Origin of the sequence: Dokdonia sp. R78006 (genome assembly GCF_042466145.1) — a bacterium.
Lineage (GTDB): Bacteria > Bacteroidota > Bacteroidia > Flavobacteriales > Flavobacteriaceae > Dokdonia.
Window position 1 is genome coordinate 2,774,192 of record NZ_JAXHBU010000001.1, and the last position, 461,373, is coordinate 3,235,564.

The following is a 461,373-nucleotide window of genomic DNA, read 5'->3' on the forward strand; positions in this document are numbered from 1 at the left end:
TGTGTAAGCTCAACAACATGGACTAAAACTGGTACATGCTCCTCACGAGCTATTTTTCCAGCACGTTCATATGCATCTACTAGTGCAGGATAATCCCATCCGTTTACTTTGATAATCTCGTATCCGTTATCCTCTTCGTCTCTCTGGAAACCAGCAAGAATTTTAGAGATACTCTCTTTTGTAGTTTGGTGTCTAGCGTGAACAGAAATTCCGTATTCATCATCCCAAACACTTATTACCATAGGTACTTGAAGTACACCTGCAGCATTTATAGTTTCAAAGAATAAACCTTCACTTGTACTAGCATTACCTATCGTTCCCCAAGCAACTTCATCACCATTATGTGAGAAGTTTTCTTTCTGAGTTTCGGCAACGTTTCTGTATACTTTTGAAGCTTGCGCAAGTCCTAAAAGTCTAGGCATTTGTCCAGCAGTAGGAGAGATGTCTGAGCTTGAATTCTTTTGAGCTAGTAAGTTTTTCCAGTTACCGTCATTATCAAGACTGTGTGTTGCAAAGTGACCACCCATTTGCTTTCCAGCACTCATAGGGTCAAATGCTATATCTGTATGTGCATATAAACCAGCAAAAAATTCTTCTATAGATAAATGGTCTATGGCCATCATGAACGTTTGATCTCTATAATATCCAGATCTAAAGTCACCATTTTTAAAAGCGCGTGCCCATGCTAACTGTGGAAGCTCCTTTCCATCACCAAAAATTCCAAATTTTGCCTTTCCTGTAAGGACTTCTCTACGTCCTAAAAGACTACATTCTCTACTAGTAACAGCGATTCGATAATCTTCAAGAACAGATTCTTTAAAGTCATCATAAGATAATGCTGCTTTGGTATTAGAAGTAATTGCCATAAGTTTAAAAGATTTGATTGTAAAAATAGCCAAAACATATCCACAATGCAATATGTAGCTGCGTTAAATACTTATAATTTTCGCATTAGAAGTGCTTTTTACGCAGTCCATTTTCAACAAAAATCAAGATTTTTTGATTTTATTAAGAATATGACAACTTAAACGGTCCTTTTTGAGAATCTTTAGTACCACTTTCGTGAAAAAAGTCTTATCACCGTATCAAAACTTATTTGTAGTTGGAACCTAATCTTCTGGTCATAGTTAGGTTGGCCTATTTCCCAGCCTAAATTAGAGTACAAAGGAAAATATAGTTCGAAGTAGTCATCAAGTAGACTTACTTGAATCCCAGAGTCATACACAAGTCTTCCGTTTGCTTTCTTATTTTTAACTACCCCAACATCGCCATAAGCATAAAAATACTTCCAGAGGGTGGTACTTGCATTTGCTGTAAACATCCAGTCATTTGCAAATACAGGGGCTACATCATCAAGCTGTGATTTAAAACCACCCTCGGCAATGATAATTTGTTGAGAGAATAAACCGCTATCTTCAGATCGCCCGTAGTAGTTGTAATCAAATAAATAATCTGTTGGTCGATCTAGCGCAAAGCTAAAAAAGTTGCCATCTGCCTGTGTATTGTTGTAGGTAAATACACCGCCAAATAAGCGCACATTTAATTGTCTATTATTAAGGAAGAGTCTTCTATAAAATATATTACCAGATACTTTCCCGAAGTTTTTTGCAAACTGTAAATCTCCTGTAACGTTTAGTGTATGAATAATTCCCGGATTTGATCTTGTGTATCTTAAGTTAAGTACATCATAATTAGGAGTAGGTAATGCGACTAGGGGGTCTTCTTGTCGTTGTACACTTACAAATCGTGCAGATGCACTCTGGCGCTTATTTGACCTAAGGTTTGAAGTTCTAAAAGACATATTTACAAACGGTGTAACTCTTGTAAATAATAAATCTGGTGCATAAGAAAAACGATTTCCAGAAATCCCATATCTCAATGCGTACAGTCCTTGATTTTGATAGTCATGTCTATACGATATAGAAGCGCTACCTATAAGCTTTTTAGACTTTAAACCTATTTGAGGTTCTATTTTGTAATTAAGAGCTTTTGTTAAAAGTGTTTTATTGTAGAGCTTCACGCCAGGAATAAAACCATCATATATATTAAACTGAGCAACGGGCATTACAAACAACTGATTCTTTGCAGGGTTTTCAAAATCTTGCAAGAATTTGAGTTGTACGGGTTTATCCACGCTCAAAAAAGCATTGGGTTTCTCGTAGTTGTTTCTCAGGTTATTTTCAGGAATGATATTCTCATAATTTAAAACAAACCTATCTGCTTCTTCTTTTGAGTATGCAAGTGTTTCTATTTTCTGAGTGCCAGAAACCCAGCGCTTACTTGTAAGGCTATCATTCTTAAAGCTATATATAGAAATAGGAGAGGAGCGTCGCTCTTTCTTTTTTACATCAACATAAATAGAATCGCCTTTAATTTTAGAATTTTTTAAAGCATAATCTATCCGTTTATTAGAAGTTATGTAGTCTTCAAAAAACCAATCTACATCTTCATCAGTTTGCAAGTTTACCTCCTTTTCAAACTGCGATGACGTGAGTGGTTGAGACTTATATTTTTGATAAAAGTTCTTAATAATCTCATCAAGTTTATTATCTCCTATGTAATCATTCAGGTAATTAAGTCCTACACCACTTTTGTATGAAGAGCCTATATTCTTGTTATATTTAATAAGCTTGTCGTACGGTGTATCTAGTGGCTGGTCAAGATTTAATCTAGATATATGAGTAGATAAAATATTAAATTGATCATTAAATTCTAGTTCTGAAGCATAGAACTGGCGCACTAGCCAGTATTTTTCTAAAGAACCTACAACCTTGAGGTCTGGATAATAAGTGTCCATATAATTTTGCAACATGTAGACCTTAATACCATCAATGAGCCATCTATCTGTTCTTGGGTTAACAAGAAGTGTGTTATTTACATAGTTGTTAATCGTTGTTTTAAGAAGCTTAATTTCATATTGAAAGCCATCAGGAAACGGACTTATAAAACTAGGTAGCTGATTAAGCCCATACACTGGTTGTTCTTTATAGTCAAGATCTGTAACAAGAATTTTATCAAAAGGATATTGACCTAAATTTTTATGCAAATGACCTGCAATGCGGTCAGATATTAAAGCTCTTAATGGTGAAGGAATTCTGTAGTCATGCAGATTAGATACAATGGTTACATAATCTGTTTGAACCTCTTCATAGTTTGAGTTTTTAAGTAAAAAAATCTTAGCATCTGTGCGACTTTTACCTGTAAGCACAGTAAGTCTCTCACCTTGAATATGTGAACTGCTAATGTTATTTTGCTCAAGGTCTGTGACTAGTTGATATCCTCTTGGAATAGAAAATTGTAAGCGTATATCTGTTTGTGGAAAATAACGATCGTTAAGATTCTTGTTGCTATAATACTCCCAGCCATTGTTATATACGGCAGGTGTTACAAACCAATATCTCAAGTTATAATCACCATTTTTAGTAATCCCGTAGTCTGTAAATTTTACATCTGGAAGTACTACAGTATAATCAAGGGTCATTCTTACAGAAGCGCCTGGTGATAGCGGTTCGTGTAACAAAACCTTGATGATATCAGGGTGTTTTTTTGGTCTTGTATATTGAAGAATTGTTTCCTGACCCGCAATAGAAGTCATTTTAGTAAAACCACGATCACTATCAGGTGCAAGATGAAATTTCTTATCAAAAGACTCAGAAAATCTCTTTGCTAGTGGTGTGGTTTTACTAGAAAAACTATGTGCCCAGTCTGTTAAGTATACATCGTTCCACGCATCACTAGACGTATTTGTGATAGTGATTGTATGATTGAGATGTATAGCCCTTTCGTCTGGAATTAATTGTGCATTAATTTCCATGGTATGTTGACTCGTGGCTACTATACTTAAGAGAAGCAATGAGATAAAAACATACAGAGATTTTAGGGTGTGTCTCAACTAGAAAGGGAATGTGTTAATTTGTAATAGATAAAGCTGTTTTACTTTTATATGTGGTTTTCACGCTTTCGCGAAAGCGTAACACCTTTAGAAATTAGGACTTAATTGGTATTCATCATAGAAGTTATTAAGCACCTCAATTACCTCATCTGAAGTATCTACAAGGTGTATAAGATCCATATCTCCAGCGCTTATGTTCTGGAAACTATCAAGCAAAGTTGTCTTTACCCAATCCATAAGTCCTCCCCAAAACTCTGTACCAACAAGAATAATAGGAAACTTCTGAATTTTATGTGTTTGGATAAGTGTGATTGCTTCAAAAAGCTCATCAAGAGTTCCAAAACCTCCTGGCATTACTACAAATCCCTGTGAGTACTTTACAAACATCACTTTACGCACGAAGAAGTAATCAAAATCTAAACTCTTATCACTATCAATATATGGATTGTCGTGTTGCTCAAAAGGAAGTTCAATGTTAAGCCCTACAGATGTTCCTCCTGCAAGGTGTGCACCGCGGTTACCCGCTTCCATGATACCTGGACCACCACCAGTAATTACACCATAACCGTTATCTGCAATTTTTTCGGCAACTTCAGTAGCTAGTTTGTAATACTTATTATCCGGCTTTGTTCTCGCACTTCCAAAAATGGATACACATGGACCTATACGGCTCATTTTTTCAAATCCATTTACAAATTCTCCCATTATCTTAAAGATAGCCCAAGAATCATTTGTTTTTTTCTCGTTCCAGCCTTTAGGTCTATTTTCGTTGCTCATAATTATATTTAGTGTTGTTAATTTAAAACCATATTGTAAATATAGTTTTATGCCATTTCCTTCTTTAGGAACTGGGCTGTGTATCCTTTATTTTTTTTAATTATTTGTTCTGGAGTACCAACGGCAACTACCTCGCCACCACCTTTTCCTCCTTCATATCCTATATCTATGATGTGATCTGCCGTTTTTACAACATCGAGATTATGCTCAATAATGAGGATGGTATTTCCTTTATCTACAAGACGGTTGAGTACATCCATTAATACCCTAATATCCTCAAAATGAAGTCCTGTGGTAGGCTCATCTAGTATGTAAAAGGTATTCCCAGTATCTCTCTTGCTCAGCTCAGACGCAAGTTTAATACGCTGCGCTTCACCGCCAGATAAGGTTGTGCTCTGTTGTCCAAGCGTAATATAGCCTAATCCTACATCTTTTATCGTTTTAAGTTTGCGATATATTTTTGGAATAGGTTCAAAAAAATCTGCTGCCTCGGTCATAGTCATCTCAAGAACATCAGAAATTGATTTTCCTTTATAACGAATTTCTAAGGTTTCTCTATTAAAACGTTTTCCTTGACAGGTCTCGCACTCTACATAAACGTCTGGTAAGAAGTTCATCTCAATCACTCTTAAACCTCCACCTTTACACGTCTCACAGCGACCACCAGTAACGTTAAAACTAAAACGTCCAGGTTTATAACCTCGTATAAGTGCCTCAGGAGTTTTTGCAAAGAGACTTCTTATTTCGTCAAAGGCTTTAGTGTACGTTGCAGGATTAGATCTAGGTGTACGCCCTATAGGTGTTTGATTTATATCTATTACTTTATCACATTCGTCAAGTCCCTTGATGCTCTTGTAAGGCATAGGTACTTTTACACCATTAAAATAATGAGCATTCATGATAGGGTAGAGCGTCTCATTAATTAACGTAGACTTACCACTACCGGATACTCCTGTCACAGCAATCATTTTACCTAAAGGAATTTTAATAGAAACATTTTTAAGATTGTTTCCTGTCGCTCCTTTGAGCTCTATAAACTTACCATTTCCTTTTCGGCGTTGTTTTGGGATGGTAATTTCTTTCTCACCATTCAAGTATTGTGCTGTTAATGTATGGTGCTTAAGCAAATCTTCAGGAGTTCCTTCGCTTATAATTTCTCCTCCAAAACGTCCTGCTCTTGGCCCTATATCAATCACGTGATCTGCACGCTCAATCATATCTTTATCATGCTCTACAACGATGACAGAGTTACCTATATCACGTAGAGAAATAAGCGAATTAATAAGTTTTTCATTATCACGTTGATGTAGTCCAATACTAGGTTCATCTAGTATGTATAACACGCCTACAAGTTGCGATCCTATCTGTGTAGCGAGCCTGATACGCTGCGCCTCTCCTCCAGATAATGACTTAGAGCTTCTATTTAAGTTAAGGTATGTAAGTCCTACATCTACAAGGAATTGTATTCTTGAATTTATTTCTTTAATTATCTCAGATGCAATCTGTAATTGCTTGCTAGATAGTCGTTTTTCTACTGTCTTAAACCACTCTTGTAGTTCAAGAATATCCATAGAAGCAAGGTTTGCAATACTGCGATCATCAACTTTAAAGTAGAGTGATTCTTTGCGCAATCTTGATCCTTCACATACAGGACAGGCTACCTTATCCATGTATCCTTTTGCCCAACGTACAAGAGAAGTAGACTCGCTATCATTAAAGGTATTTTCTATAAAATTTGCTACCCCTTCAAAATCAATTTTATAATCTCTAGTAACGCCTAATTGCTTTGAGGAAACAGAAAACTTTTCATTTCCACCATAGAATATAAAATCCATGGCCTCTTTAGAGATTTTTTCTATTGGGTCTGTGAGTTTAAAGTCAAACCTCTCTGCAATAAGTTGAAGTTGTTTAAAGATCCAGTTGTTCTTCTTAGGTCCATGAGGATCTAGTCCGCCAGCGTTAATAGACTGTTTTGGGTCTGGAACTATCTTTTTAGGGTTTACTTTGTATAGTTCTCCTATACCATTACAATTAGGGCAAGCTCCCTTAGGGGAGTTAAAGGAGAAGTTATTTGGTTCTGGATTAGGATATGAGATTCCTGTAGAAGGACACATCAAGTTTCGGCTGAAATAACGTACTTCCTGCGTGTCTTGGTCAAGCACCATCAACACATCATCACCGTGATACATTGCGGTATTTATGCTTTCGCGCAAGCGTTTATCATCGTCATCACCCTTTTTTACAAGCATGCGATCTACTACAATCTCAATATCGTGTACTTTGTATCGGTCTACTTTTAATCCTTTTACAATATCCTTAACCTCACCATCTACACGAACCTTAACAAAACCCTGTTTTGCAATTTGTTCAAATAACTCTCTATAATGCCCCTTACGCGAGCGTATGGTAGGAGCGAGGATGTTAATCCTTTTACCTTCAAAACTCTCTGTAATGAGCTTCTGTATTTGTTCGTCATTGTAACTTACCATCTTTTCGCCCGTATTGTAAGAGTAGGCATCTGCCGCTCTCGCATAAAGGAGACGTAAAAAATCGTAAATTTCTGTAATGGTTCCCACGGTAGATCGCGGACTTTTACTAGTAGTTTTTTGCTCGATAGCAATAACTGGAGAAAGCCCTAGAATTTGGTCTACATCTGGACGTTCTAATCCTCCTAGAAACTGTCGTGCATATGCAGAAAACGTTTCTATGTAACGACGTTGTCCCTCTGCATAGATGGTATCAAAAGCTAGCGAACTCTTTCCACTTCCAGATAATCCTGTAATCACAACGAGTTTTTCTCTCGGTATCATTACATCTATATTCTTCAGGTTGTGGGCGCGAGCACCATAAACTTCAATACGTTCTTCGTGATCTATCATACATTTTTACAAAGCAACAAATTTACCGCTTTGCGCCCTAAATAGAAAGTGAGTAGCACTATAAGAGATTGTTAATATTAACGGTATTGGTAGTTGTTGTTGTTACGCTTTCGCGAAAGCGTAAATAACCCACAAAATCATCCTCAAACCACTTGTCATATTAGAATATGTATGGCAATATTCTCCATGTGCGAGCCTTGTATACTGAATAAGACTGACCAAATTTTTCCTCCAAGAAAGCTTCTTCCTTATATATCTTGAGAATAAGGACGATAAATAATAATACATAGCAAATCCAGAGAAACGGATGGTCACCTCTTATAACCACAGGCAGAAAAACTAATAGGATACCTGTGTACATGGGGTTTCTTAAAATGTTGAAGATTCCCTTAGTTACAAGAACCTCGGACTTTACTTCTGGCTGAATATTGAAATTTCCTATTCGGATATTGTAAATGCCCCAAAGAGCTATAAATATGCCTAGTAATTGTACACTTAAAGAGGGTAGATCCCAATGTATGGACTTCGCGTTCCATATGATGAGGAAGATTAAGCTAAACTGAGATATTACAAGTGCTAGTGAGTATAGAGACATAAACGGATAGAGTTTTTTGATAGAAACTGCTCTAATCAAAAAAGGTTGCGCATTGCGCAACCTTTTTTAATGTTATAAATCGTAAATGTCATTATAGAGATGAATATAGTTCTCTCTAATAATCTTACGTTTAAGTTTCATAGTAGGAGTGAGGTGTCCACCTTCTACTGTCCAAGCGTCATGTGTAAGACGGAAAGCTTTAATTTTCTCCCATTTAGCAAATGTTTCATTAGCTTCGTTTACTTCCTGCTGGTAGCGATCTTGAACACGCTCTGATGCGAGAAGCTCATCTAAATTAGAATAGCTTATGTTTTTCATTTTTGCCCATTCTTCTAAGAATTCAAAGTTAGGTTGTATTAAAGCAGCTGGCATTTTCTGCCCTTCTCCTATTACCATGATTTGTTCTATAAAACGTGATTGCTTAAATCTATTTTCTAGAAGTTGAGGAGCAACATATTTTCCTCCAGATGTTTTGAACATCTCTTTTTTACGATCTGTAATCTTAAGGAAGCCATCTTCATCTATGTGACCTATATCACCAGTATGGAAATAGCCGTTCTTTAATACCTCTTCTGTTTTTTCTTGATCCTTGTAGTAACCTATCATTACATTAGGTCCTTTTACTAAGATCTCACCATCTTCTGCAATTTTAACTTCAACACCTGGTAACAGCTTACCCACAGTGCCTATTCTAAACCCTCCATCGCGCATATCATTTACAGAACATACAGGAGAAGTCTCCGTAAGTCCGTAACCTTCCATGATGCCCATCTCTGCAGCGTTAAATATTCTAGCAAGTCGTGGTTGTAACGCAGCACTTCCAGAAGCTATGAGATCAAGATTACCTCCTAAACCTTCTTTCCACTTTGAGAATATAAGTTTACGAGCAAGTGCAAGTTTTTTTTCATACCACCAGCCATTTTGACCATATGGTTCATATTTAAGACCTAAATCTACAGCCCAGAAGAATAATTTTTTCTTTACTCCAGTTAGTGCAGCTCCTTTTGCAATAATCTTATCATATACTTTCTCAAGTAAACGCGGCACTGCAGTCATAACTTGAGGCTTCACCTCTTTTAAGTTGTCACTTATAGTCTCCAGCGATTCTGCAAAGAAAATAGATACACCTTTATATTGATATAAATACATCAACATACGTTCATAAATGTGGCAAACTGGTAAAAAGCTTAATGCTCTCATTCCTGTTTCGGCAAGAGGAAGGCGGTACGCACTAGCTAGTGCGTTGCTTACAATATTCTCGTGAGAAAGCATTACTCCTTTAGGACGTCCAGTAGTACCAGATGTATATATGAGCGTAGCAAGATCCTTAGTGGTTACTGCAGCCTTAAGCGCATCTACTTCTGATTGATTAGAAGTGTCTGCTCCTAATTCTAGAACCTCAGACCAGTTTTTACAATTATCAATATCTTCAAAAGAGTACACTTCAATAAGAGATGGCACTTTATTTTTTATAGACATTACCTTATCACGTACTTCATTACAAGACACAAATACATACTTAGACTCAGAGTGATTAAGTACATAAGCGTAGTCTTCTTCAGAAATGGTAGGATAAATAGGTACATTTTGAGCTCCTAATTGTAAAATCCCTATATCGCAAATATTCCACTCTGTGCGATTAGTCATAGAGATAACGGCAACTTTATCATTAGGTTTAACACCTAATCTTAATAGACCACGACTTATAGCATTTGCTTGATCGATATATTCTTGAGTAGACGTAGCAACCCAAACACCATTTTTCTTGGTATTGAGTGCGTCTGAGAGATTAAATTTTTCCAATTGATAATAAGGAAAATCAAAAAGTCTGGTAATTTCCATAGATTGCTTTTTATATAGTGTTACAAAATAGGAAAAATTGCACGGTTTTTATTGAGATATTCATAAAATGAGAAAGGATTTTTAATCAAAGTGCGATATACCTTTGATTTTCTTTAAGATGCGTTTTAACTTATTTTTTAACAATTTTATAAATAACACTGTTTTTCGGTGTTTCTAGCCTTAAAAAATACATTCCCGTAGGCAAAACACTGTAGTCTACGGTTGAGTTTCCACTTTGTTGGAGGGAGGTAATCACTTCTTGACCTAATACATTATATACACTAGTCGTATATGAAGCTAGTGATGTGCGTATATTGAGATGATTCGAAACTGGGTTTGGAAATATCTCAAAAGCTTTTGAAAATTGTTCACTATCTACGTGTAATTGCTCACCAGATATTATAGAGAATGATAAGTCGTCAACATAAAAACCATCACGTGTTACCGCGCCATCTGTGCGCAAACTAAACCTTGCCTTAATAGTTTCTCCTATATAATCACTTAAATTAATTTCTTCCAGTATCCAATCATCTTGAACACCGTCGTATAGAGGTTCTCCTAGAGGTTGAATATTTGTACCGGCACTTGTGTAATTACCGCACTGCGGCTCCCAGGTGGCTCCGTTATCTTTAGAAATCTCAAATTGTACATAATCCCAAGTATCTTCTATGTTCCATCTTGCATAGTAGCTTACTGTAGCCGTAGTTGCTTCTGTGAGATCTAAAGACTGTGTGAGTTCTATGGTATTATTAGTGTTGTCACTATAATTACCAGAAGGCGAATCTGTTATTGAAGAGGAAGGTGAAACAAAGCTTTCACTCGTGGTTCCCCAACTTGTAGATTCAAAATCTGCGAGCGAATTTCCATCTGTATAAAATATCTGTGTTGTACTACCGTATATTTTACTAACGCGGACTTCTTTTTCAAAAAGGCCGTTGTTTATAATTAGATCAAATTCAATAGTATCACCCACTTCAATATTTGTAGATAGGGAATAAGCAATACTTCCAGATTGAGTTTGTAATGGTGCTAAATTCGATAATGTAACTGGCGCTCCCACATCAATAATATTAGAAGATACAGAAGATAAGGTAATAGTAAAGTCTCCTGTATTTTCTACAGAAAACCTTTTTACATCAAAAGAAGTAGAAAGTGAAATAGACTCCCCTGTAAATGTAGGGGATGTCTCTTCTAGTACGCCGTAGTTACCTGCCATTTGTGCAGCCGTAATATTAAGGAACATCATATTTTGTGAAGTACTTACTATTGTACTTGCAGGCGGCCAGAATGAGGTTCCTATTTCTGGGGTGAAAGCAAAAATTTTATCATGAGTTCCCACGGTTCCGTACATGAAATCGTCACTGTCTCCAGCAAAAGGAAAATCATTAAGTGCGTTGTAACCATTCATTGAGGTAAGTGCTCCTCCAATTCCTTGAAACAAATCATCATCAGAAGTGTCCACATCTGCATAGCCAAAAGGATAATATACTAACTCGCCAAAAGAATGATTATTAAGAGCAATCACAAAATCATGCTGCTCAACAAACCATTTTACTGCTTGCGTCTCTACTTCAGAAAATGGACCCGAACCATGATAAGTCTCGTTATTTGTATTTGATGAAGACCCAGGACCGCCCCAACTACCATCGTTAGGATTACCATTAATATGGTAGTCATAGTTGCGATTATTATCGACTCCATGTCCATTCTTTCTATTTTTACGCCATAGTCCGCCACCCTCAGGATCTGTTAGCTCATTATATAAGTAACCATCTGGGTTTATAACTGGTATAAAATAGAGTTCTGTATTATTTACAATGGCTCGTACCTCATCATTAGTATCGTAATTTTCAAGTAAATACCACATATAGTACACCAGCTGCATGAGGGACATAGGCTCCCTAGCGTGATGTATAGATGTATAGAGTACTTCTGGCTCGGTTTCATCGTTTTCAGGATTGTCGCTTATTTTTAACCAGTAAATAGGATTTCCTCCTATGGACGGCGTGACGCCATCATCTGGAAGGCCTTCCGTAAGAAAGTTACTTATAGGAGCTCTCGCAGTTATTAAGTCTGGATATTGTCCAGCCATGTCATCAAGTTCATCGAGTAGTTCTTGATACGTCAAGTAGCCACCCATAGATCCTAGATTAAAGTTTGCAGGAGTTTCATAAGCAACAGCATCACTAGAGCTACAAGCTACATTGCGAGTGGCAATGGTGGATCGTGTTGATTGTTCTTTATAGGTTTTCTGTATATCTTCTTCAATTGTTTCGAATTGAAAACCTGCATTTCTAATTTTTTCCAGCTCTTGTAATGAAAAGTCTGAGATGATAAAAGTACCATCTTTATGTATTCCGTGGTCTGCGGCAACACCAGTTTGGTTTAATAGTGCAAGCGTTTTTGTTTGATTTAAAAATACTTTTACACGTTTATATTGTGGTGTCTCTTGTTGCGCTTTCGCGAAAGCGTAACAGAAAAATATACAAACAATAATTGGTAGTTTTTTAAAGAGCATAAAAGTGTCTTACTTGGTTGAATACGTGCAACTAAAGATAAAACAAGCTGCAATCAAATTGTCCTACCTAGTCGGTAATATATAAATAGTATTACAAATTATATACTCGTTGAAATATTATGTAACTCAATTACAAGATTTTATAAAAAAAAATGCCTCACTTAGTGATAAGTGAGGCATTCTGTAATTAGAAGTATATAATATTATGAGTTTTTCTCAACCCAATTTCTTGCGTTTACAAAGGCTTCAACCCAAGGAGTCACCTCGTCGTTGCTTCCAGCAGGGTAGTGCGCCCAGTTCCATGGGAATGTAGATCGCTCGATATGCGGCATCGTTGCAAGGTGACGACCTGTAGTGTCACAAATCATCGCTGTATTAAAGTCTGATCCGTTAGGATTTGCAGGATATCCTTCATAACCATAGGTCGCCACGATATCATAAGCACTTGCTCCCATAGGTAAATCAAATCTGCCTTCACCATGAGAAATCCATACGCCTAAAGTAGTTCCAGCAAGCGTAGATAGCATCACACTGTTATTTTCTTCAATCTTTACAGAAGTAAAGTTGCTCTCGTGCTTGCGGCTATTATTGTGTTTTAATTTAGCTAACTTTTCGTGATCTGGATTTATAAGATCAAGTTCTAAGAAAAGTTGGGCACCATTACAGATTCCTACAGAGAGTGTGTCTTCACGTGCAAAAAAGTTTTTAATCGCTTTGTTTGCTTTCTCATTATATTTTATGGCTCCAGCCCATCCTTTGGCAGAACCTAATACATCACTGTTAGAAAATCCTCCTACAGCTCCAAGAAACTGAATATCCTCAAGCGTTTCACGTCCAGAGATTAAATCTGTCATGTGTACATCTTTTACATCAAAACCTGCGAGGTACATCGCATTTGCCATTTCACGCTCAGAGTTACTTCCTTTTTCACGTAAGATTGCAGCTTTAGGTCTAGCTTTATTAGTGTCTAATACTGGTTTTTTTCCTGTAAAGTTTACAGGGAACGTATATTGTAATGGTTGTACTTTATAATTGTCAAAACGGTCTTTTGCAAGACCATTTGCCGTTTGTTTATTATCTAGTAAATAAGAAGTCTTAAACCAAGTATCGCGCAGCGATGCAATGTTAAGACCTAATTCTACGCCACTATTTTTGATTGTAAGCTCTGCAGTGGTGGTTACCGTTCCTATTTTAAAGAAAGTAACGCCGTTTTCAGTAAGTGTTTTTTCAACAGATGCATCTGCTTGGAATACTAATCCTGCATTTTCAGAAAAAAGTAACTTGATAAGATCTTGTTCTCCAAGTGCAGTCAGGTCTAGGCTTGCACCTAAGTTTACATCTGCAAAACAAAGTTCAAGTAGGGTAGTGATAAGTCCGCCACTAGCGATATCATGACCAGCTTGAATTTTATCATCTTTAATAAGTTGTTGTATGGTGTTAAACGCTTTCGCGAAAGCGGTATCACTTACAACACTTGGCGCTTCATTACCAATAGTATGACACACTTGTGCAAAACTAGATCCTCCTAGTTTATGAGTATCTCCAGACATATTGATATAATAAATAGCACCACCATCTTTTTGAAGAACCGGCTCTACTACCTTATTAATGTCATTACAATTTCCAGCTGCCGAAATAACGACAGTCCCAGGAGCAATTACATCTCCATCTGGATATTTTTGTTTCATTGAGAGACTATCCTTACCGGTAGGAACATTAATCCCAAGATTGATTGCCATTGCAGATATTGCCTCTACAGCTTTATAAAGTCTAGCATCTTCTCCTTCATTTTTACAAGGCCACATCCAGTTTGCCGAAAGGCTTACAGACTGTAAACTATCTTTAAGAGGTGCCCATACTATGTTTGTAAGTGCTTCTGCAATACTGTTTTTACTTCCTGCTACAGGATCAATAAGACCAGAAACTGGAGAATGTCCTATAGAAGTAGCAATCCCTTCTGTACTCTTATAATCAAGTGCCATCACACCCACATTGTTAAGTGGTATTTGTAACGGTCCGACACATTGTTGTTTTGCAACACGACCACCTACACAGCGATCTACTTTGTTAGTAAGCCAGTCTTTACAAGCCACAGCTTCTAGTTGCAATACTTGCTCTAGATAATCGTGGAAATGCTCAAGTTGATATTCTGGGTTTTTATAATTACGAACAACTGTTTTGTCTGTCATTATAGTTTTTGGAGAGCTCCCAAACATATCATCTAGGTGCAAGTCCATAGGACTTAAGCCTGTCGTTTTACTTTTGAAAGTAAAACGGTGATCATTTGTAACATCGCCTACTTCATACATAGGTGAGCGCTCACGATCTGCAATGCGTTGTAGCATATCGATATCTTTCTCTCCTATCACAAGTCCCATACGTTCTTGCGACTCGTTTCCTATAATTTCCTTTGCAGATAGGGTAGGGTCACCTACTGGTAGTTTGTCAAGATCGATAAGACCTCCAGTATCTTCTACAAGTTCAGAAAGACAATTAAGATGCCCTCCAGCACCGTGATCGTGTATAGATACGATTGGGTTTACATCACTCTCAACCATACCACGTACTGCATTTGCAGCACGTTTTTGCATTTCTGGGTTAGAACGTTGTACCGCATTAAGCTCGATTCCAGAGTCAAAAGCTCCAGTATCTGCACTTGAAACTGCAGCACCACCCATTCCTATTCTATAATTTTCACCACCTAAGATTACAATTTTGTCACCATCTTGTGGAGTATCTTTAAGTGCTTGTTCACGTTTACCATAACCAATACCACCAGCTTGCATTATTACTTTGTCATACCCAAGACGCTGACCGTCTTCTTGATGCTCAAAAGTAAGAACTGATCCTACGATTAAAGGCTGTCCAAATTTGTTTCCAAAGTCTGAAGCACCATTTGAAGCTTTGATAAGTAGGTCTATCGGGTTTTGATAAAGCCATTTGCGGGCATCCATGCCATGTTCCCACGGGCGTTCTTGCTCTAATCTAGAATACGGAGTCATATACACAGCTGTTCCAGCAAGTGGAAGTGATCCTTTACCTCCAGCAAGTCTATCGCGTATTTCTCCACCAGAACCGGTAGCAGCTCCGTTAAAAGGCTCTACGGTAGTTGGGAAGTTATGCGTTTCTGCTTTTAAAGAAATCACAGAGTCAAAGTCTTTTTCTGTATAGAAATCTGGCTTATCTGCAGTGTCTGGAGCAAACTGTGTTACTCTAGGTCCTTCTATAAAAGCAACATTATCTTTATATGCAGAAACTATTGTTCCTGGAGTTGCTTTTGAGGTTTCCTTTATTAATTTGAATAGGGAAGAAGGCATCTCTTCTCCATCTATAACAAAAGTTCCATTAAAGATTTTGTGACGACAGTGCTCCGAGTTGACTTGGCTAAAACCAAAAACCTCAGAGTCTGTAAGTGGTCTACCTATTTTGGCAGCAACACCATCAAGGTAAGCAACCTCTTCATCGCTTAGCGATAAACCTTCTTGCTCATTATATGCGGCAATGTCTTCTATAGATAAAATAGGTTCTGGAGTAACGTTAACCGTAAAAATATCTTGATTTAAAGCTGCGTACTCTTGAGAGATCATAGGATCATAATCAGGAGTGTTTTCTGTAACCACGCCTGTAGCATCTTCTATAGATGGAAAAGGATTCGTGTTAACTTGTTGTGATGAAGAGTCCGCTTTCGCGAAAGCGTGAAACTCCTCTATCCTTATAATATTTGAAATTCCCATATTCTGGGTAATCTCAACAGCATTAGTACTCCATGGAGTAATCATGGCAGCTCGTGGACCAATAAAAAAAGCGTCAATATGAGACGCTTCAATTTTATGAGAGTTGCCGAAAAGCCATACCAGCTTTGCGGTATCGTCTTGTGTAAATGCTTGTGTACTTTGTACTGCGTAAACAGTGCCTTGAGGGTTTCCAAAGAAGTGGATCATCCGATTGGTTTTGTTGCGTTGTTTAAGAACGTAAATTTACTACAATATTTATTGATATTATAGGTAGGATAATATCTCTTTGTCTTGTTCTTATAATGAGTTATTAACTATTGTAAATAACTAGCAATACACTATCTTTAATGAAAACCCTAGATTATGAAGAACAAACTACTTATTCTTTTACTAATTACATTTTCTACTTATCTAACTGCGCAGGAGTTATTACCTCCTACAGAAATTAGTAAAGGAAATTTTATTGGTAAAACAGCAGCTTTAAGAGATATACCAGTGATTGCTGCAAATAGATCCCAAGGAGTTTCAGAGATTACTATTGTTCCTAATAATCTACGAGGAAATCAGAAGGTTAATGATCAAGCGTTACCGCTGGGTGCAGATCCTATTGCGCAGTTTACAACTGGACAATTTATGATGCTAGAGACTGAAGCCAACTTTGGTGGAGGAAACTCTTCACAATCTAATGCTACACCACCAGATCCTTCTGGAGCGGTGGGGCCTAATCATTACGTACAAGGAGTAAATAGTGTCATTAATATATATGATAAGCAAGGAACACTACTTGCAGGACCTACAGCATTAGGGAATTTTCTAGGAAACGGGCAAAATGAAGGAGATCCGATTGTTATGTATGACCAACTAGCAGATCGCTTTTTTGTTAGTCAGTTTCAAACCTCTAATGTTGCTAGTTTAAATAATATTCTTGTAATAGGTGTTTCAGAAACTCCAGACCCTACAGGTGCTTACTTCTTATATCAATTTCAGTTAGATGCCTTTCCAGACTATCCACATTATGCAGTGTGGCCAGATGCATATTACTTAACTGCAAATAAAAATCAAGGAAATACAACCTATGCATTAGATAGAGCAGCAATGCTCGCTGGAGAAGAAAACCCAACTTTAGTTGGTTTTAATCTTCCAGGAATTACCCGTAATCCGGGAACTGTTTTTAGTCCAGAGCCAGCAAACCTTACGGGATTCTCATTTCCTGAAGATGCTCCAGGTTATATTGTTTATTTACAAGACGACGGCTGGGGTGGAGCTATTACAGAAGATCACTTGAAAGTATGGGAGCTAGATGTAAATTTTGACGAACCTAGTAGTTCAACAGTATCAATGCCTTTAGAAATTCCTGTTGCTCCATTTGATTCTGTGTTTGCAGATTTTGGAGAGGGAGATCTGGCACAGCCTGGTTCTTCTCGAAAAATAGATATGATAGGAGGTGTTATTTCTTATGCTGCAAACTATAGAAGTTTTGAAGATCATAATTCATGGCTTATCACATTTAATGTAGATGTAGACGGAAATGATAGATCAGGAATACGCTGGACAGAGTTGCGTAACAGTGATACAGAACCATGGAGTGTTTTCCAGCAAGGAACTTATGCTCCTGAGGATGGAAAAAGTCGTTTTATGGGAAGCGGTGCAATGGATGCTCAAGGGAACATAGGACTAGCCTTTAATATAGGAAGCGCTAGTGATTTTATCGGAATCAGTTATACAGGGCGTTTTGATGGTGATACTGCTGGTGAGATGACACTGGGTGAAGCTATCATTATACAAGGTTCTGGAATACAAACTTTTACTAATCGTTTTGGAGATTACTCACATTTAACAATGGATCCAAATGACTTTTCTTTTTGGCATACGGCAGAATATTTCTCGGCAACCAATTTTTGGGATACGCAAATAGCTTCTTTTAGGTTATCTGATGGATTTACTAGTGACGTAGGTGTAATTGCTATCGACTCACCAGTAGATGGAATCCTAACAAGTACAGAAACGGTTCAAGTTACCGTAAGGAACTTTGGAACAGACCCACAAGTAGCTATTCCAATTTCTTTATCCCTGGATGGAGTGGTGATAGCAAATGAGGTAATTGCAGGACCAATTGCTCCAAACTCTAACAGCTCTTATGAATTTATAGCCACAGCAGATTTGTCCATACAAGGACAATCTTATGTAATAGCTGCGGAGACTAGTCTCGTAACAGATCAAGCTCTAGTAAATAATGATGCTGTAAAAACAGTAACGCACTTATATGAAAATGATCTTGGAGTATTAAGTATCAGGGCTCCAGAGTCGGCTGGAGGTTTATCTCAAGAAACAGTGATTATACGTATAAAGAATTTTGGCGCCATAGCGCAGTCAGATTTTGAAGTACAGTACAGTACAAACGGAGGAACTCCCGTAGTAGAAACATTTACTGGCGCCATCGCTCCTGGAGCGATTGAGGAATTCTCATTTACAGGACAAGCAGATATCTCAGCATTTACTACGTATCAGTTAGAAGCTAGAACTAATGGCGTGGGAGATCAAGACCCTACAAATGATATAGCAACTGCAGAAGTGATAAACACATGTATGCCTAGAGCTACTGAACCCAATGGTGCAGGATGCCAAGCAGACGGAATCAAACAATTTATATTAAACACTATCAATGTAGATGATGGTGGTGATGGATGTAATACAGAACCTTCAAACGGGCCTCAAGGTTATGCAGACCGTACAGCTCTTGAGACGACACTAAGTAATGTTGCTGGTCAAAATGAATACGTACTTCAGGCGCGTCATAACTATGATGCAGGAGCAGGCATCGAAGTGCTCTCGGTATGGATTGATTTTAATGATAATTTCATTTTTGAAGAGTCAGAACAATTGATTCAAGGCGTTCCTTTCCCAGGAGCAAATACGCTTGATAGTTTTGATCTTGTAATTCCACTAGATGCACCTTTGGGAAGTCATATATTACGAGCAAAGGCCATCGATGGAGGAGAGCCAGGTGATATTAATAATCCTTGTTCAGATTTCCGTTTTGGGGAGGTGCAGGATTATACGGTTACTATAGATGATACATTAAGCGTTGATGATTTCCTAGAAGGAACTACAGACTTAGTCATTACGTCAGTAGGAGAGAATCAATTTGATGTGCAATTGCCAACAGATTATGATGGTAAAGTGTATATAGGTGTTTCTAATCTTCTAGGGCAGCAATTAACGTATAAAGCAATAGCTAGAGGTAATGATGGTTTTAGAGTATTATTGAACTTAGCTAACCTTTCGTCAGGAGTATATATAGTAACAGTAAATGATCAAACGGGCAGATTTACTAAAACTAAGAAGATTATAGTGCAGTAGATTTTAATTATAACATTAGATATATGCATATAGAAAAAGCCTTATTATCAATCGATAATAAGGCTTTTTCATTAAGTACATTCTCAGAACTCTTCTATAATAAATAAGAGAAGTGTTGAGGTGATTTTTTATTGCTTTCGCGAAAGCAATGCCATATAAAATCCGTCGTAACCTGTTTTTGCAGGGCTTACTGTTTCTTCTTTATCAAGTTGAAACTTCTGACCTTGTTCTGTAGCTAGGAAGGCTTGCACTTGCTCTTGATTCTCTCTAGGTAAGATAGAACAAGTAGCATAAAGCATTTTACCATCTTCCTTAACGATTTTACTATAGCTTTCTAGTAATTCTGCTTGTCTTTGTACGACCTTGTCTATAAATTCTGGCTGCAATTTCCATTTTAGATCAGGATTACGTTTAATAGTTCCTAGTCCTGTACATGGCGCATCAATCAACACGCGGTCTGCCGTATTATATAGTTTCTTAAAAATCTTTGTTGAGGTGATTTCTCTTGTCTCAATATTATGCGCTCCAGCACGCTTAGATCTTCTTTTAAGTTCTTTAAGTTTACCTTCATAGATATCCATGGCGATAATCTGCCCTTTGTTTTCCATCAAGGCTGCTAGGTGTAATGTTTTTCCTCCAGCTCCTGCACAAGTATCTACTACGCGCATTCCTGGTTTTACATCAAGCATACGTGCCACTTTTTGAGATGAGGCATCTTGCACTTCAAAGAAACCGTTCTTGAAAGCTTCTGTGGTAAATACATTCTTACGCTCTACAAGCTCTACGGCATCTGGATATCCATCTAATAATCGAGTATCTATATCTTGATCTGCAAGCGTATTTCTTAAATCTTTTGGAGTAGTCTTCAAGGTATTTGCTCTAAGTACAACTTGTGCTTGTGTATTTAAAGCTGCAAGTTCTAAAGCCCATTTTTTACCAAGTGCTTTCTCTCCCATCTCATCCATCCAGTCCGGAATAGACTCCTTGTACTTTCTGATTTTTGAAAGTTCGTCAAAACGTCCTTTTATTCTACGCGTAGGTATAGGTTCCATTTGTTTCCAGTCTGGAACTTCAATACCTCTTAATGTAGCCCAAACAGCAAATAACCTAAATAAATTAGGTCTACTATATGGTGCTTTTACTTCTGCAATTTCTGAGTATAATCGTTGCCAGCGCACGATATCGTAAACTGTCTCTGCAATGAAACCGCGATCACGGGATCCCCATCTTTTGTCAAATTTGAGAACCTTTCTTAAAACCTTATCAGCTTGTTCTCCGTCATTAAATATCATCCCTAGTGCATCAACTGCGGCAAAGACTAAATTTCTGTGTAATTTCATACTTTATTTTGAGGGTGTAAAGGTATTGGTTCTTTAGGTAATAGTGCTATTTTTACTAAAATTTTGACAATGCGTTTTCTATCTACTTTTTTCATTTTATTTATTCTTATTACATCTTGTAAGGATGTAAAAACCAATACCCAATCTCCTGCTGTTGAGGATGCTCAAGTTTTCACGAAAGTGGATATCGAATTTTTACATCAGGACAGTACAAGTATACGTGCTCTAGAAGTAGCTCACGATGCAGTGATGTATGCAGGTAGCGACGGTCACTATGGTATTTATGAGATGAATCTTGATAAAACCAAGTCTACAGATGCTGCGATGGCTTCACAGTTTAAGGAAACTAATAAAGGTAGAATAGACTTTTTGGGTAAAAACCCAGCTTTTAGAAGTATAGCTAGTACGAGCAAGGCTTTTTACATACTCTCCATTGAAAATCCAGCATTGTTATATCGTTATGATAGAACAAGCAAAGAGGTTTCATTAGTATATACAGAACAACAGGATGGTGTTTTTTATGACGCTATGACTTTCTGGAATGAGGAAGAGGGAATCGCGATAGGAGATTCTGTAAACGGTTGTTTATCTATTATTGTTACAAGGGATGGCGGTGCTACTTGGGGAAAGCTAGATTGTGGATCATTGCCTAATCAACTAGAAAAAGAAGGAGCTTTTGCTGCTAGTAATACTAATATTAAAACCATAGGTGACGAGACGTGGATTATTACCGGTGGTGGTACGTCTAGAATATACTACTCTGCAAACAAAGGGTTTTCTTGGAGTATTTATAACGTTCCAGTAGCTCAAGGAAAAGATACTCAAGGTGCTTATACCATGGATTTTTATGACAATAAAACAGGTATTATATACGGAGGTGATTATACTACACCAGAAGATAATATTGACAATATAGCCATGACAAGCGACGGTGGTAAGTCATGGATAGTTACAGCTTCTGGTAAAAATGATGGCTATAAAAGTTGTGTTCAGTATGTTCCTAACTCAAATGGAAAAGAAATCATTGCAGCTGGATTTACAGGTATTTCATATTCTAGTGACTCAGGTGCTTCATGGAAACAATTATCTGACGCGCCTTTCTTGACTGTAAGATTTGCAAATGATTCTACAGCTTATGCGGGAGGAAAAAACGCACTAGCAAGGCTTAATTTTAAAAGATAAGAGAGTTATTATGGCTCTCTGTGATCGCGCTTTCCATCTTTATCACCACGAAGTTTGTGTAATAAATCACGTCTAAAATCTCCTTCGGCTTTGAGAAGTATAAGTGTCTTTTTATAAGAGAGCTTATTTTTTAAACTCACAAACAATGCTTTTCTAGCATCAAGTTTTTGTTGCTCAAAAGACTGAATGTTATCAAGCGTGTTTTTTGCACTGCTTTCATCCATAGTATCAAATTGATCTCTGGTTTCCTTAAGTACTTTACGTTCTCTGCTATAAATCTCAGACATGCGCTCACCGTAGGTATTGTAAATAGGCCAAAACACTTGTGCTTGGTCTGGAGTAAGCGATAGCTTTTCTGTTATATAAGCAACCTTAAGTGCTTGTATTCTTTCTTTTTTTGAATTTCTATCTTTCTCTTGACCTACCGCAGTCGCAGTGATCATGATGGTAACTATAAATGTTATAAGTAGTCTCATAATTTAATCTAAGTAAAAGTGGTAGCTATCTGTGCGATCATCTAGATAGTCTATAATAACTGATTCGTCTAAGGCAATATCGTTGTGAAGTGCATCAATGTCATCATCAGATAACCAATCTGCAAATTCTATTTGTTCAAGATCACCTGCTTCGCCATCAAGATATTCTGCAATAGCAATACTCTCGATTCCCGCCGTTGTGTCTAGTTGTGACCAAACAATACTTGCTAAGAGTAGGAGGGCAGCCGCAACTCCCGCAATGGAATAGTAATAGCTTTTAAGAGATATTACTTTAGTAGCAGTTTTTTGAGCTGGTGTGCTTTCTTCTTCTAGCTTTCGCGAAAGCGTAGCAAGCATTTCATTTTTAGAGTTCTCAAAATATCCATCAGGGATATCATAGCGCTCATTACTTGAGCTAGATAATGATACTTCTAAAGTGATATTATCAAGAATTACTTCTCGACTAGTGTCGAAGTAATCTTGAGGAACTTTAAAACCTCTTTTAGACGGTATGTTGTTTGTTGTTTTCACGGTTCTATAAATAAGACTCTTAAAAAGTCAAAAGGTTTAATCTGCTTGTAATATGGCGGTTACTTTTTTTGTAGCGATATGGTAAGAGCTTTTGAGAGCTCCTACAGAAGTGCCGAGTATTTCGCTCATATCTTCATATTTCATATCTTGATGATACTTCATCTGGAAGACTAGCTGTTGTTTTTCTGGTAATTGCGCTATTGCTTTTTCTAACGCTAGCTGTATATCGTCACCATTAAAATAGACATCACTCTCTAAGTTCTCTACAATACGCGTTTGAAGCTCTTCATTTGAAATTTGTAAATGTCGAGCACGTTTCTTTAAAAACGTTAGCGATTCATTAGTAGCAATTCTATACAACCAGGTATAGAGCTTACTATCTTCTTTAAAGTTTTTAATACCCTTATACACTTTAATAAAGACATTCTGCAGTACATCATCTGCATCTTCATGATTTTTTACAATCCCTCGTATATGCCAATACAATGGCTTTTGATATTTATCAAGTAACATAGCAAATGATCCATTATTTGGATCTTGCTGTAATGCGAGTATGAGGTCCTGCTCTTCTATGAGATACGTTTTTAACTAACTATAAGACTTCTAATGTAATCAAAGGTTTAATCCAGATGACAATCTGTAGTCTTAATTGGCAGATATTAACATGTAGACACTATAAATATCGATAAAATGCATTTAATCACGATTAAATACACAAATAGCTTGTGGGATTGAATTAAGGGTTTTATATTTGAATCATCATTAAGAGATGGTCAATTAGAATCCCCAATTCATAAGTTGATTTTACAATAGTTTTTAGTGTCTAGGCCCCAAAGCTAGCATTAATATCTAACCTACTTAACCTAAAAAAGCCCGTAAAAACGGGCTTTTTTTATGTTGTAATGTAGTTAAAGAGATTACCCTAAGTACTTCATTAAGATTTTACTTTTAGAAGTGTGACGCAATCTCTTGATAGCTTTCTCTCTAATCTGGCGTACACGCTCACGGCTTAGATCAAAAATATCTCCTATCTCTTGAAGCGTCATAGCTGGTTGATTACCTAGACCGTAGTTTAAACGTACAACCTCTGCTTCTTTCTCTGTAAGTGTATCAAGTGCTCTGTTGATCTCAATACTTAAAGACTCTTGCATAAGTTCTCTATCTGGACGAGGTGACTCGCTAGAACTTAAAACGTCATATAAGTTGTTATCATTTTCACCTTCGGCAAAAGGAGCATCCATACTTAAACTACGACTTACGTTTTTAAGTGAGATTTTTACTTTTTCTTCAGATATGTCAAGATACTTTGCAATTTCTCCAGAGGTAGGCTTACGCTCGTGTACCTGCTGTAAGTAAACCATTGCTTTGTTAATCTTACTTATCTCACCAATTTTATTGAGAGGAAGACGTACCGTACGTGCATGCTCTGCAATAGCTTGTAAGATAGATTGTCTAATCCACCATACGGCATATGAGATAAATTTGAAACCTCTAGTTTCATCAAAACGTTTTGCTGCTTTTACAAGCCCAACGTTTCCTTCGTTAATTAAATCAGAAAGGGATAAACCTTGATTTTGATATTGTTTTGCTACAGATATTACAAAACGAAGATTTGCTCTTGTAAGAGCGTCTAGTGCTCTCTCATCTCCTTTTTGAATACGTTGTGCTAACTCAACCTCTTCTTCGGCAGTAATTAAATCAATCTTGCTCACATCCTGAAGGTAGTTGTTCAGGGATTTCGTCTCTCTATTAGTAACCTGCTTGGTGATTTTGAGTTGTCTCATGTATTGTCTTTGTATTAAGTGAGTATTACCCCATTATAACCTAAATGATTCATAAAAGCAAGTATTTAACTAAAACTGTTAAAAATATGCGCTAAACCCAGTAAAACCGAGACTAGTAAAAATTACGTTATGATAATTTTAAGATATGATAAAGTTATAATAAAGAATAAACTCTATTATTGAGTATATATAACGTGCAAAGGTAAGATTTGTTACATTTAACTCATAATTATAGCGCATGAAAATACAACAGCAACTCATTATTCTTTTCATTTTCAGCATTTTCATAAATTCTTGCGATCAAAAGGAATCTAATGTGGGTACTGCTGCGATCAAGAATAATGTCATTATCTCAACAGATAGCGAGACAGCGTTTAATGAAAATTATGCCCACATCGTGTATTTTTGGTTTAAAGACCCTACCAACGAGGAGGATAAGCAACTTTTTGAAAAGTCCCTGCGCACTTTCTTGGATAGTTCGTTGTATGCAAAAACACAGTTTATAGGTTCAGCGCCTAGAGCAACAAGGGAAGTTGTAGATGATACCTTTACTTATAATCTAGTGCTGAGTTTTGCATCAGCTGAGGATCAGCAGGCGTATCAAGATGAGGCTGCACATAAAAAATTTATTAAAGAATGTGCTCATCTTTGGGAAAAAGTAATAGTGTATGATGCCACGAGCATTAGATAATTACCCCATAGTTACAGCTTTCAAATATAATGACGGTGGTTAGTTACGCTTTCGCGAAAGCGCAATTATAACTAGTTTTGTACTATGTCAAAAGATCAAAGTAAAAAGAGTAAAGTAACTATAACATCTGCATTTAAAACCATTATCTGGCCACGACGAAAGCTAGTATTTATTGGACTCATTCTTATCGTAATAGGTCGTCTAGCGAGTCTCGTGTTGCCATGGAAATCAAAAGCTTTACTAGATGACATTATCCCTAATAAGGACATGGCTGCACTATACGATTTATTGTGGCTCGTAGGGGTTGCGCTTCTTATACAAGCCATCACATCATTCTTACTTACACGTATATTGAGTGTGCAAGCACAGTATCTCATCTCAGAACTTAGAGCTCAGGTACAGAAAAAAGTATTGTCATTACCTATTAGTTTTTTTGATAACACAAAATCTGGAGCCCTCGTATCACGTATCATGAGTGATGTAGAAGGCGTACGTAATCTTATAGGTACAGGATTAGTACAGCTGGTGGGAGGGACCATTACTGCCGTTATATCCTTAGTGCTATTGATACGTATTAATGCGTTAATGACGTTGTTTGTGTTCTTACCAGTAGCCATTTTTGGGTATGTTGCCTTACGTGCTTTCAAATATATCCGTCCAATTTTTAGAAATAGAGGTAAAATCAATGCCGAAGTAAAAGGAAGGCTCACCGAGACGCTATCTGGTGTACGAGTAATCAAGGGCTTTGGTGCAGAAGAACAAGAAAATAAATCATTTGAAGAAGGTGTTGATAGATTATTTCAAAACGTTAAGAAAAGTCTTACTGCTACTGCAGTGATGTCTAGTAGTTCAACATTTTTACTTGGTTTAGCATCTGTGGGAATTATGGGTATAGGTGGCTATTTTATGATACAAGGAGAGATGACTACGGGAGAGTTTCTGTTTTTTACACTCTTGCTAGGTTTTATGATTGCACCTATCGTGCAGATGAGTAATATAGGGAGCCAACTAACAGAGGCGCTAGCAGGATTAGACCGTACGGAAGAATTAATGAACATGACGCCTGAGGATGAAATAGGCAATCGGGATATAGAACTAGAACACTTTAAAGGAGATATAAAATTTGAAAATGTATCCTTCTCTTATGAAAAAGGAAAAGAAGTGATACATAATATTTCCTTTGAAGCAAAAGCAGGAACAACGGTAGCACTTGTAGGTAGCTCTGGTTCTGGAAAATCTACTATTGCAGGATTATCTGCAACATTCTTAAATCCTCAACAAGGAGTGGTGTCTGTAGATGGTCAAGATTTATCAAGAGTAAAATTACCTAGTTTTAGAAAGCATTTAGGAGTTGTATTGCAAGATGAATTTCTATTTGAGGGAACCATAAGGGACAATATAATGTTCCCTAGACCAGATGCCTCAGAAGAGCGATTACAGGAAGCGGTAAAGGCTGGTTATGTAAATGAGTTTACAGATCGTTTTGAAGATGGACTTGATACACTTATAGGTGAGCGAGGTGTAAAACTATCTGGTGGGCAGCGACAGCGTATTGCCATTGCTAGAGCAATACTTGCTGCTCCTAAAGTGATTATACTAGATGAGGCAACCTCAAATCTCGACACCGAAAGCGAAGCGCTTATTCAAAAGTCGTTATCACAACTGGTAAAGGATAGAACGACTATTGTTATTGCCCACAGGCTTAGTACTATAAAAAAGGCTGACCAAATCTTAGTGATAGAAGATGGCCGCATCGCAGAGCAGGGAACTCATGATGAACTTATAGATAAAGAAGGAAGGTATTTTGACTTATACACGTATCAAGCTAAGATTTAGTGATTTTTTAAATAGCTAGTAATTAAACAATTCACTATACTATGTTTACAGTCTAAGTACTACGAAAAAACTACTTATTCTTAATCGTATGCATATTTTTTAAGCATATCAATGGAAGTGTACTCTAATGCTTTTTGATCTGTGGCAGCCAACTTTACCAGTGGTGCAACCCCAGCTTTTTCTGCTTCTAGCCATCTTAAAATACACAAACACCATCCATCGCCAGGTTTAAGTCCAGGGAAATTCCACTGAGGAATAGGAGTAGAGAGATCATTTCCTTTTGACTTTGTATACGTGAGAAACTCCTCTGTCATAATAGCACAAACTACATGAGCTCCTTGATCTATGCCAGCAGTCCTACAGTATCCATCTCTAAAATACCCTGTCATAGGATCACTGCAACAACCTATCAATGATGAGCCTAATATATTTAATGCGGGTGTACTGTTGTCATTCATGATTTTGCTTATATTTTGTTAAGTAAAGGTCTTAAATCTTAATCTCTTGGTAAATTTCATGATAGAAATTAATATTTTTTGTGAAATGCAGCCTTTACATATCTTAAAATCTTAATTTTAAATAAAAAAACACATGGAATATTTATCGATTGTTTTAAAATGTATTGTTGGTTTAAGCATTCTTAATGTTTGGCTATTGCGTAAAGGACAATCTTCACCTTGGAGAGGAGGAAATGCAAACTCTTTAAAAGAAGAATTTGCTCATTATGGATTATCAGAAACAGCGATGAAATCGGTAGGGACCATTAAGTGTTTACTTGCTGTAGGGCTTCTAGTTTCTATTTTTGTACCAGTTTTAGAATTTTATAGTGCTTTAGGTATTGCGGTGATGATGGTAGGGGCAATTGCAATGCACTTGAAAGTAGGGGATGCTTTAAAAAAGTCTTTTCCTGCATTCCTATTTTTAGCACTTTCAGTATTGATTATTCTTATCTAAGGAAAATCAGATAATAAGCTAGATAAGCATTGAGAACAAAGAATACAAAGGATGGCAAAGCGGCTATAAAGGTATCTTTTATCTTAAGGCGAACACCCCATCCTAATAGCATTAGTAGTGAAATCCCCATCAGGGCTGCAATTTGTAACGGCTTGTAGAAGTATCCTATTAAGACTCCTAGTCCTCCAATAATTTGTGCGACGCCAGTAATTTTTCGTTGTAGTTTAGATAGTCCAAAACGCTCAAATTCGGCGGTCATAAAATTGGAAGACAAACAACTCACACCGTAATAAAGGAATGAAAAGCCTATTAACCCTATAAGTATTGTATGTGCTATTGTCATTTAATAAAGATATACTAATTGTAAAGTTAACTTCCAGATAAACAAAAAGCGACCGTTTGGTCGCTTTTTATCATTTATTGTAAATGGTTACTTTATATACCGATCACTTTGCTCTTCAAGATTCTCTTTTGATTCTCCACCTTGACTATATAACATGTTTTCCTCGTCTTTAATTCTGTTTGTTGTGTTCTTGCTAGCGGCACTACGTCCAGGCACGTCTAGATCTTTTCCAGAAAAATCAACTTTTTCTACTCTATTAGTTAACGCAACATCATCTCCACCATCTTGACGAATATTGCTTTCGATATCTTGTCCTAATACTTTAAGATCTTCACTCGTAATATCAGAGTTGTATGATGTATCCTTTTGGTCTTCCTTTAACTTGTTATTGGTATTTGCTTGTGCTTTCATATCTTTTGTTTTTTATAAAGTTAAGAAGATATCATAGTTATAAAATGGGCTTTAACCCATTGATAAGAAAAGGATAACAAATGGTGTTAAATACAAGTCATAGTGGGGTGTGTACATAATTACGCTTTCGCGAAAGCTAAAAAATCACATTATTTTTTGTATCTTTACAATTATTCACGAATACCTTATCAAAAGGTAGGTTACACAGTTCAAAAATCTTTTACAGACTTAATTGTTTTTAAACTGCGTAAACGTGAGCGTTACGGGATATTCTTGTAACGACTTCATTTAATACGAGAAAAGAGTTAATGGCTAGACCACAAGAAACCTTTGGTAAAAAAGAACGAGAAAAGAAAAGGCTTAAGAAAGCTGAAGATAAGCGCAAGAAAAAAGCAGCGCGAAAAGAAAGCGGAGAAAAAGCAAATGAGTTTGTATACGTAAACCACTTAGGACAATTAGTAGATACTCCACCAGATCCAGCTTTGAAGGAAGAGGTAGATGTAGAAGATATTGTTTTAGGGATTCCTAAGAAAGTTGAAGGCGATGAGCCAGATCCTATCAGAACTGGTTTTGTAGAATTTTTTGACTCTTCAAAAGGTTTTGGATTTATCAAAGATGCCGATACTCCAGAAAAGTACTTTGTACACATTTCTGAAGTACGTGATGGTGAACTTAAAGAAGGCAATAAAGTGTCTTACGAAATAGAAAGAGGACAAAAAGGAATGAACGCAGTACGCGTGAGTAAAGTTGCTTAAAGCAACTCCTTTACCTCAATAACTTGTCTAGGCTCCAGACCCATTAGGGTTTGTGAGCCTATTCTTATTCTTACAAGTCTCAGTGTAGGGAATCCTACAGCACTCGTCATCTTACGTACTTGTCTAAATTTTCCTTCTGTAATAGTTACAGATATCCATGGTGTAGGACCATGACGAGCATCTCTTATTTTCTTAGAACGTTCTGGCAGCGTAGGATTCTCAATTAATCGTCTTACTTTACATGGTTTTGTTTGATATTTCTTACCGTCAAAACCAATCTCGACTCCAGCGGCCATTTGTTCAATAGCGTCGTCCGTAATCATACCATCTACTTGAACATAATATTCCTTTTCAATACCTGATCGATTAATGGTATCTGAGAGTTTACCATCTGTTGTCATGAGTAGTAATCCCTCAGATTTCTCATCAAGACGCCCTATAGCCATTGTGCCTTCAGGAAAATCATATAACTCGCTCAAAAACTTCTTCTTTCTAGCCTGTCGCGCATCATTACTAAGCAGCTGACTAATAAAACCATAAGGTTTGAATAATTTGAAGTGAGTATGGCTCATATCTAATTAAAGGAAGAGTAAAATAAATAAAGTTGATTGTTAAGAAGTGTATTGTTTTCTATTATTCTTTAAATCTCCAGGCAAGAAATCTTGATTTCTTATTACCCTGAGACATATCTACCGTTCTATGCTCAGCATTAAGCTTCTCAAGTTGCTTTTTGATTTTAGGAAGGTGTTCGCTTTTTGAAACTAAAGTTGTAAACCAACCTACTTGTGATTTAAAGTTTACACTTTCCTTCACCATGCGTTTGATAAATAGTGCTTCTCCACCATTACACCAAAGCTCGTTAGATTGTCCAGCAAAGTTACGTTCAACTTCTTTGAGTTTAAGCCCTTTTGATTTCTCCTTAGTTGCTTTAAAAGCATCCTTCTCAGAGCTGTAGAAAGGCGGGTTACACATTGTAAAATCGTAATGCTCCCCAGGTAAAATCGCTCCTGTAAAGATATTAGCACGATCTTGTTGATAAGTAGCTGTTAAGAATCCTTTGAGGTGCGTATTTTTCTCAAGGATTGTATTTGCATTTCTAATAGCCTTTGCATCGATATCAACTCCTTTCATTTTCCAATTAAAAACAGATCCTGCTAGAAGTGGGTATACAAAGTTTGCACCAGTACCTATATCAAGGCCGTGAGCATCTTCTTTTCCTATAAAATCATTGAGATAATGTAGATAATCTACGCGTCCCGGAATTGCTGGACACAAATATCCTTCAGGAATTTCATACCAGTTTAGAGAATAATCGCTCAATAAAATAGCACGATTGAGTTCTAAAACCGCTTTAGGATTTGTAAAATCTATTGTTTGAATTCCGCGGTCTGTTTCTAGAACATAAGGAGCAAGCTCTTTATTTGCTTTTCTAAGCTGTTTAAAAAGATAAGGACCTATATTTTTATTATTTGGATGCATAGCTAGATAATTAGTAACGCCCTGATTATATGTTATCACGACAGTTTATTAGCCACTTTATACCTAATTAATATATAAAGTGATTAACGGTGCAAAATTACCAATTATACTTTCCTTAGTAAGAGAAGCAAGCCTTTTTCTTTGGGTAGGAAAAAGTATCCGTTTACACTAACTTTCCTCTATATGCTAGTGAGATCATATTATGTGATAAAAGTAAGTTCTTGTCCTTCACGTAAGATGAGAGATAAGATATGACCAGTTTTCTTTGGTCTGTAGTAAGGTGCTTATATGCTGGCTTAGCAATCTGAGTATCCCACTTTGTACCTATGACATTATCTAGCGCAATGCGCAGATAGCAATGATTTTGAAAATTAAGATCTGGATAATGACTTACTAATAGTTCAGGTATTTCAAGGTAATAGGTTTTAAAATCTAAGGCTGTGTCCATAATTAAGCAGAAATAGCAAGTGATACAATATGCGGATTTTTATGTCTACGTAAATAACTTCTCAATATAATGTCTGTATGATACGTACTTTTTTTAGGTAATAAATGTGAGGCTACTTCATCAAAATGACTCACTTGCTCTGTCTCAGGTACAAAGCCAAAACCTTTATAAACACCTTTATCTACGTATATGAAGGCTGTTTCATCTTCGGTGCGACCGTCTTCCTTTATAATGTAACTCTCATTTTCTGCATCAAAGGATTGTAATGCCTCGCGAACGCGGAGATTATAATCAGACACAGATTCTTTATCACTACAGATACCTTTACAATTTTTTAAACTGTAATGTGAGCACTCATCAAAGGTTGCTTGAAGTCCGCAAAAACGCGGGCATAACTCATGCATCTCACAAAGCTCCATGAGTCGCTCTATGGCTTTAGCCCTAGTAAATACTTTTTGAGTAGCTGTATGTCTATATTTTGTCTTGGCTACCGCGAGCTGTATGATACCTTTTCTATTTTCATACGATATAATAGAGTAGGTGCTTGTGGGTATTTTTTGAGCTCTATTGAACTTTGGGAAATATTGCTGGATATATTCAGATTCTAGTAATAGTGCGCAAAGTTCATTTCCTGTAACTTCATAATCTATTTGATAGGTTTCTTGACCTAATAAATATTCCTTATTCTTTTTATCGTAAAAATGCGAGAGGACTCTCTTCTTTATATTAATTGCCTTGCCCACATAAATCACTTTACCCGCGCGATCTTTAAACAAGTAAATGCCAGCTGTTTCTGGTAACTCTTGAATAATGCGTGATGGTAAATGAGGTGGGAGCGTGGCTTCTTTAGAGCGAACGTTGAGAAAGGAACTCATTACTTTGCCATCCTCATCGAGGGTGAGTAATCGCTTAAAGAGAATTACAGTAGCATCTGTATCTCCTTCAGCTCTGTGGCGATTATTAAGAGGAATTCCTATGGAGGCGCAAAGATTACCCAACGAGTAGCTGAATAGACTAGGTATAAGCTTTCGCGAAAGCCTAACCGTACAAAGTTTCTTTCGAGTAAATGAGTGACCGAGTCGCTTAAACTCGCTACGTAACACGTTGAAATCAAAAGTGACATTATGTGCTACAAATACGGCTCCTGAGGATATCTCAATAATTCGATCTGCGATTTCATTAAACAGTGGTGCATCTGCCACCATAGCGTCATCTATACCCGTAAGATTGGTAATAAATGGCGGAATGTATTGTTCAGGATTTACTAGTGAAGTAAATTTATCTACTACCTCACCATCTTTAAGGCGTACCGCACATATTTCTGTAATGCGATTGCCATTAATTCCTTTTCCCGTAGTTTCTACGTCTATAACACAATGATATGTAGGCTCTGTCTCATTCATAAATGAGTTACAAAGTTACTCTTTATTTTGAGATATTAGGAATAATTCCTAAAAAATGGAAAATATTATGAATGCTATTTTAAAAAAGTGAATCCTATTGGTAAGAAATTAGTGTTTGATCTCGTCAAGTGCCTTTTTAAACTCTTCCCAGCTCACACTATCATTACCATCCTTACTATATCCGTCTATTAATGCAGAGGCAACCATAGACCTTATAAAACCACTTATTTCTGCTTTTTTTAATAGTTCTTTGATTTCATCCTTTGATAAAGTACCATTACCATCTTCGTCAAAAAAAGCAAAAGCCTGCTCCGGACTATCAAATTCTTGTGTAATTAAGATTTGAAGTTTCTTGAGAATCATATCTTTAGTAGCCATACAAATTTTCTTTTATAATGATGTGAGTAAGGTTTTATACTCGCTTTAAGAGATAAAAGTACAACTTCACCTACTTGCATCAAAAAGATAGTTGGTTATGATTTCAATTTTTCACGAAAGTGAAAACCTTATGATAATGAAAACATTGTTTTAACAACGCATTAACCGCAAGGGCGAGAGCATGGACTAATTTTGTAAAAAAAAAGTCGCATGGAAAATTATAAAGAACTCTTAAGCCCGTTAAACACTGAGCATTTTAAATTAAAAAATAAGGTGGTAATGGCGCCTCTTACGAGGTCTAGATCTACTGCAGGACATATCCCGACAGATATAATGATTCAATATTATGGTGAGCGTGCCGGTGCAGGACTTATAATAACAGAAGGAACGTCGCCGTCACTTAATGGTGTGGGATATCCTCGTATACCGGGTATTTATAGTCGCGAGCAAGTAAAGGCTTGGACGCCAGTTGCAACTGCTGTACACAAAAATGGTGGAAAAATATTTATGCAACTTATGCATTCTGGTCGTATATCACATCCAGATAACATGTCTGATGATGCGATAGTATTTGCGCCGTCTGCTATTAGACCAGAAGAAACGAAGATGTATGTAGATGGAAAAGGTGAATTACCTATTCCAGAACCTACAGCGATGAGCGTTGAGGATATAGAGCATACCATAGAAGAGTACGTTACTGCAGCAAAAAATGCTATTGAAGCTGGTTTTGACGGCGTAGAAGTTCATAGCGCAAATGGTTATTTATTAGATCAGTTTTTAAATACTGGAACAAATAAGAGAGATGATAACTACGGTGGTTCTGTAGAGAATAGATGCCGCTTTACACTTGAGGTTACAGAACGAGTTGTAGGAGCATTAGGTAAGGAAAAAGTTGGAATTCGTTTATCACCTAATGGAGCAATGAATGACCTAGGACCTTTTGATAGCCAGAAAGAGACATTTGATTACCTATCTGCAAAATTAGAAGAGATTGCACCAGTTTATATACATCTCGTAAACCATGAATCTATGGGAGCACCAGGCTTACCAGCAGATATTAAGAAGAATATACGTGACCGTTTTAGTGGTTTACTTATTCTTAGTGGTGGTTATGATGCTGCAAAGGCAAATCAAGATTTGATGGATAAGAAAGGAGATTTAGTCGCTTTTGGACGTAATTTTATAGCAAACCCAGATTTAGTTAAGCGTTTTGAAGAAAATGCTTCTCTCAATGAGCCTAATCCAGATACGTTTTATACTCCTGGAAAAGAAGGTTACATTGATTACCCAACGCTCCAAGAGCAAAAAAATAACGCATAACTTTTAAACCCTTGCAAAAGGGTTTTTTTATGGAAAAAACAGATAATTATATGACGGCAGACCAAGGTAGGCGTTCTTTTAAAATAAAGGATGTGCCTCGACTTATGGTTGACACTTATAAAAAATGGATGGCATCAGACCCATTTAAGTTAAGTGCTATCGTTGCCTATTATGCCATCTTATCACTGCCTGCACTTGTTGTTATTATTTTAAACATTGTAGGGGCGGTGTGGGGTAGAGATATCGTTCAAGGAGAACTACTTGCTGAAATTACTAAAGTCTTAGGACAAGAAACAGCAGAGTCTATACGACTCATGATGGTAGACCGAGGAGATGAAGAAACAGGTTTTTTTACAGCTACAGTGGGTATTTTAGTGCTATTATACGGTGCAACGGGTGTTTTTTTTCAATTACAGCAGGCGCTAGACACGATATGGGGAGTTAATCTCAATGAGCAAGATGGGATTCTTAATATTATAAAAAGTAGGGCGAAGGGATTTGGATTTATTTTAATTATTGGGTTCTTACTTCTCATCAGTTTTATAGCCACTTCACTACTTAGTGCATTTTCAAATAGACTAGCAGAATTTTTACCAGCCTCTTTAATAAAGTTTATTTTTGTAATAGATATTGCAGTCTCATTTATGGTGATATATACGCTATTTGCTGCATTGTTTAAGTTCTTACCCAGCGTTTATGTGCGCTGGAAAGCAGTACGAGTAGGCGCCGGTCTTACAACCATCTTATTTATATTAGGAGAAGTTGCGATGGCATACTATTTTAATACTATGGAGCCTAGTTCTACATATGGAGCAGCAGGATCTATAATCCTCATCATGCTCTGGGTTTCTTATAGCAGCCTGATTTTATTCTTTGGAGCAAATTTTACGAGAGTATATGCAGACGCATATTATAATGAAGCGCGCCAGTTAAAGACAGGAATAGGTTTCAAAAGATTTCAACATTTTAAAAAGAAAGAAGAATAGTTACGCTTTCGCGAAAACTACCAATTAATAATAAACTAAATAACCAAATATGACAGAAGTAAAAGCATATGGCGCTCAAGATAAAGACGCCGACTTAAAAGAAATGACAATAAAACGTCGTGATACACTTGCTACAGATGTAAAAATTAAAATTACATACTGTGGAGTTTGTCACAGTGATATACATACGGTAAGAAGTGATTGGGGACCAGCAATGTACCCAGTAGTTCCAGGACATGAAATTGTAGGAGAAGTAATAGAAGTAGGATCTGATGTCACAGGATTTAAAAAAGGAGACGTAGTAGGAGTAGGGTGTCTAGTAGATTCTTGTCAAGAATGTTCATCATGTAAAAGTGACCTTGAGCAATTCTGTAAAGAAGGAGCGACATGGACTTACAACAGTAAAGACAAGCATACAGATGGGCACACCTTTGGAGGGTATTCTCAAGAAGTGACTGTAGATCAAAACTTCGTGCTTAACATACCTAGTAATTTAGATATTAAAGCCGTTGCACCTTTATTATGTGCAGGTATTACTACATTCTCACCATTACACCACTGGGGTATCAAGGAAGGAATGAAAGTAGGAATTGTAGGTCTAGGTGGTCTTGGTCATATGGGAATTAAGTTTTCTCATGCCATGGGAGCAGAGACAGTAATGATTACAACTTCAAAAGGAAAAGCTGATGATGCAAAACGCCTAGGAGCAGATAGCGTTCTAATCTCTAAGGATGAAGATGCTATGACAGAGCAACATGGAACTTTTGATTTTATATTAAATACAGTACCTGTAAGTCACGACATCAATCCATATTTAGCATTGTTAGGCGTAGATGGAACTATGTGTATGGTAGGAGCGATAGAGCCGTTACCAGATGTACATGGTGGTAATCTTATTATGGGACGTAAAAGTGTTGCAGGTTCTCTTATAGGAGGAATTAAAGAGACTCAGGAGATGCTCGATTTCTGTGGTAAGCACAACATTGTAAGCGATATAGAAATGATTTATATGAAAAATATTAATGAAGCTTATGAGCGTGTACAAAATAACGATGTAAAATATCGTTTTGTAATAGATATGGATACACTATAATAGATGTCTTATTTATTAAAAAGTTGTAAAAAGCGAGCTATAATGGCTCGCTTTTTATGTTTTTAACGTCTTTTACTTCATTTTTAACGATTACTTAGCGGTCATTCTTTAGTGTCCTTGTGATATTTGTAAAAAAAAGAATTATTATGTTTTTCAACAAAACGATACTGTTAGGAGGGTGCATTGCTGCATTCGTTACGCTATCATCTTGTGATCATAAACAACGAGGTCAAGAAATACGCGAGGAAGCACAACGCGAGATTCTCCAAAAGAAACTATCAGAAAAAGCTCTTAAAGAACAGATCATCATTGAAGATAATAAGGTTTATGGTTTAGTTTCTAAAATTAACAATACCGAGGAACTTTCAGAATTTGAATCACAAATTAAGGAACTAGAAATAGATGAATGTTTAGTAAATCAAGGGTCTTTTACTGTGTTTGCCCCAAATAATGAGGCATTTGACAATAAAAAATTAAGTGTTTTAAATAAGAAGTCTAGTGATTATAATAAGGTTGAGGCAAAAAACGCACTTAAGTATCACGTAGTTCAAAATAAGTGGACTACAGAAAAACTTGAATCAGAAATTAAAAAAAGTGGAGGCTCATTAGAGTTGACTACCCAGAATGGAGCTAGCATCCATGCGACATTAAATAAAACAAGCATCATCCTTAATGATGAAAGTGGTCATACTGCTAGAATACTCACTTCAGATATGAGTGCCTCAAATGGCTCTTTATATATTATAGATAGCGTTTTAATGGCTGACTAGCCTACCAATTGCTCCTTTACTTATCTCCATCTCATAGATCATTTCGTTCTGTATTTAGTTAGTGGTTACTGTTTATGTTGCCTACGAAATTTACATTCAGAAGCTCAAAAAACTTCTAAAAACTCTTGCTTGGGTATGGTTCTAGCACGCTTTCGCGAAAGCGTAACACACAACAATGTTAAAATTTTAATAGTAGGTTGATACTATTTAACAGAAGATTACGTCGTCAAATTATGTTAAAAGCGATTATCGGCGTTAATTTGTTAAAGCTTATCAAATCCTCTATTTTCATTGTCAGAAGAACAACAGTCTATCCCAAAAAAGCCTAAGAGAAAGTATCGATGGCTTCGCATTATTGGTCGAATCTTACTGATCATACTTTTCATATTATTCTTAATTATTTTATTCATACGAAGTGAGTGGGGACAGAATATTATAGTTTCTAAAGCAGTTACCTATTTATCTGAGAGGACAAATACCAAAGTTGAACTAGAAAGGGTGTTTATCACCTTTGATGGTGATATTGCGGTAGAAGGACTTTATATAGAAGATAAGAAGGGTGATACACTGGTTTACAGCAGATCATTAGAGGCAAATATCCCGTTTCTTCCCATAATACAGGGTTCTGGAATAGGAATTGAAGATGCACAGTGGGAAGGCGTCCGTGCAAATATCATAAGAAAAGATAGTATCTCTGGATTTAACTTTGACTTTATTACAGAAGCATTTGCTAGCCCATCAACTGCAGTGGTAGATACCACTACGACAAAGCCTCTTGATATAATTTTAGGAGATCTTTCCCTAAAGGATTTTGACATCACTTACAATGATGGTGTGACAGGAATTACGAGTAGCTACGTATTTGATGTTCTTGAAGTAGAGATGGATATTGTAGACCTGGAAGCAATGAAGTTTACTGCTACTAGCGGCTTGATAACAAATGGACGCTTTAATATTTATCAAGTTCCAATACCTGCAGATCCAAATGCAGAAGAAATTCCGTTACCATTTTTAGCGTTTGACGAGTTAACGCTTAACAACGTTAGCGGTAATTATACTGGTACAGAGGCAGGAATCGATTTTGACTTCGATTTTAAACAACTATATGCCGAAATCCCAAAGGCAGATTTTAATACGTTTACCATAGATGTAAATACAATCAATATTGCAGATAGCAAGTTGGGTATTGATATGACTACTGTTGCATCTGGAACAAATAATGAAACGGTAGCGAGTTCCATTTTTCCGGCTTACACTATTCAAATAAACGAAGCGCTAATAAAAAATACAGATATTGCCTATACAGTAGATGGAGCAACTCCTTCTAAAGGTGTATTCAATCCCAATGCTGTTATTCTTGAAGATATCGCCTTTGATGCATCAAATACATTTTTAAAAGATTTTAAAGCGGGTAGCACAATTGCTCATCTTTCGGGTTATGAATTTAGTGGTATTCATCTTAAATCTTTGGCAACAGATTTTATTGTTTCAGAGCAAAATCTAGCCATCAATGATTTAAAGCTTCAGTTAAATAATAGTGCTTTAGATGGTAATATATCAATGAATTACCCTTCATTTGAGTCATTAACATCGCAACCTGAAAAGGTAACTCTAAATGTCTCAATACCAAGCGTTAAATTTAATGTTAAGGATGCTTATCGATTTCAGAAAGACTTAGCAAACAATCAATATGCAAGCGCATTAAGCAAGCAATTAATAACTGGATCTGTAAATGCATCAGGATCGTTGGCTTCACTTGATGTTCCATCATTACGTATGAATTGGGGTAAAGAAACAGCGATTTCAGCAAGTGGTTCTCTTAGTAATCTTAATGATGTAGATAAGCTCTACATGAACCTACCAAAAATACAAGCACAAACAACCAAGCGAGATATTTCAAAGTTTGTAAGTACAGATTCGCTTTCTATTAATTTACCTGAGAAGTTTAAACTAGTAGGGAGTGCAAAAGGTAGTATTGAGGATATTATAGCGAGCGCAACAATGACTACAAGCCAAGGTGCAGCAACCATAGCTGGTAGATTTAAAAATAGTAACACAATTGCATTTGAGGCAGATCTTGCTGTGCAGGAATATGCGATGGGAGAATTATTGGGTAATGACCAATTAGGAGCACTCACCTTATCTGTTAAAACTAGTGGATCAGGAAGCACTATAAATACACTCGATGCTAGTATAGATGCTACTGTAAATACTTTCCAATATAATAAGTATGCTATTAAGGACCTTAACCTCAAAGGTCAAGTCACAAATGGTAAAGGGGCATTTAAATCTACTTATAAAGATGAAAATCTTAATATGACGTTAGACGGCTTAGTAGTGTTAGATTCTATAGCTCCTGAAGCCTCAATAGATCTTGACATTATAGGAGCAGATCTGCAAGCGCTTGGTCTCATGCAAAGAGATGTGCGCACAGGTTTTAAACTAAAAGGAAATTTTAAGGGTAATGCAACGAGTTATGACGTAGCTGCTACGATGAATGATGGTATTGTTGTTTATGATGACCGCTCATACCTCATTGGGAACTTAGATGGTACTGCGAGAGTTCGCCCAGATAGTACCTCAGTTACTTTTGATAATAAAATCATGAATCTTGATTTAAAATCAAATGCAGATCCAGCACGCATAACAACAGCATTTCAAGATCACATTTATAGCTATTTCTATAGAGATGTGGCTGTTGCAGATACACTGGTGAATCCTGTAAATCTTATTCTTAAAGGAAAAATTAGACAGTCGCCTTTACTTAATGAAGTGTTTTTAGTAAACATGAAAGATCTTGACACGGTATCCATTGATCTAGACTTTGCACAAGCAAAGCGTGTATTAAATGCTTCTATTAAAGCACCACATATTAATTATGGAGGTAACGAGATCGATAGTCTTGCTTTTGTAATGAATACAGATAAGGATGATTTTAATTTTAATCTAGGCTTTAAAGGAATAACAGCTGGTCCACTTGCAATTCAGCGTACAGAGATAAGCGGTAATCAGACCAATAATGAGCTAGCATTAGATTTTATTGCCTATGCCGGAGGAGAGAAGCTTATACAAGTTCAATCTGAAATTACTGGAAGTAGAGATAATCTCCGTTTTCGTGTATTGAGAGATAGTTTGATTTTTAATAAAAAACAATGGGGAATCCCAGTTACTAACGAAGTCCTCATCACAGATAAAAAATTATCCTTTACCGATTTTCGCTTTAAGCGAAATACACAGTCGGTAGAGATTACAGATAAGCTTCCTACCATTGAGAAAGACCATATTGCAATAGACTTTAGGAATTTTAAGATTAGCGAATTCTTAGCTTATCTCAATCCAAATGAGCAACTAGCTACTGGAAATCTTAACGGCGATCTGGTGTTAGAAGAGCCTTTTGGAGATTTAGGTTTCTTGGCAGACTTATATGTGCAAGAGCTTGGTCTATTGGGAGAGGATCTAGGTACAGCAGAGCTTACAGGTAGATCACTTAATGGGGATCGTTATGACTTTAACTTGGGCGTGCAAGGTGGAAGTGTAGACCTTGATTTGACTGGTGATTATGTAGCAGATGTAGATGGCGCATTAATTAACATGGATCTCGATATTAACGAGATTAAAATGGAAGCTATAGATGGCTTTTCTCTTGGAGAGCTCAAAGATGGCTCAGGAAGTCTTGAGGGTAATTTTAAATTAAATGGGGCACTTGCAAGCTTAGAATATCAAGGATTTTTGAGGTTTAAGAATGCAGGATTTGTAGTGTCAAAGCTTAATGCTCCTTTTTCTTTAAAGAACGAAACAATCTCCTTAGATAACGATGGAATCTCAATGTCTAATTTTACAATATTAGATGAAAAACAAAACACACTTGTAGTCTCTGGGCTCATTGGTACGGAGAGTTTTATTAACCCATCTTTTGATTTAACAATCAACGCAAAAGATTTTCAAGCTTTAAATGCTAAGCCAGAAGATAATGACTTCATTTATGGTACGGCTGTTTTTGATGCAAAAGCAAGTATCAAGGGGGATTTACAAATTCCAATTGTTACAGTGGACGCGACAGTAGGAGGTGCTACAGATGTTACTTATGTGATGCCTACGGCGGCAGCAAATATAGAATCTAGTGACGGAATTGTTGTTTTTGTAAATCGTGAAAATCCAGATGCCATACTTACAAGAACAGAAGAGGAGACTGGAACAATTACAGGGTTCGATTTCAAAGGACTTTTTAAGGTTAATAAAGAAGCGCAAGTAACCGTACTCATTGACAAGGAAACGGGTGATAATCTTAAAGTACAAGGAGAAGGAGATTTTAATTTTACATTACAACCTAATGGTAGAATGACGCTCACGGGTGTGTACGACGTAACTAGTGGTCAGTATGAAATGAATCTTTACAATCTAGTGAACCGCACATTCAAATTAGATCCTGGTAGTAGAGTAAGCTGGTCTGGTGATCCTTTTGATGCAAAACTTGATGTACGTGCTGTATATGAAGTTGAGGCTTCTGCATCACCTTTGATGGCAAGCGCAAATGCGGGAGCAGATCCTGCTCAAAGTAGTAAATACAGACAGCAGCTACCATTCTTAGTTTATTTAAATATAGATGGCGAACTGCTGAGTCCAAAAATTAATTTTGCTCTTGATTTGCCAGAAGATGAGCAAGGCGCCATAGGTGGCCAAGTTTATAGCCGTGTGCAGCAAGTAAACCAGCAAGAAGGAGAGCTTAATCGTCAGGTGTTTTCATTGCTGGTGTTAAATAGATTTTATCCAGATTCTAATTCTGATGGAAGTCGTGGTGGTTTTGCAAGTATTGCAAGAGATAACTTAAATGACGCTCTATCGGATCAGCTTAATATTTTTTCAGATAAGTTATTGGGAAAAACAGGATTTCAACTTGATTTCGGATTAGATAGTTTTACAGATTATCAAGGAACCACACCACAAGAGCGTACACAGCTAGATATTGCAGCACAACGTAAGTTCTTTGGTGATAAGCTTACAGTACGCGTAGGCAGTAGTGTTGATGTAGCTGGTCAAAGTGCTTCTGGCGAGAGTAACCCGCTTATTGGGAATGTGAGTCTTGAATATGAGCTTACCGAGGACGGTCAATACCGTCTTAAAGGTTTTCGCCGTAGTGAGTTTGAGAATGTAATAGATGGACAAACGATTGTAAGTGGTATTTCACTTATATTCCAGCAAGAGTTCAATAAATTTAGTCAGCTGTGGGATGCTATTTTAAGAAAGAAACAGCAGCAGCTTGTAGAAGAGGAAAAAGCTAAGAAAGAAGCGACTCCACCTGAGGAAACTATTGAAAATAATAAAAACAACTAGCACGTGCAATACCGATTATCTACATATTTTTCAGCTCTAGTTTTGATTGCTTTATGTGCATCTTGTAGTGTTGAAAAGTACATTCCAGAGGGAGAACGTTTATATACTGGCGCTGAAATTATCATAACGCCAGATAGCACCATCACAAATCAAAGCTCGCTACAGACAGAGCTTGAAGGCGTCTTACGACCTACCCCTAATTCTAAAATCTTAGGAGGTTATCCTTATTTAAGTGTTTATTACAAAGCACAACGTGAAAAACCAGGAGTAATTAATAAATGGCTTAATAAAAAGATAGGAGAGGAGCCTGTTTACCAATCTAATGTAGAGGAATTTGAAGTAGAATCATTACTACGTAACAGACTAGAAAATCGCGGATTTTTCTATAGTACGGTGAGTTCACGCTTTCGCGAAAGCGAGACAAAAAAAAGAGCCTCCATCATCTATGATTTGAAAGTCCCTACGCCATACCGCATGGAGACGTATCAACTTGATACATTATCACCGCCTATTTATAGAGAGATGATAAGCACGGTGGCTTCCTCACCGCTTGAAAAAGGCATGAGATATGACTTGTCTAATCTTAAACTTGAGCGCGATCGTATTGATTATCTCCTTAAAAGAAAAGGATATTACAACTTCAATCCTTCATTTTTAATATTTGAGATAGATACCAATCAATACAGCAATAAGCGTTTTGATATGTTCTTGAAGATTAAGAAGGATGTTCCTAATAAGGTCATTGTTCCTTACAAGATAAGCAAGGTAAATGTATATCCTAATTATGCCCTAAAAGACTCTTTGCAGTCTGATGTGGTTCGTTATGACAGTTTGAATTTTATTCAAGAAGAGCTTTATTTTAAACCTAAATACCTTGCGCCATTTGTGCAACTTGAAGAAGGGCAGTTGTACCATCCAGATGTATCCCGCAATACGGCAAGACGCTTGTCTACTATAGGAGCTTATAAATTTGTAAATATCCAGTATGACGAGATTGATAGCTTGCGCACAGATAGCTTGGGTATTCTTGAGGCAAATATTTATTTGTCGCCATTAAATAAAAGAGCCATACGAGCAGAAGTGCAAGCAGTGACCAAATCAAACAACTTTGCTGGACCAGGACTAGCATTAACTTATAGCAATAGAAATCTTTTTAACGGTGGAGAGATTCTTAATATCACAGGATCTGCAGGATACGAAGTACAACTAGGAGGAGGTGAGTCATTAAGTAGTATTGAGCTAGGTCTGGCTAGCGAACTCGTATTTCCAAGAGTGATTTTTCCTATTGATATTTCAACAGATTTCTTTGAATATAATATTCCAAAAACGGTTGCAGCACTCGGCGTGGATTATTTGAGTCGTTCTAAATTATACACCTTATTATCTGGTAATGTAGGATTTGGCTATGTGTGGGATGCAAATAAATATGTCACACACCGTATTAATCCTATTTCTGTGAGTTATACGAGACTCTCTAATACCACGACAGAATTTGAAGATATACTCACTGAAAATCCCTTATTAAGACAGAGTTTTGATCAGCAGTTTATTGCAGGACTCAATTACAGTTTTACCTATAATGGGATGGTAGACGCGCAAAAAACACATCAAATCTTTTTTAATTCTAATTTTGAACTTGCAGGTAACGCCGTTAGTTTGCTAGGTAAAGATGATGCAGACACACAAAACAAGACATTCATAGGACTGGAATATGCGCAGTTTGCAAAGCTAGATGTAGATTTTAGGTATCATTTTAATATGGCAAATGAGCAGAAAATAGCAACGAGACTCTTTGCAGGATATGGGTATGCGTACGGCAACTCAGAGATATTGCCATTTGTAAAGCAATACTATTCTGGTGGTCCATATAGTGTGCGTGCTTTTAGAATACGCTCTTTGGGTCCTGGAACATCTTCTGGAAATCAATCTAGCGGAAACTTCTTTGACCAAATAGGAAACATCAGGCTAGAAGCAAATGCAGAGTACCGTTTTCCAATTTTCAGTTATCTCAAAGGAGCCTTTTTTGTAGATGCTGGAAACATATGGAATAGCACAGAAAATGAAGATCTTGAAGGTAAAGATAAGTTCACCTCAGATTTTATCAATGAATTAGGAATAGGCGGTGGCTTTGGGCTTAGAGTAGATGTTCAGGGCTTTGTGATTCGTTTTGATCTCGCAGCTCCTTTTCACGATCCATCATTACCGGAGGGCGAGCGATGGGATTTCAAATTTGACGAACCTATTTTCAACTTTGCTATTGGATATCCATTCTAAAACAATCTCGCTTTCGCGAAAATGTGAAACGATTTCCTATTAGAATAAGATCACATCACAGCCAGCGGATTTTTATAGTACAAGAATTATCAAACCAACAGACCAAACAATACATACTTACCTTATTTTTGAGTTATGAATCAAACTGACCAGAAGATTTACATTATAGGCGCTGGAATAAGCGGCCTTGTTGCAGCTATTAACTTAGAGAAAAAAGGCTACGCACCCATAATTATTGAAGCTACAGATCGCATAGGAGGACGTGTAAAAACTGATATTGTAAAAGGATACCAGCTAGATCATGGTTTTCAAGTGCTACTAGAAAGCTACCCGAAAGCCAAAGAGTATCTTGATTACAACAAACTTGAATTACAGTCCTTTTTACCTGGAGCTACTATTTATAAAAATAGAAACTCGCAAACTATAGGAGATCCTACACGTAGTCTCAAAATGCTTATCCCGACTATGAGCTCATCTATAGGCACACTAGGGGATAAGGTTAAGATCTTAAAGCTTAATAAAAGTCTTAAGAAGAAATCACTGGAGGATATTTTTGAGGAAGAAGAAACAACCACTTTAAAGTATTTGCAAGATAAAGGCTTTAGTAAAGCGATGATAACAGATTTCTTTAAGCCGTTCTTTAGTGGAATATTTTTAGAATCTTCACTAGAAACATCTAGTAGGATGTTTGAGTTCGTTTATAAGATGTTTGGTACTGGTATGGCAACATTGCCAAAAGCTGGAATAGGAGCAATACCAAAACAATTACAAGAACAGCTAGCTACTACTCAGATTAGACTAGACACCTCCGTTAAGGAAGTCTCAGGGCAAACAATCACATTGGAAAATGGCGAGGTTCTAGAGAGTGACTACATCATCATTGCAACAGAAGCAAGTCATATAGTTCCCAACCTGAGAGGTCAAGAGACTCCTTGGAAATCATGTGTAAACTTATACTTTGAAGCAGATGCTCCCAAAGACCGTAAACCACTCATTGGTCTTGTGGCAGATGAGAATACAAGAATTAATAACATATTCTATCACGACACCTTAGAAACAGCTACAACTGGTCCCAAAAGTCTATTATCTGTTACCGTAGTAGATGATAGCGATTTGAGCATAGAAGCGCTTATCGCTATGGTATCGTCAGAGCTTAGTACTTATTGCGGTATAAAAGGAGCTACTTTTCTCAAATCATATGAAATAAGAAAAGCATTACCCGAGCTTAGCAATCTCCGTAACAATTGCGCGCCATCAGAAACGCAACTTACCAATAACATTTTTCTTGCTGGAGATCATTTATTAAATGGTTCATTAAATGCAGCAATGGTTTCTGGGGAGAGAGCAGCAGAAGGTGTAATCGAAAAAATAGAAGGTCTTCTAAAGTAATTTTAGGAACCTAAATTAATACCTGAAAGAGGCGATGATTTTATAATCATCGCCTCTTTTTTGTTCGATACATTCTGGATGTAGAACTAGTAAGTTTCGGAATATTCTAAAGCAGAATAGTGAGCAAAGTGGACTTAATTTTTGAATCCTCAGACTCAATAAATAATGCTTGTTTAAGACTTTTGTTTAGCAAATCAATGGTAAATGAATCATCATTAATTACTAACTATAGATGTTGTCTATATAGAGTTTAAAATAATATCAAAAGTATTAAAATCAATTAGTTACATAGTATTTGTAAAGTTATTGTTTAATTATAAAGAATAGCTATTTAAGATTGGTATCAGAGATTTTAAGTTAATTTATGATGATAACTGCATAGTGGAAAGAGTAGTCCTTTTGAGGATTTTGATTGCTGAATTAGCTTAATTTTTAGACAAGACTAAAAGACTAAATTCATCATATATGTGAGATTATTGTGTTGCCTTTTTAAGCTTTCGCGAAAGCGTAATTGTTATCATTTAGAATCTTTGCCGACTCATTCTTTTTTGATGTTTTACTCAAACTCAACGAGCTTATTAATATCTTTAGAGTGTAAAAATTTACTATGACTGGAGCTATCCCAAAACAACATTACGACCTCATTTGTGTAGGCGGAGGAATTATGAGTGCAAATCTGGCGTTACTGGCCAAGATGCTAAAACCAGATTTGAGCATCTTAATTCTAGAACGACTTGGAGATGTAGCTCAAGAAAGTTCGGCTGCTTGGAATAATGCCGGAACGGGTCATTCTGCTCTTTGCGAACTCAATTATTGCCCGGAAGAAAGTGATGGTTCTGTATCTATTGATAAGGCAATTAAAATATGCGAACAGTTTGAAATCACAAAACAGTTCTGGGCGCATCTCGTAGAAGAAGGTCTAATAGAGGATCCTCAGGCATTTTTAAAGCCTATAGCACATCATAGTTGGGTGACTGGTGAAAAGAACGCAGATTATCTAGAGAAGCGTTATGAGGCGTTTAAAGATCACTTTATGTTTGATACTATTGAGTTTACTCGCAATGTATCAAAAATGAAGGAGTGGTTCCCGCTTATCATGAGAGAGCGCACAGAGGATGAGGTAATGGCAGGATCGCGCATAGATCGAGGGACAGAAGTTAACTTTGGCGTTCTTACAAAGCGATTATATGAGATTCTAGAAACAGAATTTGATACTCCTGTTCATTTCCATAAAGAAGTAAAGGATCTCGATCCGCTTGAAAATGGGAATTGGACGGCAATTACAAAAGATTTAAAAACAGGAACTAAGCAATCTATAGAGGCAGATCATATATTTATAGGTGCTGGTGGTGGTGCTTTGCTATTGCTAGAAACTGTTGAAATAGAAGAGAAAGATGGTTTTGGAGGCTTCCCTGTAAGTGGAGAATGGCTTGTTTGTAAAAACAAGGAAATCATAGATCAGCATTATGCAAAGGTTTATAGCAAAGCAGGCGAGGGCGCACCACCTATGAGTATGCCGCATCTAGATACAAGATACGTAGATGGGGAGCGACAATTAATGTTTGGTCCTTTTGCTGGTTTTAGTCCTAAATTTTTGAAGGAAGGATCTAATTTTGACCTGCTTGATAGTGTTACTTTTAAAAATATACCTTCTATGCTAGGTGCCTTCTGGCACAATCTAGATTTGACTAAATACTTGATAGGTCAGATCACCATGAACTTTGACGACCGCATGAAAGATTTACGCACCTTTATAAAAGATGCCAAGAATGAAGACTGGCGCATAGAGGTGGCTGGACAGCGAGTACAGACTATAAAACGAGATGAATTTGCAGGAGGGAAGCTTGAATTTGGCACTCAAATCGTAAGCGGATCTGATGGGAAAATTACTTGTTTACTTGGTGCATCGCCAGGAGCGTCTACAGCGCCTAGAATTATGCTAGACGTACTAGAGAAAGCCTTCCCAGAGATTATGGAAACAGCTGAGGGTAAACAACGATTAAGCGAGATTGTACCTAGCTACAAGCAGGAGATAACCAAGGAGCACTTTAATCAAGAGTTAAAACGAACGTCTGCTTTATTAAATTTAGACTAATTGCAAAAAAAGGAGATTTATAAAATAGGATTAGGAGGTGGCTGTCACTGGTGCACAGAGGCGGTGTTCCAGTCCTTGCGTGGTGTTCAGACTGTAGAGCAAGGATACATTGCTTCAGAGGGAGAACACGCTTCTTTTTCTGAAGCTGTTATTGTGCATTATGATAGGAATGTTATACCTCTGGAGGTATTAATTGAAATTCACCTTCTCACGCATAAGAGTACAAAGATGCACAGCATGCGAGATACATATCGATCTGCGGTGTATGTTTATGATGAGGAGGATAATGCTTTCGCGAAAGCGGTATTAAAAACATTACAAAAAAGCAGCGAAGAGAAAATAATAACTGCCGTAATACCTTTTAAAGACTTTAATCCTTCAAGAGAAGAGATTACAAATTACTATCAGAAAAACCCAAATAAACCCTTCTGTGAGCGTTACATATCACCTAAGCTGGGGGAACTTAAGAACACGTTTGCTCACAGAATGGTCGATTTTTAATGGTGCGAGTGCACGTCTATCGTGATAGGTTTCATCTTTATCACTCCTGTGCGGTGCAATACTTTCATAATTACATAAGTAACATCAATCTCATACCAGTGTATCCCTCCAAAGTTAGGTCTAGCCGCAAATTTGTGATGGTTATTATGATATGCTTCACCCATCATTAAGAAGTCAAAGCGAAATAAATTTTTAGAAGTGTCCTTAGTCTTGAAGTTTGTGTACCCTAGAATGTGACCAAACCAGTTGATAATAACTCCATGTATAGGAGCCATTGCAAAGGCAACAGGTAATAATAACCATTGCCACCAAGCTGTTGCAAACACGGCAAAGAAAGCGATATATAAACCTACCCAAAGTAAGCGTGATAAGCGCGAGCTAGCGAAGTTGTCAAAACTCTTCCACTGTGGTACGTTTTTCTTAAACTTAGGATCTACCTCAATACGATCATTATTTATATCTTGATAAATAGTCTTAGTCTTCCACATCATTGCAAATAGGTTTGCATCATAAGAAGGGGAGTGGGGATCTTTTTCTGTGTCTGTATAAGCATGATGCATACGGTGCATAATCCCATAACCATAAGCACTTAAGTAACTTGGTCCTTGAAAAAGCCAGGTTAATATAAAAGTGATTTTTTCTGTGGTTTTAGACATTGTAAATGTCTGGTGAGCTGCATATCTATGGAGAAAGAATGACTGAAAAAATAACCCGCTATACCAGAGGATTACTATAAAGAATATTATAAGCATTTTTTTTTACAAAGGTACTTTCACAAATGATGCCAGACAATGAACCTGTATCAAGTAATACGCTTGCGTATGCGGCTTAAAGCCTGTGGTGTCACGCCTATGTAAGAGCTTATATATTTAAGCGGAATTTCCTTAAGTAACTGAGGGCGTTCTTTAAAGATGCTTAAATAACGCTCTTCGGCAGTTTGATCTAGGAGTGATTGTAGTCTTTTTGATTTTGTAATAAAAAGATTTTCGGCAGTGAGTCTGCCTATAAGATTGCCTATAGCAGTTTTCTCGTAAATTTCTTGTAGATCTTTATATGAAACGCTCAAAATCACAGTGTCTTCGAGGGCTTGTACAGAGTGATCAGATGGTTTTTGAACTAAAAATGAATCGTAGGCACTCACAAACTGGTTTTCAAAGCAGAAACCAAAGGTGATTTCTTTATCTGATGATTCCTTTGGTATAAATAAACGTACAGAACCTTCCTTAATAAAGGAAATATAGTTTTCTGTTACACCAGCTTTAAGAATGGTTTCTTTCTTTTTGAAAGTGCGCTCTACAAGCTTTGACGTAAAAAGTTGCCAATCTATATCAGATACGGGAGCAAACTGGTTTATATAGGTGCGTATTTCGTCCAAGATGGTTTATAAATAAGAGTAAAGATACTACTCAAGAGCGCAGTTTACTTGAATAAATTACAAATTCTATTGTTGTTTTATTTAAAAATAAAGATATACTCCGCATGCATAAAATAGCTAAGTTCGTAACTTATAAATTTTAAACTATTTAAGGCCTTATAATGAAGAAGGAAACCTATCTAGCTATTCTCGCTTTTTTCTCTATTTATGTTTTTTGGGGATCAACTTATCTGTGGAATAAAATTGTAGTAAGCGAAGTTCCTGCATTTATGCTGGCCGGTTTACGTTTTACAACTGCGGGTCTTATTATATTTCTAATAGTAGGACTAAGCGGTAAATCACTTAAAATAACAAGAAAACAACTGCGTAACTCTGTACTTGCTGGTTTTTTCTTTCTCGTGTATGGTAACGGAGTTTTTGTATGGTCACTTAAGTATGTGGATAGCGGATTTGCCGCGCTACTAGCAGCATTACAGCCGTTGTCTATTCTTTTGTTAATGCGTATCGTTCAGAAAAAGGGATTAAAGCTCAAATCAATTATTGGTGTAGTTTTAGGTCTAATAGGGATGTACTTACTGGTTTCTCAAAGGGAGATAGCGATGCAAGAAGGAGCAACCCTAGGAATTATAATGATATTTACCTGTATTTTGAGTTGGAGTATAGGGAGTTTGTTTGTAGCGCAAGCAGATTTACCTAAAAACTTTTTTATTACTACTGGTTATCAAATGGTAAGTGCTGGTATTTTATTGTGGACATGGAGTTTCATTATAGGAGAAACATGGAGCTCTCCGGTAGATTGGAGTTCGCGCGCACAGATATCTATGGTATGCCTTATTGTTTTTGGAGGAATAGCGGCATTTACTTCGTTCAATTACTTACTTAAAAATGTTTCAACAGAAAAAGTGGCAACCTCTGCATATATAAATCCTGTTGTTGCTTTATTCTTAGGTTGGTATTTTCTAGATGAAAATGTAACTACTCAGTCTATTATTGCAGCATGTGTCTTGCTAAGCGGTGTATATTTTATAAATAGCGTACGTAAAAATGATAAGACGCAAACAAAGAAGATGCGTTTTAGAAGAGGTAGGGTATAACCGCACTCTTTCTTGGAAACAAAAAAAGTCCCATCGTGTAGATGGGACTTTTTTTTACTTGAAATCGTCTTAAGACTTTACCGTCTTTTCAATGTTCTCTGCAGTGATATCAATAACATCTTCTGCATGATCTATATTTCTATTTACGGAGTTCTTAGCTTTGGCTGTCTCACGCTCTAAAGCATTTTTTAAGCTTGTAAGTTTTTCAGACACTTGATCTTCAACTTCATTATAACTTTCTTTTAGAGTGTCTCCAGCTTTTCTTGCTTTGTCTTTTAAAGCTGCTTTCTCTTCAGGAGACATTTTCTTGTATTTATATAATCCTAAAGCTCCTGCTGCTACAGCGATTAGTCCTAGTATACCTTTTGTGTTATTATTCATAATTAAGTGGGTTTGATTGTTGTTATATAAAGATAATGACTAATCTGAGCTAGCAATAAAACTATGATTAGATTGTGTTTTAATTAATACATTTTTGGCAATAAACACCTGTTTTTTAAGAACTAACAAGTGGGAGGTGTATGCTATTTTTTGATTTTACGCTTTCGCGAAAGCATAAAAAAAACGACTCAATAAGAACCGCTTTTAATTACTATTAAGCTACTGCCGCATTACTTGCGTAGTAGTGAAGTATATTTTTATAAAATGCCATGTTAGTTGGCTTATTGCGAATACATGACTTTAAGAATTTTTCTAGATTATCAAACGCTATAGTCACTTCGGCACCTTTTTTTAGTACATCTATTCCTAAGCAAACGCTATTTGTATCAATATCTAAAACAACAGATGATGCATTAAAAAAATGTTTGATCAATGCAATGTGAAGCTGTTGAAAGCTAGCACTACGTTGAAATCTAAAATCTGTTGAGTATTCAATTAAATCATTGAGACTTTTTAAGATGGTATTGTTTGAGTGTTGCATAGCTTTTGATGTTTTTGGTTTCGTAAATTTAAAATCTAAAGTGTTAACAAAAATCTAAGGCTGAACGTTTTATAAATAGTTTAACGATAAATGTAATAATGGTCTGTTGTCCAGAACTATTAAAAATCCTTTAAAAACCTATGCAATTTAAGTTTGTTGTAATGCGTTTAAATTAGTGGTAATTATTTTATTTACAGATATTTATGCAGGCGTTCATTACGAGTTGTAAATTACTTTATTGCTATCGTGCTTCTTAAAGACTATATTTTTATTTCAAAAAAATATCTTAAAGGAATTGTGTCCTATTGTAGTACAGTAAATGACCTTTGATGCATTTTGAGTTATAGGATATAAATTGATGATTGTAGATTGTGGCACCATCTTTGTTTATCACTAAGTATTAATAAATTAAATTATAATACAATGAGTAAAGGAACAGTAAAATTTTTCAACGACACTAAAGGTTTTGGATTCATAACAGAAGAAGGAGTTGAAAAAGACCATTTTGTACACATTTCTGGATTAATCGATGAGATTAGAGAAGGTGACGAAGTGGAGTTTGACCTTAAAGAAGGTAACAAAGGATTAAATGCAGTTAACGTAAAAGTTATCTAAGTTATATATACTTTCAATTAAGAGAAAAGCCCGTCATAACTGACGGGCTTTTTTTTTGTTTACTCTTAATTTATAGTGTCCTTGCTATTAACTTTTTATAATTTATTAAATTACATTAAAAAGAAGTACTTTCGCGCTCTGATAAAAGCCCTGATTATGAAGAGAATAAATGAATACAAGAAACTCTTTGGAGTTGAAAAAGAAATTGATCTTAAAATGCTCAAAAAGAGCTACCGCAACCTTGTAAAAGAATGGCACCCAGATAAATTTCAAGATGGTGATGCAAAACAAGAGGAAGCAGAGATACAAAGCCGTCGCATTATTGATGGTTACCACTTTCTAGTAAGCATGGCACCAGAGACCAAAGCTGCAAACTTAGAAGCTTACACAGAGACGATAACAAATGCCGCTATCGCAGATTACCAGCACAAAGGATTACTACTAGAAATCACATTTACAGATGGGACTACTTATGAGTACTTTGGAGTTACGAAGCCTATTTATATTAAAATGGTAAATGCTGGAAACCTTAATCGTTTTGCAAAGCGCAATATTTACCCTAAGCATAACTACCGTAAGTCTAAAAGACACTTACAAGAAGCATAAGATTACTACATCCTTTTACTGAGATAGTCATCGTACATTACAGTAAATAGGAGATTATTATTTAATTAATATTGAGACTATGACAAGTACTTTCACAGCATTAGGTGTAATGGATACTATCCAAGAAGCCTTAAAATCACTAGAGATTACTTCTCCTACAGATATACAGCAGCAGACTATACCTGCAATGCTCACGTCTAAAAAAGATGTCATAGCGCTCGCACAAACTGGGACTGGGAAAACGGTAGCCTTTGGGGTACCGTTATTACAGCTTATAGATCGCACTAACCCAACTACGCAAGCAGTTATTCTTGTACCTACAAGGGAATTAGGGCAACAAATACAATCTAACATTGCGGCACTTGCTGCACATCTTCCTGAGGTAAGCACTGCCGTTTTTTATGGAGGTGTACCTGTAAAAGATCAGATAGAACGACTTAAGGAACCTGCTCAAATTATTGTAGCAACACCTGGACGTCTTATAGATCTTATGGAACGCCAAGCTATCAATATCACGCAAGCCAATTATCTTGTGCTTGATGAGGCAGATGAGATGGTAAGCTCTCTTAAAGATAGTCTAGATACGATTGTTACTGCTATGCCTAATAATAGAAGGACTTTTCTATTATCTGCTACCATGCCAGGAGCAATTAAACAAATAGTACAGAATTACCTTTCTAAAAACCCAATAGAAGTTAGCGCCGAAATGGCAACCCTAGGTAGTCAGAAAATTACACATGAATATGTAGTTGTTGAGCCTATTGAAAAACTAGATGTTTTAATGCATTTCTTGAACTCAAGAATAGGGCAGAGAGGTATCATCTTTTGTAAAACAAAAGCAGCAGTAAACAAACTAGCCAAAAATCTAGCGATTAATAAATTTTCCTCTGGTGCAATCCATGGAAGTTTGAGCCAGCCTATACGTGACCGTATGATGGGCCAGTTTAGAGAAGGGCACATTGACATTCTTGTAGCAACAGATCTTGCTGCTAGAGGTATTGATGTGAAGGGTGTTGAATACGTAGTAAATTACCACCTTCCAGAATTTTACGATATGTATGTACACAGAAGTGGTCGTACAGCTCGTGCTGGTGCAACGGGATATGCGCTTACTATTTTACAAGAAGAGGAAGTAAAGGAGATTCCTGAGTTTGAACATGAGCTTGGTATTTCTTTTTCCGCTTTCGCGAAAGCGTCACCACAACAAATTGAGGATAATAATACGGTACTTTGGGCCAAGAAAATCTTCAAAACGAAGCCTAACAGAGAAATTGCTGCGGAGCTAAAAGAAAGCGTTCACGCAGTGTTTCATCACTTGACAAAGGACGAACTTATTGATAAACTTATGGCAGAGCGCATTGCATCTGCTCTTAAAAGTATCGAACCTAAGGCACTTCCAAAAAAGAAGAAGAAAAAATAAGTTTTAAAGACAAGAAGCTGTTGTTTTCTTCTGTTAAGTCGGTTTAAGTATCCAAATTACCATAGCTTAGCTTTTACATTAGTAATTTCATATCTTAAAATGATGAAAAAACAACTACTCATAATTGTTCTACTGTTATCTTACGGCGTTTCTTTTGGACAAGAAATCACACGTGATAAGTTTAATGACTCTTTACAGGGCTTGCCTTCATTTTCTAGTTACCAAGACAATTACTTTGTAACGGGCTTACCTACTAATAGAGATATAGATCGCAATAGCGCAGATGCTAAGTATCAAGTAAGTTTCAAGCAAATTATCTCGAGAGATTTACTTCCCTTCGAGTCTTATTTATACTTGACGTATACACAAAAGGCATTCTGGAATATTTATAAGGAGTCATTACCTTTTAGAGATGTGAATTTTAATCCGTCTATCGCGATAGGTAAAGCGATTTTCAATAAGGATAATCAATTAAGAGGTATAGCATCACTTGAATTTGAGCATGAGTCTAACGGTAGAGACAGTATATCTTCTCGCAGTTGGAATCGTATTACCGCTGGATACACAACACCTCTTTTTAAAAATACTACAGCACGATTTGAGCTCTGGTTGCCTTTTGGTTACCAAGAAAGTAATGCAGACTTATTAGACTATGTAGGAGTAGGGGAAGTGCATATTAATCATGAGATTAAGCATGATAAGCTCACGTTAAATCTTATGCTACGCAAAGGACTAGGTTTTGATGGCAGAGGTGTAGTGCGCTCTAGATTATATTACAACCCTTTTAAAACAAGTAAACTTAACCAATACATCATGCTTGAGTGGTATTTAGGTCAAGCAGAGTCATTACTTGATTTTCAAAAATCTAGTAGTATTATCAGACTAGGCTATGTGATTAAGAGTACAGAGTTTAATTGGTTTAGAAATAGAAAATAGAAGATTCTAACGAGACTAGTAATTGAGAAATTGTATCATTTTTTTATAATATAGATTCTTAATGATTATGATATAATCTAAGCCATCTGGAATTTAATTACATTTGAGAATGATAAAAAATCTTCTTTTTCTCCTCGTAATCGGTTTAATTTCATTTTCTGCCTCTGCTCAATCAGATGTACCTTCTCAACAATTTTGGGATACGCTCAAGGCGCATTGTGGTAAAGCATATCAAGGAGTACTTGAAAAACCTAAAGAAGATAAAGCCTTTGGAGGTAAACAACTCACTATGCATGTACGTTCTTGCAATGAAAACGAGATTAGAATTCCGTTTTTTGTAGGTGATGATAAGTCACGTACGTGGATACTTACTATGAATGACGGTATTATCTCATTAAAACATGATCATCGTCATGAAGATGGCAGCGAGGATGATGTAAACTTCTATGGAGGTACTGCTAGTAATGCTGGAAAAGCTAATATTCAATTTTTTCCTGCAGATGTCCACACACAGCAAATGATTCCGGGAGCAGCGACTAATGTATGGTGGATCACCGTAGATGAAACTTCATTTACATATAATTTAAGAAGACTGGGTACAGATCGACTATTTACAGTGGTTATGGATCTCACAAATCCTATAGAAACTCCAGACGCACCTTGGGGATCAGAAGATTAATTTTAATTCTTACATTGATTGTATCCAGATTAAAAGTATAACATTATGAAAAATCTCATTTATTCGGCAGTCATTGCTGTTTTGGTAATTTCTTGCAATACTAAGAATGACGGTCAAGACGAAGCTCAGAAAAAGCAACAAGCCATCGCCTTTGATGGAATAGATACCTCCATTGCGCCTGGGGATAATTTCTACAATCATGTCAATAAAACATGGTATGATAATGCCGTTATTGCAGATGATCAAGTAGGAGTAGGGGCTTACAGATTTTTAAATATTCCGCAGCAAGAGTTATTAAAGAATATCTTAGAAGAAGTCTCAACAGAAACACATATCAAAGGTTCTGTAGAGCAACTTGTAGGTGATTTTTATGCTTCTGGTATGGATACTTTGAGTATTGATAAACGAGGGATTGAACCTATGAAACCTATTCTCAATCGAATTGAGTCCATTAGTAATGTTTCAGAGATGATGCACTTTGTGAGCACGCAAATTATGAGCGGAGATTATTCAGTAATAGCTCCTTACATATCTCCAGATCAAAAAAATAGTAAGATTAATATTTTGCATGTTGGTCAGACTGGTTTGGGATTACCTGACCGTGATTATTATTTCAATGAAGATGGCTCGTCAAAAGCAATTCAAAAAGCTTATAAAAAGTACTTAGCTACACTATTTGAATTAGTGGGTGAGGATAACGCTTTCGCGAAAGCGGAAACAGTATACAGCATAGAAAAACAACTTGCTAGCGCTCATAAAACACGTATCGAGCGCAGAGTCATAAAGGATAACTACAATAAGTTTTCAGTTGAAGATCTAGCGGCTAAACAACCTGCTATAGGTTGGTCAAAAATGCTAGAGAACTTAGGAGCAAGCGTAGACTCGCTTGACGTTAGACAGCCCGCATATTATGATGCATTAAATAGCATGTTATCAAGTGTGCCACTAGCGGAATGGAAATTATATCTAAAAGCACACTCTATAAGCAGTCATGATACTATGTTGAGCACTCCTTTTCAAGATGCGGCATTTGCTTATACTAAGGTGATATCTGGACAGTCTGAGCAACAATCTCGATCTAAACGTATGGTGCGCAATGTAGACAGGCAAATTGGGTTTGCATTAGGACAATTATATGTTAAGCGTTACTTCAATGAGGATGCAAAAAAGAGAGCACTCGAGCTTGTAAATAATTTTCAAAGCGCACTTGAAGTTCGCATTGAAAACCTAGCATGGATGAGTGATAGCACTAAAGTAAAAGCTAAAGAAAAGCTATATGCCATCAACAAGAAAATAGGATATCCAGATGTATGGCGCGAGTATAATGTGTCAATCGACAAGGAGCAGTTTTTTGAAAATGTAGTAGACTTGCGTAAAGATAGTTATGACTACGAACTTAAACAATTGAATAAAGCGCCTAATCGTGATGAATGGGGTACAACTCCATCCACTGTTACAGCATATTATAACCCATCTCTTAATGAAATAGTGTTTCCTGCAGGAATCTTACAGCCGCCTTATTTTGATCTTTATGCAGATGATGCTGTAAATTATGGAGGTATAGGTATGGTAATAGGACATGAGTTTACACATGCTTTTGATGATCAAGGAGCGCAGTATGACAAAGATGGAAATGTAACAAACTGGTGGACGGATGATGACTACACAAAATTTAAGGCAAAGACGCAGCAAATTATCGAGCAGTATGATTCTTTTACCGTTTTAGACAGTGTGCATCTTAAAGGAGCACTCACAGTAGGTGAGAACACTGCAGATAATGGCGGAATCGCAATTGCTTATGATGCTTTTAAAATGACGGAGCAAGGAAAAGATACTATCTCTATAGGCGGATATACTCCTAATCAACGTTTTTTCATGTCTGTAGCTCGCATATGGAGAGTAAAGACAAGAGATGAGTATTTGCGTAACTATGTTGCTACAGACCCACACTCACCACCTATGTGGCGTGTAAACGGACCATTAATGAACTTTACGCCTTTTTACGAAGCCTTTAATGTTACTGAAGGACAAGAGAACTTTAAGACCGAGGAGCAGCGTATACATATCTGGTAAAAAAATAGGGTATGCTTTCGCGAAAGCATACCCTACATTATTTCGATTGTAATTCTTATCTAAGCTTATTTTTGCTCACTTGGCACAATATACACATCATTAATATTGACACGCGCTGGCTGGCTTAAAGAGTAGTAAATAGCATTTGCAATATCCTCTGCTTCTAGCGTTGTCATTTCTTGCATTCCTTCCATCATTTCCTTAACGTCCTCATCTGTGATTGTCTCAGTAAGGCTAGTGCTTACTGCGCCTGGCTCGATAGAGGTAACATTAATTCCATATTCTGGAGCTAGCTCTTGACGTAGTCCTTCAGAAAACATCTTTACGGCGCTCTTTGTAGCGCAATACACAGCCCCACCTGGGAAATAGCGGTGTGCTGCCATGGAAGATATGTTTATGATATGGCCTCCTTTATTCTTTTTAAGTTCTGGTAAAACGGCTGCAACTCCATTTAATACTCCTTTTATATTTACATCTACCATTTGCATCCACTCATCTGTTTTGAGCTTTTCTACAAAAGATAATGGCATTAATCCTGCATTATTAATAAGGCCGTCTACTTTGCCATATTCTTTTACCACGGCAGCAACACCTTTATCAAAATCTTCTTTGCTTGTTACATCACCTGTTGCTACAATCGCTTTTCCACCATTATCTGTAATTGCTTTTTGTAGCTCTTGCAATTTATCTTCACTACGAGCCATTAATACCACATTTGCACCGTGTGATGCTAGTTTGTGTGCGGTTGCTTCACCTATACCACTTGATGCTCCTGTTATGATAATTGTCTTATTTGTAAGTTCCATAATTTTGTTTTTTTATAAAATTAAGTGGACTTTACAGCTTTACCATGGGTCTTAATGGTATTTTAAGAAGGTGATAAGAGTGTTTTAACGCATTAGAGCGTTGTAAAATGACAAGATGCAATTGATGATATAACGAGATACTTATATTTTCAAATAACTGATAATCAATACTTTTTATTGCTTTTTGGTGAGAAGCTCTTCTAGGATTTCCCAGACAGTTTCGGCAACAATCTCATGACCTTCTTCTGTAGGATGAATACCATCATTTTGATTAAGAGCTTTAATACCACCTACATCTTTTAAAATAAAAGGAATCAAGCTTATATCATTTGAGGTAGCAAGTTCTAAAAACATGTTTTTGAAATTAGATGTATACACTTCTCCAAAATTAGGAGGCAGTTGCATTCCAGCAAGAACAATAGTAGTAGACGGACTTTTGGCGCGTACAGCATCAATAATAGCTTGAAGGTTTTCTCTGGTTTCTTCTACAGCAACACCTCGTAAGCCGTCATTTGCACCAAGTTCTAGCACAAATACATCTATAGGTTGATTTAGTATCCAATCTATCCTGCTTCGACCACCTGCACTGGTTTCTCCGCTTAATCCTGAATTTATAACCTCATAATCTAAGTTTTGACTGTCTATTTTATTTTGGATGAGTGCTGGATAGGCATCATTTGTATCATCTAGTCCATAGCCAGCAGTAATACTATCTCCAAAGAAGAGTAGTGTGTTTTTTGAATCATGTACCTCTTCTTGAGAAACCGCTATTGTGGGCTCTTGTACAACTTGTTCTTTTGTCGCCGTATTACTGTTACATGAAGCGAAGGAAATCGACATTATAACAATACTAAACTTTGTGATAATGTATTGTAGCGACTGTGAGCTTTTTAAAGACCATTGTGTTAATTTTATAGAGAACATAATTAGTTGTATTTATTTAAGGAAGCATGTCAAAGATATTAAAGATAAGCGGGCTAGAAAAGACGTATACCAGCGGCTCAAAACAGCTCACCGTATTACAAAATATAGATTTTGAAGTAGAAGAGGGTCAAACTTTTTCTATCATAGGTCCGTCAGGTAGTGGTAAAACGACTCTGCTAGGTTTATGTGCAGGTCTTGACCAGCCTAATGCTGGTACTGTTGAGTTATGCGGTCATGACTTAAGTGCATTAAACGAAGATGAGCGTGCTGCATTACGTAATAAAGAAGTAGGTTTTATCTTCCAGAATTTCCAACTATTACCAACACTTACTGCCATAGAGAATGTGAGTGTACCTCTTGAACTTCAGGGAGACAAGAATGCTAGTACACGTGCAAAAGAACTACTGGAGCAGGTAGGTCTAGCTGATCGTATAGATCATTATACTTCCCAACTTTCTGGTGGAGAGCAACAGCGTGTCGCTCTTGCACGAGCTTTCGTAAATAAGCCATCGATACTTTTTGCAGATGAACCTACGGGAAATCTTGATGAAGAAACTGGCGAAAAAGTGATAAAACTCCTTTTTGAACTAAACAAAAGTGCCGGAACTACCTTAGTGATTATATCACACGACTTAGATCTAGCAAATAGAACGCAACAAATCTTACGATTAAAAGGAGGTCAAATTTTAACTAACGAACGCACCGCAGCATCTTGAATAATCCAAAACTAATCACTAAGGCAGCTACAAGTTGGTTGTTTAAAATGGCATGGCGGGATGCTAAGGCAAGTAAAGTGCGTTTGTTGCTCTTTATGGCTTCCATCATATTAGGAATTGCAGCGGTGGTTTCCATTCAGCTATTTAGCCAGAATCTTACAGAAAATATACAGCGACAATCTAAAACCCTCATGGGGGCAGATTATATCATTGACAGTAGACAAGCTCCAAGCGAGCGTGCTCAAGCTATCATAGACTCGCTTCAACCAGATGCATCAGAGGTGAACTTTGTATCTATGATTGCGTTTCCTAAAAATGGAGGAACAAAACTGGTACGAGTAAGAGGTCTAGAAGGTGATTTTCCATTTTATGGAACTATGCAAACTAATCCCGTAAACGCAGGAGCTAGTTATCAGGTTAATGGCGGAGCTCTCGTTGACGCAACTCTTATGTTACAGTACAATGTGGTTCCTGGAGATTCTATCAAAGTAGGAGCGATCACGTTGCCTATCATTGGGGAGTTAATATCTATGCCAGGAAGTAGTGCCGTATCAAGTTCTGTTGCACCGCCCGTAATAATCCCTAATCGCTTTATCGCAGAGACGGAGCTATTGCAGTTTGGTAGTCGTAAGGAATATCAATTTTTTTATAAAGCACCGTCCATAGATCTTGAAGCTTTAGAAAAAAACATAGATCCAATTCTCAAATTAGAAAATGCGGACATAGATACCCATACAAGTACCAGTGCGCGCTTAGGACAGCGATACGAGAATGTAGGAGCATTTCTCAACCTTGCAGCATTTATAGCACTTTTATTGGGATGCGTAGGCATCGCTAGTTCTGTAAATATCTATATCAAAGAAAAACTGAAAGCTATCGCTGTTTTGAAGTGCATGGGAGCATCTAGAAAACAGAGTTTTTTAATTTTTCTGATACAAATAGCTGGCATTGGATTAATAGGTGGAATCATAGGCACCATCATAGGCGCAGGTCTACAAGAGTTATTCCCTTATATCCTGCAAGAGTTTTTACCTTTTGATGTGACCATAAATATTTCCATACAGCCACTCATCATGGGAGTATTACTTGGTTTATTTATGTCTGTTTTATTTGCGCTATTACCACTTATTCGTATTTGGTATGTGTCTCCATTAGATGTGTTAAGAGTGACTGAAACATCTAATCAAGAAAGTGCAAAAGCTAGATTAGTGGTCGTAGGGCTTATTTTGGTATCACTGTATTTATTTTCCTTTTGGTTATTAAAGGATGGTTTATTCGCACTCGCTTTTGTAGGCGGTGTTGTCGTGACATTTGCTGTTTTAGCTGGAGTAGCAAGAGGTACGATGCTCATCGTTAAGAAATACTTCCCCAAGAAGGCATCATTCACCATGCGCCAAAGTCTGCTTAATTTATACCGACCTAATAATCAAACCTTAGTATTGATGGTAGCCATAGGTTTAGGCACTTTTTTAATAAGTACACTTTATTTTACAAAGGATATATTACTTGCCAAAACGGAAGTAGGCAACACTTCAAATAGTGCAAATATCATTACGCTAGACGTCCAGCCAGATCAAGTTGAGGAGGTAGCCACTACTTTCAAAACTAATGATTTACAAGTTATTGATAATATTTCGCTAGTGACTATGCGTATGCACAGTATTAATGGAATTCTAGTAAACACCTTACGTACAGATAGTACCGCACAAATACGTAAGTGGATTCTCAACCATGAGTTTAGAACTACTTACAGGGATGAGCTTATAGCATCAGAAGAAATTGTGGAAGGGGAGTGGATAGAAGCTATAGCACCTAACGAACCTATAAAAATTTCCATCTCTGATAATCTTGCAAATGATGCAAATGTGACTGTAGGTGATCCTATTGTTTTTAATGTGCAAGGAGTGCTTATGGAAACTACTGTGGGAAGTATACGCAAGGTTGATTGGGCACGATTACAACTCAATTTCTCCATCGTTTTTCCAAAGGGTGTACTTGAGAATGCTCCTCAATTTAACGTGTTAACTACATATGCAGATACTAAAGAAAAATCGGCGGGATTACAGCGGGATTTAGTGACGGCATTTCCTAACGTCTCTATTATTGATTTAAGACAGGTTTATAATGTGGTAGAAGATATCTTGAGCAAAGTCTCGTGGATAATCAATTTTATGGCATTCTTCAGTATTCTTACAGGGATCATCGTACTTATAGGTTCTGTACGTACGAGTAAATATCAACGCATTAAAGAAAGCGTACTACTGCGAACTTTAGGTGCAAAAAACAAGCAGATTCTTAAGATTTCGGCATTTGAATACTTTTTTTTAGGTGTTTTGGGTAGTTTAGTTGGGATCTTACTGGCATTAGTAAGTAGTTTAATGCTAGCAATATTCGTATTTAAAGAGCCATTTGTTCCATCATTTATACCCTTCTTAGTATTTCTGCCTGGCATCACGTTTTTGGTTGTATTTATTGGCCTTAGTAATATAGGAGGTGTATTGCGCAGTTCTCCTCTTGAGGTGCTTAGAAAGGCAGAGTAGGAGGTGTAGCACTATGTTCTATGTTTTTACGCTTTCGCGAAAGCGTAACCCTTCTATAGCAAACAAATTAAAGATTATCACACTTTACCGCATAAAAAAAGGTTGCCATTTGGCAACCTTTTTACTTTTTAGAATGAAATCAATTACTTGATGCTCTCTAATAATTTATCTGCTACTAGTTCTGATGAAGCTGGGTTTTGACCTGTAATAAGGTTTCCATCTTGGATTGCATATGCAGCCCAATCTTCTTTTTTAGAATAGATACCACCGTTTTTAGTTAGCATGTCTTCTACTAAGAAAGGTACTACCTCAGTAAGTTGTACAGCCTCTTCTTCAGTGTTAGTAAATCCTGTTACTTTTTTCCCTTGTACTAATGGGTTTCCATCAGTTCCTTTTACATCTTTTAATGCAGCTGGAGCGTGACATACGAAAGCAACTGGCTTGTCTTGACTATTGAATTTTTCAATAAGTGCGATAGATTTTGCGTCATTTGCAAGATCCCATAATGGTCCGTGACCTCCTGGGTAAAATACAGCGTCAAAATCGTCTGCATTCATATCTGCAAGTACTTTTGTATTTGCGATAAGGTTTTTTGCAGTTTCGTCTTTGTCAAAACGCTCTGTAGCTTCTGTTGCAGCGTCTGGAGAGTCACTACTTGGATCTATAGGTGCAGCTCCTCCCTTTGGAGTTGCGATTGTAATGTTTACACCTTTGTCAAGTAACGAGTAATATGGTGCAGCAAATTCTTCTACCCAAAATCCTGTTTTCTTTCCAGTGTCTCCTAGTTGGTCGTGTGATGTTAATACAAATAAAACGTTCATTTCTTTTTCTTTTTTGGTTTCTGTTGTTACTTCCGAAACTTTTTCAGAAGTTGTTTTAGTGTTTGATTCCTTACAGCTTGTTGCTGTGATAATAGTTAGCACAAGTGCTAGTGATTGTATAATCTTCATAATTGTTATTAGTAAGCCATTTTGACTATTTTCTCCACATTATCTGGAGTTAGTGATTGGTGTTCTCCTAATCCTTCCCAGCCACGATCTGTAAATCGCTTCGAAATTTTCTCAGCAGTTCCTTCGTAATCTTCTGTGTAATCTGAGAGCTTAGTATCTATTCCTAATTCTTTGAAGAATGCCTCTGTCTTTTCGATAGCAGCATAGGCTTTGTCATCTACACTACCTTCTGTGACGTTCCATACACGTTCTGCATATTGAGCAAGCTTCTCTTTCTTAGCTTCAAAATTGAATTTATAGTGACTAGGAGCAATAACTGCTAGCGTGCGTGCGTGATCTATACCAAACATTGCTGTTAGTTCATGACCAATGGCATGTACCGCCCAGTCTGTAGGCACTCCTTTTTGAATTAATCCATTAAGAGCCATGGTACAACTCCACATAAAATCTGCTGCGGCTTTGTAATCTGTTGGGTCTTTAATAACAGTAGGAGCTACCTCGATTAATGTTTGTAAGATACTCTCGGCAAAACGATCTTGTAAACGCGCACCTATAGGGTACGTCATATATTGCTCAAGAACGTGGGTAAATGCGTCTGTAAGACCATTTGCTAGCTGGCGTTCTGGAATAGAAGTAATAACCTGCGGATCTAAGATAGAAAATACTGGAAATAATCCTGGACCTCCCATAGCAAGCTTCTCTTGCGTTTCCTTTCTCGTAATTACAGATCCTGAGTTCATCTCAGACCCTGTAGCTGGTAGTGTTAATACTGTTCCAAAAGGCATTCCTTTCTCAGTTTTGATATTCTGAGTAAGAATATCCCAAGGCGTATCTCCTTCATAAAGAGCTGCTGCAGATAAAAACTTAGTTCCATCAATTACAGAACCACCACCCACAGCAAGTAAATATGTAATTTCTTTGTCTTTAATTACCTCTAACGCTTCCATAAGTACTGCATACTCAGGATTTGCAGGGATACCTCCAAACTCAGTAACATTTACATTTGATAGCGCTGTTTTTACTTGGTCGTAAATTCCATTTTTCTTGATACTTCCACCACCATATAATAATAGCACCTTAGCATCTGCAGGAATCTCTTCACTTAGCTTTGCAATCGTATCCTTTCCAAAGATGACTTTAGTCGGATTCTTAAATTCAAAATTGTTCATCGTACTTTTCTTTTTCTTTTTTCTTTCAATAATCTTTAGATCTTTACGACCATTTTCCCTTTGTTTTTACCTTCAAATAAATCAATAAAAGCTGTTGGGATACTTTCAAAACCTTCTACTACAGTTTCCGTGTAAGTAAGTTTACCTTCAGATAACCAAGTAGCCAGTTGTTTCATAGCCTCAGGAAATTTCTCTGCATAGTTCGAGACAATAAAACCTTGCATTAGTGCGCTATTTTTAACTAAAAACGGCTGTACACCCATACTCATTGGTATTTCTGTATTGTTGTACACAGAGATTGCTCCACAAATAATCATTCTTGCAAAACGATTAATATTTACGAGCACTGCGTCAGAGATGGGTCCACCTACATTATCAAAGTAAACATCTACACCATCTGGCGCTGCAGCTTTTATTGCCGCCGCCATATCATCTGTAGTGTTATAATTGATAGCTGCGTCAAAGCCAAATTTGTCTTTAAGCATTGCTACCTTCTCATCAGTTCCAGCAATTCCTACTACGCGTAGTCCTAAGATTTTTCCAATCTGACCTACAACACTACCTACAGCTCCGGCTGCACCAGAAACTACGAGCGTTTCTCCAGCTACAGGTTTTCCTATTTCATGTAACCCTAGAAAAGCTGTAAGTCCAGTCATTCCTAAAATACCTAGGTACGCACTTAATGAAGCTTTTGATGGATCTACTTTAAGCAATCCTTCTCCAGTGTGCACTTGAGCAGTTGCCCAATCTAGCATTCCCGAAACATAATCACCTTCTTTAAAAGCGTCATTATTAGATGCTGTTACTTTTGCAACTACACCAGAGTGTATAGGTTTACCTATTTCAAAGGGTGCAATGTATGACTTTGCATCACTCATTCTACCTCTTAAATAAGGATCTACAGAAACATATGCTGCTTCTACTAAGATTTCACCAGAACCAGCAGATAAGTTTTTTTCATCTGTAACAAATTCAAAATTTGATAAAGATGGTGTTCCTTCTGGTCTACTTTTTAATAATATACTTTTAGTCATCGCTATATCTTTTTACTCTATTACAGTCACCATATCTTCCATAGGCTTTCTCACCTTTACAAGATTTACTAGCCAGTCTTCATCTTCTTTTCTGTATCCTAAAGGAAGTAATACTGCACTACGTAAACCCTTTTCGCGTAAGCCTAATATTTTATCTACTTCTGTAGCGTCAAAACCTTCTAGTGGTGTTGCATCTACATTTTCATAAGCTGCAGCGATGATTGCATGCGAAAAAGCGATATATGCTTGTCTCGCAGCGTGCTCAAAGTTTTCTTGCTCATCTTTTTGTGGGTAAGAATCTAATAACATCTGGCGGTAGTTTTCCCATCCTTCATTTTTAAATCCTCTTATATCATTAGTAAGATCAAACATGTAGTTGATTCTCTCAGGAGTATATGTATCCCAAGCAGCAAAAACTAACAAGTGTGAGCAATCCGTAACTACAGACTGGTTCCATGCTACAGGTCTAATTTGTTCTTTAATGTCTTGATTTTTAATTACCATAACCTCAAAAGGTTGTAGTCCGCTTGAAGTAGGAGCAAGTCTTGTAGCTTCTAAAATTCTTTCAATTTTATCTTCGGCTACTTTTTCACCATTCATTGCCTTTGCGGCATATCTCCAGTTTAACTTATCTAATAAATCCATATTCTTATTATTTGGTTTCTTGTTGTTTTTTATTGACATACTTTAATACTACTCCATGCAGATTGATAAGCTTCTTCCATGTGAGTTTTATCTAATTGAAAGGCTCCTCGCTTTTGGGTCATCATTAAAAATGAAAGCGGATTAATTGCATATGCGTATAGTATAAAATCTGATAATGGTTTGATAATTCCTTCCTTTTTACCGCGTTCCCATAAGTCGAGTAGGGGCTGTAAGTGCTTTATTCCTTCTTGTCTGCTTTCCTCATCAATCATAGGAGTGTTATCACACTGAGCAAGAAACATTGCTTTTTCACATTCCTTTAATTTAAAATCTGCAATGCGCTTCCAGATGTACTCAAAACCTGATTCTACTGGCAGCGTGGCGTCGTAAGAGGCAAATGCATATTCTGTATAAGAAGCCTTAACTTCTATATATGTTTTATTTACGAGGTCTTGCTTATTCTCAAAATATAAATAGATAGTGGCAGGAGAAACGTTTGCCATTTTGGCAATTTTACTCATAGGAGTAGCGTGAAAACCGTTATTGTTTACAAGCTCGATGGTCGCCTTTACAAGCGCATTACGTTTATCTATACTTTTTTGAAGTTTTGCCATGTTATCTTATTGCTGGTGCAAAGATAGTATCAAAAATGAACGTTCATTCTTTTTTAACAAACATTTAATTTAACAAGAGAATTAGGAGTATTAATTATGGTTTGTAAACAGAGCAGGTTTAATAACTAAGAAGGCGTATAGGTGTGATGTTACGCTTTCGCGAAAGCGTGAAAAAAGTACACTATTTAATTAAGTTTAAGCATGAGCTACAGACTAACACCAGTCAATGATAACCGAACCTTACCTCACTAAGAATACAAAATAAGGAAGACACCAAGCAAAATACCTGCGAGCGGAACTAGTTTCTTACGTTTATTCTTTTCCTTGAATACAAGACCACCTATAACTACGGCAATGATAAGTTGGCTACGTTTTATTGCAGAGAGTAACATGATAAGCGCATCTGGATCTTGTAGCGCTTTAAAATAAAAATAATCGGCGGTTTGTAGTAGTACACCTACTGCTATAATGGTCCACCTAAAGGTAAAGGCTTGTCTTTTTTCGGCTTTGGGAAACCAAGTAATCGCTAGAATGGCTAGTAACATCAAAATAGTATACCAGCAAAACCAAAACTGCAACGTTTGAGGATTAAGAGATAGATTCTGAATTAAGAACTTGTCGTACAATCCGCTGGAGGCTCCTAGGAAAGTAGCACCTATAATGGCAAAAATCCACTTATTCTTTCTAAAGTGAATCCCTTCTTTCTTACCAATATTTGCATACAGAATTACTGATAGAATAATCACAAAGAAACCTACCCATTGTAGAGCATTCGGTTGCTCTCTATATATAAAAATTGCACCTATAAATGTAAAAAACGGTCCAGCAGATCGTATAGGAGTGACTATGGTGATAGGTAAATGTTTTAAGGCTTGATAAGCCAGTATCCATGAGGCAGTCATAATCATGGACTTGATAATGATAAAACCGTGTGTTTTCCACGGAATAGGAGTGATGTAAAACCCTATTTCCTTAGTGTATTCTGGAAAAAATCTTGAACCTATAAAAAATGGAAGTATTAATACAAAACCAGCACAAAGTGTGCCTAGCAATACTGGTAACACCTCGTTACCTTGTACTGCATGTTTCTTTGCTAAGTTGTGTAATCCAAGAAAAAGTGCGGCTAGTAAGCCTAAATACATCCACATGGCGCGAATATACTTTTTTGTAAGATTTTAAAGTGCGTAGTATTGAGGATTCTCAAAGCTTTCGCGAAAGCGTAACCCAAATACATAATATAACACCCACTTTTAAAGAAAAGGTCAAAAGAGTATAATTACCTTTGCAAAAAATCTGTTTGCAGTTCATTATGCCCGAAGATCAAAGTAAAAATACCCAAGATAAAAGTCTCTCTCAACAAGAAATTGATGCATGTATAAATACATTGCAGCAACTAGTAGCCGATACGAATCAGCTTTTTGAGCTTCCAGAAGAACAGCGCACAGCGCTTCTCAAGGCTTCAGGAATGTTATCTCGCCCTAATAGAGATGAGTTTCAGCGTAGGAGGAAAGACGCAAAGAAGGCTGCCAAACGTAAGATGATTACTAGAGATAAGCACGCTCGTAAAACCACTGGAATACGATCTGCTAGAGAAGCTTCGCTTTTTGTTGCTCCTAAGTTACTGGGCGCAGCTGCAATCCCAGAAGACACTCCAGAACTTGAGTCTCCAAGAAATTGCTACGTGTGTAAAGCAGTGTATACAAAGCTGCACCACTTTTATGACACCATGTGTACTTCATGTGGTGATCTTAATTATGCAAAACGCTTTCAAACAGCCGATTTAAATGGGCAAGTAGCTGTAATAACAGGCTCAAGATTAAAAATAGGTTATCATATAACTCTCATGCTATTGCGTTCTGGTGCGACGGTTGTGGCAACCACACGTTTCCCTGCAGATAGCGCAATACGATATGCAAAGGAAGAAGATTATGGTGATTGGAGTGATCGCTTGCATATCCATGGTCTTGACTTACGTCATATACCAAGTGTAGAGATATTTTGTAATTATATAGAGCAGAAATATGATAGACTAGATATCTTAATTAATAATGCGGCACAAACGGTGCGTAGGCCATCTGGATTCTATTTTCACTTAATGGAAAATGAAAAACTACCCGTTGATCAACTTCCTAAGCTCGCACAGCCACTCTTACAAGATCACATTACCTGCTTGCAGGAGTTATCAGACTTAAGTGTGAGTACTGCAAAAACTAGTAAGAATAATGTATTGCCAGTTACTTGGCATGGACCTGAGCCAGGAATAGGACTGCGCAACTCGGCAGAGCTTTCTCAGATTCCTTATAGTTTTGATAATTCGTTACAAACTAGCGAAGTCTTTCCAGAAGGAAAACTAGATGCAGATTTACAACAAGTAGATTTACGTAAGACTAATAGCTGGCGATTAAAGCTAGGCGAGATAGAAACTACGGAGATGGTAGAAGTACAGCTAGTAAATGCTGTGGCGCCTTTTGTTTTATGTAATCGCTTGTCTAACCTTATGATGAAGGAAGATACTGGACAAAAGCATATCATAAATGTATCTGCTATGGAAGGTAAATTTCACCGCTTTAAAAAGGAAGATAGACACCCACATACTAATATGGCAAAGGCAGCATTAAACATGCTTACACACACGTCTTCTGCCACTTTTGCTAAGTCTGGGATCTATATGAACGCCGTAGATACGGGCTGGGTGACAGATGAGGACCCTGCAGAGCTATCAAAAAAGAAAGTAGAAGTACATGACTTTCAACCACCATTAGACATCGTAGACGGTGCTGCTAGGGTGATGGACCCACTTATTGATGGTATCAATACAGGTAAACATTGGTCTGGAAAATTTTTAAAAGACTATTTCCCTATAGATTGGTAATTAAAAGTTGTATTTTTGCAGCGTAATTGAATATCGATTACTAATTATTAAATAAATATTATTATGAGTAACGGAACAGTAAAATTTTTCAACGATACCAAAGGATTTGGTTTTATTACAGAAGAAGGTGTTGAAAAAGATCACTTTGTACACATTTCAGGACTAATCGATGAGATTCGCGAGGGTGACCAAGTTGAATTTGATCTTCAAGAAGGTAACAAAGGTTTAAACGCAGTAAACGTAAAAGTTATCTAATACATACTTTAAGTTTTTAAAAAAGCCCATCTATTTATTTAGATGGGCTTTTTGTTGTTATGGACTTTTTATGCTTTCGCGAAAGCGTACCTCTAATGCGTAACGCATGTCACAAGTAACTAACTCTTATTTAAAAGTGTGTCGCTGCTCTTGTGTAGAAGAAGCACTGAGCAACTCATTAAACGAGCGAATGCTATTGAAATCTATCGTTATCGCTTTTGAAACGGCAATACCATCTATACCAGCCTCCAAAATTTTTGTAACATCATCAAGTGTGATTCCTCCCACGGCAAGAATAGGAGTAGTGGTACCCAGTTCTTCTATAATTGCTTTGTAACCAGAAACACCCAGCGTGCTTGCTGTAGTTTCTTTTGTGGTAGTAGTGCTGTAAGGCCCTAGACTTATATAATCTACTTGCTTCTCAATAAGTGCCTCACAATCTTGTAAAGTATGTGCCGTCCCACCTATTATTTGCCAAGTGTATAAGTGCTTCCTAGCAGAGATAGGGCAGGCATCTGTACCTCCTAGATGTACTCCGTCTGCTTTAACCTCTTTGGCAAGTTTATAATCATCATTAATAATTAATCGCGTTTGGAAATGAGCGGTAATCTCTCTAGCTTCTTGTGCAATGGCAAGCAGTTTTTTTTGAGAACAATCTTTTACACGGAGTTGCACGAGCTCAGCTCCGGCATTACATGCTTTTTGTATATGTTCTATGTGCTCTTTGAGTGAGCTTCCTTGCGATATGTAATGAAGTTTTGGAATCATATTCTTCTTATTTAATAACTACGTAAAACAGTTATATAGTAATCTAGCAAAGATACTCATCCCGCGTGGGTCTTACTGCAGTTATGGAATGCATGTGTTATTAAAAATAAAGAGGCTGCCTATAAGTATATAAACAGCCTCTTTATAGTAGATTCTATGTAAAATCGTCTAATCTATTCTTCTTCGGTAACGAGTGAGTCTGCCATGGCTTGCTCCTTGTTTTCGCTATAATCTACAGGAACAGAATCTTTAATTCTAGTAAACTCCTCTAGACGTTCAAGATCTTCTTCCTCACCAGAAAAGTATGGGAATACATCCATAATAGGTGATTCAGAAACTGCTGGAATTGTATATTCACCCATCGTGTCTTTCATAGTGACAACAGTGTTATCAAAGGCTCCCTTCACATCATTTGCTTGTACAAGCAAATATTGATTAGTCTTACGCTCTTTACCACTTTCCTCATCATAAGCAATGAGTGATACACGAGATTTAAACCATCTATCTGAGTTTTCAAACGGATGTATCTCTGCGTAGTTTGCTACTTTTATGTTTGTGATTTTGATTTCTTCGCTATCACTTAAGTAGGCAGCCATTTCTTGCGTTATTCTACTTTCTGCTTCTGTATATGATATTGCATCTACTAGAAAAGGCTCTGTTTTTACCTTTTGAGTTCCAGATGCCTCATCAAATTTTCTATACTTTACTTTGCACTCATACCAAGTTGCACTCATATCTTTTTTATTTTAAGGTTGCCAAAAATAGGGGTTAGCTCAAGGCGAAAAAGTAAAAAACAACAATAGATATTCACAATCTCCAATTCATGAAGCTAGCTCTTTTAATACGAGTGATTTACCGCATAAAAAAGCTGAAATAAAAAAAGCGCCAACTATAATTTACAGTTGACGCTTTTCAAGTTGGGTATTCTTATAATTATTTAGCTGGTAAAACCACTGTATCTACTACGTGTATCACACCGTTAGACTGCATTACATCTGCAATAGTTACTGTAGAGCTGTTTCCATTTTGATCCATAAGAACTACTGATGTTCCTTTTACAGAAGCCATTAGTTTACCACCGTTTACAGTAGTAAATGTAGCCGTACCGTTGTTCTTTTTGATCTCGCTCATAATAGCAGCTGCATCAAATTTTCCTGCAACTACATGGTACGTAAGTACACCTTGTAAAGCTGTTTTACTTTCTGGCTTAAGTAGTGTTGCTACTGTTCCTGCTGGAAGCTTCTCAAAGGCAGCGTTTGTTGGAGCAAAAACTGTAAATGGACCTTCTCCTTGTAAAGTTTCTACAAGACCTGCAGCTTTTACAGCAGCAACTAGGGTAGTATGGTCTTTAGAGTTTACAGCATTCTCAACAATATTTTTAGAAGGATACATTGCTGCACCACCTACCATCACTGTCATTTCATCCATCATATCTTCACCCTCAGACATTTTATCGTCCATCATATCCTCCACTTGAGACAACTTATCATCCATCATCTCTTTTTGATCTGCTGCTTCTTCTTTTCCTACATTTTTTGAACCTTCACATGATGCAAGTGATAAAAGTCCTGCACAAAGTGCCATTGATAATACGTTTACTGTTTTCATAATTGTTTAGTGTTTGTGTTATATAGATTTACATATATAACGCAGCAGCTTCTCGTACGGTTCTCGGTAAGGTTTGAATTTGGGATAGGTTTAACAGTATACGTTAGAAAGTGAAATTCTAAATAAAACGTTTGTGATAAGACTTTAAGCGTAATCTGATTTACAAATTTAAGAACTCATCATAGCATGGCACGTCATAAGTGCCTTTGTGACATATATATAGTAATGCGAGTAATTATTGAGGTAACTTTCTGTTACTCTGATTAAAAGTTAAAATTTGTTAAGATTATTTGTGATTATACTCTAAATTTGAGCTGAATTTGTAAAACCTCTTAAAAAAGGTCTTAACAAACTTAAGCTAACCAACTTATACCTTATTAATGAAATTTTTCTTGTCAATACTATTCAGTGTAGTATTCTCGCTAAGCATTCAATCTCAAGAACCACAAGAAACAGAAATCGATGATTTATTCTCAGAACTTGATGACCTTACTATAGAAGGAGACAACGAAGTAATCGCTTCATTTAAATCTACTAGATTACTTATCGGGCAATCTACTGAACGTGTAAAGAAAAGTCAATTACATTTTAGAATCTCACACGTTTTTGGAAAAATAAAAGGTATTGACAATTTCTTTGGTCTTGATCAAATTAATAATATGCACTTTAGTCTAGAATATGGCCTTACAGACTATATTCAACTGGGTGTGGCGAGATCGAATAAGCCAGACAAAACCTATTCAAATAGTATTAAGATTAGTGCTCTTAGACAAAGATCTGGATCAAAGTCTTTCCCTTTTGCATTAAGCTATTTTGGGAGCTTAGATATTAAGACTAGAGAGTATTTTCCAGAGGCACGTAATAATAACTTCTCAGGAAGACTAGAATATGTAAATCAATTACTTATAAGTCGCAAGTTTTCAGAAAAATTATCCCTTCAACTTTCTCCTACACTAGTTTACAGAAACTTAACTGAAACTCAGGAAGATCCTAACGCTATATATTCTATAGCTGTAGGAGGTCGTTATCTCATATCGAGATCTATTTCGATTAATGGGGAGTATTATTACACGCTACCTACCTTTGATGCGCACAGTGCTCGCAAGAATACGCTCGCTTTAGGTCTTGATATAGAGACAGGCGGCCATGTTTTCCAATTGTTTTTTACAAATGCATTTGCTTTACACCCAGGGAAATTTGCTATCAATCAAAGCGGTAATTTCTTCAATCGTGATATTAACTTCGGTTTCAGCATACTGCGAGAATTCTCATTATAACAAATCAATTTAACTCTTATACCATGTACAAATCAATCGCAATTTTATTTCTAGTCTTTGCTTCAAGCCTTACTCAAGCACAAGAAAAGCTAGTTACTAGAACGGGCACTATCTCTTTCTCCTCAAAAACCCCTATAGAAAATATTGAGGCTACAAGTAATCAAGCAGCTAGCATTCTTAATATAGAGAAGAAGTTAATAGCTTTTAATGTTTTACTCAAATCTTTCAAATTTGAAAAAGCCTTGATGGAGGAGCACTTTAATGAAAAATATGTGCACTCAGATAAGTACCCATCTGCAAAATTTCAAGGAACTTTTGAAACAGATATTGATTTAAATTCTCCTCAAGTTTATAAAGATGTAAATATTAATGGCACTATGCTTTTTCATGGTAAAAAACAACCTACGTCTGTTAAAGCGACTATTGAAGTGATGAAAGACAAAACCTTAAAAGTCACTAGTGACTTCAAACTTGTTTTAGAAACATATGACATTGAAATACCATCTCTTGTAAAAGACAAAATTGCAGCAGACATTGATGTTAATCTTGTAGCAAATTATAAGTAATATGGTTAAAAAGATAAGTATTGTTGCGCTTTTAGTCATTGTAGGAGCTATTGTTTACGGAATTTATTCATTTAATAAGCCCGCAGAAACTGTTACTACCTCAAATGCAGATTTGAAAGTTACAGCAACCACCTTAATTGACAAGATGGAATCTGATACAGAGGCTGCTCGTACCTTATTAAATCAAGTTATCGAGGTTACCGGTAAGGTCTCATTATTAGAAAAAGGAGAACAAACAACCATTGTTATTCTTAATGAGCAAATAAAGTGTGAAATACATAACGCTCAACTGGAAGGGTCCTTGACTATAGGAAATGAAATAACTGTGAAAGGGGTTTACAGTGGATTAGATGAGATGTTTAATGAAATTATATTATCAAAATGTCAGCTTATAAATTAATAATTGTACTAGGTCTACTCGTAATGACCGGCTGTACCTCAGAGCAAGCAGATGTTGAGTACCCTGTAAATGATGCCGCGGCTCAAGAGTTTTACACAACTACTTTAAAACAAGTCATTGATAATAAGTGTATTTCCTGCCATATATATCATATTGAAGGTAACAACCGCTACGATACGTATGAAAAAACTAAATCAAATATCGTACAGATGGTAAGTCGTATATCTTCTACTTCAAATACTGTAATGCCACCAGCCGATGCTGTCCAACTTACTCAAGAAGAGAGTGAGAGTTTCCAGACTTTCTTAGCGTTATTAAGTGCAAATGAAGAAGAAGTTCCTGCAGCTAGAATACAAATAGAATGGACAGCATATAAATACCCAGACTACGATAATAGGGCAGGAGTGAGCGGTACCTTTGATGAAATAAGCTACGAACTTAACGAAAGCGCAATTGTACCTATTGACTTACTCGATAATGCTAAGGTAACTGTAAATACAAGCTCTGTTAATGTGGGTAATGAGTCAGAGAGAACCACTAATGTAGGAACATTTTTCAGTGCCTTTACACCAGATATCATAGGAGATGTAATTAGTTATGATAACAATGAAGTCACCATACTTTTTGAAATGAATGGAATCACAGCAACAGAGACTTTTGATATTGTTGTAAATGAGGATAGTCTTGTGCTTTCTGGAAGTATTCCAGATATGAATATTTTCAACTGGCAGTTAGGTTATGATGCGCTAGATAGTGTATGCGGTGATTATCATGAGAATAAAGTTTGGGAAGATATTGACGTAACAATTGTAATATTGACTAATCAATAAAAAATATGGCAAGCTAGATGATGCTATTATCTAGCTTGCCTTTATTCGCTTTTGCTAAAAATTCTACATACAGCCTGCCCGTCATTAGTACTAATCACGTGCTTCGATGATAAATTAGTTAGCTTTCGCGAAAGTGTGCTTCTCATTTCCATTCATAAATAATATGTAAAGTATTGTAACTATAAACAACAGCAATAAATACCAAGTATTTGCTACAAGATCTAAGTAATTGATATTACCTTCTGAGAAGCTCAAAATCATTAAAACCTGCGCTCCATAAGGTAATAAGCCCTGAAAGATACAAGCGAAAATATCCAGAATAGAAGCCGTTTTCTTATTGTCTAACTCATATTCATCATTAATGGTTTTTGCGATAGTTCCAGCAACTTCTATCACGGTTTTCGGTAAGGCTTGATTTTGGGATAGCTTTAACAATAAGGAACTTTATAATCATAAAATGACAATAGGAGTATAGTTACAGCATTACATATAAAAATAATGTTGATTTGGTTTGCATATATTTTTTTGCTTTCGCGAAAGCGGTACTTTTCCTTAAAAATAGAATGACCACAACATCTATTATTAAAGGCTATATAAAGTCGTGATTGTCTCAGAGTTTACAAATTATAGAAACAGATTAACAATTCTAGTTGATAATTATTGTCAGTCGTTCTCCAATTGATTTTTTTTAATCAACAAACTAGCACATAATAGAAGAAATCCTAGAACTGCAAGTTGTATTACATATAATTTATGATGCTTAAGTGCACCAAAGTAATCTACAAACAAAACTAGGTTGATATTTGCATAAGTAATCATGAAGAAGAGTACTTCAAATAGCTTTTTACCTTTAGAGATAATTCCTAATAAGGCCGCAACCATAACAACAATAACACCTCCGAAAATAATCGCTAGCATACCTTCAAAATTTATTAATAATCCTAAACGAATTATTAGAGGAAAGGCGAGAAGTAGCATTAAAATAACTGCGGCACTTACTTGGGAAAGTAATAATCTACCTAAAGGTTTATAAGAAGTAAATACAAAATGAGAAAGATTATTTGTGATCTCTTTGGATGTTAAATCAGACAATCTACTAACTTGTAAAAACCAAAGAACCGGTAAAACTATTTGATGAGAAACTTTTAAAGGCAATACGACTAATAGCAGCATCCCGAGAAGATTAATAAGCCACAACCATTTTTTACCTTTTCTAAATAATAGTATCAACTCTGTTTTTATTAAAGGAAGAATGCTGTAATTGATTTGTGCTTTGGGTAGTTTTAATAAATTTATATTTTTACTACTGATCTCATTTTCTGTAAAGTTGTTGAGCTTCTTTGTAGACTTAAGCTTCCTCATATTAAATCGATGAAAAAATGGTGAGATTATGGCAATGATTATAAAGCCTAAAACCACCCAAATGAATCGGCTTATGATAAAGGACATAGAAAAGTCCATTCCATTGAAAAGGAATTTTTTAGACGAATCAATATCACTTAGTATATATCCAATACTTAAGTTTGAGTTTTCATCAGTAATTGTAAGCTCTCTCACCATTTCTTCCAATTGATGAATGACTATTTTGCTTCCAAACAAATCATAGTTAAATTCAGATTCATTTATAGGTGTAAAGGTGATTAGTGCAGAAAACAGGAAGAAGTACCCTATATTCTGTAAGACCGAAAATCTACCTAAAAACACTTCAAACACAACTGCTATTACTGAAATCAAAAACATGGTTGGAATTGTAATGAGCAGATAGGGTTTTATAAATTGATATAGTTCAAAGGAGTATCCTTCATTGTATAACACAAAGAGTATGATACTCATTATAAAAACAACCCCAACGATGGTCGATAGTATTAAGAAGTTACTTAGTGTTTTAGCAAGTAGATACTTAAAATTTGATATAGAAGTAGAAGCTATAATTTGACCAACTTTTGTTTCTATGTCTTTTTTTAAACCACTGTTGATTAAATAAAAACCAATTAATGACAGAAAGAAGCTAGTCATAATTGCGGTTACATAACCAAACCACGCAGCATTATAGTACCCTACATATCCAGAAATTCTTATTGTAGAATAGTTTGAATTTGGCTCAGGAACAAAAGAGTAAGCAATTACGAGGCTTGCACAAAGCGTTATTAAAAAGGCATAGCTTCTAGTGCGTTGCAAATAATCTAATTTTATAATATTGAAAAATGGCGCCATATCAATTATTTTTAGTCATATACAAATAGGCATCTTCTAAATTGCCTTCCATTTTAGTTGCCCTTTCTACAGGCTTTTCTGTAATAAATCGAACTTTGATGTCCCCTTTTTTTCTAGAAGTACTTACAATGGTATGCTGCAATTTGAAAGTGCTTAATTCTTCTATTTTAATTGTTATTTCAAACACCTTATTGTTAACAGTAGCGATTATTTGGTCTTGGTTTCCATGAGTAATTAAACTTCCATTTTTTATAATTGCAACGTTATCTGCAATGGTATCAATGTCTGAAACAATGTGTGAAGAGAGTATCACAATACAATCGTTTGCCAAATCCGAAATGAGATTTCTAAAGCGTACACGCTCCTCAGGATCAAGTCCCACTGTAGGCTCATCAAAGATTACAATCTTAGGATTATTTAATAAAACTTGAGCAATACCCACACGTTGCTTCATTCCTCCAGAGTAGCCACCTATAGGCCTATGGCTGGCTTCTTGTAGATTTAAGCCTTCTAGCAACTCTTTAATTCTTGGTTTTAAGTTAGGTCCACCTACACCCTTAATGGCAGCCATATATTCTAGAAACTCAAAAGCATTAAGATTAGGGTACACCCCAAAATCTTGAGGCAGAAACCCTAATTGCTGTCGCATATAATTAGGATCTTTAATAATATTATTTTTGTTTAATAAAATACGCCCATCACTAGGTTTATTTACAGTGGCTATCATCTTAAGTAATGTAGACTTTCCTGCACCGTTAGGACCTAGCAAGCCTAGTATGCCTTTCTCAATAGTAATAGAAAAGTCTTTTAATCCGTACTTATTTTTGGAGTACCTTTTTGATACATTTTGAATTTCTAGTTTCATCATATTATTTGTTATTTCGTTTTATGATTGTTGCTAGCGCGTCTTAATTATATGTAGTTATTTAAATAAGTATAGCTATCAAAAAGGATGAAATGCTCAAGGAGCATCTATTCTCAATCACACCTCAAAACTCTTATAATCAATTACTATTAAAAAATAAGAATGATAAAGGGCTCTATTAAAATGATGTAGTCACAAAGTAGGCTTGTCTCTATAAAATGTATGTTCAGATAAGAAAATGCGACTTTCATCATTTAAAATAATACTAAGAGGATGATGTGGTATTTTTGAGTAGACTTAAACTCCGTGTAATGTCAAAACTAGACCATTGGATAGATAACAAAATCGTACAAAACCTCTTTGTATGGTTTTTCTTATTCTTGATTTTATTAACGAGTATTCAGTCAGAAAATAGAGCATTATCTGCGCTATTTGCTATTGCATTACTTGCACCTCCAGTCTATCTAAACAATCTATTTATACTTCCTTTATTTAGAAAAAAGCTTCTCATATTTATCTTTCTGTTCTTATTAAATACCATCATATTTACAGTAGTTGCAGTCTTCTTCATTAAAATGGGAATAGAGGGAGATTTTAAATTAGAAATGTTTTTGAATTTCTTTGGTATCATGATATTAGCACTTGTTTGTGCTATAGCCATGAAATTAGCAAGAGATAGTTTTACAAGAAGACAAGAAGAAAAAGAAGCCGAATTAAAATTACTGAAAGCGCAGTTAAACCCACATTTCCTATTTAATACCCTCAACAATTTATACGGATTATCTGTTATAAAGTCTGATAAACTACCCAGCTTAATGTTGAAACTTTCAGACTTGTTACGCTATAGTTTATATGAAACTAAGGAGACTCTTGTACCGCTTACCAAGGAAATAGAATACTTAGAGAATTATATCTCTTTAGAAAAAATTAGATTAGAAAATACAACGCAAATATCCCTCACAAAAAAGGGAAATCTAGATGATGTGTCAATAGCACCTATGCTATTAATAGTTTTTGTAGAAAATGCTTTCAAGCATTTACATGTATCAAATAAAGAAAAGGGGAGTGTCGTTATTTCAATAAAAGAAGAACACAATAGGATAACCTTTAGTTGTGTAAATACAAGTGAGACATCTATATTAAATGAGGAACATCTAGAGAAAGGTAAAAGCGGTATTGGATTAGAAAATGCAAAGAAAAGATTGGCATTAATATATCCTGAGAAACATGAACTAACAATTCAAAAGAGTGAGAAGCTATTTAGTATTGTATTAACGCTACATTTATAACATGAACATACTAAAATGTATTCTAGCAGATGATGAGCCAATTGCCCGTCAAATATTAGAAAATTATATTCAAGAGCTTCCGCAATTAGAATTAGTAGCCTCCTGTAAAAATGCATTTGAAGTCATGGAAACACTTCAAAAAGAAACTATTGATGTACTATTTTTAGACATTAATATGCCTAAGCTTTCAGGTTTGAGTTTACTAAAAACTATGGAGCAAAAACCAGCAGTAATCATTACGACGGCTTATTCAGAATATGCTCTTGAAGGTTTTGAACTATCTGTTACAGACTATTTATTAAAACCATTTTCACTAGAGCGATTTATCCAAGCGATTCATAAAGTTAAGCCGGCAATGGTGAGTGTACCCTACAGTAATACTCAACAAGAAGATGTACAAGAGTACATATTTGTAAAAAGTGATAAGAAATTCATCAAGATCAATTTTAACACTATAAGTCATATTGAAGCTTGCGGTAACTACATTAAAATATTCGTTAGTGATTCCATGATATTAACGCAACAAACATTATCTGATTTTCTAGAAAAGTTACCCAACCAATTTTTACGAATCCATAAGTCATTCTTGATTAATTTTAACCAATTACAATTAATTGATGGTAATCAAATAGTATTACAAAACGATCTTAAATTACCAATAGGTAAATCGTATAGAAAAGCGGTTTTAGATAGAATCTAAGCGCTGTGTTAGTATGTAAAAACATAAGTTTTATTCAGGTATATTTCTCGTAAACGGCAATAATAACCACTAATATAATATCGCTTTCGCAAAAAATTCTACATACAGCCTGCCCGTCATTAGTACTAACCACGTGCTTCGATGATAAATTAATTAGCTTTCGCGAAAGCGTGCTTCTCATTTCCATTCATAAATAATATGTAAAGTATTGTAACTATAAACAACAGCAGTAAATACAAGGTGTTTGCTACAAGATCTAAGTAATTGATATTACCTTCTGAGAAGCTCAAAATCATCAAAACCTGGGCTCCATAAGGTAATAAGCCCTGAAAGATACAAGCGAAAATATCCAGAATAGAAGCCGTTTTCTTATTGTCTAACTCATATTCATCATTAATGGTTTTTGCTATAGGTCCAGCAACGATGATAGATACGGTGTTATTTGCAATTGCCATATTGATGGTACTTACCAGCGCTGCAATACCAAGTTGGGCAGTTTTTTTACTCTTAATGAATTTTTTAATATTAACTAATATAAACTCAATACCGCCATTACTAGCCACAAGCGCAGCAAGACCACCAGTGAGTAGAGATAACAAGAAAATCTCAGTCATATTTGTAAATCCTGTGTAGGCAATTTTTGTGGACTCAATAATGGTAAAATCACCATAAAGAATCCCTAGTAAGGCTGCAGCAAGTACACCTACAAGTAGCGTTACAAAAACGTTGAGACCTACAATAGAAAGTATAATGACGAGGACATAAGGAGTAATTTTTATTACATCATATTCATAAACAACTGTTTCTGTAACATCTGTTTTTAGATCTACTCCTTGAAAAATTAAGATAGCGATTGTTATAAGTGCAGCAGGAACGGCAATCTTTATATTTTGCTTGAATTTATCACTCATTTTTGTTCCCAAAGATTGAGTGGCAGCAATCGTGGTATCTGAAATTACTGAGAGGTTATCTCCAAACATACTACCTCCTAGCAGAGCTCCACAAAGTATGGCAAGGTCTGCGCTACTTTTATCTGCAAAACCAACAACAATGGGTGCTAAAGCTACAATTGCTCCCACAGAAGTCCCTGTAGAAACTGATAAAAACCCAGCAATCACAAAAATACCTACGTAGATATATTGTATCGCAATGTAATCTAAGCCCAGGTTTACAATCGCATCTACACTCCCTGAAGCATTAGTAATTGCGGCAAATGCCCCAGCAAGTAAATAAATGAGGCACATGGTTAAAATTTTGTCATCACCACATCCTTTGAGTAAGATGTCAATCTTAACATTTATAGTCTGTTTAAACATTATAAAAGCCACAATAATTCCAGCAATAACCGCCATAGGAGCAGGCAGTGCATAAAAGTCTTCTTGATAAATACCAACGCCTAAAAATGTAATAACAAATACAAATAGCGGGATTAAGGCTGTAAATTTTGGGGTAATTTGTGTAGTCTGTGTCATGTTCTTCTTCATTCTTGCAAGGAGATAATAGCAATTAGATAGAAGTATGAGTTAACATTGTTTCCAATTAATTGGCTTATCTATTTAGCACCTTGCTCGTTATTGCAGGTTGCTATCTCCTTATTGAGATTCTTGATAAATAATTTAAAAGCGCAAAACTAGTGTTCAAATAATATTTTAAACTTTAAAAAAAGTTAATTTTTCAATATTTCTATAATTAAATAGCTGACAGCATAACTCGTGCTTATGAACCGTCATTATATAATATAGATTTCATTTTAAGCTATTTGTACTCTGACTATAGTATCTTGATCACATTACACAAGAATCTATTTATTTTTTAAGAGACTCAGCTATCTGTCCATCGCTTTATAATTCGCATTACATTTTTAATTATTAAGTTGTGGTTGATGTTGTTTGAAATATGATTAAATATTTTCTTTTTACGCTTTCGCGAAAGCGTAACTCTCAGCTAAAAATACATTTGATTTAACCTTCTTATAGGATCTTTATGGTGGTTGTGTAATCATACTTATTTAAAGAAATAATTACCTTTGCACCCCATTATGAAAAACGAAACATCACAACTACTAGATTTTGTTACTAGCGAACTCTCAAAAGCCGGTTTTACAATCACTCCAGATATTAATAGGGTAGAAGGTCTAGACTTTCTCATCACAGCGCCTACAGGTAAAACAAGCGAATTACAGCTGCGTAACATCAAAGTTAAAGAGGAGGAGAGTATTAAAATTCAAAAGCTTGATTATGGACAGATTGCACCGCACCGTTTTTTGGGTTTAGTTACAGTAATAGAGGATGCTCCAAGAGCCTTTTATATTATTCCGTCTGCTACGTTTACAACAGCAGATAATACGATATTCTTTGAGCATCCTATGGAAATGATGCCGCACTTAAGCCACTGGGAGATTAAAGTATTTACCGCCGCTATTCCTAAGTTGGATCAATATGAAATAAGTAATCTTTATAAAGTCTAATAATCAATTTACCTCTGGCAAAAAGATTATCAATAGCACTAGCTTCTTGTTGAATAGCGTTCATGCTTCTCTGAGATTAGAAGTAGTTTTGCGCACAATTCAATTGAATCAACATCGTGAGAGGGGCTCACGATTTTTGAGCTTATAAAGGTCTGGCAGGGGTGTCAGGCCTTTATTTTTTGAGATAATATTGGTTATTATGAATCATCGTAAAACTACATATCACAGTACAAGTTTTTACAGTCTTTAGATTCATTGATGGATTCCTTCGTAAGCCGATTTTCTTCTTGTAGTTTTGCAAATTATAATTCGATTAAAAACAAGTAATTATGAGTAAAGTAAAAGGAAATGATGTAGTAAAAGTACACTACACAGGAAAATTAGCAGATGGACAGGTGTTTGATAGCTCTTTACAAAGAGAACCTTTGCAGGTAGAACTTGGCAAAGGCCAACTTATCCCAGGATTTGAGAATGCTTTAATAGATATGGCGGTTAACGAGAAGAAAACGGTTACTATAACTAAGGATGAAGCTTACGGTGACGTACAGCAAGAGTTATTTCAAACAGTACCGAAAACGCAATTACCTGAAGAAATCAAACCAGAAGTAGGTGTTATATTAGTAGCTTCTAGACCTGATGGTTCTGAGCAGCAGTTACGTGTATCTGAAGTAAATGAAGATCACATTATTGTAGATGCAAACCACCCACTAGCAGGACAAACACTAGAGTTTGAACTTGAGCTTTTAGAGATTGCATAAGACGACTTAATATTAAGTATATAAAACGCCTTAGCATAGCTAAGGCGTTTTCTTTTTGTATAGAATTAAGGTTGTTCAGCAATAAACTACAAAACAGTCCCCGTCAAATATAAAAGCCTGCAGTCAAAGTCTTCTTCTTGCAATAATTTGATAGCTTTTTTACTACGTACACCAGCTTTACAATACACAACCAGATCTTTAGTTTGCAATACTTCATGTGCTCTATTCTGCAGTTCGCCTAAAGGAATATGTTGCCCTCCTATATGATGTACTGCTCTTTCATGATGCTCTCTCACGTCTAGGAGATTGTATTTTTCTGGACATTCATTAATCTCATCTATTGTAATACCCATATTGTCAATAGGAAATTCACATTGTAACTCGTACTTATCTTTAAGACGACTAACTATGATACTGGTATCCTTATCAAATCCCAAAATCATTTGTTCCATGCTTAACATATTATAGGTGAGCAGTTTGCCAGAAAGAACATCACCTATTCCACAGATGATTTTTAATACTTCATTGGCTTGTAGTGCACCTATAATTCCTGCTAGTGCGCCTAGCACTCCGGTTTCAGAGCAATTAGGCATTTCATTCTGCTTAGGAGGTGTTGGATATAAACATCGGTAGGTAGGACCAGTTTTATAATTATATACAGCCAGCTGACCTTCAAATTTATAAATAGAACCCAGCACGACAGGTTTATCTTTTAATACAGCAGCATCATTTACTAAATATCGGGTAGCAAAATTATCAGATCCATCTACAATGATATCATAGTTTGCAAAGAGCTCTAGCGCATTATCTCTAGTAAGGCGCATTGGGTATGTATCAAAATTGACATAAGGATTGAGCTTTTCTAAGCGCCTTGTAGCTGATATGGCTTTGTTATTCCCAAGATCATCATGAGTATATAAAATTTGACGTTGTAAATTGGATTGCTCAACGACGTCGTTGTCTATAACACCAATGCTACCAACACCCGCAGCAGTAAGGTATTGTAACACTGGACAGCCTAGGCCACCTGCACCTATGATTAAAACGCTTGCTTTTTTGATTTTCAATTGACCTTCTAATCCTATTTCATCTAGAATGAGATGTCGGCTATATTGTTGTTTTTCGGCGGTTGTTAGTTCCATGCTAAGCAATTTCAAAATAACTTTTATCCCAATCTTTCCAAACTGCTTGGTACCCTTGAGATTCTATCATTTGTTTGATTTCTTCCGTATCTCTCTCGTCTGAGATTTCAAATTGTTCTAAGGATTGTGGGTCTACCACATATCCTCCAGGGTTTGTCTTAGATTGCGCACTTATAGACGTAATCCCCAGACTTATAATATTATTACGGAAACGTTCACTTTCTCTAGTAGACATTGATAACTCAACATCTTCATCTAGTAAGCGATATGCACAAATAAGCTGCACCAGATCTGCATCTGTCATTTCAACCTTAGGTTGCACTTCTCCTTGATGCGGTCTTAGCCTAGGGAAGGAGATGGAGTACTTTGTTTTCCAATAGGTTTTTTGTAAATATTTTAAATGTAAGGCTGTATAAAAACTATCTACACGCCAATCTTCAAGACCAAATAAAGCACCAATACCTATCTTATGTATTCCAGCTTTACCAAGTCTGTCAGGTGTATCTAAGCGATAATCGAAGTTTGATTTTCTACCCTTAGGATGATGCGTTTTATACGTTGCTTCATGATACGTTTCTTGATATACCAATACGGCATATAAACCAGCTTCTATAAGCTGTTCATATTCCTCTTGATCTAGCGGTTGCACTTCGATGCTAATGTTTGCAAAATGTGCTCTTATGAGTTCAATAGCGTTCTTTAAATAAGAAACACCTACCGTTTTGTTTGCTTCTCCGGTAACTAGTAAAATGTGATCGTATCCTTTAGATTTCAAGAATGCTACCTCTTTTAAAATCTCGGCATCACTAAGTGTTTTACGAGGGATTTTATTAGTCATACTAAACCCACAGTACGTACAAATATTCTGACATTCATTAGACAGATACATCGGGATATACATCTGTATGGTATTACCAAATCTTTTCTTTGTAAGCGCATGACTACGTTGTGCCATTTCTTCTAGAAAATCCTTGGCAGCAGGAGATATAAGCGCTTTAAAATCTTCTAAATCGATTTTCTCCTTATCAAGGACGTTCCGTACATCTTGTCTTGTATAGCTGTAAATTTCTTTTTCTACAGCATCCCATTTATAGGTATCAAAAGTGTTTTTAAAAGACATAGGCAGTTGTTTTAATTAAGAAAAGAAGTCAGCGGGCTACTAGCTTCTGCATATGTTTTTACCGGAGCTAATTTTGCATTGTAAGCCATGCGACCAGCCTTTACTGCCATTTTAAATGCTTTTGCCATAGCTACAGGATTTTTAGACACTGCGATGGCCGTGTTCACTAAGACAGCATCAGCTCCTAACTCCATGGCATAAGCCGCATGCGACGGACTACCAATACCGGCATCTACAATTACAGGTACATTACTTTGCTCAATGATAATTTCTAGAAAGTCTACCGTTTTTATTCCTTTATTAGTGCCTATGGGTGCTCCTAAAGGCATTACACATTGTACACCCACATCTTCCAGCCTTTTACATAACACAGGATCAGCATGTATGTATGGCATGACTACAAAACCTAACTTTACAAGCTCTTCGGCGGCTTTGAGGGTTTCTATAGGGTCTGGTAAAAGGTATTTGGGATCGGGGTGAATTTCTAGTTTAATCCAATTAGTCTCTAGTGCCTCCCGTGCTAGTTGCGCTGCAAAAACTGCTTCTGTTGCAGTTCGTACTCCAGAGGTGTTAGGTAGTATATTCACATGAGGACGCATAATGCTTTGCAGCATAGTGTCCTCCTCATTTCCAACATCTACACGCTTTAGAGCAACGGTTATTAGTTCGCTTTCAGAGGCTATCAAAGCCTCTGTCATTAAATGATCTGCGCTAAATTTTCCAGTTCCAGTAAATAATCGTGAGCTGAATTCCTTATCAGCTATTCTTAAAATATCGTTCATATATTATTTAAATGTATGGCGTTGTTCTTCTATTAATGATGCTCCTAGGGATTGCTGGAAGGCTTCTATTTTTGTAAAATCATGGGTAATTTCTCCAGAAACAGCGATGCCATGAATACCTGTTTTTAGTAGATTTGTTACGTCGCTTAAAGTGATTCCTCCGATTGCGATAATGGGAGTTTTAGTTTTTAATTCATCTGTAATGAGACGATAACCGTTAAAACCTAAAATTGGGCTTAAATTCTTCTTAGTAGATGTAAATCGTAACGGACCAAGACCTATATAATCCACACCTTTGTCTATTAATGCTTGACAGTCTTCTAGCGTATTTGCTGTGCCACCTATAATTTGCCAAGAGTACAAATGTTCTCTAGCGACAGTAGGGCAGGAGTCGGTTTTTCCTAAGTGCACACCATCTGCTTTTACCTCTTTTGCAATTTTATAATGATCATTGATGATGAGTTTCGTATTAAAGTGAGTAGTAATTTTTCGCGCTTCCTTTGCTATATTCAGCACCTGATCTAGAGGAACATTCTTTAAGCGCAGTTGCACCAGTGTTGCGCCATGAATACAAGCATTCTCTATGTTATCAAGATGCACTACTGGCGATTTACCCTGAGAGATATAATGTAGTTTTGGTATCATTGCGATTTAATTTTTAGTGATGGGTAACTGTGTTGTCCTAGTAAGCTATCAGTTGAGTTTAAAAAGGCTTCGGTATAGTATTTTGCGTTTATCGAGGCTTCTTCTATACCTTGCTGCAACAAAATATTACTCGCCAGCGCGGCCGAAAGCACACAACCGCTTCCATGTTTTTGTAACACCTTTTCTGCCTTTGGAGCAATATGTTTTACAACGGTTTTACTGTGGTAAATCACATCCCAGCCTGTTTTATCCTTTCTATGTCCACCTTTTAAGTGAATATTTGTCAAGCTCCTTATATGTTCTATCGTTTCCTCAATACTGAGGTCTGGATACAGTAGTTGGATCTCATCATAATTAGGAGTAATCACATAACATTGTGACCATATTTTATCCAAAATATCTTGATGCTCGAGGCTATGAAAATCAAAACCAGCGCTCGCTTTTATGATGGGATCTACAATGATTTTTATCTCAGGATTAAGCGTATGTAACCTCTCCAAAACAAGCGACAGCACTTCCCATGATTGAATAATACCAATCTTCACTACGGAGATTTTAAACCGTTCAAAAAGCGTTTCTATTTGAGAAATAATCACAGTTTTGTCTATCCACACACATTCTTTAAAATCGATGTCATTTTGAACCGTAACTGCGGTACATACTGATAAACCGTATAGTTGGTGCGCTTCAAATGTTTTAATATCTGAAGTTATTCCTGCGCCACTTGATGGGTCTAGGCCTGCAATGGTTAATATATAATTGTTTGTTTTCAATACTATATTCTACTTTTTTATTAGGACGTTCCCTTTCAGGTCAGGCTTTCACTACTCGCTTTTTTATGAACGAAAAATTCATAAAAAGAGCTCAAACATACCGCTCAATCCTTAACGCGAACTGTTTTATTGTTATCTTTTTAGTCCTCTAAATATCACTTTCATGCGCTTGAAATATCCTCTAATCTTAGTATAGCCTGCGGTAAGCGCAGTCTAACCGTTCAATCCTTAACGCAAACTGTTTTTTATTTTGATATAGGCTATCCAAATGCTGCTTTAATATTTTTAAAACACTGCAGCGGATTCTCTGCTTTCCAAATACTTCCTAAAACTGCAATTCCGTTATAGCCTAGTTGTTTGACTTGTGCTACATTTTCTGGGCAGATCCCGCCCAAGGCAATGATTGTTTTATTGCTTTCAGTTACATCAAAGCCACGGCCTTTATAGCCTTCCTTTGAAATGGAATTAAACACAGGACTCAAAAAGTGATAGTCAAATTCAAAATAGCAATCTTCTAGATTTTGCAAATCATGAAAGGAAGAGCTTATCGTTTTTCCGAACATATTTAATTCTTTAAAATACTTACCAGGATTATCTATGTGATCTATACGATGTTGTTCCTTAAAATGGATTCCTTTGAGATTGAATTCGTTGATTATCATATGATGATCGTGCACTACAACCCTGTCATGAAACGAAGTATCAATCTCCTGTATATAGGCGCAATATTCCTCATAACTTTTATGTGGCTTTCTTACATGATAGCATGCTAATCCGCGTTTAAATAACTGGTGTAGTATTTCTACTTCATTAGAGATATCATTTTCTGGTGATAGTACGATGATCATGTTTTTGAGTTAAGGATTGCAATGAAAATCCTTTTGCCTTTTTCTGGCAAAAGATTGTAGTGGAAAGCCTGCCCACGCTTTTTCAGCGTGGGAACTCCCACATCTTTTTACAGATATACTTCGGAACCTTTGGCTTTAAATTCTTTAGACTTTTCTTCCATTCCTTTTTGGATGACTTCGTTATCGACTATGTCATTTACAGCAGCAAAATCTCTTACTTCCTGAGAAATTTTCATGGAACAGAATTTTGGTCCGCACATGGAGCAGAAGTGAGCCACTTTAGCTCCAGCAGCTGGTAAGGTTTCATCGTGATACTCACGAGCGCGCTCTGGATCGAGCCCAAGATTGAACTGGTCTTCCCAGCGAAATTCAAAACGCGCCATACTCAGCGCATTATCTCGATGTTGGGATCCTGGGTGACCTTTGGCCAGATCTGCAGCGTGAGCCGCTAGTTTGTAAGTAACCACACCAACGCGCACGTCTTCTTTATTAGGTAATCCAAGGTGTTCTTTTGGAGTAACGTAGCACAACATCGCACAACCGTACCAGCCTATCATGGCAGCACCAATTCCAGAGGTAATGTGATCATATCCAGGTGCAATATCTGTGGTTAATGGACCTAGAGTGTAAAATGGAGCCTCATCGCAAAGCTCGATTTGCTTCTCCATATTTTCCTTAATCATGTGCATCGGTACGTGACCAGGACCTTCTATAAAGCACTGCACATCATGCTTACGAGCGATTTTTGTGAGTTCGCCCAGCGTTTCTAGCTCAGCAAATTGTGCCTCATCATTTGCATCTGCTACAGAGCCAGGGCGTAAACCGTCACCTAAAGAAAAGGCAACGTCATATTGCTTTAAGATCTCACAAATATCTTCAAAATGTGTGTACAAAAAGCTCTCTTTATGATGTGCAAGACACCATTTTGCCATGATAGATCCGCCACGAGAAACGATACCCGTCACGCGATTTGCGGTCATAGGCACATAACGCAATAGCACCCCAGCGTGAATGGTAAAATAATCTACGCCTTGCTCTGCTTGCTCAATTAAGGTGTCTTTAAAAATCTCCCACGTAAGATCTTCGGCAACGCCATTTACTTTTTCTAATGCTTGGTAAATAGGGACCGTTCCCACGGGAACAGGGGAGTTGCGTATGATCCACTCGCGGGTCTCATGTATGTTTTCACCTGTAGACAAATCCATGATATTATCTGCACCCCAGCGGCATGCCCACACGGCTTTTTCTACTTCTTCCTCGATGGACGAGGTAACTGCAGAGTTTCCAATATTTGCATTGATCTTCACCAAGAAATTACGCCCTAAAATCATAGGCTCTGCTTCTGGGTGGTTGATATTTGATGGTATTACGGCGCGACCTCTTGCAACTTCCGAGCGTACAAATTCTGGCGTGATTTTATCAGGAATAGATGCACCAAAGTGTTCTCCTTTATGTTGCTTTCTAATCTCTGTCATCTCATCGATACGCTGATTTTCGCGAATAGCGATATACTCCATTTCTGGAGTGATGATTCCTTGTTTTGCATAATGCAGCTGCGTTACATTTTCACCTTTTTTTGCACGCATAGGCTTCTTTAAAAGCTTAAAACGCATGTGGTCTAGGCTCTTATCATTAAGACGCTCATTGCAATAGGTAGAGGAGTAGCTGTCTAATTGTTCTACATTATTGCGCTCCAGAATCCACGACTCACGGATGCGCTCTAAACCGCTGTGAATATCGATTTCTTTGCTTGGATCTGTGTATGGACCAGAGGTGTCATACACCGTTACTGGCTCGTTTGACGTTTTCCTTTTGGTCATTGAGTCCACAGTATCACTAAGCGCAATCTCACGCATAGCCACTTTAATCTGTGGATGAATCTTACCGTTTACGTAGATTTTTTTTGAATTAGGAAATGGATTTCTGGTAATGCCGCCTTGCTTAGGCGCAGTGTCTCTATTTTTCATCTTTCTGGATTAATTAATGATGTTTTTCTACTCTTGAAGTACCTAGAAGTCGCTATTATCCACCTTGTGTGGCTTTGATAATAAGAACCGCATCACCATCATCAGGAATGGTGGAAACCCATTGTGATCTGGTAATAATGCGCTCATTAATAGCCACAGCAATCCCACTAACCGAAATGTCGAGTTGCGTGAGAATCTGGTCTAGTGTGACCTGTGCTGGAAATTGATACGAGGTTTGATTGACCTTTATGTTTATCATGTTTAATACAATTATGAAGCATAGTGCCTCGGTTATATAAACGATAAAGGAATGAGAAGGATAGAATTAAAAATAGAGGAAATATGCAGGAATGCACTACCTCTAACTTTTCCCTACGTTGGTATTAACCAAATCAGGTTCTAAGGATTTTTCTCAAACTAATTTAATAGCTACTCCTAAAGTTTAGACTTTAAAAGTAATAATTATTCTCAACTAGACGAGAGAAAATGTAAAAAATTTAAAATGTTATGTTTTGGTTGGTAGGTTTTTATGGGGATTGGGGACGTGATCTGCTTACTAATAAATCATCTAGTAAACCCGCAGAAACACAGCGTAAATCAGCTATTACTCACCGGAAACCGCATTACAAAATGGGTGCCTTCATTGGGTGTACTCGTACAGAAAAGTTCGCCTCCATTCATTTCAACAAAGTCTTTTGAAATGAGTAGCCCAAAACCCGTTCCTTGCTCGCCCTTAGTGCCTAAAGTTGTCTTAGGAATACAATCTTTAACAAGGTTTTTGTGCCAGCTAGTTGTCATTCCCACACCAAAATCTTGTACGCCTATTTCAATACCCTCAGGTCCTTTCATGCTTGATAATATGACATTTTGATTCTTTGTACTGAATTTTATGGCGTTTGAAATCAAATTACGTAATACCACTTTAAACATATTTTCATCAATAAATAGGGTAGGGATTTCAATTTCAAATAATAACTTTACGTCCTTTTCTTTTGCTGGGCGTTGAAATTGCTTAGCCATAGTATTAAATATTTCTTCAATATCGCAGTGCTTTTTATTGAGTTTAATTCCCTCTAGCTGATTATATGACCAGTCTAATAAGGCGCTTACCATGGCAATCCTCTCATCCAACTCATTTTTGAGACTTTGTGAAATCACTTTTAGTTCACTGTCCTCTATTTGGTTTTCAAGTAAATTAACCAGTAAAGAAATATTATGCAGCGGTCCTCTAACGTCATGTGTAAGCAAAGAAAACAGCTTGTTTTTAAGAGAATTGACAGATTCAAGTTCGCGATTTTTACTCTCTACATCTTGCTTTGCAATTTGTAGATCTTTCGTCTGCTTGTCTACTTCTAGAGCAAGCATTTTATTAGTTTCTACCTGCGTCTTCATGTTAGACTTTTCTATAAACTTAAACTTATAACTAATAAGAATAGAAAATAAAATAAGTTGGAGTGTAATAAGTAATGACGTAATGAATACGATAAACTCCCTATCAACATTATAGTTTTCCTTTAAAAACCATGCAGTTATATAGATGACTGAGGAGAGCAGCATTGGGGAATACGCATACAAATAGTATTTATTAAAACGCTCTTCATTAAATAAGCGAATCCCAGAGAAAATATTCAAAAGTACAGATAGCAAAGCAGTAATCGCTGCAGACATTACTAGCGAACTATGTAACCAAGGAATATGGAGCGTTAGAATATTGAGAACAAAAAGAATTGGGATTATAACTGTGCTATATTTTAAAAAAGTATAACTACGTGATATTTTAGGGTGATTGCCGCGATGAATATTTAAATAATTGGTTGTAAACAATAAAAATCCAAAGGTGGTAGTCATTGCAGAGATAAGCGATCCATTTTTTTGAATTACCTCGGGAAGAAATCCGTCTGGAAAAAGTGACCAACTCCAATGCAGTGTAAGTCCAAAAAGAATGATACAATAGTGACACAGAATTTTGTGCCTTAAAATTAAATAAGAAACAAAGTGATAAACTCCGAAAACACCAAAGATGGCGGTAAATGAGGATACTATTAAAAAATTAATATCAAAACTATTCATATGGGGCGGTGGTTAGTTAAGAATATAATACAAGTACAATAATTAAGAATACTTGATTTTCATCTACATTCTTAATTACGTTTCTAAGGCTCAAAACTTATATAAAATGTAATTACAATTAGGGGTTATAATAACTTAAATATGAAGTAGTTGTCTCTGTAATATAGTAAAAAAATCAATTCCTTTGAAAATTGCATACTTAAAATTTACAGTAAACAATTCTGAATTACAGAAAATTTTGTTGGTGAATTCTAAAAAATATGCCGATTCTTTATAACGTATATTTCTCTAAACAATACAAAAACAGCTTACATCTAATTACTGAATATGAGCCATAAGCATCTGAAATTAAAGAAGTAACAATTATTAATTATTATATGCAGTTTATCGTAATAATGTCTTTTCCAGTGACTTTTAAATTATTCTTTGCTATCTTACTAATGCCCCAAAAGTTATTTAAGTTGAAAAACAAGCTACTTTTAGTCCTACTTGTATACTGCTATTGCGTGCCTATTTTATCTCAAAATAGCGCTAGTGGCGATATAGATAGCGTGAGTATTTTAATTTCCTTTTCTAAGGAGGAAAACATAAACGGGAATTATAAGGATGGATTAAAATTTGCAACATCAGCCGTGCAATATGCAAATAAAGGTAAGGATAAAACCTTACAAGCAAAGGCTCATGTGAGTCTGGCAAATACCTATCAAGCTATAAAAGATTTCGCTTCCGCGAAAAAGTACTATAACCTCGCACTCGGCAAAAAAACAGATGATTACTTCGTAAACGTAGCTTCACTCAACGGTCTCGGTAATATATACTCAATGGATATAACCACGGCAGACGAGGCTGCTGCGTATTTTGAAAAGTCTATCGTATACACACTAGAGGCGGGCAAAAATGAACATTCCTTTTATACCTATTACAATATAGCGGGAATGTATCTTAATTTTAAAGATCCAGATAAGGCATATCCTTACATTCTACAAGCCGATACGTTGTTGCCTCTCATTGAGAAAGAAGACCCAATCTACGGGCTTTTACAGCAGTTGAACTTTGCTATTTATCACAACCAAAAAGAAGATCATAGACTCGCGCTCACCTTTATTGATAACGCACTAGAGATAGGAGAGGAGCATAGCCTCACCAGAGAACTCATAGATATTTATGATTTTAAAAGTGAGATACATCAAGAGCTAGGAGAATATGATGCGGCTCTGGAAAGCCTTAGAAAACACTTCTATTATAAAGACTTAGATTTTAATGAGGTCAAAAATCTACAAATAGAACAAGTTGAAGCAGATTTTAAAGTAAAAGAGTTCCAACAAAAAGCCGAATCGTCTCAATTAAAATCTAACGCTATCTTTATAGGAGGTATTAGTGCGCTGCTATTTTTAAGTACCGCCTTTTTAATCTTTTATAATCACAAAAGGCGGTTGTCATTCTTAGCACTTGAAAAAAATAATAAAGCCCTATTACAAGCAAAAAATGAAGCAGAACACGCCCACAAATTAAAATCTGAGCTATTAGTTAACATTAGTCATGACTTGAGAACACCCTTATATGGAGTGGTAGGTATAACGGAGATGCTTATAGAAAATCCTTCCATTATTAAGACAAATAAAGGTCTTTTAAATGCTTTAAAATTCTCTGGAGATCATTTAAAATCGGTGGTAAATAACATATTGAAGATTAATGAGGTAGAGTCTAACAACATTACGATTAAGCGTACGAAGGTTCATTTACATAACCTCTTAGAGAATATTATCACCTCCTTACATTATCTAGCAAACCAGCAAAAAACGGAACTAAAACTAGCTATTGCAGATGAGATTTCCAGCTACTACATCTTAGATGAAACTAATCTTACAGAGGTTCTTTTAAAACTCATTGATAATGCGCTAAAAAACACAACAAATGGTACTGTAACGCTCAGTGTAAATTTAGCTGAAAGAGAAAAAGGCAAGGATCACATCACTTTTAAAGTCTCAGACACAGGAACAGGCATTTCTAAAGAAAATCTAGCAGTCATTTTTGATAGTTTTAAACAAGCTAATACAGAAGAAAACACCTCATACGGCATTGGTCTTGGACTGCCTATCGTTAAGTCCTTAATGAAGGTTATGGGGAGTAAATTATCTGTAAAAAGCGATGTAGGTGTGGGGTCAGAATTCTCGTTTATATTGGCATGCGAAGTTGCAGATAAGCTTGATGAGCAACCGATGGTTTCTGAAACTAAAAGCCTACACATACTAGTCGTTGAGGACAATAAAATCAACCAACTAGTAACTCAAAAACTAATAAGCACGCTAGGTCACAAGTGTACCGTTGCTGTAAATGGAGAAGAAGCTATAAAAGAATATCGCAACACCCATTTTGATCTCATCTTAATGGATCTCAATATGCCCGTGATGAATGGATTTGAAGCCTCAGAAGTTATTTCAGCAGAAAACAAGCATATTCCCATCATAGCATTAACAGCACTAGAAATAAGCGAGGTAAAAGAGCGATGTCACAATGTGGGCATACGTGATATTATCAATAAGCCTATAAACAAAGAAGCGCTTGAGGATATCATACAGGAGAATGTACATTGTACAGATACCATCTAGACTTTAAACAATGTACAACCTCCCGCATAAAGTTCACATTTCCTCTTTGTTAAGCAATCAACATCTATTCTAAGGTAAATAAAACTGCAAGTGAGCACTAATATGCCTTAGACTTTTATGTGGGTAGTTAATCGCTTTTGGGGTGGGTAGATTACAGGAAGGGAATCGCTGGGTAATAGATTGCTGTGGTTTTTAGGGGATGTGCTTGACTTTTTAAAAAATATTATGTTATTGCGGGTTTTAGTAATTGTATTTCAAATCAATAGGTTACTTTTAAATTGTTAATGAACATTTTTTAGAGTGTCGGCTGAATTAGGGTGGAGGTGGAAGGAAGGTGTGTGGAGTGAGTTATATTAATAAGTCTTATAAAGCAAAGAACTGTGGCAATTAATGATTAGATAAAATTATATTTAATTTAGAAATAAGAATTAAAAAAACATCACTTGAAGAAAAGAACAAAAGAAGTCCCTTATGGCATCAAAATCGCTCGAAACAAATATTCTTTTATTACTTCTGAAAAGAAAGAGAGAAAAAAAGCTTACCACGATATTAAAGAGGGTTTAAATTTCTCCGAGTTATGTGAGTCAGTAGATTATCTAGATAAAAATTTAAATAAGAGATGGCAACAACTGTTGTGGGGTGTTCCATTGCCCAAAGATTATTCTGAATTAGGCGATTTAAAAGAGTTGCCCTATTTAGGGCATAACATAAATGCGGAATTAAATTTTTTACTAGTAGGAATTAGAAAATATAAGTTAGAAATAAAACTCTTCCTTAATTATAAAGAAGAATTTGAAAAATACCTGCTAACCAATCGTTATGAAGAAGCTGAATTAATTTTAGATAAAATCGAACATGAAGTATGCTATTCGCTGTGGACTTTAGAAAATAGATTTTTGCTTAAAGAAATGTCAGGTAGAGCGCCTGAAAATAAAGAGTTTTTAAATAATTTTAATCAAGTAAACAAATCTGATTCAATAACTACATCATTAGCTCATTATTTAAGTTTAAGAGCAGAACAATCACTTTCTATAAATAGATATACTAATGATTTAGAAAATGCACTATTTAACATTCCTGATGGAAAAACAAAGCAATATTTCCAGAATTACTATAGATTTAGACTTACCTTTTTAAATCATACAGATTTCAAAGATTATGCTGAAATTCTATCATTAGATTTTAATCACAGTATCATAGATCGATATCTACATTTAGTAAAAGTTTTCTCAAATCTTTTAGTTGTTTCAACATACTTAGAGGATGAAGATTTGAAATCTAAAAAGATTTTAATTAAAGAGTATATATTAAATAGAGTCAATTACTTATTAAGAAAAGTAAATGATCCCGTACTTTTTAAGTTAAAGGTTTTAGCTGGAGAGAAAATATTTCCCGCTTTCAATGTTTCAAAAAGTCAGAAAGAAATTAGAATTATAGACAAATATACCATTGGTTTATACAATGAGGTTGAAAATGATTTGAAAAGTTTGTTATTAGAAAGACCAGCCCAATTTGATCTATACCTATTGTACATTAAATCTCTTATATATCAAAAGAAATATTTTATACCTATTGGTCAAAAAAACAGTGTACAAAATCAAATACTTTTTAATCTTCATAGAATAATTTCGGTAGATGGAAATCCAGAACAAGCAGGATTTAATCTTTTAAGAATAGCTAATAATTTAACTAGTTGTAGTTTAAGTTATGGAATTACTGATTTTGTTTTTTATCAAAAAAGTGGTAAAAGTGAGAGAAAAATGCTCGCGACAATTTCCTACAATTTTGCAAATCCTATTATTTACAATGTATTTGATAGTGATAATGAGAGACTGGAATTTTTAAATCTCTTAGAAGATAAATTTCCTAATTCAATTACAATTAAATTTTTCAAAGAAAAGATAAAAGGAATAGATGAATTATTCAAATTTAAAAAGCATCTGCCGAAAGCAAAATTTAAAGCTGAGTATGCTAAAAAACTTCAAGAAAACGGAGATTTTTTGAATGCAATTAAAGAGTGGGAATATTTACGAAATAATTATCAAGACACGGTTCCAATTTTGGAAACAACTGTAATAAATCTATTTTACTGTTATCAAAAATTAAATAGAATAGGTGATTGTGTAAGCCTTTATGTAAATAGCTTTTTTTATAACAATTATATTGTTGAAAAGATAGATGTTAGTGAGGTATTGAAAATTATACGTTTATCGAAATTTAGAAATATAGAAAAAACTATTGATCTTCCAATATTCTACACAATAGTGGATGCCGATGAGATCGAAACGCATATTGCATTTGAAAGATTTAATATTCAAAATGGTGTTGAATTACCATCAAATTTATTAGAAAAATCAATAAGTTTTGAATCTGAAAAATTCATATACTTCCTTGAAAATTCTTGTAAAGGAAAAATTTTGATGCATTCACCTTTTATTGACAATTCAAAACATAGACTCGAAGAAAGATTAAAACTATTAAGTTACTTAAGAAATATCTCTGCTGATAATATTAATATTTTAGATGAAATTAAAAGTATTGAAAATATTTTAATTATTCAACAAGGTCTAATTGATTTAGATGAAAGTAAGATTTATGTAAATGAGGAAGGAATTATCAATAACGAGCTTCAAGATTTTGAAGCTGTTTACGAACGGTTCGAAATTATTTCAGGAATTACGGGTGATAATAAAAAATTCTTATGGCTTGAAGGCGGCAAGTTAACAACCTTTGTTACAAACGAAAATACTGAGTATGAAAAAGTAGAGTATTCAAACAATCCTATGTTTGAAATATATTACGAACTTTTTGAAGCTGTCAAAGATAAATTTTTAAATAGCCAGTTTGGTATTGTCGCATATTTGAGTACACGTATAAGGCACGGGGTTTTAGTTGGAGAATTAAGACCAATATTTGAAACACATAATCTTATTACTCTTAAGCAAGGTAACAGTTCTACATATAGACGAAATATTCATTGGGATTATATCTATGATAGTTTTCATTCAGATGAAAAAGAACAAATACAATTTTTACTTAGTGATTTCTCTAGTAAGGTTGATGGATTAATTTTTGATATGATAAAAAAATATCTTCAAGTATACAAACACGGTATAAATGAGGAAGGGTGGTTTAATTATGATTTTGATAATACAGATCTTTGGTTACATTCTATAGATGCTCTTAATTGTAAGAATTTTGAAGATTTTGCTAGTAAGATATTTAAAATTTTATGGGTTAGGACTGATGAGAATTTGGAGTTGATACGGGGTAAAATTGAAAATGAAATTTTGGAAAAATTTAATGACTACTTTAATGAAATAGAAATTAAAATTACTGACCAATTTGGAAGTGCAAAATGTCAACAATTAATAAAATCAATTAAAAATTGCTCAACAGAAGTACAAACTGTGATGAATAAAATAAGCAGGTGGTTTAAGCGGAGTGAGATTAAAGCCACAAACTTTATGTTAAGCGATTTAATTACGTTAGTTTCTGATCATATAAATAGAAGTAGTCTCAAAACAACTTTAATAATAAGTGAAGAGATTTTATTTAACCCTAAAATAAAAGGTGAATTTAAGACCCATTTAGCTGACTTACTTAGAATTTTCTTAGAAAATATTCTTAAACATTCGGATGATTCTCACTATAATATCAAATGTAAAATAAAGTCTCAATCACTCGAAAATGGATTGGTTATAACAGTTGAAAATGAAATAACAAATGCAGATTCAATAGAAGCTCTAAAAGCCGTTTGGAGTAATAATAGAATGGATGTTACTAAATTAATAAGTGAGGGGAAATCTGGTTACCATAAAGCATATAAGATATTAACTTCAGATCTTAAATCTGACCGAAAGAAATGCTTAAGTACTAAAATTTCTGAAGATGAAGTTTGGTTTGAAGTATCAGTAAATATTAATCTTAATGAGGTAGGAGTATGAAAATATTATTTATAGAAGATCACCCACGTAAGCAAGCTCAAATAATAAATTACATTAAGTCCAAATTTCAAAAAGCAGAAATAATTACCCGTAATTCTTATAATAGTGGGCTAAAGGAATTAATCTTCAAAAGTGAAGATTATAATATATTATTACTAGATATAAGTATGCCCAACTATGACATATCATCAGAAGACAATGGAGGTGATTGGATGCCATTAGCAGGAAAAAAAATATTAAAACAAATGTACTTACGTGACATTTCCACTAAAGCTATTGTAGTTACAATGCACGGTAGTTTCGATGATGGAACCAGAATTACTGAATTAGACAATCAATTGAAAGATGAATTTTCAGATAACTATGCTGGTTATGTTTACTACACACAAATAAATGAAGAATGGCAGGATAAATTGTTCGTGCTTTTAAACTCTATACGGAATGATTAAAATTTTAATAGTTGATGATAATCAATATAAACTTGATAAAATATTAAACTCTATAATTACTAGTCATCCCATTAATAAAAGTTCTATTGATTGTGCAAATTGTAAAAAGAATGCATCAAAATATTTATATAAGGAGAGGTATGACTTAATGATTTTAGATCTCGTTTTACCCGTAGAAGAAGATGGAGAAAGTTTAGCTAAAGTTGGTTTAGGTTTTTTAGATGAAATTTTGATTAATCCATCAATAAAACCACCAATTCATATAGTAGGAATGTCAGGTTTTAAAGATGAAATTACAGAGGCTCATAATCACTTTTCTTCTAAATTATGGAATTTAATAGAATATAAAGAAGATTCAACAATATGGTCTGATAAACTAGATTCGATTATTTACCATTTATTAAAAATAAGAAATCAATATGTTAATAATTTAATTGAAGAGCAATATAATATAGTCAATAAGCATATATCTAATAATGGATTACCAAACACATCCTCAGGTATTACATTAAAAAGTTTAATATATAAAATAGAAGATATAATAGAAAAAAGTCTTCCTGTACCATCATATTTCTCTAACGGTAATAAAGCTAAAAATATTAATTCTAATAATATTACAGTTTCAAGCGAATATGATTTTCAAAATCTAATACATATGGTTTTGAGACCCTGGTTTCCAAGCCTAGAACCTGAAAATGCAACAATAGTGTTTGATGGAAATACTAAAAATGCTGATTTTTCAATTAAAGGGAATAGAATAATAATAGAAGTGAAGTATATTGATTCCACTGGAAAAAAGAATGATACATTAAAAACATTAGAGGGTTTAAAAAATTTTTATTTGGAAAATGCAAATGTCAAAGCTGTTATATTTATTATTTTATATGAATCATCCGTTAATCTAGACAAATTCAAAATCGAATCTAAGTTTGGAGACATGGAATCTGATCCATATGTTTCAGTAAAATTGATTGAGAATATTTTGATAGCCAATTAAATTTTCGATTTCAGAAACTTTGATTAAACAATAGGGGAATTGAGCGTTAAGCTCTTTAGAGATTTAGGCTAAAATGATTTAAATTATTACGGATTTTATCAAGGAAAAATGAAAGGAGCTTAAATCAATAGAACTAGGCTAATTCTATTTTACATAATATTAAAGCTATCAACAAAAAATATCAAACACAAGAACCAAACGAGTAAGAGTAAAGAAATTTAGGTCGCTGGTGTGTTTTATTAATGTTTTACTCTTATGGAACACCTCGCAAGAATCACTCAAACAAAATCATCCCGTATATTTTCCTATATAAGCGAATTATAATCAAAAGAAAAAATAAAGCATTTTACAGCTGTAAGTATTGATCAGTCTGAAAAAGAGCATAAACATAGTTACTCACAAGGTTTTAGTTATTGGATTTCGTGATTATTCTAAAGTCAACTATAGCAGTAAGTCCGAAAAAGAGTTTTGACATAATTACTATCGATATAAAACACCTGTGGTGGTTTATATCTGTAACTATGTCAAATAGCGCTGAAAAGCGCGCTATCCACTCTTTTTCTAGATATATCAATTTGTACTATAATTTACATTATGTCAAATAGAATATTTAATTACACAACACAATAGTTCTTTACTTCACTTGTATACCCTCTTTAAATTAAAATCGCTCTAATTTTCATTAGAGCGATTCATTTCACTTTGAGTTATTAAGTTATACGTGCTGCATGTTATTTTCGCGAAAGCGTACCACTCATTATAACTAATCTATAGTTTCTGTAATACCGCAAGTTTTTTCTTTACCGTAGATACGAGTTCATTTGTAGGATGTTGTATTATAAGCTTTGTATAATTTGCAATTGCTTTATCAGTTTGTTGCATTTCTTCTTGTGCGCTTGCTAGACTGTATAATGCTCCTGTAGACGCTGGATACATTTCGGCCACCAGTTCTAGAATAAACAATCCGCCTTCTTTATTACCACCTGAAAATAGTCTGTAGCCAGCTGTACCAAATTCATCTTCAAAATCATAGTATTTATATCTTGGATCTTTTGCCACTTGTATACCTACAGATTTTACCTCTGCAAATTTACCTGCGGTAAATAACTCCGTGAGATAATCCATCGGGTTTAAAATAGCTCCGGTCTCGTTATAATTGAGCGCTACGTCAAGTACAGGATCTTGATTTGTAAAATACTCCTCAGATGTCATCGCTACAGCTAGATGTGGTATGGTCCAGTCTTTATTATCCCATTGAGATCTATCTTGCCACCAGGCAAATGAGAGATATGCGTTGAGTCCTGAGTTAGGTAAAGTAACGCGTTTAGTATCTCCATAAAAGTTTATATTTTCGGCAGTGGGCTCTCCTACTATAATCGCCTCTGTGTACTGCTCTATCTCATTTGTAAGATTTTGACAAGCAGAAAAGGTGTTACGACCTATGATATAAAAAAAATTACCACGGCTATTTATCTCAGGTCTTGCCATAAGTCCTTTTATGAGGGGTTTGTTGTTATAATTATTTCCACCACCATTGAGACGCACGTCATACACAAGCTTCTGTACGTCTGTCTTATCTATAAACTCAAAAAGACGTTTATAAAAATCGTGTAGCGTTTCTTCATCATCGTGGAAAACGGAGCTCTGACGCACATACAAGGTTTTTGTACCTGGTATCATTTCAAAATAATACAGCTTGTCGTTAAGATGTTTTAAATAAAAGGGAGTCACATCTTGCGCTCTACCACTCTCCCACTGCTCACTAGGGATTGTAAAGCCATAATCTCTTGATAACTCTTCAAGCGGTATCGCATTAAGGGTATGGTTAAATTGTTTTCCATCCTTTTCTAATGTGAGTGTTACTGCCGTGCTGTATCTAGGTATTACTCCTTGAGCGTGCAATACTGCAGGCACGGTGAGAAAACGCATCCCGTATGCTTTTAGATATGATTCATTTTCTACTGGTACAACGGCACGTACTTTTTCTATGGCTTGTAATACTGGTACAGTTCCTATTTTGAGAACTTTGGCGCCTATAATGGCTGCGTTTTCTTTAGTTGCCCCTTCTAGAAATACACCGTCTTCAAAATGATATAAATTTACAGGCAGCACTCCTTGTGATGCAACCGTACTAAAAGGTACTTGCGTGTGACCATACTCAAAGAGTGACACCATACGACTTAACCCTACTTTTACCTCGTGCTCTTGCATCGTAGGGATTTTATTATAAAATGCATCTGCGGCCGCATTCCATTTTTCGGCAGTGACTTTTTTAAATAAGAAGGGGTATTCCTTATGTACGGTTTCTTTTAGATAAGTTAGATCTTCTTGCCACTGTGCAGCGGTTAGAGGCTTCTGAGCAAAAGCGCTAGCACTACATAGTAGTACTAAGAGTGTAAGGCTAAGTTGTTTAATGATGGTCATTGGTTCGTTTTTTGATTTATATAAGAGACCACAAATAACACACAATGTTACACCACCGCCACATGATATGCCCTGAACAGTCACAATTCACTCCCGAATTGTAATTCATTCATTACAAACTATTTTTACAGGTTTAAAAATTCATTTTTACGCTTTCGCGAAAGCGTTATAAAACATTATTCTGCATCTAAATCCATAAATCCATCATAGCGAATGCTTGAACGTTGGACGCTGTTTACAGAAATCTGCACCTTCTTGGTATTAAAAAATTCTATGAACACCTCATAGGTTTCAGCATCTTGAGATATAGAAAATTTCATTTCTGTGCGATCTGTTTTCTTGTCTTTAGTAATTTCAAAGGATTTAGGAATTCCAGAAAATTCCACACCATTTGATGAGTTGTAACCACCGCCCATCCTGCGCTCGCCATAATACGGTAAATAAGCGCTCACGCTATCGTTATGTATTTTGAGAAAGTTACCGTTACCCAGTAAATTGATGCGGCTACCGCTGTTACCAGACCCTAGCCCATTATTTACTGCTAGTTGGTTGAGCACATTACTTGCCAGCGGGTATGCCCAGGTTGCTGTAATATCAATCTTGCGATTGTCTATTAATTCTTGCACACGGTTTGCTGTTGCCAGCTCTTGCTGCGTCATGGGTTGCTTAGTTTTACACGCGATTGCGAGTATAAGAAACGGGATGATGATGATGTATTTTTTCATAAGATGCAGTTTTATTAAATAGGTAGCAAAAACTATTCCTTTGTGGGGTGTTAACACGGTGTTAGATTTTACATAAAACGACCATCGCTCGTAAGGCATTCTTGTACTTTTGCCGAATGCAAAAAACGAAAGGATCGCAAATAGAATTTATCTCACTTATGGCGGCTTTAATGTCTGTCACCGCACTATCTATTGATGCCCTACTTCCAGCACTTGATATTATAGGTTTTGCGATACAAACCAAAACTCCCGCCGATAATCAGTTACTTATAAGCATGATTTTCTTAGGTTTAGGCCTGGGACCACTCGTCTTTGGACCACTAGCCGATGCTAAAGGTAGAAAATCTTCTGTTTACTTTGGGTTTACCGTCTTTATAATCGCTTCATTTATATGTATGTACACACGTAGTTTTGAAGTAATGATATTAGGCAGGATATTACAGGGTATCGGACTTTCGGCGCCGCGTACTATTTGTGTTGCTATTATAAGAGACCTTTATGAAGGCGATTATATGGCGCGTATCATGTCTTTTGTCACGGTAGTTTTTTTACTTGTTCCTATAATCGCTCCCGCTATGGGTAAGGTGATTCTAGATATCTGGAATTGGCAAGCGATTTTCTTAGTGCAGGTAATAATAAGCCTCTTTGTAATGCTATGGTTCTGGAGGCGTCAAGAGGAGACACTCAAACCAGCAAACAGAATTCCTTTCTCTATAGAGCGCATAACGAGAGGTTTCCGCGAGACTATAAAATATAAGCGCACCATGGGATTCACGATTATACAAGGCTTTATTGTTGGTTCGTTTATTGTGTACATAAGTGCTAGTCAGCAAATTTTCCAAAATCAATATGGTCTCGTAGATGAGTTTCCTTACATTTTTGCCGGTCTTGCCTCAGCTATAGGTGCTGCTATCTTGCTCAATGCTAACTTTGTCGTGCGTTTTGGGATGGAAAAAATAGTCACCGGTGCCCTCATAGGCTTCTTTGTCGTGTCCATATTATATGTGATTTTATTTAATAATGTGTTGCATCCTTCGGTGTATGTACTTATAGGGTTCTTTGCGATGCAGTTTTTCTGTATAGGTTTTATGTTTGGTAATCTTAGAGCGCTAGCGATGGAGCCTGTAGGTCACATTGCTGGTATAGGAGCGGCAATTACGGGACTTATTTCTACACTTATGGCAGTTCCCATCAGTACATTTATAGGTCGTTTTATTGAGGAGACCACGCTCCCACTCTTCATTGGTTTTTCTTCGTGTGCCGCAATATCACTCTGTATTCTGTTCTGGATAAAGAAAAAGGCTCCAAGAACGGTTGTCTTGAAGCCTTAATATCATTGTAGTGGTTTTTAGTACGCTTTCGCGAAAGCGTAACTCCATAATTACTCTTTCCACACCGCAGCTGCCTCTTCTCCAAGAAACTGTTGCATGTTAAACTCTTGATCACGTGCCTTAATATCTCTAGCGTAAAACATATCGCTATAGATAAAGCCAGCATCTTTTGCCATGGCAGCAGAAGCTCCGTAATAAATATGCTGAAATCGAGCCCATCTCGCTGCGCCTAAACACATCATGCAAGGCACACAACTCGTATATAAATCACAATCTGAAAGATCTTTTGTACCCAGTGTTTTACAAGCTAGTTGAATACAACGTAACTCTGCATGCTGCGTAGGATCTTGCGCACCTCCCACAAGATTATGACAAGCCGCAATGACTTGCCCAGAACGAACAATGACGGCGCCAAAAGCGCCGCCACCGTCTGTATCTTTACCTTCTCGAGCTAGCGCAATGGCTTGCTTCATAAAAGATGACTGATAACTCATATTATTCAGTTTCTGCTAGTAAAATAGACTTAGCATTTACAAATTCTTTAATCCCGAATCCTCCGTGCTCTCTACCGTATCCAGAGTCTTTTACTCCTCCAAAAGGCATCATAGGCTGTGCAAGTCCGTACGAATTAATGAATATCATTCCTGTATCAAAGTGCTCTTGTGCTAGCTTTACTGCTCCTTCTTCATCCTTAGAGAAAATTCCTCCTCCTAGTCCAAAACGGCTATCATTTGCTATGCGCATTGCATCTTCATTATCTTTTGCTTTAATTAAAGAAGCTACTGGGCCGAAGAGTTCGTCATCATAAGCTGGTTGTCCAGGCTGTACGTTACTTAGTACTGTAGATGGGTAGTAATATCCGCTACCATCTGGTATTTCTCCTCCAGTTTCAATTTTTGCTCCCTTTTCTACACTTTCTTTTACTTGGTCGCTTAGCAACTCCTGTAAATCTTTACGAGCAATTGGTCCTAGTTGTGTTCCCTCTTTATTAGGATCTCCCATAACCACATCTTTCATTCCTTGTACGAAGCCTTCCTTAAATGCATCATACACTTTATCTACTACGATAAAACGTTTTGCAGCAATACAAGTCTCACCATTATTTATGATTCTACCTTGTACACAAGCTTTTACAGCTTCTTCTACATCTGCATCATCAAGTACGATGTATGCATCGTTACTTCCCAGCTCTAATACTGTTTTCTTAATAGATGCTCCTGCAGTTTTTGCTATGATTTTTCCTCCAGCAGAACTTCCTGTAAATGTCACTCCGCGTACTTTATCATTGCTTATCACCTTATCAGACTGTGCGTGATCTATCACAAGTACTTTAAAAAGTCCTTCTGGTACGCCAGCTTTGAGTAAAAGCTCTTCTATTAATAATGCGCTTCCCGTTACATTCTGCGCGTGCTTTAATAAAATCCCGTTACCCGCTAGTAAGTTTGCAATGGCTACTCTAAGTGGTTGGTATGTTGGGAAATTCCACGGCTGGATGCTGTAAATAACACCTTCTGGAGAAAAGTTGATAATTCCTTTTCCACCATCTAGTAGCGTTCTTTCTATAGGTTCTAATTCTTTTACTCCGTTTTCGGCAGTGTATTCTGTGATAGCAATACAAAGGTCAATCTCACTTTTTCCTTGCTCAATGGTTTTACCCATCTCATCGGTCATTAGTTGTACAAGTTGATCTTTATAATTTTTAAGTTGCTCTCCTATATTCTTTATTACAGTGGCTCTATCGTCAAGCGATTGCATTTTCCAGTCATTAAAAGCGTCATGACAGTTGTCTATCGCTTCTGTAACCTGATCATCTGTAAAATATGTATACTCCTTAATTGATTGTTCGGTATGAGGATTTATGGTTCTAAAACCTCCTTTTATTTCTCTTTCCATTGGTAATGTTTTTTTTGTTGTTGTAAAATTACGGGGAGACTACATGCTGAGAATGCACTTTAATAGTATTTAAGAGTTGTCTTTAGAGAAGTTTAACGAGTAAGGTATCATCTCTATAATAGGAAAAAGCCACTACCTTATATGTGGTAGTGGCTCTTTATCAAGGGGTTTATCTTAAAAAAACTTACAAGTATTATATAAGTCTTACTCATTATCTAAAGTAACGTCTCCGTTACCTTTAATATCAAATTCTTCTTTTGGGATGGTACGATTAAAGTTTGAAGATCTTCTGTGTGCATCTTGAAAGTCTGCGTGCTTTTTGTTTTGTGTAGTATTCATAGCTTTATGTTTTTTTTGATAAAGGTATTTTAAAGCATCATAGCTAGTTGTTAATCAAAATGCTAATTCAGAGTTATTTAACGTTTTGCACGTATATACAAGCATATACATTTTTAAAAAAAAATCCCACTAAAGATATTAGGGATAGAAAATATCAAGGTGATTTTCTACAAGGTGACTATACTCTTAAATTAATATATAAACCTCATTTTCAAATACTTAACTAAGTATAATGATTTAAAATTTTCGCGAAAGCGGTACTACTACCCTACTTGGTGTAAGGTGCTTTTCAGACTTTGGCACGCTACTTGTAATTATCTAATCGTGAACATCAATCCACACAATTAATTAAAAACGAACATTATGAAACATCTTGCATTATTATTTATAGGACTACTTACCTTCTCGGCAAGTACCTATGCAGCAGAAGAAGATACATCAATACGACGCGGTACCGTATATGACGGTAGCAAGTATATTTTTGTAGAAAACGGTATCGAATTTTCAGTATTTCCAGATGGAGAGTTTGATTTTTACATACCACAATATGTAGAAGGAGTAAGTCTTTCTGTAAACGCTGGTCCAGTGGGCATAAGCTTTAACACAGGTTTTGACTACGATCCATATGTACAGTATGATGAGTATGGAGCTGTGATTCAAGTAGAAGACACTCCGCTTTATTATGATAATTACGGACGCTTAGCACAAGCAGGTGACGTACGTATCAACTATAGAGACAACAGAATATCTCGTGTAGGAGGATTACAGATTTATTACAACAACCGCGGATTATTTTCTCACTATACAGGCTTCATCAACGTGTATAATAGAAACTATGTATTCCACCCGTATCACAATTACTATTACAGACCAGTTTTTAACAGATGTCTAGTATTTAATACACCATATAGAAGATATTACACACCAGTACGTTATAACTATGCATTCCATAGAAACAATTTTAGCAGAGGTTACAACCATGGGTATGCAAATGCTCGCCGTGACTTTAGACGTCCAGATAGAGGTCGTGTAGCTCACAATAATGGTAGACGTGATAATGTAGACCGTAATAACGCTCGCTTTACAAGAGCAAACACAGGACGCGTTGCAAGTCGTGCTAACACTACTACTACAAGAAGAAATAATACTTCTGCACGTAGAACATCTAGCGCAAATACATCAAGTAGAAATGGTCGTGTAGCACAATCTACTAGACGTAATGGTGCACAGAGAGGTACTGCTACTACAACGTCAAGAAGAAGTACAAACAAGCGTGCTGTAATCTCTAATCGTAATGAAACACAACGAGGAAGACCTCCAGTAGCTACTACACCTAGACAACGCCCTACGGCATCTTCTAGATCTGGAAATAGCGTACGTAAGAGTACTCCTAGAACTACAAGACCTACAACGCGTACTACAAACAGAAGTACTAAGTCTGTAGCAACAAATAGAGGATCACGTACACAGTCTAAAGCTGCACCTCGTACCTCACAAAAAAGAGCGGTATCTACTAAGAGTAGAAGCTCAAGTAAAGTAAACACTCAGCGATCTTCAACTCGTAAAACTGCACCACAGCGCACGAGCAGAAGCTCAAATAGCAAGTCAAGTAGAAGCACATCTACGAGATCTAGAAGAGGATAAGAATTAGATTTTTGGTTGGTTAGTTTGGTAGACCCTAGTTGCTATAAGCGCTAGGGTCTTCTTTTTTTTATAACTTAGCTACTGTTAACCATAAGTATCTAAATATGAGAATTTTAAACGTATTACTTGTTCTGGTAGTGCTTACTGCCAGTTGTAAAAAGAAAAAGAAATCTAACACCACTACTAGTCCACCCATTACTTCTACGAGCAACAGACCCAGTGATAGCGCTAGAGAAGCTGCCATCTTACAGCTCGTAAATGACTACCGAGACTCTCTTGGTATCAGGATCTTGAGAACCACTACCCTATCTCAAGCCCAAGCGCTTGATCATACTAATTATATGGTAGACAAGCGGCTTATGAGTCACGATAACTTCTTTAAGCGTAGTGATTACTTAAAGTACAAAGGCGCCACCGCTGTGAGTGAGAATGTAGGTAAAGGTTACCGCACGGCTCAAGGTGTTGTAAACGGCTGGCTCAATAGCCCCAAGCACAAAGCAGCTATAGAAAGTGATGCCACACATACCAGCATTGCGTCCATACAAGATGCAAACGGTATATGGTACGACACGCAGCTTTTTTTAGACTTTTGAGATAATTACGCTTTCGCGAAAATGTGAACACTCAATTTCAGTATCTTAGGAACTTCAAAAACCATAATAACCAATGATTAGATCCCTTACCATTACCGCTTGTATACTAGCGATGTTTTCTTGTCAAGAAGCAAAGAAAAAAGAAGTAGCACCACCAAAAGAAATGACGGAGGCCGAAGTACTAGCAAAAGCGAAAGAAATACACAGCAACGTGATGACGCTAGACACGCACTGCGATATAAACGTAGATAACTTTACAGACACCGTAAACTATACACAAAACCTAGCATCACAGGTAAACTTACCTAAAATGCAAGAAGGTGGTCTAGACGTGCCATGGTTTGTGGTGTATACAGGTCAAGGAGAACTCAACGAAGAAGGTTACAAAGCCGCTTATGAGAATGCAATGTCAAAGTTTGATGCCATTCATAAACTCTGCGAAGAGATTGCACCAGATCAAATCCAGCTAGCTACCACTTCTCAGGAAGCAAGAGATATCTGGAAATCTGGTAAAAAAGTAGCCATGATCGGTATAGAAAATGGATATCCAGTAGGAACAGACATTTCTAATGTAGAGAAGTTCTACAATCTAGGAGGTCGTTATATGTCACTAGCACATAATGGGCATAGCCAGCTAAGTGATAGTAACACCGGTGAAGCCGATGATGTATGGCTGCACAATGGACTAAGTGACTTAGGAAAGGAAGTTATTGCAGAGATGAATCGTGTAGGGATGATGATAGATGTATCACACCCTAGCAAGGAAGCCATGCGCCAGATGATTGAGCTAAGTGAGACACCTATTATAGCTTCTCACTCTTCTGCTAGAGCATTATGTAACCATAGTCGTAATCTTGATGACGAGCAATTGCAATGGATGCAAGATAATGGCGGTGTGGTACAAACAGTTGCTTTTAAAAGCTACTTAAACACAGAAAAAAATGACGCATACCAAGCTGAAGCAAATCAAGTAATAAAAAACATCGCAGATTCTCTAGGTGTTACATGGTTAGATCGCTCAGCAGCAAGAGCACTACCTGAAGCCGAAAGAAAAGCGTATTACGAGACCTATACAGACGTGTTACTTCCTGCACAGAAGAAGAAACTGGCAGAACGCACAGACCTTCCTCCTGCCGTAGATGTGACAGACTTTATAGATCACATAGACTACCTCGTAGAAAAGATAGGAATTGACCACGTAGGTATCTCATCAGACTTTGATGGTGGTGGCGGCGTTGAAGGCTGGAGCGATGCGTCAGAAACTATGAATGTAACTATAGAGCTTGTGCGCCGTGGTTATACACAAGAAGAAATCGAGCAACTATGGAGTGGTAATTTACTACGTGTTCTTGATGAAGTGCAAGCATATGCCGCAGAACAGAAAAGCTAATTTCTCATTATAGAAATTAATCATTTTCAAAAATAAAAGAGCCCAGAAGTTTATACTTCTGGGCTCTTTTTATAAATATACTATGGTAGTTTCTTGCAGAGATTACATATCTCGTTCTCTACATATCTGGTTAACTCTAAGCTTTAACTTACGCTCGTAATCTTCTTGTAACCAGTCTCTATAGTTTTTAGTGTTATTCATAATGCTGTATGAATATAAACGCACTCGATACGCGATATCATCTTTTAACTTACGTGCAAGGATTCTAGCATCAAAAACATCTTCACTATTTTCAATCACCATTTCTGCATGTTGCTCGATGGCATTTTCTAATGCTGTTTTTGCTTTAAGTCCTTCTTTAATTACACGTTTGTATTCCTTCTTGATATCAAAATAAACATTCTTAGTATTTGCAAATTCCTTACGTAAATCTGGAGGCATCACATAGGTGAAGTTGCGCTCTATCTCCTCATCTGCAATTAGATTTTCAAGATAGAAATCTGGGTATGCAAAAATCTCTTTCCAGTCTATTGGTGCTTCCCATAGTCCAAAACGTGCAGCGTTATTTCCTAAATCAAGTACCTTAAATGTAGTTTTACCTGGAGCAATACGTGATCCACGACCTATCATCTGGAAGTATAAGGTAAGTGACTTTGTTGCTCTGTTTAAGATAATAGTATCCACCGTAGGTTCATCAAAACCAGTAGTAAGAATACTTACAGAAGTAAGTATCGCATCTGGAGTATTTTTAAACCAGTCTAAGATTTCTGTTCGTTCCTTAGCACTATTAGTGTTATCAAGGTGACGTATGTCATACCCTGCCATTTTAAACGTCTCATAGACGTAGCGAGAGGTATTTATACCATTATTAAAGATAAGCGTCTTCTTCCCTTTAGATTGATCCTCATAAGCGCTCAATAGCTTTTGCTGCATGATGGTATCTGTATACAGAATGTCTGAAGACTTTACTGTATAATCGCCATTAATACCAAGCTTAAGCGAACTTAACCCTACATTATAGCTTATAGTTTTTGCTTTAGATAAGAACCCTCTTTTTATCAAAGCAGGTATACTCTCCCCTATTAACAGTTCGCTATAGTTGTCTTTCATAGGCAACTTAATATTGGAACTTAGTGGAGTTGCAGTTACGCCCAAAATAAAGGCCTTATCAAAGTAGCTGAAGAGTTTTCTAAAGGAGTTATAATGCGCCTCATCAATAATGACAAGACCTACATCGTCCATATTCATTTGCTCCTCTTGCAGTCTGTTAGTAAGCGTTTCTACCATCGCCACATAACACATGTAATCATCACCTTCTTCTAAGGTCTTAACGTCACTACTTATGATCATGTTAGGGACCATAAATTCTGTAAGCATTCTTGAGGTTTGATTAGAAAGCTCAATACGGTGCGTGAGGATTACTACTTTCTTATTTGCTCTTTTTATGTAGTTACGTACTATCTCAGAGAAAATAACAGTTTTTCCACCACCAGTAGGTAGTTGATACAACAAGTTATAGTCTTCCGATGTACGATCCATTACGCTAAAAACAGCCTCAAGATCCTTGAGTTGGTAATCGTATAATTCTTTTTCTGGAGTTTCTTTTTCTTGAATAGCGTCGCTCAAAAGTGTAGGTTTCTTCGGTTAAAAGTCAATCTTGCAAAACTAAGTGATTTTTATGCTTTCGCGAAAGCGTACTGCAAGAATTCTTGACACAATTTTAAAAATTATGCCTTATTTATTGAAAATGGACGAAAGAGGGTGTTTTTAAGATGGATCTGCTGCTTCGTCAAACAAATCTGCGTTAGGCCACTTACGTTCTTCTGCTAGTGAAACGATGCGTTCTATCCTCTCTCCTAGTTCTTCTAATAGATGATGATAAGTAATATACTGCACGAGTTCTTTAAAGGAATTGAGCATACTTTTATAAAACGCATCTGGAAGCCCTGGACTAGATTGCTCAAATGTTTGTGCAATCTCAATATTAAAAAGCATCACATCAGAAAGCAACAGCGGGTTGATTCCTAATGTTTTAAAGTGCTTGATATACTTTTGAGCAATAGAACGTCTTTTTCTAGGACGTTTGCGTCGTGTGGGGAAATACTCGTTGCTTATTTTAATTTTTGCTTCGTCTACGAGCTTATCTTCTTTAGGGTTAAAAACAAAGTCATAATAGGTCTTCACCTCAGGTATACGTTCATAAAGCTCCATAATTTGCTCTTGAAGCTCTGCATTGCTTAATGTAGAAATTTGCTTTTTTAACGCCCGTTTGCTCATTGCTAATTGATTACTTATTGCGAATTTATAATAAAAAATAGTCGTAAAAAGCGAATCAAAAACCTATTTTTGCAACTATACCAACTTCATATATAAATCATCATTTTACAATGAATACACTTCAAGATAGTAAAGCCGTAAACTTGATCAAAAAACTCATAGGAGATGTTGCTCAAAACGGAATTATAACAAATACAGTAGTTGAAGACCTTAAAACGCTTCGCCCTCATACTATTACAGAGCAACTTCCTTTATTAGCCAAAGCTACACGCCTTGCTGCTGAACATATAGAGGAAACAGGAACTTTTGCAATTCCTATCCCTGCAGATGATGACATTGAAGATGAAAATGAAGAAGTGATTGCAGCTGCAGATCCTGCGGAAAGCACTCCTGAAGAAAGTCTACACTACTTCTTTTGCTTGATAAGAGATGTAGATAAAAAAACAAATGAAGACGAATTACGTGAATACGTAAAGGCTTTAAGAGAGTACTAGTATACAATTACTCTTTATACATATCATAAAAAAGCCACTCGATTGAGTGGCTTTTTTTATAACATAATGTTGTAGTTCGAATTGTAATTGAGAAGTTTATTCAAATTTCTTCTCAATACTTTGCCCTATTGCTGAGCTTTTAAAAACGTATGTATATAACCACATTAGAGTAAAAGAAGGAATGATGTCTAAACCAGGTACAATCTCCTCTACAAAGGTAATAACACCTCCTACTTTTCCTGCAGCGCCTTTATACAATCTTGTCATGAGCCATGCAGATAATGGTGCCCATACTACGTCAGACATATCTCCTATAACCGGGAATACCCAACTTGAGGTAACAATCCCTAAGACGTCTATAAGAAGTCCAATTAATAAAAGCTTGTATTTATTTGTTTGATTATCCATAAGTATATTAAATATAATACTTTAAACTAATCAAATAACATTCCAAAATTATTAATCTAGACTAGATGAAATCAATTTGAGAAATTCGTTACGAGTTTCTTGCTTTTCAAACTGTCCTCTAAAACCTGAAGTGGTCGTTGTGGAGTTTTGCTTTTGTACACCTCTCATCATCATACACATGTGAGACGCCTCAATGACCACAGCAACACCCTTAGGTTTTAATGTCGAGTTGATGCATTCTAAAATATCATGTGTAAGCCTTTCTTGTACCTGAAGTCTTCTTGCAAACACGTCTACAATACGAGGTAGTTTACTTAGCCCTACGATATGACCATTAGGAATGTACGCAATATGAGCCTTACCGAAGAAAGGAAGCATATGATGCTCACACAATGAATAAAGCTCTATGTTCTTGACAATAACCATGTCATCATAATCTTCTTTAAACATCGCTCCTTTAAGTATAGCAGCTGGATCCATGTCATATCCAGAAGTAAGAAATTGCATTGCTTTTGCTGCTCTTTCTGGTGTTTTTACAATACCTTCTCTTGTGGTGTCTTCTCCTAAGTTTTTAATAATTGAGGTGAAATTATCTTTTATTTCGTCTGTAACTTCAATGTTATACTCTTCAAAACTTCTATATGGCATGGGAGATAATTATTTTTGTTTAATCAAAGATACTATTTATTAAACATTTTTATTTCTCTATTTAACTTTTTATTTAGAGTTTTCTTAGAATGACACGGTTAGATTTGTCAAGCCAATCAAACACATGCTATGCGCATTTTTCTATTTGGGATATTCTCCCTGTTTTTACTATTGCCCCATTTCCTTAAAGCTCAGCAAACTAAAACGCTTAATGCAGAGCGCATAAACACGCCACCTAAGATAGACGGTGTGCTCGATGATGCTGTATGGAAGTCTCTAGCTACTTATGATGGCTTTAACATGTTTGAACCTGGGAATGTAGGAACGATTGAAGAAGACCAGCGCACAGAAATTAAAATGGCTTATGATGATAAGGCAGTTTACATCGCAGCCTACTTATTTGATCCAGACCCAGAAAATATACCCAGTCAGTTCAGTCAGCGAGATCAAGTATTCTCACAAGCAGATCATTTTGTCGTTGCCTTAAATACTTATAATGATGGTATCAATGAAACTCGGTTTTATGTAACTAGCGCCGGAACGATAGGTGATCAACGTATTACACAGAACAACAGAGATTTTGGATTTAATGTAGTTTTTGAATGTAAAGTTTCTAGAGATGACAAAGGATGGTATGCAGAGTATCGCATTCCTTATAATGCACTGCGTTTTCCAGAAGTAGCAGTTCAAGATTGGAGTGTAAATTTCTATAGAAGGTTAGTAAAAAAGAATGAAACACATACATGGAATTTTATAGAACGTGGTGTTGGTAGAGACACGCAGTACAACGGTACAGTGACAGGTGTGCGCGACATTGATCCACCGGTAAGACTTACTTTTTTCCCTTTTGCACAAACCTCTACTAATTTCTTTGATGGAAATAATGAAACCAACTTTGCTGGTGGTCTAGACATAAAATATGGCCTTACCGATAGTTTTACTCTTGATGCCCAACTAATTCCAGATTTTGGGCAAGTAGCTTTTGATAATGTAGAGCTCAACTTAGGACCTTTTGAGCAAACTTTTGGAGAGAATAGAGCATTCTTTACAGAAGGAATAGATTTATTTAATAAGGGAAGAATTTTCTTCTCAAGACGTATAGGAGGAGCACCTTCTGCCAGCCCTGAACTATTAGATACAGAAGAGGTAATATCTTCACCCTCTACTGTAAAGCTTGTAAACTCTGTAAAGATCTCTGGACGTACCAAAGGCGGTCTGGGCGTAGGTTTCTTAAATTCAATAGGTCAAGAAACCTTTGCTACCATAGAGAATACAACAACGACAGAGGTAAATGGCGTTGAAGTAATTGAAAAAAGTAAACGCAACGAAGTGGTGGAACCACTCACAAATTACAATGTATTTGTACTGGACCAACAGTTTAATCAAAACTCTTCTGTATCGCTCATTAATACTAATGTAACAAGAAGTGGCAGTAAATTTAGAAATGCAAATGTTACTGGTGGTGTATTTGATATAGCAGATAAAGGGAATAACTTCAGAGCATCTGGACGTGCAATTTTTAGTAACGTAAGGGAAGCCGGAGAAACCACTAGCGGTTTTCTATCAGAATTTGACTTTAGAAAGATTAAAGGAAACTGGCGCTATCGTTTTGGTCATGACTTTGCAGATACTAAACTCAACATCAATGACCTAGGCGTAAACTTTAGAAATAACTTTAATAGCTTTGCTGTAGGTGGATCTTATGAGTTGATACAACCTAAGGGTAAATTTAATAGATATCGTTTTGATGTAACCGTAAGACATAGACGTCTATATGAGCCTAGTATTAAAACAAGAAACAGCATACGCTTTGATTCTTTTTTCTCAACCACAGAACGCCTAGCTTTTGGACTTGACTTGAGTGTCAACGGGAAGGACCAGGATTATTTTGAGCCAAGAGTAGAAGGAAGATTTGTCACCTTTGAGTCTAACCTAGGTAGTAGTGGATTTATCTCAACCGACTTTAGAAAGAAATTTGCTTTTGATTTAAGAGGTTCTGTGCGTTCATGGTTTGGAAATCAAGATCAATTTAATCACAGTATTAATTTCTCACCACGTTATAGATTTTCAGATAAATTGCTCGTTATTTTATCATCTAATTACTCTAGTAGAAAAGATAACTTTGGATGGGTTGATAATACAGATACAGAGGTATTTTTGGGCCTTAGAGACGTAAAATCTTTAGAAAACAGAGTTAATGTAAATTATAATTTTGACCCCTATAAGGCGCTCAACTTAAGTCTACGCAACTTCTGGGCAGTATCAGATCACAGTAGTAATGTGTATTATCTATTAAATACTGACGGGTCGAGATCTCAAATAGATAACTATGATACCACCGTACAGCGTGATCCTAATGCAAACTTTAATATCTGGAATCTGGATGTGAGTTATCGCTGGCGTTTTGCTCCAGGAAGCGAAGCGTCCCTACTCTATCGCCATCAGATTTCGAACTTCGATGAGCAATCCACTTTAGATTATGGACAGAGTCTTGGCAACTTATTTGATGAACCTCTTAACCATACGCTATCCCTTAGAGTTACTTATTTTATAGACTATAATAATGTCAAAGGCTTCTTTAAAAAGACCGCCTAGTACGTTGGTAAAAAGCAGGTATTATAGTACTTTCACAGTCAATATTGTATTATGGTAAAGGCAGAACATATATCAAAAACTTTTGGAAACTTACAAGTCCTTAAAGACGTTGCATTAGACGTAAAAAAGGGAGAAGTAGTTTCTATTGTAGGGCAAAGTGGTGCTGGTAAAACTACACTACTACAGATTCTAGGCACTCTAGACATGCCCGATAACAATGCCCAAACACAACTTACCATTAACGGAAAATCACTAACAGGGCTTAAATCTAAGCTACTAAGCGCTTTCCGTAATGAGCATATTGGCTTTATATTTCAGTTTCACCAACTACTTCCAGAGTTTACAGCTATGGAAAATGTGTGTATTCCTGCATTTATTGCCAAAAAAGATAAAGCACCCACAGAGGCCCGAGCAAAAGAGCTTCTTGACTTTTTAGGCCTATCCCATCGCTATAATCATAAACCTAACGAACTTTCTGGAGGTGAGCAACAGCGAGTAGCAGTTGCTAGAGCGCTTATCAATAATCCTGCGCTCATACTAGCAGATGAGCCTTCTGGTAATCTCGATACAGAAAGCGCAGATCATCTTCATAAGTTGTTCTTTAGGCTGCGAGATGAATTTAATCAAACGCTTATTATCGTTACTCACAATGAAGAGTTAGCAGATATGGCAGACCGTAAGCTTGTAATGAAAGATGGCGAATTTGTTACTAGTTAACCTTAGTACGCTTTCGCGAAAGCGCAACACACCCTACTGCACACATATACGAACACATGAATAAAAAGGATCTTAAAATCTTCTTGGACGAAAAAGCAATTCAATATGAGAATGGCGATTTTATTCCACACGATCCTATTCAAATCCCTCATCAATTTGAGCTAAAAGAAGATATCGAGATTGCCGCTTTCTTAACAGCTACTATTGCCTGGGGCAATCGCAAGAGTATCATAACGAATGCCACAAAAATGATGGATATCATGGGGAATGCTCCTTATGATTTTGTTATAAACTACGATTCAGAACAAGCGCACCTTTTTGACGGTTTTGTACATCGCACTTTTAATAGCGGAGATTTAGAGACATTCATAAGAGCATTACAGCACATTTATCTCAATCATGGTGGTCTTGAAAATGCTTTTAAGAAGGGAATCACAAGTGAAGGCCTTCAACCCGCTATTTCAAATTTTAAGAAATTATTTTTTGAGGTCGAACATTTGCCAAGAACACAAAAGCATGTGAGTGACCCACTCAAGAACTCTGCTGCAAAACGTATCAACATGTTTTTGAGATGGATGGTACGTGATGCAAATGCGGGAGTAGATTTTGGAATCTGGAAAACAATTTCTCCTAGTTTACTTTCATGCCCCTTAGATGTACATACCAGTAATGTAGCAAGGAAACTCAAGCTGCTTACAAGAAAGCAAAACGATGGAAAAACCTTATTAGAGCTTGATAAAGCCCTTAGAAAGATGGATCCTAAGGATCCTGTTAAATATGATTTTGCATTATTTGGATTAGGAGCGTTTGAAAAGTTTTAATTATTCTCTATACACCATAAGTATTATTTATATAGAATATGATCAGCTATATTTAAGAAAGACTATTTTTGATTAAAATTATACTGTGATAGCACCTCAAAAGCCCACTAACGAAAGTAAACGTCTCGAAGTTTTAAAGTCGTATAATCTGCTTGATACACTTCCAGAAGATGCTTACGATACTATTACGAAGCTAGCTTCATATATCTGTAATACGCCTATATCACTAGTTACTTTGCTAGATGCAGATCGTAATTTTTTAAAATCAAGACGTGGGATAGATATCGCTGAGTCACCTAGAGATATTTCTTTTTGTGGTCACGCTATACTTTCAGAAGAACCTGTATTTATCGTAGAAGATGCTCGCCTGGATGAACGTTTTCAAGACAACCCACTTGTTAGGGATTTTAAAGCGATTTTTTATGCAGGTGTTCCTTTACGCACAAGTGATGGTTATGCGCTAGGCACTTTGTGTGTGTATGATCATAAACCAAGAACGTTATCCCTAGAAGAACAAGATGCTTTAAGAGGACTTGCAAAGCAAACAGTATTACTCTTTGAGGCGCGTAAACGCAATATAGATCTTGCAGCCGCACAAAATGAAACAGCACAGCGCAATGACCGTTTAGAAGATTTTGCACGATTAGTTGCACATGATCTTAAGTCTCCACTAGCGAGTATAGAAGGTTTACTTAACCTTTTAAAAGAAGATTATCTCGGAGAGAATGATGAAGACTTTGCATTATATATAAAGCATTTAGATACTTCGGCTAAGTCTATGAGAGATTATATAGACGGGCTTCTCAAGTATTATAGGGCAGACACCCTACTTGCAACAAAAGAAGATACTACTCTTTTTACACTAGTTAAGGATGTAGCAGATTTACATAAATCTAGTAATGTTGCCATTAAGATTGAAGATGACTTGAAACTAGTCGCTGTTTCTGCAATTGCTATTGACCAGATTCTCTCAAACTTGGTTGATAATGCTACAAAGTATAACGATAAGGATGCACCAACAATTCAAATAAGCGGAAACGAATCAAAAGACTTCTACACTATCTCCGTAAAAGATAACGGTGCTGGGATTCCAGAAGACAAACAAGAAATCATTTTTGACCTCTTTAAAACTACAGGTACAAAAGATCGCAATGGTAGACAAGGATCTGGGATGGGTCTTGCAACCGTGCGCAAACTTGTGGAAGGATTGGGTGGTACTATTAGTGTTTCTTCTGTGGTAGGAGAAGGGAGTATTTTCACTTTTACCATTAGGCGATAAAGTCCGTTTTAAGTATTTTTGAACAAACTTAAAAACGCACATGCAGTTTAGACATCCAGAACTCCTTTACGCACTGTTCTTACTGCTTATCCCTATTCTCGTTCACTTATTCCAACTACGTAAGTTTAAAACAGAAGCGTTTACAAACGTTGCCTTTCTTCAAAAGCTCAACATTCAAACTCGTAAGAGTAATTCCATAAAAAAATGGCTTGTGTTATTGTCTCGTATGGCGGCAATTGCGGCAATTGTGCTGGCATTTGCTCAACCATTTATCACACAGTCAGATAGTGCAGCGCGAGAAAAGGAAACTATCATTTACTTGGATAACTCATTCAGCATGCAAGCAAAAGGTCCTTCTGGACAATTGCTGCGCACGGCTACGCAAGATATTATTACTAATATTCCAGAAGATCAAACCTTCACTTTAATTACAAATACAGATACGTATAGAAACACCTCTATTAAAAATATGCGTTACGAGCTGCTACAACTGCCGTATGCAGCGTCACAGTTATCTGAAACTGCTGTAACACTCAGAGCACAGAAAGAATTCTCTAGAGACCAATCAAAAGATAAGAGGCTCATTATGATTTCTGACTTTCAGGACAATGGCGAGGCGTATCAGTTAGAAACAGATGGTATAGAAAAACATTACGTGCAGCTCCAGCCTGTCATAAAAAACAATGTAAGTATAGATTCCGTTTTTATATCACAAAGAAAATCAGGAAGCATTGCCCTTACAGTAGCGCTTTCAGCAGGTGAAAAGAAAGATATAAATACTGCCGTTTCTCTATACAACGGTGATCAATTACTGGCTAAGGGAACAGCATCTTTTGATAGCGAACTAACGACTACCGTAATTTTTGATATAGATACAAAAGAAGAAATCGCAGGGCGTATCGTGATTGAAGATCCCCTACTCGCTTTTGATAACACCATGTTTTTTAACATTAATAAAAGTCAGCCCATAAAAGTGCTTGCAATAAATGGTGCAAACTCAGATTATTTGTCACGTATTTTTACAGCTCCAGAGTTTGAGTATAAAAGCACAAACATTAAGAACCTTGATTATAGCAGCATACCAGAGTTTAATTACATTGTTGTAAATCAAGTTTCAGAAATAGGCGTATCTCTTAGTGGTGCTTTGAACGCTTTCGCGAAAGCGGGAGGAATCACCACCATTATTTTAGATCCAAATGCAGATGCCGCTAGTTACAACAATGCGTTAAGAGATTTAGGAAACTTTGAAATCTCAAAAAGTGAAACCACTAAACGATTAGTAACCACCATCAACTATGACCATCCTGTGTATAAAGATGTGTTTGATACAAGGATAAAGAACTTTCAATATCCGTCAGTTTCAAAATCCTTTGCTTTACAAGGTGGAGATGCGTTACTTCGTTTTGAAGATGGAAGTCCTTTCTTATCATATGCTTCAAATTTCTTTGTAATCTCTGGAGGTATAGACGTTGCAAATTCAAATCTCCAAAGTTCGCCACTCATAGTTCCTACATTTTACAATATGTCGCGACAGAGCTTGCAGTTGCCACGATTATATATGCCCATAGGTGAAAACACAACATACGACATACCTGTCGCGCTTCAAGAAGATGATATTTTGAGTCTGGAAGACATGTTAGACCCCTCAAATACACTTATTCCTTTGCAACAATCTAAAGGAAATAAAGTGCAAATTACAACGAGCGACTCGCCATCTAAAGCAAGTATCTATAATATTAAGCTATCAGATAATACAGTACAGCAAGTCAGTTATAATTACAGTCGTAGTGAAAGCACATTACGATATGCAGCGTTAAACACGGGCGCTACAGATCATTACAACACCTCTGTAGAAGATCTTTTTGACGAATTCAAAACAGCAGATAGTGTCCAATCGCTTTGGAAATGGTTTGTTATTTTTGCCTTGTTATTCCTAGTACTAGAAATCTTGATTTTAAAATTCTATAAATGAAAGCACTCATAAAGAACGCCATAATTGTAGACAGTGATAGCCCACATCACGGTAGTACAAAAGATGTAAGAATCAAGGATGGCCTCATTATAGAAATAGGAGAACATCTAGAAAATACAAAAGGAGAGACGCTTATAGAGCGCGATAATCTCCATATATCACAAGGTTGGTTTGATAGTAGCGTGAGTATGGGGCAACCAGGATTTGAGGAGCGAGAAACTATAGATCACGGCTTACAAGTTGCGGCCTCAAGTGGCTTTACAGCAGTAGCACTCAATCCAAACACCTACCCTATTATTGACACTAGCTCTGATGTTACTTTTGTAAAGAAAATGGCAGAAGGACATGCAACATCTCTGTTTCCTATAGGCGCGCTTACGCGAAATAGTGAAAGCGTAGATCTAGCAGAATTATACGATATGCAGCAATCCGGAGCTGTCGCTTTTGGTGATTACCAACAACCTATCGCAAATCCAAATTTGCTTAAAATTGCACTGCAATACACGCAAGGGTTCAACGGACTCGTTTTATCATTTCCTCAAGAGCAGAAAATTGCAGGAAAAGGAATGGTAAATGAAGGAGAAATAAGCACCCGAGTAGGTCTTAAAGGAATTCCCGCTATAGCCGAAAGTCTTCAAGTAGCAAGAGACTTACACATATTAGAATATGCTGGCGGAAGCCTGCACATTCCTACTATATCCACAAAGGCAAGTGTGGAACTTATAAAACAAGCTAAAACGAAAGGATTAGACGTTACTTGTAGTGTTGCAATACATAACTTGTACCTACTAGATACAGTTATAGATGATTTTGACACGCGTTATAAAGTATTACCTCCACTAAGAAACCAAGAGCATGTAGATGCATTGATAGAAGGTGTAAAAGATGGCACTATCGATATGGTGACTAGTGATCATAATCCGCTAGATGTTGAGCGCAAGCACGTAGAGTTTGATAATGCTATGTATGGAGCTATATCTCAAGAAGCTACATTTAAAGCGCTACTTACAATTGTGAGCGAGAAGCGTGCCGTAACACTGCTTACTGCCGGTAGACGTAGATTTATAGGTACAAGTAATTCGATACAAGAAAATAGCCCAGCAGATATTACCTTATTTACAACAAAAGGCACGGCTACGTTTACTCAAGAACACATCAAATCAACTTCAAATAATGCCATATTCCTTAATCAAAAAATGAAAGGAGAAGTTTATGGAATTATTGCAAATAACCAACTAGTACTTAACTAATGGATGAAAACACCGTTTTTGAAGGAAAAACAGCTGCAGTCTTAAGCTACATAACCTTCGTAGGATTAATTATAGCCTATTTTATGAATAGCGAGTCAAAAAATGAGTTTGCCGCTTTTCACCTTAGACAGTCATTAGGTTTAACCTTGAGCTACTTTTTAGTAATGATGCCGCTTAGTTATCTAGACATACCAATGGCATCTATAGGATTTCTAGTGCTGTTTTTTGCACTGTGGCTTTTTGGAATTATTTCTGCTTTTCAAGGAAAACGCCAACTTGTACCTTTAGTAGGTGCGTTTTATCAAAGCGTTTTCGGCGGAAACAACTAGTCTCCCTTCGAGCCAGCAACAATTATACATCAGGATATTACTTGCCTTGTAATGTCTACTATTTCAATTATATGTTATTAGAATATATCACACGAAAACCATCAAAACCTTCTACGGGTAAAGCTCCATTAATTATTCTCCTTCATGGTTATGGAAGTAATGAGGAAGACCTCTTTAGCTTTGCAGAAGAAATTCCTGAAGAGTATTTCATAGTATCTGCAAAGGCTCCTATTACGATGCAACCTTATGGAAATGCATGGTATCATATCACTATAGATGGTGATGGTGTAAAATCTTCAGATAATGAAGGTGCTCGTGAGTCTAGAGATATCATCGCACGATTTATAGATGAGATTGTAGCAGAATACAATGTAGATAAGCACAATGTAACCTTACTAGGTTTTAGCCAAGGAACGATATTAAGCTATGCAGTAGCACTCACCTACCCAGAAAAAGTTAAGAATGTTATAGGCTTGAGTGGTTACATCAATGAAGAGATTATAGATTTAAAGAGTAATCCATCATATGCACATCTTAATATTTATAACTCACATGGTACAGTAGACCAAGTAATACCAATAGATGCTGCTCGCAAAACACCAGGCTATCTCAAAAATATAGGGATTGAATCCACACTAAGTGAATTTCCTGTAGGTCACGGAGTTCACCCTACTAACTTCTATGAGTTTAAGGAATGGTTACAAAGTAAATAGAGACACAAAAAAACAGGCGTAAAGCCTGTTTTTTTGTGTCTAATCGTGATGTAAAATCACCTAAATATAATTTCCTAATTAGGATACACTAAACTCTCCACGGTTTTATAATCTACCGTTCCGTCTTCATTTACAAAATACTCAACGAGCATTTCTCCCCATTTCTTACCATCAGAAAAGTCGGCGATGATCCAGCGATGGTTTAAAATCTGTACTTTATTAATTTGGAAAGGTCTTCCATCACCTACAAAAGTGATAAGCTCGTTACCTTGAGCTGTATTTTTTGCATATAATCCATCTTCTATAGCTGGTTTAATCACAGCTATGTCAAGATTATCATTATCAAAATACTCCTTTGCATTGTCATTACCTAACAGCGTGAAGTACTCCACATTTGCAAGACGTTCTTGATACATTCCTGCAATAGAATCTCTGTCTGCAAGTTTTACTTCTAATTTTTCAATCTGTCTTGCTTGATATTCTAACCCCTTGCTACTGTTGATATATTGAAAAATAATATACAATGCTGCAAAAAGGAATAAGTATAAAAAAATATTACGTCTCATAAATTATGTAGTTAGGGTAAGTCCGTCGTAAGCTAGAAAGACATTTTTGGGTAATTTTTGTTCGGCTTCTGCGTGAAAACCTAGATGATGACTTATATGCGTAAGATAAGTGCGTTTAGGTTTGATTTTTGCCACGAGATCAAGCGCTTCCTCTACATTAAGATGTGTATAATGCGCCTCTTCCCTCAAGCAGTTTAACACGAGAATATCTAATCCTTGTAGTTTTTCAATCTCCTCATCTGCAATAGTTTTAACATCTGTGAGATACGCAATATCTTGAAAACGATATCCAAAGACTTGCAATGATCCATGATATGCTTCAATAGGCTGCACTTCGATATTACCTAATTTGATAGGAACACCATTTACTACCTCTTTTGATGCAACACTTGGCGCTCCTGGGTATCTATTTTCCGTAGTAAAAATGTAATCAAAACGTTCGGCAAGAGTTTTCAATACTCGTTTATGAGCATAAATGGGCATATCACCCTGTCTAAAAACAAAAGGTCTTATGTCATCCAGTCCAGCCACGTGATCTGCATGCTCGTGCGTTAATAATATACCATGTAAAGGTGCAGAATCACCTTCAGTAGTGCGCTTTCGCGAAAGCGTATTCAACATTTGTTGTCTAAAATCTGGACCACAATCTATTACATAATTATAATCTTCCCATTCTATTAGAACAGAAACACGTAATCTTTTATCCCTAGCATCACTGCTTAAACACACGGGATGTGTGCTTCCTATTACGGGAATTCCTTGTGATGTGCCAGTACCGAGAAAGGTGATTTTCACTAATGTTTAAGAAAATAATGCGCTTATCACGCCGTTAATTGTGTAACAAAAATACAGTTATTTTTTTGGCTACTACAACCTTTTAGTATCTTTGAGTGACCATTAATTAATGGATAAAAACACACTATGGCTGTTAAAATTTTAGGAGACAAAGACTTTGAAAAAGTACCTCCTCTCAAGAATAAGGTACTTCGCGTAAATCTCAACGCAAACATATATGGAACTTTTGCCGAAATAGGTGCTGGACAAGAAACTGTTCGTCATTTTTTTAGAGCAGGTGGTGCAAGTGGTACCATAGCAAAGGCAATGAGTGCATATGATAAAGACTTCTCTGACGCTATTTATGGTGTGGAAGATGATGGTCGTTATGTAACAGAAAAGCGTCTTAAGAAAATGCTTTCGCATGAAATGAAACTCATTGAAGATCGTATCTCACGCTACAAGCAGCCAGATAAAATCTTCTTTACATACGCAAACACGGTAGCTACCATAGATTTTGCAAAAAAATATAAAGGTCACGGATGGGTAGGAATTAGATTCCAGATTACTCCAGAAGGTGAATTTAACGAGATTATACTACACGTTCGTTTTCATGAAAATGATGCTCGTTTACAACAGCTTACCCTAGGAACATTAGGTGTAAACCTAATTTATGGTGCTTTTTATAAGCATGATAACCCTAAGAACTTACTTCGCTATCTTTATGATCACATCGATCAAGATCAGATAGAGATTGATACTATAAACTTCTCTGGACCTCAATTTGAGCACGTAGATAACCGCTTAATGAGTTTACAGCTTGTTAAAAACGGAATGACGGAGGCCGTAATGTTTGACGCAAAAGGAAATAACATCCTTCCAGCAGCATTACTATATAAGAAAAACGTACTTGCACTGCGCGGTAGTTTCCGTCCTGTAACTAAGGTAAACATGGATATGTTTGAAAAAGCATATAAAATGTTTGTAGAGGCAAATCGTGTGAACGAGAAAAAGACAGAAGCTATTTTTGAAATCACACTGTCTAACCTTCGCGCCGAAGGTGATATTGATGAGGAAGATTTCATGGCAAGAGCTCGATTATTAGGTTCTCTTGGACAGACAGTAATGATTTCAAACTTTAAAGAATATTACCGTGTTGTTGAGTACTTCTCAAACTATACTAAGGAGCGTATGGGGCTGGTTATGGGTGTAAATAACCTAATTGACATCTTTGACACTAGCTATTACCGTCACTTAAGTGGAGGTATTCTAGAAGCATTCGGTAAATTATTCTTTAAAGATCTTAAGGTATTCTTATACCCTATGAAAGATCCAAAAACAGGAGAATACACTAATAGCGATAATTTAAAAGTACATCCACGTATGAAAGAGCTTTATAAGTTCTTTAAACTCAATGGAAAAGTACTTGACATTGAAAATTACGACCCAGAAATCACAGATATCTTCTCTAGAGAAGTTTTAAGAATGATTTCTGACGGTGAAAAAGGTTGGGAAGGTATGCTTCCAGAGGGAGTTGCAGAGCTTATTAAGTCTCGTAATCTTTTTGGGTATCAATCTCAAGCACTTCTAGAAGCCAAAAAATAATGAATGTGATTAATTACATAGCTGGTATCTCTTTCCTATTTCTTGTATCCGCTTGCGGAGGTAAGATTACTACAAGCGACATAAAAGGAGAAACCTGGCAACTTGTTGAGATGACTGCCGGTATGGTATCCCCATCAGACCAAGAAGCTGAGCTTTCTATGAGCCAGACTTATGTTTTTACTCCAGAAATGACATTTACAAAGCAGCAAACTAAAGATGCGTCTACTATAGAAGCCTCTGGAACATACACTACAAAAGAAACTAGTGAAGGTATTTTTTATTCATTAAAATACACAGAAGCTTTGCAAATAGTAGGCAGTTGTACTGGAAATGATAATGAAGAGTTGCTACTACGTAAGGATGGTAAACTTCAGAATAGCTGGATGATGTGTGATGGTCCTTTACTGGTTTATGAAAAGCAATAATTACACAAATACTTATAAAACAAAGGGCGATACATTAAATGTATCGCCCTTTATACTTTTACTAAGTTCACAACACTACGCGTCAAGCAATTGTGCTGCGTGGTCTTTAGTTTTTACTTTTTGTATCACATCGCTCACGACACCTTCTTCATCAACTTTAAAAGTCATACGGTGAATACCGTCATATTCCTTACCCATGAATTTCTTAAGTCCCCAAACACCAAAGGCGTTGATGACTGTTTTGTCCTCATCTGCTAGTAGCTGGAAGGGAAACTCATATTTAGTTGCAAAATTCTTCTGGCGTTTTTGAGAATCTGCGCTCACTCCCAGTAAGTGATATCCTTGCGCCTGTAATTCCTTGTAGTTATCTCTTAAATTACAAGCCTCTGCGGTACAACCTGGTGTACTTGCTTTCGGGTAAAAGAAAACGATAAGTTTCTTACCTTTAAAACTCGCAAGTGTTACTTCGTTTCCATCTTGATCTGTTGTTGTAAAATCTGGGACTTTATCGCCCACTTTTAATGTGTTCATCTGTGTTTCGTTTTGGCAATGCTGGAAATCTCATCCATCATTGGCACTAGTTAATTATCTTTACATAGCAATTCTATGCTTTCGCGAAAGCGTAAACTATCACATCTAGTGAAAGCATGGAATTATAAAGTTACGAGTTCTAGCAATTACAATAAAGGAATACGTTTAAGCTTTATGGATTACACCATAAAGAATAATTATGCACACCATATGACTAAACAAGAAAAGGTAGACTTCACGATAAAAACATTACAAGAATTATATCCTCAGATACCTATTCCATTAGATCACAAAGATCCGTATACACTTCTTATCGCCGTGTTAATGAGTGCTCAGAGCACAGATGTTAGGGTTAATCAAATCACTCCCCTCCTATTTGAAGTGGCAGATAATCCTTATGACATGATTAAACTTACGGTTGAAGATATTAGAGATATCATAAAACCAGTAGGACTCTCACCTATGAAAGCAAAAGGAATTCATGGCTTATCACATATGCTTATAGATAAGTATAATGGTGTGGTGCCTGCCAGCATTGAGAAACTTACAGAGTTTCCTGCGGTGGGTCATAAGACGGCAAGTGTTGTGGTGTCTCAAGCATTTGGCATTCCTGCATTTCCTGTAGATACTCACATACATAGATTAATGTATCGCTGGGGTTTTACAAATGGTAAGAATGTGGTACAAACAGAAAAAGATGCAAAGCGTTTATTTCCAGAACATGTGTGGAATGATCTTCACTTACAAATTATATGGTATGGACGCCAGTACTCACCTGCAAGAGGCTGGGATCTAGAAAAAGATATCATCACAAAAACCATAGGTCGTAAAACAGTAATAGCCGACTATGAGAAGATGATGGCAAAAAGGAAGAAAAAATAAAACCTCGATGACTGGTCGAGGTTTTATCAAAGTTTAGTTGATGAATGCTTCAAACTTCATCGATTTATAATGCATAACACTTAAAGCCTTAGAAAAATTCAAGAGAAAATCTACAGTCTCTTGTTTCGGTTCAAATTGGTTCGTCTTATTATGACCTGACGAGGGTGTAGTGTAAGTTTTTGCCATGCGGTTTTTGTTTGATTCTTATTAAGAACGCAAATATGTACCGCATATTATATTAATCTGTTAGAATTATATTATTGGTATCAATTACTTTTCTCATATTGATAAGTGCATAACGCATTCTACCTAAGGCAGTATTGATGCTCACACCTGTACGCTCAGAAATTTCTTTAAAGCTCATCTCTTGATAAATACGCATTTTGAGTACTTCTTTCTGATCTTCTGGAAGCTCTTCAATAATACGCTTAACATCTCTGTTTACTTGATCTCGCACCATTTGCTTTTCGGCATTGAGGCTATTATCGCTCAAAACAGAAAATATAGAAAACTCACCTGCGTTATCAAACTTAGGCATCCTATTATTACGACGGAAGTGGTCTATCACCAAGTTGTGCGCAATACGCATCGTCCATGGTAAAAATTTACCTTCCTCATTATACTTGCCCTTCTTGAGCGTCTTGATAACTTTAATAAAAGTGTCTTGAAAAATATCTTCAGAGATATCGCGATCGTACACCTTCGAGTATATAAAACTATATATACGTTGCTTATGTCTCGCAATGAGCATAGCTAGTGATTGTTCGTCTCCTTTGATGTAATTGCTAACGAGCGTAGCATCGTCTATTAATACACTTTTCATAAGTACTACTTTGTAGGTTAAAATTGCAAGGGGAATTCCCTTAGCCCAAAATTTTATAAAGTAGTATTATGCTATACGCAGAGTATGTGTTAGTGAATATTTCGGTAAATATATAATAAATCTGTTAACATTTGCAAAAAAACATTCATTTTGCACAATAAATTAAAAATAACGTTCAAAATGCGACTAGCACTTGGTTTCAATAGCAATGCACTTTCGGTATCTTTGTAATAGAACTAAAGAATTGCGATGCTTATAGACGTTAAGGATGTAAATCCTAAGAAGAATATTATCATTAAGGGTGCCAAACTGCACAATCTTAAAAATATAAATGCAGTAATCCCTCGTAACAAGCTCGTTGTTATTACGGGACTTTCTGGATCTGGTAAATCTTCTCTGGCTTTTGATACCCTTTATGCAGAGGGACAGCGCAGGTATGTGGAGAGCCTCTCCTCCTACGCTCGCCAGTTCTTGGGCAGACTTGATAAACCTAAGGTAGATTATATAAAAGGAATTGCTCCTGCCATTGCCATTGAGCAGAAGGTAAATAGCACAAACCCACGATCTACAGTAGGTACATCTACGGAGATTTACGATTATTTAAAACTACTTTTTGCCCGTATAGGTAAGACATATTCTCCTGTTTCTGGAAATGAAGTTAAAAAGGATACGGTATCAGATGTGGTTGCTCATGTTTCCGCTTTCGCGAAAAGAGAAAAACTCCTCCTACTCGCTCCTATTCATCTAGAAAAAGGAAGAAAAATAGAATCTAAACTGCAAGCATTATTGCAACAAGGATATGCTCGTATACAAGTAAAAGGCGAAGTAAAACGCCTTGATGAAGTTGCCGAAATAGGAAGCAAACTCAAAGCCAAAGATGTACTACTCGTTGTAGATAGGATTATTAATAATCCAGAAGATGAAGATTTTATAAACCGACTTTCAGATGCTGTACAGACGGCTTTTTTTGAAGGAAAGGGCGAACTTTTTATAGAAAAGCTTGCAGATAATTCTCGCCGCCAGTTTTCAAATAAATTTGAGCTTGATGGAATTACTTTTTTAGAACCTAATGTTCACTTATTCTCCTTTAACAATCCTTACGGTGCATGCCCTACTTGCGAAGGTTATGGTGATGTAATAGGAATAGATGAAGATCTTGTAGTACCTAATACTGGACTATCAATCTACGAGAACGCCGTATTCCCATGGCGTGGTGATAGCATGAGCCACTATCGCGATCAGCTAGTTAATCGTGCTTATAAATTTGATTTTCCTATCCATAAGCCTTGGTTTGAGTTAACTCCAGAACAACAACAGCTTGTTTGGGACGGAAATAAAGAATTTGATGGGCTCAATAAGTTCTTTAAATTCTTAGAGTCTAAGGCATATAAAATTCAGAACAGAGTAATGTTATCGCGCTATCGCGGTAAAACAAAGTGTAATACCTGCAAAGGAAAACGCCTACGCCCTGAAGCAACTTATGTAAAAATAGGTGGTGAAAATATTGTAGATTTAGTAGAGCTACCACTAGACGAAGTCGCAGCTTTCTTTAAGAGCTTAACGCTTAATGAGTATGATACTACGGTTGCAAAAAGATTACTTACAGAGATCACAAGTAGACTTAGCTTTCTAGACAAAGTAGGACTCAACTACCTTACGCTCAACAGAAAGTCAAATACACTCTCTGGTGGTGAGTCGCAACGTATCAATCTTGCAACATCTCTTGGAAGCAGTCTTGTAGGCTCTATGTATATTCTTGATGAGCCAAGTATAGGTTTACACCCTAAAGACACAGAAAAGCTCATTGAGGTGCTACAATCGCTACGTGATCTCGGTAATACCGTTATCGTTGTAGAACATGACGAGGATATCATGAAAAAAGCAGATTTTATCATTGATATTGGCCCAGAAGCAGGAACCTTTGGAGGAGATGTGGTTGCCGTAGGTGATTATGATGAGATTTTAAAAAGCGATTCTTTAACAGCAGGATACCTTAACGGAACATTAGAAATTGAAGTTCCTAAGAAGCGTAGAACTTCAAAATATTATGCCGAAGTTATTGGCGCTCGTGAAAACAACTTACAGAACGTAAACGTACGTTTTCCACTAGGTGTTTTTACCGCAGTAACTGGTGTTTCTGGAAGTGGAAAATCTACCTTAGTTAGAAAAATATTATACCCAGCCATGCTAAAGGCAATAGGCGGCTATGGTGAAAAAGCAGGCCAATTTACGGAGCTCAAAGGAAACTACGAGAACATTAAAACTATAGAATTTGTAGATCAAAACCCAATTGGGAGGTCTTCTAGATCAAATCCTGTGACTTATATTAAAGCTTACGATGATATTCGTAAATTATTTGAAAGTCAGAAGCTTAGCAAAATAAGAAACTATAAGGCAAAGCACTTTTCTTTTAACGTAGATGGCGGGAGATGTGAGACTTGTAAAGGTGAAGGTGAAGTAACCATTGAGATGCAATTCATGGCAGATGTGCACTTAGAATGTGAAACTTGTAAGGGCAAGCGCTTTAAGAAAGAGGTACTCGAGGTACAATTCAACGATAAGAATATTGATGATATTCTCACCATGACTATTGATGATGCCGTGGCATTTTTTACAACACATAATGAGGCAAAAATTACTCGCAAGCTTAAACCTTTACAAGATGTAGGTCTAGGATATGTAACGCTAGGTCAAAGCTCCTCTACCCTATCTGGTGGTGAAGCACAGCGTATTAAACTCGCAAGTTTCTTAGTAAAAGGAACTACAAAAGATAAAACTCTATTCATTTTTGATGAACCTACAACAGGTTTACATTTTCATGATATTAAAAAGCTCTTAGCTTCCTTTGAGGCACTTATTGCAAAAGGTCACTCTATTATTGTGGTAGAACACAACATGGATCTTGTAAAATGCGCAGACCATGTTATTGATATGGGGCCAGAAGGTGGAAAAAACGGAGGTATTCTAGTCGCTTCTGGAACTCCGGAAGAGGTAGCAAAAAACAAGAAGTCCTTTACAGGAAAATACCTGAAAGAAAAACTCTAGTCATTCCCAAACATATTATTCTATCGAAAGTCCTATTTTAGTACAATGGGACTTTCTTCGTTTTTTAAAAACCTTGTACAATCTACGAGTACTCCGGTATTTGATCCTTCGGTATTTAACCATGAGCTTGCCTCAAAGACAAGCTGGTCTCCAAAGGCTGGCGGTGGTGCAAATTTTAAAACCAAAACACTAGAAGTGGTTTCAGATAGTGAGTTGCGCTATAAGGCCTCATCCTTCGGTAAAATTTTTAGCGGGATATTTATTCTATTTCCACTCATATTTGTTGGAGTAGGTATCACAACCACTATTAATGACGGTTTTAGCATAGAATCAATATTTTTCGCACTGTTTCCTTTAGTATTTATAGGTGTAGGCATCTTCCTTTTAAAAAAATTACACACTATAACTACGTTTAATAAGTCTACAGGATATTTTCACAAAGGCAAAAAGCAACAAATCAAAAGCCTTACTATCTCAGAAGATGCAAATACCTTTAAACTAGACGCCATAAAGGCACTCCAAATCTTGCCTGAAAAAGTTCGTGGCGATAAAAGTTCGTACACTAGCTACGAGATTAATCTCGTTTTTGAAGATGGCACTCGTTATAATGTGGTCGACCATGGCCATCGTAAGAGCATAGAGCAAGATGCCGTAATTCTCAGTGATTTTCTAGGGGTTCATGTTTGGAATAAAATGACTGCTACTACTTATTTTTCAAAAAATATCGATACTACAGATGCCTATAACAGTCTTGAACCAGATATTACTAATCAAAATGAAGTAAAGGGTAACTATGATTCTACTTCAAAAACGTACTCAAGTGAAGAGGAAGTAGTTGACGAACTTGATCAAGACTACGACTCATCAAAACCAAGAAAAATGTAAATAAGTACGCTTTCGCGAAAGCGTAATAACTTCTACCTTCAATACTACAATTTATGAAACTACTTCACAGTTACCTTTTATGTTTTCTCGCAACCACACTAGCAGCACAAACCAATACGGAGATTCACCTTTTTGATATTATAAATGATGGCACAAAGGCATCGCTTGTTAATGGAAAGAATATAAGTAATAGTGAAGGATATGATAATCAGCCGCAATTTCTAGCAAAAGATATTCTTATATATGCCGGTTCTCAGGAAGGGCAAACAGAAATTATGCAATACACTCGAGGGACAACTCGAGTATTTAACAAAACCACAAGCGGTGGCGAGTATTCTCCTCAATTTATTGTTGGTAAACGTGGTATTTCGGCAGTACGGTTGGACACTACCGGTTTACAGCGACTGTACGCTTATCTTCCAAGAAAAGAGGAAACTCCTATGCTCATAAAAGATGCAGTGGTTGCTTATTACACATGGGCAGATGCACAAACGATTGTCTCTGCCGATATTGTTGAAGATGATTTACACCTCGTTATTCATAATATTAAAACTGGTCGCAGCAATGATCTTGGCATCGCTGTAGGCAGGTCTTTTCATAAAATACCTAATACAAATCTTGTAAGTTTTATAGATAAATCTGAAGATGCGTGGGTGGTAAAATCCATTGATCCATCTTCACTTAAGATTGAAGAAATCACAGCGCTCATTCCCGGAGTAGAAGATATCGCCTGGTTGCCAGATGGGAGTCTTCTTGCTGCAAAAGAAAACACCATATTTATAAAAAGGAAAAATGCGCAATGGACATCTTTCTATAGTTTTGATGATGAAGATTTAAAAAATATCTCACGCTTTGCAATTGCTGCAGATGGCTCTCAAATTGCTGTAGTTTCAGAGGTTTCCCCAGGTAAAACGGTAGATAAACATTTAAAGCCTTTTAATGAAAGGAACTTAAATGCTTTTGCAGATTCTTTTACTGAAGATGTTGTTGTACGCAATTTCTTTAAGGATACACTTTATACAGGGAGAGATGCACTGCGTGATCATTATGAAGCTTATTTCAAGAAAACGACAACATCAAAAGTCGCTGTGCTTAACAGAATCATTAAGGGTAATATAGTTATTGATGAAGAGGAAGTAACAGGGAATGGTGTTACTAATAAACAGGCAACTATTTACGAAGTACGCAATGGCAAGATAGCTTCTATGTCATTTATAAGAGATAATAGAGATGCAACAGATCCAGAGCCTACAGTAGACAAGCAGCTAAAGAATTATAACGAGGGCGATATAGAAGGGTTTATGGATTTGTATACAGATAGCATCGCGTTATACCGCTATCCCACCGTTCCACAACTTACGGAAAGATCAGTTATTAGTAAGACCTATGGAGATATGTTTACACAGCTTCCTGACCTCAAGGCCATTATTAATAACAGAATCGTAATAGGAAACATAACCATAGATCATGAAAAGCTATTTGCAAATGGTAATACATGGTATGGTGTGGCAATCAATGAAGTTTTGAATGGAAAAATCAACAGAGTTACATTTCTTTAGATCACAACAACTAATAGCATTACTATGAAATTATTTTTGGCAATATGTATCACTACGCTCTCATTATCGAGCTGTAAGAACAATCCAAATCAACAAGAAAAAACATCAGATCTCGTTGAGGACACCTCAGAAATACCCAACTCAAAAACAGATCACCAATTACGCCAAGTGACAAAGGCGACCATCACACCAGAATTAGACGGACTAGCGATAGATCCTGCGTGGCAAGATATAGCATGGCAACCCCTTGATCAAAAATGGTTAGGAGAAGACTATACAGCAGAGGACTTCTCTGGAAAATACAAACTCACTTGGACGCCTGAGGCTTTATATATCATTGCTGAAATTACAGATGATGTTATTTACGATAAGGAAGATGATCCGCTTACATTATGGTGGGATGATGATTGTCTTGAGATCTTTATAGATGCAGATAATTCTGGTGGTGGGCACCAGTTTACACACAATGCTTTTGCTTACCATGTAGCGCTAGATGGAAATGTGGTAGACGTAGCTCCTGGTCAAGTCCCTACGCTGTATAATAATCACGTGGAGTCTAAGATTGTAAAAACAGGAGAAAATACAATGATTTGGGAATGTAAGATGACCGTTTATAATGATACCTACAAAGATGGTGGTGTCAATGAACCAAAAATTCTAGATGTAAATCAGCGACTAGGTTTTGCGCTTGCTTATTGTGATAACGATACCAGTGCAGAACGAGAGAACTTTATAGGTTCTGTAGCTGTACCTGGTGAAGATAAAAATAGAGGCTGGATAGACGCTGGAATCTTTGGCACCATAGAGCTAGTAGAGTAATAAAATAAGACAGTGAAAATCCCAAACATAGGTTTGGGATTTTTTTTTGCTTTCGCGAAAGCGTACTTCTAGCACATACATTGTTTTAGTATCTTTAAAACATAACAATTTATTAAACACTTTATAATGTTAAACACGCATACTTCTACCCTATTTAGAGCTACTAAAAGACTACCCATAACCTTAGGTTTTATGGTGGTTACACTACTTTTTTCTGTAGTAACAGCAAATGCACAAACCGATGAGAGAATCTACGAAATTATAGATGCAGTATCTGAAGATCGCTTGAGAGCAGATGTAAAGAAATTAGCCGATTTTGGGACACGGCATACATTAAGTGATACTGTATCAAACACAAGAGGAATAGGAGCTGCGAGAAGATGGATAAAAAGCGAATTTGAAAAGACTTCGCAAAACTGTAATAACTGTCTAGATGTATTTTATCAAAGTAACCTTATAAAAAAAGGTGATAATGACCGTATCACAAAAGATGTGATGGTTGTAAATGTACTGGCAGTTCAAAAAGGAACTAAATATCCTAATCGCTATGTAATTATGAGTGGTGATATAGACAGTCGTATATCTGACCCTAACAATTATACGGATGACGCGCCAGGAGCAAATGATAATGCGAGCGGAATGGCTGGAACGATGGAAGCTGCAAGAGTACTTTCTAAATATTCTTTTGAGAACAGCATTATCTACGTAGGTCTTTCTGGTGAAGAACAAGGACTTTATGGTGGAAAAGGACTTGCTGCCCATGCCAAAGAAAAAGGATGGGAAATCATCGGGATTATGAATAATGACATGATAGGTAACATTGAAGGTGTAGATGGTGTTATTGATAACCGTACGTTTAGAATTTTCTCTGAGCCTGTACCTCCTACAGAGACAGAGCAGCAACGCAGAGCTCGCCGTTTTTATGGTGGTGAGGTAGATGGAATCTCTCGCCAACTAGCAAGATTTATTTACAAAACTACACAAGACTACATGCCAGAAATGAACCCTATGATGGTGTATCGTTTAGATCGTTTTGGTCGTGGTGGTCACCACAGACCTTTTAATGACGCTGGTTTTGCAGGTATCCGTATCATGGAAGCTCATGAAAACTACACACAACAACATCAAGATATACGTACAGAAAATGGCATTAATTACGGAGATACATTTGAGCATGTAAACTTCCCATATAACGCAAAGCTTACCGCAGTAAATGCGATTAACCTTGCAAGTATTGCTTGGGCACCTCCTACTCCTAAAAATGTAGGCATTGGTGGTATTGTAGAGGCAAACGCGAGATTACAATGGGATGAAGTTGAAGGAGCAGTAGCTTATAAAGTGTACTGGAGAGATACGACTTCACCTACTTGGGATAATGCACGATTGATTACAGATGGAACTTCGGCGACATTAAAAGGGATTGTGATTGATAACTTTTTCTTTGGTGTTGCTGCTGTAGGTAAAGATGGTCATGAAAGTCCTGTTGCTTTCCCGAGCCAGATTATTAGATAACAATACATATTGATTTTAAATCATCACAACATATACCTTATGAAAAAAGTATTAATACTAAGTGCCCTTATTGCTGGTACCGCTTTCGCGAAAGCGCAAACCTCTTTTGACAAAGACATTGCAGCTGTAGAAAAAAAGGTCATAGAATGGCGCAGAGATTTTCATCAAAATCCTGAATTAGGAAATCGCGAATTCAAAACTGCAGAGAAAATAGCAAAACACCTTGAATCTTTAGGAATTGAAGTACAAACAGGAGTTGCCAAAACAGGTGTCGTTGGATTACTTAAAGGAGATCTTCCAGGTAAAGTAGTTGCTTTAAGAGCAGATATAGACGCCCTTCCCGTTACAGAACGTAATGACCTTCCTTTTAAATCTGAGGTAGTTACTTCATTTTTAGGAACAGAAACTGGTGTGATGCATGCTTGTGGTCATGATACACACACTGCTATTCTTATGGGTGTGGCAGAAGTGCTATCTAAAAATAAAGACAAAATCAAAGGTTCTGTAAAATTCATCTTTCAACCATCAGAAGAAGGACCACCTCCAGGAGAAGAAGGCGGTGCAAAACTTATGGTAAAAGAAGGTGTGCTAGACAATCCTAAGGTGGATGCTATTTTTGGTTTACATATTAATAGTGCTACCCCTGTAAATACTATAAAATATAAACCAGGAGGCACCATGGCAGCTACAGAGCGTTTTGTAGTAAATGTAAAAGGAAAGCAATCTCATGGTAGTCAGCCTTGGTCTGGAGTGGATCCTATTTTAATATCTGCACAGATTATCAATGGTTTCCAGAGTATTATCTCTCGTGAGAGTGAATTGACGGAAGAAGCTGCAGTAATTACAGTAGGTAAGATTACATCTGGAACACGATTTAATATTATTCCTGAAAGCGCAGAAATGATAGGAACGGTACGCACACTGGATCCAGATATGCGTACAAAAATCATACGTCGTATGGACGAAATGGCTGCTGGTATAGCAAAAGCTTATGGCGGTGAGGCTACGATAGACTGGCAAAACATGACTGTCGTAACTTACAATGATCTTGATCTTACTGCACAAATGCTCCCTACCTTACAACAAGTAGGTGGTACAGAAAATGTATCGCTACAGAAAGCGGTAACTGGTGGAGAAGACTTTTCTTTCTTCCAAGAGAAAGTACCTGGCTTCTATTTCTTTTTAGGCGGTATGACCGCTGGAAGTACTGAAGCTTTTCCTCATCACACACCTGATTTTGTGATTGATGAAGCTGGATTTCAACTAGGCGTTAAAGCACTAAGCCAGATGAGTATTGACTACTTAAACGGTAAATAAAAATTAGATCCCTATGAAGACATTTTTTAAAACATTAATGCCGTATGCAGTTGCTGCAATGGCGGCTACCACCTTACATTCACAACAGAATGACCAACCGATATTCAAGGATGGAGAAGCGCAGATAGTTCCTGCATTTGATACACCGTCTACTTGGATTCGAGAGGATTTATGGGTTGAAACAGAATTTGACACAGATGGCGACGGAGAGCTAGATCGCATGCACGTAGATGTGACAAGACCCCTACAAACCGAAAGCGGACTAAAACTGCCCGTTATTTATGAGACAAGCCCTTATTATGCAGGTGTTGCAGCAAATGATCCAAACTTGTTTTATGATGTAAAGCATGAAATAGGAGCTCAAGAAAAACCAATAGCAAACGGAGTGGTTGTACGAAGAGGAAAACGTCCTGTAATTTCAAATTCGCTGATTAAAACTTGGATTCCTAGAGGTTATATTGTGGTGCATTCCTCCTCTCCAGGGACTGGACTATCAGAAGGATCTCCTACGGTAGGTGGTGATAATGAATCTCTTGCACCTAAAGCTGTTATAGACTGGCTTAATGGTAGAGCAAAAGGTTATAAAGAAATTGATAGTAGTGAAGAGGTAAAAGCATTCTGGTCTACAGGTAAAGTTGGGATGACCGGAACATCTTACAATGGAACCCTGCCACTAGCTGCTGCAACAACTGGAGTTGATGGTCTTGAAGCTATCATTCCTATAGCTCCTAACACCTCATATTATCACTACTACAGGTCTAACGGACTAGTGCGTTCTCCTGGAGGGTATCTAGGTGAAGATATTGACGTACTATACAACTTTATACATAGCGGAGACGAATCTAAAAGAGCGTATGCAGATAGTCTTGTGAGAGATATTGAGCTTAAAAACGGGATGGACCGTGCAACAGGAGATTACAATGATTTCTGGGCAGGTAGAGATTATCTTAATGATATGAAACCTATGAAAGCAGCGTTGTTAATGTCGCATGGTTTTAATGACTGGAATGTAATGCCAGAACATAGCTACCGCATCTACAAGAGAGCCCAAGAAATGGGAATCCCTAGTCAGATTTTTTATCATCAGAATGGTCATGGAGGTCCGCCACCTATGAAAATGATGAACAGATGGTTTACAAAATATTTACACGGAATAGATAATGGTGTTGAAAATGATCCCAAAGCGCAAATTGTTAGAGAAAACGATGCTAGAGATCAACCTACACCATATGCAAACTACCCAAATCCTGAGGCAAAGGACATTACATTATACTTAGGAAAAAGCACTAATGGAGCAGGAACGTTATCTACCCAAAAAGCAAAGAAACTACCTAAGGAAACACTTGTAGACGATGCTTCTGTGAGCGCTAAAGATATGATGAAAGCTTCTGCATCTCAAAACAGATTATTGTACCTCACTCCTACTCTTAAGAATGAATTACATATTTCTGGAACACCTAAAGTGACTATTACTGTATCTAGCAGTAAGGAAGCAGCAAACTTGAGCGTCTACCTTGTTTCATTACCTTATGAAGAAGGAAAAGGGATTAAAATAACAGATAATCTCATCACTCGTGGATGGGCAGATCCTCAAAATTATGCCTCCATACGTAAGAGTGAGCGTCTTAAGAAAGATGAGTTTTATGAAGTGACATTTGACCTAATGCCAGATGATCAAATTATAAGAAAAGGACAGCAAATAGGCTTGATGATTTTTTCTAGTGACAGCGAGTTTACAGTACTTCCTAATCCTGGAACAGAACTTACTGTAGATCTGTTAAAAACCAAACTTACACTGCCAGTTGTAGGCGGAGAAACGGCCTTCAGCACAACGATTAATTAATAATATCATTACCATAAATGAAGTATACAACAACCTTATTATTTTCTAGTGTCTTACTGTTTACCACTTTCGCGAAAGCGCAAACAAATCTAGATAAAGAAATTACAGCTATAGAATCAAAAGTCATCGAGTGGCGTAGAGATTTTCACCAAAACCCAGAATTAGGAAATCGTGAATTCAATACTGCCGATAAAATTGCAAAACACCTTAAGTCTTTAGGGATTAAAGTTCAGACAGGAGTTGCAAAAACAGGTGTGGTAGGAATTCTTGAAGGAAAACGCAAAGGAAAAGTAGTTGCTTTGCGAGCAGATATAGATGCACTACCTGTAAAGGAACGCGCAGATCTACCGTTCAAATCTACAGCGATGGGTGAATATCAAGGTAATCCTGTGCCTGTAATGCACGCTTGTGGGCATGATACACATATTGCAATCCTTATGGGTGTTGCCGAAGTACTTGCAAAAAATAATGATTTTGCGGGAACGGTAAAATTCATTTTTCAACCAGCAGAGGAAGGTGCTCCTCCGGGAGAAGAAGGTGGTGCCGAGCTTATGGTAAAAGAAAATGTTCTTAAAAACCCAGATGTAGATGCCATCTTCGGACTGCATATAGGTTCTGGTCAAGATGTAAACACCATCGCCTATAAACCTGGAGGGATTATGGCAGCTTCCCAGAGTTTTGAAATCCATGTAAAAGGAAAGCAAAGTCATGGTTCTACACCATGGACGAGCCGTGATCCTATTATGGCAGCAGTAAAAATTATAGACGGATTGCAAACTATTATCTCTAGAGAAATACCACTTACAGAAGAAGCAGCTGTATTATCTATAGGACAGATTAATGCAGGTGTGCGAAGTAATATTATCCCAGAAGAAGTACATATAGTAGGTACATTACGCACGCTAGACTATGATATGCAAGCTTTTATAAACCAGCGTATGAAGGAGATGATTCCTGCTATTGCTGCAGCCTATCGTACAGAAGCTACGTTAACTATTCCTGAAGGCTACCCTATCACATTTAATGACGTAGCACTTACCGCACAAATGCTTCCATCACTTGAGAAAGCTGCTGGTAAGGATAATGTCTCTGTGATAAAAGCCATTACAGGTGCCGAAGATTTTTCATTCTTTCAAAAAGAAGTTCCAGGGCTTTATTTCTTTTTAGGAGGTAAAACACCAGGAAGCACAGAAGCTTTTCCTCACCACACTCCAGATTTTTACATTGATGAAAGCGGGATGCTGCTAGGAGTAAAAACATTTGTACAACTTACGCATGACTATTTAGGGCAATAACCCCTACTCCATCATTACGGTAAAGATTATATTAACGACAGTTAACCAATGTGTTAACTGTCGTTTTTTTTATGTGAAAAATGAATGAAAACTATAAATTTCGTTAAATAACTATAAAAATAGTTGTGTAACTATACTTTTCGTTGTAAGTTTGAATTATCAATCATTAGATAATCAATTCTATACATGGAAAAACTAACAAATAAAGAAGAAGAAGTAATGCACGCATTATGGAAGTTAGAGCGCGCTTTTGTTAAAGAAGTGGTTGCTAGCTTGCCAGAAGGCAATCATTACAATACCATATCTACCATTGTGCGTAACCTCGCAGATAAAGGATATGTGGGCTACCAAGCGTTTGGAAAGACCCATCAATATTTTCCAGTAGTATCTCTTCAGGCTTATAGAAAAGAGTTTATGGAAACTACGAGTCAAAAGTTTTTTGGGAACTCTTATAAAAATATGGTTTCCTTTTTTGCCAAAGAAGAAAAAATCTCTGCAGATGAGCTTAGGGAAATCTTAGCAATCATAGAAAAAAAGTAACTTATGGAAATCCTTATTTTAATAGCAAAAAGTATTGGAATTCTATCCTTGTTTTATGTGATATACATTTCCATCTTGCATAAAAACACGCTCTTTACAGCAAACAGGCATTTTCTCATTGCTGGTATCATTGCAGCGCTCACGCTACCCTTTTTAGAATTTACTCAAGTTACAGAAATCGTATTGCCTTCACAGCAAGTGTTTGATACTGCAAATGTAGTTCCATTATCGCAAGTTGAATATCTTCCTACGGCAACCACAGCAGAGGTGCCAACAATTGATTGGTGGCAAATAGCATTGCTTATATATATTGCAGGCGTTATTGTCATGTGTATTAGATTAGGTATGCAACTATTCTCACTTAGAAGTCTCATTTCTTCAGGAACTGTGGTACAAAGGAATGCATACACGTATGTAACTGTCACAAATAATATAGCACCCTTCTCCTTCTTCTCGTATATCGTATATAATCCCGAGCTTCATACATTAGAAGAGCTCGAAATGATATTAGCTCACGAGCAAATTCATGCAGGACAACGCCATTCCATAGACATACTAATCACACAAATTATATTAGCACTTCACTGGTGCAATCCGCTGGCGTGGTTGTATAAGCAGAGTCTAGAACAAAATTTAGAATACATTGCAGATGCTCATGCTATCCAGCGCATTAATAATCCGCAGCAATATCAACGTACACTGGTTAAGGTTTCATCTCCCTCCATTCGACCAGCGCTTACTAATCAATTTTATCAATCATTTATCAAAAAACGAATCGTTATGCTCAACACACCACAATCAGGTAAACACCATCTTTGGAAACTGGGATTAATCATCCCGCTCGTCTCTTTCTTTCTATATTCTTTTAATGTAAAAGAAGTAGTCACTTATGTTGAAGAGGACAATACCGCTTTCGCGAAAGCGGAAACAACTAAAAATCCGACTAATAAAGGAAGAGATGTCTTCTTTATAGATCGTGAGACCACAAATGACAAACTAGACAGAATAGAAAAGTATGTCACAGACCATTGGAAAGAAGTCGCAATCAAATTTTCAAAAAGAAGCTATACCTCTGAAAATGACTTATCAGCTTTTACGTTGCAGGTACAATTTGACGAGGAGGAAGGTTTTGTAAATAAGCTTTCTTTTAATTCTAAAGAAATTAAACAGTGGGATGGCTATAGCCTTATGGTTAATACAGAAAAGGAGGTTGTCGTGATGGAGCAAAAAGATGGCACATTTATAAACATTACTCCAGATAAAACAACTATTGCAGATGATAAAATAACTGCAGCAACAAAAGAAACCACTATAAAAAAAGATAGTGTTACAAATAAATCGCTAGGTTCTAATCCGGTAATAGTTGTAAATAATAACATCGTTCGAGAGAAAGAAAAGAGTTTTACTGCCGATAGTATCACAACGCTAACTCCTACACAAGCTGTCAAGAAATTTGGTGCTAAGACTCAAGATAGTATCCGTAAGCTAGATAACAATGTTCAACTCGACACAATCTTAACAACGAGGGTATCAATACAAGAAACCTACAATTTCGTAATAACGAAAAATAGCACGGATCAAGAAATTAAAACGCTTGCGGCAATTTTAAAGGATAAACATAATGTAGCTCTTAAAGTAAGTGGAATTAAGAGAAATAGAAATCAAGAAATAGAAAAAATTTCAATCGATCTTAGAGATGAAAATGGAAATAATAAAAATTACACCTTAAAGAGCTCTAACCCTATCAATGACATTTATATATACCGCAATGCTAACGGTAGTACAGGCATGGGTAATGTAAATATGGAGAATAATAATAGAGATACATATGACAACAGGAGAGCCAGCTTAGAAGAACGACGTAACACTACGATGAATACTAGAGATAGTATGCGTACAAATATGGAAGCTCGCAAGCAGGATATGCGCGCTCGTATGGGAGAGCGTAGAAATCTAGAAGGGAGAGCTCAGGTAGACTCTATGAGACAAGATATGCTATCACGCCGTGACAGCATGAAAATGCAAATGAAGGAGCGACGTGAGAATTTGAAAGGCGATAGGGAAAACTATAAAAATAGCAGACAACAAAGAGACATGCGCTACGTAACACTCGACGAAAAAACTTACTACTCTGTTGTTAGTCCTGAAGGATCTAAGAGTTTCTATGATCGATGGGGGAAACAAATAAAAGAAGACACTCCACTTTATAAAAGGCTTTTAGAAAAAGGTTACTTTACAGTAGATGATAAGAGCAAAGATGAAGTAATGAATATGGCACCTAAGGATGGAATTATTAAATCTAGCTCACTTGATAAAGCTATCTATTATGTTAACGATAAAAAGATGTCAGTGAGCCAACTGAAAGAAATGGATGTGGCTCCTAATAATATTTTGACTCTAACAGTCTATAAAGGGGAAAAAGCAATTGAACTCTACGGTAAAGAGGCTGTTAATGGTGTTGTCGTAATAGAAACAAAAGAGTAAAAGGTAATTAATCTTGAGTAAAAGTCCGCTTTCAATCAGAAAGCGGACTTTTTTTATGCGCTGTTTTTTTCAAATACTACTTATGAAAATTCACTCCAAAATGATGGAATCGGATTAATACGGTTAAAATGAGCCATAATTTGTCTGCAAAAATTCTAAATGGCTCATAAAGTCTCTACAAAACTTACATAATGAATGATTATTATAATTAAGGCTAACATATATTAACCAACTTGGAGACATTGAGATTACACATTTTAATCTATGTCATTAATCTAGTTATAATATTCACGTTAATTTCATTAAAAACTTCTTTTCAATTTGTTTTACTGCGCTTAAGGTGACTTCTTTGCTTCATCAATAACAAACAACGTATCTAGTAACAATCAAAAACATCTATTATGAAAACGCAAGTAAACAACAAGCCGCAAGTAAAAACAAACAAAGTATTAGGAATCTATACCATCTTTATGGTGAGCCTCAGTATCTCTTATATAGTAACCACATTTTTACATTTAGGGAATTAATCACTCCGACATTCATCAATCAGCATTCATCAATCAGCATTCATCAATCAGCATTCATCAATCTTTACTAATCCATCAAAAACCATCCATTATGAAAACGCAAGCAAACAACAAGCCGCAAGTAAAAACAAATAAAGTATTAGGAATCTATACCGTATTTATGGTAAGCCTCAGTATTTCTTATATAGTCACAACCTTTTTACATTTAGGGAATTAATCACTCCGACATTCATCAATCATCATTCATCATTCATCTATCAGCAATCATCAATCAACATTCATCAATCTTTATCAATCAATTAAAAACAATCAAAAATGATCCAAATTATCATCACTGCATTAGAACTTATCTTCGGATAAATAATTGACCTCTTCACACCGCCGAGTTAAGGCCTGCTCTGTGTGTGTTTTTTAAAAACTTACTTTAGATATAGCACGTTTTCGCGAAAGCGTACTAATCACATCCCTCCCATTCTTTCCGATAAAATATTTTCAGCTACATTTGGGCTTTTATAATTTTGGAACGCTCGTTGGAGTTGTCATCACCAATCAATACCCATTGTACGATGAAAAATTTATTTCTCGCAATCCTTACTACCGTATTTGTAGTAAGCTGCAATTCGGTAAAAAAGACTACTGCAACGCTTAATAGCGGTAATTATGATGATGCCATCGCAATTACTCTTAAGAAGTTGCAACGCAATCCAGATAAAAAGAATAAGCAAGACTTTGTGCTCCTTCTTGAAGATGCATTTGCAAAAGCATCTGCGCGCGATGCAGATCGTATTTCATTTCTCGTAAAAGAAAATCAGGAAACAAATCTTGAGGAAATTTATGAGACCTATGTATCGTTACAAAGACGTCAAGATCGTATAAGACCTATCTTACCTTTACAAGTAATTGACGAGAATAGATCTGCACGTTTTGACTTTGTAAACTACACCGATAAACTCATATCTTCTAAGGAAAAACTAGCTGCTTCGTTATATAGTAGTAGCCTTGATGCCATAACCGCTGCATCATCAAAAGAGGATTATCGTAATATTTATGATGATCTAGCTTATTTAAATACGCTTAAGCCAGGTTATAAAGACATTAAAAATATGATGGAATCTGTACATCTCAAAGGGACAGACTTTGTTGCAGTGACTTTATTTAATGATAGTAACATAGCGTTACCAGTACGATTAGAAAACGAATTATTAGACTTCTCGACCTATGGTCTCAACGATTTCTGGACCGTGTATCATAGCAATCCGCTTAATGAGGTATCCTACGATTACAATATGGAAGTTGCTTTTACAGAGATTAATATTTCACCAGAGCGCATCAAAGAAAGAGAGGTGCAACAAGAAAAACTCATTAAAGACGGTAGCATCGTTCTAAAGGATGAAGATGGTAATGTGGTTTATGATGAGGATGGTGAGAAAGTACTGGTAGATAATATGATTACTGTACGTTGCACGTACTTTGAGTTTATCCAGAACAAAGCTGTAAATGTAGTAGGCCGCGTGCGCTATTCTGATAGTAATACTAATCAGGTCTTGCAGTCGCTTCCGCTAGCATCTGAGTTTATTTTTGATCACAGATATGCTACCTATAGAGGTGATAGAAGAGCACTAGAAGATGAGCTTTATGATCGCACTCGCAATAGAGCAGTTCCGTTTCCTACTAATGAGCAAATGGTGTACGACGCTGGTGAAGACATTAAAAATCGCATTAAGGATATTATTCTAAGAAATAATAACTAGTCTTTACAAACAGATAAAAGCCGTAACGCTATGCGTTACGGCTTTGTTTTTTAGCTACTTTTGACGGTATGCAAACACTCTATAAATTTCTTGCCAAAGTTAATAAGGCAGTACTTCCCTCCTATTCAAAACGTGGTCTCGACCTTACACAAGCTAGTAAAATACAGCTTGCGATTTTTGGGTATAGAATCTGGGTTACAATAAGAGCGTTAGATTAAATCTTTTCGGCGAGTGCTTGTGCACTTATCGCTCCATGACTATCTGCATAAACCGCTGTCCCATTTTTGATTAAAATCATTTGCGGACTTTGATGTATTACTTGAAATTTATATCCCACTTCGTTAGACACTTCTCTATACGCCTTAAGGTCTAAATAATAAATATCTAACTGATTAGGGTCTATATCGTACTGAGATTCTAACTGGCGTATTACCATACGGCTTATACCACAAGTTGTAGAATGCTTAAAAATTGCCTGTGGCTTCGTTTCAGAATCTTTTGCGATTTGATCGAGTTGCTCTAAAGTGGTTAATTGCTTCCAAGGCATAGGTGCTTTTTCCTCTTTTGGCTCCTTATCTCCTCCAAACATTGAATTGAATATTCCCATTGTAATTAAGTTCTTTTTTACAAAGGTAGTCGTTGTGTCTGTGTTACGCTTTCGCGAAAGCGTGAAATAGTTCTTAAATAAGTCATAAAGTCAGCTGATACAAGAGTTTACAAGACATTTTGTCTATATGCCGCTGTGGAATAATAATTGACTTTAGTCCATCAAACAAAGGACAAACCAAGACATTAAAGAGAGGTACTTATCTCTTTTAAAGTCTATTAAACATATACTATGAATATAAATAATTATACCATAAAATCACAGGAGGCCATCCAAAGAGCACAGCAAATTGCTCAGGAAATGGGTCACCAGCAGATAGAAAATGAGCACATTTTTAAAGCAATTTTTGAAATAGATGAGCACGTTACTCCATTCTTACTTCAAAAGCTTGATGTAAATATTCCGTTATTCCAGCAAGTACTTGATAGTACGTTACAGAGCTATCCAAAAGTATCTGGTGGAGATATTGTACTAGGTCGGGAGGCAAATAAAGCACTCACGGAGGCTAGTATTATTGCTAAAAAAATGAACGATGAATATGTCTCTATCGAGCATTTAATACTCGCAATCTTTAGCACTAAAAGCAAAGTAGCTCAAATCTTAAAAGATCAAGGAGTGACAGAAAAGCATTTACGTGCCGCGATTGACGAAGTACGTAAAGGAAATCGTGTAACTTCCCAAAGTGCCGAAGAAACCTACAATTCTTTAAACAAATACGCAAAAAACTTAAATGAACTCGCGCGTAATGGTAAACTAGATCCTGTAATAGGACGTGATGAAGAAATACGACGCATATTACAAATCTTAACGCGTCGTACAAAGAACAATCCTATACTCGTAGGAGAGCCAGGTACTGGTAAAACAGCCATTGCCGAGGGTCTAGCGCATAGAATTGTAGATGGTGACATCCCAGAAAACCTACAGAACAAGCAAATATTTGCCCTCGATATGGGTGCGCTTATTGCTGGAGCAAAATTTAAAGGAGAATTTGAAGAACGTCTTAAAGCGGTTATTAAAGAAGTAACAGAAAGTGATGGCGATATCGTACTCTTTATAGATGAGATACACACACTTGTAGGTGCTGGTGGCGGACAAGGAGCGATGGATGCGGCAAACATCTTAAAACCCGCACTAGCGCGTGGAGAACTACGTGCAATAGGTGCTACTACGCTTGATGAGTATCAAAAATACTTTGAAGCAGATAAGGCACTTGAACGTAGATTCCAGAAAGTGGTAGTAGACGAGCCAGATACAGAAAGTGCCATCTCTATTTTAAGAGGTATTAAAGATAAATATGAAACACACCACAAGGTGCGTATCAAAGATGATGCAATCATCGCAGCGGTAAAATTATCACAACGCTATATCACGAGCAGATTTTTACCAGACAAGGCAATTGACTTGATGGATGAAGCTGCCGCAAAAATGCGTATGGAAATCAACTCTAAGCCAGAAGAGCTGGATGTATTAGACCGTCGTGTGATGCAACTAGAGATTGAGATTGAGGCAATCAAGCGTGAGAAAGATGAAGATAAGCTCAAAAGCCTACGTGCAGATCTTGCAAACCTTAAGGAGGAGCGTAACGATCTCAATGCACAATGGCAATCAGAAAAAGACATTGTAGAGAGTGTACAGACGGCAAAGCAAGACATAGAAAACTATAAAATAGAAGCAGAAATCGCAGAGCGTGAAGGAAACTATGGCCTTGTAGCAGAGTTGCGTTATGGGAAAATCAAGGATGCTCAAGAACATCTAGAAGAACTTCAAAAAGATCTCGCAAGTCATGCAGATACCTCGCTTATTAAAGAGGAAGTAACAAGCGAAGACATTGCAGAAGTTGTAGCAAAATGGACCGGTATTCCTGTTCAAAAGATGTTGCAGGGTGAGCGTGAGAAGTTACTTCAGCTAGAAGACGAGCTGCACAAACGTGTAGTGGGACAACGAGAAGCTATTGTAGCAGTAAGTGATGCTGTACGACGTAGTCGTGCAGGATTGCAAGATCAAAAAAAGCCAATTGGTTCCTTCTTATTCTTAGGAACGACCGGTGTAGGTAAAACAGAACTTGCAAAGGCACTTGCAGAGTATCTCTTTGATGATGAAAATGCAATGACGCGTATTGATATGAGTGAGTATCAAGAGCGTCACAGTGTGAGTCGTCTTGTAGGAGCGCCTCCAGGATATGTAGGTTATGATGAAGGTGGCCAGCTTACGGAGGCCGTACGACGTCGTCCTTACTCCGTGGTATTACTCGATGAGATTGAAAAAGCACACCCAGATACCTTTAACGTGTTGTTACAGGTGCTTGATGAAGGTAGACTTACAGATAACAAAGGACGTACTGCCGACTTTAGAAACGCGATTATTATCATGACCTCAAACATGGGAAGTGAGATTATCAAAGAACGTTTTGAGGCGATTCCGGATGTAGATGCTGCGATGGAGTCTGCAAAAGTTGACGTACTAGGTTTGCTTAAACAAAACATAAGACCAGAATTCTTAAATAGAATCGACGACATTGTAATGTTTAGTCCGCTTACGCGAAAAGATATTAGAGATATTGTGAAATTGCAGTTTAAAGGGATTCAAAAAATGCTCTCTCAACAGAACATAACCCTAGATGCTACAAAACAAGCAATAGATTTTATCTCTGAAGCCGGATTCCAACCAGAATATGGTGCAAGACCTGTAAAGCGAGCAATGCAACGTGAAGTGCTTAACCAGTTATCAAAAGAAATTTTGAGCGGTAAAGTAGCATCTGATAGTGTGATACTCGTAGATTCCTTTGACGATAAATTAGTCTTTAGAAATGAAGCAGAAATTACAGGAGAAGAAGAATAAGGATTAATTGACGATGATGAAAAGTGGATATCTAGCGATAGGTATCCACTTTTTTTGTGGCCTGAGTGGTAAGTTTTTAGGGCTGTTTGTGCGGTGACGAATACACTAATAAGTGTATATTTAAGCAATCAATTAAAAAATAAAAAACAGCCATTTCAGGAAGGCTTGTGCTGAGCTTGCTAAATATGCCGCACTCGCTTTATTTAGTGGCCTGTTAGCCAAAATTATCCTAATCAATAATTACATTTAAATCCTGTGATATTATATAAATATAGAGATTGGTCAGATGAACATCATAAAAACATTTTAACTAAAAATGAAATGTTTATGGCTTCACCAAGGTTCTTTTAACGACCCTTTTGATTGCCGAATTCCTGAAAATTATCACTTGTTAAATACTCAAGAAAAAATTGACCAGTTTATGGAATATATTGAGTCCAAACATGAGGATAAATTAAGCAAACTCACGAAAAGCGACATAGAAAAAATTAGTAATAACTTTAAGAAAAGATTTAAAAACCCTGAAGAAGTACAACAGAATCACCAAAATCATTTTTTCAAACAGATTAATGATTGTTATGGTATTTTCTCCCTATCAAAAAAGTGGAATTCATTATTAATGTGGTCACATTATGGAAATAATCATAAAGGTTTTTGTATTGGCTTTAGAGAAGACTTAATGAGAAAGTCTAGTCTATTTGGTGCAGGTTTTGAAGTTAACTATACTACAAAATTCCCTGAAAGGAATCCTTTGAAAAGGATAGAACCAATTCAAGATTCATTTCTACAACTTGGTCATAAAGCAAGTGAATGGAAATACGAAGAGGAATTTAGATTAATTAACCTAAAACTTGAAGGGCTTACTAAAAAAGATAGAATAATAAAATACCCTGATGAGTTTATTTCGGAAGTCATTCTTGGCATAGAGATTTCTGAAAATGATAAAGCTGAAATATTGAAAATTTGTAATCTCAAAAAAATTAAGGTTTTTCAATTATCAAAAGAACCATTTATGTTTAAATTAAAACGAAAATTAATAAGATAACTTTGGCTAATAATGAATTACATAACAATAGCGAATCAAGTATCAAATACTGTTTCTTTAGGGAATCAATTAATTAAAGTAATGGTTCCGCTTGACCAAAACATAGAAAATGAATTAATAGTTGAAATAAGCAAAAAACTAGAGGATAAAAGAGTATTAATTGCAACTGAGAAATATTCAACTGAAACATTAGAAGGATTAAACTTAATAAATTTTAAAGAGCTCTTTGAAAAGAAAATTGAGATAAATGGTCATATCAAACAAAACGTATTTGATATTATTATTGTTGATCGTGTTCCTTATGGTAAACACGATTCATTTACAACACTTGAGGAAAAAGAAAAAACAAGTACACTCACTAATAGAATAAATTATATAAACAAATTATATGAACTTCCGATTGTGTCAATAAGTAAAGCAGATGCAAAATCTGAATTGAGAATAAATCATTTCGCAAAAAAATAAACTTTGGCTAACAAAGAACTGAGTTAAAAAACAAGCCTACTTCGACTGCGCTCAGCACAAGCTTTTAAGCTAAGTTTGATCCATAATTCACATCGCAGAGCCCTCTCCAATTTACCCTTCCGCGAAAGCATCATCCTTCTTAAATACTTGTATATAAACGATCAATTAAAAAATAATAAAACAGGAATATTAGAAGCGCCGATAGCTAACGGGAGATCCGCTTGCTTTATGTAGTATCATGCTGGGATGCATAAGACTCATCAAACTGATAAAAACTCTTTTTGTATATTTGATGAGTTAACTCAATTAATATGGATATTCAATCAACAAAAATAGAATTAGTAAAAACTATCTTAGCGATAGAAAATAGTGATTTTATTCAAAAAGTAGCTGACTTTGTAAATGCTGAAAAAGTTGATTTTTGGAATGAATTAACTACTTCTGAACAAAGTGAAATTAAAGAAGGAATTAATCAGCTTGATAGTGGAAAACGAGTTTCTTTTGATTCATTCTTGAAAAAGATTTCTTAATGAAGGTATTCTTATCTGAATTAGCAGAAAGAAAACTCCTGATACTATCCGAATATCTTTTAGAAAATTGGAATTCAAAAACACGTGATACATTTATTGAAAAGCTAACTGAAAAAATTAAACAGATATCTTTTCAACCAGAAAGCTGCCCTCAATCTTCAGAACTCAAAGGCTTGTATAAGTGTGTTGTAACAAAACAAACTACCTTTTATTATAGAATTTCGACAAGACTAGACGAAATTGAAATCATTACAATTTTTGATACAAGACAAAATCCTGACAAACTAAGAAAGGATATTTAAGAAAAACTCACCATACATAAAACCACTGCGGCTGTTTGCCAAAGAGTATACGTCTCATTTATAGAAAGTTCAATATTGGTTGCAACGGTCACAACAATACATGAAGCGTCCCGATTACACCGGAAATTGAAAACTGTCTATGCGATGCGTGAAAACGCAAATATCTGTATATTTAAATAATCAATTATAGAACTACGCAATAGGCTTACTTGCACAACCAATAGTTGTTGGAGTTAAATTGTCTTTATTTAGGGGCCTGTTGGTAATGAATTGAAATGATGATTAAAATCTGGAATTACATAAAGGAAAATAAAACTGTTAGTATTTTGGACCTAATCGTATTTCTGATTCTAATTGTTCCCAATTCATACTCTTTTGGACATAACTACGAAACGGAAGAATTACATTGGATTCCAAATTTTGTGTTTAAAGAAATTGACCTGATTGTATTTTATTTACCAATTCTGATTTTAACAATCGGATTTCAACTTTCTAAAAAATTGTTTGGAGAAATACATTTTTGATTTTGTTTATTGTTTTCTCAATTCTTTACTTTATTGGAGCAGTATTTTCGTTATCATTTCCGATTCAGGATTTTTCACCTGGAATTGGGAATTTATTGATTCTGACTTTATTTCCTCTAATTATAATTATTTTCAAAAGCAAACAATATTAACGTAATAAAAAGAAAAAACTATTGGCAATAAAGAACTCAGTTAGAAACAAAATCAAAATTTATAGTGTCCTAAACTATCGTAACAAAATCCCCCTAACCCACACTAAGGCACGATAAATGTATATAGGTGCGTGTTTGATAGCAATAGCTATCTTTGTAACACATACATATACCATGAAAAATATTCCATTCCTATTTATACTATTTGTTGCGTTCTCTTTAAGCGCTCAACAAAACTACTATACCTTTCAAGGTGACACCTATGACGAGGAAAGCTTTCAAGCCAAACTAAAATCTATAGAAGAGGTTTACGGTGCACAGGGCAATTATAAGTATACACAAGCCAACTTTAAAGTTCGCCATTCTCGTGTGCGACAAGACTCAATTATACAAGAGGTTGAGGTGATGCTTTCGCAATCTAATAGCGCGCCTCTAGATATTAATGTAGGGGTAAATGGCTTAATTAATAAACCCCTACCCGACTTTCAGCTGCAAGATCTTGCAAATGGATTAAAATCTAAGGAGAGTTATAATGATAAAATTACACTCATCAACTTATGGTTTACAAGCTGCCCTCCTTGTATTGCTGAGATTCCATATCTTAATGATCTTAAAAAGCAATATGAAGATCGCGTAAATTTTATTGCGATCACTTTTGAGCCAAAAAGTAAAATTGATAATTTTTTAACCAAGAAACCTTTTGATTTTGAACACTTAGTAGATGGTGCCAGCTATTTAAAACAGGACTTAAAAACCAATACGTATCCTAAACTCGTATTTATGGACCGTAATGGTACCGTGCGTTTTGTAGAAAATGCAGTAATGGCCCAAGGCAGAGGCCCAGCCGCAGAGGTTACAGAAATTCTTAAGGAACACCTAGATTACTTACTTGCAGATAACTAATGGAAAACACTGTAGAACCAACTCTAGATTACTCTCCACTTGAGGAAAAGCTCAATATCTGGACGCATGGTTTTGGTTTTGTAGCTAGTGTAGTTGCATTGGGTTTTTTATGTTTTCGCGAAAGCGTATCAACCACAGCAACCATTAGTCTCATCATTTTTGGAGTAAGTATGTCTCTGCTATATTTTGCATCTACGGCTTACCACAGCGCTGTAAAACCTATACGTAGAGCTAGACTAAAGATATTTGATCACGCGGCTATCTATGTGCTCATAGCAGGGACATATACACCTTTTACACTTGTAACTCTGGAAGGAAGTACTGGATGGTGGATTTTTGGGATTGCATGGTCTATTGCTTTATTCGGAATAATATTAAAACTTTTTTTTACAGGACGATTTGATATTCTTTCTACCATACTTTATGTAGCGATGGGTTGGCTTATCGTTTTTGCATACAAACCACTACTAGCAAACCTTGATCCAGCTGGTGTGCAATGGCTTTTTACTGGAGGTATTTTATATACGATAGGTGCTGTTCTTTATAGCATTTCTCGCATTCCTTATAATCATGCTATTTTTCATGTATTTGTTTTGGGAGGAACAGCCTCTCACTTTATTGCAGTTTACAACTACGTAGGAATTTAAACCTTTCGAAGATTATAAAACAAAAAATGCCCCTCAATGAGGGGCATTTTTATTGCTAATAGTAAAGAGCTACAATAGACTAGTTAAAGATATAACGTAGTCCTAGTTGTGCTTGCCATCTGTTTAAAAGACTTGCATCTGTTCCAAATGTTTGAGTAAGCTCTTCGTTGAACGTGTATGTAGGTACACCGTCTGCAACGCTTACACTTACTGGCTGGATACTGTTAGGTTGCTCAACAAGTCCCCAATCAGAATTGATGAAGTTTCCTAAGTTAAGAACGTCAACACTAAACTGGATTGTGTTTTTCTTTCCTTTTACATCAAAATTAAAATCTTGTAATAAACGGAAGTCAACACGGCTTCTCCATGGTGCAAGTGCTCCATAACGCTCTGCATATTGACCACGATTATCACTTAAGTAATCATCTTGCTCGATGTACTGATTAAATGCTGCTGCTTGCTCTGGTGTAGCAAAATTTTGCTGTGATACTTCTCCAGCAGTTGGGATGTAAATAAGGTCGTTAAAGTTACTTCCGTCACCGTTAACATCACCAGCATACGTATAATTAAAACGTCCTCCTCTAGCCCACTCTGCAAATGTAGAAATGGTAGTAGCAAATTTGCCATCACCATACTCAAATTTCTTTGAAGCTACAGCAATTACTCTGTGCTGATCACCATAACGTGAGTTTGATAATACTGCATCATTTGCATTACCACGTATTGCATTTGCGTTAAAAGCATCACCTGTAATCTCTGCGTCAATAGAGTTTACATTTTTAGAATCTAGGTAGTTATATGCTACACTTGCATAAAGTCCGTTACCAAATGATTTTTCTGCTTTTAATGTAGCGTTAATTGTACGACCGTTATCAGAGTTTGTAAATACATACGCATTTGTAGGTCCTCCAAAGGCATTAGTAGAAAAATCTGAAGCTTGATAGATAGGTCTGTTATCTACACCTTGTAAGGTAGCAGATGGATTATCAAGTGCCCAGTTTTGAACGTGCGCAGCGTTAAGATCTTTTGTGTAAGAGAAGTCTCCTGTAAGTACTACACCATTATCTAGGCGGTAATCTACACCTATATTAGATCTCCATACTTGTGGCCATTTGAAATCTTGATCTACTGTCTGGTAGAAGAAAAAGTCAACACCTTGTACTTGGTTACCTAACCATACAAAAGGAAAACGACCTGTAAATATCCCTGTTCCTCCACGTACTTGGAAAGTCTTATCGCCTTCTACATCCCAGTTAAAACCTAATCTAGGTGAGAATAAGAATCCATTGTCTGGAAGTACTGTACTATCTAGAAGAATATCTTCTCCCGTAGATGGATCTACATAAACGTTTTCTGGTTGGTACGTTCCTTTACGATCAATGTTCTCTTGAATTTTATCTTCTGTATCAAAGTATAATGGCTTATCAAGACGTAGCCCTAGTGTTAGAGTTAAATCATCTGTTGCTTTCCATTGATCTTGTCCATAAAGAGAGAACTGCCCTACGTTAGTTTCGGCAAGTGCCCATCCTGCTGGATCACCAATAGGAAGACCGTTATTCTCGTTAAACTCTGCCTCTGCAGATAAGAAAGTTCCTTGATATTGGTTTACTAAGAAATCTTGAAAAGCCACAAGGTCAGTTTCTCCAGTTGTATCATTTACATAATCTGTATCTAGTACTCCATCACCATCAAAATCCATGTCTTGATCGATTGATACGCTTCCAAATAAATCAAAACCATATCCTGTTAAGTTAAATGAGTTGTAAAAGCTAAATTTCTCAAATGACGTTCCTAAAGTAAATGTGTGACTTCCAGAAACAATATTCAAGTTGTTTGTGATTTGGAAAACTTGTTGCTCAAGTACATTTGAAATTGAGAATGGCTCATGACCAGCAATGATATAGTTTTGTCCTCCTTTTGTAATGTTTATAGATGGACCTGGAGTAGAAAAAGGTTTTCTAAAATCATCAAAGAACGTGTAACCTACTTGTAATTTATTTGAAATGTTACTAGCTATGTCGCTATTCCACTCAAACTGGAAAGAATCTATGTTGTTGTTAATTTCATATCCTGCATTTTCAAACTGCAATGTAGTCTGGTTAGGTCCACGAAGTGCAATTGCATTTGGGTTTGCTGGATTTTCCTTAGAAGAGCGTAGTAAGTTATAAACAAGCGCTACACGGTTCTTGTCATTCACGTTCCAATCTAACTTGAAAAGTGCTTTTGTAGAACCTGCATCAAAGTTAAATCCTTCATATCTTCCTGGCTCATAAAAAGAACCGTCTGCATACTGGATACTTCCTAGTGCAGCAGAAACAGCATCAAGATCTGCTGGTAATACGCGAGACTCATTAATAGCTCCAGTATTTCTGTTAGGTGCCCATGGAGCTCCAAGATCTGATCTAGATTCCTTTTCAAAGTTTGCAAAGAAAAATAGTTTGTTTTTGATGATTGGTCCCCCTATTGAGATACCATAAGTATTCTGGCTCTGGTCTGCTACAAAAACGTCATCTCCTCCTACTTTACCTCCTGTAAGATCTTCATTTCTGTAAAAACCGTAAACAGTTCCTTTTACTTCATTAGTACCACTTTTTGTTACTGCATTTACAGAAGCTCCTGTAAATCCAGAAAGCGTTACATCATAAGGAGCTGTACTTACTTGAATTTGCTCAATAGCATCAAGAGATATAGGTTGAGAACCTGTCTGTCCTCCTGGAGTCGCTGCATCAAGTCCAAATGGATTGTTAAAAACCGCCCCATCAAGACTAAAGTTATTATACTGATCGTTACGTCCTCCAAAAGATCCATTACTAGAAGCACTAGGCTCTAGACGGTAAAAATCTGCTGCAGATCTAGATATTGTAGGAAGTGACTTTAATTGTCTCTCACCTACATTTGTCGCTGCACCTGTGCGGCCATCACTAAAAGTATTATTACGAGAACCTGTAATTACTACTTCTTCTAGCGCATTGCTATCTTCACTCAGTGTTACTTCAACGTTGTACGTTTCTCCTAGATTAAGAGTTACGCCTGTAAATTCCTGACTTTGGAAACCTACATAACTCATTGTGATCGTATAAGGTCCACCTACACGTAGGTTTAATAGACTAAAACGACCGTCAAAGTTTGTAATAGCTCCATACTTTGTACCTGTAGGAGTGTGTACTGCAAGTACATTTGCCCCTGGCAAAGTCTCGCTACCTCCATTTACTACTCCCGAAATAGAGGAAGTAGTTACTTGTGCTTGCAAACTAAAAGCGCCAAGTACTACAATTAATAAGAAAATTTTTTTGAACATAAAGTTTGAATTTGTTTCCGTAAAAATACTAGAGTAAATCAAGGTAGACGCTCATTTTAGTAACATTTCTTTAGCATTTTCTTAACAATTGTTAAATACTTTTTAGGTGCGCTTTCGCGAAAGCGTAAAATCATCATAAACAATATCGATAACACCTCATTACCATCATGTTATAAATCCAAAATTTTCAAAAGAACTTATTTAATTCACAAACAACAATTTCACATGTACTCTATAAAATATGATAACTCATGAATGAATAATTATCTTTGCAGTCTATGACAAGTAACCAAAAAACGCAAAAACAAATCCTTGCCAAGCTAGGGATTAAGACCCTCAATGAGATGCAAGAAGCAGCTCAACTAGCAATACAATCTGCAAGAGAGGTGATATTACTATCTCCTACGGGTACTGGTAAAACACTCGCTTTTTTATTACCTGTAATAGAAGCACTTGATCCAGATTGTGAAGAAGTGCAATTACTTATTGTCGTTCCTTCTCGCGAGCTTGCTATCCAGATAGAAAATGTAGCTCGTAATATGGGGACTGGGTATAAAATTCATGCTGCTTATGGTGGGCAAAGTTTTAATACAGATAGGCAAGCTATAAAACATCGTCCAGCTATTTTAATAGGTACGCCTGGTAGACTAGCAGACCATATGCGCAGAGAGACATTTTCTACAGATCACATTAAAACTTTAATTCTAGACGAATTTGATAAATCACTAGAGGTAGGTTTTGAAGAAGAAATGACAGAAATCCTTAGTTTTCTACCAGCTCTAGAAAAGAAAGTGCTTACCTCTGCTACACAAGGAATAGAGATCCCAAAGTTTGTAGGCCTTACTACTCCGGTAGAAGTAGACTACTTGCATGAAGGAGGATCAAAACTTGAGATAAAAGCTATTGTATCCCCAGATAAGGATAAGCTAGATATGCTTGTTAAGGCGTTGTGCCATCTAGGCGATCAGCCAGGGATTATCTTTTGCAATTTCAAAGGAACTATCGCACGTATAAGTGAATACCTTAGTGATCGCGGCATTGCTCATGGGACTTTTTATGGCGGTATGGAACAAAGAGAGCGTGAGCTGTCGTTACTAAAGTTTCGTAACGGTACACACCAATTACTACTTGCTACAGATCTTGCAGCCCGTGGTATTGATGTGCCAGAAATAAAATTTATACTTCACTACCACTTACCTATTCATGCAGAAGAGTTTACGCACCGTAATGGTCGTACAGCTCGTATGCAGTCTGAAGGTACAGCATACGTATTACACTGGAAAGATGAGAAACTTCCAGAGTTTATGCCTCAAATGGATGAAGAGTTCATACATGACAAAGGTATCCCTGATGGATCACAATGGCGAACTTTAGAGCTTTCTGGAGGACGTAAGGATAAGATTTCTAAAGGTGATATTGCTGGTTTCTTTTTTAAAGAAGGAAACATAGATAGAGAACATCTAGGTACTATAGAGGTCAAAAATTTACAATCATTTGTAGCTGTACATAAAAGTATTGCAGAAGAAATGATACAAAGATTAGATAATAAGCGACTTAAAAAGGCAAAACTAAGAATACAACACGCCTAGAGAAGCATTTGTAAAACAGAAAAGGATTGTAAAAACTACATTTAATAAGTAGTCTTTACAATCCTTTTTTAATGATAACCAATTTTGGTTATAAGAATTATTTTACTTCTACAAAGCGAGCAAACCATTTGTAAAGGTCACCTCTAGTTATCACAGCACCCTCACTTATAAGTTTAAACTTATCTGCATTACGATCTGCGCTATAATCTTTGCTTGCACTCATAAAGACAACATCATCATCCCCTAAGTTTTCTTTAAGCCATGCATAGCCTTCGGCAGTGGTGATGTCTATATCTTCCTTATTGATTTTTACAGCAATAAGTGACATATTATTTTCTCCTAGTAAGAATAAGTGCATCTGGTTAGGAGATACATGCTCTAGGTATTGTGCTTTGGTAAGCACACCTTCCCACACAAGATCTGAGAAAACATCTATTTCCTCTTCGGCTACTTGTGGTTGTTTTTCTTTAATGGTTGCCCATTCATCACCAGTGATAGATTGCGTTGCTAGAAAATTTATAAATTCTGGCTTTAGTTCTTCTAGTTGTTCTTTTGTAAGGCGAGCGTATTTCATTGTGAATCACTTTTTCGCGTAAGCGTATTTAAAAAAAAAATTCATAAAAAAGCCGTCCTTACGGTTGTAAGAACGGCTTTTCATATAATGTCTAATGACTTAGTTAGCCTCTGCTACTACGTCAAAAGGAAGTGTAGCTACCACATTCTTGTGGAAACGTACTTTTGCTTCATAGTTACCTAAGCGTTTTACAACGTTTCCTGCGATAGAAATAAATTTCTTATCGATAGAAACACCTTCTTTTGCTAGGTATTCTGCAACGTCTGCATTATTAATAGATCCAAAAAGCTTGTCTCCATCTCCAGTTTTTGCAGTAATCTTAACTTCAAGTCCGTTAAGTTTATCTGCTTGCTTCTGTGCATCGTCCACAAATTTTTGTTCTTTGTGAGCGCGTTGCTTAAGGTTCTCTGCAAGTACTTTCTTTGCGCTAGGCGTTGCAAGTACAGCATGACCGTTAGGGATTAGGTAGTTTCTACCGTATCCGTTTTTTACTTCTACTAGATCGTCTGCAAATCCTAGATTTTCAACGTCCTTCTTTAATATAAGTTCCATCTGTTATCTAGTTTCTATTTGTATAAATCAGTTACATAAGGCATCAATGCAAGATGACGTGCGCGTTTTACTGCTACAGACACTTTACGTTGGTACTTTAAAGAAGTTCCTGTAAGACGACGTGGTAACAATTTACCTTGCTCGTTTACAAAACCTGCTAGCCAGTCTGCATCTTTGTAATCGATATACTTGATACCAGATTTCTTAAAACGACAGTACTTCTTTGCTTTGTTAGTCTCAATGTTAAGAGGCGTAAGATATCTGATATCTCCGTCCTTCTTTCCTTTTGCTTGTTGTTGTAAAGATGCCATAACTTACGCTTTTTGCTTTTTTAGTTTTTCACGTCTTCTTTCAGCCCACGAGATCGCGTGCTTATCAAGTGCTACCGTAAGGTAACGCATCACACGTTCGTCACGGCGAAAAGCTAGTTCGTAATCATTGATAGCTTGTCCATCAACAGTAAATTCAAGTAAGTGGTAAAAACCGCTTTTCTTGTTTTGGATAGGATATGCAAGCTTTTTTAAGCCCCAATCCTCTTTACTAATCATCTTAGCGCCCTTTTCTTTAAGAAGACCTTCGTACTTCTTTACTGTTTCCTTTATCTGATCATCAGATAAAACGGGATTCAAGATGAAAACAGTTTCGTAATGGTTCATATAATATGAGTTTAATTAAAAATGAGTGCAAAAGTAACGATTTACTTTCAATATTCAAATAGCAATTAGTTTATAAATTTAAAAAAAAGCTACCTTAATTATAGAACACAATTTTTAGTTTCGCTTTCGCGAAAAAGTGAATTTACAGAACCCACGCAATTACTATATAATAAGGACACTTCTCAAAGTAGTTCTAATTATCATCTAGTTCATAGATTATAATTAAAGTTAAGTCGTTTAAAAACAGAAATTCTAAGTCTCTTTAATTCGTCTAAACCTACGCCTAATCGTCAATAGTCAAATTTTTACCGATTAAGACGTTAAAATCGCCGTTCCCTATGAGAATAAAGGAAAAATCATTCGACCAATCGCACGAATACCCGATGAAAGTCATGATTTTGTTGGTAAATAGGTTATTTTTACTTAATATTGACAAACTTAACCTAATTTAAATACTAATTGCTGTGGAAGGAGTACTATTAGACTGCGCAGTTGTGGATGATTCAAGTTTACAACGTCTAGCTATCGTAAAGATGATCAATGATCACCCGAACTTACGACTAGTTGCCGAATATAACAATGCCATAGAAACTAAAAATGGTCTTATCGAGACTAAAGTAGACCTGCTTTTTCTTGATATAGAAATGCCTATCCTCTCTGGATTTGATTTACTTGATGATCTTATCCATAAGCCACAGATTATATTTGTGACAGGTAAGACAAAATACGCTTACAAGGCTTTTAACTATAACGCAATCGATTACTTACGTAAACCACTTACTAAGGATCGCTTTACAAATGCTGTTTACAAAGCAATAAGTTTACACAAACTAAAAACTGAAGGTGCTGTCGAAGATGATGACTATATCTTTGTAAAAAGTAACCTAAAGAAAAAGAAAGTGATGCTCAATGAGCTTAAATATATCACTGCTCTTGGAGATTACGTAAAGTTAGTTACTGTGCATGATCCTATTGTTGTACTTGCAACGATGAAATCATTTGTAGCACAATTACCACCAGAACGTTTTATGCGTATACACAAGTCTTACATTATCAACATAGATAAGGTAGATAAATACAACAGTAGAAATATTGAGATAGACGGAGAAAAAATTCCTTTATCAAGACATAAAAAGTCAGAGCTTATAGATGCTCTATCTGCATAAGTAGACGTTAGACAAAATTTAGATATAAAATTAAAAATCCCGCTCGTTGAGTGGGATTTTTTGTTTCTATAAAACGCACTCAATATCTCATTTAATAACAATCCACATCTATCACAAGCCGTACACTTCTGTAAGGAGCAATCGCATTAAAACTTGTTACAACACGCTTTATAGCTTTCTTAGTGTATAATAACTTTTGGCGGCGGCTTATCTTAATTAGTACATTACGTCTATATTGATTCCTTATTCTAGCTACAGAAGGCGTCTCAGGTCCTAAAACAGCTTCTGCTCCTAGTGTTTGACGCAATGCTTTTGCGAGCCAGATACTCGCCTCTTCTATTTTTTGATAATCTCGATGCTTTAAAGTAATACGTATCAATCTATGAAAAGGTGGATACTTAAAATTACGTCGTTCTTCTAATTGCTCCTTGTACATCTCTTCAAACTTATTTGCAGAAACCTGCTGTAGGATCTGATGGTAAGGATTATAAGTCTGCACGAGTACTTTACCTTGTTTTTCTGTTCGCCCTGCCCTACCCGATACTTGTGCAATCAATTGGTAACTGCGTTCATGCGCTCTAAAATCTGGAAAATTGAGCATACTATCTGCATTCATAATCCCTACAAGAGTTACATTTCTAAAATCTAATCCTTTGGTAAGCATTTGCGTACCTACAAGAATATCTATTTGCTCTTGCTCGAAGGCAGTGATAAGCTTTTCAAATCCATACTTACCTCTAGTAGTATCAGAATCCATTCTTGCAATAGATTTGTCTGGATACAGCTCTTTCAGTTCTAATTCTATTTGCTCTGTTCCAAAGCCCTTTGTGGTAAGCTCTGCGCTACCACAAGCCATACATTTTTGCTGTAATGCGATATTATAACCACAATAATGACAACGTAGCTGTGATCTGTATTTATGATAGGTAAGACTTACATCACAATTAGGACATTGCGGTGCGTGACCACAAGTAGTACACTCTAATATAGGTGAGAAACCCCTACGATTTTGAAAGAGAATTACCTGCTCCCCTAATGCTAGTGCATCTGTAATTGCGCGTATTAAGCTGTCAGAAAAGTGACCCGTCATCTCACGTTTTTTGCTTTTCTCCTTAATATCTACAAGATTAATCTCAGGCATTAAAATACCTCCATGTCGTTGTTTTAAAGACACATAACCATATTTCCCTTGCTGTGCGTTGTATACTGTTTCTATAGATGGCGTTGCAGACCCTAGTAATACTTTTGCTTTAAACATTGCTCCTAGCACAATAGCAGCATCACGAGCATGATACCTAGGCGCAGGGTCGTATTGCTTAAAACTACTTTCATGCTCCTCATCTACTACGATAAATTTTAAATCTCTAAAGGGCAACAAAAGTGCACTACGTGCCCCAATAATAATTTGAGCTTTATCCAGCTTTTTTAATACATTATTCCACACCTCTACTCGCTCGTTTACTGAGTATTTGGAGTGAAAAATCGCTACGCGCTCACCAAAGTATGTTTGTAGCCTAGTTATTAACTGCGTAGTAAGTGCAATCTCTGGAAGTAAGTAGAGTGTTTGATCACCAGATTCAAGCATCTCTTCAATAAGCTGCACATAAATCTCCGTTTTACCCGATGCAGTTACTCCATGCAACAAGGCAACATCTTTAGTTTCAAAATGACTTTTTATCTCATTATAAGCCGTCTGCTGGTATTCATTGAGAACCTTTGTTTCAAAAACTTCACCGTCAAAGCCTACGCGGTCTTGACGTTTCTGATACGTTTGAAAAACACCTTTATCCACCAGCGCCTTGAGCTGACTAGCAGTAGCGCCAGATGCTTTTTGTAAATCTTGAGATGAGATAGGTTTATTTATTTTCGCTTTAAGCGAAAAAAATGTGAGCACCATTTCTCTTTGTTTTGGAGCTCGAGATAATTCTTCTATTACATTAGTGAGCCCTTCCTCGCCTTCATATGCTGGCGCAATAGTAATAAATTTTACAAGCTTAGGTACGTATTGCTCATAAATCTCTTCTTGCATCTCAATCACACCTTGATCAATTAAACGCTGTATAGAAGGAAGGATTTTCTTCTTGTCTAGAATATCCATCACCTCATGAACCTTTAATTCTGATCGATGCTGTAATGCTTCATATATGAGAAACTCATCATCCTTAAGCGATGTCTCATCTATATCAAGCCCATCTTCCTTAAGTCTTATCACAGTCTCACTTTCCAGCAAGAAAGCCTTAGGGAGCGCAGCACGCATTACCTCTCCTTCGGTACACATATAGTAATCTGCAATCCAACTCCAGAATTTCAGCTGCTCTTCAGTGACTATTGGGTCCTCATCTAGAATTTGCTGTATTTCCTTGGCTTCATAAATTGTAGGCGCCTGCTCATGTTTGTTTTTTACGATAGAAGCATATACTTTCTTTTTACCAAAAGGAACAGCAACCCGCATCCCTTTTTGAATATAGTTATACTCTGCCTCAGAGACGAGGTACGTAAACGTATTCTCTACAGGGATAGGAAGTATAACATCTATAAAATAAGGCATAGTAAATTGTGATAAGAAAGTATGAATATACAAAGTTACAGAAGCAGATCAAACGTAGGTGCTAATCATAAATAAAAAGAACATTAATGTTTGACATACGCTTTCGCGAAAGCATAAAAAAAGCCGCTCCCAAAAGAAACGGCTTTCAATTTTAGACGGCTAGATTTCTAGCTTCTTATCCACTGTTGTGTTCTAAATAAGAATGCTATATAACCACGAACGTTTAAGACATCTTTATCATCCTCGTCAATCCACAGTTTGGCTTTATATTCTTTTCCTTTTTCTGGATCAAAGATGGTTCCTCCCTCATATTCATCATCATCTTTTTCTAGATTCTTAATGATATCAAGACCTATGAGTGGTTTATCATAATCTTCACCTTTACAGTAAATACAAGTCTTGTCACGATTTGCTGGATTTAATATATCTACAATCTTACCAAACACTTTACCATCCTTTTTATAAATTTCTATGATAGACATTGCCTCACCAGTCTCATCATCTATAGTTTTCCATTGTCCAAAAATAGTTCCTTGTTGCGCTTGTATGCTCACTGCAAAAAATAGCAGCATAAGTAGGGTTATGTGTTTTTTCATAGTATTCAAGTTTTAAGATTCTAAAATTAATGTGATTTACAGAGAGATTATAATGCATAAAAAATGGCGAGTCACAAGTGATCGCCATTTTTAATATGATTGTGATAATTAGTTTTTACCTAACATCGCATCTTTAAGATCATCATCTGCTGGGTCATTACCTAACCAGATTCCGAAAAGAGCTTTCTTAAAATCAAGACCTGCAATAGATCCTACTTCTTTTCCGTTTTTGTAAACTACAGTTCCTTTTCCTTTAATATAAGCGATGTCAAACACGTTTGTTTTTACAATCTTATCGCTGAAAAAACCTTTGAACTGCTCAATCTTCGCATCTAGCGAACTAGTATTGCCATTCATTGAAGCGTCAAAACCATCATCTACAGCTCCTATCATTTTCTTACTAGAAACCATTCCAGAAACGATGTCTAATTTAAGCGCCATAGTCTCGTCTGCATTGATAATTGCTGCAGCATCACTCTTTTTTGACACTAGATATAATCCTCCAGCATAAAGGTCAAATACTACCTTCTCTCTCATACCAGCACCGTTAAGGATAAGTTCTGTACCTCCCATTGTTACTGAGTTAGGTAAAGTTGCATCTCCTACTACTGTTTGTGCCTGGCTAACTGTAAGACTACATACAGCTACTAAAGCTAATAAATACTTTTTCATAATTTTTCTTTGTGTTTGTGAGTTATTTAATTTGAATTAGGGTTTTTATGTAAAATTCGTAATTTTTGAAGGGTTGCATTCAGCTCATAACCCAATAAAATCAAATTGGAATTTAACCAAATATAAAGCATCATTATTAATAATGCACCAATAGAGCCATACAACTCATTATATGTGCCAAAATTATCAATATAAATGCCAAATAGATAAGTGGTTATCATAAATAATATTGTTGTCATTAATGCTCCTGGTGAAAAGAAACGACTCTTACGCCCTTCTTTAGTTCCAAAATAATATAGCGTAGCAATTACCGAATAAATCATAATGATTAAAAACAGGTTCTTCCCTATGCTTAATAGCGCGATATCCATGTCGTTACTCATAAAGTCACGCTCTCTCAATGAATTAAGTAATAATTCAAAATAAATCACTACTGATATAGTAGTAACCAACAACGATGCCAGAATAATGGAAGTCCCTAAAGCAACCGCATATTGCCTAAAGAAATTACGGCTTATCTCGTTATAATGAGAACCTTCAAAACCACTAAAAATGGCATTGACACCATTTGCCGTTAAAAACAAGGCAAGTAAACCAGCAAAGGAAGCAAGACCTGCTCTCTCATTCTGTGAGATATCGATTATGATAGGTTTAAAGAAATCTAAGGATTGCGCAGGTATCAATTCATAAATAAAGGCCATGAACTTGATATCAAAATTCTCAATAGGCACATATGGCACTAAATTGAGTAAAAACAGCAATGCCGGAAAAATGGCCATAAAAAAACTATAGGCAATAGAACTTGCACGAGATCCCAGAGCTCCCTGGATAATCCCATTAAAATAAGCGCGTAGCAAGTAAAGAAGCGTCATTCCCTCAAACCCAGGAATAACGATACTATCCAAGATACTTACAAGCCAACAGAATGGCTTGAATCTCATTAAACGTTGCTCTATTGTCTTATCTGATGCCATTAAACTGCTTTCAGACTAAGATCTAAGTTATAAACAGAATGCGTGAGCGCCCCACTAGAAATATAATCTACACCACAAAGAGCGTACTCACGTATTGTCTCTTCATTAATACCACCAGAAGATTCTGTAAGGCATTTATCGCCTATTAATGCAACTGCCGTACGAGTATCCTCATAATTAAAATTATCTATAAGAATACGATATACGTGCTCGTGATTTTCAAGTATTTCTTTAATCTCATCCAGACTTCTAGCTTCTACTATAATCTTGAGATCTCGCTGCTCTTCCTTAAGATAATCTACTGTTTTGAGAATCGCTTTTGTTACACCACCCGCAAAATCAATGTGATTATCTTTAAGCATAATCATATCATACAGGGCAAAACGGTGATTCTCACCACCACCTATTTTTACAGCCCATTTTTCTAGCGCTCTTATTCCTGGCGTTGTCTTTCTTGTATCTAGAATTTTAGTATCTGTTCCTTCTAAAAGGTTCACAAAGAACTTTGTCTTCGTCGCAATAGCACTCATACGCTGCATAGCATTAAGCACTAGGCGTTCCGCTTTAAGAATGCTCTGACTTGAACCAGATACATAAAATGCAATATCACCATATTTTACAGCGTCTCCATCCTTTAATATATCCTCAACTTTTAATGAAGGATCTACGTATGCAAATACCGCTTTCGCGAAAGCGCAACCCGCAAGAATACCTTCATCCTTTACAAGTAATTTTGCTTTTCCAGTGGCGGTTGCTGGTATACAAGCCAGTGAACTGTGGTCTCCATCACCTACATCCTCTCTTATAGCATTTGCAATTATACCTTCTATCTCAATCTGAAATTGTGCTTCTGAAATCATATTTGTATTGTTCCTTTGATGTAAAAATAAGCAAAAGGTAAAGCTTCTTACTTCTGTAATGTAGTTTTGTATTTTTGCTACATGAATATTAAACTTCTCTGCGTAGGCAAGACCGATAATAAACAGTTGCAAGCACTGGTAGACACGTATAGTAAACGGCTCAACTTTTATGTAAAATACTCCATAGAAATTCTCCCGGATATTAAGAATGTCAAAAATCTTAGTGAGCAAGAACAAAAAAATAAAGAAGGCGACCTTATTTTATCAAAAATAGGCCCTTATGACCACCTCTTGCTATTTGATGAAAATGGAAAAACGTTTACAAGCGTAGGCTTTTCAAAATTTTTACAAAAGAAAATGAATAGTGGCATCAAGACCCTAGTCTTTGTTATAGGTGGTCCTTATGGATTTTCTGAAGAGGTTTATGCAAAAGCACAAGGAAAAGTATCATTATCATCTATGACTTTTTCTCACCAGATGGTAAGACTATTTATTACCGAGCAAATTTATAGAGCATATACTATCTTAAAAGGTGAGCCATATCATCATCAATAAACATAATTTCTAGAATTAGAATCGTCTTTTAATTGCCCTAATTTATTAATGCTAAATAATTATTGGGTTTAACCTATTTTTATGAGCATAAGTAGCATAATTATTACCGCTACGTGTTATTTTTGTATCCTTAATACGACTACAATTTAATGGGATCACAATCAGGTACAAAAAAGAAAAACAGGCTGCAATTATTGCACCAGTACTACGTGTACACTGGTTTTTATACTTTTTTAAGGGACGCTCTTAAAAAAGCACTCCCTCCTATTCTACTTGTAGTAGCAGCGATAGTTCTTATTCACTTCTTTGTAATAGACCTTAATACGGCACTGCAATATGTAATAGACAACTATTCAAACCTGCTTGTCCTTACCTTATTTTTTGTTTCAGAATCTATACTTGGTATAATTCCTCCAGAGCTTTTTATTGCCTGGAGTGATAAAACAAGTAATCCTATCTTATATCTTAGTCTCATTGCACTATTATCATATGCTGGTGGAGCAGTTTCCTATTTTACAGGAAGAGCAGCTTTAAAAATTCCATCCGTTCATAATTACCTAGAGGTAAAAATGGAGAAGCACTTAAAAAATGCTCGTAAATGGGGAGGTTTTTTAATTCTAGTAGGAGCTTTACTTCCGCTTCCTTTTGCCGTAGCAAGTCTTGCTGCGGGTATGATTCGCTTCGAGTTTAAATATTGGGCATTATTTGGTCTTGCTCGTTTTGTAAGATATGCAATTTACGGAGCAGCAATTTTTAGCCTTGTATCCTAATGAAACTAGTTTTTGCAACACACAATCACAATAAACTTCGCGAAGTTCAAGCATTAGTGCCTGATCATATTACCCTTCTATCCTTAACAGACATAGGATGCACAGAAGAAATCATTGAGGATGCAGATACCATCGAAGGTAACGCACTTCTTAAGGCAAATCATGTGCTAACTAACTATGGGTACGATTGTTTTGCAGATGATACCGGTCTTGAGGTGGATGCACTTGATGGTGCGCCAGGAGTATATTCGGCGAGATATGCTGGTGAGCAAAAAGATGATTCGGATAACATGAACAAGCTCTTAATAAATCTTGCTACTAAGCAGGATCGTGGAGCACAGTTTAAAACAGTTATCGCTTTCGCGAAAGCAAACAAAACAGAAACCTTTACAGGATTATGCAGAGGTGAAATCACTAAAGAACGTCACGGTGATGGCGGTTTTGGGTATGATCCTATCTTCCGACCAGAAGGTTACGATGCAACTTTTGCACAAATGGCTCCATCTTTAAAAGGAAAAATAAGCCACAGAGGGCTTGCTGTATCTGCATTTCTTGAATTTCTACATAATCAAGAATAATTTTTTTACGCCCTAATGCATTCATTATAGTTTTATTGAGTACTTTTGCAGCTTGAAAAACCTCAGGGTGAGGTATTGCCATATTTTTCTGGCACGTGTTGATCGAAGCAATTGGTTTATAAGTCGTTGCGCTTCCTATACACGCTAACACTTATAAATACTATTGTCTTATGACATTTGATGAACTAGGCCTAAATGCGCCTTTACTCCAGGCTATCGCCGATTTAGGTTTTGAAAAACCTTCTAAAATTCAAGAAGAAGCTATCCCACAACTTATTGCAGAAGACCGCGATATGGTTGCTCTTGCACAAACAGGAACAGGAAAAACAGCAGCTTTTGGATTTCCACTATTACAAAATATAGATGCAAATAGTAAGACTACTCAAGGTCTTATTATCGCTCCTACTCGCGAACTATGTCTCCAGATTACAAACGAGATGAAATTGTATGCAAAGCACATGAAAGGTGTGCGTGTTGTTGCAGTTTATGGAGGAGCAAACATACAAGAGCAAGCTCGTGAGATTTCTCGCGGAGCACAAATTGTAGTAGCTACACCAGGACGTATGCAAGATATGATGCGTCGTCGTATGGTAGATATTACAAAATTAAGCTACTGTGTTCTTGATGAAGCAGATGAGATGCTTAACATGGGATTCTATGAGGACATCACAAATATTCTTGCAGATACTCCAGAAGACAAGCTTACATGGTTATTTAGTGCTACAATGCCTAGAGAAGTATCACGTATAGCAAAAGAATTTATGGTAAACCCGTTAGAAATAACGGTAGGACATAAAAATGAAGGAGCAAAGAACGTATCTCATGAGTACTTTGTAGTACACACTAGAGATCGTTACCAAGCACTTAAAAGACTTTCTGATGCAAATCCAGATATCTTCTCTGTAATCTTTTGTCGTACTAAACGCGATACTCAAAAAGTTGCCGAGCAACTTATTGAAGATGGATACAACGCAGGAGCGCTTCACGGAGATTTAAGTCAGAACCAGCGTGACCTGGTAATGAAGAGCTTTAGAAATCGTCAGATACAAATGCTTGTTGCAACAGATGTTGCTGCACGTGGTATTGACGTAGATGATATTACACACGTAGTAAACTACCAATTACCTGACGAGATAGAAACGTATACACACCGTTCTGGTCGTACAGGTCGTGCTGGTAAAACAGGTATCTCTTTAGTAATTGTTACTAAAAGTGAGATGCGTAAGATCAAACAACTTGAGAAGATCTTAGGTAAGAAGTTTGAGCAAAAAACCATTCCAGACGGAAAGGAAATCACTCAAGTACAGTTAATGCACCTTGCAAACAGCATTAATACTACAGAGATTAATGACGAGATCGAGGCTTACTTACCAGAAATAGAAGAAGTTTTAAAAGACAACACTAAAGAAGAGCTTATTAAAAAAGTATTTTCTGTAGAGTTTACACGTTTCTTTAATTACTATAAGAAATCAAAAGATCTTAATCAAAATGCAGTTGGAGCGGCTAAGGAGCAATCTGGTGACTCTACTCGTTACTTTATTAACGTAGGTAGCAAGGATGATTTTGACTGGATGAAGCTTAAGGATTTCTTAAAAGAAGAATTAGGTTTAGGTCAAGATGGTGTTTACCGTGTAGACTGTAAAGATGCCTTCTCATTCTTTAATACAGATACAGAGCACAAAGATAAAATCATAGCACATTTTGAAAACTTCGAACTTGACGGTCGTCGTGTAAGCGTTGAGGAAACTCAAGGTGGCGGAGGTCGCAGTGGTGGCGGAGGTCGCAGCGGTGGCGGAGATCGTCGTCGTAGTGGCGGAGGTCGCAGCGGTGGTGGAGATCGTCGTCGTAGTGGCGGTGATGATGGATTTAGATCTGGCGGTCGCAGCGGTGGCGGAGATCGTCGTCGTAGTGGTGGAGGATCTTCAGACAGACAACGTAGTGATCGTAAATCGAGCTATGGAGATGACCAAGGTGGTCGCTCTAGAAGCAGATCAGAAAGACCAGCAAGATCTGAAAGATCAGAACGCAGTTCTTCTCCACGAACTCCAGATAACAGATCTGAAGGAAATAAGAGCCCATTTTCTGGTAAAAGACGTCGCAGAAGCTAGTTTGACGCACGTTAAATGTTAGAATTATTGTAAATAAATAGATTTGGTATGATTTTCCCTATGGAATGCATAAATTGCCTTAGCATATGAAGAAGATCATACTAAACCTACTTATATTCTCTGCCGTTGCAGTAGGATATTCACAAGAAAAAGATACTACATCAGACCCAACCGAAGCTCAAGAAAAGCTAGAGGATGGATTTATCGATGGAAAAGTATTAAGCAGTAGTACAGATATTGCATTACAGAACGTAAACATTCTCAACCTCTCAAATTTTAAAGGAGCTACTACTAATGAGTATGGTAAATTTGAAATTAAGGCTGAAGTAAATGATACGTTATACTTCTCTTACCTAGGATACAAATCTCTTAAAGTACGCGTGAGCGGTGACTGGATTAAATACGGTGACGTAAAAATCCAAATGACAGAGATAGGTATCGCACTTGAAGAAGTCGTGGTTCAAGAAATTGAGCTTACTGGATATCTAGAAATTGATGCAAAGAGAGTTCCTATTTACAGCAATCAACGATACAGTATATCTGGATTAAATTCTGGTTATGAAGTAGGTAAAAGTCAGCCAGGAGCAATATCTAGAGTGTTGAGCTCTATTTTTAATCCTGCAGATTTTCTTTATAATATTTTTAGCAGAAAGAAAGGCCAACTTCGTAAGCTTAGGCAAATGAAGGAAGATGACAAAGTACGTAATCTACTAGAACGTAAATTTGACCGCGAGACACTAAGTGCTTTACTTCAAATAGATCGTGTTGATATAGACGCAATACTTAAAAATTGTAGCTACTCAGATAATTTTATCATGAGCGCAAATGATCTTCAAATTCTCGATGCAATAAGTGAATGTTATGAAGAGTACAGAGTTCTTCAAAGAAAAGATTAATTATCTATTATACATATAAACAGAAAGCCCGCTATATTTAGCGGGCTTTCTGTTTTATATAGCATTTTGAATGGTACGCTTTCGCGAAAATATGATGCTACAATGCTGCTATAATCACCTCTGGATCTGCTCTGAGTTTATAATCTTCTGATAGAAAGTGGTAAGAAACTTCTCCGTTCTGGTCAATAATATATGTGGCTGCGATAGGAAGCTCATTTGCATCATTACCTTGACTCTCTAAAAGATCAATACCAAATTTCCCATATAATTCTGCAAGCGCCTCTGGAAGTTTAAAAACCAAATTGAGTGATCTTGCTAATTCGTTATTTTCACTAGTAAGGACTTCAAAATCCAGCTCATTTTTCTCTTTAGTAGATAGCGAATTGTCCGGTGTTTCTGGAGTAATAGCAATAAGCGTTGCTCCTTTCTTTTTAATTTGAGGTAATACCTCTTGAAATGCTTTAAGCTCTAAGTTACAATAAGGACACCATCCACCTCTATAAAAGGTAATCACTACTTTACCCTTTTGTAAAAGCTCACTCAGTGTGATAGTTTTTCCTTGAGCATTTGGCAATGTAAAGTCTGGAAATTTATCTCCTGTCTTTACTGCGTGCTTCAATATATCTGTAGCTTCAAGATCTTCAATGGCTTTTCTCATGATGTCTTGAGCAGCGCCAGGATGACGTTTAATACTGTTATCTGCAAGTTCTTTTAGTGATGCGGTAAGTTTCATAATTTGACGTTTTCAATTTGAATGTTGGTCTTTAAAAGTGCATCAACTTTACATTTATTTCCAGCTTATAATTCAGGAATTCAAGTTTTCGCGAAAGCGTACCTCTACCCTCTTTCTTCTATAAATCTTTGCTCGATTCTTTCCACATCTTTGATCATCTTACGTGTCCATTCGAGTTTTTTATCAAAAAGCTCTTGCTCAGAATATTGCCAAGACACGTTAGATTGCTTGAGCTTAGTCATAATATGCTGTATAGTTATTGCCGCAGAGACAGAAATATTGAGACTCTCTGTAAAACCCACCATAGGGATATAAATAAAATCGTCTGCCATATCAAGCACCGTATCACTTAATCCCTCTGTCTCACGACCAAAGAATATCGCTGCCTTTTGAGTAATGTCAAAATTTTCTAGCGTATGAGCATCCTTGTGCGGGGAAGTTGCAATTATTTTATATCCCTGACTTTTTAAGTGAGAGATACAGCTTTTTGCGCTGTTATGACGTTGCACATCTACCCATTTTTGAGCACCCATTGCAATCTCACGGTCTATACTTTTTACATTTACCTCTTCTATCACGTGTAACTCTTGCACGCCAAAAGACTCACAGCTACGTATCACAGCGCTGGTGTTATGTAATTGATACACATCCTCCACCGCAACAGTAAAATGATTTGTACGCTCTTTAAGTACATTATCAAATAATTGAACACGTCTTTCTGTAAGAAATGATTGTAAGTATGCCAGAAGCTCTTGATCCATGATTGTTGTTTACACGCCAAAGATACTGTACTTTTAAAATGCAAAACAAACTAGAATGTCTAAACAAAATATAGTAGTCCTCTCTGGAGCAGGAATAAGTGCCGAAAGCGGACTAAAAACTTTTAGAGATGCAGAAGGTCTTTGGGAAGGTCACGATGTGATGGAAGTTGCTACTCCAGAAGGATGGCACAATAATCAAGAACTCGTTTTACGCTTCTATAACGACAGAAGAAGACAGCTGCTAGAGGTCACACCTAATGCCGCACACAAAGACCTTGTACAATTAGAAGAGGATTATAATGTTACAATTATCACTCAAAATGTAGACGACTTGCATGAACGCGCAGGTAGCTCAAATGTGATACACCTGCACGGAGAGTTGCTCAAAGTGCGCAGTAGTAGAAATGAAAGCGATATAAAACCATGGTCAACCGACTTAAAAGAAGGAGATCTATGTGCGCTAGGGTTTCAGCTAAGGCCTCATATCGTCTGGTTTGGCGAAGAGGTGCCACTTCTAGACAAAGCAGCAGAGCTTGTGAGTAAAGCAGATTTTATAATCATTGTAGGAACCTCCATGCAAGTATATCCAGCCGCTGGACTTATTGATTTTGCAAAACCTAGTGCTCAGATTTATTTTATAGATCCAAAACCCTCAATAGCACAGAGAGAACGTCTTACGATAGTTCCAGAAATAGCATCAACAGGTATAAAAAAGGTGGTTACCTCATTGTTACATTGAGTCCAAACACTTAAAAAATGACGTTATCTGAACTTTATAATGAGCTAGCATATGTAAATCACTCACGTGAGAAGCGTGCGTACTACGCACAGTTAATCTTAAATGAGCCTAGTCTTACGGAGCTCGTTATAGAAATTCTATTTATGGTAGATGACGCTAGATCTCCCAAAGCTGGATGGATAGCAGAATTTGCAACCAAAGAAGATATCACAATCATTCTTCCGCATCTTGAATTATTTACAACTAAGATGCATACTGTTTATCAAGATGCCGCACTGCGACCCGTGAGCAAAATCTGTGAAGAGCTTGCCATCTCCTATTTCAAAATAAAAAATCCACAAACGAGAGCTTCCCTAACCAAAATTCAAAGGGAGCGCATGGTCACTTCAGCTTTTGACTGGTTAATAACCGACCAAAAAGTCGCTGTCAAAGCATACTCAATGACGTCGCTATATTATCTAGGCACAGAATTTAATTGGATACATGAAGATTTACAACGTATTATGGAGGAAAACTACATGACGAGCAGTGCAGCATATAAAGCAAGATGCAAGCACATTACCGCATGGATAAAGAGAGATCATAAGTATAAAAATTCTTAATATCTACATGATGAACAGAAATGAGGGTATATCTCAAATAATTATTGATATTTTCGCAGCTCTACTTTATGATGCAAAAACTACTTACTGCTACAATTGCCTTGCTATTTCTTATACAAGCAAATGGTCAAGATGTAAAACCTTACGAACTAGAAGCAAACTATTTTTATGGGAGCATCCTAAGGCACAATAAAGATGTATCCTCACTTATTACCGGGCATCCGGAAGGAATTATTCTGAGTTACAATAGAAAAACCTACGGTCTAAAGGAGTGGGAACGACTTTATAATTATCCAGATTGGGGATTCACCTTTGCATATCAAGACCTTAAAAATGAAAGTCTAGGAGACACCTACAATGCGCTGGCGCACTACAACTTTTATTTTTTGAACCGTAAGCTTATGTTTAGAATAGGGCAAGGTATTGGCTACACCACAAATCCCTTTGACCTTGAAACTAATGTGGAGAACAATGCGTATGGTTCTCGTTTATTTAGCGCGACACTCGTGATGCTTAATTATAAACAAACCATCACTCCCACACTATCATTTCAAACTGGTCTTACTTTTTTGCACGGCTCTAATGGAAATTTACGAGCACCTAACACTAGCACAAACACAATAGCATTAAATGCTGGGATTATCTATAAAGATCGAGCCGTACCAGATTTTATTCCAAAGGGAGAAAAAGTATCTTACAAAGAGCCTATTCATTATAATATTGCCTTAAGCGCTGGACTCAATGAAAGTGATTTTATAGGTTTAGGCAGAGAGCCATTTGCAATAATCTCTGCCTATGCTGATAAGAGATTGAGCAAAAAAAGTACTGTTCTTGCTGGTGCAGAAGCTTTCTTTTCAAAATTCCTGAATAATGAAATTGAATTCTTATCTGTTGCTTTTCCTGGACGTGGCGTAACTGCAGATCAAGACTGGAAACGCGCAGGAGTCTTTGTTGGCCATGAGCTACACCTCAACAATACAGCATTAATAACACATGCGGGATATTACCTTTATTATCCGTATGATTTTGAAGGTAGATTTTATCAACGCGTAGGACTTAAACGCACCTTTGGCAAAAAGTACTTTGGTAGTGTGGCTGTAAAAACCCACGGAGCAAAAGCAGAGGCAATAGAATTTGGATTAGGGATACGATTATGAGTTTACAAACACAAAAAATACATCTTTTAAGTACGCTTTCGCGAAAGCGTAACCTCATACTACAACTTCTACTTGCTGTACTATTATTCTCTTGCGATACAGAAAATGCAAATGATTGCCTCCAAACGGATGGTGATATCATCACTTATGAAATTGAAGTACCTGTTTTTACAAAAATCCAAATGGAAGATGACATTCGGGTGCTCTTAAAGCAGGGAGCAGAACAACAAGTGATTATTGAAACAGGTGAAAACCTTGTATCGGACTTAAATTTTGAAGTATCAGAAGGAACACTTGTACTACAGAACAATAATAGTTGTAATATCTTAAGGGAGTATGGACGAACCCTAGTGACAATAACGTCTCCAAACATTAGTTTTATAAGACAAGCATCCTCCTTTGACTTAAAAAGTGAAGGTGTTCTCTCCTTTCCAACTTTAACTTTATTCAGCAATACTAACCCAAATAGTCTTGACATAGACGACCCCAATAAAAGTGGTAATGTGTATTTAAATCTGGCTGTTCCACTCTTAAGAATATCTGCAAATGGATCAAGCAATTTTGTAATATCTGGCAGAGCAGATCAAATGAATATCAGTTTTAGTGACGAGCTCCCACAATTTGACGGAAGAGATTTTCTAGTAGATAATATACAATTTACACACACTAGCGCCGCTGCGATGGTATTTAACCCTATAAACAGTCTTAAAGGAACCATACGCGCCACGGGCGATGTAATTGTTGTAAACGAACCACCTTTAGTCGAGGTAGAAGTGCTATTTACGGGACAACTTATCTTTGAAGACTAAAAAGTATCTAATTGTAGAAAACATTGTATCTTTTAATCAGTAATAACAATAAACTTAAATAATGGTAAAAGCAAAATATCAAAACGTTCTTGACCTAGGAGAAAAACTTAACATCCAGAACGGAGATGTAAAAGAAGAAAACGGAGTACTTCATGTAACAGGTACTGCTACAAATCAGTATGAGAAAAATCAACTTTGGGATGCTATTAAAGCAGCTGGAGGAGAAAGTCCAAGTGATATAGTAGCCGATATTTCTGTTGCAGATACATCTGTATATGCAAAACACACAGTGGTAAGTGGCGACACTTTAGGAAAAATTGCAAAGCACTATTATGGTGATGCAATGAAGTACAAAGAGATTTTTGAAGCAAACAAAGACATCTTAAAAAACCCAGATGTTATACACCCAGATCAAAATCTTGTGATTCCAAATTTATAAGATAGCATCATTTTCTTATAGGTAATTATCTATAAAAAAAGCTCCCAAATTGGGAGCTTTTTTATTTTTAGCCTAAACTAAATAATTTATGTAATCAACTTTAAATCAATTAAATATACTAGCTAATTAAAGTGATTATTTAATTGTATTTTTTAAGCTAATCCCGATAAGTAAGACCCATAAAGATCATTAAAACGCATACCTGTTGTAAGCTTATATTTGCTCAACTTCTTGTATTCTACAAGACCGAAGAGTATAAATTCTTTTAAGAAATACGTATCCTCTTTTGCCATTTCTGGTTGATATTTCTTGATCAAATCATCAAGAGGTGTGATACTATCTAGCATAAGTTCATACTCTTTATTGGTAAGCGTATCTTCTAGTTCAAAACCGCTTTGCTCAAAAAACCATGCTAGTACTTCTTCATAAGGATCTTTCTCATCATCCTTAGTTAGTTTTTCAATCTTAGGGAAATAGTCATCAAACAAAGAAGCTGTTGCATCACCTATTAAAATTTTGGCAACCTCTCCTGCTCCTTCTTGTTCCCCTTCGTAAACAAGTTCTACCTTGCCTGTAATTGCAGGAACGATTCCTAATAAGTCTGAGTAACGTATCGTAGTAGTGTCATCTCCCGATAGCAACATACGACGTTCTGCAGTACTCATTAGGTTTTGAAAAGCAGTAATACTCATTCTGGCACTTATCCCACTCTTTTCATCTATAAACTCACTTTCACGAGCAACAAAGCCTATTTCCTCAATTAAGTCTTTCACTAGATTAGGAACATGAACCTTTGTTTTCTGACGCTCATCAAGATTTGCTTCTTGATCTGTTATGGTTCTTGCAATAGCTACTGTTTCTGGATAGTGCGTAAGTATTTGAGAACCTATACGGTCTTTAAGAGGAGTTACAATACTTCCTCTGTTTGTATAGTCTTCTGGATTTGCAGTAAAAACAAACTGCATATCAAGAGGTAGTCTTAATTTGAATCCGCGTATTTGAATATCTCCTTCTTGTAGAATATTAAATAGCGCTACCTGAATTCTAGCTTGTAAATCCGGTAATTCATTGATTACAAAAATTGATCTGTTTGCACGAGGAATCATCCCGTAGTGTATCACACGATCATCTGCATAGCTCAGTTTTAAATTTGCTGCTTTTATTGGATCTACATCACCTACAATATCTGCAACTGTTACATCTGGCGTTGCTAGCTTCTCTGCAAAGCGCTCAGAGCGATGAATCCATGTAATTGGAGTATCGCTACCTTTTTCATCAATAAGCTCTGTAGCGTATCTAGATATAGGATTAAGTGGATCATCATTAATTTCAGATCCGCCTACTATAGGCATCCATTCATCAAGTAGGTTTACCATTTGACGTGCAAGACGTGTTTTGGCTTGTCCTCTTAGCCCAAGCAAGTTTATGTTATGCTTACTAAGAATAGCTCTCTCAAGCTCAGGGATAACTGTGTGCTCATAACCGTGTATACCTTCAAATGTAGGCTTACTAGATTGTAATCTTTCTATCAAGTGTTCTCGTAACTCATCCTTTATGCTACGAGATATCCATCCGGCTTCTTTAAGTTGTCCTAGTGTATTTATCGTTTCGTAATTCATAGTATTTTTTTATTTCCTTTATGTAATAGCTGCTTGTCTGAATAGTCTACTAGCAACGGTATCTCCTTTGTAATAAGTGATTATTATAAAAGTTCTTACTTAATTCTCTTTTTTCTATTAGTCTCGTAGTCTTGAAAAATCATCTCACCTAACCCTTGCAGGCCTGTAAAAAATGCTTTCCCTTGATTTGCTTCTGTAAAATTATCTACAAACTGTTGTAAATAAGGATCATTTGCTATCATAAAAGTAGTGATAGGTATATGAAGCTTGCGTGCTTGTCTAGCCATACTGTAACACTTGTTTACAATATACTCGTCTAGTCCGTTAGGGTTTTTATAGTAACGACCATCCTTAAGTTTTAAACAAGATGGTTTACCGTCTGTAATATTAAATATCTGTTTATTTGAGTTGCGCTTGCGCCTCAAGATATCCATAGCAAGATTAAGACCTGCTACTGTGTTGGTGTGATAAGGACCAACTTGTAAATAGGGCAAATCCTTAATTTTGATAGGCCAGGCATCATTACCATACACGATAATATCCAGAGAGTCCTTAGGATAACGCGTGGTGATAAGTTGTGCGAGTGCCATCGCGACTTTCTTTGCAGGAGTGATACGATCTTCACCATAAAGTATCATACTGTGAGAGATATCAATCATTAACACAGTACTCATTTGAGCTTTAAAATGCGTCTCCTCTACGATAAGGTCACTTTCGCGCAAGCTAAAGTCATCTGCTCCATTATTAATTTGAGCATTACGCAAACTTTCTGTCATAGATATACGCTCTAACGGATCGCCAAAACGATACTCACGATGATCTCCAGTATGCTCATCGCCTCTTCCATTTAGTTTGGAACGGTGGTTTCCTTGGGAGCTTTTTTTAAGTTTACCAAAAATTTGATCAAGAGCACGCTTTCTTATGGCGCGTTCTGTCTTTTCTGTTATTGCGGTTCCACTGTTGCCATCGGGCTTGACTTCCTCACGTATGTAGCCTTTGTCTTTGAGTTCTTGAACAAAGTCATCAAGGGTGTAGTCCTCATTTGTAAGTTTATATTCTTTATCCAAGTCTTTAAGCCAATCCATAGCCTCGTCAAAGTCTCCAGAGGTATGTGTAATCAGTTCTTGGAAAATATCTAGCAACTGATCAAATAATGATTGTTGCGGAGCATCATAGGTTTTAAAGACAAACCCACTCCTTTCTTGTTGTCTTCTCATAGCTTTATAAAAATACTACCTAATGGTATAATAAAAAAGCACCTCGCTAGAGGTGCTTCATAAATCTTTCTTAAGAGATGTAATTATCCTTTTGGCATAATCACAGTGTCAATAGCGTGTATTACTCCGTTTGAAGCAGCTACATCTGTCATAATAATTGTAGACATTCCACCTTTTGCATCCTTAATCACAACATTTGCTCCGTCCATCATTAATGTGATTTTCTCTCCCATTACTGTGTTAGTTTCAAATGATCCGTTGTTTGCTTTGATAGCTTCTACTACATCACCAGCCATATATTTTCCAGCAACTACATGATACGTTAAGATATCTGTAAGCGCTGCTTTATTTTCTGGCTTTACTAATGTTCCTACAGTTCCTTCTGGTAATTTAGCAAATGCATCGTTAGTAGGTGCAAATACAGTAAATGGTCCTGTGCTAGCAAAAGTCTCTACAAGTCCTGCAGCTTTTACTGCTGTTACTAGTGTAGTGAAGTTCTCATTTCCTACTGCTACATCTACAATAGTTCCTACTTCTTCTTTTACTGGTGCTTCAACTTCCATTGTTGCCTCAGCTACTTCGTTGTTTACTTCTGTAGTTTTCTCTTTTGTTCCTTCGGCACATGAAGCAAATAATAATCCTGCTCCTGCAACCATTAATAAAATCTTTTTCATAATAATTGGTTTTTTGAATAATTAATTTGTTCAAAGATAATTCGATTTTGTTAGACAAACCATAATACTATCTCAATTCCTTGTTAATCATTTCATAAAGATTTCAAGGGTATTAGTTATGCTTTCGCGAAAGCGTGAATAAAACCTTTATAACATAGCGCATCCATTAACATCCCTTTAAGAATTTCAAATTAGCTTTTCTTTAACTTTAGTCCCTTGACTGTAAAGTCACAAAGAATCAACCAAATAATATAAAATGAAACAACTCTTCTCTCTGTTGCTACTGTGCGTCTGTACGGTAGTCTCTGCCCAAAAACTTGACATGTCTTTATTAAAGGACATGCAACCACGTAACATAGGCCCAGGCGGTATGTCTGGTCGTGTGACTGCAATAGATGTCGTTACAGACAATCCAGATGTAATGTACGTAGGTACTGCTTCTGGAGGTTTATGGAAGTCTACCTCTGGCGGAATTAAGTGGGATCCTATTTTTGAAAATGAGCTTACAGCATCTATAGGAGCTGTTGCGATACAACAATCTAACCCTTCTGTGATATGGGTAGGTACGGGAGAAGGAAATCCTCGTAACTCTCTTAATGGTGGTTATGGTGTTTATAAATCTCTTGATGGTGGTAAGTCCTGGAAGTCTATGGGACTTGAGAAAACAAGACATATACACCGCGTAATTATAGATCCTACTAATCCAGATATCGTTTACGTAGGCGCTATAGGTTCGCCATGGGGTGAGCACCAAGAAAGAGGTGTTTATAAAACTACAGATGGCGGTAAGACATGGAATAAGATCTTGTTTACAAACATAAAGTCTGGCGTTGCAGATATGGTGATGGATCCAACTAATCCTAACAAGCTTATTGTTGCCATGTGGGAACACAAGCGTGATCCATGGTTTTTTAAATCTGGTGGTGAAGGTTCTGGCATCTTCATGACTCATGATGGTGGTGCTACTTGGAAACAATTGAGTGATAAAGATGGTTTACCTAAAGGCGAGCTAGGACGTATAGGTTTATCTATCGCCCCAGGAAGCCCTAATGTGGTATATGCACTTGTAGAGGCAAAAAAGAATGCTCTATACCGTTCTAACGACGGTGGTTTTAACTGGAAGAAGATCAATGATAAGAGTGATATAGGGAACAGACCATTTTACTACAGTGATATTCACGTAGATCCTCAAAATGAGAATCGTGTTTTTTCTGTGTTTACATATGTAAATGTATCTGAAGATGGGGGAAAGAATTTTGACCAACTTATGGGAGCGTATGGAGTAGATAATGGAGTGCACCCAGATCACCACGCATGGTGGATTCACCCAAATAATGGGAAGTTCATGATGGACGGTAATGACGGCGGACTTAACATCACAAAAGATGGTGGTAAAACATGGCGTTTTATAGGAAACTTACCTGTAGCACAGTTCTATCATATTAATGTAGATAATGAATTTCCTTATAATGTATATGGAGGAATGCAAGATAACGGCTCTTGGAGAGGTCCTGCTTATGTATGGAAAGCTCAAGGAATACGTAATGATTACTGGCAAGAAATTTCTTTTGGAGATGGTTTTGATGTAATTCCAGATCCAGATGATAGTCAGTTTGGATGGACTATGAGTCAGCAGGGATCTGTGAGTCGCTACGATTGGAAAACTGGAAACAACTATGGTGTAAAACCTACACATCCAGACCCAGATGTATTCTTACGTTTTAACTGGAACTCGGCTATAAACATCGACCCTTTTGATAATAGTACTATCTATTTTGGAAGTCAGTTTGTACATAAATCTACAGACAAAGGACTTACATGGGAAGTTATCTCTCCAGACCTAACCACAAACAATCCAGAGAAACAAAAGCAATCAGAATCTGGTGGTCTTTCTATGGATGCCACAGGAGCAGAAAATCACACAACGATTCTAGTTATTGAGCCTTCGCCATTAGAAAAGGATATGTTCTGGGTGGGTACAGATGACGGTCGTGTGCATTACACTCAAAATGGTGGGCAATCTTACACTGATGTGTCAAAAAGCCTAAAAGGTCTTCCAGAAGGAAGCTGGATTGTACAAATCAAGGCTAGTAATAAAAATAAAGGGGAAGCACTATTAGTAGCAAATGATTACCGTCGTTTCAACTATACTCCTTATGCATACAGAACTACAAACTATGGTAAATCATGGACTCGTATTGTAGATGAGAACGATGTGCAAAGTTATGCGCTTGCCATTATAGAGGATCCAGAAGAGAAAAACCTTCTCTTTTTAGGAACAGATGATGGTTTATATGTGTCTATAGACGCTGGTAATAACTGGCAAAAATGGACTAAAGGATTCCCTACTACTTCGGTTAAAGATTTAGTAATTCATCCTAGGGAGCAGGATCTTGTGATTGGAACTTTTGGACGTGCTGCATGGGTTCTTGACGACATAAGACCGTTACGAGCGATTGCAAAGGATAGAAGTACGCTTTCGCGAAAGCTTCAACTCTTCAACCCTCCTACTGCTTATGATGCCGCATACCAGCAACCTACGGGAAGTCGTTTTGGCGCAGATGCTCTTTATAATGGAGAGAATCGCGGAAGTGGAGCGCAAATAGCATATTACTTTGTAAAAGATGAAACAGCATCTTCAAAAACATCTACAGATGATACTGATGAAGAAGATACCGATAGCGATACAGAAGTTAAAAGTGTAACGTGGGATTCTATCCATTTAAAAGTATACGACGGCGCACGCCAGATTCGTCATTTAAAATGGAAAACCCCAGATAGCACAGGAATTCATAAAATGACTTGGTATATGCGTGAAGCAGGTGGCGATCGTCCTTCTCGTTCTATTAGAAAATCTAAGAACGAGCCAGGAGGAGTTTCTGTAAAGCCAGGCACTTACAAACTAGTAATGCAATATGGTGATCAATCAAGTGAGTCTTCTATTGAAGTAGCGAGTGATCCTCGTTATGACGTTCCTGCTAAGGCTATTAATGATGCTTATAACACAGGAAAGCAACTTGAAGCAATGACACAAACTGCTGCAGATGCTGTAAAGCAACTAGTACAGAGCAAAACAATCGCTAGTGATTATAAGAAGATGATTAAAAAACTAGATGATGATAAAGCTTATAAAAGCGAACTCAAATCTATAGGAGAAATGACTAAGCGCATTGATAAGGTTATTGCTCTTTATATAGGTACTATTGATAAAAGACAGGGAATCACTCGTAATCCAGAGATTACAGTAATGAATCGTATAAGATCTGCAAGTGGTTATGCTCGTAGTCGTCCTAATGGGCTTACATCTACAGAGACTACATTAATATCACACGCTCGCAACGAGTTACAAACTGCGCTTGACAAGACAAATACCTTCTTTACAGAGGAGTGGGCTCCTTTTGAGTCTACACTCAAGGCTATGAATGTAAGTGCGTTTAAAGAAATCAAAACCTTTACCATAGATTAATATGAGAAAAGGAATCATTTTAATAGTAGTTACCATAATCATGACAGCTACCCTTACCGCGCAAGATCGCGGTGAGGACAAGCTAGGCTCATGGGGTATGCTCTTTACTACAAATCAAATCTCTGAGAAATTAAGTCTACATGCAGAGGCGCAGTATCGTACTTATGAATTTGGAACCAATTTTAATCAGTTGTTATTGCGTACTGCTTTAAATTACCATATTTCTGAGAATGCAATGGCATCATTTGGTTATGGATATATCACTACAGACACAGCTTTTGAGGAGTTTGATGGTGAAAAGAATGTAACTGAAAATAGACTTTATGAGCAATTTGTATTAAAAAACTCATTAGGTAATTTTAAATTCAGCCACAGATACCGCTTAGAGCAACGCTTTATTAATAGGCCTTTTGGTGAGAACACGACAGAGCATAGAGCACGTTACTTTTTACGAGTAACCTACCCTCTTAACGACACTTGGTTTTTAACAGCTTATGATGAGATTTTTATTAATCTGCAGAATGACTTTTTCGGTCAAAACCGTTTATATGGTGCTGTAGGGTATAATTTCAACAAGAATGTGAGCACGCAAGTGGGCTACCTCAAAAATGATTTTGCGGTAGATACCTACGATCGTTTTCAAGTAGCACTGTTTATCAAAACAGATTTAAGAAAGAAGAAAGGGTGATAACATTCCCATATCATTAAAAAACCTCAATCTTATGATTGGGGTTTTCTTTTTTTACGCTTTCGCGAAAGCGGAACAGAAAAATATGATAAAAGTGTAAAAATCTAGAAGGATAACCTTTATAAGATATTAATTACACCTAATAATCGTACATTAAATTCTTTAAAGATAGGTTGCTCGATTTCCTACGACAGAAGAGCTACAACCATTCAACTAATAACTTATTATGAGATCTAGCAAGATAAATTTTACAAATGCACAAGGAGAAGTACTCTCTGGAAAACTTGACTTACCAGCAAACCAAGACCCACATAACTTTGCCATTTTTGCTCATTGCTTTACATGTACAAAAGATTTTAGCGCAGTGCGCAATGTGAGTCGCGCTTTGGCTTCACAAGGATTTGGAGTACTTCGCTTTGACTTTACTGGTTTAGGAGATAGCGATGGAGACTTTGCCGATACTAATTTTTCTAGCAATGTAGATGATCTCATAAGCGCTGCAGATTTCCTTGCCAAAGAATACAAAGCTCCTTCCCTACTGGTAGGTCACTCGCTAGGAGGTGCTGCTGCAATTTTTGCTGGAGGCAAGATTGACACTATAAAAGCCGTTGCGACTATAGGCGCTCCTAGCAACCCTGTACACGTTCAAAAACAACTAGGCGCACAGCTCGCAACTATACGAGAAGAAGGCCAAGCTCAGGTAAAACTAGCTGGGCGTGACTTTACGTTTAAAAAACAATTTATAGACAATCTAGAAGAAAATTCATGTGTAGATGCTGCTCGTGACTTGCACGAAGCGTTACTCATACTTCACTCACCGCAAGATGATACTGTATCTATTAAAAATGCAGAAGAGATTTACCTTGCAGCACATCATCCCAAAAGCTTTGTAACTCTTGATGGGTCTGAGCATTTATTAATTGACAAAGAAAATGCTTCTTATGTAGGAAAGATTATTGCGGGATGGGCTGCTCGATATATCCCTACTGAAGATGAAGCTTCAATAAGCACCACACACCAAGTAGTAGCAAGCCTAGACGCCGAAGATGGATTTTCTACACTTCTTAAGCTTGGAAGCCACCACCTTAAAGCAGATGAGCCTGCGCGCGTAGGAGGAAATGATTACGGCCCTACTCCTTATGAATTACTAGCAGGAAGTTTATCTGCCTGTACTGCGATGACCATACAGATGTATGCAAAGCGTAAAAACTGGCATATTGAAAATGTTGAGGTACATACTAGCTACTCAAAAACACATGCTCAAGATTGTGCTGTTTGTGAAGAAAGTGACACCGCAGGTAAAATAGATACGTTCCATAGAGAAATTAAAATCACATCAAATCTTGATGAGAAACAACTTAAACGCATCTTACAAATTGCAGATAAGTGTCCAGTACATAAAACACTACACAGCGAGACTCAGGTTCTTACGAAGTTAATATAGGATAGTTACGCTTTCGCGAAAGCGTACTCCATAAAAACACATCATCAATAAACATCAAAAGTTCGAAAGGGATACCATGTCCTATTCGAACTTTTTTTATTGCCTAGGTTATCAAATTATAAATTACTTGCGATACACGCAACGCAAAGGAGATTCATGCATCTAGGTATAAACTACAACATTATGAAACACGTATGTATCCTACTACTCGTATCTTTCTCTCTACTGAGCTGTGTCACAGACAGAAGTAGTGATGATATAGATACTATTGATCTATTATCAAACTACGATGCGATTACTCTTGATCGTCCCACTTTTGAAGCAAGCGTCACTCTTGAAGACGCAAGAAACATTATCAACTCAGGGAAAATTTATGTCATTAATGATTTACTCTTTGTAAATGAAAAGAATGAAGGCTTTCACGTTTTTGATAATGAAGATCCACAAAATCCTGCTGCCCTGGCATTTATTAAAGCTCCTGGTGCAACAGATCTCGCTATTAAAAACAATGTGTACTATATCAATCAAGCTGTAGATCTCATAGCAGTTACTTATGATAAACTTAATGCAAATCTGGTTGTCACAAAACGCATACGCGATGTGTTTCCCGTAAAACAATCTCCAGATGGATATATTCCAGATGTGGAGGATGGAGCTATAATTATTGATTACGAACTTCAAAACTAATTCAAGATGAGAACATATATTCTTATACTAGTATTTGCAATCGTTTCATTAGGATGCAGTTCAGATAGTAATGAGGGAAGCAGCTTTAATAGTGCTGATAGTATAGGGCAAGGTGGTTCACTAGCTACTTTTGTTATTAAAGGAGATTACCTTTATACCGTAGACAATGAAGATTTAAATGTTTTTAATATCACTACAACTACAGATCCCGTACTTGTAAATACAGTTCCTATTGGTTTTGACATTGAGACTTTATTCAGTTACAAAGATTACCTCTACATAGGTTCTCGAAACGGGATGTTTATTTATGATGTGAATAATCCAGAGTTTCCTGTACAATTATCATCTGTGCAACATTTTACTTCTTGCGATCCTGTTGTAGCAAATAGCAACTATGCTTTTGTGACATTATGGAGTGATTTAGGATGTGGTGGTTTTGTAAATCAACTAGAGGTTTATGACGTATCTGACGTGCTTAACCCTATGCTTGTTAATATTCGCCAACTTACATTCCCAAAAGGTCTAGGACTTTACGGAGACTACTTGATAGTGTGTGATGATGAGATCAAAATATTTGACATAACAAACCCAGCCGAGTCTGTGCTGGTGCATAGCATTGATAGACTGGCATTTGATGTAATCATTCAAGGAGACTTGTTAATTGCTGTAGGAGAAAGTGGCGTTTTTCAATATGCACTAAATGCTCAAAATATTACAGATACACCAGCCCTAAGTACCATAAGTATCTAAAAGGTTTTATAAATGTTTAGTATTTCTTAGCTAACCTTGGTATCTTAGAGGTTATTAAACACTAATCACAAAATTTTAAATTATGAAATTCAAGTATATTACCCTAGCAATACTAGCGACAGCAGCACTTGCAAGTTGTAAAAAAGATGTAAAGACTGTAGAAGAAGTTGAGGAAGTAACTGTAGAGGCAGAAGCTCCTGCAGCATCAGTAGCGCAAAAAATTATAATGAAACTAGAACCTAAAAGCGATAGCAAAGCTACTGGGAGTGTTGTTTTTAAAGAAGAAGATGGCCAAGTAAGTTTTACAGCTGTTATAGGTGGTCTTGATGAAGGAATGCATGCAATACACATACACGAGAGTGCAGATTGCTCTAGTGCAGATGGTTCATCGGCTGGAGGGCACTGGAACCCTACTAACGAGCAACACGGTAAATGGGGAGCAACAGAAGGTTTCCATAAAGGAGATATAGGAAACTTCCCAGCAGACGAAAGCGGGAACGGAACGATCACTATGAGCACAGATCAGTGGTGTATAGGTTGTGGAGATCCTAAAAAAGATATCGTAGGAAAAGCTATTATTGTACACCAAGGAACAGATGACTTTACATCTCAACCTAGTGGTGCAGCTGGAAAGCGTATCTCTTGTGGAGGAATTATTAAATAAGAAAGACCACTAACAAGTTTATAAAAAAAGCCTCACCATAACGGTGAGGCTTTTTTATGCGTTGTTGTGACCATATTAATTGGTATTTACATGTATTAGAATCTTTTTTACATAATACCAAGGAAGTATCACTCGCTATAAATGAGACGTTAGATAGTTTCTGTTACATCCATATCTCTATGGTTGATGATATAAACTGAGTCATTTCGCTACATATTACTCATAGCAAACAGGCCATGCTTATTAAAAATTTGTTACTAAAAAATATCATAACGCAAAAAAGCCCTCGCAAATGCGAGGGCTTTTTTTATAGTAAGTTCTTTTGATAAAATTACTTCTTAACTTCTACAGCAGATTTTTTTAAGGCCTGGCTCATCTCAATAGATAGAGCAGATCTCTCAAATTTCATTTTACCTGACATTGTTTCCAATACACAAGTACCGTTATCATTAAGTTCAAGGATTTTACCGTGTAAACCACTTTTTGTGATCACGCGATCTCCCTTGGCAAGATCTTTATCAAAGTTCTTTTCTTGCTTGAGTTTTTTACGCTGCGGTAGTACAATAAAAAATACTATAAATACCGTAAAGAGTAAAAGTGGGCCTAGTATGCCCTGCATTCCTTCGCCCATAGTGCTTATTTAGCTGCTCCTGCAGCAGGATTTACAAATGCTTTGATAAGTACAGTCTCTGTACCTTTCTCAGTGTTTGCTTTGATTGTAACAGTTTTAGTTACTTGGTTTGCACCACTACCGTTATATTTTACAAGTAATTCTCCTTTTTCTCCTGGAGCTACTGGATTTTTAGAATATTCTGGTACAGTACAACCACAAGAGCTCTTTGCATCTACAATTACTAATGGTGCTTTACCAGTGTTTGTAAATGTAAATTTGTGCTCAACAGTTGTTCCTTTTTCAATGTTTCCAAAATCAAATTCAGATTCATCAAAAGCAATAACTGGATATGTAGTAGCTTGTGCATCTCTTGCTGCAGCAACTTCTACATTTTCTTCTTTTACTTTGCTAGCTGCATCTTCCTTACATGAAGTAAATACCATAGCCGAAAGTACTCCTAATACTAATAAACCTTTTTTCATTGTTGTTTTTTATTAAATAATGATATGTAAAAATAAGAAAATTTAATTATTTTAAACCTCTACCCTCTTTCTTTAACCTTTTTTCTGACTCGTATTGTTTTACAAGCTTATCAAGTATTCCGTTTATAAAAATACTACTCTTAGGCGTTGAGTATTCCTTTGCTATCTCAAGGTACTCATTGATAGTTACTTTGACTGGAATGGTAGGGAATTTTAAAAACTCGCAAAGTGCCATTTTTATCAATACCATGTCTACATCTGCAATACGTTCTTTATCCCAGTTAGGCGTATTTTCTGAAATTTCAGAAGACAAGAATTCTTCATTTGCAACAGTTTTCTCAAGTAAGGTAGTTCCAAATAATAAATCCTCATCATTCTTAAAGAGCACTGGAAGCAACATAGACTCTGGAGATGCAGGTTTCATCTTCCCTATGCGCTTTAATACAGCCATGTTTACCATAGGTATATCATCTATCCAAGTAAGACGAGCATCCTCTATATAATCATATAGTTTATCATTAGGAGCAATAATCTCAGTGTAGGCAGCAACAAGGAATTTTTTATCTGATTTAAAATCAGATTCTCCTTGTTCCATGTACGAGGCATATAATTCACTATTTATAAGTTCGTTATAAATAAGAGTTACATACTCATCATTCATTCTCCAGTTTTTGAGTTTACGCTTACTTACCTCGTCGCGCAACTCTGCATTGTCAGATAATTTGACAAGCACTTGGTTCTGAATAAACTTTGTGTTAGGATTTTTTTCTTCTTCGGTTGCTAGAATCTTTTTAGAGAATTTTTCTTGTTCCGCTTTCGCGAAAGCGTGAACCTCCACCATTAAATCTAGCATTAAGAGATACAGATTGTACATCTGGTTCATACTCTCCACTGTAAATTTATCTTCTTGTTGAAGATCAAAATGCTCCTTACTACCTAGTGCGTAGATGGTTTGCATTACTTTGACACGGATATGGCGTCTGTTTAACATAGCGACAAAGAACTTTTAGTTTGGTTATAAAATGAAAAAAGATCATTTTTAAAATCGGTGCAAAAATACAGTATTTCTAAAAGTATCTCCATGTTTTATGGATTATGTTACACTAAAATTTGGCTCGCATAGGTCTTAAAAAAAACCGACCTTAGCGGTTCAAAAAAACTGCACAATATCGCCATGGGCGCACTACAATCATTAAACAAATATTTCTTACGCTATAAATGGCGTCTTATCGCTGGATTTTTCATTGTTATTGCTGCAAGATTCTTTGCAGTTTTTAATGTGGATATCGTAGGTGACATCATAAACGACGTAGAGATTTACATAAATGCTGGAGAGGATAATCTTCCTGGCCTTAAAAAATCAATGCTCTTTAAACTGGGCTTATTACTGGGAGCAGCATTACTTTCTGGATTTTTCACCTTCTTAATGAGACAGCTCATCATTGTAGTCTCTCGTTATATAGAAGCAGATCTTAAAAATGATGTGTACCAGCAATACCAAAGACTAAGCTTAGGTTTTTACAAACAGAACAGAACCGGAGATCTCATGAACCGCATCTCTGAGGATGTAACTAAAGTACGTATGTATGTAGGCCCTGCAATTATGTATCTCTTGCAAGCACTTGTTTTATTTGCTGTGGTAATACCTTATATGGTGAGAATGGCTCCTTCCCTAGCCGCTTACACACTTATTCCATTACCTATATTGTCTATTGCTATTTATAAACTAAGTCGTGCGATACATGTAAGGAGTACTATCGTTCAAGAGTATCTCTCAAAACTTACTACGTTTACTCAGGAATCCTTCAGCGGGATATCCGTGATAAAAGCTTACACGCTAGAAGCAAATACCTTTAAAGATTTTGCACAACTTAGTGAAGATAGTAAAGAGAAAAACTTAGACCTTGTAAAAGTACAAGCCTTCTTCTTCCCTCTCATGATAGGATTAATAGGCGCTAGTAACCTCATTGTAATCTTTGTGGGAGGACAACAATATATAGACGGCACCATACCAGATTTAGGTACACTAGTAGAATTTATAATGTATGTAAACATGCTTACTTGGCCTGTTGCTACCGTAGGATGGGTTACCTCGATAATTAAAGCTGCAGAGGCTTCACAAATACGTATTAATGAGTTTCTAGAAATAGCACCTCAAATTCAGAATACGGCAAGTAACCATACGCCTATTACAGGGGCTATCGAGTTTAAGGATGTTACATTTACCTATGATGACACAAATATCACAGCCTTAAAGAATGTATCTTTCTCTATTAATCCTGGACAGACCCTCGCAATAATAGGACCTACAGGTTCTGGAAAGTCAACAATTCTTGAGCTTATAGGTCGACTATATGACGTTACAAGCGGTGTTATACAAATAGACGGTCTTGCTATGAAAGATATTCATCTTGATGATTTACGATCAGAAATAGGTTATGTACCTCAAGATGCGTTCTTATTTTCTGATACTATAGGAGAAAATATCAAGTTTGGCGATACAGACGCAAGTGACGAACAGGTTTACGCTTTCGCGAAAGCGGCATCTGTACACCACAACATCATTGATTTTAAAAATGGTTATGATACCATTCTAGGAGAACGAGGGATCACACTTTCTGGAGGTCAAAAGCAGCGTGTATCCATAGCTAGAGCACTTATAGGCAACCCTAAAATATTACTTCTAGATGACTGTTTAAGCGCTGTAGATACCGAGACGGAAGAAGAAATACTAAACAATCTAGAGAAATTAACTGTCGATACTACGACCATCATCGTGAGCCATAGAATATCATCTGCAAAAAATGCTGACCAAATTCTAATTATTGAAGATGGAAAAATAACACAGCAAGGCTCTCACAATCAACTAATAGAGCAAGAAGGATACTATAAAGAACTTTACGTAAAACAACTAGACGAAAAAGAAATGTAGAAAAAATTGGGCAATGGCTAATTTTTTATCATTTTTGAAGTAGATAAACACAATCCAAACAATAAGGAATATTATGAGTGATTACGAAGGACGTGACAATGAAGAGATTTTCTCAAAAGTATTAAGAGCAGGAAGACGCACTTACTTTTTTGATGTAAGATCTACGAAGGCAGGAGATTATTACCTTACCATAACAGAGAGCAAGAAGTTTACAAATGATGATGGTTCTTTCCATTTTAAGAAACATAAAATCTACTTATACAAAGAAGACTTTGCTGGCTTTACAGAAAACTTGAATGATATGACTTCATACATTCTTGATGAAAAAGGAGAAGAAGTAATATCAGACCGTCACCAGAATGATTACTCACGCCCAGAGCCAACAGAAGTTGTAGACTCAGGAGCTGTTTCTTCAGAGAAGCCTAGTAGCATGAGCCCAGACAAGTTTACAGATGTAAGCTTCGATGATATTTAAAGAATAAATTACCCAAAATATATAAATACCACCTCTCGCGAGGTGGTATTTTTTTTGTTAGTCTCTTAAGAAAATTACTTCTTGAGCTCGCACATTACCTGTTTCTAGCGTGAGTATAATCTCCTTATCTAAGCTCATCAATACCACTAGACCATTTGCAATATTGTCCTCCATATAGGTCCCCATCACCACGTAAGTACTTGTTTCCAGATCTATTGACGTATTTATAACATTAATCCCTCGACCTGTTTCTGCAAAAATTCTATTTATTAAATCCGTACTCTCATAGGTTACAATAGTATCTGTTTCGTAGGAGTACATACTAGAAACAATCCCGTCAAACTCCTTAAAAACCATCTCATTTTGAGAAAACTGCGCTTCATTAAAGCCATCACTTATACTTAATCCTAAAGGAAACGAACTAACCTCGCTCGTTGTAAAAGTGCTTATATCAAGTACAACATGAGACACTGCGTCACCATTAAAATTAAAGAGATACATCTCATCCCGCACATCATTGTACATAAAACCACCATATTCACTTACATCTATAACACCTAAGCGCTCGCCATCTATTGCGCTATTTACATATAGATTACGCACACCTGTAAAAGTATCTACAGCTATGGCAAAAAATCTATTACCGCTGGCAAAGACATTAAATTGAACAGGCGCTATATCTGCGTTACCTAGATATGATTCTGAAGTTGTACCAGATAGTTGATTATAACTATGTACATAGATATCACAACAACTACTTGAAGCATCTAGATAATAGGTGAGTAAACTTTGCTCTGCATTGATAGTATAGAAATTATTTGTAGCATTCTCTGGATTAAAAAAATCTGTTACACTTCTCATACCACCTGTAGCCACATCGTAAAATACATAGGACGTAGTTGGAAAATCTAGGGCAAATGCAAGTTCTGTTCCTACAGTGTTTTGCAAAAACCCAAACTCAAATCCTATAGTTTCTTGAAGATCTGTAGTAATCATACCCTCATAAGATGCGGTCCACTTCACTAAGTTAAAGCTTGCCCCAGTCGTAAGGTCATCCCCTATTATGGCTATTGCAGGTAATATTATTTGTTCTTCATTAATAGCCGAAGAAAATGTGTCATCATTATCGCAATTTATAAATGCAACACATGTGACTATCAAAGAGAACCTGGTTAATAGCTTCATTTTTTTCTATAAGGTACTTATTAATTTTTAACAGCGATCACCTCTATTTCAATTTTGGCACCCAGAGCTAGTGATTCGGCAGCGAAGGTTGTTCTAGCAGGTTTTTGAGGGAAATAAGAACTATACACTTCATTGAATACTTTGAAGTCTTCTATATCATCAAGTATAACTAATGCTTTTACCACATTACTCATATCCATATCATGCTGCGCTAACACCTCTTTTATGTTTTCAAGGGTTTGCGTTGTTTCGGCAGTTATTCCGCCAGGTACTAGTGTGCGGTTTTTTTGATTTAAACCTATTTGACCAGAGAGAAAATACATATTACCCACTTGCACTGCGTCAGAAAAAGGAGCGTCTTTCTTTGTGATCTCATGAGACTTATGAAAGACAGGTTTTTCATTAATTTCAACCTTGGTTTCTGGTACAGGTCTAGTAAGAGAATGTCTTTCTTGACAAGACAAAAGAAGTAATAAACACGCGGCGCTTAAGAGAAGTCTTTTCATATAGATTGTTTTTTAGACAATAAATGTACACATAGATGAGAACCTTTTTTAAGGATTACGTATTTTTAAACTTTTAGATTACATGATGTAGTACGCTTTCGCGAAAGCGCACTAACAACCTACCAATATGGATAAAAAACAAGAATTTCTAGAATTCATTAAAGCAGGAAATACGTTTAAGGGAGACTTTATAACGATGGGAGCTGCGATGCTAGATGGTGAGACGATTACAAATGCACATGTAAAAGTGCCCCTTAAAACCTTGAATCGTCACGGTCTTATAGCCGGAGCAACTGGAACGGGTAAAACAAAAACACTACAAATAATAGCCGAAAACTTATCTGACAAAGGTATCCCTGTACTTTTAATGGATATGAAAGGTGATCTTTCTGGTATTGCAAAAGCAAGCCCAGGACATGCTAAGATAGATGAGCGCCATGCAAAAATTGGGGTCCCCTTTGAGGCCAAAGATTTCCCTGTAGAACTTCTCACACTCTCAGATCAAAATGGGGTGAGACTAAGAGCCACAGTAAGTGAGTTTGGACCTGTATTATTTTCTCGTATTCTTGATGCTACGGTTGCACAATCTGGTATTATCTCTATTCTTTTTAAATATAGTGATGATAACAAATTGCCTTTACTAGATCTAAAAGATTTTAAAAAAATCTTACAGTACGCTACTAAGGAAGGTAAAGGAGAGATAGAAGAAAATTACGGAAGAATATCTCCTGCTTCTTCTGGATCTATCTTACGTAAGATTGTTGAGCTAGAACAACAAGGAGCAGATATCTTTTTTGGTGAGAAGTCTTTTGATACAGATGATCTTACAAGGAAAACAGAAGATGGTCGTGGCGTTATTAACGTGATTCGTCTTACAGATATTCAAGACAGACCTAAACTGTTTTCTACATTTATGCTGAGCTTGCTGGCAGAGATTTACTCTACCTTTCCAGAACAAGGTGATAGCGGTAAACCAGAGCTCGTAATCTTTATAGATGAAGCACACCTTATATTTAAAGAAGCCTCAAAAGCACTGCACAGCCAGATAGAAAGTATAGTAAAATTAATACGTTCTAAGGGGGTTGGAATTTATTTTGTAACCCAGAATCCAACAGATATTCCAGATGGAGTATTGAGTCAGCTAGGTCTAAAAGTACAACATGCATTACGTGCATTTACTGCAAAAGATAGAAAAGCAATTAAACTTACTGCCGAAAACTATCCAGATTCTCCATACTACGATACCAAGTCCGTACTTACCTCGTTAGGTATAGGGGAAGCACTAATATCTGCCCTTGATGAGAAAGGTCGCCCTACTCCACTTGCTGCAACAATGTTACGTGCTCCTATGTCGCGTATGGACGTGCTTACTCAAAAAGAGATTGATAGTATTAATGATAGATCTGAACTAGTAGAAAAGTATAGCGAACTCACAGACCGTGAGAGTGCTTACGAACTTTTACAGAAAAAGATAGATAAAGCAAACGAATCTGAAGCAAAGGAAAAAGCCAAAGAAGAACGTGCCAAAGCAACAAAGTCTTCTTCTAGATCATCTAGTTCAAAAAGCACACAAAGTGCTGGAGCAAAAGCATTAATTAAGGTACTTACCAGTGCTACAGTAATACGCGGAGTATTTGGTATACTTGGTAAAATGCTTAAATAGTTAGAAACCATTAAAATATTTAAAGCTCACCTAGCGGTAGTTTTATTACAAATAATAGCATCCATCACATATGAGGTGCATCTATATTTTATGAAAAAACACATTATAACATTATCACTTTTAGGACTAGTAGTAGCAAGCTGTAGTAATTCTGGAAACTTCAGTATCTCCAGTGAGACTGTAGGACCACTTACAAAAACAACAAAGGTAAGCGAACTTAAAACTGCCTTTGCAAATGATAGTCTTGTAGATGCTACAGGAGCCACAGATTTTAAGACGCCACAAGGATATGTGACCGTTTTTGAAAAAGGAGGTAAAAAACTGTTAGAACTAGGACCTAGTTCAAACGAAAGCGATGCTACTATAAATTATATACGTGTATATGATGAGCGCTTTAAAACGACTGAAGGAGTAACGACAAAAAGTACCTTTAAAGATATTCAAGACGGTTATAAGATTAAACGTATAGACAACTTGATATCTACCATTGTTGTTCTTATCGAGGATAATGATATCTTCTTTACAATCGATAAAAAGCACCTTCCATCTGAACTTATGTTTGATACACAATCTAAAGTAGAGCTTTCTCAAATCCCAGATGATGCACCTATTAAATATGTTCAAATAAGCTGGTAATGAGTAAAAAATATAAAATTCAGAAAAGCCCATTTGTAGTACCTACTACAGATGGAAAGTTAATAGAGGAGCACTGGGGTCGCGCCACAGATGGAAATACAGATGTAAGCATAGCTCACATGGTTGCACCACCAGGATGGAGTGAGCCTTTTCAAACTCCAGAATTTGACGAGTATACTTATATAATACGTGGTAAGAAACAATTTATCATAGAAAACGAAACTTTAATACTGGAAACGGGTCAAAGCATTAAAATAGAACGTAATACAAGAGTTCAATACAGCAATCCATTTACTGAAGAATGCGAGTATATGTCCATTTGTACTCCTGCATTTTCGCCAGATTCCGTTAACAGAGAATAATATTACTATTGAAAAAGTCACTACAACGCCTTATACCTAAACTTATAGGGGCAAAAATTAATAGCGTTAGTCTTGCTAGTCCTGCCAAAGCAGCGCAGCAATCATTTAATATCTTTTGTACTCCTCGCAAAGGCAGACCTTATGGGGAGCAAATTCAATATTTAGAAAATCCAAAATTTGAAAAATTAGATTCTGGATCTTGTGAGCTTCAGTCATATCATTGGAAAGGAACTGGCAAAAAGGTTCTTCTCATTCATGGATGGGAAAGTAATACTTATAGATGGTATAGACTTATAGAAGATTTACAGAAAAAGAATTATGACATCTACGCCATAGATGCACCTGCTCATGGATACTCAACTGGAAAATTACTTAACGTTCCAAGATATGCTCAGGCAATAGAAACTGCAGTCAATGCTTATAAACCTGATCATATTATCGCACACTCGATAGGTGGTCTTGCTACGGTGTTTCATCAGTTTACTTACAAACCTGAAGGCTTGACATCTGCAGTAATCTTAGGATCTGCTTCAGAGCTTGCAGAAATTATGGTGGGCTATAAGGCAATTCTTGGCTTGAATAATAGAACTATGACTGCCTTAGAAAAATTAGTCAAGGAATTATTTGGTTATAATTTTAAGGAATTTTCTGGTGCGGCATTTGCAAAATCTCTTACCCTACCGGCATTGATTATTCATGATAAGTATGATAAAATAACGCCCGTCTCTGCTTCTCAAAATATCCACAAGAACTGGAAAGGGAGCACCTATATTGAAACGGAAGGCTATGGGCACTCCTTGTATCAAGAAGAAGTGCGTAAGCATATTGTAGACTTTTTAGCTTAAGTTTTCTATATCGTCCACATCATCTTGAGAACTTTTAGAACCTTCGTTGTGTACATTTAAATCATAACCCACGTAAAAACCTAATGGTTCATCTATGATTAATTTAACTTGTGAAGCTACTTGACCAGTATGAAATGAAAAATGCTCTACTGCATGAAGCACTAGTCCTATTCCAGAATAGTTAAATCCCTGCACTTGTCTTTTATTTAAAAGATTTTCAGGTAATGCATCTTCTATTATAATAGTCGCAGACTGTACAGTAAGCAACAATTTTTGAAGAAGTTCATCTCTAGTATACCCATCTTCTGTCGAAAATTCTAGTTCACGATCACGCTCATCTGGCTTGCCACCAAGTCCAGATATAATGTACTGAGTTAGATTGCCACAGATATGCAATAGCTGATTACCAAGTGTATTGAGAGCTTGATTTTGCTTTATCCAAATTTCATCTTCTGAGATTTTGGATAAAGCAATACTAATCATGCGCACATTCTCGTCTAAACGAAAAATAGCATTTTCTTTAAAATCTTCGTGCCAGCTACTTTGCATACTACGCCTTTGTTTCTAAAATATAATTCTCTAGCTGCTTTAATGAAATTCTATTCTCATAAATAGCTTTTCCTATAATCGTCCCTTCGCAACCCATTGCTGCAAGCTTAGGAAGTTCATCAAAAGTAGAAATTCCGCCTGATGCGATTAGTTTCAAATCTGGCGTACTTTTTAATATCTCTTCATATAAGTCAAAACTAGGACCTTCAAGCATACCGTCTTTACTTATATCTGTACAAATAACATAAGACACCCCTTCCTTGTTGTAAGAGTTTATAAACTCTACCACATCATCATCAGACTCTTCAAGCCATCCAGAGATTGCAATTTTTCTATTATGAGCATCTGCTCCCAAGATAATTTTATCACTCCCAAATTTTGATAGCCAGCTCTTGAATGTTTCCGGATTTTTTACAGCAATACTTCCACCAGTGATTTGAGAAGCACCACTTTCAAAAGCAATCCTTAAGTCCTCATCTGTTTTCAATCCTCCGCCAAAATCTACTTTTAAACTCGTTTGAGAAGCAATTTGTTCAAGAATCTTATGGTTTACAATATGCTTACTCTTTGCGCCATCTAGATCTACAAGGTGTAAGTGTGTAATCCCATGTGCTTCAAATTGCTTTGCAACCTCAAGCGGATTTTCATTATACACTTTCTTCGTTGCATAATCACCCTTAGAAAGGCGTACACAAGCTCCCTCTATGATATCTATTGCAGGTATAATCCTCATAATTCTAAAAAGTTTTTAAGTATTTGTTCTCCCACATTACTAGATTTTTCTGGGTGAAACTGTGTTCCATAAAAGTTATCCTTTGCAAAAGCACTTCCATAAGGAATTCCATAAGAAGTGGTCGCTATGGTTTCGGTCGTTACTGGGGCGTAAAAACTATGCACCATATAAATAAATGATCCATCCTCTACTCCTTTAAATAATGGAGATTTAAGATCTGTAATCTTGTTCCACTGTATTTGTGGGACTTTTACGCTTTCGCGAAAGCGTAACACATCTACATCAAAGATTCCCAACCCTTCTGTATTACCTTCTTCAGAACGGTTACACATAAGTTGCATCCCAAGACAGATTCCTAAAACAGGCTGCTTTAATGTAGGAATCACTTTATCAAGACCCGTTTCTCTCAGTTTTGACATGGCACTACTCGCCTCGCCTACTCCTGGAAAAATCACCTTATCTGCCGAACGAATTTCTTCTTCATCGTTGCTTAAAGTGGCTTCAAATCCTAAGCGTTCTATCGCAAATTTTATGCTCTGTATATTACCAGCGCCATAATTAATTATTACTATTTTCATTACAGCATCCCTTTTGTAGATGGTAAAATCATCTTATCTGCATCTCTCTTTACCGCTACTTTAATAGCCTTTGCAAATGCTTTAAATATGGCTTCTATTTTATGGTGCTCGTTTGTTCCTTCGGCTTTGATATTAAGGTTTGCCTTTGCACCATCTGTAAACGATTTGAAGAAGTGATAAAACATTTCTGTAGGCATTTTACCTATCATCTCACGATTAAAATCTGCTCCCCAAACGAGCCAGTTTCTTCCTCCAAAGTCTATAGCAACTTGCGCAAGACAATCGTCCATAGGCAAGCAAAAACCGTAACGTTCTATTCCTAATTTATTACCTAAAGCGATGGCAAACACTTCTCCTAGGGCAATTGCTGTGTCTTCAATAGTGTGGTGTTCATCTACTTCTAGGTCTCCTTTTACTTGGATATCTAAATCCATTTGCCCATGACGAGCAATTTGATCCAGCATATGGTCAAAGAATGAAAGCCCAGTATCTATATTTGATTTACCAGTACCATCAAGGTTCAGAGTAATGTTTATGTCTGTTTCATTCGTTTTTCGCGAAAGCGTAGCAACACGTCTTTCTAACTTAAGAAACTCATAAATCTTCTGCCAATCGTTAGTCTCTAGGGCAATATCTTTATTCAAATCATCTTGTGAGATAGTGATTTCTCCCGTACCAAGATTAGTATCATCATTAATATATATACCTTTTGCACCTAAGTTTGTTGCTAGTTGCATATCTGTAAGGCGGTCACCTATTACAAAAGAGTTTGCAAGATCATATTCCTCAGAAAAGTATTGAGTTAATAATCCTGTACCAGGTTTTCTAGTGTCTTTATTTTCGTGCGGAAATGTGCGGTCTAAAAATACATTATCAAAAACAACCCCTTCGTTTTCAAAAGACTTCATTATAAAATTGTGCACTGGCCAGAATGTATCTTCCGGAAAAGAGTCTGTACCTAAGCCATCTTGATTTGTAATCATTACAAGCTCATAATCCAGCTCCTGCGCAATCTTACCTAACCAAGTAAAACACTTAGGATAGAATATCATTTTTTCAAACGCATCGATTTGTTCATCTACCGTTTCTTTAATCATTGTACCATCACGGTCGATAAAAAGGACTTTTTTAGCCATTATTTTAATGTATTTAATGCGTTTATAAGTTGTGTGTTTTCTTCTGTAGTTCCCACTGTAAAACGTAGTGTATTCTCACACAAAGGCTGTGTGCTTCTGTTACGTACAACAATCCCAAGAGCTATAAGTTGCTTGTAACGCTCGTTTGCATCATCTACTCTTGCTAGAATAAAGTTTGCGTCAGATGGAAAAATCTCTTTAACAAATGGTACTTCTTGTAAGACCTTTGATAAAGCCGCTCTGTTCTCTAAAAGCGTATTTATTTCTGTATTTATAGTCTCCGTTTGCACCAACCTATTATAAGCTCTTTCTTGTGTAAGAGCGTTTACGTTATAGGGAGGCTTGATTTTATTTAAAACGGTAATAATCTCATCACTTGCAAGGCACAAGCCTAAACGTATACCTGCAAGGCCATAAGCCTTAGATAGTGTTTGCGTGATTATTAAATTAGGATATTGAGATAACTGTTTTGACCAACTTTCTGTAGTTGCAAAATCTATGTATGCTTCATCAAGAATTACTAGACCTTTAAAAGTTTCTAAAATCTCAATAATAGCAGCTGCATCAATAACATTACCCGTTGGATTGTTTGGCGAGCAAATAAAAATAAGCTTTGTATGCTCATTTAAGGCAGCCAAAATACCCGCAGTATCAAGTTGGAAATCTTGATTAAGTAAGACTTCTGTATTTTTAATATCATTTGTTCCAGCAAGCACCTTGTACATTCCATATGTAGGTGGCACAGTGATGATTTCATCCTTGCCTGGAATACAAAATGCTCTAAATATTAAATCAAGCACTTCATCACTACCGTTACCCAATAACAATTGGCTCTCAGAAATACCGCGCTGTGCAGCTATAAGACTCTTTAAAGTGCGTTGCTGCGGATCTGGATATCTATTTACACCATTTTCAAATGGATTTTCATTTGCATCAAGAAATATCATTTCCTTATCAAAATCTGTAAACTCATCTCTAGCAGAGCTATAAGCTTGCATGCTTGCCACGTTAGGACGGACGAGACTAGAGATACTAAAGGTTTTATTCATACTAAAAGGTGTAGCTTATTGTAATTTTTTAAGTCTAAGAGTTACCGCATTTTTATGTGCATCAAGTCCTTCTGCAGCAGCCATAAGCTCAATAGCTGGACCTATATTTTGAATCCCTTTTGGTGATATTTTTTGAAAGGTCATAGACTTCATAAAACTATCAAGATTTACACCGCTGTATTGTTTTGCATAACCATTAGTAGGTAGGGTGTGATTTGTTCCAGATGCATAATCTCCAGCACTCTCAGGCGTATAGTTACCTATAAATACAGATCCTGCATTCATGATATTATCCACATAAAAGTCTTCGTTTTTCATGCATACAATAAAATGTTCTGGGCCGTACACATCAATTAGTGCTAAAGCAGTTTCATCGTTTTCAACATATATTAGTTTGCTGTTTTCGATGGCTTTTTCTGCAATATGCTTTCGCGAAAGCGTACTCATTTGCATTTCCACTTCTCTTTCTACATCATCTATAAGTTTACGTGAAGTTGCTACTAAAATAACTTGACTATCAACACCGTGCTCTGCCTGGCTTAATAAATCTGACGCTACAAAACTCGCATCTGCCGAATCATCTGCCACCACTAATAACTCTGAAGGTCCAGCAGGCATATCAATCGCTACACCGTGCTTAGTTGCAATTTGTTTTGCTACTGTTACAAACTGATTTCCTGGACCAAATATTTTATATACTTGAGGTACAGTCTCTGTTCCAAAAGTCATCGCAGCAATCGCCTGGATACCTCCTACTTTGAAAATTTTAGTAACTCCGCTCAGCTTTGCGGTGTATAAAATTGCAGGATTTACATTTCCATTTTTATCTGGAGGTGTACATAATACAATTTCTTTACAACCAGCAATATTTGCAGGGGTTGCAAGCATCAATATTGTCGAAAATAATGGTGCTGTTCCTCCAGGGATATAAAGTCCTACTTTTTGAATAGGTCGTTTTTCTTGCCAGCAATCTACTCCATCTGTTGTAGTTACTGCTACTCTAGTAGTTTTTTGTGCTGTGTGGAAACGTTCAATATTTCCTTTTGCTAGCTGTATCGCCTCTTTTAATTCTATAGATAAAGAATTTTCGGCATCACGTATTTCATGATCAGATACAGTGATAGTATCTAGCGTAACATTATCAAAAATGGACGTGTATTTTGCAACCGCCTCATCTCCCTTTAACTTTACCTCTTTGAAGATATCATTTACTGTAGCCTCGATATCATCTACTGTTTGAGTAGGTCTTTTAAGGATTTTCTCCCACTCACTTCTTTCTGGATTATAGATCTTATTCATAGCAAAATAAATTTATAGTACCATTTTTTCAATAGGACACACTAAAATGCCTTCGGCTCCTGCAGATTTTAAATTATCTATAACATCCCAGAAACTATTTTTATCAATTACTGAGTGTACACTACTCCAATCCTTTTCGGCTAGAGGTAAAACAGTAGGACTTCTCATTCCAGGAAGCATCGCTATAACATCATCAAGCTTATTGTTAGGTACATTCATAAGTACATACTTACTACGCTCACCTGTAAGAACAGCTCTAATGCGAAATTTAAGCGTATCAAGAATTGCCTCTCTCTCCTTTGAAATAGTAGGCGACACGGTTAACACAGCTTCTGAAGTAAGCATTTGCTCTACTTCTTTAAGGTTATTTTTAAATAATGTGCTACCACTAGAAACGATATCACAAACAGCATCTGCAAGTCCTATACTTGGTGCGATTTCTACAGATCCATTAATAATGTGTAACTCTGCCTTAACACCTTTGCTATCAAGATATTCCTTTACAGTGTTAGGATAAGAAGTTGCGATACGCTTACCTTCGAAATCCTTAACAGAATTGTATTTCTGTCCTTTAGGAATAGCTAGTGAAACTTTACACTTTGAGAAACCTAATCTTTCTACTATGGCTAAATCCTTTCCTTTTTCAATTAAAGTATTTTCGCCTAAGATTGCGATATCTACAACACCATCTCTTAAGTATTGAGGTATATCACCGTTACGTAAATAAAGGACTTCTAATGGGAAATTTCTGGCAGTTGCTTTGAGTTGGTCTTTACCATTATCAATAGAAACACCACAATTTTTTAATAATTGTAATGATTCCTCATTAAGGCGTCCAGATTTTTGAATAGCAATTCTAATTTTTTGACTCATGATAATTTTTTAATGTCCAAATTACTCAAAAGAAAAAACCCGCTTGAGTAATTCAAACGGGTTTTTAATATGAAATATATACATACTCTTTACCTCGCTTGAGCGATGATTGAAGTATGATGGTGATGTGTGTTGTTATTAATCATTGTGGTACAAATTTAAGAAGTTCTTTGTTAAAAACAAGTGGATAACCTGATTTAATTAATTCTTAACATTGATAACTTTTCTGTAACTTTGAAGATAGTGCTATTACCTATAATAGTGCTCGCTTAGCATAATCGATGAAGGGATTTTTTGGGGCATTCTTCGTTTTTTTACTATGGACTTCTGGCTGTATTTACTTTGTAAGTACAAGAGAGGCTACTAGTGACAGTGCTGTACAACAAATTGTTGAGGAGAAAGATAATTCAGAAAAAAGTATCCTCAATCCAAAAGACCAACAATCACCTCCCCGAGAAGTTTCTAAAACAAGGTCGACAACGACTCGTTTTGCTCCAGATAGTTTAGATTTATATGGAATTGAACATGAGACCTCTTCCCTACTTGCTGAAGAAATTCAAAAATCTATTGCAATTAGTGATACTATAGATATTACAAAAGATGAGCCTGCGTTAGAATTTGAAAAGGAACTTAATTCATTTATGGGCCCTTCTTTTTCTAGTAATATTTTTTACCCTCGTTATAACAATACAGATCTTATACTTGACAAGGAATTAGTTGAATATGCGACAGAGCTTAGACAACTATTGAAAGAGAATCCTGATAAAAAGGTTACCATACTAGGCCACACTGATAATGTAGGAAGCAGTAAGGATAATTTTAATCAAGGACTTAAAATGTCTCGACAAGTAAAATGGTATCTCACGGCACGAAGAGGAATACCAAGGCGCAAGATAACAGCAACATCTCGAGGTGAGGAAGAACCAATAGCAAACAATAAGACTCTCTCTGGCAGACAAGAGAATAATAGAATAGAAATTATAGTAGATTAATATGAGTGTATCACAAGAGGCTATATCAATACCAGTTGCATACATAGAGACATTTGTAATGACTCTTGTTGCCTTTTTGATTGGTTATATAGGTTCACATTTATACAGTAAAATTGTTCTTAAGAAGAAACTTGCAGCTCAAAGTGACACTATAAAAAACCTAAAAGAGACTATTGATAATCTGCAAGACGAACTAGACCGCAAGGCAGATGGTGTTTTTAGAAAAGATAGAATGGATGAAGAGTTTGATCACCTCAAGGTGAGAAATCGAGCTTTTTCTCAAGAAGTTATTTCTGAGAAATTAGTAGAGAAAGACTACACAGACCTCATTAATTTTGAAAGAATAGGTAAAGCTACAGTTTCTGATAAAAATGAACTTCAACAAATTATAGGTATAGGACCTTACACTGAAGCAAAATTAAATGAGTTAGGCATTTACACTTTTGATCAAATAAGTAGATTGACCAAAGAAGATATTGAAATTATAACTAAGCTTATTAAGTTTTTTCCAGATAGAATTAAAAATGATCGATGGGTTGCCAAAGCAATCAGGCTCAAAGAACAATTACTGGAAGATGCTCAAGATCCAAAAAAAAAGATGAAGCATAAAAAAACCACCTATTAGGTGGTTTTTTTATAACTACTATTGATGTCTAATCTTAATTAATCTTAACTCCAGATTCATTAAACTCAATATCCATATTCTTTCCTTTTCTCTTAAACTCTACATCGTAAAACAATCCTTTTGCGGCGCTTTGAACGCGTTCTATTTCTGTTATTTCTTCGTCTGAGTAATTATCATCTATCGCTTTTTGAACAACTTTAGGCAGATCATCTTTCTCTATACTTACCTCTGTCTCGATCCATGAACCGTTAGGACTAAAGTCTGCTCTGTGACGTACTCCATCTATTCTAAACCTAGATTCATAGTTCCCATTTGAATCAACGTGCCAGTCTGGATCATTCTCTCCTGGATATTTTGCTTGAAACGTTTTCTTCACTGCTTCAGGTGCATAACCCTTTTTGCTATTTTGACTTTCTACATTTTGACCACAGCTTATAGCATGTATGAATCCAAACAAGAAAAGTATTTTCTGATATCTATACATAAAAAAATCTTTACAATCCACACGTGAATTCGCATGGATTGTAAAGATATAAGCTTTTGCGAAAGCGTCATCTTAACGCTTTCTTATAGTTTTATGAAGTATTCTAATTATTTCCTAAAATTAATGGAAGTCCAGAATCACCAGAACCAACAACGATAACTTTAGAATTAGGTGACTTTGATAACTCTATAGTTGCATCAATTCCTTTGTCTTGAAGAATTTTATCTGTCAAAGAAGCACTTAAAATCTTATTTGCATCTGCTTTACCTTGAGCTTCAATACGCACTTTTTCTGCTTCTTTAGATGCTGTTACAAGTCTAAACTCATACTCTAAAGATTCTTGCTCTTGTCTTAGTTTTCTTTCAATTGCGTCTTTTATAGTATTAGGAAGCGTCACGTCTCTTACTAATACCTCATTAAGTTGCACATATTGCTTAGACAAAATAGCTTTAGTCTCTACAAATATTTCGTCCTGTATAGCATCTCTTTTACTTGAGTACAATTGCTCAGGTGTATACCTACCTACTACACTACGTGCTGCAGATCGTATAGCTGGCTGGATTACTCGTTGTAAATAATCTTTACCTAGTGTTTGGTGTAGATTTCCTAAATCTTTGCGCACTGGCTCATACCAAGCCGAGGCGTCAATTTGTATTTCTAATCCATTAGACGATAAAACTTTCATTTTTTCAAAAAGCTCTTGTTGTCTTACTTCATAAACAAATACCTTATTCCATGGTGCAACTAAGTGAAATCCTTCACTCATAGGTGGCTCATCTGTCACCACACCATTTCCAAACGTTTTAAATAATACTCCTGCCTCCCCAGAATCTATGGTTACAGCAGATTTTGTAACTAATACTAATAAAATAATGATACCTATAACTATAGGTACGCCAATCTTTGGTAATTTTTCCATAATAATTTTTTGATTTTTATTTACGTGAGTCCGTTATACTTGCGCATAAACCACTCAATAGAAAGTAGTAAGGCTATTATAAATAATAACCATTTCCAATCTATTAAAGGTACGATTTTTTCCGTGCTTTTCTGTACAGGTTTGTATCGAGTATCTTTCAAAAGATCTTCAATAAGTTGGTCTCCAGTTGGGCTCGTATAAAGGGCTGCTGCGGTATTAGACGCTAGAGTACGTAGTTCTGTTACATTTGCATTTAAGAATTGTTGTTCTATCTCAAAAGGAACTATTGTAAAACTACCAGATCGAGCGAGTCCTTGATCTATAACCGACACGGTAAACTTGTAATTACCCGGCTCTAGATTATTCATCGCAACCTGATATGTATTCTTATTAAGCAATAACGGTATATCTGTCACTTTACCTGTCTCTTCATGGACTAGACGTATGGATAAACGTGCTCGTGTATCAAAGGTGTAATTTTTATCAAAGTACTGCGCATACAATGTAACATCACCATTACCGTAATAAAAGGACTCATAATCTATGTTAAGGCGACTCTTTTTCTTATTTGATGCTGCATATTGAACGAGATTATCAATAAAGTTATCAAAATCTTCAAAGCTGTTATTATTAATAAAACTCTGTGCTCTCCATCGCCACAAGCCTTCTCCTAGAATGTAAACTTCACGCTGTCCATTTGTATCAGTAGTTGCTATAAGTGGATTTTCTGTATTTAAAGATCCTATAGTCTGGGTCAGTGCGACATCTACTTCTGTCTTAAAATTAACGTCACCAAAGCTTGTCTTTAACGGCGGAAAGTCAGCAAAGCCTATATCTTCTATCTTAAAAGCAGAGAAATTCACATTGAGTTCGCCTTGTACTTCTTCTTGCTGTCCAGTGATTTCTTGATTAATGGTATTCTGGAAGGTATTTACAGCATTCCAATCTGTATTTGCGCCAGCGACTGTAATACTATTTTTGGATAGCGAAGTAAGTTGCTCATAAACATTCTTGAAACGTGCATCTGGCTGGTACAATATTACTAGCTCATAGTCATTGAGCTTACTTATACTTTCTAGAGGGTTTGAAAAAGTAACCGTGCGTAGTCTGTTACTCTCTATACTCTTTTTAAGCATGCCCACATCTGGATGAACGATATTACTTACTATAAGAACATTCGTTTTTTGATCGATAACTTCAATCGCAAAGTTCTTACTATTGTTTTTTATGTTTTTCTCTGTCGTACTAGGTGCAAGCTGTATCGCATATTGCCTAACGCCTACGCTAGTTGCAGGTAATAGTAAATTGAAAACCTGTGATTCTTTTTCTGGACTAAAAGTAACTCGCTCAGAATGCACTACTGCACCTCCCGAAGTAACCGTTAATTGTGAGCTTACAGTATTGTTGCCGTTATAAGAGGCAAAAATCTCTACCGGAAACTTATTATTGATATACGCATATCTATTTACGTTTACCTGCCCTAACTTAAGATCATCGTATGTAATTGTATCTCCTAGAACTACAGGATATATCTGCTGATTGAGGTTTTTTGAGGTGTATTGATAAGCCTCACCATAAGTTTGGTTTCCATCGGTGAGTAAGATAACTGGTGCTATTTCTGTACCATAAATGTCTTCAAGACTATTAAGAACATTAGAAATGTTAGTCTGCTTTTCTTGAAAATCTAAAGTATCTAAACGTTTAAATTCTTGACCAAAACTATAAAACTGTACGTCAAAAGCGTTGTTTAAAGGTTCGCTTTCGCGAAAGCGTGATACTAAATCACTACTCTCATCATCATATTCCAAGTATTTAATACTTGCCGTATTATCTACAGCTACCGCAAGTGATGGTTTTACGGTAACGTATGTAACTTGTTTATAAGAAGGATTAATTAAAAGAATAAGCAATCCAAAAACGCTTAAAAATCTTATAAGCGCATAAACTTTATTCCGGCTGGTCTTATATTTTGCCTTATAAAAATACTGAAAAACCGCTATTCCCAAGGCGAGAATAGCAGCTCCAATAATTAATAATAATGTTTCTGTTTGCAAATGTTGTGGTTGTTCTTATCTCAAATATATTGAGCATGGGCAATAGTCACGTAACTCGTAAATTACGTCAGCATTCCTCCGTCTACATTAATAACTTGACCTGTGATATATGCACTCATATCACTAGCAAGAAATACGCAAGCGTTTGCAATATCTTCTGGGCTTCCACCGCGTTTTAATGGTATAGACTGTCTCCATCCATCTACAGTAGCTTCATCAAGCTTACCTGTCATCTCAGTCTCGATAAATCCGGGAGCAATCACGTTTGTACGTATGTTACGAGAACCTAGCTCAAGTGCCATAGATTTAGAGAAACCTATCATTCCAGCCTTTGAGGCAGCATAGTTTGCTTGACCAGCATTTCCTTTTACTCCAACTACAGAGCTCATGTTAATGATACTTCCTTTGCGAGCTTTAAGCATTGTGCGCTGCACTGCTTTAGTCATATTAAAAATAGACTTAAGGTTTACCTCTATTACGTTATCAAAATCCTCTTCAGACATACGCATAAGGAGATTATCCTTTGTAATACCTGCATTATTTACAAGAATATCAATAGTTCCAAAATCTTCAAGCACGTTCTTCACAAGCTCTTGAGCCTGCTCAAAATCTGCTGCATTACTTTTATATCCTTTGATTTTTACTCCTGTGCTCTCTAGACTTTTCTCTAGTTCATCTGCCGCGGCAGATGATGAACTGTATGTAAAAGCAACATTTGCTCCATGTTGAGCAAATACTTCTGCGATTCCTTTTCCTATTCCACGGCTAGCACCAGTGATGATAGCTGTTTTTCCTTCTAATAATTTCATATTAAATGCTATGAATAGACAGTTAACCTATTATAATTACTGTCTGAGGTTATTTTTATTGATCTAATTGGTTTAAATATTAGGTTGTATCGTCACGCTTTCGCGAAAGCGTACATCGCTAAATTTACTTACTCAAATATAAGAATTACGATACCGACTAGAAACAAAAAAACCTCCCTAAAAAAGGAGGTTTCTTTATAATGTATCGTAAAATTATTTACCTAAAACTTCGGCAACTTTTTTACCTATTTCTGCTGGGCTATCCACAACGTGAATACCACATTCTCTCATTATTTCTTTTTTAGCTTGAGCTGTATCATCAGATCCACCTACAATTGCTCCTGCATGACCCATAGTACGTCCAGCTGGTGCAGTTTCACCTGCGATAAAACCTATTACTGGCTTCTTGCTACCGCTTTCTTTGTACCACTTTGCAGCGTCACCCTCTAGTTGACCACCTATCTCACCTATCATTACAACAGCTTCTGTTTCTGGATCATTGATAAGCATCTCTACTGCTTCTTTTGTAGTAGTTCCTATAATAGGATCTCCTCCAATACCGATTGCTGTAGTAATACCAAGACCTTGTTTTACAACCTGATCTGCCGCTTCATACGTAAGTGTTCCAGATTTTGAAACAATACCTACAGTTCCTTTCTTAAATACAAAACCTGGCATGATACCTACTTTTGCCTCACCTGGAGTAATAACACCTGGACAGTTAGGTCCTATAAGGCGACACTCTTTTGTAGAGATATAGTCTGATGCTTTGATCATATCTGCAACAGGGATACCTTCTGTAATTGTGATAATCACTTTGATTCCTGCATCTGCAGCTTCCATAATTGCATCTGCAGCAAATGCTGGCGGTACAAAAATAATAGTAGTATCTGCTCCTACTTTTTCTACTGCTTCTTGAACGGTATTAAAAACAGGCTTATCAAGATGTGTTTGTCCTCCTTTTCCTGGAGTTACACCACCTACTACGTTTGTTCCATAATCAATCATCTGGCCCGCGTGGAAAGTTCCTTCGCTACCTGTGAATCCTTGAACAATTATTTTCGAATCTTTATTAACTAAAACGCTCATCGGTTTGTTTTAAAATTTTGCACTGCAAAAGTAACAGTTTGGTTAAGTATTATGAAGTAAAAACAATGAAATTTACTTCCAAGATTTCATGCTCTCTTTTGCTTCTTCAGCTGGTTGGCTCATTTGGTACCCTCTGTACATCAAACCATCCTTCATTTCCCATATAGCCATAAAATGTGCCATAGGTTGCTCTGTATCTGGTTGCTCGATCGTAGTTACAAAATAAGTGAACCTTATCACTACCTGATCATCTTTAGAAAGAAGGTGTGTAATCTCTGGACGTACCGCATCAAAAGATTTACCAGCCTCTGCTGCCATTTCTTTTAAACCTGCTATTTCCATATGATTGTAGCCTGTTTTTGCATTCCAAAAAAGCTGCATATCAGGATGAATATACTCATCAAAAGCAGTTGTGTCATTAAAAAAGTCTGAGCTATAAAACTCTTTTACGATTTTCTTATTACTCTTAGCCATTATTGTTGCTTTAGTTTTTCTAATAATTCTTGCACTTGTCTTAACGCTGCAAGCTCTTTATATTTTGTTCTGAAATCACCTGCTGGTGATCCAAAATAACTCTTTTCTCCTTCTAGGGACTTACTCACACCACTTTGTGCAGATATGATAGCCTTCTTCCCTATAGATATACCACTAGTAACTCCTACCTGTCCCCATAAAGTCACTTCGTCCTCTATGACAACACAACCAGCTATGGTAGTTTGAGCCGCGATTAAAACGCGTTCTCCTATTACAGTATCATGACCTACGTGAACTTGGTTATCAATCTTAGTTCCTTTACCTATCGTTGTATCTCCAGTAACCCCTTTATCTATAGTTGTCCCAGCTCCTATATCTACATTATCTTCTATTACAACACGACCACCAGATTTAAGTTTATCAAAACCTTCTGGACGTTTTTTATAATAAAATGCGTCTGCACCTAGTATGCTTCCTGCGTGTATAGTAACGTTATCACCTATAATCGTATTGTCATATAAACATACATTAGGGTGTATGGTACAGTTATCACCTATAACCACGTTATTGCCAACAAAGACATTAGGCTGTATAACGGTTCCCTGACCTATAATTGCCGTCTCTGCTATGGCAGCTGCTGCACTTTTGAATGGTTTAAAGTGATCAGTAAGCTTATTAAAGTCTCTAAAGGGATCATCAGATATTAAAAGCGCTTTACCTTCTGGGCAAGCTACTTCTTTGTTAATAAGTACTATAGTCGCAGCACTTTGTAGCGCCTTGTCGTAATACTTAGGATGATCTACAAAGACAATATCTCCTGGTGTTACCACATGGATCTCATTCATACCCAAAACTGGAAACAAAGGATCACCCACAAAAGTGACATTAAGAAGACTTGCAATATCTTGAAGCGTATGTTGTTTTTTAAATTTCACGATTACGAATATAAAAGAAAATCCCGTCATTTGACGGGATTTATATAATAAGTTAATGGGTAAATTATCTATTCCTTAACGCGCTCTTTATAGGTCCCTTTTTCGGTCTCTATTTTTATCTTATCTCCTTCATTAATAAACAAAGGAACGTTTACTTCTGCTCCTGTCTCAACAGTTGCTGGCTTTGTCGCATTAGTAGCCGTATTTCCTTTAACACCAGGTTCTGTGTGCGTTACTTCAAGAATTACAGATGCTGGCATATCTACAGAAAGTGGTGCATTATCTTCTGTATTAATTAACACAGTAACAACCTCTCCTTCTTTCAATAAATTAGAACGATCTAGCGCAGTCTCTTGTAAAGCGATTTGCGTATAGTCTTCTGTATTCATAAAGTGATAGCCTTCTGCATCATTATATAAAAACTGAAATTTATGCGTCTCTACACGCACTTCTTCAATCTTATGTCCTGCAGAAAATGTATTATCTAATACTTTTCCAGAGGTAACACTTTTCATTTTTGTTCTTACAAATGCTGGGCCTTTACCTGGCTTTACGTGTAAAAATTCGATGATTTTATAAATATCGTGATTGTAGTGTATACAAAGTCCGTTGCGTATGTCTGATGTTGTTGCCATATATAGTATCAAGTTTCTGCAAATGCAGAATTCTTATTTAATTAAAAGTTAATCTCGCTTTCGCGAAAATATGAAAAGATTATCAATCTCTCCGTTTTATGGATTTCTCAGCTCAACTTATGTTAGGTAAAAGCATGAGTGTGATGTTGTCAAATTTTCGCGAAAGCGTAAAAGAAAACTTATGAATTGAAGTATCCTTTCATAATACCGCGTTGAGAATTACGTATAAATTGCAATATCTCATCACGTTCTTGAGTAGCTTCCATCTCTGCTTCTATAATTGCAACAGCCTGAGAGTTATTATAATTTTTCTGATACAAGATGCGGAATATATCCTGAATCTCACGTATTTTTTCTGTTGTAAATCCGCGGCGACGTAGTCCTATAGAGTTAATCCCTACATAGCTCAATGGCTCACGACCAGCCTTTACAAAAGGTGGCACATCCTTACGTACTAGTGACCCACCAGTTACAAAAGCATGGCTCCCTATCGTACAAAACTGCTGTATTGCAGCCATTCCTGCTAGTACTACATAATCACCTACAGTGATGTGCCCAGCGAGCGTACTGTTATTAGAAAAAATACAATTATCACCTACGATACAATCATGAGCAATATGGCAATATGCCATAATCCAACAATTGTTTCCTACCTGAGTTTTCATACGATCTGAGGTACCACGGTTAATAGTCACACACTCACGTATGGTTGTGTTATCACCTATGATTGTAACGGTATCCTCGTCATTAAACTTTTTATCTTGTGGTACTGCAGAGATTACTGCGCCTGGAAAGATACTTACATTCTTCCCTATGCGAGCACCTTCCATAATGGTCACATTAGACCCTATCCAGCTACCCTCACCTATTACAACATTATTATGTATGGTTGTAAATGGTTCTATAACTACATTCTTTGCAATTTTTGCACCTGGGTGCACATATGCTAATGGCTGATTCATACTAGAGATTTTTTACTTTTACTATTTGTGCCATTATTTCGGCTTCTGAGACAAGTTTACCATTTGCATAAGCGCGAGCTTGCATCTGGCAGATTCCTCTACGTATAGGTGACATTAGGTCTAATTTGAAAATAAGTGTATCACCAGGTACTACCTGATGCTTATATCTTACTTTATCTATTTTAAGTAAATAAGTTAGATAGTTTTCTGGATCTGGAACGGTACTTAAAACTAAAATACCTCCCGTTTGAGCCATTGCTTCTATTTGAAGTACACCAGGCATTACCGGAGATCCAGGAAAATGACCCACAAAGAATGGCTCATTCATTGTTACATTCTTCACTCCTATCACATGCTCTTTTGTAAGCTCTAAAATCTTATCTACGAGCAAGAATGGAGGTCTGTGTGGTAACATCTCCATAATTTGATTTACATCCTTTACGGGAGTTGCGTGCAAATCTACATCTGGAACGTAATTACGACGTTCATTCTTAATGATTTTCTGAAGCTTCTTTGCAAACTGTGTATTTACAAAGTGTCCAGGCTTATTTGCAATGATTTTACCACGTATTCTTGTACCTGCTAGTGCTAAGTCTCCTATCACGTCAAGTAATTTATGACGTGCTGCTTCATTAGCATGGTGCAAAGTAAGGTTATCTAGTATGCCGTTAGGCTTAACAGCGATATCATCTTTATTAAAGGCTACCTTCAACTTTTCCATTGTACTAGGAGATAATTCCTTATCTACATATACAATAGCATTATTGAGATCTCCTCCTTTAATGAGACCGTGCTCAAGCAACATCTCTATCTCGTGCAGAAAACTGAAGGTTCTACTATCTGATATTTCCTCCTTAAATTGTGAGATATGCTGTATGCTTGCATTTTGAGTACCTAGCACTTTAGTACCAAAGTCTACCATTGTGGTTACTTGATACTCATCTGCCGGCATTAAAATGATTTCACTCCCAGACTCTTCATCTAGAAAAGTGATAATATCTTTAACGATATATTCATCTCGTATAGCCTCTTGTTCTAAGATCCCTGCTTCTTCTAGTGCTTCTACAAAAAACTTTGAAGAACCATCCATAATAGGAGGCTCAGAAGCATTGAGCTCTATAAGAAGGTTATCTATTTCAAGTCCTACGCAAGCAGCAAGTACGTGCTCTGTGGTCTGAATAGAAACGCCGTTTCTTTCAAGGTTTGTTCCTCGTTGTGTATTAGTTACAAGAGAAGCATCTGCATTTAGTACTGGCTCTCCTTCAAGATCAAGGCGTTTAAATTTATACCCGTGATTCTCTGGAGCTGGCTTAAAGGTCATAAGTACATCTGCACCTGTGTGCAGACCTACACCTTTTAAGCTTATTTCTTTAGCTATCGTACGTTGTTGTGCTTTAGCGTTACTCATTATTTTGTTGTTTTTTTAATTCGTTTACCGTTTGTACAATTTTTGGTAAATTTTTAAAGTGTACGTATGAACGATTCCAATCAGAATAATTAAATGATGGAGATCCCTGCAGCACTTCATTATCCTTTATATTTCTTCCTATTCCAGATTGTGCTTGTATACGCACATTATCACCTATAGTTAAGTGTCCAGAGATACCTACTTGCCCACCTATAAGGCAATGCTTTCCTATTTTTGTAGAACCAGCAATACCAGTCTGTGCAGCAATAGCTGTATGAGACCCTATCTCAACATTATGTGCAATCTGAATCTGGTTATCAAGTTTAACACCTGTTCTAATCACAGTAGACCCTAATGTTGCACGATCTATTGTAGTTCCTGCTCCTATATCTACGTGATCTTCTATAATTACATTCCCAGTTTGAGGTACTTTGCTATATTCTCCTTTTTCATTTGGAGTAAAGCCAAAACCATCTGCACCTACAATAGCACCACTGTGTATATAAACCGTGTTACCTATAACACAGTCAGAATATACTTTTGATCCTGCAAAGAGTACACAGTTATCTCCTATAGTAACATTATCCCCTATATAAACATTAGGATAAATTTTTACATTATTGCCTATAGTTACATTCTCTCCTAGGTATGAAAAAGCACCTAGATAAAGACCGTCTCCATAAGTAGCTGTTTCAGATATAAAGCAAGGCTGCTCTATTCCAGATTTATTAAGTTTTACTTGATTATAATACTCAAGTAATTTTGAAAATGACTTATAAGCATCCTCTACTCGTATAAGCGTAGGCTTAACGGGTTGTTCTGCTTCAAAATCATTTCCTACTATGGCAATACTTGCCTCTGTAGTATATATAAATGATGTATACTTAGGATTTGCTAGGAAAGTTAATGATCCTGGGATTCCTTCTTCTATTTTTGCAAGCTTCGATACTTCTACATCCGGGTTACCTTCTATAGTTCCTTCTAGTATTCCTGCGATTTGGTTTGCGGTAAATTTCATGGATGACAAAAATAGGAAAAATTAACGTTTAGGTTTTGGGTAACAGAGATAGTTTTTAACTACTTCTTTTGTAAGTGACTTTAAACTTAATTGATCACTTGCTTTTACCACATCTACAATCTTCCCACTATTGAGAAGAATATTGATTCCACCCTTCTCATAATTATAAGCTTGGTTTGATATAGTCCCTGTAAACACAAAGTATGATGCCTCATGTTCAGTTATATTAAATTCCTCCATTAATAAGGACTTATGTTGCTCAAGCTTAGACGCTGCAAAAGGTTTCTTTTTAATTTTTACATTTAGAAGATCTCTATTTATTATCGCCTTAGACAACTCAGAAAGCACAAAATCTTCATTAAAACACCATTCTTTCATAGCAGAAATAATATCATAATCGTCTAACTGAGCAAACGTATCAAGGCTATTTTTAATGGTATCGCTATCAATTCTATGCTGTAAAAAATACTGCAATGCTTTATTTGAAGATAGTACAACTCCGTTATGAGAGAGTTCTTTTGCACGCTTGAGTACTCTTGTTATCAATTGTTCTGCAACAATACCTGTTTTATGTAGGTACACTTGCCAGTACATGAGCCTTCTAGCGACAAGAAACTTCTCTACGGTATAGACACCCTTTTCTTCTACTACAAGCTTATCATCCATCACGTTAAGCATAGCAACTATACGTTCTGTATTAATATTGCCTTCTGCCATTCCCGTATAAAAACTATCACGTTTTAAATAGTCTGTACGATCCATATCTAGCTGACCAGAAACCAGCTGATTTAAAAAAGAGCGATGATAAGACCCTTTGAAAATCTCAATAGCCAGCGTTAAACTTCCGTTAAACTCAGCATTAAGAGCCTCCATAAATAAGAGAGAAATATGCTCATGACTTACACCTTCTACAATACTATGTTCCATAGCATGAGAGAAAGGACCGTGACCTATATCATGAAGTAAGATTGCAATAAACACGCCTTCTTTTTCCTCTTTTGATATCTCAACGCCTTTGTCTTCAAGGACTTTGATAGCTTTTTGCATAACACCAAGACATCCTATCGCGTGCTGAAAACGCGTGTGATGCGCTCCAGGATATACAAGATATGACAATCCCATCTGCGTGATGCGACGAAGTCTCTGAAAGTATTTGTGCTGTATCAAATCAAAGACCACACCATTAGGTATAGTAATAAACCCATAAATAGGGTCGTTAATAATTGTAACTTTGGGAGACCTCAATATTAAAAATTTTGGATTTCTATTTTTTATGCTTTCGCGAAAGCGTATTACATACAAATATAAGGTTTCGCCTTGCAAACAAGGAGCCTCTTAAAAACTAACATACTTAACTAATTATATGAGCAACATACAAATACTTTGGGTAGATGACGAAATTGACTTACTTAAACCACATATTTTATTTCTTGAGAAAAAGAATTATAGCGTAACTACTTGTGATAATGGCGCCGAAGCCGTAGAAATGATTGATGAACAAAACTTTGATATCATTTTTCTTGATGAAAATATGCCAGGCCTATCGGGTCTAGAAACTTTAAGCGAAATCAAGAATAAACGGGAAAATGTTCCTGTTGTTATGATTACTAAAAGTGAAGAAGAGTATATTATGGAGGAAGCGATAGGCTCTAAAATAGTAGACTACCTCATTAAACCAGTAAATCCTAACCAGATATTACTGAGTTTAAAGAAAAATCTTGATCATAGTAGATTAATAAGTCAGAAAACCACCTCTTCTTACCAGCAAGAATTCCGTAAGATTGCTATGGATTTATCTATGGTAAATAGTTTTGAAGAATGGTCTGAGCTTTATCAAAAGCTTATATACTGGGAGATGGAGCTTGAGGGGATAGAAGATACTGGAATGTTTGAGATATTAGAATCTCAAAAATCTGAAGCAAATAATCAGTTTTGTAAATTTATTGATAAAAACTACCCAGATTGGTTTAACGGCTATGAGGGACCTACGATGTCTCACACCTTATTTAAAGACAAGGTACAGCCACATCTTAAAAAAGGTAGCCCTACCCTATTCATTGTCATAGACAACATGCGCTATGATCAATGGAAGGCTTTTGAGCCGCACCTTAATGCGCATTATAAAAAGGTACAAGAAGAGCCTTATTACAGCATCTTACCTACGGCAACGCAGTATGCGCGTAATGCAATCTTCTCTGGACTCATGCCAGAAGAAATGAAAAAGAAACATCCAGATTTATGGCTTGATGATACAGATGAGGGAGGAAAAAATATGCACGAGGCAGATTTTCTAGAGGCACAACTTAAAAGACTACGTCTTGACCTAAGCTGGGAATATCACAAAATCACCAACTTGAAAAATGGTAAAAAACTTGCCGATAATTTTAAATCTCAGAAAAACAATGATCTTACGGTAGTCGTTTACAATTTTGTAGATATGCTTTCTCACTCTAAGACAGAAATGGAAGTAATTAAAGAACTCGCTAGTAATGACAAGGCATACAGATCACTTACAGAGAGTTGGTTTAAAAACTCACCGCTACTCACGATGATACAGCAAGCGCAAGAGCTAGGTATGAAGCTTATACTTACTACAGATCATGGCACTATTAATGTCAAAAATCCATCTAAAGTTATTGGTGATAAGAATACAAGTCTCAACCTGCGTTATAAAACAGGAAGAAGTCTCACGTATGAAAATAAAGACGTACTTGCTGCCGAAGATCCTCGCACGATACACCTACCTACTATTAATATGAGTAGCTCATTCATATTTGCAAAGGGAGACCTATTCTTTGCCTATCCTAATAATTTTAATCACTACGTAAGTTATTACAGAAATACATACCAGCATGGAGGCGTAAGCCTTGAAGAAATGGTGATTCCTTTTGTGGTGCTTGAACCTAAATAGAAATGTTACGCTTTCGCGAAAGCGTGACCACAAACAACAAAACCACAGCAATATAAGCTGTGGTTTTTTTTATGGTTGTATATAAACTCAAAGAGCTGCTTAGCCAGTTTTATTAATTCGATCTAAAAAATCTATTACATTATCATCCTTTTCTTTCGCAGAAGGCTCTTTAATATCCTCAAGATTTTTTACAAAGTAAGACACCGAAAGCCCCGTAATACGTTTAAAGTGGTTTGAAAAAGATTTTGAATTAGAAAAACCAACCTCTTTGGCTAGAGCACTCACTGTGTACGTTCTTATTTTCTCAGAACTATAGAGCAGTTTGAGTACATGATTAATACGCAAGTCATTAATATAAACAGAGAAATTCTCTGATTTCTCATCATTAATATACTTAGACAGATATGTTGAATTAGTGCCCACTTGGAGAGCTAAACGCTTAAGCGTGATATTTTCCTCTGTAAACATTAATGTGTCCTCAAAAGTTTTGAGACCAGCTTTAATTTTATCTGTTTGCGTAGACTTTAATTGTGGTGGAGAACTTTTAATAGTTGCCTGAGCCGTGCTAGTTGTATTTATAGGAGATGACACCTCATTTTTAATACGCTTCTCAAGCGCCACTTTGAGATTATCAAACCTCTTTTTATAAATAAGCCTTTTTCTGTATTGAAATATCGCTAGAAAGACTCCTAAACAACTCAAGATTAAGAATAGAATAACACCAGCATTACTTGTTGACTTTTCCTTTTCTAGCTTATGTATTAAAAGTTCCTTCTCAGCTGTAAGCTCAGGGATAGTATACATAGACACGACACCGTTACTCACAGACTCTTTAATACTACCCAATGATTCCTCATAGGCAATCATTTTATTTAGGTATTCTATTTGCTTATTGGTATTTCCTTCATTCTTATAATGATTAAGTAAATAATCAAATGTATGCTTGAGCTCATCAAAATAATAATCAGATCCCGCTGCTACAAAAAGACTATCTGAAGTTATAAATGAAGTAGTCGCCTTTTCTTTTATATTTAACCCCTCATAAGCTATTCCCTGCATGGCAAAAGAATGAGATAACTCTCCATCTCTTTTTTCATAGTCATTAGAAATATATTGATTGGTTACATCTAACCCTTCTAGGTATTTTTTTTGTTTGATTAATATCCCTGCTTTTAAACCAAGATAAGTATCATGATATTCTGTATTTTCACCAGTATCCGCATATTCCTTTACTTTCTCTATATAATAATCTGCCTTATCAAGACTATCAATCTCAAAATACGTCTTTGCAATTGAATATCTCACTGACGCGAGCACATCTCTATTATAACTATCTGTATTATAAGGATGTATTGTTTGAACCTCTCCAGTTACATAAATGGACGCTACCTCTTTTAAATTTTTCAATCCAGTGGATACATTGCCATAATCAACTTGTAAAGTACCAATTAGGTTTTTCAAGACCCATTTATTGGATATATTCTGAGTTTTATTAGAAAATTCATACGCTTCTTCTGCTACTGCTAGAGCATCTTCAATTCGCTCATCATAGTAAAGAGCAATCGCTTTTTGCAACAAAGCTGCCTCATAATTATCATCTAACTCATTAGCTCTTGTATACTCAAGTATATAATCTAGTATATCATAATCACTGCCTCTAGCATTGTCTAATGTCAAATAAAATTTAGCAACATCACTTTTGTTTTCATTAAATATAGCTCTTTTTATGAGTTCCTTTCCTTTTAATTCAAGCACCAACGAATCAAGTGAAGAATTATTTAACTTGGAAAGAGCATAAAATTCAGTTCTTAATACAGAGTAGCTTTTCACAGCTATAGAATCTGGTACAGCAATTTCAGAGAGATATGGGAGCTCTTGTGCACTTATGGAGAGCAAAGAGCACAGAAAAAATATTATAAATAAAGGGGTTCTTATAATCATTAACTAAACGATTGAGAGCACTATTTTTTAAGAAAAATCTTACTCCTTTGTATAAAAAAAATGGTTTTAAACTTATTTAAACGGGATGCAAGTTAATAGTTATATCCCTATAATTAAATCTCATGAGTACTAAATTCCTCCATTATGTGATTGACACCCTTGAAAAACTGAAAATTAAAGGGTACACTTATAAAAATAGAAACAACCATAGATTTAAAAGGAGAATTTAGTGTATCGCTATTTAAGGACAGGACATATAACTGGAGTAAAAACTGCTTACCCAGTTTTATTAATTCGCTCTAAAAAATCTATTACACTATCACCCTTTTCTTTCGCAGAAACTTCTTTAATATCCTCAAGATTTTTTATAAAATAGGTCACCGAAAGCCCAGTAATACGTTTAAAGTGGTTTGAAAAAGATTTTGGATTAGAAAAACCAACCTCTTTTGCTAGAGCACTCACTGTGTACGATCTTATTTTCTCAGAACTATAGAGCAATTTAAGTATATGATTGATACGCAAGTCATTTATATATACAGAGAAATTCTCTGATTTCTTGTCGTTAATGTATTTAGACAGATATGATGAATTAGTACCTACCTGAAGAGCTAGACTCTTAAGCGTGATATTTTCCTCTGTAAACATTAATGTTTCCTCAAAAGTTTTGAGACCAGCTTTAATTTTATCTGTTTGTGTAGACTTTAATTGTGGTGAAGAGCTTTTAATAATTGTCTCAGACGTACTAGTCGTATTTATAGAAGAAGAAACCTCATTTTTAAAACGCTTCTCAAGTGTCACTTTGAGATTATCAAACCTCTTTTTATAAATAAGCTTTTTTCTGTATTGAAATATCGCTACGACGACTCCTATGCAACTCAAGATTAAGAATAGAATAACACCTGCATTACTTGTGAACTTTTCCTTTTCTAGCTTACGTATTAAAAACTCTTTCTCAGCTGTAAGCTCTGGGATAGTATACATAGTCGATACACCGTTGCTCACAGATTCTTTAATACTACCTACTGATTCCTCATAGGAAATCATTTTATTAAGATATTCTATTTGTTTGTTTGTGTTTCCTTCTTTCTTATAATGATTAAGTAAATAATTAAATGTATACTTGAGTTCATCATAATAGTAATCGGCCCCTGCTACTACAAAGAGGCTATCAGCGGTAAGGAAAGAAGTAGTTGCTTTTTCGTCTAAATTCAACCCTTCATAGGCAATACCCTGCATAGCATAAGAATGTGACAACTCATCATCTCCTTTTTCATAGTCATTAGAAATATATTGATTGGTTATTTCTAAACCTTCTATATATCTTTTTTGTTTAATTAGTATCCCTGCTTTTAGGCCCAAATAAGAATCTAAATGATCTTTATCCCCTACTGATTCAGCATATAACTTAACTTTTTCAATATAATCATCTGCCTCATCAAGACTATCAATCTCAAAATACGTCTTTGCAATTGAATATCGAATAGATGCCAGCACATCTCTATTGTAAAAGTCTGTATTGTAGGGGTGTATTGTTTTAACATCCCCAGTGACATAAATAGACTCAACCTCTTTTAGATTTTGCAATCCAGTGGTTACATTACCATAATCAACTTGTAGAGTACCAATAAGACTTTTCAAGACCCATTTATTAGATACATTTTGAGTTTTTTCAGAAAATCTATACGCTTCTTCTGCTACTGCTAGAGCCTCTTTGATTCGCTCATCATAATAAAGAGCAATAGCTTTTTGCAACAAACCTCCTTCGTAGGAATCATCTAACTCATTAGTTCTTGTATACTCAAGTATATATTCAAGTATATCATAATCACCATCCCTTAAATTTTCTAAAGTCAAATAGAATTTAGCGACATCGGACTTGTTTCTACTTAATGTAGCCCGTCTTACAAGCTCCTTTCCTTTTAATTCAAGTACCAATGAATCAACCGAAGTTTTACATTCATTAAAAAGAGCAAAAAATTCAGTTCTTAATACAGGGTAACTTTTTACAGCTATAGAATCAGGTACAGCAATATCTGATAGATATGGAAGCTCTTGTGCACTTATAGAGAAAAAAGAGCACATAAAGATTACTATAAATAAAGGGGACTTTGTAATCATTAACGAAACGATTGGGAGCACTATTTTCTAAGAAAAATCTTACTCCTTCATATATTAAAATTGGTTTTAGGCAAATTTAAGCGGGCTGCAAGTTAAAGTTTATATCCCTATTATTAAATCTCATGACTACTAAATTCCTCAATTTTATGATTGCCACCCTTAAAAAACAAAGAATTAAAAGGAAGATTCATAAATATGGGAAAAATCATAAATTTAAAGCGAAAATTTATGAATGTTCCTACACAACTCTTGATATCCTCTTAAGTATAGCTGACTTTTACACTCCTAATCATCAATATAGTTAGTTACAAAATAACTACATGTTCATCAATCAAAAAACGGACTTACATCATTTAGTGTTTCATCCAACACAAATTATAGTCTTACAAGTAAGAAGAATTAAAATCGGTGTTTAACAACTAGTTTGAAATTACATTTTAGGGGTTTGCACTTTAACTAGTAATTAGGGAGAATATATTTTCAATACATTCTTCAAACCTATTTATAGGTTGACATCGATTTTTATTTTACACCTACACACCTCTAACCACAACCACTCTATTTATATTATTTTTCCTTCTGTCTTTTTGAATCAAGGACACCACTCCAATAATTATATATTTAAGTATATTTCCCTAGAAAAGCGAGAAATTATCGTTTAAAGGCATATAAAGTCTACTTTTATAATTTAAAATCTTAAAACTTTAAGATTTTCTTATCTTCGCAACACCCTTAAATACCCTACTAATGCAGATGATTTATAATTTGTCTGAAATTGAGCATATTGCAAAAACAATAATCTCTTCTTCAAAAAGTAATATCCTTCTCTTTTATGGAGAAATGGGAGCAGGAAAGACTACACTTGTAAAATCGCTTGCAAAAGAACTAGGCGTACAAGAGACTGCAAGTAGCCCTACCTTTTCAATTGTTAACGAATATATTTCTGATAATAACAAAGTGTTATACCATTTTGATTTTTATAGACTAGAAAAAGAAGAAGAGGCTTTGGATCTCGGTTTTGAAGAATATTTAACTCAAGGAGATTGGATTTTTATTGAATGGCCAGAAAAAATCACCTCCTTTTTACCATTAAATGCACAAAAAATTACGATTACCACAATAAGTGCAGATAAAAGACAATTGACATTACATTAGATATGTTAAAAAAATGTTAAAGCGATTATTTTAAATTGTAAGAATTTTCTCTTTAAGGTTTTTTTAACAAAGGCAAAAAACAAAGGTTAAAACCTTTAAACGAAATTAAAGAATTTAATAGATAACCCCTTAAACCGTACATATATAATACTGGGTGCCTTTTTTTTCAAAACGGGCGCGAATATACATAAAAAATTAATTAGCAATATTTTGAGAGATTAGGGTGATGTTTGCAACAACAAATCATTACTCAAAACACTCTAAATTATGAAAATTAAAGCTTTATTTTTAGCACTAGTGATCGCTGGTGCAACAGCATTATCGTACACAGCTATTACAGAAAATGCAGGACAAGCACTCGAAAAAAGTAGAATCAAAAAATTACCACCTAACGGATAAAAGAAAATCTTTAGCTATAGGCAGTTTTATAGGGTTGTTTATTATATCAACACCTATCCTATTTTATTCTTATCAAGGATTCCCAGACGAAAAGTATTGGGAATCCTTTTTTGGTATATATGAAAGTAAATACTATGAGAGTGTTCAAATTATGGCTTGGTTTCTCCTTAGCAAGTTAATCCCATTACTTCTGCTCTTAGTTTGGTTTTTCACCTGTAAACACTGGTGGTATTATGCTATATTGATACCTATATCAATGTATGTATTTCAAATCTTCAATCTTCTTAATGATGATTTATCCATAATAGATACTAGTGAATTAATATTAATTATTCCATTAATCGCCATTGTTGCTGCTATATCCTACACCATAAGAACCAAAATCTTTGATCGCTTATACGGAGTAGATCTAGATCAAGAATTAAAGCGTGTTCGCTGGAACGGGAAAATTGTAAAAATCCCCGCAGATTCTCCACTTGATTTACCAGAGGTAGGTGATGATGAAGTAGATGACGAACTAGAGGATTAATCAATAACATTATAGTTATATGCTACAGAGCCAATTATATACTTTTATAGCCTCTTTCTTTTTATCAAGGCGTGCCCCTATCCTTCATTCATTTAATTCTTCAAGTATAGTGACCGGGCTATACGTTTTTACGCTTCGTGATGCTCCGCTATCGCTCCACAACACTGCAGGGTAACCACTACTATCCCTCACGCAGGTAATTAAACGGTATCCATGAATTACATATAGCTAAAGCTTGCTTAAACGTTAAGATTGCTTAGCAGATAACTAATATTTGTATTCTAAACATCAATACATAAAAAAGCCCCCAGTAACACATACTGAGGGCTTTTCTAAATCTAGATGATAATTGTTTATCGCTTTAATGTAAAGTGTCCGTTTACGGTTCTTTGTGTCCCTAGCTCGTCTACTTCTGTAAACTCTACTCGGAACCAGTAATCACTTGACGGCATAGGCTGTCCATTAAAGGTACCGTCCCATCCAGCACCTACTGGGCTGATTTGCTTTAGGAGTTTTCCGTATCTATCAAAGATAAAAATCTTTGCATTTAAGTTTGGTGCCACTCCTAGTCCTATGATATTCCATGTATCGTGGAAACCATCTGCATTCGGTGTAAAGAATCGTGGGTAATCAATTATCCCTATCTCTACTTCTGAGATACTACAGTTACCACTGGCCAGTCTTCCAAAAACAGTGTGTGTTCCTGGAGTTACTCCTGTAAAAGTAGTACTACTCTGGAACGGCCCATCATCAATTGCAAACTCATATGCTGAAGCGACATCTGCTCCTGTAACATTAATTACTTCTACCGTGTATAATCCGCTATTGTTAAAAGAAGATTCTACAACGACCGCTTCAAAAACGGGAGCACTCTCTGCGCTATACACCGCTTCTGCTACATAATCACAGCTTGTTCCATCTCCATAAGTAGCGGTAATCATCACTTGATACGTCCCTGCAGCGTCAATAGTCACCTCAGGGTTTAGCGATACTAATGCGCCATCACGTGTCCAAACATAACTATAAGTAACCCCAATCTGCGGACTCTCCACCGTACCATCAATGGTAAATGGATTAAGCGCTTCGCCTGTAATCTCATCTACACAAATCTGCCCGCCTTCTTGAGTTAAGTTAGTGTATGGTAACGGTTGTACAAATATCTCAAAATCTACTACCGTGCTACTCTCACAGCTACTAGCCGTGTTTACGGCTCTAGCATAAATCACTTGCGGATTCGTTATGTTTTCAAAAGCACTAGGGGTAGCAATCGCACTTGTCATCGCCTGCGCATCTGCAAGGCTAGTGTAATAACTTACGGAAGTTGCTGCGACGTTTCCAGTGATAACAGCGTTTTGCTGAGTAAGATCAAAAGTTGCCGTACTCTGCTCTGGCGCGATATTTACTCCAAAATCGTCTGCACATTGCACGATATTATCTGCTGGGAATACTTCTGGTCGTGACTCTACTGTAAAGATGATGCTAGTAAAATTCACACATCCTGTCGTCGCATTTTCTATACGCACAAATAATTCCTGATTATCTGCCACCGTGTATGGCGAGCTTAGCGCTGCTGCATTTGCAGTCGCTTGTACTTCTAGTTCGTGGTAAGTGATAATAAAATCACTGGTTACCTGCGGCGCAGCAAGTAATCCAGCTAAATCTGCGAGGGTCGTAAGATCTACACTTCCCATCGCGTCATCACCATCAAATTCTTCACAGAAGGTATAATCTACAGGTCCTGCTGCTGCCAAGATCGGTAGCGGATTTACTACTACTTCAAAAGGAACGACTACAAAACATAGATTTCCGTCGCTATCCAAGTCGCTGTTTCCTGGCACATCACGTTCCACCCTTGCGTATAATGTTTGGTTGCCAGTCACGGTATTGATAAACGCAGTCACATCTGTAATGGCGAGCGTAGTGTCTTCTGGGTTCGCTTCCGCGAAAGCGAGTTCTGTATACACCGTTATATTTACCGGTTCTGCTCCCGCAATCTGCGCGATAGCAGGTGTTAAATCAAAGACTTCAAAACCATCTGTTGCCGAACCTGAACCTGCATCAATCACTCCATCACCATCTGTATCGATATCTGTAGTCGTGTCACACACTTCTAGCGCATCTGGATTAGTATTTGGTGTTGGCAGTGGTAATACTTCGATATTAAAGGTCGTTCCATCACTACATCCTGCTGGACTTGATACTACCGCTTGGATGGTTTGAGGGTTTAATATGTTTGTATACGCCGAAGGATCTGTAATAGGAGTTCCTGCGTTCAAAGCAGCAAGACTCTCATAATACGTTACCGTAAGCAGCGGATCACCACCAGTGAGACTCGCTTGGTTTACGCTTAAGTCAAACTCCGTAAAGGTGTCTGTATCATCATCACAAATCATGAGATCTAGATCATCACCATTCGGGTTTGCCGTAGGTGGTGTCTCTACCGATATCTCAAATGAACCAATGGCAGCGCATATATTTGGAGAGCCGTCACTTACTTGCAAGCGTACCCAGATAATTTCTAGTGGTGCTATCTGTGTTGCTGTATAAGCGGTAGGGTTTACAATTGGATTGATTCCCAAATCAGCATCTGCTTGTGTATTATGGTAGGTAATGATAAGGGTTGCTGGATCTTGCGTTCCTATAATCGTAGACTCATTTTGGGTGAGGTCAATAACCTCCATTAGATCATTATTATCATCACAAGCTGCAAGGGTTGCTAGTGTTGTAGGAAGTTCTGGAATAGGGAACACAATAAGCTCAAACTCATAGATCTTCGTACAACTTGTGGCTGTCGTAGCGTCTGTATCTTGTGCAACTACATATAACGAAGTCATTCCTGAGATATTATTATAAGGAAGGGTAATATCTATCTGACCTGCTCCCGTATCTGCCGTTGCATTATCTAGTGTTTCATAAAAACGCAAGTCTATGTTTGTTACTGTTGCTAGTAAGTCGTCATTATATTGTTGCAGGTCAAAAGCTCCAAAGCCGTCATTATCCTCATCACAAGCAACTGCAGCTGGTAATGGCTCTCCAATTACTGGTAACGGATTCACTTGAAGGTCTACCGTAGTCTGAGCGCCACACATTCCTGCTTGATCGCTAGTTACTAAGATAAAAATGGTCTGCGGACTCATTCCTGTATTTACATAAGCTGTTGGAGTAGAAATCGCATTGGTTGTCCCAGCATCTAAGTCTGCTTGCGACTCATAATAGCTAACACTTAAAGTGGTGTCTCCTCCAGTAATTAAAGTATCAAGGCTTGTTAAATCAAAACTTGTAATTCCATCAGTATCGGTGCCTACCAGTGCTCCTTCGCTATCACACTCCTCAAAAACGCCGGGAGGTGTGATCGCTGGAATCATCGCTATGTTAAGATTGAAAGTGCCAACTACCGTACATCCTGTAGTTGTATTTTCTAGACGTACCCAGATTGGTGTGGTTGGTGCACTTGCTAAATAGTTCAGCGGATCGGCAACTGGCATATCACTTACGCTTCCTACCATAGCTTCTGCGCTAGCAAGGGTTTCATGATACGTTAAAGTAACATCAGCAGTAGTTTGTGTTCCTAGAACAATCGCATCATTTTGAGTAAGATCAAAAAGTGCTTGTCCATCTTCATTATCATCGCAAGAGGTAAGATCTGGAATCACCGCAGGTAGCACAGGTGCTGGTTGTACGATAAGTTCTAGTTCGATAACACGGTAACACTGGGTTGCAGTTGCTGGATCCGTATCGGTTGCTCGTACAAATATTGTTCTAGATACAGTCTCATAAGCCGCCGGTGTTGCTATCGATGGACTGCCCAGTTCCGCGGAAGCGAGTGTCTCATGAAAAGTGAGTGACATAAACGTCTCTCCATTGATGATATCTGCAGTTACTTGACCTGTAAGATCAAATACTGCGTCTCCATCATTATCTACATCACCATCATTTGCCATGGTATCACATTCTTCTACCGCTACAATAGTGGTAGGTGATGGTAGTGGGTTTACCACTAAAGTAAGCGTGGTGGTTTCAAAACAGCTAGTTACTATATTTTCTACTCTAGCAAAAATAGTTTGGTTAGCCATTACGGTGTTTTGATATACATCTGGAAGTGCTGGTGCACCTGCATCGGCATCGCCTTGGGTAAGGTGATAGCTTACTGCCCAGTCATCATTACCACCAGTAATTTCATCATCACGGCTACGTAAATCAAAACTCGCAAACTCATCGGTATCACTACCACTCTCTAGATCATCACAAAGCTCATATTCGGCAGGTTGTACCGGAGTAGGAAGCGGATTCACAACAAGAGAAAGGGTCGCTATATTACTACAAAAAGTAGCCGTGGTCGTTGGTTGCGCCGTATCTGTCACCACTGCAAAAACAGTTGCCGTATTGCTGGTGTAAGCGCTAGGAGTTGCTATGGCAGGAGTTCCAGCTTCCGCGGAAGCGAGAGAAGAAAACCACACCACACTGTGGGTTGCAGGGTCTAGACCTCCTAAAATATTTACCACCTGTGTACTTAAATCAAAAATCTGTAGTCCGTCGCTATTATCATCACACAATGCAAAAGGAGTTGCATTTTCATTAGGCATTGGAGTGTTAAGCACTCTCAAGGTAAGCGGTGTTGTGTCATAACAACCTATCGCATTAAACACACGAGCAAAAATGATCTGCTCAAAAGGGTCGTTATTGATATACATTGCTGCGTCCAGCTCTTGGCCTACAGGCGCGTTATCTGCATCTGCTTGGGTAAGGTAATAAGCAACACTTAAACTAGGGTCACCACCAGTAATTTCAGTATCTCTAGATGAAAGCACAAAAAAGTCAAACACACCATCATTATCATCATCACAAGCCTCATAGTCGGCTGGAGTGACAGCCACAGGTACTGGGAAACTACGGATGCTCATGCTTGTAGTTGAAAAACAACCTGTTGTATTATTAGTCACACGAACTCCTACAATCTGCGGATTACTCGTGGTGGTAAACATGGTACTATCTGGAATGCTTGCATCGCCAGTAGTAGCGCCAGCGGCATCTAAGTGATAGGTCACTGTAAGATTTGCATTAAAACCACTAGTGATTTCTGCATCTTTTTGAGAAAGATCAACCGTTGTAAAGCCATCGACCACACCATCTTCATCACACACTTGAAGTTCTGACGGCGTGATAGCCACAGGATTTTGATTAACAATAGTCTCAAAATTCATCGCAGTATCAAAGGTCGTACACGTGCTACTCGTACTTCTTAAACTATAGAAAATAGTCTGCGGATTACTACTGTTTGAAAAAGAAGTAGGACTTGCAATCGCCACAGGAGGTGTTGCTGTGTAAGCCGCTATACTCTCGTAAAAAGTAACTTCTAGATCTGAGTCTCCACCAGTGATCTCCGCTACATTCTGCGTTAAATCAAAAGTAGCTGCATTTGCTACAGCAGAACAAGTCTCAATACTACTGATTGTAGGAAGGAATGTTGGGTTGGGAGTCACTGTAAGTCTCACGTGCTCTCCAAGGCCTACACAACCATTATCTGTATCTGCCTCTACACGAACCCAAATATCTTGAACGCCACCAGCACTTGTGAATAACGGATTGTTGCTATAAGCAGCAGTATCTATAATAGGGTTAATCTCAGATAAGGCTTCTTGCTCTGTTTCATAATAAGCAACAGATACTACTTGTGGTGAGAAAAATGTTTCTATCGTAGCAGTAGCGCCAGAGAAATCAAATACAGCAATACCATCACCATCAGTATCACACTCAATCTCATCTGCAAAGAATGTTCCTGTTGGAATTTGAGAAGCACTCACAATTAAGTTAATAACTCCTTCTCGTGAACATCCATCTAGGTTTGTAACAGTCACAGCAATAGCCTCATTAAAAGGAGAACCACTGTTTATATAAGCCGTAGGATCAGTTATAGGTGTGCCAGAAGCGTCTACATAAGTAAAAGTCTCGTTGGCCGAATTTGTACTCAACTCGCTTTGTGACTGTGTTAAGTTTAAAGTTGTAACACCGTTTGTATCATCATCACACTGACGTAAAGTTACTGGTGTGGTTAGGACTGGGAGCTCACCTACCACAAGTGAAATATTTCTAGTAGCAAAGCAATTTACGTCACTATTATTTTCCACGCGTACTACAATAGTTTCACCACCAGCATTAGAATTAGTGTAAGCAAGTGGTAAAGGATTGTCATTATTGTTAGCATCTACACCTCCACTATGAAAGCTCACATTGAATAAAGTAGGGTCTTGAACTCCTAAAATAGTATCCGTAATACTAGATAGATCAAAAACAGTTATTCCATTAGTATCGTCTCCATCAGTAGCATCGTCACAAACTAAAAATGGCCCAGGATCATTTGCTACAGTTTGGTCGCTTACAGATATTACAAACGAACCTACATCAAAACAATTTGAACTTAGCATGGTCTCTATACGGACAAAAATCTCTTCTGATGGACTTGTGTTTGTATAAGCCCCTGGGTTAGATATGTTATTTATATCCATTTCTGCATCCGATTGAAGCGTATGAAAAGTAACCATTACATCTGTTTGCCCTGAGGTGATAGCGGCTAACTGATCGTTTAAGTTAAATACTTCAACTCCATCGCCAGATGGATCATCGCAAACCATAATATCCATAGGATCATTATACATAGCAGACGCAAACTCTATCGCTACCGAATCCTCACCTATACAACCACTACCAGTATCTACTAAAACTTTATATTGACCATCAACCATTACATCAAGCGTTCCATTAACTTGAGCTGGAACAAATGATTCAAACATACTAGTTGTAGTATTAAATTGTTGCCACTCAAATGTTGTAGTTGCAGTTGTATTATCTGTTGCATCTAGCGTTATAGTCTCTCCTTCACAAGCAGCATTGAAATTAATACCAACTTGATCTGCTCCAATATCTACACCCAAACTCAAACTACCACCACGCAAAAATACAGCTGAGTCAAAACCGTTATCAGAACGATCTGCAATTACCATTTTGAGCGTGTACGTTTCATTAGGTACTATTGCTACTGTCGTTGTGGTCAATACTGTAGTCAATCCATCAAACTGAGTAGGGATATCATTAAGATTATCATTAGAATTACTTACATACAATTCTGGAAAATAATTTACACCTAAGTCCTCTGAACCGCATAAAAATCCATTGATGGCATCTTGCGTAGGATCTAAATGTATTGTTGCTGTACTTACAGCAACATTTGAAGATCCTTGTATAGCAGCAATATTAGTACCTCCAAAAGCAGTACCCGAGTCATCTGGAATTCCTGGACCTTTCACTAAAAAAGCAAAACCATCTCTGAAATTATCATCACACTCAAATTCATTTTCATACTCTTCAGAAGCAAAAATAAATTCAAAATCTACAGTATCGATATTTGAAGAAAAGGTAAATTCAAATACAGTAGCATCATTTGTAACAGCTACTGTACCATATAAGTTGTCTAATATTGTTTGAAGGTCAGTATCTCCATTCCAGCCACCTGCACTATTGCCACCTCCGTCATCATTGGGACCTTCTGCTAGGCGAGCAAAACCCGATGTAAGGATAATTCCATCTTGAAAAGGAAAATTAGAACCGTTTGCATTAAAATACCCCCAACTTTTCTGATTTGAATCTGTAGCACCTCCGGGATTTTCTTGAAAATTAGTAAGCGACACATCGGCACATGAAGATCCACTTATAAGTACATTTTGGATGAGCTCTTCTGCAGTAAAAGCAGATTCTGGATAAACTGGATTATTAACAGCTATACTCTGCGCTGATGAACTATTGTAACAAGAAAAAAATAAAATAATAGCTAGTAAAAATACTCTCATATAAAAATGCTTGAAATTTAAAAACAGAAAAAAAATATCTAGTGTATGAGTTTAGATAGAGATTTTCAAAACCTTCAGTATGTAATTAATAATTGACTATCACTGTTCTGTTTTATAGAACAGTTGAGATTATAAAATCCATAACAAACATTGAAAATTAATTCTCATAATTATTGAGAATACTAAAAATTTCTAAGCTATTGATTTTAAGGTTCGAATATATAAAAACATCGAGCTATAAATAAGAGGATATCCTCATATTGTGACAAAAAGAGTTATTTAATTAAAATCAATCCAAAAAAAAACCACATTCTAAAAAGAATGTGGTTTTTAAAGTGATGTGAGCCCTGCAGGATTCGAACCTGCGACCGCCTCCTTAGAAGGGAGGTGCTCTATCCAGCTGAGCTAAGAGCCCTAATCAACAATAAGTCGGGGTAGCAAGATTCGAACTTGCGACCTCCTCGTCCCAAACGAGGCGCGATAACCGGGCTACGCTATACCCCGAAATATACACTAGGTGTATAAATCTTTAAATAACAAAACAGATGGTTACTCATCTGTTTTGTTATGACTTGCGGAGAGACAGGGATTCGAACCCTGGGTAAGTGTTTCCACCTACGACGATTTAGCAAACCGCTCCTTTCGGCCACTCAGGCACCTCTCCTTTAATAAAATAATGAACTTGCTTGTTGTAAGCGGATGCAAATTTACATCAACAAATAGAAGAAAACAAGAATAATTTCAACTTTAATTCAAAAAAAAATAAAGATTAAATACTGCACGATTCTATTTGATTAAAAATCAGATACTCACCTCTAATTATTGTAAATAAAATAATTTAAAAAAAATAACATTTTCGCGAAAGCGGTATACCTTAATACCTTCTTAAAGCAAAATATCCAGTAAACGTCACGTTTGAACGCGTATTTGCTTTGTACCAAAAACCATTATCAAAAAGCATTTTACCTTGATAGCTTCCATCCCAACCTTGCCCATAGGGAGAAATGGTTTTGAGACGCTTTCCAAATCTGTCATAAATTTCTATACTCGTAACTATCTCTCCATTTACCACTACTCCCCTAACCTGCCAGGTGTCATTAACACCATCTCCATTAGGAGTGAAATATTTTGGAAATCCCGGGTCTGGTTTGATACGCCTGCTATCCATTCCACAACCGTTGCGGTCTCTTACATAAACTTGAATATCTGTCGCATTAATATTTGTAAGTAATGCACTAGATTGATAAGGACCATTCTCACTCGTGCTAGAATATTCAAAATCACGTTCCTCTTCTAATTCTACTAGAACGTTTACCGTGTTTCCTTGGTTAGAGATTACTAAGTTATCAATGATGGGAGGATCAATTATAGCCACCTCAAATGAATGTGTAGCGGTACAAATAATAGTTCCAGAGTCAATAACTGTTTGTGTACTCACCTCCACCATATACACTCCTGAAATATTTATAGTAACTTGAGCGTCTGAGGATATGGTCGCCATTTCACCATCATTTATTGCACTCCATACAATACGCTCATATGAATCTGGATAGCTTAAGATAAAAGGAACATTATCTCTGCAAATCTCATAATTTTCGGCGAGATCAATTATGGGATTTAAGTCAACCATTTCACCTGTAATCCCATCTGTATAAGGACCACAACCAAAGGTGGTCGTAAAGCTTGTTTGCGTGCAATTTTGCGCCTCTCCAGCGGCATTAAAAGGTGTTATGGTTACATAATACGTAGTACCTTCAAGAAAGTCCAGTACCGCTGTAGATGTAGCTAGACCAATATCTGTATTTGCAAGCACGTCTGATCCTCCTGGGATTGTACCTATTCTTATAAGATAACCCTCTACATTAGTCACTGCCTGCCATTCAAGTATTGGTGTGAGCGCAACTTCAGTTGCTCCATCTATTGGCGCTATAAGTTGGGTGCAGACTGGTACTTCCGTGGCAATATTTTCTGTAGTAAATGAGGTTTCTGTACAGCCTGTTGCTTGTCCATTCTCATTATATGATATCAGCGTAACATAATACGTAGTACCCGGATTAAAGTCTGCAGCGCTATTGTAAGTCAACATATTACCCAAGTTTTGACCATTTACAACATCTACCGCTCCAGGTGATGTACCTATGTTTATGATATAGCCCGTAGCTCTAGGTGCATAAGGCCAACTTATTGTAGTGTTTAAAGAAACGTCTACGGCTCCATTTACTGGAAAACTTGCTTGCGTACAAGACGGAATAACGGTAACATCTTCCGTAGTAAAAGACTGACTATTGCATGACTGCGAGCCACTTACAAAAAAGGCTCGGACCGTAATGTAGATGATGGTACTTTCTGGCATTCCCTGCGGAGGATTAAAACTCGCTGAAATACCTACACTAAAATTATCAAGTACATCTGTACCTCCTGCAGTAGTACCTAAGTCTATAAAATAATTAACTGCTCCGGCTACTGGCTCAAAACTTATTGGAGCAATTACAGAAACATTGATTTCGCCTTGAGCTGGAGAAATAAGCAAAGCACAGCTGGTGTCTTGAACGGCCGCTTTCGCGAAAACGTGAAAAACACAAAACAATCCTATTAAATAGAACCGTAGGCAACTCTCTTTACTGCTCAAGTTCATTCCACAAAGTTTTCAAAATAAAGACCTATCAAATATACTGACTAGCCGTTAAAGCATCTTGTAGGAAAAAATAGGTGTGATTTTAAATCAATTAAAGTCTAAAATAAGGAAGTTTGCGACTCAGAATCATCTTCATCGTTGCCTACTTCACCATCTGCTTTTTTTGCGGGTTGCGAAGAACTCTTTTCTGGAGTTACTTCTTCCTCACCTACCACTTCAATATTTTCTTTTTCCTCTTCTACCTCCTCATAAGGTAAAGACTCCATCCAGTTTACACCTTTAAGCTTTTCTGTATAAAACGTATTACCCAGAGCACTTATACCTTTTACAGCTATAAAGTCTTCCATGGATACAATCTCATTTTCCTTAGCCTCCTTACCTCGTTGCTTGTAAAATATCATTTCGGCTACTGGTCGCCAGTCGGTAGAAACTAGTTCTAGCACGCTATTCTCATGATCAGATATAAATGTTTCTTCTTTATCTGGAGTATCTATGAGGAATCGCTTACCATAATAACGATCCTTATTACCATCCCAATAGATAGCTGTAATAGGCTTTTGAGGATTCCATTTTTCTAGGACAATCATATCTTCATCAAAATGATGTGTTACCTCTGGAATAATCGTGCGCACATTACCATGCTGATTGATAATCAATAAACGGTCGTCTGGACGAAATTCACCCAGAAGATCTCCGCGCTCGTCAAGGTTAAGGCGTTGTACTGTATTATCAAACCATATCTTACGTGGTTTAAGTGTAGACAGCCCTTTTTCTTTAAGCTCTACAGATTTTACTGCATTTTTAGAAACGATGTTACCCTTAGAAGATCGGCCTTTTATGATGACATCTGCAAAGTCTATTTCTAATCGGAGCTTCTTTATGGAGGCAACTGCTCTCAAGTATACTGTAACTAGTTCTGCCTCTCCATTAGGATTTGCACTAAAATAAAGTACCTGAGCGCTCTTCTGGTCTCCAGCCAGCTTGTAATCATTATTACGAGTAACAGAGGTAACGTTAAAGCGCTTAACGTACGTAGGCAATCCATTACCTGCTCTATAAATCATATTATATGTTGTACGCTTATCCTTTTTCTTGAAAATGGCTACATGTAAAATATCTTTACCAATAAAGGTTTTAGATTCAACCTTTACCACCATCATCGTTCCAGACTTTGTAAATACAATTACATCATCTATATCAGAACAGTCGGTTACATACTCATCTTTTTTGAGGGATGTTCCCACAAATCCTTCTTCACGGTTTACGTAAAGTTTCGTATTTCTCAATACTACCTTGGCTGCTTGAATATCATCAAAGATTTTAATCTCTGTTTTACGTTCTTTTCCAGCTCCGTAGTCCTTTTTTAACCTTGTGAAATAATCTATCGCATACTGCGTAAGATTATCTAAGTGATATTTTACTTGAGTGATTTGATCCTCTAGTGCATCTATCTTCTGTTGTGCTTTATCTATATCAAACTTAGAAATACGTTTTATACGTATCTCCGTTAATCTTGTGATATCCTCAACGGTAACCGCTCTTTTTAAGTGACCTATATGTGGTTTTAAACCATCATCTATAGCTTTAATAACGCCATCCCAAGTCTCTTGTTCTTCAATGTCACGGTAAATTCTATTTTCAATAAAAATACGTTCAAGTGAAGCATAATGCCATTGGTTTTCAAACTCACCTAGTTGAATCTCAAGTTCTGCTTTTAATAAATCTTTTGTGCGGTCAGTAGAGCGACGTAACATCTCTGTTACTCCCACAAAGAGTGGCTTATTATTTTCTATAACACAACTTAGTGGTGATATTGATGTCTCACAATTTGTAAATGCATATAATGCATCAATTGTTTTATCTGGTGAGATCCCAGCAGGAAGATGTACTAATATCTCTACGTTTGCAGAGGTATTGTCTTCTATTTTTTTAATCTTAATCTTACCCTTGTCATTTGCTTTAAGAATAGAATCTATAAGCGATGTTGTGGTCTGTCCAAAAGGCAACTCAGTAATAACGAGCGTGTTTTTATCTTGCTGACTTATACGAGCTCTACAACGTACTTTACCACCTCGTAATCCATCTTTATAGTCAGTAAAGTCGGCTATACCAGCCGTTGGAAAGTCTGGATATAATGTAAATTTCTTGTCCTTAAGATGCTTGATGGAAGCATCTATTAGTTCTATAAAATTGTGAGGAAGTACCTTTGTACTTAAACCTACGGCAATACCTTCTGCTCCAGATGCTAGAAGCATTGGGAACATTACAGGTAAATTTATAGGCTCCTTCTTACGACCATCGTATGATGCCTGCCATTCTGTTATTTTTGGATTGTAAACGACATCAAGTGCAAACTTGGTAAGTCTTGCTTCTATATAACGAGAAGCTGCTGCGCGGTCGCCAGTTAGAATATTTCCCCAGTTACCCTGTGTATCAATGAGTAGATCTTTTTGACCTATTTGTACCATAGCATCACCTATACTCGCATCACCGTGAGGGTGATACTGCATCGTGTGACCTACTACATTTGCAACCTTATTATAACGACCATCATCAAGCTCTTTGAGAGCATGCATAATACGACGTTGTACCGGTTTGAATCCATCTTCTATAGATGGAACGGCACGCTCTAGGATTACATAAGATGCATAATCTAAAAACCAGTCTTCAAACATCCCCGAAACTCGAGTGATGGTTTCGCCTCCACCGTCCACTACTTCAGCAGGAAGTGTCTCTGGGTTTAATTCTTCGTCTTCGTTATGGTCGTTTATTTCTTCGCTCATTAATTGGTTGTAATAACACTTACTTTTCTAATGGTTCCATCGTGTCTTGCCACGGCGTTACAAATACATTTATAAATCTATGGTCGCCATAGGTTTGAACTCGCACTTCCCTTTTGGCTTCATTTTCCTTAAAGCTTGCAATAAAGCAATAGTTCATAGTATCTGAGGTCGTCCCTTTAACGCTTTTCAATTTCAACTTTTTTAGAGCACCTGTTTCGTTTCTTATCGTTTTATAAAAAACTACACCTTCATCACTCTTCAAATATCCCTTCAAATCGCTAGACACAGAAAATTTTCTGAAATCAATTGGCTCATCCCTCATTACGGCTTTGGCAAATCGTTTTGCTTCTCCTGTATTAATCTTCATTACCGTATTAATTACTGCAGAGGCACACCCCATCAATAAAATACTCACCATCGCAATAAATGTAAATCTCCTTATCATATTTCTTGTTTTAAAGTTCTATAACTATAGACGCTTAAAAACTTGTAATGGTTGCCTCAATCTTTCTTTATTCACGTTTTCGCGAAAGCGGACTACTAATCCTCCTCCACTACTCTATCTAATTCTACCTTGAGATTTTCAATAATAAACTTCTGTCTATCTGGCGTGTTTTTACCCATGTAGAAAGACAATAATTCTTCAATCATCAAGGCTTTATCTAGCATTACTGGCGCTAGCCTTATATCTTCTCCTATAAAAAACTGGAACTCATCTGGTGATATCTCTCCAAGTCCCTTAAATCGAGTAATCTCTGGCTTTGCGCCTAAGCGCGCCATAGCATCTGCCTTTTCTTGATCACTATAACAGTACACCGTTTCTTTCTTATTACGCACCCTAAAAAGAGGTGTTTCAAGAATATATAAATGTCCTTCTTTTATGAGCTCTGGGAAGAACTGCAAGAAGAAGGTGATTAGTAATAATCGTATGTGCATACCGTCAACATCGGCATCTGTTGCTATCACAATGTTATTATAACGTAAGTCCTCTATAGACTCTTCTATATTAAGTGCAGCTTGCAATAGATTAAACTCCTCGTTTTCGTAAACGATTTTCTTTGAAAGTCCGTAGCTATTAAGAGGCTTTCCTTTAAGACTAAAAACAGCTTGCGTGTTTACATCACGTGACTTTGTAATTGATCCAGATGCAGAATCTCCCTCGGTAATAAACAACGTAGTCTCGAGGTTACGTTCTTTCTTACTATCTGTAAGGTGGATACGGCAATCTCTTAATTTCTTATTGTGAAGGTTTGCTTTTTTTGCCCTATCTTTTGCTAGTTTACGTATTCCAGAAAGATCCTTTCGCTCACGTTCTGCTTGTAATATTTTACGTTGTAAGGCATCGGCTACAGGAGTGTTTTTATGTAAAAAGTTATCAAGTGCAGTTTTAAGAAAATCATTAATATACGTTCTCACGGTAGGTAACTCACCTCCCATATCTGTAGATCCTAGTTTGGTCTTCGTTTGCGACTCAAAAACAGGCTCCATCACTTTAATACTAATCGCAGATACAATTGACTTTCTAATATCTGATGCCTCGTAACTCTTATTGTAAAACTCACGAATGGTTTTTACTATGCTTTCGCGAAAAGCTGCCTGGTGTGTTCCACCCTGCGTTGTATTTTGACCATTTACAAAAGAGTGATACTCCTCAGAATATTGCGATTTACTGTGTGTTATGGCAACCTCAATATCTTCTCCCTTTAAGTGGATAATATCATAAAGACGATCTCCCTCTGCAATGCTTTCTGAAAGTAAATCTTTCAGTCCATTTTCAGAAAAGAATTTCTCACCGTTAAAAACAATGGTAAGTCCTGGATTAAGATACACGTAGTTCTTAATCAAACGTTCTACATACTCAGAGCGAAATTTGAAATTTTTAAATATCTCACCATCTGGAACAAATGACACTTTAGTACCACGCCTGCGCGAAGTCTCATCTAGTAAATCTTGATTCTGTAATTCACCACGCTCAAACTCTGCACTTGCAGATTTTGCATCTCTAGTAGATTCTACTCTAAAGTAGCTAGATAATGCGTTTACCGCCTTAGTACCTACACCGTTTAGACCTACAGATTTTTTAAATGCACGCGAATCATACTTACCTCCCGTGTTCATTTTTGAAACAACATCCACTACTTTTCCAAGCGGAATACCACGACCGTAATCACGAACGATTACTTTTTCTCCTTGTATGGAAATCTCTATGGTCTTCCCGGCTCCCATCACAAACTCATCGATACAGTTATCAAGCACCTCTTTTACAAGGATATAGATACCGTCATCTGCGCTAGAACCATCACCTAGTTTACCTATGTACATCCCTGGACGCATGCGGATGTGCTCCTTCCAATCGAGCGATCGGATATTATCTTCGTTGTATTGTGTTTCTTGAGTCATAAAATGTCGTGGAGTCGCTAATATAAGGACTTGCAATGGCTTAAAGAACCTCAAAATAAAGAAATAATTAACAATTTTAAAAATAGCATTGTTGATTACCAAATTCTCTATGCTTTCGCAAAATGTGATTAAATTATTCTCTCTCCTTTTTCTTTACAAACCATGCGATTTGTATCTTTCTATCCTTACAAAGTTAGATTTTATGGCAGTACTAAATGGATTAAATCGAAGATTATTATTAATTGCCTTTGTGGGTGGTGCTATCGCTATATTGCTGATTTATAGAAACCAAACAACAACGCCACCCGAAGTTCATACTGCCGAAGATTTATTAGAAAAAGTAATGAACGCCAGTGGCGGAAAAGTGCGTTACAACAACATAAAAAACATACGCTTTAAAAAAGCTTTTCATCTATACCATGAAAATGGAACTGTAGAAATAGATCGTGTCGAGTTACATCAATATGATTTTAGTGAGGGAACTCAACGCAATGTAAGTTGGTCATCAGGTACTATAAATTATGAGCTCGTACAAAAGGACTCAGATATATACCAGACTATAAATGGAGCGACAGACACTACCACAAAAGTTTCACTACAAAATAAACTAAACGCCGCTACTTTCGTTTTAGGACTGCCCTACACTTTAGATAGTGATAGTTCGACAAAAACATACAATGGCTTACAAGATTTTGAAGGCGTACAAGCACATGAACTGGTCGTTACATTTACAGGCAGCAAAGATATCTGGAGTCTTTATTATGAGCCAACAACGTTTGCATGGCTAGGTTACTGGGTGCAAACCTCAGATCACTACAGCCTCGTTATTAATGATGAAATGACAGAGGTGGATGGATTCCAATTTTCGCGAAAGCGTACAAGTTATCGCACAGATTCTTTAAAAGTGAGACAATATCTAAGAGCAGATTACGACTACTCTAATTATAAAATAAAGTAACCTAAGACTGTACTTTTGCCTCGATAACTTCGATAGCAGACTGCACTGTTTCCATCTTTTCTATCTCATCATCTTCAATAGTAATATCAAAGTGATCTTCTACGTCAAGCACGATATCTACAAGGTTTGCAGAGTTTACATTAAGTTCTTGAGTTAAGTGGCTTGTAGGTTTTATATCATCTACAGACACGTCTTCTGGTAAGTAAATTTTGATGATATTCTTTAGTGCTTCGTAGTGTTCGTTATTCATAATATTATGTGTAAACTGTGATAATTAACACAGTATGTTATTTTTATCTCTAGTTATTCAAATTTCTTAAAAATCATACAGCAATTCACATCGCCAAAACCAAAACTAGCTTTTGCCGCTACCTTTACAGGCATATCGATGGTTTGTGTGAGTACTTTACCCTGAGCTACTCGCTCTAATATTTCCGGATGTATGTGAGCAGAGTTAATATTTCCAAAAACACGACCTTCCTCAAGTTCTAAAATAGTCGCTACGGTCTCAATACTCCCAGCCGCCGCGAGACAGTGTCCAGTCATGCTTTTAAGCGAATTGATATAAGGAAAATCCTCTCCTTTCAATTCAAGAGCTTCACTCCAATTTGCAATTTCTGTTGGGCACATTCCTGTAGAAGTGAGATGCCCATTTATGGTATCAATTTCCGTCGCAGATACTCCTGCATTTTTAACTGCAGTTTTTATACAATGCTGTACAGCCTCACTGTTAGGTGCGGTCATCGTCCCACCATTACGCTGTCCTCCACTATTTACTGCACCACCCAAAATTTCGGCATATATCTTTGCCCCTCGTTGCTGTGCACTTTCAAGAGTTTCTAGCACTAATGCTCCGGCTCCAGCGCCTGGCACAAAACCATTTGCATCTTCTTGCATAGGCCTGCTTCCAGCTTCTGGATCTTCATTATATTTTTTTGTGAGAACGCGCATCGCATCAAAACCTCCCCAAATGTAAGGGCCGCTATCGTTGCAACTGCCCACGAGCATTCGCACTGCATCACCATTGCTCACACGCTCATAGCCCATAAGTACGCTTTCTAGTCCTGTAGTGCAGGCACTAGAATTTGTAGTAACTTGGTTTCCACAACCTAGATACCCTCCTAGATATGCACTAATACCGCTTGCCATCGTTTGCACGACAGAAGTACTACCTAAGCGGCGTACTTTGCCTTCATCGGTGAGGTAAATAGCACTTCTAAATTTTTCGGCGCCTAGTAGTGATACTCCAAAGACAATCCCGCTATCATAATCGACAGTATCTTTATCTGTAGGCGCGAGTCCAGCGTCTGTCCATGCATCTACTCCAGCTATCATTCCGTACTCAATGCCAGAGCTCTGTAAATCTCGAAGTTGCAAGGCTGTAAAGTAGTTTTCGAGCATTCCTTCCGGAATTTCTGGCTGCCCAGCAATCTGACACCCAAAATTGAGGTCTGCTAGTTTCTGATGAAATTTAATTCCACTCTTACCTGAGAAAATGGCATCAGAAAATGCTTTGAGCCCTATTCCATTAGGTGCACAAACGCCCATTCCAGTTATAACTACTCTATGCTTCATTATTTAGTGCTAAAAATTCCTGCAAGTGTTCCTTTTACACACACCTCATCTTGCGCATTAAGAAGCTTCACATTACATTTTAATTTATTAAATCTAAAATAGGCCTCTTCTGATATAACGGTCACTTTCTCGCCAGGCATCACAGGTTTTAAAAACTCAACATCTGCGCTAGTAAATGCTACTTTTAAGGCAGCTAGATCTTGACCTGCCAACTTAGAAATACCCAAACTTACTAAACCTATTTGCGCCATGCATTCTGTGAGTATCACGCCAGGTGTAACAGGATTACCCTTAAAGTGTCCTTCATAAAAATAAGATTCTCTAGAAAATGTATAAGAACCAACAATATATGAGTCGCCCAGCTCTTCTATCTGATCTACAAATAGAAAAGGCGCCGTATAAGGCAATAACGCTATAATCTCTTCACTGCTCATCGTATGTGTTCCCCTCCGTCTACGGGAATCACAGCGCCATTAATCCAGGCTGCTTCATCACGTGTTAACAAATACACAGCATTACCTACATCCTTAGGCAGTGTTAATCGCTTGTAAGGATTACGTTGCTGTGCCATTTCTTTCATATGCTCGCTCCCTGGTATGAGGCGTAAGCTCTCTGTATCTGTCACTCCTGCTTGGATACAGTTAGACGTAAGTCCTAAGGGTGCAAACTCTAATGCAATCCCTCTCGAGATGGCTTCAAGAGCAGCTTTGGCTGCAGCAACTGCGCCATATTGTGGCCATGCTTTGCTGCTACCTTCACTTGTAAATGCAATGGCTCTTGCAGATGGGGTAAATAATTCCGCTTTCGCGAAAGCGGATACCCAATCATAATAACTCACCGCCATGGCGTCTAGAGTACCTTTAAAATCCTCATTGCTAAGTGTGGCACTATCTTCTGAATATAATGGCTTCAAATTACCACGGGCGATGCTATGCACCACTACTTTTATTGCTCCTGCGCCAACTGTATCCTTTATTTCTGAGATAGTAGCTTGACGCTTATCTGCATTAAGGGCGTCTGTATTATATGATAAAATGGTCGCTCCAGAAACTTCCATCTCGCGCATAGCGTCTTCAAAAGCTGCTATCACACTACGACGAGATCTGTGAATGATAATAATGTTCATTCCCTCATGCGCTAGTTTCTTTGCGGTGGCTAGCCCAAGACCTGAGCTACCTCCTAAGATTACTGCGTATTTATTTTTATAAGATTGACTCATCACTTACCATTTTAATAATACACGTTGCGCCGAAAACCCTGGACCAAAACTCAACATAATTCCTAAGTCACCTTCCTCACATTCTCTATCAAGAAAACGTTCTAAAACGTACAACACAGTAGCACTACTCATATTCCCATATAACTTAAGCACCTCTTTAGTATCATCTATATTTTTACCAAGCTTACCAAAAAGATCTTCAACCGTTTCTACAATCTTACGCCCTCCTGGATGAAATATGAGATGATTTACATCTTCTATACTATATCCATTCTTTTCTAAGAAAGGATGAATTATATCTGGAAACTTATCTGCTATCTGTTGTGGCACTCGCTGGTCTAAAATCATCTGCAATCCTGAATTCACAAGCTTAAAGCCCATCATTTCCTGAGCATCATAAAAGTGATACATTTCTGTATCCACTATTTGCGGCCCGCTATCTTCTTCTTTACTAGACATGAGAACGCAAGCCGCACCATCTCCAAAGATAGCTGCACTCACCACGTTTACCATGGAGTAATCATCATGTTGAAAGGTAGCCGTAGGACTTTCTATCGCTATAACAGCCGCTCGTTTTCCAGGATTTGCTTTAAGAAATTCATTTGCATATAGCACACCACTTACTCCAGCAGCACACCCCATCTCCGTTACCGGTAATCGTACAATATCTTGGCGTAGTTTGAGCGCATTAATTAAATATGCATCTAGGGAAGGAATCATAATACCCGTACAACTTACCGTAATAATATAGTCAAGGCTAGTACCATCCCATGAAGCTTTAGTAAGCGCTTTAGATAATACTTGCTCTCCTAGCTTTACAACCTCACGAGTATAAATGTCATTCTTTTCTTGAAAACTAGTAGCTGTAAATACCTCTTCTGGCGCCATAATACTATAGCGCTTATCTACTGCTGCATTACCAAAAATCTTCTTAACCTTTCGTTTAAAACGATTTTCTTGCCCATCTAGCCATATTTCTAGAAAAGGCATTATCTCTGCTGTAGTACGTGAATATTGTGGTAACTGTTTTGCTACCGTCGTAATGGTTACGCTCATATAGTTTTTATCACCCACAAATATCTAAACGCCCATTTCCACTGTATGGAATAATTGTCTAGTGCAAGTTGTTTTGAATAGGTTTCTAATTCTTTTCTTCTAAAAGAGCGGGCAATGCTCACTCTTCCGTCGTATTTGGCAATCTTACTTTTCATAAATATACCGCTAAAAAGCTGAAATAAACGGTACGCTATCTTACTTCGCTGTAAATCGTTTACTATGATACCAATACTTGCCAATTTTTTAAATTTCTCCATAAACACAAGTAGTTGTTCATCAGAAAAATGATGCATTGTTAAGGTACAGATAATCACATCACATTCAAACGTAGTCTCATCTATCGTTAATATATTCTGGCGGCTGAAGCTTAAGTTATCAAAGTCCTTAGATTTCTCTCGGGCACTATCAATACTTTTATCATTAATGTCTACCCCATAAAATGAAATATCATTAGCACTATTTTTAAAGTGCTTTGCTATGTGTCTTAATACTTCTCCATCACCACAGCCCACATCTACAACGTTCCATTTCTTTTTCTCAGGATGTGCACTTATTAAATCTTCTAGCGCTGTAATCGTAATATGATTACCACCTAGGTATTTATTTACCGTAGCGAGATCCTTCAATGCTAGATGTAAGTCTGCCTCTGGTAGACTGGGATCATCCATTAACTCAGGAGTAGTACTACGATTTTTAAAATTCATTATGTTATAAGATTTCCATGTGTTGACTGTATCACGCTTCTCAATAATCTAGGTGATTTTTGAAGTATTCCTACCCCTAGTCTAGTTATTGTTGCGTTATGCAAGCCACGTTGTATAAGCGCCCCGTTACGCATTCTGGTCGCAAAGGTTTGCTTCCACTGCTTCGTATATTCTTTTTCTAGCTGCTCTCGCTTTCTTGAAGTTTGCAGGTGTCTTATAAGACACTCACTTGCAATCTTTGCGCTATGAATTGCCATTGCCATACCGTTACCGCATAAAGGATGTATGAGTCCTGCACTATCACCTATCATTAATAAGTGATTCTCCACCGCAGATTTATCTTGAAATGAGATCTGACTAATGGTGAGTGGTTTTTCAAAAATTGGTTCCGCTTGCGCGAAAAATTCTTTTAAATAACGATTCTGCTCTAATACCTCAACTCGATATGTGTCTAAATCTTTATGCTTCTTAAATGAATTTACATCTGCGAGGTAACAAACGTTTATTGCATCTGTTTCCACTTTTGATAATCCGCAGTAACCTCCTGAGAAATTATGTAATGCCACTAAATCTTCTGGGAATTGTCCAGCATAATGTGCTTTTACACCCATCCAAGGGGATTTTGTACTTATAAATTTTCGCGAAAGCGTGATATCTAATCCGCTCCTCTTACCATAGGCTCCAAGAGCATAGGGTGCTCTAAAACTTTTATCTTTTGTGGTAACCTCAAATTGCTCTCTCCCGAAAGTAACATTTGTAGCGGTTGCCTGCTCAAATACCAATCCTAGGCTTATAGCTCGTTCATACAAAGCTAGATCTAAAGCATACCTGCTGATACCAAAACCTCCTAAAGAAAGTTCGATTTCGAGTGCATTGCCAGAGAGTCCAGAAAATTGAAAACGATTTATTTTCTTAGCGCCATTATTTATAGGATAGATACCCAACGCGTCTAAATATGGCAATACTTCATTTGAAACATACTCACCGCAAACCTTATGCTTAGGGTATGTATTTTTCTCAATAAGCATCACAGAGAAGTCAGCTTGCAGTAAGTGTACAGCGGCTGTGAGTCCAGCAAGACCTCCACCTATTATTATGATATCGCAATCTTGTTCCACTATGTGAATTTACAGATTAGATCGCATAAAAAATCCCCAAAACATAAGTTTTGAGGATTTTGTGATTTCTGTTTAACAGAAGAAATTAGTTCCCTCCGTTTGCTTCTTTCATAGCATCTTGCTTCATCTCTTCGTTAGGAACAATAGCAAGTTGTACACGTCTGTTTTGAGCACGTCCCTCTGCTGTATCATTACTAGCTGCTGGTTGCGCTTCACCGTACCATACCGTTGTAAATCTTCCTGCAGATAATCCTGTACTTACCATATAGTTAGTCACAGCATTTGCTCTGTTTTGAGATAACGTCATGTTATTTACATCAGATCCTACACTGTCTGTATGACCTGCTACAATAACATTAGTTTGGTTATACTCCTTCATAATGTTAGACATTTTATTAAGTAATGTCTGACTAGCTGGATTCACGTTATATTTTGCCGTATCAAAATAAACTCCTGAGTTCTCATCAAAAGTTACTACGATACCATCATCTACACGCTCTACAGTTGCTCCAGGAAGTTCTTGCTCGATTTGTTGCGCTTGCTTATCCATTTTGTTTCCAATGAGGACACCTGCTCCACCACCTACTACACCACCTATAACAGCTCCTAGTTCTCCATTGCCACCTTTACCGGCATTGTTCCCTATAATTGCTCCAAGGATAGCTCCTCCAGTTGCACCTATAACAGCACCTTTCTGTTTATTGTTTGCATTTTTAGTAGCCTCACAACTTGTGAAACCTGTAAGCATTGCTGCTCCTAATGCTATTACTGTAATATTTCTTACTATATTTTTCATAATCTTAATTCTTTATGTTGATTGTTAACTACAGACTACTCTGCAATTTTGGTAAAATTCATTGTAATGTTAAAAGGTTTACCCTCTACGCTTACTGTTTGTGACATTTGCAATTGGTCTTCAGAAAGGTAAGAAAGCGCTACTCTAAAACCAGCGTTAGTTTCAGACTTCATTTTAGCATCTGTTGGCTTCACAAGGATGTTATAATTCATATCATCACCTTCTGTATCTGGAATACTCCAAACGAAGTAACGTTTCTCCGTATCGCAACCTACTCCAGAAAGTTCGTAGTTTCCAAAGTTATTATTAGGAATAAAATGCCATGTACTTCCTTCCATACATTCTTGTGATGCGTCATTAAAAAGGTTGATATTAAAAGTTCCTTGACGATCATAACTTACTTCGTTAAGCGTCCAAGTTCCTTTGAGTGTTTTTTTAGATTGCTTTACCACTTGAGATGGTCCACAGCTTGCTATAGTAGCAACTAAAAGAACGAGTATTACTGATTTTATATATTTCATAATAGTTAGGGTTAAATTAAAAAAAGCAACCTTTCATAAGTGAAAGGCTGCGTTTTAAATATGTTTAGATAGTCTTATCTTTTAAATAATCTACTTACTAAAGAAAGTAAGAAGAGTACAATAAAGATGAAGAATAATATTTTTGCAATGCTTTCCGCACCTGAAGCGATTCCGCCAAATCCGAAGACTGCTGCGATGATTGCAATGATGATAAAAATAACTGTCCAGCGTAACATAATATATTGTTTTTATTGATTAGTATGATGTAAAAGTATCTGGATACACCGTTTTATTTTTATTCTTTAGCAGCTTTTAACTAGGATCTGTTAACGATACGCCAATAATACTAGCAAACATTGGTTTTTGCTTAAAATATTAACATCCTACATCATCGTATAAAAACAAAACCCCTAACTACATGATGTAGTTAGGGGCTTTTAATTTTTTTATCCTTGTCTTAGTAATCTAGTAACTCTTGAAGTGTGGTAGCTAATCGCTCTACAGGTAAATACTGTTTCTCAAGTTCCGAATCAAAAGGAATGGGAGTATCTAAACTCGCTACTCGTCTCACTGGTGCATCTAGGCTTTCAAAACATTCTTCCATAATCATTGCCGAAATATCAGACATTACAGATCCAAAGGCGCTGTCTTCTGTAAGTAGTAACACTCTTCCCGTTTTACGTACAGAAGTAATAATAGCTTCCTTATCTAACGGCTGTAAAGTGCGTAGATCTAACAAATCTGCAGAGACATTCATACTATCAAGCAACTCAATTGCCCAGTGCACACCCGCACCATAGGTGATAATAGTTACTTGCTCTCCTTCTTTAATTAAAGATGCCTTGCCTAATGGTAATGTATAATAGTTAGTGGGCACCTCTTGACGGATGCTGCGATATAGTTTTTTATGTTCAAAAAACAGGACTGGATTAGGATCTTCTATCGCAGTCGTTAGTAATCCTTTTGCATCTGCAGGAAACGCTGGATATACCACTTTTAATCCTGGTGTATGAGTAAACCATGCTTCGTTAGTTTGCGAGTGAAAAGGTCCAGCTCCCACGCCAGCTCCACAAGGCATACGTATCACCACATCTGCTGGTTGTGACCAGCGATAGTGTGATTTTGCAAGGTAGTTTACAATAGGATTAAAGCCAGAAGTTGCAAAATCTGAGAATTGCATTTCCATCAGCGCTTTTTTACCATTGATAGCAAGACCCATAGCTGTTTCTACAATGGCGCTTTCACATATAGGAGTATTGCGCACACGATCACGACCAAACTGCTCCACAAAACCATCAGTGATTTTAAATACACCTCCATATTCGGCTACATCTTGTCCCATAATCACAAGACCATCATACTTCTCCATAGATTGTCTCAATCCTTGAGAAATAGCATCAACCAATCGAAGCTCTTCTGTGTCTTTGCTAGGTACGCTTTCGCGAAAGCTAAACGGAGCGTATACATCCTTCATCTCTGTTTCTAGATTAGGAGTAATGTTCTCCTCTGCATATGCCTTATCAAGATGTTCTGTAATTTCCTCTTTAATAGAAAGCTCATAGGACTTTTTTACCTCTTGAGAAAGAATATCTTCTTGCATCAAGTACTTTTCAAAATTAAGTAGAGGGTCTTTTTCTCCCCATGCTTCCATAAGGTCTTCAGGCACATACTTGGTACCGCTTGCTTCCTCGTGACCGCGCATTCTAAAGGTTTTAAACTCTACTAAAACTGGACGCGGATTGTTACGTATATCTTCTGTAATTTCTGAAATCTTAGTGTAAACCTCTAGAATATTATTCCCATCAATGATGTGAGATTCCATACCATAACCTTTTGCTCTATCTGCAAGATGCTCACAATTGTATTGCTCACTAGTAGGTGTAGATAATCCATATCCATTATTTTCTATACAGAATAAAACAGGTAATTGCCATACTGATGCAACATTGAGCGCCTCATGAAAATCTCCCTCACTTGTACCTCCTTCCCCAGTAAAAACAGCGGTTACTGCTTTCTCATTGCGCAATTTATGTGCAAGTGCAATACCATCTGCTACGCCGAGTTGTGGGCCTAGGTGAGAAATCATACCTACTATATTAAACTCTTGTGTACCAAAGTGAAAACTACGATCGCGTCCCTTTGTAAAGCCGCTCATTTTCCCTTGCCATTGTGTAAATAATCTATATAAAGGAATCTCACGAGTAGTAAAAACACCGAGGTTACGGTGCATAGGTAATATGTACTCTTCTGGCTTCATCGCAGCAGTAACTCCTACGGAGATTGCTTCTTGCCCTATTCCAGAAAACCATTTTGACACCTTTCCTTGCCTAAGTAAAATAAGCATGCGCTCCTCTATTAATCGAGGTTTAAGCATTGCTCTGTATAATCTAAGTAAGGTATCGTTATCTAAAGATGCTCTATTGTAAATAAAGGGTATGCTAGATTTTGTTGTAGTCGCCATTAGGTTGTTGTCTATTACCTCAAATGTAGCGAATTATAAGAACGAAAACGATATCGCGATTTTAATTTGATTTCGTTTCTAATTTACTGTTACCTCTATTGCATAAAATAGCCCATTATGATACGAGCAACATAATGGGCTATTAGTATATATTCAAAAAATTCTCCTATTCAGGTGCTACGTATTCTTTATGAGTAAGTATCCATAGTTCAACTTCCTCATCCTCTCGCCAGTGTTGGTCACGTTTTGTCTCTTCAGAGGCTTTTCTAACTTTCTTCTTCAAACATTTTTCTAATTGGAACCTTCCACCTTTTTCAAGCTCTTGCTCTATAGGGTGCGTGTCAATTAGGTGTGTGATTTTTGCAAGGTTTGAAAATATGAGTACTAGTTTTCCATCAGGTAATAATGCCTCTTTTGCCTTAGCAAAAAATGTTGGGAAAAGATCTTCATTGTAATACATTGCCTCATCAATATTCTCAAGCTTTTGAGAAGATGGTAACCACGGCGGATTAAAAACAATAAGCTCTGTAGGCTTATTAAATTTACCAAAATATGGCGCATAATCCAGCTCTATCTTACGAGAGAGTTTTGTGTCTCCCATAGATTCCTTTAATCCTATAATTGCATTAGGATTTGTATCTGTACCAAATACTTTTTGAAAACCAGACTGTACCATCTGCAATGATAATACACCACTACCTATACCTACATCAATAGCCGTTTTCTTAGGACCTTCATAACGCTTTAACCAGTTGTCAAAAAGCTTGAGGTGATCAAAACGTGTAGGGAAATATGTTCCATAATATGGATGCACTTTATTACGCAGCACAGGGATTACAATTCCATTTTTATACCACTGCCATGCACTATTAAGCCCTTGAACTTGAGGGAACGTAAGTAAAAAGTCTTCTGTTTCTGGATATAACTTTGCAAACCAACCTATAGAAGGTGCTTTTTTTACAGCAAGCGCATGATTAACCACTTCTATCACAATAAAATTTGACATTCGGTGATACGCTTCACGGTGCGCACGCTGCTCTTCAAAAGAATCATTAGGCATTGTTCTGTCTAAGTGAACTTTGAGTGCTTTAAGTAGCGTCAATCCATCACTATAAAATGCTGAAATTAAAACCTCTTTTCCTTGCTCTAGTAATCTAATGGTGCGTTTTACATCTGTATCACGCTCAAAAGTGCCTCTTCTCTTTTCAGAAGTAATAGGAGTCGGCCTATGTAATGGTATGTCTGTACTCATGCTGTTATGTCGTTTAGTATTGGGATTGGAACTCTATAATTATAAGTTGTAGAGAACATCCCATAATCAATTATTGCAGTGCGCGAAGATATAAACTGCTTCTTAAAGGTACGCTATTAAAACACATCGATATAGGGCGATATATAAAGTAATTCAAGTATTTAAGGATGACTATAATAATGTTACCGCTTTCGCGAAAATGTGAGTAAAACAGCCCATCTCTTTATAATAAATCACATAGTTAATAATCTCAAACTGTACGCTATTTTTCTACTTTTGTAAAATGGTTATAATTATAGGAGCTGGATTATCAGGATTACTTACAGCATATCGATTACAAGAACAAGGGATTCCCTACACCATTCTCGAGGCGAGATCTCGCATAGGAGGACGAATACACACACTTTACAATGAGCATCAAGCTCCCGTAGAAATGGGCGCAACCTGGTTTGGAGATTATCATACGGAAGTGGTTCGACTTTTAGAAGAGTTAGACATTCCTAAATTTAAACAGCACATGGATGCAACTGTTTTTTATGAGCCTGTGGGAAGCAATGGAGCACAGCAAGTAAAAATCCCACCACAAGCCGCAAGTTATAGAGTAGCCGGTGGAACATCTGCTTTAATCAATGCGATTTACAACAAGCTTGATAGCGCAAATGTATTACTGAATCAACCTGTAAAATCTATACGATACCTCAATAATAAAGTACTCGTTTTAAGCAAAAAAACCTTTGAAGGAGGTGTAGTCGTTCTGGCACTACCGCCTAAACTTTGGGGTTCTCAAATTAGTTTTGAACCACAATTATCAGATAACTTAAAAGAACTTTCATTACAAACCCACACTTGGATGGAAGACTCCATAAAAGTGGCGATTACCTATCCTACCCCTTTCTGGAAAGAAGAGCAAAAGCCTAGTACGCTCTTTAGCAACATAGGCCCCGTAACTGAATTTTACAACCATGAAAATGTAGAAAAAACAAGCTTTGCCCTTTGCGGTTTTATAAACGCCTCTTATAGCAAACTGAGTAGTGAAGAACGTCAAAAGCTTGTTATAAATCAGCTAGTGAGTGTTTTTGGTAAAGGTGCCCAAGAGTATACAGCATATCATGAATGCTTATGGAGCAAAGAGCCTCAAACTCATGTAGTATCTGAGCGTCCATTATTCCCGCATCAAAACAATGGTAATCCGTTGTTTCGTGAATCTCTATGGGATAACCGTTTATTTATCTCAAGTTCAGAAAGTGCAAAAGAGTTTCCAGGATATATGGATGGTGCAATTTCATCGGCAAATGAAACTGCTACCAAAATCATAAAAAGATTAAGCTTATAATTACCTGCCTGTTCGTCTTAGATAATTATACTAGAAAATAAAGAGCAAAAAAAATGCGACTTCCCTAAGGAAGTCGCATTTTTTTTAGTCAGTCGTACTTTATTAATGTACGGCTACTTTATTTAAAGCGTCTGCAATGATTGTTTCACCTTTAATAATTTCAAATGTTGACTTATTAGCTACATCATCATTTAATGTACGCACTAAAGTTTGTGCAACGTCATTACGGCTTATCTCACCTCTTTTATTAAGTTTTTCGGCAAGCTCGATTTTATTTGTTAGTTCGTTATCTGTAAGACTTCCAGGTCTTACAATAGCATAATTTAATCCGCTATCTTTTAGATATTCATCTGCATTGTGCTTTGCTTTCAAGTAATCTTGTAAATCTTCGGCTTCAGATGGATTATCTGCTCCCATGGAGCTTAACATCACAAATTTCCTAATGTTGTTCTTCTTTGAAGCATCAACAAGACGTTTTGCACCTTCTTGATCCACTTCTACAACTTTCTTTCCTCCAGAGCCTGCTGCAAATAATACTTTATCTATGTTGGTGTTAAATACGTGTGATACATCTTCTTCAAGATCCCCCATAACCGTATCAACTCCTTGTGATTCGAAGAAGCTTTTTTGCTCTTCTTTCCTCACCATTGCAATCGGGTTGAAATATTGAGATTCTTTTAATAAGTTAACTATTTTTTTTCCTGTGGTGCCATGTGCACCGGCTACTAATATCTGTTCCATGACCTCAAGGTACGGGCTTACCGCATCTTTTGAAAAAAATGAGGCTCAGTTTAACTATGATTTAATAGTAATACGACAATATTTAAGTTATTCATTAAAGTTATTAACACTATGAGGAAACTTTTAAGAGTGCGCTTTCGCGAAAGCGTAACCCTAAAAAATCACGTCTTCACCCCTATTAACTACTGATAAAACCTACAGAAAATTCTTATCTTCGTAACACAACCCTAAAGAAGGAAAAGATGAATAATATACCAAGTGTAGATCTCGCAGATTTTTTAAGTGAAGATCCTAATCGTAAAGCAAAATTTGTTCAAGAAATAGGTTCTGCATATGAAGACATAGGATTTGTATCACTGAAGAATCACTTTCTAGATGACCAACTTGTAGACGGATTATATAAGAATGTGAAAGGCTTTTTTGCCCTTCCTGAAGATACTAAGAAAAAGTACGAAATAGAAGGTGGTGGTGGCCAGCGTGGTTACATTTCTTTTGGTAAAGAACATGCAAAAGGAAAGAAAGAAGGAGATTTAAAAGAATTTTGGCATTTTGGACAAGAAGCAGACGATGACTCAAACCTTGCCGAAGCATATCCAGAAAACATTGAAGTAGCAGAATTACCTGAGTTCAATGAAAAAGGTATGGAAGCATATCGCATGCTTGAAAAGACAGGTATTTATGTACTTAGAGCACTTGCTTTATATATAGGGCTTGATGAGTTTTATTTTGATCACTGGGCAAATAATGGAAATAGCATCTTGCGCCCTATTCATTACCCACCTATCAGTGAAGAGCCTAAAGGAGCGGTACGTGCAGGAGCACACGGAGACATTAATTTGATTACGTTATTAATGGGAGCATCTGCTGGAGGTCTTCAAGTATTACGTAAAGATGGAGAGTGGATAGACGCTATCCCTAACGAAGATGAGCTTGTGATTAATGTAGGTGACATGCTGGAGCGCCATACTAATAATAAGTTACGTTCTACCATACACCGTGTGATTAATCCACCTAAAGAAGAATGGGGAACGGCTCGTTACAGCATTCCTTTCTTTATGCACCCAAGATCAGATATGAAACTTAACTGTCTTGATGAGTGTGTAAATGAAGAGCACCCAAAAGCCTTTGAGGATATTACAGCTGGAGAGTTTTTACACCAGCGCCTTGTAGAAATAGGATTGATTAAAGAATAAGTATGGACTTAGGCGATCAATTAAAGAATCTTTTTCCGGATCACACTCCGGAAAAAGATCCTATAGAAAATCTTGACATAGAAGATACGCTCTGGATTCAAAATGACCCACTCATTTGTAAATATGAGAAACGTAAAGGCAAACCCATTACAATAATTGAAGGTTATACTGGAGAAACATCAGACTTTAAAATCCTTGCTAAAGAGATTAAGGTCTTACTAGGTGTAGGAGGAAGTTTTAAAAATGAAAGTATCATCATTCAAGGCGATTACAGAGATCGCATCATGAGCTTTTTAAAGGAAAAAGGCTTCAAAACAAAGCGTGTAGGCGGCTAGTACATCTATTATTTAAACTGTTGCCATTTTAAAATATCCCTCCGTATTATGAAGAAAACGTTACACGTTACTAATGGTGACAGTCTTAATGACCGCCTATTAACTATGAAAATAGAAGGTGATTATGCAGTATGGAGAGAAATGCTTTGTGAGGGAAAAACCATAGTAGATCTTACGAGTAGCGCTTTTAGAAAAACACGTGTTGATTTTTTTAAAAACAACTACCCTGACCAAGCGGGAGGTTATGATGAGAAATTTGGGAGTCAGCTAGCGATTATTGCAGATGCTCATCAATATGAAGAGATTGTATTGTGGTTTGAATATGATCTTTACTGCCATATTAATATGCTCGCCTGCATAAGTTTCATAAAATCTCGTGGATATAAAGGAAACGTTTATCTAGTATGCAGTGGCAGGGTATCTGGAGAAAAGGATTTATTTGCGCTCTCTCAATTATCTGAAAAACAATTACTGAGTCATTATAATGATAAAGTACTACTCAATAATCATGACCTTTTTATTGCAGATGACTTATGGAGACTTTATTGTGGTAAAGACCCTCTTGAGTTGGATCCAAAAAGAGCCAAAGATTCTAATTTTACTTATTTATCTAATTGTATAAGCGCTCATAAAGAACGTTTTCCTAGCGCAATTACAGGTCTCAATACGCTCGAGACAAATATGCTTAGACTCATAAGAAAATACGATATTAAAACACCACATCAATTATGTGGCTATATGCTCAATTATCAAGGGTACTATGGCTACGGTGATATACAAATCAAGAAAATGATAACTCGCATGTCTCCATTTTTTACGGACACAGAAGGTCGTCTCACTCTCACAGAGAAAGCAAATAACATTCTAGACAATTCATACAATGTTTTTAAAGAAATGAAGTACCCCTGCACATTAGGAGGTGCATCAAAGTATGAATATGTTTACAACAACGATAACCACCAACTTACAAAAGCTTAATACATGGCAATAGCACCATCAGAACTTATACTTAATCCAGACGGTAGTATTTACCACCTAAATTTAAGACCAGAACACCTTGCATCTACAATAATAACTGTAGGAGATCCTGACCGTGTAGATACGGTTACAAAATATTTTGACAGTGTGCGTTTTACCACGCAAAAGCGCGAATTCAAAACAAGCACCGGAACTTATAAAGGAAAAGAAATCACTGTTATTTCTACAGGGATAGGAACAGATAATATTGATATCGTACTTAATGAACTTGATGCACTGGTAAATATTAATCTTGAGACTAGAGAAATCAACGAGGTGCACACTAGCCTAGATATTGTACGTATAGGTACAAGTGGCTCTATCCAGGCAGATATTCCTGTAAACTCTTTCTTAATGAGCCGCTATGCGATAGGACTAGATGCCCTACTCCACTTTTATGATAGTAAACATGTACAGCATCCAGCAATTCAAAAAGCATTTATAGAGCACATGTCATGGGCACCAGAAAAAAGTGATCCTTATGTAGTGGCTTGCGATGAGCAACTTGCAGATAAATTTGCTTCAGATAAAATGGTCGATGGATTTACTGCTACAAATATTGGATTCTATGGGCCGCAAGGAAGAGTGTTAAGACTTAAAACAACTGACGCTACCATGAATGACAAATTGGGAACTTTTTGCTTTCGCGAAAGCGCAACTAGCAAGGAACTTAAGGTTACTAATCTAGAGATGGAAACTTCTGGAATCTATGGCCTTGCAAAATTATTAGGACACCGTGCTGTGTCTCTTAATTGTATTATTGCCAATAGAGCCAATATGACATTTAGCGAGCAACCTACAGAGCAGACCGAAGCTCTTATCCAGTATACACTTGACGCGATTACTAAAGATTAATACGCTTTAGGTCAATATCATTTACTTTAAGAGGAGCATTTATTGCTCCTCTTTTAACATAGACTTAATCCTTTCAGGGTAGTGCTTTTGTACATTTGAGTAAATACCCTGAGATGATTAAACTTACCGACGAAAATTTTAGACATAGAGATTTAAACTGGCTTAGTTTTAACGAGCGAGTACTTCAAGAAGCTGAGGATGTGGAGAATAATCCGCTGTATGAGCGTCTTAAGTTTCTAGCGATATATTCTACTAATCTAGATGAGTTTTTTAGAGTGCGCGTGTCACAATTGCGCCAACTCAAAAGAGTTAAAAAAGAAATTAGAAAGCAATTATCATTACAACCTAATAAGATTGTAAAAGAGATAAAAGCAACGGTACATGAGCAGCAGCAACGTTTTGGTCACACGTTTAGAAAAGTGATTATCCCAGAACTTGAAAAGCATCACATCCACATACTTACCTCAAAAACCTACACAGACAAGCATAAAATTCTTGCAGATGGCTGGTACACTTCTACCATAAGAGAACATCTTGATGTAAAAAAGGTTGACCTTAAGGCCAAAAATGATATTTTTCTAGAAGATCAGTCACTTTACTTTTACGTACTTTTTAAGGATAACTCAAAGGTGGGATTTGTCACAATCCCTACTCATAAGGTAGATCGTTTTGTACATCTACTTAAAGATAATGGCGAGCACTATCTTACTTTTATAGATGATATTATTCATTATAAAATGGATACTATTTTTCCTGATGAGGAAATACGTGGGATTTTTGAAGTGAAAATCTCTAGAGATGCAGAGTTATACCTAGATGATGAGCTTGACGGTATTCTTGCAGATCGTATTTATGAATCCTTAAAGAGACGCCACAAAGGGCAGCCTACAAGGTTGCTTTATGATGCATCTATGGATAAAGATGACGCAAAAAAATTGCGCAAGCTCTTACGTGTAGGTAAAGTTGATATGATGCCAGGCGGTCGCTATCACAACTTTAATGACTTTTTTGCTTTTCCGGATCCTACAGAAAATCCTGAGCTACATTTTAAAAAACAACCATTAATAAAACATAATGCGCTCGAGAAAGCTTCAGACTATTTTGAAGTATTAAAAGAACGTGATCATCTCGTACACTTTCCTTTTATGTCTTTCCATTATGTGGAACGTTTTATAGAGCAGGCCTCAGAGGATAAAGATGTAATAGAAATAAAGATATCCTTGTATCGTGTTGCAAGTGAATCTCCACTTACTTCGGCGCTTCTTAAGGCGTTAGATAATGGTAAAAAGGTGTTCATCTTTATAGAAGCAAAAGCTCGCTTTGACGAAGAGAATAACATCACATGGGGCCGCACTTTTGAAGAAAAAGGAGCCACCGTTATTTATAGCTACCCGCGTATCAAAGTACATTCAAAAATATTACTTGTAAAGCGCAGAGAGGAAGGAAAAAATAGAAGATACATCTACATAGGAACGGGCAACTTTAATGCAAAAACCTCAAAAATCTATGCAGATCATGGTTTCTTTTCAGCAGATAAGAAACTGGGCAAAGAATTAAACCGTGTGTTTAAAGTTCTAGAAGGAGACCTCATTGTACCTCGTAACAAGCATTTATTGGTCTCCCCTTTTACCACGCGACGCACTTTTGAAAAGCTCATCAATGACGAGATTGATTTTGCTCAATCTGGAAAACACGCAGAGATCAAGATAAAAATGAATAGCCTTGAGGATAAGGATATGATTAAATTACTCTACAAAGCGAGTCAAGCCGGAGTAAAAATCACAATGCTTGTGCGCGGCTTTACCGCTCTTATCCCTGGAGTAAAAGGGCTGAGCGAGAATATCCATATGACTTCAATTTTAGATAGATATCTCGAGCATGGTCGTATATATTGGTTTAACCATGATGGCGATGAGCAACTATTTATGGGAAGTGCAGACTGGATGACAAGAAATCTAGATAGACGTATTGAGGTACTTGTTCCTATTATAGATCCAGATTGTCGCAAGGAGTTAAAAGAGATTTTTGACATTCAGCTCTCAGATAATGTCAAGGCTCGTATTCAAAATAAAGAAGAGAATAACGCTTTCGCGAAAGCAGAAAAAGAAACACCAAAAATTAGATCACAATATGCTATTTTTGACTATCTAAAAGCGAAGCACAATTAAGCATATGACTACAGTACGAATAGGTGGAGTACCAGAACATTTTAACCTTCCATGGCATCTAGCAATAGAGGATGAAATGTTTGTTGAGCAAGGAGTACATGTACAGTGGATAGATTTTCCAGAAGGTACAGGCGCTATGAATAAAGCTTTACGTGATAACGAGATTGATCTTGCAGTTATTTTAACTGGTGGAATCATTAAAGATATCGCAAATGGTAACCCGTCAAAAATTTTACAAATATTTGTTTCTTCTCCACTGCAATGGGGTGTTCACGTTGCTGGCAGCAGTACATTACAATCTATAGAAGAACTTGAGGACAAAGTATGTGCAATAAGCCGTTATGGCTCTGGATCGCATGTGATGGCTCATGTTCAAGCGGAACAAAGAGGGTGGAATACGGATGAACTCAAATTTAAAGTAATAAACACCTTAGATGGCGCTATTACAGCACTTACAGAAGGTACTGCAGATTATTTTATGTGGGAACACTTTACTACAAAACCTATTGTAGATAAAGGAGTCTTCAAGAGATTAGGTGATTTTCCTACACCTTGGAGTTGCTTTGTAATTGCGGGTAGAGAAGATTTTATTTCTGAACATAGCGAGGCTATTAATGTCGTACTAGAAACCATTAATACTGTTTCTGCAGATTTTAAAAACATCCCTTCTATAGACCGCACGCTGGCTAATAGATATGAGCAACAGCTAGAAGATATTCAGAAATGGCTCACGATGACCACTTGGTCTCAAGAGAAAATTACAAACAAAGAAATTGAGCGCATACAATCACGACTAGCAGATTTAAAAATGATTGATAACAAGCTCGAAGCGACTCTCTTTAAAGCAGCGCTATAATATTTACTACATACTAACGCAACCTTTCCCATAGATATGCATCTATAGGGTACAAACTACATATTTTTTCTAATGACCATTTTTTTTAGTGTGATAGCAATCCTTATTGCTATCAATTTCCTGCTATTGCAATTTTCATGTAATGAAGTTACAGATCCTGAAGCAGAGGAAGAAGAAGAATAAAAATTCAACCTTTAAAACAAAACGACGCCGAAAGCAATTTATAACTTTCGGCGTCGTTTTTTTATGTCTTAATCTACCATTTTATAGGAGCTTGTCCTTTACTCAGTAAGGTATCATTAACTGCACTAAAATGCTTGTTCCCAAACCAATATCCGCGATTTGCGCTTAGTGGTGAAGGATGCCCAGATAACAGTATAAAATGTTTTGAAGCATCTATTTTCTTTCCTTTCTTCTTTGCAAAACCTCCCCAAAGCAGGAATATGATGTTTTCACGTTTTCGCGAAAGCGTATCTATCACCACATCTGTAAACTGCTCCCAGCCTTGTTTTTGATGTGACCCAGCCTCACCTGCTCGTACCGTAAGCGTTGCATTAAGAAGTAAAACGCCTTGTGCTGCCCATCTATCAAGATTGCCAGATACAGGTGTTTCAATTCCTACGTCTGTCTCTATTTCTTTAAAAATGTTTTTAAGTGACGGTGGATGAGCAATTCCATCTTGTACAGAAAAACATAATCCGTTAGCCTGCCCTGCTCCATGATACGGATCTTGACCTATAATGACCACCTTAACCTTATCAAAGGGACAATGATCAAAAGCCGAAAAGATCTCTTCACCGGGTGGATAACATGTATGTGTATGGTACTCCTGTGTTACAAAATCTGTAAGAGATTTAAAATATGGCTTATCAAATTCTTCCTTAAGTTCTTGCTTCCAGCTTGCTTCTATTTTTACGTGCATTATCCGTATTTTTGTTAAGGAGTTTGTTCTTATTATTAGACAACCCAAAGCTATAGAAAAAGAAAATAATTACAAGAGTCGTTTGTGGCTCTATTACGCTTTCGCGAAAGCGAGATCCCTATGATAAAGATCACTAATAAAACATTACAAGATTTAGAGTTTGATACTGTATGTGAGCAAGTCTCAGAGCGCTGTACTACAGACAAAGGTAAGGCAAAGGCACTAGCCATAGAGCCATACCCTACACCTAAGCAGGCAATTTTTGGACTTCATCAAACTAATGAATATCTATCTTCTCGCACTGCAGATGCTGCGATTCCTAATCATGGTTTTGACAGCCTTGATCATGAAATAAAGTATCTTGCTATTGAAGATAGTACCTTAGAAAAAGGAAGTTTTAAAAAACTTTCTAGTATTTCTGAGACTGTAAATATTCACCTCAAATTCTTTAAGAAATTTGAAGAGCTTTACCCTACTTTATATAATACGGTAAGAGAGACAGAATATACTACAGATATTATTGATACCATCACGCGCATTATTGATAAATACGGTGAGGTACGTGATGATGCAACGCCTACGCTGGGTACATTACGTAGAGCTATAAATCAAACCAAAGGACGCATCAATTCTAGTTTTGCTAGCGCTTTAGGTCAATATGCCGGTTATGGATACCTAGATGATATACGAGAAACTATAGTAGATAATGTCCGCGTGCTTGCTGTTACTGCAATGCACAGACGTAAAGTCAAAGGTTCTATTATGGGAAGCTCAAAGACTGGAAGTATTACCTACATCCAGCCAGAAGCGACATTGCAGGCACAAAGAGAACTTAATAACTTAGTTTTTGAAGAAGATGAAGAGGTAAAACGCATACTCAAAGAGCTTACAAATAGAATGCGTCCTTATATTCCGCTTTTTGAAGAATATCAAGAGTTGCTCAGTGATATTGATCTGATTGCAGCTAAAATGAAGTACGCCGAAAAGATGAATGGCTTACTGCCTAAAATCACTACAGATCGAGAGCTCACTATAAAAGAAGCCTATCATCCATTATTGCTTTTAAGTAATAATGCGAAAAAAGAAAAAACCTACCCACAAGATATTCATCTAGATCAAGGAAGCCGAATTATTGTGATTTCTGGACCTAACGCAGGTGGAAAGAGTATTACACTTAAAACCGTAGGATTACTTCAATTAATGTTACAAAGTGGGATGCTCATACCTGTACACGAGTATTCACGCATGTGCTTATTTGATAAAATCCTCACAGATATAGGTGATAATCAGAGTATAGAAAATCATTTGAGCACCTATAGTTATCGCCTTAAGAATATGAATTACTTCTTAAAGAAGTGCGATAAAAACACGCTTATCCTCATTGACGAATTTGGTACAGGATCAGACCCAGAGCTGGGTGGAGCACTGGCAGAGACGTTTCTAGAAGTTTTTCACGAGCGCGAGGCCTTTGGAATTATTACCACACACTACGCAAACCTCAAGATGATGGCAAATGAAACGCCAGAGATTGTAAATGCAAATATGCTTTTTGATGCACGCACGCTTGAGCCGCTTTTTAAACTACATATGGGAGAAGCTGGTAGCTCCTTTACTTTTGAGGTAGCACAAAAAAATGGCATCCCCTACTCGCTTATCAATCGCTCTAAGAAGAAGGTAGAGCGTGGCAAAATTCGTTTTGACAAGAGTATAGCAAACCTACAAAAGGAGCGCAGCAAACTCTCAAAAACTACGAGTTCGCTTAAAGCGAAAGAACTACAAGCGGCAAAAGAAAAAGAACAGCTTGCCGAAATAAATGAGAAAGTACAAAGTAAGCTAGAGGCTTATCAGGAACTGTATGATAGCAACCAGCGCTTGATTTATCTAGGTACAAAACTAGATGGAATCAGTAAAAAATTCTATCACGATAAGAAAAAACGCGACCTCATGGACGAGTTTATGAAAATCGTACAAATAGAAAATAGCAAACGTAAAAAACAAAGTGCTAAACAAGCAAAAGCCGAAAAAGCAAAAGAACAAGCCACTAAAAAGGAGGCCGAAAAACACGTACAAGTAATACGCGAGAAAAAGAAAGAGGCTAAGAAAAAAGAACCAGAAGCTGTAAAACCAAAGGTGACTTTAAAAGAAGGAGATCGCGTGCGCATGTTTGATGGGAAGGCTGTTGGTGTTATTGATAATATAGAAAAAGGTAAAGCCACTGTAGATTACGGAATGTTTACTACAAAAGTTTCTGTGGAGCAGCTAGAGCTTGTACAACGCAAGAAGAAGAATGCAAAGTAAGGAGATTTCAATATGAAATACGCTCTAAAATTTACACTGATATTTATAACAATTATATCCTGCACAAAAAAGAGTGTTGATGATAATTATATTTTTTTTGAAGACAAACTAGAGCTAGAAAACTTAAGCCTTCAGGAATTTGATCTTTGGTATCCTTCTCATTCAGATAAGCAAAAGGCCAAACTTATTATAGATAAGTCTATTACAGCCTATAAAATTAATCCAGAAGTACCAACACAGTACAAAATGAAAAGTAAATACTATTATCAACTAGTTCCTTATGTTTTAACGAACGGTGATAAAGTTTTTTATGTAAACGCTTTGTGTGAGAGCTTTGTAAACAATCCCGTTCCAAATTTTGAGGACCCTCAGCCAGAACAAGTTTCTTTACAAAACGGTATTTTAAAAGTTGACGATGGTGGTATTTGTTTTTGGAATATGACTATAAATATTGATAAAATGAGTTATTCAAATTTTAAATCAAATGCTTTTTAAATTTAATCAACCGCTCTAAAAACGTTATAGTGCATTCAAAATTATGACTAAAAAAATCATCCTTTTTGACGGAGTTTGCAACTTGTGCAACGGCGCCATCACATTTATCATAAAGCGTGATAAAGATGATGTGTTTAGATATGCACCTTTGCAAAGCGATGTTGGCAAAAATCTTGCCGCAAAACACAAAATAGATTTAGATAAAGTAGATTCTATCATACTCGTTACAGATCAAAGTGCCGTCGCAAAGTCTACGGCAGCACTCCGTATCGCAAAGCATCTTTCTGGTGGATGGCCTTTATTGGCTGTGTTTTTATTTCTTCCGAGGTTCTTGCGCAATGCTGTGTATGATTTTATTGCCCGTAATCGTTATAAATGGTTTGGTAAGAAAGATGCTTGTATGATTCCTACTCCGGAGCTTAAGAGTAAGTTTCTGGATTATGAACAGCCACAATAGCTCGTTCACTCATTGAGATGAACCACTCACTCAATAGCTATTTTATTTCCATTGGTGTACTTATAGATTTGACCAACTATAAAAATCACACCAATGAAAAGAACTACATTATTACTCGCCTTATGTTTGATGAGTTACGCTTTCGCGAAAGCGTCTTCTACCCCACCACAAACTAAAAGTACTAACTTATCAAAAGTAACTGTCTACTTAAGTGGCGCTCAAATAGAGCGTACTGCTGAAGTTATGGTAACAGAGGGAACAAATAGCTTTCTATTTGATAATCTCTCGAACGATATTGATGAAAGTAGCATCCAGATATCTGGCTTAAAAAACGCCTCGATACTCTCTATTAATTTCGGAATTAACTATCTCACAGAACAACTTAATACGAAGAAAGTAGACAGTCTGCGCAGTTTAAAAACAAAACTTGAGACAGATATCCTTAAGCTCAATAGCCTCAAGAGTGGTTTACATAAAGAGGAGGAAGTAATTACAGCCAACCAACGACTAGGTAGCAACACCACAGAAATAGATCTAGCTAAAATCAAGGAACTATCTACCTACTACAGGAAACGAGTAACCGAAATTAAAAATGGCATTCTCGATGCCGAAATTGAAAAAACAAATTTACAGAGACGTGTGAATGATCTCACGAAGCAATTTAATGAGTTTAATGTCACAGAAGAAAAAAGCAAAGGTCAGATTACCTTAAAACTTAACGGTGAGCAGCGAGAGACTTTAAAACTTAAAATCACCTATAATGTAAGCGAAGCAGGCTGGTATCCAGAATATGACTTAAAAGCAATAGCAACAGATGCTCCCTTACAATTATCATACAAAGCCCATTTATATCAAAAAACAGGAATAGACTGGGATGATGTGAATCTTGTATTATCAACAGGAGATCCTAACACTAATAATCTTAAGCCAACTATTGACACAAAATACTTACGTTTTGTAAATCGAAATTATCGTAATAATAGTACAACGACTCGCGCATACAACTATAAATACAACCCTACTATTAAAACCATCACAGGAATAGTTACTGAAGATAATGGACCGTTACCAGGTGCAACTGTAGTAGTAAAGGGAACAACAAACGGGACGCAAACTGACTTTGATGGAAAATACACACTTCAAGTAAATGATGGAGAAACGCTAGCGTTTTCTTTTGTAGGCTTTAAAACTAAGGAAATTCCTATTCACGCTAGTATTATTAATGCAAACTTAGAAATAGATAACGCGCTGGACGAAGTCGTAATTACTGCTTATGCTACATCCAGATCTCAAAAAAGTCTATCATATGCAGTTACCACTGTAGAATCTGAAGAAATTAGTAGGACTTTACAAGGAAAAGCTGCAGGGGTGCAAATACGCGGGGCAAGTAGTATCACAACGGCTACAGGAGATACCAAAACAGAAGGAATTACAACCACTACTTTTGAAATCAATAAGAAATACTCAATTGACTCCGACGGAGATGTGACAGTTATAGAAATTGACAAGTTTGAGGTGCCAGCAACCTATGAATATTTTGTCGCTCCTGCTATTAATGAAAATGTATTTCTTACAGCTTCTATAAAAGACTGGGTGCGTTATAGTTTACTTCCTGGAGAAGCAAATATTTATTTTGAAGGGAGCTTCTCTGGTAAAACGTATATCAATCCGCTAGAGACTACAGAGGAGTTATCTGTATCACTTGGTGTAGATCCTAATATTATTGTAAAGCGCAAACAGTTAGATAATTTTAAGTCAACTTCTTTTATTGGTTCGCAACGTATTGTTGACATGGCTTACGCTACAACAGTGAAGAATAATAAAAGTACAGGTATCAACCTAAAGATGGTAGATCGTATTCCTGTATCACAAAACAAAGAAATCAAAGTTGATGATATTGAAACCGCCGATGCAGATTATGATAAGGACACAGGTTTGCTAGAATGGACTATAAAACTTGCGCCATCAGATAGTTCTAAAAAGGAATTCAGTTACGAGTTAAAATATCCTAAACATAAGAGAGTAAATCTTTAAAACTTGCAAGAAGTTCTTTGCACTTTACACAACAAATTGCAGATGTATGATTTATTTCACATTTTCGCGAAAGCGTGAACACCTATAAATACAGGACATAACAGTATTTTTTCATTTTTGGCACGCTGATTGCAAACTACCTAACAAGCGCATACCGAAAGACGGTAACGTACAAACCCTAATACTTTTAATATGAAAAAGCTATTACTCGCAGTATTGTTCCTAGGAGGAATGACTGCACAAGCAAACACAGTGACAGATCTCGATCTATCTATAGAAAAAGGGAAACGTTACAATCAGCCACAGTCTATCACATTTACAGAACGTGGTGTTGAATTTGAAGTTTTTATAAATGGGCAGTTTGATTTTGCTCGTACTGGAGAACGTTTTCAGATTCGCAATCAAGGTCGCAGAGGATATGCTCAAAGTACACCAGGTACAACTTACGGAGTGAGTTTTCCATACAGAGGTAACAGCTTTGTAAAATATGATCGTCGTGGAGACATCTATCAAATAGGCCGTAATGTGATAAACTATAACCGAAAAGGAAAAGTAAATCAAATAGGTACTGTTGCACTTCGTTATGAAAATGGTAAACTAGCTCGTGTAGGTGACATGCATGTAATCTACAACAGAAGCGGCCGTATTGTAAAGCTTTCAAGATTTGCACGCGGAAACAACGCACCTTATAAAGCAAATAAAATAAAAGTGAATACTAAAAATAATAAGCGTATTAGAGGTTAGGAATAATCCCGACGATGACTAAACGATAACTTTGGTTGGTTTTTTAAAGCCTCGGTCTGTTTCATTACAGGCTGGGGTTTTTCTATGGAATAAATTATCCTCTTTTTTTAACGATGTTGAGTACTTTATCCATGGCAACATTGATCTCCATAGATAGCTTGAACACGTAAGAAATCAATAGATATCCTATAGTGATAAGCGAGCATTTTAAGGCAATTGCTACTATTGGGCTTATATTAAAATCCCAAAAATAACATAGACAAAACACACCTATAATCAGCCCAAATGTCTTAAGCGAATTCTTTGAAAATGGCTGCATCTTGAATTTAGATTTTACTACAAGAAGCTTAGCAACAGAATATCCTACTGTAGCAATAAGCGTAGCAACTCCTGCTCCATTAATCCCTAATGCTGGAATCAAAATCATATTCAATACAATTGCAACAAGCACGGCAACCACACCTATTACTAGCACGATGCGATAATAATCGCTATTAAAAATGATTGCATTGTTGATACCAAGGCAGTTATCTAATAGTTTTGAAGCGCTTATAAATAGTACCACATACAAGCCCGTTGCATACTCTGGACCTACAAGTAAGTACAAGCTTTTAATGTTACATACGATGAGTAAAAAGAGCAAACCAGAAATCACCAGCAAGCTAAGGCTACTCTTCTTGTAAAGCACACGCATCTTACTCCACTGCTTTTTATTAAGCATCTCTGCCACCATAGGATACGTAATCTGGTGCATCGCTCTAGAAGGCACTCCAATAACCGTAGCGATATAAATAGCAACGGCATAGTAAGCCACATTCTCTATCGCCACATATTTCCCTATCATAAACTTATCGATATCTATAAGTAAGGTCGCCACAGATCCTGCGATGATAATAAGTGTTGAATATTTAACAATTGCAGAGCGCTGTACATCCAGTTTTGAAGTGGTATTTGCACGCTTTCGCGAAAACGTGATTACCGGCCTACGCTGCTTGAAGGCATACACCATCATGATTATCATTCTCACTATATAAATAGCGACAATAAGAATTATAAAAGTGTCCACACTAATAACAGATAATGCTAGTAAAATGAGCAGCAGTGTAACTCCCAAACGATGAAAAACTTCCTTAAGAAAATTACCAAATGTACTTTTGAGCTGCACTTTTGACCAAGAGAAGAAAATCTCAAAATACGCCGAAGACAAGGCTATTATGAAAATATACCAAACATACCCAGAAACAATTTCATTTTTTGACGAAAGGAAATCTGCTATTTGTTGATGTAAGAAATAGGTGATTCCCGTAAGAGGTATAATTAAGAATAATGGCAATAACAGCATCCAACTCAAAAAACGATCTTGATCTTCTCCTTCAAAAGAAGAATAAAACTTTACCATCGTATTTTGAACACCAAAAGCTAGAAACGGCACTAAAATAAAAGCTGTAGAAAGAATAAAACTTACTAAGCCATAATACGTATCGCTCATAAAATTCACGTACAGAAACAACGTATTTACAGCTCCTAGTCCAAAGCCTAAGTAAGTCGTTATAAGATTCTGAAAAGATTGTTTTAATACAATTCCCACGTTATGACATTATAGTTGCGCTATTAAATTACTCAGTTGTGCTGTGAGTTCTCTCCTATGATATTTGGCTACTTCGTTTTCATCACTAGCATACTTGTAGTCACCAGTAAATAACTCTTTAATTACTGATTTCAACTTTTTCTCTTGACTGTAATCTACAAAACTGCCTGTTGCTGTTTTTTCTATAATAGCTCCTATATCCGCTCCCTTTGGACCTATAGCGACTATAGGTCGCTGTGCGCTTAGGTATTCAAAGAGTTTTCCAGCAATGATGCCTTTTGTCTTTTCGGCATTGATTTCTATGAGGAGTAAGGCGTTTGCTTGTTCTTGTAAACGCTGTGCTTCTTGGTGGCTTACATAACCTACAAGGTTTAATTGTGACTCTAGACCAGCTGCCGTTATTGCGTCAATGATTTCTTGACTTACTTTCCCTACAAGTTGTATTTCTAGCGCTTCAGAAAAGGCTGGTAACTCATCACTTAATTCTCTCAATACCTTCCACAACAACTCCGGATTGCGGTCTGATAGTAAAGAACCTATGTGAGATAATACAAACCGCTCCGTAGGTTGATGCGGAGTAATTACTCTATCGTCAAACCCATTTGTGATAACGGTAATAGGTCTTTCGGTAATCGCTTGAAATTCTCTTTTTGTTCCTGGGCTGGTTACAATGATATGATCTGCAGTGGTGAGTACTTGCTTTTCTAACTGCTTGTGACGCGCTTTTGTTTTGGCGGTCATTCGGAGTTTATCGTGATACCCAATAGTCGTCCACGGATCTCTAAAATCGGCTAACCAATTAAGGTTGGGTTTCCATTTTTTAAGTTGGTTGCCTATGAGATGTAGACTGTGCGGTGGTCCTGTAGTGATGATTTTTTCAATATCGTATTCTTCGATATACCTTTTCAAAAATGTCACAGAAGGCGCTACCCACCATACTCTAGCATCTGGCACAAAGAAGTTTCCACGCACGTAGAGCATCGCTTTTTGTAACAAGCTCTGCTTTCCTTCCTTAGGTAAAATGCCCGATGAGATGGTTTTAGTTTGCTTTCGCGAAAGCGTACTCGACCACCCATACGGCTCTTTAATAGGTTGTTTAATCACAGTCACCTTATCTGAAACCTCAGCAACCAAAGAATCATCTACGATAGGATAACTAGGATTTTCTGGAACATAAACTATAGGATCTATGCCAAATTCTGGTAGGTACTTTGTAAACTTGAGCCATCGTTGCACACCAGGACCACCAGCGGGTGGCCAATAATATGCGATGATAAGTACCTTGTTATTCATTAAGCATGTGCTTCTGTATCACGATTTTTTATCGTGTATAATATTCCTCCCGCAACTAGTAAGAAAAGTAATAAACTACTGCCTAGCATAATCATCCCTCCGGTTTTTACCACTTGTGGCTCAAAAGTCATAGTTATTTCATGAGCACCTGCAGGTACTTTAATACCTCTCAAGGCATAGTTTACTGGTAAAATGGTAGTTTCTACACCATCTACGGTGGCAATCCATCCATTTTTGTAATAGTTCTCTGCAAAGACCATAAAGCCGTCGCTACCATTTTCTACTTGGTACACGAGTTTATTAGGCTGCACCTCTTTAGTTTTTACCACAGCCGTGGTATCACGTTGCGGCTGGAAGTTTCCAAGTTCCTCGCGGTATTCCTCTCGGATGAGTACTGTATTTTTTGTGTCTACTTTAGTAAGACCATCAAACTCTGCATTATAATCTGGCACGTACTGTATCTCATTTACAAACCAAGCTGGACCGTTTGCTTCTGGATTTTTGCTAATACTCATTCCCTGCTCACTATCTTGAAGAATGTATTTTACATTATACATGTTGAGCACCTCCGTATTCCCTTGAGCAATCTGCTGATTGTATAAGTCGTCAATAGTACGCGGTTGTACGGCAGAATATCCGTTAAGCGAATTGAAATAGTACGAAGTATGGCTATTATTAAATCCTCGAGCAAGATCAATCACGCGGAAGTAGCTATCATCCTTTCTGATTTCTTCATCTATGGGAGTAATCTGAAAGTTTTGATCATACTGTCGCTGGGTGATAAAGTTTTCTTCATTTACAGAACGTCTATCTACACCTACAAGGTCAAAAACTATGAGCGCACCAATGGTGATTATTGCAATGTTTTCTGAAATTTTTTTCTTGAGCGTTAACCACAAAGCGGTTCCTATAAAAAGAACAAAGAGTAAAGACCTCAACACATCACTTTTTAATACAGCAAGGCGATCTTCTTTTATGGCATTTAATATTTCTGGTTGCTCGATGGCCATCTGTCCTTCGGCGGCAGAGCGTAGGTTAAATAAGCTTCCGCTAAAAAGGTAGAGTATCACAAAAAGACCTGCTAGCGAACCTATAGCAATGAGTAACTTCTTTTGCTTTTCGGCTTGATCTACTCGGTCGTTTAAAAATCTGTGTAAACCTACCATTGCAGCGATAGGTAACAGTAATTCTAAAATCACTTGTATACTCGTAACCGCTCTAAATTTATTGTATAACGGCACGTAGTCAATAAAGAAACGTGTAATTCCTTCTGCGTTCTTTCCCCAACTCAGTACTAAGGAAACAATCATACCTGCTAGTAACCACCAGCGCAATCTTCCATTTACTAGAAACAGTCCTAATAATGCAAGTGCAAAAACTGTTACTCCAAGGTATGGAGGAGCTTCTACAAAGGGCTGTTCTCCCCAGTATAATCTCGTTCCTTGAGCATAATAGCTTACTTCGTTAGGAGGCACTCCTAGTGTGCTTAACTTTTTCGCGAAAGCGGAATCACGACCTAAATCGGCTGCAGTGCCAGTTCCCATAAAATCTGATGCAATGAGATTGAGAGACTCTAGCTTTCCATAACTCCACTGTGTGATATATTCAAAGCCTAGACCGTCTTCTACGGCGTCTTTGGCTAGGTCATCTTTTAATAATTGCTCGCCACGTATACTTGTCTCTGCATACTCTGCAGTAGCAAGTAAGGTGGTTGCGTTTGTAGCGAGACCTAATAGTACGGCAATTACTAATATTCCCGAAGCTTTAAAGAAATGTGGAAGTTGTTTTTTCTTGATAGCATCTATGAGGTATGCAATCCCTAAAATCACACAAAGCAACCCTAGATAATAGGTCATCTGGTAGTGATTTGCTTGTATTTCTAGCCCCATTGCAACGGCAGTGAGTAAAAATCCCCAGAGATATCTTTTTTGATACGTAAGTATAATACCAGCAAGAACTAGCGGAAAATAGCCTATGGCGTGCACCTTTGAGTTATGCCCTACGCCTATAATGATGATGAGATAAGTAGACAGGCCAAAGGCAAGCGCACCTACTACGGCAAGCTTCCAAGGGACGCGCATCACAAGCATTAAAACATAGAAGGATATAAAATATAGAAAAAGATAATCTGCTGGGCGTGGTAAAAAGCGAATCACACGGTCCAACTTATCCATCATATCATACTCAAACCTCGCTCCCATCTGGTATGTAGGCATTCCTCCAAAGGCACTATTAGTCCAGTAGGTCTCCTCACCCATCTCTGCTCTAAAATCACGATGTTGCTTTGCCATCCCTTCATAGAGCTTGATATCATTTTGATAAATACGCTTTCCAGACAACACCGGATTGAAGTAAACCAGCGCCACGACTATAAAGCCAAGGACAACTAGAATATGCGGAAGGAGTTTTTTAAAATCGATGTTCATAGGTGTTATGTCAATAGTCGTTAGTCACCGAGCTTCCCCGTCCCTGGAGGGTGGCTCGGTTTATTCATTATAAATTTTTCTCCCTTTAGGGCTGGGGAAATAAAAAATCTCACCGAGCTTCCCCGTCCCTAAAGGGTGGCTCTGTTTATTCATTATAATTTTTACTCCCTTTAGGGCTGGGGAAAATAAAAATTTATCACCGAGCTTCCCCGTCCCTGAAGGGTGGCTCGGTTTATTAATTATAATTTTTCTCCCTTTAGGGCTGGGGAAATAAAAAATTCTCAACGAGCTTTCCCCATCCCTGAAGGGTGGCTCGGTGTATACGTTATAAAATTTTTACTCCAATTAGGGTTGGGGAATAAAGAATTCATCCGAGCTTTCCCCTACCCTGAAGGGTGGCTCGGTTTATTCATTATAATTTTTACTCCCTTTAGGATTGGAGGAAACAAAATTTTATTTCAAAGCTTCTACTAACCCATCAATCCCGACTGTCTCTTGCGAGCCTTCTGCCATATTTTTGAGTGTGTATTGTTTTGCATCCATCTCTTCTTTTCCTGCAAGTACCAAGAACGGAATATTACGACGATTTGCATACGTCATTTGCTTTTTCATTTGCTTATTGCTAGTCACAGCATCTGGATATAACTCGGCTGAGATTCCTGATTGGCGTAGCTTGCTTATCGCTTGCATTGCATAACCAGCTTCTTGATCTCCAAAGTTTACAAAAAACACTTTAACACCTTCTGTCGCCTCTTCTGGAAATAAGCCTAGCTCCTCAATCACAAGGTAAATACGGTCTAGACCAAAAGAGATCCCTACACCACTCATATCTTTAAGTCCAAAAATACCTGTAAGATCTGCATAGCGACCACCGCCACCTATACTTCCCATCTTTACACCTTCTGGAGCACTTACTTCAAAAATAGCTCCTGTGTAATAGTTAAGTCCGCGGGCTAGGGTTACGTCTAGTTGTAGTGTTGCTGTTTGTAAACCTAAGTTCTCAATGGCATCATTGATAAATAGCAGTTCGTTAATTCCCTCCATTCCCATCTCAGAATCTGCAAGCAAGGTTTTAAGTGTTGCTAGCTGATCACCAAAAGAACCAGAAAGTGTAAACAACGGTGCTACCTTATCTATCGCCTCTTGAGTAATGCCTTTGGCAAGCATTTCTTTAGTAACGCCCTCTTCTCCTATTTTGTCAAGCTTATCTAGCGCTACGGTAAAATCTATGAGTTTATCACTCGCGCCTATCACCTCTGCAATACCAGAAAGCACCTTGCGGTTATTCATCTTGATAGTTACTCCTTCTAGCTTTAATGCGCTAAAAACAGCATCGTATAACTGTACAAACTCCACTTCTTGCCATAGAGAATCACTTCCTACCACATCTGCATCACACTGATAGAACTCACGGAAACGTCCTTTTTGCGGGCGATCTGCTCTCCATACGGGTTGCATCTGGAAACGCTTAAATGGAAATACAATATCATTCTGATGTTGTACTACGTATCTCGCAAAAGGCACGGTAAGATCGTAACGAAGTGCTTTTTCTGAGATTTGTGGTGTGAGTGCTGTTGAGTCCGCTTTTACGAAAGCGTCATCCTTCACCTTACGTAAATAGTCACCACTATTAAGAATCTTAAATATCAAGCGGTCACCTTCTTCTCCATACTTACCCATCAACGTGCTGCTGTTTTCAAAACTAGGCGTCTCGATAGGTTGAAAACCAAAACGCTGAAACTGCGTGCGTATGGTGTTCATAATATAGCTGCGCTTTGCAACTTCTTCTGGTGAAAAATCTCTGGTTCCTTTAGGTATAGAAGGTTTTGTACTCATATTATATGTTAGACGTTAATCCTTTACGTTTTTATTTTGGTAATCTGGTAATTGATTCTTTTAGAGTATCACCTTACATTTTAATTATGCTAGAGGCTATTACTCTTGCTTACATCTCCCTGACTCTCTCTTCATAGAGAAATACTGTTGCAAAGAATGATCTGCTTACGCTTTCGCGAAAATGTGATTTAAAAGCCCCAAATGCTGTTTACATTAATCATTGCTGAGAAGATGTTTACAGTCAAATCCCTGCAAATCCACTACTAACTGTACCAAACGGCATTGCACAAATATCTTAAAAAATGAGGGGTTGCGAGCAAGATTTTAAAACTTTGACAAGACTTCTTAGTTCATACTCGTTAACGACAGTTATTCGCTACGCAAAAACAATGCTCTCTAGCCCTGATTGTAGTGTAAATCCCGCAAGCAATGGCTTAGCCATGCTGAGGAATTGCAACGGAAAGCGGGAAGAAACCCTCGCAAATATGCACTACCGCTTATGCTCCTCATAGCTAAAACTGAAAAGAATCGAGAAATAATGGTAACGTTTTGACCACTTGATAGTCTTATTGTAAATTGTTCCAACCAATTCTGATCTAAAAATATGTTTTCACTCTTCCGCGAGAATCTTCGTATTGCCTTTGATAGTATCAAAAGTCAGCTCCTTAGAACTGTCTTAACCGTTTTTATTATTGCGATAGGTATTACGGCTTTAGTAGGTATACTTAGCCTTGTAAAGGCGCTTGAGAATACGATAAGCTCAGATTTTGCAAGTATGGGAAGTAATACGTTTAATGTGCAACGTTATGAGTTTACCTCTAGACGCTCTGATGAGAAGCAAGTAATTAACCCGATTATAGGCTATCGTCAAGTAAAAGAATTTACGGAACAATATAACTACCCTACTGCGCTTACAGCTATCTCTTTTCAAGGAACACGTAGTGCTGAAGTGAAGTACGAAAGTGACAAAACAGATCCAGAAGCAAGTGTGGTGGGTGTAAATGAGAACTTCTTAAACAACTCCGGACTCAAGCTAGAAAAAGGAAGAAACTTTACTTCTTTCGATATCGATAATAATACACGAGTGTGTATACTAGGAAGTGATTTTTATAAGAATATCTTTAAAGATGACAACCCCATAGGCAAAACGATAAGTGTGCGTGGTACTAAGTTTAACGTTATCGGGATGCTTGAGGAAAAGGGTGCCACCTTTGGTAACAATCAAGATTTACGCGTGCTTATCCCTATACAAGTGGCGAGAACGATGTATACTCAAGCAAACATTAATTATAATGTGAGCGTGATGGTAGAAGATGCCGAGTATATAGATAGTGCCGAGGAAGAAGCTATTCTCACCTTTAGAAACATACGCGGACTCTCACCTATAGAAGAGAATAACTTTGGGATAGGACGCAGTGATGACCTGATTAATCAGATTAGTGAGATTACTGGTGTACTAGGTGTTGCCGCCTGGGTAATTAGTATTATCACCATTTTTGGCTCATGTATCGCCCTTATGAATATTATGCTCGTTTCTGTAACAGAGCGTACACGGGAGATAGGTGTGAGAAAAGCTCTGGGCGCCAAAAAATCTGTAATTGCTGCTCAATTTCTTTATGAAGCAATTATCGTTGGACAGTTAGGCGGACTTCTAGGAATCATACTTGGTATAAGTATAGGAGCACTAATAGCCTCTGTCGCTGGGTTTGTATTTACAACTCCTTGGGGAGCAATCATTGCGGCCACAATTATCACTTTTGTCATAGCTATTCTATCTGGATTGTTTCCTGCTATAAAAGCAGCTAAGCTTGATCCTGTAGAGTCATTGCGTTATGAGTAATAGGTAGTAATTATATAGATAATTTTATTCTTACAATCTGCAATTATTTATCAAAAGGCTATATTCGTATGACCTAACGATTCATGTATGCAACCCATTCATATTTTACTTCTCATTGGAGGATACTTCGGTATCTTAATGCTTATAAGTTACCTTACAAGTAGAGGAGATTCTAACACAGACTTTTTTAAAGCTGGAAAGCAATCCCCTTGGTATCTTGTAGCTTTCGGGATGATAGGTGCTTCGTTATCTGGAGTTACCTTTATTTCTGTACCTGGATGGATTGAGGCATCAAGCTTTAGTTACTTTCAAGTCGTACTTGGTTACACTGTGGGTTATGCAGTCATAAGTCTTGTACTCCTACCTCTCTACTATAAGCTCAACCTTACCTCTATTTATACTTATCTTGAAGGAAGATTTGGTACATACTCTTATAAAACGGGAGCCTCCTTCTTTTTATTAAGTAGAATTATAGGCGCAAGTTTTAGATTATATTTAGTAGCAAACGTGTTGCAACTACTCGTGTTTGATGAGATGGGAGTTCCGTTTTTTGTTACAGTTACGATCACTATACTGCTTATCTGGTTATATACCTTTAAAGCAGGTATCAAAACTATTGTGTGGACAGATACCTTGCAGACGCTCTTTATGCTTATCGCAGTAGGTGTTGCTATTTACTTTGTAAGTGACGAGATGGGACTAAGTGCAAGTGCCTTAGTCAATCTTATTTCTGAAAGTGATATGAGTCAGATTTTCTTTTTTGACGATTGGAAAAGCGGTGACTTCTTTGTAAAACAATTCTTATCTGGAGCTTTTATTTCTATTGTAATGACAGGACTTGATCAAGATATGATGCAAAAAAATCTTACTTGTCGCAATCTAGAAGACGCACAAAAAAATATGTTCTGGTTTACCATTGTGCTTACCATTGTAAATCTTGTTTTTCTTGCTTTAGGGTTATTGCTTACTGTATATGCTTCTCAAAATGGAATCGATGCTCACAAAGACCAACTCTTCCCTACCATTGCTGTAAATAGCGGCTTAGGAATAGGACTGGCTATTGTTTTCTTACTAGGATTAATTGCAGCAGCATATTCTAGTGCAGATAGCGCACTTACTTCACTTACTACCTCCTTTAGTATAGATATTCTAGAGATTGAAAAGAAATACGACGCAATTAGACAAGTTGCCATACGCAAGCGCATACATATCGCTATGTCTATAGTACTTATTCTTGTAATCATCATATTCAAATATGTGATTGCTGATGCTACTGTAATTGCAAAGTTATTTACGTTTGCGGGATATACTTACGGTCCACTATTAGGACTTTATGCCTTCGGCTTATTTACAAAGTGGAATGTGAACGACAAGTTTGTTCCTGTTGTGGCGATTGCTTCGCCTATTCTAGCCTACTTTATAAGTGCTTTTGCTTCTACGGTTGGGTTTGAATTTGGCTTCTTTATATTGATCTTGAATGGCGCCTTAACATTCTTAGGACTACTTTTTATTAAGAAATAATGGGTACGCTTTCGCGAAAGCGTAATTAGAAAAACTACCGCTTTAGTATTGACCCGTAGCGAGCATAACAAGGGTGCATGCAGATTCTGTAAGAATACCTTTAGATTGTAATTTCATGGCAAATGCAGGATTCTCTGTTCCTGGATTAAAAATCACACGCCTAGGGTTGAGGTCTATGATAAAATCATAATACTCCTCTTGACGCTGTGGATTGAGATACAAAGTAATGGTATCCAAATTTTCTTTGAGAGTATCACATTTTGCGACTGCTGTATCAAATGTTATAATCTGCGTAGTGCCTACTTTTCCTTCTCTTAGACCTATAGCAATGACAGGAATGTCTAGAGCATCTAAACGTATAATTGCACTATGTGAATATCTCTGTGGCTTCAATGAAGCGCCTATGACCATGGTAGCTTTTAACATAAGGTAAAGTTAAATAATAATTATGGTGTAACGTTGACTCAATTAAACCGTCTATAGGGTAAGTTAACTTATTTGTTAGGGACGTTTTTAATTCGTTTTGATGGTTAGTGTTTATTAAAAACGATACCTAGCAAAGAAATCCCGAGAACTCGAGTCTCGGGATTTTGTTTTTTGAGGCTTTTCAGTCCAAATAAGCCTTCCCAGGTTAAAAAATTGTTAATTCAATACTTGCCTTGAAACTTTGCTCACTTTTTCTCGTCTATGAGTATATACTGTAGTCTCAACACTGGAACTAACATTTGGTTTTATAAATTATTTGAATTAGCCTTTAAAATATTTTAAACCTGTTTTCTAAAGAGTCTATTAGGTTTTAAAAGGTTTTTGCTAGCGCAGAAACCTTTTTTTATGCTTGCTGTTTCCTATAAACACTAGGTAAGCTCCATTTCTTTACTACAGCGAGTGTTCTTATAAGAATAGTGATACTGCCTGCAATAAGCATGGCGTATACCTTAGGTAAGCCAGAAGTTTCAAGTGACAAATAGATACTTCCGCCTAGTATACATACGGTGGCATATATCTCTTTATGAAAAATTACAGGGATTTCATTACATAATATATCACGCAACACTCCACCAAAACATGCAGAAATAGTACCTAGCACTACACATATTACGGGATGTAACCCTGCTGCACTTGCAATTTGCACTCCCGCCATCGTATATAGAGCAATCCCAATCGTATCAAATAAGAATAAGGAACGTCTCACATACTTGAGCTGACTTCTAAAAATAATAGCTATGATGGTCGTTCCAAATATTACGTACACAAACGTCATATTGAGCATCCAGCTCACAGGGGTTTTCCCTATGAGTATATCTCTCAAAGTACCACCACCTACAGAAGTGACAAGCGCGATAATAAGAATGCCAAAAACATCCATTTTTTTACGCATAGCCGTGAGCGCACCAGATATTGCAAAGGATATTGTCCCGAGTATATCAATAATTGTAGTAATCTCCATTATTGCTGTGTGTAGTAGTTATAATCTGCAAGGACACGCTCTACAAATTGAATATTATTCTCGTCTGGAGTAGTTACATCCATTTTCTCCCTGAGCCTATCTGCTAGTTTTACAATCACATTGTGATTACCGTTGCGCTTAGCATTTAAAAATAGTGTTTTAATAAGCTGTACATCTTTATCATTAAAGACGGTAACTTGAGGATAAGTAGGCACGTAATCTAAAGGAATATCTACTATGAGACTATCGGAAAGACGCACACGTTTCTTTTCTGTTATTACGGTAGTTCCTGCTGCCATATCTCCTAAGCGCTGTCCTTTCTCACTTATCAAGATACTTACAACGGCAATACCCCCAGAGGAACCTGCAATATCAATAATGCGCATAATCCATCGTACAAAGTAGCTTCCAAAACCTGGTTTTGAACCATCTAGCTTGACTACTCTAATTTTCATTGCCGCTTTTCCGGGTGTTTTTCCGTCCCAGAATGTTTCAAAAAGAATGTAATAAAGAAAAATAGGCAAGCCCAACACCATGTAGTAAACCCATAAATCACCCATAGACTGGGAGTCTAGACCAAACTGTGCTATTAAAAACAAAGAAAGAATCCAATAAGCAATCAAAATCAATCCATCAATTAGGAATGCAAGAATGCGATCGCCTATGCTCGCAACATTCTGATAAATACTTACATTTTGGGCGGTTTCTATTTGAAAGTTATCCATATATTCTTTTTCTTTACCTCTATAACAAGGTGTATATGCGTGAAGCTGCTTTTGTCAAGCAAAATAAGGATAAATGGTTAACATTTGAAAGTGTTCTGGTCAACAAAGATCAGATTCATCCAGATGAGCTATCTAGTCTTTACATGGAAGTGACAGATCACCTTAGTTATGCGCAAACATTTTATCCTCAAAGCAAGACTTTAGAGTATTTAAATCACCTTGCCTCTCAGTCACATCAAATCATATACAAGACAAAGCGTGAGTCAAGCAAGCGCTTTATAACATTCTTTACAGAGGAGTTCCCGCTTATTATGTATCGCTACCAGCGACAACTGCTTATCGCTTTTTTAACCTTTTTACTGTTTAGTATTATAGGCGCTTACAGCGCTGCAAATGATGGGTCTTTTGTAAGGGGCATTATGGGTGATGGTTATGTCAATATGACCCTCAGTAATATTGAGAAAGGCGATCCTATGGGTGTTTATAAAAAACAAGGAGAACTCAATATGTTTTTAGGAATTACCATTAATAACATAAAAGTCGCATTGATGGCGTTTGTTTACGGAATCTTCTTAACCATAGGATCGTTGTATATCATCATGCGCAACGCTATCATGCTGGGCAGTTTTCAATATTTCTTTTTTGAGCAAGGCGTAGGTTGGGAATCTGTGCGTACCATATGGATACACGGTACTATAGAAATCTCAGTAATAATCATAGCAGGATGCGCAGGCATGGTGCTAGGTAATTCTATTTTATTTCCTCAGACATACACACGCCTAGAATCGTTTAAAAGAGGAATGAAAAACGGCCTCAAAATCGTTGTAAGCACCATACCTCTTTTTGTGATAGCAGGCTTTCTAGAAGGGTTTGTAACAAGACATACAGAAATGCCAGACTGGCTTGCAATTGTAATTATCGCAAGCTCTCTCGCTTTAATCATATTTTATTACGTGTACTACCCTATTAAAAAACATAAAGAAGAAGCTGCTAGACTAGCGCTTGTTCCTAATCTTGAAAATTTATAATTAATGACCTTAACTAAACTAGTGGAATTTAGAAAACAGCGTGAACTTGGCCAGATCATAAGTGACACATTCACCTTTTTACGCCGTAATGCAAAACCACTTCTTTCTGTACTTGTGCGCACTTGTGCCATCCCTTTTATTCTTCTCATTGTTGCTGTAGGATTTTACACCAAAGCTACGGCGGGCGCAAATTTCTTAACAAGTTTTGGTGATGGATCAGACATGAGTACCTTCTTCATCTCCGTTGTATGCCTTGCCATTGTGGGTATTATATACAACTCAATGCTCTACGGAAGCGTTTCTGAATATATTAAAGCATACATCGCTGGAGGTAACGTTCCTGATCCTACTACAGTAGTAGATACTATTAAGTCAAAAACTGGTACTTTTTTAGGTCTAGGTTTTACAAACTTATTGATCATACTAGTTGTAGCGTTAGTTCCTGTGGGATTAGGTGGTGCCATATTTGCAACAGGATCTGAGGCTATAGGTGTCTTAGTTGTGATACTAGCTATCTTTCCATTAATTTATGTTTATGTTAAGCTTAGTGTGATCTTTCCTACGCTTATAAACAAGAATCTTAGCATAAAGGAAGCTATAAAAGAGAGTTCAAGCTTGATTAAAGATGAATGGTGGATGACGTTTATAACGCTTATCATCATTGGTTTTTTAATTGGAGTAATTGGCTTTGTTTTTCAAGTTCCCGTGGTTATTTATACGCTTATTAAGACCATAACTAGTGTACAATCTGGTTCTATGGGTGATCCTACAGCGCTTTTTGACAATGTTTATCTTGTGTTACAGGTTCTTGCCTCTGCAATGAACTATATCTTATACACTATACTCGCTATCTCTACAAACTTTATTTATTTCAACCTTAACGAGCGTAAAAATCAGACAGGAAGTCTTGATCAAATAAACAATATAGGCAGCAATAATGCATAAACTGTGGTTGCTATGTATACTGTTTCTATGTTCGCTTTACGCGAAAGCTACTGCTATACAACAAACTCAAGAAGAAACTACTACAGAGGAAATCGTTGAAGAGGAAGTAATCTATCCCGAAAATACCTATCATGATCCTCGTGGTATTATTTCTTATGATGAAGGATCAGTAACACCGCTTCCCATCTCTGAAAATAGTCTTGATGAGTACAAACAAGACGATGAGTTCAATTATAAAGAAGCGACTCCAGAAGATACCTGGTGGACACGCTTTAAAAGAAAAATTGATGACCTATATAGCGCCTTCATACGCTGGCTTACTGGTGGTAATGAAGCGTCTGGTATCTGGGCAGTCATAGTAGAACTACTACCCTATTTGCTAATCATAGGTTTACTAGTATTCTTTGTATGGCTATTTATGAAAATAGATAGCGGTTCCTTATTAATGGAAAAAATAAAAGCTCCGGAGACATTATTATCTGATGATGAGGAACTCATAAAGCGACAAGACCTGGACCAACTCATTGAGCAGGCTATTGCTGCTGGTAATTATAGACTAGCTGTGCGTTTTTATTATCTACGTGTACTTCAGAAAATGAGTGCTCAAGATCTTATAGACTGGCAAGTACAGAAAACAAATCATGACTATTTATTCGAGATAGAAGATCTTAATTTAAGAAACCAGTTCAGAAAAGTGACAGATATTTACGACTATATCTGGTATGGAAATTTTGAGGTCGATGAGACCGCTTTCGCGAAAGCAAAAACATCTTTCACCCAAATAAATAATGAGCTATGAGCAATAAATTTAAAGTAATTGCCGGTGTGCTGCTACTTGCTCTTGCACTCGTTATTTATATGGAGTCAAGTACTAAGGAAGATATAAACTGGTATCCAAGTTATACAAAGACTGATAAAATTCCATACGGAACGTATGTGTTACACGATCTACTAGAAAACAACTGGCAAAAGGATAAGTTTAAGGAAGTGCGCATACCTCCTTATGAGTTTATGTCAGATAGCTCGGATGCGCATGGCACTTATTTATTTGTAAATGATTACATCCTTTTTAGTGAAGATGAATCGCTCAAACTGTTATCGTGGGTAAGTGAGGGTAACACGCTATTTATTGCAGCAAGAGGAATAGGCGAGACGATACTAGATACCTTATCACTAGAAACTGATCTATATTATGATTATGATAATTTTGAGCGCAAGCCACTTGTAAATCTCGTAAACCCAAGCTTACGTAGAGAAACTCCTTATTATCATGATGTAGAGACCACCGCTGGTTTTTTTGAAGAGGTAGATACTCTAAATACCGTTGCCTTAGGGGAGTTTGGCCTTATGGTTGACAAAGACACCATAACCGTCGCAGAGCCTAGAATAAATTTTATAAAACAAGATTTTGGCAAAGGTGAGATTGTCATCCATCTTATGCCTGAGACGTTTACTAACTATTTTATACTGAGAGAGGATAATTATACGTACACAAAAAATGTACTCTCCTATCTAGATCAGAATGAAGTGCTTTACTGGGATAATCATTATAAAAATGGTAAAACCATTTATACGAGTCCGCTGTATATATTCTTTCAGAACAGATATTTGAAGTGGGCTTATTACATCTTGCTCATAGGTGCCTTTTTATGGGTAGTATTTGAAGGGAGACGCAAGCAGCGAGCTATCCCAATTATAAAACCACTACCTAACCAGACGCTCACATTTACAAAGACTATTGCGGGAATGTATCTTGATAAGAAAGATCACAAGAGCATCGTGAGTCATCAAATAAGTCATTTTCTAGAGTTCATACGCAGTAACTATGCTCTAGACACCAATGTGATAAGTGAAGGATTTATCAATAAGCTAGCATCCAAAAGCAGCAACACGCTAGAGCAAACTAAATTACTGATTAATTATATGGTGGCTTTAAGAGCTAAGCAAATCATAAGTCAGGAAGAATTATTAGAACTTAATAAACGCATAGAAGCATTTAAAAATCAAAAATAATGGACGATATCACACCACAAGATCCAGATAATACAACAGATGGAATCACTAATGCTACTCCTTCTCCATCGCAAGATGTAAATCAAGCAGATGAAGGAATCGCGTTTACTAATAGAATCCCATTAGAAGAACTACGCAATGCTGCCGAAGCAATACGAGCAGAGCTTGGTAAAATTATTATTGGGCAACACGAATTTATAGAGCTCCTCATTGTTGCTTTACTTTCTGATGGTCACGTTCTCATAGAAGGTGTTCCTGGTATTGCAAAGACAGTAACGGCAAAGTTATTTGCAAGAACTCTAGACACACAGTTTGGACGTATACAGTTTACACCAGACTTGATGCCAAGTGACGTATTAGGAACTTCGATTCTTAATATGAAAACTAGCGAGTTCGAATTTAAGAAAGGTCCTATATTTTCAAATATCGTCCTTATTGATGAGATTAACCGTGCACCTGCTAAAACACAAGCTGCACTTTTTGAATCTATGGAAGAACGCCAGATTACTATAGATGGCACAAAATATATCATGGAACCTCCTTTTATGGTGCTTGCAACTCAAAACCCAGTAGAGCAAGAAGGAACCTATGCACTACCAGAAGCACAGCTAGACCGTTTTCTATTTAAGATTAAAGTAGATTATCCTACGCTAGAACAAGAAGTAGCTATACTACAAAGTCATCACGATCGTAAAGGTGGTGCTCCACAAAAAGGTATTGAGGCTGTACTTAATCCAGCTAAGCTTGCAGATTTTAGAAAGCAAACGCAAGAAGTGCTTATAGAAGAAAAGATTTTAAACTACGTCGCAGAGATTGTTGTAAAATCTAGAACGCATCCACATTTATACCTTGGAGGATCTCCTCGTGCATCACTTGCTATCATGAATGCTTCAAAAGCATTTGCTGCTATTGCAGGTAGAGACTTTGTGATTCCAGAAGATGTAAAACGTGCGGTTATACCAGTAATGCGTCACCGTTTAATACTCGCTCCAGAGCGTGAAATGGAAGGAATGACCACAGAGCAAGTGATCGATATGATTGTTCAATCTGTTGAAATACCACGATAATAGTGGGTATTATAAGATTTATAAAAGGTTTTTTTGTTCACCAGCGTCTCTTTTATGCGCTGGGAGTTATAGGTGTGCTTTATTTAATTTCCTATTGGTTTAATAGCCTATTTGGAATCACTAATATCTTACTGCTATTATTGGTGCTCGCATTTTTTGTGGATGCATTAGTTCTTTTTCGCGCAAGCGGAAAAATAAAAGGTGTAAGAGAGCTACCAGAAAAATTCTCTAACAGTGATGCAAATGAGCTTCCTGTAATCCTTGAGAATAAATACCCATTTGCAGTTACGCTTGATATTATAGATGAAATACCAGAGCAGTTTCAAAAACGTGATTTTAGTAAAGTAATTGAGATCCCAGCACGAGAAACAAGATCATTTGTATATTCCTTGCGTCCTACAGAGCGTGGTGAGTACACCTTTGGGCATCTCAATGTTTATGTGAGTACGAAGCTTAAACTTGTAAAACGTCGCTACCGCTTTGAGAAAGATCAGATGGTAAAGGTGTACCCATCTTTTATCCAAATGAAAAAGTATGCATTTCTTGCCCTAGACAATAGACTTACTATGCACGGCATGAAAAAAATACGCCGCCTGGGACACACGATGGAGTTTGAGCAAATTAAAGACTACGTCCCTGGTGATGATGCACGTACCATTAACTGGAAAGCAACGGCAAAGCGTGCGAGCCTAATGGTAAATCAGTTTCAAGACGAGAAGTCGCAACCTGTATATGCGCTTATAGATGCTAGCCGTGTGATGAAGATGCCTTTTAAAGGCCTGACGCTTCTGGATTATGCGATTAACAGTACGCTAGCATTTTCTAACATCGCCTTAAAGAAAAAAGACAAAGTGGGGATGCTCACCTTTGCAGAGACTATTAAAAACCACCTTCCTGCGAGTAGTAAGAAAACACACTTACAGACCATTTTAGAGGTGCTTTACAATATTGACACTAAGTTTTTGGACAGTGATTACGGTGCGTTGTACAACCAGGTAAAACGTAAAATCACACAACGCAGCTTACTACTATTATACACAAATTTTGAGCACATAACTGCGCTTGAAAGACAGTTACCTTATTTAAAAGCGCTTTCGCGAAAACATGTCTTGGTGGTTATCTTTTTCCAAAACACAGAACTCGATCAGCTCATTGCAACACCTGCCGACACACTTCCAGAAGTGTATCATAAAACGATTGCCCAAAAAGCAGATCTTGATAAAAAAGTAATGGTTGCTCGACTTGAACAATACGGTATTCAAACCATATTAACCAAGCCAGATGATCTCACGGTAAGTACTATTAATAAATATCTAGAAATTAAAGCAAGAGGCCTATTATAATCTGTCGATTTTTGCATTAGAATTCGGATAGACGAAGTCTTCTATATATATTTGTCCCTTAACTAAAATCACAACAAATGTCGTTGTCACCACTTCAAGCCATCTCACCTATTGATGGTCGTTACGCCTCAAAAACAGAAACTTTAGTTCCTTTCTTTTCTGAAGCCGCACTTATCAAATACAGAGTAAAAGTAGAAGTAGAATATTTTATCGCCTTGTGTGAGCTACCACTTCCGCAACTTGAAGGTGTAGATAAAAGTGTTTTTACCGCTTTGCGCGAAATTTACCAAGACTTCACTACAGAAGATGCACAAGCAATAAAAGACATAGAGAAAGTAACAAACCACGATGTAAAAGCGGTAGAATACTTTATCAAAGAAAAATTTGATGCACTTGACCTTGCATCTTACAAGGAGTTTATCCACTTTGGATTAACGTCTCAGGATATTAATAATACTGCGATCCCGATGTCTCTTAAAGACGCGATGAATCAAGTATATATTCCAGAATTACTGGAGGTTGTAGATCACCTTAAGCAGCTTGTAGACGAGTGGGCAAACATTCCTTTATTAGCTCGTACACACGGACAGCCAGCTTCTCCTACTCGTTTAGGAAAAGAGATTGAGGTTTTTGTAGTTCGTATAGAGGAGCAACTCAACTTATTGAATGATATTCCTAGTGCTGCAAAATTTGGTGGTGCTACAGGAAATTTCAACGCACATAAAGTAGCATACCCATCTATAGATTGGAGAGCATTTGGTAAGTCATTTGTACATGATACGCTAAAAATGCATCACTCCTTCCCTACTACACAAATAGAGCACTATGATCACATGGCGGCATTATTTGATGGACTTAAGCGTATTAATACGATTTTAATAGATCTTGATCGTGATTTCTGGACCTATGTATCTATGGATTACTTCAAACAGAAAATTAAAGCTGGAGAAGTAGGTTCTAGTGCAATGCCGCATAAAGTGAACCCAATTGACTTTGAAAATAGTGAAGGAAACTTAGGTATTGCAAACGCTATTTTTGAGCACCTTTCTGCAAAACTTCCTATCTCAAGACTACAAAGAGATCTTACGGATAGTACGGTATTAAGAAATATAGGCGTACCATTAGGACATACATTAATAGGATTACGTTCTACCGTAAAAGGATTGAATAAACTATTAATAAACGAAGAAAAAATCGCTGCCGACCTAGAGAATAACTGGGCTGTAGTAGCAGAGGCTATCCAGACTATTCTAAGAAGAGAAGGATATCCTAATCCTTACGAAGCGCTTAAAGCACTTACTAGAGTAAATAGTAAAATCACAAAAAAGTCTATGGCTGAGTTTGTAGATACACTTGAGGTAAGCACGGCAATTAAGAAAGAATTAAAAGCAATTACTCCTCAAAATTATACAGGGATATAGTAGTTCGCTTTCGCGAAAGCGCAACACTCATTAAATTAAAAGAGCTAATTTTCAAAAATTTAGCTCTTTTTTTTTAATATCTATCTTATTTTTTTATTTGTCTAGGCTCAAAGATACCAGGCTTCTTGAGCTTTAATCTCTCTTCTACAGCTTTATTTTCTCTACTGAAATCTATAGTCCACAACTGGTTATTATTGTTAACATATATAGAACCTGATGAAAGCTCATCTATCGTATTATTTGACAGATTTAAAGCACTAGCATATACACCATAACTTCCACCTGTAATAATCGTTTTTTTGCCAGCTAGTTTGTTATTACTTAAATTCCACTCACCATTTCCATAAGCATATATAGAACCCTCTAAGCGCTTATCAAATGTGCTATTAGTTATACTGATACTATTTAATGTTACATCCATCACTTTACTACTCGGATAAATGGCAAATCCTTTAGGAATTATATTTTTATTATTACTATCAATAGTAAATGAACAATTATTAAAAAGAATTTTATTTTTTATCTTACCAAGCGTTGTTAAATAGGAGGCATTTACAGATTTAATTGTATTAGAATTGATATCGTATGGTAATAAGATTTTACAATTATCAAATACTCCATCTACCGAATTTAGTAGTCTCTTAATCGTTAGCGTACTATTAACGGCTTCAAAGCGGATAGATCTTACTACAAAATCAGTAGAGGTTACATTGTCTACTTTCAATGAACTATACATTGGATCACCATAATCACCTTCCGTATACTCAATAGTGCTAATAGTACTATTTCTCATGATAGCATGCCTCTGCCTTTCTCTTGTAGATACAGAACTCGCGACAGGTTCAACTTGTATATATCTCAAGTCAAGATTCTCCATTAAAATATTATCACTAAAACAGCTTATTTCTAGATCACCTCGTTGTCCATACTTTAAATTTGGACGATTGTAGCCGTTGAAATCTTTTTCTGTAATATTTTCTATAATTACCCGACCCACTTTTGTAGAGGCAGCTGAAAAATTTATACCCGCTCCAATTTTATCAATAATTTCAAGATTCTTAAGTTTGATTGATTCTATTCTTTCTGGAGCATTCTTACTAGATGCCCAAGACCAACCGTGCGCTTGCTCCCATTCATATAGTGAAGATGGAATTTTTGTCAATGATCGTCCATTTTTATCAATTGAAAAATCTGACAGTTCAATCTCATTAATATTATTTTTATTATTCAAATAATGGTAAAATATTTTAGTGTATCTCCCAAAACGTTGTGTCTTACCATCAAGTTCTCTGAAAACAGTTTTATTCTTTCCAGCACCAATCAGTTTAAAACTTTGACCAGATTGAGTCATTTCAATTCTTAGTGATGTCTGTTTTGTTTTAGAATTTATGTCTCCAATTAAATATACTCCTTCATTTACACGTAAATCTAAACCGCCTTTGATTGATGCATTAATGGCATCTTGCAATGGTATTATATTATCAGTGCCATAACTCCCCATGACATTGCTAACATTATTTAAAGCTCGATCATTCAATAATACAGTGGTAGGATTTATTACCTTATAAATAGTGCTCAATAAATGTTGACCACCACCACCTGCACTTGCAATACTTACTATTTTTCCTCTATCCGCATCTGTAAATAATGCCGAATTTGACCTAAGTTCATTTCCTTTTACACTAAAATCAACCAATTGGATAGCATCACCTTTGGCTCCGAAATTTGCAGCTTGGATATATAAACTAGTAACATCTCCTTTTGAATACTCAGGATTCTCTATAGTTTTCCGTTCTAAATCTGTAGGTTTCTCATTTTGAACTTGAGTTCTATTGACTGTTACTAACTCTGCATTGCCACAAGAGCAAATAATAAAACTTAAAAAAAATATTACTATTCTCATTTCGAAGAAATTAAATTTATACTATAAACCAAAGTATTGTAGAGACAACAAGTCCTACAATTGCGATAAGTGAAGTCATAACTGTCCATGACTTAAATGTCTCTTTCTCTGTGAGACCAAGGTACTGCTTCACGAGCCAGAAGCCACTGTCATTTACATGAGAAAATATACTAGCACCTGAAGCTATTGCAATTACAAGCACTGCTAGCTGTGGCGCGCTAGTTTCTGTTAAACCTAACAACGGAGCTGTTATTCCAGCGGCGGTAATCATAGCCACCGTTGCACTTCCTTGCAATACTCTTACAATAGCCGCAACGAGAAAACCAAAAACCACAGGAGGAAAGAAGTCACCACTTAAACTCTCGGCAATCATTGTTCCTGCTCCGGTATCTATTAGTATTTGTTTAAAAGCTCCACCGGCACCGGTTAGTAAAATAATAACTCCAGCTGGATAGAGAGATTTTGTTGAAATATCAAGAAGTTCATCTCTAGTAAATCCTCTTTTAATTCCTAAGAAGTACCACGCAACAACATTTGCAATGATAAGTGCAACAAATGGATGACCTAGTAAATTTGCTCCAAAAATCAGCCAACTAGGTAAAGTTCCTTCCTGAAATAGTGGACTGTTAAGTACAGTATTACATACTATTAAGAAAATAGGAATCGCTATTATAAGTAATATGCTACCTGCACTTGGTGCATTTGCTGGCACTTCCATTTCTGTCACCATATCTTCTGGAGATGTGATATGCATCCTTTTTGATAAATATCGTGCAAGTAATGGCCCAGCAATAACAGCCGCAGGTAAACCGGCTAAAAACCCGAATATTATAACATAACCAAGATCGGCTCCTAAAATTTCGGCCACAGCAATAGGTCCTGGTGTAGGTGGTATAAAAGTATGCGTGATTGCAAGTCCCGCAAGCAGCGGAATAGCATAGAGAAGCAAGGACTTTCCCGTTTTCTTCTGTAATGCGTAAACGATAGGTATTAAAATGATAAATGCTACATCAAAAAATACGGGAATAGCCACAAAAAATCCCGTGAGCATGATTGCCCAAGGAGATTTATCTATCCCAAACTTTTTCAATAAGGATTCTGCTAGTCGCTGTGCTCCTCCTGATCGTTCTAAAATAGCGCCAAATAAAGCTCCGAGTCCCACTACTGTTGCTACAAAACCTAAGGTTCCTCCCATTCCGTTCTTTACAGAATCGAGAATAGATTTCGGTTCCATTCCAGCAATTACACCTACTACAATACAAGTAATAAGCAGTGCTAGAAACGCCTGAATTTTAAGCCTAAGGATTAAAAAAAGTAAGACCGAAATCCCCACAATTACTGCCAGAAGTAGTTGATAATCCATAAACCTATTGTTCTATAATTTGTTGTATTCTTCTAATGATGTCTTCTTTTGCTAAGGTTGCTTCCACATGAACACCATAATGGGGTACTTCTAGTGTATCAAACTGCGATTGCAATAATGAAGGATCAAAGAAATGATTCTTTCTAGAAGCTAGCCGTTTACTCAGTGCTTCAAAATTTGCATCAAGATAGATAAAGTTTTGTTTTGCTTTCGCGAAAGCGGAATTAGAAAATAAACGCTCTCTATAACTCTCCTTAAGTGCAGAGCAAGCAAGTACCGCTCCTTTATCACTTGACCACTGCTGTATCTCTAGAGCAAGGCTATCGAGCCAAGGCCATCTATCCTCATCTTGCAATGGTGTGCCAGATGCCATCTTATCAATATTAACTTGGGGATGAAAATCGTCTGCATCATAGAATGGAATCTCTAATCGCTCTGATAACATCTTCCCTATGGTACTTTTTCCGCAACCGGAAACGCCCATAACTATATATACATTTCCCATTAAAAAAGTGTGTTTATCCCACCGCTCGCGCTATGTGGAACATGTAGGTTTATCCCTAATGCTGGATTAAGTTTCTCGATAAAATATGCAGAAAGTAAGGTAGACTCTACCTCTACATTCTGATGGATAAAGAAATGAACCTTACGCAAACCTAGACTCACCCAATACGTCAAGCGCTCTACCCATGCGTCTAACCTTGCATAATCGCTAGGGTGATTTGCTCCTACATATCGTATAAAAGCTTCTCCATTAGTAAGACGCATATGCATAATATCGCGACGCCCAGCAGTATCTACAAGTACATTTGCCATATTATGCTCCTCAAGTAAGAGATACAGACGCTCTGCTACTTCTGGATTATTAAACCAGTCTGTGTGGCGAAACTCTAAAGCAATAGGGAGATCTTCTGGCCAGTGGTTTACAAAATTATCAACGCGGTCAAAATCTTTAGGTTGGAAGTTATTATGCATCTGTAAAAACACCGTCCCAAGCTTTTCCTTAAGCATCGTTGCATGTTCTACATATTCTGGAATAAAATCTTGCGAGTCTATAAGCCGCTTGCGATGGCTTATCATATTTGTAATTTTAGGAAAGAATTTAAATCCCTCCGGAACCTTATAATACCACTTTTGAAACTGCTCCTTAGGAAATAATCTATAGAAAGTAGCGTTAAGCTCTATACTGTTAAACTGACTTGCATAATACCCTAGCTCATCTTTTGTACCTTTTGGGTAGAAGCCTTTGAGCTCTGCTTTATTCCATTTTGCACAACCTACGTAGACTTGTAACTCTTTGTTTTCCGCTTTCGCGAAAGAATGCTCAATCACACCCTTAGTATCTGGATGATCAGGAGGTAATGTAAAATCAATTAACTCTGGTTGCTCTACTACGCCAAATTTCATAAACTCTATTTTGTGTAGCTAAGATAAGGTTACTAATGGAATTGGAAAGGAGACATCGAGATATGGCTCTTGTTGTAAACAGTGTTATTTATATAATCAACAAAACAGCCGATTCATAGGATTATGAATCGGCTGTTTCTTTGTAAGCTTTCGCGAAAGCGGACTATTATTTAATATATACCGTCTTTTTATTTACAAACTCCTGAATACCGTCTATGGAGAGTTCGCGACCGTATCCTGAAATTTTTGTTCCTCCAAAAGGAAGGTTAGGATTACTTTTTACCATATCATTTACAAATACAGCACCATCTTCAAACTGCGGAATCAATGTTTCCATACGTTCTTCACTCTCTGTAAAAATGGATACTCCTAAGCCAAAATCAGATTGATTTACGAGATGTAATGCCTCCTCGTCAGTTTTAAATGTTGTTACCCCTATAACAGGCCCAAAGGTTTCTTCTTTAAATATTGTCATCTCTGGTGTTACTCCTGTGACAATTGTTGGCTCAAAATAAGCCTTCTGTCTATGCCCTCCTATTAATATTTTTGCTCCTTCGGCAATAGATTTATTGAGTTGATCTTCTAGCTCTTCGGCGAGGTCTTCACGTGCCATCACTCCTATGTAGGTATCTTCATCCATAGGGTCACCAGATTTTAATTCTGTTACCGCTTTCGCGAAAGCTTCTAAAAACTTGTCTTGAATACTTTCATGAATTATAAGTCTCTTTCCAGCGATACAACTCTGACCTGTATTTTGAAAACGAGCTTGCACACACGTTTGTACCGTTTCCTCAAAATTACAATCATCAAAAACTACTAGAGCATTACTACCTCCTAACTCAAGCACAGATTTTTTAATCTCACTTGCTGCTGTGCTTGCTACGGCTGCTCCTGCTGGCTTACTACCAGTAAGTGTTATTGCCTTAATACGAGAATCTCGAACGATATTTTCAATACGCTCACTTCCTACCGCCATATTTTGAAAACATCCCTTAGGAAGTCCTGCACGTTCAAAGACTTTTTGAATATTTTCTGCACTTTGCATTACATTACTTGCATGTTTTAATACACCTATATTACCTGCCATAAGCGCTGGAGCAATGAATCTAAACACTTGCCAGAATGGGTAATTCCATGGCATTACGGCTAGCACAACACCTATAGGTTCATATCGTACGTAACTTTTTGAAGCATCTGTTTTTATCTCTTTAGGTGCTAGTTGTGATGGTGCATTTTCTGCATAATATTCACATACCCAGGCACACTTCTCTACTTCGGCAATAGCTTGAGAGATGGGTTTACCCATTTCCTTAGTCATCATCTCTGCATATTCTCGAGCATTCTTTCTTAATTCTTTTGCCACATTGTTGAGATGTTGTGAGCGCTCTGCAAAAGTGGTATTGCGCCAAGAAAGAAACGTTTGTTGTGCATTTTCAATTTTATCTTCTATCTCTTCTAAGTTGAGTGCTTTTATTTTGGCTACTTCTGTTCCGTTGTACGGATTTGTAGATACTATATTCATAAGTCATTTTTTTATAAAGTTAATACGTGCCTAGTGGTAAATGAGAAAGGTTAAGAGCATTTTAACGCGCTTGTACTAAAAGGTCTTAACAAAATGTGAATTGACAAGGTTTTAAGAATAAATGCAGGTAGGAGCAGTATTTTTAATGAACCAATCAGAATTATGTCTTTACAAAATACAAAAACGTCTGTTACAGAAGCATTTCAAAATTCTGTAAGCAATTTTATTGATCAGCTACCACAAATAGCAATGGGTATCCTTATTGTTGTCTTGGGGATTTTAATAGCTGGATGGATAGGAAAATTTGCTAGACGAAGAATTTCTGCCAGAACAGAAGATCCTTTGATGAGTAAATTTTTAGGAACGGCAATTAGATACACCTTCATTATCATAGCTATAATGCTCGCATTAAGAGCTGCAGGTTTGGGAGGTATCGCTGCAGGAATACTAACGGCAGCTGGAGCGAGTGCTGTTGTACTAGGATTTGCTTTTAAAGATATTGGTGAAAATTTTATTGCAGGAATTATACTTGCCTTTAATAGACCCTTTGACGTTGATGACACTGTTGAAATAGGCTCGAACTTTGGTAAAGTCAAAACACTTGATCTTAGATATACAAAGTTAAAGACCTTTGATGGCAAAGATGTTTATATCCCCAATAGTGATGTACTTACAGAACCGGTTACCAATTATACTGAAGATGGCTTTTTTAGATGGGATTTTATCATAGGGATTGCATACGAGGATAATATAGAAGGCGCCAAGGAAACAGTATTACAAGCGCTAGCTAAAGAGCCTAACGTAATCAATGATGCAATACACGAAAACTTTGTCATTGAAGATGAACTTGCCACAAGTACAGTAAATTTAAAAGTATTCTTTTGGGTAGATACTAAAGACTTTAGAAAACAAGCTTTGATTACAAAAGGGAATGTAGTACGCAATGTAAAAGAAGCTTTAGAAGATGCTGGGTATTATATGCCTGCAGATATACAAGAAATCAAACTTTATGGCGGTGTGAAAGAATTTCCGCTTAGCCTTCGTCAGCTAGCTGACAAATAATAACTATCTTAATTAAAAATAAATACTATGGAAGTAATATTTGAATACCACGACGTAACTGCAAGTGCAGAATTAGAAGCTTTCGCGAAAGCGGAATTAAAAAAATTAAGTGATAAATATCAATTTGCACATAGAGCAGATGTTTTCTTTAAAACTGAAAACACATCAAGTGATCAAACCGGAAAAATAGCCGGAGTACAAATAAGTATGCCTGGTCCAAGATTATATGCAGAACACAGCTCTGATGATTTTTATCCTTCATTAAAGGAAGCAATAGGTGAAGTAGAGCGCCAACTTAGAAAAAAGAAAGAAAAAATGCAGTCTCACCACTAACATTAATCACCATGCTAACTGATATGACACTAGCAACAGATAATAATGAACTAATAGTAATCTACTCTTCTGAATCAAGTATTGGAAAACAAACGCTTGGTTATGCAAAAAGTAGCAATGCAAAACTGAATTTAATCAACATTACAGAAGCAGGACTTACTGGAACGCAGTGGAGTGAAGTGGCAGATTTACTTGGTGCAAGCATAGACGAACTAGTTTCTAAAGACCATCCAGATGTGGATGACTTTGCTAAAGATGCAACAATGAGTGATGACCACTGGATTAAATTTATACAGAATAATCCTAACGCTATTCAAAACCCTATATTAATACAAGGGAAACGAGCGAAACAAATCACAACTCCGTCGCAAGCTATGCAATTTATTGACGTTGACTCTGCTGGTCTTGAAAAACACCCTGTAGGCGACAGCCCTGAAATTTCATCTAATACTGATGATGAGCATCAAGTACATTAATTGAATTTATTACAAATAAAAAGAGCCACATACTTTGTATGTGGCTCTTTTAGTTATGGACAGTTTTTTAAATTATTCTCCTTTAAAAGTATCTTCATTAAAGTCTCCATTAAAAGTAAAAGACTCTTGTTTTTTTCTTGAACGAGGTTTTGTTTCTTCTCCTTGTAAATCCTCAGGAAGTTTATCAACATCTCCTCCGTAGTATCCTACGGCAATACCAGTCGCAATATGATAATCATCCGGAACACTAAACTCTGACATTGCTTTTTTATAATTTACTCCAGCCATTTGATGCAGTGCTATACCCATGTGCTCTGCTTGTGCAGAAACGTTACCCATGAATAATCCTAAATCGTGCAAAGCATGAAAACTCTCCTTACCATCATCATTAGTCTTTTTATAGCCACCTAAAAATAGTGCTTGAGCGTTTTTTGCCCAAGATTGATTGAACTCATCAAGGCAACTAAAAATTCGATCAAAAGCAGGAGTTCCCTTTATTCCCCATATAATCAACCAAGGTTGTAAATTATTAGAACTAGCCGCCCACCTACCTGCTTCAAACATCGTACGGAGTTCCTCTTCCTTTATCACATCGTTAGTAAAAACCCTTGGACTCCATCTAGTTGCTAAAATTGGTAATATTTCAAATTCAGTATTTGCCTTTTTCATAATTCTTTTTTTTTTACAAAAATATTTTTATGAATCAATATAGCTCTCTTATTTAATAATAATTAACAAATACCAAAATTAAATTTAGACTATCACAACAATTAAGGATTTCATTAACAATAATGCAAATAATAGCACCATATTTTATGACTAATACTACAATCTACACTTTGTGTTAAGTTTGTGATAATAAGGCGTTAATTAATACTAAATCCCTTGACCAAGACTTAAATATTGGTATTTTTGCGGCTTGAATATTTCAAAACAAATACTTTATTATGAAAAAAATTTCACTTGCTATAGTTGCCCTTGTTGGAATGCAATTAGCATTAAATGCACAAGAAACTGATACTCCTACAAATGACTTTAATAAGTGGTCTGTAGAGCTTACTGGTGGTGTTAACAAAGCTGTAAGACCATTATCATCTGGATTTTACTCTAACACTCCATCTCTTTACACTGTAACTGGCGGAGTAAGATACATGTTCAATGAGAAGTTTGGACTTAAAGGAGGAGTTGCTTATAATAGCTTCAGAAATGATGACGAGAGTCGTGAATTTGATACTGCTCTTTACAATTTTTCACTAGAAGGTGTTGTAAACGCAGGTAACATTCTTGGATTCAGAGAATGGACTGATACTTTCAATGTACTAGTACACGGGGGTATGGGATATTCACAATTAACAACTGATGCTCCTGCAGCAGTAAGAAATTTTGGAGATGGAGACCAAATGTTAAGCTTTATGGCTGGTATTACTCCACAAGTAAAAATTACTAATAGAATAGCACTTGTAGCTGACTTAACAGTAGTTGGAAATGTACGTCAAAATCTGACATTTGATGGTTTACAAGATCAAGGTCAAGTAAGCGGATTTGATGGTTTTTACGTAAATGCTACTGCAGGTATTAATATATATCTAGGTAAAGCAGACAAGCATGCAGATTTCTACTCAAGAGAAAATGTTGCTGAAGAGCAAATCGCAGATTTACAAAATCGTCTTACTAAGTTAGAGACTGATCTTATCGATACTGATCAAGATGGTGTTGCTGATTATTTAGATCGTGAGCCTAACACTGTATCTGGTGTTGCTGTAGATACTAAAGGTATCGCTGTAGACAAAAACGGAAACGGAGTTCCTGATGAATTAGAATCTTCTTTAGATATACGTTATGCTAAAAAAGGAGATATAGTTACTACTCAACCAGAAATGAAAACTGGAGGAGATGTAATCAAGAAACTTATCAATGAAGGGTATGTAAATGTATATTTCCAATTCAATAGTACTAAGCCAGAAACTTATAGCTTAGAATCAATTAACTACCTAATCAAGTACATGTCTGAGAACTCAGGTGCATCTGCTCAATTAGTTGGATATGCTGACGAAATTGGAAATGCATCTTCTAACCAAGGTCTTTCTGAAAGAAGAGCACAAAAAGTAAAGGATATTATGATAGCAGCAGGAATTTCTGCTAGCCGTCTTACTGCAACTGGAAACGGTGAAGATGCTTCTGTAGATAAAGCTTCTGCTCCTGCACGTCAGTTAGTACGTAGAGTTACTTTTAAACTTAACTAGTCGCAAGATTATTTTAAGTGTTAATTGCAGAGCCTCCGATTTATCGGGGGCTTTGCTCGTTAATAAAGTATTGAGAAGTTATAGCATATCAATTGCGAGCCCCCTTATCATTGCTTAACTTTAAATAAAAACAAAGTGCCATGAATGATAGACCAAACGATATTAAAAGGATTAGACCGGAAATACCTAAGGCAAAAGTACATGACCAAATGAGTAATGAAGAGCGCTTTCAGAATGCTACGCTTAGACCCATTGTAAAGCTTCAAAACCCGCTGCTTATAGAAGTATTCAAATCATACATTATAAAGAGAAAGAATGTCTTTCATAATTTGAGTTTAGAAAAACGATTACTGTATATTGAAAATGCAGTAAACAAGGATATGAAATTTCGCAATAGCATTAGAGGTATGATTGTAGGTCACTTTACTGTAGATGAATATCTACAATATAATAGGGATTCTTCTGCTTATAATAAACGAATCGCTAACTTAATAAGGGAACGTCTTATAAGTCAAGTGCAACTTTTTGACATCCCTAAAGAAACAATAGACACTTTATAGTTATGCAAATACCAACAGACGTACCTAAACCGCAAAATAATAGCCCTATAGATCCTTCATCACCTATAGAGCTATTAATATTTATAATATTACCTGTTCTTTTAATTATTGTCTACTTCGTAAACAGAAAAAGAGTCAAGAATAAGAATAAGCAGAAATAAAACTAAAGTAATGATTCCCCATTGAGGTCAGTAGTTAATACGTCACTCATATAATCAAAAAAGGGTCTTAGTAATCTAAAGTGACTCAAGGCAATCTTTGTGAAATCTGGAGATGTAATTTCTTTATCAGTAAAGTTTTTCCTTACTACGAAGTTTTTGAGCCTTATGAGATCAATATTCGGATCATTTACGTCAAAACCTCTAGGTGCTGTCTTGACAGGATTCCATGCATCAAAGGCGCCTCCAAACGCTTTCGCGAAAGCGGTATCAGAAAGAATCTCCCGTATCTCACTAGCATCCATTTGAAATTCTGTGCGTATACGTTTCAAATCGGCTGGTTCTGGATTAAAAAAACCGCCTGCTATTGCAGATTTATTACCAGGCTCAATTCTTAAATAATATCCACCTCGACGGTGTGCTCCTACTCTACTAAAACTTGCAGAACGATGTACGTTATAAGGAGTTTTGTCATTGCTAAATCTTACATCCCTATTAATACGAAAGACCTTAATTTTCTCAATTTCATCAGTTTCATTAAGTCCATCTACTATAGAGGCGTAAATTTGCTTTAAGGCTTTCTCATTAGCCTGATAATCTTTCTTGTGCTCTGTCATCCACTCACGCGAATTATTCTCACGTAAGGATTCTAGAAAAGATAAAGTAGATTGAGGTATCGAAGTAGTCATATGTTGTTTTTGCTGAGTTACTAAATTAGTTATCTAATATTAGAGCTGCAATCCTCAATCTTAAGTAAGGTATGCATTATCTAACGTAAAGGCATTAAAAAACCATCACATTCATGTGATGGTTTTAATATTGTCAATTTGATAATAAATTATGCATGTTGTAAATCATGCTTTCCCTCTTTAATTTCCTCAATTAACTTAGCGTTAAAGGCTGGTAAATCATCTGGATTTCTACTTGTTACTAACGCTTCATCAACCACAACTTCTTTATCCACCCACAGAGCTCCTGCGTTTTCTAAGTCAGTTTTTATACTATTAAATGAAGTCATTGTTCTTCCTTTTACCACGTCTGCTTCAATAAGTAATTGTGGTGCGTGGCAAATAGCTGCTACTGGCTTACTTTGCTTAAAAAAATCTCTAATGAAGATGAGCGCATCATCATTACGTCTTAATTTATCAGGATTAATAACTCCTCCTGGTAACATTAATGCATTATAATCCTTTGCACTTACATTATCTAATGTATCTGTTACATCATAAGAATTAGACCAATTTCCATCTGCCCATCCTTTTATAGTTCCAGATTTCTCACTTATAATATCTACGGTGAATCCTTCGGCTTTCATTGCCTCCATCGGTGATTTTAACTCACTTTCTTCAAATCCGTCTGTTGCTAATATTGCTACTCTCTTGTTCATAATCTTTCTATCTTTTAGTTATACAATTAATTATGATACAAAGATACTAGCGCACTCTGGCTGTGGCCGTTAAAGAGATTGTAACAAAAACAAGCTTTGGGTTAAACCTTTATTAATGCAATGAACAATTTGTTAAGATTGTTAAATCTGGACATTTTGAAGTAATAATCCGCTGGCTTGAGCAATTCTAGTCAATTTAATATCATTGCTAGCATCTAGCGTTTTCTTGAAGAAGTCTAAATCTACATTACCCTCGCCTATATCAAACAGCATCCCCATCATTAATCTTATTTGATGTCTCTTAAAACCTTTACCACTTACGCGAAGGGCAAAACTTTCCTTAGGAAAAAAATTTGCTGTATATAGTTCGTTTGTCTCTATTAGAGAAGAAGATATATTACCAATAGTCTTTGTCTCTGGATTAGGCTTATAAGCATAAGACCTAAAATCATGTTCTCCTTCAAATAATCGCGCAGCCTCTTTCATCAATTCAATATCAAGTGATCCAGCGATATTAATCATGAAAGGTGCAGCAAAGGGATGATTTTTTTCTCCGTAAGAAAATAAATAAACATACTCCTTAGCTATAGGAGCATCCATTACATTAAATTTCTTGTCTACTTGAGTTATCTCAAGGCATCGTATATCTTGAGGTAAATTATCATTAAGAAGCGTGAGAAATCCATCTTCAGGGAGCGGACTATCATTTAAAAATAACTCAACATAAGCCACATTTGCCGAAACCTTTGCATCTGTTCTTCCAGAAGCAAGTAGCTTAAAGTTTTTACGATCTAATACATATGAAAAAGTACGTTCCATCATACGTTCTACAGTAAGAACGTCTGGCTGTTTCTGCCAGCCATGATAACGAAATCCTAAATATTGAATCTTAAGAAGGTAATAAAAGCGCTTGTCAAACATTCTTCAAAAGTAATAGCCTTACACCAATTAAAGTTTGATAGTTAAAAAATAATTGTAAATTAAAACACAACTATTTAAAAACCAATCTCTATGACGACTTCACAAAAACCCTCTACGCTATTTTGGGTAATAGCAATTGTTTTACTTCTTTGGAATTTTATGGGAGCCAGTGCTTTTATAGTAGACAACTTCTTTACCGATGCACTCGCTGGCACTTATAATGAGGAACAAATGGCTGCTATAAATGCAACACCTATATGGTCAAAAATATTATACGGTATTTCAACAATAGGCGGTCTCCTTGCAGCCATATTACTGATTACTAGAAAAACAAAAGCTGTTCAAGTTTATGCCATATCTCTTATTGCTGTAATTATACATACAGTTTACAATATAGGTTTTGCAGGTGCTATGGAGCTTTTTGGTGTAGGGGAAGGAGTCATATTTCCACTAATCATAATTGTACTCGCGATTTTTGAATACTGGTGGAGTCGTTATAGCGCATCAAAAGGTTGGCTCAAGTAAGGTCAATACAAATCATTCAAAGAGCTATCCCAATTATTGCGATAGCTCTTTTTGTTTGTTATGGATTCATAATCAGTATTTTTAACCTATGAAGCATATCAATGGATTTTTAGCTACGCCCCCACTTTGGACGCAAACAGCATTTGGCCTCTCCCAGTTTGAAATGCCTAGCATTGATCTTTCTACGTTTGTTACGCAGCCTATTCCCTCAAAACTTAGATTAGGTCATCAAATCGAGTATATATTCAAACAACTCTTAGACCACACAGAGCGCTATAAAGTACTGGCACACAACATTCAGATTTTACGGGATAAAAACACTATTGGAGAATTAGATTTTATAATAGAAGACCGCTTTCGCGAAAGCAAAAAGATCCACATTGAGCTCACCTACAAATTCTACATTCTGGATGACACGATTAAAGAGCCTCTACATAGACTTATAGGACCCAATAGAAAAGATAGTTTCTTTACCAAAATGCAAAAAACGAGAGATAAACAGCTACCTCTTGTATTCACTCCAGAAGGGCGCACTACCCTCTCCACCCTTGATATAGATCCTGACGAATTAGAGCAACAAACCTATTTTCTAGCACAGCTTTTTAAACCTTACGGCCAGCTATCACCTATTATTGAGCCACTCAACGAGCAGTGCATTGTTGGGTATTGGATACGTATAGAGGGTTTCAACACCAGTGATTTTAAAGAATACACTTTTTATATCACGCTCAAAAATGAGTGGTTGCATGAGCCTCATCTTGAGAGAACTTATATAAAGCACGAGGATGCACTTACATCTATAGCCGAGAAACATAACCATAAAAGAGCACCGCTATTATGGATAAAAAAACCAAGTGGAATTATAGAAAAATGCTTCGTAGTTTGGTGGTAAAATCAGTAATACTTAAGTTTAATGGGCTATTGTAAAACGCTTTACGGCAATTACTTTATAAAATGTATTACACACGCATTAAAAATGAAGCATTATATCTCGTTATTTCAAAATTAAATTAATTCATATTGAAAAAACATCCATTTGATCCTTCCATAAAACATCAACTTATTATAGCCTTAGGCATGGCTTTATGGATTTTTACATTTCTATATTTTACAGAGCCACTTGATGTTTCTCAGCTACATGATAGTGAACGTCTGTTTATCTTATCACTTTATGGTCTTCTTGGCGCACTTTGCTATGTAACCATACTTCCATTTCAATACTGGTTATTTAAAAAAACTAAAAATCAATGGTTACTTATTAATGAGATAAGCTTTTTTCTTGTGTTTGTTATTTGGTCGTTTGTCGTGATGCGTAGTTTTTACATTTATGTCGTAGTACGTGGCGAACCTAATCCGTACTCTCTTTACTATTATCTAACTTCTATTTTTCTTCCAGCAGTTCTTACCATTTTCCCTATAGTTCTCATAGGGCGTTTTGGTTTTGGAAAGTATAAACAAAAGCAAATTGAAGAACAAAAAATAGAAATAAAAGGTGATGGCAATTATGAAGGAATCAGATTATTTCTATCAGATTTAATAGCACTAGAAGCGTCAGATAATTACGTCGAAATTCATTTTCAAGATAATGGCTCGTATAGAAAACAATTAATTAGAGCTCGATTATCTCACCTAGAAAAATCACTACCTAGTATGATGAGAACGCACCGCTCTTATTTAATAAATCCATCGCATTTTTTATCCTACAAAACAGAATCTGGTAAGTTAGGTCTCGTACTCTCCCATGAAATTTTTATACCTGTGTCAAAAACTTTTGCACTTAGCACAAAAGAAGCCTTAAATTTTACCACAAACTAAGGACATCTCACCCCAAAGCACTGTGTTTATTGAGATTGTTGATTTTGTAATTCTAGATTTGTCTCATCAAGTATTTAGAATTAATCTTTAAAATCATCTATTATGAAAACACTTATCACACTTTCAGTAGCCGTATTTTTTCTTTTTTCCGCTTTCGCTAAAGCGCAATCCACTCAAACCTGCAACTGCGTAGAGGAACTCTCTTTCATTAATAAACAAATGAAAGAAATGACTTCTTTTAAGAAACAAATGAAAGGAAATAAACTCTCAGAGTACACAACTACCTTAAATCAATTAGAGCGAGAAGTAACTACACAAATGAGTGTGACAGATTGCTTTTCTAAGCTCAATGCGCTACTATCTGTTATAAAGGATAAACATGCACACATACGTCATATGAAGCCTGTAATCACTTCCGAAATAGTAGACCAAGATGTTGAATTAGAACTTTTCCGCGAAAGCGAACTATTTAAAAATCATCCTAAGAGTAATATGAGCGTTGAAGAACTCATAGCAGAATTATCAGCGAAGTCTTTTGAAAGTCTAGAAGGCATTTATGAGAAAAAGGAATCTATGACCGTAGGCGTTATTAAGAAAGGTGATGCTTATGAAGGAGTTGTCCTTACCTCTAATAATAAAGGCTGGATTCCTGGACAGATTGCTTATAGAATTACGCCAAATGGAGAAAATATGTATGATGTACTCACAAGCGATATTCCTGGCGGAAAGTTAAGATACGTGAGAGGACTTTTATATTCTAACGGACGCTTATGGCATCTTAAAAAAGAAGCTACTAATGTGATTTCTGAGGTTAAGGAAGACCAAATAGATTGGGAATTTAAACAACTTACACCAGACACGCAGTATGTATATATGGGGACATTTTCAAATAATAGTAAAAATGTAGCCGCTTTTAAAAAGCTTTATGAGGAAACAAAAGATAAGTTTACTGCAAAAAATATTATCGTAGATCTACGTGATAATTCTGGAGGTAATTCTAAATATTCAGATCCTTTTTACAAAATCTTTAAAAAGAACAAAATGAATGTTTATGTCGTTACAAACTTCTGGTGTGGAAGTAATGGTGAGCAATTTACTCTCAAGCTGAAAGGATTAAAAAACGCAAAACATCTAGGCCAGCGCACCTATGGCGCCCTTGCTTATGGTTCTAATTATGGGAATCTAATAGACTCACCATCCGGTCAATTTGCAATTTACCCTACAGATATGAATTTTCATAAATTTATCAATTATGAATATGTAGGCGTACAACCAGAAATCAAATTAAGTTTTGATAAGGACTGGATTACTCAAACCTTAGATATTATTGAAAATAACAACTAATTAAGTGTGATAGCTGGTCAACTGGAGAAGTAGTATTATTGCTACTTCTCCATTGATTTTTTATTTATGTCTAGAGATAAGTGTTTTCTCTACATCACGTAAGTGGAAACCTTTTGCTTGTAGCAATACCATAATGTGAAAAAGAAGATCTGCACTTTCATTTAAGAATAAGTGATCATTATCATCTTTTGCTTCTATTACAACCTCTACTGCTTCTTCTCCTACTTTTTGAGCTACCTTATTGATACCGCTATTAAATAGTGATGCAATGTATGAATCTGCGTTGTCCTTATTATTCCAACGATCTTCTATAATTTCTTCTAGCTGTGTTAAGAAGCTGAAGTTACTTTTATTGCTTTCTCCCCAGCAGGTATCTGTTCCTTTGTGACACGTAGGTCCTTGTGGTGTTACCTGGATAAGCAGTGCATCATTATCACAATCGTTCTTGATGTTATCTAGCAATAAGTAATTCTTAGTCTCCTCTCCCTTTGTCCATAGACGTTGCTTAGAGCGACTAAAGAATGTTACTTTATTTGTAGCAATTGTTTTCTCGTATGCCTCATTATTCATAAAACCTAGCATCAAGACATTCTTAGTTCTTGAATCTTGAATGATTGCTGGTACGAGACCATTCTCGTATTTTTTAAAATCTATTTCCATTACTTTTTTTTATGAACGAGTGTTATGATCTCATCGCTATTCCTTGCGAAGTTAACTCTTGTTTTAAATCTGTTATTTCTATTTCTTTAAAGTGAAACACACTAGCCGCTAGTGCTGCATCTGCTTTACCTTCTATAAAAGTATCTGCAAAGTGTTGCATATTTCCCGCGCCACCACTTGCGATTATAGGTATGTTTAAACTTTCAGAAAGTCTTGCTAGTGCTTCATTTGCAAATCCATCTTTTGTACCATCATTATCCATTGATGTAAATAAGATTTCTCCTGCTCCACGAGTTTCTACCTCCTTTGCCCAATCAAAAAGATTTAGTTCTGTAGGTACTTTTCCGCCTACTAAATGTACTATCCACTCGCCATCTATAAACTTTGCATCTATAGCTACTACGATACACTGTGAGCCAAATTTTGCCACTAGCTCATTTATTAATTCTGGTCTTTTTACGGCACTAGAATTTATAGAAACTTTATCGGCGCCATTTTGTAGTAAGATATCTACATCTTCTACAGAAGAGATTCCTCCGCCTACTGTAAATGGGATATTTACCTGTGATGCTACTCGCAATACTAGATCTGCAAGGGTCTTACGACGTTCTTCTGTTGCAGAAATGTCTAAAAAAACTAGCTCATCTGCACCAGTATTAGAGTAGAGCTTTGCAAGCTCTACTGGATCTCCAGCATCACGCAAGTTTACAAAGTTAGTTCCTTTTACAGTTCTACCATTTTTAATATCAAGACAAGGGATAATTCGTTTTGTAATCACGCGGAACGTCTAAAAGATTAGTAATTAAGGTTGCAAATTTAAATAAAAGTGCCGCTACTACCCCACAAAATGAAAACTGCTTTTCCCAAAGATTGCCAAAATGTACCTCACATTCATAAACTCCTATTAAAACTGTGATAATGTGATGTTAACTAGTAAATCATCACTCCATCAATCAATTACTTTTAACTTCTAAATAATAAAACGAATAAGTTATGATTAAGATTATAGGAGTAATAGCGTTAATTGCAGGTGCCATTATGTTAGTACTTGGTGTTATGGGAATTTTTGGAAGTTTGAGCACAGGGATGAGCCCATGGGCATTTACAATACTTGGTGTGGTATTTTTCTTTGCAGGTATCTCATTACTTAAACATAGAAAAGATACAGATGCAATTGCATCTGAAAAATAAACAAAGCAAAAAATGGTGTAAATTAGTACTTCAAAACAACCATTATGACAGTACGACCATTCCATCTTGCTATTCCCGTAGATGACGTAGAGAAAGCAAGAGTTTTTTATAGAGATATTTTAAATCTACCTGAAGGCCGCAGTAGCGATCATTGGGTAGATTTTAATTTTTTTGGGCACCAACTTGTAATACATTATAAAGAAAAATCTACCGTAGATGAAGTTCACAATGAGGTAGATGGTAAAGCAGTTCCCGTCCCACATTTTGGAGTAGTTTTAGAATGGAATCAATTTCAAAAATTTGCTAAGGAAATTGCGCCTCACGTCACTTTTGTAATAGCTCCTTATACTCGCTTTGAAGGACTTGTAGGAGAGCAATCAACAATGTTTTTTTATGACCCTTGCGGTAATGCTTTAGAATTTAAAGCTTTTAAAGACGATTCTCAAATCTTTGCAACATAATATATGCAATCAATAAAACCTGGATTACTTAGACAAGCCTTTGTTATTTTCCTAATCATACTATTAGGATGGCTTATTTTTAAAGAAATGGCAACGTATCTTTCAGGTGTTCTGGGAGCGATCACGCTATTCGTATTGATGCGTAAATGGCAAGGATATCTTGTAAAAAAACGTAAGTGGAATCCAGGTATAGCAGCAGGATTATTAATGACTGCGTCTTTTCTCGTAATCCTCCTCCCTATCGCTGGGCTAGTACTTATGCTTACCTCAAAAATAAGTAAGGCAGTAGAAAATAGCGGGAAAGTCATAGATATTGTTAAAACGCAATTATCTTCTCTAGAGACTAGGTTTGGGATGGATCTCGCTAGTTCGATAGATACAAGTTCCATTACAGAGTGGGTTAGTAATAATCTTCAAGGCCTCGTAGGAAGCACGTTTAATATATTTATCGCTATAGGGATCATGTACTTCATGCTTTACTATATGCTCACTAATAGGAGAACATTTAGAGAATCACTTTTAGAGTACATTCCACTTAGTGACAAAAACTTGAAATTAATAGGAAAAGACAGTGTAGATCTAGTAAAATCTAATGCCATTGGTATTCCGCTGGTTGCACTGCTGCAAGGCGTGGTGGCTCTCATCGGGTTTCTGATTTTAGGTGTAGAAGATCCATTTTTCTGGTTTGCAATAGTAACCGTAGGATCTATGATTCCATTTGTAGGGACCGCTTTAGGGGTAATTCCAGTATGTATAATCTTATATGCGGCTGGTGATGTTTGGCAGTCTATAGTGCTTGCCTTATACGGTATTATCGTTGTAGGATCTACAGATAATTTATTTAGGCTAGTTATACAGCAACGTCTTGCAGATGTACACCCGCTAGTAACTATTATCGGAGTTATTGTGGGTGTGCCGCTTTTTGGTTTTATAGGCTTAATCTTCGGCCCTATTGTAGTGAGTATTTTTCTACTTATTGTAAAAATTTACAAGCAAGAGTACGGTAAAGAGGTTCATGAGGAAGAAAAAGAAGTACTATAACTACCTACTAGTATTTGATTTACGCTTTCGCGAAAGCGTAACTTAGAGAACATTCTTTGAGTTTTATTCAAAATTCCTATCTTTCACTTCCCAAAGCAAACCATCACTACATGCAAATACTAGGCATAGACATAGGCGGAACCGGAATTAAAGGAGTTCCCGTAGATCTTGAAACTCAAGAATATCTAGGAGAACGTTTTAGAATAGATACACCACGTCCCGCAAAACCCAAGGCTATTGCACAGTGCGTACAAGAACTTGTAGAACATTTTAATTGGACTGGTCCCATAGGTGTAGGGTTTCCTACAGTAGTGGTAGATGGTAAGGCCATGGCTTACGGCAATATGCATAAAAGCTGGCAGGGTGTTCAAATAGACGAACTTTTTACCGAAAAAACAGGACTTCCATGCTCTGCCATAAATGATGCAGATGCAGCCGGCCTTGCAGAAGTAAGATATGGCGCAGGAAAGGATTTAAAAGGTCTTGTTGCTGTGATTACAGTAGGAACTGGAATTGGTTCTGGCTTGTTTTATAATGGCCAGCTCATCCCTAATTTTGAATTAGGTCGTTTACCATACAAGAAAAAGCCTATTGAACAATATGCAGCAAACTCTGTGCGCAAAGCAGAAGACTTGACTTACAAAGAATGGGCAGAGCGTTTTAATTTTTTCTTAAAAAATGTAGAGTTGATTTGTACTCCTAACCACTACATCATAGGTGGTGGCATAAGCAAACACATGGAGGAATTTGAAAAATATCTTACTACAGATATCCCTATCGTAGCTGCCAAAACCAAAAATCATGCAGGTATTATAGGAGCAGCTTGTGGGTATCTTGATAAAATGGAACGCAAGTAATATTAATTTTCATTTACTAGTAGTTATTATTTGAGTTTACACTTCTCATGTGCGAGCACGATTTCTTTTGTTTACTTTTAAAGCGTAACAACTTTAAATCGACCAACAGAATGCGTTTATTACTTACACTTACTACCCTACTATTAAGTTGCCTTAACACACTTGCTCAAACTGGCAGTGTAGATATGGATTACTACCTTCCTAAAGATGTAACTTATGATCAATCTATTCCTACACCAGAAAGCATTATAGGCTATACGCCTGGAGAGTGGCACGTAAGTCATGATAAACTTTCTGAGTACATGCGTACACTCGCAGCTGCTAGTGATAGAATTACAATAGAAAACAGAGGTAAAACTTTTGAGGGTCGCCCTATTCTTTTACTTACAATAACTTCTCCTAGCAATCACAACAACCTAGAAGCGATACGCGCAGAGCATGTAAAACTTACAGAAAACGGAAGCAGTTCTTTAAATACTAGTGATATGCCTATCGTAGTATATCAAGGACTTTCTATACATGGTAATGAACCTTCTGGGGCAAATGCTGGACTTGTAGCTGCCTACTATCTTGCCGCTGCACAAGGCCCTAAAATCGATGACTTACTTAGGAACACGGTCATCCTTTTTGATCCTTCCTTTAATCCAGACGGTTTACAACGATTTGCATACTGGGCAAATACTAATAAGAGTATAAACATCAATCCTGACCCACAAGATCGTGAATATAATGAGGTATGGCCTGGTGGACGTACTAACCACTACTGGTTTGACATGAACCGCGACTGGCTTCCTGTACAACTTCCAGAATCTCGTGCTCGCATCAATACCTTCCACAATTGGTATCCTAATATTCTTACAGATCACCACGAGATGGGATCTAACAGTAGTTTTTTCTTCCAGCCAGGAATACAATCACGTACACACCCACTCACGCCTGCTTTAAACCAAGAGCTCACAAAGCAAATAGGTAATTACCACGCAGCAGCACTAGATAAAATAGGTAGCTTCTACTACACAGAAGAAAGCTTTGATGATTTTTACTATGGAAAAGGATCTACATTTCCAGATATAAATGGAGGTATTGGGATTCTTTTTGAACAAGGAAGTAGTCGTGGCCACGCTCAAGAAACAGAAAATGGATTACTAGAATTTAAATTCACCATACGCAATCAGTTTACTGCTATCTTATCCACATTAGAAGCAGCGCAAGGAATGCGTTCAAAATTACTAGACTATCAGCGCGATTTCTTTAATAACGCTCGAGGCGAAAAAGCGAATGGTGCATACGTTTTCGGGAGTGAAAAAGATGCAAGTAGCTCTTATCACCTTGCCGAAATACTAAAACGTCATAAAATTAAAGTACATGAAGTAGCCAAAGACTTTACCGAAGGTAATAGCAACTTCAAAAAAGGCATGAGCTACATGGTTCCAAAAAACCAGAGACAAAGCCGTCTTATAAAAGCAATGTTTGAAAAACGAACTACATTTCAAGACAGTTTGTTTTATGATATTAGTGCATGGTCTTTCCCACTAGCATTTGGTGTAGACTTCTCAGAAAACGCATCTTTAAATAATGCAGGTGATGAGATTCAAGAACTATCAATGAACCCAACGCCTGCCGTAGCTTCAAGTACCTATGCATACTTGATGGAATGGCATGACTACTATACTCCTAAGGCACTTAACAGTATCTTAAATCAAGGAATAAGAGCAAAAGTAGGTATGGAGCAATTCACCCTAGAAGGTGCTACTTATGATTATGGGACTATTATGATTCCTGTGCAAAATCAATCATTGAGTCCTCAAGAGTTAAATGCCTTTATAAATGAAGTAGCTCAAGATGCACATGTAACTATCAAATCTGTGAGCACTGGACTTACACAAGGAATAGATCTCGGTAGTAATCAGTTTAGAGCACTTAAGCCTGCAAAAGTTGCTATTATTGTAGGAGAAGGCATTAACCCGTATGATGCAGGAGAAATCTGGCATCTCTTTGATACACGTTATAATATGCGTATCACAAAACTCGACACTAAGAGTTTAGGACGCACAGACCTATCTCAATACACAGATATCATTCTACCTAACCTCTGGGGAAGCGCTATAGATAAAGGCACTACAGAAGATATTAAACAATGGGTACGCGATGGTGGTACACTTATAGGATATAAAAATGTAGCCAACTGGTTCAAAGGGAACAAAATGCTGAATATTTCTTTTGAGGAAACTAAAAACCCTGCTAAGAATGTGAGCTTTGAGCAGCGCAGAGATTTTAGCGGTGCGCAAGTAATAGGAGGAGCAATCTTTGAAGCAAAGCAAGATAGATCTCATCCTATTAACTTTGGATATACAGGAGATAAAGTTTCCTTGTTTAGAAACACCACTATTTTTGTAAAAGCAGACTCTACTAGTTATAAAAATCCTATCCAGTATACTAAGACTCCTTTACAAGCTGGTTATATTTCCAAAATTAACCTAAAAGCAATTCCAGAAACTAGACCTTTTGTACATCAAAGTACTGGACGTGGAGAGGTGATTTTATTTACAGATAATACAAACTTTAGAGCATTCTGGTATGGTACCAATAAATTATTAATGAACGCTATCTTCTTTGGTAGCGAGATGTAATCGTAATATTTAATTTATTTTTAAAACATATCAGTCAAAATGAAAATAGATCTTTCTAATAAAACCTCTAACCAACTTCGCTCTAATCTTAACTTGATTACAGTGATTATTGTTGCCTTGCTTATCGTAATATCATTTCTAATTGGTATCTCGATTTACGGGATTACTACAAGAGAAGACTCAAATTCTTTTATAGGTACACTGGTAGTTGGTATTTCTTGCTTGGGTACAGTTCCATTACAGTTTATTATGAGAAAAGCTATCAAAAAAGAATTGAAATCAAGAGGAGAGATTGTATAAACGTTACGCTTTCGCGAAAGCGTACTCAACTCAATTATTTTTATAACTTTACACATAGTATGATATTAATCACAACATATACATTCATCTCGTGTGCAACGTTGCGCCAGACTTGATATGTTGTCACTATATGATTATAAAGAGTAACAATACAAAAGAGTCCGGCCACCACGCTGGACTCTTTACTTTTATGGTCTAGCGTAGGACTTTACCATCTAATCTATCGTTTATGAAAACACTACTACGCAACTATACAAATACTTTTAAAGGACTATCTAGAGAAATCTGGTGGCTATCGCTCATCACATTGATCAACAGAGCGGGCGCGATGGTGATTCCCTTTCTCTCTATTTATTTAAATAAAGATCTCCATTTTAGTCTACCAGATGTTGCATGGATTATGACGTCTTATGGTCTTGGTTCTTTTGCGGGAGCATGGCTAGGCGGTAAATTGTGTGACGTAATTGGTTATTATAAAGTCATCCTTTTAAGTTTAATTTTTACTGGAATAAACTTTTTATGGGTAATGCATGTAGAGACTTTCTGGGTAATGTGCTTTTCATTTTTTATCCTCATGGCACTAGCAGATATGGGGCGTCCTGCGTTTTTTGTAGCGCTTAGTGCCTACTCAAAACCAGAAAATAAAACACGCTCGCTTACCCTCATACGACTTGCTATTAATCTAGGTTTTTCTGTAGGGCCCGCTGTGGGAGGAATTCTTATTGCCACTGCAGGATATGATGCGCTATTCTATGTAGACGGCTTGACGTGTCTCTTTGCTGCTATCTTGATGACTCAAGTATTAAATCCTAAAAAAACAAAGGAACTTGATAAAGAAGTCATGATTGAAAATCCTAAAAAACCTTTACTTGACACGCCTTATGTGCTCTTTCTCGTTGCGCTTGCGTTATTTGGGATTGTCTTTGTACAATACTTTTCGACAGTGCCATTATATTATAAAGATGAATATAAACTTGGTGAGGATGCCATAGGACTTATTCTTGCTCTTAACGGTATTTTGATTGTAGTGTTTGAAATGCCACTCATTGCCTGGATGGAAAAGAAAAACCTCTCTAACGTACAAAGCACCATCTTGGGATTACTCATGACAGGTGCTAGTTTTTTGTTATTACTATGGGAAGCATGGGTAGGCATTATAGTCATTGGGATGATTATCGCAACCTTTGGGGAGATGATTTCGTTTCCCTTTAGTAATAAATTTGCCTTAGATCGCTCCAAGTTGGGAAGACAAGGCGCATACATGGGTGTTTACAGCATGTCATTTTCGGTAGCGCATATTTTTGGGCACAATAGTGGTATGCAAATCACAGAAGCATTTGGTTTTCAAACAACGTGGATATTTTTGATCGGGCTCACGCTTATCGCTTGGCTATTGCTATATATTGTTAAGCGCATGCTTGCAAATGAAACACCGCCAGAACCTGTATCTTTAACTTCAAAATAAGATTTATGAGAATTATTATTATCATTTTAAGTACGCTTTTGGTACAAGCATGCAATACTAATAAAGACAATCAAAAGTCATTACAAGAGCATATTACAAATGAAAATAACGCTTTCGCGAAAGCGCAACCTGTATTAGATACATCTAGGTATAACGTAGCTTTCTTAATTATGGATGGCACTTTTAATACGGAACTCACGGCGCCTTTTGATATTTTTCAGCACACGATTTACAGAGATAGTATTAAGGCAATGAATGTGTTTACCGTTGCAAATACACTGGATCCTATTAGAACATTTGAAGGTATGTACCTCCTACCCGATTTTGATTATACACAAGAGAAAATGCCTAAGATTGACATTCTAGTAATCCCTAGCGCAGAGCATCACCTAGATACAGATCTAGATGATGAGGCGATGATTTCTTTTGTTCAGAAAGTAGATAAAGAAGCTCTTTTTATGACTTCTCATTGTGATGGTGCTTTTGTGCTTGCACAGGCAGGACTTCTCGATGATAAAGTTTCTACTACTTTCCCGAGTGATATAGATAAAATGAGAGCTAAGTTTCCAGCCCTTGATATTAGAAAAGAAACCCTATTTGTTCACGACGGAAAATACATCACCTCTGCTGGTGGTGCCAAAAGTTTTGAGGCTGCGCTTTACCTTACAGAACACTTATATGGTGCAGAAATAGCACGTTCACTAGCAGGAGGATTAGTGATAGACTGGGATCTCGATACCGTCCCACACACGATTATTGACTAAAAAAAGCGCTATGAAACAGAATAATATAAATACTATAATATTTGATCTAGGCGGTGTACCCATAGACTGGAGTCCAGAATACGTTTATCTCAAAGAATTTAGAGGAGATCGAGCCAAGATGGATTGGTTTCTCAATTACGTTTGCGCATGGGACTGGAATGTTAACCAAGACGCTGGTTATTCTCTAGAAAAAGCTACACAAGAACGCATAGCAATGTTTCCAGAATATGAAAGGCTTATAAAAATGTATTACGGCCGATGGGAAGAAATGCTAGGTTTTACTCATGAAGGCACGCTACAAATTCTTAAAGAACTTATAGATAATCCTGACTATAGAGTGCTTGCACTTACTAACTGGAGTGGTGAGACATTCCCTATTGCGCTTAAAAAGTTTCCTTGGTTGCAATGGTTTGAAGGAATTCTAGTCTCTGGAGATGAGGGAACTCGCAAACCTTTTCAAGATATCTATGATCTTATGCTGGATCGCTATAAGATTGAACCGTCTCAAGCTATATTTATAGATGATAGTATAAAAAATATCCAAGGTTGCGAGTTGGCTGGAATAACAGGTATTCATTTTACAGATGCACAAACACTTGCGGTCCAACTTAGATCAAAAGGAGTACACGTAACACTATTAGAAAAATAACTATTACATATGATTAAAATATATCACAATCCTCGCTGTTCAAAGAGCAGACAAGGTCTAGCTTTGCTAGAAGAGTCCGGAAAAGAATTTGAAGTAATAAAATATCTTGATAATCCTCTTTCTGAAACAGCGCTTACGTCTCTTATTGATATGCTTGATATAGCTCCTATGGAACTCGTAAGAAAAGGCGAAGCTATCTGGAAGGAAAACTATAAAGGAAAAGAACTTAGCGATACGGATGTTGTAGCCGCTATGTCTCAACATCCTAAATTAATAGAGCGTCCCATTGTAGTTCTCGGAAAAAAGGCCGTTATTGGACGACCTCTAGAAAATATAGAAAAGCTCTTGAGCTTATAATTTTAAAAATAAATATTATGAAAATAATTATCGCATTAGTACTCTTTGCCTTTGTTGGAATGTCAAATGTTCAAGCACAAAGCCCTAGCATAAGTACTGTAAATAAAGAAAAAGCAAGTGAGATTGACATGCTTACACAGAAACTCAATCTTAGCTCAGAACAAGTAGCAAATATTTCTAAAACTATAAAAGCATTTAAATCTACAGAAGATAGACTTAGAGCTGGAGGTCTTAGCGCTGCAGATAAAAAAGAAGAGCTTGCTAAACTTGCCAAACGTAAAGATGGTAACATGCAAACGTTTTTAACTAAAGAGCAATATGCTATATACAGCAGTCTGAAAAAACAGTAATTAAAAACTACGTTATAATAACATCCAGATGTTCAAGCATTTGGATGTTCTGTTTTACAACAGCTTGTTGTCATCATATCTGGAAAGTCAGGATATACATCATTGTTACGTATAATTATGTTACCTTAACTCACTCATAAAACTAAACGACTCTGTGAGTCCCAATCCCTTTAAAATTATAGGCGTAGGCGCCACCTTCTCTCCTAACCTCAAAGCAAACTTGTACGAGGCTGCTAGACTATGTATTCATTTTAATGCAACGTTAGTAGTGATTCACGTAGGTGATCATACAGATGAGAAACATCAATCTTTTGAGAAGTTACTCACTAGTTTTCATCAAGAAGGCCTTAAATCTGAAATAGTATTTAAGCCTGGAGACCCTGTTAAAGTGATGATAGAAGCTGCCAGTACTTTAAAGATTGATTTACTCATTGTTGGTGCGCTTCAAAGAGAAAATTTTGTCAATTACTACTTAGGGTCTATTGCCAGAAAAATAACGCGAGGTGCCTCTTGCTCTGTGCTCTTACTTATCAATCCCTCTGTTACACGTATTCCGTGTAAACATGTAGTTGTAAATGGCCTTGAAGACCCCAAAACAGAACAAACCATTACCACTGCCTTTTACGTTGCACACGGTCTGAGTGCAGATAAAATGACTATCGTAGAAGAAATTACGGAGAACGAAATTCACGTAAATGTAGATGATGATACCTCACTACGCCGAGCAAATATTGCTAAGGAAAAACTGCGTAGACGAGAAGAAAGCAGAGTACAGCAAATTATAAATAAAGTACCTCAAGAAATACAGCAACGTGTAGATGCAAGATCTCAAGCCATTTTTGGGAAACGAGGATACTCCATCGGTCATTATGCGGAGGTCGTAAGAGCAGATTTATTAATCATGAACGCCCCATCAAAAACATCATTTTGGGACCGTTTATTTCCACATGATATTGAGCATATTCTCACAGAACTCCCTACAGATGTATTAATTGTACGATGAGTCCAAAAGAGAATTCTATAAATAATTTTTTTAAAACGCTTCCGCGAAATATTTTTTCGGGATTCGTGGTAAGTCTTATTGCACTACCATTAGGTCTAGGACTTGCAATGGCTAGTGAGGCTCCGCCTATCTCAGGAATTATTACTGCTGTTGTAGGAGGAATATTAGTATCCATACTTGGCGGAAGTAATGTAACTATTACAGGACCTGGAAATGGTCTTGTGGGAGTAGTACTCATAGCAATTACAGCCCTAGGATTAGAAAGCACCTATGCTGCTATTATTTGTTCTGGTGGACTACTTATGTTATTGGGTTTTCTGCGTATGGGAAAACTAGCAGATTTCTTTCCATCTTCTGCGATACAAGGAATGCTAGCCGCCATCGGTCTTATTATCCTAGGAAAGCAGTTCCACATCATGCTCGGGAATAAAATTACACGTGACGGGAGCATTGACTATCTACTTGAAATCCCAAATTCAATTATTGGCGTTTTCAGTTATACAGATACAGGACTCATCTTTGCCGCTATCTTTGGCGTAGGAAGTCTTGCAATCATGATTTTTTATGGAAAAATCAGGAATAAATATTTACAACTCGTTCCTGCACCTATGTGGATCGTATTACTTTCTATAGGTTTTAGTTACTATTATGAATTGGTTCTAGGTTTACCTAACCCTATTGCTCAAGAATATATGATAAGTGGTATCCCAGCACTAGGAGATATCGTAGAGGATTTACCAATACCTAATTTTGGGTCTGTTGGGACATTTACTTTCTGGACAAGTGTCTTATCACTTACACTCATCGCAAGTATAGAATCGTTACTAAGTATTAAAGCTGTAGATAAGCTAGATCCTCTCAAACGTAGATCAAATATTAATCGTGATCTTAAGGCCTTAGGTCTTGCTACTGTAGGTTCTGGTTTTTTAGGAGGTCTTAATGTAGTTACTGTTATCGCTAGAAGTTCTGTAAATGTAAATAATGGTGGTACTAATAGAAGTGCCAACTTTAGCCACGCTACATTCTTAGTCATTTTTATTGCACTATTTAGTACTCAACTTACGCGTATTCCCTTGCCGGCTTTAATGGCTATTCTTGTGTATACAGGATATAAACTTGCATCACCTGTAGTTGTGAGAAAGATGTTTACTATTGGTAAAGAACAAGTGCTTATTTTCTTTGTTACGCTATTAACTACTTTGTTTGTAGATCTTATCTCTGGTATTCTAGCAGGTATTGTCATCACATTTGTCATTCATATTCTTTTAAATAAAAGCACAGGGCTATTTCTTAGAAACATGTTTAAGCCTAACGTGTTGATGTTCCAAGAAACGGGAGACAAAGGAGGGAGTAACTATTATGTGAGTGTAAAACACTTTTGTACCTTTTTAAACTTTTACAAACTCAAACAAAAGCTCGAAGCTATTCCTGAGAGTCAGGACGTGGTGGTAGATTTTTCAAAATGTAGCTTTGTAGATCACACAATCATGGAGAATCTTCACGACTTTCAAGAAGTATTCAGTAAAAAAGGTGGGCACTTTGAGGTTGTAGGCCTCGATATGCATGATACAGACTCTGCACATCCTTTTGCACTACGCAAGATGATAACAGTGCCTAAGATGTTTACAAAGAGTAAAACCAAACGCCAAGTGTCACTTGAAGAACTTGCTCAAAGCTATAATCTAGAATATCATCCAGAAAAAAATGAAGATGTACATGAGCTTACAGATTTCCTTTATTTCCAGACAAAACATATAAATCATTCATATAACGAGTTTAAGGATGATGATAATGTCCTGCATCTCTTTGATATTATTTACTCAGAAGGAGAGTTTATAGCACAAGGAACGGTACGCTCAACTATGATCACCATAGACTTGCCTACTCCTATTCCATCGTTTACAATAGATAAAGAAGGATTTTTAGAAAAGTTTTATGCAATAACTGGGTGGAATGACATCAACATTGATGGCCATACAGATTTTTCTAATCGATTCTTTTTATTGGGAGAAAACGAGTATGCCATTAAGAGTTTCTTTTCTAATGAGCTTATTCATTTCTTAGAGAGCAATCCTTATTACCACATAGAATCAAAAGGAGATCAGCTACTTATTTTTAATAAAGAGCGACCTGCTACTATAAAAGAAATTAAAGCATTGCTGGATTATGCTAGAAGATTACAGCAAGTTATCCAGAACATTACCGGAGAACTTGTAGCGGTTATTTAAAACAACAAAGCCATCCTTACGGGATGGCTTTGTTGTTTTATAGAGCATAATACTTATGCATCTTTATGCATAAAAGATTGTTTTGCTAGCAATACCTCCTCTGTTTCTACATGCTCATCATCCGGTACACAGCAATCTACTGGACATACTGCAGCACATTGTGGCTCGTCATGAAAACCTTTACACTCGGTACACTTATCTGGAATGATATAGTAAATCTCATCACTCACAGGTTGTTGTGCTTCATTTGCATCTACTTCTTTTCCGTTAGGTAAGACAACATTTCCTTCTAGGTCTGTTCCATCTGCATAGCGCCAGTCATCTGCGCCTTCGTAAATGGCAGTGTTAGGACACTCAGGCTCGCAAGCTCCACAGTTTATACATTCGTCTGTTATGATAATTGCCATAGTTTTCTTTTTGGGTAACTTTGCACAAAAATAACGCCTAGACACCGATTTGCCAAAACCTATGACACTTCAACTACGAATTAACGCTTTTATTGAGCTAGGAAAATTTTTAAGTCAGTTTACACGTGACTCAATTGCCCAAAAAGAAGGAGTATTACACAATGATCTCTTCTTTGACGGAATGCAGCATCAGTTTAAACTAGCCAGCGAAAACAACGGCTGGTTCACTAAAGAAAATATACTCTTCGCTTTAGAAGGCTGGGCACAGTCACTTACTCAAGAAAAACTTACTGAGTGGCTTGATGGGTACGATACCGCTTTCGCGAAAGCGCAACCACAACAAACCGTTGCCGTAATCATGGCAGGTAATATCCCATTAGTAGGCTTTCATGACTTTATGTGCGTATTAATTGCTGGGCATAAATTTGTAGGAAAACAATCGTCTAATGATAAGCACCTCCTACCCTTTCTTGCAAAATATCTAGAATATGCAGAACCTGCTTTTAAAGAAACCATTAGCTTCACCGAAGATAAATTACCAGCCTACGATGCTGTAATTGCGACAGGAAGCGATAATACTGCTAGGTATTTTGAATATTACTTTGGTAAAAAGCCTAACATCATCCGTAAAAACAGAAATTCTGTTGCAGTACTTACAGGTAATGAAACAGAAGATGAGCTTATTGCGCTAGGTGAAGATATATTTAGATACTACGGTTTAGGATGCCGTAATGTATCAAAATTGTATGTGCCACAAGATTACAATTTTGATGCCTTTTTCAAAGCTATTTATCACTGGAGCGATATTATGAATGGTGCAAAGTATGCCAATAATTATGATTATAATAAAGCGGTGTATTTAATGAGCCTCTTTGAGCTCTTAGAGAATGGTTTCTTAATGCTCAAGGAAGATGAAAGCTACGGCTCACCTATCGCGACTTTATTTTATGAAAAATATGAATCAATGGAAAGCCTAGTTGAAAAGCTTGAAGCAGATAAAGATCGTATTCAATGCGTTGTGGGGAATACAGCACTAGAAAGCCAAGTTAAGGAGCTCACTCCAATAGGAAAAACTCAAAAACCTGAGCTTTATGATTATGCAGATGGGGTTGATACTATTACATTTTTGACATCATTATAGCCAATATTTTATCGATTTATCTATTGCTTTTTATAACGTTTTGGGCATCTTTGTAAAGCACAAAACGCATAAAATAGCACACCATGAAGAAGCACAACTTTAGCGCAGGACCTTGTATCTTACCTCAAGATGTTTTTAAAGAAGCATCACAGGCTATATTAGACTTTAATGATTCCGGACTTTCTATTCTTGAGATTTCTCATAGAAGTAAAGACTTTGTAGATGTAATGGACGAGGCTAGAAATCTAGCATTAGAATTACTGGGCTTAGAAGGTAAAGGCTATAAAGCACTTTTTTTACAAGGTGGAGCGAGTATGCAATTTTTAATGGTAGCATACAACTTACTAGAAACAAAGGCTGGTTATATAAACACTGGAACTTGGAGTGATAAAGCTATCAAAGAGGCAAAACTTTTTGGAGAGGTTGCTGAGGTTGCATCTAGTAAGGAGGCAAATTTCAATTACATACCTAAAGGATTTATACTTCCAGAAAACTTAGACTATCTACATCTCACAAGTAACAACACTATTTTTGGGACACAAATTAAGCATTTCCCAGAGGTAGATTGTCCTCTTATATGTGATATGAGTAGTGACATTTTTTCTAGAGAGATTGATTTTAATCAATTTGACTTAATCTATGCAGGTGCTCAGAAAAATATGGGACCAGCAGGAACTACACTTATTGTAGTAAGAGAAGATATTCTTGGTAAAGTGACTCGTAAGATTCCATCTATGCTGGATTATCAAACGCACATAAGTAAAGGCAGTATGTTTAATACGCCTCCTGTATATGCAGTATATATCTCAATGCTTACTATGCGCTGGTTGAAAGAACAAGGTGGCGTAAAAGCGATTGAAGAAATCAATAATAAAAAAGCAACACTACTTTATAGCGAGATAGAACTTAATCCACTATTTAAAGGATTTGCTGCCAAAGAAGATCGTTCTACCATGAACGCTACATTCTCACTTACAGATGGTGATCTTAAAGATGCCTTCGATGCCATGTGGAAAGAAGCAGGCATTAATGGTTTAAATGGTCACAGAAGTGTAGGCGGTTATAGAGCTTCTATGTACAATGCCCTATCTATGGATAGCGTAGGTGTACTAGTAGACGTAATGAGCGAACTAGAAAGAAAAGCTTAAATCCACAAGGACAAAACAACAATATTAAACCGCATATAATAGCATTTACTATGAAAGTATTAGCAAACGACGGAATATCACAAACGGGAGTAGACGCTCTTACAGCTGGAGGATTTGAAGTAATTACAACAAATGTTGCTCAGGACCAACTGGAAAACTACATCAATGAAAAGCAGATTGATGTTATTTTAGTAAGAAGTGCTACCACAGTGCGTATGGAACTTATTGACGCTTGCCCATCTATAAAAATTATAGGACGTGGTGGCGTAGGAATGGATAATATTGATGTGCAATATGCCAGAGATAAAGGACTTCATGTAATTAATACACCAGCAGCATCGTCTGCATCTGTAGCAGAGCTCGTATTTGCTCACTTGTTTAACGGAGTTCGTTTCTTATTTGATTCTAACCGTAACATGCCACTTGAAGGTGATACAAAATTTAAAGGATTAAAGAAAGCTTACGCGAAAGGAACCGAGCTACGTGGTAAAACACTAGGTGTAATTGGTTTTGGGCGTATAGGTCAAGAGACTGCAAAAATTGCTTTGGGAGTGGGAATGAAAGTTATCTTTCATGATCCGTTTACAGAAAAAGCGAAAGTTACTGTTCCTTTCTTTGACGGACAGTCTGTAGCATTTGATCTTACTTCTGTATCAAAGGAGGAAGTTTTAAAATCTGCAGATTTCATAACACTTCACGTTCCTGCACAAAAAGACTATGTAATAGGTAAAGCAGAGTTCGATCTTATGAAAGATGGCGCTGCATTAGTAAACGCTGCAAGAGGTGGTGTTATAGATGAAGTAGCTCTAGTGGCCGCCTTAGATAGTAACAAACTTTCATTTGCAGGTTTAGACGTTTTTGAAAACGAACCTACTCCAGCGGTACAAGTACTTATGAATCCTAAGGTGAGTTTAACTCCACACATTGGAGCAGCAACTGGTGGAGCCCAAGATCGTATTGGTACAGAACTAGCAGAGCAAATCATAAAAATCCTTAAGTAACAATAGCATTTACAAATGCAGTAAGCTTAAACATTTGATGTTAGTTTTACTGTTTATCGATTTAAAATTGATTTTAATCGACAAGATTCTAAAAAAACCATCCAAAAGGATGGTTTTTTTATGTCAGCAATTTTAGAACTTATAATATTTTGTACCTTGAATCTTGTAAACATTAAAAAACAACAACGATGGCAGGATTATTAGATTTATTAAATAGTGATATAGGAAAATCTCTTATTAGTGGAGCAAGTGCAAAATCAGGACAATCTGAAGGTGCAACTGCGCAGGTTTTGAGCATGGCACTTCCAGTACTTATGGGAGCTATGAAGAAAAACGTACAGACACCAGAGGGAGCAGCTGGATTAATGGGCGCTTTATCTGGAAAGCATAGTGGTGGTATTTTAGACCAACTTGGAGACCTTATGGGTAACGGAGGACCTAGTGACGACGTAGTAAATGATGGTGCTGGAATTTTAGGACACCTTTTAGGAAACAAACAACCTGCTGTTGAAAATGCATTAAGTAGCAAGTCTGGTGTAGACGCTGGATCTGTAGCTCAAATATTAAAAGTTGCTGCACCTATCCTTATGGGAGTACTAGGTAAGCAAACTAAAGAAAATAACGTAAGTGATGGTACTGGTATGAGTGCTTTATTAGGTAGCATGCTAGGTGGTCAACCTCAAGAAAACCAAAGCTTAATTACTACCCTACTAGATGCAGATGGAGATGGAAGCATCTTAGATGACGTAGCAGGAATGGTACTAGGAAGCAATAAAAAACAAGGTGGTATCGGAGGTCTTCTAGGAGGACTTTTTGGAAAATAATTCATAAATCATCTATTCATATATTAAAGAGTGCCTTTTCAGGCACTCTTTTTTTGTTCCCTCATTGAGAGGTCTCATTTACTCATTGTAGCTTTAAATAGAGGTTACTGCTTAGTAAGTTTACACGGTATAACAATTAGTACTATCGTTAATACTACGATAAAACAAACCCGTATCACAGGTAAAATCTTTAACTTTAAGATTATGAAAAAGATAATTTACTTAGCAATTCTTACCGCTACCATAATAGGTTGTGCAACTACAAGTGGTACAAAAGACATAGGCAATACTGCAGATAATGCATCAGACACGATACGTATTGCAAATGACAGTCTAGAATATGAAATTATTATTATAGAACCGGGGTTTAATACATGGCTAGTTACACAAAGACCTAGAGGGTTTTATGGGCAGTTTTTCTTAGAAAATAAAAATAGGTTTTATGTCACTGAATATAACAACAGAGTAAATAATATATCACAATACGACCCTAATCTATATATCCAGCGCATAGATTACAATTCGAATACCGATTATGGGTATGAAGTTAATTACCTATTATATAATTGGTTTGAATTTTTTCAAGAACGCAACAATCAGAAACTACGATAATCGTATTTTTGCAGCGTTATGAAAGACTTTAAAAAACGCTGGGAAATCACTCAAAACTGGCAATTTATACATATTATTCTTGGATTGATAGCTGCTCTTTTTTCGGCATATTTAATTGCTCGAGCTATTTATGTGCCTGCATATGATACTTCTGTACCCGTAGCAACTATTTTACTTAGTTTGCCTATAGCTTTCTTAATTATATGGATCACGCTTTGGCTATTTAAAAAGCTCTATTCAAGATGGGGAGTTACTTATCGCTGGGAGCTCGTAGCAATATTTCTTGCATTTGCAGTAACCGGTTCAACAGCTGGAAGACTTTCTAATCCTTTAATGGATCTTATAGGCTTAGGTAAGGATGTTACAACTGGTTGGATTTACTGGCCTGTTAGAATCTTGTTAATTTTTCCTATTTATCAAGTGCTTTTAGTGATATTTGGTTGGCTATTTGGTCAGTATGCGTTCTTTAAAGCGTTTGCTACAAAAATGGTTTCCAGATTGGGACTAGGATTTTTATTTTCAAAAGAAGCTTGAAAAAAGATAACACTCATATAATTATAAGACTTACAGCATTGTTTACAATGCTTGTATTCTTGTTACCTAGTGTAGTATCTTTTTCTCACAGCACAGCAGACCATGAACATTATGATACTTGTAAATTTACAGGAGAAGTACACGTTCATGAATCAAAACTAGATTGTGATCTTGGTGATTTACACGTTGTTAAAGCAGGACTTTACGCTTTCGCGAAAGCGTACCAATCACCCATCATACATATCTCAAAAGAAGTAGATGTTCTATTACAGACATCATACACAACCACCATCTTAAGTTCCTCAGACCGTGGTCCCCCGTTTTGTTAAGCATTGAATTACATTCAATAATTAGCAAAACATTTTTATATGAAATTTTATTTATGGCTTAGCATCGCCTTGCTGAGCATTACGAGTACAGCACAAGAGTGTACCTATACACTATCTGGTTATATTATAGACCTGCACGATAATGAAGTATTATCTGGTGCAACCATTATTGTGGCAGGGTCTGAAGACGCTGTAATGACAGATAGCCTAGGCAAATATGTTATCACAGGACTTTGTGCCAACAATTACACACTACAAGTATCACATCCAGCATGTGAGACACAAATTATAAAAGTAGATGTAAGTAGGAATACTACTCGCAACATCAACATGGAGCATCATCTAGAATCTCTAGGCGATGTACAGATTGTTGCACATGCTCATAAAAGTAAAAGCCGTACAGCGACAGAAGCTGTTGTAAACCACAGCTTACTTGAAAGTAATAGTGCAGCCTCCCTAGGTGATGCTCTTAAAAATCTGAGCGGGGTTACCTCATTAAACACAGGTAACTCTGTAGTAAAACCGGTAATACAAGGGCTACACTCTAGTAGAGTAGTACTTATTACAGAAGGCACGCGCTTGCAAGATCAAGAATGGGGTGTAGAACACGCACCTAATATTGATGTAAATGCGGCTGGTGAAGTCACAGTTATTAAAGGAGCAGCAGGATTGCAATATGGTGGTGATGCTATAGGAGGCACCATCATCATAGAACCAGAGCAGGTACCTGTAAAAGACACTATTTTTGGAAGAACTATTATTACTGGTGCGACCAATGGTCGTGGGGGTTCTATTACAACTTCATTAATAAAGTCTTACAACAATGGCTGGTATGGTGGCATAAACGGGACTTTAAAACGTTTTGGAGATTTTGAAGCGCCAGATTATGTCCTAAGTAATACAGCCTTGTATGAGAGAGATCTTTCTGCACGTATAGGAGTTAATAAATATCGTTATGGTGTGGAGGCTAGCTACTCGATTTTTGACAAAGAATCTGGTATTTTGCGCTCATCACACGTAGGTAATGCTGCAGATCTCTCGGTTGCAATAAATAGCCAAGAGCCATTTGTGGTAGAGCCATTTACGTACGATATTAATGCCCCTAGACAGGAAGTAAAGCATCAAATTGCAAAACTTAAATCATTTTATCGTTTTGATAATTTTGGAAAATTAAGCGCACAGTATGATTACCAGCGCAATAATAGACTAGAATTTGATATACGTAGAGATAGTGATGATTTACGACCTTCTATAGACTTACAACTTGAAACTGTAGGCGGTAAAATTGATTTTGATTACACTGCAGACAATACGCTTACAGCAAAAATAGGCGTGTCTGGAAGGTATCAAAAACATTTTCCTGATCCATCTACAGGGGTAAGAAGACTAATACCAGATTACCAAGCTCAAGATTTTGGTGTTTATGCATTAGCATCTAAAGACCTTGGAAAATGGGCAATCGAGGCTGGTGCTAGATATGATTATAACAGAATCTTAGCCGAAAAGTTTTATACTACGAGCTTATGGGAAGAAAGAGGATACAATGTAGACTTTGCTCAGTTTGTACGTCAAGAATTTGATAACCAAATTTTTGTAGAGCCAGATTTTGAGTACAAGAATATATCTGCCACTGCAGGAGTATCTTATCAAATCTCTAACGCAAGTAATATATCTTTTAACTATGCGCTCGCATCTCGCTCACCTAACGTGTCAGAATTATTTTCTGACGGGTTACACCAGAGTGCTGCACGTATAGAGCTAGGTGACCTAAGTTTTAATCAAGAAGTCGCAAATAAAATTTCATTAAATTTTACAAAATCTACAGACACTTGGAGTTTTACTATTGCTCCGTTTGCAAACTTTATCGAGGATTTTATCCTCATTGAGCCTACAGGCGTACAGCAAACTATAAGAGGAAGTTTTCCTGTATGGGAGTATAGGCAGACACAAGCTAGACTGTTAGGTTTTGACATAGATAACAATGTTCAAGTAACAGATCGTTTTGAGTTTTCTAACCAATTTTCGTTAGTAAAAGGAAAAGATGTAACCTTAGACAATGCTTTAATTAATATGCCTTCGGCGAGTACGCGTAACACCATTACATACCGTATTCCTGAAGTTAAAAATTTAAAGCTGTCACTTGAAAGTAACTATGTATTTCGTCAAAATGAATTTCCAGATACAAACTTTGACGTATTTATACCAGAAACCAACACTACAGAACTATTAGATATAAGCACACCTCCCGATGCCTATCATCTCATAAATTTTAAGGGATCTGTTGATTTTGCAATCAACGATAAAAGTGATCTTAATGTAGGTCTTATGGTAAACAATCTATTTGACACCTCTTACAGGGAGTACCTAAATCGCCAGCGCTATTTTGCAGACGATTTGGGTAGAAATATCTTACTACAACTTAAAATTAATTATTAAAATCACGCTTTCGCGAAAGCGTACTTAACAAAACAAACAATGAAAAACTTTATAAAATATACATTCCTTGCCTTTACTGCTATAACGATCACCTCTTGTATTAGTGATGATGATGGAGCAATTCCAGAGATTGTAAACGAAGAAGAAATTATCACAACAGTATCGCTTACATTGATGTCAGACACAAGCAGCGTTCTTCTCACATCACAAGATCTTGATGGAGATGGACCTAATGCACCTACAATAACCGTTTCTGGTGACTTAGATGTAAATACTGTTTATAACGGTAGCATTGAGTTTCTGAATGAAACAGAAAGCCCAGCCGAGGATATCACCGAAGAAGTAGAAGAAGAATCTGACGAGCACCAAGTATTCTATACTCCTAGTACAGGCCTTGACGCAGCTGTGACTTATGAGGATTTTGATGGTAACGGTAATCCACTAGGAACTTTAGTTACACTTACAACTGGTGCTACTGCTGGTTCTGGCACACTTACTATCACACTACGTCATGAGCCTACAAAGCCTAACGATGGAACTTTAGGTAATGCTGGAGGAGAGACAGATGTGCAAGTTTCTTTTCCTGTAGCGATTACAGAATAAGACAACTTTCATGTATAAAAAAAATGGATAGCGTTTACACGCTATCCATTTTTTTTTGATGTATCTATAATTTATTGCTGTGGTGCTGCCCCACCTTCTTGCTCTGGTTTTTCAAAAAGACTCATTACTGCTCTTCCTAAAAACTCTGTCACATCACCTGCTATGAGTCCTTCTATTCCATATTGATTTACGGCAACATCTGCTGCAAGTCCATGAAAATAAACTCCCATCATAGCGGCTTCCATAGGGTGATATCCTTGTGCTATATGCCCAGTGATAACTCCTGTAAGCACATCTCCAGTACCAGCAGTAGACAATCCAGGATTACCAGTAGTATTTATATAAAGTCTCATATCATAAACAGTAATTGTATGAGCACCTTTAATTACGATAATGACATTATGATTTTTGGCAAATTTTGCCGTTTTCTCTAGCTTGTCAAAGTCGTCATCCCACTTGCCTATTAAACGCTCCAGCTCACCTGGGTGTGGCGTAAAAATAGATAATGGAGGTACTTGCTCCATAAGTGATGGTCGTTTTGAGATGATATTAATTGCATCTGCATCTATCACTAATGGTTGCTTTTGCTTCTTTAAGAAAGACTCCATTGCTCTTACCGTTTTCTCATCGGTTCCCATTCCCGGGCCTATTGCAATAGCATTTGCTTCGGTTTGAAAATCAATTTCTTCAAACACTTTTCCATTATAATTATCGGTCTCTACCATTACTTCTGGAAGCGCCGTTTGTAATATAGGAACTCCTATTTGCGGTACATAAGCCGTCACAAGACCACTACCCGCTCTAAGAGCAGCTTTACTAGCAAGTTGCACAGCGCCCATTTTTCCAAAACTTCCTCCTATAATTAAGCTATGACCGTACATTCCCTTGTGAGAATATTGTGATCTCCCTTTGTACATCTGCTGGATTTCAGGTTTTGAAATTAGCGTTACATCTGTAGGAGTTTTTGCAAGAAACTCTGGATCTAGACCTATATCAATTGTATCCCACATGTTAATGTACTTACCCGTTTCTGGCAAGAAAAAAGCAAGTTTTGGTGACATAAAGCTTAGTACAAACGTTGCATGTACAATTACATCATCCTTTGCTGGTCCTCTATCTGAATACATTCCAGATGGAATATCTATAGAAAGTGTGTAAGCCTTAGACTCATTAATTTTTACAAAAAGTGCTTTTACCCAATCATCTGGACATCTGTTAAGTCCTATCCCAAAGATTCCATCTACCACAATATCTTGCGGAGTGATTACTGGAAAGTCTTCAACACTTTTAATGATTTCTGGCCATTTTTTTACTTCGTTCTTGAGAGCGTCATACGCTTTTAAGAAGTCTGGAGAGCGCTTATCATTACAGTGTACTATATAAGTATCAACATTATAGCCATTTTTAAGAAGTAAGCGAGCAATTACAAGTGCATCACCGCCATTATTACCGATACCACAAAATACTTTTATAGGCACAGGCTGCCCTTGTAAACGCTGGTTCATCCACTCATAAACGTACCCACCGGCGCGTTCCATGAGATTATAAGATGGAATCCCTTCCTTTTCAATGGTTGCTTTATCTGCTTCGTAAATTTGTTTGGCGCTGTATATTTTCATTTAGCTATAATTAGGTAGTTTCTTCATCTTTATGAAGAAAAATATTCTTTAATTCATTAAATATTCACGAAAGTAAACTTCAAATTATCACATTATCAGTATCGTGCTAGAAGTACGTCAAGAATTGTCATATCCTCAAAACTCAGAACTACATCTTGCCTCCTTAGGTAAATGTACTACATTTAACATATCAGAAACAAGATGAGAACAACACAATACACTTCGATTTTCTTGACTACCACTATTACTATTGGTACGATTACCCCGTTGGGGTTATAGTCGTACATATTATCTATCTATTACTTGCGCGAGCAAGGATCTCTTCCACACACACAAATTAATTAGTTTATTCATACCATTTTCGCTTTCGCGAAAATGTAAAATTGCATACTATGCGCGTATTAAAATTTGGAGGCACTTCTGTGGGGAGTGTTAAAAACATAGAAAAAGTAATTGCCATTGTAAATAACCAAGCTGCTTCACATCCAGTAGCTGTTGTTGTTTCGGCAGTGGGTGGAATTACAGATTTATTGCTAAAAGCCGGAACGCTTGCTGCTCAAAAAGACGAAACCTATAAGGATGTATTTTTAGAAATACACCAAAAACACACGGCTTTTGCAAAAGCACTTACCGAAGGTGATGCTATAGTAATGGCAGATATAAGTGCGCTTATGTCGCACCTAGACGACTTACTCAAAGGTATTTTCTTAATCAACGAGCTTTCACCTAAAACACTAGACAAACTCGCTGCTTTTGGAGAGCTTACCAGCAGCCGTATCATAACGGCAGCATTCAACCATCAAGGGATTGAAGCCACATTAAAAGATAGTAGACAACTTATCATTACCGATGGCAATCATACAAAAGCCAGTGTGTTGTATGATCGCACTAATGAAAATATCAAAGATTTTTTCGCGAAAGCGTCACAAAACATAACCATCCTAGGAGGATTTATTGCGAGCACAGCTACAGGAGAAACAAGTACACTAGGTCGTGGTGGCTCAGACTTTACTGCGGCTATAATTGCAGCTGCGCTGGAGGTAGACCAACTAGAAATATGGACAGATGTGAGTGGGATGTTCTCTGCAAACCCGAAGCTTGTAAAACAAGCAAAACCTATACGGGACATATCATATCACGAGGCGATGGAGTTATCGCATTTTGGAGCAAAGGTGCTCTACCCTCCTACTATTGTGCCTGCGCTTAGTAAAAATATTCCTATTTATATCAAAAATACGATGGCTCCAGATGAAGCTGGAACTCGTATAGGACAGCAAGAAGGGAGCAATGGAAACCCTATTAAGGGAATCTCTCATATAAGTGATGTTGCACTACTCACGCTGGAAGGCGCAGGAATGGTGGGAACTTCTGGAATTTCAAAACGCCTTTTTGAAGTACTCTCTTTACAGCAGATTAACGTAATATTAATTACTCAGGCTTCTAGCGAACATAGTATATGTATCGGTGTGATGGAGGCAGATGCATTGCGTGCAAAAACAGCAATAGAAACAGAGTTTGCTTACGAGCTATCGCTACGTAAGATTGACCCGGTAATTGTTGAGACGTCTCTTGCAATAATCGCACTCGTAGGAGAATCTATGAAAAGTCATCAAGGGATATCTGGTAAAATGTTCTCCACACTTGGTAAAAACAACGTAAATATACGCGCCATTGCACAAGGAGCGAGTGAGAAAAATATCTCTGCCGTAATTGCCGAAAAGGATGTAAAGAAAGCGCTTAACAGCTTGCATGAAGTTTTCTTTGAAGGAAACAGAAAGCAAATTAACCTCTTCATTACAGGTGTAGGAAATGTGGGAGCAAAACTTCTAGATCAAATTAACAGTCAGAAAAAATATCTCAAAGACCATCTTAACCTTAATATAAGAGTACTAGGACTTTCTAATAGTAGAATGATGCTCGTCTCAGAACAAGCTATTGATTTAGATAATTGGGAAGAAGCGCTTGCTCAAGGTGAGAAGGCAGATATTGTACGCTTTCGCGAAAACGTAATTGCTCTCAACCAGCGCAACTCAGTTTTTGTAGATATTACGGCAAATGAACCCGTAGCGATGGCATATGAAGAATACTTGCGAAATAGCATCGCAGTGGTTGCATGTAATAAAATTGCTGCCGCTGGAAAACAAGAATACTATGCAAATCTTAAACGATTGAGTAGAAAATATAATGCTCCCTTTAAGTTTGAAACCAACGTAGGTGCTGGTTTACCTATAATAGATACCTTACAGAACCTTATCGCGTCTGGTGATAGCATTACTAAAGTACAAGCTGTGCTTTCTGGAAGTTTAAACTTTGTTTTTAATAACTTTAAAAGTGGTGATAGCTTTTATGATGTGGTACAACAAGCCAAAGAGGAGGGCTATACAGAGCCAGATCCTCGTATTGATTTGAGTGGTGTAGATGTAGCTCGTAAAATCCTAATACTCGCAAGAGAAAGCGGACTTGAATTAGAACTAGAAGATATTGTGAACACACCATTTCTTACAGCAAATAACCTAGAAAGCACAGACGTTCCTCACTTCTTTGAAACACTTAAAGAAGATGCAGCACACTTTGAAAAACTAGTTGCCGATGCTACAGCAGCAGGTAAACGCCTTAAATATGTAGCACAGTTAGATAATGGTAAAGCTAGTGTAGGCTTACAGTCTGTAGGTGCAGACAGTCCGTTTTACAATCTTGAAGGTTCTGACAATATTGTTTTATTTTACACAGCACGCTACCCAGAGCAGCCGCTCATTGTAAAAGGTGCAGGTGCAGGTGGTGATGTTACCGCCAGCGGACTCTTTAGCGATATCATAAGACTTAGATAATAATTATATGTCTCAAGAAATACATAAAAAAGCCACGGTACAAAGCCTTGATAATCCTACTGAGATACGCGTATTTTGTCCCGCTACAGTGGCAAATGTAAACTGTGGTTTTGATTCGCTAGGCTTTGCCCTCGAAGGTATAGGTGATGAGATGGTTTTTAGAAAAACCGAAGGTCGCGGAGTAACGATTACAGAAATCACAGGTGATACACTCCCTATGGAAGCTCATAATAATGTTGCTGGTGTGGCGGGTAATGCCATGCTAGAAGGCATTAACGCCAACTTTGGAGTAGAAATAGAGATTCATAAAAAAATACGCTCCGGTTCTGGAATAGGTAGCAGCAGTGCTAGCGCAGCAGGAGCTGTGTATGGTATTAATCAGTTTTTAGAAAAGCCATTATCTAATCTTGAACTCACGTGCTACGCTATGAAAGGCGAAGCACTAGCAAGTGGTAATGAGCATGCAGATAATGTGGCGCCTTGCATTTATGGAGGCACCACGCTAGTAACTGGCTACAACCCATTTAAGGTAATAGCGTTACCTCCCATGGATACGGTTTTCGTCGGGATTTTACATCCTCATATTACTATCAAAACTAAAGAAGCGAGGGAGATTTTACCCACACACGTGCCTCTCAAGGATGCCATTGCACAATCGCAACATCTGGCAGGCTTTGTTGCCTCGCTCTATGAATGGGATAAGGAATTATTTAAGGAAAGTATCAAGGATGTACTCGTAGAGCCACATCGCAAGCAATTGATCCCGCATTTTGATGAGATTAAAGCGATTTCTCAGCAGAATGGATGCATAGCCTTTGGTATTTCTGGCAGCGGACCTAGTATGTTTTGTCTCGCTTTCGCGAAAGCGGACATAAGTCAATACCTATCTGAAAGTACCGCACTTTATGAACGTAATGGACTTCAAGTAGACAGCTACTCCAGCCGAATTTCTGGTGAAGGTTGTCAAGTTATTGATTGATTTAATAAAAATTGAGATAAAGAAAGCTATTTGCTTATTTTTAGCAAAAAATTGTGATAATGACAAGTCCCCTCGTGAAAATTGAAAATATTTTTTTTAGTCTCATCCTTCTATTACTAAGTATTTCTTGCTCCACAGATTCATCTTCTGAAGATGAGATAACTCAAGAAAACTTACAGCCGTCTACTTTTGAGATTTCTATAACTGACGACTCATATCTAACAGCTACCATATCTTGGAGTCAATCATTTGATCCAGAAAATGGCTCGGTTCTGTATAATGTTATTATTGATGATACTGTAGTTGCGCAAGGTCTTTCAGACAGAGTTTTTAATTTTGAAAACTTAGTTCCGTCCACTAGTTACAGTATTAATGTAGTGGCCTACGATTCTGAATTAAGCGAAAGGCTACAATCAATTACATTAACTACAACAGGCAACTCATCTCCGCTTCCTTTTGAAATATTAGACATTGAGGTTTCTAATGTTTCTGCATCTATTTTTTGGGAAGATGCAATAGATCCTGAGAATGATACCGTTTTATATAATCTAGTCTTAGAGGGTAACACAGTTATAGAAGGTCTCTCAAATACCTTTCACACCATTGAAAATTTACAGCCAAATCAATTATATGAAGGATTAATAGTTGCTGTAGATTCTGAAGGTAATGCTACAGAGATTAATTTTACATTTACTACTCCAGACGGAATTTTTAATGGAGATGTAAGCTTTTATAATCAAGAAGACCTCGTTTCATTTGCTAATGCAGGTTGGATAGGCATTAACGGTAATTTAAGCCTCGGTTCTCCAGGAACTACTACAATTATAACAGACTTATCACCTCTCGGCGCAATAGAAAACATACAAGGAAATGTTTCCATTTGGTCTGTCGAGGGACTTAGTACTATTGACGGTTTTTCTCCCCAAACAATAGGAGGTAGTTTAAGAATAGAGTCTAATCCTAACCTTGAAACTATACAAGGATTCTCAACGTTAACACTAGTTACAAATAATGTGGTTATTAAAGCAAACCCCGTGTTAATTACTATAAATTCTTTCGAAAATGTAACGATTATTGGTGGCCCCATACTTATCGACAACAATTTTATTTTAAGTGAAATTTCTGCATTTAATAACTTAACATCGGTAAACTCTATAAGAATTGAGCTCAACTCTGAACTTCTAGCGATCACAGGGTTTAGTAATTTAGTTTCTCTAGAGAATACGGTTACCATTTCTGATTCCCCAAATTTAAGTAGTATAACTGCATTTACTCAGTTAGAAAGCAGTGGTGATTTGACCTTAATAAATTTAGGCATTGAACATGTAGACAGCTTTAACATGCTTAAAACGGTGCGCGAACAACTTTTTATAGGTGAGTGTTCCAATCTTATTGATATTACAGGGCTTTCTAATTTTGAAAGTGTAACTTTTGAAGGCTTTGGAAGCTTTGTTATTTCCAATAATGAGGAATTATCAACTCTAAATGGTCTTGAAAGTTTAATTGAAGTAGCAGGTTTTTTATCTATAAATGAAAACCCCCAACTCAGTAATTTTTGTGCTCTTGAGAATTTACTTAATACAGATACACCCTCAAACTTTGATATATACCAGAATTTATTTAATCCAACCATACAAGATATTTTAGATGGAAATTGTACAAACTAAAAGATATTTTTTAATACTATTAGTCGCCATATTAATCGTAAACTGCGGAACTGATGATAGTAATGTTAATCTAAATGAATCGCCTACTGCCTTTACTGTAGATGTAAGTCAAATCACAGATACTAGCGCAAAACTTAATTGGACTGCGTCAACAGATTCTGAAGGAAGTACTATTTTTTATGATGTTTTTTTAGAAGGGGCAAAAGTTGTAGATAATATTACGGACAGACAATTTATTATTGAAAACCTAGAGGCTAGCATTTCCTATAGCGGAAGTGTTGTCGCGTCAAATCCAACAGGTAACGAAACAAGTAGTTCCTTCTCTTTTGAAACGGAAAGCACCCCTGCTCCCTCTCAATTTACAGTTTCGGTTATTAATACAGATCCTTACAGTGCGCAGATAAGTTGGACGGAATCTGTAGATCCCAACGGTCAAGAAATCCACTACAACGTCTATCTCGGTAACGAAATTGTTGAAAGTGGCACTAGTAATCTAAGCTATTTCTTTAACGAACTTAGCGGTATAACAGGATATTCAGGTTTTATAGAAGCAATAAATACCGATGGCTTAACTACGATTTCCGATTTTTCTTTTCAAACAGGATCAAAAGTTCTAAATGATGACGTACAACTTAATAATCAACAGGAAGTGAATTCCTTTGCAGAAGAAGGAATTAATGTCATAAACGGAAGAATGCTAATAGGCAATAACTTTGGCGGTATTTCTGATGTCTCTGATATTTCTAATGTATCAGCATTGGTAGAAGTAACAGGTGATCTTTTGATAAAAGGAACGCAGCTTGAGAATCTTTTTGGGCTTGAAAATATAGAATTGTCGGGTAATTTTTCTGTTTTAGAGTTAACTAATAACATTGCCTTAACAGAAACTTCTGGTTTAGAAAATATCCTTAGAGCACACCGATTAATTATCAGTCAAAATCCCGTTCTTACTGATATTACCTCACTCGCCTCTATAAACACGATAGATCAAGATATCTTTATGGTCCTTAATGAAACTCTCACTTCACTGAACGGATTACAAAATATCACCTCTGTAAATGAAATTGAAATCACCTCACACGACAACCTAACAAGTCTCAATGGTTTTCCTTCTGATTCATCGATGAGTAGTGTAAGTATAAGTAATAACAATTCATTAACGAATCTATCGGGGATCTCTACGCTCATTTCAATTAGCGGCCTTTTCAACGTTCACAATAATGATTCTTTAACCACTTTAGAAGGAATTCAAGTATCCAATACTGGAACACTCCGTATTACGAATCACAGTAGTTTGATTGATATAACGTCTATGTCATCCCTTTTAACAGTTTCTAACGATGTAGCAATTGCAAATAACACCATGCTTCCATCTCTTGAAGGGTTAGAAAACTTCGTATATACATCTAACTCTGCCAATTTTCATTCATTGGCTATTGTAGATAATGAAGCCATAACTAATCTTGACCCTTTAATTGGAGGAACGTTTTCTAGAGGAAACGTCAATATTAGATCCAATGGCTTACTATCAAATTTGTGCGGTATTGAGCCGCTAATTAACAATATTGTCGAATTTGTAAACGGAAGCAATTTTGCAGCGCTAAATGCATATAATCCTAACCTAAATGATATGGCAAATGGTGATTGCGCTTTATAATAATTTTCACTCAACGCTAAAATCAATCTCGCTTTCGCGAAAGCGGACATAGATAAATACCTATCGGAAAGTACCGCACTTTATGAATGTAATGGACTTCAAGTAGACAGCTACTCCAGCCGAATTTCTGGTGAAGGTTGTAAAGTTATTAAATAGCCGTTACTAATTTACTACAAAACAAAAGCCCGAGCAATTGCTCGGGCTTTACTAATTAATATAACTAAGATTAAGGATTACTCCTTCTGTCCGTACTTCTCTGCATAACGCTTTGCAAGCTTGGTCTGGTGAGACTCTAAACTTATATCACGTCCTTGGATAAATGCTCTCGAAAGGATATTTCCTCTCATGTCTAGTGCATTTCCTTCGCTTATAAAAAGTGTTGCATCTTTTCCTACTTCAAGTGTCCCAACAGTATTTGAAACTCCCATTATCTTTGCAGGATTCATTGTAATCATTTTAAGTGCATCTTCATCACTCATACCAAATTGAGTAACTTGTCCCGCATAAAAAGGAAGATTACGTACTTGCCAGTACTCTGAGTCATATCCTAACGCAACTGTAACACCAGCGTCTGTAAGAAGCTTAGGTAACTTATATGGTAAGTCATAATCATGATCCTCCATAGAAGGTAGTTCTTGTACACGTTGTAAAATTACTGGCATATTTGCGGCTACAAGTTCTGCAGTTACTTTGTAAGACTGGTATCCGCCTACAAGCACAACGTTTGTGAGATTCATCTCCTTTGCAAAAGCAATCACATCAAGTATTTGCTTCTGATCATTTGCTGAAACATATACATTTTGAGTTCCATCAAAAACACCACGCATCGCTTCAAAAGGAAGGTTTTTTGAGGTGTTCCCTTTTCCATAAGCTCGTGAGTTTTTGAAAAAGGTTTTGATTTCGTTTACATCTTTACTGTAATCCTTGTTTGGTTTATAACCTGGCTCCTCACCTAACCACCAGCGACCACGGCGCATCGTGCGAGGCCATTCCATAAAGATACCTTCGTCTGTTTTATAAGCAGCATCTTCCCAGTTCCAGGCATCAAGCTGTACGAGAGAAGAAGATCCAGAGATGGTGCCTCCCACAGGGCGAATTTGCGCCATAAGCACGCCATTCGGTCTCATGCTCTCTACCACTTTAGATTCTGCATTGTAAGCGATAATACCACGTACATGAGGAATTAATTCTCCTATCTCATCATCGTCATTAGATTGTCTCACGGCTGCTGCTTCTACAAGACCTAATGTGGTGTTTGTTGCAATAAAACCAGGATACACATGCTTTCCAGTAGCATTAATGACTTCGCCTTTAGTGGCTGTTCCTCCGCTTTGAATCGTGCTTATTTTACCGTTTTCAAAAACGATAGTGGCGTTTTCTACTACGGTTCCGTTACCTACGTGAGCGGTTGCTCCTGTAATAGTGTAGGCAGCAGCTTGCGCTGAGGCCGGTGTTTGTTGTGCGCTTGCAGTTGCTCCTAAAAGGAAAACAACGGCTACTAATAGTTGTTGTAGTGTTTTCATCTTAGTAAAGTGTTTGTTCTGTATCACAATGCATACGTTGTTTTTCTTTCTTTTTGGCAGGTTGCGTCTGTAAGCCTTTATTCTTTTCTGCAAGCATCATTGCAGTAAGTTGTGCTTTCTCGCGCTGTACTGTCTTACGAAGTTCTTCGTCTTTTTTCATATCAAAAAATACTTTCCCTTCAATAATCGTTTTCTCTGCTCTCGCTTTAATACTAAGTGGATGATCTGTCCATATTACAACATCTCCATCTTTACCAGGCTTTAAACTACCTGCGCGATCATCCATGTGTAATAGTTTTGCTGGGTTAAGAGTTACCATTTTCCATGCATCCTCTTCAGAAATACCACCGTACTTATGAATTTTTGCAGCTTCTTGATTAAGACGTCTTGACATCTCACCATCATCTGAGTTGATAGCAACGGTTACTCCTGCTCTGTGCATGATGGCTGCATTGTAAGGAATAGCATCATTTACCTCATATTTATAAGCCCACCAGTCTGAGAATGTTGATCCTCCTACACCGTGTTCGGCCATTTTATCTGCAACTTTATATCCTTCAAGTATGTGTGTGAATGTATTGATATGAAAACCAAACTGCTCTGCCACTTTCATGGTCATGTTAATTTCACTTTGCACATAAGAGTGACAAGAAATTAAACGATCCATATTAAGGATGTCTACAATAGTTTCCATCTCCTCATCCATGCGATAAGGTTGACCGCTCTTTTTCTTTGCTTCGTATTCTTTTCCTCTTGTAAAGTAGTCCACAAATACTTGCTCTACTCCCATTCTCGTTTGTGGGAATCTTGAGAAGCTATTCCAGTTTGCTTGCTTTACGTTTTCACCCAAAGCAAATTTGATAAACTTCTTATCTGCAATTACCATCTCATCGATAGGTGCTCCCCATTTTAATTTCATTACTGCGCTCTGTCCTCCAATAGGATTTGCAGATCCGTGTAATAATTGAATAGCTGTAACTCCACCAGCAAGATTGCGGTAAATATCAGAATCGTCTGGGTTAACTACATCACTCATGCGAACCTCTGCCGTAGAGTTGTGACCAGACTCGTTGATTGCAAAAGCCGCAATGTGAGAGTGCTCATCTATAATACCAGAAGTAACATGCTTACCAGTACCATCTACTACCATAGTACCACGAGCAGAAAGATTTTTACCTACTGCGCTGATTTTTCCATCTTTTATTAAAACATCTGTGTTTTCAAGAATACCTTCTGCTTCATTTGTCCACACAGTGGCATTTGTGATTAGGATATCTTTTTGAGTTGGTCTTGTCTCATAACCAAAAGCCATATTAGGAAAGGTAAGTGGCATTACCGTAAGAGGTTTGTCCTCTTCTTTCTTATCGTCCTTATCTTTACTTGCGTCTAGTGCTTTCTTAGTAGAAATAAAGTTCGTTTCAGAACCATCTGCAAGAATTGCTTTGCCGCTTAGACCATCTGCAGATGCTCTTGCTACAAGACGTACAAATTTTCCTTCGCTTTGAGGGAACGTTACTGTTACCCATTCATCCTTATAAGAAAACTCACTTTTTACATCTTCTGTTCCCTTTTTAAGAGATGCTTTTGCTTTTTCTAGCGCGTTTTTAATCTCTAGCTCATAAGTAGCTCCACTAATATTCATTGTATAAACACCGTCAATATTAACTGTGTTCATATCCTTGATTACTGTTTTGTTACCTTGAATCCAGTGCTCATAAAGCTCTGTGTCTTTTTCAAATACTTCTCCAGAAGTAATCATGAAGTTTGCCCAAGCTCCTGTTTTAAGAACTCCTAGCTGTCCGCTCTTTCCAATCATTGTTGCTGGAATAGTAGTAAGTGCTTCTAACGCTCTTTCTTTAGACAGACCATACTTAATTGCCTTCATCAAGTGGTCTTTAAAATCTTTTGGAGATTTATGTGAGAATGTAGTAAGTGCAAATGTTACTCCTGCATCTTGTAATGCTTTAGGATTTGTAGGTGCTTGATTCCAATGTTTCATATCAGAAAGCGCTACATATTCGGCAGCGTATGGATTTTCCATATCGTAGGCATCTGGAAATTTAAGTGGGAGAATCATCTTACGATTCATCGCCTTAACTTCTCCGATACGCTTATACTCATCACCACCGGCAACGATTACATAATCGATACCAAACTGGTCACCTAGTTTATCAATACGAAGGTCATCATATAAGCCATCACCTTCAAAAAACTGCGGAAGCCCTTTGTTTCGCGAAAGCGCCTCTAAAGAAAGATCCTTAGTGTCTATATTTCCTTTCTCATACCAGTCTAAATCGTGTTGTAACTGGCGTAATAATGCTGTTGCACCCATCTTAGACGATGGGTATGACTGGCGTGAGGTTACACTCTTATCAAATGAGAAATACTGACCAAGGCGATCTTCTATCACGCGGTTTGCAGTATTTCCATCATTATTAAGTGCGATAAGCGCTCCTGTACCACGTGCAATACCATCGTGTTGATGTGTTGCAACTACGCCAAAACCAGCCTCAAGATATTCGGATGCTTTTTTTGAATCGTACTTAAAATCTTGATAGCCATCTTGCTCAGATAAGATATGGTCATTCCAGTAAGCTCCCTCGCGAGAGTTATCATATTGTGAAGCACGTCCAGATCCTCCTGCACGCTTAGGCTTATCGATACCAAAATTAGTATAGATGTCTACAAATGATGGATAGACATGTTTACCATTAAGATCTACAACAATAGCATTTTGTGCATATGATGAAGATTTGCCTACAGAGACCACTTTTCCATCTTGCACTACAAGTGTTCCATTTTTAATGGTTTCTGTGGGAGTTGTGTGGATGGTGGCGTTTGTAAACACCGTGTAATTTTGGTTTTTGGACTTGACTCCAGCGTTTGCTGGAAAGTAATCTTGCCCATACATCGTAAATGAGCAGCTTACTAGCCCAAAGACAAGTAATTTTTTAAAGAACATAGGTTGAAAGTTTAGATCCTAAAGATAGCCACCGCGTTAACGTTCTATTAAGGTTTAGGAAACTTTTAAGAGACTTTTAACATCAGAATGTATCTGGAAAACGCTGATCATAGTTAACCAAGAGTGCTACCATATAACTATAGCTCTTTAATCCACCTGGTTGATTATTTGCCTTTAAGTAATTGCTGTAAAACAGATCAAACAGTGGTTCCAGCGGATTATCCATCGCATCCCAGAAATCTCTAGAGTCTTGATAGTTCACTAAAATACCTGGATTAAGACGTGCTTTCAAGTCTTCTCCTAATTCCTTGTCTCGGCTGTACACATCATTCAAGGCATAGCGTAAAGCAAAAATACTCCCTGAATATTGAAAATATAAATCCTCATTATTAAGTGTTGCCATTACCGCAATAAAGTTGGCTTCATTTTCCTTTGCAAAACCGAGCTGATGTGCTTGCTCATGTGAAGAAATCACTGGCCATCGATGAGCTGGCACCATCCCATTAACTTGCGCCTCATTAGTAATAGGGTTGAGATAACCGCTATACCCCATTATAGACAGAGGGTATCGCAATAGCGAATTCTTAATACTCTTAGGTGGGTAACTAAGTTTTGGAAACTGAGTTTTAAGCGTCTCGTAACCATTAAGCGTTCCGTTGAAAATTTCTTGCAAACAAGCATTTTCACCTTCTATTTTGTCACAATAAACAACGCGACTGTTTTTATCCTCGGCGAGCTGATTGTGGAGGTTATTGCTATTTTCAATAAGCTTCTCAGTAAGTTGTACAAGCTCTTCGGTGGTGTACTCATTATCTATTCCTAAGGATTCGTGCAATGGAAGCCTGTTATAATTCATTCCCCAAAGTAAGTTAAACGCTCCATACACTATCGAAGTAATGGCTAGTGCCTTGAAAAGAAAGGTTTTAAATCCTCTAAACTTGTTTTTAATGAGTAGTACAATTTCGCGCAAAGCGAGCACAATAAGCACCGCATACATGATATCACCAAATGAAAACGGCAGCCAGCCAAAAGCACATCGAGACGCCTTTGAAATGAGAGGATACAATCCGTTGCTATAATACGTCTCCACCAGTTGCGGGTAACTCGCCAGCCAGCGAACCAAGACCATCTGCGGAATGAGAAGTAAGCCAATAATTAATAAGGTTTTATGTTTTTTCAATGTAGATGTGCTCTTTATAGTCTTCCGTAAATTTATGATAAGTTATTTGATTTGTGAGGGTGTGAGTGGTTTGATGTGATGTGGTGTGCTCTTTATAGTCTTCCGTAAATTTATGATAAGTTATTTGATTTGTGAGGGTGTGAGTGGTTTGATGTGATGTGGTGTGCTCACTCGAACTCAAAAACATCTCCCCTAGCCCCTCTTCGAAGAGGGGAACTATAGAAGTTATTTTTGCGCAGCAAAAAAACCTAAACCCCACAACAGTGTCCCTCTTTGAAGAGGGAGTCAGGGAGATGTAACTCATAACGGATAAAAATGGCTCACTCGAACCCAAAAACATCTCCCCTAGCCCCTCTTCCAAGAGGGGAACTAAAGAAGTTCTTTTTGCACAGCAAAAAAAAACTTAAACCACAACAGTGTCCTCTTTGAAGAGAGAGTCAGGGAGATGTAACAAATAAGATATGCTCACTCAAACCCAAAACATCTCCCCTAGCCCCTCTTCTAAGAGGGGTACTATAGAAGTCTTTTTTGCACAGCAAAAAAAACTTAAACCACAACAGTGTCCCTCTTTGAAGAGGGAGTCAGGGAGATGTAACACGTAACACATAAAAATGGCTAACTCGAACCCAAAAACATCTCCCCTAACCCCTCTTCTAAGAGGGGAATTGAAAAAGTTATTTTTGCTCAGCAAAAAAACTTAAAAACACAACAGTGTCCCTCTTTAAAGAGGGGGCCAGGGAGATGTAACGCATAGTGCATCAACCAAAACTTACCTAGAGAAGTAAATAATAAACTTGAAGTAAAATTTCAGACTACGAGATAGTAAATTGTATTTTAGTGCAAAAATTGAATAAATGGAAGGAGTACTCGAGTTTTTAGGTAATATCTCATGGTGGATGTGGTTGATTTTGGTGGTGGTTATTGTCGCTATACGAGATATATTTTTTAACAAAAAACATATCATCACGCGCAACTTCCCAGTTGTGGGGCATTTTAGGTATATGCTTGAAAGTATTGGACCAGAGTTACGCCAGTATATTGTCGCAAATAACCGTGAGGAACTTCCTTTTAATCGTATAGAGCGCGGGTGGATTTATGCCTCTGCAAAAAATGAAAATAACTATGAAGGTTTTGGGACCGACCGTGATATCAATCAGTCGCATTATATCTTTATTAATAATGCCATGATGCCATATAAGGTAGAAGAAAATCACCCCAATGCAAAAGACCCTTACTTCCTTGCTTGCGCAAAAGTTATGGGTGCTGGTAGAAGAGCGCGCCCTTACAGACCTAGTTCTATTATTAACGTGAGTGCTATGAGTTTTGGTAGCCTTTCGGCGAAAGCTGTAGAGTCCTTAAACCGCGGATGTGCAAAAGCATACGCATATCACAATACTGGTGAGGGCGGACTCTCACCCTACCATAAAAAAGGCGGTGATGTGGTGTTTCACTTTGGAACTGGATATTTTGGAGTGCGCACCGAAGATGGCGGATTCTCAATGCCAAAAATGAAAAAACTTGTGGATGAAAATCCTCAAGTACGCGCCATAGAAGTAAAACTCTCACAAGGAGCCAAACCTGGAAAAGGAGGCGTACTCCCAGGATCAAAAATCACTAAGGAAATTGCCGAAATACGCGGTGTAGATGTGGGCAAAGATGTACTCTCTCCTCCTAACCATAAGGCATTTTCTAATGTGCCAGAATTGGTTGACTTTGTAGAAAGTATTGCTCATGAAACAGGACTCCCAGTAGGAATTAAAGCCGCCATAGGAAAACTGGATGCGTGGCGCGAACTAGCAAAAATTATGGCAACCACCGGTAAAGGACCAGATTTTATTACCATAGATGGTGGTGAAGGTGGTACAGGTGCTGCCCCACCAAGTTTTGCAGATCATGTGGCGCTACCTTGGGTATATGGATTTTCAGATATTTATAAGATTTTTAAGGAATACCAGCTCACAGAGCGCGTGGTATTTATAGGTTCCGGAAAGTTAGGCTTCCCGGCTAAAGCCGCCATGGCTTTTGCGATGGGTGTAGACTGTATCAATGTAGCCCGTGAGGCGATGCTTGCCGTGGGTTGTATACAAGCAAAGGTGTGCCACAACAACACCTGCCCTTCTGGTGTTGCGACTCAAAATAAGTGGTTACAACGCGGTATAGACATTCCAGATAAGGCTGAACGCACACACTATTACTTTAAAAACTTCAAAAAAGAACTACTAGAAATCACTCGCGCCTGCGGCTATGAGCACCCTTGCCAGCTAACCATGGACGATGTAGATATTAACCTAGGAGATAAAAACCTCACCCAGACCCTAGCAGATGTGTATGGATACAATAAAGTAGCAGTACCCTTCAAAGGAGCCGCTACCCTCATGGCATGTCCAGATCTAGGAGGTAATTATAACAAAGCAACAGTTGCCGAAGAAATTGATATGAAAGACGTGCGTTATTAAACTCTACGCTTTCGCGAAAATGTGAATCCAAATCACATAATTGCATTAAATATCACCATAATACGGATAACCGTATGTAAATAATAAAAAGGAGTTGTATGTTTAACAACTCCTTTTTTGGATTTAAGAAGTGACAGATGTGTTATTTTGACATCTATTGAGATGATGATAAAAGTTAATTTGTAAGAGCTGTGGAAAGAGCAAAAATTAAAAAAGTTCATTTTACAAATAAGCTAGAAAAATAAGATTAAAAATATATCCAGAGGTGACATTTAATTTATTTGTATGGTTTAAAAGTGCCTCAAAAATGGGTAGCCAACAGAATAATTAAAATCGTAAAGTTGACTACAAAACATTGAATGACCTTACACTAATGAAATCACCACCAGATCACTTCTTAAATCAAATTATCGGGCAGGCTGTTGAGAGCGTGTATCAAGTAGATTTCAATGAAAATAGAGACACTCACCTACCATGGCTTCTATTTATAACATTTGAGCGTTTTGATAAATATCTTGAAATTGAAGGCGGTTTTGATGGTGATCACATAAAACTAGATTTGAATGCCTTGTCAGAGCTTAACTCTAGACTTAAAGAAAATGATTTGAAGGACTTTCCCGACTTATGGCAAGTATATGAAGCCAGACAAATTGAAACCATTGGAAAACTAATACATCAATCTATAGTAAAGTGCGAATATGGAATAGATAAAGATGAGGTTATGATAAATGGTAATATAGTAAAAGGACAAAAAGACCTTTTTACATTTATACGCTTTTATTATAATAACAATTTTATCACAGTTGCTGCAGGTAGCGCTGAGCTCTCTATTTTAGATAAAGATCATAACGACTTGCACTTTAATGATACGTTTGATACCTATGTTGCTTATAAACCCTCATCATAAGAACATTTCTAAATATATGGTTAAACAATTATTAATAATATTTGGGATTCTATTCTCCTTAAATTCTTGTGAGCAAAAAGAATCTAGAAAAATTGATGATGGCAGATTAAAAGAAGTTGTGAAAACAATAGTAAAAACGTCAGATTCTATGCCTGTTAAGGTATACTACATTGAAAATGATAGTTTGGTATTTTCTTTAAAATCTGAATTAGAAGAAATTGCACTTAATAAAATATTTGCGATACAGAAAAAGCCAATACAAAATAGACACGTTGATAATTTAGTGGATACTATTTTAACTCGAACATTTGATAAAACAAAAATCACGTCTTATAGAGCAACAGATGAAGAATGGGTTTATTACGCTAAAATTGTGAATTCCGAATTTGAACTGAATGACTTTTTAAAAATTGGAACCAATAAAAATATTCTTGAAAAATCACTTGGATAAGAAATTCTAAATGACACGGTAAAAATTAGAAATTTAGAACAAACGTCTGTTTTCAATTTAATATTTCAATCTAAAGGATTAAAACTAATTAAATATAATGGGTATGTGGATTAAATTCGATGGCCTTAAAATAACTAGTTAGCAATAATCCGAGTTAAACTTAGCTCCTACCATTATCTTGGTTAGAATATTCTAGCATTGGAACTATCAATTAATAATGGGGTTTAATAGTTCATTTTCTTTAGGTTAAACTCTCAATACCGTAACAAAACTGCTGATTTACGTACTAACTAATAACTATGTAAATCTCCAGAACATTATAAATTAAAATCATGTATCCACTATCACTCACCAACCGCATATTATATGGCATTACCGTACTCATATCACTGGTGGTACTTATGGATTTTGCTTTGCCTGGAACTCGGTATTCGGAAGATGTGGTTTCCGTATCTAGAAACAAAGAAAAATATTATAATGCTGGCGGAAACTCGCACAATACGTATCAAGTAGTGACTCCTACTCGTCAGTTTTCGGTTTCAAAAGATGTTGCAACCACTTTGGAGGGTAACCAAATTAATTATGCGCTGTCTTTGCTTTTTAAAGAAGTTAATGCATACAAGCTGGCGACGTCAACTAAGAGCCATCTCTACTCTTTTAGAGTAGTTTCTGGGCTAGTGCTTCCACTGCTTGTTCTTCTTGCTTTAGGCATCAGTTATGGCTTTAAAAAAGACTTAAACATCTTAGTCTTTGTCTTGCAGGTATTAACTGCGGGGAATCTTGTTATGCTATTGCTTTAGTGTGCTTTACAGCGTACTATATTTCGTCAATTATATTGATATCAAGTTTATAACCTGTTCTTATCAATGTGCTGAATTAATGAGAAAATGATGTTGAATTGTCACATTTTCGCGAAAGCGTATTTCATAAAACTCTTCCTAAATTAACGCTTAATAATACAATCTAAAATCAAGTAGCTTACAGAGTTTATAGTGTTTTTGAAACATCTCTTCTACCACTTCTTTAAAGTCTTCATTTTCTTGAAACATATTAAAAAACACTCTATCTATAGTATCTGTGCTCGATAATGTGTTCTTGCTAGATCCATAGCCAGAAATTGCACGAGCACCGGTAATGTCAAGAAAGTATTGCGATTCTTCGTCAGTTAAGTCGAGTGCTTTTTTATTTGAAAAATGGATGATTTTACCTGTCATTCTTCCTTCAAAAATTTCGGCAATTTCCTCAATGCTGTAGTAATAATCATTGAGCATGATATTGTTAGCTTGGCCTGGCATTATAAGGTAAATGAGTTCATAATCTTTAAAATTATGGTCATGATACACCAGCGTGTTTAAACTTTCCTCTAAGCCTTCTATGGTGTCGCACGTCTTATAAATACTAGCAATTCCTTGTTTTAGAGCGATATCTTCGAGTGTTGTTACCACCTCTGTGGCAACTTCTTGATCGACATCTGGAACTGCCTCAAGACAGTAAATAAATTTTTCTGCTGCTACCGAGGGGATAATGCTGGCAAAGGTATCCTTCATATTGCTTATTATTCTTGCACAATCTCCATACTCGACTATAGAGCGCTTTTATAAGAGATTTTATGCTTGTGCTATAGTCTACAAAAATAAAAGAAAACCATCTTAGCAGCTGTTAAAGACTGTCTTAAAAATGACGCCAATATTCAGTAGTAACAAGCTCATAACTTGTTTAAGCTTACTCTTAGAATATTACATAAATAGACTAATAAAAACGTTATATTATTAAAATGTATGTTGTGTTTTTTACGCTTTCGCGAAAGCATAGCCCAATCTTTTTTAGTATTATAAGTGCTATATTGTTTATTTTTAATAGCTTTATTTATTAACTTAATAATTAAGCTATTAGCTCCCAAATTGATAGAACAAAAGGCTAAAGCTATTACAGTATGGAATTAGATAAAAAGCCTACTTACCAAGAATTAGAAAGACAAATAGAAGTACTAAAGTCTGAGAAACAACAAGATTACAAGACACTATTTGATAACTCTACAATTTCCATTTGGAATGAAGATTTTACGCTCGTATTTGAAGAAATAGAGAGGCTTAGAGATAATGGCGTTTCTAATATCAAGAAATATTTAAAGAAAAATCCCGATGTGCTATTTACGTTAATTCAAAAAATAAGAATTAACAGTGTCAATAAAGCTACTTTAAAGTTGTTTAAAGCAGAAGATAATCAAGCATTTTTTGATAACCTACAAAATACTTTTGGGCATGGAGCAAACAAAGTGTTTATACAACTTATAGGGGATATATGGAAAAATAAAAAAACATTTACTTCTGAAGTAAATTACAAGACCTTAAAGGGTGATGAGTTTAAGGCATTATTTTCTATACGTATACCTCAAACTTTATTAGAACAGAAAACAGTACCTGTCACTATACAAGACATTAGTGAATTAAAAGCAGTAGAATCTGCAAAGAAAGAATCCATATTAAAATTACAGCAGGCTCAAAAGCTAGGAAAAATTGGTAGTTGGGAATGGGAATGGAAAACTGATACTGCTTACTGGTCTGATGAAATGTATAACATTTATGGTGTCAAAAGAGGAGTGTTTATCCCTACTAGTGATAATGTAAGAGAATTAATTTTTAAGGAAGATAGACCTAAGGTGAAGAATGTGATTAAAAAACTTTTCACTGATAAATCTATGGAACCATTCGAATTCAGAATTGTAAGAGCAAATAATGAGATAAGACATTTAAGTATTCTTGGTATAGAATTTATAAATAACAAGGTTTTTGGTGTAACTCAAGATATAACAGATAGAAAATTAATAGAAGATGATCTAGATGAGGCACAAACGCTGGCAAAAGTAGGAAGCTGGATATTTAATATTGAAGAAAGAAAAATGGATTGGTCTAAAGTGATGTTCCACATTTGGGGATTTGAGCCAAACCAAGGCACTCCTGCATACAATGTGTTACTTGATCATATCCATCCTGATGATTTGGAATTGTGGGATACTTCTATAAAAAAGGCTAGTGCTCGCGGAGTTCCTTATGATATAGAACATAAAATATGCCTTTCTGACGGAACGGAAAAAGTAATAAGGTGTATATGTGAGCCTGTAGTGGGTCCCTATGGAAATGTAATTAGTTTAAAAGGAACCGGTCAAGATATTACTGAGCAAAAACTTATTGATGCAGAACTTATAAAAGCTAAAGTAAAGGCTGAGGAAAGTAAAAATCACCTAAATAATATTATTGATAATATAGGTGATCCCGTTTTTGTAAAAGATGATCAAAGCAGACTGCTCATTGTAAATGATTCATTTTGTACTCTTTTTGGCTTTAATAGAAAAGATGTTATTGGTAAAACTCTTGATGAGCATGTGTCAAAAGCAGAGAGAGAAGCTTTCTTAAAAATTGACAGACAATTAATACGTGACGGAATTGAAAATATAACTGAAGAATCACTTACCATAAGGGGTGGAGAAACTCAAAGAATCTCTACTAGGAAAACACGTTTTATAGATCCAAAAGGAAACGTTTTTATAGTTGGCGTTATACATGACATCACAGAACGCTTTAAAACAGAAAACCTAATAAAGGAAGCAAAAGAACGTGCCGAAGAAAATGAAGAACGCTTCCGTATATTAATGCGTAACCTAGAAGCAGGAGTTGTTGTTCATGCCCCAGATACATCAATTGTGCAGTGCAACTCTAGAGCGTCACAAATTCTAGGTTTAGATGAGAGGTATATACAAGGAAAAACAGGAGAAGGTATGGAACTGAAACTTGTTAAGCACGATGCTTCCACACTAGCAATTACTGAATATCCCGTTAATAAAGTTGCAAACACAAAAGAGTCAATAAAAAATCAAGTTATAGGGCTAAAACGAGATGATAAAGGCGAAATTACTTGGGTAACTCTAAATGGTTTTCCAGTACTAGATAGCGCTGGAGGAATTAAAGAAATCGTTACAGTTTTCTTTGATATTACAGAGCAAAGACAAAATGAAAAGGATAAACTAAGAGCTAAAATATTATTAGACAAAACAGAAAAGGAGCTAAGTGATGCACAGTCCTTAGCCAAAATTGGAAGTTGGCTAGTAAAACCATCTTCTGGTATGAAGATGGAATGGTCTAAAGAGATGTATAATATCTGGGGTTTTGATTATGAAAAGAAAAATCCTGAATACCAAAATGTGGTTGACAGAGTTCACCCCGATGATTTGAGTATTCTTAAGAATGCCGTAGATCAAGCTATTAATCAAGGAATCCCATATAATATTGAATATAGGATTTGTGTGCCTAATCAACCACAAAAAACAGTGAGAGCTATATGTCAACCTGTAATTGATGATGATGGAAAAGTGCTAAGTCTAGCTGGAACTAATCAAGATATAACTCAACAGAAATTATTAGCAACAGAACTTATAGAGGCTAAGGAAAAAGCTGAGGAGAGTGATAGGCTTAAATCTGCTTTTCTTGCTAATTTGAGCCACGAGATGCGTACTCCAATGAATGGTATTTTAGGCTTCTCTGAATTATTGAGAAGAAAGAATATTTCTGAAGAGAAGAAAGATATTTACCTAGAGCTCATAGAAAAAGAAGGACACCGCCTTTTGAGTTTTATTTCTAACATTGTAGATATTTCAAAAATAGAATCAAATACTATAAACATTGATTACTCTCATATTAATGTAAATACTCTTATTAATGATCTCTATTCAAAATATTATATAAAATTAGAAAATACAAGTATTAAACTTCAAGTAGAAAAAGGTCTAGAAGAAGCAGATAGTTTTATAGAAACAGATGAGAATAAACTCGTCCAAATAATATCTAACTTATTAGAAAATGCTATAAAATTTACTAAAGAAGGTGCTATAGAATTTGGTTATACTCTAAAAGGAAAAAATCTTCAATTTTATGTCAAGGATTCTGGAATTGGAATAGATAAAGAAGAGCAAATAAATATTTTCAATAGGTTTACGCAAGGTAGGCGAGAGCAAACTCACAATCTAGGAGTAGGACTTGGACTATCTATCGTAAAAGGTCTCGTTAAACTTTTACATGGTGAAGTGTGGATTGATTCTCAAACAGGAAAGGGTTCTACATTTTTCTTTACAATCCCATATAAAAAAGTTATTGATAATACGGTCATTATTAATGAATACAACGAGAACACGCTTGAAGATGGCGATTTTACTATTTTAATAGCCGAAGATGATAATTTGAGCTTTCTGTATATACAGGCATGTCTTTCTGATTTTAATTGCTCAATAATAAGAGCCGTAAATGGAAAAGAAGCGGTGGAGATTGTCAATCAAAATGCTGCTATTGACTTAGTATTAATGGATATCAATATGCCAGAAATGGATGGTAACGAGGCATTAAAAGAAATAAGAAAAACAAATAAAGAAATAACTATTATCGCTCAAACAGGCTTAGCTATGTCTGGAGATAAAGAAAAAATGCTCAATGCAGGATTTGATGACTATATATCAAAACCTATTTCTACAACACAACTCATTAGCACGATAAATAAACACTTAAAAGTAGTAAGTTAATCTAGTCTCTAATTTATATGTTTAGAAGCATGGTAAAGTACAGCATTAACTCATTTGAAAACTAATTAGTACTGGTATATCGGCCATGACTCTCTTTCTAATAGATAAAAGCACAAAAACCTAAGAGTTTAAAATTCCAGAACACGACACTTCTTTTATGCACCGCAGTACCTTTTACAAAATTAAACTTCTCAGATCTGAAGTATGGTTATCAAAAAGTTCAAGTGCAATATAAAATGTGTTTATTCTAATTGATCAACAGAAGTCTTCTTAAAATTCATTTTGAAAATCTTCCTCTCCCCAAGTATCAAGACTTCTTAAAATAGCTTCTAGAGAAGCTCCTCTCTTAGTAAGGCTATATTCTACTCTAGGAGGTACTACTGGAAAAATCTTTCTAGTAACAAGCCCGTCTTTTTCTAATTCTCGGACGGTCTGTGTAAACATTTTATTAGAAATTCCTGGCACCTTTTTTTGTAGTACACCAGAACGTAAGGCGCCTTCTAATAAATGAAATAAAACAAGAGGTTTCCATTTAGTCCCTATTAAATTCATTGTATAATTAAGCGGACATGCAATTTTATCACTCATTTATTAATCTTTAAATATCTTAAAATCATAATTTTACTCTTTTAGTGACGTATGTAACCTTTTAGTAAGTTATTGACATCAGGAACAATATAGTCTAATTTTGAATAAAATAAAATTTATGAGCACTACAAAGAATTATCCAAAATCATTCTCTCACATTGGTTTATCTGTTCCAGATATCAAGAAAGCGGTTGAGTTTTACTCAGAGGTAATGGGATGGTATATCATTATGCCTCCATCGATCGTAAAAAAAGAAAAAAATACAGCTATAGGACAGATGTGTATTGACGTTTTTGGCGACGACTGGGAAACTTTTGAAATTGCTCACCTATCGACTTCAGATGGTATAGGAGTAGAGTTATTTTCATTTCCCAATAAGAATATGAAAACTCCAGAATTTAATCCTTTTAACACAGGACTTTTTCACTTTTGTGTTCAAGATCCAAATATTGAAGAACTCATTGAAAAAATTATTTCTTATGGAGGAAAGCAAAGAATGCCTATAAGAGAGTACTACCCAAAAGATAAGCCTTATAAAATGTGCTACGTAGAAGATCCTTTTGGAATTGTATTTGAAATATACACTCACAGTTATGAGTTAACATATTCCTCTGGTGCCTACACAGAATAAAAACTCGTACATAGTTTAAAAACAAAAAGCTCCGCTGTTACCAGCGGAGCTTTTTTATAGTTTAAAAAGATAACTACTTATGCAGCGTTCTCCTTTTTTATTAAGTTAAGAGCACTACCCTCACGGTACCATGCTATCTGAGCATCGTTGTACGTGTGGTTTACTTTAATAGTATCCTTACTTCCGTCTGCGTGTACAAGCTCTACTGTAAGAGGCTTATCTGGCGCAAAACTAGCAATATCTACAAAGTTGAAAGTATCATCTTCTTGGATTAAGTCGTAATCAGACTCAACAGAGAAGGTAAGACCTAGCATTCCTTGTTTCTTAAGGTTTGTCTCGTGTATACGTGCAAATGATTTTACAATCACAGCAGCTACACCTAAGTGGCGAGGCTCCATAGCAGCATGCTCACGTGAAGAACCTTCTCCATAGTTGTGATCCCCTACTACTACAGTTTTGATTCCCGCTTTCTTATAAGCACGTGCAGTATCTGGCACTCCACCAAATTCTCCATCCATTTGGTTCTTAACAAAATTTGTTTTCTTACCAAATGCATTTACAGCACCTATTAAACAGTTGTTAGAAATATTATCTAAGTGACCTCTATAACGTAACCATGGTCCAGCCATAGAAATGTGGTCTGTAGTACATTTTCCGAAAGCTTTGATAAGCAATTTCATCCCTTGCATCTCGCTATCAAGAATAGGCTCAAAAGGCGTTAATAACTCAAGACGTTCTGAGTCTGCAGCTACTTTTACAATTACACCACTTCCATCTTCTACAGGAGCTAGGTAACCATTATCCTTTACTTCAAATCCTTTAGGAGGAAGTTCCCATCCTGTAGGCTCGTCAAACATAACTTCTTGACCATCTTCATTAAGAAGTGAATCTGTAAGAGGGTTAAAATCTAGACGTCCAGATATTGCAATTGCTGCAGTAATTTCTGGTGATGCTACAAAGGCGTGTGTATTAGGGTTACCATCTGCACGCTTTGCAAAGTTTCTGTTAAACGAGTGTACAATACTGTTTTTAGGAGCATTTTTTGGATCGCTGTAACGTGCCCATTGCCCGATACATGGTCCACAAGCATTTGTAAAAATCTTAGCATCTAGCTTTTCAAAGATTCCTAAAATTCCGTCGCGCTCTGTAGTGTAACGTACAAGCTCAGATCCTGGGTTAATTCCAAGTTCTGACTTCATTTTTATTCCTTTATCTAGTGCTTGTTGCGCAATAGATGAAGCTCTTGAAAGATCTTCATAAGAAGAGTTTGTACAAGAACCTATAAGTCCCCACTCTACATTAAGAGGCCATTCATTTTTAGTAGCTTTCTCAGTCATATCCTTTCCTACAGTTGTAGAAAGATCTGGAGTAAAAGGTCCATTAAGTAATGGTCCTAACTCAGAAAGGTTAATATCTATTACCTGATCAAAATACTGCTCAGGATTTGCATATACTTCTTTATCTGCTGTAAGGTATTCCTTTACCTCATTTGCTGCGTCTGCAACATCTGCACGGTCTGTAGCACGTAAGTAACGTTCCATAGACTCATCATAACCAAAAGTAGAGGTTGTTGCTCCTATCTCTGCTCCCATGTTACAGATAGTTCCTTTACCTGTACAAGACATTGCTGTAGCTCCAGGGCCAAAATATTCTACAATTGCTCCAGTTCCTCCTTTTGCAGTAAGAATCTCAGCAACTTTAAGAATAACGTCTTTTGGTGCAGTCCATCCAGAAAGTTTTCCTGTAAGTCTAACTCCTATTAATTTAGGAAATTTAAGTTCCCAAGCCATACCAGCCATTACATCTACAGCATCTGCTCCACCTACACCTATCGCAACCATTCCTAGTCCTCCAGCGTTTACAGTGTGAGAATCTGTACCTATCATCATTCCTCCTGGGAAAGCATAGTTTTCAAGAACTACTTGGTGTATAATACCAGCTCCTGGTTTCCAGAAACCAATACCATATTTATTAGAAACAGATTCTAAGAAGTTAAAAACTTCGCTAGATACATCGTTTGCGTTCTTAAGATCTGCAACCGCTCCTTCTTTTGCTTGAATCAAGTGATCACAGTGTACCGTAGTAGGTACTGCCACTTTATCTTTACCAGCTTGCATAAATTGCAATAAAGCCATCTGTGCAGTAGCATCTTGACAAGCGATACGATCTGGAGCAAAGTCTACGTAATCCTTTCCACGAGTAAATGCTTTAGAAGCTTTTCCCTCCCATAGGTGAGAATATAAAATCTTTTCAGAAAGTGTCAAGGGCTTACCTACAAGGTCACGAGCGGCATCTACACGCTCAGACATATTTGCATAAACCTTCTTGATCATATCAATATCAAATGCCATATATAATGTATTAGGGTTGTTAAATAGTACCGCTATATTTTGCGGTTCACGAAAATACAAAATACCTTAAAGAATAACAATAGCAGGAGGCCCCATACTTAGCCAATAGCGCGTATTGATAAACCATCTCAAATACTGCGAAGTAATTATCAAATTCAAAAAAAGGAGTGGTTCAAATTATCAAATTAATAATTTAACCCTTATAAAATTTCCTCATTGGAATATTCCGCTTTCGCGAAAATGTGATTTTATTGAATATAATTGCATATACATACACCTAAGCTATCTAGAAAATACTAGAAAGCATGAAAACCGAAATTAAATTAACAATCATGCATTTAATTCAATAATCAATACATTATGTGACATAGAAAAGCCATTAAATCACGATATGGATTTAATGGCTTAGAAATTTTCGCATCTATGCGAGTATGTATAATGCAATTAAAAGACTGTTTTAGAATGTGTCTTACTGTCAAGATTGCAGCAGCACTTTTTCGCGAAAGCGGATTAGAATAGGCTCTTGATAATATCTTCTATACTCAAACCTTCTGCTTCTGCCTTATAGTTCTTAATCATTCTGTGACGAAGGATTCCCGTAGCAACTTTTTGTACATCCTCAATATCTGGCGAGAATTTCCCGTGTACAGCAGCATGTGTTTTTGCTCCTAGAATTAAGTTTTGTGATGCTCTTGGTCCAGCTCCCCAGTCTATGTAATCATTTACAATCTGAGCCGCCTTCTCTGTTTTAGGTCGAGTTTTGCTTACGAGATTTACGGCATATTCAATCACATTATCTGCTACTGGAATACGTCGCACTAGCTGCTGAAAGTCTATAATCTCCTGTGCATTTAACAATGCATTTACCGTAGGTTTTGCCGCAGATGTTGTTGCCTTTACCACATCTACCTCTTCTTGAAACGAAGGGTAATCGAGGTTGATAGAAAACATAAAACGGTCTAACTGAGCCTCTGGTAGCGGGTAAGTTCCCTCCTGCTCTATTGGGTTTTGAGTAGCCAGTACAAAGTAAGGAAGCGATAATGGGTATCGTTCTCCAGCTACTGTCACCACGCGCTCTTGCATTGCTTCTAGAAGCGCAGCCTGCGTTTTTGGAGGTGTACGGTTAATCTCATCTGCAAGAACAATATTTGAAAATATAGGTCCTTTAATAAATTTGAACTTACGAGACTCATCCAGAATTTCAGAACCTAGAATATCACTAGGCATTAAATCTGGTGTAAACTGTATTCTTTTAAAATCAAGTCCAAGAGTCGTTGCAATAGTATTTACCATCAAGGTTTTTGCAAGTCCAGGAACACCTATAAGTAGAGCGTGACCTCCAGAAAATATAGATAAAAGAATCTCATCAATTACTTTATCTTGACCTACAATAATCTTTGAAATTTCTGCTTTTAGAATCTTGTGTTTCTCTACTAGATTCTTGATAGCCGCAACGTCAGACATAAATATCTTTTATTTTTTTAACCAATTACTTACAAACTCGCAGTCACGATTTTCACCATTGATTTTAATGTAAGTTTCTACAATCTTTTCTTTTTGCCACTTCTCAATAGCAGCAATTTGCTTTTCACGTAGTGCAAGATCTTTAATTTTGATATAATCTTTTACATAATCTGCTTTATGCTCTTCAAGGCGGTTATCTACCGTGTAGATTAAAAATTGTTTTGTACCAGTTCTTGTTTGATCTGTGTAAACTAGAGATACTTCTTCATCTGCAAGGTTACTTACCTTAGGATAAATATCTGGATCGAGTCTACCTAATTCAAAACGCTTATCAAGTGATTGAGGATTAGTAAGTGTTCCTCCATCAAATTTAGTCTCTTTCTCATCAGAAAATTCTTTGGCAGCCTCTTCAAAGGTAAGTTCGCCATCTATGATGCGCTTTCTCACTTTGTTTACAAGATCTTTTGCTTCCTCTTCTTGAGCTTCTTTAATTTCTGGAACAATTAATATGTGTCTAATATCCTTACGTTCTCCTTTTGTTTTTTCTACAGTTACAATGTGAAAACCAAATTCTGTCTCAAACGGCTCACTCACTTCTCCATCTTGTAAACTAAAGGCTACATCTCTAAATTCTTTTACCAAAGGTGTTTTACGATCTATAACCATTAAGCCACCATCTGGTCTTGAAGCTGCGTCATCTGTGTACAGTACCGCTTTTGTAGCAAAACTACTTCCATTCTCAAGAATATCTCTACGGAAACCTTTAAGGCGGTCTATAACTTTCTGGCGCTCTTCTTCAGTAGCTTTAGGTTCAATAACGATACGTGCAATCTCTAGCTCTACTCCAAAAGTAGGAAGCTCATCTGCTGGTATTCTGTTAAAAAATGTTTTAATCTCGTCTGGAGTAACATCTACAGATTCAATTATCTTCTGGTTCATGCGATCAGAAAGTATAACATTCTTTCTAATGCTAAATAACTCGGCACGTAAGTCTGCCATATTCTCTTTTCTATAAAACTCAACTACCTTCTGCTCAGAACCAAGTTGTGAAGCAAAACGCTGAACCATCTGGTCTACCTCAGAATTAACACGGCTATCTTGTACTACGATACTATCTTGAACTGCTTGGTGTGTAAGAAGTTTATTTTCGAGCAAGCTTCCTAGCACTTGGCAAGGACTTATATCTGCAGCAGCTTGACCTCTTTGCTTTATCTCAATAAGACTTTGATCAATGTCACTTTCTAAAATCAAGTAGTCACCTACTACACCTGCTACACCATCTACCTTGAATTTCTTAAAAGGAGTTTTTACGGTATCATTTTGAACCGCTACTGATGTTTCGGTTGTCGTTGTAACCTCTGGAGTTACCGTTGTTTCTTGTGCAAAACTTAGCTGTGTTGCTGCAAGCAGCACTACTATATTAATTGTAAATTTCAAATTGTTTGTTTTTAATAGCATCATCCTTAATCTCCTTTTCAAGCTTTTGTATAAGCGCTAATTTCCTTTTATTCTTAATAATCTGATTGATCGTTGGTCTTACATATTCCAACGGGGCATTTTCGTTGCGCTCAAGGGTACTTTTTACAGCTACCAAATATAATCCTAATGAGTCTCGCAGTTGTAAGAAATTTGTTTTTTTTAACAAGTTGTTTGCATTCTCCTTGTTTATCGCATTTATTTGATCAATTACGGCACGCCTTTTTATCCATACAGAGTCATTCAAGAAATAATTCTTGTATTGAAACTTTAATGAATCTAAGGCATACTTATCCTTTTCATCCTTACTAGTAAAATAAGACTTAAGTTTATTAAGATTTTGATAATCCTCGTCTACTTGAATAAATTTAAACTGAACCAGTGGTTCATTGAGTAAGAAATTCTCTTTGTTTTCCTCATAGAACTTCATCGCTTCACTATCAGAAACGACACTATCTAATTGCTTGTTTATAAGTGCATCTTTATAAAAACGTGTGTATAAATCACTTCGGTATGATGAAACAAGCGCCTCAAACTCATCTTGATCTTCTTTTGGTAAATTTCTCAATGCTCCGTCTAGCAATAGCTGACTTGTAGCCCACGTATTAATGTAATTTTGTACAAAGGCAGCGCTATCACTTACCACATTCTTTGACATAACATCTTCAATAGTGCGCTGTGATAATGTATGATTATTCACCCGAGCGACTATTGTTTCTGTGTTGTCACTCTTGAAATAGCGGCAATTCACCATAGACAGCGAGACTACTGTAAACAGCAGAAATACAACGACTCTAGTGTTTTTAATTCTCATATTTCGTTATTAACGTATTTAAAACCTCTTTATTTATAGTGATTGTGCTTTTATCTCTTAAATTCTTTACAAACTTATTTTCCAACTCTTTCTGATAGTCACTTATAACTACACCTCTAACGTCCTTTAGTAATTGATCTTTTGCCTCTGTAATGGCTGTAACGTCATAAACTATAAAGTTATCTCCGTCTTCTATTAATTCACTCACTCCTTTAGATAGGTGCTGTCCTTCTGGTAATTCGTCTTCAGTTAGAACTCTAGTAGATAATAGTATAGGAGTATCATTCTTATTATTTAATGATAATACGGCTTTTTCTGGCGTAATGCCTTTAGAAAGACTATTTCTATATTTTTTTGCTAAACTCTTGCTTTTTGTAGTACATACTGTAGTCTCATAAGTCTTTACACTTCTATAGTCTTCCTTATTTCTTAAGAAAAATTCTTGTAGACCTATGCTATCTTGTTGAGCTTTTTTCCAGATATTAGTTTCTAGTAAATCAAATAACAATAAACCTTCTTTATATTCTTTTAATATATCACTAAAACCTTGATCCTCCTCTTCTAGGTGCTCGAGGTGATAGTTTTTAAGTACAGCACTCACAAAAGATTGAACTCCCTCTTTTACAAACTGATCTCTGTATCTGTAAGTCTTACGTGAATAAGACGCCAGTAAATAGTCGGCTACCATTTTATAGGTGTATGTAGCTTTCTTTTTCCCTAAAGTAAATGCCACATTACTTAATGCTAGTTCGTTATTAAGAACAATCTTAGTTTCAGAATATTTCTCTGGGAAGATACTTTCTAAGTATGGCTGCAAGCCTTCGTCAAGAACTACATTGTATTTATTTCTCAACTTATTGTCTAACTTATCTGATATTACTTGTGCTCTCACATCTCTTGTTACTTTATTAGTAAGTGCAACTCGAGCATCCATATAGGTAGGCACTGGAGTTTTAGATAACAATTTTAAAATATGCCATCCAAATTCAGTTTTAAAAGGCTGCGAAATAGCACCAATATTTTCAAGTGAAAATGCTGTTTTTTCAAAAGCAGCACTACTCAATTGCCCTTGCTCAAACTCTTCTAGTTTTCCTCCCTTTTTATAAGATGCCCTATCATCACTATAATTAAGTGCTACTGTCTCAAAAGAAGCGCCTTCACCTAATAGCTTCGACACCTCATTAATTCTTTCCTCTGGGATAATAGTACTATCATTTTGATTTAAAGCAACCATAATGTGGGCAACTTGTACTTTCCCCTTTGACTTGCGAGCGGCAATAGGCTGAACGATATGATATCCAAAACTTGTTCTAAAAGGCTTAGAAACCTCATTAATTGCGGTATTATAGGCAGCATTCTCAAATGGATATACCATTTTAAAGGCTTTAAACCATCCTAGGTTACCTCCGTTCTTTTTGGCAGATGGATCTTCACTTATCGCTCTTGCTACTTTTTCAAAGTTTTCACCATTAATTATACGTTCCCTCGCTTGAGCAATGCTTCGGTACGCCATTAATGTATCATTAGGTGAAGCATCAGGGCTTACTCGCACAAGAATGTGACGTGCATTAAGCTCATTTACAGTTCTATCATAAGCTTCTTTCACAAGCTCTTCTGTTACCTTAACGTCGTTGAGATAGCTTTTTGCAAGTTGTGCACGATAAGCAGATAATTCATCTTGATAAGACTTTTTATTATTAAGTCCCAATCTGTAGGCTTCTTGGACTTTAAGTTTGTAATCTATAAAAAGCTCTAAATAATCTTCTGGAGCATTAGACTCATCTTCTTTTATGAGTTCGCTATTTTTCTCATAAACCCTCGTAAACTCTTCACTATTAATAACTTCATTATTTATTGTAAGAAGAATATCTTTTTGAGCGTGAGCAAACGAAAATCCAAAAAGGAAAATAAGCAATAAAAAAAGGTGCTTCATAGTGTATTAAGTATGTGCAAAAATAAGTATTATGAACTGTTGTACCATAGCAACGAGATTATAGAATATTTAGTACCCACTGAGCTAGGTAGAAAATATATGCTATATTTTTGCTAGAAATTAAATCATATTATGTCTACAGAAGAACGACTTAAACTAATCTGGGATTTTAGAGGTCCAGACGCACATAAAATTGCATTACATCACGAGATTCACTTAAAAGAGTATGCAGCTTCACAAGTATTAAATACGCCTATAACAGGCACTCAACAAGTTACAGAAGATCACAGCATTGCATTTTTAGTTGTAGATAGAGAGGCGATGAAGCCCGTAAGAGATGCGCTTAAGCCTCACCGCGGGCAGCTATTTACTTAAAACTTACCACTTGGCACAGATATTGTCTTCTATCACATATATTTGCACGCGCAAATGATAATCTTAATAAATACTATACAATGAAAAAAATCGTACTTGGAATGTTTGTAGTTCTATTTACAGCAACAGCTTTTGCTCAAAGCAAAGTAGGAACTGTAGATGCCGACTTTATCCTAACAAAAATGCCTGAGCTTACAGGAGCAAATGAAAAAGTAAAAGCCTACAATCTTGATCTTGAAACGCAAATGAAAGCAAAGATTCAAGACTATGAGGCTAAGGTAAAATTATACCAAAGCGGTCAAGCAACTTTTACAGATGCAGACAAGAAAACAAAACAAGGAGAAATCATTGCTCTTGAAGAAGATATCTCAAAATTTCGTCAGAATGGTGCACAGCTTTTACAATTAAAGCAATCTGAAGTTGTACAACCTCTTTACAAGAAAATAGGAGAAATGGTAACTGTAGTAGCAAAAGAACAAGGTTACTCACACATTCTTACTATAGGTAACAATAACAACTTTGCATATGCAGACCCTGCAGCAGATATTACAATGGCTGTTCTTGCAAAATTAGGAATCACAGTAGAAGAGTAATCTTCCACTATATTTTATAAAAAAGCCGCTTCTACTAGATAGAAGTGGCTTTTTTATGTGATTACTTGTCAAGTATACTCTTAATGTCTGGCTCAAAATAATTAGGCCCCTTAAGCACTTTTCCATCTTCACGATAGATAGGCTTACCATCTGCTCCTAGTTTACTCATATTAGAACGCTGTATTTCATTAAAGACCTCTTCAATTTTATCTTGCATCCCATGCTCGATGATTGTTCCACATAATATGTAAAGCATATCCCCTAGGGCATCTGCCACCTCTATTAGGTCACCAGCGTTTGCCGCTTCTAGGTATTCTTCATTTTCCTCTTTCATGAGGTTAAAGCGTAGCTCATTTTTCGATAGCGGGAGATTTGCAGTAGGTTTATCTTTTCGATCGAGACCATAAGTGTCATGAAATAATGTTACGGCGGCTATTTTATTTTTCATAAAGGATTTTGTTTTGTTACGCTTTCGCGAAAGCGTACTCAGTCGTATTTTTACAACTCCTAAAATACTTTAAATGTTTAGCACTGGTCAGATTATATTTGTTGTTTTTTTTATTGTGGCTTTCATACTTCTTATGGTATGGAGTTATAGAAAGGATTTATCACTTCACAAAAAGCAATACAAAGGAAGTAAGTGGGTGCTGGTAGGTTTTATGGGGTTTATCGCTCTACTTGTGATAATAAAACTCGTACTGAAACCTTAATAACATCACTGCAGTATAACATGCTGTAAGAAACTATTATAAAATATAAAAGCCCGCTATATGCGGGCTTTTATATTTTAAAGTGACAAGTGTTATGCCTTAAACAATGGTCTGTGCCCCATCATCTCGTTTACACTTGCTGCAACGTTTGCAAGTACTTCATCATTATCGTGATGCTGTATTGCTTTATCTATAAAGTTTGCAATCTCATGCATATCACCTTCTACAAGACCACGAGTGGTCACTGCAGCTGTACCTATACGTATACCAGAAGTAACAAATGGTGACTTATCATCAAATGGTACCATGTTTTTATTTACCGTAATATCTGCTTTTCCTAGTGCTTCTTCGGCTGCTTTACCTGTTACATTTTTATTGCGCAGGTCTATAAGCATCATGTGGTTATCTGTACCTCCAGAGATAATATCATAACCTTTAAGTACAAGTGCATCTGCAAGCATTGTTGCATTTTTCTTAACCTGCACCATATAATGTAAAAACTCATCTGTAAGTGCTTCTCCAAAGGCGATTGCCTTTGCTCCTATCACATGCATTAATGGTCCTCCCTGGTTTCCTGGAAAAATACCGCTATCTAATAATGAAGACATCATTCTTAGATTTCCATTCTTTAATTTGATCCCAAAAGGATTTTCAAAATCCTTGCCCATCATAATCATTCCGCCGCGAGGTCCTCTTAGGGTTTTGTGTGTAGTAGTTGTTACTACGTGACAGTGTGGGATAGGATCTGCAATGATTCCTTTTGCAATAAGCCCTGCTGGGTGAGCAACATCTGCTAGAAGGATTGCTCCTACTGAGTCTGCAATTTCGCGAAAGCGTTTATAATCTATCTCACGAGAGTATGCAGAAGCTCCAGCGATAATCATCTTAGGCTGTTCCTTTGTTGCTATCTCTTGAATTTTATCATAATTAAGTAGTCCTGTCTCCTTCTCTACTCCATAAAAAACTGGATTATATAAACGTCCAGAAAAGTTTACTGGAGATCCATGAGTAAGGTGACCACCATGTGCAAGATCAAAACCTAAAAATTTATCTCCTGGCTTCAAACAAGCATGGAATACTGCTGTGTTTGCTTGTGATCCAGAGTGTGGTTGTACATTTGCATATGCTGCTCCAAAAAGTTCCTTTGCGCGCTCTATAGCAAGTGTCTCCACCTCATCTACTACTTCACAACCACCGTAATATCTTTTTCCCGGGTATCCTTCGGCATATTTGTTAGTTAACACAGAACCTGCAGCTTCCATTACTTGGTCACTTACAAAGTTCTCTGAAGCAATAAGTTCAAGTCCGTTTAATTGGCGTTCTTTTTCTTCTTGGATTAGGTCAAAAATGGCAGTATCACGTTGCATAGTAAAATTGTTTGTTAAAGTGATACAAAAATACTACAAAGACTTTTTAAGAATGCTATAAATCCTATATTTGAAGAGAGAATTACAAACAACTTATCAAAATATAGACAATGCCACTATCTGCTAACGATCCCTCTAGAAAAACTTGGCTCGAAACGCCAAAAAATACAGATTTCCCAATACAGAATATTCCTTTTGGTGTATTCTTAACGCGTGATGACGTTATTACAATAGGGACGCGTATAGGAGATTACGCAATAGATCTTGGTGCTTTACACCAGTTAGGTTACTTTGAAGGTATCCCACTTACAGATGATATCTTTTTACAAGACACTCTCAATGATTTTATTGCAGATGGTCGTAAAACGTGGAGACTAGTACGTAACCGTATTGCCGAAATTTTTGAAGAAACTAACGATTCCTTACGTGGTAATCAGAAAGATCGTGATGTTGTAATTTTTAAAATGGAAGAAGTGGAGATGCAATTACCTGTACAAATAGGTGATTATACAGACTTCTACTCAAGTATAGAACACGCTACAAACGTAGGAACAATGTTCCGCGGTGAGGAGAATGCTTTGATGCCTAACTGGCTGCACTTACCTGTTGCTTATCACGGCAGAAGTTCTTCTGTAATACCATCAGGAATTCCGGTACACCGTCCTAACGGTCAGAAATTACCTAACGGAGCAACAGAGCCTATATTTGGCCCATCAAGACTAGTAGATTTTGAACTAGAGATGGCTTTTATTACTACAGATGCAAACATTTTAGGTGAATCTATCACCACTGCAGATGCCGAAGAAAATATTTTTGGACTTGTACTCTTTAATGACTGGAGTGCTCGTGATATTCAAAAATGGGAATATGTACCACTAGGACCATTTCTTGCAAAAAACTTTGCATCTTCAATCTCTCCATGGATCGTTACTCTTGACGCACTTGAGCCTTTCCGTGTAGAAAGCCCTAAGCCTAAAAAAGAATTACTTCCTTACTTACAATATGAAGGAAAGAAGAGTTTTGATATCAATCTTGAAGTAGCATTACAACCAGAAGGAAAGAAAGAGACTACGGTTTGTAAATCTAACTTTAAGTATATGTACTGGAACATGAGCCAGCAACTCGCACACCATACAGTAAATGGATGTCCTGTAAATGCTGGAGATATGATGGGAAGTGGTACACTTTCTGGAAAAACACCAGATTCTTACGGATCTATGCTCGAGTTATCATGGAGAGGAGAAAAGCCTATCAAACTTGAAGAAGGTGGTGATCGTAAGTTTATTGAAGATAATGACACTGTAATTATACGTGGTTACTCAAAAACAAAGGATTATCCACGCATAGGTTTTGGCGAGGTTTCGACAAAATTACTTCCTGTATTTGAGCCTAAAACTAAATAGTGAAGCGTCTATAAATGATTAAAACGATTGCTTTATACTTAGTCATGTTGCTAGCGGTAGCCTTTTATGCTAGCGCCTTTTACTTGGGCTATTTACTTCTTGCACTTATTTTTGGTAACCTTATAAGTATCGTTATCATCTTAAGTTGTGCGACATGGTATTTCGTGAGAGACTTTAGAAAGAAAAGAAGAGCAAGATTGCTCTAAATTATAGTATCACGCTTTCGCGAAAGCGTAAAAAACAAAAAAAAGGTTAGCTATACAGCTAGTCTTTTTTAATTATATCTAGTACTAAAAACCCGACAAGCAAGTATAGCTACCACCTCTTATAGCAGAAAGTTCTTGAATAACGACAATATTCTTATTGCCAAAATAAAAGTTAAATAGCTTATGCATTATGTTATTTACCAAATTCTTAACTATCCCAAGAAGGAAAACCGTATAGATTTGAATTTATAACTAACTTTATAATTCATTCATCATGAAGCAATTAATCACTTTATCATTACTATTATTTTGTGCTACTATGTTTGCACAAGAACAGTTTGAAAAATCAAATTTTTCAGAATTAAAATTAAACGGGCTCTCTACCGCCTTAGGTACAATCGAGGTAGAATTTGAAAGAACAATTAATGAAAACTCTTCTTTTGGGACGTCATTATTTACCACTTTTAATGACTCCGGCGCAGCTTTTTCATATGATTATGACAGCGGAATCACCGGTTTTTATAGACGCTATTTAAGCAAGAAATATGCTAGCGGACTTTTTGTCGAAGGGTTTACAATGTTTCACAGTACCAAAATCCTTGAGCCTAATGCTACACCAGATACAGATAATAATCTACTTCTAGGTTTAGGCGCAGGTTACAAGTGGATTTCAAAAGAAGGAATCATTTTACAAGCAAATTTTGGAATGGGAAGAAACGTTTTTGAAACCAATCAAGATAAAGTGAGTGGTAGAGCGGGAATCAGTATAGGCTATCGTTTCAACTAATATGACTAGAAAAAGATACTTGTAGAAAGTGTCTCAATGTTAGATGTAAACTCTAAAATAGCATTCCGCGAGTATCAACTTTATAGTATCACGCTTTCGCGAATGCGTAAAAAACAAAGAAAAGGTTAGCTATACAGCTAGCCTTTTTTTTTATAAAGTCTTGTTTTTAAAGATCTACAGACAAGTATAGCAATCACCTCCTAAAGCAAAGAGTTGTTGTATTTCGGTAGCGTTTAGTGTGTTTTTATACACTCTAAGATCATCTACATGACCTAGGAAATTATGGCCAAGTGTATATTCATTTAATGCGACACTACCTATATCAAGCGTGGAGTTAATTACCTCATTACGCAAGATACCGTCTCTGTAAAGTTTTACAGTATTTGTAGCATCTACGGTAATTGCTAGATGATGCCAGTCTGTATTCATCCAGTCTACATCTACTTCGTTGTTCCAGTCTTCATCTATAATTTCAAAATTATCAGTAAAAAACACTGGTGTATTCAAGGTAGAAACACCTACGGCAAATCCTTCTTGACTTGCATCTGTACCCTTCTGAAATATAATTTCCAAATCTCCAGAGCTTGTGTTTTGCATTTTAAACCAGACACTTATAGAATACTCATCCCCTTGTACAATACTATTTTCTCCAGTAACAGGTATTGTAAATGAATCCTGATTAAAACTAATGGCGCAGTGATCTGATCCATCCCTGTCTACAACACATTCATTTACAGCAGTACTATTTACATAACCTCTCATAAGCTCTACGGGATACTCTGACAAAGGCATATAAATCACAAGATCATTAAGATAATCTTGCGGATTACTACAACAATCTACAACAGTAAGATTGATAAAAATAATTTTAAACTCACTAGCATCACTTAAAAGTGTAGCTCTTATCCATAGCTGTTCTGGACTAGTAGTTGTGGTATAATTAGTAGGATTTGAAATTGCGTTTGTTTGATTGCTAGCATCTTCTTGGGTGCGATAGTAAGCGATGTCTACTTCTGAGGTGTCACAACCTAAAAGTGTTTCTGTAAGATCAAAAGTAGCCTCATCATCTTGGCCATTATCACATACGTTAAGTACGGCACTTACAAAACAATCTAATGGCTCTTGAAAGCAATTTCTTTGAAGCGTCATCACATCATCACCTTTCTCCAGTAATAACGTCTCTTCATCACATTGTGTTACCGTCCAGTTACCTCCTATTTGTGAATTTAAGATAGGCAGATTAAAAAAGCTCAGTCTAACACCAGAGGCAGTTGTAGTAGTACTCCATCCAGCCTCTGCGATTACATTTACGTCAAAATATAAGAGATAATTATTTGCGCCAAAAGAAAATACATAATTACTAAGCGTATCTTCATTATTGTAAGAAGTTATCTGCCAGTAACAATTCATGAGAAAATCATTTACTTCACTCTCTAAACATACATCTTCCTCAAAATGATAGGTGTCATCTTCCTCACAACTCGAAGAAGCTTCTACCAGCGCAGATGATAACGTACTATGGCTTAACATCTCCTCTGTAGTATTATCATGAGCTCTCATGACAATAGGAAAATTTACAGCTGCCACAAGATTATTTTCTTGCATGGTATTTACAAATGATAGTAACTCGCTATCGCTTTGTACACTCACTACATTTGTGACCGTAAATACTGGATCAAAAGTGCTAAAACCGAAAGGATATACAAAATCAACACATTCTATATCTGGGTCATTTTGGGTAGATTGTCCACAAGTTTCTACAAGTTCATTGAAGTCTGACTGTGATGCAACCACAACCTGCTCATGTGTAGACGTTATCACTGTGATAGGAAAATCAATGGTGTAATCGTCTGCATTTCCTTGTTGCTCAAAGTGAGCTGCTACCGTTTCAAAATCGTCCGTGTGATTTACTACAATATCTGCATTATAAATAGTGACAGTAACTGGTAGTACAAGTTCTAAGCAAGATGCTCTATCAATAATATCATCATGAGAACCATCATTAAGAGCAACATTATACATTAATTGCATTAACTGTGCGCTGGCGTTATCCTCTATACCTTCTTGAATTGAGTTTTCTTCAATAAGATCATCTTGACAACCTATTGTCATACACAATAGTGCCAGCAATAATAGTCGCTGTAAATGTCTTAAAAATGAGGATGATATGGTTTGCATATTTTTTTAACGTACTGCAATAATAAAACAACTTTAAAGAAAAAACTCCTACCCCTTTTAAGTTATTATTTACATTTCTCTATTATTGCACTCAATGAAGAAAGAAGATAACAAAGGTGTTTGCCATGAGACTATATATAATAGAGTCTTTAAAGCGCATTCTAAAAATCTCTTTAATTTTCTTTATTACAAATTTGGAAACGAATATAACCCCGAAGATAAAGTACAAGAGGCATTTATCAAGCTCTGGGAAAACTGCGCAAAAGTTTCTGAAGAGAAAGCAAAAAGCTATCTATTTACCATAGCAAACAATCTCACACTTAATGCTTACGCACACCAGAAGGTAGTATTAAAATTTAAAAAGAATACCCCTAAAGGTTATACAAATGAGACTCCAGAATTTGTACTTGAAGAACAAGAGTACCAACAAAAACTTGAACGAGCGATTGCAAATCTCACAGAGGCGCAGCGTACAGCTTTCTTACTTAACCGCGTAGAAGGAAAAAAACACAAAGAAATCGCAGCGCTCTTAGGTATATCTACAAAGGCAGTAGAAAAAAGAATTTATGGAGCTTTAAAAAAATTAAAAGTAGAAATCACAGAGCTCAAGTAGGAAAAACAACAACAACCTTGTTACATATTTAGTAACGCTATGGAAAAAGAACAATTAATACGTAAATGGCTCGATAATGAGCTTACCGAGAGTGAACTTCAAGCATTTAAAAATCTTGAAGAGTACGATCAATACACGCGTATTTCTGATAGCATCAAACATCTAGAGATTCTTACTTATCATGTAGATGAGCAACTTGAGGCGTTACATGCACGTATTGATACTAAAAAATCTAAAGTGATTTCGCTAAAACCTTTTTTACGTATCGCAGCAGTACTTGTCCTATTTGTAGGGGTTTACTATGCGGTATCACTGAGATCTACTAGTGCTGACCATTACACACAAATTGCTCAAAAAGAAACCATCACATTACCCGATAACTCCACAGTGATGCTCAACGCAATGTCTTCTATTTCTTATGATGAAGATACTTGGGAGGCGCAGCGCAATGTATCTCTAAAAGGAGAAGCCTATTTTAAAGTGGCAAAGGGAACTACATTTAATGTTCAAACTACAAATGGAACGGTAACGGTTTTAGGCACGCAGTTTAATATTAAAAATAGAGATGAATACTTTGACGTAGTATGTTATGAAGGTTCTGTAAAAATAACAACCGCAGCACAAGAAGTAATATTAAAAGCTGGAGACCGCTTTCGCGAAAGCGTACTTATAACAGGAACTACAATCACGAGTACTCCAAAATCACCTTCTTGGACTCACAACGAAAGCTCCTTTGAAAAAACTCCTTTAAAAGAAGTAATTGCAGAATTAGAAAGACAATATCAAGTACATGTTGATGTAGATGAAGTATTTGCTCAAGAGCTTTACACTGGAACATTTACACACGAAAATATAGATATTGCTCTCAAATCTATAAGTCTACCTTTTAATTTAACCTATACCAAAGAGGAAAATAAGGTAACTTTAGCTCGTGATTAAAAAAGTTTTCTCAATACTTTTTCCTTTAATATTCTTTTTATTTTTTTCTGACGTAAGATCTCAAGAGAATAATAGCGAGAGAATACCTCTGGTTGCTGTTTTAAAAAGCATCGAGACAAAATACGATGTGAGATTTTCATATGTAGATGAACTCGTTTCCTCCATTAAAATACCACGAATTTCAAACAATAAAACCCTTGATGATGCGCTCCTTTTTATCACAAACTACACAGGCTTTGATTTTGATAAACTTAATAATCGTTTTATAGTTTTAAGAAATCTCAATCTTTCTAGCGAAGTTCAAGAACTCGATAATATTTACATTGCTTCCCTCCTTACTTCTGGAATATCTAAATCTAGCTCTGGTGTTACCATTATAGCTCCAAAGCAATTTGGTATTCTCCCAGGAGTCATAGAGCCAGATGTGCTACAAACAGTCCAAGCACTGCCAGGAATTATAAGCACAGATGAGACCGTATCTGATCTAAATATACGTGGAGGAACAAATGATCAAAACCTGATACTTTGGGATGGAATTAAAATGTATCAGTCTGGACATTTTTTCGGCCTCATATCTGCTTTTAACCCTTATTTGACTAAACGTGTAGAAGTCATAAAAAATGGCACAAGTGCAAGATATGGCGATGGTGTTTCTGGAGTACTCAAAATAGGATTAGAGGACAGCCTTTCTAATGAAAAAAGCGGAAGCATAAGTGCAAATTTATTGCATGTAAAAGGGTTTGCAAGACTACCGCTCACTAAAAAAGCTACATTACTCCTATCTGCTAGAAGATCTCACACAGATATAACTGATACGCCTACATACCGCAGTTATACTAATCGTATTTTTCAAGATACAGATTTAGAAATGAGCGGAAATCTTCCCGTCTCTGCATCAAATATTAATTTCTTCTTTTATGATATTAGTGCAAAGTACATCTACAACATAAGCGATCGCGATTACCTAAGTGTAAGTGCGACCACGCTGTTTAACAAGTTAGAATATGACGAAAATACTACGGCAACAGGAGTCTTTGCTCGCAGTGGTATTGACCAAGGAAACCGTGGTTTAAAGATTAAATATGCAAGACAGTGGAATTCACAATTTAAAACTGATCTTGATTTATATGCCTCAAACTATAACCTAAGGGCACGTAATTTTAATATAGAAAATAACCAGCAACTTGACCAAGAAAACGAAGTTCTTGACTTAAGTCTTACATTAAACACACAGTTAAAGCTAAGCGATAATTTTAAATGGGAAAATGGATATCAATTTACAGAGGTCGGCACTAGAAACCTCGCACAAACTAATAATCCACAATTTTTTAGAAACGAAAAATATGTGACTCGCACTCAAGCGCTATTTACAGAACTTTCTTTCCTCTCAAATAAGAATACCACACAATTCACTGTGGGCTCAAGAGCAAGCTATCTAGAGCGTTTTAAAAAGCTTATTGTAGAACCTAGACTACGTTTTAGTCAGCGGTTTTTGAATTACTTTAAGATAAGTGCTCTTGGTGAGTTTAAAAACCAATCAATTTTTCAAATTATAGATCAGCCCAATGATTTTTTAGGACTTGAACGAAGAAGGTGGGTCGCGGCAAATGACGATAACTTACCTATATTAAGAAGCAAGCAAGCATCTGTAAGCCTAGATTACACTAGAAATAAATGGTTATTAAGTATGGAGGGATATGTAAAAGAAGTTGCAGGAATTTCCTCAAGAAGCCAGGGCTTTCAGAATCAATTTCAGTTTACAAATACCTCAGGCTCTTATGATGTTACGGGGCTTGACTTTCTTGCAAGCAAGCGGTTTAAATCTTTTACCAGTTGGCTCAGTTATTCCTATTCAAAAAACAACTATACTTTTAAAGCACTAAATGAAGGCCGAAGATTTCCAAATAACAAAGACATTAAGCACTCTGTAAGCGCCGGAACTTCATATAGTCTGGAACGTTTTAAACTTTCGCTAGGATTTAATTGGCGCTCTGGAACACCATTTACACGCCCACAAAATCAAAGTGTTCTACAGAATAATCAGATTGATTATGAGAGACCTAACTCTTCATTATCAGATAGCTTTCTGAGGTTTGACATCTCTACCAAATACAATTTCAAAATGCTTAAGAATCATGCTCAAATAGGCGCATCTATCTGGAATCTAATTAATAACGACAATATCCTTAACACCTATTATCTAGTTGATAATGATAATGAAGTGCAGCAAATGACTGTAAAATCACTGGGCTTTACACCAAACCTTAGTTTTCAATATAACTTTTAGTAAGTAATTGCGGCGGCTACGTGCTTTCCAACTAGTTTATCTCTACCCTTTAAGAAGTCTAGCTCGATAAGAAAATTACATTGCACTACCACACCTCCTAGTTGCTCAATAAGAGCTACCACAGCAGCAGCCGTCCCTCCTGTTGCTAAGACATCATCATGCAATAATACTTTATCTCCAGGTTTGATGGCATCATTATGCATCTCTAGAATATCTGTACCGTATTCTAGATCGTACTCCTGTGATATTCTTTCGGAGGGTAATTTATTAGGCTTTCTTACGGGCACAAATCCAGCGTTTAGTCTTTTGGCGAGTAGCGTACCAAAGAAGAAACCTCTAGCCTCTATTCCCACTACAATATCAATATTAGTCTCTGGAACGAGTGTGTATAAAATCTCTTCCGCTTTCGCGAAAGCGTTTGCATCACCCAACAGTGGGGTTATGTCTTTAAAAGTAATTCCTTCTTTAGGAAAATCTTTAATATCTCTTATGTAATCTAAAATTTGCATCTAGTAAAGTTACCATTTTCGATTAAATGCTTTGAGACCGCTATCTTAATTATTAATTCTATTTGTGTAATTATTTGACTTCAAGTTTGATAGGAAAATATTGAAAAATAATTGTAATTTTTTATTGATTTTATTTGTTTAAATGAAACAAACAGTTGTATATTTGCACCCCGAAACGAACGAGTAATTGTTCTTTCAATTAGGCCTCGTGGCGCAACTGAATAGCGCACTTGATTACGGCTCAAGAGGTTACTGGTTTGAATCCAGTCGAGGTCACGAAAAGCTTTGCAAAAAGCACCATAACTGCGCTAATCCTAGGATTAGCGCAGTTTTTTATTTTATATGGTTTCGTTTAATATCATTTAACTGCAAAATGTATGGTAGCAATTGCTACCACAAAGCGTTTCTCACCCACCCAACCATCTTTAATCACTGATTTACAGTATTTTAAATAAATAATTGTAAATTGATCGCTCAATTATAAGTGCTTAAAAAACATGTTCTATCTATTAGTAGATTGTAGGCTTATTAACAAATAAACATCAATAACTCGAATATTATTTCTTAAAGTCAACTCTATAATTAGATTTGAATACATTTGCTATTGCAAACCCTTAACATATTATCATAATGAGCAATACGAACTTCGTACTGAGCAATGCCGATAAGAACATCTTAAAAATGATGTCAAAAGGCATGACCCACTTAGAGATTTCTAAGACACTAACTGCTAACAATGAATCGCCTTCTAGTACCTCTCACATTGAGAAACTAATTATGAAGCTTAAAAAAAGCTACAAAGCTAAAACATCGTTTCAATTAGGTATCCTTCTTTATAAAGATGGATTTTTCAAATAGATTACTTTATTTGATCAAGTAAAAGACGGGAGCTCTGGATATTGAACCTAAGCAATTACCACTTCCCTATTTTAAAGATTTGCACCCATACAGTTTCCTAAATAACTGAATGGGTGACTCATCTTTTTCACTCAGTTTATGACTATAATCTTGAATGATGAGATAGGATAAATTTGAAAAAATTATCTAATTATAATTCTCAAACTAAGATTAAATCACCACCTAGTTGTCATCTTAAATTATTTGGTCTATAAAAGATAATGTCTACACCTAATCCGCTCAAGGTGTTCGTTATTTTAACAGCGTTTCTAGTTCGATAAACTTAACGTTGACGTCCATCTCTTCCTCCATTGCTATGACACCATTAAATTCCGGATTAAATTCGAAGGGCTTAAAGTAATATCGTTGGTCCTTATAAATACCATAGTCTTCAAAAATTTCTAGTCCCTCTAATTCCTTCAACGAGCAATCTACTGTTTTCAGCAAAGCTTCCTTCCTAACCCAATACCAGTAGAATCTATCTAGTGGGCTTTTATTTTGCATAATAATTTTCCACTCTGAATCCCTGAAGAGGTATTTAAATAATTTTAAATCTATATTCTTCCTCTTCTCAATATCGATGCCCACCTGAAAAACGGTACCAAAAATTAAAACTACGTACCCATTACTATGTGATATTGAAAAATTGACATTAGTAAAACTTGGTTTTCCATTATCAGAATACGTGATATTTTCTATTAAAAAACTTGAATATTCACTTTCTAAAATTGCTTTTTTCAATAGTAATCTACCAATCACAAAACTCAAGAAACTTTCTCTCTTCAAATACCTTAATGCTCTATCAACAGTGGATTCAGGTAATTTTTTTAATAATTCCTCATCAGTGAATTGCTGACTGTTTATAGAAAAATTAACAATCCAAATTTCTGCCATTTTATTATTGTTGAAAAACATTTATGATAAAATCCCAATTAGTCTCGTTTATAATTCTTTTTTTTGTGGTACCAATTAATACTTTTTCGGTACCACTTGGTCAAATTTAGGAAAACAATATGATTACCAGAGAACATATCATAGAGATAACAACTCAACTGTATTTAAAAAATGGAGTGAAGTCTGTTACCATGGCAGATATCAGTAAAGAATTGAGTACCTCGAAGCGTACTATCTATAATCACTTTATAGACAAAACTGATTTAATGCAAGCTTGTGTAGAGCAATATCTTGCGGGAATTAGAACTAAAAATGACGATATAATTAATACCTCTAGCTCTGCTATTGAAGCAATGGGTATGATTCAACAACAGATTTTAAAAAGAGCAGATTACAGCAACGCAAACTTTTATAAGGAGGTACTTAAATATTACCCTAGCATATTAAAAGACTCCTATAAAAAGAATGCAGAGTTTGCTTTTCGAGAGTTACTTTATTTATCTAAATGGGGTGTAAAAGATGGTTTATTCAGGAAAGACTTGGACCCAGAAGTTACAATGGCTACAGTTCAAACTCTTTTAAAATTATGCAATAACAACAAAGTTTTTCCATCAGAACATTTTTCTAAAGCTAGACTTACCGAAGGTATCATGGTTGCTTACTTGAGAGGATTATGTACTGACAAAGGTCTTTTGGAAGTTGAAAAGCAAAAGCACCTTTATTTAATTATAGACTAAAAAAATATGGACACTATTAATAGTTCACTCAAAAAAACTCCTGTAGCAATTATTGGCTTATCTGCTATGTTTGCAGATGCAATAAACGTAGAGCAGTTTTGGAATAATATCATCAGTCAGAAAGATAGTATAGTAGATGTTCCTGCATCGCGTTGGAAAATAGAAGATTATTACGATGCAGACCCAATGGTTGCAGATAAAACCTACTGTAAAAAAGGTGGTTTTATTCCTGATGTAGACTTCAATCCAATGGAATTTGGATTGCCTCCTAATATTTTGGAAGTTACAGATGCCTCTCAACTACTAGCCTTAATTGCAGCTAGAGATGCTTTTGAAGACGCTGGTTATGGTAGAGAATCTGAAAAGTTTACAGCGTTATTAAAAGAAAAAACAGGAGTAATTCTAGGTGTTGGTGGTGGACAAAAATTGATTACTCCACTTACTTCAAGATTGCAAGCCCCTATTTGGGAAGCTGCTTTGAGAAGTAGTGGAATAAGCGATACAGACATTCCTCATATTGTAGATAAAATGAAGAAAGCATATATAGGATGGAATGAAAATTCTTTTCCAGGTATGCTAGGAAATGTTATTTCTGGTCGTATTACAAATCGTTTTGATCTAGGAGGTATTAACTCTGTAGTAGATGCTGCTTGTGCCGCATCACTTTCGGCTGTAAAAATGGCTGTTTCTGAGTTAATAGAAGGAAGATGTGATATGATGTTAACAGGAGGAGTCGACACAGACAATTCTCCTTTCATGTATATGTCCTTTTCTAAAACGCCAGCATTCTCTCGTAAGGGAAGTATTCGTCCATTTGATACCGATTCTGACGGTATGTTGATTGGAGAAGGTGTTGGAATGTTAGTCTTAAAAAGATTAGAAGATGCAGAGCGTGATGGAGATAGAATTTATGGTTTGCTTACGGGTGTAGGTTCTTCTAGTGACGGTCGTTATAAATCGGTTTACGCACCACGTCCTCAGGGACAAGCGCTAGCCATGCAACGCGCTTATGATGAGGCAGGTTATGATGCCTCTACCGTAAGACTCATAGAAGGTCATGGTACTGCAACCGGAGCTGGTGATGCTGCCGAATTTGAGTCTATGTCAATGGTTTTTGGTAAAAACAATGCGACAAAAAATAATATCGGGATAGGTTCTGTAAAATCACAAGTAGGACATACTAAAGCTGCTGCAGGCGCAGCTGGAATGATTAAAGCAGCCTTAGCGCTATATCATAAAGTTTTACCTGGCTCTATAAATGTCACAAAGCCGCACGACAAATTTGGAATAGAAAATTCTCCTTTTTATGTAAATTCAGAAACAAGGCCTTGGTTTAAAAATGGTGTTCCTCGTAGAGCGGGATTATCTGCTTTTGGCTTTGGTGGTGTTAATGTCCATTTTGCAATGGAAGAATATGAAAAGAAAACTTCTTTTACAGATAGAATACATCAATCTTTTCATAGTATTTACATAAAAGGAGCAAATATAGAAGACTTATTAACGCATCTTAAAAATGCTCATACTGCGTTAAATAGCAAAGAAGCGAACACTGCATTCTACAATTTAAAAGAAAATTCAAAACAAGGCACAGCAGAGGAAAGTGAAGCCCGTTTAGGTTTTGTAGCCGAGTCTCTCGTTGATTGTATTTCAAAACTTGAAATTGCAATCAAACAATTAGAAAGCAATAAGAATGCTTGGTCTCACCCTAGAGGCGTATTCTTTAGACCTAATGGAATCTCGAGTATTACAAAAGTTGCGTCATTATTCTCAGGTCAAGGTTCGCAGTATGCAAACATGGCAAAAGAAGCTACCAGTAGTTTTGAAAGGATACAACAAACCATTGCAGCTTTTGATGCCAAAAAAGGATATGATTTAGCTAATAAAATATATCCAAAACCTGTATTTACAGAAGAGGACAAAGCTATTTTAGAAAAGAATATCACAAATACTGAGTTTGCACAACCCGCAATCGGAGCTATTAGTTTAGGATATTATAATGTATTCAAAGATGCCGGTTTTGTAAGTGATATGGTCGCTGGACATAGTTTTGGTGAACTCACAGCTCTTTGTGCTTCTGGAGTTATAAGTCAAGATGATTATATGACGCTAGCTATCGCACGTGGAAATGCCATGGCAGGTAAAAATACAAGTGGTGACGCTGGCACAATGCTAGCCGTAAAAGCTTCGGCTTCAGAAATCGAACCATTGATTACCGCTATACCAGATGTCTCTATTGCGAATATCAACTCATCGAGTCAAATAGTTTTAGGAGGTACCACAGAAGGTATTACTAAGGCTAAGACATTATTAGATAGTAAAAAATACCGCTCTATCTTATTACCTGTTTCTGCAGCCTTCCACACAGATTGTGTAGGTCATGCTCAAAAACCATTTGAAAAAAGTATAGAGACTATAGAATTTACTAGTCCTAGCATTCCGGTATACTCAAATTCTACTGGAAATTCTTATCCAACTGAGCCAAGTGAGATTAAGAAAATACTAGGGCAGCATATTTTAAATTCAGTTGACTTTAAGAGCGAGGTCGAAAATATGTATGCTGCAGGAGCTAGAGTTTTTGTTGAGTTTGGACCTAAGTCTATTCTTACAAATCTGGTAAAAGATATACTAGCAGACAAAGAGCATTTTGTAGTTACTACAAATGCAAAAGCAACAAAAGACAGTGATTTACAAATCAGAGAAGCAGCAATACAACTACAAGTACTAGGGTGTAAATTAAATGCAATTGATCGTAATGCACGTCAAGAAAAGAAGCCTGTAATTCAGCCTAAAGTGGCCGTTAAAATTGCAGGAAACAACTATGTGAGTCCAGCAACGCAAAAAGCCTATAAAGATGTATTGAATAATGGGTTTAAAGTAAGTGGCGCCACAGATATTATTAAAACTGAAGAAGAGATTAAGGAAATAGAAGTTATCTCAGAAGTGATAAACGCAGTTCCTACATACACAAGTGAAGAAGATCCTACAGACCAAGAAACAGAAGAAGATATGATGGTAGATGTTATTAAAAGTGCCATAGACGGCATCAAAGAGAATCAATCTAAAACATTAGATATGTTCCAAACCATTTTGATGGAACAAAATAAACAAACCGCACAATTACTAAGTTTATTATCTGGAAACTTTGCCCCAGATGAAAATATTCTAGAAGCTCCTACAGCTCCACTATCTATTGACACTCCAGCTCCTGAGGCTCCTGTGACAAAACCAATTGTGACTCCTACTGCTGTACAACCTACCGTAGTAAACACTGCAGCACCCCCTGCTTCTGCACCTGCAGTAGAAACTGCCGCTCCTGCTACTGGAAACTCAGAAATGCTAGACCTTATGCTAAGCGTTGTAGCAGACAAAACTGGGTATCCTGCAGAAATGTTAGAGCTAAGCATGGATATGGAAGCAGATCTAGGGATAGATTCTATTAAACGTGTGGAGATTTTTGGAGCCATTACAGAGCAATCTGATAAACTATCAGACATCAACCCTAACGACTTAACAGAGCTTAGAACATTACAAGAAATTGTAGATTATATCTCTGCAAAAGCAGGAATAAGTGCAACGTCAACTCCAGTTTCTCCTGCTGTTAAGGAAATAGTAGCAGCTCCTGTTGCTGCCCCAGTAGCACAAGCGACACCAATCGCTGGAAACTCAGAAATGCTAGACCTTATGTTAAGCGTTGTAGCAGACAAAACAGGGTATCCTGCAGAGATGTTAGAATTAAGTATGGATATGGAAGCTGATCTTGGGATCGATTCTATTAAACGTGTGGAGATTTTTGGAGCGATTACTGAGCAATCGGATAAACTATCAGACATAAACCCTAACGACTTAACAGAGCTTAGAACACTGCAAGAAATTGTAGATTATATCTCTACAAAAGCAGGAATAAGTACAACGGCAACTCCCATTACACAAACGGTAAAAGAAGTAGTTACAGCTCCTGTTGCTGCTCCAATAGCGCAAACGACAACAAAAACTTCTAGCAACTCAGAAATGCTAGACCTTATGTTAAGCGTTGTAGCTGATAAAACGGGATATCCTGCAGAGATGCTAGAACTAAGCATGGATATGGAAGCAGATCTAGGGATCGATTCTATAAAACGTGTCGAGATATTTGGAGCAATCACAGAACAGTCAGATAAACTATCAGACATCAACCCTAACGATCTTACTGAGCTTAGAACATTACAAGAAATTGTAGATTATATCTCTGCAAAAGCAGGGATAAGTACAACGGCTGCACCAGTTGAAACACCAGTCACAGCTTCTCAAGAAGTAGTTAGTACCGATTTATTCTCTACTCCTATTGTTGAGACAGCAGCTCCTAGCGAAGGTAATTCAGAAATGCTAGACTTGATGTTAAGCGTAGTCGCAGATAAAACAGGATATCCAGCAGAGATGTTAGAATTAAGCATGGACATGGAAGCAGATCTAGGGATCGATTCTATTAAACGTGTGGAGATATTTGGAGCGATCACAGAGCAATCTGACAAGCTATCAGACATCAATCCTAACGACTTAACAGAGCTCAGAACATTACAAGAAATTGTGGACTACATCTCTGCAAAAGCTGGTATTTCAAGTAAAAAAAAAGCCTGAGCCTAGCGTAACTCAAGATCAGAACAACAAAGTAGGTAAGGAAAATACAGTACAACAAGAATTCTCCTTACCTATTAACTTTCATAGTGTACCAAGAAAATCAATTGGCTTAAAGTTTATTCCTAGAGTTGATGTTTTAGTGCAAGATATTCCTTCTTTACAAGCTGTTGTTATCACAGATGAAGGAGGTCCTCTGACACTTGCTGTAAAAACTAAATTAGAGAGTGAAGGACATCAGGTTATTGTACTTCAATTTGACGTAATTAAAAAGAATGCATCTGTTAAAGATGGAATTTCGATTGCCGAAATAAACGATCAACACATTAAGAACGCTGTAGATACCATCTTAGCCAATAATGAAATTGGCGCTTTTATATATTTACACCCACATTTCACCTTTTCTGGTCATAATTTCACACAACATTTTGCGATAGAACGTACCTTATTAAAAGCCACATTCTTATTGGCAAAGCATTTACAAGCTCCATTAAATGCAACGAGCAAAACACAGCGCACAGCCTTTATGACGGTTTCTCGTTTAGATGGAAAATTTGGGATGGACAAGCGTTCAGATATTTCGATTATAGCAGGCGGATTATCAGGATTAACCAAGTGTATGAACTTAGAATGGTCTCCTGTTTTTTGTAGAGCCATTGATGCACAGCCTGAATTGTCCCCAGAAGAAATTGCAGCTAATCTATTCCAAGAATTACACGATGCAGATGTTCGTTATGTAGATGTAGCCATTAATGAAAAAGGCAGAATGACTTACGAGGTTACTCCTAATGAAGTTGCTGCGACAGATGAATACCAGCAAACGGTTACAGATAAAGATATCTTCTTAGTTGCTGGTGGTGGTAGAGGTGTTACAGCGACCTGCATCAAAGAAATGAACGCAGCTTTTAAATCTAAATTCATCTTATTGGGAAGATCTTCTTTAGATTTTGAATTACCAGCCTATGCCCTAACTGAAAACAATCCTGCCAAGCTTAAGAACGCGATTATGCAGAATCTGAAAGCTAGCGGTGAGAAAGTTTCTATTAAAGGATTAAATAGTCTATTCAAAAAATATGTTGCCAAAAAAGAGATAGAAGAAACCATTGCTACGATCAAAGCAGCTGGTGGAGATGCTATATATGTAGCTGGTGATGTGACGAACTTAACCATCAAGCCAGAATTGCTAAAGATTGAAAAGCAATGGGGTAAAATCACAGGCATCATACACGGTGCTGGTCGATTGGCAGATAAATTGATTCAAGATAAAACAGAAGAAATTTTTGATAATGTCACTTCCGTGAAATTGGACGGTTTATTAAACCTTCTAAAAATGGTTAATATCAATGAATTGAAACATCTCATTATGTTCTCCTCTGTCGCTGGTTTTTATGGAAACGTAGGGCAGTCTGATTATGCAATGGCAAATGAAATATTGAGTACTGCCGCACATTTGTTCAGTACAAACCACCCTAACACTAAAGTTACCGCAATAAACTGGGGAGCTTGGGAAGGCGGAATGGTAAGTCCAGAGCTACAAAAAATGTTTGAAGAGGCTGGTGTTTCTTTAGTAAATCATCCAGGAGGCGCAGCTCGTTTTGTGCAAGAATTAAACGGAGCATATCATAACCAACCTCAAGTGATCATCGGTGGTACATTGCCAGCTGGTATTTCAGATATTTCTGGAGACCTAAAAACGCATACGATTCAACGGAATTTGAGCCTCAAAGAGAATGCATTTTTACAGCATCACGTAATTCAAGGAAGCCCTGTTCTGCCTATGGTGAATGCCACGGCTTGGATGGCAGATTCTTGTGTGAAACTATTTCCAGATTATAAACTGGCAAGCATAGAAGATGTAAAACTCTTCAAAGGAATTGTTTTTGACGGGACTGAAAAAGAGGTGTATTTCACGAAAGTGAAAGAACAATTAAAAACAGCAGACACCATCGTCTGTGAGGTAAGCGTTTACAGTAAAGGAGCAAAACTACCACTCAATCACTATAGAGCTACAGTTACGCTTTCGCGAAAGCGTACTGAAAAACCAACATTCAAAACACCAAAACTAGTTGAGAATAAAATAGACGGAGCTACTTTTTATAAAGATGGTTCGTTATTCCACGGTGCTTTTTACCAAGGCATAGAGGAGGTTATTGCGATGGATGAATCGCAGGTATTATTAAAATGTAAAGCTCCAGCGGTTTCTTATGAAGATCAAGGTCAGTTCCCTAGTACGAGTTTGAATGCATTCTTCTTAGATATTCAATATCAAGGAATGGTGGTTTGGGTACAAAAATATCATAATGGCGCGAATAGCTTGCCATTACAGACTTTAAAAGGGATGGTGTACGGAGAAATTCAAGCTAATAAAAGTTACTTCGTACACATAAAAATTCAAGAAAACACGGAGACTAAAATGATTGCAGACTGTACAGTTTATGACGATAACGAAGATGTTATTTTGTTTACGGAAGGAGCCGGATTAACTGTTTCAAGAGAATTAGTTTGGTAATGGCAAACTGTAGATGCGCATTGCATTGCGCCTCCACAAAAGCCACATCTAACAAGAAATAATGAAAGAAAAAATAGCAATTATCGGTATGTCATCCCTTTTTCCAGGGTCTAAAACACTTCAAGAGTTTTGGAATAACCTAATGGATAAAAAGGACTTAACCGGTATGGCAACAAAAGATGATTTTGGCGCAGACCCAGAATTATTTTATAAAAAAGATAAAGGAACTATAGATAGTTGTTATTCCCTACGTGGTGGATATATACGTGATTATAGTTTTAATAGCGCAGATTTTGGTACTGAGAATTTAGACAGCTTAGACCAAATGTACCAATGGGGATTACAGGTAACAAAAGATGCGTTGATACACGGAGGATACTGGAAAAATGAGGAAGCCTTAGATCGTTGCGGCGTTATTTTTGGGAACTTATCATTTCCCACAAAGTCTTCTCACAAGATTCTTGCGCCTGTCTATACAAAAACACTCGAAAAAGGAATCAAAACACTTTTACAAGAGGACAGTTTTGAAATGCCAGCAACGGAATTTCAGATTCCAGAAAACAATCCTATTGAAGGTGATGTTTCAGAATTAGTGAAGAATACCATTGGTTTAAAAGGAACCAATTTTGACCTAGATGCGGCTTGTGCTTCTTCTTTATATGCTATAAAAATGGCGTGTGATGAGCTGCTAACTGGCAAATCAGATATGATGCTGGCAGGAGCTGTTTGCTCGTCTGATCAATTGTTTATCCATATGGGTTTTTCAATTTTTCACGCCTATGCGGCACACGATAAAAAATACTCGCCGCTAGATAAAGATTCTGCTGGACTCGTATCTTCTGAAGGGGCTGGAATGATTCTATTAAAACGTTTATCTGATGCAGAGCGAGATGGAGATAATATCATAGGTGTTATTTCTGGAATTGGATTATCAAACGATGGCGCAGGTAAATTCTTATTGAGTCCGAACCCAAAAGGTCAAACACTCGCTTATGAAAGAGCGTATAATGGCACCATTAGAAAAGAGGACACTTCTTACATAGAATGCCACGCGACGGGAACGCCGCTGGGTGATGTTACAGAAATCAATTCGCTCGAAACCTTCTTTGGTGACAATCCAGAGAAAGTACGTCTAGGTTCTGTAAAGTCAAATATGGGGCATATGCTTACGGCGGCAGGAATGCCTAGCTTGATGAAGGTATTGCTTTCTATGGAGCATAATAGCATTCCGCCTGGCATTAATATGGAAACGGCGATCCAGTCTGAAAATGGTTGGTTTACACAAGATCAAATCATAGAAGAGCCGCTAGCATGGAAGACAAATTATAAACAAGCGGCAGTCAATTCTTTTGGTTTTGGAGGAACTAATGCACACCTTGTTGTTGAGAGTCATCAAAAAAAGGAAACTAACACACATACGGATGTCTCATTAAAAGAAATGGCCATTACAAGTATGGAAGTTCATTTTGGAGACTGTGATAATTTGGAAACGTTTTATCGATCCATTTTTAATGGGAAACAACACTTCTCTACAATGCCGTCTACGAGATGGAAGGGCTTTGAGAAAAATGACGAACTGCTCACTACGTTTGGTCTAGATACTCAAAATCCTATTAAAGGAAACTTTATAGAGGATTTTGATATGGATTTGATGCGCTATAAAATCCAGCCTAATGAAATCAGTACAATGGAGCCGCAACAGGCGCTTATTTTAAAGGTTGCAGATCAAGCGATTCAAAAATCTAATTTGCAAAGAGGAGAAAACGTAGCCGTACTAATTGCTATGAATCCTGAGCTTGCGATACATCATTATCTAGCGCGTTGGGACAGTCAGTGGCAATTAGACAAAGCGCTGGAAAGTGCGGGTATTGCGCTAGAGGAAACACAGAAAGAAACATTACTTGCCGAGTGTCGCAATATATTATACCAGATAGGCAATGTACAAACGCCTAGTCAGCACACTAGTTTTGTAGGTAATATTATGTCGAGTCGTATTTCTGCTTTATGGGATTTTAATGGACCATCATTTACAATTACAAACGGTGATAACGGTACCACAAGAGCTCTGGAAGTTGCACAAAATATGCTTTCTTTAGGCGAAGTAGATGCTGTGGTTGTGGGAGCCGTCGAGTTTTCTGCGAGTATGGAAGCTGTCTTGTTGCGTAATCTAGTGACTAGTTTAAATCAAAATAAAAAACCTAGCTTATCCTTTAATGCAGATGATTATGGCTGGTTAATAGGAGAAGGAGCCTCTGCGATTATATTGAAAGCAAGTGACCGCATTGATGAGAACGATACAGTCTTTGCAAAAATTGAAGCTATAGGAGATATCGCCACAACAGAGAATATCGCTTTACAAGAGCTTGTAGCTTCTGGTTTTGATCACGAAAACCAATTAGAACAAGAACAGCTATTAGCTATTAATCCTGCCAGTAAAATTGCCTTAGGATCTGTAAAAACAAACATTGGTCATACGTTTGCAGCGGCTGGACTCGCTTCTATTGTAAAAACAGCCTTGTGTGTATATCATCAATTTATTCCAGGAATTCCAAATTGGCAATCGGCGAAAAATGATGCTTTCAAAAACAGTAATTACTACTTCCCTAGCCTATCACGACCTTGGGTTAATGAAACTGAACAGCCCAGACAAGCATTGGTAAATTTGAGTCAACATTCTCGTGTCAAATTATCTGAGTTCACACAACCTAAACCTCACAACATTGACAATTTCTTGGAGAAGCATTTATTTGTTTTAAAAGGAAATACGCCAGCAGAACTTAAGGAACAGTTACAACAACTTAATGAAGACATACTTACTAATGACTTAGCATTTGTTGCACAAGCTTGTTTTGATAAAGCAGCAACCACAAAAGCAACCTACAGTATTGTTCTCATTGCGTCAACCACAAAAACGATAACGCAAGACATCGTTTTTATTGATAAAAAACTCGAGCAATCCTTTGCAGAAAATACAGATATAAAACTACCTAGCGGTTCTTTCTTTAGCCCAAATCCGAGTGGTACAAAAGGAGATTTGGCATTTGTATATCCAGGTTCGGCAACTACTTATGAAGGCTTGGGGCAAGATCTATTTCAGTTTTTTCCTAATCTGCTAAGTGATTTTGAGAATCGTATTCCCAACTTGAAAGACTTCTTTGGCTTAGACTATTTATTCCCAAAAAAGCAAGACAGTACAACGCCTTCGCCCAACATTCAAGGAGATGCCATCTCTATGATGTCTGCAGGAGTATTATACTCGACCTTGTACACGCACATATTGACGACCTATTTTGGTGTACAACCCAAAGCTGCGATGGGCTATTCTATGGGAGAATGTAGCTCTATGTGGTATTCCTTTGGTATTTGGAATCCAGGTGAGGGAACAAAAGTATTCCGCAACTCCCCTATTTTCAAAAACAAGTTTTCTGGTAATCTAGAACTCTTAGCCGAAGAATGGGATATCAGCTCAGAAGAAGCAAAAGCCAGATGGCAAAGTTGGATTTTACTAGAAACTAAAGAAAAAGTAGCAGCCCAAATCTCAGCTTTTGATAAAGTGTCCATCACTTTTGTAAACTCTGAAAAAGAATTAATCGTTTCTGGTGATAAAACCCAGTGTGAAGCATTGATTGCTGCGCTTAATTGTCCATCGGTATTAGTGCCTTTTCAAAATATTATCCATAATGAGTTCTGTAAAAAAGAATACGATGGATTGATCGAAATGCATAATTTCCCATTAGAAAATAAACCAGAAATTGATTTTTACTCTAGCTTAACAGGAGATAAAATCCCTATGGATTCACTCAAAATCGCAGAAAATTCGACAAAAGTGTGCTATAAAACCGTTGATTTTCCCGCTTTCGCGAAAAAAATGTCGAGTAACGGATTTAGCACTTTTGTAGAGCTCGGTCCTAATAGTACCTGTACTGGCTGGATAAAAGATACACTCGATCAGAACAACCACGCAGCTTGTGCTATTGACAAAAAAGGCACGAGTTCGATACAATCACTATACGAGTGTCTAGCGCAACTAATCTCAAACGGAATCGACATTGATTTGAGTTTGCTGTATCCTAACAATAATCAAGAACCCGTCAAAAAACGCTTTACTAAAAAAGTAACAACAGGTGGTACGCCTGTATATGATGTGTTATTATCTGAGGAGATGAGGCAGCAGTTTACCACGATCAAACGAAAAGAAAAAGCAATCTCTGTAGAAACAACTGGAGATGCAAGTATACGCTTTCGCGAAACTAGTCCCGAATTCACTTCGGGAAGCGTAAAACCAAACACTACAACACATAGAGTAGAAAAAATAGCTAGTATGATAGATACAGAACAGCCAGAAACTGCGACTAAAATCGGAGAGAATGGATTGAAATTACAAGATTACAACGACCCAAATCATCTGAAAGATAAGAACATCATTTTCACCAAAGAGGATCTTATTGAATTTTCTGAAGGAAAAATAGGTAATGTTTTTGGAGCAGAATATAATGTCATTGATCAGTACAAAAGGCGAGTAATGTTACCTATGGATCCATATTTATTGGTGAGTAGAGTAACAGGTCTTGATGCAAAGTTAGGAGAATACAAGCCTTCTACAATGCAAACCGAATATGATATCCCATACAATTCTGGCTATGCAACCGATACCCAAATTCCTTGGGCAGTCTCTGTAGAGTCTGGGCAGTGTGATTTAATGTTGATTTCTTATTTAGGGATTGATCTTGAAAATAAAGGAGACTATGTATATCGTTTATTGGATTGTACGCTTACTTTTCTAGATGATTTACCTTTTGAAGGACAAACATTACGCTATGATATATCTATCAATTCATTTGTAAGAAATGGTGGAAACTTGCTGTTTTTCTTTAGCTACGAGTGTTTTGTAGAAGATCGTATGGTCTTAAAAATGACGAACGGTGTTGCTGGTTTCTTTACTGATGAAGAATTGAGTAAAGGAAACGGAGTGGTATACACAGACAGTGAAAAGAAAGCACTGGCAGGTGTAGAAAAGAAAAAATTCATTCCTTTTTTGACCACCAAGAAAACTTCTTTTGACATAGAAGATCTAAGACATCTCATCAATGGAGATGCACATAAATGTTTTGATGATATTTCATATTTCCCTAACGGGAGAAATGAATCTATACGTCTAGCTCCAGAAAAAATGTTGATGCTAGATCGCATTACCAAAGCAGATGTACACGGAGGAGCTTATGGTTTAGGAGAAATTATAGCAGAAAAAGACTTGAGTCCAGACGATTGGTATTTTCCTTGTCACTTTAGAGATGACCAAGTGCTAGCAGGCTCTTTGCAAGCAGAAGGCGGCGGTAACTTATTGCGTTTCTTTATGATGATGCTTGGGTTACAACGTCTCAAAAAAGATGCGCGTTTCCAACCTATTTATGGAGTACAGCAAAAAGTAAGATGTAGAAAAGAGGTAACGCCTAATGATAAAAAACTAGTGTACCGCTTAGTCATTAAGGATATCGGGTTATTGCCAGATCCTTATGTAATAGGAGATTTAGAGATTATTGTAGATGGTGTGATTACCGTACATTTTGAAAATCTAGGATTGCAGTTAAGAGAAAAAGATAATCCAAAATACTTAGAGCAACCTAAAAAAATAACCGAGAATGTACTTTTAAACGAGAATGATATTGAAACGTTTGCTTTAGGTAGACTTGCAGATTGTTTTGGTCCTGAATATGCGGTGTATGATAACAGGTCATTATCGCGCCAACCTAATACCGACTTACAAGTGGTAAGTCGTGTGATTAAAATTGACGGAGAACGTTTTGATTTTTCAAAACCAACAAATATTTGGACAGAATATGATGTACCTCAAGATGTCTGGTATTACAAGCAAAATGCCTCGATGACAATGCCGTATGCGGTATTAATGGAAATCGCTTTACAACCTTGTGGATTACTCGGTGCATATTTAGGAAGTACGCTACAGTTTCCAGACAAGGATTTATACTTTAGAAATCTAGATGGTGATGGAGAAATGTTTGACTTGCCTACCGGCACAGATTTTAGAGGAAAAGTAATTGAAAATAAATCGACTTTAACGTCTTCTACCTCATTAGGAGGTTTTGTGATTCAGAAATACCTTTTTGAAGTATCTGTAGATGGACACGTATTTTATAAAGGATTTTCTTCTTTTGGATTCTTCCCTAAAGAAGCCTTGGCTCAACAAGTAGGTCTTGATAAAGGCGAGGATGTTGCAGCTTGGTATGTGCAAAACAACTTAACAACCAAAGATTACTTCCGAATCAGGCTTGATTCTCTATATGCAAAAATGAAATTGTATAAAGAAAATGATAAAACAAATACCTTCCGCTTAGCCGAAAAACAACTAGATCTATTAGACAGCGGTTTAGTGGTTAAAAATGGAGGAGAATTTGGTAAAGGATATATCCATTGTTCTAAAGCAATTCATACCTACGACTGGTTCTTTACCTGTCATTTTTATTCTGACCCAGTAATGCCAGGATCTTTAGGTGTAGAAGCAATCTCACAAGCGATGCAATTATTTGCATTACAACAAGATTTAGGTAAGGATTTTAAAAATCCGCGTTTTGTGCAAGTAGAGAACAACAAAACCGAATGGAAATACCGTGGTCAAATAAAAGTGAATGTAGAAAATATGCATCTAGAAGTGCATTTTAAAACTATTGAAAAAAGAGGACATACACTGGTATTGATTGCAAATGCATACCTCTGGAATGAAGGAACAAGAATTTACCAATTGACAGATTTGGCCTTGGGCATTCAAGAGGGGTAGGTAAGCGAACATCTCCTCCCGGCCTCCTCTTCAAAGAGGAGGAGCTAAAAAACGTGGAATCGATTTTTGTTTCCCCGGCCCTAAAGGGAGCAAAATAAAAGATGAAAAATAAGTTACCCTTTAGGGCTGGGGAAAGCTTATTGAGTGAATTTTTGTTTCCCGCCCTGAAGGGAGCAAAAATCAAAGATGAAGAATAAGACACCCTTTAGGGTTGGGGAAAGCTTATTCACTGATTTTTTGTTTCCCCGCCCTAAAGGGAGCAAAAATCAAAGATGAAGAGTAAGTCACCCTTTTGGGTTGAGGAAAGCTAATTCGATGAATTTTTGTTTCACCTTCCCTAAAGGGAGCAAAAATCAAAGATGATGAATAAGTCACCCTTTAGGGTTGGGGAAAGCTTATTGGGTGAATTTTTGTTTCCCCGCCCTGAAAGGAGCAAAAATCAACGAAAATGAATAAGCCACCCCTTAGGATTGGGGAAAGCTTATTCAATGATTAATTTTTAAAACAACACACAGCGCGTCAAAAAACATAAGATTTTCACATAAGTGCTGAAATAAAAAATAAGAAATGATTGACTTAAAATGGATAGGATCTCCGAGAGAGATTTCATTTGACATCCAAGGAATGTCTGAAAAATTAAAAAATACTGCTACTCCTTGTTATATTGTTGAGGATTTATCAGGTCGCACTGGCGTTACAAATACTGGTACTATCCTCTCTGAAGGAAAGGGGTTGTTTTTAAAAGCCATCGTACCCGCATTTACTGCTGCCGATTTTGGGGACACTTCGTTTAAAGAAGATTACCAGTTAAAATATGCTTACAAAGGAGGCGCTATGGCAAATGGAATTGCCTCTACAGATATGGTAATCGCTTTAGGAAAGAACGAGATGATAGGTTCTTTTGGAGCTGCTGGGATGATTCCTGCTCGTGTTAAAGAAGCAATTGCGACCATTCAGACAGCCTTACCTACGCAAGCTTATGCGTGTAATCTTATCCACAGTCCTATAGAGAAAGCGCTAGAAGAAGGCGCTGTAAACTTGTATATAGAGCACGGTGTAAAAGTGGTAGAAGCTTCGGCTTATATGAATTTATCTGAGCAAATTGTAAAGTATAGAGCTGTAGGTTTGAGTCTTGACGCTCAAGGCGAAATTGTGATAGGCAATAAAGTAATAGGTAAGGTTTCTAGAAAGGAAGTCGCACAACGTTTTATGTCCCCTGCTCCGCTTCAGTTTTTAGACAAATTATTGGCTGCCGGCAGCATCACACAAGAACAATATGAGCTTGCTCAAAAAGTACCCATGGCAGATGATATTACTGTGGAAGCAGATTCTGGTGGGCATACAGATAATCGTCCTCTTGTGGTGTTGTTTCCTATCATTTTACAACTGAGAGATGAAATACAGGCAACATATAACTACAAAAAACAAATTAGAGTGGGCGCCGCAGGAGGAATAGGAACTCCAGCTTCTGCCCTAGCCGCTTTTTCTATGGGAGCTGCTTATGTAGTAACTGGATCGATTAATCAGGCCTGTGTAGAGTCTGGAACTTCTGATGTAGTGAAGGAATTACTGTCTAAAGTAGCCTCTACAGATGTGACGATGGCTCCAGCGTCAGATATGTTTGAACTAGGTGTAGAATTGCAAGTATTGAAACGTGGAACCTTGTTTGGTGCGAGAGCAAAGAAACTTTATGAGGTCTACACGCGCTATGACGGGATTGATGATATCCCAGCAGAAGAACGACTTAAACTGGAGACTAAAACTTTTAAAATGTCACTAGAACAAGTTTGGGATGGTTGTGTGAGTTTCTTTGAAGAAAGAGATCCTGAGCAAATAGAAAAAGCGCAAGGAAATCCAAAGCGCAAAATGGCCTTAATTTTTAGATGGTATTTAGGACTCTCTTCCAACTGGGCAAATGCAGGTACTCCAGATAGAGTGATGGATTATCAAATCTGGTGTGGCCCAGCAATGGGCGCTTTTAATGAGTGGACAAAAAATTCTTATTTAAGCGAAGCTAAAAACAGAAAAGTTGCAGATGTTGCTACTCATTTATTAGAAGGTGCAGCTTATCTACATAGAATCAACACCATTAAAGATCAAGGGGTAGATTTACCATTTGAGTTATTGCAGTTAGCTATTTAAGAAGCCAACGTAACTACAACAAAAAAGGTCAACTTAACAGCTGTTATGTTGACCCTTTTTGTTTTATAGCCCTTGATATTACTTATTAAAAACAGTGTTTTTGACGGTTTCAAAATAACTATCACTTACAGGTATCTCTGTATGAGAAAGCATTAAAGACCTACCTTTAAGACTAGTGATTTTGTTCTTATTTACAATATAAGATCTGTGAACTCTTATAAATTGAGAAGGCAATTCATTTAATAATTTACTCAATGATTGGTTTGCCATAATCTTCTTACCATCTTCAAGGTGATAATTTACATACTCACTATCGCTTTCTATGTATAGAATATCTTGAAAAAGCACTCTATGCAAGTCATAACCAGATTTTATTACTAGCGAAGTCTTTGCTTCCTTGCTTACCACAGGAAACTTATTGATTGCTACTAGAAAACGTTTAAAAGTGATAGGTTTAGCTAAATAATCTAGGGCATTAAGCTCAAATCCTTTGAGAGCATATTCTGAGTATGCAGTAGTAAATATTACTTTTATATTGTCGTTTATGATAAGTTCGGCAAAATCGGTTCCTTTAAGTTCTGGCATCTGTATATCCATAAAGACAAGGTCTACCTCGTTTTCCTTGATATATGATAATGCATGTAATGGATTTTCAAATGAAGCCAGTAGTTCCATATGGGCAACCTTAGCCACGTATGTCGTAAGTAGTGTTCTTGCTAGTTCCTCATCGTCTACGATGATACATCTTAACTTTTTCATTGCACGGTTACTTTAAGGTGTACACTATAATTAGGAGTTGTCCGGATATGTAAGGTATGTTTCCCTGGGTAATAGATGTTTAATCTTTTTTCTACATTTTGTAATCCTATTCCCCCTACTCCATCGATATGCTGTGGTGTTTCAGGAATACTATTTTCTACTATGAATTCAATCTGGTTATCACTTGCACTAAGAACAATTTTAATAAATCGCTCCTCTCCTTTTTCTATACCACTGTGTTTAAAAGCATTCTCGATGTAAGGTATAAATAACATAGGAGCTACAAACATTCCCGCATTAGTCACATTATTTTCAAACGAAATATTAAAAGGTTTGCTGCTTTTCAACTTAAAAAGAGCAATGTAATTTTCAATATATTCGACCTCTTTCTGTAAAGTAACCTTCGGTCGCTCACAATCGTAGATGACATATCGCAACATTTCAGAAAGCGTACTTATACTTTCTTGGGTTTTATCTGAGTTTGTTACAGAAAGTGCATAAATATTATTAAGCGCATTAAATAGAAAATGTGGATTGATCTGCATCTTAAGCATTTTAAGCTCATTTTCTAATAATTCCGCTTTCGCGAAAGCGATCATCTTTTCCTTTTCTTGTACGTAAATAAAAGTCTCAATAAGAATATTAAATATAAATGCCAGGGCGATTGCTAGAAAATGTAACAGTACTGGCGAAGGCCTTCTTGGACCCATAGGCCTTATATCTTCAGGGTTTATAGGATTAATAAAAAGAGAAGATAAGTAGGCAAAAATTAATAATAAAGGAATGGAGATTGCCAAAAAATAGAGGTATTTCTTAGTAAAAAGAAAACGTGGTATTAGATAATAAGTAGCAAAGATTATCGCACCTATTTGAAATAGAAATGTAGGTATTGTATCAAGAATAAACTGACTAGTATTTCTTTGATTAAGACTCATAAGGTACCAAACGACGGCCCAAAATATAATCTGTATTAGAATGTAAGACGCTCTTTTCATACCGCAAATTAAAGCTATTCTTAAGTAACAGTTCTCAATATGAGCCATTTTTGAGTGCTTAGAATCGGCACTCAACTATCAATTACGGTCATTCACTTAAAACTTACGGTGGTTCGCTGAATGATAGCAAATCAAAATCACTTTAAGACGTACATTTAACTCAACAAAAGACTGAATTTAAGAATTTTACGTAATGATTTTTCTAAGATTCAGATTTAATGATAACAGCTAAAACTCCATTTGTGATGACAAAGAATCTAATGAACAAAATCGTCCCGCTATCCGTAATTGTAGCAACTACTGCAATTACTATTCTCGCATGTAGTAGTGATGAGGGAGATGTGACAACAGCATCAAATAATGATGATGAAGTTGCACTTACAGAGCTTCACCAGGCATACACTGCATTTGACACAGAAGCAACTACCATTTATATTGATGGATCTAACGTAGTGATTGAGACTACTGGTTTACCTAACCACGAGACCGTATACTGGGGAGAAGGCAATTCCTTGTATAGAGAAGAGCCAGACGTTGCCGTGACGCCTTCTATTATGACTAGTAATAATAATGCAACAACTATTACTGTAGATGGTACGCCTAACCTAACTGGTAGCACTGTTATGACGCAATTAAATACTATTGGTATTGCAGTGAGTGGTGCATCAATATTTAATGATCAAGAAGGAAACGGTGCGCTAGATCAAGCTGCAGCAAGTTTAGACTGGACAGGAGCTCACATAGGGCCTGGTGTATATCACTATCACCTAGAACCAAAAGCATTTACAAATGATGATGATAACCTTGTAGGTGTATTGCTAGACGGTGTTTTCCTTTATGGTAGAAAATGTGATGCTACAGGAACGTATCCTATAGATCTAGATGCATCTGGAGGACACACGACTACCACACAATTTACACAAGGAGATGAGGAATATCACTACCACATTATTAACGAATTATATTCTAACACTGGCTCATATATCGCTTTTGCTGGACCTTACCAAGGATACTAAATCATGTTTATTAGATCATTTATTATCATACTAAGCATCCTATTAATTTCTTGTAATGACAATTCGTTACAGGAAATGGATATTGCTATACATTCTGTTAAACCTAAAACTATCAGCGACATAGAGGTATTAAAAAAAGAGCTGGTTTTGAATCCGCTAGAAGGTGCTTGGTATTATAATAACGAATTATTTTCTGGATACTCACTAAGGTTTTATCCTAACGATACACTTGCCGAGAAAATAGGATATATCCAAGGTAAACGAGAAGGAATAGCTCAAAAATGGTCTGAAAATGGTACACTACGTATTGAATCTTACTATAAAAACAATCGGCTAGATAGTATTTATAAAAGCTGGTGGGAAAATGGAGTTCTGGCTTCACAATCCAATTACACTAAAGGAGTGAAGCAAGGTGTAGAAAGAGAATGGTATGCTACTGGCGTGCTTGCGAAGCAAAGGAAATTAGTCAATGGACAAGAAAGCGGATTACAAAAAGCTTGGCTTGAGAACGGAACATTATACGTGAATTATGAAGCTCGTAATGGGCGAATTTTTGGAATGAGAAAAGCTAACTCCTGTTATAAATTAGAAGATGAAGTTATTATCACAAAATAAACTAATGAGCCTCTTGGTACTTCTAGCAATTACCTCTTTCACTAGTTGTAATCAAGAAGTGAAGAAGGAAAACGTCAAAGTAGTAGAAACTAGTAGAACAGAATACCTACCCTATTATAATGAGAAGTCATTTACACCTAACTGGATTGTACCAAGATCAGAAGAAGAAAAAGACTTTCATAAAATTCCTGATTTTACGCTTACTAATCAGCTAGGGGAAACTATTACTCAAAAAACATTTGATAATAAGATTTATGTAACAGACTTCTTTTTTACTGTGTGTCCAGGTATTTGCCCGCAAATGGCAGATAATATGTTCAAGGTGCAAGAAGCATTTAAAGACGACCCAAACGTAGTATTGCTATCTCACTCCGTGATGCCTACCTCAGACACAGTTGAAGTCTTAAAAAAGTATGCCGAAAACAATGGTGTTATAGATAATAAATGGCATCTCGTTACTGGAGATAAGAAAGATATATACTCACTAGGAAGAGACTTCTATTTTGTAGAAAATGACTTAGGAGAAGAAAAAACAATAGACGACTTCCTTCACACAGAAAATTTTCTCCTCATTGATAGTAATAAGCACATAAGAGGGATATATAATGGCTTAAATAGATCATCCATTGCTCAACTCATTACTGATATAAAGGCATTAAAACTCGAGTAACTTACTAAAACATGATCTTTGTAAAGAGCAACAAAACATTTATAGAAAGCTGGGTAATGAGAAATCATTATCCAGCTTTTTTTATGCGCTAATTCAACTTATTTATCTAAGAAAACAACGCATCAAACAAATCAAAGAAACCTTTATGAATAGCTATTATAGGCTAGAATAAGGGCATTTACACAGTATCAAATTATAAAAAAAAGGCTAGATAATGCCATTCACAGAAAACTAGCGCTCATTCACTTAAAGTGACTCATAACCATTAAACAACCTAGTACATTTGATGTCAAATAAGTGTAACATAAAACTAGAAATATGAAAACTATGAAATTTAAAACGGCGGTAATAACGGCTATATTTTGTGTAGCATTTGCAAGTGTTTCAATGGCACAGGCACAACGAGGAAACGATAGAAAAAAACCACCTACGTATGCTGAACTATTGGAGCAAATGGATAAGAATGAAGATGGCAAACTTGCAAAATCTGAAATAAAAGGTCCATTAAAAAATGACTTTGATAAAGTAGATACAAACGAAGATGGTTTCATCTCTGAAAAAGAATTTAAAAAAGCACCAAAACCACAACGCAGAGAAAAAAAGTAATATGTAAAAAGTGAATTGTTTTTAATTAGCCAAAAGCTCTGTGAGTAATTACAGAGCTTTTAAAAAACAAACATCACTCCCATCTAACTTCAAGAAAACCTCAACCAATAAAATCAAAAAAATATGTCATACTTCTCAAAATTACCACTCATAGGATTATTTATATCCTCAATGATATTAATAGGATGCAACTCTTGCTCAAGCGACGATAATGCAACTCAAACAGGAGAAACTACAGATACAGATGGTGTCGTAATAGATGTAGATGCATCACTATTTTATACTAGTGACAATTCTGTTACTATTACCACCGTACCGTGTACTTTATCTAACGGAGTAACTACAGATTGCTACGAACTTGTTGTTACAAGTACACCAGCAGATCACAATATGGGCCCATGGTGTCCAGATAATATTGCAGATGATGCTGAGGCAGGAGGAATCTGGCTAGAAAACGGTCAAGTATATGATGTAGATGGAGCATTTATTGAGAATATGGCTTCCTTTTACAATGACACTACATGGCTTATGTATGACGACAACGGTGATATTTATACCACAGACTCACTAGAAGACTGTGCAAATGCCGCAAACCCTAATGTGGGAGAAGAGTATGAGAATTTTTGTGTAGAATGTTTACCCTCTTATGTGGCAGACCTCACAAGAACGTACCTCATCCCTGTAACACCTCAACGAGTTGCTAGCTCTATTAATTTTGGTGGCGGAGGTCCTATGGGAGGCAATGGACCATCGCAGAGAGGTGTAGCTTTTAACGGAGTAGTTTTTGACGCACCAGCACCTACAGATGCAATACTAGGAGCATATACACTAGCACCATTTGATGATGCTGGAGGTCACATTAATCTCAACGCAGGTTATCACTATCATGCAGCGACAGGAGTTACGACCCAGCTAGTACAAGATGATGGACATGCTGCAATGATAGGCTATGCACTTGATGGACATGGACTATATGCACAACTTAATAGTGATGGTAACGAGCCTAGCGACCTAGATGCTTGTAGAGGTCATGAGGATGATGTGAGAGGATATCATTACCATGTAGATGCAGCTGGAGCAAATAACTTTATTAACTGTTTAAACGGTGCTTATGCAAACTAGAAAAAAACTAAAATCGTTATTGATTGTTCTATGCGTATTGTGTTTTTCTTTTAAAGCACTTGCACATCAATCAGACGCTTCCACTACAATGTTAGTGCAGCAAGAAGATCAAACATGGGTGCTACAAGTGAGTGCATCTCTCACTGCTTTTCAGCAAGAAATAAACACGCATTTTTCAGACACGCCTTATACCACTCCAGAGGAGTTTAAAGAAATGGTTCTTACTCATATTAAGAACAACCTGCACATACGTTTTGACGAGAATAAAGAAGTATTGTTATTAAACGGCATTGTACAATTAGGGCATGAAACTAAGGTAGTTTTTAAAGTGATTGGAGTGCCTACCACTATACAAAGTGCAGTTATAGAAAACACAGCGTTTGTAGATATTCACAAAAGCCAGAGTGCATTAATCCTACTTAAAGATGGGTTTAATAAGAAACACTTTGTACTTAATGATGATAATAATCACACCTTATCACTGCGAGTAGATGGTAAAAATTTCACTGAAGTAACAGCACATCGCGCTAGCTTATTTCCGCCTATTATGGCGTTTGTTTTCATACTCATTGCTGGACTAGTGTTTATTGCATTAGTGCGCAGAAAGAATACTATTAACCCTTAAAAAATGATTATGGAATAATTGATTGATTGGTTTGTTTATTTGGTTAAAGCCCTATACGTTGTATGGGGCTTTTGTTTTTCTATACATCAGATTATTTTTTATGTATAGTACGCTTTCGCGAAAGCGTAACTATTACAAGTATTATTAATTCATATAATCACTTAGGACCTTTCTAATAAATTATGATGACGCAAAAAATCCTCACAGTCCGATGACAATGAGGATTTATTATATAATCTCTACGTAACCTTAGTATTGCTTGATCTAATAGAAGTAACAATAACAACAACGTACATCCTAGATTTACTAAGGAATTTGCGTACAGATTTAATTTATTAATCAATATATACTTCTAGAAATTGAGCATCCTTTGCAAAGAAAAAAGCTTCTTTAGAATTTGCTGGAAGTAAGATGGTCTCACCTTTAAATACAATCTCTGTCTTATTATTTACGGTTACTGAGGCACAACCCTCAACACACATAAGGATTACAAAAGAGTCAAGGTTTGCATAAGATTTCTCAAAAGTTTTATTTACTCGTAACACATTTGTAGTAAAGTAATCACAGGCTACCACATTTGATGAAGTATTTCCTTCCGTTTTACACTCTTTCTTACACTCTTCATAAAATTCTCTTGTCGCAGCAACAGACTGGTCAAGGTGTAAATCTCTTTTTTGACCTTCTTTATCTGTGCGATCCCAGTCATAAACTCTATAGGTGATATCTGAGGTTTGCTGTATCTCTGCTGCCAGTACACCTGCTCCTATGGCGTGTATCTTTCCTGCAGGAATAAAATATGCATCACCTCTTGTTACTTTTTCTTTATTAAATACGTCATATACATTATCTCCTGTCACATCACGTAAGATTTCTGTATTTGCGTTTTTATCTTTAAGACCTAATATGATCTCTGCTTCTTCTTCATGGTCCATGATATACCACATTTCGGTTTTACCGTATGAGTTATGATCTCTTTGTGCCATCTCATCATCTGGGTGTACTTGTACAGAAAGATTTGTCTTTGCATCTAAAAACTTTATAAGCAACGGAAACTCATTTCCAAAACGCTCATAATTTGCAGCTCCTACAAATTCACTTGTGTGGTTTTCTAAAAGAGAAACCAGTGATTCTCCCTCGTATAATCCGTTTGCTACCTGCGATATATTTCCTTCTACTCCAGATATTTCCCAACTCTCACCAGTCGTATCGCTAGTACATTTCTTGTTAAGTACCGATTGTAGTTTAGATCCTCCCCAGATTTTTTCTTGAAGGATAGGCTCAAATTTTATTGGATAGATGTTCATAATAGTAGGTTTGATGTGGATAAATGATGTTTTATGGGGACTAGGAAACAGTAATTATTATGCTGCTATAGAAAATTCTTGAGACATAGTGTCTAATGCAAATTCTGTAGGGATTGCGCTGGCTGCTGTATTGCTTTGAAAAGCATAGTTCATCCAGATTTGTGTAAGATTCATTGGGATTTGTAAAGCGTCTTTCATTCCTAACTTAGAATCATCTACGTGTACCCATCTCATAAGTGGCTGCTCAAAGATGTTCTTCATTGTGTTTTCTTTTCCTAGGTAGCTCTTAAGACGTAAGAAGATCTCAACATCAAATAACCATCTGCTAGTAAAAGCATTGTCATATACTACAGGCACGATGCTTCTTGTAAATACTTTTGCTCCACACTGCGTGTCTCTTATAGGTAATCCTAAGATTAGTAAGATAAACTGCTTCACAAATTTTGAAAACATGTTTCTCATAAAGTTGCGTTCTATCGTACCGCTTCCTAAAGCGTTTCTAGAACCGAATACTACGAGCTTTCCCTCAGTCTTCAGAGTTTTAACGAGGTCCTTAAAATCTCTGAAGTCTGTTGAGAGGTCTGCATCCATAAATCCTATCGTAGAGATAGTAGACTTGCTATATAAGAATCTAGCTCCTGCTCTTACAGCTGTTGCTTTACCAGAGTTCTTTTTTACATCTACAATGCTTATTGCATTAGGCGCTTGTTCTTTCATACTATAAAGAACCTCTAGCGTTTTATCTTTACTTCCGTCATTTACAAAACATAAATGATAATCGCTGTTTTCTTTAATGAATGACACAAATGCGTTTGTGTTAAGTCTCTTTTCTTCGTTGTAGCAAGGGATGATTATTCCAGTTTTCATAATGTGTGTTTTTGTGTGTTGTTATTGTTTTACAGTACAAACATACCTCGCTTTTCTCGTTGACAGCCAGTGTTTTCGATGGCTGGCGGCTTACTATAGACGGTTACCACTCGTCGAAGGATGAACCATTTATCGAAAGAACTATCTTTGATTCAGAATATTAAAAAGGGTATCTTTTCACTCCCAAACAATGCAGTCAAAAACAAACAAATACTTAGTAAGCGCGGTTCTCCTTGGAATGATTTTCCACGGGACGGCTATGTTCTTTACTGTAGAGCGCACATATGACGCGCTTATACATTTGTTTTTTGCAAATCATTATGCAACGAGCTGGTTTGAGCCGTGGAGTTATAGTTGGTATACCGGCTTTACCGTTATGGGCTATCCGCCACTTGTACATCAAACCATAGGTGCTCTTTCTTATATAGGCGGACTTAAATTTGGGATGTTTACGGTTGCACTTACAGGCGTTGTGCTATTTATTACTGGTGTCTATCGCTTTACCAAAGTCTTAATACCTAATAAGAAGGTTGCAGGATATGCCGCATTGATGGCTGTTTTTAGCTCCTCTTTCGTAGAGACGCTGCACATTTTTGGGCAACTTCCTAGTATTATAGGTATCTCCGTATTAATGCACTGCCTCCCCGAGATCTATCTGTGGGTAAAGACAGCACGCAAGCGACACCTATTTAAAGCCCTTGCATTACTTTCGGTTACTGTTACTTCACATCATGTCACTCCTATATTTGGGATGATCTTTTTTATATTCCCACTGTTAGGTATGGTTGTGATGGATGCTGCGAGAGAAAAGGTGAATAGTACAAAGGAGGTGACTGTTATCGCTTTCGCGAAAGCGGTATGGACCCACTTAAGGCGCATCGTTATATTTGGAGCTTGCTCGCTCGTGCTTATCGTAGGTTGCATTTTTCCATATTGGGTAAACACAAAAAATAATCCCATCACACAGGTACCTATTCCGCATGGATCTAGGGATAATTTTCTTGAAGTGCTCTCCTCTGGTTTAGTATTCTTTGTGATTCCTTGGGGACTTTTAATGTTCTTACTTCCTTACTTTTTCTATAGGTATTACAGTAAGAGACTACTCTTTTTTGGGATATCATTTACCTTGTTATTGATTTTAGGAACCGGCGGAACAACTCCGGTACCTCTAGCAATGCTGGGAGAAAACGCCTTTAATATCTTAACCTTAGATCGTTTTACCTTGTGGGCGTCTATTATGGCGCTGCCCGTTTTTGGAGAGTTCTGTTATCGCTTTGTAGAAGGTGACTATAAAGACTACTTGCAAGAAAAGTGGGGTACGCTTGTACATAGAGCGTCTGGGGCATTCTTATCATTCCTATTCATCTTTATCGCCATATTCACGATAACCTTAGGGAAGTTTAGACCGAGCCAGCCAGATGCTATAAAAATGACGCCTATTGTAAACTTCTTAAATGAAGATGAGCATTACAAATGGAGATACTTACCATTAGGTTTTGGAGACCAGATGGCGTGGCTCTCTGCGCAAACTAAGGCTACTACGGTAGATGGTGATTACCACTCTGCAAGAAGATTACCAGAACTTACTACAAGAGCGGTGGAACGTCTCGAAAATTCAAAATATAGAGGTATAGAAGGTATAGGGTCACTCCAGCAGTTTCTTACGGTACCAGAAAAATACCATTTGAAGTATGTTTTTTCAAACGACAAGTTTTATGATCCTCTACTTTATTTTGCTGGTTGGCACAGATTGAGCTTACTAGAAAATGGTATTATGGTATGGGAAAAAGCAGGCATCGCTCCTTTGCCAAGTGTATTGCCTCGAGAAGATGCTCCACTTGTTTTAAAGCTCATGTGGGGAATTATACCATTTACCACAGTTATCATTGCATTTCTACTTCATTTAGGTTCGCTCTGGACGCGCTCCTTTAAAAGAAAGAAAGAGCTGCCATTATACTTTGCCTTTGCTCCTATCTACAAGCGCGCTCCTTCCCTATTATATCGAACATCTGTGGTGTGGACTATTATCTTACTGATTGTAATTGCCTTTGGCGGATATTTATTTTATGTAGAAAACACCACCCAACTATCGGCTAACAATGTGGTTACTGCTTATTATGATGCGGTAGATTTTAAAGAATTTGAGCGTGCCCATTCTTATCTAGATCCAGATAGTGACAAGAAACTATCTCAATTTATGCTCGAGATTTCTGTCTCAGATGGTTTATTGAGTTCTTATGCGAAGTTGGATAGTCTATACATAGACATTATACCAAAAACAGATACCACTGCTTTAGGAATTGTAGATGCTACCTGGATTACACCACTTAAAGAAATTGAAACTCACGACGAGTTACAATTACTTAAAAAGCGAAGTAAATGGTACATCGTCCCAAAAACTGTAGATCCAGATATACCGCCAGAACAGCTTCTTATACAGAGCGGAACGAGGTATTATAATCACGGAAAACGTGCTGTGACATCTGAGCAAACCTTTCATGAAGATGTACTCAAGCAACCTGTTGTTGAGGTACTCTCTGCAAGACTGGTGCAACTAGATACGACCTATGCTATTGTGGGAGAAATTCAAAATGTTGATAATATCCCTGTAGATATATCTGTAACGGGAGCTATCTATAATGAAGAGAATGAAGAGCTGGCTAGGTTTAATGCTAAGGATGTAGTCAAACATAAATTACTACCTAAAGAGACAACGCTTTACCGCATCAATTTTGAAGGTATTGCATGGGCTTCTGCCACAGAAGAAAAACCAACTACGTACGCTCCAGATACATTTACAGAAATTGATCTTACAGACATCCCTGTAAATTTTGAAGTACAAGTAAGCGCCAATGTTGCTACGACAGATTTATATCAGGCAGTAGATCTCTCTAAGGTGCAGCAAGTAAAGAATACACTTAATGGTTTCCTTTTTAACACAAGTATAGAAGAGGCGACCATACCACAACTACTTATAGGCTACTATAATGAAGAAAAAGAGTTGTTATGGGTAGAAAGCAGGTATATAGATGAGAGTGTGCGCCAGCAACGTAAAAGGCCATTTTCTGAGGTATTATACTCAGATATCTTGCCTATAGAAATAGCCTCTGGATTAAAAACAGCTTCTGTAAACGGACTACCTAATCAGAGTATATCTGATAAAGTAGTACCGCAAAGAAATGCATCTGGAAGTGAACAATCATTTATACCTATCAAAAATATGCCGTATGCATATATTACAATTACCACCAACAATTATGTAGGTAATCCAAAATGATAAAACGTAGCACATACATATCGTCCTTTGCTATCGTTGCACTATCGCTGCTCACACTAATTTGTTCTTGTGCAGATAAAGCTGCAGTAAAAACGATTGAACATAGTGCAATAACATTACAGGATATAGGTGATAAAACAGTTACAGATAAAGGATTATATATACCAATTATAACAGGCAGCGCACTAAGTGAGCAAACAGTCTATCTAATTCTATCAAGTACCTACGCCACCATCGTTGTTGAACCCGAAATACTAGATAATACAGCACAGTTTTACATTCCGCCTAGTTTTACTAAACGAAGTGGTGTTGTGAATTATAGCCTTTATAGTAATGAGAACATCTCTCAGGAAGGTGAATTCACCTTATTACCAGACACAAACCATTTAGGCTCCATTGAAACATACCTTGGTCCGCGCAGTATTGTTGCAAATGTGCGTGATTACACAATGCTGGTGAGTATCCCGACAGATACGCTAGATAACACCCTTCCAGACAACACTCAAGTAACACTTAAGTCACAATTTAAGTCGGCTATTAAGACTACTACGCATCCTATAACTTCTGGTTTTGTGTGGAAACGCATTTCTTCTCCGCTACGCACAGGAAGAGTGAGCACCGGGAGTACACTTGAAAATATCTCATCAAAAGAGCTCGTAGCAGATGTGTTTCCAGATGTTGCTCAGGATTTTCGCATAACGGTAATTAGCAATCATAACTATGCAGATGGCAACGAGATCATCAGCTTTCAGAGTACGCAAATACGCGATGAGCATGGTAATGTGATGACAGATGGAACGCTGGTTACCTTCTATATGACAGATGCAACAGGTGCCCATTGGCAGAATAAGGCGAGTACGGTTAATGGGTACGCTTTCGCGAAAGCGTTACACCCACAATCACCTACCACGTGGAATGTAAGAGCAGCCGTGACAGGCATTGCACAAAGCAACACCATAACGCAGCAATTTAAATCCATCATAACCTCCATCCCTACTCCAACGATAACCGAAAGAAACTTGACCATAGGACCGCTTACAAGCTACTTAGGACAATTGGTGCAAAACGGAATTGACGTTTCTGTCACCATAGGTAATGAAACCCGCAACGGACAAACAAAAAATGGTGAGGCTACATTTTATCTAAAAGAAGAAAATTATCCCACTGGAACTTATGACGTCGTAGTACGTTGCTTAGGACTAGAAAGTAACACCCAAATATCAATAGATTGAAAAGTAACAAAACCCTATATCGCATTTTGATTTTGGCTGGATTTATACTCATAAATGCAGGTATACTCTATGGTGTGAGTCAGGTGATTGCTTTTTTAAATACGGGTGCAGATAGGAGTAAAATGCTACATCTAGACGAAACAAAAGACCGTCATTATGTACCAGAAGTTACTTGGCAGTCTATTGAAAACCCCGGAAGGCCTATGGAAGAAGCAAATCTAGCGAGTATAGAAGAAGACTATCTTGATGCTTGGTATGTGAAAAATAGGGCTTTTTACACAGGAGAAGATGCGGGTATTTTTGACCATTATACAGAGCGTGCTCGAGGGAAAGTTCTTGACTTGCTAGCACTTAATAATGAAACAAACACCTATATAGAAAGCACAACGCTTACACATCACCTCTCTGTAGAATTTTATAGTGCAGATGGTACATTAGTAGTGCTCACAGATCGCAATGTAACTGGTGTAGAGCGTGTTTTTAAAAATGAACAATTTCTCGTAGAACGAGCTTTTAATAATGACTATAAAATTATACTACTGCTAGAAGATGGATTTTGGAGAGTGCGTCATTTTGAAAAAGTAGCCTCACATCCTGCCGAAATTAAAAATGAAACTGTACCGCTAGATCTGGCAATGCTAGAAGGCATGAATTATTACCCACAAGAAAGTCCTTGGGATACCTTTGGCCCTACATTTAGTAAAGACACACTTGCTACAGATTTCAAAATTATTAATGATCTTAAACTTAATTCCATAAGAGTTTTTATCGGTTTTGAAGATTTTGGAAAAGCACGTGTTCCTAAAGAAAAGCTTGAGAAACTCACTTCACTTCTAGACGAAGCAGAAAAAGCAAAACTTAAGGTTGTAGTCACACTTTTTGACTTTTATGGAGATTATCGCATACAAGACTGGACGATAACAAATGCACATCTTCATAGTATTGTAACTCATGTAAAGGATCATCCTGCATTATTAGGTTGGGATATTAAAAATGAACCTAACCTCGATTTTGAAAGTCGTGGGGAACGCGAAGTATTATCGTGGCTGAGTCAAACGATAGATTATCTCAAGACTATAGATAATACGCATCCAGTAACTATAGGCTGGTCTTCTCCAGAGGCTGCACTAAATCTTAAAGAGCATGTAGATATTGTCTCGTATCATTATTACAAAGATCTTGAGGATCTTTCAGCGGCTCACAAAGTACTCACAGATGCCACTAGCAAGCCTGTGGTTCTGCAAGAATTTGGTCTCGCAGCTTATCACGGATTATGGAATCCTCTAGGACCTGATGAGGACGATCAAGCAGCATATTTTAAGGAGTTTTATGTAACCCAGAAAAGAGATAGCTTACACTATCTCTCTTGGACACTTTACGACTTTAGGGACATACCGACTGAAGTGGCTGGTAGATTACCGTGGCGAAAGAACAAACAGGCTTTTTTTGGAATTGTAAATACACTTGGGGTGAAAGACGATGCCTATTTGATCATTAAGAACCGGTAATTATGCTACCTTTAATATTACTTCGTTATTATTAGTACTTCTTCCTGCAAAAACATCTAGGTACATCTGAGCGATACGGCTCATAGGTAACGCTGTTGCTGCTTTGTAATTAGCTTTTGCAATTTCTGTTCTATATGCTTCATTCATTACTAGGTTTTCTATACCAGATGCAAGACTGTGTATACTTTCTGGATTAAAGAACTCACCTCTATACCCTTCTTCTTTTACTAAGATGCTTAAGTCTCCTAGATCTGGCATTACTACTGCTTTACCATAGCTTCCTGCTTGGTGCAATACTCCAGAACTTCCAGTAGTAGATGTGTATGGAAAAACTACCATCGCACTCTCTGAAAATATCACTGGTACATCTTCTTCTTCTACATAACCTGTGAAAGTGAGATTAGGAACATGCTTATATGCTTCTTGCACTTCGGCTAGGTATCCTGGTGTGTTAGGGCTATCTGTACCCGCAATTACAATCTCAAGATCACGTCCTGTGTTTTCTCTTACCTTTTGTACTGCTTCTATAAGTATTTCTACTTTTTTATAAGTTCCAAATTTTCCGAAAGTCATTATCTTAAGAGGACCAGGAGCAGCTTGGTAAGACGGTTCTAATGGAATTTCAAAAGTACCATGAGGAATCAGTACGCAATTTTTTGCGTTATATTTTTCTTCTAGGATAGTTACATACTTGCTTATGGTAAGTGCTACAGTATCTGCTTTAAGAACTACACGAGTAAGCATCTCTCCAATAAAGTTATAGGCTTTTATTTTAAGTTTGTTAGATGTAAATCCTGCGCTATCAAGATCTACAGTTTCCATAATATTATGAAGTAACACCGTAGTTTTTACTCCCATTAACTTAGAAACCCAAGGAGAAAACAGTCCTAAAGCGGCTGCTACTTTCTTATCTCCAAACTTCATAAACTGTAGGTTATAAAGTACCGCATCTGGCTTTGTAGCTCTTACTGCCTTTGCAATGGATAGTACATTAGATAGGCTATTAAATTTCCAGCACTGCTTTACGGTGATTGCACATCCATCTTCTTCAAAAGTGATATCTGCTTGTTCTGGAGTTACATCTGTAAGAAGTACAAGTTCTGTTACTTCTTGGTTTTGACGAAAGTGCTTAACTAAGTGATATGCATATTCGTTTAAAGTTACTTTGCTCGGTGGATAGGCCGTTACGATTGCTAATTTCATGATATATAGATTTGATGTTGTTGTAGTAGTATTCTTTTTGTTATGCTGCTGCTTGGTAATAGTTGGCTTCACTATTTAGCTGTGCGTATAATTCCTTAACTGCTGGCTCTGGATAGCTAAAAAACTTAAGTGATTTTTCTTCAGAAATTTCAGCTTGCAAGTTTTCTAAAACTCTTACTAACTTCTTAGATCCTTTTTTGATCTCGCATAAGTTAATGATGACATTATCTTGTATCGTAAGTAATGCTTTGAAGTATCCTTTTACTTCTTGAACGTGTGTGCTAGATACTTTCCCTTTGATACAAGTTACTCCGTAAATGTTGTTGATTTCTAAAGCCATGATATTTATTTTTAAGTAGTTATGTTTTTTTGATAGTACAAATATGCGGCTTTGCTTTCGCGAAATCGGACCAAAAACGTTTACTCGACCATTAGTGTAGACGAATGGTATTTGACCTTCGATAAACGATTTTTGAAAATAGGCGGTTTATCATGTATATAGCTCAACAGACTATATTACAGCACTTAAGAATGCTATCAAAACTATTCTCTATCAATGTAGAACATATTAAAAGGACGACGCTTGGATGGCAATAACAGTTTTATAAAGTATTGCTAAAACAAAACCCTCTTATCAAAGCAACAGCTTCTATAAGAGGGCAAACTACAATCTGGGGGTATATTTTACTTTACTTGCATTTTCCAGAAGTAAAGCAGTTGCGCGATAAGTAAACCACCCATCGCTGCAACTTGGGCTAACACAACATCAAACAATGAATCGTGGAATAATATGATTAACACTATCTGTAACACTCCAAAAATGGCAGCAATTACAATAGGCTTATAATGATCTAGGGATAAATAGTAGTAGGCAAAAATATTAGATAGGGCAAAAAAAGATGTGGCAAGGGCATACCAACCAAGTAAGGGAGCAATTGCCATATATTGATCTCCAAAGAGAACCTGAACGGCAAATGATGGGAATAAAAACGTGAATAACACAATAGCGCTTGCAAGGACTGTGATGTAACCTACATACTTCATAAGTACTGGAACAGAGTTTTTACCCTCTTTACGCATGGTTACAACGGTAGGAAGTAATAACATTACAAACATCCAAGTTACAAAATATACAACACGGCCTATAAGTGCTAGTGAAGCATATAATCCTGCATCATACGATGGGAAAAAGTGCTTTACTAGTAAAATGTCACTGTTATTACAAATGATCTGGGTAAGCTCATAACATGCGGTAAGTACAAAAAACTGAGTTACGGCCTTACTCTCTTTTGAGGTAAGTGCTGTCTCTATCGCTTTTTTTGAAGTGAGTTTCTCAAAAGGAAACACACCAGCGATAAAAGAAACTGCTATTGCTGTAGATACTGCTACAGAGGATTCTATATTGAAAAACAGTAAGAATGCAAAAGTAAGAGCGAGCCTGCATACCATCTCTAGCTGATATGTAACAGAGAGTTCAATAAATGATTTGCGTCCTTGTAGGTTACCTCGATTTACACTCATCACAAAATAAAGTGGGACTGCTATTCCAAAGATGGTAAACATTATAGGTGATGCCGTTTGAAAAAGCGATTGTAATGATGTCGCAAAAACTACAATCATCGCTCCGAGTATAATCCCAAAAGTCGTTGCCTGCTTGTAAGCTCTTTTTAAAAAGGCTTCTTGCTTTGACGCGTCAAACTCTGTAGTAAACTTTGCAACTGCAAGTTGGAAAGTCATCGCTATAAAAGATAATACTAGAAGTAATGTGATTAATATAGCAGCATCTGCAAAAGCTCCAGGTCCTAAAACTCTACCTAGGCCTAAGTTATAGAGGTAATTTCCTCCATTTACTACAAAGGCACTGAGCATAAATATTTGCTCTGGTGAAAGTGCTTTTTTTATTTTCTGTTGGATTGCGATCATGATTATTGATTAATAAGTCATTAGTTGAATAACTGGCTTATCAACCTTTCTATGCACTACATTTAATGTAGCTCCTGTTGACATCGTTCTTGCGTTGTGCACTATTCTTAATGTGCTCTTGTTGTTTATTACTGTAAGTCCCATAATAGTTTGTTGTTTGATTCTGGTACAAAGATGCAAGCAATTAAGAGGCTTTCGGTTGAAATTTCGATGAGCACATTTTTACTGTAGACGAATGGTAGTATTTCTTCTTTAAAGCATGTTTAGTGGTTGTATCGCTTTCGCGAAAGGTTTACTTGTTACTATATAAGGAGGAAGTTTTTAGATTGTTAGGGTGTAAAATATTTTATTTTCAACTTCTCTGTTTCTTACTCGCACGCAAAAAACATCTCCACCCAGCCTCCTCTTCGAAGAGGAGGGGCAAAAAAATAGAAAGCCCCTCTTGGAAGAGGGGTTTGGGGAGATGTTGGCGGTAAACTTCTTACTCACACGCAAAACATCTCCTCCCAGCCTCCTCTTCGAAGAGGAGGAGTAAATAAATGAAGCCCCTCTTTGAACCTGCCTCCGACGACTGAAGTATGAAGGAGAGGAAGGCACATTTGGGGAGATGTTAGCAGCCTAATATATTTAAAATTATCTATTTTATTGATTTACATATATTTACAACAAAAACTAATGCAAAGATTAATTCCATATCGAAGAGACTTAAAAGAGCGAGCTCAGGAGCTCAGAAAGAATATGACGCTAGCCGAATTAACTCTTTGGGATAAGATCAGAAGAAAGGCAACAGGAGCAGAATTTCATAGACAAGTACCGTTATTAGATTACATCGTCGATTTCTATTGTCATGAAATAGGTCTTGCTATTGAGTTAGATGGAAGCATTCACGAAAACCAAATCATAGAAGACGGACTTCGTCAAGGTCGTCTAGAGGAGAAAGGTGTGCACTTTTTAAGATTTACAAATGACGAAGTGTTTAAAAATATAGATGCCGTTATTATTGCTATAGAAGATAGAATAGAGGAATGTTTGTAATTGACTTAGTTGTTGTTTTTCTCACTCGAACGCAAAACATCTCCACCCAGCCTCCTCTTCGAAGAGGAGGAGCACACAACGATGAAAGCCCCTCTTGGAAGAGGGGTTTGGGGAGATGTTAGCAACAGTTGGAATTTATCAAACCTTAGAAGGAAAGGAAAGCACATTTGGGGAGATGTTCGTAGCGATTTTCTTACTCGAACACAAAAACATCTCCTCCCAGCCTCCTCTTCGAAGAGGAGGAGTAAAAAATATTAAGCTTCTCTTGAAAGATGACCAAATAGTGAAGCCCCTCTTCGAAGAGGGGTTTGGGGAGATGTTCGCAACAGTAAAATTTATCAAACCTTAGAAGGAGAGGAAAGCACATTTGGGGAGATATTAGCAGCAAATACTTCAAGAATGAGAGTAAGCCACATTTGAAAAATGTATACAACTTCTACCTAAAACTCATCTCTAACCTATTTTCACCTATCAATTTACAACGTAACATAAAAGCCTAAAAATTAGATGGTTCTTGACTTAATATTGAATATTTTTATTACCTATAAACTCAAAACTACCCTTTACCAGATCTTAACCTCCACCAGTCGACAATAAGTGTCGATGAGTTGCAATTATCTTCAGATTGAAATCTTGACATATGACCATAACTTGCAACTGTAAAACAAACGTAATGAGAATAGCAACATTAATTATCGTCTTCCTTTTAAGTGCAACAGCATACGCTCAAGATATGTCTGCAGGTTTCACTTTATTAGAAACTGGAAAATATGAGGAGGCAAAAGCTTTTTTTGGGGAAGTACTTGTAGACTACCCAGATAATAAGACAGCAAGACTTTGTTACGGTCGTGCTTTAGGCCTGAGCGGTGATAGCGCAGAAGCTAGATCATTATTTACAACACTAAAGGCAGACTATCCGACGGATTTTGAAGTTGGCTTAAACTATGCCGAGTCTCTTTTATGGGATAGTGATTTTGGCGCTGCAAAGGACTTTTATGAAACCCTTGTTGCCAAAGACAGTACGAGCTTCTCTGCCCTACTCGGTTATGCAAACACGCTTTCTAACCTTAAAGAATACGACGCTGCAATCACTTATGTAAATAAAGCACTTACTGTACAACCTGGCAATGCAAATGCTGCGGTGTCAAAAAAGTTTATGCGTTTGGGTAAAGCAAACCAACTTACGACTGCTTTTCAATATGATGCTGCTATACAATTGCTTAAAAGTGCTCTTGAGGATATGCCTAACGATGAGCAAATCATAAGCGCGCTTGCAAATACGTATATCGCAAAGAAGGATTATGAGAATGCAAACACGATGTACAGCCAACTTTCAGATACCTTAACTTCTCAGGTAGGAAAGTCATTAGTTGCTCACTTGCAGAAAGACGACAAGCTTGCTTTATCACTAGCTCAGGAGAGTATCGCTTTCGCGAAAGCGGACACTACAAAAATCATTACCGCAAACGAGCGCTACATCCAGGCACTTATCTGGAACGGAAAATACGCCACGGCAAGAACTGCCATTGCAGATCTAAAAGTGAAATTCCCTACAAACCAGCGCGTTGCGGCACTCAAAGCTACGCTAGGGATGTACACTGGGACTTTCAAAAAGAGTATCGAGGTATATAACGGTATCCTCGAGAAGGATAGCGCCTCTTTTGATGGAAACCTAGGGATTGCAAATGCATACCGCGCACAGGGGAATCTGGATGAGGCTTACGCTTTCGCGAAAAATACCTTAACCTTCTACCCTAATCAGAAAGATGCTACTGGGTTAATGAAAACAATAGAAAGTAGCCTTGCTCCCGTGATTGAAACACGAGCTGCCTACACTTCTGATAATGGCGATAACCAAGCATACTCTGCTGGAATGACGGCTACCCTACCATTTACAAGCAGGTTTAAAACAGTGTTCTCATATAACTATAGAACTACTGAAAATATGACTACAAATACGATGGCATATAATACAGATGCATCTATAGGTGCTCATTATAGAGTGATTAATAATACATGGTTAGAAGGGACGTTAGGATTTGTAAAAGCAGACGCAAATGCAAATAACTATACAGATGTAAATGGATCTGTTTTTATAAAATCAAGACCATTGCCACTGCAATATTTAGAGATAGGTTACAGCAGAACGCTACAAGATTTTAACGCAGCGCTACTAGACGAAAAGATATTTATGAATAACTATTCCCTGAACTACAATATGGGAACTAATATAAACTTAGGATGGTATTCTGGTCTTATGCACACGCAGCAAACGGATGGTAATTCTCGTAACTTATTATTCACATCCTTGTATTACAACTTTACAAAAAACCCAACGCTTAAAGGTGGTATCAATTACCAGTATGTAGGTTTTAAGGATCAAGTGCCTACGCTATATTTTAGCCCATCAAAATACCAAGCAGTTGAGTTATTTTTAGATCTTACGGGACAAGCAGGAAAGTGGAGCTATGCAGCAAACGCAGCTGGAGGTTTACAAGTAGTAGAAGAAGATGAGGCTACTACCCTATTTCGCTTAGAAGCTAGACTTCAATATGCAATATCTAATCGCTTTCAAGTAGGTGCTTATGGTAAGTACAGTAACATCGCCTCTGCAACCGCAGCAGGATTTGAGTTTATGGAAGTAGGTTTAAAACTGAGATGGCAAGTGCTTAAGGGTGGTGTTGTGAAGATGTAATCTTTAAGACTACCTTACTACTAGTTTAAAGTATTTAGAAACGCCCTTTTGGGCGTTTTTTTGTTGTTATAATACTCATTCATATTACAAGTATAATGTTTGTTTTTAGAATTATAGAACTACGATATTGGTTGTATATTTAGATCAAACAAACAAGACCGCAAATTAAAGCAACGAAGCAATTCCGATAGTTATCGGGAGCTATACTCGCTTTATGTGGTGGTCTTCTGGCAACAATATGAAAAAAACATTCGTAATTCTAATTTTGACCATTTTCAGTTTAAACTTATTGACTGCTCAACAGACAATTTCGGAAATTGAAAAGTTAGCTTCAATTGGAAAAATTTACGGGTTTCTAAAATATTATCATCCCGAGGTTGGAAAAGGAATTTATAACTGGGACGATGAATTTATCAAATATCTTCCAAAAGTTTTAAAAGCAACTGATAAGAACGACCTATCAGCAATTTACATAGACTGGATTAACAACTTGGGTAACATAGACGTTTGTAAAAAATGTAGCTCTGAAGAAAATTACTTCGATAAAAACTTTGACTTATCGTGGTTACAAAACGAAAATCTTTTTAATGATAAGCTTTCGTCAAAATTAAAATTCATTGAAAATAACAGAATTCAGAAGGAAAACTTTTATGTAGAAATACAACCTGTCGGCAACATAAAAATTACTAACGAACCACAATACAAAAATTTTGAATTCCCTAACGAAGAATATAGATTATTGGGTTTGTTTAAATATTGGAATATAATAGAATATTTTTATCCATATAAATACATGACCGACCAAAATTGGGATTCTGTTTTAAGACAAATGATACCGAAAATTAAAAACGCTAAAAATCAAAGTGACTACCAAAATAAGATTAAAGAACTTGTCGCAAAATTAGATGATACACACGCTTGGATAAGTTTCTCTGACGAAAGACCTATGTATATTCCTGCAAAGATTTCCCATATTGAAAATAAAGCGGTTGTTTCAGGTTTTTATAACGATTCCATTGCTAATCTCAACAACTTACAATTAGGAGACGTTATTTTGAAGATTAATGATTTAGATGTTAGAACAGAAAAAGACAAAAACCTAAAGTATGTCGCAGGTTCCAATAAAAACATTAAAACTAAAAACACTTACACTAAAATTTTTAGCGGTTCAGAAAAGGAAATAAACCTAACCATAGACAGACAAGGGCAAGTTGAAAAAATCAAAGTAAACAGATACGATTTTAATGATTTTAACTATTGGGATAATTCTAAAGCAATTAAATCAAAATCGGTCACTGACGAAGTTGGCTATATAAATATGGCAAGCGTTAAAGGCAGAGATATTGAAGATATTTTTAAATCATTTGACACTAAAAAATCAATCATAATAGATTTAAGAAATTATCCCGCCTTTATTTATAATAGATTTTCTAGATATTTAAATACAGAAAAAAAGGATTTTAGTAAAATTTATAGTCCGAACATTAATTACCCTTCAAGATTTAGCTACACAGATAATCTACGAACAAACAGTAGTAAAAAGGCATTTAAGGGAAGAATTATATTGTTAGTAAATGAAGAGTCTTTGAGTAGGACTGAATTTACGGCTATGGCTTTTCAAACAGCTGACAATATAATTACAGTTGGAAACCAAACTGCAGGAGCTGATGGAGATGTTGTTGTGTTTGAATATTTAGGAGGTTACAGAACAGCAATATCAGGAAATGGAATTCTTTATCCTGACGGTTCGGAAACACAACGAAATGGAATTAGAATAGATGTTGAAGTTAAATCGACAATTAATGGATTAATAAATGGTCGTGATGAAGTTTTGGAAAAAGCAATCGAATTAGCCTCTGAATGAAAAACTGTTGCCAACAAAATAACTGAGTTAAAAGTTGACCTCGGCTCCAACCCAACACTTTGCTTTTAAACAAATCTTAATCTATAATTTCCATCATGGGGTCTTACTACTTCTCTGAAGGTAATAGCTTATTTGAGAGCTTAGTTATTACTGCGATGAAATTGTTTTATTTCTCATACTTGAGGTATGCTTTCGCTAAAGCGAACTTTTGAGATTCACAACCATCGGGAGAGCTCAGCGTTAAAACGTACTAATCACTGTACCTCTTACCCCACCACAAAAAAGCCACCACCGTCCCCGGTGATGGCTAAACATCAATCAAATCAAATCAAAAAACTACTTATCTTTTTATGACAAACTTGCCACTGTGTTGTTGTGAGGCACTATCTATTATTTTATAAGTGTAGATACCTGTTTGTAAATTTGGAGCGTTATAGGCTGCTGTTAGCCCTCCGTTATTTGTTGCTATTTCTTGTACATCTACTATGCGTCCTAGCATATCTACTACTGTGATTTGTACTGTTGCACTTGCTTGTGGCAAGCGTATTGTAGTTTGTGATATAAATGGATTAGGGTAATTTATTAATGCATCTGCTGCCACTATATTTTCTTCGGTTGAGAGTACTTCTGAGTTTGCAAATTGTATATCATTAACATCCATTTCCTTTGTAACCATCGTTCCATCTTGAGAGACCATGGTAAATACTACCGTTACTAGATCATTAAGTAACAACGGTGTTCCCGACGGACTTGTAAAGTTCTCAAATGAGATATCAAAATCTTGATAGTTGTCTGTAAGTACTATTGTTGCTTTATACTGATCTTCCCAGATTTCTATACTTTCCTTTACAAAAGTGATTTCTAAGTTTCCTGTTCCCTTTGCTGTCATTTGTAATGCATTAAACATGCTTACATCTACTGCTTGAAAACGTGCTGTAAGTGCTCTATATGACGCAACATAACTGTTTGTAGTTGCTGTGAGTGAAAGGTTGCGTTCTATAGCATAAGTATCATCTCCATATGTTTGTTCATTTTCTGAAATCTCATAGGTTATTACATCTGTACCTTCTTGAGATGCATCTACTCCCCATGGGCCGTCAGATAAGAATAAATCATCTGGAGTATTAATCCCGTCGCCTATTCTAAAGCCTATGTCAAATAAGTATCCAGTATCTATAGTTACTTGTGTGATGTAATTTTCGCCAAGTGAGATGCTAGAGGTTGTTGTTACAATTTCGCTTGTTTCTGTTGCTCTTATTCCTGCGTCAAACGTCACACTTTCGGTTGCATTTGTATTGATGATTTCTAGTTGTAAAGCTCCGTTGTTATAGTTTCCTTTTTTTACAAATACGGTAGGTGGTGTCGAGGTATTATATGAAGTTACTGGCTTCTGTACTTCTAGAAGATTCAGAACTTGTTGTCCTAGTTTATGTAAATCATCTATCGAGTTTGCCCATATTTGGAAGTTGTAAAATGTTACATCATCTTCATAGCTATCAAGATTCCAGTGGCTTTCTACAGCAAACTCAGTCTCGTTGTTTACCATTTTCGCCGAAAGGCTTAAAACAAATTCTACACTCCCATCAATATTTTTAATGAGGGACTTAATAAATTGTTGATCATTAATTGCTATGGTAGAGACAGAGATAAGCTCTGCTCCTAATAAACGATCACAGATATACTTAGTGTGCTCATACACGCCATTTTCTGTCTTAAGTGCAAGTATAGATGCGGTTGAGAGCTCTCCTTTTATATAATCTACAGCATATACATCTGTTGCATTTGTGATAGCTACTAGATCTGTAGGTGTAGACTCTACTACATAATCCTCATCAATTTCCTCTAGTGGGATAAGGTCTGCAAGCGTAAACGCTTGAGCAGTTCTTACAGCATAGGTTTCTTTCTTATCTACTAGCGGTGCAAGGTCTTTATTAAATTCATAGCTCTCCTTTGCACGATTAAAATTACGTTTGGCAATAGCGTTAGACAGTCTATTATTACTTTCTAGTCCTCCTTTATTTCCTGTAGATGCTTCTGGATCAATAGTGGCACACATCCCGTATCCCGAGCATGATGGATCTTCACAATCAATAAGTCCGTCACCGTCATCATCAATTCCGTTATCACAAATTTCTTGTAAAACTGGTGCTGTAGGGCAACGTGCGCCATCATTACTATTACTTGATGGTCCAAAGGCAAAAAGATTTGAATCTATAACTCCTATTCCGTCAAGGTCTTGTACACTTTGTATCACGTAGATAGTTCCTGTTTGATTTGCAGATACATAAAAACGTCCCGATGCATCAAAATATACAGCTCCATAGGTATAATCAAGCCCTGATAAAATAGGTACGACACCTAATGTTTGTACTTGTCCATTTTCTGGATTAATTCTATATAAAATGTTTGTTCCTTTTTCAACAGCATACAATTGGTTATCTACTGCATTAAATGCCCAGTCGTGAATACTTAAACCTTGAGATAATGAAGCCGTCGAAGTAAGCTCTGTATATGTTTCTGATGCTGGGTCGAGGTCTACAGTGTAGTATGTGCTCCCGCCAGCTTTAAAATAATATTGTCCATCTACATTTATATCGCCTACATATTTATTTCCTGTAGGCAATGCATCTATAGTGATGGTAGTTGTCTCAAAGTTTTGATCAATTCTAACAATTGATTTTGATGGACTTGATAAGTATCCCCAGATATAACCATCTGCTGGATTATATGCCGCTGCGTTTATGTTTCCAGGTGTAATATCCTTTGCTGCTAGAAAAGAGTTTCCAGAAGCAAGGTCAATAGAATAAACATCATTGTATTGAAACAAATAAGCGCTAAAATCACAATTAAAAGGTACATCTTGTGCGCTGGCTGTAAATGAATACAACAGGCAGCTTAGTGCTATTATTTGCCTTGTAAGAGAGTAGAAATTTGCAATCATAATGCTTCTATTGATGTGATTATAGAAACAAAATTAGGCAGTTTATACCCTGATTTTCAATTTATTCGACCGCACTGATACTTGTATCGTTGAGTGGTAATTTACTGTAGACGAATGGAATTTGTTGTTTTATAGCAAGTTAAGACGCTTCATAAGTTCAGGTCTGTTAGATCGACTTATTGGGATTACATCTCTAGCTATCAGGACACTATTATCCTCAATATCAACTATTTTCTTAATATTAATAATGTAAGAGCGATGTATTTTTAAGAAAAGACTATCTGGTAGTTTTTCTTCTATTTTCTTAAGTGTAGAGTGTACGGTATAATTTTTTCCTTCGGTTTTTATAAGTACATAGTCACCTTTTGCTTCTACTAGAAAGATTTTATCAAACTCAATTTTTATGAGACGCCTATCTATGTTTACATACATCTCCTTTTCTGAAGCCTCTTCTTGTTTTGCTTCTTGAGGTAACGCAGCTTTTTGTGTAACTGGAGATTTAAAGTTCTCTACTTTTTGCATGGCTTTGAGAAATCTAGGCAGCGTTATAGGCTTTACTAAATAATCTACAATACAATCATACTCAAAAGCCTCGATCGCAAAGTCACGATCTGATGTTGTAAGTACAATTTTAGGCGGGTTTTTAAGCGAATCTATAAAGTCAAAACCAGTAAAATCTGGCATGTGTATGTCTAAGAATATGAGGTCAATCTCGTTCTTATTCAAAAACTTGATTGCCTGCATTGCATTAGGAAACTCATCAATTACATTGAGTTCGTCTACCTGGCTACACAAATGCGATACGATAGTACGTGCCGCAGTTTCATCATCTACAATTATACAGTTCAACATTTAGGTATTTTGTGATTTAGTATGCAATTTACAGATTATAAATCTTTTATAAAATGGATTACAGCGGTTAGAATGCTATCAAATTCTTCTTTTAAGGTTGATTTTCCTTCCTTCAGCTCATCTTCATAGGCAATGGCGAGTTCGTATCCTTTCTCTAATCCTACGATTCCTAATTTGTGCTTTATCTTATGTACGTTTTCGGCCGCTTTCGCGAAAGCGGAATCATTCATATTACCTTCATACTCGGCAATTTCTTGGGGTAATTCTGCTTGTACTACGCCTATCAGCTTTTTTTCAAAACCTGCGTCTCCCCCTGAAAGTTCTTTGATATAATTGAGATTGGGCTTTTCCATATTATGTAGTTTGAGGTAGTGTAAAATAAAATGTGGTACCAACGCCTTCTGCACTATCTAACCAAATCTTACCATCATAAAAATGGACAATTTTCTTAACGATAGATAAGCCTATTCCTGTGCTTTCCGAATCATTTTCTAGCTTTTGAAACACTTGAAAAATCTTATGGAAGTATGCTGGATTAATTCCTTTTCCATTATCCTTGATTTCAAATTGGTAACTATCATCCAGATCTCGTGCAATTACCTCTATAAGTCCTTGTGGCTTATCTATACTGCTTACGGCATTACCTATCAAGTTTTGAAATAACTGCTGTATCTTAAAACGGTCTGCAAGAATAGTAGGCATTTTATGCACTTTTATAGTGATATGCTCTGGTAAATGCATGAGATCTACCGTCTCTTTTACAAGTACATTTAAGTCTATTTGTCGCTCTGTACGAACTTCCTTGTCAATAGAAGAGTAGTTTAAAATACCCGTAATTAGGGCATCCATTTTTTCTAAATGGGTTACTATAAGGCCTATTTGCGTTTTCCCCTCCTCGCCTATGGCATCTCCATAATCTTCTTTGAGCCAACTTACCAATGCTTCAATACTGCGCAGTGGTGACTTGAGGTCATGAGATACAATGTGTGCATAATCATTGAGCTCTTGGTTTTGTAATGCAAGCTCTTTTACAAGTAATTCTTGATCCCTATTTACTAGGATAAGTTGCTCTGCCTGCTGGCTTATATATTCGGCTAGATTTGTTTCTCCTATATCTATGTCTCCATCTTCTTCACCAAAAGGTTGTACAGCATTTATTACAGACTGTAAACGTATCAACAACCCTTGCTGGCGTTCTGATTCTTCTCTAAGCTGCTTATTTGCCTCATATAACTCATCTGAGCTTATTTGCATAGCTCGCTGGGTCATCTTGAATTGATCGTCAAGATTATCATATGACGCCGCCACCGCATTAAAAAAGACCTGCATATCCTCACGACCTTTTAGATCATCAGGAAGATATTTACGTATTTGTCTTTTTAAAAGTGGATTCATTTACTCGCTTATTAAGGTAATTGTCATGGTCTGGTTGTGCAATTTACAACTACGTTCTCCGTAAAAAGGGGCAATCTCTCCGTAAGAGTACATCCCACTTATCACGACATCGTCACCTATCACACTCATTACCTCCTCAACTTCTTCTTCTATACGTTGATCTAGTACTAATTTACGTCCTATACAGCTTATAAGCAAGGCTAATTGTGGCGGATTATTTCTACCTTCCATCGCTCGTAGTGCCGCCGTTTCTGATGCAGAAGCGATGCTATCCATATTAGTCATCATGAGTTGCACCTTAGATTGCTCTGGCACATCTCCCGCGAGAATCATAGCATTTTTCTCTTCGTCTATATTTAAAATAGTTCGTACAAATGACTGGTCGTTTTCTTTACTCCTTACATTTAGAGGATAAATAAGTGCAGAACCTGGAAGATCTTTTGCTTTGTCACCTAGATATGTTTTGTATAAATCTAATGCTGGTTTACCATCTATCTCATATAAGATATTACCATCAGATTTTGTGATAAGTCTTTCTGGTCCAAAAGGAGTCCACCCGCCATAAATTGAGAAGGAGGCTTCAAAAGTTTCTCCATAAAAACCAATTACCACAATTTCACCTTCCTTTGGGGCTGCATTATAAGAGGCTAGTGTCTTTTCAAAACGTGCATCATCTCCACAAAGTCCGCCAGTGATTAATACATTAGGCAAAGCTTCTTGCATCCCCTTTGTAAGAGCAGATCCATTTACAAAACTACCTTCAGACAATACAAATACATGCTTAAGGCCTTCTGCAGTTAACTTCTTAATTATTGTAGATCCCGCCTTCTCACTATCATCTCCTACTTCATGTATATTAAATGTTTGAATCTCAAAGGAAGACTTTTCAAACTCTATGGCAGTTATGGTTATGTGATTATCATTTACAGCTCCAGTTACAATCTCTCCACTAGAAGATCCAAAAACAAGATGTCCCGAAGGAAACAAGTCTCTTACTTCCTCGTAAACTCCTTCTTTTTCTAGAAGAAAGCGATTCCCTAGAATAAGCACCAGCGGATTATCAAGTGCTATAAATTCACTTAAATAGTTCCATGAACCAGACGAGTCGCGTTGTAATTGTACTGTTTTCATTATGTTATTTTTGTAGTGTAAAGAAGAACGTTGTGCCCTCCCCTACGGTGCTTTCTAACCAGATACTTCCTTTATATAAGTCTACTATTTTCTTCACGATAGAAAGTCCTATACCAGTAGAGTCTTTGTGGTTATTAAGTGATTGAAAAATTTTAAATATTTTATCGTGATACTCTTTAGGAATCCCAATTCCATTATCCTTTACAGTAAACGTGTAATGAGTTTTGTTTTCTGTAAAACCTACTTCTATAAGACCTTTTTCTTTATCACAATAGCGTATCGCATTACTCATCAAGTTCTGAAACAACTGTTGTAACTTGACTTTATCACCATTTACCGTAGGTAAATCTGGATGAATAGTTAGTGTTATATGTTCTGGACAATGAAGTAAGGTTTCTATATCTGCTAGTACTTCTTGTAAATCCACTTTTTCTGGAGCTGCATTTTCAGATCCTACGCTGGAGTACTCAAGCACGTCTGAAATAAGCTGTTCCATTTTTTCTAAAGTGGTGTCTATCATCTCAAGATGACTCATTGTTTCCTCTGTAAGCACACCTTCATTATCGTCCTTAATCCAATTTACTAGGGCATTTATACTCCTAAGCGGACTTTTAAGATCATGAGAGACTACATGTGCATATTCTTGTAACTCATGATTACTTTTTTCAAGCTTCTTTAAAAGATTTTCTTTCTGTATCTCTAAACTTTTGAGCTCTGTAATGTCAAGGTGTACACCTATAGAGCCTATCACTTTGCCATTGATATTATAATTAGGTGCCGCACTTATTAACAAGTGTCTTAACTCACCGCTCTTTGTTATAACTTCTACTTCGTATGAATTTGATACTCCCTTTAATCTTTTCTTTTTCTCTTGAGTAAGTCTTATTTGAGATGCTGGTGTAAGTAGTATTTCCTTTGCATTTTTTCCAAGTATTTCCTCCTCCGTATATCCAGATAATAGTTCAAAACTATTATTGACCATCAAAATTTCATTATCAAGATTTACCTCAGTAAGACCCAAGTTCATATTTGCAATAATGTCACTATACTTCTGGCGTTCTGCTTCTATGCTTTCGCGAAATTTTCTTCTCAAAGTCACATCTCTATACGTCCAGAGGTGTCCTTTATAAACACCCTCTTCATATATTGGAATAAAATCTCTTTCTAAAATGCGACCATCTTTTAATTTAAGCTCATCAGATAGTACTTGCTCTTTGTTTTGCGTAAGCGTATTTATTCTTGATATAAATTCTTCTGGGTTCTTAAAGAGATCCTTGCTTTCTGTAGCTGCATTCTCACAGTTTACTCCAATAAGTTGATCTGGAGTCGCAGAGATACTAAAGAAATCGCAAAAGCGATTATTTGTAATGACAACATTGCGGTGCTCATCTTCTAGAAGAATACCACTCTCTAGATTTAAAATAAGTGTAGATAATCTATTTTCTGAATCTATGAGTCGCTGCTCTGCGGCTTTTTCTTGGGTGATATCTCTTACGATACCTTGTGCTGCGATAACTTTTCCTGAGGCATTACGTACTAAACTAGCGTTTATGTGTACTAAGCATGTCTTACCACTCGCAATAACTATTTTTATATGGAAATCTGTAACTGAGCCGGCGGTATAAAGTTCTTCAAAACCTTTTGATGCTTTTTGAACTTCATCTGGGTGTACGAGTTCTATTAAATTTAAACCATCTTTTATGGTGTAACCTAGTAGCTCCTCTGCGGCTTGGTTCATTTTAATAACAGTCCCCATTAGATCCATGACCACATAGGCATCCACTATGTTTTCAAACACTCCTTCAAGTTCAGAAGTGCGTTCTTTTACAATATCTTCAAGTTTTGAATTTGAAACCCTTAACTCTTCAGATTTGTGATATAATTCTAATGACTTTTCCTCAAGAATACGCTCGGCTTCTTTTCTAGCGGCTTTTTCACGTGCTAGTGCTCTTTCATACATCTTGATTTTGGGGTCACTCATATGTTGCTATGCTGAATTTAACTTCGGTTCCGTTTTCTTTTAATTTTTCAACTAAGATAGTAGCTTTTGTATTAAAAAACTCAAAAGTTTTATTCATTAATCCGCGACCAAAGGCATGCATGGCTCTGCTTGACTTATAGATCATTACGAGACTATCAGGAGTCTTCTCTTCTATGGTAAAAGTAGGTAATTCTGCATCTGGATAAATCTTTCTAACTTCTACATGTATATGATTTTCTATAGATGAAAGCATCTCTATAGGGTCTGTATACTGTTTTAAAAATGATGGATAGCTCTTTTCTACAACCGTAAAAAAGTGTTCTCCGTATACCAGTAATAAATCATCAATTACAAGTCCTGTTTCCTTACTTAAATTAGTAAGTAAGCTCACCATCTCTGTAAAACTATATGTTCCTACTGCTGTATAAACACCATTAGAAGGCAACTCAGATTCATTAAGAATGGTGTCAACCATTTCTAAACCAAATTTTGTTTCAACAAGATCTAAAAACTCTGTAAATACAATTCCTTTCATTATGCTTTGATTAATTCATTCATACTCCAGTACTCTAATGCCGATTTTATTTTTTCAACGTAGTGATCATACTTTAAAGGTTTAATAATATAACCAGCCACTCCTGTATCATAGCAGGCTAGTATATCCTTACGGTTGCTTGACGTCGTGAGCATGACTGTGGGTAAAAATCGTAAAATTTCGTCTTTTTTCAAAATCTTCAAGAACTCTATACCATTGATTTTTGGCATATTAAGATCTAAAAATATTACATCTGGTAATACTGTGTGATCCTTGAGTATTTCAAGTGCTTCCTCACCATTTTTTGCTTCTATGAGCTCATGGTTCATTTCTAGCTTTGCTATGGCTCTTTTGAGTTTCATTACCTCAATGGCATCATCCTCAATGAGCAGTATTCGTAATTTTTTTGTCCCCAAACTATTGATCTTTATGTTTCCAAAGTTGGTCAATTAAAGTCGATATTCTACAATAATTAAGTTTAACGAGTCCTTTACTATAGACGGATGACGTTTAAGTGTCGACGAGTGGTAATTTACATGTATAATCTATCATTTTTAAATGAACTACTATATCCCTCCATAAATAGTACTTTTTCAAAAGCTGATATTCCTCATATTCTCTGTTTTTGCCATATAGTAATTTTGAAAAAACTCAAAATCAATGTGTACACTTATATCAAAGTACAATGTGGCAGGACCACGATATACAAGTTACCCTACTGTGCCTTATTGGGATCAAGATAACTTCTCTCTAACCCAGTGGAAAAACACTTTACAAGAAAGCTTTCGCGAAAGCAATACTTTACAAGGAATAAGTCTCTATGTACATTTACCTTATTGTGAGAGTATGTGTACTTTTTGTGGTTGTAACAAGCGTATTACAAAGAACCATGATGTAGAAATTCCTTATATACAATCTGTACTTAAGGAGCTCGCGATGTACGTAACTTTACTAGGAGATAAGCCAGTAATTAAACAGTTACACCTGGGCGGAGGAACGCCTACATTTTTCTCACCAGCACATCTTGAACGTCTTATGGATGGGATTTTTGCGCTCACAAAAAAGGCAAGCACTTTTGAACTCAGCTTTGAAGGGCATCCTAATAATACCACAAAAGAACACCTTGAAGCACTGTACAATAAAGGATTTACTAGAGTTTGTTACGGAGTTCAAGATTACAATACAACTGTACAGAAAGCTATAAATCGTGTACAACCTTATGCACACGTTCAAAACGCTACAGAAATTGCTCGTGCAACAGGTTATGAATCTGTAGGGCATGATATAATATATGGACTACCATTTCAAACGCAAGATGATGTTATAAATACCATAAATAAAACCATATCCCTTCACCCAGACCGTATTGCTTTTTATAGCTACGCCCATGTGCCATGGATAAAAGGTAATGGACAGCGAGGGTTTAAGGATGGAGATTTACCTAGTGCAGACCAGAAGAGAATGCAGTATGAGATAGGCAAAAAGATGCTAGTTAAAGCAGGGTATATTGAGATAGGTATGGATCACTTTGCGCTTAAAACAGATGCACTATTTAAAGCCCAGCAAGCGGGAACTATACATCGTAACTTTATGGGATATAATGCTAGCAAAACGCAAGTAATGATAGGCTTAGGAGTATCTGCCATAAGTGATAGCTGGTATAGTTTTGCTCAGAATGTAAAAAATATAGAGGAGTATCAACAACTTATAGAGGATGGAATTCTACCTATTTTTAGAGGTCATATCCTTACTGAAGAAGATCTTATCATCAGACAGCATATTCTTAATTTAATGTGCTCATTTGAGACTTCTTGGGATAAGGATCAAGGAAATTTTGCAGAGCTTCCAGATGTTCTTATAAAATTAAAGGAACTAGAAAACGACGGACTTCTAGAAATACACGCAAGAAAATTAATTGTTACAGAAAAGGGACGTTCTTTTGTAAGAAATATATGCCTTCCGTTTGACATGAGATTACAACGTAACAAGCCAGAGACTCAGCTATTTTCTATGACGGTTTAAAAGTCACCTCAACATATACTAAAAAAGGGAAGCATTACTGCTTCCCTTTTTTTATGCTCTTGAAGATTATAAGACTTCATCAAGTTCACGATTATCTTTGCGAACTAATACGATCTTTGCTATAAGTTAAAAGCCATTGTAATGATATAAATAGGTCGAGACCTTTAAAAACTAAGCAGTTTAATAAAGTACTTGTATATTCTATTACTATTTGTAATCCTCTACTTTTCATCAGTATCAGATTTTTTTGAGTCTCCCTTTATCATGTTTAGTACGATAAGTACAAGAGTGATACAAACTAAGGCAAATACTCCTATGAGTAGTGCTCCCATTCCCCAGTCTACGAGAAGTATTAAAAAATGTTCCATAATTATAAATGTTTGGTTGTTATTAATGACAAGAATGTTGTGCAGCCACTTTTTCTACACTTACCATCTTTGATGGTGATACGTAAGGAATACCAAGGCCAAGACCGCGTACTATAAATAAGACTCCTACAATGACTACAAAAACAGGAATCATCTTAACGATGCGCTGCTTTGCTTTTCCTTTTAAAAAATTACCTAAATAAATAGCAGTGGTCATTAATGGAATGGTACCTAATCCAAAAACTGCCATATACAATACTCCTTCCCAAGCACCACCAGAAGCAAGTGCGCCAAAAATCGCCATATATACAAGTCCGCAAGGCAATAGTCCGTTGAGATATCCTATAGTAAAAAACGTACCTGGGTCTTTTTTCTTAAGAGCGGTTCCCATGGAGCTCTTTACTTTCCCAACTGCCTTATATAACGGTCGTGAGAAGTTGTATTTATTGAAAATTTTAGTGGGTATGAGAATAACTACAATCATAAGTACACCTATGATTATAGATAGTTGCTGCTGAATGCCAAAGAGATTAAAACTTTTACCTACAATCCCAAATACTAAGCCCAAAACACTGTAAGTAAGTATACGCCCCGCGTGATAACTCATTAATTGGAAAGCTCTTTTTACAGGATTTTTACGATCTACGGGCAACATAAATGCAATGGGACCACACATTCCCACACAGTGGAAACTTCCCAAAAGACCAAATATGAGTGCAGACCACAACATTAGTAAACGATTGACTTTTTATACATGAATTCCTCTTCCCCGTCTGTCCACTCTATGATAATGTTCCATCGACCGTCTATCAGCTGATTGTCAGGTATGAGCAAATTAGATCCTGAAATAGCCAAAGGCACTTCAAAATCAAGTTGCTGATTAGACGGTCTGTATAGAAACACTTTTCCTTTATTTGTACTTTCTGAAATAGACGGTGGGAAGGTGAGTAACCATCCTTCTTGCGTGCGTTTTCCGCTAATCTCTCCTACGAGATTGCGCGCATTAGTCTCTGCATCTATTTCGGTTTGATATGCCATTTCTTTAGCATAATACTCTTCTGTCACAAGATCATGGCTATAATTATCATCTGTGCTCATCGTGATAACCATGTACAGAATAAAACCCATAAAACAAGCCATCGCCACTACAATACCCTTTCCCCAGTTCCATTTCATAACTCTTGTGTTTTAGTGATTTCTTGATTATTCTTCAGCGCTTCCATCATCAACTTTGCGCTGCATGCTTCGTTAGTTCCTGGCTGTCCTTTTTTACAGCCATCACAACATTTTTTATGCTCTGTACTCATAGTTTTTTTGTTTTGCTTTCGCGAAAGCGTACTCTTACTTATAACTTCTAGGTCCCAGAAATGCCGTTGTTGTCGTCTCAATAAGTTGGTCGCCGCTATACACTTCTATTTCCAAACGTTCTTTATCGCTTTTAATACCGCTTGCATTGATTTCTATAAATAGCGTTCCTTCTGCGAGTCCTTGTGCATCTACACTGAAACTATTACCAGAAACTACTTCTATAGTCCCTTTATGAGAGCGTAGTTCAAAATGCACATCTTCTATCTCCTCGACCGTTTTATTAACCAGCTTAAAGGTGTAGACATTACTAATCATGTTATTGTCTTTATGCTCATAAAGTTGTCCTGGTAATCTGAGAATGCGAGCTTCTACATCATTACGTAAAAACAACATCCCTATGAGTACCGCAGTAAGAATACCTAGTACAGCAACATACCCCTTGAGACGAGGTGTGAATTTAAATGGCGCTTTCTTTTCAATATTATCTTCACTAGCATAACGTATAAGACCTTTAGGAAGATCTACTGCTTCCATCATATGATCACAAGCATCTATACAAGCAGTACAGTTTACACATTCTAACTGTGTACCGTTACGTATGTCTATCCCTGTAGGGCATACATGCACACATGCGAAGCAATCTATACAATCTCCTTTTCCAGTAGATGGTCTGTCTTCATTTTTCTTAAACTTAGCTCTTCCTTCTTCCTTCTCTCCACGCTTATGATCATAAGCAACAATAATAGATTTGTTATCTAGTAACACTCCTTGTAACCTTCCGTAAGGACAAGCTATGATACACACCTGCTCTCTAAACCATGCAAATATGAAATAGAAAACCCCAGTAAATATGAGAAGTGATATTAGCGTACTAACGTGCTTAGATGGTCCGTCTGTGATGTACCTAATAAGCTGATCGCTCCCTATGAGATACGCAAGAAATACATTTGCAATTATAAAAGAGATGATAAAAAAGATAGTCCATTTTAAAACTCTCTTTTTGATTTTCTCCTTGTTCCAAGGCATTTTTTTAAGACGTATCTGCTTACCACGATCGCCATCTATCCAGTACTCAATACGACGAAAAACCATCTCCATAAAAATAGTTTGCGGACAAATCCATCCACAAAATATTCTACCAAATGCTACCGTAAATAGGATTACAAATACCACCCCAATAATCATCATAATTACAAAGAGATGAAAATCTTGAGGCCAGAATGGATACCCAAAAATATTGAACCTACGCTCCAGCACATTAAACATGAACAGCTGGTTCCCTCCTACTTTTATAAATGGTGAGCTAAGTAAAATAGCAAGTAATAAATAACTCACATACTTACGGTATTCATACCATTTCCCACTTGGCTTCTTAGGAAATACCCATGCGCGTTTCCCTTCCTTATCAAGGGTTCCCATGGTATCTCTAAAGTTATCTTTTCCTTGCTCTGCCATTATATATTACTTAGATAAGATTAACAGAAAAATACAGTCTGTATCACCTATGACCTCATGCTCTACCTCTAGTGGTATTTCAAAAGTCTCATAGGTGTCTATAGATTTTGAGAAGGTCGCTGTTCTAAAAGTGACCGTTCCCTGTATGATCAAGATTTGCGCTTTGCTAGGTGCTGTATGTTTTTCTAACACCACATCCTTTTTAAGTCCTATTGCTATAATTTTAGTCTTATCATTTTCATAATAAGGCTTCATTATCGGAGCAATACTTGAACTTAATGCAATCGCTATATCTTGAATCATCCTTCTATTATTTAGTTACTCATTAATTGCACTGCTGTGCTATCTGTAACAACATCCTTTACTGGTGCTGCTGGTGCATCTGGATTCACCCATAACTCACCTTCTGCTTCCTTAGGCTCTGCAGGCGTGGTGCCTTGTAAGCTTAACACGAAGCTAGCTACTTGCGCCATCTCTGCAGCCTTAAGTTCTGATTTCCATGAGATCATACCTTTACCATCACGACCACCTTCTGAGATAGTTTTAAAGACATTTTTAATTCCTCCACCCAGAATCCAGTGTTGGTCTGTGAGGTTAGGTCCTATACCTCCACCACCATCTGCTTTGTGACAAGCAATACAGTTATTTGTAAAAATGGCTTTACCGGCATTAATATCACTCGCATCTGTGAGCAGTGTTACCGTATTTACATCGACAAGATCTTTTGCCGTTTTTTTCCATTCTTCTATTTCTGCTTTTGCTTCTGCTACAGCAACTTCATATTCTTCGGCTTGGTTATAATCGTCTAGTACTTCAAAACGCACTAAATATATTACTGCAAAGACTATTGATGCGTAGAACATATACACCCACCATGGCGGCAAGTTGTTATCAAGCTCTTGTATACCGTCATAGTTATGATCTAGTATAATCTCATGCTCTTGAGCTATCTCTTTACTTCCTAGAGATGCTTTATACTTCTCTTTAATCCACTTAAACTGATTGGCTTCTGCAAGAGCTTCTTCTTCATCAAACTTTGCTTGTGCTTCTGGCTTAAGCGTTTTGTAAAGAACATTGCGCAGCGCAGCCATGCTTACTTCTCCTGCTGTATAAAAAAGCATGATTACGCCTAGTATAGCCCATACCCACGGTTGCTCTAGAAACATAGAGGTCTCCCCTGTAGTCCCTACGTAATCTATGAGGAAATATCCTAATAGTGAAAATCCTAGTATTCTTAAAAATGATGTAGTCGTTCTCATTCTTCTATAGTATTTACGTTGAGTGTATCATCATTAAGCGGGATGTTACTTACCTCTGTGATGTGTGCTTTCTTAGCTGTAAATACCCAAAAGAATAGTGCAGCAAAAAAGATGAAAAATATGAGTAATGACACTATAGGATAGATCTCCACTCCATCTATATTTTCTAAGTTTCCTTTTATAAATTTAAACATGGTGCTAGTCGTTTAAGATGGATGTAGTACCATCTGCGTTTTTAACTTTAATATCTGTTCCTAGTCGTTGTATGTAAGCTATAAGAGCTACCACCTCACGGTTACGCATCTCCACAAAGTCTTCACCGTTTTCTTCGGCATACTTTTTATCTGCCTCATAAGTTTTGGCAAAGTCTGGATCTGAGTATAGGTTCTTCTCTATCGCTATTCCTTGTGCCGTCATAGACTCTTGAGCATTTGCAATATCTTCTGGAGTATATGGTACTCCTAAGGTTACCATTGCTTCCATTTTTGTCTCTGTGAGATCTTTATCTAGTTCTCTACGTAATAACCATTTATAAGATGGCATAATAGAACCAGAAGAAGTACTCTGCGGATCATAGAAGTGATTTAAGTGCCAGTTATCACTGTACTTTCCTCCCACGCGCATAAGATCTGGCCCAGTACGCTTACTTCCCCATAAGAATGGGTGATCATACACATACTCTCCCGCTTTTGAGTATTCTCCATAGCGCTCTACCTCACTTCTAAATGGTCGTACCATTTGAGAGTGACACCCTACACACCCTTCACGTATATAAATATCTCTACCCTGTAGCTCTAGTGGTGAATATGGCTTCACACTTGATATCACTGGGATATAATCATCAACAATAAGTGATGGTATAATTTGCACCATACCTCCAATAAGAATAGCGATAGTTGCAAAAATGGTAAGCTTTACCGGGCGTCTTTCTAACCATGTATGGTATCCTTCTTTTGAGGTACGTTTCTTTGTTACTTTAGGTAAAGGAGCAGCCTCTGCAAGTTCATCTGTAACGTTGCTACCTGCACGAGCAGTCATAATCATATTATAAACACCTATAAGGGCTCCTACAATAAACATACTACCACCTATAGCACGCATCCAGTACATAGGGATAATCTCACTTACTGTTTCTAAGAAGTTACCGTAGGTAAGCGTTCCATCTGGATTAAATTGTTTCCACATAAAGGCTTGTACAAAACCAGCAACATACATAGGTAATGCATATAGTATAATACCTAGCGTTCCTATCCAGAAGTGGAAGTTGGCTAACTTAGTAGACCATAATTTTGTCTTGAATAATTTTGGAACCATCCAGTATACCATACCAAATGTGAAGAAACCGTTCCAGGCAAGTGCTCCTACGTGCACGTGAGCAATAATCCAATCACTAAAGTGAGCTATCGCATTTACATTCTTAAGCGAGAGCATAGGCCCTTCAAAGGTTGCCATACCATAACCTGTAATCGCAACAACCATAAATTTAAGAACAGGATCTGTGCGTACTTTATCCCACGCTCCACGTAGTGTAAGTAGTCCGTTTATCATTCCTCCCCATGATGGAGCAAGAAGCATGATGGAGAATGCAACACCAAGATTCTGTGCCCAGTCTGGCAATGCAGAATATAATAAGTGGTGAGGACCCGCCCAGATATAGATAAATATAAGTGACCAGAAGTGTACAATAGAAAGCCTATAAGAATACACAGGTCTGTTTGCTGCCTTAGGTACAAAGTAGTACATCAATCCTAAGAAAGGAGTGGTTAAGAAAAATGCTACTGCATTGTGTCCATACCACCATTGTACCAGTGCATCTTGCACTCCAGCATACATAGAGTAACTTTTAAAAGCACTTACCGGCAGCTCCATACTATTTACAATATGTAATACTGCAACGGTAACAAAAGTTGCTAGATAAAACCAGATAGCAACATACAAGTGACGTTGTCTTCTTTTTAGGATTGTACCTATCAAGTTGGCTCCAAAAGCTACCCATATAAGAGCAATCGCAATATCAAATGGCCATTCTAGCTCTGCATATTCTTTTGATGTTGTAAACCCTAGAGGAAGGGTAATTGCTGCTCCCACTATAATGGCTTGCCATCCCCAGAAGTTTAAATTACTAAGCCAGTCTTTCCACATACGAGCCTTAAGTAAACGCTGTGAAGAATAATATACACCTGCAAAAATAGCATTACCTACAAAGGCAAAGATGACTGCATTAGTGTGTAACGGACGTAAACGCCCAAAACTTAACCACGAGATGCCGTCTGTTACATTAGGGAATAAAAACATAAAGGCTAGAAGTAGCCCTATACTCATTCCCACAATGCCCCAAAACATCGTAGCCACTATAAATTTTCGTACGATTTTGTTATCGTAATAGAATTGTTGTACTTCCATAGTTTGATTAGTTACTCTTTTATTTGGATGGATTTTTCAATTGGCTCAGGCGTTGTAGGAGCACTTTTTTCTTTTACTAACTCGTCATCAAAAAGCATACGTACAGATGGCGTATAGGTGTCATCATATTGTCCCTTCTTTACAGACACAATAAATGCGACAAAAAAGACGAGAGCAACAACAACGCTGATTGCAAGAAGCATATAAATAATACTCATACCTACCTGAATTATGGTGTAAAATTAAGATTGAAGTTGTTTTTGAATTATGACAATTGTCAGTTTTAGATAAATAGTTTTGAATATGCTTTCGCGAAAAATGCTTTCCTTAAAGCTTATCTTTTTACACGTAAGATTATCTCTTAAAACATAGACTAATCATAATGCTAGCGGCACTTACACTTCCACATACAAAAGCGCTACTTGCGCACTTTGCGATACTTTTTTAAGACTATTGAGTATAGGTCCTGCGCCATTTGTAGCACAAGGACAACTCATCATAAACTGCTGTTCAAAACGAGTAATCGCATTTACATACATATTAAGCATTGATGCAATGCCTAGGCTCACCGTACTGCACACAGATGATCGTCCATATAAGCCACTTTGCAAGCTGTAAATTCGCTTTTCGGTGTCTCTCACCCAACCATTAAAAACCGTCTCATCTGCACCTTTATGTGCAGATTTATGAAAAAGACTTATGAGATCACGCTCCGTATAAGATGCTTTTTTAAATACTACTTGAGCAAGTTGAGGTGTACTTTGTACATTAATAATACTGTTCATATTATAGTTTTTTTGATGTGAGACTTCCACCCATAAAATGAGTAGCAATCGTTGTAAATAAGACGATACTAATAGAGCTAAGCGGCATTAAAATAGCAGCAACTACGGGAGCAAGATTGCCTGTAACGGCAAAGCCTAAGCCTATAAGATTATAGAATAATGAGAATATAAAAGCATACTTAATGATGCTCACTCCCTTGTGTGAGAGTTTTAAGAAAGTTGCAATATCTGTAAACCTTGAAGCGTCTAGAATACCGTCACAAGCTGGCGAGAAAACATTGACATTCTCAGAGATAGAAATACCTACGTGGCTCTGTGCTAGTGCACCAGCGTCATTAAGCCCATCTCCCACCATAAGTACATTCTTACCCTGCTCTTGTAAGTTTTTTATAAAGTCTAATTTATCTCCAGGTTTCTGGTTGAAAAGTAGCGTTGCATTATCTGGTAATATCTGTGATAAAAAAGTACGCTCTCCATCATTATCACCAGAAAGTATGATAATCTCGTAGTTACTTTTTAATTCACTAAAAAGCGATTGCACACCTTCTCTATATTCATTGTAAAAGATGTAGCAACCTTTATATTCATTATCTGTACTTATGTGCACAGCAGTACGTTCGGCACCGGCTGCTGGAGAAGTTGTTTGTGCAGTTGCCACAAATCCATAAGAACCTACTTTAATCGTATGATTATTATGCGTTCCTATGATTCCTTGTCCTACCTTTTCTGTAAATGAATCAAGTGTTTTTATATCATGAGATTCTAGCAAATCATAAAGAGATCTACTCAAGGGATGGTTTGAAGCTCTCAACGTGCTTGTTAATAGTGATTCTTCTTCTGGTGTGAGCGCCACTCCTTCATAAGTGATTACACTTTTTGCACTCGTAGTAAGTGTTCCTGTTTTGTCAAAGACAATGGTATCAATATGAGCAAGCTGCTCAATAACGCCGCTGTTTTTTAAATACAGTTTATGTCTCCCAAAAATGCGTAATATATTTCCTAATGTAAATGGTGCTGCTAGCGCGATAGCACAAGGGCAAGCCACAATGAGAACTGCGGTAAATACTTGAAGTGCTTTTGATGTGTCTATAAATAACCAGTAAGCCGTTGCAATCGCAGCAATAATGAGCAAACTCACCGTAAAACGTCTACTTATACTATCTGTAAGGGTTTCAAAAACGGTCTGTCTGCCTTTTGAGAATATTTCGTTAGACCATAATTGTGTGAGGTAACTTTGCGCCACTGGCTTCAACACTTCTACTTCTATGGATCCCGCTTGCTGTCTCCCTCCGGCAAATAACTGATCGCCAGATTTTTTGGCTACTGGTTCTGCTTCTCCTGTGACAAAGCTGTAATCTATAAGTGCATTTCCAGTAATTAAAACGCCATCTACAGGCAATAATTCACTGTTGCGTATTAAAATTCGGTCGCCTTTCTTAAGGTCGTATACTTGTGTTTGCTCTTCTTTTCTTGAAGGTTGCGCTTTCGCGAAAGCGTTATCATCCCTATATAATCGTGTTACAGCAATAGGAAAGTACGACTTATAGTCACGCTCAAAAGAGAGATACGCATAGGTCTTTTGCTGAAAGAATTTACCAAGCAACAAGAAGAATACAAGTCCCGCCATACTATCAAAAAATCCCGAACCCCAATCCATCAAAACCTCAACGGTAGATCTTATAAATAGTACAGAAATACCAATGGCGATAGGCACGTCTATATTGAGGATGTTAGACCGCAATCCTTTGTAGGCAGAGATAAAATAGTCACGACCTGAGTAAAAGGCTACCGGAATAGCAAACAAAAGCATTAACCCTCTAAAGACATATTTATACTTATCTAACCAAAACTCACTTACCTCAAAATACTCCGGAAATGATAGAAACATAATATTTCCAAAAGCAAACCCAGCCACACCTAGCTTATACGTCAAGCTCCTGTCTACCGTCTTTTTCTTCTTTGTGGTATCATCTAACGAAATGTATGGCTCATACCCTATTCTTGCTAGAAGCATCACTAGATCTTGTAGTGACAGCTCCTTAGATGAGTAAGTAATTCTTATGGTTTTCTTAGGGAAATCTACTTGCGCGGTTTTGACCGCAGGATTCAATTTGTTAAGATTTTCTAGCACCCAGATGCAAGAGCTACAGTGTATGGTAGGGATTAATAAGGATACAACTTGTGTTCCTTGCTCATCAAACTCTAAAAGTTTGGCAACTACCTGTTCATTTTCTAAAAAGTCAAACTTACCTTCTTGAAGTAGCGGAGACGTACCTGGTGTATTCTCAAGGTCGTAGTAATACGACATATCATTATCGCTCAATATGTCATACACCGTCTTACAACCGTGACAACAAAACGATTTTTCTTGATGGTGTATCACTGTTGTACAGGGATCACCACAATGGAAACAATTATCCATAATTCTAATTTGCTCAGACTTATAAAAAGTCCATTATACCTACGGCAAATTTGAGATTATGTTGGTTTTTAAATTATGACAAATATCATTTTTAGAAGATTTTTATAAATTAATTGGGCAATTTTCGAGCTCTTAATGAGTACTCAAGAAGTCATCCCAAAAGCTGATTTATATCATCTTTTTCAAGCAAGCCATCAGCTACTTTTGAGAAATCATTAAAACCTAAAAGATGAAAAAGAGAACGCCCGTTTCTAGCATAATGACCTCAAATATGGTCACACTACATAAAACTGACTCATTAGAGCATGCCGAGCAACTTTTTAAAAATCATAGTATAAGACATATTCCTGTAGTAGATGGCAAGAATATTATAGGCATCTTGAGCTATACTGACTTATTGAGAATAAGCTTTGCAGATGCTATAGATGAAGATGAGCAAGACGTAGATACCATCGTCTATAATATGTTTACCATCGAGCAAGTAATGGCAAAAAAACTTGTGACCGTAACCACAGATACAACCGTAAAAGAAGTGGCAGAAATTCTGGCTAATAAAGAATTTCACGCGCTGCCTGTTCTTCAAGAAGGTTCGCTAGTAGGTATCGTAACTACCACAGATTTAATTCAATTTTTACTCGAGCAATTTTAGAACATAGCTCTATAAAATTATAAAGAGGATATTGCTGTGTGCGATTATCCTCTTTTGCTATGCTCATTTTTAAATGGTTACAATAATTATTATCTTTAGTAGAAAAGATAACTATGAAAATTACAGCAATGCACTGGGTAGCGATCACTACCTTACTTTTGATTACAGTCACCATTTTTGCAACAATGAATCTAGCTTTTAACTGGGTATTTTATATCACCATGCTAGGTCAAGCATCTGTGGTTGTAATGGTTTACAAAGTTCTTAAGGACAACTATGTTACTGATAAAACTTTTGAGGATAGGTATGAGGACTTCCCACAACGAGGACGTTCTTAAAGTTTAAAAGTTTTATAAAAATTACGCTAGCAACTCGTGGTACTAAAATCGCAGGTTGCTAGCGTTATAAATTATACGCTTAATAATCGACAGGTCCTATTATTAATAATTCTTGTTCTTCAAGCGCCCATACTAACATGCTTATATAGTCTTTAATCGCCTTACGGTCGTTATCTGGCTCTGTAACATCTATAGATCCTTTCCAGATAATCTCACGTTCCTTGGTCGGGCAGACGCAGTACAGTGCACTCTCTGCATGATAGACTGTATACTTTTGCATCTCTTCATCCTCCGCATAAATTCCTTGATGTGCATAATAATCATCTTCAAAACCATTTACACTTTTATCCCAGTTACGATAAGACTGTACTAGCGTCACCTTATCCTCTGCCCCTAGTACTTTTGAAACTAAAATGGCGTCAAATCCTTCTGAGAGCATAGCTCTCTCAAGATCTCCTAACTCTTCTTCTGTGCGCGGTCTAGAGGTGAATTCTGGATTAAAAAAAGCATCACTTCCTACCGCGTTAACTCCTTTATCTTTAAGAAGATCTACTAATCGTTTTTCAAACAGTTTTCGGTTTTTTACATCGCTGGTCATTGCAAGTACAAGAACTTTCTCTGCTTGAAAAACATCGATATCTGGATTTTTCCAATTTTCAATAAGCTCTGAGCTGTTACAACTTTGCAACAGACTTATTATACATATACTCACACACACTAATAATATTCTCATCTTAATACGTTTTAAGCTATTAATTTGCTTTTGCTTTTTGCAAAGACAGATTTCATCGTTTTAAATATCTCCTCTTTTAAGAGTTTGTACTTATCTTGATAGTCACCCATTTTAAGTTCTAGCAAGATATGGGCATCTTGAAAAGTGCGCTCCTTCTGGAACTCATCTTTACCATCCATAAGAACTTTTACCTCGTTTAAATGCTCTGTAATACGTTTAAGTAATTTTGGAACTTCTTTTTCAAAAGCATCAAGCTCTACGGCGAGATGTCTTGCATATTCAAAGCTTGTTTCAGAAAGTAGTTGCAGGGTATGCTCAGTTAAAAGCTCTCCTAAGAAAGCTTGCTCAACAGCTATAAATTCCACTTGTGATTTCCAGAGTAGTGTGACATCGTGTATGGCTTGAGCATCATTCCACTCAAGATATTTAAACTTATACTGATTAAAAAATGGATGTTTCATAATAACTATGAGGTTTTGATATTGTTGAGAATACGCTTTCGCGAAAGCAAAAAAAAACCACTCCTGATTCCCCTCTAATCAGGAGGTGGCTCTTCATGTAATCTCCAATTAATATGAAGATTTAGATGTTTATACTTTATTTCTTTTTTGTCTTAAGAATATTACCACAGTAGTTAAAAATCTCACTTTTGGTTTTATTATAAGAATCAATAAATTGTCTGTATTGCTCTTTAATTGTCAAGTGTTTTTCTTGAAAAAACACATCACAAGAAACGGTGTCGCACTCTAGCATCCCGCTTAGTTCTGCATCATGTTTTACAAGTAAAACCTCAATACTCTTGAGTAATACTTTGATTTTAGAAACTTCTATTTTGTAATGCTCTAAACGCTCAAAAAGATTAGGTGAACTAGGTTCAAAAATGTAAGAATGTGTCAGATTTTCTATAAACTGAATTTCGTCGCTTGCGAGTGCAACATTAGATTTCCAGACCTTGACATCTTGATGAAACTGGTCTATTGTGAGTGGGAGTGTTGTTTCCATACTAAAAGAGTTTTACGTGTTAACTAGTTTAAAAGTAGCGCAGTAGAGCTACTTAAACTATGACAATTATCAGCTATCGAGCAGTATTAATTACCCACTTACATTGCACAGAAATTGAATATCCTTTAAAATTTTTGACTTCCTAGTCTCAGAAATTCCTAGATGATCGAGGTAAAAACTATCACCTAGTAATTGCTTACACAGCACAACATCTCTACCAAGTAAAAAGTTTTTTTCTCGTTTTGTAAGAAGTGTAGAAACGGTAATGGGATATAATCCTAAGCTGTCTATGCGATCTTTAAGCCCGTTATTTTTAGGATAATCCCAACTTAATAAAGTAAGACCTGCGCAGGTTCCATATTCTATAGCATCTTTTGTAAAACGAGTATTAGTAACTACCCATCCTTCAGTACTTAAAGCTCCTTTAATTTTGGTCTCAGCAATAATATCTCTGTATCTCGCATGAATATAAAGCGGCACTTTTACATTACAGTTACGCCCTTCTTCACCGTGAAATTTACACTCTACATAAAGCGTTCGGTTTTCTTTACTTGCAACAACATCCACTTCGTGCTGTACACATTTTCCATCCACAAGAACTCCTACTTCTGTGTCATAGCCGCTATGCTTTAACACCTGCCCTATAAATTTTTCAAAGGGAAATCCTGTAGGTCCAAATTCATAAATGGCTTTCTTTAATTTATATTTTGACGCAAAAACAGATTTCTTTTTTTTGAGCAATGCAAAGGCTCTATTGTAAATTTCATTGGTAGATATGCCTTGATAAAGCTCATCGCGAACTATATTAAGAATGTGACTTACATCATTTTCTCCAGCGCCGCTGCGATGTAAAGAGGCTTTCAGTTTATCAAGTGAAAAATCTACTTTTTCACCAGAGGACTTTTTGACTTGGATAGACTTTTTAATCACGAGTAAAGCTGGGTTTATGTTATCAATTTATTTTGCAACTACGTAGTTTTCTAAATAGTGCAATTACGCTTTCGCGAAAGCGTACTAATCACACCATTAATTGCGTAAATCATGCATCACTAATAATGGCACTTTGCTGAACATACCGAGCTCCTTGATCATAGGTGTGGTAAAAACACTCCCAAAAAAGGCATGCTTTCTATTAATGATAGCAACCATATCGCTATCACGACTCTCTACAAAATTTCTCACACCAATAGTAGCATCTACTCCACTCAGATGGTGGAAACTAAAGGATGCATCTTCTAGACACTCTGCCAGCAACTCTTTATTTGCTTCTTGTTGTTTACTCAGTTCTTCATCTGGATTTACATAAAGCACACAGACATTTGCGTCTTGAAGGTTTGCAATTGTTGTGAGATTGCTGAGCTCCTTGCGTTTATAATGAGTTTTATATCCTGTAGGCATTACAATCTCTTTGAGACTGGCTACTCTTACGTCTAGAGGCACTCCCATCACAGGGCAATTGCGTAGTTTTTCCATCGCGAGAATGGTACTTGTACCAAAAAGAGCTCCCCTACTATTACTTGCTCCTTTAGTACCCATCACCACTAACTCTATGTCTCGTTGCTCAATTATAGCTTCCATCACCTCCATAAGACCACCAAACTTTGTGATGATTTCATACTCATGCTTAGGGTTAGTATCCCTGAATTCTATCATACTCACCAGTTTGTCCATGTGCTTCTCTGATGACGTTTTTGCACTTTCATACGATGGTGTTCCAGGTTCTGGAACCATCAAATCGCCTAAGTTGTAACCTTTAGTTCTATAGGTGTTGAGAACAATGAAAGAACATTCTTCATGCTTAAAAAGATCGGCTGCATAGGTGAGCGCGTTCCAAGCATTTTTTGAGAAATCTGTAGGTATTAGAATCTTCTTTTTCATCGTGTAAGTATTTGATTATTAATTAAAAATACGGGAGTACTATTGTATAAACTATGATATATATCAGAATGATTCTGGTAATATGAGTAGAGGTATTTCTGAGTGAAAGCTTAATTTATCTACAAACGATTTATTAAAGAGTTTCTTTAAAAAGCCGTTTTTGTGGTACATCAACACTAGTAAATTGATATCATGTTCATTAATAAAAACGCCTAGTGCATCTTCCATCTTAGTGATACTAGACAGCCAGTGCGTAGTATAAGAGACGTCTTCCAGTTTGTGCTTAAGTTTTCTATAATTAGTCTCCACAGTTTGACCTGGGCTCATTTGATTATAAATATGTGTGATGTACAACTTAGATTTATGAGTTCTAATGATTTCCTTTATAATCTCTAGTGGATACTGAGCATAGTCAATTTTAAGATCTGTAGCATAAGCAACCTTTGTAGGCGCTTGAAAAGTGGCGCTTTGAGGCACTACAAACACTGGCACAGGCTTTATTTTCTTAATTAGCTTTACCGTTTGGCTTCCTAGAAATATTTCTCGCATTCCTGAAGAGCCTTTAGTTCCCATCACCACTACATCTATGTTTGTATTTATGATAAGCTTATTTACTATTTTGTATAAAGGCTGTGCGCTCGTTACCATATCAATAACAAGAGAAATGCCCTCACTATCAAGAGTTATTTCATGCTTCAACGTATCAAGCTTATCAAAAGCTGCACGTTCTAACTCATCATATAATTGCTCATTTCTACCTATATCTATACGACTTGTATTGGTGGAAAATAAACTTTCAAAAGAGTGTACTAGCGTTATTATGCATTCCTCATTAGGATACAATCTAGTTGCATAAAATAATGCGTTGTAAGCGTTCTCAGAAAAATCTGTGGGTACTAGTATGTGTGCCATTTTCATAAGTTTTATACCTCTAAACTAGTGAGAGATACACTCTTATTCTATGACAATAATCAGTTATGGCTCGGAAGTATAAGAAATGGTAGTGTAGTATGGAATGTCATCTTCTTAACAACAGGCTCGCGCATGAGACTTTCAAAAAATGTTTTAGGATAATCAATCATCACAAGTAAATCTATGTTGAGTTCATCATCAAACACGTTTATACAATTTTCTAATGATGAAAACTCAGGGACTGTATGAAATCGATAATCTACCCCTGAAAGTAAGTCTTCTAATTGTTGTAAATGATCTTTTTTTACTTGAGTAATCTCTGGTTTTTCATATACCTCTACCATGCGCACCGTTGCTTTCCATAACTTAGTAAGCACGATAAGTGGTTGTAAATCCTCATGGCTATACGCTCTTGCAAAATCTGTTGCAAAGCCTATGCTGTCTGGATCATTAAATACAGCATTTTCTGGAATAACAAGTAGCGGTATTTTTTTGTGAAGTGCTACTATGCTATGGGTCGTACTACCCATAAAAACTTCTTTAAGTCCCGTTGCTCCTTTTGTTCCCATCACTATATAATCATACGCGTTTTCCTCTAGCGCTGCAATGCCATCCTTAAGGTGGCCAGAATAGCTTGCCGTTTTGTAAATGAACGTCGTACTCTTATCTTTACTTAGAATTTCTGATAGAAATACAGATAAGCGCACTTCTGACTCGTCTTTTAAATCTCTATAGATCTTAGAAAGTGCGAGCGGACTTTTATTTCCTAATAATTGTAATGCAGATGGTTCATAAGCATTAAAAAGCGTGAACGTTGTATCTTCTCCCTTAAGTAAATACTGTGCGTATTTAAGAGCATTAAGCGCATTAGTTGAAAAATCTGTAGGTATTAAGATGTGTAGCATTATAGTGTAGTTTTAACAGGAGGTAAAATCATAAAGGGTACAGATGCATGATGCACGATATTACGCACTACTGGTGTAAACAATAAATTTTCAAAAAAGCTATGCTTATTGTGCACGAGTACTAGTAAATCTATCGAATGCTTAGACTGAAAATCTTCAACCGCTTCTAGCACAGTCATGCCATCTGCTATTTCATTTATATGCGCATCACGCTCAAAATATGTATCAAGGCTCTCTTTATTTTCAAGCTGTTCTTCATCTAGTGAAAGACCAAAGTAAGCGTTTAAAAAAATGAGCCTAGATATATGCTTTCTACAAAGCTCCTCTAGAAGTGAAAGTCCCTTTTGATGGGTTCCAGTGCGATAATCTGTAGCAAACAGAATATCCTTGAGCGCTTTATAAGTATAGCCCTCTGGTACGCCTATCACAGGCACTTTTGCATCTTTTACAACATGCATTGTTTGAGAACCTATAAAAACTTCTTTAAGTCCAGATGCTCCACTGGTTCCCATAACGATGGCGTCAATGTTTGAAGTTGTAACAATCTCATCTATTTCCAGTGTTAATACATTATAGCTTGCTATTGGAGTAAATATATGTTTACTGTTTGGGTAGGCATATTTTACTTTAGCTATAATAGTCTCGAGTCGCTCTAAAGAGTTGTTTTTATAAATCTCACCTAAGTCTATATTAAGCGCTGTATGATTATCGTAAATAGTGCTTGTGTATAAAGCAACAGGTGTGTACGTATTCAACACATAAAAAGTACATGCATCGTTTATAAATAACTGCACTGCATACTCAAGTGCGTTATATGAAGCATTAGAAAAGTCTATAGGTATTAATATATGTTTCATAAAGTGATGGTTTAGCGTGAGAGATTCTGTAAAATTAAAAATGGGATTTTGGTATTAAGACCTACTGTATCAATGGTGGATGTATGTAACAATGTTTCCATATAGGTATGCTTTGAGTTTACTAGCACCACCATGTCAATCTTGTTGCTACTTATGTGCTCATTTATAATTTGAGCTATATCTCCTTCGTCATGACGTGTGTAGGTTTGTTCGCTTTCGCGAAAGCGGTATTCCCAACCACTCTTGACATCTTCTTGTCTAAGGGATAATCTATCAAAGTTTGAGATATATAGTAAGTGCAACTCAGAACGGAAGCTATTTGCCATACAGTTTATGAGCTTTAACTCTCTATTTTTATAAGGAATCAACAATTCTGATGGGAATAAAATACGCTCTGGTCGCTCATAATTGTACCCTAAAGGAATTCCCAATACTGGGCATTTCACATATTTTACAACTTGTAATGTGTTGCTACCATAAGTGATATTACGATTTGCAGTCTTACCCTGAGAACCCATTATTACCAGATCTGCATTCTCACTATTTACGAGACTATTAACCTCATCTACCAAGGTTCCAAATATCGCAAGAGATTCCACCTCATGTCTCGGATTAGGCTCTAGACCCATAGCTCGCTCTAAGACTAAGGCAAGAGATGCTTCTGTTTCTTTATGTTTAACTGCTTTATATTCTTCTAGAATATCTCTTGAGAGAACCTCTTTATTCTCATAAACTTCATCTGCATAAGTATGAACTAATATGAATTTACTTTTTTCATATTTAAAATACTGTTGCGCACAACGAAGTGCGTTAAAAGCATTTTCTGAAAAATCTGTGGGTATGATGATAACTCTCATAGTAGCAAGTGTTTATTGATACTCAAAGCTAGAAACTTAACACTCTGTAAACTATGACTTTTATCAGCTATAGGTTTATTCGTGAACTATTAGAAATGGAATGTTTTTATGATAATCCTTCTCTTCTGAAAGGGCTGGAGAAAAAAGTACATTCTCAGACAGATTTATATTTTTTGCAAATAAAACCACCAGGTCTACCTGCTGCACATCTACAAAAAATTGCAAAGCCTCATCCATTGTTCTTTCCATTACAAAATGAAAACTGTGTGGTATGTCATGAAAAGAAGTCTGCAGGAACGTTTTATTGGTTTGCTGTGTTTCACTAAGCGCATTACCTGTTTTTGATAATTGTAGAATATTGAGGTGTGCACTTGTGCGCTTTATAAAATTATTAATCACAGAAGTGGGCTCTGCCCTATGGTTAAAATTATAATCTGTTATTAAAACTACCTGCTCTGGACTTTTACAGTGAAACTCTCTAGGCACGATAAGTACAGGGCATTTTAAGCGCGTGATTACTTCTCGCACATGACTTCCTTTGAGTACATCGCAAAATATATTTGGGTAGCTAGTACTCATCACAATGAGATCTATGTGATTATCTGCAACTGCTTTACGCATACCACCTATAAAATCACTTTTCCATCTGAGGGGTTCAATAGTTTGTCCTCCAGCTATTACTTTATCTAATTTCTTTATCCAAGAAGTAAGTTGCTGTGTGGGAGGTTCGCAAATAGTTGCCTCTCTATCTGTGCTGTAATCAAGCTCTTCAGAAAAGAAAAGATAAAAGCGAACTCTCGGACTTTTATATAAGTTTATTGCACATAAGGCTGTGTTCCATGACTGGCTTGAAAAATCTACAGGTATAAGAATATGCTTCATGAGTACTATATATAATAGCACAAATGTATTTTACTGTTGAGCCATAAAATATGACAAAAGTCAGTTTACACGATTTAGTCTATCATCTCAAGTCCTTCCACATCAATCAACCTGATGTTGCGTCCTTCTATTTCAATAAGACCTTCTTTTTTAAAACCAGATAGTGTTCTTATTAAACTTTCTGTAGCGATACCTGCCACACTTGCTAGATCATTACGTGCAATTTTAATTCCTTCTTCTGGCTTTTTATTAAGAATTACAGCAAACTGTAAAATAGTTTGCGCTGTCTTTTTGCGCACAGAGCTGTATGCCATTTGTAATAATTGTCCTTTAATCTCTGCAAGGTTATCTGTGAGAAGTTCCATTAACTCTAAGGATACATTCTTACTTTTCTCAAGCACTTCTTTTAGTTCGTTTTTACTCACTCCTACAACAACGGTATCTTCTATAGCCGTAGCAGACTCGAGGTAAGCTATATTTTCAATAAATGAGGTAAAACCAAGAAAATCATCTGCTTTTAAAAGTCCGGTGATAAGTTCCTTTCCACTTTCATCCATCTTATGTGTTTTTACCACACCTTTGAGGATGAGGTAAATCATGTTAGAATGTTCTCCTTCCTTATAGATTAATGCGCCTTTATTAAAGCTTAACTCTCCACCCTCGTCATCAAAAAAGTTTTTAAGCTCATTGAGACTACGCAGTGAGTCCTCCTCCTTTGCTACTGGTTCTTCTTTTAATATGTTATTAAGTATCGTTGCCTTTGCAATTCTACTTTCTATGGCACTTATAAGTTCTTCTTCTTCAAAAGGTTTTGTAAGATAATCATCTGCTCCCATATCCATTCCTTTTCTAATTTCCTTGTGCTCTGTCTTAGCCGAAAGAAAAATAAATGGAATATGACTTGTGCTAGGGTTACTAGATAGTGCTTCTAGTACTCCATAACCGTCTACCTCAGGCATCATGATATCGCAAACTACTATTTGTGGTGGGTTTGCTATAGCTAGGTCAATACCTATGCGACCATTAGGAGCCGTCGTAACCTCATAATTAGAAAGCTCTAGAAGTTCTGCTGTATTCTCACGCAGCGCCATATCATCCTCTATTAAAAGTACTTTTTTCATAATCTATGTGATTGGTATTGTAACTGTAAATGTAGAACCTTCATTATGTTTACTTTCAAAAGTAATAGAAGCTCCAAGGTTTTCTAAGTGCGTCTTGACAATGTTAAGCCCTATCCCTGTTCCTGCATTTAACAATGCATTTTCTGCTCTAAAATATCGATTAAAAATAAATTTTTGCTCGTGTTCTGGTATCCCTATTCCTTGATCAATGATCTTAATCTCGAGTCCTTGCTCATTCTTTTTGAGTTGGATATCTACTATCGTGCCTTCAGATGAATATTTGATGGCGTTATAAATTAAATTGCTCAACACGAGCTCCATAATTTTCTCATCAAAATTAATAATAAACTCATCTGCATCTGTAGGATACTTAATATGCTGACCATCTTTAAGGTGCATGTTTGCATCATAAATTACCTCGTTAAGCACTTTGCTAAGTGGGAACGTCGTGTATGCATAATTAGTTTTTCCAGTTTCTAACCTCTCGATAGATAAAAAATCATCTATAATAGTATTGAGATACTTAACCTTGTTCTGTATCGTGGTAAGGTGCTTTACTCTTTTATCTTGTTGCTCTTCTGTTGTATACTTCCCTGCGAGTGTCGCCGAAGTTAAAATACCACTCAATGGTGTTTTAAACTCATGAGAAACAAGAGACAAAAACTTTGTTTTTAGTTCGTTGAGTTCTATTTCTGTTTGCAAGGCTTCTTCTAGCTGATGTGTGCGTTCCTCTACAGTCTTCTCAAGTCTATCTGTATAATTTACACGCTCTGTAATATCAAGAATAATGGCAACAAGCGTATTAGTATCGTCAGCATTTGAAGGTTGTAAGTGTATCTCTACTGGGTAATGACTACCGTCCTTGCGCTCGTGCGTGGTTTTAAAAATTAACTTCTTCTCTACTCCATTGAGTAATGGAGCGATATAATCACGAAACTGAGTTTGTGTAAACTCTGGCTTTATATCAACAGGAGTCATTGAGATGAGCTCATCAAGTGTGTATCCTATATTTTCTTGCGCTCCTAGATTTGCATTGATAAACTTTAGACTTGTTGCATCAAAAATAAAAATCTCATTGAGCGACTCATTAAAAATGTTTGCCCATTGTCTAAGTTCCTTTTCTGCGTTTTTACGCACGGTAATATCTGTTACCAGTGCCATTACATACTTCTTTTTGTGAAGAACAAAAGGATTAAGTCCGGCTTCTACAGGTACTTGACTTCCATCTTTGCATAACCCATAAAGATCACGCCCCTTGCCCATCTCACGTTTATCACTATGATGCATAAACTTATCAAAGTGCCCCACGTGCTTCTTATGAAAACGCATAGGGATTAAGGTTTCTAGCGACCTGCCTTCTAGCTCCTTCTTTTCATAGCCGAAAATGTCGCGAGCAGATTGATTTGTTGCTACAATCATCTGGTCTGCATTTACAACTACAATCCCTTCTGACGCTCCTTCAAAGAGAATCATAAAAGCTTCTTCAATACTTTCTTCAAAAAATTCCATACCCCTAAAAGTACAAGAATAATAGAGTATGAAGTAATGAAACTAGAAATTAATACACACCAAAAACAAAATCTGATTTGCGACTTATTAAGAAACTTGCACACCTCATTTTAAAGGCAAATTACTATAACTATTTACAGAGCATAATTATAATTTTTTACGCTTTCGCGAAAGCGTACTTATACTATTACATAAAGAGAGTAATTTCTTGTCTTGGTGATGTGCTGTCTAGTGCTCGTGGGTATAACTTTTAATACCCTATAAACTTGAGAATAAAAGCAAGATATGCCTATGATAAATATCATAGACTACACCGTTTCAAGGACTTAATTTGCAGGTGTAAATACTATCCTTATGGCTCTTACTAACAAAAAAGACAACACATTTTATCACCAGCTAGGAAAACTCTTTTATGCTGTTGCCGCAGCAGATAATGTTGTAAAAGATGAGGAGTTTTCTAGGCTCCAATCGTGTATTCATGATTACTGGCTAGATCTTGATGATCTGGAGGATGCCTTTGGCTCTGATGCTGCCTATCTCATAGAGATTGTTTTTGAAGGTGTAGAAGCTTTTAATGAAGATCCTCAAGATATGTATGATGCATTTATTACCTATAGAAATAAACAGCCACAGTTTTTTACACTAGAAGTTAAGAACATCATTCTACAAACAGCATGGACAATTGCGCGAGCATTTTCCGGCGTTAATAAATCTGAACTTGTCATGCTAGGCAAATTAGAAATAGCGCTCTCACATTAATATATTTTCTTAAAGATGCAATTTATAGATTACTATAAGATACTGGGTATTACCAAAAGTGCAAGCGAAGCAGATATCAAAAAAGCATATCGTAAACTCGCACGCAAGTACCATCCTGACCTCAATCCTAATGATAAAGAGGCAGAACATAAGTTTAAGGAAATAAACGAGGCAAATGAAGTCTTAAGCCATCCTGAAAATCGTAAAAAATACGATCAATACGGTGAAAACTGGAAAGATGCAGAGGCTTATGAAAAAGCTAGTAAGCAACGTAATAGCCAGCAATCACGACAGCAATATCAAAGATATTCTGGAGGTGGTGAAGAGGACTTTTCAGACTTTTTTGAAAATATGTTTGGAGGTGCTGGAAGACAGCAACAGCGAGCCACTTATCGTGGGCAAGATGTGCAAGCAGAGTTGCATCTCAACTTAATGGATGTGTTTAAAACCACAAAGCGTACCCTCACTGTAAATGGCAAAAACATAAGAATTACCATACCTGCCGGTGTAGAACATGGTCAAACCATTAAGATCAAGAATCATGGTGGTAAAAGTCCTAATAACGGTCCTAAAGGGGATTTGTATATCACTTTTGCAATTACAAATAACACTTCTTTTCATCGCGAAAAAGCAGATTTATTTATTACACATAACATCCCGCTCACTACTGCTGTACTAGGTGGAGATATTCAGATAAAAACTTTAGACAGTACCGTAAAGCTCAAGGTAAAACCTGGTACTCAAAATGGCACCAAAATAAAACTTAGCGGAAAAGGATTTCCCGCTTATAAAAAGGATGACACCTTCGGAAACTTGTTTGTGACTTATCAAATCACCATACCTACTACTCTTACTCCAGCACAAAAAGAGCTTTATGAACAACTTGCAGCACTTGATTAATTATGGAAAAACACATCTTAATACCCGCCGAAAACTTCTGTACAAGTCATGAGATTGCACTAACATTTATAGAAGATTTAAACAACTTTGGACTTGTTACTGTAGTGACTAAAGAGAATACGCTCTTTATACCAGAAACAGAAGTTCAAAAACTTGAACGCATTCTTGTTTTTAATCAAGAGCTCGACATTAACCTACCCGGTATTGAAACTATTTTTCATCTATTAGAACGTCTTGAAAAAATGCAACACCATCTGAGCGAGCTAGAAAACCAACTTAAAAGATTTCAATAATGGCTACACAAACTTCATCATTACTAGCATTATGGGAAGAAGCTCATACACGACTAGAGGATAAACTCCATTTAATTACAGAAGAAGATTTACAAAAAAAACTATCTCCATCTCCTAATAGTTTAGGTTTCTTACTAAGACATATTGCAGAGGTGGAATTATTATTTGCCAAAAATGTTTTTGGAGCAAAAGACACAAAAATCATTGCAAAAACGGTTATCGCAAAGCATGATACTGGTGAGTGGGTAAATCTCAACGCGCTTAAAGACATCTTAAACAGATCAAAATCTGTTTTAAAGGCAATTATAGAAAAGCAAGTAGATGCAGACTGGGAGACAGTTATTGAGACTACAGAATTTGGCGCAAAAACAAAAGCACAAGCCCTAGGTCGTATCACATCACATACTGCATATCACGCAGGACAAATCGGGATTATTCTCAAATATGGGGAGGCAAAAAATTAATTATCTTGGATCAACTAGAATACATAAGAAACTGGATTACGGAGCATCCCGCAGGTATTGATGTAATACGCTATGTTTTATGGGTGCTTTTTATTGTTATAATCGTACAACTAGTACGTAAGTTTCTTAAGAAAAGATTACCCAATACAAACACTCGTTACAAATCTCAAAAAGCGATTGAGATTGTGGGTTACGTCTTTATCGCCTTATTATCAGTTTCCTATTTTACTGGAAATATAGAAGACTTTACGCTCGCCATTGGGTTATTTTCTGCGGGAATAGCATTTACTTTACAAGAACTTATCCTCAGTATTGCTGGCTCCTTGTACATTTTTCTAGTAAAAGTGTATGCGCCTGGAGACCGCATAGAAATTAATGGTATTAAAGGAGATGTGATCGATATAGATAGTATTTACACCACCATGATGGAAATAGGAGAATGGGTAAGCTCAGATAATTATAGCGGCCGAATTGTAAAACTGAGTAATGCCTTTGTTTTTAAAGGACCTATTTATAATTACTCCCAAGATTTTCCTTTTATCTGGGATGAATTTAATCTCCCCATTCATCATAGTTCAGATATGGGACTCACAAAAGAGATTATTACAAAGGTTGCACAAGAGGTACTTACAGACTATGTAAATTTTGCGCGCGATCACTGGCAGCAAGTTGTTGCAAAGTACTACATAGAAGATGCCCTTGTTGCTCCTACCCTTGCCATCACGCTCACAGATAATTGGGTGCAATTTAATTTGAGATATATAGTAGACTACAAAAAGCGTAGGATCACAAAAGATCTTCTCCAGTCTCGCATTCAAGAAGCGATTCTTAAAACCAATGACCAAGTGGTTATCGCCTCTACCACTCTTGAGGTTATTAAAATGCCTCCTACCACCATTAACATGACTACAACTACCACAAAGTAGGTGGATTTTTAAGGTACGCTTTCGCGAAAGCGAATTAAAAAAATATTTACTTCTTCTTGTTGTAACACATCTAAGCTGACGGATATCATAGTAATCCATCAATCTCAAAATTACATTTACGACACTTAAAAACATTATTATGAAAACCTATCTAACTCTAATCACAATATTATTACTAGCTAGCTGCAAAGAACCTACAGATAAACTGCAGAAAACACCATTAAATACCGAACCTCAGAAGGAAGCTGGTTTACTCGATCCAGACTCTGCAGATTCTCTGTACCTCACAGATAAGGACATCATGGAAATTCAAGCAAAAAGTCAGCTTTCAAAAAAAGAAGCGTTGATCAAAATACCAGATGATCGCACAATTTTAAAAGCCGTTGTAGAGTCAAAAAATCTATATAAAGAGGCAGACGATTATCTTCTAGATTACACCTATCCTTATCTTAACGAGACTGTAAATCCTAAATACAAGGCGTTTAATGAATATATGGCAGAGAGCTACTTAAATGTAGAGCGCACTGTAAATGAGATTCTTGAGGATAAAGAACTACTATGCGACACTTTGAGTATTAAGCGTTTTAGAGATAAACGTATTATAGATTTTAAACTTCACGCAAATGAGAAAAATCTTGTAAGTATACTGCTCTATAAAGAAAATTATTACTCAGGAATGTTGCACTCTACTTACATGTTTGACTGTCTTAATTACAATGTAGATAAGGAGGAGTTTATCTATTTTGACGACTTTTTTATCGCTGGAGCAGAGAAGAAAGTATTTGATTTAATTAATCAAACCATTTACGAGCAAATTCACTCTGGCGAAATGTTTTATGACTGCTGGGAAATATCTGATACCGACTTTAAAGCCTTTAAAAATAACTTTGTAATTAACGATAACGCTATTGAGTTTTACTTTGATGACTGTATCATTTGCCCTTCATACACCGGCCAGTATAGCGTTGTTATACCGCTCATAGAAATTATGCATCTTATAGAGCGCTATCAACAACCTTTGTTGCTAGCTTCAAGATAATTCATCTAAAAGTCAAGCATAAAAAAGGGGTGAGTTTCTTGAGAAACTCACCCCTTTTTTATTGGAAGTTGTGTATTACATTTTAAAAGTAAACACAGGTAGTGTTGAGTGATTTGCTATATTCTCTGCCACGCTACCTGCAAAGAAATGTGCTAGCCCTTTACGACCATGAGTAGGCATTGCAAGTGCATCTGCACCTACCTTTTCTGCATATTCATAAAGTCCGCTTTCTATGGTGTAACCGTTTACAATCACAAGATCTTCTTGATGTAATTCTGTCCCAAACTCTGCAGCACGCATAAAGGCTGCCATGGTTTCTTCTATCTCCTTTGAGCTTTTAAAGCGATCTGTAGGGAGATTCACATATACAAGATGGATACGAGCCTCCATTTCTTCAAATAGTGGAATTGCGTCTCTATATGCTTTGATATTTTCTAATTTAAAGTCACAAGCAAAAACAACATTCTTAGGTATAAAAGAGCTCATTTTTTCTTTAACTACTAGCACGGGAATTGTGGAGCTACGCACCACTTTCTCAGTATTTGACCCTACAAACTCTTCTCTGAGTCCTTTAACCCCATGCGACCCCATGACTATTAAATCTACTTCCTGCTGAGATGCCAGCTCGTTGATTTCTTGAAAAACTGTATGATTTTGAACTTCTTCGGTCACTGTGATACCTTTCATATAAGGTTTGTCTCTAAACTCTTTAAATTGCTTTTCGGCAAGTTTCATATGGAAGACAGCTTGGTTTACTCCTTCGCTTTCATCCTTAGGAAGAAGACTATCTGATAAGCCTAACATGTGGAGCAATATAATCTCTGCATTGTGCGCTTTCGCGAAAGCGGAAGCAGTCTCAAGTGCATATTCTGAATGTGTCGAAAAGTCTACAGGTACTAATATCTTTTTCATAACAATTGGTTTAGTGTGTATTTAATATTCCTTTGCGTTTACTCAGTTGTTTATCGAGGTCTGAGATGGTTTCCTTCATTGCTGTTTCAAAGTGTACAGCAGTTGTAGTGGCAAATAGTCTAGGCCCAGGAGCACTTATTTCTATCTCACATATTTGATGGGCAGCTGCAGAAGTATTCTCCACCTTAAAGTAAACCTGAGCTCTTATAAGTTCTGGATACTTTTTATTGAGTTTATTGAGATGCTCTATCGTAGCAGCACTTAATGTATCACTCTCTTGAATTTTTACGTATTGAAATGTAATTATCATAATATGTAGTGTTTACAGTAAATCTAGAAAGAAAGAGCAGTGTATACTATGATAATTATCAGCTGCTGTATACTTACTTTTTATCATCATTAATCCTATTAAAAGCTCCTTCTCAATGCTGCGGTAATTGAAATATTACCAAAGGAGATATGGCGATATTCACCTGCTTCATGATATCTGTGTGAAGAGTTTTCGTAGCGTACCTCTGGAAGCATATGCCAGTTCCCTAAGCTTATAATTTTCATCCCTAGCCCTAGATGAGTACCAATTGCGGGATCTGTTTTAATAATAAAATTTCCTTCTGTACGCTCTGTGTCTACGGTCATTAGGGTTAAGCCAGCTCGTACATAAAAAGGATTTTTCTGGGATTCAAGTATAGAGAATGACACCATCCCTCCAAAGAGAAAACCTTTTTGTATAAATTCTATATCAGACTCTTCAAAACCTTCATCCGTGTCAAAGCGATTCCAGATAAGACCTCCGTATACATCTGTGTGCTTACCTATAGATAAAACTCCTGTCAACTCTAGTCCATTACCTATGCGCAACTTTTGATTTGCTACTTCCCGAGTAGGAATATGTAAAGTAGGTCGTAACTCTACACTCCATACTTGAGCGTAACTGGACATGGTAAGACCTAATAAAAGAAGTTGGAAAAGATGTTTCATATGTCGTAATTATTAAGAGGTATAACTACTCAAAGCTATTGGCTACGTATAGGGAATACTATGACAATAGTCATATTACATACCATAGAACAGAACTATATTTATAATATACATCGCCCTACTAGTATGATATTAATTACTAGAAACATCTAACCTATGGAACTTCCGAATGATATTGTATTAAGACCGCGTTTTACGCTTGAGTATACTGTGCTTCCAGAAACGATTCTACGAGCTTATGAAGATGTAGGGGCAGTCTCAAAAGACTTTATAGTACATCGAGCAGATGATCATATATTTATAAGCATACCTAAGAATGAGCAGCATTTCTGGTCTCCTCAACTACATCTTGAAATCTATAAAATTGATTCACAACCTACAGTAATAAAGGGACTTTATGGACCTAGCCCAACGGTATGGACACTATTTATGTTTTTTCATTTTGTAGTTTTTATTCTATTTATGGCAAGTGCAGTATGGTTATACACTAACATTACTTTGACACTATCTTACATATTTCCATTATTAGGGATGATACTGCTTTTTCTTATTTGGATTGGTCTTTATATTGCGGGTAGAATAGGAAAAAAAACAGGTAGAACAGAAATGTACCGACTACAATCCTTTATGTACTCCGTGTTAAAAAAGGTCTTATAAGTCTGCCTTTCTATATATTTATATCTCATTAAAAATTCTTGATATGCACATACACGATTACTCTAAAGATCATTCTATCCTTAACCAGTTTATTTATGAGTTGAGAGACCATGATATTCAGAAAGATGCAATGCGTTTTAGAAAAAATATTGAACGTGTAGGAGAAATTCTAGCTTATGAAATGAGTAAATCATTAGAGTTTGATACTAAAAAGGTACAAACTCCTTTAGGTGAAAAGGAAATGAGTTTACCACAACAAGACATTGTGTTGTGCTCTATATTACGTGCGGGATTACCATTACATCAAGGACTCCTCAATTATTTTGACGGAGCAGAAAATGCATTTATATCTGCCTATAGAAATCACCCTAATGATGATGATGAATTTGAGGTTATTGTAAAATATCTAGCGGCTCCATCACTTGAGGGTAAGACGTTAATCCTTACGGATCCTATGCTTGCAACGGGTAAAACGCTTAAAAATGTGCTTGATGCATTAAAACCTCATGGCACACCAGCACAAATACACATTATCTCAGTAATTGGTTCTCAAGAAGGAGTTGATTATGTGCAAAAGGAATTTCCAGAGAGCACACATTTGTGGATTTCGGCTATTGATCATAAGCTTAGTTCAAAAGGATATATTATTCCAGGTCTAGGTGATGCTGGAGATTTGAGTTATGGTGTGAAGTTGTAAGTAAATCTTAAGATATTCCGTTACACGGTTTGCTATCTTAGCATTATAATAAATCAATCATGAATATAGGTCTTTCTTTTTCTGGAGGCGGAATTAAAGGTGTTGCTCATCTGGGCGTACTCAAAGCATTATCAGAACATAATATTAAACCTACGCATATTTCTGGCACTAGTGCTGGCGCTATTGTAGGAGCGCTATATGCTGCTGGTCACGACTGGGAAGCGATTTATGATTTTTTTAAAACAACGCCTGTTTTCTCCATAAAAAGATTTGCTCGAAGGAAACCTGGCTTCTTAGATTCCTTGTTATTTCACAAAGATCTATCGGCATATTTCTCAGAAGATAGTTTTGAGTCGCTACAACTTCCATTATCCATTACAGCGACTACGGTGATTACTGGCCAACTGCGCACCTTTGACGCTGGTCCTTTAATTAATCCAGTTATCGCATCTGCTTCTTTTCCTGGGATTTTTACTCCCATAGAGATTGACGGTGTTCATTATTTTGACGGCGGTGTCATAGATGACTTTCCTATAGAACCACTTGTACCCAAGTGTGACCTTATTATCGGTAGTTATGTAAATCCGCTGAGTGCTATTGAAATAGGAGATTTAAAATACTCATATCAAGTACTCAATAGAGCTTATGAAATCAACTTACATCAAAAAGGACTCAACAAGTTCAAAGACTGTGATTTATTAATATGCCCAGAGAAGTTAGCCAAATTTGGTACTTTCAGTATGCGAAGTATTCCTGCGATTTTTGAGATTGGTTATGAAGAGGCTTGTAAGCAACTTGAAAATTCTGATCTTTTTAAGTAGGTTTTCAAGACTTTGTATGGTGATAATAACGCTTTCGCGAAAGCGTAACAACCTTTTACATCAATCATAGCATTTACAACAGAGAGCTCATAACTCTAGATAGCTGAACTCGTTCAAATATAATCTGACGCAATACTGGCGATACCAACGAGTAAAATCAATACAAGTACAAAAGTTCTAAATTGCTCTTGAGAAAAATGGTTTAAAATTTTCTTACCTATCCACGTGCCAATTACTGCTACTACGAGCAATAATGGAGCTAGGTAAAGATCATGCGTATGTAT

Annotated in this window: 408 protein-coding genes, 4 tRNA genes and 2 riboswitches (2 of these 414 only partly in view); of the genes, 207 read left to right on the forward strand and 205 right to left on the reverse strand. The window is 36.7% G+C overall.

Annotated features, from left to right (window positions below; genetic code table 11):
• The 8 genes from SJY37_RS12320 to purL form a co-directional block, all read right to left on the reverse strand.
• Positions 1–866: the 5' portion of a thiamine pyrophosphate-dependent enzyme gene (locus SJY37_RS12320; RefSeq protein ID WP_298324923.1), read on the reverse strand. The gene continues 1,543 nt to the left of window position 1, outside the view; only the first 866 of its 2,409 coding nucleotides appear in the window; it begins with the start codon at positions 864–866; its stop codon lies off the left edge, out of view.
• 182 nt (positions 867–1,048) lie between these two features.
• Entirely contained in the window at positions 1,049–3,814 is a 2,766-nt protein-coding gene (locus SJY37_RS12325) for a metalloprotease (RefSeq protein ID WP_298324926.1), read from the reverse strand.
• Between the two features lie 165 nt (positions 3,815–3,979).
• Complete coding sequence (locus tag SJY37_RS12330; RefSeq protein ID WP_035337030.1) at positions 3,980–4,669, reverse strand: TIGR00730 family Rossman fold protein; 690 nt, start codon at positions 4,667–4,669, stop codon at positions 3,980–3,982.
• Positions 4,670–4,716: 47 nt separating this feature from the next.
• Positions 4,717–7,548 (reverse strand): excinuclease ABC subunit UvrA, encoded by a 2,832-nt coding sequence (gene uvrA, locus SJY37_RS12335; RefSeq protein WP_298324933.1) that lies wholly within the window; start codon positions 7,546–7,548, stop codon positions 4,717–4,719.
• Between the two features lie 160 nt (positions 7,549–7,708).
• A complete protein-coding gene (locus SJY37_RS12340; RefSeq protein ID WP_366519232.1) occupies positions 7,709–8,143 on the reverse strand; it encodes a methyltransferase in 435 nt (144 codons plus the stop codon).
• Between the two features lie 72 nt (positions 8,144–8,215).
• Positions 8,216–9,985 (reverse strand): long-chain fatty acid--CoA ligase, encoded by a 1,770-nt coding sequence (locus tag SJY37_RS12345; protein WP_298324936.1) that lies wholly within the window; start codon positions 9,983–9,985, stop codon positions 8,216–8,218.
• A gap of 130 nt (positions 9,986–10,115) precedes the next feature.
• Positions 10,116–12,503 carry a M14 family zinc carboxypeptidase gene (locus SJY37_RS12350; RefSeq protein ID WP_298324939.1) on the reverse strand — a complete coding sequence of 796 codons (2,388 nt, stop codon included), beginning with the start codon at positions 12,501–12,503 and terminating at the stop codon, positions 10,116–10,118.
• Between the two features lie 203 nt (positions 12,504–12,706).
• Complete coding sequence (purL, locus tag SJY37_RS12355; RefSeq protein ID WP_298324941.1) at positions 12,707–16,444, reverse strand: phosphoribosylformylglycinamidine synthase; 3,738 nt, start codon at positions 16,442–16,444, stop codon at positions 12,707–12,709.
• 156 nt (positions 16,445–16,600) lie between these two features.
• Between purL and SJY37_RS12360 the strand changes: the two genes are divergently transcribed.
• Positions 16,601–19,597, forward strand: coding sequence for a GEVED domain-containing protein (locus tag SJY37_RS12360; protein ID WP_298324943.1), 2,997 nt, complete (start codon positions 16,601–16,603; stop codon positions 19,595–19,597).
• Between the two features lie 128 nt (positions 19,598–19,725).
• On the opposite strand, the gene SJY37_RS12365 is transcribed toward SJY37_RS12360, so the two are convergent.
• Positions 19,726–20,937, reverse strand: a complete 1,212-nt coding sequence (locus tag SJY37_RS12365) for an RsmB/NOP family class I SAM-dependent RNA methyltransferase (RefSeq protein ID WP_298324947.1) — start codon at positions 20,935–20,937, stop codon at positions 19,726–19,728.
• A 69-nt stretch (positions 20,938–21,006) separates the two neighbouring features.
• On the opposite strand from SJY37_RS12365, the gene SJY37_RS12370 reads away from it, so the two are divergent.
• Complete coding sequence (locus tag SJY37_RS12370) at positions 21,007–22,119, forward strand: oxidoreductase (protein ID WP_298324950.1); 1,113 nt, start codon at positions 21,007–21,009, stop codon at positions 22,117–22,119.
• Between the two features lie 8 nt (positions 22,120–22,127).
• Here SJY37_RS12370 and SJY37_RS12375 read toward each other — a convergent pair whose 3' ends face one another.
• From SJY37_RS12375 to SJY37_RS12390, 4 genes are all read right to left on the reverse strand, one after another.
• On the reverse strand, positions 22,128–22,595 hold the full coding sequence (locus SJY37_RS12375; RefSeq protein WP_298324952.1) for a hypothetical protein: 468 nt from the start codon (positions 22,593–22,595) through the stop codon (positions 22,128–22,130).
• Between the two features lie 3 nt (positions 22,596–22,598).
• Complete coding sequence (locus SJY37_RS12380) at positions 22,599–23,126, reverse strand: hypothetical protein (protein WP_298324954.1); 528 nt, start codon at positions 23,124–23,126, stop codon at positions 22,599–22,601.
• Between the two features lie 36 nt (positions 23,127–23,162).
• Entirely contained in the window at positions 23,163–23,639 is a 477-nt protein-coding gene (locus tag SJY37_RS12385; protein ID WP_298324956.1) for an RNA polymerase sigma factor, read from the reverse strand.
• A 404-nt stretch (positions 23,640–24,043) separates the two neighbouring features.
• A complete protein-coding gene (locus SJY37_RS12390; RefSeq protein WP_013752207.1) occupies positions 24,044–24,910 on the reverse strand; it encodes an RNA polymerase sigma factor RpoD/SigA in 867 nt (288 codons plus the stop codon).
• 238 nt (positions 24,911–25,148) lie between these two features.
• On the opposite strand from SJY37_RS12390, the gene SJY37_RS12395 reads away from it, so the two are divergent.
• On the forward strand, positions 25,149–25,601 hold the full coding sequence (locus tag SJY37_RS12395; protein ID WP_298324965.1) for a Dabb family protein: 453 nt from the start codon (positions 25,149–25,151) through the stop codon (positions 25,599–25,601).
• An 84-nt stretch (positions 25,602–25,685) separates the two neighbouring features.
• The gene (locus SJY37_RS12400) at positions 25,686–27,437 is read left to right on the forward strand and encodes an ABC transporter ATP-binding protein (protein ID WP_298324967.1); all 1,752 of its coding nucleotides are present in this window, start codon (positions 25,686–25,688) and stop codon (positions 27,435–27,437) included.
• 80 nt (positions 27,438–27,517) lie between these two features.
• On the opposite strand, the gene SJY37_RS12405 is transcribed toward SJY37_RS12400, so the two are convergent.
• Positions 27,518–27,895 (reverse strand): DUF2237 family protein, encoded by a 378-nt coding sequence (locus tag SJY37_RS12405; RefSeq protein WP_298324970.1) that lies wholly within the window; start codon positions 27,893–27,895, stop codon positions 27,518–27,520.
• Positions 27,896–28,028: 133 nt separating this feature from the next.
• On the opposite strand from SJY37_RS12405, the gene SJY37_RS12410 reads away from it, so the two are divergent.
• Positions 28,029–28,391, forward strand: a complete 363-nt coding sequence (locus SJY37_RS12410) for a DoxX family protein (RefSeq protein WP_298324973.1) — start codon at positions 28,029–28,031, stop codon at positions 28,389–28,391.
• Here the strand turns inward: SJY37_RS12410 and SJY37_RS12415 are convergent.
• On the reverse strand, positions 28,384–28,734 hold the full coding sequence (locus SJY37_RS12415; RefSeq protein ID WP_298324976.1) for a DoxX family protein: 351 nt from the start codon (positions 28,732–28,734) through the stop codon (positions 28,384–28,386). The two genes, SJY37_RS12410 and SJY37_RS12415, sit on opposite strands and share 8 nt — an antisense overlap.
• Before the next feature lie 87 nt (positions 28,735–28,821).
• Positions 28,822–29,145 carry a hypothetical protein gene (locus SJY37_RS12420; protein WP_298324978.1) on the reverse strand — a complete coding sequence of 108 codons (324 nt, stop codon included), beginning with the start codon at positions 29,143–29,145 and terminating at the stop codon, positions 28,822–28,824.
• A 308-nt stretch (positions 29,146–29,453) separates the two neighbouring features.
• Between SJY37_RS12420 and SJY37_RS12425 the strand changes: the two genes are divergently transcribed.
• Positions 29,454–29,900 (forward strand): cold-shock protein, encoded by a 447-nt coding sequence (locus SJY37_RS12425; protein ID WP_013752200.1) that lies wholly within the window; start codon positions 29,454–29,456, stop codon positions 29,898–29,900.
• Here SJY37_RS12425 and SJY37_RS12430 read toward each other — a convergent pair.
• From SJY37_RS12430 to SJY37_RS12450, 5 genes are all read right to left on the reverse strand, one after another.
• Complete coding sequence (locus tag SJY37_RS12430; protein ID WP_298324981.1) at positions 29,897–30,472, reverse strand: pseudouridine synthase; 576 nt, start codon at positions 30,470–30,472, stop codon at positions 29,897–29,899. The two genes, SJY37_RS12425 and SJY37_RS12430, sit on opposite strands and share 4 nt — an antisense overlap.
• 61 nt (positions 30,473–30,533) lie before the next feature.
• A complete protein-coding gene (rlmF, locus tag SJY37_RS12435; protein ID WP_339844526.1) occupies positions 30,534–31,418 on the reverse strand; it encodes a 23S rRNA (adenine(1618)-N(6))-methyltransferase RlmF in 885 nt (294 codons plus the stop codon).
• 124 nt (positions 31,419–31,542) lie between these two features.
• Positions 31,543–31,827 carry a hypothetical protein gene (locus tag SJY37_RS12440; protein ID WP_013752197.1) on the reverse strand — a complete coding sequence of 95 codons (285 nt, stop codon included), beginning with the start codon at positions 31,825–31,827 and terminating at the stop codon, positions 31,543–31,545.
• A 2-nt stretch (positions 31,828–31,829) separates the two neighbouring features.
• Positions 31,830–33,230 (reverse strand): exonuclease domain-containing protein, encoded by a 1,401-nt coding sequence (locus tag SJY37_RS12445; protein ID WP_298324985.1) that lies wholly within the window; start codon positions 33,228–33,230, stop codon positions 31,830–31,832.
• A 108-nt stretch (positions 33,231–33,338) separates the two neighbouring features.
• On the reverse strand, positions 33,339–33,608 hold the full coding sequence (locus SJY37_RS12450) for an EF-hand domain-containing protein (RefSeq protein ID WP_298324987.1): 270 nt from the start codon (positions 33,606–33,608) through the stop codon (positions 33,339–33,341).
• Positions 33,609–33,818: 210 nt separating this feature from the next.
• Between SJY37_RS12450 and SJY37_RS12455 the strand changes: the two genes are divergently transcribed.
• From SJY37_RS12455 to SJY37_RS12495, 9 genes are all read left to right on the forward strand, one after another.
• Positions 33,819–34,928 carry an alkene reductase gene (locus tag SJY37_RS12455; RefSeq protein ID WP_298324990.1) on the forward strand — a complete coding sequence of 370 codons (1,110 nt, stop codon included), beginning with the start codon at positions 33,819–33,821 and terminating at the stop codon, positions 34,926–34,928.
• Between the two features lie 29 nt (positions 34,929–34,957).
• Entirely contained in the window at positions 34,958–35,914 is a 957-nt protein-coding gene (locus SJY37_RS12460) for a YihY/virulence factor BrkB family protein (protein WP_298324993.1), read from the forward strand.
• 49 nt (positions 35,915–35,963) lie between these two features.
• Positions 35,964–37,007, forward strand: a complete 1,044-nt coding sequence (locus tag SJY37_RS12465; RefSeq protein WP_298324996.1) for an NAD(P)-dependent alcohol dehydrogenase — start codon at positions 35,964–35,966, stop codon at positions 37,005–37,007.
• Between the two features lie 146 nt (positions 37,008–37,153).
• Positions 37,154–37,777, forward strand: a complete 624-nt coding sequence (locus SJY37_RS12470; RefSeq protein WP_298324999.1) for a fasciclin domain-containing protein — start codon at positions 37,154–37,156, stop codon at positions 37,775–37,777.
• A gap of 291 nt (positions 37,778–38,068) precedes the next feature.
• The gene (locus SJY37_RS12475) at positions 38,069–43,108 is read left to right on the forward strand and encodes a translocation/assembly module TamB domain-containing protein (protein WP_379953146.1); all 5,040 of its coding nucleotides are present in this window, start codon (positions 38,069–38,071) and stop codon (positions 43,106–43,108) included.
• A 3-nt stretch (positions 43,109–43,111) separates the two neighbouring features.
• Complete coding sequence (locus SJY37_RS12480; protein WP_379953147.1) at positions 43,112–45,382, forward strand: BamA/TamA family outer membrane protein; 2,271 nt, start codon at positions 43,112–43,114, stop codon at positions 45,380–45,382.
• Between the two features lie 135 nt (positions 45,383–45,517).
• A complete protein-coding gene (locus tag SJY37_RS12485) occupies positions 45,518–46,771 on the forward strand; it encodes an NAD(P)/FAD-dependent oxidoreductase (protein WP_298325007.1) in 1,254 nt (417 codons plus the stop codon).
• A 607-nt stretch (positions 46,772–47,378) separates the two neighbouring features.
• Positions 47,379–48,866: a malate dehydrogenase (quinone) gene (gene mqo, locus SJY37_RS12490; protein ID WP_298325009.1), complete on the forward strand. Its 1,488-nt coding sequence runs from the start codon at positions 47,379–47,381 to the stop codon at positions 48,864–48,866.
• On the forward strand, positions 48,867–49,367 hold the full coding sequence (locus SJY37_RS12495) for a peptide-methionine (S)-S-oxide reductase (protein WP_298325011.1): 501 nt from the start codon (positions 48,867–48,869) through the stop codon (positions 49,365–49,367). It begins immediately after the preceding gene.
• Here SJY37_RS12495 and SJY37_RS12500 read toward each other — a convergent pair.
• On the reverse strand, positions 49,364–50,119 hold the full coding sequence (locus SJY37_RS12500) for an acyl-CoA desaturase (protein WP_108878808.1): 756 nt from the start codon (positions 50,117–50,119) through the stop codon (positions 49,364–49,366). The genes SJY37_RS12495 and SJY37_RS12500 overlap by 4 nt on opposite strands.
• Positions 50,120–50,169: 50 nt before the next feature.
• Entirely contained in the window at positions 50,170–50,742 is a 573-nt protein-coding gene (locus tag SJY37_RS12505) for a Crp/Fnr family transcriptional regulator (RefSeq protein ID WP_379953148.1), read from the reverse strand.
• A 161-nt stretch (positions 50,743–50,903) separates the two neighbouring features.
• Here SJY37_RS12505 and SJY37_RS12510 point away from each other — a divergent pair, with 161 nt between their 5' ends.
• Positions 50,904–51,836 carry an EamA family transporter gene (locus tag SJY37_RS12510; protein WP_379953149.1) on the forward strand — a complete coding sequence of 311 codons (933 nt, stop codon included), beginning with the start codon at positions 50,904–50,906 and terminating at the stop codon, positions 51,834–51,836.
• 69 nt (positions 51,837–51,905) lie between these two features.
• Here SJY37_RS12510 and SJY37_RS12515 read toward each other — a convergent pair whose 3' ends face one another.
• Positions 51,906–52,217: a YtxH domain-containing protein gene (locus SJY37_RS12515; RefSeq protein ID WP_204161779.1), complete on the reverse strand. Its 312-nt coding sequence runs from the start codon at positions 52,215–52,217 to the stop codon at positions 51,906–51,908.
• Positions 52,218–52,431: 214 nt separating this feature from the next.
• Positions 52,432–52,758 carry a hypothetical protein gene (locus SJY37_RS12520; RefSeq protein WP_379953150.1) on the reverse strand — a complete coding sequence of 109 codons (327 nt, stop codon included), beginning with the start codon at positions 52,756–52,758 and terminating at the stop codon, positions 52,432–52,434.
• Between the two features lie 423 nt (positions 52,759–53,181).
• Between SJY37_RS12520 and SJY37_RS12525 the strand changes: the two genes are divergently transcribed.
• The 6 genes from SJY37_RS12525 (at position 53,182) to SJY37_RS12550 (ending at position 59,087) form a co-directional block, all read left to right on the forward strand.
• Positions 53,182–53,373, forward strand: a complete 192-nt coding sequence (locus SJY37_RS12525) for a cold-shock protein (protein ID WP_108878812.1) — start codon at positions 53,182–53,184, stop codon at positions 53,371–53,373.
• 156 nt (positions 53,374–53,529) lie between these two features.
• On the forward strand, positions 53,530–53,979 hold the full coding sequence (locus SJY37_RS12530; RefSeq protein WP_108878813.1) for a KTSC domain-containing protein: 450 nt from the start codon (positions 53,530–53,532) through the stop codon (positions 53,977–53,979).
• A gap of 79 nt (positions 53,980–54,058) precedes the next feature.
• Complete coding sequence (locus SJY37_RS12535) at positions 54,059–55,399, forward strand: DEAD/DEAH box helicase (RefSeq protein WP_298325037.1); 1,341 nt, start codon at positions 54,059–54,061, stop codon at positions 55,397–55,399.
• Positions 55,400–55,498: 99 nt separating this feature from the next.
• The gene (locus tag SJY37_RS12540) at positions 55,499–56,335 is read left to right on the forward strand and encodes a phospholipase A (protein ID WP_298325040.1); all 837 of its coding nucleotides are present in this window, start codon (positions 55,499–55,501) and stop codon (positions 56,333–56,335) included.
• 109 nt (positions 56,336–56,444) lie between these two features.
• Positions 56,445–57,014 carry a hypothetical protein gene (locus tag SJY37_RS12545; protein ID WP_298325043.1) on the forward strand — a complete coding sequence of 190 codons (570 nt, stop codon included), beginning with the start codon at positions 56,445–56,447 and terminating at the stop codon, positions 57,012–57,014.
• A gap of 45 nt (positions 57,015–57,059) precedes the next feature.
• The gene (locus SJY37_RS12550; RefSeq protein ID WP_298325046.1) at positions 57,060–59,087 is read left to right on the forward strand and encodes a M13 family metallopeptidase; all 2,028 of its coding nucleotides are present in this window, start codon (positions 57,060–57,062) and stop codon (positions 59,085–59,087) included.
• A 65-nt stretch (positions 59,088–59,152) separates the two neighbouring features.
• Here the strand turns inward: SJY37_RS12550 and SJY37_RS12555 are convergent, their stop codons facing one another.
• Together SJY37_RS12555 and SJY37_RS12560 are read right to left on the reverse strand one after the other, a co-directional pair.
• Positions 59,153–59,893: an SDR family oxidoreductase gene (locus SJY37_RS12555; protein ID WP_298325049.1), complete on the reverse strand. Its 741-nt coding sequence runs from the start codon at positions 59,891–59,893 to the stop codon at positions 59,153–59,155.
• Positions 59,894–60,067: 174 nt separating this feature from the next.
• Positions 60,068–60,817: an arylesterase gene (locus SJY37_RS12560; protein WP_298325052.1), complete on the reverse strand. Its 750-nt coding sequence runs from the start codon at positions 60,815–60,817 to the stop codon at positions 60,068–60,070.
• Between the two features lie 26 nt (positions 60,818–60,843).
• On the opposite strand from SJY37_RS12560, the gene SJY37_RS12565 reads away from it, so the two are divergent.
• Both SJY37_RS12565 and SJY37_RS12570 read left to right on the forward strand, forming a co-directional pair.
• Positions 60,844–61,533, forward strand: coding sequence for an ABC transporter ATP-binding protein (locus tag SJY37_RS12565; RefSeq protein ID WP_298325055.1), 690 nt, complete (start codon positions 60,844–60,846; stop codon positions 61,531–61,533).
• Positions 61,534–61,580: 47 nt separating this feature from the next.
• Entirely contained in the window at positions 61,581–64,073 is a 2,493-nt protein-coding gene (locus tag SJY37_RS12570) for an ABC transporter permease (RefSeq protein ID WP_379953364.1), read from the forward strand.
• A 143-nt stretch (positions 64,074–64,216) separates the two neighbouring features.
• Here SJY37_RS12570 and SJY37_RS12575 read toward each other — a convergent pair whose 3' ends face one another.
• The 6 genes from SJY37_RS12575 to SJY37_RS12600 form a co-directional block, all read right to left on the reverse strand.
• Positions 64,217–65,023 carry a type 1 glutamine amidotransferase domain-containing protein gene (locus SJY37_RS12575; RefSeq protein WP_013752116.1) on the reverse strand — a complete coding sequence of 269 codons (807 nt, stop codon included), beginning with the start codon at positions 65,021–65,023 and terminating at the stop codon, positions 64,217–64,219.
• 8 nt (positions 65,024–65,031) lie between these two features.
• Entirely contained in the window at positions 65,032–66,192 is a 1,161-nt protein-coding gene (locus SJY37_RS12580) for an iron-containing alcohol dehydrogenase (RefSeq protein WP_379953151.1), read from the reverse strand.
• Between the two features lie 35 nt (positions 66,193–66,227).
• The gene (locus SJY37_RS12585) at positions 66,228–67,226 is read right to left on the reverse strand and encodes an NADP-dependent oxidoreductase (RefSeq protein ID WP_379953152.1); all 999 of its coding nucleotides are present in this window, start codon (positions 67,224–67,226) and stop codon (positions 66,228–66,230) included.
• A gap of 12 nt (positions 67,227–67,238) precedes the next feature.
• On the reverse strand, positions 67,239–67,871 hold the full coding sequence (locus SJY37_RS12590; RefSeq protein WP_339844472.1) for an NAD(P)H-dependent oxidoreductase: 633 nt from the start codon (positions 67,869–67,871) through the stop codon (positions 67,239–67,241).
• Between the two features lie 29 nt (positions 67,872–67,900).
• Positions 67,901–68,485, reverse strand: a complete 585-nt coding sequence (locus SJY37_RS12595) for a TetR/AcrR family transcriptional regulator (RefSeq protein WP_298325070.1) — start codon at positions 68,483–68,485, stop codon at positions 67,901–67,903.
• Positions 68,486–68,733: 248 nt separating this feature from the next.
• Complete coding sequence (locus tag SJY37_RS12600) at positions 68,734–69,633, reverse strand: EamA family transporter (RefSeq protein ID WP_339844470.1); 900 nt, start codon at positions 69,631–69,633, stop codon at positions 68,734–68,736.
• Positions 69,634–69,794: 161 nt separating this feature from the next.
• Here SJY37_RS12600 and SJY37_RS12605 point away from each other — a divergent pair, with 161 nt between their 5' ends.
• Together SJY37_RS12605 and SJY37_RS12610 are read left to right on the forward strand one after the other, a co-directional pair.
• Positions 69,795–71,357: an SDR family NAD(P)-dependent oxidoreductase gene (locus SJY37_RS12605; protein WP_379953153.1), complete on the forward strand. Its 1,563-nt coding sequence runs from the start codon at positions 69,795–69,797 to the stop codon at positions 71,355–71,357.
• 63 nt (positions 71,358–71,420) lie between these two features.
• Complete coding sequence (locus SJY37_RS12610) at positions 71,421–71,612, forward strand: cold-shock protein (RefSeq protein WP_298325079.1); 192 nt, start codon at positions 71,421–71,423, stop codon at positions 71,610–71,612.
• Positions 71,613–71,738: 126 nt separating this feature from the next.
• Here SJY37_RS12610 and thiE (SJY37_RS12615) read toward each other — a convergent pair whose 3' ends face one another.
• From thiE (SJY37_RS12615) to SJY37_RS12625, 3 genes are all read right to left on the reverse strand, one after another.
• On the reverse strand, positions 71,739–72,380 hold the full coding sequence (gene thiE / locus SJY37_RS12615) for a thiamine phosphate synthase (RefSeq protein WP_379953154.1): 642 nt from the start codon (positions 72,378–72,380) through the stop codon (positions 71,739–71,741).
• Between the two features lie 173 nt (positions 72,381–72,553).
• Positions 72,554–73,114: a DUF4494 domain-containing protein gene (locus SJY37_RS12620; protein WP_379953155.1), complete on the reverse strand. Its 561-nt coding sequence runs from the start codon at positions 73,112–73,114 to the stop codon at positions 72,554–72,556.
• Positions 73,115–73,313: 199 nt separating this feature from the next.
• Positions 73,314–73,988 carry a fasciclin domain-containing protein gene (locus tag SJY37_RS12625; protein WP_379953156.1) on the reverse strand — a complete coding sequence of 225 codons (675 nt, stop codon included), beginning with the start codon at positions 73,986–73,988 and terminating at the stop codon, positions 73,314–73,316.
• Positions 73,989–74,368: 380 nt separating this feature from the next.
• On the opposite strand from SJY37_RS12625, the gene SJY37_RS12630 reads away from it, so the two are divergent.
• The 4 genes from SJY37_RS12630 to SJY37_RS12645 are packed head-to-tail and all read left to right on the forward strand — an operon-like array spanning position 74,369 to position 77,061.
• Positions 74,369–75,265: a DUF5777 family beta-barrel protein gene (locus SJY37_RS12630; RefSeq protein WP_379953157.1), complete on the forward strand. Its 897-nt coding sequence runs from the start codon at positions 74,369–74,371 to the stop codon at positions 75,263–75,265.
• Positions 75,266–75,288: 23 nt separating this feature from the next.
• Positions 75,289–75,831: a YceI family protein gene (locus SJY37_RS12635; RefSeq protein ID WP_379953158.1), complete on the forward strand. Its 543-nt coding sequence runs from the start codon at positions 75,289–75,291 to the stop codon at positions 75,829–75,831.
• Between the two features lies 1 nt (position 75,832).
• Positions 75,833–76,231 carry a hypothetical protein gene (locus SJY37_RS12640; RefSeq protein ID WP_379953159.1) on the forward strand — a complete coding sequence of 133 codons (399 nt, stop codon included), beginning with the start codon at positions 75,833–75,835 and terminating at the stop codon, positions 76,229–76,231.
• A complete protein-coding gene (locus tag SJY37_RS12645; RefSeq protein WP_379953160.1) occupies positions 76,213–77,061 on the forward strand; it encodes a YceI family protein in 849 nt (282 codons plus the stop codon). Before SJY37_RS12640 ends, SJY37_RS12645 begins: the two co-directional genes overlap by 19 nt.
• A 114-nt stretch (positions 77,062–77,175) precedes the next feature.
• On the opposite strand, the gene SJY37_RS12650 is transcribed toward SJY37_RS12645, so the two are convergent.
• The 3 genes from SJY37_RS12650 to SJY37_RS12660 form a co-directional block, all read right to left on the reverse strand.
• Positions 77,176–77,496: a hypothetical protein gene (locus tag SJY37_RS12650; RefSeq protein ID WP_379953161.1), complete on the reverse strand. Its 321-nt coding sequence runs from the start codon at positions 77,494–77,496 to the stop codon at positions 77,176–77,178.
• Positions 77,497–77,724: 228 nt separating this feature from the next.
• A complete protein-coding gene (locus SJY37_RS12655) occupies positions 77,725–79,275 on the reverse strand; it encodes a hypothetical protein (protein WP_379953162.1) in 1,551 nt (516 codons plus the stop codon).
• 1 nt (position 79,276) lies between these two features.
• Positions 79,277–80,143, reverse strand: coding sequence for an ABC transporter ATP-binding protein (locus SJY37_RS12660; RefSeq protein ID WP_379953163.1), 867 nt, complete (start codon positions 80,141–80,143; stop codon positions 79,277–79,279).
• 308 nt (positions 80,144–80,451) lie between these two features.
• Here SJY37_RS12660 and SJY37_RS12665 point away from each other — a divergent pair, with 308 nt between their 5' ends.
• On the forward strand, positions 80,452–81,429 hold the full coding sequence (locus SJY37_RS12665) for a sensor histidine kinase (RefSeq protein WP_379953164.1): 978 nt from the start codon (positions 80,452–80,454) through the stop codon (positions 81,427–81,429).
• A gap of 1 nt (position 81,430) precedes the next feature.
• Positions 81,431–82,129 (forward strand): LytR/AlgR family response regulator transcription factor, encoded by a 699-nt coding sequence (locus SJY37_RS12670; protein WP_379953165.1) that lies wholly within the window; start codon positions 81,431–81,433, stop codon positions 82,127–82,129.
• A gap of 149 nt (positions 82,130–82,278) precedes the next feature.
• On the opposite strand, the gene SJY37_RS12675 is transcribed toward SJY37_RS12670, so the two are convergent.
• Positions 82,279–83,601, reverse strand: a complete 1,323-nt coding sequence (locus SJY37_RS12675; RefSeq protein WP_379953166.1) for a Na+/H+ antiporter NhaC family protein — start codon at positions 83,599–83,601, stop codon at positions 82,279–82,281.
• Between the two features lie 47 nt (positions 83,602–83,648).
• Positions 83,649–83,745, reverse strand: a riboswitch (SAM-I-IV-variant riboswitch).
• Between the two features lie 422 nt (positions 83,746–84,167).
• Between SJY37_RS12675 and SJY37_RS12680 the strand changes: the two genes are divergently transcribed.
• Both SJY37_RS12680 and SJY37_RS12685 read left to right on the forward strand, forming a co-directional pair.
• Entirely contained in the window at positions 84,168–84,596 is a 429-nt protein-coding gene (locus SJY37_RS12680) for a hypothetical protein (protein WP_379953167.1), read from the forward strand.
• Positions 84,597–84,925: 329 nt separating this feature from the next.
• Complete coding sequence (locus SJY37_RS12685) at positions 84,926–85,354, forward strand: peptidylprolyl isomerase (RefSeq protein WP_379953168.1); 429 nt, start codon at positions 84,926–84,928, stop codon at positions 85,352–85,354.
• Between the two features lie 86 nt (positions 85,355–85,440).
• Here the strand turns inward: SJY37_RS12685 and moeB are convergent, their stop codons facing one another.
• The 9 genes from moeB to SJY37_RS12730 form a co-directional block, all read right to left on the reverse strand.
• Positions 85,441–86,496: a molybdopterin-synthase adenylyltransferase MoeB gene (gene moeB, locus SJY37_RS12690; RefSeq protein ID WP_379953169.1), complete on the reverse strand. Its 1,056-nt coding sequence runs from the start codon at positions 86,494–86,496 to the stop codon at positions 85,441–85,443.
• A 1-nt stretch (position 86,497) separates the two neighbouring features.
• Positions 86,498–87,616: a 2-iminoacetate synthase ThiH gene (gene thiH / locus SJY37_RS12695; protein WP_379953170.1), complete on the reverse strand. Its 1,119-nt coding sequence runs from the start codon at positions 87,614–87,616 to the stop codon at positions 86,498–86,500.
• A gap of 11 nt (positions 87,617–87,627) precedes the next feature.
• The gene (locus tag SJY37_RS12700; protein ID WP_379953171.1) at positions 87,628–88,398 is read right to left on the reverse strand and encodes a thiazole synthase; all 771 of its coding nucleotides are present in this window, start codon (positions 88,396–88,398) and stop codon (positions 87,628–87,630) included.
• A gap of 3 nt (positions 88,399–88,401) precedes the next feature.
• On the reverse strand, positions 88,402–89,043 hold the full coding sequence (thiE, locus tag SJY37_RS12705; protein WP_379953172.1) for a thiamine phosphate synthase: 642 nt from the start codon (positions 89,041–89,043) through the stop codon (positions 88,402–88,404).
• Positions 89,040–89,816, reverse strand: a complete 777-nt coding sequence (locus SJY37_RS12710) for a hydroxymethylpyrimidine/phosphomethylpyrimidine kinase (protein WP_379953173.1) — start codon at positions 89,814–89,816, stop codon at positions 89,040–89,042. Before SJY37_RS12710 ends, thiE (SJY37_RS12705) begins: the two co-directional genes overlap by 4 nt.
• Before the next feature lie 260 nt (positions 89,817–90,076).
• Positions 90,077–90,664, reverse strand: a complete 588-nt coding sequence (locus SJY37_RS12715; protein ID WP_379953174.1) for a thiamine phosphate synthase — start codon at positions 90,662–90,664, stop codon at positions 90,077–90,079.
• A 107-nt stretch (positions 90,665–90,771) separates the two neighbouring features.
• Positions 90,772–92,631 carry a phosphomethylpyrimidine synthase ThiC gene (gene thiC, locus SJY37_RS12720; protein ID WP_379953175.1) on the reverse strand — a complete coding sequence of 620 codons (1,860 nt, stop codon included), beginning with the start codon at positions 92,629–92,631 and terminating at the stop codon, positions 90,772–90,774.
• A 55-nt stretch (positions 92,632–92,686) separates the two neighbouring features.
• On the reverse strand, positions 92,687–92,890 hold the full coding sequence (thiS, locus tag SJY37_RS12725) for a sulfur carrier protein ThiS (protein WP_379953176.1): 204 nt from the start codon (positions 92,888–92,890) through the stop codon (positions 92,687–92,689).
• A gap of 93 nt (positions 92,891–92,983) precedes the next feature.
• A riboswitch (TPP riboswitch) is annotated at positions 92,984–93,078 on the reverse strand.
• 150 nt (positions 93,079–93,228) lie between these two features.
• Positions 93,229–94,701 carry an ATP-binding protein gene (locus SJY37_RS12730; protein WP_379953177.1) on the reverse strand — a complete coding sequence of 491 codons (1,473 nt, stop codon included), beginning with the start codon at positions 94,699–94,701 and terminating at the stop codon, positions 93,229–93,231.
• Positions 94,702–95,207: 506 nt separating this feature from the next.
• Here SJY37_RS12730 and SJY37_RS12735 point away from each other — a divergent pair.
• The 4 genes from SJY37_RS12735 (at position 95,208) to SJY37_RS12750 (ending at position 102,703) form a co-directional block, all read left to right on the forward strand.
• Complete coding sequence (locus tag SJY37_RS12735; protein ID WP_379953178.1) at positions 95,208–97,310, forward strand: response regulator; 2,103 nt, start codon at positions 95,208–95,210, stop codon at positions 97,308–97,310.
• Between the two features lie 443 nt (positions 97,311–97,753).
• Positions 97,754–101,257: a hypothetical protein gene (locus SJY37_RS12740; protein ID WP_379953179.1), complete on the forward strand. Its 3,504-nt coding sequence runs from the start codon at positions 97,754–97,756 to the stop codon at positions 101,255–101,257.
• Entirely contained in the window at positions 101,254–101,706 is a 453-nt protein-coding gene (locus SJY37_RS12745; protein WP_379953180.1) for a hypothetical protein, read from the forward strand. The genes SJY37_RS12740 and SJY37_RS12745 overlap by 4 nt, the downstream gene beginning before the upstream one ends.
• Positions 101,699–102,703, forward strand: a complete 1,005-nt coding sequence (locus SJY37_RS12750) for a hypothetical protein (RefSeq protein WP_379953181.1) — start codon at positions 101,699–101,701, stop codon at positions 102,701–102,703. The genes SJY37_RS12745 and SJY37_RS12750 overlap by 8 nt, the downstream gene beginning before the upstream one ends.
• Positions 102,704–103,471: 768 nt before the next feature.
• On the opposite strand, the gene SJY37_RS12755 is transcribed toward SJY37_RS12750, so the two are convergent.
• Together SJY37_RS12755 and SJY37_RS12760 are read right to left on the reverse strand one after the other, a co-directional pair.
• A complete protein-coding gene (locus SJY37_RS12755; RefSeq protein ID WP_379953182.1) occupies positions 103,472–105,127 on the reverse strand; it encodes a tol-pal system YbgF family protein in 1,656 nt (551 codons plus the stop codon).
• Between the two features lie 176 nt (positions 105,128–105,303).
• On the reverse strand, positions 105,304–105,852 hold the full coding sequence (locus tag SJY37_RS12760) for a DUF4251 domain-containing protein (protein ID WP_379953183.1): 549 nt from the start codon (positions 105,850–105,852) through the stop codon (positions 105,304–105,306).
• Between the two features lie 101 nt (positions 105,853–105,953).
• Between SJY37_RS12760 and SJY37_RS12765 the strand changes: the two genes are divergently transcribed.
• Positions 105,954–107,183: a multidrug effflux MFS transporter gene (locus SJY37_RS12765; protein ID WP_379953184.1), complete on the forward strand. Its 1,230-nt coding sequence runs from the start codon at positions 105,954–105,956 to the stop codon at positions 107,181–107,183.
• A 50-nt stretch (positions 107,184–107,233) separates the two neighbouring features.
• Here the strand turns inward: SJY37_RS12765 and SJY37_RS12770 are convergent, their stop codons facing one another.
• The 3 genes from SJY37_RS12770 to SJY37_RS12780 form a co-directional block, all read right to left on the reverse strand.
• Positions 107,234–107,677, reverse strand: a complete 444-nt coding sequence (locus tag SJY37_RS12770; protein ID WP_379953185.1) for a nucleoside deaminase — start codon at positions 107,675–107,677, stop codon at positions 107,234–107,236.
• A 1-nt stretch (position 107,678) separates the two neighbouring features.
• Positions 107,679–109,076 carry an NAD-dependent succinate-semialdehyde dehydrogenase gene (locus tag SJY37_RS12775; RefSeq protein WP_379953186.1) on the reverse strand — a complete coding sequence of 466 codons (1,398 nt, stop codon included), beginning with the start codon at positions 109,074–109,076 and terminating at the stop codon, positions 107,679–107,681.
• Between the two features lie 204 nt (positions 109,077–109,280).
• Complete coding sequence (locus SJY37_RS12780; protein WP_379953187.1) at positions 109,281–109,415, reverse strand: hypothetical protein; 135 nt, start codon at positions 109,413–109,415, stop codon at positions 109,281–109,283.
• 363 nt (positions 109,416–109,778) lie between these two features.
• Between SJY37_RS12780 and SJY37_RS12785 the strand changes: the two genes are divergently transcribed.
• The 3 genes from SJY37_RS12785 to SJY37_RS12795 all read left to right on the forward strand — a co-directional run bounded on the left by SJY37_RS12785 (position 109,779) and on the right by SJY37_RS12795 (position 113,042).
• The gene (locus tag SJY37_RS12785) at positions 109,779–111,059 is read left to right on the forward strand and encodes a hypothetical protein (RefSeq protein ID WP_379953188.1); all 1,281 of its coding nucleotides are present in this window, start codon (positions 109,779–109,781) and stop codon (positions 111,057–111,059) included.
• Positions 111,060–111,163: 104 nt separating this feature from the next.
• Entirely contained in the window at positions 111,164–111,652 is a 489-nt protein-coding gene (locus tag SJY37_RS12790; protein ID WP_379953189.1) for a CAP domain-containing protein, read from the forward strand.
• A 73-nt stretch (positions 111,653–111,725) separates the two neighbouring features.
• The gene (locus SJY37_RS12795) at positions 111,726–113,042 is read left to right on the forward strand and encodes a dipeptidase (protein WP_379953190.1); all 1,317 of its coding nucleotides are present in this window, start codon (positions 111,726–111,728) and stop codon (positions 113,040–113,042) included.
• Between the two features lie 102 nt (positions 113,043–113,144).
• Here SJY37_RS12795 and SJY37_RS12800 read toward each other — a convergent pair whose 3' ends face one another.
• Entirely contained in the window at positions 113,145–114,668 is a 1,524-nt protein-coding gene (locus SJY37_RS12800; RefSeq protein WP_298325156.1) for a DEAD/DEAH box helicase, read from the reverse strand.
• 141 nt (positions 114,669–114,809) lie between these two features.
• Positions 114,810–115,319, reverse strand: coding sequence for a DUF6155 family protein (locus tag SJY37_RS12805; protein WP_379953191.1), 510 nt, complete (start codon positions 115,317–115,319; stop codon positions 114,810–114,812).
• A gap of 110 nt (positions 115,320–115,429) precedes the next feature.
• Here SJY37_RS12805 and SJY37_RS12810 point away from each other — a divergent pair, with 110 nt between their 5' ends.
• A complete protein-coding gene (locus SJY37_RS12810) occupies positions 115,430–115,813 on the forward strand; it encodes a hypothetical protein (protein ID WP_298325162.1) in 384 nt (127 codons plus the stop codon).
• 96 nt (positions 115,814–115,909) lie between these two features.
• On the opposite strand, the gene SJY37_RS12815 is transcribed toward SJY37_RS12810, so the two are convergent.
• Together SJY37_RS12815 and folE are read right to left on the reverse strand one after the other, a co-directional pair.
• A complete protein-coding gene (locus SJY37_RS12815; protein ID WP_298325164.1) occupies positions 115,910–116,221 on the reverse strand; it encodes a hypothetical protein in 312 nt (103 codons plus the stop codon).
• 51 nt (positions 116,222–116,272) lie between these two features.
• Positions 116,273–116,869, reverse strand: a complete 597-nt coding sequence (gene folE, locus SJY37_RS12820; protein ID WP_379953192.1) for a GTP cyclohydrolase I FolE — start codon at positions 116,867–116,869, stop codon at positions 116,273–116,275.
• A 129-nt stretch (positions 116,870–116,998) separates the two neighbouring features.
• Between folE and SJY37_RS12825 the strand changes: the two genes are divergently transcribed.
• The 8 genes from SJY37_RS12825 (at position 116,999) to SJY37_RS12860 (ending at position 126,545) form a co-directional block, all read left to right on the forward strand.
• Positions 116,999–119,464, forward strand: a complete 2,466-nt coding sequence (locus SJY37_RS12825) for a DUF5916 domain-containing protein (protein WP_379953193.1) — start codon at positions 116,999–117,001, stop codon at positions 119,462–119,464.
• Positions 119,465–119,515: 51 nt separating this feature from the next.
• Entirely contained in the window at positions 119,516–120,181 is a 666-nt protein-coding gene (locus SJY37_RS12830; protein WP_108878864.1) for an ABC transporter ATP-binding protein, read from the forward strand.
• A 56-nt stretch (positions 120,182–120,237) separates the two neighbouring features.
• Entirely contained in the window at positions 120,238–121,002 is a 765-nt protein-coding gene (locus SJY37_RS12835; protein WP_379953194.1) for a TIGR02757 family protein, read from the forward strand.
• Between the two features lie 85 nt (positions 121,003–121,087).
• On the forward strand, positions 121,088–122,281 hold the full coding sequence (locus tag SJY37_RS12840) for an ATP-binding protein (protein WP_379953195.1): 1,194 nt from the start codon (positions 121,088–121,090) through the stop codon (positions 122,279–122,281).
• A gap of 40 nt (positions 122,282–122,321) precedes the next feature.
• Complete coding sequence (locus SJY37_RS12845) at positions 122,322–124,253, forward strand: BatA domain-containing protein (RefSeq protein ID WP_379953196.1); 1,932 nt, start codon at positions 122,322–122,324, stop codon at positions 124,251–124,253.
• Positions 124,250–125,503, forward strand: coding sequence for a dihydroorotase family protein (locus tag SJY37_RS12850; protein WP_379953197.1), 1,254 nt, complete (start codon positions 124,250–124,252; stop codon positions 125,501–125,503). Before SJY37_RS12845 ends, SJY37_RS12850 begins: the two co-directional genes overlap by 4 nt.
• On the forward strand, positions 125,503–125,832 hold the full coding sequence (locus SJY37_RS12855) for a DUF4870 domain-containing protein (RefSeq protein ID WP_379953198.1): 330 nt from the start codon (positions 125,503–125,505) through the stop codon (positions 125,830–125,832). Before SJY37_RS12850 ends, SJY37_RS12855 begins: the two co-directional genes overlap by 1 nt.
• A 71-nt stretch (positions 125,833–125,903) precedes the next feature.
• Positions 125,904–126,545 carry an alpha/beta hydrolase gene (locus SJY37_RS12860; protein WP_379953199.1) on the forward strand — a complete coding sequence of 214 codons (642 nt, stop codon included), beginning with the start codon at positions 125,904–125,906 and terminating at the stop codon, positions 126,543–126,545.
• Between the two features lie 74 nt (positions 126,546–126,619).
• Here the strand turns inward: SJY37_RS12860 and SJY37_RS12865 are convergent, their stop codons facing one another.
• Positions 126,620–127,111: a hydrolase gene (locus SJY37_RS12865; RefSeq protein ID WP_379953200.1), complete on the reverse strand. Its 492-nt coding sequence runs from the start codon at positions 127,109–127,111 to the stop codon at positions 126,620–126,622.
• A gap of 3 nt (positions 127,112–127,114) precedes the next feature.
• Positions 127,115–127,906 (reverse strand): MBL fold metallo-hydrolase, encoded by a 792-nt coding sequence (locus SJY37_RS12870; RefSeq protein WP_379953201.1) that lies wholly within the window; start codon positions 127,904–127,906, stop codon positions 127,115–127,117.
• A gap of 126 nt (positions 127,907–128,032) precedes the next feature.
• Here SJY37_RS12870 and SJY37_RS12875 point away from each other — a divergent pair, with 126 nt between their 5' ends.
• A complete protein-coding gene (locus SJY37_RS12875) occupies positions 128,033–129,490 on the forward strand; it encodes a TonB-dependent receptor (RefSeq protein ID WP_144784037.1) in 1,458 nt (485 codons plus the stop codon).
• 5 nt (positions 129,491–129,495) lie between these two features.
• Positions 129,496–129,915 carry a hypothetical protein gene (locus SJY37_RS12880; RefSeq protein WP_379953202.1) on the forward strand — a complete coding sequence of 140 codons (420 nt, stop codon included), beginning with the start codon at positions 129,496–129,498 and terminating at the stop codon, positions 129,913–129,915.
• 75 nt (positions 129,916–129,990) lie between these two features.
• Here SJY37_RS12880 and bcp read toward each other — a convergent pair whose 3' ends face one another.
• Entirely contained in the window at positions 129,991–130,446 is a 456-nt protein-coding gene (bcp, locus tag SJY37_RS12885) for a thioredoxin-dependent thiol peroxidase (protein ID WP_013752169.1), read from the reverse strand.
• Between the two features lie 210 nt (positions 130,447–130,656).
• Here bcp and nth point away from each other — a divergent pair, with 210 nt between their 5' ends.
• The gene (gene nth, locus SJY37_RS12890; RefSeq protein WP_339845315.1) at positions 130,657–131,328 is read left to right on the forward strand and encodes an endonuclease III; all 672 of its coding nucleotides are present in this window, start codon (positions 130,657–130,659) and stop codon (positions 131,326–131,328) included.
• Positions 131,329–131,566: 238 nt separating this feature from the next.
• On the opposite strand, the gene SJY37_RS12895 is transcribed toward nth, so the two are convergent.
• Entirely contained in the window at positions 131,567–132,151 is a 585-nt protein-coding gene (locus SJY37_RS12895; protein ID WP_298325200.1) for an RNA polymerase sigma factor, read from the reverse strand.
• A gap of 249 nt (positions 132,152–132,400) precedes the next feature.
• On the opposite strand from SJY37_RS12895, the gene uvrA (SJY37_RS12900) reads away from it, so the two are divergent.
• From uvrA (SJY37_RS12900) to SJY37_RS12965, 14 genes are all read left to right on the forward strand, one after another.
• The gene (gene uvrA, locus SJY37_RS12900) at positions 132,401–135,196 is read left to right on the forward strand and encodes an excinuclease ABC subunit UvrA (RefSeq protein WP_379953203.1); all 2,796 of its coding nucleotides are present in this window, start codon (positions 132,401–132,403) and stop codon (positions 135,194–135,196) included.
• A gap of 45 nt (positions 135,197–135,241) precedes the next feature.
• Positions 135,242–136,081 carry a hypothetical protein gene (locus SJY37_RS12905; RefSeq protein ID WP_379953204.1) on the forward strand — a complete coding sequence of 280 codons (840 nt, stop codon included), beginning with the start codon at positions 135,242–135,244 and terminating at the stop codon, positions 136,079–136,081.
• Between the two features lie 53 nt (positions 136,082–136,134).
• A complete protein-coding gene (locus tag SJY37_RS12910) occupies positions 136,135–137,640 on the forward strand; it encodes a nuclear transport factor 2 family protein (protein WP_379953205.1) in 1,506 nt (501 codons plus the stop codon).
• A gap of 24 nt (positions 137,641–137,664) precedes the next feature.
• The gene (locus SJY37_RS12915) at positions 137,665–138,459 is read left to right on the forward strand and encodes a sugar-binding protein (protein WP_379953206.1); all 795 of its coding nucleotides are present in this window, start codon (positions 137,665–137,667) and stop codon (positions 138,457–138,459) included.
• Between the two features lie 192 nt (positions 138,460–138,651).
• Complete coding sequence (locus SJY37_RS12920) at positions 138,652–139,971, forward strand: M28 family peptidase (RefSeq protein ID WP_379953365.1); 1,320 nt, start codon at positions 138,652–138,654, stop codon at positions 139,969–139,971.
• A gap of 39 nt (positions 139,972–140,010) precedes the next feature.
• Positions 140,011–141,288, forward strand: a complete 1,278-nt coding sequence (locus SJY37_RS12925; protein WP_379953207.1) for an amidohydrolase — start codon at positions 140,011–140,013, stop codon at positions 141,286–141,288.
• A 13-nt stretch (positions 141,289–141,301) separates the two neighbouring features.
• Positions 141,302–143,131 carry a Xaa-Pro dipeptidyl-peptidase gene (locus tag SJY37_RS12930; protein WP_379953208.1) on the forward strand — a complete coding sequence of 610 codons (1,830 nt, stop codon included), beginning with the start codon at positions 141,302–141,304 and terminating at the stop codon, positions 143,129–143,131.
• A gap of 17 nt (positions 143,132–143,148) precedes the next feature.
• Entirely contained in the window at positions 143,149–144,426 is a 1,278-nt protein-coding gene (locus SJY37_RS12935) for an amidohydrolase (RefSeq protein WP_379953209.1), read from the forward strand.
• A 186-nt stretch (positions 144,427–144,612) separates the two neighbouring features.
• Positions 144,613–144,966 carry a BlaI/MecI/CopY family transcriptional regulator gene (locus tag SJY37_RS12940; RefSeq protein WP_144784027.1) on the forward strand — a complete coding sequence of 118 codons (354 nt, stop codon included), beginning with the start codon at positions 144,613–144,615 and terminating at the stop codon, positions 144,964–144,966.
• Between the two features lie 3 nt (positions 144,967–144,969).
• The gene (locus SJY37_RS12945; protein WP_379953210.1) at positions 144,970–147,450 is read left to right on the forward strand and encodes a M56 family metallopeptidase; all 2,481 of its coding nucleotides are present in this window, start codon (positions 144,970–144,972) and stop codon (positions 147,448–147,450) included.
• 401 nt (positions 147,451–147,851) lie between these two features.
• Positions 147,852–147,977, forward strand: coding sequence for a hypothetical protein (locus tag SJY37_RS12950; protein WP_298325228.1), 126 nt, complete (start codon positions 147,852–147,854; stop codon positions 147,975–147,977).
• Between the two features lie 91 nt (positions 147,978–148,068).
• Positions 148,069–148,194 carry a hypothetical protein gene (locus SJY37_RS12955; RefSeq protein ID WP_379953211.1) on the forward strand — a complete coding sequence of 42 codons (126 nt, stop codon included), beginning with the start codon at positions 148,069–148,071 and terminating at the stop codon, positions 148,192–148,194.
• A 349-nt stretch (positions 148,195–148,543) separates the two neighbouring features.
• A complete protein-coding gene (locus SJY37_RS12960; RefSeq protein WP_379953212.1) occupies positions 148,544–149,728 on the forward strand; it encodes a hypothetical protein in 1,185 nt (394 codons plus the stop codon).
• 68 nt (positions 149,729–149,796) lie between these two features.
• Positions 149,797–149,946 carry an SsrA-binding protein gene (locus SJY37_RS12965; protein WP_379953213.1) on the forward strand — a complete coding sequence of 50 codons (150 nt, stop codon included), beginning with the start codon at positions 149,797–149,799 and terminating at the stop codon, positions 149,944–149,946.
• Here the strand turns inward: SJY37_RS12965 and ytxJ are convergent.
• Positions 149,943–150,335 (reverse strand): bacillithiol system redox-active protein YtxJ, encoded by a 393-nt coding sequence (gene ytxJ, locus SJY37_RS12970; protein ID WP_013752097.1) that lies wholly within the window; start codon positions 150,333–150,335, stop codon positions 149,943–149,945. The two genes, SJY37_RS12965 and ytxJ, sit on opposite strands and share 4 nt — an antisense overlap.
• 231 nt (positions 150,336–150,566) lie before the next feature.
• Between ytxJ and clpB the strand changes: the two genes are divergently transcribed.
• The 7 genes from clpB (at position 150,567) to SJY37_RS13005 (ending at position 157,741) form a co-directional block, all read left to right on the forward strand.
• The gene (gene clpB / locus SJY37_RS12975) at positions 150,567–153,173 is read left to right on the forward strand and encodes an ATP-dependent chaperone ClpB (RefSeq protein WP_379953214.1); all 2,607 of its coding nucleotides are present in this window, start codon (positions 150,567–150,569) and stop codon (positions 153,171–153,173) included.
• Between the two features lie 316 nt (positions 153,174–153,489).
• Positions 153,490–154,218, forward strand: a complete 729-nt coding sequence (locus tag SJY37_RS12980; protein WP_379953215.1) for a DUF2971 domain-containing protein — start codon at positions 153,490–153,492, stop codon at positions 154,216–154,218.
• Positions 154,219–154,230: 12 nt separating this feature from the next.
• Complete coding sequence (locus SJY37_RS12985; RefSeq protein WP_379953216.1) at positions 154,231–154,683, forward strand: hypothetical protein; 453 nt, start codon at positions 154,231–154,233, stop codon at positions 154,681–154,683.
• Positions 154,684–154,994: 311 nt separating this feature from the next.
• Complete coding sequence (locus SJY37_RS12990; protein WP_013752094.1) at positions 154,995–155,213, forward strand: hypothetical protein; 219 nt, start codon at positions 154,995–154,997, stop codon at positions 155,211–155,213.
• Positions 155,213–155,515: a type II toxin-antitoxin system RelE/ParE family toxin gene (locus tag SJY37_RS12995; RefSeq protein WP_379953217.1), complete on the forward strand. Its 303-nt coding sequence runs from the start codon at positions 155,213–155,215 to the stop codon at positions 155,513–155,515. The genes SJY37_RS12990 and SJY37_RS12995 overlap by 1 nt, the downstream gene beginning before the upstream one ends.
• 850 nt (positions 155,516–156,365) lie before the next feature.
• Positions 156,366–157,094: a TlpA family protein disulfide reductase gene (locus SJY37_RS13000; RefSeq protein ID WP_379953218.1), complete on the forward strand. Its 729-nt coding sequence runs from the start codon at positions 156,366–156,368 to the stop codon at positions 157,092–157,094.
• Positions 157,094–157,741, forward strand: coding sequence for a hemolysin III family protein (locus SJY37_RS13005; RefSeq protein ID WP_379953219.1), 648 nt, complete (start codon positions 157,094–157,096; stop codon positions 157,739–157,741). The genes SJY37_RS13000 and SJY37_RS13005 overlap by 1 nt, the downstream gene beginning before the upstream one ends.
• A gap of 79 nt (positions 157,742–157,820) precedes the next feature.
• Here SJY37_RS13005 and SJY37_RS13010 read toward each other — a convergent pair whose 3' ends face one another.
• On the reverse strand, positions 157,821–161,039 hold the full coding sequence (locus SJY37_RS13010) for a TonB-dependent receptor (RefSeq protein ID WP_298325262.1): 3,219 nt from the start codon (positions 161,037–161,039) through the stop codon (positions 157,821–157,823).
• 278 nt (positions 161,040–161,317) lie between these two features.
• On the opposite strand from SJY37_RS13010, the gene SJY37_RS13015 reads away from it, so the two are divergent.
• On the forward strand, positions 161,318–162,628 hold the full coding sequence (locus SJY37_RS13015; protein ID WP_298325264.1) for a DEAD/DEAH box helicase: 1,311 nt from the start codon (positions 161,318–161,320) through the stop codon (positions 162,626–162,628).
• Between the two features lie 97 nt (positions 162,629–162,725).
• Here SJY37_RS13015 and SJY37_RS13020 read toward each other — a convergent pair whose 3' ends face one another.
• The 4 genes from SJY37_RS13020 to rpsF form a co-directional block, all read right to left on the reverse strand.
• Entirely contained in the window at positions 162,726–163,202 is a 477-nt protein-coding gene (locus tag SJY37_RS13020; RefSeq protein WP_013752087.1) for a DUF6495 family protein, read from the reverse strand.
• 99 nt (positions 163,203–163,301) lie between these two features.
• A complete protein-coding gene (gene rplI, locus SJY37_RS13025; RefSeq protein ID WP_013752086.1) occupies positions 163,302–163,754 on the reverse strand; it encodes a 50S ribosomal protein L9 in 453 nt (150 codons plus the stop codon).
• A 14-nt stretch (positions 163,755–163,768) separates the two neighbouring features.
• A complete protein-coding gene (rpsR, locus tag SJY37_RS13030) occupies positions 163,769–164,065 on the reverse strand; it encodes a 30S ribosomal protein S18 (protein WP_108878900.1) in 297 nt (98 codons plus the stop codon).
• 3 nt (positions 164,066–164,068) lie between these two features.
• Positions 164,069–164,410: a 30S ribosomal protein S6 gene (gene rpsF / locus SJY37_RS13035; protein ID WP_035336833.1), complete on the reverse strand. Its 342-nt coding sequence runs from the start codon at positions 164,408–164,410 to the stop codon at positions 164,069–164,071.
• 464 nt (positions 164,411–164,874) lie between these two features.
• Here rpsF and SJY37_RS13040 point away from each other — a divergent pair, with 464 nt between their 5' ends.
• A complete protein-coding gene (locus SJY37_RS13040) occupies positions 164,875–165,576 on the forward strand; it encodes a LytTR family DNA-binding domain-containing protein (protein WP_013752083.1) in 702 nt (233 codons plus the stop codon).
• A 91-nt stretch (positions 165,577–165,667) separates the two neighbouring features.
• Here SJY37_RS13040 and priA read toward each other — a convergent pair whose 3' ends face one another.
• From priA to nadC, 5 genes are all read right to left on the reverse strand, one after another.
• Positions 165,668–168,124, reverse strand: coding sequence for a primosomal protein N' (priA, locus tag SJY37_RS13045; protein ID WP_298325277.1), 2,457 nt, complete (start codon positions 168,122–168,124; stop codon positions 165,668–165,670).
• Positions 168,125–168,291: 167 nt separating this feature from the next.
• A complete protein-coding gene (locus SJY37_RS13050; protein ID WP_298325279.1) occupies positions 168,292–168,720 on the reverse strand; it encodes a DUF2147 domain-containing protein in 429 nt (142 codons plus the stop codon).
• Positions 168,721–168,828: 108 nt separating this feature from the next.
• Positions 168,829–169,392, reverse strand: a complete 564-nt coding sequence (locus tag SJY37_RS13055) for a chalcone isomerase family protein (RefSeq protein WP_298325280.1) — start codon at positions 169,390–169,392, stop codon at positions 168,829–168,831.
• A 26-nt stretch (positions 169,393–169,418) separates the two neighbouring features.
• Positions 169,419–170,366 (reverse strand): YihY/virulence factor BrkB family protein, encoded by a 948-nt coding sequence (locus SJY37_RS13060; RefSeq protein WP_298325282.1) that lies wholly within the window; start codon positions 170,364–170,366, stop codon positions 169,419–169,421.
• Positions 170,366–171,226, reverse strand: coding sequence for a carboxylating nicotinate-nucleotide diphosphorylase (nadC, locus tag SJY37_RS13065; protein ID WP_298325285.1), 861 nt, complete (start codon positions 171,224–171,226; stop codon positions 170,366–170,368). Before nadC ends, SJY37_RS13060 begins: the two co-directional genes overlap by 1 nt.
• Before the next feature lie 81 nt (positions 171,227–171,307).
• Between nadC and rlmH the strand changes: the two genes are divergently transcribed.
• The 5 genes from rlmH (at position 171,308) to SJY37_RS13090 (ending at position 176,133) form a co-directional block, all read left to right on the forward strand.
• On the forward strand, positions 171,308–171,781 hold the full coding sequence (gene rlmH / locus SJY37_RS13070) for a 23S rRNA (pseudouridine(1915)-N(3))-methyltransferase RlmH (protein ID WP_298325288.1): 474 nt from the start codon (positions 171,308–171,310) through the stop codon (positions 171,779–171,781).
• A 149-nt stretch (positions 171,782–171,930) separates the two neighbouring features.
• Positions 171,931–172,551, forward strand: a complete 621-nt coding sequence (locus SJY37_RS13075; protein WP_298325291.1) for a YqaA family protein — start codon at positions 171,931–171,933, stop codon at positions 172,549–172,551.
• Positions 172,551–173,129 carry a non-canonical purine NTP diphosphatase gene (locus tag SJY37_RS13080; RefSeq protein WP_298325293.1) on the forward strand — a complete coding sequence of 193 codons (579 nt, stop codon included), beginning with the start codon at positions 172,551–172,553 and terminating at the stop codon, positions 173,127–173,129. Before SJY37_RS13075 ends, SJY37_RS13080 begins: the two co-directional genes overlap by 1 nt.
• 170 nt (positions 173,130–173,299) lie before the next feature.
• Positions 173,300–175,237: a DEAD/DEAH box helicase gene (locus SJY37_RS13085; RefSeq protein ID WP_298325295.1), complete on the forward strand. Its 1,938-nt coding sequence runs from the start codon at positions 173,300–173,302 to the stop codon at positions 175,235–175,237.
• An 86-nt stretch (positions 175,238–175,323) separates the two neighbouring features.
• Complete coding sequence (locus tag SJY37_RS13090; protein WP_298325297.1) at positions 175,324–176,133, forward strand: carboxypeptidase-like regulatory domain-containing protein; 810 nt, start codon at positions 175,324–175,326, stop codon at positions 176,131–176,133.
• A 97-nt stretch (positions 176,134–176,230) separates the two neighbouring features.
• Here the strand turns inward: SJY37_RS13090 and SJY37_RS13095 are convergent, their stop codons facing one another.
• Together SJY37_RS13095 and SJY37_RS13100 are read right to left on the reverse strand one after the other, a co-directional pair.
• Entirely contained in the window at positions 176,231–176,866 is a 636-nt protein-coding gene (locus SJY37_RS13095; RefSeq protein WP_298325300.1) for a peroxiredoxin-like family protein, read from the reverse strand.
• A 104-nt stretch (positions 176,867–176,970) separates the two neighbouring features.
• The gene (locus SJY37_RS13100) at positions 176,971–177,627 is read right to left on the reverse strand and encodes an RNA methyltransferase (protein WP_298325302.1); all 657 of its coding nucleotides are present in this window, start codon (positions 177,625–177,627) and stop codon (positions 176,971–176,973) included.
• Between the two features lie 55 nt (positions 177,628–177,682).
• On the opposite strand from SJY37_RS13100, the gene SJY37_RS13105 reads away from it, so the two are divergent.
• The 5 genes from SJY37_RS13105 to SJY37_RS13125 all read left to right on the forward strand — a co-directional run bounded on the left by SJY37_RS13105 (position 177,683) and on the right by SJY37_RS13125 (position 181,373).
• Entirely contained in the window at positions 177,683–178,366 is a 684-nt protein-coding gene (locus tag SJY37_RS13105; RefSeq protein WP_298325305.1) for an NAD-dependent deacylase, read from the forward strand.
• A gap of 17 nt (positions 178,367–178,383) precedes the next feature.
• Entirely contained in the window at positions 178,384–178,968 is a 585-nt protein-coding gene (locus tag SJY37_RS13110) for an adenylosuccinate lyase (RefSeq protein WP_379953220.1), read from the forward strand.
• Between the two features lie 68 nt (positions 178,969–179,036).
• On the forward strand, positions 179,037–180,125 hold the full coding sequence (locus SJY37_RS13115) for an acyloxyacyl hydrolase (RefSeq protein ID WP_379953221.1): 1,089 nt from the start codon (positions 179,037–179,039) through the stop codon (positions 180,123–180,125).
• On the forward strand, positions 180,122–180,934 hold the full coding sequence (locus tag SJY37_RS13120; RefSeq protein ID WP_298325313.1) for a head GIN domain-containing protein: 813 nt from the start codon (positions 180,122–180,124) through the stop codon (positions 180,932–180,934). Before SJY37_RS13115 ends, SJY37_RS13120 begins: the two co-directional genes overlap by 4 nt.
• Positions 180,935–180,995: 61 nt before the next feature.
• Positions 180,996–181,373, forward strand: coding sequence for a LysM peptidoglycan-binding domain-containing protein (locus tag SJY37_RS13125; RefSeq protein ID WP_298325316.1), 378 nt, complete (start codon positions 180,996–180,998; stop codon positions 181,371–181,373).
• 152 nt (positions 181,374–181,525) lie between these two features.
• On the opposite strand, the gene SJY37_RS13130 is transcribed toward SJY37_RS13125, so the two are convergent.
• The 3 genes from SJY37_RS13130 to SJY37_RS13140 all read right to left on the reverse strand — a co-directional run bounded on the left by SJY37_RS13130 (position 181,526) and on the right by SJY37_RS13140 (position 184,883).
• The gene (locus tag SJY37_RS13130; RefSeq protein ID WP_298325318.1) at positions 181,526–182,992 is read right to left on the reverse strand and encodes a magnesium chelatase; all 1,467 of its coding nucleotides are present in this window, start codon (positions 182,990–182,992) and stop codon (positions 181,526–181,528) included.
• A 95-nt stretch (positions 182,993–183,087) separates the two neighbouring features.
• Positions 183,088–184,209 carry a VWA domain-containing protein gene (locus SJY37_RS13135; protein ID WP_108878918.1) on the reverse strand — a complete coding sequence of 374 codons (1,122 nt, stop codon included), beginning with the start codon at positions 184,207–184,209 and terminating at the stop codon, positions 183,088–183,090.
• Positions 184,210–184,292: 83 nt separating this feature from the next.
• On the reverse strand, positions 184,293–184,883 hold the full coding sequence (locus SJY37_RS13140; RefSeq protein ID WP_298325322.1) for a fasciclin domain-containing protein: 591 nt from the start codon (positions 184,881–184,883) through the stop codon (positions 184,293–184,295).
• A gap of 256 nt (positions 184,884–185,139) precedes the next feature.
• On the opposite strand from SJY37_RS13140, the gene SJY37_RS13145 reads away from it, so the two are divergent.
• The 6 genes from SJY37_RS13145 to SJY37_RS13170 all read left to right on the forward strand — a co-directional run bounded on the left by SJY37_RS13145 (position 185,140) and on the right by SJY37_RS13170 (position 192,582).
• Positions 185,140–188,349, forward strand: a complete 3,210-nt coding sequence (locus SJY37_RS13145) for a hypothetical protein (protein ID WP_298325324.1) — start codon at positions 185,140–185,142, stop codon at positions 188,347–188,349.
• Position 188,350: 1 nt separating this feature from the next.
• Positions 188,351–189,037 (forward strand): DUF2490 domain-containing protein, encoded by a 687-nt coding sequence (locus SJY37_RS13150; protein WP_298325327.1) that lies wholly within the window; start codon positions 188,351–188,353, stop codon positions 189,035–189,037.
• Between the two features lie 226 nt (positions 189,038–189,263).
• Positions 189,264–190,481, forward strand: coding sequence for a bifunctional alpha/beta hydrolase/OsmC family protein (locus SJY37_RS13155; RefSeq protein WP_298325330.1), 1,218 nt, complete (start codon positions 189,264–189,266; stop codon positions 190,479–190,481).
• A 183-nt stretch (positions 190,482–190,664) separates the two neighbouring features.
• Entirely contained in the window at positions 190,665–191,168 is a 504-nt protein-coding gene (locus SJY37_RS13160; RefSeq protein ID WP_298325333.1) for a hypothetical protein, read from the forward strand.
• 6 nt (positions 191,169–191,174) lie between these two features.
• Positions 191,175–191,918 (forward strand): LVIVD repeat-containing protein, encoded by a 744-nt coding sequence (locus SJY37_RS13165; RefSeq protein ID WP_298325336.1) that lies wholly within the window; start codon positions 191,175–191,177, stop codon positions 191,916–191,918.
• An 82-nt stretch (positions 191,919–192,000) separates the two neighbouring features.
• Positions 192,001–192,582, forward strand: a complete 582-nt coding sequence (locus SJY37_RS13170; protein WP_298325339.1) for a superoxide dismutase family protein — start codon at positions 192,001–192,003, stop codon at positions 192,580–192,582.
• A 331-nt stretch (positions 192,583–192,913) separates the two neighbouring features.
• Here SJY37_RS13170 and yajC read toward each other — a convergent pair whose 3' ends face one another.
• Genes yajC through nusB form a run of 3 tightly spaced genes read right to left on the reverse strand, consistent with a single transcriptional unit; the run spans position 192,914 to position 194,635 of the window.
• On the reverse strand, positions 192,914–193,213 hold the full coding sequence (gene yajC / locus SJY37_RS13175; protein ID WP_013752057.1) for a preprotein translocase subunit YajC: 300 nt from the start codon (positions 193,211–193,213) through the stop codon (positions 192,914–192,916).
• 5 nt (positions 193,214–193,218) lie between these two features.
• Positions 193,219–193,677: a DUF1573 domain-containing protein gene (locus SJY37_RS13180; RefSeq protein WP_108878926.1), complete on the reverse strand. Its 459-nt coding sequence runs from the start codon at positions 193,675–193,677 to the stop codon at positions 193,219–193,221.
• 46 nt (positions 193,678–193,723) lie between these two features.
• Entirely contained in the window at positions 193,724–194,635 is a 912-nt protein-coding gene (nusB, locus tag SJY37_RS13185) for a transcription antitermination factor NusB (RefSeq protein ID WP_298325349.1), read from the reverse strand.
• 216 nt (positions 194,636–194,851) lie between these two features.
• On the opposite strand from nusB, the gene SJY37_RS13190 reads away from it, so the two are divergent.
• A complete protein-coding gene (locus tag SJY37_RS13190) occupies positions 194,852–196,609 on the forward strand; it encodes an ABC transporter ATP-binding protein (protein ID WP_298325352.1) in 1,758 nt (585 codons plus the stop codon).
• Positions 196,610–196,682: 73 nt separating this feature from the next.
• Positions 196,683–197,084: a PUR family DNA/RNA-binding protein gene (locus tag SJY37_RS13195; protein ID WP_013752053.1), complete on the forward strand. Its 402-nt coding sequence runs from the start codon at positions 196,683–196,685 to the stop codon at positions 197,082–197,084.
• 57 nt (positions 197,085–197,141) lie between these two features.
• Here the strand turns inward: SJY37_RS13195 and SJY37_RS13200 are convergent, their stop codons facing one another.
• On the reverse strand, positions 197,142–198,245 hold the full coding sequence (locus SJY37_RS13200; protein WP_298325356.1) for a hypothetical protein: 1,104 nt from the start codon (positions 198,243–198,245) through the stop codon (positions 197,142–197,144).
• Between the two features lie 44 nt (positions 198,246–198,289).
• On the reverse strand, positions 198,290–198,775 hold the full coding sequence (locus tag SJY37_RS13205; RefSeq protein WP_298325359.1) for a RidA family protein: 486 nt from the start codon (positions 198,773–198,775) through the stop codon (positions 198,290–198,292).
• A gap of 127 nt (positions 198,776–198,902) precedes the next feature.
• Here SJY37_RS13205 and SJY37_RS13210 point away from each other — a divergent pair, with 127 nt between their 5' ends.
• From SJY37_RS13210 to SJY37_RS13225, 4 genes are all read left to right on the forward strand, one after another.
• A complete protein-coding gene (locus SJY37_RS13210; protein ID WP_298325362.1) occupies positions 198,903–200,438 on the forward strand; it encodes a helicase HerA-like domain-containing protein in 1,536 nt (511 codons plus the stop codon).
• Between the two features lie 90 nt (positions 200,439–200,528).
• Positions 200,529–201,074 carry a hypothetical protein gene (locus tag SJY37_RS13215; protein WP_298325365.1) on the forward strand — a complete coding sequence of 182 codons (546 nt, stop codon included), beginning with the start codon at positions 200,529–200,531 and terminating at the stop codon, positions 201,072–201,074.
• A complete protein-coding gene (locus SJY37_RS13220; RefSeq protein WP_298325368.1) occupies positions 201,074–201,436 on the forward strand; it encodes a cupin domain-containing protein in 363 nt (120 codons plus the stop codon). The genes SJY37_RS13215 and SJY37_RS13220 overlap by 1 nt, the downstream gene beginning before the upstream one ends.
• Before the next feature lie 8 nt (positions 201,437–201,444).
• The gene (locus SJY37_RS13225) at positions 201,445–202,281 is read left to right on the forward strand and encodes an alpha/beta hydrolase (protein WP_298325370.1); all 837 of its coding nucleotides are present in this window, start codon (positions 201,445–201,447) and stop codon (positions 202,279–202,281) included.
• Here SJY37_RS13225 and SJY37_RS13230 read toward each other — a convergent pair.
• The 7 genes from SJY37_RS13230 to hisG are packed head-to-tail and all read right to left on the reverse strand — an operon-like array spanning position 202,273 to position 208,498.
• Entirely contained in the window at positions 202,273–202,830 is a 558-nt protein-coding gene (locus tag SJY37_RS13230; protein ID WP_298325372.1) for a DinB family protein, read from the reverse strand. The genes SJY37_RS13225 and SJY37_RS13230 overlap by 9 nt on opposite strands.
• Before the next feature lies 1 nt (position 202,831).
• Positions 202,832–203,563 carry a 1-(5-phosphoribosyl)-5-[(5-phosphoribosylamino)methylideneamino]imidazole-4-carboxamide isomerase gene (gene hisA / locus SJY37_RS13235; RefSeq protein ID WP_298325376.1) on the reverse strand — a complete coding sequence of 244 codons (732 nt, stop codon included), beginning with the start codon at positions 203,561–203,563 and terminating at the stop codon, positions 202,832–202,834.
• A complete protein-coding gene (gene hisH / locus SJY37_RS13240; RefSeq protein WP_298325379.1) occupies positions 203,560–204,141 on the reverse strand; it encodes an imidazole glycerol phosphate synthase subunit HisH in 582 nt (193 codons plus the stop codon). The genes hisA and hisH overlap by 4 nt, the downstream gene beginning before the upstream one ends.
• Positions 204,141–205,277, reverse strand: coding sequence for a bifunctional histidinol-phosphatase/imidazoleglycerol-phosphate dehydratase HisB (gene hisB, locus SJY37_RS13245; protein ID WP_379953222.1), 1,137 nt, complete (start codon positions 205,275–205,277; stop codon positions 204,141–204,143). Before hisB ends, hisH begins: the two co-directional genes overlap by 1 nt.
• Entirely contained in the window at positions 205,277–206,326 is a 1,050-nt protein-coding gene (hisC, locus tag SJY37_RS13250; RefSeq protein WP_298325385.1) for a histidinol-phosphate transaminase, read from the reverse strand. The genes hisB and hisC overlap by 1 nt, the downstream gene beginning before the upstream one ends.
• Positions 206,327–206,341: 15 nt before the next feature.
• Entirely contained in the window at positions 206,342–207,625 is a 1,284-nt protein-coding gene (gene hisD, locus SJY37_RS13255) for a histidinol dehydrogenase (protein ID WP_298325388.1), read from the reverse strand.
• 12 nt (positions 207,626–207,637) lie between these two features.
• Positions 207,638–208,498: an ATP phosphoribosyltransferase gene (hisG, locus tag SJY37_RS13260; protein WP_298325391.1), complete on the reverse strand. Its 861-nt coding sequence runs from the start codon at positions 208,496–208,498 to the stop codon at positions 207,638–207,640.
• Between the two features lie 281 nt (positions 208,499–208,779).
• Here hisG and SJY37_RS13265 point away from each other — a divergent pair, with 281 nt between their 5' ends.
• Together SJY37_RS13265 and SJY37_RS13270 are read left to right on the forward strand one after the other, a co-directional pair.
• Complete coding sequence (locus SJY37_RS13265) at positions 208,780–209,490, forward strand: OmpA family protein (protein ID WP_298325394.1); 711 nt, start codon at positions 208,780–208,782, stop codon at positions 209,488–209,490.
• 1 nt (position 209,491) lies between these two features.
• The gene (locus tag SJY37_RS13270) at positions 209,492–210,115 is read left to right on the forward strand and encodes a hypothetical protein (protein WP_298325397.1); all 624 of its coding nucleotides are present in this window, start codon (positions 209,492–209,494) and stop codon (positions 210,113–210,115) included.
• Positions 210,116–210,149: 34 nt separating this feature from the next.
• Here the strand turns inward: SJY37_RS13270 and SJY37_RS13275 are convergent, their stop codons facing one another.
• The 12 genes from SJY37_RS13275 to SJY37_RS13330 all read right to left on the reverse strand — a co-directional run bounded on the left by SJY37_RS13275 (position 210,150) and on the right by SJY37_RS13330 (position 222,147).
• On the reverse strand, positions 210,150–210,599 hold the full coding sequence (locus SJY37_RS13275) for a PepSY-like domain-containing protein (RefSeq protein WP_298325400.1): 450 nt from the start codon (positions 210,597–210,599) through the stop codon (positions 210,150–210,152).
• 103 nt (positions 210,600–210,702) lie between these two features.
• Complete coding sequence (locus SJY37_RS13280) at positions 210,703–211,518, reverse strand: prohibitin family protein (protein WP_013752036.1); 816 nt, start codon at positions 211,516–211,518, stop codon at positions 210,703–210,705.
• 20 nt (positions 211,519–211,538) lie between these two features.
• The gene (locus tag SJY37_RS13285; RefSeq protein WP_298325405.1) at positions 211,539–213,572 is read right to left on the reverse strand and encodes a VWA domain-containing protein; all 2,034 of its coding nucleotides are present in this window, start codon (positions 213,570–213,572) and stop codon (positions 211,539–211,541) included.
• 62 nt (positions 213,573–213,634) lie between these two features.
• Positions 213,635–214,381: a 3-oxoacyl-[acyl-carrier-protein] reductase gene (gene fabG, locus SJY37_RS13290; RefSeq protein ID WP_013752034.1), complete on the reverse strand. Its 747-nt coding sequence runs from the start codon at positions 214,379–214,381 to the stop codon at positions 213,635–213,637.
• Between the two features lie 213 nt (positions 214,382–214,594).
• Complete coding sequence (gene sucD, locus SJY37_RS13295) at positions 214,595–215,470, reverse strand: succinate--CoA ligase subunit alpha (RefSeq protein WP_298325410.1); 876 nt, start codon at positions 215,468–215,470, stop codon at positions 214,595–214,597.
• Positions 215,471–215,542: 72 nt separating this feature from the next.
• Positions 215,543–215,944: a nuclear transport factor 2 family protein gene (locus tag SJY37_RS13300; protein WP_298325413.1), complete on the reverse strand. Its 402-nt coding sequence runs from the start codon at positions 215,942–215,944 to the stop codon at positions 215,543–215,545.
• The gene (locus SJY37_RS13305) at positions 215,944–216,879 is read right to left on the reverse strand and encodes a UDP-3-O-(3-hydroxymyristoyl)glucosamine N-acyltransferase (RefSeq protein ID WP_298325416.1); all 936 of its coding nucleotides are present in this window, start codon (positions 216,877–216,879) and stop codon (positions 215,944–215,946) included. Before SJY37_RS13305 ends, SJY37_RS13300 begins: the two co-directional genes overlap by 1 nt.
• 68 nt (positions 216,880–216,947) lie before the next feature.
• Positions 216,948–217,514, reverse strand: a complete 567-nt coding sequence (gene efp, locus SJY37_RS13310) for an elongation factor P (protein WP_298325419.1) — start codon at positions 217,512–217,514, stop codon at positions 216,948–216,950.
• Positions 217,515–217,693: 179 nt separating this feature from the next.
• On the reverse strand, positions 217,694–218,476 hold the full coding sequence (gene lpxA / locus SJY37_RS13315; protein ID WP_013752029.1) for an acyl-ACP--UDP-N-acetylglucosamine O-acyltransferase: 783 nt from the start codon (positions 218,474–218,476) through the stop codon (positions 217,694–217,696).
• Position 218,477: 1 nt separating this feature from the next.
• Positions 218,478–219,884, reverse strand: a complete 1,407-nt coding sequence (locus SJY37_RS13320) for a bifunctional UDP-3-O-[3-hydroxymyristoyl] N-acetylglucosamine deacetylase/3-hydroxyacyl-ACP dehydratase (RefSeq protein WP_298325426.1) — start codon at positions 219,882–219,884, stop codon at positions 218,478–218,480.
• Positions 219,877–220,902, reverse strand: coding sequence for a UDP-3-O-(3-hydroxymyristoyl)glucosamine N-acyltransferase (gene lpxD, locus SJY37_RS13325; protein WP_298325429.1), 1,026 nt, complete (start codon positions 220,900–220,902; stop codon positions 219,877–219,879). Before lpxD ends, SJY37_RS13320 begins: the two co-directional genes overlap by 8 nt.
• Before the next feature lie 21 nt (positions 220,903–220,923).
• Positions 220,924–222,147 carry an HD domain-containing protein gene (locus SJY37_RS13330; protein ID WP_379953223.1) on the reverse strand — a complete coding sequence of 408 codons (1,224 nt, stop codon included), beginning with the start codon at positions 222,145–222,147 and terminating at the stop codon, positions 220,924–220,926.
• A gap of 118 nt (positions 222,148–222,265) precedes the next feature.
• Between SJY37_RS13330 and SJY37_RS13335 the strand changes: the two genes are divergently transcribed.
• A complete protein-coding gene (locus SJY37_RS13335; protein WP_013752025.1) occupies positions 222,266–223,813 on the forward strand; it encodes a bifunctional response regulator/alkaline phosphatase family protein in 1,548 nt (515 codons plus the stop codon).
• Positions 223,814–223,912: 99 nt separating this feature from the next.
• Here SJY37_RS13335 and SJY37_RS13340 read toward each other — a convergent pair whose 3' ends face one another.
• Both SJY37_RS13340 and SJY37_RS13345 read right to left on the reverse strand, forming a co-directional pair.
• Complete coding sequence (locus SJY37_RS13340; protein WP_298325432.1) at positions 223,913–225,754, reverse strand: helix-turn-helix domain-containing protein; 1,842 nt, start codon at positions 225,752–225,754, stop codon at positions 223,913–223,915.
• 276 nt (positions 225,755–226,030) lie between these two features.
• On the reverse strand, positions 226,031–227,836 hold the full coding sequence (locus SJY37_RS13345; RefSeq protein ID WP_379953224.1) for a helix-turn-helix domain-containing protein: 1,806 nt from the start codon (positions 227,834–227,836) through the stop codon (positions 226,031–226,033).
• A 789-nt stretch (positions 227,837–228,625) separates the two neighbouring features.
• Between SJY37_RS13345 and tsaE the strand changes: the two genes are divergently transcribed.
• The 3 genes from tsaE (at position 228,626) to SJY37_RS13360 (ending at position 229,955) form a co-directional block, all read left to right on the forward strand.
• Positions 228,626–229,027: a tRNA (adenosine(37)-N6)-threonylcarbamoyltransferase complex ATPase subunit type 1 TsaE gene (tsaE, locus tag SJY37_RS13350; protein WP_366519231.1), complete on the forward strand. Its 402-nt coding sequence runs from the start codon at positions 228,626–228,628 to the stop codon at positions 229,025–229,027.
• A gap of 267 nt (positions 229,028–229,294) precedes the next feature.
• Entirely contained in the window at positions 229,295–229,426 is a 132-nt protein-coding gene (locus tag SJY37_RS13355; RefSeq protein ID WP_298325440.1) for a hypothetical protein, read from the forward strand.
• A gap of 256 nt (positions 229,427–229,682) precedes the next feature.
• A complete protein-coding gene (locus tag SJY37_RS13360) occupies positions 229,683–229,955 on the forward strand; it encodes a hypothetical protein (RefSeq protein ID WP_298325443.1) in 273 nt (90 codons plus the stop codon).
• Positions 229,956–230,308: 353 nt separating this feature from the next.
• On the opposite strand, the gene SJY37_RS13365 is transcribed toward SJY37_RS13360, so the two are convergent.
• The 8 genes from SJY37_RS13365 to SJY37_RS13400 form a co-directional block, all read right to left on the reverse strand.
• Positions 230,309–237,796 (reverse strand): choice-of-anchor L domain-containing protein, encoded by a 7,488-nt coding sequence (locus tag SJY37_RS13365; RefSeq protein WP_379953225.1) that lies wholly within the window; start codon positions 237,794–237,796, stop codon positions 230,309–230,311.
• 341 nt (positions 237,797–238,137) lie between these two features.
• Positions 238,138–238,211, reverse strand: a tRNA-Arg gene (locus SJY37_RS13370).
• A 14-nt stretch (positions 238,212–238,225) separates the two neighbouring features.
• Positions 238,226–238,300 (reverse strand) — tRNA-Pro (locus SJY37_RS13375).
• Between the two features lie 71 nt (positions 238,301–238,371).
• Positions 238,372–238,460: transfer RNA gene (locus SJY37_RS13380), tRNA-Ser, on the reverse strand.
• 210 nt (positions 238,461–238,670) lie between these two features.
• On the reverse strand, positions 238,671–240,431 hold the full coding sequence (locus tag SJY37_RS13385; protein WP_298328064.1) for a T9SS type B sorting domain-containing protein: 1,761 nt from the start codon (positions 240,429–240,431) through the stop codon (positions 238,671–238,673).
• Between the two features lie 98 nt (positions 240,432–240,529).
• A complete protein-coding gene (locus SJY37_RS13390) occupies positions 240,530–243,214 on the reverse strand; it encodes a DNA gyrase/topoisomerase IV subunit A (protein WP_298328061.1) in 2,685 nt (894 codons plus the stop codon).
• A 19-nt stretch (positions 243,215–243,233) separates the two neighbouring features.
• Entirely contained in the window at positions 243,234–243,659 is a 426-nt protein-coding gene (locus tag SJY37_RS13395; protein ID WP_298328058.1) for a hypothetical protein, read from the reverse strand.
• Between the two features lie 95 nt (positions 243,660–243,754).
• A complete protein-coding gene (locus SJY37_RS13400) occupies positions 243,755–245,614 on the reverse strand; it encodes a DNA topoisomerase IV subunit B (protein ID WP_298328055.1) in 1,860 nt (619 codons plus the stop codon).
• A gap of 202 nt (positions 245,615–245,816) precedes the next feature.
• Here SJY37_RS13400 and SJY37_RS13405 point away from each other — a divergent pair, with 202 nt between their 5' ends.
• Positions 245,817–246,572 (forward strand): hypothetical protein, encoded by a 756-nt coding sequence (locus SJY37_RS13405; protein ID WP_298328052.1) that lies wholly within the window; start codon positions 245,817–245,819, stop codon positions 246,570–246,572.
• 1 nt (position 246,573) lies between these two features.
• Here SJY37_RS13405 and SJY37_RS13410 read toward each other — a convergent pair whose 3' ends face one another.
• The 12 genes from SJY37_RS13410 to SJY37_RS13465 form a co-directional block, all read right to left on the reverse strand.
• On the reverse strand, positions 246,574–246,822 hold the full coding sequence (locus SJY37_RS13410; protein WP_298328049.1) for a phosphopantetheine-binding protein: 249 nt from the start codon (positions 246,820–246,822) through the stop codon (positions 246,574–246,576).
• 53 nt (positions 246,823–246,875) lie between these two features.
• On the reverse strand, positions 246,876–248,147 hold the full coding sequence (locus SJY37_RS13415) for a beta-ketoacyl synthase (protein WP_298328046.1): 1,272 nt from the start codon (positions 248,145–248,147) through the stop codon (positions 246,876–246,878).
• The gene (locus SJY37_RS13420) at positions 248,147–248,581 is read right to left on the reverse strand and encodes a 3-hydroxyacyl-ACP dehydratase FabZ family protein (RefSeq protein WP_298328043.1); all 435 of its coding nucleotides are present in this window, start codon (positions 248,579–248,581) and stop codon (positions 248,147–248,149) included. Before SJY37_RS13420 ends, SJY37_RS13415 begins: the two co-directional genes overlap by 1 nt.
• Complete coding sequence (locus SJY37_RS13425) at positions 248,578–249,366, reverse strand: SDR family oxidoreductase (RefSeq protein ID WP_298328040.1); 789 nt, start codon at positions 249,364–249,366, stop codon at positions 248,578–248,580. The genes SJY37_RS13420 and SJY37_RS13425 overlap by 4 nt, the downstream gene beginning before the upstream one ends.
• A gap of 3 nt (positions 249,367–249,369) precedes the next feature.
• Entirely contained in the window at positions 249,370–250,422 is a 1,053-nt protein-coding gene (locus tag SJY37_RS13430; RefSeq protein ID WP_298328037.1) for a type III polyketide synthase, read from the reverse strand.
• Positions 250,419–251,126: a methyltransferase domain-containing protein gene (locus tag SJY37_RS13435; protein ID WP_298328034.1), complete on the reverse strand. Its 708-nt coding sequence runs from the start codon at positions 251,124–251,126 to the stop codon at positions 250,419–250,421. Before SJY37_RS13435 ends, SJY37_RS13430 begins: the two co-directional genes overlap by 4 nt.
• Positions 251,126–252,244, reverse strand: coding sequence for an NAD(P)/FAD-dependent oxidoreductase (locus tag SJY37_RS13440; protein WP_298328031.1), 1,119 nt, complete (start codon positions 252,242–252,244; stop codon positions 251,126–251,128). The genes SJY37_RS13435 and SJY37_RS13440 overlap by 1 nt, the downstream gene beginning before the upstream one ends.
• 85 nt (positions 252,245–252,329) lie before the next feature.
• A complete protein-coding gene (locus SJY37_RS13445; protein ID WP_035336740.1) occupies positions 252,330–253,040 on the reverse strand; it encodes an OmpA family protein in 711 nt (236 codons plus the stop codon).
• A gap of 35 nt (positions 253,041–253,075) precedes the next feature.
• Positions 253,076–253,561, reverse strand: coding sequence for a lipocalin family protein (locus SJY37_RS13450; RefSeq protein WP_298328025.1), 486 nt, complete (start codon positions 253,559–253,561; stop codon positions 253,076–253,078).
• A gap of 74 nt (positions 253,562–253,635) precedes the next feature.
• Positions 253,636–253,797 (reverse strand): DUF1328 domain-containing protein, encoded by a 162-nt coding sequence (locus SJY37_RS13455; RefSeq protein WP_013752004.1) that lies wholly within the window; start codon positions 253,795–253,797, stop codon positions 253,636–253,638.
• A gap of 221 nt (positions 253,798–254,018) precedes the next feature.
• Positions 254,019–256,022: a dehydrogenase E1 component subunit alpha/beta gene (locus SJY37_RS13460; RefSeq protein ID WP_298328022.1), complete on the reverse strand. Its 2,004-nt coding sequence runs from the start codon at positions 256,020–256,022 to the stop codon at positions 254,019–254,021.
• 166 nt (positions 256,023–256,188) lie between these two features.
• On the reverse strand, positions 256,189–257,274 hold the full coding sequence (locus tag SJY37_RS13465; RefSeq protein WP_298328020.1) for a methyltransferase: 1,086 nt from the start codon (positions 257,272–257,274) through the stop codon (positions 256,189–256,191).
• Positions 257,275–257,557: 283 nt separating this feature from the next.
• On the opposite strand from SJY37_RS13465, the gene SJY37_RS13470 reads away from it, so the two are divergent.
• Positions 257,558–258,607, forward strand: a complete 1,050-nt coding sequence (locus SJY37_RS13470; protein ID WP_298328018.1) for an FAD-dependent oxidoreductase — start codon at positions 257,558–257,560, stop codon at positions 258,605–258,607.
• 102 nt (positions 258,608–258,709) lie between these two features.
• Here the strand turns inward: SJY37_RS13470 and SJY37_RS13475 are convergent, their stop codons facing one another.
• Complete coding sequence (locus tag SJY37_RS13475; protein WP_298328016.1) at positions 258,710–259,348, reverse strand: SDR family oxidoreductase; 639 nt, start codon at positions 259,346–259,348, stop codon at positions 258,710–258,712.
• Positions 259,349–259,590: 242 nt separating this feature from the next.
• Between SJY37_RS13475 and SJY37_RS13480 the strand changes: the two genes are divergently transcribed.
• From SJY37_RS13480 to SJY37_RS13505, 6 genes are all read left to right on the forward strand, one after another.
• Positions 259,591–260,541 carry an isopenicillin N synthase family oxygenase gene (locus SJY37_RS13480; protein ID WP_298328014.1) on the forward strand — a complete coding sequence of 317 codons (951 nt, stop codon included), beginning with the start codon at positions 259,591–259,593 and terminating at the stop codon, positions 260,539–260,541.
• A gap of 2 nt (positions 260,542–260,543) precedes the next feature.
• A complete protein-coding gene (locus SJY37_RS13485; RefSeq protein ID WP_013751998.1) occupies positions 260,544–260,876 on the forward strand; it encodes a translation initiation factor in 333 nt (110 codons plus the stop codon).
• A gap of 48 nt (positions 260,877–260,924) precedes the next feature.
• Positions 260,925–261,854, forward strand: a complete 930-nt coding sequence (locus tag SJY37_RS13490; protein ID WP_298328010.1) for a DUF1835 domain-containing protein — start codon at positions 260,925–260,927, stop codon at positions 261,852–261,854.
• A gap of 3 nt (positions 261,855–261,857) precedes the next feature.
• Entirely contained in the window at positions 261,858–262,748 is an 891-nt protein-coding gene (locus SJY37_RS13495; protein WP_298328008.1) for a nucleoside phosphorylase, read from the forward strand.
• A gap of 113 nt (positions 262,749–262,861) precedes the next feature.
• The gene (gene ppk1, locus SJY37_RS13500) at positions 262,862–264,916 is read left to right on the forward strand and encodes a polyphosphate kinase 1 (RefSeq protein WP_298328005.1); all 2,055 of its coding nucleotides are present in this window, start codon (positions 262,862–262,864) and stop codon (positions 264,914–264,916) included.
• Between the two features lie 4 nt (positions 264,917–264,920).
• The gene (locus tag SJY37_RS13505; RefSeq protein WP_298328002.1) at positions 264,921–265,772 is read left to right on the forward strand and encodes a substrate-binding domain-containing protein; all 852 of its coding nucleotides are present in this window, start codon (positions 264,921–264,923) and stop codon (positions 265,770–265,772) included.
• A gap of 256 nt (positions 265,773–266,028) precedes the next feature.
• Here SJY37_RS13505 and ung read toward each other — a convergent pair whose 3' ends face one another.
• The gene (gene ung, locus SJY37_RS13510; RefSeq protein ID WP_379953226.1) at positions 266,029–266,694 is read right to left on the reverse strand and encodes a uracil-DNA glycosylase; all 666 of its coding nucleotides are present in this window, start codon (positions 266,692–266,694) and stop codon (positions 266,029–266,031) included.
• Between the two features lie 120 nt (positions 266,695–266,814).
• Here ung and SJY37_RS13515 point away from each other — a divergent pair, with 120 nt between their 5' ends.
• The 5 genes from SJY37_RS13515 (at position 266,815) to SJY37_RS13535 (ending at position 272,722) form a co-directional block, all read left to right on the forward strand.
• Positions 266,815–268,992, forward strand: coding sequence for a DNA mismatch repair protein MutS (locus SJY37_RS13515; RefSeq protein ID WP_298327996.1), 2,178 nt, complete (start codon positions 266,815–266,817; stop codon positions 268,990–268,992).
• A gap of 12 nt (positions 268,993–269,004) precedes the next feature.
• Complete coding sequence (locus SJY37_RS13520; protein WP_298327994.1) at positions 269,005–269,487, forward strand: hypothetical protein; 483 nt, start codon at positions 269,005–269,007, stop codon at positions 269,485–269,487.
• Between the two features lie 43 nt (positions 269,488–269,530).
• The gene (locus SJY37_RS13525; RefSeq protein ID WP_298327991.1) at positions 269,531–269,944 is read left to right on the forward strand and encodes a thiol-disulfide oxidoreductase DCC family protein; all 414 of its coding nucleotides are present in this window, start codon (positions 269,531–269,533) and stop codon (positions 269,942–269,944) included.
• A gap of 93 nt (positions 269,945–270,037) precedes the next feature.
• A complete protein-coding gene (locus tag SJY37_RS13530; protein ID WP_298327988.1) occupies positions 270,038–271,978 on the forward strand; it encodes a DUF4139 domain-containing protein in 1,941 nt (646 codons plus the stop codon).
• A 192-nt stretch (positions 271,979–272,170) separates the two neighbouring features.
• Entirely contained in the window at positions 272,171–272,722 is a 552-nt protein-coding gene (locus SJY37_RS13535; RefSeq protein ID WP_298327985.1) for a hypothetical protein, read from the forward strand.
• 94 nt (positions 272,723–272,816) lie between these two features.
• Here SJY37_RS13535 and SJY37_RS13540 read toward each other — a convergent pair whose 3' ends face one another.
• From SJY37_RS13540 to hisS, 4 genes are all read right to left on the reverse strand, one after another.
• A complete protein-coding gene (locus SJY37_RS13540) occupies positions 272,817–274,310 on the reverse strand; it encodes a lipopolysaccharide biosynthesis protein (protein ID WP_298327982.1) in 1,494 nt (497 codons plus the stop codon).
• Positions 274,311–274,319: 9 nt separating this feature from the next.
• Positions 274,320–275,603, reverse strand: a complete 1,284-nt coding sequence (locus tag SJY37_RS13545) for a glycosyltransferase (protein ID WP_298327979.1) — start codon at positions 275,601–275,603, stop codon at positions 274,320–274,322.
• Positions 275,603–278,029, reverse strand: coding sequence for a YfhO family protein (locus tag SJY37_RS13550; protein WP_298327976.1), 2,427 nt, complete (start codon positions 278,027–278,029; stop codon positions 275,603–275,605). Before SJY37_RS13550 ends, SJY37_RS13545 begins: the two co-directional genes overlap by 1 nt.
• Positions 278,030–278,482: 453 nt before the next feature.
• Positions 278,483–279,865, reverse strand: a complete 1,383-nt coding sequence (gene hisS, locus SJY37_RS13555; protein ID WP_298327974.1) for a histidine--tRNA ligase — start codon at positions 279,863–279,865, stop codon at positions 278,483–278,485.
• A 604-nt stretch (positions 279,866–280,469) separates the two neighbouring features.
• On the opposite strand from hisS, the gene SJY37_RS13560 reads away from it, so the two are divergent.
• Both SJY37_RS13560 and SJY37_RS13565 read left to right on the forward strand, forming a co-directional pair.
• Positions 280,470–281,705 carry an ABC transporter permease gene (locus SJY37_RS13560; RefSeq protein ID WP_298327971.1) on the forward strand — a complete coding sequence of 412 codons (1,236 nt, stop codon included), beginning with the start codon at positions 280,470–280,472 and terminating at the stop codon, positions 281,703–281,705.
• An 87-nt stretch (positions 281,706–281,792) separates the two neighbouring features.
• Positions 281,793–283,226: a sodium:solute symporter gene (locus SJY37_RS13565; RefSeq protein WP_298327968.1), complete on the forward strand. Its 1,434-nt coding sequence runs from the start codon at positions 281,793–281,795 to the stop codon at positions 283,224–283,226.
• Positions 283,227–283,268: 42 nt separating this feature from the next.
• On the opposite strand, the gene SJY37_RS13570 is transcribed toward SJY37_RS13565, so the two are convergent.
• The 3 genes from SJY37_RS13570 to SJY37_RS13580 form a co-directional block, all read right to left on the reverse strand.
• On the reverse strand, positions 283,269–283,652 hold the full coding sequence (locus tag SJY37_RS13570; protein ID WP_298327966.1) for a CoA-binding protein: 384 nt from the start codon (positions 283,650–283,652) through the stop codon (positions 283,269–283,271).
• Between the two features lie 403 nt (positions 283,653–284,055).
• Positions 284,056–284,673: a trimeric intracellular cation channel family protein gene (locus SJY37_RS13575; protein WP_298327964.1), complete on the reverse strand. Its 618-nt coding sequence runs from the start codon at positions 284,671–284,673 to the stop codon at positions 284,056–284,058.
• Positions 284,673–285,398, reverse strand: a complete 726-nt coding sequence (locus tag SJY37_RS13580; protein ID WP_298327961.1) for an RDD family protein — start codon at positions 285,396–285,398, stop codon at positions 284,673–284,675. Before SJY37_RS13580 ends, SJY37_RS13575 begins: the two co-directional genes overlap by 1 nt.
• A 35-nt stretch (positions 285,399–285,433) precedes the next feature.
• Here SJY37_RS13580 and SJY37_RS13585 point away from each other — a divergent pair, with 35 nt between their 5' ends.
• The 7 genes from SJY37_RS13585 (at position 285,434) to purB (ending at position 293,215) form a co-directional block, all read left to right on the forward strand.
• The gene (locus tag SJY37_RS13585) at positions 285,434–286,426 is read left to right on the forward strand and encodes a stage II sporulation protein M (RefSeq protein WP_298327959.1); all 993 of its coding nucleotides are present in this window, start codon (positions 285,434–285,436) and stop codon (positions 286,424–286,426) included.
• A 3-nt stretch (positions 286,427–286,429) separates the two neighbouring features.
• Positions 286,430–287,371, forward strand: coding sequence for a glycerophosphoryl diester phosphodiesterase membrane domain-containing protein (locus SJY37_RS13590; RefSeq protein WP_298327955.1), 942 nt, complete (start codon positions 286,430–286,432; stop codon positions 287,369–287,371).
• Positions 287,364–288,170: a DUF4129 domain-containing protein gene (locus SJY37_RS13595; protein WP_298327952.1), complete on the forward strand. Its 807-nt coding sequence runs from the start codon at positions 287,364–287,366 to the stop codon at positions 288,168–288,170. The genes SJY37_RS13590 and SJY37_RS13595 overlap by 8 nt, the downstream gene beginning before the upstream one ends.
• The gene (locus SJY37_RS13600) at positions 288,167–289,384 is read left to right on the forward strand and encodes a DUF4350 domain-containing protein (RefSeq protein ID WP_298327949.1); all 1,218 of its coding nucleotides are present in this window, start codon (positions 288,167–288,169) and stop codon (positions 289,382–289,384) included. The genes SJY37_RS13595 and SJY37_RS13600 overlap by 4 nt, the downstream gene beginning before the upstream one ends.
• Complete coding sequence (locus SJY37_RS13605) at positions 289,384–290,451, forward strand: MoxR family ATPase (protein ID WP_298327946.1); 1,068 nt, start codon at positions 289,384–289,386, stop codon at positions 290,449–290,451. The genes SJY37_RS13600 and SJY37_RS13605 overlap by 1 nt, the downstream gene beginning before the upstream one ends.
• Before the next feature lie 8 nt (positions 290,452–290,459).
• Positions 290,460–291,794 carry a DUF58 domain-containing protein gene (locus SJY37_RS13610; RefSeq protein WP_379953366.1) on the forward strand — a complete coding sequence of 445 codons (1,335 nt, stop codon included), beginning with the start codon at positions 290,460–290,462 and terminating at the stop codon, positions 291,792–291,794.
• A 77-nt stretch (positions 291,795–291,871) separates the two neighbouring features.
• Complete coding sequence (purB, locus tag SJY37_RS13615) at positions 291,872–293,215, forward strand: adenylosuccinate lyase (protein ID WP_013751973.1); 1,344 nt, start codon at positions 291,872–291,874, stop codon at positions 293,213–293,215.
• A gap of 85 nt (positions 293,216–293,300) precedes the next feature.
• Here purB and SJY37_RS13620 read toward each other — a convergent pair whose 3' ends face one another.
• The 5 genes from SJY37_RS13620 to SJY37_RS13640 all read right to left on the reverse strand — a co-directional run bounded on the left by SJY37_RS13620 (position 293,301) and on the right by SJY37_RS13640 (position 299,410).
• Positions 293,301–295,118, reverse strand: a complete 1,818-nt coding sequence (locus SJY37_RS13620; RefSeq protein ID WP_379953227.1) for a hypothetical protein — start codon at positions 295,116–295,118, stop codon at positions 293,301–293,303.
• Between the two features lie 16 nt (positions 295,119–295,134).
• Positions 295,135–296,481 (reverse strand): GntP family permease, encoded by a 1,347-nt coding sequence (locus tag SJY37_RS13625; RefSeq protein ID WP_298327936.1) that lies wholly within the window; start codon positions 296,479–296,481, stop codon positions 295,135–295,137.
• Positions 296,482–296,485: 4 nt separating this feature from the next.
• Positions 296,486–296,986: a gluconokinase gene (locus SJY37_RS13630; RefSeq protein WP_298327934.1), complete on the reverse strand. Its 501-nt coding sequence runs from the start codon at positions 296,984–296,986 to the stop codon at positions 296,486–296,488.
• The gene (locus tag SJY37_RS13635; RefSeq protein ID WP_298327931.1) at positions 296,986–297,888 is read right to left on the reverse strand and encodes a DUF72 domain-containing protein; all 903 of its coding nucleotides are present in this window, start codon (positions 297,886–297,888) and stop codon (positions 296,986–296,988) included. Before SJY37_RS13635 ends, SJY37_RS13630 begins: the two co-directional genes overlap by 1 nt.
• Positions 297,889–298,054: 166 nt before the next feature.
• Entirely contained in the window at positions 298,055–299,410 is a 1,356-nt protein-coding gene (locus SJY37_RS13640) for an NAD-dependent succinate-semialdehyde dehydrogenase (RefSeq protein ID WP_298327928.1), read from the reverse strand.
• Between the two features lie 162 nt (positions 299,411–299,572).
• On the opposite strand from SJY37_RS13640, the gene SJY37_RS13645 reads away from it, so the two are divergent.
• The 3 genes from SJY37_RS13645 to SJY37_RS13655 are packed head-to-tail and all read left to right on the forward strand — an operon-like array spanning position 299,573 to position 301,281.
• Positions 299,573–300,472, forward strand: coding sequence for a mechanosensitive ion channel family protein (locus SJY37_RS13645; RefSeq protein WP_298327925.1), 900 nt, complete (start codon positions 299,573–299,575; stop codon positions 300,470–300,472).
• A gap of 27 nt (positions 300,473–300,499) precedes the next feature.
• Entirely contained in the window at positions 300,500–300,805 is a 306-nt protein-coding gene (hpf, locus tag SJY37_RS13650) for a ribosome hibernation-promoting factor, HPF/YfiA family (RefSeq protein WP_298327901.1), read from the forward strand.
• Between the two features lie 11 nt (positions 300,806–300,816).
• Positions 300,817–301,281 carry an arsenate reductase family protein gene (locus SJY37_RS13655; RefSeq protein ID WP_298327898.1) on the forward strand — a complete coding sequence of 155 codons (465 nt, stop codon included), beginning with the start codon at positions 300,817–300,819 and terminating at the stop codon, positions 301,279–301,281.
• A 72-nt stretch (positions 301,282–301,353) separates the two neighbouring features.
• Here SJY37_RS13655 and SJY37_RS13660 read toward each other — a convergent pair whose 3' ends face one another.
• Positions 301,354–301,950 carry a nitroreductase family protein gene (locus SJY37_RS13660; protein WP_298327895.1) on the reverse strand — a complete coding sequence of 199 codons (597 nt, stop codon included), beginning with the start codon at positions 301,948–301,950 and terminating at the stop codon, positions 301,354–301,356.
• Positions 301,951–302,228: 278 nt separating this feature from the next.
• Between SJY37_RS13660 and SJY37_RS13665 the strand changes: the two genes are divergently transcribed.
• Positions 302,229–303,524 (forward strand): OmpA family protein, encoded by a 1,296-nt coding sequence (locus SJY37_RS13665; RefSeq protein ID WP_298327892.1) that lies wholly within the window; start codon positions 302,229–302,231, stop codon positions 303,522–303,524.
• Positions 303,525–303,664: 140 nt separating this feature from the next.
• Positions 303,665–304,084 carry a glyoxalase gene (locus SJY37_RS13670; protein WP_298327889.1) on the forward strand — a complete coding sequence of 140 codons (420 nt, stop codon included), beginning with the start codon at positions 303,665–303,667 and terminating at the stop codon, positions 304,082–304,084.
• 163 nt (positions 304,085–304,247) lie between these two features.
• Here SJY37_RS13670 and SJY37_RS13675 read toward each other — a convergent pair whose 3' ends face one another.
• The 3 genes from SJY37_RS13675 to SJY37_RS13685 all read right to left on the reverse strand — a co-directional run bounded on the left by SJY37_RS13675 (position 304,248) and on the right by SJY37_RS13685 (position 306,550).
• Positions 304,248–304,931 (reverse strand): DUF2461 domain-containing protein, encoded by a 684-nt coding sequence (locus SJY37_RS13675; protein WP_298327887.1) that lies wholly within the window; start codon positions 304,929–304,931, stop codon positions 304,248–304,250.
• A 149-nt stretch (positions 304,932–305,080) separates the two neighbouring features.
• On the reverse strand, positions 305,081–305,629 hold the full coding sequence (locus SJY37_RS13680; RefSeq protein ID WP_298327884.1) for a type 1 glutamine amidotransferase domain-containing protein: 549 nt from the start codon (positions 305,627–305,629) through the stop codon (positions 305,081–305,083).
• A 141-nt stretch (positions 305,630–305,770) separates the two neighbouring features.
• Complete coding sequence (locus tag SJY37_RS13685; RefSeq protein WP_298327881.1) at positions 305,771–306,550, reverse strand: tRNA pseudouridine(38-40) synthase TruA; 780 nt, start codon at positions 306,548–306,550, stop codon at positions 305,771–305,773.
• Positions 306,551–306,640: 90 nt separating this feature from the next.
• Here SJY37_RS13685 and SJY37_RS13690 point away from each other — a divergent pair, with 90 nt between their 5' ends.
• The 4 genes from SJY37_RS13690 (at position 306,641) to SJY37_RS13705 (ending at position 310,234) form a co-directional block, all read left to right on the forward strand.
• Complete coding sequence (locus SJY37_RS13690; protein ID WP_298327878.1) at positions 306,641–307,075, forward strand: hypothetical protein; 435 nt, start codon at positions 306,641–306,643, stop codon at positions 307,073–307,075.
• Positions 307,076–307,163: 88 nt separating this feature from the next.
• Positions 307,164–307,967, forward strand: a complete 804-nt coding sequence (locus SJY37_RS13695; protein ID WP_298327875.1) for a DUF1853 family protein — start codon at positions 307,164–307,166, stop codon at positions 307,965–307,967.
• 128 nt (positions 307,968–308,095) lie between these two features.
• A complete protein-coding gene (locus tag SJY37_RS13700; RefSeq protein WP_298327871.1) occupies positions 308,096–308,890 on the forward strand; it encodes a LytTR family DNA-binding domain-containing protein in 795 nt (264 codons plus the stop codon).
• A gap of 102 nt (positions 308,891–308,992) precedes the next feature.
• Positions 308,993–310,234: a S41 family peptidase gene (locus SJY37_RS13705; RefSeq protein ID WP_298327868.1), complete on the forward strand. Its 1,242-nt coding sequence runs from the start codon at positions 308,993–308,995 to the stop codon at positions 310,232–310,234.
• Between the two features lie 60 nt (positions 310,235–310,294).
• Here the strand turns inward: SJY37_RS13705 and hisIE are convergent, their stop codons facing one another.
• Both hisIE and hisF read right to left on the reverse strand, forming a co-directional pair.
• The gene (gene hisIE / locus SJY37_RS13710) at positions 310,295–310,894 is read right to left on the reverse strand and encodes a bifunctional phosphoribosyl-AMP cyclohydrolase/phosphoribosyl-ATP diphosphatase HisIE (protein ID WP_298327865.1); all 600 of its coding nucleotides are present in this window, start codon (positions 310,892–310,894) and stop codon (positions 310,295–310,297) included.
• A gap of 22 nt (positions 310,895–310,916) precedes the next feature.
• Positions 310,917–311,672 (reverse strand): imidazole glycerol phosphate synthase subunit HisF, encoded by a 756-nt coding sequence (gene hisF, locus SJY37_RS13715; RefSeq protein ID WP_108879017.1) that lies wholly within the window; start codon positions 311,670–311,672, stop codon positions 310,917–310,919.
• A gap of 215 nt (positions 311,673–311,887) precedes the next feature.
• Here hisF and SJY37_RS13720 point away from each other — a divergent pair, with 215 nt between their 5' ends.
• The 13 genes from SJY37_RS13720 (at position 311,888) to SJY37_RS13780 (ending at position 324,190) form a co-directional block, all read left to right on the forward strand.
• Positions 311,888–312,085 carry a hypothetical protein gene (locus SJY37_RS13720; RefSeq protein ID WP_144784234.1) on the forward strand — a complete coding sequence of 66 codons (198 nt, stop codon included), beginning with the start codon at positions 311,888–311,890 and terminating at the stop codon, positions 312,083–312,085.
• Between the two features lie 44 nt (positions 312,086–312,129).
• The gene (locus SJY37_RS13725; protein WP_298327859.1) at positions 312,130–312,546 is read left to right on the forward strand and encodes a VOC family protein; all 417 of its coding nucleotides are present in this window, start codon (positions 312,130–312,132) and stop codon (positions 312,544–312,546) included.
• A gap of 3 nt (positions 312,547–312,549) precedes the next feature.
• Positions 312,550–313,587, forward strand: coding sequence for an AI-2E family transporter (locus tag SJY37_RS13730; RefSeq protein ID WP_298327855.1), 1,038 nt, complete (start codon positions 312,550–312,552; stop codon positions 313,585–313,587).
• Between the two features lie 110 nt (positions 313,588–313,697).
• Positions 313,698–314,444, forward strand: a complete 747-nt coding sequence (ppgK, locus tag SJY37_RS13735; RefSeq protein WP_144784240.1) for a polyphosphate--glucose phosphotransferase — start codon at positions 313,698–313,700, stop codon at positions 314,442–314,444.
• A gap of 110 nt (positions 314,445–314,554) precedes the next feature.
• The gene (locus SJY37_RS13740; protein WP_298327846.1) at positions 314,555–317,074 is read left to right on the forward strand and encodes a M14 family zinc carboxypeptidase; all 2,520 of its coding nucleotides are present in this window, start codon (positions 314,555–314,557) and stop codon (positions 317,072–317,074) included.
• A 39-nt stretch (positions 317,075–317,113) separates the two neighbouring features.
• Positions 317,114–317,374: a hypothetical protein gene (locus SJY37_RS13745; RefSeq protein WP_298327844.1), complete on the forward strand. Its 261-nt coding sequence runs from the start codon at positions 317,114–317,116 to the stop codon at positions 317,372–317,374.
• Positions 317,375–317,603: 229 nt separating this feature from the next.
• A complete protein-coding gene (locus SJY37_RS13750) occupies positions 317,604–318,839 on the forward strand; it encodes an MDR family MFS transporter (protein ID WP_379953228.1) in 1,236 nt (411 codons plus the stop codon).
• A gap of 5 nt (positions 318,840–318,844) precedes the next feature.
• Positions 318,845–319,603: a DJ-1/PfpI family protein gene (locus SJY37_RS13755; RefSeq protein ID WP_298327841.1), complete on the forward strand. Its 759-nt coding sequence runs from the start codon at positions 318,845–318,847 to the stop codon at positions 319,601–319,603.
• Between the two features lie 10 nt (positions 319,604–319,613).
• Positions 319,614–320,252: an HAD family hydrolase gene (locus SJY37_RS13760; protein ID WP_379953229.1), complete on the forward strand. Its 639-nt coding sequence runs from the start codon at positions 319,614–319,616 to the stop codon at positions 320,250–320,252.
• 9 nt (positions 320,253–320,261) lie between these two features.
• The gene (gene arsC, locus SJY37_RS13765) at positions 320,262–320,609 is read left to right on the forward strand and encodes an arsenate reductase (glutaredoxin) (protein WP_298327835.1); all 348 of its coding nucleotides are present in this window, start codon (positions 320,262–320,264) and stop codon (positions 320,607–320,609) included.
• A 17-nt stretch (positions 320,610–320,626) separates the two neighbouring features.
• Complete coding sequence (locus SJY37_RS13770; RefSeq protein WP_298327832.1) at positions 320,627–320,959, forward strand: hypothetical protein; 333 nt, start codon at positions 320,627–320,629, stop codon at positions 320,957–320,959.
• Positions 320,960–321,113: 154 nt separating this feature from the next.
• On the forward strand, positions 321,114–321,962 hold the full coding sequence (locus tag SJY37_RS13775; RefSeq protein ID WP_298327829.1) for a universal stress protein: 849 nt from the start codon (positions 321,114–321,116) through the stop codon (positions 321,960–321,962).
• Entirely contained in the window at positions 321,959–324,190 is a 2,232-nt protein-coding gene (locus SJY37_RS13780; protein WP_298327826.1) for a SulP family inorganic anion transporter, read from the forward strand. Before SJY37_RS13775 ends, SJY37_RS13780 begins: the two co-directional genes overlap by 4 nt.
• 53 nt (positions 324,191–324,243) lie before the next feature.
• Here the strand turns inward: SJY37_RS13780 and SJY37_RS13785 are convergent, their stop codons facing one another.
• Positions 324,244–324,597: a 4Fe-4S dicluster domain-containing protein gene (locus SJY37_RS13785; RefSeq protein ID WP_013751940.1), complete on the reverse strand. Its 354-nt coding sequence runs from the start codon at positions 324,595–324,597 to the stop codon at positions 324,244–324,246.
• Positions 324,598–324,658: 61 nt separating this feature from the next.
• Between SJY37_RS13785 and SJY37_RS13790 the strand changes: the two genes are divergently transcribed.
• The 9 genes from SJY37_RS13790 (at position 324,659) to SJY37_RS13830 (ending at position 333,225) form a co-directional block, all read left to right on the forward strand.
• Positions 324,659–325,738 (forward strand): acyl-CoA reductase, encoded by a 1,080-nt coding sequence (locus SJY37_RS13790; protein ID WP_298327816.1) that lies wholly within the window; start codon positions 324,659–324,661, stop codon positions 325,736–325,738.
• A gap of 83 nt (positions 325,739–325,821) precedes the next feature.
• Positions 325,822–326,886, forward strand: a complete 1,065-nt coding sequence (gene serC / locus SJY37_RS13795; RefSeq protein ID WP_013751938.1) for a 3-phosphoserine/phosphohydroxythreonine transaminase — start codon at positions 325,822–325,824, stop codon at positions 326,884–326,886.
• Positions 326,887–326,936: 50 nt separating this feature from the next.
• Positions 326,937–327,887 carry a D-2-hydroxyacid dehydrogenase gene (locus SJY37_RS13800; protein WP_298327810.1) on the forward strand — a complete coding sequence of 317 codons (951 nt, stop codon included), beginning with the start codon at positions 326,937–326,939 and terminating at the stop codon, positions 327,885–327,887.
• Between the two features lie 188 nt (positions 327,888–328,075).
• Positions 328,076–328,711 carry a DUF937 domain-containing protein gene (locus tag SJY37_RS13805; RefSeq protein WP_013751936.1) on the forward strand — a complete coding sequence of 212 codons (636 nt, stop codon included), beginning with the start codon at positions 328,076–328,078 and terminating at the stop codon, positions 328,709–328,711.
• Between the two features lie 204 nt (positions 328,712–328,915).
• Entirely contained in the window at positions 328,916–329,323 is a 408-nt protein-coding gene (locus SJY37_RS13810) for a DUF6146 family protein (protein WP_298327802.1), read from the forward strand.
• Positions 329,324–329,341: 18 nt separating this feature from the next.
• Entirely contained in the window at positions 329,342–329,857 is a 516-nt protein-coding gene (locus SJY37_RS13815) for a DUF6787 family protein (protein WP_298327799.1), read from the forward strand.
• Positions 329,854–330,186, forward strand: coding sequence for a hypothetical protein (locus tag SJY37_RS13820; protein ID WP_298327795.1), 333 nt, complete (start codon positions 329,854–329,856; stop codon positions 330,184–330,186). Before SJY37_RS13815 ends, SJY37_RS13820 begins: the two co-directional genes overlap by 4 nt.
• 39 nt (positions 330,187–330,225) lie before the next feature.
• Positions 330,226–332,622 (forward strand): TonB-dependent receptor, encoded by a 2,397-nt coding sequence (locus SJY37_RS13825; protein ID WP_298327792.1) that lies wholly within the window; start codon positions 330,226–330,228, stop codon positions 332,620–332,622.
• Positions 332,623–332,661: 39 nt separating this feature from the next.
• Positions 332,662–333,225: a type 1 periplasmic binding fold superfamily protein gene (locus SJY37_RS13830; RefSeq protein ID WP_298327787.1), complete on the forward strand. Its 564-nt coding sequence runs from the start codon at positions 332,662–332,664 to the stop codon at positions 333,223–333,225.
• Positions 333,226–333,296: 71 nt separating this feature from the next.
• Here the strand turns inward: SJY37_RS13830 and SJY37_RS13835 are convergent, their stop codons facing one another.
• Positions 333,297–334,844, reverse strand: a complete 1,548-nt coding sequence (locus SJY37_RS13835; RefSeq protein ID WP_379953230.1) for an NAD(P)H-hydrate dehydratase — start codon at positions 334,842–334,844, stop codon at positions 333,297–333,299.
• 392 nt (positions 334,845–335,236) lie between these two features.
• Between SJY37_RS13835 and thrA the strand changes: the two genes are divergently transcribed.
• Genes thrA through SJY37_RS13855 form a run of 4 tightly spaced genes read left to right on the forward strand, consistent with a single transcriptional unit; the run spans position 335,237 to position 341,975 of the window.
• On the forward strand, positions 335,237–337,672 hold the full coding sequence (thrA, locus tag SJY37_RS13840; RefSeq protein WP_379953231.1) for a bifunctional aspartate kinase/homoserine dehydrogenase I: 2,436 nt from the start codon (positions 335,237–335,239) through the stop codon (positions 337,670–337,672).
• 7 nt (positions 337,673–337,679) lie between these two features.
• The gene (locus SJY37_RS13845) at positions 337,680–338,651 is read left to right on the forward strand and encodes a homoserine kinase (protein ID WP_379953232.1); all 972 of its coding nucleotides are present in this window, start codon (positions 337,680–337,682) and stop codon (positions 338,649–338,651) included.
• 59 nt (positions 338,652–338,710) lie between these two features.
• Entirely contained in the window at positions 338,711–340,318 is a 1,608-nt protein-coding gene (locus SJY37_RS13850; protein ID WP_379953233.1) for a fibronectin type III domain-containing protein, read from the forward strand.
• Positions 340,299–341,975 carry a fibronectin type III domain-containing protein gene (locus SJY37_RS13855; RefSeq protein WP_379953234.1) on the forward strand — a complete coding sequence of 559 codons (1,677 nt, stop codon included), beginning with the start codon at positions 340,299–340,301 and terminating at the stop codon, positions 341,973–341,975. The genes SJY37_RS13850 and SJY37_RS13855 overlap by 20 nt, the downstream gene beginning before the upstream one ends.
• Before the next feature lie 233 nt (positions 341,976–342,208).
• Here the strand turns inward: SJY37_RS13855 and SJY37_RS13860 are convergent, their stop codons facing one another.
• From SJY37_RS13860 to SJY37_RS13870, 3 genes are all read right to left on the reverse strand, one after another.
• A complete protein-coding gene (locus SJY37_RS13860) occupies positions 342,209–343,498 on the reverse strand; it encodes an amidohydrolase family protein (protein ID WP_339848958.1) in 1,290 nt (429 codons plus the stop codon).
• 1 nt (position 343,499) lies between these two features.
• Entirely contained in the window at positions 343,500–346,460 is a 2,961-nt protein-coding gene (locus SJY37_RS13865; RefSeq protein ID WP_379953235.1) for an amidohydrolase family protein, read from the reverse strand.
• A gap of 82 nt (positions 346,461–346,542) precedes the next feature.
• Positions 346,543–347,640: a DUF3810 domain-containing protein gene (locus SJY37_RS13870; RefSeq protein ID WP_379953236.1), complete on the reverse strand. Its 1,098-nt coding sequence runs from the start codon at positions 347,638–347,640 to the stop codon at positions 346,543–346,545.
• An 854-nt stretch (positions 347,641–348,494) separates the two neighbouring features.
• On the opposite strand from SJY37_RS13870, the gene SJY37_RS13875 reads away from it, so the two are divergent.
• The 4 genes from SJY37_RS13875 (at position 348,495) to SJY37_RS13890 (ending at position 352,254) form a co-directional block, all read left to right on the forward strand.
• The gene (locus SJY37_RS13875) at positions 348,495–350,096 is read left to right on the forward strand and encodes an FMN-binding glutamate synthase family protein (protein WP_298327761.1); all 1,602 of its coding nucleotides are present in this window, start codon (positions 348,495–348,497) and stop codon (positions 350,094–350,096) included.
• Between the two features lie 373 nt (positions 350,097–350,469).
• Positions 350,470–351,003, forward strand: coding sequence for a hypothetical protein (locus SJY37_RS13880; RefSeq protein WP_298327757.1), 534 nt, complete (start codon positions 350,470–350,472; stop codon positions 351,001–351,003).
• A gap of 16 nt (positions 351,004–351,019) precedes the next feature.
• Positions 351,020–351,454, forward strand: a complete 435-nt coding sequence (locus tag SJY37_RS13885) for a hypothetical protein (protein WP_379953237.1) — start codon at positions 351,020–351,022, stop codon at positions 351,452–351,454.
• A 332-nt stretch (positions 351,455–351,786) separates the two neighbouring features.
• Positions 351,787–352,254 carry a hypothetical protein gene (locus SJY37_RS13890; protein WP_298327752.1) on the forward strand — a complete coding sequence of 156 codons (468 nt, stop codon included), beginning with the start codon at positions 351,787–351,789 and terminating at the stop codon, positions 352,252–352,254.
• Between the two features lie 150 nt (positions 352,255–352,404).
• Here SJY37_RS13890 and SJY37_RS13895 read toward each other — a convergent pair whose 3' ends face one another.
• A complete protein-coding gene (locus tag SJY37_RS13895; RefSeq protein ID WP_298327749.1) occupies positions 352,405–353,001 on the reverse strand; it encodes a DUF6642 family protein in 597 nt (198 codons plus the stop codon).
• A gap of 386 nt (positions 353,002–353,387) precedes the next feature.
• Here SJY37_RS13895 and SJY37_RS13900 point away from each other — a divergent pair, with 386 nt between their 5' ends.
• Positions 353,388–357,020, forward strand: coding sequence for a PAS domain-containing protein (locus SJY37_RS13900; RefSeq protein WP_298327746.1), 3,633 nt, complete (start codon positions 353,388–353,390; stop codon positions 357,018–357,020).
• A gap of 270 nt (positions 357,021–357,290) precedes the next feature.
• Here SJY37_RS13900 and SJY37_RS13905 read toward each other — a convergent pair whose 3' ends face one another.
• On the reverse strand, positions 357,291–357,608 hold the full coding sequence (locus SJY37_RS13905; protein ID WP_298327743.1) for a helix-turn-helix domain-containing protein: 318 nt from the start codon (positions 357,606–357,608) through the stop codon (positions 357,291–357,293).
• A 118-nt stretch (positions 357,609–357,726) separates the two neighbouring features.
• Here SJY37_RS13905 and SJY37_RS13910 point away from each other — a divergent pair, with 118 nt between their 5' ends.
• Positions 357,727–358,239: a lactoylglutathione lyase family protein gene (locus SJY37_RS13910; protein ID WP_379953238.1), complete on the forward strand. Its 513-nt coding sequence runs from the start codon at positions 357,727–357,729 to the stop codon at positions 358,237–358,239.
• A gap of 77 nt (positions 358,240–358,316) precedes the next feature.
• On the opposite strand, the gene SJY37_RS13915 is transcribed toward SJY37_RS13910, so the two are convergent.
• From SJY37_RS13915 to SJY37_RS13935, 5 genes are all read right to left on the reverse strand, one after another.
• Complete coding sequence (locus tag SJY37_RS13915) at positions 358,317–360,590, reverse strand: aconitate hydratase (RefSeq protein ID WP_379953239.1); 2,274 nt, start codon at positions 360,588–360,590, stop codon at positions 358,317–358,319.
• Between the two features lie 510 nt (positions 360,591–361,100).
• On the reverse strand, positions 361,101–362,054 hold the full coding sequence (locus SJY37_RS13920) for a MoxR family ATPase (RefSeq protein WP_298327737.1): 954 nt from the start codon (positions 362,052–362,054) through the stop codon (positions 361,101–361,103).
• Between the two features lie 9 nt (positions 362,055–362,063).
• Positions 362,064–363,491: a peptidylprolyl isomerase gene (locus SJY37_RS13925; RefSeq protein ID WP_366519236.1), complete on the reverse strand. Its 1,428-nt coding sequence runs from the start codon at positions 363,489–363,491 to the stop codon at positions 362,064–362,066.
• The gene (locus SJY37_RS13930; RefSeq protein WP_298327731.1) at positions 363,475–364,344 is read right to left on the reverse strand and encodes a peptidyl-prolyl cis-trans isomerase; all 870 of its coding nucleotides are present in this window, start codon (positions 364,342–364,344) and stop codon (positions 363,475–363,477) included. The genes SJY37_RS13925 and SJY37_RS13930 overlap by 17 nt, the downstream gene beginning before the upstream one ends.
• Positions 364,334–366,277, reverse strand: coding sequence for a peptidylprolyl isomerase (locus SJY37_RS13935; protein WP_379953240.1), 1,944 nt, complete (start codon positions 366,275–366,277; stop codon positions 364,334–364,336). Before SJY37_RS13935 ends, SJY37_RS13930 begins: the two co-directional genes overlap by 11 nt.
• A gap of 132 nt (positions 366,278–366,409) precedes the next feature.
• Here SJY37_RS13935 and SJY37_RS13940 point away from each other — a divergent pair, with 132 nt between their 5' ends.
• Together SJY37_RS13940 and SJY37_RS13945 are read left to right on the forward strand one after the other, a co-directional pair.
• Positions 366,410–366,652, forward strand: a complete 243-nt coding sequence (locus SJY37_RS13940; protein WP_298327725.1) for a hypothetical protein — start codon at positions 366,410–366,412, stop codon at positions 366,650–366,652.
• Between the two features lie 80 nt (positions 366,653–366,732).
• Complete coding sequence (locus tag SJY37_RS13945; RefSeq protein WP_298327722.1) at positions 366,733–367,245, forward strand: OmpH family outer membrane protein; 513 nt, start codon at positions 366,733–366,735, stop codon at positions 367,243–367,245.
• A 61-nt stretch (positions 367,246–367,306) separates the two neighbouring features.
• On the opposite strand, the gene SJY37_RS13950 is transcribed toward SJY37_RS13945, so the two are convergent.
• Both SJY37_RS13950 and glyA read right to left on the reverse strand, forming a co-directional pair.
• The gene (locus SJY37_RS13950) at positions 367,307–367,693 is read right to left on the reverse strand and encodes a nucleoside triphosphate pyrophosphohydrolase family protein (RefSeq protein WP_298327718.1); all 387 of its coding nucleotides are present in this window, start codon (positions 367,691–367,693) and stop codon (positions 367,307–367,309) included.
• 354 nt (positions 367,694–368,047) lie between these two features.
• A complete protein-coding gene (gene glyA / locus SJY37_RS13955; protein ID WP_013751906.1) occupies positions 368,048–369,322 on the reverse strand; it encodes a serine hydroxymethyltransferase in 1,275 nt (424 codons plus the stop codon).
• A gap of 110 nt (positions 369,323–369,432) precedes the next feature.
• Between glyA and fahA the strand changes: the two genes are divergently transcribed.
• Positions 369,433–370,725 carry a fumarylacetoacetase gene (gene fahA, locus SJY37_RS13960; RefSeq protein WP_298327712.1) on the forward strand — a complete coding sequence of 431 codons (1,293 nt, stop codon included), beginning with the start codon at positions 369,433–369,435 and terminating at the stop codon, positions 370,723–370,725.
• A 480-nt stretch (positions 370,726–371,205) separates the two neighbouring features.
• Positions 371,206–371,718 (forward strand): hypothetical protein, encoded by a 513-nt coding sequence (locus tag SJY37_RS13965; protein WP_379953241.1) that lies wholly within the window; start codon positions 371,206–371,208, stop codon positions 371,716–371,718.
• A gap of 174 nt (positions 371,719–371,892) precedes the next feature.
• Here the strand turns inward: SJY37_RS13965 and SJY37_RS13970 are convergent, their stop codons facing one another.
• Positions 371,893–373,896 (reverse strand): LamG domain-containing protein, encoded by a 2,004-nt coding sequence (locus SJY37_RS13970; RefSeq protein WP_298327703.1) that lies wholly within the window; start codon positions 373,894–373,896, stop codon positions 371,893–371,895.
• Positions 373,897–373,990: 94 nt separating this feature from the next.
• Here SJY37_RS13970 and SJY37_RS13975 point away from each other — a divergent pair, with 94 nt between their 5' ends.
• The 3 genes from SJY37_RS13975 to SJY37_RS13985 are packed head-to-tail and all read left to right on the forward strand — an operon-like array spanning position 373,991 to position 377,735.
• Positions 373,991–374,509, forward strand: a complete 519-nt coding sequence (locus SJY37_RS13975) for an RNA polymerase sigma factor (RefSeq protein ID WP_298327700.1) — start codon at positions 373,991–373,993, stop codon at positions 374,507–374,509.
• A gap of 39 nt (positions 374,510–374,548) precedes the next feature.
• Positions 374,549–375,448 carry a FecR family protein gene (locus SJY37_RS13980; protein WP_298327697.1) on the forward strand — a complete coding sequence of 300 codons (900 nt, stop codon included), beginning with the start codon at positions 374,549–374,551 and terminating at the stop codon, positions 375,446–375,448.
• Entirely contained in the window at positions 375,441–377,735 is a 2,295-nt protein-coding gene (locus SJY37_RS13985) for a TonB-dependent receptor domain-containing protein (protein ID WP_379953242.1), read from the forward strand. Before SJY37_RS13980 ends, SJY37_RS13985 begins: the two co-directional genes overlap by 8 nt.
• Here the strand turns inward: SJY37_RS13985 and SJY37_RS13990 are convergent.
• Positions 377,732–378,244 carry an adenine phosphoribosyltransferase gene (locus SJY37_RS13990; protein WP_298327690.1) on the reverse strand — a complete coding sequence of 171 codons (513 nt, stop codon included), beginning with the start codon at positions 378,242–378,244 and terminating at the stop codon, positions 377,732–377,734. The two genes, SJY37_RS13985 and SJY37_RS13990, sit on opposite strands and share 4 nt — an antisense overlap.
• A gap of 202 nt (positions 378,245–378,446) precedes the next feature.
• Here SJY37_RS13990 and SJY37_RS13995 point away from each other — a divergent pair.
• Positions 378,447–378,520 (forward strand) — tRNA-Arg (locus SJY37_RS13995).
• An 873-nt stretch (positions 378,521–379,393) separates the two neighbouring features.
• Here the strand turns inward: SJY37_RS13995 and SJY37_RS14000 are convergent.
• Positions 379,394–380,035 (reverse strand): 4'-phosphopantetheinyl transferase superfamily protein, encoded by a 642-nt coding sequence (locus SJY37_RS14000; RefSeq protein ID WP_298327687.1) that lies wholly within the window; start codon positions 380,033–380,035, stop codon positions 379,394–379,396.
• Positions 380,036–380,154: 119 nt separating this feature from the next.
• Here SJY37_RS14000 and SJY37_RS14005 point away from each other — a divergent pair, with 119 nt between their 5' ends.
• From SJY37_RS14005 to SJY37_RS14025, 5 genes are all read left to right on the forward strand, one after another.
• Entirely contained in the window at positions 380,155–380,772 is a 618-nt protein-coding gene (locus SJY37_RS14005) for a TetR/AcrR family transcriptional regulator (RefSeq protein WP_298327684.1), read from the forward strand.
• Positions 380,773–380,778: 6 nt separating this feature from the next.
• Positions 380,779–385,386, forward strand: coding sequence for a beta-ketoacyl synthase N-terminal-like domain-containing protein (locus SJY37_RS14010; RefSeq protein WP_379953243.1), 4,608 nt, complete (start codon positions 380,779–380,781; stop codon positions 385,384–385,386).
• The gene (locus SJY37_RS14015; RefSeq protein WP_379953244.1) at positions 385,334–387,892 is read left to right on the forward strand and encodes an SDR family NAD(P)-dependent oxidoreductase; all 2,559 of its coding nucleotides are present in this window, start codon (positions 385,334–385,336) and stop codon (positions 387,890–387,892) included. Before SJY37_RS14010 ends, SJY37_RS14015 begins: the two co-directional genes overlap by 53 nt.
• A 61-nt stretch (positions 387,893–387,953) precedes the next feature.
• Positions 387,954–394,685, forward strand: coding sequence for a PfaB family protein (locus SJY37_RS14020; RefSeq protein ID WP_379953245.1), 6,732 nt, complete (start codon positions 387,954–387,956; stop codon positions 394,683–394,685).
• Between the two features lie 567 nt (positions 394,686–395,252).
• Positions 395,253–396,827 (forward strand): PfaD family polyunsaturated fatty acid/polyketide biosynthesis protein, encoded by a 1,575-nt coding sequence (locus tag SJY37_RS14025; protein WP_379953246.1) that lies wholly within the window; start codon positions 395,253–395,255, stop codon positions 396,825–396,827.
• A 78-nt stretch (positions 396,828–396,905) separates the two neighbouring features.
• Here SJY37_RS14025 and SJY37_RS14030 read toward each other — a convergent pair whose 3' ends face one another.
• Together SJY37_RS14030 and SJY37_RS14035 are read right to left on the reverse strand one after the other, a co-directional pair.
• Positions 396,906–397,586 carry a LytR/AlgR family response regulator transcription factor gene (locus tag SJY37_RS14030; RefSeq protein WP_379953247.1) on the reverse strand — a complete coding sequence of 227 codons (681 nt, stop codon included), beginning with the start codon at positions 397,584–397,586 and terminating at the stop codon, positions 396,906–396,908.
• The gene (locus tag SJY37_RS14035; RefSeq protein ID WP_379953248.1) at positions 397,583–398,521 is read right to left on the reverse strand and encodes a sensor histidine kinase; all 939 of its coding nucleotides are present in this window, start codon (positions 398,519–398,521) and stop codon (positions 397,583–397,585) included. Before SJY37_RS14035 ends, SJY37_RS14030 begins: the two co-directional genes overlap by 4 nt.
• 305 nt (positions 398,522–398,826) lie before the next feature.
• Here SJY37_RS14035 and SJY37_RS14040 point away from each other — a divergent pair, with 305 nt between their 5' ends.
• The 6 genes from SJY37_RS14040 to SJY37_RS14065 all read left to right on the forward strand — a co-directional run bounded on the left by SJY37_RS14040 (position 398,827) and on the right by SJY37_RS14065 (position 403,235).
• Positions 398,827–399,597, forward strand: a complete 771-nt coding sequence (locus SJY37_RS14040; protein ID WP_379953249.1) for a YHYH protein — start codon at positions 398,827–398,829, stop codon at positions 399,595–399,597.
• Between the two features lie 3 nt (positions 399,598–399,600).
• On the forward strand, positions 399,601–400,212 hold the full coding sequence (locus SJY37_RS14045; protein ID WP_298327660.1) for a toxin-antitoxin system YwqK family antitoxin: 612 nt from the start codon (positions 399,601–399,603) through the stop codon (positions 400,210–400,212).
• 4 nt (positions 400,213–400,216) lie between these two features.
• Positions 400,217–400,882: an SCO family protein gene (locus SJY37_RS14050; RefSeq protein ID WP_298327657.1), complete on the forward strand. Its 666-nt coding sequence runs from the start codon at positions 400,217–400,219 to the stop codon at positions 400,880–400,882.
• A gap of 318 nt (positions 400,883–401,200) precedes the next feature.
• A complete protein-coding gene (locus SJY37_RS14055; protein WP_298327654.1) occupies positions 401,201–401,488 on the forward strand; it encodes an EF-hand domain-containing protein in 288 nt (95 codons plus the stop codon).
• Between the two features lie 123 nt (positions 401,489–401,611).
• Positions 401,612–402,610 carry a YHYH protein gene (locus SJY37_RS14060; protein ID WP_298327651.1) on the forward strand — a complete coding sequence of 333 codons (999 nt, stop codon included), beginning with the start codon at positions 401,612–401,614 and terminating at the stop codon, positions 402,608–402,610.
• Positions 402,600–403,235: a hypothetical protein gene (locus SJY37_RS14065; RefSeq protein WP_013751883.1), complete on the forward strand. Its 636-nt coding sequence runs from the start codon at positions 402,600–402,602 to the stop codon at positions 403,233–403,235. The genes SJY37_RS14060 and SJY37_RS14065 overlap by 11 nt, the downstream gene beginning before the upstream one ends.
• A 335-nt stretch (positions 403,236–403,570) precedes the next feature.
• On the opposite strand, the gene SJY37_RS14070 is transcribed toward SJY37_RS14065, so the two are convergent.
• Both SJY37_RS14070 and SJY37_RS14075 read right to left on the reverse strand, forming a co-directional pair.
• Positions 403,571–404,539, reverse strand: a complete 969-nt coding sequence (locus SJY37_RS14070) for a type I phosphomannose isomerase catalytic subunit (RefSeq protein ID WP_298327646.1) — start codon at positions 404,537–404,539, stop codon at positions 403,571–403,573.
• A 57-nt stretch (positions 404,540–404,596) separates the two neighbouring features.
• Positions 404,597–405,406: a dolichyl-phosphate beta-glucosyltransferase gene (locus tag SJY37_RS14075; RefSeq protein ID WP_298327643.1), complete on the reverse strand. Its 810-nt coding sequence runs from the start codon at positions 405,404–405,406 to the stop codon at positions 404,597–404,599.
• A gap of 190 nt (positions 405,407–405,596) precedes the next feature.
• Between SJY37_RS14075 and SJY37_RS14080 the strand changes: the two genes are divergently transcribed.
• From SJY37_RS14080 to SJY37_RS14090, 3 genes are read left to right on the forward strand one after another with little or no spacing between them, the layout of a single operon-like run.
• Positions 405,597–408,683, forward strand: a complete 3,087-nt coding sequence (locus tag SJY37_RS14080; protein WP_298327640.1) for a hypothetical protein — start codon at positions 405,597–405,599, stop codon at positions 408,681–408,683.
• Positions 408,680–409,915: a hypothetical protein gene (locus SJY37_RS14085; RefSeq protein ID WP_379953250.1), complete on the forward strand. Its 1,236-nt coding sequence runs from the start codon at positions 408,680–408,682 to the stop codon at positions 409,913–409,915. The genes SJY37_RS14080 and SJY37_RS14085 overlap by 4 nt, the downstream gene beginning before the upstream one ends.
• On the forward strand, positions 409,912–411,423 hold the full coding sequence (locus SJY37_RS14090) for a glycoside hydrolase family 2 TIM barrel-domain containing protein (RefSeq protein ID WP_379953251.1): 1,512 nt from the start codon (positions 409,912–409,914) through the stop codon (positions 411,421–411,423). Before SJY37_RS14085 ends, SJY37_RS14090 begins: the two co-directional genes overlap by 4 nt.
• On the opposite strand, the gene SJY37_RS14095 is transcribed toward SJY37_RS14090, so the two are convergent.
• From SJY37_RS14095 to SJY37_RS14110, 4 genes are all read right to left on the reverse strand, one after another.
• Entirely contained in the window at positions 411,424–412,626 is a 1,203-nt protein-coding gene (locus SJY37_RS14095) for a glycosyltransferase (RefSeq protein WP_298327631.1), read from the reverse strand.
• Between the two features lie 40 nt (positions 412,627–412,666).
• Positions 412,667–412,966 (reverse strand): hypothetical protein, encoded by a 300-nt coding sequence (locus SJY37_RS14100; RefSeq protein WP_298327629.1) that lies wholly within the window; start codon positions 412,964–412,966, stop codon positions 412,667–412,669.
• Between the two features lie 344 nt (positions 412,967–413,310).
• The gene (locus SJY37_RS14105; RefSeq protein ID WP_298327626.1) at positions 413,311–414,549 is read right to left on the reverse strand and encodes an oligosaccharide flippase family protein; all 1,239 of its coding nucleotides are present in this window, start codon (positions 414,547–414,549) and stop codon (positions 413,311–413,313) included.
• A 9-nt stretch (positions 414,550–414,558) separates the two neighbouring features.
• Positions 414,559–414,693 carry a hypothetical protein gene (locus tag SJY37_RS14110; protein WP_262497446.1) on the reverse strand — a complete coding sequence of 45 codons (135 nt, stop codon included), beginning with the start codon at positions 414,691–414,693 and terminating at the stop codon, positions 414,559–414,561.
• A gap of 531 nt (positions 414,694–415,224) precedes the next feature.
• Between SJY37_RS14110 and SJY37_RS14115 the strand changes: the two genes are divergently transcribed.
• From SJY37_RS14115 to SJY37_RS14130, 4 genes are all read left to right on the forward strand, one after another.
• Positions 415,225–415,584: an endonuclease domain-containing protein gene (locus SJY37_RS14115; RefSeq protein ID WP_298327614.1), complete on the forward strand. Its 360-nt coding sequence runs from the start codon at positions 415,225–415,227 to the stop codon at positions 415,582–415,584.
• 94 nt (positions 415,585–415,678) lie between these two features.
• A complete protein-coding gene (locus tag SJY37_RS14120) occupies positions 415,679–415,933 on the forward strand; it encodes a hypothetical protein (RefSeq protein ID WP_379953252.1) in 255 nt (84 codons plus the stop codon).
• Between the two features lie 324 nt (positions 415,934–416,257).
• The gene (locus tag SJY37_RS14125; RefSeq protein ID WP_379953253.1) at positions 416,258–418,279 is read left to right on the forward strand and encodes a tetratricopeptide repeat protein; all 2,022 of its coding nucleotides are present in this window, start codon (positions 416,258–416,260) and stop codon (positions 418,277–418,279) included.
• Positions 418,280–418,517: 238 nt separating this feature from the next.
• Positions 418,518–420,143 (forward strand): S41 family peptidase, encoded by a 1,626-nt coding sequence (locus SJY37_RS14130; RefSeq protein WP_379953254.1) that lies wholly within the window; start codon positions 418,518–418,520, stop codon positions 420,141–420,143.
• Between the two features lie 340 nt (positions 420,144–420,483).
• On the opposite strand, the gene SJY37_RS14135 is transcribed toward SJY37_RS14130, so the two are convergent.
• The 8 genes from SJY37_RS14135 to SJY37_RS14170 form a co-directional block, all read right to left on the reverse strand.
• A complete protein-coding gene (locus SJY37_RS14135; RefSeq protein ID WP_379953255.1) occupies positions 420,484–423,084 on the reverse strand; it encodes a DUF6923 family protein in 2,601 nt (866 codons plus the stop codon).
• Positions 423,085–423,213: 129 nt separating this feature from the next.
• Positions 423,214–423,933, reverse strand: coding sequence for a LytR/AlgR family response regulator transcription factor (locus tag SJY37_RS14140; RefSeq protein ID WP_379953367.1), 720 nt, complete (start codon positions 423,931–423,933; stop codon positions 423,214–423,216).
• A gap of 38 nt (positions 423,934–423,971) precedes the next feature.
• Entirely contained in the window at positions 423,972–424,289 is a 318-nt protein-coding gene (locus SJY37_RS14145) for an Hpt domain-containing protein (protein WP_379953256.1), read from the reverse strand.
• Position 424,290: 1 nt separating this feature from the next.
• A complete protein-coding gene (locus SJY37_RS14150; RefSeq protein WP_379953257.1) occupies positions 424,291–425,331 on the reverse strand; it encodes an ATP-binding protein in 1,041 nt (346 codons plus the stop codon).
• Positions 425,332–426,462: an FIST signal transduction protein gene (locus SJY37_RS14155; RefSeq protein WP_379953258.1), complete on the reverse strand. Its 1,131-nt coding sequence runs from the start codon at positions 426,460–426,462 to the stop codon at positions 425,332–425,334.
• A gap of 4 nt (positions 426,463–426,466) precedes the next feature.
• On the reverse strand, positions 426,467–428,443 hold the full coding sequence (locus SJY37_RS14160) for a PAS domain S-box protein (protein WP_379953259.1): 1,977 nt from the start codon (positions 428,441–428,443) through the stop codon (positions 426,467–426,469).
• On the reverse strand, positions 428,436–428,978 hold the full coding sequence (locus SJY37_RS14165) for a heme NO-binding domain-containing protein (RefSeq protein ID WP_379953260.1): 543 nt from the start codon (positions 428,976–428,978) through the stop codon (positions 428,436–428,438). Before SJY37_RS14165 ends, SJY37_RS14160 begins: the two co-directional genes overlap by 8 nt.
• A complete protein-coding gene (locus SJY37_RS14170; protein WP_108879318.1) occupies positions 428,978–429,394 on the reverse strand; it encodes a response regulator in 417 nt (138 codons plus the stop codon). Before SJY37_RS14170 ends, SJY37_RS14165 begins: the two co-directional genes overlap by 1 nt.
• A gap of 244 nt (positions 429,395–429,638) precedes the next feature.
• Here SJY37_RS14170 and hemN point away from each other — a divergent pair, with 244 nt between their 5' ends.
• Positions 429,639–431,000 carry an oxygen-independent coproporphyrinogen III oxidase gene (gene hemN / locus SJY37_RS14175; RefSeq protein WP_379953261.1) on the forward strand — a complete coding sequence of 454 codons (1,362 nt, stop codon included), beginning with the start codon at positions 429,639–429,641 and terminating at the stop codon, positions 430,998–431,000.
• Positions 431,001–431,221: 221 nt separating this feature from the next.
• Here hemN and SJY37_RS14180 read toward each other — a convergent pair whose 3' ends face one another.
• From SJY37_RS14180 to SJY37_RS14235, 12 genes are all read right to left on the reverse strand, one after another.
• Complete coding sequence (locus SJY37_RS14180; RefSeq protein WP_013751859.1) at positions 431,222–431,368, reverse strand: hypothetical protein; 147 nt, start codon at positions 431,366–431,368, stop codon at positions 431,222–431,224.
• A 22-nt stretch (positions 431,369–431,390) separates the two neighbouring features.
• Positions 431,391–432,098, reverse strand: coding sequence for a sulfite exporter TauE/SafE family protein (locus tag SJY37_RS14185; RefSeq protein ID WP_298327582.1), 708 nt, complete (start codon positions 432,096–432,098; stop codon positions 431,391–431,393).
• The gene (locus SJY37_RS14190; protein ID WP_298327579.1) at positions 432,098–432,544 is read right to left on the reverse strand and encodes a FixH family protein; all 447 of its coding nucleotides are present in this window, start codon (positions 432,542–432,544) and stop codon (positions 432,098–432,100) included. Before SJY37_RS14190 ends, SJY37_RS14185 begins: the two co-directional genes overlap by 1 nt.
• Positions 432,541–432,675 (reverse strand): hypothetical protein, encoded by a 135-nt coding sequence (locus SJY37_RS14195; RefSeq protein ID WP_261375735.1) that lies wholly within the window; start codon positions 432,673–432,675, stop codon positions 432,541–432,543. Before SJY37_RS14195 ends, SJY37_RS14190 begins: the two co-directional genes overlap by 4 nt.
• 34 nt (positions 432,676–432,709) lie before the next feature.
• The gene (gene ccoG / locus SJY37_RS14200; protein WP_298327573.1) at positions 432,710–434,131 is read right to left on the reverse strand and encodes a cytochrome c oxidase accessory protein CcoG; all 1,422 of its coding nucleotides are present in this window, start codon (positions 434,129–434,131) and stop codon (positions 432,710–432,712) included.
• Positions 434,132–434,137: 6 nt separating this feature from the next.
• Positions 434,138–434,434: a hypothetical protein gene (locus tag SJY37_RS14205; RefSeq protein ID WP_298327568.1), complete on the reverse strand. Its 297-nt coding sequence runs from the start codon at positions 434,432–434,434 to the stop codon at positions 434,138–434,140.
• A gap of 11 nt (positions 434,435–434,445) precedes the next feature.
• On the reverse strand, positions 434,446–435,390 hold the full coding sequence (locus tag SJY37_RS14210) for a cbb3-type cytochrome c oxidase N-terminal domain-containing protein (RefSeq protein WP_379953262.1): 945 nt from the start codon (positions 435,388–435,390) through the stop codon (positions 434,446–434,448).
• Positions 435,387–435,584 carry a CcoQ/FixQ family Cbb3-type cytochrome c oxidase assembly chaperone gene (locus SJY37_RS14215; protein WP_013751852.1) on the reverse strand — a complete coding sequence of 66 codons (198 nt, stop codon included), beginning with the start codon at positions 435,582–435,584 and terminating at the stop codon, positions 435,387–435,389. The genes SJY37_RS14210 and SJY37_RS14215 overlap by 4 nt, the downstream gene beginning before the upstream one ends.
• 4 nt (positions 435,585–435,588) lie before the next feature.
• Complete coding sequence (gene ccoN, locus SJY37_RS14220) at positions 435,589–437,793, reverse strand: cytochrome-c oxidase, cbb3-type subunit I (RefSeq protein ID WP_298327559.1); 2,205 nt, start codon at positions 437,791–437,793, stop codon at positions 435,589–435,591.
• An 11-nt stretch (positions 437,794–437,804) separates the two neighbouring features.
• Positions 437,805–438,011, reverse strand: coding sequence for a cbb3-type cytochrome oxidase assembly protein CcoS (gene ccoS / locus SJY37_RS14225; RefSeq protein WP_298327557.1), 207 nt, complete (start codon positions 438,009–438,011; stop codon positions 437,805–437,807).
• Positions 438,012–438,188: 177 nt separating this feature from the next.
• Positions 438,189–438,578, reverse strand: coding sequence for a hypothetical protein (locus SJY37_RS14230; protein ID WP_298327554.1), 390 nt, complete (start codon positions 438,576–438,578; stop codon positions 438,189–438,191).
• Position 438,579: 1 nt separating this feature from the next.
• Complete coding sequence (locus SJY37_RS14235; protein ID WP_298327551.1) at positions 438,580–441,000, reverse strand: heavy metal translocating P-type ATPase metal-binding domain-containing protein; 2,421 nt, start codon at positions 440,998–441,000, stop codon at positions 438,580–438,582.
• 229 nt (positions 441,001–441,229) lie between these two features.
• Here SJY37_RS14235 and SJY37_RS14240 point away from each other — a divergent pair, with 229 nt between their 5' ends.
• Together SJY37_RS14240 and SJY37_RS14245 are read left to right on the forward strand one after the other, a co-directional pair.
• Positions 441,230–441,649 (forward strand): CBS domain-containing protein, encoded by a 420-nt coding sequence (locus SJY37_RS14240; protein ID WP_379953263.1) that lies wholly within the window; start codon positions 441,230–441,232, stop codon positions 441,647–441,649.
• A gap of 113 nt (positions 441,650–441,762) precedes the next feature.
• Complete coding sequence (locus SJY37_RS14245) at positions 441,763–441,987, forward strand: hypothetical protein (protein WP_298327546.1); 225 nt, start codon at positions 441,763–441,765, stop codon at positions 441,985–441,987.
• A gap of 79 nt (positions 441,988–442,066) precedes the next feature.
• Here the strand turns inward: SJY37_RS14245 and SJY37_RS14250 are convergent, their stop codons facing one another.
• The 12 genes from SJY37_RS14250 to SJY37_RS14305 all read right to left on the reverse strand — a co-directional run bounded on the left by SJY37_RS14250 (position 442,067) and on the right by SJY37_RS14305 (position 452,643).
• Positions 442,067–442,720, reverse strand: coding sequence for a hypothetical protein (locus tag SJY37_RS14250; RefSeq protein WP_298327544.1), 654 nt, complete (start codon positions 442,718–442,720; stop codon positions 442,067–442,069).
• Positions 442,721–442,731: 11 nt separating this feature from the next.
• On the reverse strand, positions 442,732–443,181 hold the full coding sequence (locus SJY37_RS14255; RefSeq protein WP_144784330.1) for a hypothetical protein: 450 nt from the start codon (positions 443,179–443,181) through the stop codon (positions 442,732–442,734).
• A gap of 136 nt (positions 443,182–443,317) precedes the next feature.
• Positions 443,318–443,722 (reverse strand): hypothetical protein, encoded by a 405-nt coding sequence (locus SJY37_RS14260; protein WP_013751843.1) that lies wholly within the window; start codon positions 443,720–443,722, stop codon positions 443,318–443,320.
• A 90-nt stretch (positions 443,723–443,812) separates the two neighbouring features.
• A complete protein-coding gene (locus tag SJY37_RS14265) occupies positions 443,813–444,652 on the reverse strand; it encodes a restriction endonuclease (RefSeq protein ID WP_379953264.1) in 840 nt (279 codons plus the stop codon).
• A gap of 96 nt (positions 444,653–444,748) precedes the next feature.
• Positions 444,749–445,600, reverse strand: a complete 852-nt coding sequence (locus tag SJY37_RS14270) for a universal stress protein (protein ID WP_298327538.1) — start codon at positions 445,598–445,600, stop codon at positions 444,749–444,751.
• A 63-nt stretch (positions 445,601–445,663) separates the two neighbouring features.
• Complete coding sequence (locus tag SJY37_RS14275; protein ID WP_298327535.1) at positions 445,664–446,512, reverse strand: universal stress protein; 849 nt, start codon at positions 446,510–446,512, stop codon at positions 445,664–445,666.
• A 59-nt stretch (positions 446,513–446,571) separates the two neighbouring features.
• The gene (locus SJY37_RS14280; protein WP_298327531.1) at positions 446,572–447,417 is read right to left on the reverse strand and encodes a universal stress protein; all 846 of its coding nucleotides are present in this window, start codon (positions 447,415–447,417) and stop codon (positions 446,572–446,574) included.
• On the reverse strand, positions 447,417–448,274 hold the full coding sequence (locus SJY37_RS14285) for a universal stress protein (protein WP_298327528.1): 858 nt from the start codon (positions 448,272–448,274) through the stop codon (positions 447,417–447,419). The genes SJY37_RS14280 and SJY37_RS14285 overlap by 1 nt, the downstream gene beginning before the upstream one ends.
• 11 nt (positions 448,275–448,285) lie before the next feature.
• Positions 448,286–449,131 carry a universal stress protein gene (locus SJY37_RS14290; protein ID WP_298327525.1) on the reverse strand — a complete coding sequence of 282 codons (846 nt, stop codon included), beginning with the start codon at positions 449,129–449,131 and terminating at the stop codon, positions 448,286–448,288.
• A 75-nt stretch (positions 449,132–449,206) separates the two neighbouring features.
• Complete coding sequence (locus SJY37_RS14295; RefSeq protein WP_379953265.1) at positions 449,207–450,013, reverse strand: universal stress protein; 807 nt, start codon at positions 450,011–450,013, stop codon at positions 449,207–449,209.
• Positions 450,014–450,087: 74 nt separating this feature from the next.
• The gene (locus SJY37_RS14300) at positions 450,088–451,134 is read right to left on the reverse strand and encodes a response regulator (protein WP_298327519.1); all 1,047 of its coding nucleotides are present in this window, start codon (positions 451,132–451,134) and stop codon (positions 450,088–450,090) included.
• A 3-nt stretch (positions 451,135–451,137) separates the two neighbouring features.
• The gene (locus SJY37_RS14305) at positions 451,138–452,643 is read right to left on the reverse strand and encodes a PAS domain-containing sensor histidine kinase (RefSeq protein WP_298327516.1); all 1,506 of its coding nucleotides are present in this window, start codon (positions 452,641–452,643) and stop codon (positions 451,138–451,140) included.
• Between the two features lie 77 nt (positions 452,644–452,720).
• Here SJY37_RS14305 and SJY37_RS14310 point away from each other — a divergent pair, with 77 nt between their 5' ends.
• The 7 genes from SJY37_RS14310 (at position 452,721) to SJY37_RS14340 (ending at position 457,024) form a co-directional block, all read left to right on the forward strand.
• Positions 452,721–452,897, forward strand: coding sequence for a hypothetical protein (locus SJY37_RS14310; RefSeq protein WP_298327512.1), 177 nt, complete (start codon positions 452,721–452,723; stop codon positions 452,895–452,897).
• 100 nt (positions 452,898–452,997) lie between these two features.
• Positions 452,998–453,402, forward strand: a complete 405-nt coding sequence (locus SJY37_RS14315) for a hypothetical protein (RefSeq protein WP_298327509.1) — start codon at positions 452,998–453,000, stop codon at positions 453,400–453,402.
• A 15-nt stretch (positions 453,403–453,417) separates the two neighbouring features.
• Positions 453,418–454,302 (forward strand): J domain-containing protein, encoded by an 885-nt coding sequence (locus SJY37_RS14320; protein ID WP_298327507.1) that lies wholly within the window; start codon positions 453,418–453,420, stop codon positions 454,300–454,302.
• A gap of 2 nt (positions 454,303–454,304) precedes the next feature.
• Positions 454,305–454,595 (forward strand): chaperone modulator CbpM, encoded by a 291-nt coding sequence (locus SJY37_RS14325; RefSeq protein ID WP_339849425.1) that lies wholly within the window; start codon positions 454,305–454,307, stop codon positions 454,593–454,595.
• Complete coding sequence (locus SJY37_RS14330) at positions 454,595–455,059, forward strand: DinB family protein (protein ID WP_298327501.1); 465 nt, start codon at positions 454,595–454,597, stop codon at positions 455,057–455,059. Before SJY37_RS14325 ends, SJY37_RS14330 begins: the two co-directional genes overlap by 1 nt.
• Before the next feature lie 5 nt (positions 455,060–455,064).
• Positions 455,065–455,985: a mechanosensitive ion channel family protein gene (locus SJY37_RS14335; protein WP_298327500.1), complete on the forward strand. Its 921-nt coding sequence runs from the start codon at positions 455,065–455,067 to the stop codon at positions 455,983–455,985.
• A gap of 139 nt (positions 455,986–456,124) precedes the next feature.
• Positions 456,125–457,024, forward strand: coding sequence for an RsiV family protein (locus SJY37_RS14340; protein ID WP_298327498.1), 900 nt, complete (start codon positions 456,125–456,127; stop codon positions 457,022–457,024).
• A gap of 75 nt (positions 457,025–457,099) precedes the next feature.
• Here the strand turns inward: SJY37_RS14340 and SJY37_RS14345 are convergent, their stop codons facing one another.
• The 3 genes from SJY37_RS14345 to SJY37_RS14355 form a co-directional block, all read right to left on the reverse strand.
• Complete coding sequence (locus SJY37_RS14345) at positions 457,100–457,936, reverse strand: universal stress protein (RefSeq protein WP_298327496.1); 837 nt, start codon at positions 457,934–457,936, stop codon at positions 457,100–457,102.
• Positions 457,937–457,946: 10 nt separating this feature from the next.
• Entirely contained in the window at positions 457,947–458,246 is a 300-nt protein-coding gene (locus SJY37_RS14350; RefSeq protein ID WP_298327494.1) for an HPF/RaiA family ribosome-associated protein, read from the reverse strand.
• A 98-nt stretch (positions 458,247–458,344) separates the two neighbouring features.
• Positions 458,345–458,914 (reverse strand): hypothetical protein, encoded by a 570-nt coding sequence (locus tag SJY37_RS14355; RefSeq protein WP_298327492.1) that lies wholly within the window; start codon positions 458,912–458,914, stop codon positions 458,345–458,347.
• Between the two features lie 156 nt (positions 458,915–459,070).
• On the opposite strand from SJY37_RS14355, the gene SJY37_RS14360 reads away from it, so the two are divergent.
• From SJY37_RS14360 to SJY37_RS14370, 3 genes are read left to right on the forward strand one after another with little or no spacing between them, the layout of a single operon-like run.
• A complete protein-coding gene (locus SJY37_RS14360; RefSeq protein ID WP_298327490.1) occupies positions 459,071–459,571 on the forward strand; it encodes a GTP-binding protein in 501 nt (166 codons plus the stop codon).
• 43 nt (positions 459,572–459,614) lie between these two features.
• Positions 459,615–460,268: a uracil phosphoribosyltransferase gene (gene upp, locus SJY37_RS14365; RefSeq protein ID WP_013751823.1), complete on the forward strand. Its 654-nt coding sequence runs from the start codon at positions 459,615–459,617 to the stop codon at positions 460,266–460,268.
• A gap of 59 nt (positions 460,269–460,327) precedes the next feature.
• Positions 460,328–461,089 (forward strand): patatin-like phospholipase family protein, encoded by a 762-nt coding sequence (locus tag SJY37_RS14370; RefSeq protein WP_298327487.1) that lies wholly within the window; start codon positions 460,328–460,330, stop codon positions 461,087–461,089.
• Positions 461,090–461,202: 113 nt separating this feature from the next.
• Here the strand turns inward: SJY37_RS14370 and SJY37_RS14375 are convergent, their stop codons facing one another.
• Positions 461,203–461,373, reverse strand: partial view of a sulfite exporter TauE/SafE family protein gene (locus SJY37_RS14375; RefSeq protein WP_298327486.1) — the end only. The gene runs 561 nt beyond the window's last position; only the last 171 of its 732 coding nucleotides appear in the window; its start codon lies off the right edge, out of view; it ends in the stop codon at positions 461,203–461,205.

Coding starts and splice junctions, on each gene's coding strand:
- ppgK (WP_144784240.1), top strand. CDS start 313,698: ATGCAAATACTAGGCATAGACATAGGCGGAACCGGAATTAAAGGAGTT.
- ung (WP_379953226.1), bottom strand. CDS start 266,694: ATGCACGTAAAAATAGAAGCAAGCTGGAAGCAAGAACTTAAGGAAGAA.
- SJY37_RS13655 (WP_298327898.1), top strand. CDS start 300,817: ATGCTAACTGATATGACACTAGCAACAGATAATAATGAACTAATAGTA.
- SJY37_RS14150 (WP_379953257.1), bottom strand. CDS start 425,331: ATGAATCCACTTTTAAAAAGACAAATACGTAAATATCTTCCTGATGAT.
- SJY37_RS13570 (WP_298327966.1), bottom strand. CDS start 283,652: ATGTTAAAAGCTACCATGGTCATAGGCGCTTCATTGAAGCCACAGAGA.
- SJY37_RS12440 (WP_013752197.1), bottom strand. CDS start 31,827: ATGGACACAGCCTTAGATTTTAAAACCTATTACCTTGAAATACCTGAA.
- SJY37_RS12370 (WP_298324950.1), top strand. CDS start 21,007: ATGCGTTTTCTATCTACTTTTTTCATTTTATTTATTCTTATTACATCT.
- SJY37_RS13080 (WP_298325293.1), top strand. CDS start 172,551: ATGAAACTAGTTTTTGCAACACACAATCACAATAAACTTCGCGAAGTT.
- SJY37_RS13785 (WP_013751940.1), bottom strand. CDS start 324,597: ATGGCAATTATCATAACAGACGAATGTATAAACTGTGGAGCTTGCGAG.
- SJY37_RS14020 (WP_379953245.1), top strand. CDS start 387,954: ATGAAAGAAAAAATAGCAATTATCGGTATGTCATCCCTTTTTCCAGGG.
- SJY37_RS12485 (WP_298325007.1), top strand. CDS start 45,518: ATGAATCAAACTGACCAGAAGATTTACATTATAGGCGCTGGAATAAGC.
- SJY37_RS14005 (WP_298327684.1), top strand. CDS start 380,155: ATGATTACCAGAGAACATATCATAGAGATAACAACTCAACTGTATTTA.
- SJY37_RS12845 (WP_379953196.1), top strand. CDS start 122,322: ATGCAGTTTAGACATCCAGAACTCCTTTACGCACTGTTCTTACTGCTT.
- SJY37_RS14155 (WP_379953258.1), bottom strand. CDS start 426,462: ATGAAAACAGTACAATTACAACGCGACTCGTCTGGTTCATGGAACTAT.
- SJY37_RS13390 (WP_298328061.1), bottom strand. CDS start 243,214: ATGAGCGAAGAAATAAACGACCATAACGAAGACGAAGAATTAAACCCA.
- SJY37_RS13660 (WP_298327895.1), bottom strand. CDS start 301,950: ATGAAAAAGGCAAATACTGAATTTGAAATATTACCAATTTTAGCAACT.
- SJY37_RS14095 (WP_298327631.1), bottom strand. CDS start 412,626: ATGAAATTAGCAATCGTAACGGCCTATCCACCGAGCAAAGTAACTTTA.
- SJY37_RS12815 (WP_298325164.1), bottom strand. CDS start 116,221: ATGGATAATCAAACAAATAAATACAAGCTTTTATTAATTGGACTTCTT.
- SJY37_RS13770 (WP_298327832.1), top strand. CDS start 320,627: ATGAAAATAATTATCGCATTAGTACTCTTTGCCTTTGTTGGAATGTCA.
- SJY37_RS13010 (WP_298325262.1), bottom strand. CDS start 161,039: ATGTTCAAAAAAATTTTCTTATTAATTGTAGTACTTGGCGCTTTTAGT.
- SJY37_RS13845 (WP_379953232.1), top strand. CDS start 337,680: ATGTCTCAAGAAATACATAAAAAAGCCACGGTACAAAGCCTTGATAAT.
- SJY37_RS13920 (WP_298327737.1), bottom strand. CDS start 362,054: ATGTCTGACGTTGCGGCTATCAAGAATCTAGTAGAGAAACACAAGATT.
- SJY37_RS14250 (WP_298327544.1), bottom strand. CDS start 442,720: ATGAGAATATTATTAGTGTGTGTGAGTATATGTATAATAAGTCTGTTG.
- SJY37_RS14205 (WP_298327568.1), bottom strand. CDS start 434,434: ATGATTCAAGATATAGCGATTGCATTAAGTTCAAGTATTGCTCCGATA.
- SJY37_RS13590 (WP_298327955.1), top strand. CDS start 286,430: ATGACCTTAACTAAACTAGTGGAATTTAGAAAACAGCGTGAACTTGGC.
- SJY37_RS13905 (WP_298327743.1), bottom strand. CDS start 357,608: ATGAGTGATAAAATTGCATGTCCGCTTAATTATACAATGAATTTAATA.
- ccoS (WP_298327557.1), bottom strand. CDS start 438,011: ATGAGTATTATTTATATGCTTCTTGCAATCAGCGTTGTTGTTGCTCTC.
- SJY37_RS13460 (WP_298328022.1), bottom strand. CDS start 256,022: ATGGCGACTACAACAAAATCTAGCATACCCTTTATTTACAATAGAGCA.
- SJY37_RS12925 (WP_379953207.1), top strand. CDS start 140,011: ATGAAAAAAGTATTAATACTAAGTGCCCTTATTGCTGGTACCGCTTTC.
- SJY37_RS13230 (WP_298325372.1), bottom strand. CDS start 202,830: ATGCAAAGTAGCTGGCACGAAGATTTTAAAGAAAATGCTATTTTTCGT.
- SJY37_RS14215 (WP_013751852.1), bottom strand. CDS start 435,584: ATGTTTAAATTTATAAAAGGAAACTTAGAAAATATAGATGGAGTGGAG.
- SJY37_RS13585 (WP_298327959.1), top strand. CDS start 285,434: ATGCGTGAAGCTGCTTTTGTCAAGCAAAATAAGGATAAATGGTTAACA.
- SJY37_RS13455 (WP_013752004.1), bottom strand. CDS start 253,797: ATGTTACGCTGGACAGTTATTTTTATCATCATTGCAATCATCGCAGCA.
- SJY37_RS13465 (WP_298328020.1), bottom strand. CDS start 257,274: ATGAGTACAGACATACCATTACATAGGCCGACTCCTATTACTTCTGAA.
- glyA (WP_013751906.1), bottom strand. CDS start 369,322: ATGCAACGTGATACTGCCATTTTTGACCTAATCCAAGAAGAAAAAGAA.
- SJY37_RS12680 (WP_379953167.1), top strand. CDS start 84,168: ATGAAAAACGAAACATCACAACTACTAGATTTTGTTACTAGCGAACTC.
- SJY37_RS13340 (WP_298325432.1), bottom strand. CDS start 225,754: ATGATTATAAGAACCCCTTTATTTATAATATTTTTTCTGTGCTCTTTG.
- SJY37_RS13125 (WP_298325316.1), top strand. CDS start 180,996: ATGGTAAAAGCAAAATATCAAAACGTTCTTGACCTAGGAGAAAAACTT.
- SJY37_RS13485 (WP_013751998.1), top strand. CDS start 260,544: ATGGACTTAGGCGATCAATTAAAGAATCTTTTTCCGGATCACACTCCG.
- SJY37_RS13675 (WP_298327887.1), bottom strand. CDS start 304,931: ATGACTACTTCGATACCTCAATCTACTTTATCTTTTCTAGAATCCTTA.
- SJY37_RS13900 (WP_298327746.1), top strand. CDS start 353,388: ATGGAATTAGATAAAAAGCCTACTTACCAAGAATTAGAAAGACAAATA.
- SJY37_RS14245 (WP_298327546.1), top strand. CDS start 441,763: ATGAAAATTACAGCAATGCACTGGGTAGCGATCACTACCTTACTTTTG.
- SJY37_RS13535 (WP_298327985.1), top strand. CDS start 272,171: ATGAAAAAGCTATTACTCGCAGTATTGTTCCTAGGAGGAATGACTGCA.
- nusB (WP_298325349.1), bottom strand. CDS start 194,635: ATGCAAACCATCTACGCACTAGGTAGTAAGGAGCATTTTGATCTTCAA.
- SJY37_RS13865 (WP_379953235.1), bottom strand. CDS start 346,460: ATGTTCTTTAAAAAATTACTTGTCTTTGGGCTAGTAAGCTGCTCATTT.
- SJY37_RS13180 (WP_108878926.1), bottom strand. CDS start 193,677: ATGAAAAAAGGTTTATTAGTATTAGGAGTACTTTCGGCTATGGTATTT.
- SJY37_RS12530 (WP_108878813.1), top strand. CDS start 53,530: ATGAAGAGAATAAATGAATACAAGAAACTCTTTGGAGTTGAAAAAGAA.
- SJY37_RS12755 (WP_379953182.1), bottom strand. CDS start 105,127: ATGACCATCATTAAACAACTTAGCCTTACACTCTTAGTACTACTATGT.
- SJY37_RS12330 (WP_035337030.1), bottom strand. CDS start 4,669: ATGAGCAACGAAAATAGACCTAAAGGCTGGAACGAGAAAAAAACAAAT.
- SJY37_RS14065 (WP_013751883.1), top strand. CDS start 402,600: ATGCAAACTAGAAAAAAACTAAAATCGTTATTGATTGTTCTATGCGTA.
- SJY37_RS13855 (WP_379953234.1), top strand. CDS start 340,299: ATGGAAATTGTACAAACTAAAAGATATTTTTTAATACTATTAGTCGCC.
- SJY37_RS13580 (WP_298327961.1), bottom strand. CDS start 285,398: ATGGATAACTTTCAAATAGAAACCGCCCAAAATGTAAGTATTTATCAG.
- thiC (WP_379953175.1), bottom strand. CDS start 92,631: ATGAAAAATAGAGACACTGCGCCTAAGCAAGGCGGCATTACCAGAAAT.
- SJY37_RS13515 (WP_298327996.1), top strand. CDS start 266,815: ATGATAAAGATCACTAATAAAACATTACAAGATTTAGAGTTTGATACT.
- SJY37_RS12830 (WP_108878864.1), top strand. CDS start 119,516: ATGGTAAAGGCAGAACATATATCAAAAACTTTTGGAAACTTACAAGTC.
- SJY37_RS13130 (WP_298325318.1), bottom strand. CDS start 182,992: ATGAATTACGAAACGATAAATACACTAGGACAACTTAAAGAAGCCGGA.
- SJY37_RS13015 (WP_298325264.1), top strand. CDS start 161,318: ATGACAAGTAACCAAAAAACGCAAAAACAAATCCTTGCCAAGCTAGGG.
- SJY37_RS12585 (WP_379953152.1), bottom strand. CDS start 67,226: ATGACTAAAAGTATATTATTAAAAAGTAGACCAGAAGGAACACCATCT.
- ccoN (WP_298327559.1), bottom strand. CDS start 437,793: ATGGAAGTACAACAATTCTATTACGATAACAAAATCGTACGAAAATTT.
- SJY37_RS13000 (WP_379953218.1), top strand. CDS start 156,366: ATGAAAAATATTCCATTCCTATTTATACTATTTGTTGCGTTCTCTTTA.
- SJY37_RS14050 (WP_298327657.1), top strand. CDS start 400,217: ATGAGCCTCTTGGTACTTCTAGCAATTACCTCTTTCACTAGTTGTAAT.
- rlmH (WP_298325288.1), top strand. CDS start 171,308: ATGAATATTAAACTTCTCTGCGTAGGCAAGACCGATAATAAACAGTTG.
- SJY37_RS13115 (WP_379953221.1), top strand. CDS start 179,037: ATGATGCAAAAACTACTTACTGCTACAATTGCCTTGCTATTTCTTATA.
- SJY37_RS12655 (WP_379953162.1), bottom strand. CDS start 79,275: ATGGCGCCATTTTTCAATATTATAAAATTAGATTATTTGCAACGCACT.
- folE (WP_379953192.1), bottom strand. CDS start 116,869: ATGCCATATAGAAGTTTTGAAGAGTATAACATTGAAGTTACAGACGAA.
- SJY37_RS12715 (WP_379953174.1), bottom strand. CDS start 90,664: ATGATCATCGTACTATCACCAGAAAATGATATCTCTAATGAAGTAGAA.
- SJY37_RS13635 (WP_298327931.1), bottom strand. CDS start 297,888: ATGAAATTTGGCGTAGTAGAGCAACCAGAGTTAATTGATTTTACATTA.
- SJY37_RS12590 (WP_339844472.1), bottom strand. CDS start 67,871: ATGGATTTATTAGATAAGTTAAACTGGAGATATGCCGCAAAGGCAATG.
- SJY37_RS12550 (WP_298325046.1), top strand. CDS start 57,060: ATGAAAAATCTCATTTATTCGGCAGTCATTGCTGTTTTGGTAATTTCT.
- SJY37_RS14185 (WP_298327582.1), bottom strand. CDS start 432,098: ATGTTGTGGTCTGCACTCATATTTGGTCTTTTGGGAAGTTTCCACTGT.
- SJY37_RS14165 (WP_379953260.1), bottom strand. CDS start 428,978: ATGAAAGGAATTGTATTTACAGAGTTTTTAGATCTTGTTGAAACAAAA.
- SJY37_RS13695 (WP_298327875.1), top strand. CDS start 307,164: ATGAAGCATATCAATGGATTTTTAGCTACGCCCCCACTTTGGACGCAA.
- SJY37_RS12635 (WP_379953158.1), top strand. CDS start 75,289: ATGTACAAATCAATCGCAATTTTATTTCTAGTCTTTGCTTCAAGCCTT.
- SJY37_RS13980 (WP_298327697.1), top strand. CDS start 374,549: ATGGAAAAAGAACAATTAATACGTAAATGGCTCGATAATGAGCTTACC.
- SJY37_RS13195 (WP_013752053.1), top strand. CDS start 196,683: ATGAGTGATTACGAAGGACGTGACAATGAAGAGATTTTCTCAAAAGTA.
- SJY37_RS13530 (WP_298327988.1), top strand. CDS start 270,038: ATGAAAAGAACTACATTATTACTCGCCTTATGTTTGATGAGTTACGCT.
- SJY37_RS13355 (WP_298325440.1), top strand. CDS start 229,295: ATGAAAATTAAAGCTTTATTTTTAGCACTAGTGATCGCTGGTGCAACA.
- SJY37_RS14030 (WP_379953247.1), bottom strand. CDS start 397,586: ATGAAAAAGTTAAGATGTATCATCGTAGACGATGAGGAACTAGCAAGA.
- SJY37_RS13940 (WP_298327725.1), top strand. CDS start 366,410: ATGTCTACAGAAGAACGACTTAAACTAATCTGGGATTTTAGAGGTCCA.
- fahA (WP_298327712.1), top strand. CDS start 369,433: ATGCCACTATCTGCTAACGATCCCTCTAGAAAAACTTGGCTCGAAACG.
- SJY37_RS14330 (WP_298327501.1), top strand. CDS start 454,595: ATGGCTACACAAACTTCATCATTACTAGCATTATGGGAAGAAGCTCAT.
- SJY37_RS12555 (WP_298325049.1), bottom strand. CDS start 59,893: ATGGAACTTACAAATAAGACAATTATCATAACAGGAGCATCAAGTGGT.
- SJY37_RS14035 (WP_379953248.1), bottom strand. CDS start 398,521: ATGAGTCTTAATCAAAGAAATACTAGTCAGTTTATTCTTGATACAATA.
- SJY37_RS14055 (WP_298327654.1), top strand. CDS start 401,201: ATGAAAACTATGAAATTTAAAACGGCGGTAATAACGGCTATATTTTGT.
- SJY37_RS14275 (WP_298327535.1), bottom strand. CDS start 446,512: ATGGCACACATACTAGTACCCACAGATTTTTCTGAGAACGCTTACAAC.
- SJY37_RS13215 (WP_298325365.1), top strand. CDS start 200,529: ATGAAAAAACACATTATAACATTATCACTTTTAGGACTAGTAGTAGCA.
- SJY37_RS14070 (WP_298327646.1), bottom strand. CDS start 404,539: ATGAACATCTATCCAATAAAATTTGAGCCTATCCTTCAAGAAAAAATC.
- SJY37_RS12645 (WP_379953160.1), top strand. CDS start 76,213: ATGTCAGCTTATAAATTAATAATTGTACTAGGTCTACTCGTAATGACC.
- SJY37_RS12770 (WP_379953185.1), bottom strand. CDS start 107,677: ATGAGTTATCAGTCATCTTTTATGAAGCAAGCCATTGCGCTAGCTCGA.
- SJY37_RS13780 (WP_298327826.1), top strand. CDS start 321,959: ATGAGTCCAAAAGAGAATTCTATAAATAATTTTTTTAAAACGCTTCCG.
- SJY37_RS14340 (WP_298327498.1), top strand. CDS start 456,125: ATGAAAACCTATCTAACTCTAATCACAATATTATTACTAGCTAGCTGC.
- SJY37_RS14010 (WP_379953243.1), top strand. CDS start 380,779: ATGGACACTATTAATAGTTCACTCAAAAAAACTCCTGTAGCAATTATT.
- SJY37_RS14000 (WP_298327687.1), bottom strand. CDS start 380,035: ATGGCAGAAATTTGGATTGTTAATTTTTCTATAAACAGTCAGCAATTC.
- SJY37_RS13055 (WP_298325280.1), bottom strand. CDS start 169,392: ATGAAAAAGTATTTATTAGCTTTAGTAGCTGTATGTAGTCTTACAGTT.
- SJY37_RS12575 (WP_013752116.1), bottom strand. CDS start 65,023: ATGAAGATTATACAATCACTAGCACTTGTGCTAACTATTATCACAGCA.
- SJY37_RS13730 (WP_298327855.1), top strand. CDS start 312,550: ATGCAATCAATAAAACCTGGATTACTTAGACAAGCCTTTGTTATTTTC.
- SJY37_RS13220 (WP_298325368.1), top strand. CDS start 201,074: ATGAGTAAAAAATATAAAATTCAGAAAAGCCCATTTGTAGTACCTACT.
- SJY37_RS12450 (WP_298324987.1), bottom strand. CDS start 33,608: ATGGCTACTAAAGATATGATTCTCAAGAAACTTCAAATCTTAATTACA.
- SJY37_RS12855 (WP_379953198.1), top strand. CDS start 125,503: ATGGATGAAAACACCGTTTTTGAAGGAAAAACAGCTGCAGTCTTAAGC.
- ccoG (WP_298327573.1), bottom strand. CDS start 434,131: ATGGCAGAGCAAGGAAAAGATAACTTTAGAGATACCATGGGAACCCTT.
- SJY37_RS14370 (WP_298327487.1), top strand. CDS start 460,328: ATGAATATAGGTCTTTCTTTTTCTGGAGGCGGAATTAAAGGTGTTGCT.
- SJY37_RS14270 (WP_298327538.1), bottom strand. CDS start 445,600: ATGAAAAAGAAGATTCTAATACCTACAGATTTCTCAAAAAATGCTTGG.
- SJY37_RS12940 (WP_144784027.1), top strand. CDS start 144,613: ATGGAAAAACTAACAAATAAAGAAGAAGAAGTAATGCACGCATTATGG.
- SJY37_RS12640 (WP_379953159.1), top strand. CDS start 75,833: ATGGTTAAAAAGATAAGTATTGTTGCGCTTTTAGTCATTGTAGGAGCT.
- SJY37_RS13640 (WP_298327928.1), bottom strand. CDS start 299,410: ATGAATATAGTATCTACAAATCCGTACAACGGAACAGAAGTAGCCAAA.
- ppk1 (WP_298328005.1), top strand. CDS start 262,862: ATGATTAAACTTACCGACGAAAATTTTAGACATAGAGATTTAAACTGG.
- SJY37_RS13495 (WP_298328008.1), top strand. CDS start 261,858: ATGGCAATAGCACCATCAGAACTTATACTTAATCCAGACGGTAGTATT.
- SJY37_RS13210 (WP_298325362.1), top strand. CDS start 198,903: ATGGATAAAAAACAAGAATTTCTAGAATTCATTAAAGCAGGAAATACG.
- SJY37_RS12620 (WP_379953155.1), bottom strand. CDS start 73,114: ATGAGTGCAACTTGGTATGAGTGCAAAGTAAAGTATAGAAAATTTGAT.
- SJY37_RS13050 (WP_298325279.1), bottom strand. CDS start 168,720: ATGAAAAAACACATAACCCTACTTATGCTGCTATTTTTTGCAGTGAGC.
- SJY37_RS13020 (WP_013752087.1), bottom strand. CDS start 163,202: ATGAAATACGCTCGCCTTACAAAAGAACAACTAGAAGAACTAAAGCCA.
- SJY37_RS12950 (WP_298325228.1), top strand. CDS start 147,852: ATGAAAACGCAAGTAAACAACAAGCCGCAAGTAAAAACAAACAAAGTA.
- SJY37_RS13100 (WP_298325302.1), bottom strand. CDS start 177,627: ATGGATCAAGAGCTTCTGGCATACTTACAATCATTTCTTACAGAAAGA.
- SJY37_RS12520 (WP_379953150.1), bottom strand. CDS start 52,758: ATGCAACACTCAAACAATACCATCTTAAAAAGTCTCAATGATTTAATT.
- SJY37_RS14360 (WP_298327490.1), top strand. CDS start 459,071: ATGGAACTTCCGAATGATATTGTATTAAGACCGCGTTTTACGCTTGAG.
- SJY37_RS14300 (WP_298327519.1), bottom strand. CDS start 451,134: ATGAAAAAAGTACTTTTAATAGAGGATGATATGGCGCTGCGTGAGAAT.
- SJY37_RS14045 (WP_298327660.1), top strand. CDS start 399,601: ATGTTTATTAGATCATTTATTATCATACTAAGCATCCTATTAATTTCT.
- moeB (WP_379953169.1), bottom strand. CDS start 86,496: ATGGAACTAACAACCGCCGAAAAACAACAATATAGCCGACATCTCATT.
- SJY37_RS13150 (WP_298325327.1), top strand. CDS start 188,351: ATGAGAAAAGGAATCATTTTAATAGTAGTTACCATAATCATGACAGCT.
- SJY37_RS13990 (WP_298327690.1), bottom strand. CDS start 378,244: ATGCAAATTTTAGATTACATAAGAGATATTAAAGATTTTCCTAAAGAA.
- SJY37_RS14325 (WP_339849425.1), top strand. CDS start 454,305: ATGGAAAAACACATCTTAATACCCGCCGAAAACTTCTGTACAAGTCAT.
- tsaE (WP_366519231.1), top strand. CDS start 228,626: ATGATTTATAATTTGTCTGAAATTGAGCATATTGCAAAAACAATAATC.
- SJY37_RS13565 (WP_298327968.1), top strand. CDS start 281,793: ATGCAACCCATTCATATTTTACTTCTCATTGGAGGATACTTCGGTATC.
- SJY37_RS12835 (WP_379953194.1), top strand. CDS start 120,238: ATGAATAAAAAGGATCTTAAAATCTTCTTGGACGAAAAAGCAATTCAA.
- SJY37_RS14210 (WP_379953262.1), bottom strand. CDS start 435,390: ATGAGAACGACTACATCATTTTTAAGAATACTAGGATTTTCACTATTA.
- SJY37_RS12805 (WP_379953191.1), bottom strand. CDS start 115,319: ATGAGCAAACGGGCGTTAAAAAAGCAAATTTCTACATTAAGCAATGCA.
- SJY37_RS12915 (WP_379953206.1), top strand. CDS start 137,665: ATGAAATTATTTTTGGCAATATGTATCACTACGCTCTCATTATCGAGC.
- SJY37_RS12980 (WP_379953215.1), top strand. CDS start 153,490: ATGAAATGTTTATGGCTTCACCAAGGTTCTTTTAACGACCCTTTTGAT.
- SJY37_RS13110 (WP_379953220.1), top strand. CDS start 178,384: ATGACGTTATCTGAACTTTATAATGAGCTAGCATATGTAAATCACTCA.
- SJY37_RS13090 (WP_298325297.1), top strand. CDS start 175,324: ATGAAGAAGATCATACTAAACCTACTTATATTCTCTGCCGTTGCAGTA.
- SJY37_RS12985 (WP_379953216.1), top strand. CDS start 154,231: ATGAATTACATAACAATAGCGAATCAAGTATCAAATACTGTTTCTTTA.
- SJY37_RS13525 (WP_298327991.1), top strand. CDS start 269,531: ATGACTAAAAAAATCATCCTTTTTGACGGAGTTTGCAACTTGTGCAAC.
- SJY37_RS12930 (WP_379953208.1), top strand. CDS start 141,302: ATGAAGACATTTTTTAAAACATTAATGCCGTATGCAGTTGCTGCAATG.
- SJY37_RS12730 (WP_379953177.1), bottom strand. CDS start 94,701: ATGAATAGTTTTGATATTAATTTTTTAATAGTATCCTCATTTACCGCC.
- SJY37_RS13825 (WP_298327792.1), top strand. CDS start 330,226: ATGAAATTTTATTTATGGCTTAGCATCGCCTTGCTGAGCATTACGAGT.
- SJY37_RS13620 (WP_379953227.1), bottom strand. CDS start 295,118: ATGAGAATAGTAATATTTTTTTTAAGTTTTATTATTTGCTCTTGTGGC.
- SJY37_RS14060 (WP_298327651.1), top strand. CDS start 401,612: ATGTCATACTTCTCAAAATTACCACTCATAGGATTATTTATATCCTCA.
- SJY37_RS12340 (WP_366519232.1), bottom strand. CDS start 8,143: ATGTCTCTATACTCACTAGCACTTGTAATATCTCAGTTTAGCTTAATC.
- SJY37_RS14280 (WP_298327531.1), bottom strand. CDS start 447,417: ATGCTACACATCTTAATACCTACAGATTTTTCAACTAATGCGCTTAAT.
- SJY37_RS14350 (WP_298327494.1), bottom strand. CDS start 458,246: ATGATAATTACATTTCAATACGTAAAAATTCAAGAGAGTGATACATTA.
- SJY37_RS13680 (WP_298327884.1), bottom strand. CDS start 305,629: ATGAACAAGAGAGTAGCAATATTAGCAACAGACGGATTTGAAGAAAGT.
- SJY37_RS12385 (WP_298324956.1), bottom strand. CDS start 23,639: ATGTTACTTGATAAATATCAAAAGCCATTGTATTGGCATATACGAGGG.
- SJY37_RS13155 (WP_298325330.1), top strand. CDS start 189,264: ATGAGATCTAGCAAGATAAATTTTACAAATGCACAAGGAGAAGTACTC.
- SJY37_RS12795 (WP_379953190.1), top strand. CDS start 111,726: ATGATTAGATCCCTTACCATTACCGCTTGTATACTAGCGATGTTTTCT.
- SJY37_RS12395 (WP_298324965.1), top strand. CDS start 25,149: ATGAAAATACAACAGCAACTCATTATTCTTTTCATTTTCAGCATTTTC.
- SJY37_RS12465 (WP_298324996.1), top strand. CDS start 35,964: ATGACAGAAGTAAAAGCATATGGCGCTCAAGATAAAGACGCCGACTTA.
- SJY37_RS14125 (WP_379953253.1), top strand. CDS start 416,258: ATGAGAATAGCAACATTAATTATCGTCTTCCTTTTAAGTGCAACAGCA.
- SJY37_RS12665 (WP_379953164.1), top strand. CDS start 80,452: ATGTCAAAACTAGACCATTGGATAGATAACAAAATCGTACAAAACCTC.
- SJY37_RS13805 (WP_013751936.1), top strand. CDS start 328,076: ATGGCAGGATTATTAGATTTATTAAATAGTGATATAGGAAAATCTCTT.
- SJY37_RS12560 (WP_298325052.1), bottom strand. CDS start 60,817: ATGTTCTCTATAAAATTAACACAATGGTCTTTAAAAAGCTCACAGTCG.
- rplI (WP_013752086.1), bottom strand. CDS start 163,754: ATGGAACTTATATTAAAGAAGGACGTTGAAAATCTAGGATTTGCAGAC.
- SJY37_RS13830 (WP_298327787.1), top strand. CDS start 332,662: ATGAAAAACTTTATAAAATATACATTCCTTGCCTTTACTGCTATAACG.
- SJY37_RS12910 (WP_379953205.1), top strand. CDS start 136,135: ATGAAACTACTTCACAGTTACCTTTTATGTTTTCTCGCAACCACACTA.
- SJY37_RS12955 (WP_379953211.1), top strand. CDS start 148,069: ATGAAAACGCAAGCAAACAACAAGCCGCAAGTAAAAACAAATAAAGTA.
- SJY37_RS12760 (WP_379953183.1), bottom strand. CDS start 105,852: ATGAAAAAATACATCATCATCATCCCGTTTCTTATACTCGCAATCGCG.
- SJY37_RS12850 (WP_379953197.1), top strand. CDS start 124,250: ATGAAAGCACTCATAAAGAACGCCATAATTGTAGACAGTGATAGCCCA.
- SJY37_RS13060 (WP_298325282.1), bottom strand. CDS start 170,366: ATGGCATCAGATAAGACAATAGAGCAACGTTTAATGAGATTCAAGCCA.
- SJY37_RS12965 (WP_379953213.1), top strand. CDS start 149,797: ATGCAAACACTCTATAAATTTCTTGCCAAAGTTAATAAGGCAGTACTT.
- SJY37_RS13165 (WP_298325336.1), top strand. CDS start 191,175: ATGAGAACATATATTCTTATACTAGTATTTGCAATCGTTTCATTAGGA.
- SJY37_RS14160 (WP_379953259.1), bottom strand. CDS start 428,443: ATGAGTGACCCCAAAATCAAGATGTATGAAAGAGCACTAGCACGTGAA.
- SJY37_RS12580 (WP_379953151.1), bottom strand. CDS start 66,192: ATGAACAATTTTGAATTTAAGAATCCGACTAAAGTCATCTTTGGAAAG.
- SJY37_RS14085 (WP_379953250.1), top strand. CDS start 408,680: ATGATAAAACGTAGCACATACATATCGTCCTTTGCTATCGTTGCACTA.
- hisG (WP_298325391.1), bottom strand. CDS start 208,498: ATGAGTCAAAAAATTAGAATTGCTATTCAAAAATCTGGACGCCTTAAT.
- SJY37_RS13745 (WP_298327844.1), top strand. CDS start 317,114: ATGAAAATAGATCTTTCTAATAAAACCTCTAACCAACTTCGCTCTAAT.
- SJY37_RS13550 (WP_298327976.1), bottom strand. CDS start 278,029: ATGAACATCGATTTTAAAAAACTCCTTCCGCATATTCTAGTTGTCCTT.
- SJY37_RS12990 (WP_013752094.1), top strand. CDS start 154,995: ATGGATATTCAATCAACAAAAATAGAATTAGTAAAAACTATCTTAGCG.
- SJY37_RS14195 (WP_261375735.1), bottom strand. CDS start 432,675: ATGAGTACAGAGCATAAAAAATGTTGTGATGGCTGTAAAAAAGGACAG.
- SJY37_RS13450 (WP_298328025.1), bottom strand. CDS start 253,561: ATGAAATATATAAAATCAGTAATACTCGTTCTTTTAGTTGCTACTATA.
- SJY37_RS12545 (WP_298325043.1), top strand. CDS start 56,445: ATGATAAAAAATCTTCTTTTTCTCCTCGTAATCGGTTTAATTTCATTT.
- SJY37_RS13170 (WP_298325339.1), top strand. CDS start 192,001: ATGAAATTCAAGTATATTACCCTAGCAATACTAGCGACAGCAGCACTT.
- rpsF (WP_035336833.1), bottom strand. CDS start 164,410: ATGAACCATTACGAAACTGTTTTCATCTTGAATCCCGTTTTATCTGAT.
- SJY37_RS14290 (WP_298327525.1), bottom strand. CDS start 449,131: ATGAGAGTTATCATCATACCCACAGATTTTTCAGAAAATGCTTTTAAC.
- SJY37_RS13915 (WP_379953239.1), bottom strand. CDS start 360,590: ATGGCATTTGATATTGATATGATCAAGAAGGTTTATGCAAATATGTCT.
- hisH (WP_298325379.1), bottom strand. CDS start 204,141: ATGAAAATAGTAATAATTAATTATGGCGCTGGTAATATACAGAGCATA.
- SJY37_RS14110 (WP_262497446.1), bottom strand. CDS start 414,693: ATGGGACTTACAGTAATAAACAACAAGAGCACATTAAGAATAGTGCAC.
- SJY37_RS13505 (WP_298328002.1), top strand. CDS start 264,921: ATGACTACAGTACGAATAGGTGGAGTACCAGAACATTTTAACCTTCCA.
- SJY37_RS13705 (WP_298327868.1), top strand. CDS start 308,993: ATGAAAACACTTATCACACTTTCAGTAGCCGTATTTTTTCTTTTTTCC.
- SJY37_RS13575 (WP_298327964.1), bottom strand. CDS start 284,673: ATGGAGATTACTACAATTATTGATATACTCGGGACAATATCCTTTGCA.
- SJY37_RS12945 (WP_379953210.1), top strand. CDS start 144,970: ATGGAAATCCTTATTTTAATAGCAAAAAGTATTGGAATTCTATCCTTG.
- SJY37_RS13930 (WP_298327731.1), bottom strand. CDS start 364,344: ATGAGAATTAAAAACACTAGAGTCGTTGTATTTCTGCTGTTTACAGTA.
- SJY37_RS12790 (WP_379953189.1), top strand. CDS start 111,164: ATGAGAATTTTAAACGTATTACTTGTTCTGGTAGTGCTTACTGCCAGT.
- SJY37_RS12425 (WP_013752200.1), top strand. CDS start 29,454: ATGGCTAGACCACAAGAAACCTTTGGTAAAAAAGAACGAGAAAAGAAA.
- SJY37_RS12825 (WP_379953193.1), top strand. CDS start 116,999: ATGCGCATTTTTCTATTTGGGATATTCTCCCTGTTTTTACTATTGCCC.
- SJY37_RS14115 (WP_298327614.1), top strand. CDS start 415,225: ATGCAAAGATTAATTCCATATCGAAGAGACTTAAAAGAGCGAGCTCAG.
- SJY37_RS13145 (WP_298325324.1), top strand. CDS start 185,140: ATGAAACAACTCTTCTCTCTGTTGCTACTGTGCGTCTGTACGGTAGTC.
- SJY37_RS13265 (WP_298325394.1), top strand. CDS start 208,780: ATGAAGGGATTTTTTGGGGCATTCTTCGTTTTTTTACTATGGACTTCT.
- hemN (WP_379953261.1), top strand. CDS start 429,639: ATGTGTACACTTATATCAAAGTACAATGTGGCAGGACCACGATATACA.
- SJY37_RS12935 (WP_379953209.1), top strand. CDS start 143,149: ATGAAGTATACAACAACCTTATTATTTTCTAGTGTCTTACTGTTTACC.
- SJY37_RS12905 (WP_379953204.1), top strand. CDS start 135,242: ATGGGACTTTCTTCGTTTTTTAAAAACCTTGTACAATCTACGAGTACT.
- SJY37_RS12365 (WP_298324947.1), bottom strand. CDS start 20,937: ATGAAATTACACAGAAATTTAGTCTTTGCCGCAGTTGATGCACTAGGG.
- SJY37_RS13810 (WP_298327802.1), top strand. CDS start 328,916: ATGAAAAAGATAATTTACTTAGCAATTCTTACCGCTACCATAATAGGT.
- SJY37_RS13835 (WP_379953230.1), bottom strand. CDS start 334,844: ATGAAAATATACAGCGCCAAACAAATTTACGAAGCAGATAAAGCAACC.
- efp (WP_298325419.1), bottom strand. CDS start 217,514: ATGGCAACAACATCAGACATACGCAACGGACTTTGTATACACTACAAT.
- thiH (WP_379953170.1), bottom strand. CDS start 87,616: ATGTCTTTTAAAAACACTTTTGATACCTATAAATGGGATGCTGTAGAA.
- thiE (WP_379953172.1), bottom strand. CDS start 89,043: ATGATACCAAAACTACATTATATCTCTCAGGGTAAATCGCCAGTAGTG.
- lpxD (WP_298325429.1), bottom strand. CDS start 220,902: ATGAAATTTACCGCAAACCAAATCGCAGGAATACTAGAAGGAACTATA.
- SJY37_RS12525 (WP_108878812.1), top strand. CDS start 53,182: ATGAGTAAAGGAACAGTAAAATTTTTCAACGACACTAAAGGTTTTGGA.
- SJY37_RS13270 (WP_298325397.1), top strand. CDS start 209,492: ATGAGTGTATCACAAGAGGCTATATCAATACCAGTTGCATACATAGAG.
- SJY37_RS13445 (WP_035336740.1), bottom strand. CDS start 253,040: ATGAAAAATATAGTAAGAAATATTACAGTAATAGCATTAGGAGCAGCA.
- ytxJ (WP_013752097.1), bottom strand. CDS start 150,335: ATGGGAATATTCAATTCAATGTTTGGAGGAGATAAGGAGCCAAAAGAG.
- SJY37_RS13670 (WP_298327889.1), top strand. CDS start 303,665: ATGAATGATAGACCAAACGATATTAAAAGGATTAGACCGGAAATACCT.
- SJY37_RS12345 (WP_298324936.1), bottom strand. CDS start 9,985: ATGGAAATTACCAGACTTTTTGATTTTCCTTATTATCAATTGGAAAAA.
- SJY37_RS12630 (WP_379953157.1), top strand. CDS start 74,369: ATGAAATTTTTCTTGTCAATACTATTCAGTGTAGTATTCTCGCTAAGC.
- priA (WP_298325277.1), bottom strand. CDS start 168,124: ATGCCTTATTTTATAGATGTTATACTTCCTATCCCTGTAGAGAATACG.
- SJY37_RS13720 (WP_144784234.1), top strand. CDS start 311,888: ATGATTAAGATTATAGGAGTAATAGCGTTAATTGCAGGTGCCATTATG.
- SJY37_RS13685 (WP_298327881.1), bottom strand. CDS start 306,550: ATGTTTGACAAGCGCTTTTATTACCTTCTTAAGATTCAATATTTAGGA.
- thiE (WP_379953154.1), bottom strand. CDS start 72,380: ATGATTCCAAAACTTCATTACATATCGCAAGGAAGCTCACTCAAAGAG.
- SJY37_RS13320 (WP_298325426.1), bottom strand. CDS start 219,884: ATGAGTAACGCTAAAGCACAACAACGTACGATAGCTAAAGAAATAAGC.
- mqo (WP_298325009.1), top strand. CDS start 47,379: ATGACTGGAGCTATCCCAAAACAACATTACGACCTCATTTGTGTAGGC.
- SJY37_RS13190 (WP_298325352.1), top strand. CDS start 194,852: ATGGGCGCACTACAATCATTAAACAAATATTTCTTACGCTATAAATGG.
- SJY37_RS12960 (WP_379953212.1), top strand. CDS start 148,544: ATGAAAAATTTATTTCTCGCAATCCTTACTACCGTATTTGTAGTAAGC.
- SJY37_RS12780 (WP_379953187.1), bottom strand. CDS start 109,415: ATGAATACTACACAAAACAAAAAGCACGCAGACTTTCAAGATGCACAC.
- SJY37_RS13815 (WP_298327799.1), top strand. CDS start 329,342: ATGAAAGACTTTAAAAAACGCTGGGAAATCACTCAAAACTGGCAATTT.
- SJY37_RS13645 (WP_298327925.1), top strand. CDS start 299,573: ATGTCTTTACAAAATACAAAAACGTCTGTTACAGAAGCATTTCAAAAT.
- SJY37_RS12325 (WP_298324926.1), bottom strand. CDS start 3,814: ATGGAAATTAATGCACAATTAATTCCAGACGAAAGGGCTATACATCTC.
- SJY37_RS13385 (WP_298328064.1), bottom strand. CDS start 240,431: ATGAACTTGAGCAGTAAAGAGAGTTGCCTACGGTTCTATTTAATAGGA.
- hisS (WP_298327974.1), bottom strand. CDS start 279,865: ATGAGTACAAAACCTTCTATACCTAAAGGAACCAGAGATTTTTCACCA.
- SJY37_RS13095 (WP_298325300.1), bottom strand. CDS start 176,866: ATGAAACTTACCGCATCACTAAAAGAACTTGCAGATAACAGTATTAAA.
- SJY37_RS12540 (WP_298325040.1), top strand. CDS start 55,499: ATGATGAAAAAACAACTACTCATAATTGTTCTACTGTTATCTTACGGC.
- SJY37_RS13630 (WP_298327934.1), bottom strand. CDS start 296,986: ATGGGAAATGTATATATAGTTATGGGCGTTTCCGGTTGCGGAAAAAGT.
- SJY37_RS12670 (WP_379953165.1), top strand. CDS start 81,431: ATGAACATACTAAAATGTATTCTAGCAGATGATGAGCCAATTGCCCGT.
- SJY37_RS13120 (WP_298325313.1), top strand. CDS start 180,122: ATGAGTTTACAAACACAAAAAATACATCTTTTAAGTACGCTTTCGCGA.
- SJY37_RS12605 (WP_379953153.1), top strand. CDS start 69,795: ATGCCCGAAGATCAAAGTAAAAATACCCAAGATAAAAGTCTCTCTCAA.
- SJY37_RS12415 (WP_298324976.1), bottom strand. CDS start 28,734: ATGACAATAGCACATACAATACTTATAGGGTTAATAGGCTTTTCATTC.
- sucD (WP_298325410.1), bottom strand. CDS start 215,470: ATGAGCGTTTTAGTTAATAAAGATTCGAAAATAATTGTTCAAGGATTC.
- SJY37_RS13085 (WP_298325295.1), top strand. CDS start 173,300: ATGACATTTGATGAACTAGGCCTAAATGCGCCTTTACTCCAGGCTATC.
- SJY37_RS13075 (WP_298325291.1), top strand. CDS start 171,931: ATGGGATCACAATCAGGTACAAAAAAGAAAAACAGGCTGCAATTATTG.
- SJY37_RS14025 (WP_379953246.1), top strand. CDS start 395,253: ATGATTGACTTAAAATGGATAGGATCTCCGAGAGAGATTTCATTTGAC.
- SJY37_RS14135 (WP_379953255.1), bottom strand. CDS start 423,084: ATGATTGCAAATTTCTACTCTCTTACAAGGCAAATAATAGCACTAAGC.
- SJY37_RS12400 (WP_298324967.1), top strand. CDS start 25,686: ATGTCAAAAGATCAAAGTAAAAAGAGTAAAGTAACTATAACATCTGCA.
- SJY37_RS14305 (WP_298327516.1), bottom strand. CDS start 452,643: ATGGAATTTTTTGAAGAAAGTATTGAAGAAGCTTTTATGATTCTCTTT.
- SJY37_RS13880 (WP_298327757.1), top strand. CDS start 350,470: ATGAAATCACCACCAGATCACTTCTTAAATCAAATTATCGGGCAGGCT.
- SJY37_RS13605 (WP_298327946.1), top strand. CDS start 289,384: ATGGACGATATCACACCACAAGATCCAGATAATACAACAGATGGAATC.
- SJY37_RS13965 (WP_379953241.1), top strand. CDS start 371,206: ATGAAGCAATTAATCACTTTATCATTACTATTATTTTGTGCTACTATG.
- SJY37_RS12445 (WP_298324985.1), bottom strand. CDS start 33,230: ATGAATGAGACAGAGCCTACATATCATTGTGTTATAGACGTAGAAACT.
- arsC (WP_298327835.1), top strand. CDS start 320,262: ATGATTAAAATATATCACAATCCTCGCTGTTCAAAGAGCAGACAAGGT.
- SJY37_RS13280 (WP_013752036.1), bottom strand. CDS start 211,518: ATGGAAAAATTACCAAAGATTGGCGTACCTATAGTTATAGGTATCATT.
- thrA (WP_379953231.1), top strand. CDS start 335,237: ATGCGCGTATTAAAATTTGGAGGCACTTCTGTGGGGAGTGTTAAAAAC.
- fabG (WP_013752034.1), bottom strand. CDS start 214,381: ATGAAATTATTAGAAGGAAAAACAGCTATCATCACTGGTGCTAGCCGT.
- SJY37_RS14040 (WP_379953249.1), top strand. CDS start 398,827: ATGACAAAGAATCTAATGAACAAAATCGTCCCGCTATCCGTAATTGTA.
- SJY37_RS14075 (WP_298327643.1), bottom strand. CDS start 405,406: ATGAAAACTGGAATAATCATCCCTTGCTACAACGAAGAAAAGAGACTT.
- SJY37_RS13335 (WP_013752025.1), top strand. CDS start 222,266: ATGAGCAACATACAAATACTTTGGGTAGATGACGAAATTGACTTACTT.
- SJY37_RS12685 (WP_379953168.1), top strand. CDS start 84,926: ATGAGTAAAGTAAAAGGAAATGATGTAGTAAAAGTACACTACACAGGA.
- SJY37_RS14255 (WP_144784330.1), bottom strand. CDS start 443,181: ATGAAACATCCATTTTTTAATCAGTATAAGTTTAAATATCTTGAGTGG.
- SJY37_RS12675 (WP_379953166.1), bottom strand. CDS start 83,601: ATGACACAGACTACACAAATTACCCCAAAATTTACAGCCTTAATCCCG.
- SJY37_RS13300 (WP_298325413.1), bottom strand. CDS start 215,944: ATGGCTAAGAGTAATAAGAAAATCGTAAAAGAGTTTTATAGCTCAGAC.
- SJY37_RS12610 (WP_298325079.1), top strand. CDS start 71,421: ATGAGTAACGGAACAGTAAAATTTTTCAACGATACCAAAGGATTTGGT.
- SJY37_RS12700 (WP_379953171.1), bottom strand. CDS start 88,398: ATGAACGATATTTTAAGAATAGCTGATAAGGAATTCAGCTCACGATTA.
- SJY37_RS13395 (WP_298328058.1), bottom strand. CDS start 243,659: ATGATAAGGAGATTTACATTTATTGCGATGGTGAGTATTTTATTGATG.
- SJY37_RS12460 (WP_298324993.1), top strand. CDS start 34,958: ATGGAAAAAACAGATAATTATATGACGGCAGACCAAGGTAGGCGTTCT.
- uvrA (WP_379953203.1), top strand. CDS start 132,401: ATGCTTATAGACGTTAAGGATGTAAATCCTAAGAAGAATATTATCATT.
- SJY37_RS13160 (WP_298325333.1), top strand. CDS start 190,665: ATGAAACACGTATGTATCCTACTACTCGTATCTTTCTCTCTACTGAGC.
- SJY37_RS12600 (WP_339844470.1), bottom strand. CDS start 69,633: ATGTGGATGTATTTAGGCTTACTAGCCGCACTTTTTCTTGGATTACAC.
- SJY37_RS13755 (WP_298327841.1), top strand. CDS start 318,845: ATGAGAATTATTATTATCATTTTAAGTACGCTTTTGGTACAAGCATGC.
- SJY37_RS14355 (WP_298327492.1), bottom strand. CDS start 458,914: ATGAAACATCTTTTCCAACTTCTTTTATTAGGTCTTACCATGTCCAGT.
- SJY37_RS12625 (WP_379953156.1), bottom strand. CDS start 73,988: ATGAAAACAGTAAACGTATTATCAATGGCACTTTGTGCAGGACTTTTA.
- SJY37_RS13490 (WP_298328010.1), top strand. CDS start 260,925: ATGAAGAAAACGTTACACGTTACTAATGGTGACAGTCTTAATGACCGC.
- SJY37_RS12775 (WP_379953186.1), bottom strand. CDS start 109,076: ATGGAAAGAGAAATAAAAGGAGGTTTTAGAACCATAAATCCTCATACC.
- bcp (WP_013752169.1), bottom strand. CDS start 130,446: ATGAACACATTAAAAGTGGGCGATAAAGTCCCAGATTTTACAACAACA.
- SJY37_RS12875 (WP_144784037.1), top strand. CDS start 128,033: ATGGCTGTTAAAATTTTAGGAGACAAAGACTTTGAAAAAGTACCTCCT.
- SJY37_RS12660 (WP_379953163.1), bottom strand. CDS start 80,143: ATGATGAAACTAGAAATTCAAAATGTATCAAAAAGGTACTCCAAAAAT.
- SJY37_RS13970 (WP_298327703.1), bottom strand. CDS start 373,896: ATGCAAACCATATCATCCTCATTTTTAAGACATTTACAGCGACTATTA.
- SJY37_RS13890 (WP_298327752.1), top strand. CDS start 351,787: ATGTATCCACTATCACTCACCAACCGCATATTATATGGCATTACCGTA.
- SJY37_RS12920 (WP_379953365.1), top strand. CDS start 138,652: ATGGTGGTTACACTACTTTTTTCTGTAGTAACAGCAAATGCACAAACC.
- SJY37_RS13400 (WP_298328055.1), bottom strand. CDS start 245,614: ATGACTCAAGAAACACAATACAACGAAGATAATATCCGATCGCTCGAT.
- SJY37_RS13625 (WP_298327936.1), bottom strand. CDS start 296,481: ATGGATTATCAACTACTTCTGGCAGTAATTGTGGGGATTTCGGTCTTA.
- SJY37_RS12510 (WP_379953149.1), top strand. CDS start 50,904: ATGAAGAAGGAAACCTATCTAGCTATTCTCGCTTTTTTCTCTATTTAT.
- SJY37_RS12420 (WP_298324978.1), bottom strand. CDS start 29,145: ATGAAAGCACAAGCAAATACCAATAACAAGTTAAAGGAAGACCAAAAG.
- SJY37_RS13410 (WP_298328049.1), bottom strand. CDS start 246,822: ATGAATAACGAACACTACGAAGCACTAAAGAATATCATCAAAATTTAC.
- SJY37_RS13470 (WP_298328018.1), top strand. CDS start 257,558: ATGGTTATAATTATAGGAGCTGGATTATCAGGATTACTTACAGCATAT.
- SJY37_RS13360 (WP_298325443.1), top strand. CDS start 229,683: ATGTATGTATTTCAAATCTTCAATCTTCTTAATGATGATTTATCCATA.
- SJY37_RS14315 (WP_298327509.1), top strand. CDS start 452,998: ATGGCTCTTACTAACAAAAAAGACAACACATTTTATCACCAGCTAGGA.
- SJY37_RS13790 (WP_298327816.1), top strand. CDS start 324,659: ATGACACTTCAACTACGAATTAACGCTTTTATTGAGCTAGGAAAATTT.
- SJY37_RS13275 (WP_298325400.1), bottom strand. CDS start 210,599: ATGTATAGATATCAGAAAATACTTTTCTTGTTTGGATTCATACATGCT.
- SJY37_RS13725 (WP_298327859.1), top strand. CDS start 312,130: ATGACAGTACGACCATTCCATCTTGCTATTCCCGTAGATGACGTAGAG.
- SJY37_RS13425 (WP_298328040.1), bottom strand. CDS start 249,366: ATGAGTCAATCTTATAAAAATAAATACGCAGTAATCTTAGGAGGTAGC.
- purB (WP_013751973.1), top strand. CDS start 291,872: ATGTCGTTGTCACCACTTCAAGCCATCTCACCTATTGATGGTCGTTAC.
- SJY37_RS12865 (WP_379953200.1), bottom strand. CDS start 127,111: ATGAGACGTAATATTTTTTTATACTTATTCCTTTTTGCAGCATTGTAT.
- SJY37_RS13005 (WP_379953219.1), top strand. CDS start 157,094: ATGGAAAACACTGTAGAACCAACTCTAGATTACTCTCCACTTGAGGAA.
- SJY37_RS12500 (WP_108878808.1), bottom strand. CDS start 50,119: ATGCTTATAATATTCTTTATAGTAATCCTCTGGTATAGCGGGTTATTT.
- SJY37_RS13895 (WP_298327749.1), bottom strand. CDS start 353,001: ATGAAGGATACCTTTGCCAGCATTATCCCCTCGGTAGCAGCAGAAAAA.
- SJY37_RS13595 (WP_298327952.1), top strand. CDS start 287,364: ATGCATAAACTGTGGTTGCTATGTATACTGTTTCTATGTTCGCTTTAC.
- SJY37_RS13800 (WP_298327810.1), top strand. CDS start 326,937: ATGAAAGTATTAGCAAACGACGGAATATCACAAACGGGAGTAGACGCT.
- hisA (WP_298325376.1), bottom strand. CDS start 203,563: ATGAGGATTATACCTGCAATAGATATCATAGAGGGAGCTTGTGTACGC.
- SJY37_RS13945 (WP_298327722.1), top strand. CDS start 366,733: ATGAAAAAAATCGTACTTGGAATGTTTGTAGTTCTATTTACAGCAACA.
- SJY37_RS14345 (WP_298327496.1), bottom strand. CDS start 457,936: ATGAAAAAGATATTAGTACCTGTAGACTTTTCGACACATTCAGAATAT.
- SJY37_RS12565 (WP_298325055.1), top strand. CDS start 60,844: ATGTCAAAGATATTAAAGATAAGCGGGCTAGAAAAGACGTATACCAGC.
- SJY37_RS13740 (WP_298327846.1), top strand. CDS start 314,555: ATGCGTTTATTACTTACACTTACTACCCTACTATTAAGTTGCCTTAAC.
- SJY37_RS14130 (WP_379953254.1), top strand. CDS start 418,518: ATGAAAAAAACATTCGTAATTCTAATTTTGACCATTTTCAGTTTAAAC.
- SJY37_RS12470 (WP_298324999.1), top strand. CDS start 37,154: ATGTTTTTCAACAAAACGATACTGTTAGGAGGGTGCATTGCTGCATTC.
- clpB (WP_379953214.1), top strand. CDS start 150,567: ATGAATATAAATAATTATACCATAAAATCACAGGAGGCCATCCAAAGA.
- SJY37_RS12860 (WP_379953199.1), top strand. CDS start 125,904: ATGTTATTAGAATATATCACACGAAAACCATCAAAACCTTCTACGGGT.
- SJY37_RS13405 (WP_298328052.1), top strand. CDS start 245,817: ATGGCAGTACTAAATGGATTAAATCGAAGATTATTATTAATTGCCTTT.
- nth (WP_339845315.1), top strand. CDS start 130,657: ATGACTAAACAAGAAAAGGTAGACTTCACGATAAAAACATTACAAGAA.
- uvrA (WP_298324933.1), bottom strand. CDS start 7,548: ATGATAGATCACGAAGAACGTATTGAAGTTTATGGTGCTCGCGCCCAC.
- SJY37_RS13415 (WP_298328046.1), bottom strand. CDS start 248,147: ATGAAGCATAGAGTAGTTATAACTGGAATGGGCGTTTGTGCACCTAAT.
- yajC (WP_013752057.1), bottom strand. CDS start 193,213: ATGGGCGAAGGAATGCAGGGCATACTAGGCCCACTTTTACTCTTTACG.
- SJY37_RS14285 (WP_298327528.1), bottom strand. CDS start 448,274: ATGAAACATATATTAATACCTATAGACTTTTCTAATGCTTCATATAAC.
- SJY37_RS14295 (WP_379953265.1), bottom strand. CDS start 450,013: ATGAAGCATATTCTTATACCTGTAGATTTTTCAAGCCAGTCATGGAAC.
- SJY37_RS14240 (WP_379953263.1), top strand. CDS start 441,230: ATGAAAAAGAGAACGCCCGTTTCTAGCATAATGACCTCAAATATGGTC.
- SJY37_RS13545 (WP_298327979.1), bottom strand. CDS start 275,603: ATGAATAACAAGGTACTTATCATCGCATATTATTGGCCACCCGCTGGT.
- SJY37_RS12785 (WP_379953188.1), top strand. CDS start 109,779: ATGAAACATCTTGCATTATTATTTATAGGACTACTTACCTTCTCGGCA.
- SJY37_RS13105 (WP_298325305.1), top strand. CDS start 177,683: ATGTCTAAACAAAATATAGTAGTCCTCTCTGGAGCAGGAATAAGTGCC.
- SJY37_RS13975 (WP_298327700.1), top strand. CDS start 373,991: ATGAAGAAAGAAGATAACAAAGGTGTTTGCCATGAGACTATATATAAT.
- SJY37_RS13860 (WP_339848958.1), bottom strand. CDS start 343,498: ATGAAAACACTACAACAACTATTAGTAGCCGTTGTTTTCCTTTTAGGA.
- SJY37_RS12375 (WP_298324952.1), bottom strand. CDS start 22,595: ATGAGACTACTTATAACATTTATAGTTACCATCATGATCACTGCGACT.
- hpf (WP_298327901.1), top strand. CDS start 300,500: ATGGAAGTAATATTTGAATACCACGACGTAACTGCAAGTGCAGAATTA.
- hisB (WP_379953222.1), bottom strand. CDS start 205,277: ATGGCTAAAAAAGTCCTTTTTATCGACCGTGATGGTACAATGATTAAA.
- upp (WP_013751823.1), top strand. CDS start 459,615: ATGCACATACACGATTACTCTAAAGATCATTCTATCCTTAACCAGTTT.
- SJY37_RS13950 (WP_298327718.1), bottom strand. CDS start 367,693: ATGAAAAATAAAATAGCCGCCGTAACATTATTTCATGACACTTATGGT.
- SJY37_RS13345 (WP_379953224.1), bottom strand. CDS start 227,836: ATGTGCTCTTTTTTCTCTATAAGTGCACAAGAGCTTCCATATCTATCA.
- SJY37_RS13430 (WP_298328037.1), bottom strand. CDS start 250,422: ATGAGCGTAACCATTACGACGGTAGCAAAACAGTTACCACAATATTCA.
- purL (WP_298324941.1), bottom strand. CDS start 16,444: ATGATCCACTTCTTTGGAAACCCTCAAGGCACTGTTTACGCAGTACAA.
- SJY37_RS12390 (WP_013752207.1), bottom strand. CDS start 24,910: ATGAGACAACTCAAAATCACCAAGCAGGTTACTAATAGAGAGACGAAA.
- SJY37_RS14100 (WP_298327629.1), bottom strand. CDS start 412,966: ATGGCTTTAGAAATCAACAACATTTACGGAGTAACTTGTATCAAAGGG.
- hisD (WP_298325388.1), bottom strand. CDS start 207,625: ATGAATAAGATCTATAATCCAGAAAGAAGTGAGTGGGAGAAAATCCTT.
- thiS (WP_379953176.1), bottom strand. CDS start 92,890: ATGATAAACATAAAGGTCAATCAAACCTCGTATCAATTTCCAGCACAG.
- SJY37_RS13935 (WP_379953240.1), bottom strand. CDS start 366,277: ATGAAGCACCTTTTTTTATTGCTTATTTTCCTTTTTGGATTTTCGTTT.
- SJY37_RS13135 (WP_108878918.1), bottom strand. CDS start 184,209: ATGAGAAGACAACAAGAAAGGAGTGGGTTTGTCTTTAAAACCTATGAT.
- SJY37_RS12995 (WP_379953217.1), top strand. CDS start 155,213: ATGAAGGTATTCTTATCTGAATTAGCAGAAAGAAAACTCCTGATACTA.
- SJY37_RS12895 (WP_298325200.1), bottom strand. CDS start 132,151: ATGAAAAGTGTATTAATAGACGATGCTACGCTCGTTAGCAATTACATC.
- SJY37_RS12430 (WP_298324981.1), bottom strand. CDS start 30,472: ATGAGCCATACTCACTTCAAATTATTCAAACCTTATGGTTTTATTAGT.
- SJY37_RS13560 (WP_298327971.1), top strand. CDS start 280,470: ATGTTTTCACTCTTCCGCGAGAATCTTCGTATTGCCTTTGATAGTATC.
- SJY37_RS13480 (WP_298328014.1), top strand. CDS start 259,591: ATGAATAATATACCAAGTGTAGATCTCGCAGATTTTTTAAGTGAAGAT.
- SJY37_RS13690 (WP_298327878.1), top strand. CDS start 306,641: ATGACGACTTCACAAAAACCCTCTACGCTATTTTGGGTAATAGCAATT.
- SJY37_RS12410 (WP_298324973.1), top strand. CDS start 28,029: ATGGAATATTTATCGATTGTTTTAAAATGTATTGTTGGTTTAAGCATT.
- SJY37_RS13885 (WP_379953237.1), top strand. CDS start 351,020: ATGGTTAAACAATTATTAATAATATTTGGGATTCTATTCTCCTTAAAT.
- SJY37_RS13420 (WP_298328043.1), bottom strand. CDS start 248,581: ATGAGCAGTGAAGAGATTATAGCGTTATTGCCTTATACGGCGCCTTTT.
- SJY37_RS12750 (WP_379953181.1), top strand. CDS start 101,699: ATGATTAAAATTTTAATAGTTGATGATAATCAATATAAACTTGATAAA.
- SJY37_RS14145 (WP_379953256.1), bottom strand. CDS start 424,289: ATGGAAAAGCCCAATCTCAATTATATCAAAGAACTTTCAGGGGGAGAC.
- SJY37_RS13760 (WP_379953229.1), top strand. CDS start 319,614: ATGAAACAGAATAATATAAATACTATAATATTTGATCTAGGCGGTGTA.
- hisIE (WP_298327865.1), bottom strand. CDS start 310,894: ATGGAAATAGATTTTAAAAAATACGAGAATGGTCTCGTACCAGCAATC.
- SJY37_RS13910 (WP_379953238.1), top strand. CDS start 357,727: ATGAGCACTACAAAGAATTATCCAAAATCATTCTCTCACATTGGTTTA.
- SJY37_RS14260 (WP_013751843.1), bottom strand. CDS start 443,722: ATGGAAACAACACTCCCACTCACAATAGACCAGTTTCATCAAGATGTC.
- SJY37_RS12745 (WP_379953180.1), top strand. CDS start 101,254: ATGAAAATATTATTTATAGAAGATCACCCACGTAAGCAAGCTCAAATA.
- SJY37_RS14230 (WP_298327554.1), bottom strand. CDS start 438,578: ATGAACAGTATTATTAATGTACAAAGTACACCTCAACTTGCTCAAGTA.
- lpxA (WP_013752029.1), bottom strand. CDS start 218,476: ATGAATCAGCCATTAGCATATGTGCACCCAGGTGCAAAAATTGCAAAG.
- rpsR (WP_108878900.1), bottom strand. CDS start 164,065: ATGGCATCTTTACAACAACAAGCAAAAGGAAAGAAGGACGGAGATATC.
- SJY37_RS12515 (WP_204161779.1), bottom strand. CDS start 52,217: ATGAATAATAACACAAAAGGTATACTAGGACTAATCGCTGTAGCAGCA.
- SJY37_RS14105 (WP_298327626.1), bottom strand. CDS start 414,549: ATGATCGCAATCCAACAGAAAATAAAAAAAGCACTTTCACCAGAGCAA.
- SJY37_RS13850 (WP_379953233.1), top strand. CDS start 338,711: ATGACAAGTCCCCTCGTGAAAATTGAAAATATTTTTTTTAGTCTCATC.
- SJY37_RS12360 (WP_298324943.1), top strand. CDS start 16,601: ATGAAGAACAAACTACTTATTCTTTTACTAATTACATTTTCTACTTAT.
- SJY37_RS14180 (WP_013751859.1), bottom strand. CDS start 431,368: ATGGAACATTTTTTAATACTTCTCGTAGACTGGGGAATGGGAGCACTA.
- SJY37_RS12350 (WP_298324939.1), bottom strand. CDS start 12,503: ATGCTCTTTAAAAAACTACCAATTATTGTTTGTATATTTTTCTGTTAC.
- SJY37_RS13475 (WP_298328016.1), bottom strand. CDS start 259,348: ATGGAACAGATATTAGTAGCCGGTGCACATGGCACCACAGGAAAAAAA.
- SJY37_RS13875 (WP_298327761.1), top strand. CDS start 348,495: ATGGAAGGAGTACTCGAGTTTTTAGGTAATATCTCATGGTGGATGTGG.
- SJY37_RS12455 (WP_298324990.1), top strand. CDS start 33,819: ATGGAAAATTATAAAGAACTCTTAAGCCCGTTAAACACTGAGCATTTT.
- SJY37_RS14235 (WP_298327551.1), bottom strand. CDS start 441,000: ATGGATAATTGTTTCCATTGTGGTGATCCCTGTACAACAGTGATACAC.
- SJY37_RS13520 (WP_298327994.1), top strand. CDS start 269,005: ATGAAATACGCTCTAAAATTTACACTGATATTTATAACAATTATATCC.
- SJY37_RS12570 (WP_379953364.1), top strand. CDS start 61,581: ATGGCATGGCGGGATGCTAAGGCAAGTAAAGTGCGTTTGTTGCTCTTT.
- SJY37_RS12595 (WP_298325070.1), bottom strand. CDS start 68,485: ATGGCAAAACTTCAAAAAAGTATAGATAAACGTAATGCGCTTGTAAAG.
- SJY37_RS13435 (WP_298328034.1), bottom strand. CDS start 251,126: ATGAATTTTAAAAATCGTAGTACTACTCCTGAGTTAATGGATGATCCC.
- SJY37_RS13205 (WP_298325359.1), bottom strand. CDS start 198,775: ATGAAAAGACTTCTCTTAAGCGCCGCGTGTTTATTACTTCTTTTGTCT.
- SJY37_RS13365 (WP_379953225.1), bottom strand. CDS start 237,796: ATGAGAGTATTTTTACTAGCTATTATTTTATTTTTTTCTTGTTACAAT.
- SJY37_RS13665 (WP_298327892.1), top strand. CDS start 302,229: ATGAAAAAAATTTCACTTGCTATAGTTGCCCTTGTTGGAATGCAATTA.
- SJY37_RS14080 (WP_298327640.1), top strand. CDS start 405,597: ATGCAGTCAAAAACAAACAAATACTTAGTAAGCGCGGTTCTCCTTGGA.
- SJY37_RS14320 (WP_298327507.1), top strand. CDS start 453,418: ATGCAATTTATAGATTACTATAAGATACTGGGTATTACCAAAAGTGCA.
- SJY37_RS12810 (WP_298325162.1), top strand. CDS start 115,430: ATGAATACACTTCAAGATAGTAAAGCCGTAAACTTGATCAAAAAACTC.
- SJY37_RS13140 (WP_298325322.1), bottom strand. CDS start 184,883: ATGAAAAAGATTTTATTAATGGTTGCAGGAGCAGGATTATTATTTGCT.
- SJY37_RS13750 (WP_379953228.1), top strand. CDS start 317,604: ATGAAAACACTACTACGCAACTATACAAATACTTTTAAAGGACTATCT.
- nadC (WP_298325285.1), bottom strand. CDS start 171,226: ATGATTTCAGAAGCACAATTTCAGATTGAGATAGAAGGTATAATTGCA.
- serC (WP_013751938.1), top strand. CDS start 325,822: ATGAAGAAGCACAACTTTAGCGCAGGACCTTGTATCTTACCTCAAGAT.
- SJY37_RS12535 (WP_298325037.1), top strand. CDS start 54,059: ATGACAAGTACTTTCACAGCATTAGGTGTAATGGATACTATCCAAGAA.
- SJY37_RS13600 (WP_298327949.1), top strand. CDS start 288,167: ATGAGCAATAAATTTAAAGTAATTGCCGGTGTGCTGCTACTTGCTCTT.
- SJY37_RS14190 (WP_298327579.1), bottom strand. CDS start 432,544: ATGAAATGGAACTGGGGAAAGGGTATTGTAGTGGCGATGGCTTGTTTT.
- hisC (WP_298325385.1), bottom strand. CDS start 206,326: ATGAATAAAACCTTTAGTATCTCTAGTCTCGTCCGTCCTAACGTGGCA.
- SJY37_RS12405 (WP_298324970.1), bottom strand. CDS start 27,895: ATGAATGACAACAGTACACCCGCATTAAATATATTAGGCTCATCATTG.